General features: G+C 47.2%; 416 protein-coding genes, 3 tRNA genes, 2 pseudogenes and 1 riboswitch. Of the genes and pseudogenes, 249 read left to right on the top strand and 172 right to left on the bottom strand.

Annotated elements, in window-relative coordinates; genetic code table 11:
* Positions 1-516: 516 nt before the first annotated feature.
* Positions 517-3,510: an L-glutamate gamma-semialdehyde dehydrogenase gene (pruA, locus tag SPB21_RS21370; protein WP_499867659.1), complete on the top strand. Its 2,994-nt coding sequence runs from the start codon at positions 517-519 to the stop codon at positions 3,508-3,510.
* 275 nt (positions 3,511-3,785) lie between these two features.
* Complete coding sequence (gene trpD / locus SPB21_RS21365) at positions 3,786-4,838, top strand: anthranilate phosphoribosyltransferase (protein WP_499867658.1); 1,053 nt, start codon at positions 3,786-3,788, stop codon at positions 4,836-4,838.
* 75 nt (positions 4,839-4,913) lie between these two features.
* On the opposite strand, the gene SPB21_RS21360 is transcribed toward trpD, so the two are convergent.
* Positions 4,914-6,269, bottom strand: coding sequence for an MFS transporter (locus SPB21_RS21360; protein ID WP_499867657.1), 1,356 nt, complete (start codon positions 6,267-6,269; stop codon positions 4,914-4,916).
* Positions 6,270-6,740: 471 nt separating this feature from the next.
* Here SPB21_RS21360 and SPB21_RS21355 point away from each other — a divergent pair, with 471 nt between their 5' ends.
* From SPB21_RS21355 to SPB21_RS21340, 4 genes are all read left to right on the top strand, one after another.
* On the top strand, positions 6,741-7,235 hold the full coding sequence (locus SPB21_RS21355) for a CBS domain-containing protein (protein ID WP_006516462.1): 495 nt from the start codon (positions 6,741-6,743) through the stop codon (positions 7,233-7,235).
* A gap of 35 nt (positions 7,236-7,270) precedes the next feature.
* Positions 7,271-7,942 carry a phycobilisome degradation protein NblB gene (gene nblB, locus SPB21_RS21350; protein WP_163662873.1) on the top strand — a complete coding sequence of 224 codons (672 nt, stop codon included), beginning with the start codon at positions 7,271-7,273 and terminating at the stop codon, positions 7,940-7,942.
* 858 nt (positions 7,943-8,800) lie between these two features.
* Positions 8,801-9,280, top strand: a complete 480-nt coding sequence (locus SPB21_RS21345; protein ID WP_250564886.1) for an ATP-binding protein — start codon at positions 8,801-8,803, stop codon at positions 9,278-9,280.
* A 90-nt stretch (positions 9,281-9,370) separates the two neighbouring features.
* Positions 9,371-11,491: a DNA polymerase III subunit gamma/tau gene (locus SPB21_RS21340; RefSeq protein ID WP_499867656.1), complete on the top strand. Its 2,121-nt coding sequence runs from the start codon at positions 9,371-9,373 to the stop codon at positions 11,489-11,491.
* Positions 11,492-11,499: 8 nt separating this feature from the next.
* Here SPB21_RS21340 and SPB21_RS21335 read toward each other — a convergent pair whose 3' ends face one another.
* The 7 genes from SPB21_RS21335 to psbB all read right to left on the bottom strand — a co-directional run bounded on the left by SPB21_RS21335 (position 11,500) and on the right by psbB (position 17,865).
* Positions 11,500-12,351 carry a M56 family metallopeptidase gene (locus SPB21_RS21335; protein ID WP_163662865.1) on the bottom strand — a complete coding sequence of 284 codons (852 nt, stop codon included), beginning with the start codon at positions 12,349-12,351 and terminating at the stop codon, positions 11,500-11,502.
* A 2-nt stretch (positions 12,352-12,353) separates the two neighbouring features.
* Positions 12,354-12,791, bottom strand: coding sequence for a BlaI/MecI/CopY family transcriptional regulator (locus tag SPB21_RS21330; protein WP_006516457.1), 438 nt, complete (start codon positions 12,789-12,791; stop codon positions 12,354-12,356).
* A 273-nt stretch (positions 12,792-13,064) separates the two neighbouring features.
* Positions 13,065-13,826 carry an HAD-IA family hydrolase gene (locus SPB21_RS21325; protein WP_163662860.1) on the bottom strand — a complete coding sequence of 254 codons (762 nt, stop codon included), beginning with the start codon at positions 13,824-13,826 and terminating at the stop codon, positions 13,065-13,067.
* A 131-nt stretch (positions 13,827-13,957) separates the two neighbouring features.
* Complete coding sequence (locus SPB21_RS21320; RefSeq protein WP_163662857.1) at positions 13,958-14,956, bottom strand: 30S ribosomal protein S1; 999 nt, start codon at positions 14,954-14,956, stop codon at positions 13,958-13,960.
* A 412-nt stretch (positions 14,957-15,368) separates the two neighbouring features.
* Entirely contained in the window at positions 15,369-15,887 is a 519-nt protein-coding gene (gene nrdR, locus SPB21_RS21315; protein WP_163696910.1) for a transcriptional regulator NrdR, read from the bottom strand.
* A gap of 209 nt (positions 15,888-16,096) precedes the next feature.
* A complete protein-coding gene (locus tag SPB21_RS21310; RefSeq protein ID WP_006516453.1) occupies positions 16,097-16,195 on the bottom strand; it encodes a photosystem II reaction center protein T in 99 nt (32 codons plus the stop codon).
* A 140-nt stretch (positions 16,196-16,335) separates the two neighbouring features.
* A complete protein-coding gene (gene psbB / locus SPB21_RS21305; protein ID WP_163662852.1) occupies positions 16,336-17,865 on the bottom strand; it encodes a photosystem II chlorophyll-binding protein CP47 in 1,530 nt (509 codons plus the stop codon).
* 326 nt (positions 17,866-18,191) lie between these two features.
* Here psbB and SPB21_RS21300 point away from each other — a divergent pair, with 326 nt between their 5' ends.
* Positions 18,192-18,500: a 2Fe-2S iron-sulfur cluster-binding protein gene (locus SPB21_RS21300; protein ID WP_163662849.1), complete on the top strand. Its 309-nt coding sequence runs from the start codon at positions 18,192-18,194 to the stop codon at positions 18,498-18,500.
* Between the two features lie 159 nt (positions 18,501-18,659).
* Positions 18,660-18,755 carry a photosystem II reaction center protein PsbM gene (gene psbM / locus SPB21_RS21295; RefSeq protein WP_006516450.1) on the top strand — a complete coding sequence of 32 codons (96 nt, stop codon included), beginning with the start codon at positions 18,660-18,662 and terminating at the stop codon, positions 18,753-18,755.
* A gap of 234 nt (positions 18,756-18,989) precedes the next feature.
* Here the strand turns inward: psbM and SPB21_RS21290 are convergent, their stop codons facing one another.
* The 4 genes from SPB21_RS21290 to SPB21_RS21275 form a co-directional block, all read right to left on the bottom strand.
* A complete protein-coding gene (locus tag SPB21_RS21290; RefSeq protein WP_490794161.1) occupies positions 18,990-19,763 on the bottom strand; it encodes a sulfite exporter TauE/SafE family protein in 774 nt (257 codons plus the stop codon).
* 130 nt (positions 19,764-19,893) lie between these two features.
* Positions 19,894-21,387 (bottom strand): cobyric acid synthase CobQ, encoded by a 1,494-nt coding sequence (gene cobQ / locus SPB21_RS21285; protein WP_163662843.1) that lies wholly within the window; start codon positions 21,385-21,387, stop codon positions 19,894-19,896.
* Positions 21,388-21,739: 352 nt separating this feature from the next.
* Positions 21,740-22,141 carry an Npun_F0494 family protein gene (locus SPB21_RS21280; protein WP_163662840.1) on the bottom strand — a complete coding sequence of 134 codons (402 nt, stop codon included), beginning with the start codon at positions 22,139-22,141 and terminating at the stop codon, positions 21,740-21,742.
* A gap of 78 nt (positions 22,142-22,219) precedes the next feature.
* A complete protein-coding gene (locus SPB21_RS21275) occupies positions 22,220-24,943 on the bottom strand; it encodes a DEAD/DEAH box helicase (protein WP_499867655.1) in 2,724 nt (907 codons plus the stop codon).
* A 550-nt stretch (positions 24,944-25,493) separates the two neighbouring features.
* Here SPB21_RS21275 and SPB21_RS21270 point away from each other — a divergent pair.
* The 3 genes from SPB21_RS21270 to SPB21_RS21260 all read left to right on the top strand — a co-directional run bounded on the left by SPB21_RS21270 (position 25,494) and on the right by SPB21_RS21260 (position 29,373).
* Positions 25,494-26,711 carry a lipid-A-disaccharide synthase-related protein gene (locus tag SPB21_RS21270; RefSeq protein WP_163695776.1) on the top strand — a complete coding sequence of 406 codons (1,218 nt, stop codon included), beginning with the start codon at positions 25,494-25,496 and terminating at the stop codon, positions 26,709-26,711.
* 59 nt (positions 26,712-26,770) lie between these two features.
* Complete coding sequence (locus SPB21_RS21265) at positions 26,771-28,504, top strand: ABC transporter ATP-binding protein (RefSeq protein WP_163662831.1); 1,734 nt, start codon at positions 26,771-26,773, stop codon at positions 28,502-28,504.
* Positions 28,505-28,809: 305 nt separating this feature from the next.
* The gene (locus SPB21_RS21260; protein WP_499867654.1) at positions 28,810-29,373 is read left to right on the top strand and encodes a Uma2 family endonuclease; all 564 of its coding nucleotides are present in this window, start codon (positions 28,810-28,812) and stop codon (positions 29,371-29,373) included.
* A gap of 44 nt (positions 29,374-29,417) precedes the next feature.
* On the opposite strand, the gene SPB21_RS21255 is transcribed toward SPB21_RS21260, so the two are convergent.
* Positions 29,418-32,498 (bottom strand): NACHT domain-containing protein, encoded by a 3,081-nt coding sequence (locus SPB21_RS21255; RefSeq protein ID WP_499867653.1) that lies wholly within the window; start codon positions 32,496-32,498, stop codon positions 29,418-29,420.
* 493 nt (positions 32,499-32,991) lie between these two features.
* On the opposite strand from SPB21_RS21255, the gene SPB21_RS21250 reads away from it, so the two are divergent.
* Both SPB21_RS21250 and SPB21_RS21245 read left to right on the top strand, forming a co-directional pair.
* Positions 32,992-33,255, top strand: coding sequence for a hypothetical protein (locus tag SPB21_RS21250; protein WP_499867652.1), 264 nt, complete (start codon positions 32,992-32,994; stop codon positions 33,253-33,255).
* Between the two features lie 243 nt (positions 33,256-33,498).
* Positions 33,499-35,121: a cyclic peptide export ABC transporter gene (locus tag SPB21_RS21245; RefSeq protein ID WP_499867651.1), complete on the top strand. Its 1,623-nt coding sequence runs from the start codon at positions 33,499-33,501 to the stop codon at positions 35,119-35,121.
* Between the two features lie 49 nt (positions 35,122-35,170).
* Here the strand turns inward: SPB21_RS21245 and SPB21_RS21240 are convergent, their stop codons facing one another.
* The 5 genes from SPB21_RS21240 to SPB21_RS21220 all read right to left on the bottom strand — a co-directional run bounded on the left by SPB21_RS21240 (position 35,171) and on the right by SPB21_RS21220 (position 46,233).
* The gene (locus SPB21_RS21240; protein ID WP_163662817.1) at positions 35,171-35,794 is read right to left on the bottom strand and encodes a TenA family protein; all 624 of its coding nucleotides are present in this window, start codon (positions 35,792-35,794) and stop codon (positions 35,171-35,173) included.
* 44 nt (positions 35,795-35,838) lie between these two features.
* Positions 35,839-36,690 (bottom strand): alpha/beta hydrolase, encoded by an 852-nt coding sequence (locus tag SPB21_RS21235; protein ID WP_163695786.1) that lies wholly within the window; start codon positions 36,688-36,690, stop codon positions 35,839-35,841.
* A 66-nt stretch (positions 36,691-36,756) separates the two neighbouring features.
* Positions 36,757-39,732, bottom strand: a complete 2,976-nt coding sequence (locus SPB21_RS21230; RefSeq protein ID WP_499867650.1) for a glycerol-3-phosphate acyltransferase — start codon at positions 39,730-39,732, stop codon at positions 36,757-36,759.
* Positions 39,733-39,979: 247 nt separating this feature from the next.
* Complete coding sequence (locus SPB21_RS21225; protein ID WP_499867649.1) at positions 39,980-44,818, bottom strand: WD40 domain-containing protein; 4,839 nt, start codon at positions 44,816-44,818, stop codon at positions 39,980-39,982.
* A 98-nt stretch (positions 44,819-44,916) separates the two neighbouring features.
* A complete protein-coding gene (locus tag SPB21_RS21220; protein WP_163662805.1) occupies positions 44,917-46,233 on the bottom strand; it encodes a P-loop NTPase family protein in 1,317 nt (438 codons plus the stop codon).
* Positions 46,234-46,498: 265 nt separating this feature from the next.
* Between SPB21_RS21220 and SPB21_RS21215 the strand changes: the two genes are divergently transcribed.
* The 3 genes from SPB21_RS21215 (at position 46,499) to SPB21_RS21205 (ending at position 47,706) form a co-directional block, all read left to right on the top strand.
* Complete coding sequence (locus SPB21_RS21215; RefSeq protein WP_163697496.1) at positions 46,499-46,645, top strand: hypothetical protein; 147 nt, start codon at positions 46,499-46,501, stop codon at positions 46,643-46,645.
* Positions 46,646-46,829: 184 nt separating this feature from the next.
* Positions 46,830-47,315 carry a hypothetical protein gene (locus SPB21_RS21210; protein WP_499867648.1) on the top strand — a complete coding sequence of 162 codons (486 nt, stop codon included), beginning with the start codon at positions 46,830-46,832 and terminating at the stop codon, positions 47,313-47,315.
* Positions 47,316-47,394: 79 nt separating this feature from the next.
* Positions 47,395-47,706, top strand: a complete 312-nt coding sequence (locus SPB21_RS21205; protein ID WP_163697500.1) for an antibiotic biosynthesis monooxygenase family protein — start codon at positions 47,395-47,397, stop codon at positions 47,704-47,706.
* A gap of 168 nt (positions 47,707-47,874) precedes the next feature.
* Here SPB21_RS21205 and SPB21_RS21200 read toward each other — a convergent pair whose 3' ends face one another.
* Positions 47,875-49,035, bottom strand: coding sequence for a pyridoxal-phosphate-dependent aminotransferase family protein (locus SPB21_RS21200; RefSeq protein WP_499867647.1), 1,161 nt, complete (start codon positions 49,033-49,035; stop codon positions 47,875-47,877).
* A 206-nt stretch (positions 49,036-49,241) separates the two neighbouring features.
* Between SPB21_RS21200 and SPB21_RS21195 the strand changes: the two genes are divergently transcribed.
* Together SPB21_RS21195 and SPB21_RS21190 are read left to right on the top strand one after the other, a co-directional pair.
* On the top strand, positions 49,242-49,949 hold the full coding sequence (locus SPB21_RS21195; protein ID WP_163662791.1) for a C40 family peptidase: 708 nt from the start codon (positions 49,242-49,244) through the stop codon (positions 49,947-49,949).
* Positions 49,950-50,115: 166 nt separating this feature from the next.
* Positions 50,116-51,420, top strand: coding sequence for a lysylphosphatidylglycerol synthase transmembrane domain-containing protein (locus SPB21_RS21190; protein ID WP_499867646.1), 1,305 nt, complete (start codon positions 50,116-50,118; stop codon positions 51,418-51,420).
* 102 nt (positions 51,421-51,522) lie between these two features.
* Here the strand turns inward: SPB21_RS21190 and SPB21_RS21185 are convergent, their stop codons facing one another.
* Positions 51,523-52,515, bottom strand: a complete 993-nt coding sequence (locus SPB21_RS21185) for a M28 family peptidase (RefSeq protein ID WP_499867645.1) — start codon at positions 52,513-52,515, stop codon at positions 51,523-51,525.
* Positions 52,516-52,529: 14 nt separating this feature from the next.
* Between SPB21_RS21185 and SPB21_RS21180 the strand changes: the two genes are divergently transcribed.
* The 4 genes and pseudogenes from SPB21_RS21180 to hsdR all read left to right on the top strand — a co-directional run bounded on the left by SPB21_RS21180 (position 52,530) and on the right by hsdR (position 58,470).
* Entirely contained in the window at positions 52,530-53,012 is a 483-nt protein-coding gene (locus SPB21_RS21180) for a VanZ family protein (protein ID WP_499867644.1), read from the top strand.
* Between the two features lie 175 nt (positions 53,013-53,187).
* On the top strand, positions 53,188-54,186 hold the full coding sequence (locus SPB21_RS21175) for a hypothetical protein (protein WP_499867643.1): 999 nt from the start codon (positions 53,188-53,190) through the stop codon (positions 54,184-54,186).
* Position 54,187: 1 nt separating this feature from the next.
* A complete protein-coding gene (locus SPB21_RS21170; RefSeq protein ID WP_163697512.1) occupies positions 54,188-55,282 on the top strand; it encodes a coiled-coil domain-containing protein in 1,095 nt (364 codons plus the stop codon).
* 193 nt (positions 55,283-55,475) lie between these two features.
* Positions 55,476-58,470: pseudogene (gene hsdR / locus SPB21_RS21165) on the top strand (type I restriction-modification system endonuclease).
* Positions 58,471-58,677: 207 nt separating this feature from the next.
* Here the strand turns inward: hsdR and SPB21_RS21160 are convergent.
* Positions 58,678-59,952, bottom strand: coding sequence for an ISNCY family transposase (locus SPB21_RS21160; RefSeq protein WP_250564713.1), 1,275 nt, complete (start codon positions 59,950-59,952; stop codon positions 58,678-58,680).
* Between the two features lie 335 nt (positions 59,953-60,287).
* Here SPB21_RS21160 and SPB21_RS21155 point away from each other — a divergent pair, with 335 nt between their 5' ends.
* The 9 genes from SPB21_RS21155 to SPB21_RS21115 all read left to right on the top strand — a co-directional run bounded on the left by SPB21_RS21155 (position 60,288) and on the right by SPB21_RS21115 (position 69,021).
* Positions 60,288-61,319, top strand: a complete 1,032-nt coding sequence (locus SPB21_RS21155) for a plasmid pRiA4b ORF-3 family protein (protein WP_499867642.1) — start codon at positions 60,288-60,290, stop codon at positions 61,317-61,319.
* A 164-nt stretch (positions 61,320-61,483) separates the two neighbouring features.
* Positions 61,484-63,781, top strand: coding sequence for a hypothetical protein (locus tag SPB21_RS21150; RefSeq protein ID WP_499867641.1), 2,298 nt, complete (start codon positions 61,484-61,486; stop codon positions 63,779-63,781).
* Between the two features lie 198 nt (positions 63,782-63,979).
* Positions 63,980-64,324 (top strand): rhodanese-like domain-containing protein, encoded by a 345-nt coding sequence (locus SPB21_RS21145; protein ID WP_499867640.1) that lies wholly within the window; start codon positions 63,980-63,982, stop codon positions 64,322-64,324.
* A gap of 118 nt (positions 64,325-64,442) precedes the next feature.
* Positions 64,443-64,913 carry a bilin-binding protein gene (locus SPB21_RS21140; protein ID WP_006516398.1) on the top strand — a complete coding sequence of 157 codons (471 nt, stop codon included), beginning with the start codon at positions 64,443-64,445 and terminating at the stop codon, positions 64,911-64,913.
* A gap of 37 nt (positions 64,914-64,950) precedes the next feature.
* Entirely contained in the window at positions 64,951-65,631 is a 681-nt protein-coding gene (locus SPB21_RS21135; RefSeq protein WP_163662750.1) for a V4R domain-containing protein, read from the top strand.
* Positions 65,631-65,921: a hypothetical protein gene (locus SPB21_RS21130; RefSeq protein ID WP_499867639.1), complete on the top strand. Its 291-nt coding sequence runs from the start codon at positions 65,631-65,633 to the stop codon at positions 65,919-65,921. Before SPB21_RS21135 ends, SPB21_RS21130 begins: the two co-directional genes overlap by 1 nt.
* Before the next feature lie 57 nt (positions 65,922-65,978).
* A complete protein-coding gene (locus SPB21_RS21125) occupies positions 65,979-66,473 on the top strand; it encodes a globin family protein (protein WP_499867638.1) in 495 nt (164 codons plus the stop codon).
* 87 nt (positions 66,474-66,560) lie between these two features.
* Complete coding sequence (locus SPB21_RS21120) at positions 66,561-67,226, top strand: V4R domain-containing protein (protein ID WP_006516394.1); 666 nt, start codon at positions 66,561-66,563, stop codon at positions 67,224-67,226.
* Positions 67,227-67,263: 37 nt separating this feature from the next.
* A complete protein-coding gene (locus SPB21_RS21115; protein ID WP_163662741.1) occupies positions 67,264-69,021 on the top strand; it encodes a serine/threonine-protein kinase in 1,758 nt (585 codons plus the stop codon).
* Positions 69,022-69,030: 9 nt separating this feature from the next.
* Here the strand turns inward: SPB21_RS21115 and SPB21_RS21110 are convergent, their stop codons facing one another.
* Positions 69,031-70,974, bottom strand: coding sequence for a DUF1565 domain-containing protein (locus SPB21_RS21110; RefSeq protein WP_499867637.1), 1,944 nt, complete (start codon positions 70,972-70,974; stop codon positions 69,031-69,033).
* Positions 70,975-71,287: 313 nt separating this feature from the next.
* On the opposite strand from SPB21_RS21110, the gene SPB21_RS21105 reads away from it, so the two are divergent.
* The 5 genes from SPB21_RS21105 (at position 71,288) to SPB21_RS21085 (ending at position 77,006) form a co-directional block, all read left to right on the top strand.
* Positions 71,288-72,325, top strand: coding sequence for a thiamine phosphate synthase (locus tag SPB21_RS21105; protein WP_499867636.1), 1,038 nt, complete (start codon positions 71,288-71,290; stop codon positions 72,323-72,325).
* Between the two features lie 21 nt (positions 72,326-72,346).
* Positions 72,347-72,574, top strand: a complete 228-nt coding sequence (gene thiS / locus SPB21_RS21100; RefSeq protein ID WP_163662735.1) for a sulfur carrier protein ThiS — start codon at positions 72,347-72,349, stop codon at positions 72,572-72,574.
* 210 nt (positions 72,575-72,784) lie between these two features.
* Positions 72,785-73,738: a DUF1517 domain-containing protein gene (locus tag SPB21_RS21095; RefSeq protein WP_490793623.1), complete on the top strand. Its 954-nt coding sequence runs from the start codon at positions 72,785-72,787 to the stop codon at positions 73,736-73,738.
* A 307-nt stretch (positions 73,739-74,045) separates the two neighbouring features.
* Positions 74,046-75,140, top strand: coding sequence for a YdcF family protein (locus SPB21_RS21090; protein WP_163662731.1), 1,095 nt, complete (start codon positions 74,046-74,048; stop codon positions 75,138-75,140).
* Positions 75,141-75,257: 117 nt separating this feature from the next.
* On the top strand, positions 75,258-77,006 hold the full coding sequence (locus SPB21_RS21085) for an ABC transporter ATP-binding protein (RefSeq protein ID WP_163697536.1): 1,749 nt from the start codon (positions 75,258-75,260) through the stop codon (positions 77,004-77,006).
* A gap of 111 nt (positions 77,007-77,117) precedes the next feature.
* On the opposite strand, the gene SPB21_RS21080 is transcribed toward SPB21_RS21085, so the two are convergent.
* The 3 genes from SPB21_RS21080 to SPB21_RS21070 all read right to left on the bottom strand — a co-directional run bounded on the left by SPB21_RS21080 (position 77,118) and on the right by SPB21_RS21070 (position 81,771).
* Entirely contained in the window at positions 77,118-78,338 is a 1,221-nt protein-coding gene (locus SPB21_RS21080) for a type II secretion system F family protein (RefSeq protein ID WP_006516386.1), read from the bottom strand.
* Positions 78,339-78,462: 124 nt separating this feature from the next.
* Positions 78,463-79,614 (bottom strand): type IV pilus twitching motility protein PilT, encoded by a 1,152-nt coding sequence (locus SPB21_RS21075; RefSeq protein ID WP_163662728.1) that lies wholly within the window; start codon positions 79,612-79,614, stop codon positions 78,463-78,465.
* Between the two features lie 144 nt (positions 79,615-79,758).
* Positions 79,759-81,771: a GspE/PulE family protein gene (locus SPB21_RS21070; RefSeq protein ID WP_499867635.1), complete on the bottom strand. Its 2,013-nt coding sequence runs from the start codon at positions 81,769-81,771 to the stop codon at positions 79,759-79,761.
* 458 nt (positions 81,772-82,229) lie between these two features.
* On the opposite strand from SPB21_RS21070, the gene grpE reads away from it, so the two are divergent.
* The 5 genes from grpE (at position 82,230) to rsgA (ending at position 88,015) form a co-directional block, all read left to right on the top strand.
* On the top strand, positions 82,230-82,931 hold the full coding sequence (grpE, locus tag SPB21_RS21065; protein WP_250565678.1) for a nucleotide exchange factor GrpE: 702 nt from the start codon (positions 82,230-82,232) through the stop codon (positions 82,929-82,931).
* Between the two features lie 439 nt (positions 82,932-83,370).
* Entirely contained in the window at positions 83,371-85,383 is a 2,013-nt protein-coding gene (gene dnaK, locus SPB21_RS21060; protein ID WP_499867634.1) for a molecular chaperone DnaK, read from the top strand.
* A gap of 102 nt (positions 85,384-85,485) precedes the next feature.
* Positions 85,486-86,613 carry a molecular chaperone DnaJ gene (gene dnaJ / locus SPB21_RS21055; protein ID WP_163662721.1) on the top strand — a complete coding sequence of 376 codons (1,128 nt, stop codon included), beginning with the start codon at positions 85,486-85,488 and terminating at the stop codon, positions 86,611-86,613.
* Between the two features lie 38 nt (positions 86,614-86,651).
* Positions 86,652-86,903: a sulfurtransferase TusA family protein gene (locus SPB21_RS21050; RefSeq protein WP_163662719.1), complete on the top strand. Its 252-nt coding sequence runs from the start codon at positions 86,652-86,654 to the stop codon at positions 86,901-86,903.
* Positions 86,900-88,015 carry a small ribosomal subunit biogenesis GTPase RsgA gene (gene rsgA / locus SPB21_RS21045; protein ID WP_163662717.1) on the top strand — a complete coding sequence of 372 codons (1,116 nt, stop codon included), beginning with the start codon at positions 86,900-86,902 and terminating at the stop codon, positions 88,013-88,015. The genes SPB21_RS21050 and rsgA overlap by 4 nt, the downstream gene beginning before the upstream one ends.
* Before the next feature lie 78 nt (positions 88,016-88,093).
* On the opposite strand, the gene SPB21_RS21040 is transcribed toward rsgA, so the two are convergent.
* From SPB21_RS21040 to petC, 4 genes are all read right to left on the bottom strand, one after another.
* Positions 88,094-88,798, bottom strand: a complete 705-nt coding sequence (locus SPB21_RS21040) for a TrmH family RNA methyltransferase (RefSeq protein WP_163662715.1) — start codon at positions 88,796-88,798, stop codon at positions 88,094-88,096.
* A gap of 6 nt (positions 88,799-88,804) precedes the next feature.
* Positions 88,805-90,253, bottom strand: a complete 1,449-nt coding sequence (cysS, locus tag SPB21_RS21035; RefSeq protein ID WP_163662713.1) for a cysteine--tRNA ligase — start codon at positions 90,251-90,253, stop codon at positions 88,805-88,807.
* A 210-nt stretch (positions 90,254-90,463) separates the two neighbouring features.
* Positions 90,464-91,432, bottom strand: coding sequence for a cytochrome f (gene petA, locus SPB21_RS21030; RefSeq protein ID WP_163671594.1), 969 nt, complete (start codon positions 91,430-91,432; stop codon positions 90,464-90,466).
* A gap of 55 nt (positions 91,433-91,487) precedes the next feature.
* Complete coding sequence (petC, locus tag SPB21_RS21025; protein WP_163662711.1) at positions 91,488-92,033, bottom strand: cytochrome b6-f complex iron-sulfur subunit; 546 nt, start codon at positions 92,031-92,033, stop codon at positions 91,488-91,490.
* A 403-nt stretch (positions 92,034-92,436) separates the two neighbouring features.
* Here petC and SPB21_RS21020 point away from each other — a divergent pair, with 403 nt between their 5' ends.
* From SPB21_RS21020 to SPB21_RS21010, 3 genes are all read left to right on the top strand, one after another.
* Positions 92,437-92,748: a DUF3067 family protein gene (locus tag SPB21_RS21020; RefSeq protein WP_006516374.1), complete on the top strand. Its 312-nt coding sequence runs from the start codon at positions 92,437-92,439 to the stop codon at positions 92,746-92,748.
* A 763-nt stretch (positions 92,749-93,511) separates the two neighbouring features.
* A complete protein-coding gene (locus SPB21_RS21015) occupies positions 93,512-94,504 on the top strand; it encodes a ribose-phosphate pyrophosphokinase (RefSeq protein WP_163662709.1) in 993 nt (330 codons plus the stop codon).
* Positions 94,505-94,807: 303 nt separating this feature from the next.
* Positions 94,808-95,611, top strand: coding sequence for an ankyrin repeat domain-containing protein (locus tag SPB21_RS21010; protein ID WP_163662706.1), 804 nt, complete (start codon positions 94,808-94,810; stop codon positions 95,609-95,611).
* A gap of 21 nt (positions 95,612-95,632) precedes the next feature.
* Here the strand turns inward: SPB21_RS21010 and SPB21_RS21005 are convergent, their stop codons facing one another.
* From SPB21_RS21005 to SPB21_RS20990, 4 genes are all read right to left on the bottom strand, one after another.
* Positions 95,633-96,064: an NUDIX hydrolase gene (locus SPB21_RS21005; RefSeq protein WP_499867633.1), complete on the bottom strand. Its 432-nt coding sequence runs from the start codon at positions 96,062-96,064 to the stop codon at positions 95,633-95,635.
* A gap of 121 nt (positions 96,065-96,185) precedes the next feature.
* The gene (locus SPB21_RS21000; RefSeq protein ID WP_163662700.1) at positions 96,186-96,935 is read right to left on the bottom strand and encodes a DUF561 domain-containing protein; all 750 of its coding nucleotides are present in this window, start codon (positions 96,933-96,935) and stop codon (positions 96,186-96,188) included.
* An 80-nt stretch (positions 96,936-97,015) separates the two neighbouring features.
* Positions 97,016-97,246, bottom strand: coding sequence for a hypothetical protein (locus SPB21_RS20995; protein WP_499867632.1), 231 nt, complete (start codon positions 97,244-97,246; stop codon positions 97,016-97,018).
* Positions 97,247-97,254: 8 nt separating this feature from the next.
* Positions 97,255-97,650, bottom strand: coding sequence for an adenylate kinase family protein (locus tag SPB21_RS20990; RefSeq protein WP_499867631.1), 396 nt, complete (start codon positions 97,648-97,650; stop codon positions 97,255-97,257).
* 83 nt (positions 97,651-97,733) lie between these two features.
* On the opposite strand from SPB21_RS20990, the gene rpmI reads away from it, so the two are divergent.
* From rpmI to SPB21_RS20970, 4 genes are all read left to right on the top strand, one after another.
* A complete protein-coding gene (rpmI, locus tag SPB21_RS20985) occupies positions 97,734-97,931 on the top strand; it encodes a 50S ribosomal protein L35 (RefSeq protein WP_006516368.1) in 198 nt (65 codons plus the stop codon).
* Between the two features lie 64 nt (positions 97,932-97,995).
* Positions 97,996-98,349 (top strand): 50S ribosomal protein L20, encoded by a 354-nt coding sequence (gene rplT, locus SPB21_RS20980; protein WP_006516367.1) that lies wholly within the window; start codon positions 97,996-97,998, stop codon positions 98,347-98,349.
* Between the two features lie 66 nt (positions 98,350-98,415).
* Positions 98,416-99,141, top strand: coding sequence for a transporter substrate-binding domain-containing protein (locus SPB21_RS20975; protein WP_250564884.1), 726 nt, complete (start codon positions 98,416-98,418; stop codon positions 99,139-99,141).
* A gap of 58 nt (positions 99,142-99,199) precedes the next feature.
* Complete coding sequence (locus tag SPB21_RS20970; protein ID WP_006516365.1) at positions 99,200-99,742, top strand: tetratricopeptide repeat protein; 543 nt, start codon at positions 99,200-99,202, stop codon at positions 99,740-99,742.
* A gap of 129 nt (positions 99,743-99,871) precedes the next feature.
* Here SPB21_RS20970 and SPB21_RS20965 read toward each other — a convergent pair whose 3' ends face one another.
* Positions 99,872-100,759, bottom strand: a complete 888-nt coding sequence (locus SPB21_RS20965) for a 6-pyruvoyl trahydropterin synthase family protein (RefSeq protein ID WP_499867630.1) — start codon at positions 100,757-100,759, stop codon at positions 99,872-99,874.
* Positions 100,760-101,077: 318 nt separating this feature from the next.
* Positions 101,078-101,186: riboswitch (Glutamine riboswitch) on the top strand.
* A 34-nt stretch (positions 101,187-101,220) separates the two neighbouring features.
* Here SPB21_RS20965 and pirA point away from each other — a divergent pair.
* The 5 genes from pirA to SPB21_RS20940 all read left to right on the top strand — a co-directional run bounded on the left by pirA (position 101,221) and on the right by SPB21_RS20940 (position 104,978).
* Positions 101,221-101,643 (top strand): arginine synthesis PII-interacting regulator PirA, encoded by a 423-nt coding sequence (gene pirA, locus SPB21_RS20960; RefSeq protein ID WP_499867629.1) that lies wholly within the window; start codon positions 101,221-101,223, stop codon positions 101,641-101,643.
* A 151-nt stretch (positions 101,644-101,794) separates the two neighbouring features.
* Positions 101,795-102,238 (top strand): tellurite resistance TerB family protein, encoded by a 444-nt coding sequence (locus tag SPB21_RS20955; protein WP_006516362.1) that lies wholly within the window; start codon positions 101,795-101,797, stop codon positions 102,236-102,238.
* Between the two features lie 110 nt (positions 102,239-102,348).
* Positions 102,349-103,509: a CobW family GTP-binding protein gene (locus SPB21_RS20950; RefSeq protein WP_163662693.1), complete on the top strand. Its 1,161-nt coding sequence runs from the start codon at positions 102,349-102,351 to the stop codon at positions 103,507-103,509.
* Positions 103,509-103,964 carry a D-aminoacyl-tRNA deacylase gene (gene dtd / locus SPB21_RS20945; RefSeq protein WP_163662690.1) on the top strand — a complete coding sequence of 152 codons (456 nt, stop codon included), beginning with the start codon at positions 103,509-103,511 and terminating at the stop codon, positions 103,962-103,964. Before SPB21_RS20950 ends, dtd begins: the two co-directional genes overlap by 1 nt.
* A 258-nt stretch (positions 103,965-104,222) precedes the next feature.
* Complete coding sequence (locus SPB21_RS20940; RefSeq protein ID WP_163697550.1) at positions 104,223-104,978, top strand: HAD family hydrolase; 756 nt, start codon at positions 104,223-104,225, stop codon at positions 104,976-104,978.
* On the opposite strand, the gene mreD is transcribed toward SPB21_RS20940, so the two are convergent.
* From mreD to SPB21_RS20925, 3 genes are read right to left on the bottom strand one after another with little or no spacing between them, the layout of a single operon-like run.
* Positions 104,975-105,529: a rod shape-determining protein MreD gene (gene mreD, locus SPB21_RS20935; protein ID WP_163662685.1), complete on the bottom strand. Its 555-nt coding sequence runs from the start codon at positions 105,527-105,529 to the stop codon at positions 104,975-104,977. The genes SPB21_RS20940 and mreD overlap by 4 nt on opposite strands.
* Before the next feature lie 24 nt (positions 105,530-105,553).
* Entirely contained in the window at positions 105,554-106,336 is a 783-nt protein-coding gene (mreC, locus tag SPB21_RS20930; protein ID WP_499867628.1) for a rod shape-determining protein MreC, read from the bottom strand.
* 46 nt (positions 106,337-106,382) lie between these two features.
* Complete coding sequence (locus SPB21_RS20925; protein ID WP_156828612.1) at positions 106,383-107,423, bottom strand: rod shape-determining protein; 1,041 nt, start codon at positions 107,421-107,423, stop codon at positions 106,383-106,385.
* Positions 107,424-107,773: 350 nt separating this feature from the next.
* Between SPB21_RS20925 and SPB21_RS20920 the strand changes: the two genes are divergently transcribed.
* Complete coding sequence (locus tag SPB21_RS20920) at positions 107,774-108,139, top strand: single-stranded DNA-binding protein (RefSeq protein WP_006516355.1); 366 nt, start codon at positions 107,774-107,776, stop codon at positions 108,137-108,139.
* A gap of 83 nt (positions 108,140-108,222) precedes the next feature.
* Here the strand turns inward: SPB21_RS20920 and SPB21_RS20915 are convergent, their stop codons facing one another.
* Both SPB21_RS20915 and SPB21_RS20910 read right to left on the bottom strand, forming a co-directional pair.
* Positions 108,223-108,564, bottom strand: coding sequence for a hypothetical protein (locus SPB21_RS20915; RefSeq protein ID WP_163662680.1), 342 nt, complete (start codon positions 108,562-108,564; stop codon positions 108,223-108,225).
* A 303-nt stretch (positions 108,565-108,867) separates the two neighbouring features.
* On the bottom strand, positions 108,868-109,404 hold the full coding sequence (locus tag SPB21_RS20910; RefSeq protein WP_163697551.1) for a DUF2062 domain-containing protein: 537 nt from the start codon (positions 109,402-109,404) through the stop codon (positions 108,868-108,870).
* A gap of 170 nt (positions 109,405-109,574) precedes the next feature.
* On the opposite strand from SPB21_RS20910, the gene mnmE reads away from it, so the two are divergent.
* The gene (gene mnmE, locus SPB21_RS20905; protein ID WP_163662675.1) at positions 109,575-110,954 is read left to right on the top strand and encodes a tRNA uridine-5-carboxymethylaminomethyl(34) synthesis GTPase MnmE; all 1,380 of its coding nucleotides are present in this window, start codon (positions 109,575-109,577) and stop codon (positions 110,952-110,954) included.
* Positions 110,955-110,993: 39 nt separating this feature from the next.
* Positions 110,994-111,401, top strand: a complete 408-nt coding sequence (locus SPB21_RS20900) for a VOC family protein (protein ID WP_163662672.1) — start codon at positions 110,994-110,996, stop codon at positions 111,399-111,401.
* Here SPB21_RS20900 and SPB21_RS20895 read toward each other — a convergent pair.
* A complete protein-coding gene (locus tag SPB21_RS20895; RefSeq protein WP_163662669.1) occupies positions 111,398-113,689 on the bottom strand; it encodes a RelA/SpoT family protein in 2,292 nt (763 codons plus the stop codon). The two genes, SPB21_RS20900 and SPB21_RS20895, sit on opposite strands and share 4 nt — an antisense overlap.
* A gap of 501 nt (positions 113,690-114,190) precedes the next feature.
* Here SPB21_RS20895 and patD point away from each other — a divergent pair.
* The 3 genes from patD (at position 114,191) to SPB21_RS20880 (ending at position 116,893) form a co-directional block, all read left to right on the top strand.
* Complete coding sequence (gene patD, locus SPB21_RS20890) at positions 114,191-114,541, top strand: heterocyst frequency control protein PatD (RefSeq protein WP_499867627.1); 351 nt, start codon at positions 114,191-114,193, stop codon at positions 114,539-114,541.
* Between the two features lie 123 nt (positions 114,542-114,664).
* Positions 114,665-115,234 carry a TFIIB-type zinc ribbon-containing protein gene (locus SPB21_RS20885; protein WP_163662664.1) on the top strand — a complete coding sequence of 190 codons (570 nt, stop codon included), beginning with the start codon at positions 114,665-114,667 and terminating at the stop codon, positions 115,232-115,234.
* 21 nt (positions 115,235-115,255) lie between these two features.
* Positions 115,256-116,893 (top strand): dipeptide ABC transporter ATP-binding protein, encoded by a 1,638-nt coding sequence (locus SPB21_RS20880; RefSeq protein ID WP_499867626.1) that lies wholly within the window; start codon positions 115,256-115,258, stop codon positions 116,891-116,893.
* A 118-nt stretch (positions 116,894-117,011) separates the two neighbouring features.
* Here SPB21_RS20880 and petE read toward each other — a convergent pair whose 3' ends face one another.
* Positions 117,012-117,416, bottom strand: coding sequence for a plastocyanin (gene petE / locus SPB21_RS20875; protein WP_006516346.1), 405 nt, complete (start codon positions 117,414-117,416; stop codon positions 117,012-117,014).
* 437 nt (positions 117,417-117,853) lie between these two features.
* On the opposite strand from petE, the gene petJ reads away from it, so the two are divergent.
* From petJ to ftsH, 3 genes are all read left to right on the top strand, one after another.
* Positions 117,854-118,186: a cytochrome c6 PetJ gene (gene petJ, locus SPB21_RS20870; protein ID WP_163662658.1), complete on the top strand. Its 333-nt coding sequence runs from the start codon at positions 117,854-117,856 to the stop codon at positions 118,184-118,186.
* Positions 118,187-118,514: 328 nt separating this feature from the next.
* Positions 118,515-120,089 carry an alpha-amylase gene (locus SPB21_RS20865; RefSeq protein ID WP_499867625.1) on the top strand — a complete coding sequence of 525 codons (1,575 nt, stop codon included), beginning with the start codon at positions 118,515-118,517 and terminating at the stop codon, positions 120,087-120,089.
* A gap of 144 nt (positions 120,090-120,233) precedes the next feature.
* Positions 120,234-122,087 (top strand): ATP-dependent zinc metalloprotease FtsH, encoded by a 1,854-nt coding sequence (ftsH, locus tag SPB21_RS20860; RefSeq protein WP_163697555.1) that lies wholly within the window; start codon positions 120,234-120,236, stop codon positions 122,085-122,087.
* Positions 122,088-122,203: 116 nt separating this feature from the next.
* Here the strand turns inward: ftsH and SPB21_RS20855 are convergent, their stop codons facing one another.
* Both SPB21_RS20855 and recN read right to left on the bottom strand, forming a co-directional pair.
* Positions 122,204-124,216 (bottom strand): EAL domain-containing protein, encoded by a 2,013-nt coding sequence (locus SPB21_RS20855; RefSeq protein ID WP_163697556.1) that lies wholly within the window; start codon positions 124,214-124,216, stop codon positions 122,204-122,206.
* Between the two features lie 373 nt (positions 124,217-124,589).
* Positions 124,590-126,308: a DNA repair protein RecN gene (gene recN / locus SPB21_RS20850; RefSeq protein WP_163697558.1), complete on the bottom strand. Its 1,719-nt coding sequence runs from the start codon at positions 126,306-126,308 to the stop codon at positions 124,590-124,592.
* 460 nt (positions 126,309-126,768) lie between these two features.
* Here recN and SPB21_RS20845 point away from each other — a divergent pair, with 460 nt between their 5' ends.
* Complete coding sequence (locus SPB21_RS20845) at positions 126,769-128,694, top strand: ABC1 kinase family protein (protein WP_163662643.1); 1,926 nt, start codon at positions 126,769-126,771, stop codon at positions 128,692-128,694.
* A gap of 112 nt (positions 128,695-128,806) precedes the next feature.
* Here the strand turns inward: SPB21_RS20845 and SPB21_RS20840 are convergent, their stop codons facing one another.
* Positions 128,807-129,256 (bottom strand): HmpF-related protein, encoded by a 450-nt coding sequence (locus SPB21_RS20840; protein WP_006516339.1) that lies wholly within the window; start codon positions 129,254-129,256, stop codon positions 128,807-128,809.
* A 487-nt stretch (positions 129,257-129,743) separates the two neighbouring features.
* On the opposite strand from SPB21_RS20840, the gene SPB21_RS20835 reads away from it, so the two are divergent.
* Positions 129,744-130,307, top strand: coding sequence for a hypothetical protein (locus SPB21_RS20835; protein WP_163697570.1), 564 nt, complete (start codon positions 129,744-129,746; stop codon positions 130,305-130,307).
* A 48-nt stretch (positions 130,308-130,355) separates the two neighbouring features.
* On the opposite strand, the gene SPB21_RS20830 is transcribed toward SPB21_RS20835, so the two are convergent.
* The gene (locus SPB21_RS20830) at positions 130,356-131,585 is read right to left on the bottom strand and encodes an FIST signal transduction protein (protein WP_163697571.1); all 1,230 of its coding nucleotides are present in this window, start codon (positions 131,583-131,585) and stop codon (positions 130,356-130,358) included.
* A gap of 449 nt (positions 131,586-132,034) precedes the next feature.
* On the opposite strand from SPB21_RS20830, the gene SPB21_RS20825 reads away from it, so the two are divergent.
* The 4 genes from SPB21_RS20825 to SPB21_RS20810 all read left to right on the top strand — a co-directional run bounded on the left by SPB21_RS20825 (position 132,035) and on the right by SPB21_RS20810 (position 134,550).
* Positions 132,035-132,259 carry a Calvin cycle protein CP12 gene (locus SPB21_RS20825; RefSeq protein WP_006516336.1) on the top strand — a complete coding sequence of 75 codons (225 nt, stop codon included), beginning with the start codon at positions 132,035-132,037 and terminating at the stop codon, positions 132,257-132,259.
* Between the two features lie 195 nt (positions 132,260-132,454).
* Entirely contained in the window at positions 132,455-133,051 is a 597-nt protein-coding gene (locus tag SPB21_RS20820; protein ID WP_163697573.1) for a DUF3177 family protein, read from the top strand.
* A gap of 3 nt (positions 133,052-133,054) precedes the next feature.
* Positions 133,055-133,345: a DUF7734 family protein gene (locus tag SPB21_RS20815; RefSeq protein ID WP_006516334.1), complete on the top strand. Its 291-nt coding sequence runs from the start codon at positions 133,055-133,057 to the stop codon at positions 133,343-133,345.
* 137 nt (positions 133,346-133,482) lie between these two features.
* Positions 133,483-134,550 carry a 3-deoxy-7-phosphoheptulonate synthase gene (locus SPB21_RS20810; RefSeq protein ID WP_163662631.1) on the top strand — a complete coding sequence of 356 codons (1,068 nt, stop codon included), beginning with the start codon at positions 133,483-133,485 and terminating at the stop codon, positions 134,548-134,550.
* Here SPB21_RS20810 and SPB21_RS20805 read toward each other — a convergent pair.
* Positions 134,547-135,785, bottom strand: a complete 1,239-nt coding sequence (locus SPB21_RS20805; protein ID WP_163662628.1) for a hypothetical protein — start codon at positions 135,783-135,785, stop codon at positions 134,547-134,549. The genes SPB21_RS20810 and SPB21_RS20805 overlap by 4 nt on opposite strands.
* 371 nt (positions 135,786-136,156) lie before the next feature.
* Here SPB21_RS20805 and SPB21_RS20800 point away from each other — a divergent pair, with 371 nt between their 5' ends.
* A complete protein-coding gene (locus tag SPB21_RS20800) occupies positions 136,157-137,602 on the top strand; it encodes a FecR domain-containing protein (RefSeq protein ID WP_499867624.1) in 1,446 nt (481 codons plus the stop codon).
* 169 nt (positions 137,603-137,771) lie between these two features.
* On the opposite strand, the gene SPB21_RS20795 is transcribed toward SPB21_RS20800, so the two are convergent.
* The gene (locus SPB21_RS20795) at positions 137,772-140,192 is read right to left on the bottom strand and encodes a CHASE2 domain-containing protein (RefSeq protein WP_163662623.1); all 2,421 of its coding nucleotides are present in this window, start codon (positions 140,190-140,192) and stop codon (positions 137,772-137,774) included.
* An 853-nt stretch (positions 140,193-141,045) separates the two neighbouring features.
* On the opposite strand from SPB21_RS20795, the gene SPB21_RS20790 reads away from it, so the two are divergent.
* Entirely contained in the window at positions 141,046-141,564 is a 519-nt protein-coding gene (locus SPB21_RS20790; protein ID WP_006516329.1) for a LabA-like NYN domain-containing protein, read from the top strand.
* A 3-nt stretch (positions 141,565-141,567) separates the two neighbouring features.
* Here SPB21_RS20790 and SPB21_RS20785 read toward each other — a convergent pair whose 3' ends face one another.
* Positions 141,568-142,551 (bottom strand): glutathione S-transferase family protein, encoded by a 984-nt coding sequence (locus SPB21_RS20785; protein ID WP_163697578.1) that lies wholly within the window; start codon positions 142,549-142,551, stop codon positions 141,568-141,570.
* Between the two features lie 71 nt (positions 142,552-142,622).
* A complete protein-coding gene (locus SPB21_RS20780; protein ID WP_163662618.1) occupies positions 142,623-143,375 on the bottom strand; it encodes a 5-formyltetrahydrofolate cyclo-ligase in 753 nt (250 codons plus the stop codon).
* Between the two features lie 278 nt (positions 143,376-143,653).
* Here SPB21_RS20780 and SPB21_RS20775 point away from each other — a divergent pair, with 278 nt between their 5' ends.
* From SPB21_RS20775 to lepB (SPB21_RS20750), 6 genes are all read left to right on the top strand, one after another.
* Entirely contained in the window at positions 143,654-145,609 is a 1,956-nt protein-coding gene (locus SPB21_RS20775) for a tetratricopeptide repeat protein (protein ID WP_499867623.1), read from the top strand.
* Positions 145,610-146,117: 508 nt separating this feature from the next.
* A complete protein-coding gene (locus SPB21_RS20770) occupies positions 146,118-147,335 on the top strand; it encodes a glycoside hydrolase family 10-like protein (RefSeq protein WP_163662613.1) in 1,218 nt (405 codons plus the stop codon).
* Between the two features lie 117 nt (positions 147,336-147,452).
* Positions 147,453-148,649 (top strand): NAD(P)/FAD-dependent oxidoreductase, encoded by a 1,197-nt coding sequence (locus SPB21_RS20765; protein ID WP_499867622.1) that lies wholly within the window; start codon positions 147,453-147,455, stop codon positions 148,647-148,649.
* Between the two features lie 151 nt (positions 148,650-148,800).
* Positions 148,801-149,478 (top strand): HAD-IA family hydrolase, encoded by a 678-nt coding sequence (locus SPB21_RS20760; protein ID WP_499867621.1) that lies wholly within the window; start codon positions 148,801-148,803, stop codon positions 149,476-149,478.
* A 273-nt stretch (positions 149,479-149,751) separates the two neighbouring features.
* The gene (lepB, locus tag SPB21_RS20755) at positions 149,752-150,300 is read left to right on the top strand and encodes a signal peptidase I (protein ID WP_006516322.1); all 549 of its coding nucleotides are present in this window, start codon (positions 149,752-149,754) and stop codon (positions 150,298-150,300) included.
* Positions 150,301-150,359: 59 nt separating this feature from the next.
* Positions 150,360-150,911, top strand: coding sequence for a signal peptidase I (gene lepB, locus SPB21_RS20750; protein WP_163662601.1), 552 nt, complete (start codon positions 150,360-150,362; stop codon positions 150,909-150,911).
* 61 nt (positions 150,912-150,972) lie between these two features.
* Here the strand turns inward: lepB (SPB21_RS20750) and SPB21_RS20745 are convergent, their stop codons facing one another.
* Together SPB21_RS20745 and SPB21_RS20740 are read right to left on the bottom strand one after the other, a co-directional pair.
* Positions 150,973-152,232: a dihydroorotase gene (locus SPB21_RS20745; RefSeq protein ID WP_499867620.1), complete on the bottom strand. Its 1,260-nt coding sequence runs from the start codon at positions 152,230-152,232 to the stop codon at positions 150,973-150,975.
* Between the two features lie 28 nt (positions 152,233-152,260).
* On the bottom strand, positions 152,261-153,610 hold the full coding sequence (locus tag SPB21_RS20740; RefSeq protein WP_163662597.1) for a histidine phosphatase family protein: 1,350 nt from the start codon (positions 153,608-153,610) through the stop codon (positions 152,261-152,263).
* Positions 153,611-154,017: 407 nt separating this feature from the next.
* Between SPB21_RS20740 and SPB21_RS20735 the strand changes: the two genes are divergently transcribed.
* Together SPB21_RS20735 and SPB21_RS20730 are read left to right on the top strand one after the other, a co-directional pair.
* Positions 154,018-154,167 (top strand): hypothetical protein, encoded by a 150-nt coding sequence (locus tag SPB21_RS20735; RefSeq protein WP_163662595.1) that lies wholly within the window; start codon positions 154,018-154,020, stop codon positions 154,165-154,167.
* Positions 154,168-154,360: 193 nt separating this feature from the next.
* A complete protein-coding gene (locus tag SPB21_RS20730; RefSeq protein ID WP_163697588.1) occupies positions 154,361-155,092 on the top strand; it encodes a ComF family protein in 732 nt (243 codons plus the stop codon).
* On the opposite strand, the gene SPB21_RS20725 is transcribed toward SPB21_RS20730, so the two are convergent.
* Positions 155,025-155,516 (bottom strand): hypothetical protein, encoded by a 492-nt coding sequence (locus SPB21_RS20725; RefSeq protein WP_163662591.1) that lies wholly within the window; start codon positions 155,514-155,516, stop codon positions 155,025-155,027. The two genes, SPB21_RS20730 and SPB21_RS20725, sit on opposite strands and share 68 nt — an antisense overlap.
* 791 nt (positions 155,517-156,307) lie before the next feature.
* Here SPB21_RS20725 and SPB21_RS20720 point away from each other — a divergent pair.
* The 4 genes from SPB21_RS20720 (at position 156,308) to SPB21_RS20705 (ending at position 160,519) form a co-directional block, all read left to right on the top strand.
* The gene (locus SPB21_RS20720) at positions 156,308-157,504 is read left to right on the top strand and encodes a response regulator (RefSeq protein WP_163662589.1); all 1,197 of its coding nucleotides are present in this window, start codon (positions 156,308-156,310) and stop codon (positions 157,502-157,504) included.
* A 167-nt stretch (positions 157,505-157,671) separates the two neighbouring features.
* Entirely contained in the window at positions 157,672-158,193 is a 522-nt protein-coding gene (locus tag SPB21_RS20715) for a hypothetical protein (RefSeq protein ID WP_499060496.1), read from the top strand.
* Positions 158,177-159,322 carry an HTTM domain-containing protein gene (locus SPB21_RS20710; RefSeq protein ID WP_499867619.1) on the top strand — a complete coding sequence of 382 codons (1,146 nt, stop codon included), beginning with the start codon at positions 158,177-158,179 and terminating at the stop codon, positions 159,320-159,322. The genes SPB21_RS20715 and SPB21_RS20710 overlap by 17 nt, the downstream gene beginning before the upstream one ends.
* A 30-nt stretch (positions 159,323-159,352) precedes the next feature.
* Positions 159,353-160,519: a class I SAM-dependent methyltransferase gene (locus SPB21_RS20705; RefSeq protein WP_163662583.1), complete on the top strand. Its 1,167-nt coding sequence runs from the start codon at positions 159,353-159,355 to the stop codon at positions 160,517-160,519.
* A gap of 106 nt (positions 160,520-160,625) precedes the next feature.
* Here SPB21_RS20705 and SPB21_RS20700 read toward each other — a convergent pair whose 3' ends face one another.
* A complete protein-coding gene (locus tag SPB21_RS20700; RefSeq protein ID WP_163662581.1) occupies positions 160,626-161,291 on the bottom strand; it encodes a pyridoxamine 5'-phosphate oxidase family protein in 666 nt (221 codons plus the stop codon).
* A gap of 321 nt (positions 161,292-161,612) precedes the next feature.
* On the opposite strand from SPB21_RS20700, the gene pdxR reads away from it, so the two are divergent.
* Both pdxR and purB read left to right on the top strand, forming a co-directional pair.
* A complete protein-coding gene (gene pdxR / locus SPB21_RS20695; RefSeq protein ID WP_163662580.1) occupies positions 161,613-163,070 on the top strand; it encodes a MocR-like pyridoxine biosynthesis transcription factor PdxR in 1,458 nt (485 codons plus the stop codon).
* Positions 163,071-163,629: 559 nt separating this feature from the next.
* Positions 163,630-164,925, top strand: coding sequence for an adenylosuccinate lyase (gene purB, locus SPB21_RS20690; protein ID WP_163662578.1), 1,296 nt, complete (start codon positions 163,630-163,632; stop codon positions 164,923-164,925).
* A 183-nt stretch (positions 164,926-165,108) separates the two neighbouring features.
* Here the strand turns inward: purB and tatA are convergent, their stop codons facing one another.
* The 3 genes from tatA to SPB21_RS20675 form a co-directional block, all read right to left on the bottom strand.
* Positions 165,109-165,297: a twin-arginine translocase TatA/TatE family subunit gene (tatA, locus tag SPB21_RS20685; protein ID WP_163662576.1), complete on the bottom strand. Its 189-nt coding sequence runs from the start codon at positions 165,295-165,297 to the stop codon at positions 165,109-165,111.
* A gap of 67 nt (positions 165,298-165,364) precedes the next feature.
* On the bottom strand, positions 165,365-165,730 hold the full coding sequence (locus tag SPB21_RS20680; RefSeq protein ID WP_499867618.1) for a hypothetical protein: 366 nt from the start codon (positions 165,728-165,730) through the stop codon (positions 165,365-165,367).
* 169 nt (positions 165,731-165,899) lie between these two features.
* The gene (locus tag SPB21_RS20675; RefSeq protein ID WP_163662572.1) at positions 165,900-166,193 is read right to left on the bottom strand and encodes a hypothetical protein; all 294 of its coding nucleotides are present in this window, start codon (positions 166,191-166,193) and stop codon (positions 165,900-165,902) included.
* 216 nt (positions 166,194-166,409) lie between these two features.
* On the opposite strand from SPB21_RS20675, the gene SPB21_RS20670 reads away from it, so the two are divergent.
* Entirely contained in the window at positions 166,410-167,408 is a 999-nt protein-coding gene (locus SPB21_RS20670; protein WP_163671592.1) for a glycosyltransferase, read from the top strand.
* A gap of 77 nt (positions 167,409-167,485) precedes the next feature.
* Here the strand turns inward: SPB21_RS20670 and SPB21_RS20665 are convergent, their stop codons facing one another.
* Positions 167,486-168,904: a phospholipase D-like domain-containing protein gene (locus SPB21_RS20665; RefSeq protein ID WP_499867617.1), complete on the bottom strand. Its 1,419-nt coding sequence runs from the start codon at positions 168,902-168,904 to the stop codon at positions 167,486-167,488.
* A 153-nt stretch (positions 168,905-169,057) separates the two neighbouring features.
* Between SPB21_RS20665 and SPB21_RS20660 the strand changes: the two genes are divergently transcribed.
* From SPB21_RS20660 to SPB21_RS20650, 3 genes are all read left to right on the top strand, one after another.
* The gene (locus tag SPB21_RS20660) at positions 169,058-169,573 is read left to right on the top strand and encodes a DUF2518 family protein (protein WP_163662568.1); all 516 of its coding nucleotides are present in this window, start codon (positions 169,058-169,060) and stop codon (positions 169,571-169,573) included.
* Positions 169,574-169,708: 135 nt separating this feature from the next.
* On the top strand, positions 169,709-170,863 hold the full coding sequence (locus tag SPB21_RS20655; protein ID WP_163702563.1) for an iron-containing alcohol dehydrogenase family protein: 1,155 nt from the start codon (positions 169,709-169,711) through the stop codon (positions 170,861-170,863).
* A gap of 11 nt (positions 170,864-170,874) precedes the next feature.
* On the top strand, positions 170,875-172,074 hold the full coding sequence (locus SPB21_RS20650) for an aspartate aminotransferase (protein WP_163662564.1): 1,200 nt from the start codon (positions 170,875-170,877) through the stop codon (positions 172,072-172,074).
* A gap of 101 nt (positions 172,075-172,175) precedes the next feature.
* On the opposite strand, the gene SPB21_RS20645 is transcribed toward SPB21_RS20650, so the two are convergent.
* The 7 genes from SPB21_RS20645 to SPB21_RS20615 form a co-directional block, all read right to left on the bottom strand.
* Positions 172,176-172,703, bottom strand: a complete 528-nt coding sequence (locus SPB21_RS20645; protein ID WP_163662562.1) for a pentapeptide repeat-containing protein — start codon at positions 172,701-172,703, stop codon at positions 172,176-172,178.
* 31 nt (positions 172,704-172,734) lie between these two features.
* Positions 172,735-173,274, bottom strand: coding sequence for a DUF456 domain-containing protein (locus SPB21_RS20640; RefSeq protein ID WP_499867616.1), 540 nt, complete (start codon positions 173,272-173,274; stop codon positions 172,735-172,737).
* A gap of 119 nt (positions 173,275-173,393) precedes the next feature.
* The gene (locus tag SPB21_RS20635) at positions 173,394-174,107 is read right to left on the bottom strand and encodes a DUF1995 family protein (protein ID WP_163662560.1); all 714 of its coding nucleotides are present in this window, start codon (positions 174,105-174,107) and stop codon (positions 173,394-173,396) included.
* 160 nt (positions 174,108-174,267) lie between these two features.
* A complete protein-coding gene (locus SPB21_RS20630) occupies positions 174,268-175,452 on the bottom strand; it encodes a cysteine desulfurase family protein (protein ID WP_499867615.1) in 1,185 nt (394 codons plus the stop codon).
* 112 nt (positions 175,453-175,564) lie between these two features.
* On the bottom strand, positions 175,565-177,202 hold the full coding sequence (locus SPB21_RS20625) for a peptide chain release factor 3 (protein ID WP_499867614.1): 1,638 nt from the start codon (positions 177,200-177,202) through the stop codon (positions 175,565-175,567).
* A gap of 93 nt (positions 177,203-177,295) precedes the next feature.
* Complete coding sequence (locus SPB21_RS20620; protein ID WP_499867613.1) at positions 177,296-177,937, bottom strand: hypothetical protein; 642 nt, start codon at positions 177,935-177,937, stop codon at positions 177,296-177,298.
* A gap of 798 nt (positions 177,938-178,735) precedes the next feature.
* On the bottom strand, positions 178,736-179,704 hold the full coding sequence (locus SPB21_RS20615; RefSeq protein ID WP_163662551.1) for a DNA-methyltransferase: 969 nt from the start codon (positions 179,702-179,704) through the stop codon (positions 178,736-178,738).
* Between the two features lie 119 nt (positions 179,705-179,823).
* Between SPB21_RS20615 and ffh the strand changes: the two genes are divergently transcribed.
* Together ffh and SPB21_RS20605 are read left to right on the top strand one after the other, a co-directional pair.
* Positions 179,824-181,305 (top strand): signal recognition particle protein, encoded by a 1,482-nt coding sequence (gene ffh, locus SPB21_RS20610; RefSeq protein WP_163662549.1) that lies wholly within the window; start codon positions 179,824-179,826, stop codon positions 181,303-181,305.
* Positions 181,306-181,384: 79 nt separating this feature from the next.
* Positions 181,385-181,999 (top strand): hypothetical protein, encoded by a 615-nt coding sequence (locus SPB21_RS20605; RefSeq protein ID WP_499867612.1) that lies wholly within the window; start codon positions 181,385-181,387, stop codon positions 181,997-181,999.
* On the opposite strand, the gene hpsE is transcribed toward SPB21_RS20605, so the two are convergent.
* The gene (hpsE, locus tag SPB21_RS20600; RefSeq protein WP_163662546.1) at positions 181,985-183,058 is read right to left on the bottom strand and encodes a hormogonium polysaccharide biosynthesis glycosyltransferase HpsE; all 1,074 of its coding nucleotides are present in this window, start codon (positions 183,056-183,058) and stop codon (positions 181,985-181,987) included. The genes SPB21_RS20605 and hpsE overlap by 15 nt on opposite strands.
* Positions 183,059-183,435: 377 nt before the next feature.
* On the opposite strand from hpsE, the gene SPB21_RS20595 reads away from it, so the two are divergent.
* Positions 183,436-183,675 (top strand): hypothetical protein, encoded by a 240-nt coding sequence (locus SPB21_RS20595; RefSeq protein WP_006516289.1) that lies wholly within the window; start codon positions 183,436-183,438, stop codon positions 183,673-183,675.
* A gap of 363 nt (positions 183,676-184,038) precedes the next feature.
* On the opposite strand, the gene SPB21_RS20590 is transcribed toward SPB21_RS20595, so the two are convergent.
* Positions 184,039-184,111, bottom strand: a tRNA-Arg gene (locus tag SPB21_RS20590).
* Positions 184,112-184,449: 338 nt separating this feature from the next.
* Here SPB21_RS20590 and SPB21_RS20585 point away from each other — a divergent pair.
* The 3 genes from SPB21_RS20585 (at position 184,450) to SPB21_RS20575 (ending at position 187,448) form a co-directional block, all read left to right on the top strand.
* A complete protein-coding gene (locus SPB21_RS20585; RefSeq protein ID WP_163662544.1) occupies positions 184,450-185,127 on the top strand; it encodes an Npun_F0813 family protein in 678 nt (225 codons plus the stop codon).
* 334 nt (positions 185,128-185,461) lie between these two features.
* Positions 185,462-186,487: a hypothetical protein gene (locus SPB21_RS20580; protein ID WP_163662542.1), complete on the top strand. Its 1,026-nt coding sequence runs from the start codon at positions 185,462-185,464 to the stop codon at positions 186,485-186,487.
* A gap of 64 nt (positions 186,488-186,551) precedes the next feature.
* Positions 186,552-187,448, top strand: a complete 897-nt coding sequence (locus SPB21_RS20575) for a helix-turn-helix domain-containing protein (RefSeq protein WP_163662540.1) — start codon at positions 186,552-186,554, stop codon at positions 187,446-187,448.
* 57 nt (positions 187,449-187,505) lie between these two features.
* On the opposite strand, the gene SPB21_RS20570 is transcribed toward SPB21_RS20575, so the two are convergent.
* Complete coding sequence (locus SPB21_RS20570; protein WP_163662538.1) at positions 187,506-188,198, bottom strand: NUDIX hydrolase; 693 nt, start codon at positions 188,196-188,198, stop codon at positions 187,506-187,508.
* Positions 188,199-188,292: 94 nt separating this feature from the next.
* Between SPB21_RS20570 and SPB21_RS20565 the strand changes: the two genes are divergently transcribed.
* The 3 genes from SPB21_RS20565 (at position 188,293) to SPB21_RS20555 (ending at position 191,431) form a co-directional block, all read left to right on the top strand.
* Complete coding sequence (locus SPB21_RS20565) at positions 188,293-189,081, top strand: ADP-ribosylglycohydrolase family protein (RefSeq protein ID WP_163662536.1); 789 nt, start codon at positions 188,293-188,295, stop codon at positions 189,079-189,081.
* A gap of 33 nt (positions 189,082-189,114) precedes the next feature.
* Positions 189,115-190,143 (top strand): cysteine hydrolase family protein, encoded by a 1,029-nt coding sequence (locus tag SPB21_RS20560; RefSeq protein WP_499867611.1) that lies wholly within the window; start codon positions 189,115-189,117, stop codon positions 190,141-190,143.
* A gap of 598 nt (positions 190,144-190,741) precedes the next feature.
* A complete protein-coding gene (locus SPB21_RS20555; RefSeq protein ID WP_499060478.1) occupies positions 190,742-191,431 on the top strand; it encodes a zf-TFIIB domain-containing protein in 690 nt (229 codons plus the stop codon).
* Positions 191,432-191,453: 22 nt separating this feature from the next.
* On the opposite strand, the gene SPB21_RS20550 is transcribed toward SPB21_RS20555, so the two are convergent.
* Both SPB21_RS20550 and SPB21_RS20545 read right to left on the bottom strand, forming a co-directional pair.
* Positions 191,454-192,974 carry a DUF3370 domain-containing protein gene (locus tag SPB21_RS20550; protein ID WP_499867610.1) on the bottom strand — a complete coding sequence of 507 codons (1,521 nt, stop codon included), beginning with the start codon at positions 192,972-192,974 and terminating at the stop codon, positions 191,454-191,456.
* Between the two features lie 120 nt (positions 192,975-193,094).
* Positions 193,095-193,889 (bottom strand): TIGR01548 family HAD-type hydrolase, encoded by a 795-nt coding sequence (locus SPB21_RS20545; RefSeq protein ID WP_499867609.1) that lies wholly within the window; start codon positions 193,887-193,889, stop codon positions 193,095-193,097.
* Between the two features lie 72 nt (positions 193,890-193,961).
* On the opposite strand from SPB21_RS20545, the gene SPB21_RS20540 reads away from it, so the two are divergent.
* The gene (locus tag SPB21_RS20540; RefSeq protein WP_163662528.1) at positions 193,962-194,294 is read left to right on the top strand and encodes a 30S ribosomal protein PSRP-3; all 333 of its coding nucleotides are present in this window, start codon (positions 193,962-193,964) and stop codon (positions 194,292-194,294) included.
* Positions 194,295-194,458: 164 nt separating this feature from the next.
* On the opposite strand, the gene atpC is transcribed toward SPB21_RS20540, so the two are convergent.
* The 4 genes from atpC to SPB21_RS20520 all read right to left on the bottom strand — a co-directional run bounded on the left by atpC (position 194,459) and on the right by SPB21_RS20520 (position 199,430).
* A complete protein-coding gene (atpC, locus tag SPB21_RS20535) occupies positions 194,459-194,866 on the bottom strand; it encodes an ATP synthase F1 subunit epsilon (protein WP_006516278.1) in 408 nt (135 codons plus the stop codon).
* Between the two features lie 190 nt (positions 194,867-195,056).
* Entirely contained in the window at positions 195,057-196,511 is a 1,455-nt protein-coding gene (gene atpD / locus SPB21_RS20530; protein WP_163662526.1) for a F0F1 ATP synthase subunit beta, read from the bottom strand.
* A 185-nt stretch (positions 196,512-196,696) separates the two neighbouring features.
* Entirely contained in the window at positions 196,697-197,617 is a 921-nt protein-coding gene (locus SPB21_RS20525; protein WP_499867608.1) for a hypothetical protein, read from the bottom strand.
* Positions 197,618-197,996: 379 nt separating this feature from the next.
* Positions 197,997-199,430 (bottom strand): two-partner secretion domain-containing protein, encoded by a 1,434-nt coding sequence (locus SPB21_RS20520; protein WP_163662522.1) that lies wholly within the window; start codon positions 199,428-199,430, stop codon positions 197,997-197,999.
* Positions 199,431-199,818: 388 nt separating this feature from the next.
* Between SPB21_RS20520 and groES the strand changes: the two genes are divergently transcribed.
* The 4 genes from groES (at position 199,819) to SPB21_RS20500 (ending at position 206,363) form a co-directional block, all read left to right on the top strand.
* On the top strand, positions 199,819-200,130 hold the full coding sequence (gene groES, locus SPB21_RS20515) for a co-chaperone GroES (RefSeq protein WP_006516274.1): 312 nt from the start codon (positions 199,819-199,821) through the stop codon (positions 200,128-200,130).
* Positions 200,131-200,335: 205 nt separating this feature from the next.
* Positions 200,336-201,964 (top strand): chaperonin GroEL, encoded by a 1,629-nt coding sequence (gene groL / locus SPB21_RS20510; RefSeq protein ID WP_163662520.1) that lies wholly within the window; start codon positions 200,336-200,338, stop codon positions 201,962-201,964.
* 677 nt (positions 201,965-202,641) lie between these two features.
* Positions 202,642-204,465: a hypothetical protein gene (locus SPB21_RS20505; RefSeq protein ID WP_499867607.1), complete on the top strand. Its 1,824-nt coding sequence runs from the start codon at positions 202,642-202,644 to the stop codon at positions 204,463-204,465.
* A gap of 71 nt (positions 204,466-204,536) precedes the next feature.
* The gene (locus SPB21_RS20500; protein WP_163702572.1) at positions 204,537-206,363 is read left to right on the top strand and encodes a DUF3685 domain-containing protein; all 1,827 of its coding nucleotides are present in this window, start codon (positions 204,537-204,539) and stop codon (positions 206,361-206,363) included.
* Positions 206,364-206,438: 75 nt separating this feature from the next.
* On the opposite strand, the gene SPB21_RS20495 is transcribed toward SPB21_RS20500, so the two are convergent.
* The 3 genes from SPB21_RS20495 to hisIE form a co-directional block, all read right to left on the bottom strand.
* Positions 206,439-207,182, bottom strand: a complete 744-nt coding sequence (locus SPB21_RS20495) for a phycobilisome rod-core linker polypeptide (RefSeq protein WP_163702573.1) — start codon at positions 207,180-207,182, stop codon at positions 206,439-206,441.
* A 376-nt stretch (positions 207,183-207,558) separates the two neighbouring features.
* Positions 207,559-208,740, bottom strand: coding sequence for a DNA double-strand break repair nuclease NurA (locus SPB21_RS20490; RefSeq protein WP_163703655.1), 1,182 nt, complete (start codon positions 208,738-208,740; stop codon positions 207,559-207,561).
* An 82-nt stretch (positions 208,741-208,822) separates the two neighbouring features.
* A complete protein-coding gene (gene hisIE / locus SPB21_RS20485) occupies positions 208,823-209,464 on the bottom strand; it encodes a bifunctional phosphoribosyl-AMP cyclohydrolase/phosphoribosyl-ATP diphosphatase HisIE (protein ID WP_499867606.1) in 642 nt (213 codons plus the stop codon).
* Positions 209,465-209,771: 307 nt separating this feature from the next.
* On the opposite strand from hisIE, the gene hemL reads away from it, so the two are divergent.
* Positions 209,772-211,073: a glutamate-1-semialdehyde 2,1-aminomutase gene (gene hemL, locus SPB21_RS20480; protein ID WP_163662511.1), complete on the top strand. Its 1,302-nt coding sequence runs from the start codon at positions 209,772-209,774 to the stop codon at positions 211,071-211,073.
* Between the two features lie 146 nt (positions 211,074-211,219).
* Positions 211,220-211,978 carry a HEAT repeat domain-containing protein gene (locus SPB21_RS20475; RefSeq protein ID WP_163702575.1) on the top strand — a complete coding sequence of 253 codons (759 nt, stop codon included), beginning with the start codon at positions 211,220-211,222 and terminating at the stop codon, positions 211,976-211,978.
* Positions 211,979-211,997: 19 nt separating this feature from the next.
* Here SPB21_RS20475 and SPB21_RS20470 read toward each other — a convergent pair whose 3' ends face one another.
* The gene (locus SPB21_RS20470; RefSeq protein WP_499867605.1) at positions 211,998-212,534 is read right to left on the bottom strand and encodes a hypothetical protein; all 537 of its coding nucleotides are present in this window, start codon (positions 212,532-212,534) and stop codon (positions 211,998-212,000) included.
* 231 nt (positions 212,535-212,765) lie between these two features.
* Between SPB21_RS20470 and SPB21_RS20465 the strand changes: the two genes are divergently transcribed.
* From SPB21_RS20465 to SPB21_RS20455, 3 genes are all read left to right on the top strand, one after another.
* Positions 212,766-214,562, top strand: coding sequence for a sodium:solute symporter family protein (locus SPB21_RS20465; RefSeq protein WP_163662505.1), 1,797 nt, complete (start codon positions 212,766-212,768; stop codon positions 214,560-214,562).
* A gap of 80 nt (positions 214,563-214,642) precedes the next feature.
* Complete coding sequence (locus SPB21_RS20460; protein WP_163662503.1) at positions 214,643-214,822, top strand: DUF8624 family small hydrophobic protein; 180 nt, start codon at positions 214,643-214,645, stop codon at positions 214,820-214,822.
* Positions 214,806-215,303, top strand: coding sequence for a GNAT family N-acetyltransferase (locus SPB21_RS20455; protein ID WP_499867604.1), 498 nt, complete (start codon positions 214,806-214,808; stop codon positions 215,301-215,303). Before SPB21_RS20460 ends, SPB21_RS20455 begins: the two co-directional genes overlap by 17 nt.
* A 39-nt stretch (positions 215,304-215,342) precedes the next feature.
* On the opposite strand, the gene SPB21_RS20450 is transcribed toward SPB21_RS20455, so the two are convergent.
* From SPB21_RS20450 to ebsA, 5 genes are all read right to left on the bottom strand, one after another.
* A complete protein-coding gene (locus tag SPB21_RS20450; RefSeq protein ID WP_163702578.1) occupies positions 215,343-215,834 on the bottom strand; it encodes a YajQ family cyclic di-GMP-binding protein in 492 nt (163 codons plus the stop codon).
* Between the two features lie 79 nt (positions 215,835-215,913).
* Complete coding sequence (locus tag SPB21_RS20445; protein ID WP_006516258.1) at positions 215,914-216,351, bottom strand: MAPEG family protein; 438 nt, start codon at positions 216,349-216,351, stop codon at positions 215,914-215,916.
* Positions 216,352-216,468: 117 nt separating this feature from the next.
* The gene (locus SPB21_RS20440) at positions 216,469-216,984 is read right to left on the bottom strand and encodes a DNA recombination-mediator protein A (RefSeq protein WP_163662497.1); all 516 of its coding nucleotides are present in this window, start codon (positions 216,982-216,984) and stop codon (positions 216,469-216,471) included.
* 109 nt (positions 216,985-217,093) lie between these two features.
* Positions 217,094-218,179: a DRTGG domain-containing protein gene (locus tag SPB21_RS20435; RefSeq protein WP_163662495.1), complete on the bottom strand. Its 1,086-nt coding sequence runs from the start codon at positions 218,177-218,179 to the stop codon at positions 217,094-217,096.
* Positions 218,180-218,412: 233 nt separating this feature from the next.
* Entirely contained in the window at positions 218,413-218,787 is a 375-nt protein-coding gene (gene ebsA, locus SPB21_RS20430; protein ID WP_006516254.1) for a type IV pilus biogenesis protein EbsA, read from the bottom strand.
* Between the two features lie 301 nt (positions 218,788-219,088).
* Between ebsA and SPB21_RS20425 the strand changes: the two genes are divergently transcribed.
* Together SPB21_RS20425 and SPB21_RS20420 are read left to right on the top strand one after the other, a co-directional pair.
* Positions 219,089-220,423 (top strand): glycosyltransferase family 2 protein, encoded by a 1,335-nt coding sequence (locus SPB21_RS20425; RefSeq protein WP_163662494.1) that lies wholly within the window; start codon positions 219,089-219,091, stop codon positions 220,421-220,423.
* Positions 220,424-220,583: 160 nt separating this feature from the next.
* Positions 220,584-221,126 carry a DUF4149 domain-containing protein gene (locus tag SPB21_RS20420; RefSeq protein WP_163702579.1) on the top strand — a complete coding sequence of 181 codons (543 nt, stop codon included), beginning with the start codon at positions 220,584-220,586 and terminating at the stop codon, positions 221,124-221,126.
* Between the two features lie 11 nt (positions 221,127-221,137).
* Here the strand turns inward: SPB21_RS20420 and SPB21_RS20415 are convergent, their stop codons facing one another.
* The 3 genes from SPB21_RS20415 to SPB21_RS20405 form a co-directional block, all read right to left on the bottom strand.
* Positions 221,138-221,428 carry a TMEM165/GDT1 family protein gene (locus tag SPB21_RS20415; RefSeq protein ID WP_163702580.1) on the bottom strand — a complete coding sequence of 97 codons (291 nt, stop codon included), beginning with the start codon at positions 221,426-221,428 and terminating at the stop codon, positions 221,138-221,140.
* 15 nt (positions 221,429-221,443) lie between these two features.
* Positions 221,444-221,809, bottom strand: coding sequence for a TMEM165/GDT1 family protein (locus tag SPB21_RS20410; RefSeq protein WP_163662488.1), 366 nt, complete (start codon positions 221,807-221,809; stop codon positions 221,444-221,446).
* 147 nt (positions 221,810-221,956) lie between these two features.
* Positions 221,957-222,313, bottom strand: coding sequence for a YkgJ family cysteine cluster protein (locus tag SPB21_RS20405; protein WP_163662486.1), 357 nt, complete (start codon positions 222,311-222,313; stop codon positions 221,957-221,959).
* Between the two features lie 191 nt (positions 222,314-222,504).
* Between SPB21_RS20405 and psb30 the strand changes: the two genes are divergently transcribed.
* On the top strand, positions 222,505-222,648 hold the full coding sequence (psb30, locus tag SPB21_RS20400) for a photosystem II reaction center protein Ycf12/Psb30 (protein ID WP_006516248.1): 144 nt from the start codon (positions 222,505-222,507) through the stop codon (positions 222,646-222,648).
* Between the two features lie 78 nt (positions 222,649-222,726).
* Here the strand turns inward: psb30 and ispD are convergent, their stop codons facing one another.
* On the bottom strand, positions 222,727-223,407 hold the full coding sequence (ispD, locus tag SPB21_RS20395; RefSeq protein ID WP_499867603.1) for a 2-C-methyl-D-erythritol 4-phosphate cytidylyltransferase: 681 nt from the start codon (positions 223,405-223,407) through the stop codon (positions 222,727-222,729).
* A gap of 58 nt (positions 223,408-223,465) precedes the next feature.
* On the opposite strand from ispD, the gene SPB21_RS20390 reads away from it, so the two are divergent.
* The 3 genes from SPB21_RS20390 to SPB21_RS20380 all read left to right on the top strand — a co-directional run bounded on the left by SPB21_RS20390 (position 223,466) and on the right by SPB21_RS20380 (position 225,335).
* Positions 223,466-223,618, top strand: coding sequence for a hypothetical protein (locus SPB21_RS20390; protein WP_163662482.1), 153 nt, complete (start codon positions 223,466-223,468; stop codon positions 223,616-223,618).
* A 34-nt stretch (positions 223,619-223,652) separates the two neighbouring features.
* Positions 223,653-224,600 (top strand): glycosyltransferase family 9 protein, encoded by a 948-nt coding sequence (locus tag SPB21_RS20385; protein ID WP_163702582.1) that lies wholly within the window; start codon positions 223,653-223,655, stop codon positions 224,598-224,600.
* Between the two features lie 198 nt (positions 224,601-224,798).
* Positions 224,799-225,335 (top strand): hypothetical protein, encoded by a 537-nt coding sequence (locus SPB21_RS20380; RefSeq protein ID WP_163662478.1) that lies wholly within the window; start codon positions 224,799-224,801, stop codon positions 225,333-225,335.
* A gap of 92 nt (positions 225,336-225,427) precedes the next feature.
* Here the strand turns inward: SPB21_RS20380 and SPB21_RS20375 are convergent, their stop codons facing one another.
* The 3 genes from SPB21_RS20375 to SPB21_RS20365 all read right to left on the bottom strand — a co-directional run bounded on the left by SPB21_RS20375 (position 225,428) and on the right by SPB21_RS20365 (position 227,340).
* Positions 225,428-226,183, bottom strand: coding sequence for a hypothetical protein (locus tag SPB21_RS20375; RefSeq protein WP_163662476.1), 756 nt, complete (start codon positions 226,181-226,183; stop codon positions 225,428-225,430).
* A gap of 62 nt (positions 226,184-226,245) precedes the next feature.
* Positions 226,246-226,743, bottom strand: coding sequence for a cupin domain-containing protein (locus tag SPB21_RS20370; protein WP_499867602.1), 498 nt, complete (start codon positions 226,741-226,743; stop codon positions 226,246-226,248).
* A gap of 21 nt (positions 226,744-226,764) precedes the next feature.
* Positions 226,765-227,340 (bottom strand): glyoxalase-like domain protein, encoded by a 576-nt coding sequence (locus SPB21_RS20365; protein WP_163662474.1) that lies wholly within the window; start codon positions 227,338-227,340, stop codon positions 226,765-226,767.
* 277 nt (positions 227,341-227,617) lie between these two features.
* Here SPB21_RS20365 and SPB21_RS20360 point away from each other — a divergent pair, with 277 nt between their 5' ends.
* From SPB21_RS20360 to SPB21_RS20340, 5 genes are all read left to right on the top strand, one after another.
* Positions 227,618-228,355 (top strand): RNA polymerase sigma factor, encoded by a 738-nt coding sequence (locus tag SPB21_RS20360; protein ID WP_499867601.1) that lies wholly within the window; start codon positions 227,618-227,620, stop codon positions 228,353-228,355.
* A 49-nt stretch (positions 228,356-228,404) separates the two neighbouring features.
* Positions 228,405-229,418 carry a tetratricopeptide repeat protein gene (locus tag SPB21_RS20355; protein ID WP_163662472.1) on the top strand — a complete coding sequence of 338 codons (1,014 nt, stop codon included), beginning with the start codon at positions 228,405-228,407 and terminating at the stop codon, positions 229,416-229,418.
* 22 nt (positions 229,419-229,440) lie between these two features.
* Positions 229,441-230,148 (top strand): tRNA (guanosine(37)-N1)-methyltransferase TrmD, encoded by a 708-nt coding sequence (gene trmD / locus SPB21_RS20350; RefSeq protein WP_163662470.1) that lies wholly within the window; start codon positions 229,441-229,443, stop codon positions 230,146-230,148.
* A 48-nt stretch (positions 230,149-230,196) separates the two neighbouring features.
* Positions 230,197-230,676: a 2-C-methyl-D-erythritol 2,4-cyclodiphosphate synthase gene (gene ispF, locus SPB21_RS20345; protein WP_163662468.1), complete on the top strand. Its 480-nt coding sequence runs from the start codon at positions 230,197-230,199 to the stop codon at positions 230,674-230,676.
* A 219-nt stretch (positions 230,677-230,895) separates the two neighbouring features.
* Entirely contained in the window at positions 230,896-231,237 is a 342-nt protein-coding gene (locus SPB21_RS20340) for a BON domain-containing protein (protein ID WP_163662466.1), read from the top strand.
* A gap of 4 nt (positions 231,238-231,241) precedes the next feature.
* Here the strand turns inward: SPB21_RS20340 and SPB21_RS20335 are convergent, their stop codons facing one another.
* Both SPB21_RS20335 and SPB21_RS20330 read right to left on the bottom strand, forming a co-directional pair.
* Positions 231,242-232,132 carry a carbohydrate ABC transporter permease gene (locus SPB21_RS20335; protein WP_499867600.1) on the bottom strand — a complete coding sequence of 297 codons (891 nt, stop codon included), beginning with the start codon at positions 232,130-232,132 and terminating at the stop codon, positions 231,242-231,244.
* A 6-nt stretch (positions 232,133-232,138) separates the two neighbouring features.
* A complete protein-coding gene (locus SPB21_RS20330; protein WP_250564876.1) occupies positions 232,139-232,846 on the bottom strand; it encodes a lysozyme in 708 nt (235 codons plus the stop codon).
* Between the two features lie 92 nt (positions 232,847-232,938).
* Between SPB21_RS20330 and SPB21_RS20325 the strand changes: the two genes are divergently transcribed.
* The 3 genes from SPB21_RS20325 (at position 232,939) to SPB21_RS20315 (ending at position 235,442) form a co-directional block, all read left to right on the top strand.
* Positions 232,939-234,240 (top strand): M16 family metallopeptidase, encoded by a 1,302-nt coding sequence (locus tag SPB21_RS20325; RefSeq protein WP_499867599.1) that lies wholly within the window; start codon positions 232,939-232,941, stop codon positions 234,238-234,240.
* A gap of 149 nt (positions 234,241-234,389) precedes the next feature.
* Entirely contained in the window at positions 234,390-235,268 is an 879-nt protein-coding gene (locus tag SPB21_RS20320) for a fructosamine kinase family protein (protein ID WP_499867598.1), read from the top strand.
* Between the two features lie 103 nt (positions 235,269-235,371).
* Positions 235,372-235,442: transfer RNA gene (locus SPB21_RS20315), tRNA-Cys, on the top strand.
* A gap of 28 nt (positions 235,443-235,470) precedes the next feature.
* On the opposite strand, the gene SPB21_RS20310 is transcribed toward SPB21_RS20315, so the two are convergent.
* Positions 235,471-236,139, bottom strand: coding sequence for a hypothetical protein (locus SPB21_RS20310; protein WP_163702589.1), 669 nt, complete (start codon positions 236,137-236,139; stop codon positions 235,471-235,473).
* Positions 236,140-236,849: 710 nt separating this feature from the next.
* Between SPB21_RS20310 and SPB21_RS20305 the strand changes: the two genes are divergently transcribed.
* Positions 236,850-237,215 (top strand): hypothetical protein, encoded by a 366-nt coding sequence (locus SPB21_RS20305; RefSeq protein WP_163662457.1) that lies wholly within the window; start codon positions 236,850-236,852, stop codon positions 237,213-237,215.
* A gap of 55 nt (positions 237,216-237,270) precedes the next feature.
* Here SPB21_RS20305 and cobT read toward each other — a convergent pair whose 3' ends face one another.
* Genes cobT through SPB21_RS20290 form a run of 3 tightly spaced genes read right to left on the bottom strand, consistent with a single transcriptional unit; the run spans position 237,271 to position 239,997 of the window.
* Positions 237,271-238,419: a nicotinate mononucleotide-dependent phosphoribosyltransferase CobT gene (cobT, locus tag SPB21_RS20300; RefSeq protein ID WP_499867597.1), complete on the bottom strand. Its 1,149-nt coding sequence runs from the start codon at positions 238,417-238,419 to the stop codon at positions 237,271-237,273.
* Between the two features lie 15 nt (positions 238,420-238,434).
* Positions 238,435-239,238 carry a DUF2232 domain-containing protein gene (locus SPB21_RS20295; protein WP_163662453.1) on the bottom strand — a complete coding sequence of 268 codons (804 nt, stop codon included), beginning with the start codon at positions 239,236-239,238 and terminating at the stop codon, positions 238,435-238,437.
* Positions 239,239-239,292: 54 nt separating this feature from the next.
* Positions 239,293-239,997: a Crp/Fnr family transcriptional regulator gene (locus tag SPB21_RS20290; protein ID WP_006516227.1), complete on the bottom strand. Its 705-nt coding sequence runs from the start codon at positions 239,995-239,997 to the stop codon at positions 239,293-239,295.
* Positions 239,998-240,611: 614 nt separating this feature from the next.
* Between SPB21_RS20290 and SPB21_RS20285 the strand changes: the two genes are divergently transcribed.
* Positions 240,612-246,026: a hypothetical protein gene (locus SPB21_RS20285; RefSeq protein WP_163702591.1), complete on the top strand. Its 5,415-nt coding sequence runs from the start codon at positions 240,612-240,614 to the stop codon at positions 246,024-246,026.
* Between the two features lie 344 nt (positions 246,027-246,370).
* On the opposite strand, the gene SPB21_RS20280 is transcribed toward SPB21_RS20285, so the two are convergent.
* Positions 246,371-246,769: an AbrB family transcriptional regulator gene (locus SPB21_RS20280; RefSeq protein WP_006516225.1), complete on the bottom strand. Its 399-nt coding sequence runs from the start codon at positions 246,767-246,769 to the stop codon at positions 246,371-246,373.
* Positions 246,770-247,439: 670 nt separating this feature from the next.
* Here SPB21_RS20280 and SPB21_RS20275 point away from each other — a divergent pair.
* Positions 247,440-247,628 carry a CAB/ELIP/HLIP family chlorophyll-binding protein gene (locus tag SPB21_RS20275; protein WP_163662447.1) on the top strand — a complete coding sequence of 63 codons (189 nt, stop codon included), beginning with the start codon at positions 247,440-247,442 and terminating at the stop codon, positions 247,626-247,628.
* A gap of 3 nt (positions 247,629-247,631) precedes the next feature.
* On the opposite strand, the gene SPB21_RS20270 is transcribed toward SPB21_RS20275, so the two are convergent.
* The 5 genes from SPB21_RS20270 to SPB21_RS20250 all read right to left on the bottom strand — a co-directional run bounded on the left by SPB21_RS20270 (position 247,632) and on the right by SPB21_RS20250 (position 253,964).
* Positions 247,632-249,041, bottom strand: a complete 1,410-nt coding sequence (locus tag SPB21_RS20270; RefSeq protein ID WP_499867596.1) for a trypsin-like peptidase domain-containing protein — start codon at positions 249,039-249,041, stop codon at positions 247,632-247,634.
* 183 nt (positions 249,042-249,224) lie between these two features.
* A complete protein-coding gene (locus tag SPB21_RS20265) occupies positions 249,225-249,428 on the bottom strand; it encodes a phycobilisome linker polypeptide (protein WP_006516222.1) in 204 nt (67 codons plus the stop codon).
* A 385-nt stretch (positions 249,429-249,813) separates the two neighbouring features.
* Positions 249,814-250,299 (bottom strand): allophycocyanin subunit beta, encoded by a 486-nt coding sequence (gene apcB / locus SPB21_RS20260; protein WP_006516221.1) that lies wholly within the window; start codon positions 250,297-250,299, stop codon positions 249,814-249,816.
* Between the two features lie 64 nt (positions 250,300-250,363).
* Positions 250,364-250,852, bottom strand: coding sequence for an allophycocyanin subunit alpha (apcA, locus tag SPB21_RS20255; RefSeq protein ID WP_006516220.1), 489 nt, complete (start codon positions 250,850-250,852; stop codon positions 250,364-250,366).
* Positions 250,853-251,273: 421 nt separating this feature from the next.
* Positions 251,274-253,964: a phycobilisome rod-core linker polypeptide gene (locus SPB21_RS20250; RefSeq protein ID WP_163662444.1), complete on the bottom strand. Its 2,691-nt coding sequence runs from the start codon at positions 253,962-253,964 to the stop codon at positions 251,274-251,276.
* Between the two features lie 447 nt (positions 253,965-254,411).
* Between SPB21_RS20250 and SPB21_RS20245 the strand changes: the two genes are divergently transcribed.
* The 13 genes and pseudogenes from SPB21_RS20245 to SPB21_RS20185 all read left to right on the top strand — a co-directional run bounded on the left by SPB21_RS20245 (position 254,412) and on the right by SPB21_RS20185 (position 264,117).
* A complete protein-coding gene (locus tag SPB21_RS20245; protein WP_499867595.1) occupies positions 254,412-255,623 on the top strand; it encodes a class I SAM-dependent methyltransferase in 1,212 nt (403 codons plus the stop codon).
* 258 nt (positions 255,624-255,881) lie between these two features.
* Positions 255,882-256,307 carry an ATP synthase subunit I gene (locus SPB21_RS20240; RefSeq protein ID WP_163662442.1) on the top strand — a complete coding sequence of 142 codons (426 nt, stop codon included), beginning with the start codon at positions 255,882-255,884 and terminating at the stop codon, positions 256,305-256,307.
* 76 nt (positions 256,308-256,383) lie between these two features.
* On the top strand, positions 256,384-257,145 hold the full coding sequence (atpB, locus tag SPB21_RS20235) for a F0F1 ATP synthase subunit A (protein WP_172642684.1): 762 nt from the start codon (positions 256,384-256,386) through the stop codon (positions 257,143-257,145).
* A gap of 103 nt (positions 257,146-257,248) precedes the next feature.
* Complete coding sequence (gene atpE / locus SPB21_RS20230) at positions 257,249-257,494, top strand: ATP synthase F0 subunit C (RefSeq protein ID WP_006516215.1); 246 nt, start codon at positions 257,249-257,251, stop codon at positions 257,492-257,494.
* Between the two features lie 178 nt (positions 257,495-257,672).
* Complete coding sequence (locus tag SPB21_RS20225) at positions 257,673-258,101, top strand: F0F1 ATP synthase subunit B' (protein ID WP_163662439.1); 429 nt, start codon at positions 257,673-257,675, stop codon at positions 258,099-258,101.
* Positions 258,102-258,182: 81 nt separating this feature from the next.
* Positions 258,183-258,710: a F0F1 ATP synthase subunit B gene (locus tag SPB21_RS20220; protein ID WP_163662438.1), complete on the top strand. Its 528-nt coding sequence runs from the start codon at positions 258,183-258,185 to the stop codon at positions 258,708-258,710.
* Entirely contained in the window at positions 258,707-259,270 is a 564-nt protein-coding gene (atpH, locus tag SPB21_RS20215) for an ATP synthase F1 subunit delta (protein WP_499867594.1), read from the top strand. Before SPB21_RS20220 ends, atpH begins: the two co-directional genes overlap by 4 nt.
* Before the next feature lie 134 nt (positions 259,271-259,404).
* Positions 259,405-260,919, top strand: coding sequence for a F0F1 ATP synthase subunit alpha (gene atpA, locus SPB21_RS20210; protein ID WP_163662434.1), 1,515 nt, complete (start codon positions 259,405-259,407; stop codon positions 260,917-260,919).
* A 68-nt stretch (positions 260,920-260,987) separates the two neighbouring features.
* Positions 260,988-261,932 (top strand): F0F1 ATP synthase subunit gamma, encoded by a 945-nt coding sequence (locus tag SPB21_RS20205; protein WP_163662432.1) that lies wholly within the window; start codon positions 260,988-260,990, stop codon positions 261,930-261,932.
* A 188-nt stretch (positions 261,933-262,120) separates the two neighbouring features.
* Positions 262,121-262,591 carry a hypothetical protein gene (locus SPB21_RS20200; protein ID WP_163662430.1) on the top strand — a complete coding sequence of 157 codons (471 nt, stop codon included), beginning with the start codon at positions 262,121-262,123 and terminating at the stop codon, positions 262,589-262,591.
* A 128-nt stretch (positions 262,592-262,719) separates the two neighbouring features.
* Positions 262,720-262,885, top strand: a pseudogene (locus SPB21_RS20195) (Na/Pi cotransporter family protein); the annotation flags it as partial.
* Positions 262,886-263,197: 312 nt separating this feature from the next.
* The gene (locus SPB21_RS20190) at positions 263,198-263,413 is read left to right on the top strand and encodes a hypothetical protein (protein ID WP_163662428.1); all 216 of its coding nucleotides are present in this window, start codon (positions 263,198-263,200) and stop codon (positions 263,411-263,413) included.
* 197 nt (positions 263,414-263,610) lie between these two features.
* The gene (locus SPB21_RS20185; RefSeq protein WP_163662426.1) at positions 263,611-264,117 is read left to right on the top strand and encodes a hypothetical protein; all 507 of its coding nucleotides are present in this window, start codon (positions 263,611-263,613) and stop codon (positions 264,115-264,117) included.
* An 11-nt stretch (positions 264,118-264,128) separates the two neighbouring features.
* On the opposite strand, the gene SPB21_RS20180 is transcribed toward SPB21_RS20185, so the two are convergent.
* Both SPB21_RS20180 and radA read right to left on the bottom strand, forming a co-directional pair.
* On the bottom strand, positions 264,129-265,583 hold the full coding sequence (locus tag SPB21_RS20180; protein ID WP_163702598.1) for a cyclic nucleotide-binding domain-containing protein: 1,455 nt from the start codon (positions 265,581-265,583) through the stop codon (positions 264,129-264,131).
* Positions 265,584-265,601: 18 nt separating this feature from the next.
* Positions 265,602-267,059 carry a DNA repair protein RadA gene (gene radA, locus SPB21_RS20175; RefSeq protein ID WP_499867593.1) on the bottom strand — a complete coding sequence of 486 codons (1,458 nt, stop codon included), beginning with the start codon at positions 267,057-267,059 and terminating at the stop codon, positions 265,602-265,604.
* A 436-nt stretch (positions 267,060-267,495) separates the two neighbouring features.
* Between radA and rpaB the strand changes: the two genes are divergently transcribed.
* From rpaB to SPB21_RS20100, 15 genes are all read left to right on the top strand, one after another.
* Complete coding sequence (gene rpaB, locus SPB21_RS20170; protein WP_031294240.1) at positions 267,496-268,224, top strand: response regulator transcription factor RpaB; 729 nt, start codon at positions 267,496-267,498, stop codon at positions 268,222-268,224.
* A gap of 182 nt (positions 268,225-268,406) precedes the next feature.
* Positions 268,407-269,441, top strand: a complete 1,035-nt coding sequence (gene plsX / locus SPB21_RS20165; RefSeq protein WP_163662420.1) for a phosphate acyltransferase PlsX — start codon at positions 268,407-268,409, stop codon at positions 269,439-269,441.
* Positions 269,442-269,447: 6 nt separating this feature from the next.
* The gene (locus tag SPB21_RS20160) at positions 269,448-270,446 is read left to right on the top strand and encodes a beta-ketoacyl-ACP synthase III (RefSeq protein WP_163662419.1); all 999 of its coding nucleotides are present in this window, start codon (positions 269,448-269,450) and stop codon (positions 270,444-270,446) included.
* Positions 270,447-270,559: 113 nt separating this feature from the next.
* Positions 270,560-271,438, top strand: coding sequence for an ACP S-malonyltransferase (fabD, locus tag SPB21_RS20155; protein WP_499867592.1), 879 nt, complete (start codon positions 270,560-270,562; stop codon positions 271,436-271,438).
* Between the two features lie 5 nt (positions 271,439-271,443).
* A complete protein-coding gene (locus SPB21_RS20150) occupies positions 271,444-272,094 on the top strand; it encodes a 1-acylglycerol-3-phosphate O-acyltransferase (protein ID WP_163702784.1) in 651 nt (216 codons plus the stop codon).
* 72 nt (positions 272,095-272,166) lie between these two features.
* The gene (locus SPB21_RS20145; RefSeq protein WP_490794658.1) at positions 272,167-272,502 is read left to right on the top strand and encodes a DUF2288 domain-containing protein; all 336 of its coding nucleotides are present in this window, start codon (positions 272,167-272,169) and stop codon (positions 272,500-272,502) included.
* Positions 272,486-273,556: an AI-2E family transporter gene (locus SPB21_RS20140; RefSeq protein WP_499867591.1), complete on the top strand. Its 1,071-nt coding sequence runs from the start codon at positions 272,486-272,488 to the stop codon at positions 273,554-273,556. Before SPB21_RS20145 ends, SPB21_RS20140 begins: the two co-directional genes overlap by 17 nt.
* Positions 273,557-273,733: 177 nt before the next feature.
* Complete coding sequence (locus tag SPB21_RS20135) at positions 273,734-274,702, top strand: homogentisate phytyltransferase (protein WP_490794656.1); 969 nt, start codon at positions 273,734-273,736, stop codon at positions 274,700-274,702.
* A 219-nt stretch (positions 274,703-274,921) separates the two neighbouring features.
* Positions 274,922-277,240: a CPBP family glutamic-type intramembrane protease gene (locus tag SPB21_RS20130; protein WP_499867590.1), complete on the top strand. Its 2,319-nt coding sequence runs from the start codon at positions 274,922-274,924 to the stop codon at positions 277,238-277,240.
* A 319-nt stretch (positions 277,241-277,559) separates the two neighbouring features.
* Positions 277,560-278,045 (top strand): hypothetical protein, encoded by a 486-nt coding sequence (locus tag SPB21_RS20125; RefSeq protein ID WP_499867589.1) that lies wholly within the window; start codon positions 277,560-277,562, stop codon positions 278,043-278,045.
* Between the two features lie 3 nt (positions 278,046-278,048).
* Positions 278,049-278,795, top strand: a complete 747-nt coding sequence (locus SPB21_RS20120) for a hypothetical protein (RefSeq protein WP_499867588.1) — start codon at positions 278,049-278,051, stop codon at positions 278,793-278,795.
* A 56-nt stretch (positions 278,796-278,851) separates the two neighbouring features.
* Complete coding sequence (locus SPB21_RS20115; protein WP_499867587.1) at positions 278,852-280,351, top strand: hypothetical protein; 1,500 nt, start codon at positions 278,852-278,854, stop codon at positions 280,349-280,351.
* 267 nt (positions 280,352-280,618) lie between these two features.
* Complete coding sequence (locus SPB21_RS20110) at positions 280,619-281,548, top strand: 2-hydroxyacid dehydrogenase (protein ID WP_499867586.1); 930 nt, start codon at positions 280,619-280,621, stop codon at positions 281,546-281,548.
* Between the two features lie 352 nt (positions 281,549-281,900).
* Complete coding sequence (locus SPB21_RS20105; RefSeq protein ID WP_163662404.1) at positions 281,901-282,668, top strand: HAD-IA family hydrolase; 768 nt, start codon at positions 281,901-281,903, stop codon at positions 282,666-282,668.
* Positions 282,669-282,674: 6 nt separating this feature from the next.
* Complete coding sequence (locus SPB21_RS20100; RefSeq protein ID WP_499867585.1) at positions 282,675-283,433, top strand: RIO1 family regulatory kinase/ATPase domain-containing protein; 759 nt, start codon at positions 282,675-282,677, stop codon at positions 283,431-283,433.
* Between the two features lie 47 nt (positions 283,434-283,480).
* Here the strand turns inward: SPB21_RS20100 and SPB21_RS20095 are convergent, their stop codons facing one another.
* The 7 genes from SPB21_RS20095 to SPB21_RS20065 all read right to left on the bottom strand — a co-directional run bounded on the left by SPB21_RS20095 (position 283,481) and on the right by SPB21_RS20065 (position 290,372).
* Positions 283,481-284,320, bottom strand: a complete 840-nt coding sequence (locus tag SPB21_RS20095; protein WP_163702790.1) for a M48 family metallopeptidase — start codon at positions 284,318-284,320, stop codon at positions 283,481-283,483.
* 32 nt (positions 284,321-284,352) lie between these two features.
* Positions 284,353-284,793: a YbjQ family protein gene (locus SPB21_RS20090; protein WP_163662398.1), complete on the bottom strand. Its 441-nt coding sequence runs from the start codon at positions 284,791-284,793 to the stop codon at positions 284,353-284,355.
* A gap of 42 nt (positions 284,794-284,835) precedes the next feature.
* The gene (locus SPB21_RS20085; protein WP_006516189.1) at positions 284,836-285,180 is read right to left on the bottom strand and encodes a YbjQ family protein; all 345 of its coding nucleotides are present in this window, start codon (positions 285,178-285,180) and stop codon (positions 284,836-284,838) included.
* 350 nt (positions 285,181-285,530) lie between these two features.
* A complete protein-coding gene (locus tag SPB21_RS20080) occupies positions 285,531-285,908 on the bottom strand; it encodes a hypothetical protein (RefSeq protein WP_499867584.1) in 378 nt (125 codons plus the stop codon).
* Between the two features lie 123 nt (positions 285,909-286,031).
* On the bottom strand, positions 286,032-287,105 hold the full coding sequence (locus SPB21_RS20075; protein WP_163702792.1) for a glycosyltransferase family 4 protein: 1,074 nt from the start codon (positions 287,103-287,105) through the stop codon (positions 286,032-286,034).
* Positions 287,106-287,258: 153 nt separating this feature from the next.
* Positions 287,259-288,626, bottom strand: coding sequence for a HEAT repeat domain-containing protein (locus SPB21_RS20070; RefSeq protein WP_499867583.1), 1,368 nt, complete (start codon positions 288,624-288,626; stop codon positions 287,259-287,261).
* 627 nt (positions 288,627-289,253) lie between these two features.
* Entirely contained in the window at positions 289,254-290,372 is a 1,119-nt protein-coding gene (locus SPB21_RS20065) for a DMT family transporter (RefSeq protein WP_163662385.1), read from the bottom strand.
* Between the two features lie 182 nt (positions 290,373-290,554).
* On the opposite strand from SPB21_RS20065, the gene sppA reads away from it, so the two are divergent.
* Positions 290,555-291,415: a signal peptide peptidase SppA gene (gene sppA, locus SPB21_RS20060; protein ID WP_163702793.1), complete on the top strand. Its 861-nt coding sequence runs from the start codon at positions 290,555-290,557 to the stop codon at positions 291,413-291,415.
* Between the two features lie 92 nt (positions 291,416-291,507).
* Positions 291,508-291,921 (top strand): chorismate mutase, encoded by a 414-nt coding sequence (gene aroH / locus SPB21_RS20055; protein WP_163662381.1) that lies wholly within the window; start codon positions 291,508-291,510, stop codon positions 291,919-291,921.
* A 129-nt stretch (positions 291,922-292,050) separates the two neighbouring features.
* On the opposite strand, the gene crtR is transcribed toward aroH, so the two are convergent.
* Positions 292,051-292,941 (bottom strand): beta-carotene hydroxylase, encoded by an 891-nt coding sequence (crtR, locus tag SPB21_RS20050; RefSeq protein ID WP_348917908.1) that lies wholly within the window; start codon positions 292,939-292,941, stop codon positions 292,051-292,053.
* Between the two features lie 413 nt (positions 292,942-293,354).
* Between crtR and pyk the strand changes: the two genes are divergently transcribed.
* Positions 293,355-295,142 carry a pyruvate kinase gene (gene pyk, locus SPB21_RS20045; protein ID WP_163662380.1) on the top strand — a complete coding sequence of 596 codons (1,788 nt, stop codon included), beginning with the start codon at positions 293,355-293,357 and terminating at the stop codon, positions 295,140-295,142.
* Between the two features lie 95 nt (positions 295,143-295,237).
* Here the strand turns inward: pyk and leuD are convergent, their stop codons facing one another.
* On the bottom strand, positions 295,238-295,834 hold the full coding sequence (gene leuD / locus SPB21_RS20040) for a 3-isopropylmalate dehydratase small subunit (protein ID WP_163696580.1): 597 nt from the start codon (positions 295,832-295,834) through the stop codon (positions 295,238-295,240).
* Between the two features lie 146 nt (positions 295,835-295,980).
* Here leuD and SPB21_RS20035 point away from each other — a divergent pair, with 146 nt between their 5' ends.
* Positions 295,981-296,253: a hypothetical protein gene (locus SPB21_RS20035; protein ID WP_250565573.1), complete on the top strand. Its 273-nt coding sequence runs from the start codon at positions 295,981-295,983 to the stop codon at positions 296,251-296,253.
* A 134-nt stretch (positions 296,254-296,387) separates the two neighbouring features.
* Here the strand turns inward: SPB21_RS20035 and SPB21_RS20030 are convergent, their stop codons facing one another.
* The 3 genes from SPB21_RS20030 to leuC all read right to left on the bottom strand — a co-directional run bounded on the left by SPB21_RS20030 (position 296,388) and on the right by leuC (position 301,187).
* Positions 296,388-298,199, bottom strand: a complete 1,812-nt coding sequence (locus SPB21_RS20030; protein ID WP_163662376.1) for an alpha-amylase family glycosyl hydrolase — start codon at positions 298,197-298,199, stop codon at positions 296,388-296,390.
* Positions 298,200-298,772: 573 nt separating this feature from the next.
* Entirely contained in the window at positions 298,773-299,405 is a 633-nt protein-coding gene (locus SPB21_RS20025; RefSeq protein WP_163662374.1) for a Crp/Fnr family transcriptional regulator, read from the bottom strand.
* Positions 299,406-299,783: 378 nt separating this feature from the next.
* Complete coding sequence (gene leuC, locus SPB21_RS20020) at positions 299,784-301,187, bottom strand: 3-isopropylmalate dehydratase large subunit (RefSeq protein ID WP_163662372.1); 1,404 nt, start codon at positions 301,185-301,187, stop codon at positions 299,784-299,786.
* A 185-nt stretch (positions 301,188-301,372) separates the two neighbouring features.
* On the opposite strand from leuC, the gene petL reads away from it, so the two are divergent.
* Positions 301,373-301,468 (top strand): cytochrome b6-f complex subunit PetL, encoded by a 96-nt coding sequence (petL, locus tag SPB21_RS20015; RefSeq protein WP_163662370.1) that lies wholly within the window; start codon positions 301,373-301,375, stop codon positions 301,466-301,468.
* 190 nt (positions 301,469-301,658) lie between these two features.
* On the opposite strand, the gene SPB21_RS20010 is transcribed toward petL, so the two are convergent.
* The 3 genes from SPB21_RS20010 to SPB21_RS20000 are packed head-to-tail and all read right to left on the bottom strand — an operon-like array spanning position 301,659 to position 305,526.
* A complete protein-coding gene (locus tag SPB21_RS20010; RefSeq protein WP_499867582.1) occupies positions 301,659-302,939 on the bottom strand; it encodes an O-antigen ligase family protein in 1,281 nt (426 codons plus the stop codon).
* Positions 302,929-304,371 carry an undecaprenyl-phosphate galactose phosphotransferase WbaP gene (gene wbaP, locus SPB21_RS20005; RefSeq protein WP_499867581.1) on the bottom strand — a complete coding sequence of 481 codons (1,443 nt, stop codon included), beginning with the start codon at positions 304,369-304,371 and terminating at the stop codon, positions 302,929-302,931. The genes SPB21_RS20010 and wbaP overlap by 11 nt, the downstream gene beginning before the upstream one ends.
* A gap of 30 nt (positions 304,372-304,401) precedes the next feature.
* Positions 304,402-305,526 (bottom strand): glycosyltransferase family 4 protein, encoded by a 1,125-nt coding sequence (locus SPB21_RS20000; protein ID WP_163696268.1) that lies wholly within the window; start codon positions 305,524-305,526, stop codon positions 304,402-304,404.
* Positions 305,527-305,604: 78 nt separating this feature from the next.
* On the opposite strand from SPB21_RS20000, the gene SPB21_RS19995 reads away from it, so the two are divergent.
* From SPB21_RS19995 to SPB21_RS19955, 9 genes are all read left to right on the top strand, one after another.
* Positions 305,605-306,762 (top strand): DegT/DnrJ/EryC1/StrS family aminotransferase, encoded by a 1,158-nt coding sequence (locus tag SPB21_RS19995; protein WP_348918534.1) that lies wholly within the window; start codon positions 305,605-305,607, stop codon positions 306,760-306,762.
* A gap of 145 nt (positions 306,763-306,907) precedes the next feature.
* Complete coding sequence (locus tag SPB21_RS19990) at positions 306,908-307,741, top strand: ABC transporter permease (protein ID WP_163696584.1); 834 nt, start codon at positions 306,908-306,910, stop codon at positions 307,739-307,741.
* Between the two features lie 18 nt (positions 307,742-307,759).
* Positions 307,760-309,160: an ABC transporter ATP-binding protein gene (locus tag SPB21_RS19985; protein WP_499867580.1), complete on the top strand. Its 1,401-nt coding sequence runs from the start codon at positions 307,760-307,762 to the stop codon at positions 309,158-309,160.
* A gap of 118 nt (positions 309,161-309,278) precedes the next feature.
* Positions 309,279-309,971 carry a class I SAM-dependent methyltransferase gene (locus tag SPB21_RS19980; protein ID WP_163671578.1) on the top strand — a complete coding sequence of 231 codons (693 nt, stop codon included), beginning with the start codon at positions 309,279-309,281 and terminating at the stop codon, positions 309,969-309,971.
* Positions 309,972-309,985: 14 nt separating this feature from the next.
* A complete protein-coding gene (locus SPB21_RS19975; RefSeq protein ID WP_163696270.1) occupies positions 309,986-311,062 on the top strand; it encodes a methyltransferase domain-containing protein in 1,077 nt (358 codons plus the stop codon).
* 529 nt (positions 311,063-311,591) lie between these two features.
* Positions 311,592-314,159, top strand: a complete 2,568-nt coding sequence (locus SPB21_RS19970) for a glycoside hydrolase family 99-like domain-containing protein (protein ID WP_499867579.1) — start codon at positions 311,592-311,594, stop codon at positions 314,157-314,159.
* 93 nt (positions 314,160-314,252) lie between these two features.
* Entirely contained in the window at positions 314,253-315,173 is a 921-nt protein-coding gene (locus SPB21_RS19965) for a glycosyltransferase family 2 protein (protein WP_163662356.1), read from the top strand.
* A gap of 90 nt (positions 315,174-315,263) precedes the next feature.
* Positions 315,264-316,244: an NAD-dependent epimerase/dehydratase family protein gene (locus tag SPB21_RS19960; protein WP_431732017.1), complete on the top strand. Its 981-nt coding sequence runs from the start codon at positions 315,264-315,266 to the stop codon at positions 316,242-316,244.
* A gap of 217 nt (positions 316,245-316,461) precedes the next feature.
* On the top strand, positions 316,462-317,343 hold the full coding sequence (locus SPB21_RS19955; RefSeq protein ID WP_163662354.1) for a class I SAM-dependent methyltransferase: 882 nt from the start codon (positions 316,462-316,464) through the stop codon (positions 317,341-317,343).
* 77 nt (positions 317,344-317,420) lie between these two features.
* Here SPB21_RS19955 and SPB21_RS19950 read toward each other — a convergent pair whose 3' ends face one another.
* Together SPB21_RS19950 and SPB21_RS19945 are read right to left on the bottom strand one after the other, a co-directional pair.
* Positions 317,421-318,452, bottom strand: a complete 1,032-nt coding sequence (locus SPB21_RS19950) for a hypothetical protein (RefSeq protein ID WP_163662352.1) — start codon at positions 318,450-318,452, stop codon at positions 317,421-317,423.
* Positions 318,453-318,522: 70 nt separating this feature from the next.
* On the bottom strand, positions 318,523-319,677 hold the full coding sequence (locus SPB21_RS19945) for an acyltransferase family protein (protein ID WP_499867578.1): 1,155 nt from the start codon (positions 319,675-319,677) through the stop codon (positions 318,523-318,525).
* Between the two features lie 578 nt (positions 319,678-320,255).
* Here SPB21_RS19945 and SPB21_RS19940 point away from each other — a divergent pair.
* The gene (locus SPB21_RS19940) at positions 320,256-321,788 is read left to right on the top strand and encodes a glycosyltransferase family 2 protein (RefSeq protein WP_163696277.1); all 1,533 of its coding nucleotides are present in this window, start codon (positions 320,256-320,258) and stop codon (positions 321,786-321,788) included.
* Between the two features lie 18 nt (positions 321,789-321,806).
* A complete protein-coding gene (locus tag SPB21_RS19935) occupies positions 321,807-322,709 on the top strand; it encodes a glycosyltransferase family 2 protein (protein WP_499867576.1) in 903 nt (300 codons plus the stop codon).
* On the opposite strand, the gene SPB21_RS19930 is transcribed toward SPB21_RS19935, so the two are convergent.
* A complete protein-coding gene (locus SPB21_RS19930) occupies positions 322,653-323,594 on the bottom strand; it encodes a glycosyltransferase (protein WP_163662345.1) in 942 nt (313 codons plus the stop codon). The genes SPB21_RS19935 and SPB21_RS19930 overlap by 57 nt on opposite strands.
* Positions 323,595-323,809: 215 nt before the next feature.
* Between SPB21_RS19930 and rfbC the strand changes: the two genes are divergently transcribed.
* From rfbC to SPB21_RS19875, 11 genes are all read left to right on the top strand, one after another.
* Positions 323,810-324,358, top strand: a complete 549-nt coding sequence (gene rfbC / locus SPB21_RS19925) for a dTDP-4-dehydrorhamnose 3,5-epimerase (RefSeq protein WP_163662343.1) — start codon at positions 323,810-323,812, stop codon at positions 324,356-324,358.
* Positions 324,358-325,239, top strand: coding sequence for a dTDP-4-dehydrorhamnose reductase (gene rfbD, locus SPB21_RS19920; RefSeq protein ID WP_348918535.1), 882 nt, complete (start codon positions 324,358-324,360; stop codon positions 325,237-325,239). The genes rfbC and rfbD overlap by 1 nt, the downstream gene beginning before the upstream one ends.
* Positions 325,236-326,309 carry a glucose-1-phosphate thymidylyltransferase gene (locus tag SPB21_RS19915; RefSeq protein ID WP_163696281.1) on the top strand — a complete coding sequence of 358 codons (1,074 nt, stop codon included), beginning with the start codon at positions 325,236-325,238 and terminating at the stop codon, positions 326,307-326,309. The genes rfbD and SPB21_RS19915 overlap by 4 nt, the downstream gene beginning before the upstream one ends.
* A 10-nt stretch (positions 326,310-326,319) precedes the next feature.
* On the top strand, positions 326,320-327,396 hold the full coding sequence (gene rfbB / locus SPB21_RS19910; RefSeq protein ID WP_163696282.1) for a dTDP-glucose 4,6-dehydratase: 1,077 nt from the start codon (positions 326,320-326,322) through the stop codon (positions 327,394-327,396).
* Positions 327,397-327,798: 402 nt separating this feature from the next.
* Positions 327,799-330,042 (top strand): hypothetical protein, encoded by a 2,244-nt coding sequence (locus tag SPB21_RS19905; RefSeq protein WP_163662336.1) that lies wholly within the window; start codon positions 327,799-327,801, stop codon positions 330,040-330,042.
* A gap of 59 nt (positions 330,043-330,101) precedes the next feature.
* Positions 330,102-331,388 carry a glycosyltransferase gene (locus SPB21_RS19900; RefSeq protein ID WP_163662334.1) on the top strand — a complete coding sequence of 429 codons (1,287 nt, stop codon included), beginning with the start codon at positions 330,102-330,104 and terminating at the stop codon, positions 331,386-331,388.
* Positions 331,381-332,448, top strand: coding sequence for an NAD-dependent epimerase/dehydratase family protein (locus SPB21_RS19895; RefSeq protein ID WP_499867573.1), 1,068 nt, complete (start codon positions 331,381-331,383; stop codon positions 332,446-332,448). Before SPB21_RS19900 ends, SPB21_RS19895 begins: the two co-directional genes overlap by 8 nt.
* A 326-nt stretch (positions 332,449-332,774) precedes the next feature.
* Positions 332,775-333,389, top strand: a complete 615-nt coding sequence (locus SPB21_RS19890) for a class I SAM-dependent methyltransferase (protein WP_163703484.1) — start codon at positions 332,775-332,777, stop codon at positions 333,387-333,389.
* A 14-nt stretch (positions 333,390-333,403) separates the two neighbouring features.
* Entirely contained in the window at positions 333,404-334,462 is a 1,059-nt protein-coding gene (locus tag SPB21_RS19885) for an NAD-dependent epimerase/dehydratase family protein (RefSeq protein ID WP_163662330.1), read from the top strand.
* Positions 334,463-334,480: 18 nt separating this feature from the next.
* Entirely contained in the window at positions 334,481-334,780 is a 300-nt protein-coding gene (locus SPB21_RS19880) for a GDP-mannose 4,6-dehydratase (protein WP_163671575.1), read from the top strand.
* Between the two features lie 195 nt (positions 334,781-334,975).
* Complete coding sequence (locus SPB21_RS19875) at positions 334,976-335,953, top strand: GDP-mannose 4,6-dehydratase (RefSeq protein WP_163671574.1); 978 nt, start codon at positions 334,976-334,978, stop codon at positions 335,951-335,953.
* Positions 335,954-335,978: 25 nt separating this feature from the next.
* On the opposite strand, the gene SPB21_RS19870 is transcribed toward SPB21_RS19875, so the two are convergent.
* Both SPB21_RS19870 and SPB21_RS19865 read right to left on the bottom strand, forming a co-directional pair.
* Positions 335,979-337,283 (bottom strand): TAXI family TRAP transporter solute-binding subunit, encoded by a 1,305-nt coding sequence (locus SPB21_RS19870; protein WP_499867571.1) that lies wholly within the window; start codon positions 337,281-337,283, stop codon positions 335,979-335,981.
* Positions 337,284-337,287: 4 nt separating this feature from the next.
* Positions 337,288-338,580 (bottom strand): ATP-binding protein, encoded by a 1,293-nt coding sequence (locus SPB21_RS19865; RefSeq protein WP_499867570.1) that lies wholly within the window; start codon positions 338,578-338,580, stop codon positions 337,288-337,290.
* Between the two features lie 18 nt (positions 338,581-338,598).
* Here SPB21_RS19865 and SPB21_RS19860 point away from each other — a divergent pair, with 18 nt between their 5' ends.
* Both SPB21_RS19860 and SPB21_RS19855 read left to right on the top strand, forming a co-directional pair.
* The gene (locus SPB21_RS19860; protein ID WP_499867568.1) at positions 338,599-338,904 is read left to right on the top strand and encodes a TMEM14 family protein; all 306 of its coding nucleotides are present in this window, start codon (positions 338,599-338,601) and stop codon (positions 338,902-338,904) included.
* Positions 338,905-339,012: 108 nt separating this feature from the next.
* Positions 339,013-339,945 carry an SH3 domain-containing protein gene (locus SPB21_RS19855; RefSeq protein ID WP_163662322.1) on the top strand — a complete coding sequence of 311 codons (933 nt, stop codon included), beginning with the start codon at positions 339,013-339,015 and terminating at the stop codon, positions 339,943-339,945.
* Here the strand turns inward: SPB21_RS19855 and SPB21_RS19850 are convergent.
* Complete coding sequence (locus SPB21_RS19850; RefSeq protein ID WP_163698634.1) at positions 339,938-340,990, bottom strand: dipeptide epimerase; 1,053 nt, start codon at positions 340,988-340,990, stop codon at positions 339,938-339,940. The genes SPB21_RS19855 and SPB21_RS19850 overlap by 8 nt on opposite strands.
* 574 nt (positions 340,991-341,564) lie before the next feature.
* On the bottom strand, positions 341,565-342,794 hold the full coding sequence (locus SPB21_RS19845) for a vWA domain-containing protein (protein WP_499867566.1): 1,230 nt from the start codon (positions 342,792-342,794) through the stop codon (positions 341,565-341,567).
* Between the two features lie 390 nt (positions 342,795-343,184).
* On the opposite strand from SPB21_RS19845, the gene SPB21_RS19840 reads away from it, so the two are divergent.
* The 5 genes from SPB21_RS19840 to SPB21_RS19820 all read left to right on the top strand — a co-directional run bounded on the left by SPB21_RS19840 (position 343,185) and on the right by SPB21_RS19820 (position 346,459).
* A complete protein-coding gene (locus SPB21_RS19840; protein ID WP_163662316.1) occupies positions 343,185-343,877 on the top strand; it encodes an ATP-dependent Clp protease proteolytic subunit in 693 nt (230 codons plus the stop codon).
* A gap of 2 nt (positions 343,878-343,879) precedes the next feature.
* Positions 343,880-344,518 carry an ATP-dependent Clp protease proteolytic subunit gene (locus SPB21_RS19835; RefSeq protein ID WP_499867565.1) on the top strand — a complete coding sequence of 213 codons (639 nt, stop codon included), beginning with the start codon at positions 343,880-343,882 and terminating at the stop codon, positions 344,516-344,518.
* A 33-nt stretch (positions 344,519-344,551) separates the two neighbouring features.
* Positions 344,552-345,148 (top strand): ATP-dependent Clp protease proteolytic subunit, encoded by a 597-nt coding sequence (locus tag SPB21_RS19830; protein WP_163662312.1) that lies wholly within the window; start codon positions 344,552-344,554, stop codon positions 345,146-345,148.
* A 147-nt stretch (positions 345,149-345,295) separates the two neighbouring features.
* The gene (locus tag SPB21_RS19825) at positions 345,296-345,877 is read left to right on the top strand and encodes a J domain-containing protein (protein WP_499867563.1); all 582 of its coding nucleotides are present in this window, start codon (positions 345,296-345,298) and stop codon (positions 345,875-345,877) included.
* An 81-nt stretch (positions 345,878-345,958) separates the two neighbouring features.
* Entirely contained in the window at positions 345,959-346,459 is a 501-nt protein-coding gene (locus SPB21_RS19820; RefSeq protein WP_499867562.1) for a GNAT family N-acetyltransferase, read from the top strand.
* Between the two features lie 67 nt (positions 346,460-346,526).
* On the opposite strand, the gene rsmI is transcribed toward SPB21_RS19820, so the two are convergent.
* A complete protein-coding gene (gene rsmI, locus SPB21_RS19815) occupies positions 346,527-347,369 on the bottom strand; it encodes a 16S rRNA (cytidine(1402)-2'-O)-methyltransferase (protein WP_499867560.1) in 843 nt (280 codons plus the stop codon).
* Positions 347,370-347,468: 99 nt separating this feature from the next.
* Here rsmI and SPB21_RS19810 point away from each other — a divergent pair, with 99 nt between their 5' ends.
* The 4 genes from SPB21_RS19810 to SPB21_RS19795 all read left to right on the top strand — a co-directional run bounded on the left by SPB21_RS19810 (position 347,469) and on the right by SPB21_RS19795 (position 350,098).
* Positions 347,469-347,840 carry a nucleotidyltransferase family protein gene (locus SPB21_RS19810; protein WP_163662305.1) on the top strand — a complete coding sequence of 124 codons (372 nt, stop codon included), beginning with the start codon at positions 347,469-347,471 and terminating at the stop codon, positions 347,838-347,840.
* Positions 347,827-348,183 (top strand): HepT-like ribonuclease domain-containing protein, encoded by a 357-nt coding sequence (locus SPB21_RS19805; RefSeq protein ID WP_163662303.1) that lies wholly within the window; start codon positions 347,827-347,829, stop codon positions 348,181-348,183. Before SPB21_RS19810 ends, SPB21_RS19805 begins: the two co-directional genes overlap by 14 nt.
* Positions 348,184-348,193: 10 nt before the next feature.
* Positions 348,194-349,060 (top strand): PfkB family carbohydrate kinase, encoded by an 867-nt coding sequence (locus tag SPB21_RS19800; RefSeq protein WP_499867558.1) that lies wholly within the window; start codon positions 348,194-348,196, stop codon positions 349,058-349,060.
* A gap of 84 nt (positions 349,061-349,144) precedes the next feature.
* Positions 349,145-350,098: a 3'(2'),5'-bisphosphate nucleotidase gene (locus tag SPB21_RS19795; protein WP_499867556.1), complete on the top strand. Its 954-nt coding sequence runs from the start codon at positions 349,145-349,147 to the stop codon at positions 350,096-350,098.
* A gap of 176 nt (positions 350,099-350,274) precedes the next feature.
* Here the strand turns inward: SPB21_RS19795 and murI are convergent, their stop codons facing one another.
* From murI to SPB21_RS19775, 4 genes are all read right to left on the bottom strand, one after another.
* Positions 350,275-351,120 (bottom strand): glutamate racemase, encoded by an 846-nt coding sequence (gene murI / locus SPB21_RS19790; protein ID WP_163698617.1) that lies wholly within the window; start codon positions 351,118-351,120, stop codon positions 350,275-350,277.
* Positions 351,121-351,578: 458 nt separating this feature from the next.
* On the bottom strand, positions 351,579-352,994 hold the full coding sequence (locus tag SPB21_RS19785) for a cation:proton antiporter (protein ID WP_163662295.1): 1,416 nt from the start codon (positions 352,992-352,994) through the stop codon (positions 351,579-351,581).
* 145 nt (positions 352,995-353,139) lie between these two features.
* Positions 353,140-353,952 carry a carbon-nitrogen hydrolase family protein gene (locus tag SPB21_RS19780; RefSeq protein ID WP_163698615.1) on the bottom strand — a complete coding sequence of 271 codons (813 nt, stop codon included), beginning with the start codon at positions 353,950-353,952 and terminating at the stop codon, positions 353,140-353,142.
* 102 nt (positions 353,953-354,054) lie between these two features.
* Entirely contained in the window at positions 354,055-355,068 is a 1,014-nt protein-coding gene (locus SPB21_RS19775) for a GDSL-type esterase/lipase family protein (RefSeq protein ID WP_163662291.1), read from the bottom strand.
* A gap of 264 nt (positions 355,069-355,332) precedes the next feature.
* Here SPB21_RS19775 and rplU point away from each other — a divergent pair, with 264 nt between their 5' ends.
* The 4 genes from rplU to SPB21_RS19755 all read left to right on the top strand — a co-directional run bounded on the left by rplU (position 355,333) and on the right by SPB21_RS19755 (position 357,628).
* Positions 355,333-355,698: a 50S ribosomal protein L21 gene (gene rplU, locus SPB21_RS19770; RefSeq protein WP_163698612.1), complete on the top strand. Its 366-nt coding sequence runs from the start codon at positions 355,333-355,335 to the stop codon at positions 355,696-355,698.
* A gap of 60 nt (positions 355,699-355,758) precedes the next feature.
* Entirely contained in the window at positions 355,759-356,019 is a 261-nt protein-coding gene (gene rpmA / locus SPB21_RS19765) for a 50S ribosomal protein L27 (protein ID WP_163662288.1), read from the top strand.
* 509 nt (positions 356,020-356,528) lie between these two features.
* The gene (locus SPB21_RS19760) at positions 356,529-357,035 is read left to right on the top strand and encodes a hypothetical protein (protein WP_163698610.1); all 507 of its coding nucleotides are present in this window, start codon (positions 356,529-356,531) and stop codon (positions 357,033-357,035) included.
* A 290-nt stretch (positions 357,036-357,325) separates the two neighbouring features.
* A complete protein-coding gene (locus SPB21_RS19755) occupies positions 357,326-357,628 on the top strand; it encodes a hypothetical protein (protein ID WP_499867554.1) in 303 nt (100 codons plus the stop codon).
* 11 nt (positions 357,629-357,639) lie between these two features.
* On the opposite strand, the gene SPB21_RS19750 is transcribed toward SPB21_RS19755, so the two are convergent.
* Positions 357,640-358,599: an RpoD/SigA family RNA polymerase sigma factor gene (locus SPB21_RS19750; RefSeq protein ID WP_163662282.1), complete on the bottom strand. Its 960-nt coding sequence runs from the start codon at positions 358,597-358,599 to the stop codon at positions 357,640-357,642.
* A gap of 509 nt (positions 358,600-359,108) precedes the next feature.
* Between SPB21_RS19750 and SPB21_RS19745 the strand changes: the two genes are divergently transcribed.
* The 3 genes from SPB21_RS19745 to SPB21_RS19735 all read left to right on the top strand — a co-directional run bounded on the left by SPB21_RS19745 (position 359,109) and on the right by SPB21_RS19735 (position 363,018).
* Positions 359,109-361,562: an ATP-dependent Clp protease ATP-binding subunit gene (locus SPB21_RS19745; RefSeq protein ID WP_499867552.1), complete on the top strand. Its 2,454-nt coding sequence runs from the start codon at positions 359,109-359,111 to the stop codon at positions 361,560-361,562.
* A gap of 516 nt (positions 361,563-362,078) precedes the next feature.
* Positions 362,079-362,579, top strand: coding sequence for an orange carotenoid protein N-terminal domain-containing protein (locus SPB21_RS19740; RefSeq protein WP_499867551.1), 501 nt, complete (start codon positions 362,079-362,081; stop codon positions 362,577-362,579).
* A 13-nt stretch (positions 362,580-362,592) separates the two neighbouring features.
* Positions 362,593-363,018, top strand: a complete 426-nt coding sequence (locus SPB21_RS19735; protein WP_499867549.1) for a nuclear transport factor 2 family protein — start codon at positions 362,593-362,595, stop codon at positions 363,016-363,018.
* Between the two features lies 1 nt (position 363,019).
* On the opposite strand, the gene SPB21_RS19730 is transcribed toward SPB21_RS19735, so the two are convergent.
* Complete coding sequence (locus SPB21_RS19730; protein WP_163662274.1) at positions 363,020-363,457, bottom strand: hypothetical protein; 438 nt, start codon at positions 363,455-363,457, stop codon at positions 363,020-363,022.
* 159 nt (positions 363,458-363,616) lie between these two features.
* Between SPB21_RS19730 and SPB21_RS19725 the strand changes: the two genes are divergently transcribed.
* The 3 genes from SPB21_RS19725 to SPB21_RS19715 all read left to right on the top strand — a co-directional run bounded on the left by SPB21_RS19725 (position 363,617) and on the right by SPB21_RS19715 (position 366,480).
* Complete coding sequence (locus SPB21_RS19725) at positions 363,617-364,357, top strand: fatty acid desaturase (RefSeq protein WP_499867547.1); 741 nt, start codon at positions 363,617-363,619, stop codon at positions 364,355-364,357.
* Positions 364,358-364,524: 167 nt separating this feature from the next.
* Entirely contained in the window at positions 364,525-365,181 is a 657-nt protein-coding gene (locus tag SPB21_RS19720) for a HEAT repeat domain-containing protein (RefSeq protein WP_163662270.1), read from the top strand.
* A gap of 171 nt (positions 365,182-365,352) precedes the next feature.
* A complete protein-coding gene (locus tag SPB21_RS19715) occupies positions 365,353-366,480 on the top strand; it encodes a site-2 protease family protein (protein WP_163662268.1) in 1,128 nt (375 codons plus the stop codon).
* Here the strand turns inward: SPB21_RS19715 and SPB21_RS19710 are convergent.
* Positions 366,440-366,607 carry a hypothetical protein gene (locus SPB21_RS19710; protein WP_163662266.1) on the bottom strand — a complete coding sequence of 56 codons (168 nt, stop codon included), beginning with the start codon at positions 366,605-366,607 and terminating at the stop codon, positions 366,440-366,442. The genes SPB21_RS19715 and SPB21_RS19710 overlap by 41 nt on opposite strands.
* A gap of 43 nt (positions 366,608-366,650) precedes the next feature.
* On the opposite strand from SPB21_RS19710, the gene SPB21_RS19705 reads away from it, so the two are divergent.
* A complete protein-coding gene (locus SPB21_RS19705) occupies positions 366,651-366,794 on the top strand; it encodes a CAB/ELIP/HLIP family chlorophyll-binding protein (protein WP_163662264.1) in 144 nt (47 codons plus the stop codon).
* Positions 366,795-366,850: 56 nt separating this feature from the next.
* Here SPB21_RS19705 and SPB21_RS19700 read toward each other — a convergent pair whose 3' ends face one another.
* A complete protein-coding gene (locus tag SPB21_RS19700) occupies positions 366,851-367,057 on the bottom strand; it encodes a hypothetical protein (protein WP_163662262.1) in 207 nt (68 codons plus the stop codon).
* A 396-nt stretch (positions 367,058-367,453) separates the two neighbouring features.
* Between SPB21_RS19700 and SPB21_RS19695 the strand changes: the two genes are divergently transcribed.
* Positions 367,454-367,822 carry a rhodanese-like domain-containing protein gene (locus SPB21_RS19695; RefSeq protein ID WP_499867545.1) on the top strand — a complete coding sequence of 123 codons (369 nt, stop codon included), beginning with the start codon at positions 367,454-367,456 and terminating at the stop codon, positions 367,820-367,822.
* A 14-nt stretch (positions 367,823-367,836) separates the two neighbouring features.
* Here SPB21_RS19695 and SPB21_RS19690 read toward each other — a convergent pair whose 3' ends face one another.
* Both SPB21_RS19690 and SPB21_RS19685 read right to left on the bottom strand, forming a co-directional pair.
* Positions 367,837-371,001 (bottom strand): efflux RND transporter permease subunit, encoded by a 3,165-nt coding sequence (locus tag SPB21_RS19690; RefSeq protein WP_499867544.1) that lies wholly within the window; start codon positions 370,999-371,001, stop codon positions 367,837-367,839.
* A gap of 102 nt (positions 371,002-371,103) precedes the next feature.
* Positions 371,104-372,438 carry an efflux RND transporter periplasmic adaptor subunit gene (locus SPB21_RS19685; RefSeq protein ID WP_499867542.1) on the bottom strand — a complete coding sequence of 445 codons (1,335 nt, stop codon included), beginning with the start codon at positions 372,436-372,438 and terminating at the stop codon, positions 371,104-371,106.
* A 434-nt stretch (positions 372,439-372,872) separates the two neighbouring features.
* On the opposite strand from SPB21_RS19685, the gene SPB21_RS19680 reads away from it, so the two are divergent.
* From SPB21_RS19680 to SPB21_RS19670, 3 genes are all read left to right on the top strand, one after another.
* The gene (locus SPB21_RS19680; protein WP_499867540.1) at positions 372,873-373,496 is read left to right on the top strand and encodes a TetR/AcrR family transcriptional regulator; all 624 of its coding nucleotides are present in this window, start codon (positions 372,873-372,875) and stop codon (positions 373,494-373,496) included.
* 202 nt (positions 373,497-373,698) lie between these two features.
* Positions 373,699-373,914, top strand: a complete 216-nt coding sequence (locus SPB21_RS19675) for a hypothetical protein (RefSeq protein WP_163662254.1) — start codon at positions 373,699-373,701, stop codon at positions 373,912-373,914.
* 443 nt (positions 373,915-374,357) lie between these two features.
* Positions 374,358-374,675, top strand: a complete 318-nt coding sequence (locus tag SPB21_RS19670) for a DUF1830 domain-containing protein (RefSeq protein ID WP_163696877.1) — start codon at positions 374,358-374,360, stop codon at positions 374,673-374,675.
* 379 nt (positions 374,676-375,054) lie between these two features.
* Here SPB21_RS19670 and SPB21_RS19665 read toward each other — a convergent pair.
* Positions 375,055-375,128, bottom strand: a tRNA-Arg gene (locus SPB21_RS19665).
* An 84-nt stretch (positions 375,129-375,212) separates the two neighbouring features.
* The gene (locus SPB21_RS19660) at positions 375,213-376,004 is read right to left on the bottom strand and encodes a M48 family metallopeptidase (RefSeq protein WP_499867538.1); all 792 of its coding nucleotides are present in this window, start codon (positions 376,002-376,004) and stop codon (positions 375,213-375,215) included.
* A gap of 168 nt (positions 376,005-376,172) precedes the next feature.
* Between SPB21_RS19660 and SPB21_RS19655 the strand changes: the two genes are divergently transcribed.
* From SPB21_RS19655 to SPB21_RS19640, 4 genes are all read left to right on the top strand, one after another.
* On the top strand, positions 376,173-377,453 hold the full coding sequence (locus SPB21_RS19655) for an ABC transporter substrate-binding protein (protein WP_163696873.1): 1,281 nt from the start codon (positions 376,173-376,175) through the stop codon (positions 377,451-377,453).
* A 133-nt stretch (positions 377,454-377,586) separates the two neighbouring features.
* On the top strand, positions 377,587-378,675 hold the full coding sequence (locus SPB21_RS19650; RefSeq protein ID WP_499867537.1) for a carbohydrate ABC transporter permease: 1,089 nt from the start codon (positions 377,587-377,589) through the stop codon (positions 378,673-378,675).
* Positions 378,672-379,541 carry a carbohydrate ABC transporter permease gene (locus SPB21_RS19645; RefSeq protein WP_163696871.1) on the top strand — a complete coding sequence of 290 codons (870 nt, stop codon included), beginning with the start codon at positions 378,672-378,674 and terminating at the stop codon, positions 379,539-379,541. Before SPB21_RS19650 ends, SPB21_RS19645 begins: the two co-directional genes overlap by 4 nt.
* A gap of 550 nt (positions 379,542-380,091) precedes the next feature.
* A complete protein-coding gene (locus tag SPB21_RS19640) occupies positions 380,092-380,481 on the top strand; it encodes a hypothetical protein (protein WP_163662232.1) in 390 nt (129 codons plus the stop codon).
* A 6-nt stretch (positions 380,482-380,487) separates the two neighbouring features.
* On the opposite strand, the gene SPB21_RS19635 is transcribed toward SPB21_RS19640, so the two are convergent.
* Positions 380,488-381,252: a TerC family protein gene (locus tag SPB21_RS19635; protein WP_499867536.1), complete on the bottom strand. Its 765-nt coding sequence runs from the start codon at positions 381,250-381,252 to the stop codon at positions 380,488-380,490.
* Between the two features lie 123 nt (positions 381,253-381,375).
* Here SPB21_RS19635 and SPB21_RS19630 point away from each other — a divergent pair, with 123 nt between their 5' ends.
* Complete coding sequence (locus SPB21_RS19630; protein ID WP_163662230.1) at positions 381,376-382,074, top strand: slr1353 family protein; 699 nt, start codon at positions 381,376-381,378, stop codon at positions 382,072-382,074.
* A gap of 9 nt (positions 382,075-382,083) precedes the next feature.
* On the opposite strand, the gene clpP is transcribed toward SPB21_RS19630, so the two are convergent.
* Positions 382,084-382,689, bottom strand: a complete 606-nt coding sequence (gene clpP / locus SPB21_RS19625; RefSeq protein ID WP_006516099.1) for an ATP-dependent Clp endopeptidase proteolytic subunit ClpP — start codon at positions 382,687-382,689, stop codon at positions 382,084-382,086.
* A 113-nt stretch (positions 382,690-382,802) separates the two neighbouring features.
* Entirely contained in the window at positions 382,803-382,925 is a 123-nt protein-coding gene (locus SPB21_RS19620) for a hypothetical protein (protein WP_284681663.1), read from the bottom strand.
* Positions 382,926-383,170: 245 nt separating this feature from the next.
* On the opposite strand from SPB21_RS19620, the gene SPB21_RS19615 reads away from it, so the two are divergent.
* From SPB21_RS19615 to SPB21_RS19595, 5 genes are all read left to right on the top strand, one after another.
* Positions 383,171-383,620, top strand: coding sequence for a hypothetical protein (locus SPB21_RS19615; RefSeq protein WP_163662226.1), 450 nt, complete (start codon positions 383,171-383,173; stop codon positions 383,618-383,620).
* A gap of 218 nt (positions 383,621-383,838) precedes the next feature.
* Positions 383,839-384,312: a hypothetical protein gene (locus SPB21_RS19610; protein WP_499867535.1), complete on the top strand. Its 474-nt coding sequence runs from the start codon at positions 383,839-383,841 to the stop codon at positions 384,310-384,312.
* Positions 384,313-384,548: 236 nt separating this feature from the next.
* Positions 384,549-385,337: a fimbrial biogenesis chaperone gene (locus SPB21_RS19605; protein WP_499867534.1), complete on the top strand. Its 789-nt coding sequence runs from the start codon at positions 384,549-384,551 to the stop codon at positions 385,335-385,337.
* Between the two features lie 188 nt (positions 385,338-385,525).
* Entirely contained in the window at positions 385,526-385,951 is a 426-nt protein-coding gene (locus SPB21_RS19600) for a hypothetical protein (RefSeq protein WP_163662219.1), read from the top strand.
* 6 nt (positions 385,952-385,957) lie between these two features.
* Positions 385,958-388,852 carry a carboxypeptidase-like regulatory domain-containing protein gene (locus SPB21_RS19595; RefSeq protein WP_499867533.1) on the top strand — a complete coding sequence of 965 codons (2,895 nt, stop codon included), beginning with the start codon at positions 385,958-385,960 and terminating at the stop codon, positions 388,850-388,852.
* 66 nt (positions 388,853-388,918) lie between these two features.
* Here SPB21_RS19595 and SPB21_RS19590 read toward each other — a convergent pair whose 3' ends face one another.
* Positions 388,919-389,377, bottom strand: coding sequence for a hypothetical protein (locus tag SPB21_RS19590; RefSeq protein WP_499867532.1), 459 nt, complete (start codon positions 389,375-389,377; stop codon positions 388,919-388,921).
* A gap of 83 nt (positions 389,378-389,460) precedes the next feature.
* On the opposite strand from SPB21_RS19590, the gene petN reads away from it, so the two are divergent.
* The 3 genes from petN to SPB21_RS19575 are packed head-to-tail and all read left to right on the top strand — an operon-like array spanning position 389,461 to position 391,147.
* Entirely contained in the window at positions 389,461-389,550 is a 90-nt protein-coding gene (gene petN / locus SPB21_RS19585; RefSeq protein WP_006516091.1) for a cytochrome b6-f complex subunit PetN, read from the top strand.
* An 18-nt stretch (positions 389,551-389,568) separates the two neighbouring features.
* Entirely contained in the window at positions 389,569-389,805 is a 237-nt protein-coding gene (locus tag SPB21_RS19580) for a hypothetical protein (RefSeq protein ID WP_163661770.1), read from the top strand.
* A 1-nt stretch (position 389,806) separates the two neighbouring features.
* Positions 389,807-391,147, top strand: a complete 1,341-nt coding sequence (locus SPB21_RS19575) for a 16S rRNA (cytosine(967)-C(5))-methyltransferase (RefSeq protein ID WP_499867531.1) — start codon at positions 389,807-389,809, stop codon at positions 391,145-391,147.
* A gap of 5 nt (positions 391,148-391,152) precedes the next feature.
* Here the strand turns inward: SPB21_RS19575 and SPB21_RS19570 are convergent, their stop codons facing one another.
* On the bottom strand, positions 391,153-391,446 hold the full coding sequence (locus SPB21_RS19570; protein WP_163662211.1) for a YiaA/YiaB family inner membrane protein: 294 nt from the start codon (positions 391,444-391,446) through the stop codon (positions 391,153-391,155).
* A gap of 236 nt (positions 391,447-391,682) precedes the next feature.
* On the bottom strand, positions 391,683-393,080 hold the full coding sequence (locus tag SPB21_RS19565; RefSeq protein ID WP_163662209.1) for an NAD-dependent malic enzyme: 1,398 nt from the start codon (positions 393,078-393,080) through the stop codon (positions 391,683-391,685).
* Positions 393,081-393,245: 165 nt separating this feature from the next.
* Here SPB21_RS19565 and SPB21_RS19560 point away from each other — a divergent pair, with 165 nt between their 5' ends.
* A complete protein-coding gene (locus tag SPB21_RS19560) occupies positions 393,246-394,190 on the top strand; it encodes an SRPBCC domain-containing protein (RefSeq protein ID WP_499061183.1) in 945 nt (314 codons plus the stop codon).
* 21 nt (positions 394,191-394,211) lie between these two features.
* On the opposite strand, the gene SPB21_RS19555 is transcribed toward SPB21_RS19560, so the two are convergent.
* Positions 394,212-397,805: an NB-ARC domain-containing protein gene (locus SPB21_RS19555; protein ID WP_499867530.1), complete on the bottom strand. Its 3,594-nt coding sequence runs from the start codon at positions 397,803-397,805 to the stop codon at positions 394,212-394,214.
* 528 nt (positions 397,806-398,333) lie between these two features.
* Between SPB21_RS19555 and SPB21_RS19550 the strand changes: the two genes are divergently transcribed.
* From SPB21_RS19550 to SPB21_RS19525, 6 genes are all read left to right on the top strand, one after another.
* Positions 398,334-400,466, top strand: a complete 2,133-nt coding sequence (locus SPB21_RS19550) for a serine hydrolase domain-containing protein (protein ID WP_499867529.1) — start codon at positions 398,334-398,336, stop codon at positions 400,464-400,466.
* 381 nt (positions 400,467-400,847) lie between these two features.
* Entirely contained in the window at positions 400,848-401,588 is a 741-nt protein-coding gene (locus SPB21_RS19545; protein WP_163696862.1) for a class I SAM-dependent methyltransferase, read from the top strand.
* 120 nt (positions 401,589-401,708) lie between these two features.
* Positions 401,709-402,812: a type III polyketide synthase gene (locus tag SPB21_RS19540; RefSeq protein WP_163696860.1), complete on the top strand. Its 1,104-nt coding sequence runs from the start codon at positions 401,709-401,711 to the stop codon at positions 402,810-402,812.
* Positions 402,809-403,555: a methyltransferase domain-containing protein gene (locus SPB21_RS19535; protein ID WP_163662202.1), complete on the top strand. Its 747-nt coding sequence runs from the start codon at positions 402,809-402,811 to the stop codon at positions 403,553-403,555. The genes SPB21_RS19540 and SPB21_RS19535 overlap by 4 nt, the downstream gene beginning before the upstream one ends.
* Complete coding sequence (locus SPB21_RS19530) at positions 403,510-404,706, top strand: NAD(P)/FAD-dependent oxidoreductase (protein ID WP_250565637.1); 1,197 nt, start codon at positions 403,510-403,512, stop codon at positions 404,704-404,706. The genes SPB21_RS19535 and SPB21_RS19530 overlap by 46 nt, the downstream gene beginning before the upstream one ends.
* Positions 404,707-404,846: 140 nt before the next feature.
* Positions 404,847-405,302: a peroxiredoxin gene (locus tag SPB21_RS19525; protein WP_163662201.1), complete on the top strand. Its 456-nt coding sequence runs from the start codon at positions 404,847-404,849 to the stop codon at positions 405,300-405,302.
* Between the two features lie 23 nt (positions 405,303-405,325).
* Here SPB21_RS19525 and SPB21_RS19520 read toward each other — a convergent pair whose 3' ends face one another.
* The 3 genes from SPB21_RS19520 to SPB21_RS19510 all read right to left on the bottom strand — a co-directional run bounded on the left by SPB21_RS19520 (position 405,326) and on the right by SPB21_RS19510 (position 409,649).
* The gene (locus SPB21_RS19520) at positions 405,326-407,566 is read right to left on the bottom strand and encodes a CHASE2 domain-containing protein (protein WP_499867527.1); all 2,241 of its coding nucleotides are present in this window, start codon (positions 407,564-407,566) and stop codon (positions 405,326-405,328) included.
* Positions 407,566-408,378: a DUF928 domain-containing protein gene (locus SPB21_RS19515; protein ID WP_499061189.1), complete on the bottom strand. Its 813-nt coding sequence runs from the start codon at positions 408,376-408,378 to the stop codon at positions 407,566-407,568. Before SPB21_RS19515 ends, SPB21_RS19520 begins: the two co-directional genes overlap by 1 nt.
* 320 nt (positions 408,379-408,698) lie before the next feature.
* On the bottom strand, positions 408,699-409,649 hold the full coding sequence (locus tag SPB21_RS19510) for a 2-keto-4-pentenoate hydratase (RefSeq protein ID WP_499867525.1): 951 nt from the start codon (positions 409,647-409,649) through the stop codon (positions 408,699-408,701).
* A gap of 337 nt (positions 409,650-409,986) precedes the next feature.
* Here SPB21_RS19510 and clpS point away from each other — a divergent pair, with 337 nt between their 5' ends.
* From clpS to SPB21_RS19495, 3 genes are read left to right on the top strand one after another with little or no spacing between them, the layout of a single operon-like run.
* A complete protein-coding gene (gene clpS, locus SPB21_RS19505; protein WP_006516073.1) occupies positions 409,987-410,316 on the top strand; it encodes an ATP-dependent Clp protease adapter ClpS in 330 nt (109 codons plus the stop codon).
* 2 nt (positions 410,317-410,318) lie between these two features.
* A complete protein-coding gene (locus tag SPB21_RS19500) occupies positions 410,319-410,615 on the top strand; it encodes a DUF2103 domain-containing protein (RefSeq protein ID WP_499867523.1) in 297 nt (98 codons plus the stop codon).
* 58 nt (positions 410,616-410,673) lie between these two features.
* A complete protein-coding gene (locus SPB21_RS19495) occupies positions 410,674-411,834 on the top strand; it encodes a class I SAM-dependent methyltransferase (protein ID WP_499868728.1) in 1,161 nt (386 codons plus the stop codon).
* Between the two features lie 41 nt (positions 411,835-411,875).
* Here the strand turns inward: SPB21_RS19495 and SPB21_RS19490 are convergent, their stop codons facing one another.
* Positions 411,876-412,229 (bottom strand): hypothetical protein, encoded by a 354-nt coding sequence (locus tag SPB21_RS19490; protein ID WP_163662195.1) that lies wholly within the window; start codon positions 412,227-412,229, stop codon positions 411,876-411,878.
* Positions 412,230-412,442: 213 nt separating this feature from the next.
* Positions 412,443-413,513, bottom strand: coding sequence for a DUF3616 domain-containing protein (locus tag SPB21_RS19485; RefSeq protein WP_499867522.1), 1,071 nt, complete (start codon positions 413,511-413,513; stop codon positions 412,443-412,445).
* A 227-nt stretch (positions 413,514-413,740) separates the two neighbouring features.
* On the opposite strand from SPB21_RS19485, the gene SPB21_RS19480 reads away from it, so the two are divergent.
* The 5 genes from SPB21_RS19480 to SPB21_RS19460 all read left to right on the top strand — a co-directional run bounded on the left by SPB21_RS19480 (position 413,741) and on the right by SPB21_RS19460 (position 422,376).
* Complete coding sequence (locus tag SPB21_RS19480; protein WP_163662191.1) at positions 413,741-414,574, top strand: cyanophycinase; 834 nt, start codon at positions 413,741-413,743, stop codon at positions 414,572-414,574.
* A 555-nt stretch (positions 414,575-415,129) separates the two neighbouring features.
* On the top strand, positions 415,130-417,814 hold the full coding sequence (gene cphA, locus SPB21_RS19475; protein WP_499867521.1) for a cyanophycin synthetase: 2,685 nt from the start codon (positions 415,130-415,132) through the stop codon (positions 417,812-417,814).
* 201 nt (positions 417,815-418,015) lie between these two features.
* Entirely contained in the window at positions 418,016-421,519 is a 3,504-nt protein-coding gene (locus tag SPB21_RS19470; protein ID WP_499867519.1) for a HEAT repeat domain-containing protein, read from the top strand.
* A gap of 111 nt (positions 421,520-421,630) precedes the next feature.
* Positions 421,631-421,909 (top strand): UPF0175 family protein, encoded by a 279-nt coding sequence (locus SPB21_RS19465; protein WP_499867518.1) that lies wholly within the window; start codon positions 421,631-421,633, stop codon positions 421,907-421,909.
* Positions 421,906-422,376 (top strand): PIN domain-containing protein, encoded by a 471-nt coding sequence (locus tag SPB21_RS19460; protein ID WP_499867517.1) that lies wholly within the window; start codon positions 421,906-421,908, stop codon positions 422,374-422,376. Before SPB21_RS19465 ends, SPB21_RS19460 begins: the two co-directional genes overlap by 4 nt.
* Positions 422,377-422,454: 78 nt before the next feature.
* On the opposite strand, the gene SPB21_RS19455 is transcribed toward SPB21_RS19460, so the two are convergent.
* The 6 genes from SPB21_RS19455 to SPB21_RS19430 all read right to left on the bottom strand — a co-directional run bounded on the left by SPB21_RS19455 (position 422,455) and on the right by SPB21_RS19430 (position 430,021).
* Positions 422,455-423,126 (bottom strand): restriction endonuclease subunit R, encoded by a 672-nt coding sequence (locus SPB21_RS19455; RefSeq protein WP_499867515.1) that lies wholly within the window; start codon positions 423,124-423,126, stop codon positions 422,455-422,457.
* 299 nt (positions 423,127-423,425) lie between these two features.
* Positions 423,426-425,081: a transglutaminase domain-containing protein gene (locus SPB21_RS19450; RefSeq protein WP_499867513.1), complete on the bottom strand. Its 1,656-nt coding sequence runs from the start codon at positions 425,079-425,081 to the stop codon at positions 423,426-423,428.
* 572 nt (positions 425,082-425,653) lie between these two features.
* Positions 425,654-427,759, bottom strand: a complete 2,106-nt coding sequence (gene argZ / locus SPB21_RS19445; protein ID WP_163662174.1) for a bifunctional arginine dihydrolase/ornithine cyclodeaminase — start codon at positions 427,757-427,759, stop codon at positions 425,654-425,656.
* A 234-nt stretch (positions 427,760-427,993) separates the two neighbouring features.
* Positions 427,994-428,245, bottom strand: a complete 252-nt coding sequence (locus SPB21_RS19440; protein WP_163662172.1) for a DUF2283 domain-containing protein — start codon at positions 428,243-428,245, stop codon at positions 427,994-427,996.
* 310 nt (positions 428,246-428,555) lie between these two features.
* Positions 428,556-429,416 carry a DUF1361 domain-containing protein gene (locus SPB21_RS19435; protein ID WP_499061199.1) on the bottom strand — a complete coding sequence of 287 codons (861 nt, stop codon included), beginning with the start codon at positions 429,414-429,416 and terminating at the stop codon, positions 428,556-428,558.
* A 113-nt stretch (positions 429,417-429,529) separates the two neighbouring features.
* Entirely contained in the window at positions 429,530-430,021 is a 492-nt protein-coding gene (locus SPB21_RS19430) for a molybdenum cofactor biosynthesis protein MoaE (RefSeq protein WP_163696937.1), read from the bottom strand.
* Positions 430,022-430,199: 178 nt separating this feature from the next.
* Between SPB21_RS19430 and SPB21_RS19425 the strand changes: the two genes are divergently transcribed.
* Positions 430,200-430,460 carry a GIY-YIG nuclease family protein gene (locus SPB21_RS19425; RefSeq protein ID WP_163662166.1) on the top strand — a complete coding sequence of 87 codons (261 nt, stop codon included), beginning with the start codon at positions 430,200-430,202 and terminating at the stop codon, positions 430,458-430,460.
* Positions 430,461-430,635: 175 nt separating this feature from the next.
* On the opposite strand, the gene SPB21_RS19420 is transcribed toward SPB21_RS19425, so the two are convergent.
* On the bottom strand, positions 430,636-431,676 hold the full coding sequence (locus SPB21_RS19420) for an aspartate carbamoyltransferase catalytic subunit (protein ID WP_499867511.1): 1,041 nt from the start codon (positions 431,674-431,676) through the stop codon (positions 430,636-430,638).
* 243 nt (positions 431,677-431,919) lie between these two features.
* Between SPB21_RS19420 and SPB21_RS19415 the strand changes: the two genes are divergently transcribed.
* Positions 431,920-432,495, top strand: coding sequence for a hypothetical protein (locus SPB21_RS19415; protein WP_490793906.1), 576 nt, complete (start codon positions 431,920-431,922; stop codon positions 432,493-432,495).
* Positions 432,496-432,514: 19 nt separating this feature from the next.
* Here the strand turns inward: SPB21_RS19415 and SPB21_RS19410 are convergent, their stop codons facing one another.
* Positions 432,515-433,105, bottom strand: a complete 591-nt coding sequence (locus SPB21_RS19410; RefSeq protein ID WP_499867509.1) for a DNA-3-methyladenine glycosylase — start codon at positions 433,103-433,105, stop codon at positions 432,515-432,517.
* Between the two features lie 201 nt (positions 433,106-433,306).
* On the opposite strand from SPB21_RS19410, the gene SPB21_RS19405 reads away from it, so the two are divergent.
* A complete protein-coding gene (locus tag SPB21_RS19405; protein ID WP_284681761.1) occupies positions 433,307-433,429 on the top strand; it encodes a DUF8629 family protein in 123 nt (40 codons plus the stop codon).
* A 59-nt stretch (positions 433,430-433,488) separates the two neighbouring features.
* On the top strand, positions 433,489-435,168 hold the full coding sequence (locus SPB21_RS19400; protein WP_499867508.1) for an MBL fold metallo-hydrolase: 1,680 nt from the start codon (positions 433,489-433,491) through the stop codon (positions 435,166-435,168).
* A gap of 35 nt (positions 435,169-435,203) precedes the next feature.
* Here SPB21_RS19400 and SPB21_RS19395 read toward each other — a convergent pair whose 3' ends face one another.
* Positions 435,204-435,491 (bottom strand): DUF6679 family protein, encoded by a 288-nt coding sequence (locus SPB21_RS19395; RefSeq protein ID WP_163662157.1) that lies wholly within the window; start codon positions 435,489-435,491, stop codon positions 435,204-435,206.
* 143 nt (positions 435,492-435,634) lie between these two features.
* Here SPB21_RS19395 and SPB21_RS19390 point away from each other — a divergent pair, with 143 nt between their 5' ends.
* Positions 435,635-436,387 carry a creatininase family protein gene (locus tag SPB21_RS19390; protein WP_163662156.1) on the top strand — a complete coding sequence of 251 codons (753 nt, stop codon included), beginning with the start codon at positions 435,635-435,637 and terminating at the stop codon, positions 436,385-436,387.
* A gap of 73 nt (positions 436,388-436,460) precedes the next feature.
* Here the strand turns inward: SPB21_RS19390 and gatC are convergent, their stop codons facing one another.
* The 6 genes from gatC to SPB21_RS19360 form a co-directional block, all read right to left on the bottom strand.
* Positions 436,461-436,748: an Asp-tRNA(Asn)/Glu-tRNA(Gln) amidotransferase subunit GatC gene (gene gatC, locus SPB21_RS19385; protein ID WP_163671570.1), complete on the bottom strand. Its 288-nt coding sequence runs from the start codon at positions 436,746-436,748 to the stop codon at positions 436,461-436,463.
* Between the two features lie 66 nt (positions 436,749-436,814).
* A complete protein-coding gene (locus SPB21_RS19380) occupies positions 436,815-437,336 on the bottom strand; it encodes a photosystem I assembly protein Ycf3 (RefSeq protein WP_163662155.1) in 522 nt (173 codons plus the stop codon).
* Positions 437,337-437,456: 120 nt separating this feature from the next.
* On the bottom strand, positions 437,457-437,900 hold the full coding sequence (locus SPB21_RS19375; protein ID WP_163696930.1) for a hypothetical protein: 444 nt from the start codon (positions 437,898-437,900) through the stop codon (positions 437,457-437,459).
* 236 nt (positions 437,901-438,136) lie between these two features.
* Positions 438,137-439,861 (bottom strand): putative bifunctional diguanylate cyclase/phosphodiesterase, encoded by a 1,725-nt coding sequence (locus SPB21_RS19370; RefSeq protein ID WP_499867505.1) that lies wholly within the window; start codon positions 439,859-439,861, stop codon positions 438,137-438,139.
* A gap of 225 nt (positions 439,862-440,086) precedes the next feature.
* Positions 440,087-441,436: a 3-phosphoshikimate 1-carboxyvinyltransferase gene (gene aroA, locus SPB21_RS19365; RefSeq protein WP_163662152.1), complete on the bottom strand. Its 1,350-nt coding sequence runs from the start codon at positions 441,434-441,436 to the stop codon at positions 440,087-440,089.
* A 49-nt stretch (positions 441,437-441,485) separates the two neighbouring features.
* A complete protein-coding gene (locus SPB21_RS19360; protein WP_163662151.1) occupies positions 441,486-442,064 on the bottom strand; it encodes a hypothetical protein in 579 nt (192 codons plus the stop codon).
* 228 nt (positions 442,065-442,292) lie between these two features.
* Between SPB21_RS19360 and SPB21_RS19355 the strand changes: the two genes are divergently transcribed.
* From SPB21_RS19355 to SPB21_RS19320, 8 genes are all read left to right on the top strand, one after another.
* The gene (locus SPB21_RS19355; RefSeq protein WP_499867504.1) at positions 442,293-443,489 is read left to right on the top strand and encodes an aminotransferase class V-fold PLP-dependent enzyme; all 1,197 of its coding nucleotides are present in this window, start codon (positions 442,293-442,295) and stop codon (positions 443,487-443,489) included.
* A gap of 154 nt (positions 443,490-443,643) precedes the next feature.
* Positions 443,644-443,997 (top strand): slr1659 superfamily regulator, encoded by a 354-nt coding sequence (locus SPB21_RS19350; protein ID WP_490793901.1) that lies wholly within the window; start codon positions 443,644-443,646, stop codon positions 443,995-443,997.
* A 57-nt stretch (positions 443,998-444,054) separates the two neighbouring features.
* Complete coding sequence (locus tag SPB21_RS19345; protein WP_499867503.1) at positions 444,055-446,193, top strand: SpoIIE family protein phosphatase; 2,139 nt, start codon at positions 444,055-444,057, stop codon at positions 446,191-446,193.
* Positions 446,194-446,290: 97 nt separating this feature from the next.
* Positions 446,291-446,881, top strand: coding sequence for a slr1658 family protein (locus tag SPB21_RS19340; RefSeq protein ID WP_163662143.1), 591 nt, complete (start codon positions 446,291-446,293; stop codon positions 446,879-446,881).
* Positions 446,882-447,233: 352 nt separating this feature from the next.
* Positions 447,234-447,530, top strand: coding sequence for an RNA-binding regulator (rbp, locus tag SPB21_RS19335; RefSeq protein ID WP_006516039.1), 297 nt, complete (start codon positions 447,234-447,236; stop codon positions 447,528-447,530).
* Between the two features lie 469 nt (positions 447,531-447,999).
* Positions 448,000-449,490 carry an alpha-amylase gene (locus SPB21_RS19330; protein ID WP_499867502.1) on the top strand — a complete coding sequence of 497 codons (1,491 nt, stop codon included), beginning with the start codon at positions 448,000-448,002 and terminating at the stop codon, positions 449,488-449,490.
* A gap of 241 nt (positions 449,491-449,731) precedes the next feature.
* A complete protein-coding gene (locus SPB21_RS19325; RefSeq protein WP_499867501.1) occupies positions 449,732-450,805 on the top strand; it encodes a pentapeptide repeat-containing protein in 1,074 nt (357 codons plus the stop codon).
* Positions 450,806-450,829: 24 nt separating this feature from the next.
* Positions 450,830-451,348, top strand: coding sequence for a prolipoprotein diacylglyceryl transferase (locus tag SPB21_RS19320; RefSeq protein ID WP_163696913.1), 519 nt, complete (start codon positions 450,830-450,832; stop codon positions 451,346-451,348).
* Between the two features lie 34 nt (positions 451,349-451,382).
* On the opposite strand, the gene SPB21_RS19315 is transcribed toward SPB21_RS19320, so the two are convergent.
* From SPB21_RS19315 to SPB21_RS19305, 3 genes are all read right to left on the bottom strand, one after another.
* Complete coding sequence (locus tag SPB21_RS19315) at positions 451,383-452,015, bottom strand: L,D-transpeptidase family protein (protein WP_163662135.1); 633 nt, start codon at positions 452,013-452,015, stop codon at positions 451,383-451,385.
* A 493-nt stretch (positions 452,016-452,508) separates the two neighbouring features.
* A complete protein-coding gene (locus SPB21_RS19310; protein ID WP_163696912.1) occupies positions 452,509-453,945 on the bottom strand; it encodes a Na+/proline symporter in 1,437 nt (478 codons plus the stop codon).
* A gap of 151 nt (positions 453,946-454,096) precedes the next feature.
* Entirely contained in the window at positions 454,097-454,324 is a 228-nt protein-coding gene (locus SPB21_RS19305) for a hypothetical protein (RefSeq protein ID WP_499867500.1), read from the bottom strand.
* 490 nt (positions 454,325-454,814) lie between these two features.
* Here SPB21_RS19305 and SPB21_RS19300 point away from each other — a divergent pair, with 490 nt between their 5' ends.
* On the top strand, positions 454,815-456,416 hold the full coding sequence (locus SPB21_RS19300; protein WP_499867499.1) for a HoxN/HupN/NixA family nickel/cobalt transporter: 1,602 nt from the start codon (positions 454,815-454,817) through the stop codon (positions 456,414-456,416).
* 58 nt (positions 456,417-456,474) lie between these two features.
* On the opposite strand, the gene SPB21_RS19295 is transcribed toward SPB21_RS19300, so the two are convergent.
* Both SPB21_RS19295 and SPB21_RS19290 read right to left on the bottom strand, forming a co-directional pair.
* Positions 456,475-456,726 carry a hypothetical protein gene (locus SPB21_RS19295; RefSeq protein ID WP_163662126.1) on the bottom strand — a complete coding sequence of 84 codons (252 nt, stop codon included), beginning with the start codon at positions 456,724-456,726 and terminating at the stop codon, positions 456,475-456,477.
* A 57-nt stretch (positions 456,727-456,783) separates the two neighbouring features.
* The gene (locus SPB21_RS19290; protein ID WP_163662124.1) at positions 456,784-457,527 is read right to left on the bottom strand and encodes an SIMPL domain-containing protein; all 744 of its coding nucleotides are present in this window, start codon (positions 457,525-457,527) and stop codon (positions 456,784-456,786) included.
* Between the two features lie 277 nt (positions 457,528-457,804).
* Here SPB21_RS19290 and cas6 point away from each other — a divergent pair, with 277 nt between their 5' ends.
* Both cas6 and SPB21_RS19280 read left to right on the top strand, forming a co-directional pair.
* Complete coding sequence (gene cas6 / locus SPB21_RS19285; RefSeq protein WP_499867498.1) at positions 457,805-458,941, top strand: CRISPR-associated endoribonuclease Cas6; 1,137 nt, start codon at positions 457,805-457,807, stop codon at positions 458,939-458,941.
* Positions 458,942-459,029: 88 nt separating this feature from the next.
* The gene (locus SPB21_RS19280) at positions 459,030-459,158 is read left to right on the top strand and encodes a hypothetical protein (protein WP_499868726.1); all 129 of its coding nucleotides are present in this window, start codon (positions 459,030-459,032) and stop codon (positions 459,156-459,158) included.
* Between the two features lie 278 nt (positions 459,159-459,436).
* On the opposite strand, the gene SPB21_RS19275 is transcribed toward SPB21_RS19280, so the two are convergent.
* On the bottom strand, positions 459,437-459,784 hold the full coding sequence (locus tag SPB21_RS19275; protein ID WP_499867497.1) for a hypothetical protein: 348 nt from the start codon (positions 459,782-459,784) through the stop codon (positions 459,437-459,439).
* Positions 459,785-460,480: 696 nt separating this feature from the next.
* Complete coding sequence (locus tag SPB21_RS19270) at positions 460,481-461,281, bottom strand: ion transporter (RefSeq protein ID WP_163698312.1); 801 nt, start codon at positions 461,279-461,281, stop codon at positions 460,481-460,483.
* Between the last annotated feature and the right edge of the window lie 92 nt (positions 461,282-461,373).

The following is a 461,373-nucleotide window of genomic DNA, read 5'->3' as shown; positions in this document are numbered from 1 at the left end:
CGATGAATTGAGATTGCATGTATCTCAACCATTGGCAAATTACCGACACACAGAAATTGCAAATTTTATATATTCCCTCCAAATCACGCATATCGCCGAGACCCGTAGGTTGGCGTTGAGCCTGCGAAACCCAACACCCCGCCAATTGTCCTCGCGATCGCAATTTACCAATGAATAATTGCGATCGAATAAATGTACACCATTCATTCCTAAAGGTTGGCATTGGGAGATTGCGGCAAGTCGGGTTTCATAAATTCAACCCGACCTACTGTTTGAAATCTTCGTTACGTCATCACAATAACTATTTCTAGGCTGAGCTAGCCAGGACAGCAGTTGCACTCATCTGTTTTTCCTGAACTAGAGCTGATGACGGATGATATTTTCCAGGCGGCTGAACTGTAGAGGTTACTGTAAACAAAACTATCCGTTTGCAACAAAGATGCAGAAATTACAAACAAAACTTTAGCTAGTGAACACAATGGGAAGTAGGCACTCGCACAATCGGAGGTCAACCCCATGGTCGTCCAAGATACACCCACCACACCCACCGCTGCGCCTGCCTACGAAACTACCACCCAAACCATTGCCAAAGAGCTGCTGGCTAAAACCCAAGAGCGCCAGGGTTGGCTCGGACAAATTCGCGATCGCATCCAACTCCACGACCAGCTACTCGGCTTCGCCATGGCCAATCCTGGCCTGCGCGTTCAATTATTTCGCCTGATCGACTGTCTCCCGGCCCTCTCCGATAAAACCGAAATCGCCCGTCATATGGATGATTATCTAGGGCAAGACATCGTTGAGCTACCCGCCCCCCTCAAAGCGCTGCTCAACTTTACCCAACCCGATTCAGTGCCTGGTCATCTGGCGGCCACCACCTTCTCCACAACAGTCGCCACACTGGCCAAAAAATATATTGCAGGCGAAACGATCGACCAAGTTTTTAAGAGTTTAAAGCACCTTAAAAAACAAAATCTCACCTTTACCCTCGATCTATTGGGTGAAGCTGTTATTACTGAAACAGAAGCCGAAGATTATCTCAATCGTTATTTGTTGTTAATGGAACAATTGGCTACACGCTTTCCTACTCAGCCGGTGTCCCCTGAGCGAAGTCGAAGGGAACGCCTACCCAACGCTCAAGTTTCAGTCAAGCTAACGGCCTTTTATTCCCAATTTGATCCTCTAGACCCCATCGGCACCCAAACTAAGGTTAGCGAACGTGTCCGCAAATTGTTGCGGAAAGCTGGGGAGTTAGGTATCGCTGTCCATTTTGACATGGAACAATATGTCTACAAAGATCTTACCCTGGCAATTCTGAAAGATGTGTTGATGGAAGATGAATTTCGTCAGCGTAGCGATATTGGAATGACCCAACAGGCTTATTTAAGAGACAGTTATCAAGACTTGAAAGAGATTCTTCAGTGGGTGGCTGAGCGCGGTACTCCCCTCACCGTCAGGCTGGTTAAAGGTGCCTATTGGGACCAGGAGATGATCAAGGCTATCCAGCATGGCTGGGCACCGCCGGTTTATCGTCATAAAGTTTCGACCGATGCCAATTTTGAACGGATGACTCAGCTACTGTTGGAAAATCATCAGGTAGTGTACGCCGCGATTGGTAGCCATAATGTGCGATCGCAAGCCCATGCCATGGCCATTGCCGATGCCCTGCAAATTCCCAAACGCCGCATTGAGCTGCAAGTTCTTTATGGCATGGCCGATAAACTCGCTGTTGCTCTAGCCAAGCGCGACTATCGTGTCCGTGTCTATTGCCCCTACGGTAAACTCATCCCTGGCATGGCCTACCTGATTCGTCGCCTGCTGGAGAACACCGCCAATACCTCATTCCTGCGGCAAAGGTTAGACGCAACACCGACAGAAGATCTCCTGGCTAAACCCACCTTTGCCGAAGTCGATGTGCAACCTGCTGACCCTATCCCTGTGGAACAATTTGCCAATGCTCCCGATACTGACTATGCGCAGCGATTGGCCAGACAAACGGCCCAGCAGGCACTAACTCAGGTTCGTAATCAGTTGGGCCAAACCCATTGGTCTTGGGTGAATGGGCAATACCTACCAACGGAAACCCTGGTGCCGTCGGTGAACCCTTCGAATCCTGTCGAGATTGTGGGTCAGATTGGCTTGCTGGATACGAACCAGGCGGATATGGCTGTTGCCGCTGCTAAGGCTGCCGTTGCCAGCTGGCGACATACCCCAACTTCAGAACGAATCGCCTGTCTGCATCGTGCAGGTGAATCGATGGCAGCTCGCCGTGCAGAATTGGTTGCCTGGATTGTTTTAGAGGTCGGTAAACCGTTGCGAGAGGCGGATGCGGAAGTGTCAGAAGCGATCGATTTCTGTCATTATTATGCTGATGAGATGGAGCGGCTGGAGCAGGGAAAAGCAGCTGATCTGCCTGGGGAGACAAATCGATATCGCTATTTCCCAAGGGGGATTGCGCTGGTAATTTCGCCGTGGAATTTTCCGCTTGCGATCGCAACTGGCATGACCGTTGCTGCCCTTGTCACTGGCAATTGCACCTTGCTCAAACCTGCTGAAAATTCCGCGATTATTGCTGCTAAACTGGCTGAGATTTTAATTGCAGCCGGTTTCCCTCCAGGTGTTTTCCAACTGTTATTTGCTAAAGGTTCGACCGTAGGGGCCCATCTCGTTCAACATCCCGACATTCACCTGATTGCATTTACGGGGTCCAGGGAGGTGGGTTGTCGTATTTATGCAGATGCTGCTCAGCTAAGGCCTGGCCAGTATCACCTCAAACGAGTCATTGCTGAAATGGGGGGCAAAAACGCCATTATTGTCGATTCTAGTGCCGACCTGGATCAAGCGGTGCAAGGTGTGGTGCAGTCTGCTTTTGGCTACAGTGGTCAAAAATGTTCTGCTTGCTCACGGGTGATTGTTTTAGAGACTATCTATGAGACATTTGTTCAGCGTCTGGTTGAGGCTACTCGTTCTCTTAATGTAGGAGCAGCAGATTATCCTGATACTAAGGTGGGTCCGGTGATTGATGCCGTATCCCAACAACGAATTCAGAAATTTATTGAGATTGGTAGAAAAGAGGGTAGTTTGGCTCTCTCAATCGAACCTCCCGATTTTGGTTACTTTATTGGTCCTACTATTTTTATCAATGTTTCTCCCGATGCGCAGATTGCTCAACAAGAAATCTTTGGCCCTGTCGTTGCTGTTATCTCGGCGAAAACGTTTGAAGAAGGGTTGACTATTGCTAACAATACTGACTACGCCCTCACGGGGGGGCTCTATTCTCGTACCCCTGCCCATATAGAACAAGCTCAAACTACTTTTGATGTTGGTAATCTCTATATTAATCGAGGGATTACGGGTGCCATTGTTGCTCGCCAGCCTTTTGGTGGTTTTAAGCTCTCTGGTGTTGGGTCAAAAGCTGGTGGTGCTGATTATCTTCTTCAATTTATGGAGCCTCGCGTAGTGACAGAAAATGTCCAACGTCAAGGCTTTGCTCCGATTGATGGGTTTGATTAGTGTTCTTTGCGGGTGAAAAAATATAAAACAAGTACCCCTATACAGAGTGGTTCAATCACAATAGTCTTCTAACTTAATGACATAGCAACTCTGTGCCCTTCCAAAAAATCAATAAATCGAGGTGCCCAATAGATAGTTTCTCTTAATTCAGAATACTCATGTCCGCTACATAGACACTATGGATGCAGCAACCATCAATCCCTTGTTAAGAAACAGGTCGCTTACCCCGCTTCTGTAGTAGCGTTATTGACTGAAGTCTTAAACGCCCTACCGCAATGACAACTAACTGGTCCAGCCTGTTACAGCAGCTCATTGATAAGCACTCCCTCTCAGTCGATCAAGCTGAATCACTGATGCAAGGATGGTTGACGGAATCGATTGATCCGATCATGTCCGGAGCGATTCTGGCGGCCTTACAATCCAAGGGCTTCTCAGCCAATGAACTAGCGGGCATGGCCCATGTCTTACAAGGGCAGTCCCTGGGTGGTATGGAGGCCGATGATTCGTTGCCCACACCCCGCATCGATACTTGTGGCACTGGTGGAGATGGTGCCTCTACATTTAATATTTCCACCGCCGTGACGTTTGTGGCCGCTGCTGCCGGTATCCCAGTGGTAAAGCATGGTAATCGCTCAGCATCTAGCAAGGTGGGCTCGGCTGATGTGCTGGAAGGTTTAGGTGTAGACCTTAGTACATCCCCTGAAAAAGCTAAAGCAGCGGTTAAGGAAGTGGGGGTGACATTCCTGTTTGCCCGTGGTTGGCACCCAGCAATGAAGGCCGTTGCGCCCCTTCGCGGTACGTTAAAAATTCGCACGGTTTTTAACTTGCTGGGGCCATTGGTTAACCCTTTGCGGCCTACGGGACAGGTCATTGGTGTATTCGACCCAGCGGTCATTTCTACCATGGCCGAAGCGTTGAACCAGTTAGGTATGGGGCAAGCCATGGTGCTCCATGGTCGCGAGGGTTTGGATGAAGCTGGATTGGGGGATGCAACGGATGTGGCTGTCTTAGCCAATGGTCAGGTGACTCCTCAGGTGATCGATCCAAAACGTTTGGGGTTAGCCCATGCTGATATTGCTGCTCTGCGGGGTGGCGAGCTAGAAGAAAATATGACCATCCTGCGTAATGTACTTCAGGGGAAAGGCACCCAGGCTCAGCAGGAAGCTGTGGCCCTAAATGCCTCTCTGGCTTTGCAAGTGGGGGAGGTGGTTACAGGCGATACCTTTGAAGCTGCCTGCGCTCAAGGTGTTATCAAAGCAAAAGAGATTATTGCCAGCGGTGCAGCTTGGGACAAGTTAGAGCAACTAGTCGCTTTCTTGAAAAATTAAAAACAACAACGTGAGAATAATTACCCATAAATCTTAGGGTGGGCTATGCCCACCCTAAGATTTATGCCATGGAACTTATGGCATAAGGTTTTCCTGCTGATGGGGAATCCATTGCGCCAAAATGGCTGCAATGGCCATTGAGAAACCGCCAAGGACGACAATACTAATCCGATCGCAACCGAAACAGGTCATCACCCAACCCAGCCCTAAAGAGGCAACAATCTCGGGGAGCACAATAAAGCAGTTGAAAATGCCCATGTAGAGGCAATTTTTTTCCGGTGGAATGGATTTAGTTAGTAGCGCATAGGGTAGTGAATGCATGCTGGCGATGGCAATGCCTACGCCAATCATCGGCAATAATAAGAATTCTGGCTGATGAATCCAGTTAATGGAGATTAATCCAATAGCACCACACAGCAGACTAAGACTGTGGGTGTGGCGTTCTCCTAACCTCGCAACAACACTATAAATACCTAGAGCGGCAACACAACACACCAGATTGTCGACTGCTAAACAAATGCCTGACCATTCAACACTTTTGGCATAAAGTGGTGTACCTGGCACAGCACCAAAAATATGATGGGCGATGGCTGGGGGCAAATAAAGGAACATGCAAAATACCCCTAGCCAGCTAAAGCATTGCACCCAAGCCAGATGTCGCATTGTGGGCGGCATGGTTGCGATCGCATCCCAAATTTGTTTGACCATACCGTCTTCAGAAGCCGAGGATGGCTTAATATCGTTTGCCTCTGGTGTTGTAAGTACAGTCCACACCACGGTCCCCAAAAACACCGCTGCCCCTAAATAAAAGGACAACTTAATCGACAGCGGAATATGGCCTGCCATGACGGCAGTATCTAACTCACTGAAGGGGTCGTTATTCAGGTGGGCTATCAACCACGGCATGGCTGATGCCAGTACTGCCCCAAGGCCACAGAGCAGACTTTGTACAATAAACCCCTGGGTTTGCTGCTCTGTGGGCACCAAGTCCGCCACAAATGAGCGAAATGGGGTCATGCTGACGTTAGCGGATGCATCTAGCAGCCAAAGCAGCCCTGCCGCTATCCATAGGCTCGATGCATTGGGCAGCAGAATCAGCGCGATCGAACTTAGGAGAGCGCCCCCTAAAAAGTAGGGTCGCCGTCGCCCGAGCGGTGTATGGGTGCGATCGCTCCAATAGCCAATCACAGGCTGTATCAACAGACCACTCATGGGCGCAGCCAGCCACAGTAGGGGGAGCTGATGAGGGGTTGCGCCCAGGGATTCAAAAATGGCGCTACCGTTGGCCATTTGCAAGCCCCAGCCAAACTGGATGCCAAGGAAGCCAAAGCTCATATTCCATAAAGCACCCAACTTGTATGGTTGATGCAACGTGGGGGAGTCTTCTGGGGAAAGAGATGCTTGAGAAACGATTTGGGTAACTTCTACCATGGCATTGCCATGGACTTAGCGGCAGATTTAATTGTGTGGTTAAACATAAACAACGTAAATTGCCACAGCCAATCAGCAAGCCATAGCGTTAGGGCAGGTTATGGACGATGTTGACAATTTTTAAGGAACAATTTTGTTTTGCTTGTACACACAATGCTGAACAAACAATGTCCAGGGGCACCAACTTAAGGCAGAACGTTCTCCCAAAGAGAGTAGTCAGGGGTCAGAAGTCAGTGCAGTACTGGATTCTGACCCCTAACTACTCTTCTAGCCAACATTTCTCAGCATAAGTTGATATCCATTCACAGAAAAATCTTTACCATAAATTGTCAATATCTATTCTAATTAAAGCCTGATTAATTATTTTGTTGCGAATATATATCTCTATGTAACGTCCTTTGAATCAGTCGTGCTTTCCCCGGAAACCGTTTCTACAATGGAATATATAAGTAGTCTTTGATATAGTGCTCTATGGCCAGCAAGACAGTCTTGACGACAACGGCAACTAAGACCGTTGGTGAGATGATGACAGCGCCTCCTTTGACGGCTACACCAGAGATGTCCCTCAAGGATGCAATTCAGCTGCTGGCTACCCATCGGATTAGTGGCTTGCCTGTGGTTGATGCTACTGGAGAAGCTGTTGGGGAGATTTCTGAAACTGATTTGATGTGGCAGGTGAGTGGTGCGTCGTTGCCCGCCTATGTCATGTTGCTGGATAGCATTGTGTATCTGACTAATCCCGCTCGCTACAGTCAAGAATTGCATAAGGCTTTAGGGCAGACTGTTGCTGATGTGATGTCTCGTAAGGTGACCGTGGTGCAGGCTGATGACGACTTGCAGCGGGCTGCTCAGCTCATGCATGACAAACAAATTCGTCGATTAGTGGTTGTTGATGATGACAGACACGTTATTGGCATTCTGACCCGTGGTGACATTGTGCGTGAACTGGCTCAGCAATACACCTAAAATGCATGTACGTATTTCACATGCATTTTTAACCTATGGGCATCTCGCCAGATCAAATAAAACAACAGCTAGCATCTGAAGATTTAGGTCAGCGGTTGCGAGCGGTCAATTTACTGCGGAATATTGATCCGGCAGTTGCGTTTGAGCTCATTCAAGCTGTCGTGAGTGACAGCAGCTCACGGGTCCGCTATGCCGCCATCAGTCAATTTTCTTCCTTAGGGAGCCAAGATAGAGACACTGCGCTTACGATATTACGAGGAGCACTATTCCACGATCCAGAAGCGGATGTGCAAGCAGCAGCGGCAGATGCTCTTGGGGCCTTACATTTGGTGGAAGCCTATGATGATTTGGCGACCGCCTACAACAATACATCGGAATGGATTGTGCAAATGAGCATTGTTGCTTGTTTGGGAGAACTGGGTGTGGCTCGTGCTTTTGACCTGTTACAGCAGGCACTGAAGTCAGAAACCAATTTGATTGCGTTGACTGCTATTGGGGCCCTTGGTGAGCTCAAAGACCCTCGTGCAGTGCCGCTGCTGTTAGATTTTGTAGGCAGTGATGATTGGCAAGTTCGCCATCGTGTTGCCCAAGCACTCAGTCATTTTTTAGATAGCCCTCAAGCCGAGACTGTGCGTCCTGCGATGATGAGCCTAGCTGAAGACAGCTCGGAAATCGTTGCTGAGGCTGCTAAATATTATTTGCCATAAGCCGAGACTGTGCGTCCTACGATGATAAGCCTAGCTGAAGATAGCTCGGAAATCGTTGCGACTGCTAACTATTATTTTCCTTAGTTTTTGAGCGACTGACGCATCGTTGTGAGTCGCTTTAAGCCGTATCCATATATTTAAAAACTAGTAAATTTTTATTGGTGCACCTTCAAGAAGAAATTAAGTAAAATTGAAAAATATCAACCGTATTTGTTCGGACTATAAAACGGGTTGTTAAATGTTACGAACAGATGCCTGGTTGAAATTACTTAGTATTAATTTGATGTGCTCCGGTTGCGACATAATTTAGCTTGAATTTCTGATGGTTAGCCCTTAATCAGAGATTAACCAGAAACTTTTTGAGACTGAGCTTTTGGGCTATAGATAACGTCCTATTGTTTATGGCATACCCCATCGTTCTTTCGCATGTTGCCAATCTTAGCTTATGGGTTAATCGCTTGCCTGGTATGCATCTTAGAACTTGAAAAGAGTAACTACAGCAAGCTAATACATATCGTTTATGTCGAAAAAAATGATTCAGTTCTAAAGGCTGAATCTAAAGCGGAAGTGAAATAAAAAATATTTTTATCTAAGCCTTAGAAAACATGAAAGTAGCAATTGGTTCGATAGTTTTTTCTGTTTTTCGGTTTGAGTTATTGCATATCTGATATATTAGATGTGTGCAAGAAGGCTTATTAATTCCCTGTAGTACGGATTGCTTACATCCATTTAAAAACTGTTTTTACTTTCGTATAGATAGTTCAAGTTTAATTTTTAAGGCTAAAGTTTGTGTTGATTTTAGGGCTGCCAGCAATATAGGCAGACTTGGTGTTGGGGATTGATTGCATGGTTAGTGCGATGACATTATCCAATGGAGTTAAGTGGGACAAACTTAGTTTTGCCTCGACTCTATATCTGTATCCAGTCATTGATACGTTATTGGAGCATGCGCCATCACAGATGCGTGATGAGCTACGTTTAGGTTTGCAAGAAGCTTTGGTCAATGCCGCAAAGCATGGCAATAGTCTGGACCCAAGTAAGCATGTTTCTGTTCAATATGCTGAGGTCCAGGGCTGTTATTGGTGGATCATCACGGACCAGGGGAATGGGTTTGAAATACCCCATGGCTGTCGTATTTGCCCTGATGACGGTTCAGATGGTGAGAGCCTGGGCGACTGTGGTCGTGGTCTGTTTATCCTGCATCAAATTTTTGATCAGGTTCATTGGTCTCCTAAGGGCAATGAAGTTCACCTTTGTAAGCGTTTACGGCGTCGACCGAACTGGTTGCTCTGGTGGCAAGATTTATGGGGTGCTAAAGGCACCGTTGCCATGGGCTGAATGAGTCTGAAGCTTTTATAATTGGTATGCCTGTTATTTGGTAAGGCATGATCTGTTTGCGTCTTTGCTTGATGTAGGACATTAGTATCTATGGCCTACGAACCGCTGCATCACAAATATCGTCCTCAAACGTTTGCCCAGCTTGTTGGGCAGGGTGCGATCGCAACAACCCTTTCCAATGCCCTTCAGCAAAATCGCATTGCTCCGGCCTATCTTTTTTGTGGCCCTAGGGGAACCGGCAAAACCTCCAGTGCTCGTATTTTAGCCAAGTCACTGAACTGCTTAAGTAGTGAGGTACCTACATCTGCCCCCTGCGGTCAGTGTCAGGTCTGTCGTGAAATTACCGTTGGTGCCTCCCTAGACATTGTTGAAATCGATGCGGCTAGTAATACGGGTGTTGATAATATTCGTGAGCTGATTGAACGAGCCCAGTTTGCCCCAGTGCAGTGTCGTCATAAGTTATATGTGCTGGACGAGGTGCATATGCTGAGTACAGCGGCGTTTAATGCTCTACTTAAAACCTTAGAAGAGCCCCCACCCCACGTTGTATTTGTACTAGCCACCACTGATCCCCAGCGGGTGTTACCCACGATTATTTCCCGCTGTCAACGGTTTGACTTTCGTCGCATTCCCTTAGATGCGATGGTTCAGCACTTAAATTACATTGCTCAGCAAGAGGCGATTGCCATTGCTCCTGATGCTTTGCAACTAGTGGCGCAGCTTTCCCAAGGGGGATTGCGTGATGCCGAAAGTTTGCTCGACCAGCTAGGTCTCCTCGATGGTGAAATTACCATTGAAGCGGTGTGGGATCTGGTGGGAGCCGTTTCTGAACGTGATTTGCTTGCCCTAGTCCAGGCAGTGAGTGCTGACGACGGTGCCCAAGTTCTGATTTTGGCCCGTCAATTAATGGATCGGGGCCGTGAACCTCTGATGGTGTTGCAAAGCCTGGTGGCCTTTTACCGAGATCTTTTGATTGCAAAAACCGCTGGTGAGCGCCGTGATTTAGTGGCAATTACCCCGCCTGTTTGGGCAGAGATGGTGAACTTTGCCCAGGCTTTGCCATTGCCATTGTTGCTGTCGAGTCAACAGCATCTGCGAGCTGCCGAAGTACAAGTCAAAAATACAACTCAGCCCAGGCTTTGGTTAGAAATCACTCTAATGGGCCTATTGCCCTCAGCGTTGGGGCAGGTAAATGTGGCGACACCAGTGGTGACTGCACCAGTGGTGACTCAATCCACGGCTCAACCGCCTATGCCAAAAGCAATCAGTTCACCCCCGCCTGTGGCTGAACCACCCATTGTTGCTCAGAAGCATACACCAGAAGAAAAAGCTACTACAGTAGCCCCAACACCAGTACCTAAACCTCAAAGTGAACCGCAGAAGAATGTGGTTCACTTTGAGCCAGAGCCACAGCCAAAACCTCAGGAGGATAAGGCCGCAAAGGGCGCATCGGTTGTGAATGCTCGGCCTGCTCCTACTGACGCTCATATCCCTCAGCCTACGTCTGCTGTTAACAATTCGGTTGAACAACCTTCTGCGATGGCCGATGCCCCTGCCATGGGCAGTATCAATGATATTTGGGCCAAAATTGTGACTCAACTACAGCCCTTTGGTACAAAGGTTCTGATGCGTCAGCAAGCCAAGTTACTGACCTGTGATGGTGTAGAGGCAACGGTCGGTATTCGGTCTCAGCCGTTGATGCGCATGGCTCAAGATCGATTAAGTAATGTCGAGATTGCGTTTGAAAAAGTTTTCGGCTATAAAATCCGAGTAACGATGGTAGTTGCAGCGGAAGAGCAAGCGGCTGCCCCTGCTGCTGTACCGACATCGCCACCAACTGTGGTGCCATCAGTGTCGCCACCACCGGTTTCGCCACCACCGGTTTCGACGCCATCACCACTCTCTAAGCCAACGCCCCATAGCGCTAGCACCGCTTCTTCTCCTAGACTTGCTGATACGCCTGCGTCGCCACAACCCGCTGTGGCAGCATCTGTTACAGCGACTCCCTCTCCCTCAGCTCCGCCGCCACCCACTTCTACAGCCAGCAACGCGTCTATTGCAGCTAATGAATGGCAAGGAGAAAACGAACTGGACCGCAGTGTCAAAAGCTTTGCTCAATTCTTTAATGGCCAGATTGTTAACCTGGATGATGAGGCGACGGAAGTTCCCTCTACACCATCTGCGGAACCTGGTCCTGATGTCCCGTTTTAGAGGTCAAGCTAGTGGTGGAAGGGAATGGAGCAGAGGGGCAATAAGCCCACCACTAACCCTGAAAGGCAGCCATAGGTGACGAAGGACCATTGGGGTTGAAACCCATAATCATGGTCTGATAACAACGCATCAATCCGTCGACTTAATCGACTGCTAGGAACCGTACAGCTAAAGTTAGCAACTGTTATCGGTGAAAGGGGGGCGGCAATGACCTGTACCAAGGATTCTGCCAAGGTTAAACGATCAACCGAGTGGGTAGCCCAGTCATCGGCTCGAATTTCCCGTAGGAGTAGTAACTCCTGCCAAAGTTCATCCGTGTAAGGCAGCCAACAGGTGATACGTCGCAGCCATCCTAACCAGAAGAACCAAAACGTGTCGCGGTAGTGATAATGCGCTTTTTCATGGGCAATCACTGCCGCTAAATGTTCACTGTCAAGGGTGTCGATGAGTCCCTGGCTAATCACTAACTCCGACGACCAGAGCCCAATTTGTGCACTAAATGCGGTGTCTTCATCCATTAATCGACTGGGAGTACCCTGCACCATTTGCTGAGGATATTGCCGGATGTGGACAATGCTTTTGTGGGCTTGCCATCTCAGGTAAATCAAGATGCCCAGGCTAACGACTAAAAATAACCAGGCGGTTGTGTAACTAATCCAGCCTTCCAAGGGGCTGACTACATGACCGTGGGGACCCATGATAATAATGGCCACCGCAGTGGTTAGTAGCAAGATGGGGGATATCAGTAATAGGGATAAAACCGTTAGCCAGTGCGCATTTTGTAGACAGCGTCCAGTGAGGGCCAACCGGAGTAGGATTGCGGTTGCGATCGCACCCCCCATTAAACTCACATGCATCATGGCTATTTCTCCTGCCCCTGTTGGTTGTTTGAGCGAGCTCGTCGCGCTGCCTGAATACGTTTGGTAATGGCTTCTAGCTGGTCCAAACTATCTTGGTCAAGGGTATCTGCAAAGGCCGCCACAATATCTGGATTACTAGCTGCTAAAAACTGATGTAAACGCTCATGGGATTCCAGAATTTTGGCATTGTTGGCTGAAAGTAGGGGCTCCCAGTGATAAGCCCTGCCCACCCGCCGCTTAGCAATCCAACCCTTTTTTTCGAGGCGACGTAGCACCGTAGCCACCGATGAATAGGTCAAATCCCGGTCAATATCTTCCAGAATTTGGTTATGAATTGCCGTTGCTGATGTCGTTCCCAATTGCCATAGGATATCCAAGATTTCAGTTTCGAGTGGCCCCAACGACAATCGCTTGGGACGGTAGGCCGGAAATTTCGACATCGGCTAACTCTGAAGACACTAGTTTCCCTAACCAGTGTATCGCCCGAAGTCCGATATTCTCATGGCGGGTCTCATATTACTCACACAACTATAAACTGTGACCAAGTGTCACTTGAGATATCCAGAGTTAACTAACAGAATGGAGAAACTTAAATGCGCAGATGTGCAAATCAAGGTTGAATTTAGAGGTGGTACTTGCCACCTCTATTTTATTTTTGTGCGACTTTGATCGCGACTGCTATAAAAAACGAGTCTAGCGATCTGAATCAAGATTTAGTGCATTGTGATCTGACTAAAGTTGGTGGCAAACCCACAGATTATGCCACTGCATTCATCATCAAGGATGTCAGTTTCAGACAAAGTAGGCTGCCAGCCACCTAAATAACCAATAAAACCGCCAGTTGACTGAGCCATGCGTAAATCACTGGTGGAATCCCCAATAACCATTCCCTGCCCAGGTGAGAGTCCGATGCTTTGACACGCGGCGGGCAAAAAATCTGGTGCGCCCTTGGTAGGATGTGGGCTACTGGTACCCTGGAGCTTGTCAAAGTAGGTCTGTAGCTGATAACGATTAACAAAATCCTCAAGATTGCTCTGGGTGTCAGCAGAAACCATGATCACGCTTAGTCCCACGTGCCGTAGCCGCTGTAAAAAATCTAAAACGCCGGGGAGGAGCGGGGTGTAAGCAGCTTTAGGTGAACATTGCTGATCCGCTACTGTCAGACTGTGAATTGCCAGTTCTAATGCCTTTACCCATGGGTATCCTGCCATGGCAGCAGCAGCAGCGGTTCCAATAATAGTTTCTTGGCGACTGCCTACGGCTAATAATCCAGAAGCACTTAAACCCGTAGAGTCTATGCCCAATGCCTTGAGGGTAAGCCCATAGGCCCCTGGTAAACTTTGTTCCATCAGCTTTGCCTGGTTATAGCCCAACTGCTGAAGGTAAGCAGCCACATTGGCCAGGGTACCGTCTTTGTCTAAAAAGACAGCATCGATGTTTGTAAACTGTTTGCCGTTACAAAAGACAGTGACCACGGACTTAACTGTGACGAAATAAACAATAAAAAATGTGGGACGTAACGTCCCACATTTAGCTCAAGCAAGTGTCAGGTTACCTGAGTAGCCTTGCTATCTGAAGTAGATGGCTTTCTGCTGAAGAGAGCTAATTACTCCGCAACAGCCATTGCCGTTGCATCTTCATCGGTGTAGACGTCGTCGTCGTCGCTAGCTTCAACTTCGCCAGCAGCGGCAGCGGCTTCAGCTTCAGCCGCTTTCAACAATTGTTGACGATAGCGCTCAGCCATTTCCTCGGCTTTCTCAAACACGATGTCAGGGTTCTTGACCATATCACCGGGTTCGGGCTCAAGCTGTTTGGTGGATAGTGAAATGCGGCCACGCTCAGCGTCAAGATCAATAATCATGACCTTGATCTCATCATTCACATTGAGCACCGTATTGGGCGTATCGATGTGATCATGAGAGATTTCAGAAATGTGCAACAGGCCGCTGACACCACCGATATCGATAAAGGCACCGTAGGGCTTGAGACCGCGTACTGCACCAATCACCACTTCGCCCACTTGCAGACCGTTCATCTTACGCTCAACTAACGCACGACGATGGCTCAATACAAGACGGTTTCGCTCTTCATCAACTTCAAGAAACTTAAGGGGAAGAGCTTCACCGACAAGATCTTCCTTAGGTTTGCGAGTACTGATGTGGGAACCGGGGATAAATCCGCGCAGCCCTTCAATTCTTACCAAAGCTCCACCACGGTTAGTGGCAAATACATCAGAGCGAACAGTAGCGTCCTCGTTTTGTAGCTGACGTACACGCTCCCACGCTCGCATATATTCAATGCGTCGAATGGAGAGGGTTAGCTGGCCATCTTCATTTTCATCTGTCAAGATAAAAAATTCACGAGTCTCATTGGACTGAAGCACCTCATCCGCAGCTTCGACACGATTGATTGACATCTCTTGGATGGGCAAATAAGCAGCGGTTTTTGCACCAATATCAATCAAAGCGCCCCTAGGCTCGATGCTAAAAACTGTCCCAGGAACGATATCACCAGGACTGAAATGGTAATCGTACTGATCTAATAAAGCTTCAAAGTCTTCATGAGTAAAACCAATATCGGCTTGTGTCGTTTCAAGATTGACCATGCTAGATGTTTCCTACGGTTTCTCCATAATTGAGTGGACATGTTGTGCGTCTGTGTGCCGCCCCTACATTGATCCAGATTTTATCTCAGACAAGGCTAGGGCATCACTCAAAATGCGCTACCGTTAACCCTTTACTAAATAGCTCTGAGTGGTCAGACTCCTAGATAGATTGCTAATTGCTATCTAAAATGCTGACATGAACCTGAACTGGGCTCAGGACTTAGAGCCTTGCAAAGCAAGTAATACTAACACACATGAGGGCTCGACACGGAAACCCGTACCGAAAATTAGCAAACTACACAAACCTTCGCAAGACTATTTATGATAAGTGAATTTAGTCCTGCTGTCACTGACTATTAATGTATTGATGTAGGCTTATTTCTTGAGAATTGTATTTGCAAGGGGCTACATCCTACACGGTTAATGCCGAACCGTTACGATTACCGTTGGTTATGTAGGGCTGGGTTTCGGTCGTTGCATCGTCCGCTTGTAAGTGGTTGAGGGCATCTGCAAAGTCTCGAATGCCAGTAAATTGACGATATACCGATGCAAAGCGGACATACGCAACTTCGCTTAAGGGTTGGAGCTGCTGTAAAACAAGCTCACCAATGTCTGCACTAGCAATTTCTCTGGTTGTGCGCTGCTGTAGGTCTGCTTCGATATTGTCAACGATGGTTTCTAAACGACTGGCTTCAATGCCTGTTTTTTCGCAGGCTCGAGCAATGCCTCTGAGGAGTTTGGAGCGATTAAATAATTCCCGATTGTTATTGCGCTTAACCACAGTGATGGGCACATATTCAATGCGCTCATAGGTGGTGAACCGACTATTGCACTTGAGGCACTCCCGACGACGTCGAATGCTACGGCCAGATTCTGCCGATCTCGATTCTAAGACACGATTGCTGGGATGCTGGCAAAAGGGACACTGCATAAACCACTAAACCCAAAATCAGTGAAGTGAGGGCCGCTTTAGTCAGCGGCCCGCTTATTAGACCACGCTTAAAACAAAAATAGAGGCTAACTTCGCTAAATGCAAAGAAGTTAGTACCTCTATTATGTCATCCAGACTCTGTTAGGTAACAGATATGCTAGTTGCCAAGCTGGTTCAATGATTGATTTGGGCTTGGCAATCGAACATCTTTAGTCTTTTTTGATCCGGGGGGGCTCACGAAATGCGATCGCAAAAAAGAGCGTACCGATAATACAGGTGAAAATCAGAATGTAAGCAACACTTTCCATGGTTTCGTCCTACTCAATTTACAGTCAGTTCCACTGCTATAGAAACAAGCAATGGTTGCCATTGGTTACTACCATTATTCCAAAAAAATGGCCCAGCGTAATCCATTCGCTGGGCCATTTCCTTAGCCTAAGACTCGTACTTAACGATTTGTTGCACGAGTAGTCGTGTCTCCAACCTTCTGGAAGAAGCCCCACTCAACCTGCTCCTCAGAGAGGTCGGGGTCAATACCAGCGAATACGTCGCGGTATAGAGTCCGGGAACCATGCCAGATGTGGCCAAAGAAGAACAGCAGTGCAAACACCGCGTGGCCAAAGGTAAACCAACCGCGAGGACTAGAACGGAATACACCGTCAGACTCTAGAGTCTCAAGGTCGAATTCGAAAGGCTCACCTAGTAAAGCCTTACGGGCGTAGCGCTTAACCCGAGCGGGATCCTTGATAGTTTGACCATCTAGCTCACCACCGTAGAAAGAAACGGTTACACCAGTCTGCTCAATACTGAACTGAGACTCAGCACGTCGGAACGGAATATCCGCACGAACTACACCGCTGGAGTCAGTCAAGATCACTGGGAAAGTCTCAAAGAAGTTGGGCAAACGACGAACAGAAAGCTCACGACCCTCAGCATCTTTGAAGACAGGATGGCCAAGCCAGCTAGTTGCAATCCCGTCACCACTATCCATAGGACCTACGCGGAACAAACCACCCTTAGCAGGGCTGTTGCCAACATAGTCATAGAAAGCGAGCTTCTCAGGAATATTCTGATAAGCTTCAGTACGGCTTAGTCCGTCAGCCATGTCGGCCTGTACACGGCGCTCAATCTCTTGTTGGTAATAACCAGAGTCCCACTGATAGCGGGTAGGGCCAAACAACTCAACAGGAGTAGTCGCGTTGCCGTACCACATGGTGCCAGCCACTACGAATGCTGCAAAGAAAACAGCGGCAATACTACTGGATAGTACCGTTTCGATGTTACCCATACGCAACGCCTTATAAAGACGCTGAGGTGGGCGCACCGTCAGGTGGAATAGGCCTGCCACAATGCCGACAATACCAGCGGCAATGTGGTGAGCCACAATACCACCCGCATTGTAGGGGTTAAATCCAGCAGGACCCCATTCAGGAGCGACGGGTTGAACGTGCCCAGTGATGGCATAGGGGTCAGATACCCACATACCAGGTCCCCAGACACCGGTTAGATGGAATGCTCCGAAACCGAAGCAAAGTAAACCAGATAAGAACAGGTGAATACCGAACATCTTAGGTAAGTCCAAAGCGGGCTCACCAGTTCGGGGGTCACGGAATAGATCCAAATCCCAGAAAACCCAGTGCCAAACTGCTGCTAAGAACAGTAGGCCAGATAGCACGATGTGTGCCAGTGCAACGCCTTCAAAAGACCAGAAGCCAGGATCAACACCTGTCTCACCAGTCACACTCCAACCGCCCCAAGACCCGGTTACACCGAGGCGAGACATGAAGGGAAGAACAAACATTCCCTGACGCCACATGGGGTTCAGGGCAGGATCACTTGGGTCAAATGTAGCAAGCTCAAACAGGGCCATAGAGCCAGCCCAGCCTGCCACAAGTGCAGTATGCATTAGGTGTACAGAAATCAGTCGTCCGGGATCGTTAATAACGACTGTATGTACCCGGTACCAGGGTAGTCCCATTGACTACGCGCCTCCTCCTAGTTTGGAAATGTTAGCCGTACATTAAAATACCGATACAAACAGGCTACCAGATCCCCCCATTGACTCCAAAGGCAAGCCCCAATGAATTGCTATTTAGCAGTGAAGAAAACTGGAGATGATGGACAGATAGCCTTATGCGGTAATGAATCCAGACGATTCCCGACGGACTAATCCACTCAAATCCAAAGATTAAAGTGTATAAAGAAGTGTAACTAGAGTTCATAATCCAATGCAAGCTGAATTGCTTGGGATTGTGACACTCGCGGCATTCTCGACGTTATAGCGATTGCTTTTGGAGCCCTTCGATGCCCACTATTAAGTTTGTTAAAGAAGATGTTGAGGTCACAGCGGCGGATGGAGCGAATCTACGTCAGAAGGCGATAGATAACCGCGTTGATGTCTATACATTCACTGGCAAAATGATGAACTGCGGTGGATATGGTCAATGTGGTTTATGTGTCGTTGAAATCACTGAAGGGTTAGATAACCTATCTCCGCGTACTGCAGTGGAAGAAAAAAAACTCAAAAAACGTCCTGGTAACTGCCGCTTGGCATGTCAGACGCTGGTCAATGGACCGATTAGTGTGGTGACTAAACCGAAGAAGAAAAAGTGATGCATCGAATGCATTCAGTTGATTTATCGGGATTTAGTTAGCTTTTGAGCTAGCTGTATCGCTAACTTCAATTCACAAAGCTGTGGCTTCATTGAGTTGAACCAGAGTGATATGCTTAGCCATGTGGTTTGTTGTTGAGAGAGATAATAGCTGAGTCCTATGGAAGTTAATAATCTGGGGTTTGTAGCCAGCATCCTTTTCGTGTTTGTCCCAACCGTATTCCTGCTTATTCTTTACATTCAGACTAAAGAATAGTAGATGGGTCAACATGGCAACAGTGAGCTCAGCTTTCTGTTGATACCAAGCCGAAAGCTTTTTTGTGCAGAAGCCGATCGTCAGACTAAATGAGCATTTTTGTTTATTTATATTGCGCTTAGTCTATTGCGGACTTTTGCAGATACTTAGAGCAGATATTAAATATCTCAGGCTAGCTGTTTTAAGGCTAGGTATGGGTACTGGCCATGGCTAAGTACCCATTTTTATGGTTCCTTATACCCTGCTGTAGGCTTGCCATGCTTGCCAAAATACATAGGTGGCTAAAACGCACAGCAGGATACGAAATAATACGCTAACAACCTGTTCTGGCAGTTTGGGTAAAAAACGAGTGCTGATTTGGACGCCCACCAGACCACCTAGGCCCAGGCTCAAACCAGCTCCATAGACGATATCTCCCTTAAGGCTGTTGTGGATGCAGGCAACACATGAGGTCAGAGCAATGACGGCCAAGCTATTACGGACAGCAGTTTTCATGCCGGTATTCATCAGTAATATCTGTAAGGGCACCATCACGACGCCGCCGCCCACACCGAACAAACCGGCCATAAACCCTGAGGTGCTACCGGTAATTAAACGAGCGGGAATGGGAGGGATCTGATTGGGGGGCTGGACTGTGGTCGCCACCCGCTTCTTTAAGCTAACCAGGTAGATATTGGCTAGCAGCAACATGCCAAATGCGGCTCGTCGCCAGTGTTCGGAAAGTAATTCTCCAAACTCTGTGCCTATGATGACTAGGGTGGCTGCTGGGATTGCCAACAGCACAACTTGGTTGGGCTGTAGGTAACCCATGCGCCAGTTTTGAAAACTGCCTGTGGTGGCTGTGATTAAAATAGCGAACAAACTGGTGGCAGCTGCTTGGTCTACATTGATGCCAAATAACAGCAATAAAGGCACCATCAGCACACCGCCACCAATACCCAGCAGTCCCGCTAATACCCCTGCAGCTAAGCCACCTAACGTTAACAAGACACTATGGGGAAGGGGCATGGGTGGATGAAGTAGACAATTTCAGCATTTTCCCACAGTTGTTGGGATGATGAATGCCTAGGTCATGCAGAGAAAATATAATTATGGCAGGGGTCCCAACGGCTATTTGCTGACCCTGGGGCCGTATCGCTTAGGACTGGTTCAGGATCGGCTCTAGGTTAATGTATTGCTCAACGGTATTGGCCAGTTCGTTTAGCGTAGAATCCCGCTGGTCGCGGTAATTAGCAATGCCAGTGGGTAAAGACCCCAAGCCCCGCTGCTGTCTGAGGCGATTTAGCCAGGCTCGTCGCCAGGGTCCATTATCAAAAATGCCGTGTAAGTAAGTGCCCCACAGGGATTCAGTTTCGTCGACGATACCCAGGCTGCGATCGTCGAAAATGGGCTGGAACTTAGGCCCTGGTTCACCACCTTCAGGGGTCATCACTAGCTGAGTACGCCCGTGGTGAATCTCGTAGCCATTGACGGGTAAGCCCTCTTGGGGGTACTTCGAGCTTACAGACCGCTGACGTGCCACTTTGTTTTGGGTAATCACTGTGCGCAAAGGCAGAATGCTCAGACCCCTAAAGCGGCCTTCTTGACCTTCTAGACCTTCTGGGTCAGCTAGCATTTGTCCCATTAGCTGGAAGCCACCGCAAATACCGAGGACTGTGCCTCCTGCTGCTGCGTAGTTTTGAATTGCCTCAGCCATGCCGGTGCGTTGCAAAATCAGCAAGTCAGCAATGGCTGTTTTGGTTCCTGGCAAAATCACAGCGTCGGGATGTCCCAAATCATCCTTAGGACTGAGATACCTGACATTAACTGAGGGTTCAGCCTCTAGAGGATCAAAATCTGTGAAGTTAGAAATCCTGGGTAGGCGAATAACCGCGATATTGAGTTCGGCGGATTGTTTTTCCACAGGGCGGTCCATGAGGGAAACGGAGTTTTCTCTAGGGGACGCGCTTTCAATCCAGGGGATCACACCCAGAACTGGAATGCCTGTGCGCTTTTCTATCCAATCAATGCCCGGCTGAAGCAGACTCTTTTGACCGCGAAACTTATTGATAACGATGCCTTTGACCAGCTCACGTTCATCGGGCTCTAGTAGCTCAAGGGTGCCGACGATATGGGCAAAGGCTCCACCCCGATCAATGTCAGTAACCAATATTGTCGGAGCTTTTAGGGCTTTGGCCACTCGCATATTAGCGAGATCTCGCTGTTTGATATTGATTTCGGCCGGGTTGCCGTCTCCTTCACAAATCAGTAGGTCAAATTCTTGGCCCAAGCGCGCCAGGCTTTCTTGTACTGCTTGCCAACCGGTTTCAAAATAAGTCTCGTAATAGTGGGTCGGCGTGGTTTGGCCAACGGGACGACCTTTGATGATGACCTGAGATGCTTGGCCGTTTTGAGGTTTTAGCAGGACTGGATTCATTTCGGCCTGCGGAGAGACACCTGCTGCCCAGGCTTGTACTGCTTGGGGATAACCGATTTCAGCGCCGTTAGCGGTGACGTAGGTGTTAGGGGCGGTATTGTGTCCCTTGAAGGGAGCTACTCGCCAGCCACGACGGCTCAACATACGACAAAGTGCTGTGACGAGTAGAGATTTCCCTGCGTGGGAGGTAGTACCCACTACCATAATGGCCTTCATGCTAGAGCGTCTCCCGGTTTAATTGAATTTTTAGTGATTGCAATATTGAGTTGAGATAGATAACTGAAATAACGGCTTTTCGATACAAGGTTTGGGAATTGTGATGTATAAGACTAGAAACTTGAATAAGTAAGGTGAGTAGTGAATCCTGAAACTTAACGTGTTGGCAGGCTGCTGTGGTGTGGGTAAAGCTTAACAGCAGTTGTGTTGAGGATGCTCATCACTTGCTGATAGGTCAGTTGGTGGTTAACCATCCGCACTATTGCTTAAACTTACCCAAACTTCATTACTTAGACATCGTAACTTTTGCGCACTGTCGCAGCTGTAGACGATAGTCTCAAAATTTACCTGGCTACGATAGCCAAGTCGGTAGTCTTAACCAACGGTTTCTGGCATTGAGTAAATAATCCAGGGGGCTCCCAGTGGAATCCGGACGACCTGCTGCTTCCCATTGTTCTACGAGTTGGCGGCCAATGGGTGTCAGACGAAAGCTGTCGGTCAAGCCTTGGCCATCGACTTCGCGACGGACGATGCCGACGGTTATTAACCAGCCCAGATGATTGTCGGCGGCTACTTCGGAGAGGGGCTGGCGTGTGTAACCGCTGAGCATGCCACGTGCGTCCATAATGGCACGTAGGGGAACGCTTTGCGATCGCATCGTCGCTAGCAGCTTCATATAAAACGGGGCACAGCGCACAGCTCGCTTGGCGCGAGTCAGGGTTTTGGGGGAGAGGGGCAGAGATGTCGAAGTCATGGGCAAATCGTCAATTGGCAGTAGGCAATGGGGGGGCAGATATTGGGTAGGGTGGGCACTGCCCACCCTACTACGCAATTATTCTTCTTCGGTCTCAATAGTTGCGGTACCCATAGTTTCTTCAGTATCCCTGTTTAACCCATTCGCTGCATCTCCCGCTTCATTAACTGGGAAACGATTGAGCAGGTGGGCTGCCTGGCGAGCGGTTGATTTAACAGTGCTGGGCAAAAATGGTACGTGGGGAATTTGGGCCAATATATCGAGGGTGCGCCGCAGAATTCGAACGACATCCCCTTCGTCAAGACTGGTGTTTTGGCAAAGCTCATTCCATTCGGTTTCTAACGCCCATGTTTCCACCAGCGCAATGAGATTCCATTCCAGGGATACTGGCAGGGTGACCTGGTAGCGCCGCTGCTGCTGAAATATTTGACGCCGTGTGGAACGCAGACCTTCTAAGGCTGCTGTAACAGCATGAGATGTGCGGTATCGGGTCCAGGTATCGGGGCGGGTGATTTCGGTGACAATGGCTGCGCAAGCAGCGGCAAACTGATGGGGCGGCAGATGATCAAATTCACCAGAGCCCAGGGCCAAGGCTATCCACAGCTCATTTTCTCCTCGAATCGCGGCGGCCATTTTGCCAAAATTGGTCGGCTGGTTATTTTCTAAACCGCCAAAATTTTCAAGAATGGCCATCAGATTGAGGAATTCTTGCCAATAGCGACCTGCATATTTGTTGTATTTGGCTTTGCGATCGCTCAGCTCAGCTTCCAGGGTTGAAAGCCGCTGTTGCTTTTTCAATAGGGTTTTGGGCTTGCCAAATTGATTGAGGGGATGACTGTCTAACTTGGCCTCTACAGAGAGCATGCGATCGCGCTGTTCTTTGACCTCCGGTGCGAGCTCATCCAATGTCGGTAACTCTTGGGGAACAGCTTGAGCTACCGTAGCCGTGGTTTCATCGCCAGGGCATTTGTTGCCCGCTTTCATGGTGAGAGCATCAGGTGGAATCAGGTGATCCACCGCAGCGATGCGCTCATATTTTTCATACAGCGCAAAAACATCGCGGGGAGCTGCCATGAGCCATTGGTTATCACCGGTCAGACATACTAGATAGGGCACCTTGTTTGGCCCCTGTAATTTAGTGACCAATACCGCTGGTATCGGGTTGGCGACGGGGATATGTTTTCCCTTGAGGGATAGAACTGTGCCTGCGATCGCAAAGTTGATCACCGTGTGTAGATCGCCAGTCAATGTTTCCGTGGCCTGCTGATCCAAAATTTTCAGCAGTCGACGTTCCTCCCGCAGGTGTTCCTTTAATTTGGCATATTCGGCAATTTGCCCATCGCCAACGGCTGCCAACTGTTCACGAATCAGCTCAATATTATGCTCTACATCATTAATGGCCTGTTGTTGGGGCGTCAGATGCAGGGTGGAAAGATATTGACCAAAACTGCGTTCGACTAGATCGCGGGTCTCCTCCAGGGAATGGGTTTGGAGTAAATTCAGCACCATGCCATAGCTAGGGGTGAACTGACTGACCAGTGGGTCTGGTTTAGCCAGGGCTAAATAGCCAGCTTCCCTGGCCCCCTCAAAGGGAGTTTCTACGGTAACCACATGGCCTTCTACATCCATGCCCCGTCGCCCTGCCCGTCCTGCCATTTGCAAAAATTCTGAGGCATGGAGCAGCCGATGACCGCTATCGGTGCGCTTTGACAAACTAGAAATCACTGTGGTGCGCGCAGGCATATTGATGCCTGCTGCCAGGGTCTCGGTGGCAAAAACAACCTTGATCAATCCTGCCTGGAAGAGTTCTTCCACCAGACCTTTCCACGCAGGCAAAAGGCCTGCATGGTGAGCGGCAACTCCTCGATAAAGCGGTTCTACCTGGCCCGCCCGAGCCGCTTCCGGATTAGCAGTTAAGAATTCATCAATCCGCTGTTTGAGAGCTCGGGTTTCTAAAGGGTTAACCAAAGAAAGGCTACTAATGCTCTGTACCGCCTTGTCACATCCTTTACGGCTAAAAATAAAGAAAATGGCTGGCAGCATATCCTTTTGCTGGAGCTGGGCAACCAGAAATTCATTGCCAGCAGTCATGGCCTTTTTCTTTTGCCCCTTCTGGCGGCGAGGGGGCTTGCGATGTTTTTTAAGCCGATCGTGGAGAGCCGTTTTCTTGCTATTTAGGAGTGGAAAGATGCCTTTACCCGTTCCAAAATGCATATTGAGGGGAACAGGGCGAAAGTCAGAATAAATCAGCTGACTGGGGCCATGAATCTTCCCAATCCAGTCGGTTAGCTGATCGCCATTGGCTACGGTGGCTGACAGCCCCACCAGTTGAATTTCTGGGGGGCAATAAATAATCGACTCTTCCCAGACAGTGCCACGTTGGCGATCGTTCATATAGTGGCATTCGTCCAGAATTACCGCCTGCACATCCTGAACGGCATCCCCAACTTCTCCCATGGTGGTGCCATAGAGCATGTTGCGAAAGATCTCCGTGGTCATCACCAGAATGGGGGCATCCCGATTGATGGACATATCCCCTGTGAGTAGACCCACCTGGTTATGGCCGAACTGCTCACGAAAATCCCGCAGTTTTTGATTCGACAGAGCCTTGAGCGGTGTGGTGTAAAACACCCGTCTATTGAAGTGAATCGCTCGGTGGATTGCATATTCACCCACCAAGGTTTTACCGGAGCCAGTGGGGGCACAGACGATTACGGACTGTCCTTTATTAAGCGCCTCAATAGCGTCGATTTGAAACGGATCGAGCTGAAACGGAAATAAATTTTCAGGTGCTAGGACCAAAACCTGGAAAGACCTTTACGTAATTGGGGAGTTTGACCACCTCATTGTGCCAGAGGAGTGTGGATGTTGGGAGAATTAATAGTAGGTATAGAGTTTAAGGCAAAATGTTTGTCAAAAGATAGGGGGCAAGAATTTAGGGGGCAATATCTCCTGATTCCCTGCACCTCCACCTAACCCAGATTTCTAAACTATAAGTTGATATCCATGATATGTGCCTAGTATCTAAACGAATTAGATAAATCCATGATGAAGAAATAGACAACCACTTTAATCACTAAGACTTGAGCCGCCTGATGTTGTCATCGGACAGCTTTCCTGCTGCCAAGTTTTTGAATCATTAGGGAACTTGGGCGGGTGACCTCCGATATGGCGGGGTTGCCACAAGGCGCAGCCCCTACGAGATTAGGCGCAGCCCCTACAAGATTGTCGATGAAAGACGATTCGTGACAATCTCCCGAGCGGTCTCAATCTACTGGTAAATGGTCTCCAGGCTGTACTATGGACTCAGCGAAATCCCTGTCGATCTGCTCTGGTCAACTGCCGTCTACCCATGTCCCATAAACTCCTATTTATTAGCAACGGCCATGGAGAAGATAACCATTCTTCCCACATTATTCGTAGTCTTTGGGAGCTAGAGCCGGAGCTAAATATTGCGGCTATTCCAATTGTGGGTCAGGGCCATGCCTATCGCAACATTAATGTCCCTATTGTGTCACCGACGCTGACATTACCGTCGGGAGGGTTCACGTATACTAATCGTCTGCGACTGCTCAGTGACATTCGTGCTGGGTTACTAACCTCGACGTTGCGACAGATTCAAGCCGTACGAAATTATGCCCCCAGCTGTGATTTAGTGTTTGCTACCGGAGATGTGGTTGGGCAATGTTTTGCCTATATTAGCGGTAAACCCTTCATTTCATTTACCTCATCGCTGTCTGCCATGTACGAGGGAACGCTCAAGATTGACATGGTGCTCAAGGCAGTGCTTAAGTCTCCCCGTTGTTTAACGCTGTTCTCGCGGGATGCTTACACGGCTAAAGACTATCAAAAACAGGGATTGGCTAAAGCCCAGTTTGGGGGGATTCCGTCTCTTGATCGGCTAAAGCCAAAGGGCAAAGACTTACAGCTGGATGTTGCTCGACCGATGATGGCCCTACTACCGGGCTCGCGAATGCCCGAAGCTATGCACAATCTGAAATTGCTTTTGGGGTTGGTGGTGGAAATTGCCAAACTCAATCCTCAAGTTCAGTTTTGCGCTGCTTTAGTGCCTGACGTTATGGCCTCTCTAGAGACCATTTCGGCTGCTGATATTGGCTGGCATTGTGCTCCAGGCAAACTGACTTATGTGGTGGATGGTGAAGTAATCGCCACTGTCCTATGCTTTAGTGATGCGTTTAGTGACATTGTTTGCCACACTGATCTGGTTTTAGGTATGGCCGGTTTAGCGGTGGATCAGGCCATGGCCATTGGTAAACCCATTTTACAAATTCCTGGACCCGGTCCCCAGTTTACCTATGCTTTTGCTGAAGCCCAGGAGAGACTGTTAGGCCTTTCTGTGAAAACGATTGGTACTAAGCCAGCAACGTCGGCCATCTTCAAAGAAGCTGCCCAGTATGCCGTCAAGACTATCCAGGATGAGGCGTATATGAAAGCCTGTGTTGCCAATGGTCAAGAGCGATTTGGTCCGTTTGGTGCGTCCTATCGCATTGCCAAAGTGGTGCTAGATACTTTGGAAAAGCTGGATGCTGGAGTGATTGTGGCAGCTTGAGGGTGCGATCGCACCTGCTTGTCAAGTATTGTGAGTTTTGAATTTGAGTTAATGACACTATGGTCCAACGACAGCGCTCAGTTTATTGGCAACTGCTGCCTTTTTTAAAGCCCCAGTGGCCACTGTTTTGCTGGTCGTTTGTGTTCATTGTTTTTTATGTACTGACCACAGTTACGCTACCTTATCTGGCGAGTCAGGTAACTTACTACATCAGTCAGGGACAGGTTTCGAATATTGCCAGGTGGTTAGGGCTGACCACCATGGCGTTCTTAATTCAAAACTTGTTTCAATATGGGGAGAAAGTTTTTTCGATTCGTGCTTCCCTAGCATCGGTACTGGAGTTGAGAAAAAAAGTCTACGCCCACTTACATCGCCTCAGCATTGATTATTTCGCGACTGCTAAAACGGGTGATCTTTCCTATCGTTTGACTGAGGACATTGATCGGATTGGCGAAGTTATTTATAAGATGTCGCAGCAGTTTATCTCCTGCGTCTTGCAGCTAATTGCCATTCCCATCTACATGTTTTATCTCAACTGGCCCCTTACCCTGGCAGGCTTTTTGATTGCACCGTTGATGGCCTGGCTAATTGGCAGCTTTGGCAACCGCATGTTAGCCCTCTCTCGCCGCAGTCAAAATGAAATTTCTAATCTCTCTTCTTTATTGACTGAGGTATTAGGCAACATCCGAGTGGTCAAAGCGTTTGCTGCTGACGACTATGAAGTGGGCCGCTTTAGCAAGGTGGCCGATGAGAATCGCATTGCTAAATATCGCACTGAGCATCTGACTGCAATTCAATATCCCGTGGTGGGCTTTTTAGAAGCAGTCAGCATTATGTTTTTGTTTTTGCTAGGCGGTTGGCAAATTGCGCTGGGGAATTTACAACCAAAGGAGTTTGTGAGCTTTTTGGTGGCTGTAGCCTTGTTAATCGACCCCATTAACTTAGTGACGCAGCACTATAACACTTTTAAACAAACTGAAGCCTCTGTTGAGCGAGTATTTGACATTTTTGCAGAGGAGCCCAGCCTGAGTGAGCGACTGAATGCTCAAGACTTGCCGCCGATTACGGGTAAAGTCGAGTATCGTAATATTGACTTTGCCTACACGCCTGGCAAGCCAGTGTTCAATAATCTTTCACTGTTTGTACAGCCAGGAGATGTGGTTGCTTTAGTGGGACCATCAGGGGCTGGAAAAACAACCTTGGTGAATCTGCTAGCGAGATTTTACGATCCGCAAGCTGGCGAGATTTTAGTTGATGGTACCAATGTGCGAGATGTGACTTTAAAGAGTCTACGTCAGCAGATTGGTATTGTTCCCCAGGAAACAACATTGTTTTCAGGCACCATTGCGCAGAATATTGCTTACGGTCAGACGAATCTGGATTATGACGCTATTGAAGCAGCTGCAAAGATTGCCAATGCCCACAATTTTATTGAACAATTCTCCCAGGGGTATCAAACCTGGGTAGGAGAACGCGGCGTTAATTTATCCGGTGGTCAGCGACAGCGCATTGCCATTGCCCGAGCAATTTTGTTGAATCCACGTATTTTGATTTTGGATGAAGCTACATCGGCATTGGATTCTGAATCAGAAGCCTTAGTGCAAGAGGCTCTGGAGCGAGCGATGGAGAATCGGACGGTATTTGTGATTGCCCATCGGTTGAGTACGGTGCGCAAAGCGGATCGAATACTGTTTATTGAGAATGGCCAGATCGCTGAAGCAGGTACCCATTTTGAACTGTTAGAAAAGCGTGGCCGATATGAACAGTTTTATGCACAACAGTTTAAAGAGTAAGAGTCCCCACCCTGCTGCCCCTTATCCATTGCTGAATTTTCTTAAACTCTGCCACTCTCCCATTAGGGGGCGTATAGCAATAAGTTCCAGGTTTTGACTGTAGATGGGTAGATGGGAAAAAGGCATCCACTCATCCACCCATCCACCCGAATCATTTTGATGTCACATCAGCTTCAATGGCAATGTCTTAAAAAGGGGCAGATTGCTGAGGTGGGAATGCTTGAACGCTATTGGAAAAGGGACGCTGGTGGGTCGACTGTGCTCAGTCACGACGTTATATTAGGGCTATGTCAAAGGGCTTAACCATGGTTGCGGTATCGGCCAAGCGATTTACAACGGACGAGTTTCACCGGTTGGGTGAGCTGGGTTTCTTTGGTGATGGACCGGTTGAATTAATTCGGGGTGAACTGATTGAAATGGCTCCAAAGCGTACGCCCCATTCTGTGTGCAATACACGATTGGTGCGACGGTTGATTTTATTGCTGGGGGAGCAGGCTACGGTGCGGGGGCAGGAGCCGATTACGTTGTCGGATTATAGTGAGCCGTCGCCGGATGTGGTGTTAGCAAAATATCGGGAAGATGATTATTTGGAAGGGCATCCGGGAGCGGCAGATTGTTGGGTGGTGATGGAGATTTCGGACTCGACGCTGGGGTATGACCGTAGTACGAAACTTGCGCTGTATGCGGAGTCAGGGATCTTGCATTATTGGATCTTTAATTTGGTGAACCAGCAGTTGGAGGTTTACCGTGAGCCCTATGAGGATAGTCATGGGGAATATGGCTATCGACAGAAGGCGATTTACCTGGCAACGGAGCGGGTGGAGTTGCCAGTGGGGGAATGGTTGGAGTTGGCTGGGGTGTTTCCGTAGGGTGCCGTTAGTGTTAACGTAACGCACCGCATGGTTTTTACTCTTTACTGTTTTCTGAAGCGGGTGAGTTGTTTCTGTGCCCAGTCACGAAAGGTTTTGTCAGTGTCGTTGGCAGCTCGATGGTTTAATAGTTCAAGAGTTTTAGGGTGTTGGGAATATTGACGGACCAGTACCTGTAGAGCGATTTGACGTGGATTCTCAACAAACATTGATGACTCTCCTTCGAATGGATCGTTGAGAGTGATATGGCACCAAAAATCAAACAAATTTAGGTCGTCTTTCCATCCCCGTGCGAGTTCTTGCACCGCGCTGCGACGAACATCGTTATCGTCATCATGTTGAGCGCGGTCTTTGAGCAACGGTAAGGTGTCAGGGTCGTCTTTCCATCCCCGTGCGAGTTCTTGCACTGCGCTGCGACGAACATCGTTATCGTCATCATGTTGAGCGCGGTCTTTGAGCCACGGTAAGGTGTCAAGGTCGTCTTTCCATCCCTGTGCGAGTTCTTGTACCGCGCTGCGACGAACACTCCAGTTGTCATCATGTTGAGCGCGGTCTTTGAGCAACGGTAAGGTGTCAGGGTCGTCTTTCCATCCCCGTGCGAGTTCTTGTACCGCGCTGCGACGAACACTCCAGTTGTCATCATGTTGAGCGCGGTCTTTGAGCAACGGTAAGGTGTCAGGGTCAGATAATCTTGCCTTAGCAAACCCTTTAACTATGACTTGGGGGGTCTTTGAAAACTCATCTAAATTTATCAGCGTTTTCAGGATTTGATATTCATGGTCATATAGCTCCCACAATATTTCTGATACATCACTGGCCGCATCTTCATCTAAAAGGTAAGGGTGTTGTTGCTTTGCTGCTTCCAAAAGTGTCTGAAACACCCGTTGATCGGCTTGAGTGATTTCATGACGGTTGCGAATCTCTAGTAAACAATAACTAGCTAGAAGCAGTGGCTGAATACCTGATGGCTTTAAATAAACTGAGAACCTGACGAGATTACTATAAAGATATAGTCCAGACGCTGAAGTATGGTCCCACAGGTTAGGCTTTGGTATATCTAAGAGGGCGTTGATGATATCTCCCACAAAATGGGGCTCAATTATCCCTGCAATCAACCGCAGCACTTCATCCCACGCTTCGTCCCTAAAATGCTCGCCGTACAGCTCATTCTTCAAATACTTAATATCAATCTTCTGTTCCTTCTCAAACTGCCGCACAAACTCTGCCGCACAGAAATATTCCAAAAATGTGCGATGAACAAATCCATAGCGGTCTGCCCCTAAATCACACAAAATAAAATTCCTGGTCCGCAGCTGGTCAATCATCACCCGCGCTACCGTCCGCGCCTGGCCCACCTCAATAGTCTTTAAATAGTCAATTAAAACCTGCTCCAAATCTTCCCGACTGATCACATTTCCCGCCAGTCCCGCTTCACAGGACTGCATGTGATAAGCCACCTTCCGCAGCATCGCCTGTTTATCTCGCACATCAATGGACCATTCCTTCAGCTGTTCATTTTCCAACAGCTTGGCTTCTACATCCCACTGATGCAGTAACACTTCTGATGCCCGCTCATACAGACGCGCCCGATCCCTCGGCAACTCCTGGTTCCGATTCAAAATCGCCATCATCGTCAACAACAGTGGGTTCCCTGCCAGATTCCGAATCGGCTTCGACTCCCCAATCGCCTTTTTCAGTCGGTCCCGCTTGCGTATCTTATCTGCCTCATCTGTAAACGTCAGATCGTGCCATCGCTGCACAAAGGTTTCGATCTGCTCATCATCCAGATCCTGCAACATGTAATGGTGAAAGTCTGCATTCCGCAACCTCTCTGCCTTATACCCCAACCACCGAGACGTGACAACAATCTGCACATCATAACTGTTACTAAAGCGATGAATATCATTCACCACTTCCTCTCGCAACACCGGGTCAAAGACTTCATCCACCCCGTCAAACAAGACAATGGCATTGCCACTTTTCAGCAGCTTATCCAACTCATTTTGATTCAACCGACAGGCCGTATTTCCCTGGTGCCAATACTCTAAAAAATCACTGCATTTACCCGTCTGCTTATCCCGCCCATAGGTGCGCAGCTCAATCAAAATCGGTATGGGGCGATCTTTCAGCTCTCCTGGACTCTTCTCCGCCCAGCTTAGAGCCATATACTGCAACAACGTGGACTTTCCTGATCCCGGATCGCCCAAAATTACCACCAACGGCACCGGATTACCTTGAGCAGCAGGCAAATCTATCCCCTCCGGCGGTTCCAATCCCACTACATCCACCACCGACTCAATGGGGCGATCCACATAAGCCTTACGGCTACGTTCCATGACCTCAGCTTCTAAAATGGCTTCATCAATCGCCCCTTCCGCCTGTAGTCGCCGCAGTTCTTCTTTAGGTAGCTCATAGAGCTGGGGTGTAAACTCCTGAGACTGCCGCACATTCTGCGGAATAAACATCCGCCACAGCCGCAAACTATTGTAGGCCGCCCCTGTAGTATCCAGGGAGTCTAACCGCAAGTTGCCAAACTTTTCCCGCAGGGTTTCTTGGTACTGTTTCAGGTCAAAGTCTACTGGCACACCGGCAATGGCTTCCAGGCTAATTTTTTGAGCTTCAGCCAGATATAGCTCTAACTGACGGCCCAGGTCTTGATCTTGCCGAATAATGACCTTGACCTTACGGCTATACTGTTTGGCCAAATTCTCCCAATCAATATCATGGGCTAATTCGCCGACAGGGAGAGTTTCCCACTTGGCCGCCAGCACATCTCCATTGATACCTTTAGACTCCGGATCAAACGCCTGCACCAGCAGATGCCTGACCTCTGGATCTTCTAATAATTGCTTGAGGGGTTTTTGATACTGATGGCGCACCAGTGCCTCAGGTAGCCCCAGCACCACCAACTCTTCCTGAAATAAATATAAAAATTCTTTTAGGGTCTTAGCTATACCTTGCTTCAGCGCATCAGGCGCACCAAATTTACTAGCATCAGCAATGCGCTCTTTGAAAAAATCTTTCGCGTATTCCTCTAATGTTTCCTTCGCCAGCTTGCCCAGGACTTCCTTCGCTAAAAACTGTCCTGCCGCAATTGCCCCAGCTAGCACTAACGCTTCAGCCATTGTGTTTTTCCAAGAACCCTATCTTGTTGAATATGGCACATTTCAAACAAAATGGTGCAATTCAAATAGCCAAAATCTCTCGACGTAAATTGATAAAAATGCATGGTGTACATTTATGCGATTAAAATTTACCGTTCAAAGATTGTCATCTCTATAAAAAATGTTAAGGATGTTGGGTTTTGCGGGCTCAACGCCAACCTACAGATCCTGGCAAAGCGTACAGCAGCAACACCCGCTTGACTCATCGATCTGGGGCTGATAGCCTACACAATAAGCAACTGACCCAGTTGTTTTTCGCACCCAAAAAATTAGCTGCGCGAGATGGCGGTGCTACCAACACCACCACCCCGCTAACCCTTCCAACTGCTACTACCAGTTGGTGAGCTGTGAGCATTTTACAGCCACCCTGATTTTAGTTGCAGGGTGGCTAACTTTTTGGGGGCTTTCCTCCCTGTCGTCTCATGGTTAAACACCCACAAAGGAAAACGCCCCTATGACCTTCTCAAACCAGGCACCCCCAACGGGTATGCCGCCCAGTCTACCTGCCGACTTTTCCAGCAGCCTGCCTCCAGGCAGCTCCATTCGCCATATCCTGCTCGGTCACCCCAGCCACATCCGCCAAACCATTCACCTGCTGCACAATCTACGGTACGTAGAAACCAGCCAGTGGAGTCCCCTGATTGAAGTGCCTGACAATCGGCTGATCCTGAGGCCAGAGCCGGACGACGTTATTAGTATGTTGGTGCGGCGGTTGTAGACCTGTGCAATGAGCCAGAGGCTCAGTGGCGGTGCTCAGTCAGAGACTGGGCACCAGGATCAAAGTTCGGTGCTGTTGTGTGGACTCCAGACTTTATTGTCGATCAAGTTTAGCTGAATAGCACACCCATAAAAATGTTGTGCCGAAGAGATGAAAAAAATTGCAACACAACTGTCACAGCCATACCCACAATACTTTATTCACCTCTAAAAATGGCTATGAGTACTGTTTTATACTAACTTTATGGGCATCATCTGGCTTTTGATTAAGGCCTCTTGGGTTAGCGTCGCTGTGGCCATTGTGGCTGGCCTCATTAGTGGTGGCTGTAGTGCAAGACTTATTGCTTTGATCAATACTGCTATTCAGCAAAATATACCTCAGTCTCTATTGGTTCCCTTTGCCGGTTTGACTCTTCTTGTTCTTTTTTCCGGTAGTCTTTCTCAATTTTTACTCATTGACTTGGCCCAGGATTCTGTCTATCAATTACGCCTCAATCTCAGTCGGCGCATTTTGGCAGCTCCCCTCAGACAACTAGAGCACCTGGGGCCTAATCGACTTCTTGCTGTTTTAACTGAAGATGTGCAAGCCATTTCTAACACTGTTTTTATCATTCCATTCCTTTGTATTGATATCGCTATCATTGGTGGCTGTTTGATATACCTGGGTGTGCTTTCGGGGTGGTTATTTTTGGCCGTGATTATCTTTTTGATTATTGCCATTGCTTTAGTGCAGATTCTCATTGGTTATGCCCATCACTATCTGAAGCGCACGCGCAAAGAAATGGATCGTTTATTAAAACACTTTCGCTCCATTACCGATGGCATCAAAGAACTGAAACTTCATTCTGTGCGTCGCCATAACTTTTTAGATAATGACCTTACGACCAGTGCTGGGGCTGCTTGCCATTATCAAAAGACGGCTTTAAAAATCGGAGCTGTTGCCAGTAGCGGAGGGCAACTCTTATTTTTTGTACTGGTCGGGTTATTAATTTTTGGTTTACCTCAAGTTGTGCCAGATGCTAATGCTGTCTTATCTGCTTATATTCTTACTTTGACGTATTTGCTGGGTCCCATCAACAATCTTGTGCAACAGTTACCGAACCTGGCTATTGCTGATGTGTCTATTAAAAAGGTGAATGAGATGGGGCTAGCTTTGTCGGCCCATGCTGAATTGGATACGGTGACACGACAGCCTGCGATCGCAACCTGGCACACCCTAAAACTGCAACAAGTAATCCACACCTATCAAAGTAAAGACACCGAGCACCCGTTTACGGTTGGCCCGATTGATCTGACGCTGACGTCAGGAGAATTAGTCTTTATTGTCGGCGGCAATGGCAGTGGCAAGTCTACCCTGGCTAAGCTGATTACTGGGCTATATATGCCTGAGTCAGGGGAATTGTCCCTGGACGGTACCCCCATTATTGACACTAATCGTGAATGGTATCGACAACATTTTTCTACAATCTTTTCAGACTTTTATCTATTTGAGCGCTTGGTGAGCCTTGAGAACGATACGTTAGACAGTCAAGCTCAAGCCTATTTGAAAACCTTGGAACTAGAGAAAAAAGTCTCAGTGAATGACGGACAACTTTCTACCACCGAACTCTCCCAAGGACAGCGTAAACGGCTGGCGTTGCTCGGTGCCTATTTAGAAGACCGTCCCATTTATTTATTCGATGAATGGGCGGCAGACCAAGATCCCGTTTTTCGTGAGATTTTTTACACGCAGCTACTGGCTGACCTTAAGCAACGGGGTAAAACCCTCTTGGTCATTAGCCACGATGATCATTACTTTCACCTGGCTGACCGCATTATCAAGCTTGACTATGGCCGCATTGAGTCAGACGGTGCGATCGCACCTTAGGTACCTGAACCCAATAACAAATACCCAATAACTGACACCCAATCACCCATCAACTACCTTCATAGGCCATTTGCCAGAAGTCCTTTTCTAATCTAGCAATGGTGAGAAATGCAGTTTCAGCCTGAGCTTGAGTGGTCTCGTCTGTATCTTGCAAAGCACTGTCAGCCTGTTGAGCCAGCAGCTCGACATAGGTGGTAAAGGCAGCATTACCCCAGCGGTCAGCAAATTCTGCATAGGGAGCGGGCATGGGGCTATGACCTTGCCAACCCTGGTTATAGGCCAGTTCAATGGCCCAAAAAGCAGTGGCTTTAACAGGATAGGGCTGTTGGGTCAAGCCTGCCATAAATTGGCAGTAGGTTTTACACGTGGGCTGTAGTGCCTGGTTGAGGTTGAGCTGACGTTCGGTCGCCTTGGCCTGAAACCAGGTCAGTTCGTCTTTTAGGGCGATGATGCCCCCCAACAAAATATCTAAGTGAGCGGTGGGAGCTGCCTGGATTAGGTTGGCTGCAAATCGTGTGAATTCAATGACAAAATGGTAATCCTGTACCAGCCAGGTGTTAAATTGTGCGGCTTGGATCGAGCCCTGCTGGCATTGGGTGAGAAAGGGGTGCACAGTGGCAGCTTGCCACTGGTTTGGGTATTGGGTGAGGAGCTGTTGACAGGTGAGGGGCATGGGGGAGAACTGAAGGAATCTGTCAGAAATGTTTGAACTTAACGTTAACGAGAGAGATGGTTGTCTAACCATTCAATAACATCGTCCATGACCTGATTGCGGTCTAGATCATTATGGGGCTCATGGTAGCTGCCAGGATAAATTTTGAGGGTTTTGTCTGACGTGATGCGTGCAAAAATTTCTTCGCTACCTTTGACATCATTGACTTTGTCAGCACTGCCATGGACTAGCAAAATCGGCACCTGTAGCTGGGCAATATTGCGACGGACGGTTGCGATCGCAACCAAACATTCTGTTCCCCACCGCACTGTTGCCATGGAATGGGTGAGCGGATCGTCCTCAGTTTGATTCACAATGGCCGGATCGCGCGATAGGGTTTCTGCCCCAGCCCCCACATCCATCGAAAAGCGAGGCCAAATGCCAGACAGCGCTCGGGCAATCACCACTAGGTAGGGCTTGGCAATGCCTACGGGTCGGATGGGCGGACCGCTAATGATAATCCCTGTCAACCCTTGGGGGGCATTGAGCGCAAAGTCTAGAACAATCAACCCGCCTAGACTATGGCCTAGAACAAACAACGGCAGATTAGGCTCATGCTGCCGTACTTGAGTCAGGAAGGCCCTGACGTTATCGCGGTAATCTTGCCAACGGTTAATATGGCCGCGCTGCCCCTCAGACCGACCATGACCCTGGTTATCAAAGCCAAAGATGGCATAGCCTGCCTGGGTGAGGGCGGTGGTGACGGTGGAGTAGCGATCGCAATGCTCGCCAAATCCATGTACCAGCGCCAATATTGCCTTGGCAGTCCCTGATGGATACCACGCCTGATAAAACAGCGAAAGCCCATTGGCACCGCAAAATCTATTTTCGAGTTGAGGCACTTGGATTGTAGTCATCCTGGGAACATGAGCGGACAGTTGTCTACTTATCTGTAATGTTACAAAACATTGCAGAGTCTGATTTTACAGGATCTCAACGGTGCCCTGTTGGCCATCAATCCGCACTCGCTGACCTGTGCGCAATCGCTGGGTCACGTCGGTCACATCCATCACTGCTGGAATCCCATATTCCCGAGCCACGATGGCTCCGTGGGAAAGCTGTCCCCCGACTTCGGCGATTAAGCCACCTAAGTTTGCCAGCAGAGGGGCCCAGCCCGCATCGGTATAGGGCACCACTAAAATCGTGTTTTGGTCGATGGGCACCGTAGTGTCCAATGTGTTAAGCACTTGGACTTTGCCCTCTAGAGTGCCCGGACTTGCCCCGATACCTGTTAACAGACGTCCAGTTTGTATAGGTGTCCTAGGGGCGGTAGACAAAGTGATGGGGTCTTTGCCGTAAACCAAATATGGAGGTTTCCATGCACCATCTATCTGACGTTGTTGACGACGAATAGCCACTGAACTAAGAAGGCTTCTATCTTGATCATAGACGGTCAAGCTGGAGGATGTCCCCCATGTCTGAATCTCAGGCCAGGTCAGAAAAAAGATATCCCCCGGTTCCTGTAGGCTGTGGTCGCGAAGGTAGTGCTGTTCTAACGCTAAGAAACAAGCCCTCAATTCCGCTAATAATCGGTTATATACTTCTGCAATGTTGCCTTTTAGATCCAGGCGAGTTTGTACCTGGCGTTGTTTCCAATTGGGTTTAGTAATAGTGCCCTTAGCCCCTTGGGTCGGTGCAGGGGGTTGTTTCAAGAATGTGACTAAGAGTGCTCTGATCGGAGCTGGTTGTTCCTGCCAGATCGGTACTGAAATATCTGTTGCTACCTCACTGAGATAACCATAGGATGCCAGAAAGTTATCGAGTTGCTCAAAGAGTGGGGCGCTATCGGGTAGTTGGGCCAATGCGTGTAAACACTCTTCGCTATCGTCAGGGACAGTTTCTAGCTGTGGGAGTAAACCAGCATGCTGTCGGGCGATGTCTTTGATAGCCTCAACTGCTGCAAGTTCTGGATTAGAACGATAATTGAGCTGTGCACTATCCACTGTGAGAATTGCCTTACAGAGCGCAAAACCCAGTGGTCCCAAAATGTTATAAAGCGTTGCTCGTTTCAGCAAAGACAAAATACTTTCTATCTGTTGTTTTATGTCTTCGGGGGAGAGTGTATGGGGCGATTTAAGAGAGTGTAGCCCAGGCTGAAAATGTGTTTGATAATCTCGTTTAAAATCTTTGGCTAATTGCCATTCTCTGGTTGCTAGTTTTAGGAGCCCTGGTAAATTCCGTAATGTGGCAGCTAGAGGCGGACGGCTAAACTTTGCGCCACGGGTCAGAAACTCTAAACTTTCGGCAGGCAGACCCATGCGGCTAAAAATATCTCCCAGGAGCGTAGCATTAAAGTACGCATGGGAACGATGAAGCATCGCCGTTTGTGAGAAATCTAAGCCAGCTGCCCGTTGCCCCAATACCAGAGTGAAGAGATCTCCCCAAACACCACAGGTGAGGGGCTGATTGATGGACCAGGTCAGGGGATGAATCACACCGGGAATCACCTCAGCTGCAATTTTGCGAGTCCAGAGGGGCCTTAATGTGGTGATTGGGCGACTTTGCAACACCCATATGTGTTCGCCGTCATAGGTCCATTCCACATCCTGGGGAATATCACCAAACCGTTGTTCCAGGTGGCGGGTTAGATAGGCAATTTGTTGAATCAGACGCGGGGGGATGGATTGACCAACTTGAGGTAGAGACGTGCCATGGCACGTCTCTACCTCCGTGGAGGATTCCTCATTTGGATCCATTGGTAAATCAACCGCGTCCGACAATTGCCAATCATCCCCAGATTGCATATCTTCTGGCGTAATTGTCACATGGTATCGCTGCGGTGTAATTTGCCCAGAAACAACCCGACTGGCCGGACCTGGCAGTGCCTCAATCACCACATCATGACCACACCGAGCAATCGGGTCACGACTAAAGGCAACACCGGAGATCACCCCCTGAATTTGCTGCTGCACCAGAACGTTCATGGAGGCTTCAGAAAGCCCCAGATCCTGTCGATATTTGACGGCACTGGGGCGATTGTAGGCTTGGAAGCATGTTGCGATCGCACCCTCCAACCCTGCCTGGCTGACCACATCTGTCACCGACACATACTGCCCGGCTGATGACGCACCTAGACCGTCTTCCCCCACGGCTGAAGACCTTACCACCAGAGGCTGCTGGGGCGACGGCTGGCAAAGACCCAATAACGCTGACGGATCGTCCCCTGCTTGCAGAATGTAACCCATGGGCACCGGATACCCCCACGCCTTTAGCTGAGATAGAGTAGCCGCTTTATTCCCCACCTTAGTTGGGTCGAGCACCTGGTCTAGTGCCTGTAGGGCCGACTCGCCGCGAAAAAAGCGAAACAGCCGTCGCGATTCTGTCCGAGTGCCTTGGGTCGGCAGCTCCAAATCATCCGGCAGCTTCTGATAAATCCAGCCAATCAGACCCATTAAACAGGCCACCGCTGCCACGCGCATGCCATTGCCGTGAACCAATCCCGTGAGAACGGGCAGTAAAACTAATGCAAACATACGTCCCTGTTTTCGTTCTCGCAGTACTGTAAATGCCACCAAACTCAGCAGCCAGCCTAAAATTGCCACCAGCGGGTCGTAAACTAAAAAGCCCCAGCTTACGTTGGTCACCCCCGCACCTCGACTTAGCCAATAGCGTCCCATCACTAGCGCCATTAACGCCACCACTGGCCAGATCGGATCCCTTGGAAAAAAGTGCTGGGCCAGCAGTACCGCGCCAATCCCCTTAAACGCTTCCAGCGCCACAGCCCCCAACCCAACTACGGTGCCCCCGTGGTAAAACGCCGCTGACACCCCCACATTGCCGGTGCCCATCTGCGACAGCCGTTTTCCCGTGGCCAGCAACACCCACCATCCCGTTAAGGGCAGTCCCCCCCATAGCGGGCAAACTAGAAAAATCAAGAGTGCGCCCCAAACCTGTGCCATATGCTGCTCAGTCAAAGGTCACTTCTATCTGAGCACTAGTCGAGGACATTGTGGGTAATCCTTAAGCTCAGTCTTAGCAATGGGTTATTGATTGTAATCAATCAGTCCACCCTTCGACTCATGCACCCATCCACGTCACTAGTGGGTAACCTGACGCCACACAGTACTCGTTCTTGGTTCTTGGGGTGATTATTTTTAATCTAGTGGAGCTTGGTTAAAGGGCTTGAACTCAAAACCCTTGCACCTTTTACTCCCAAAAATCCTCACATACCAAGCGATCCGCGTCGCTTAGGTCGCCGTAGGCTAAATAATCCTCAATCCATTGGCAGCTCTGGCGCATTAGGTCTTGCATTTGTAGATTCCAGAGGCGCACCTGCCCATCGGCTCCGGCTGAGGCTAGACGGTCACCTGTGTTGTTAAACGAGCCTTGCCAGATGATGCCTCGGTGTCCTGTGAACGTGTGCAGCGGTTGACCGCCTGGGAGTTGCCAAAAGCGAATGGTGCCATCATCACTGGCAGAGGCAATGACATCGCCGTTGAGGCCAAAGGAAACGCTGCGGACCCAGTCATGGTGACCTCGCAAAATCTGTAGTAGGTCACCCTCTTTCCAGAGACGGATAGTGTTGTCACTGCCTGCTGAGGCGATGATTTTGCTGTCGGGGGCAACGGCAACGGCCCAGACACTGCCCGTATGGCCTGGCAAAATGGTGCCGGTTTGGTTCGCAAAGCTGGTGTCACCGATGGTTAGACCTGTTAAGTCCCATTGGCGTAGGGTGCCGTCTTCACTACCTGACACTAGATACTTGCCGTCAGGGCTGAAGGCAACGGTCCAGACCGTACCCTCGTGACCGCTGAGTTGACCGATGGGGGTGCCGTCGGTGTACCAGAAACGAATGTTGCGATCGCTCCCCGCTGACGCTAAATAGGTGCCATCAGGGCTAAAGTTCACAGACCAGATGGCATTTTGGTGGCCTTGGCAGGTATGTAATGGTTCACCATCAGCTGTCCAAAGCTTGACGGTATGGTCGGCACTGGCGGATGCAATCAATCGACCATCCGGACTCCAATCAACGCTATAGATACTGCTGTTGTGAGCTTGCTGGGTATGGAGTAGCTTATGGTCTCCCCCTACAGTGGCCCATATTTTTAATGTCTGATCGGCTCCTGCTGATACCAGTTTTGACCCGTTGGGCTGCCAGCACACATCCCAGACGATACCATGGTGTCCTTGGAGACTGGGGATGTCACGTGACTCTAGCTGCCAGAGGCGAATGGTGTTGTCATCACTGGCTGAGATCAGCTCTGTGCCCTGGGGATTAATGCCCAAACTGAGCACGCTGCTGCGATGTCCTTTGAGCGTATCCAAAAGTTTGCCATTCATATCCCATATGTGAATGTTCTGATCGTCACCCGCTGACATTAGGTATGTGCCATCAGGGCTAAAACACAAATCTCTCACCCAGTTTTGATGCCCCTCAAAATATTGCAACAACTCCCCATTTAAATTCCAAAGCTTGATCAGATGATCATCGCCACAGGAGGCAATATGTTGTCCATCTGGACTAAACACAGCCTGCAATAACCAGCCTGCATGGCTACTCATGGCCTGTAGTAACTCACCTTCCGTATTCCAGAGACAGAGGGTGCCGTCTTCTGCCGCAGAAACCAGATATTGACCATCGGCGCTAAAGGCGATGGATCTGACCCAGTCCAGGTGGCCTTCGAGGGTTTTTAACCATTGCCCATCATGGGTCCAAAGTCTGACAGTGTGGTCATTACTGGCGGAGGCAATTAGTTTGTGGGTGGGGCTAAACGCCAGACTATTGACAGCGCCTGTATGGCCCGTCAAAATTTGCAAACATTGTCCGGACATGTCCCAGATACGGACCTTAAAGTCATCGCCAGCCGAGCCAATTAAGCAACTATCCTGGCTAAACGCCACATCTAAAACACTGCCCTGGTGTCCAGTAAACACCTGCAACAGTTTGCCGCGAGCATTCCATAAACGCACGGTGCCATCGTCACTGCTGGAGGCCAGGTATTGACCATCGGGGCTGAAACAGGCTGAGAGCACCCAGTCTTGGTGGGCGTGAATGCGATGTTTCTCTCGCACTGTATGCAAGGCTTGCCACAGGCGAAATAAAATTTGATTTTCTAAATACCCCGATATGGGAGTCAGCTGACTTTGTTGTGCCCCTTTTAATGCCTCTAGTAAGGCACCTAAGCCATCGTGGGAGAGCAATAATGCCTGGGAGACCGAGGCCAGGGCCTGCATCTCCGCAGTTTCTGCCCGGTAGCGTTCCTCTGTAGCTTGGGCTAGGGCCATGGCTTGTTCTTGTAGGGCTGTGCGCAGCTGAGTTTCAAATTGTTTTCTACGTCGTCGTTCTGCTTCTAACACAGTGACCAATCCCGGTATATCCTGCTGCTTGATCAGATCCGCCAGATAATCATGGGCGAGTTGATAGCGGACGCTACTGCCGACGTCTCGACTTTCAAAGAGCAGGCCCGATTCTGCCAAAATTTCAAGGACAAGACTCAGCTGGTCAGGGTCTACCAATATGCCGAGAGATTCTAAGGATTCTTCTAATTCTGTCAGGGTTTTTAGCGGGCGTGTTGTACTTTCATCACTCAAGAGATAGAGAATGGTCTGCGCTAAGGTTTCATTTTCAGGTCCACAGTCTCGAATCACCCGATTTAAAAAACTGAGCACCAGCATTCGAATGGGGTCGTCTCCTAATTCTTTTTGATATCGTCTCAGGGTTGTAATGTTTTTACGTTGCAGTTCAGCCCCAACCACCTGTAACTCAATCGGACGCACTTCATGGTCTTCCGCCGTTAGATCAGCTACAAGCGCTTTAATCAATCCCTCTTCCAAATAAAACTGCGCATTGTCCGTCAGCTGACGAAGAACAGCCTCACATTCCTTTGGGGTAAAATTCCCCAAATAGTAACGTACATCCCGGCTCAGGATATCTAAATCGAGGTTGGCCAAACGTTCCCATTCCATTAAATAGTGCAAATAGTCATTGCGCAGAGCGAGCACAATTTTTAGGTAGGGGATATTCAGACAGTCTCGCAAAAAGTAGTAAAGAGAACGACGCTTTTCAACGGTAGGGCGCTCAAAGAAAAACTCTTCAAACTGATCAAAAATAAGAATGATTTGTTGATAGTTATTCTGCGCATGCTGGCGTAGGTAGTTTAATAAGCTCTCGCCTGTGATGGGAAACGAGACTTGGAAGTTGGGAGGGGCTGAGGGTAAGGATGAAGTGACCTGCTGTAGTGCTTGCAGAATCGAAATTTCCCAACTTGTGTATTGACGTATGAGCAGTGGCAGGGTGATGCGACCTTCAGCTGTAGCTTGCTTGAGGGTGGGGACTAACCCACTGCTGAGGAGAGAGCTTTTGCCCACACCTGACTCGCCATGGAGAACCACGAGGGTGTGCTGGGGCTGTAGTAAGCGTCCCACTAGATCATTAATCGCTTGCTGCCGCCCCGAGGCACGCATTTCAATTGGGGAAATGTCACTGGTGGTCTTAGCGGATGGAGCCCGATAGGGTTGTAGGGGACTGGCTCCAATAAAAGCCCGCAACCCCATGGAATTTTCCACCTGTCGCTGTTCTTGTTTGATGGCAAACGCTTCTAAGTAAAGCTGTTTGGCAAAATACAGGCTCTGGAGATTGCTAAGAATTTTCAGGTAAAGAGATGCATCATATCGGCGATCTGTTCTTTGGCGAGCATTCTCTAAATCATGGAGCGCTTCATCCAGTAAACTATCATCGCCCTGTAGCGTTTTAGCTTGTCCCCGGAGAAAATAGTAGCGACCTTGATGGTAGCGCAATGCCAATATAACCGCTTCAGGAGAGACCTGTACTGTCCTATCGGCAGTATCCGGCATAATTTGCCCTGAAGCTTGTGTGCTTTTGACAGCTTGAGCTAACAGCCTTAATGCTTCTGTCGCTAATTGTTGGGCCTCTGCTCCATTGATATGGGACAGCTCAGCTTCTGCTAAGTAACCATAGTCTTGGGCCAGACGCACCAGATCGTTTTGATGTAGGTCTCGCCCTTCCTTGGCCAAGGTGATGAGAGCATCCCAATCCTTGAGCTTTCGTAAGGTTTCAGCTAAAACATGAATAAAATTGGCTGTGCGGTCTCTACGGTGTTGTTGTCGAAGAACATTGAGAAAGCGTTCATAAAAGCGACGAGCCTGTCGATAAGAGCCGATGGAGGTAGACGGTTGGAGTTTGCCATGGGTTTGCCACCATAGCCCCAAGTGTAAGAGTAAAACTGCTTGTTGATCGCTGGTGTTTTCAACTGTTTTGTCGACCTGTATCCAGTAGTCTAGGCTCTGTTCGTAATAGTCCCTGGCGACTTTCAACCGCTCAGGTGTGTGGGCTTCTCGACCTTGGAGAAAATTTAAGCTGGCTTGTAGGGCCCCATCCAGTTGAACGTGATGTTGGTTGAGATCTGCGATCGCAAACGATAGTTCCCGCTCAGTTAAGATTTTTAGATGCTGGCTTAAGCTGGGCAACTGCGGTGACGAATAGTCGAGAAAATGATCATTATGGTTGTCTAGAATGTGAGTAAATAGCTCATTAGCACCACGATGTAAGGCCTCAATCAAAGCCTGAATTGGGTAATTCACCCGAATAGGAACCGCCGCAAAACTCTTGAGGTCGGCGGCATAGTGAGTCAGGTTTTGTAGAACTGTGTCATTCATCCACAGCACCACCGGATAGGGAAATTTGGTCAGCAGGGCATTGCGTCCTACATTGGCTGCCTTAAACAAAACATCCTGTGCTTCTACCTGATCAAAGCCAGTGACCATGACAGCTGCTGGCGTTTCAGGGAGTGATGCTTGGCGATTGAGAATTGCTTCGGTCAGAGAACGACTCGAAGCTAACAGCTCGACAGTATGAAACTGGTGAGTTTGGGCCAGAGCACTTAGCAATAATTGAGTTAGGCGTTGATAGTTAGCGCGCACCAGAATTAACGAAAATTGGCCACTGCCCAGCGTCATTGCCCGTTGGAGATCAGTCAGGGCTGTTTGGTTATGGGTAACAATTTCGGGTAGATCAGCCTGGTACATTGGAGGTGGTGGGCAGCCCCACCGGGCAATGGGCAATGGGCAATGGGCAATTAATTGTAGGGGCTTTCCTTGTGGGTGCCCTGCTATGGGTGTCCTAATTAATTATCAGCAAGCCAATTCTTAAAGCGATTCGTCTCCTTCAAGACTGGATTGAGATCAAACCAGCGACCGCCATTGTCTCGATATTCATAGAGAAATAAACTGCGTAGCAGCAAAATATAGGCTTCATTGCCCTGGGTGTCGGGGGTGCTAATTGCTTTAAACATCAGCTGCCATTCGTTTTCATCAATTAGCGCCATGAGAGAATCTCTTTCATCTCGAATGACGGCCTCAAGAACGGCTGATTGGATCGGTGGATCACCCTTTTGTAGACAACCATAAAGCAGCCTCATGAGATTGCGCATATGCCCACCACTGAGGCGACAAAGACGGTTGAGCACAGCAATATTTTCAAAAACGTCATTGATATGGTCGATGCGCTCGTTGTAGTTTTTATTGGGAAAAGCTCGGGCCAGCACCATTTGCTGTAACAGTGCTAACCCTGGCTCTGAGGTGGTGCCATCGCGCTGGGTGACGGGCACCATGGGTAATACTTTAGGAGAAACACCAAACCGATTGGATAAACGCGGTAGGTCGTCAGAGAAAACAAGAGCAAGGGGAATGGTATATAACAGATGACAGTTCAGACGCTTGAGCTGCTCACCGCGATCAATAAATAGATATTCTGACTGGGTGCGACCATTGGCCCGTTCTACGGGATCAATGCGGTCGAGGTTGTCGACAATGACCACCAGCCCCTTTTTGCCTTTGGAACGGAGTGTGGCGATCGCAACTTCCAGTAGCTCTTCATTAATGGCATCAATAATGCTCTTCGTCCGTGGTTCCAAATACTGACGCATACGACTACGCATTTCTGGACTCTCTTTTGCCCTGGCAGTAATCGCTGCAATCCCAACCGAGAAACTGACATCGGCAATTTCCATGGGTGTTTGTAGAGTTTCCGCTAGATTGCGAAATAGATTCACTAAAGCCGATGGTTTCAGCGTAATGCCATCATTTTCTAAACTCTCCACCACCTGATGGGCAATCATCAGCAGAATATCACTGATATCCACATCAGCCATTTCTAAGTCCCGGTCTGACTCAAAATAAACCACATGCAGACCCTGCTGCTCTAGCTGGGCCTTGAGTCGTAGTAGTTCTGTCGACTTGCCACAGCCAATATTGCCTGTAAAGAGTTGTGTGGTAGCCTCATCAGGAGAAAGTAAGGTAATTGTACGCTCCAGTTCTCTGACAATATCTCCGCCTCGCACTGACGAAAAGTCAATGTAATATTGCCGATCCTCAGCCTGTACTAATCGTAATGGACGGCTGGGGTTTGCAGCACGATAAAAACGAGGCAGATCTAGAACCATTGATACAGAACATCACAATATTCGTCATCCTAGACGAATTTATAACCAATGAGTTGCGTGGTTTGAGTGCTGTTGATCACTAACTACCTAAGGGGGGGTGATAAAGACTACCTATTTTTAAGACATGCAACAGGGTTTGTCACATTATTCTACTGAAAGTAAAGATTTCCTTGGGGGGCGTAGAGCCTCTAACGATCTGCCTAAACTAGATGCTGAAATATCTGTGTGCATCATCGACAAGCAGTCTAAAGGAAGCTAAAAAACGATGACCTTAATGCCAGATCATAAGCGTAGTTCCCAGGCAGGCACTTATCCCGACAATATCAACTACGCAATCTATGAATTAATTTGGGCTTTAGGTATTGTTATGGTTTGCCTATTTACAGCCATGGCGTTGATTCGCCATTCTTAAAATCTTTCGGCGTTACTGCTCCTCAGGAAGATTTAATCTGAAAAACATAGGCCTCGAATAAGCTTGCCAGATAGAAGATATTATGTAGTTCTATGCTGGGGAGGTAATTGCCTCCCCAGTGATTGTTATAGATATCATGATGGTTTGTATGACTGCTATTACCCGTAGGCTGATGATAAGCATTATGGTTCCATGTTTATCATTCATTGGCAGCTGTGTCGTTGAGGATTCGGTATCGTCACAGGTGATAGCAGAGCAAACTCAGGCAAGTAACAATATGGAACAGGGCATTCAGGGCAAAGTGATCCAGCTGTCTGGTGATTTTATGCCACAGCTTGGAGCTACAGGAGAGTCACAAAATAGTCAGTCTGCTCTAGCTACCAATGTTTGGGTATTTACTGGCAAAATTCAGCCAGAAATTCTCGATCCTCAGTGGATATCAACGGTAAATGCGAGGGACCATGCTCAGTTGTTACAGGTTGTTGAGTCAGACAGCAATGGTGAGTTTTCCATTGCTCTAGAGCCCGGTGTCTATACTCTTTTCTATCAAAATAACGAGGCTTTATATCTTAATTCTTTTGATGGTGAGGGCTATTATGCTTCTGTTGATGTCAAAACAGGGGCTATTAGCGCTGTTGAACTCGTGAATAGTGGAGGAGCTGTTTTCTAGAGACTGATTGATTAGAGGTTCAAGCCCTTTGTTTTGTATTGATTCCTAAGAGACCTTCCTGGACTGGCTGCGTGGAATTATGGTGCTAGAAGTCGCTATTTTGAATGTGAAGTCAGGAGAGGCTGTCGCGTTTGAACAAGCATTTTTGCAAGCTCAATCGATTATTAGTTCTATGAATGGCTATGTTAGTCATCAGCTACAGAAGTGCATGGAGCAAGAGAATCGCTATATCTTGCTGGTGACATGGCAAACCTTGGAAGATCATACTCAAGGTTTTAGACAGTCAGCTGAATATCAGCGATGGAAAGCCTTGCTTCATCACTTTTATGATCCATTTCCTGTGGTTGAGCATTACCAATTGCTCGCAGGCAACAAGAGGTTGGAAAGCTAAATACTAAAAAGCTGAGCCCCTAACCAAGAAGCTCAGCCGATTGTTTCGCGCAGATGACTTATACCAAATCCGAAATTATTATCCCCGATTAAAATTGGATAATCTCATAGGGGCAATCCCTTGTGGTTGCCCTTCGATATCGGGGGCAGGTAACCAGGGATTTTGTAGTTAGATGTCTGCCATGACTTTTTCCCAGACTGCCAATAAGCGATCTACATTCTCGGGCTGGCTGTTGTAGCCCATGAGGCCAATACGCCAAACCTTGCCGCCCAACTCACCGAGACCATTGCCGATCTCTATGTTGTGGTCCTTGAGCAGTTGGCTAGTCACTGCTTTTGCATCGACACCCTCAGGTACCTTCACAGTTGTCAGGGTGGGTAAGCGATACTCCTTGGGCACGTGGCAGCTCAGACCTAACTCTGCCAGACCGTCCCAGAGCTTTTCTGCAGTCTGTTGATGACGGTCCCAAGAGTTTTCTAGACCTTCTTCAAGAACTAGACGCAGAGCTTCACGAATAGCGTAGGTCATGTTGACAGGAGCTGTGTGGTGATAAGTACGCCCCTGGCCCCAGTAGTTGCGCAGTAGGGAAATATCTAGATACCAATTGGCCACTTTAGTCTGACGTTTGTCCAGCTTTTGCAAGGCCCGTTCACCCATGGTAAATGGAGAGCTTCCGGGAGGACAGCTCAGACCTTTTTGGCTGCAGCTATAGGCCATATCCACTTTCCATTCATCTAAGAAGATGGGGACACCGCCGAGGCTTGTAACGGTATCAACCAATAGCAGACAGTCAAACTCACGACACAAGTCACCCACACCTTCGAGGGGCTGACGCGCACCTGTAGAGGTTTCAGCGTGGACCAAGGCTAAGATGGCTGGACGATGCTCTTCCAGGGCCGCACGCAATTCGCTAAGGCTGAATACTTCACCCCAAGGCTTACTTATGCTGCGGACGTCGGCACGGTAGCGACCGGCCATATCAAATAGGCGATTACCAAAGTATCCGTTGATGCCCACTAAGACCACATCACCAGGTTCTATCGTATTGGCCAGGGTGGCTTCCATCGCTGCTGAGCCGGTGCCACTGATGGGCAGGGTCATGGGGTTTTCAGTTTGCCAGACGTAGCGCATCATGGCCTGCACTTCGTCCATCAAGTCGAGGTAAACCGGATCCAAATGGCCGATGGGCTGACGGTTCATGGCCGCTACAACATCGGGGTTGGAGTTGGAGGGGCCAGGACCTAGGAGTAGTCGCTCAGGGATGTCTAGAGCTTCGGGGGTGATGCGAAAAGTTTCATTGACCTTGGGTCGGGATGCAGTCAGACTCATAACGATTATTAGCGGACAGCGATGGTGATATCTAGCAAACGGTAGCTAAGGCGACAAAATATTTTTTTCATTGTCTGATGTAATGGCTCATTCGTTAAATCAAGACACTAAATAAAAGCGGTAGCTATGATATGTGACGCTTTGCATTACAGTATTTGCGACAGAAGACGTTGGTGCTCTGGGATCAGGGTGGAGGGAGTGAGCAAATGCAATTGGAGGAATTAAAGAACCGCTGGCGGTTGGCCCCTGGGACTGAATATCGTTGCGATCGCACCCTCAACCTTTACAAAACCCCCACAGCTGCCGAATTAGTCACCCAGGCCGCAGCGGGACGTCAGCTAAAAATTGTGGCCATCGAAGCTAATAGCTTGCATGTGATGCTTTGTGCTGACGATTATCCAGGCTGGCTGCGATTAGGCGATGTAGATGCCCTTGACTTAGCGAGTGCGCCTTACCATGCTCTGATGGTTACCCGACCTGATGTGGAACAGGCAATTCCTGGAGCCATTGCCTTTGCCGAGGCGGCCATGGCTGTGCCCAATGAATATTTGTGGGGAGGCACTGTAGCCCCAAACTATGACTGTTCTGGCCTGGTGCAGGCGGCCTTTGCTGCGGTGGGCGTGCCGCTGCCCCGTGATTCCTATCAACAGGAAGACTTTACGGACACGATTGAGATCGGTGAGTTGCTGCCAGGGGATCTGATCTTTTTCGGTACTCCAGAGCGGACCACCCATGTAGCCCTGCATCTGGACCATGGGCGCTATATTCACAGTTCGGGTAAAGACCAGGGACGCAACGGCATTGGCATTGACTCAATTTTTGATCTGAGCAATCCCGTTAGCCAGGCTTACCACATCCAATATCGGTGTTGTGGCCGTATTATGAAGGGCTATGCACCCCAGAAGACACACTGATAGGTAATGTGTTGATACTGTGTGCTAAACCTATATCCAAATACCTGGCTCAAATTCAAAGTCTGGATTTCAAAACCTGGAGTTTTAATGGTGAACACGGTTTAATACTCGTGAACACGGCCCAATTGTTTCACACCGACGTTTTATGCGCTGGTTTCCTATATCTATGGTTAAACGCATCTTTCGCTGGTTCTTATTTGGCGGCATTCTATTTTTCTTGGCCAAAACGCTTAAGGATCATTGGCAAGAAGTTAGAACCCTTGAAATTACTAGCGCTACATTGTCCCTGTTAACCATAGCTTTGGGCATAAGCTTGATTGCTCATATCTGGTCGGGATGGGTCTGGCATTTAATCTTAAAGACCATTGGCCAGCCTCGAGATGGCCGCTGGTCTACAGCGATCTACTTGAAAACTAACATTGCCAAATATTTACCGGGTAATGTGTGGCATTTTTATGGTCGTGTGCTGGCGCTGAAGTCATCAGGGTCGTCCACAGGTGCAGCCATTGTGGGGGTAGTGCTGGAGCCTGTGCTGATGGCGGCAGCAGCTCTAGGATTAGCGGCTATCAGCTTTAGCTTGACCGTCGGAAACCAGTGGCTATTGGTGATTCCTCTGGGGGCTTTGGTGGCCATGCTGGTGGCGATTCATCCACGTTTTCTTAACCCCCTACTACGTAAGTTGGGCAAAGCCAAAGCTCAGTCCCAGGGCTTAACGGTGATTACCAGTACGCTGCGGATGCAGTCATATCCATGGCGCTCGCTTTTGGGAGAACTGGGGTTTGTCTTCCTCCGGGGCCTGGGTTTTATTATGACGATTGTGGCACTGCAGCAGGGGCTGCAACCCAGTCAGTTTTTCACGATTTTAGGCTCGTTTAGTTTGGCCTGGTTATTGGGCCTGTTAGTGCCTGGTGCTCCCGGTGGGGTGGGTGTGTTTGAAGCAGTTGCGATCGCACTCCTGGGTAATCAACTACCCAACGGCCTGCTGATCAGTAGTGTCGCCCTCTACCGACTGGTGAGTACCATGGCCGAAGCCCTTGGAGCCGGCCTTATTTGGCTAGAAGAACGGATTGCCGATCTGATGGCACCCATGACCAATATGAGAAAGCGGCTTTTATTATTGCCACCTGCCAAGGATGACATTTCTTATGAAGCAGATGAGCCAATGTCCGCCTTGCTCGAAACAGATCCGCAGGAGATATCCGAGGTTTCCTATGTAGTCCCTCCTCAGGAACCGTCTTCGTCTGAAGAGACATCCCTCCCAGAAATCACCATGTATGGTGAAGATCCTGACGCTGATGACTTAGAGGGAGATTTTGTCGGTGACGAACTGAGCGAGGACCCTGGGGAAGATGCCCTTGCCCCTGTGGATTTAAACAAGTCAGGTCCCATGCTGCCATCTTTTATTCCCCAGGCCTTTAAGGGGGAAGGAGAACCTACTTCAAAGTCTTTTTCTCCCAGAAATAGGGGTTAGTAGTCGTGAACTAATATTCTGTGGACTCGTAACTTCAAAACTCAAAACCGGTTCATCCCCTAAAGCGGGTTGAGGAAGTGATATGGGGAGTTTAGGCTCTTGTCAGTTGTTTTGCAGTAGGCCTGTGACTCGATCAACAATGTAGTTGGCCGTCTGTTCTAAAAACATCAAATCTAAGGTATCGACAGTATCACTGGCTTGATGGTAGTTGGGGTTGCGAAAGTTAGCGGTGTCACTCACCATGACGGCTCCAATGCCTTTTAGCCAGAAGGGGGCATGGTCGCTACGGAACAGATCTGGCATAAAGGGCAGTACTCCGATGGGGACTGGTAATGTGACTGCCTTGAGGGATGAGTTCGATGCAGTGGCAGGCTTAGTCTCAGTTTCAGTGGCAAAGGTCGCTAACAGTTCTGGATGATCGGTATCACCAATCACGCCAATAAAGTCTCCTGTGGATGATAAATCTTGTTGTTCTAACCCTGGTGGGTAGGTTTGGCAGCCGGTTTCATAACAGGCGTAACCTAGCATTTCTAGAATAACTGCACCCGCTAACCCATCAAGGTTAGCGGCATCATTAACAAATGCATTACTCCCTAACAGACCGGCTCCTTCTGGCTGCAACTCTTCCTGATCAAAAAAGACGACCTGTAGGGTTTTATGGGTAGGGTAGTTGGCAAACAGTCGGGCAATTTCTAACGCGGTGACGACAGCGCTGCCATTGTCGTCTGCGCCGGGGGATCCTGCCACTGAGTCATAATGTGCGCCGACTAGAATTTTTTGCTCCGGTGTTTGGGTACCTGGGCGAATAACGCTGAGATTAGTGCCTGCACTATCGCCAGAGCCGAAGTTTTGGGTGCTGGGTTCGTAGCCGTAGCTTTGGAGTTCTTTGATCAAGTAGGTGCGGGTGCGGGCCAGGGCAATGTTGGTGTAGCGTTCGTTGGCCAGGGTTTGAAGGTGCGATCGCAACCGCCCGCTATCCACCATGAGGCATTGGGGTTGGGCTTTGGAGGATACCTCATAAAACATAAACATGCCGACGGCTAAGGTCAGTAAGCCTAGCCACAGTCCTACTCGACGCCTAAATTGATTGCCCATAACCTATATCAATTGTGGTTGATGTATCCGATATGGAGATGTTGCCCACTGTAGATAGCGATACTGAAAACCGTCTATCAGCAGCTTATTTCTATTTTATGAAAACGTCATCGAAACTTGGTCAGTCTAACCAGCGCAATGTTGTTTGGCTAGCAGTGGGCTATGGTGGATTATTTTTACTGATTCTGTGGGCCGCTTACACCAATAATTTACCGCTCAAGTTACTGGGGAGAATCCCCTACTACGACAAGATTGGCCATGTGGTGCTTTATGCTCTAGCTAGCTATTTGGGCCATCGGGTGCTCAATCGACGACACTTCAAAGGCATACGCTATTTACCCGTTTTTCCAGTGCTGTTTAGCTTGGCGATGACGGCAGAAGAGATTGTGCAAGGCCTATCTCCCTATCGAACACTAGATTCCCTCGATTTGGTGTGCAGTTTAGGCGGTGTCGTGTTGGGCTATTTTCTGGCCCAAGGCCTTGGAAAACGCAGTTAGAGATTTGTTAAAAAGCATATCCATCGTAGGGGCGCACCGCCGTGCGCCCTTCGACATGTACGCTATAAATAACTTTGATAGACGGCGAGAGTTAAGTTTAATCAGGATCTGCATTGCTGCATGGACCCATCGGTGCAAGAATTAGTCCAATGATGCGTCAGCTGGAGTCATCGTTATGGTTGCATCGCAGGATAGTAACGAACAGGTTTTAGCGGCCTTCCAGAAAATTCTTGCAGACCGCAAAAAGCTAGGGTCCCGAATTGCCACAAAAGAGCAGGAAGCTGCAGCTGCCAAAAATGCACAGATGCTGGATGTGGCATCTGCCTATACTGTTGACGGTATTGTTAAAGGCCTAGCCGATCTGCAACTGGAGTTTGGCAGCATTGTAACTGAGCTATCAGAAAAATTAACCGCTGAATCCTTAAAGCTGGGGGAATTGGATCAGGCCATTGAGATCGAAACGCGTCATCTACAAACTCTGAAGCAAATTCGCGTAGTGGCTGACACCCTCCATCTGCTGACCCAAGAGCACCAGGATAAGCTTAGAAGCCTTGAACAAACAGAAGCTGAGCAACAAGCGGCCCTGGAAAAAGAAATGACTGAAGTGCGATCGCACTGGGCTAAAGATCAAGCCGACTTTGAGCAGACCGTGCGCGAGCAGACAGAGCGGTTAACCAAAGGACGAGAGCGACAAGAAGCAGACTATCAATATGAACTAGAACGAAAGCAAACCGTCGATGCCAATGAGTTTGACGAGATACGCCGCAATCAAGAAAAAGAATTACAGGATACCGGGCAAGTCAACGACCGGCAGTGGACTGAGCGAGAGAGAATCCTAGAGGAGAATCAGTCCCTTTTAGAGGACTATCAACAGCGTGTAGATGTCTTCTCAGCTGAGCTCAGTGAGCTAGTCGACATAACGAGAGAAAATGCGGCGACTGCCGTACAGCAGAATGCAGACGTGCAAGCCGAACTGCTGGAGAAGGAGTGGGAAGCCACCAAACAGGGCTACGAGTTTACCATTCAATCACTGGAACAGAAAATTCAAGAACAAACTCAGCAAATTGAAAGCATCAATACTCAATTGCAAGAGACCATGCAGCAGTCCCACACGCTGACTATAAAAGCGTTTGAAAAATCTTCCACGGCTGATTCTCAAGAAAGAGGAGGTTAGCATGACCGATATACCAACGAATAGAAATACAAAAGCGCAGATTCTAGACGCTTATAATGAATTGCTCAAAGAACGAAATAAGCTAGAAAAGCAGCTCGACAAACTACAGCAAGAGCCAAAGGCAAGTCCCACAACCGTTGTAGAGACAAAACCCTCTGAACCTGTGAAAAAAATGAGCCAGCAGCCCGTCGATCAACCACAGGACAAAATGACCGCTACCATCAACACCCTGGCTGGGTTACACGCGGGATTTGGTAGTGCCGTCAGTGAGCTGTCCGAAAAGCTGACTTCGAAAGCGGCTCAACTACAGGCTCTCCGGTTAGCCGTTGCCGAGGAACTGGCGCAACTGGAGGCTTTGCACAATTTAGATGATATCCAAGCCGATACCCTGGATACCCTAATCCAAACCTGTGAAGACAACAGTAAAGCCTTTGAATCCGACTTTAATCAAAGGAGTGACACCCTCGAAAATGAACTACAGGACCTGAAACAGTCCTGGGCAAAGGAGCAGGAGGAGCATAAGCGTTCTGTGAAAGAGCGTGATGAAGAACAGCAGAAAACCAGTCAGCGGGAGGCTGAAGAGTACGACTATACTCTCAATCTCCAGCGTAGTTTGGCGCAGACGGAATACGATCAGGCTCAAGAGGAACGTTATAGGGAATTAGCAGAGGCTAAGCAGACCCTGGAGGAACAGTGGGCTGAACGGGAAAAAGCCATTGCTCTTCAAGAACAACAATTTGCTGAGCTAAAGGCCCAAGTCGAAGCCTTTGAGAAAGAAAAAGCAACGGCCATCAAGCAGGCCAAGGCAGAAGGAGAACAAACAGCCGGTGCCCAGACAAAAATAGCAGTGGATCTGCGCAATAAGGAATTGGATGGCTTTAAGCGTGTGTATGAACTGAGGATTCAGGCCCTGGAACAAACGATCACGACCAGTGAGGAACGGATTCAGACCTTATCGAAACAGCTGGCGGCAGCCCTAAAACAAGTTCAGGATTTGGCAGTGAAAGCCATTGAAGGCGCATCAACTATTCAATCCTTTGAGGCGTTTAAGTCCCTGGCAATGGAACAGGCCAAAACCCAAATGAAAGGGAAATAGTCTAGTCGGTAGCGGCACATTTTGCGAATGCGGCAGCATCCTTGTATTTCCCTGGTTGCATCATTCTGACGTGGAGTAGCTCGCCTGTAAAAATGGATAGATACACCTATTGATATTGATAAGTTTTTGTTCGTACAAGGGAACCTTAAACCTGAGCTAATTCCCCATCATCCCCGCAGTCAGGGCCATTCCTATGCAGGTTTCTAGGAATTTTGCATTTCTCAAGGTTCATAGCTTAGCGCTTGTCAGGCTGGGTACGCTAGCTGAAAATTATTTTGCAAACGATCCGAACACCTGTCTGATTAAGCTGCGTCAGTTTGGGGAGCAACTGGCTCAGTTGGTAGCTGCTACGGTTGGTCTCTATGAAGACCCCGATGAAAGCCAATTTGAACTCCTGCGGCGGTTAGAGAATCGTGGAGCAATTACGGGACAAACCACCCAACTTTTTCATGAAATTCGGAAGGTGGGTAATCGGGCTACCCACGGTAGCTATGGCGAACATGGGGCCGCACTGAGCCATCTGAAATACGCTCGGTAGCTTAGGCATCTGGTTTCATCGCTTAATTGATGCGCAATTGCGCGAGGCGGGTTGGGAGGTTGATACGGAAACATTGACCTATGGCAATGGCACTCGTCCCCAGAAAGGGAAAAATCTAGCCATTGCTGAATGGCCCACTGCCGGTGGACGGGCTGATTATATTTTATTTGTGGGGTTGGATGCGATCGCAGCCGTCGAAGCCAAACGTAAAAGTAAAGATGTATCTGGGGCAGTAGACCAGGCCAAGCGCTATAGCCGGGGATTCCAGACAGCCCCACCCGGTGGTCCCTGGAGAGACTACAAGCTGCCGTTTGTATTTGCCACCAATGGCCGAGAGTTTTTGCCCCAACTTGAAACTAAGAGCGGCATCTGGTTTTGTGATGTTCGGCGTCCAGAAAACCTGCGCCGTCCCTTACGCAGTTGGTATAGCCCAGCTGGTTTGCTTGATACCCTAGCCCAGGATATCGATCAGGCCCAGACGCAACTGGCTCAGGAGCAATTTAACTACGGCTTTGACCTACGGCACTATCAAATTCGGGCTATTCGAGCGGTGGAAGCAGCCCTGGCCCAGGATCAACGCAATCTATTATTGGCCATGGCAACGGGCACTGGTAAAACCAAGACCTGTATTGCCCTGGTCTATCGATTGCTCAAGACCAAGCGCTTTCGGCGTGTTTTGTTTTTGGTGGACCGGACGGCTCTGGGAGAACAGGCTGCCAATGCCTTCAAAGATACTCGCATGGAAAGTTTGCAGGAGTTTGCCAAGATCTTTGAAATCAAAGAGCTAAAGGATGCAGCCCCAGAAAGGGATACAAAGGTGCATATTGGCACGGTACAGAGCTTTGTCAAACGCATCCTGTACCCCAGCGATGAAGCCGAACCCCTAACGGCAGATCAGTATGACTGCATTGTGGTGGATGAGTGCCATCGTGGGTATTTGCTGGACCGGGAGCTCAGTGATAATGAACTCACCTTTCGAGACTTTAAAGACTATGTCTCGAAATACCGCACCGTTCTAGAGTATTTTGATGCGGTCAAGATTGGCTTAACGGCTACGCCTGCGTTGCATACATCCCAAATCTTTGGTGAGCCCGTTTTCAAATATAGCTATCGGGAAGCGGTGATTGATGGCTATCTGATTGATCATGAGCCCCCCATTCGACCCGTAACAGCCCTGGCTGAAGACAATATTGTTTGGCAGGCAGGTGAGAATGTTCAATACATTGATCCAAAAACTGGGCAGCTGGACTTGATCCATGCACCGGATGAAATCCGAGTGGAGGTGGAACAGTTTAACCGGCAGGTAATTACCCAAGAGTTTAATCGGGTGGTATGTGACTTTTTGGCGGATGAAATTGACCCGGAGATGGGTAAAACGCTTATTTTCTGTGTGAATGATGCCCATGCTGATTTGGTAACAGATTTGCTGAAGAAATCTCTGACAGAACGATACGGCAGCATTGATGACGATGATGTCAAAAAGATTACGGGAGCGTCAGACAAGCCGTTAGAACTGATTCGGCGGTATAAGAATGAGGTTAGTCCTACAATAGCCGTGACGGTTGATTTGCTGACCACCGGGATTGATGTACCGGCCATTTGTAATCTGGTGTTTCTGCGGCGGGTTAAGTCAAGAATCTTGTATGAACAGATGTTGGGGCGGGCTACTCGTCTCTGTGATGATCTCGATAAAGAGTTTTTTAGAATCTTTGACCCAGTCGGCCTGTACAAAGCCATCGAGAACTTTTCGAGTATGAAGCCGGTGGTGGTTAATCCCAAGATTTCCTTTGGTCAATTGGTAGATGAACTAGTCTGTGTGACGGATACTAGTGCCGTGGAGGAGATTTTGGATCAGATTGTTGCCAAGTTGCAACGAAAAAAGCGTCATCTGAGTGCTGACCAGCAAGAAACCATTGAAAGCCTGGCGGATATGCCTGTTGATGAGGTAGTGGATCATCTGAGGCAATCTAGCCCAGCAGATGCAGCACACTGGCTGCAAGAACGGAAGCAGATCGCTGAGATTTTAGATCGACGGGATGGTGGACGTAAGCCGGTACTGGTGTCTTACCATGCTGATGAACTACGGCGGGTGGCGCAGGGCTATGGTGTGGCAGAAGATGGCACTGAGTATGGCAGACCTGAGGACTATTTAGAGAGTTTTGAAGCCTTTATTCAGGATAATCAGAATAAAATTCCGGCCTTGATAGTCGTCACCCAGCGGCCTCGTGATTTGACTCGCCAGCAGCTTAAGGACCTGCGTATAGAGTTGTCGAAAGCTGGGTATTCAGAAACGATGCTTAAAGCAGCCTGGCGGGATAAGACGAATGAGGAGATTGCCGCGTCGATTATTGGCTATGTGCGGCAGGCGGCTTTGGGAGACCCATTAGTTCCCTATGGGGAGCGAGTGCAGCAGGCGATGAAAAAGATTTTGACCAGTCAGAAATGGACGGCACCTCAGCGGAAATGGTTGGAGAGAATTGGTAAGCAACTGGAAAAGGAGTATGTGGTGGATAAGGAAACTCTAAAACAGGGGGCATTTAAGACCCAGGGAGGGTTTCAGCGAATCAATAAAGTGTTTCAGGGTAAGTTAGAACAGGTTTTGAGTGCAATTAATGAATCACTGTGGTCGGCGGATAGTAAATCAAACTGATTGATCGTTATGGAGGCGCTTACCCAGGCCGTGTTCAAAACCCCACGCTAATTGAGTGCTGTCGCTGAAGCGACAAGACCCTCTTTGTAAGTTGAGAGCAACTTGTAATGACGAACCCCTTTAGCAGCAGCAATTCCAAATTCCAATGTACGGACAGGAGTGGTATGTAAGAGAGACTCCTGTTGAGGATGTCAGTCACGATGAGAATCAAGAGGTATTTCGAAAGGGACCCGTCGGCTTGGTATCATCGAGCATGAACTCAATCAATGCGTTCCAACTCTCAAACCAGAGGTACTTGGTCAAGGCGACAATATCTTGAAAAAAGCCTTTTCGGGTACCTCGAATCTGTCGAATTCGTTGATAGCGTTCGTCTACATATCCCAAGATGGTATGAAACAGGAATGCTAACAGATTTAGGGTCAATAAGAACGAGGCTAGATGCTGTTGCCCATGGCCAAAATTGTGCTCTAAATGATAGCCCTTCGTTTTGAGGACATTGTGGTTTTCGTTTTCAGTTTTCCAACGACTGCGAGCCGCCTCAACTACAGCAATGACCTGCTGCGGGGTATTGAGCTCTAGTGGAGTGATCCAACTGTTGTGATAGAGTCGCTTGCCGTCTCGTTGTCGAGTGACGGTGACCTCACACCAATTCAGTACCCGGTCCGACGGGGTGCCACCTAATGGAACATCGGTTAAATATCGGTACCGATAGTGGACGTTCTCCTTACCCTGAGTTCGCGTTTTCTCGATGGTTTTGACCTGACCCTTGGCCGCATTGAACTCAATCCAATCGTAGAGCACTGGATGCGACTCCGGTAAACACACGAAGATGAAACTCATTCCCTGAGCTAGGACTGTTTCACACATCGGTAGACGACTGTATAGATCATCGCCGAGCAAAATCACATCTCGCTGAGCGAACATCTGTCCATGAGTCGCTATCCAACGCTTAGCTGCAGCCTGCTCACAATCTTGCTTCTCATGACCATCTTGAGGATAAATAAATTCAGGGGACAACGAAATCACCGATGATTGGCTCGGCGACACCACCACTGGCAAGATAGCTTTATGACTGTAGGTGACCTGGCCATTGCGATGCGTCTGGATTGAACAACACGGACAACTTACCTCATGCGAACTGTAGTATTGGGTTCCATCTAGGGTGACCAATAGATGCTTGCCAAGTACCTCAAACCCACGCAGATATCCCTGTTTCTCTAAATCCTGATAATTCAAGATGAACACACCCGATAGCCCCCTCGCAGGAAGCGGGTCGAGAATATTACGAATTTGTTCGACACTCGGAATGTTGGTCAAGCCAAATAGACTCTGGGCATTGTCTTGACCATGACGGCTTTGCAACTGTCGTTGGTACTCTAAGAATGACGGGCTTTGCATGAAAAACGCACTAAATGCTCCTAAGACCGCATCTTGAAGGCTATAACGAGTCGCGTTACTAGGCTGACGTCCATCCTTCATCATTCCTATGCATGAGGTCAGACTTCCGAGCACACTGTCGAATCCGAGCACACTTGAGACCATGACGACTATCTTGCCAAGGGCAAGACCCATTCGAATGAATTGACTGTATCGGATAGGGGCACGCTGTGCACAACTCGATTGCTAGCTCCAGGACACAGACACCTGTTCTTAAGTCGGAATTTGGAATTGCTGTATAAATAGAGACATAGCAAGCTGATAGCAGGTGAGCCTTGGCCACATGCTATCGCGATCCTTATATGTTCCTGTAGCTACACCTTAATGTTTTAATACAGAGCAATAATGATCACGGTAGGTCAAGTACAGGTGCACTTCAGATGGCGAAGGTCAAAAAGTCGGAAAACGTACCCAAGGCCATGCAGGCCAAGTTCGACAGCATTGTGACCATTACCGACGAGTTTGCCAAACAATATCTGAATGATGAATATACTCAGTTCATTCGCTATGCCGTTGCAGCCCTATGTCGTAAACGACCATCGCCGTTAGCCAAGGGGCGCGATAAAACCTGGGCCTGTGGCATTACCCACGCCATCGGTATGGTCAACTTTTTGTTTGATCCGTCCCAAGACCCACATATCAGTGCCAAGGAGTTATATCAAGCCTTTGGAGTAAGCAGCAGTACTGGACAAGCCAAGTCAAAACTGGTGCGCGATATCCTCAACACCCATCAAATGGATCCTGATTGGTGTCTATCTAGCAAGTTAGACGACAACCTCATGGCCTGGATGATTTCGGTGAATGGATTTATGGTAGATGCCCGCTCAATGCCCAGACATATTCAAGAAGAAGCATTTGCTAAAGGCTTGATTCCCTATCTTCCTGACAGTGAAGCGGATGCTCAGGTAGATGCCTCAATGCCAATCCACAGTAAAACAGAGGCAACGAAGCAATCTGATGAAACATTGTTTGTTTTATATGTCGTTATCATTGCTGGGCCAGTAACAGACGAGTTTATAGAAGCAAATCCTGAGATCTCACGCACCATTGAAATTAATGGCAGACAAACCCTCCAGGACCTGCATCGGATTTTATTTAGTGCCTTTGATCGAGAAGAAGAACATCTCTATGAATTTCAGGTAGGGGGACGGGGACCCAATGACCCTAATGCAACCAGGTATGGGGTGCCAATGCCTGGTGACCCCAGTTCTGTCAACGATGTTGCTAAAGCTAAACTAGCCTCGTTAGGGTTATCTCAAGGAGACTTCTTTGGCTACTGGTTTGATTTTGGGGATGACTGGTGGCATCAGATTGCGGTGATGGATATTAAAGAGAAAGCACCTAAAGGGAAATATCCCAAAGTGACCGCAAGAGTTGGTGCTAGCCCACCCCAATATGCAGAATTTGATTGAGATCAAGGTATGAAGCCTCAAAGAGAATTAATCGGGTTGGATTAATATCTCCTAATCGTTGTTTTGTATCAGATTATTGCTTGATTTCTCTATCCTATTGGCCCAAGGGTACTACCACGTATACTACTGAGGAAGGTGCCATACAAATCGGGATAAAATCATCAGTGTTTCCTAAATACCTCCAATATTGGCGTAAAATAGGGCTAATTCCCACCCTTGCTTTTAGCCTTTTCTGCATTACCTCAAAACTGCCCCAAGCCAGTGTCTTAGCAGAAACGTCAGGTGCTACAACTGCCACCTTTGACCTCAATGCTGATCTGCAAGAGCAAGCAGAATTTTATAATCTGCCCTACCCCTCAGACTTTCGTCTCGATGAAAATGGACAACCTGATCTGTCAGGATTTCCTGTTTTCTCAAAACATGGTGTTGGTCTATTTAAGCGCCTAAAAAGCATCGCTAGCGATCGCCCTGGATTTCCTACCACTGCTGCAGGCTATTTTCGTTTTAATCAACCCCTCGCACCCCTCAATATTGATGACCTGATCCCAGCTGTCAGCGATTCTCCTATTCTCTTGATCGATATCGATCGCAACTCGCCAGAACGGGGTCGTCTGTTTCCCATTGTTGCCACTACTCCAGAACCTGACCCCTATTACGTGCCCGAACATTTACTAGCAGTCTCTCCCTATCCGGGCATTGTGCTTAAACCCAATCGCCGGTATGCCTATGTGGTGCAAGATTCCCTAAAAGATATTAACGGCCAAGCGCTAAAAACCACCGACATCTTTGCCCAACTGAGAACAGGTAATATTCCTCAAGGGCAAATGAGACGAAAGTTCCTGGCCTACGTTCTCTATAAGCCTCTGTGGGAAACGCTTGACCAACTAGGTGTTGATCGAGAGAGCGTAGTGGTTGCCACGGTGTTTACCACGGGTGATGTGGTGGCTGACATGGCCAACCTTTCTAATCAAGTCTTAGAGCAGTACCGTCCTGATGTGCGCTCATTCGCGTATGATCCCAATCACGTTATCTCGGATCTTGACTACTGCAAATTTACTGCCAGGATAAAATTACCCCAATTCCAAAAAGGCTTTCCACCCTACTTCTTTCCTGAAGAGCAAGAAGGTCTATTTGTGTTTGATGCCAGTGGCGACCTAAAACGCCAACGTTATCAAACTGTTCCTTTGGTAATTACGTTGCCAAAAACGCTGATGCCGCCAGAGGGCTATCCATTGGTCGCTTACTACCACGGTACTGCTGGGCTGAGTACCCAAGTGGTCGATCGAGGACCCGTCCCCAGGCCTGACGTCCATCGATTGCTGAATCAAAGACCAGCACCGGAACTGAATCGATTGCCCGATCGAGGACCTGCCGATGTAGTGGGTCGTCATGGGTTTGCCTCAGTGGGCAGTGCGTTACCGCTGAATCCAGAACGTCTTGATAATGTTTCAGCGGTTGTTTTTTCTGAGTTGTTGGATGGTCGTATATATTTGAATCCGGTTAATCTCTCTGCCTATCGTGATACCTTTCGCCAGGGAGTGATTGAGCAACGTCTTTTGCTGTCAGCTTTGGAGCGTTTACAGATTCCAGCCGAAGCACTAGCAGGTTGTGAAGGTCCCTCGTTACCTGTGGGAGAAACTCATTTTCGTTTACAAACGGATTCAGTCATTGCTTTGGGGCAATCGCAAGGGGCCCAATATGCCGTGATGATGGCAGCGGTTGAGCCAAAAATCAAAGCTGTTGTTCCCACTGGCTCAGGAGGCTTTTGGGCTTTATTGTTTTCCATCTTGACGAATTCTGATCAACGTCAGGAGGCTTTAGCAAGATCTTTGCCTGATTATTGCCAAGAGCTCTTGTCGAAAGGTTTGCCTGAAGAAGAATTACCAGGTGATTGCACAGTAGATGACTTTCGAGAGATTGGTAGACTCTTAGGGCAAGTGCTCAAACGCTCTGAACCCCTTAATCATTTATACCCGGCGTTGCGTTTACTACAAAGTTCTTGGGAGCCGGTGGAACCTATGGTATACATGCCTCGGATTGCTAGACGACCGTTGCCTGATCATCCGGTGAGATCGATCTATCAACCTGTTGGGCAGTTCGATAGTGATTTCCCTGAAGACGTCTTCAATGCAATGGCGCTGGCGAGTGGTGTTCAACAGGCGGGACCTACACTTTGGCCTGGAATGCAAGCATCTTTAGCATTAGAGGGATTCGATGGAATCTTGTCCTATCCGGTTTCTGACAATTTGATCAGTGAAACAGGCGTTCCTTACACTGGGATTGTGGTGCAATATGAGGGAGATGGTATTAAAAACTCCCACACTATTTTTTCTCAAAGCCTCAGTGTGAAATACCAATATGGTTGTTTTATGGAGAGCATTCAGGAACAGGAGTCAGCTACTATACTGGCTCCCCGAGCATTCTTGCCTCCTTGTTTGTTTCCATCCATATGGCCGCCTTAGTGCCATGGCATAGTGTCACGTCTATGAAAAGATGCAATATTTTGTTTTATGAGGTGTAGAGGATGTCTTCAAAGATGGCGAGCTTGGGTGCTGAGTCAATCATTTCCATTGAACTCAACTATTGTTATTTAGCTTAATTCAGAGAATTAAAGCGTTACCCTAATCAGAGATAGGCGATCAGTCGATTAGGAAGGAGCTATGTACGGAATTGTAGGTGTTGAGGAAATATCAGCTCCGGACTTTGCCCAGCGGCTGGCAGAGGATGGGTTACAGCTGGTAGATGTTCGAGAACCAGAGGAAGTTGAGATCGCACACCTCTCCAACTTTATCTATTTGCCTCTGAGCCAATACGCTGACTGGGCCGATCAAATCTTTACCCATTTAGATCCCAGTCTTGAAACCATTGTCATGTGCCACCATGGCGTTCGTTCAGCCCAGATGTGTCAGTGGCTACAGCGTCAAGGATTTGAGCGCACCAAAAACCTGTCTGGTGGTATCGATGCCTACTCTCGCCTAGTAGATAATACCGTTCCCCGTTATTGATGACTTAGAGGGGCTGCCTCTGGTAATTTGGTAAATCTAAGATTGAGTTGAGAGTCTATGTTTGGCCAGCTACTGCTAGGGCACTAGCTCCACTCACTGCTCACCACTCAAAAATTCCATGCTTAGCCAGCTTCAAACCCTTGTCCGTGAAGTTGATGGACGTTATGCCACCGACACAGAGCTAATGTTTTTGCAAAATTACCTGCAAACGGCTCGTCTACGGTTTAGTGCCTATCAAAAAATTCAGAAAGCCGAGACCGCTATCATTCAACAGGTCAAACAAAAACTAAAGGCTACTGACCCTCAACTGCTCCGGCGGGGCAAAGTTGATCTCAGCGCTAAGTGGCAGCGGGATGCTGTGATCGGGTTTCGCTACTGTGCCCATGCGCTACTAGTAGCTGACGAAGAAGGATTAGAGGAGCGTCTTTTGCTGTGGTTTCAGTCCATCATACGTTCCTTTAAGGCCCAGCAAAGCTGCGACATTACCTACAAAATTATGCAGGATGTAGTGCGTCAGCATCTAACACCGCAAGAAGCAGAGCTATTTTGTCCAATTTTGGCCCAGGCTAGACTTTTGCTAGGGCAATAGCGTTACCCTGAAGGTACGCTCATGTATCGCAGGTCTTATGGATATTCCATCGGTTGGCGCCCACAAGTTGCGTCAGCAATATCCCAATAAACACAATTACTATAAGTTTGCCGATTTTTTCCAGTTCAATGCATCTAAGGGCACTATTTCTGACTGGCATGGCAGCCGTAATATCCTGACAAGTGAAGATTTCATCATTGGTTTGTTAGAGGGCTTGGAAGAAGAAGTGGGAGCCGCTTCAGCCGCTGTGATGTACTCCATTGGTTTGGAATGGGGTAAACAAGACTCATTATTTTTTGACCAGTGGTTTGAGCGGGAGTACAACGTTAGTCCCCAGCAGGCTAACCTTATGTTTCTATTAGAAACCTGGTGGTGGCCCTTTACGGCCCAAGGTTGGGGCCGTTGGGAAATTGACATGGCCGATCGCACCCAGGGGTTTATGTTCATTAACCTCTTTGACTCAGCCGTTGCACGCACTTTGGGGGATGTGGGTAAACCCGTCTGCTATCTGTATGCAGGGCTATATGCTGGCTTTTTTACTGAAATGGTACGTAAACAGCTTAGCTGTATTGAAATTCAGTGCTATTCCATGGGGGAAACCTACTGTAAGTTCTTATTGGGGGCCCGAGAACGAATTGATGCGGCGGCGTTTTGGCTAAATGAAGGGGCGACAGCTAGCGATATTCAAAACCGGCTGCGTTCCGGAGATTCATTGTGATGGCTAACGATGTAATCAAGTCTGAAGTGAGCAGTCAGCCCCTGGAAATTATCTCAGTTGGGGAGTTTTTTCAGCAAATCAACTGGTATGGCAGGACAATGCCTGGTATGGATGAGGCAGACCTGGCTAATACTCCCTATGAAACGGTTGGGCAATTTTTTGCTACATTTCCTTGGCAGGGAGCAGGGGGGGCTACGACTGCTGACGATTGGGATTCAGTGAAAGATGATGAGACTGCCCCCATGGAACAAGCTACTCTCACGCTAGAAGACCTATCGGCGCTATTTTAGGTCTGTCGGTTATTTTGAACACGCTAGTTTTGAATAAAATTGCCCTCTAGCATCACCATGACAACGCCTCCTAGCCAGCACATTTTGCGACAGATTGAGCTTCAACCAGATAAGAGCTATCTGACACCTCAGGAGTTGAGTAGTCTGGGTCGGTATGTTGGCAGCTTAACGGACCGTGTCCGCGCATATCGCCAGCTGCGTGAGTGGGAGGTCAACCTGATGCAAGAACTGGTGGATCGGCTGCCGACCGAGCTGAAGGAAAATACTAGGGCACTGGAACAAAGTATCAAACAAACGATCTTGATCCTGCGCTATGCCGCTTTAGGCATGCTGGTGGATGACGTACATCTAGGGCGACGTCGCTTAGAGGGATGGTTGCCAACGATGGTGATGGTTTATCAGACCCAATCAATCGATGTATTGCTGCAAAAATCCCTCAATCAACAGCTGCCCAGGCTATTAACTGACTCCCAGTTTGCTTTACTACAACCAGCCCTAGAGTCAGCACAACAGCTCTTAAAAGATGCCGTAAAAGAAGAGGGGGCAGAATAGAATTTCCATTCTAAAAAACTTGCCGATGATAAAATTTCTCCACGTAAGCGTAGTTTCAGTACGAGAACCTTTGAGGGACTCATTGTAATGGTATTAGTCGCCGATTTACTTGCAGACACTAATCTGACGTCCAACTACTTTGCCAGTGATGTCTATGTGCATGGCAGCCTAGATCTGGGGTTATTGGAGAATCGTCGTGGTGATCGGCTACTGGCTTTACCAGAAACCCTGATTCGGGCAATTTATTCAGGGTTAGATAATGAAACTGGTCAGGCCTCAATGTTGGTGTTATATAACTGTGGGCGCTGGTGGGGAAAAAATTTTTACACACGCTTTTGCGAAGAGCTAACTGATTACCACAATCGTTCGATATCCAGTTTGTCAATGTCTGAGTTTATACAGGCTTTGCAGCAGTGTTGGGTGACCCATGGTTGGGGGCAAATCAGTTTGGATAATACCTATAAACCTGACGGATTTTTGGTGGTAAAAATCCGCGCATCGGCTTTTATTGACTATGCTCCTCAGTTAGAAAGACCTGTAGGATTTCTAGAGATGGGCGCATTACAAGCATTTTTCAGTGAATTGAGTGAGCAAACGTTGCACTGTGTACAAACAGCTTGCGAGTCATTGGGGGCTGAAGAAAATTGTTTTGTTCTGGGTGTCGAAGAGCGATTGGCCCTGGCAGAGGCAGGTGTAGAACAAGGGCTTTCCCACGCTGAAATTATGAGCTTACTGGTGGGCCAGGGAGCTTAGTCGCGTGCCAACGGATTGATAACGGGATTTAGTGAACATGAGCCATCAGCGGTCTAGCTATCGCCTGTTGGGGCTGGTCGGCAACGGTCAGTTTGGGCGTGTGTATTGCGGTGTGCATCGCAAGACCGGGCAACTGGTCGCCATTAAGTATTTACATCGTCATAGCTTATCAACCCATGCGTTTTTGCGAGAGCTTCACTGCTTATTGAGTTTGTCGCATCCCCATATAGTTGCCTGTCACGCTTTAGAGCATTGTGAGGATGGGCGGCGGTTGGTCTTGGAATATTGTGCCGGTGGTACATTGCGATCGCACATGCTCAGCCCCCTCAGCGTGGCTGATATTCTCACCCTGGTGTCAGATGTGCTCTCGGGGCTGGCCCATGCCCATCAGCAAGGCATTATCCACTGCGATATTAAACCCGAGAATATTTTGCTCAGCTACAGCGATGGTCGCTGGCGAGCCAAGATCTCAGACTTTGGTATTGCCAAACTTACCCAAGACCAGCAAAATCACGAAGGCACAGGACAGACGGGATCCCCGGCTTACATGGCACCAGAGCGTTTTTATCGCCAGTACTCCCCATCAGCAGATGTATACGCAGTTGGCGTGATGTTGTTTGAGCTGCTAGTAGGTCAACGCCCCTTCACCGGTACGCCTATGGCCTTGCAATCAGCCCATTTAAACCAGCCTGTGCCTGATGCAGACCAACTTAGCGAACCGCTGAAACATATTATTGCCAAAGCCTTAGAAAAGTTGCCTGCGCGCCGCTATCCAACCGCTGCGGAAATGTTGGTTGACCTCAAACAATTAGATCCCTCTAGTCTGAATCTTGGACAGTCGCTTAACGCCCCAAAGATCGATTACGTTTCCTACACGGGCAATCCCCTACATCGGCTGACTCAACCAGTCACCCATTTTCAAAAGCTATCAGCGGCATCCATTACGCAGGATGATGAGTCAGCTGTCGAGTCCACAATGCTGATGGTCCACGGTTTACAGCTTGCTACTCTCCAACAGCAGTCACTCAACGTCTCACCGCAAATTCTTGATGCGTCAGTACAAGGGCTACATCTATCCCCAGCCGGACTGATGGTGAGTACGGCATATACCCTTTGGCGTGGTGCAACCCCTGAGTGTTTGACCTCCCTGAGTCATTGGCCATTGCCTGCCATGGCTGCCGTGGCACCGCATCAACGTTGGATAGCTACGGTTAGTCCCAGTACCAAACAATTGACCATTACCCAATTACGTGAACCGACTCAGACCCCTGTACGTCGGCCCTTGCCTCCAGATATTGAGATCCATCAGGTAGTGGCGATTGATAAGGCCCACATCGGTATTTTGGCCAGTAGTGCTGGTTCAGGCAGCCAGCTGATGTTGTGGAACCGTCGAGGCATGTATCTGACCTCACTGGATTTAGGGATCACGCTGCAGCAGCTTACGCCCACAGATCAGCGCCATCAATGGATGGCTATCGATGTCCATGCACCTCACACCGTTGTCTTTCTCACCCTCAAACCCCTGCGCATGACACGCATGATTTTGGATATTTGCCCGGCGCTAATGCTGGATTTGCCCTGGGGATATCTTTTCAGCAACACTGTAGGACGCATGTTACTGCTTGACCGCGATTTCTATCCCATTGGGGGGATTCAGGGGCCAGCTGGGGTAACTGCACTGACTGCTATGAGTGCCCATGAGTTACTAGTGGCCACATGGCAAAACAAACCGATTGGGCTCGGGGCGCTCCATAGGTTAAACCTGCAAGAATTTGATCTGGATATGATTTTTTAAATGCCTCAGTTAATTGCGTAAATTGACTTGTCCATCAATGCCATTCTCTTCCAGCCATTCTAAGCGCTCTTGAGCATCAGCCTCATTGACATAGGCTCCGGCCTGCATAAATACTTGACTTCCCATCTGTGTACGAAAAGCATCAGGGACCAAGCTCTGAAGTTTCTCTGCATCAGCCATATCTACGAGCACACGATAGCGAAACGTTGCAGTTAGGGCGACTGAGCCTGGCGGTGTCAGGCTCAGTGATCCACTCCGACTGGGAATGGCTATCGATGGCACAGGCAGCCGCTCACCATTGGTTGTGGCTGTGGGTATATCAGGGCGTACATCGGGGGTAGTGAGGTCACTACTGTTCTCTGCTCGTGGAGATGAGGCTGGCTCAGGTCTGCCATTGAGTCGGGTTAACAGTTGCGAAACACCTTCCCGTTGTCCAGATGATGAATTGTTTTGGTTAATATTCGGTGCACTGGCTGGAATAACGGCGATGGGGATAGCATCATCAGTACTGGTTTCGGTTGGAGCCGCAGCAATGTCCTCCGTTGCAGTCGGGGCGGCTTCATCAGCGACATCAATAACGATTTCGTTGGCCTCTGATGATGGGGCCTGGCGGGTGGATGATGGGGCCTGGCGGGTGAGGGATGCTTGAATATTGACGGGGGCTGGGGCAGCCGATGAGATGGCTAGATGCTGTCTGTAAGATGCGATCGCACCCGTTGTCTCACCCGTTGTCTCACCCGTTGGCTCATCAGTTTCATTGTCATGAGTCGCTGTGTTAACACGCTCTAGTCCATCGTCTGGTTCATGAGTCTCAGATAAACCTTCTATAACCGGATTGGAATCAGCTGTAGCTTGGTTGATGGCTATATCAGTTGCAGGAATATCAGCTTCGGGCTGTGCCAGTTCTGTTGTTTCTGCTTGCACATCAATAGGACTGCTAGTCTCAGAGCTGCTAGTCTCAGAGCTGTTAGGGGTAGATGCTGGCCTTGTTAAGACCGCTGGCCTTTCCTGTACTGACACCGTAGGTATTCTCGTTTCATGGGAAACCTCAGATACTTTAACGGCGACGATATCAGTAGAATTCTCAGCTATAGCGGCTGTAGTGGTGTCTACTTCCACCACACCATTGCGCCCATTGTCATCCAGAACATTAGCTTCTAAAACAGGACGGGCATTGTTTTTTAAGGCAATTCCCACCTCATTGCGTGTAATGCGATTATTGTTAATAACGGGAGTCGCCGGGTTGGCCACAGTGATGGCTCGGCCTGTCGTTTCAAAATAGTTGCCTCGCACAAGGGCACGACTATTTCCCTGAATGCTTAAACCGTAATGGTTACGGTTGAAATAGCTGTTTTCAATGACAGGATCACCATGGGTAATCTGAATGCCCGCAACAGCGTTAGCAACAAGCGCGACTCTACGCAGAATCGGTGAGCCTGCTGAAATCCACACGCCGTTTCCCTTAGAGTTAGAGATGACGACATTGGCAAGACCGGATCGATCAGCCGCCAATATAGTTGCATTTTGAGTGCCGTTGCCATCACGGAAATCTCCTCCACCCGTAATAATTGTGTTGCGGGTTTGACCTGCATTTCCCTGAATCGTAATACCTGGTCGTAAACGCAACGGAAATTGTTCCCCTGACTCTTGGCTGTAGTGCCCCGGTGCTAGCAAGATTACCGTGCTGGTGTTGGTGGGAGCCATCCGTAAGGCTTGGGTAATCGTTTTATAGGGTTGTTCGGCACTGCCAGCACCTTGTATATCAGTGCCTGTGGCTGCATTGACGTGCAAGACACCATAGCTTTGAGAGGCTTGACTCATGCTGATGGTGTTTTGTGCAGTCGAGCCATGTTGGGCTTGTGCTCGTGCTGGAAGAGCCGTCATGAGGGTGGCCACGCTTAGCAGCACTACCCTGTCCAGCAGGTGTTGTTTTATGCGTTTTGTTGCGTTCATCGTCGAATCCACTATCGTGATTGCCCGGAAAGTCTATTTCTCCCGGCTATTTGCGATGACGCTCTGCCCACCATCCCAAATCTATGGTTAGTACTGCAAATGTGCGGTGGGTGCGTGAGGCAGGATGTCGTTAATGCCTAGATTGTTTATGCCTAGCGATTTTGATGGGGGGGTGAAAAAATGTCAACCCCCTTGTGACAGATTTCTTTGATTTTCTATGCTTGGCCACCACAAAAACTCAGATTAGTTTACGCTGATAACGAATTTACAGCTGATACGATGGGAAGGCTTTGCCTTCATGCTGATCTTGTCTATGCACTCTGAGCCAATTGCTGCAAAACAGTCTCAGAAAGTACTGTATCGAATTCTAGATGCCAACCTGGACCGGGCTCGCGAAGGCCTCCGCATTATTGAAGAATGGTGTCGGTTTGGGTTGAATGATGCCACTTTGACAGAACAAATTAAATACCTGCGTCAGACCCTGGGCGGTTGGCACAGCGATGATATTCGTCAAAGTCGCGACACCCCAGGAGACCTGGGTACGGCCCTGAGCCATCCCCAAGAAGAACAGCGAGATACTATGCAAACAGTGATAAAGGTCAACTGCTGTCGCGTTCAAGAGGCACTGCGAGTGCTAGAAGAGTATGGCAAGCTCCATGCTAGTGAAATGGCAACGGGTGCCAAGCAGATGCGCTATCAGCTGTACACGTTAGAAAGTAAGCTGCTGGGCCATAATGTGCGGCAACTTCTGGCCAAAGCGCGCACTTATCTCGTGACATCTCCCCATGATCGTTTACTAGATGTTGTGGAGTCGGCTTTGAAGGGGGGGATTGATATTGTTCAATATCGTGAAAAGCAAGCCGATGATGACGTGCGACTGGAGTTGGCCAGCAAGATCAAAGCCCTTTGTCATCAATATGACTCGTTGTTTATTGTGAATGACCGAGTGGATATTGCTGCAGCTGTCGGGGCAGATGGCGTGCATCTGGGGCAACAAGATTTACCCATGGCAGCAGCGCGTCGCATTCTGGGACCATTGCCCATTGTGGGGCGCTCCACCACAAACTCTGTAGAAATGGCTAGAGCCATTGACGAAGGCGCTGACTACATTGGCGTTGGGCCAGTCTATGCCACACCTACAAAACCTGGAAAAGCTGCGGCTGGTTATGACTACATTCGCTACGCTGTAGAAAATGCGCCGATGCCCTGGTTTGCTATCGGTGGCATTGATCTAACCAATGTGGCCTTAGTGCGAGACGCTGGTGCACCCGGTGTCGCCATTGTGCGGGCTATTATGCAAGCCGATGACCCGCTCCAAATCACTCGTTCCTTTAACCAGCATTTTGAGTAATAGATTCCTTTTCCCTTTCCTATGAACACTAGCTCTGAAGCAACCAGCATTATGCTGCAAGTCAATGGTGAATCGAAATCCTGTGCTGAGGGGACGACGTTACCTCAGTTACTGATTCAGCTGGCTATGGATCCACGTTTGGTCGCTGTGGAATATAACGGTGAGATTTTGCATCGTCAGTTTTGGGAAACGACTGTGATGCAAACTAATGACCGCTTAGAGGTGGTGACCATTGTTGGCGGCGGCTGATCGTTCACCAGGCTTCGTTAATCAGTGTTAAGAATCGTCGAGGCTTGTGTGTAGTCGGTCGGCTATGTAGGGGCGGTAATCCCGCCTCTTTTGACTCACCATATGGTCTAACTAAAAACGTTAAAGTAAGGAGGGCTACACCTTGGTGGGTTTTCCCGCCTGAGTAGAGCCTTAGTAGACCTGTCTCAGCGTTTTTCTATACCCTGCATCATGAGTCGATTTAAGCTAACCCGATTTACGTCTTGGTTACGCCCACTGCTCAAGCCGTTCTTGGTTTGTTTCCTGGCATTGGTTCTAGTGTTCTCTCAGGCTGATAGCGCTTTAGCTGCCCGTGCTGGCGGGCGCATTGGTGGCGGCAGTTTTCGGGCTCGCCCATCCTCTGGTCGGACGTATTCGTCGCCCCGTAGCTATCAAGGTCCGTCTCGTGGTTACTATCCTGGCGGTGGGTTTGGCTTTGGTTTTCCACTGGTGATGCCGTTGTTTGGTTTTGGTGGCGGTGGCCTATTTAGCTTGCTAATCTTTTTTGCGATCGCATCCTTCCTGGTCCGCAGCTTCCGCTCCACTGGCTTTGGCGAAGGAGAGACTTACACGCCTAATCCAACGGTTTCTGTCGCTCGTTTACAGGTGGGATTACTGGCCAAGGCTCGCCACCTTCAGGACGACCTTAACCGCTTAGCAACCTCCTCAGACACCAGCTCATCGGCTGGGCTGAGCAAAGTACTACAAGAAAGTACGCTGTCGCTGCTACGTCATCCCGAATACTGGGCCTATGCAGATACTGAAACCGTCCAAACCAAGCTAACGTCTGCTGAGGTGGAATTTAATCGCTTGGCGCTGATGGAGCGAAGTAAGTTCAGCCATGAAGCAGTTTCTAACGTTAATAATCAAATCTCTGGTGGTAATAGCGCTACGTTGCCCGACGCTGACGGCAATTTACAGAGTGGTGAATACATTATTGCAACCATGATTGTTGCTGCCCAAGGTAAGTTGACGCTGCCTAACGTGAATTCCGAGCAAGACTTGCACAAAGCCTTAAACCAAGTTGGGGCGATTCCGAGTGATGAACTCATGGCGGTTGAGGTAATGTGGACGCCCCAGGCCAGTGGTGAAACCTTAACGAATGATGAGGTTATTGCCCAATATCCAAATTTGAAGTTGGTTTAGGACTGTAACTTATCAGTTGTAGCGACATTGATTAGCGATGCTTAAACGGGAGTCCATCTTTTGGGCTCCCGTTTTTTATTGGACCCTTTTTTATTGGGTGACTTAGGCCCTGCATACGTGAAATTTTGTTTTGACGATTACCTTGATGTCCTATTGTTTTGACAAATGTTTTTCACTTTCGAGCCTATCTAAGTACAGATCCGGGTATAGTGGTTCCGGCTTGAGGGGCCGACCCGGTAGCCGAAAATGAACTAATGTGCTTAACTTTTGAACAATCTCCCTTGCGCCTGTTTTTTAGAAGGTTCCCATGCTTGTTCTGCTTACCCGTGTTTTACTTTGGGCCACTCTTGGACTCTTAGTTTGGTACATTCTGACTAAAATCATTCCAAAACAGTACCTGACTTGGTTTGGCGGAGTAATTGTTCTGATTCTGATTGTTGCCTCCTTTGCAGATCCCAATGATGAAACAATTGGAACTATTTGGCGGCTGCTCTCATTGCCATTGACGCCTCTCGGGGCAACAATTTTGCTGTTGGGATCTGCAATCAGTGACGGTGTGGGAAAAGTAAAAGGGCAGCAGGTGGCAGCGGCCTTGGCTATTTTGGTCATTACCAGCCTGCCGATTTTTAGTCGCTTCATCGTTGCCCGCTCAGAGCTAGAAGTGCAGCAGGCATTTGCTGCAAGAGCGGCCCAGTGTGCTGAGGTTTGTCCTGCCGGTTTAGAAGGACCGCGATTAGACCGGACAGGGGCGATTGTGGTGCTGGGTAATGATGCTGGAGATTCGCAAGGAGCCGTTGCCTTTCAAAGTGCGAGTGATCAAGCATATAACTCAACGCTGGTACCCCGCTTAATTTATGGATCTCAACTTTATAATGAGGCTCGTCAAGCAGGTGCCGATCCGTTTGTAATTGTGACCGCTGACCCCGGTGGAAGTGGTGAAGCTAGTCAGGTCAAGCGCCAGAATATTAGAACGGTTCTGGTTAATAATGGAGTGCCTGGAGAAAATATTCGTTTTGAGTCCACTGGTTTGAACGTCCATGGCACAGCTGATAGGGTAGATCGTTTTTTGCGTAATCAGCAGGTACTACCGGCGAGAAATAATCGCAATGAGCCGACCGATCCACGGATTATGCTGGTGGCTCCAGCCATGACGATGACACGCTCGGCATTGACCTTTGAGAATATGGATATGCAGGTCATTGCTAAGCCGACAGATTTTTACTCAGTCAATACATGGTCCGGGAATGATACGTTTTCCCGATTGCCTGACATCATTCCTAATGTAGATGCCCTACAGCTAACATCCCGCTATTGGGATGAAGTGCTGACATCCACCTACTATTTTCTACGGGGTTGGCTCCCTGACTTCGACTTTGGTTGGGACTCTAATATCGAACTCTAACATTAGCCATCACTGCTTAGGGTCATCACCGCTCAGCTTGTACTAAAAGGCAAGCTGGGCTTTAGGGTACTACGATAGTGAAGCAGCGATGGCTGCAGAAGCGTTTCGAGTACTTTTATGGCAAAGTCTAGGCTGCAGTATCTAACCAGCTATCTTCAACCACATCGTCGACATCTTTTCGTGGGTATTTCAACCCTCTTGGTGGTTAATATCCTGAGCGTATGGATTCCCTTAATTATTGGTGATGCAGTTGAGCGCCTCAAAATTGCCTTTAGCCAGGGCACTATTTTGCGCTATGTGCTGTTGATTTTGGTATTAGCCACGGTTATGTGGGTAATACGTATGGCGTCACGAGTGCTGATCTTTGGTGTGGGGCGTAAGGTTGAGTTCGATCTTAAACAGCGCATTTTTGAGCATTTGCTGTCGTTAGAGCCTGCCTATTTTGCAGAAAATACCATTGGTGATCTGATCAACAGAGCCACCAGTGACGTGGATAATATTCGCCGGTTATTAGGGTTTGCCGTACTTAGCTTGGCGAATATCCTATTTGCTTATAGCTTTACTGTGCCAGCGATGCTGCGTATCAGTGTGCGTTTAACGTTGGTGGCGTTGGCTATTTATCCGGTCATGATGCTATTGGTGGGCTCCTTTAGCAATCGTCTGCGGCAAGAACAGTTGGATGTTCAACAGTCACTGTCTGACCTGAGCACCCTGATTCAAGAGGATATGAGTGGCATTGGATTGATCAAAATCTACGCTCAGGAGACAAACGAGCAACAAGCGTTTGCTCAGCGTAATGATGAAGTACTGGAGGCTAATTTATCCCTGGCTCGTACCCGTAATACGCTCTTTCCGTTGCTGGGAGGTTTAGCTAGCCTAAGTTTGGCCATTATTTTAGCGGTGGGGGCTCGCAGCATTGCTGCAGGCACGTTGGCTGTAGGCGATTTTGTCACCCTTTTGCTTTACGTCAATAACCTGGTTTTTCCAACCGCTCTGCTCGGATTTACGATTACGTCCTATCAGCGGGGTGAGGTTAGTGTTGACCGCATTGAGGCAATTTTTGCGGCTCAGCCGAGGGTGGCGAGCGTTGCCAAGGCATCATCTTTGCCTGTGGGTGAAGTATCTGGCCGATTACAGGCTCAAGGGTTGACTTATGCATATCCTGGCACTGATACGCCAGCGATTCAGGATATTTCGTTTTCTATCGAGCCTGGGGAGACCGTTGCTTTAGTGGGCCCCATTGGTTCGGGTAAATCTACACTGGCCAAAACCCTACCCCGGATTTTAGAAATTCCGGAAGGGCACCTGTTTATAGATGATTACGATGTGACCCAGGTGGCTCTGCCAGATCTGCGACGGGCAATTGCTTTTGTTCCCCAAGACAGTTTTTTATTCAGTACCAAAATTAAAAATAACTTGCGCTATGGGGTGCCGTTGGCAGAAATGCCTGAGATTGAGCAAGCGGCAAAACTCGCTCAGATTCGGAACGAGATTGCCAATTTTCCTAACCAATATGACACCGTTGTGGGTGAGCGCGGGATTACGTTGTCTGGAGGTCAGCGACAGCGAACAGCGTTGGGAAGGGCACTGCTGGTGGATGCTCCTATTTTGGTACTTGATGATGCCTTGTCTAGTGTTGACAACCAAACGGCAACTCAAATTTTGGATAATTTATCCCACGGTACCCAGCGCAAGACGGTGATTTTTATTACTCACCAGATGTCAGCTGCGGCAAATTGCGATCGCATTATCGTAATGGATCAAGGTCGCATCGTTCAGACAGGCAGCCACGATAGTTTAGTCCGGCGTGCTGGTTTATATCAGCAACTTTGGAATCAGCACAAACTTAAAGAAGTACTCCAATAGTGCTTATAAAACCCATGGATGTTTAGCTACAGCTAAACATCCATGGGTGCAAAATTGAATTACTATTTGCCATTGTCCAACTCATTCAAACTGGGGCTAATTCAGGCTTCATTAGCTAATTGCGCCGGGCAGTGCAAAGATCGGCAAATACATAGCCACCAAGATTGAACCAACCATACCCCCCAGAAAAATAATCATAATGGGTTCCATAATGCTGGTTAAGGCTTTAACGGCTTGTTCAACCTCATCCTCATAAAAGTCTGCGACTTTCATCAGCATTTGGTCTAATTCACCTGTTTCCTCACCAATGCTAATCATCTGAATGGCCATAACAGGAAAGACTTGGTGTCTTTGTAAAGCCAGGCTGATCATGCCCCCTGTCTGAATCTCTGAACGAGCCTCTTCAATTGCATTGGCAATCACCTGGTTGCCAGAGGTATCTCGAACAATTTCTAAGGCTGTCAAAATGGGAACACCTGAGCGCGAAAGTGAGCCAAATGTGCGGCAGAATCTTGCAGTTGCTGACTTTTGAACTAAATCACCAAATAGAGGCAGCTTCAAGAACAGACGATCCATTGTTTCCCGGCCAGCGCGAGTTTTGTAGTACTGTCTGTACGCAATTCCAGCAATCACTAGGGCTGCAATCGTTAACAAAACCAGGAGAGGATTACGCAGAAATCGGCTTATGTTGATCATAAACTGCGTAAAAGCTGGCAGCTCTGCCCCAAGCTCGATAAAGATCTCTTCAAAGATGGGCAACAGGAAGACCGTCATACCAATAAAAATGGTGACCGCTAGAACCCCTACCGTTACTGGATAAGCCATAGCAGACTTAATCTGGTTCTGTAAGCGATTTAGATCCTCCAAAAGCTTTGCCAGACGATTGAGAACCTCATCCAGCACACCACCGACCTCTCCTGCCTGAACCATGCTCACATAGAGCAGATCAAAGCTAGCTGGATGCTTGCGCATCGAGTCAGATAAGTTGTTTCCCTGTTGGACATCAGAGTTGATCTCCAGCAGGGCTTTCTTTAACTTGGGGTTAGGGCATTGCTCACCCAAAATTCCAATGCCTCTGACTAGGCCAACCCCAGCATTGACTAGAGCTGCAAACTGACGCGAAAAAACAGCCTTATCCTTAACCGAAACCTGAACTAGAGAGGTTTTCATATCCTCCCAATTTAAATTCAAGCCTCGATCTTGCTTAATGCTCTGAATATAAACTCCACGCTCCTTAAGCATGGTGCGAGCTTCACCAGGCGAATCAGCAACAACCTTCTCACGTCGCGTGCGACCTGTGGTGTCTCGACCTGTAGCAACATAGGTAGGCATGGATTTTACCTCTGCAAATTTTAGGCTTATAAGTTATGGAAGGCTTTATACAGCGTTGCCTGATTTTTAGGCAACCCCCAACGTTAACTAGTAAGGAGTTGGTAAATCAGACATCAACCTTTAACTAACGGCGTGCACCAGTAGCAGAACGACCACGCTGTTGATTCCTGGGAGTACCGGTACCACTAGTGGTACCGGCACCACCTGCATTGATCAAGCGCTGTAATTCGTCAGCTCGGGACGATTTGCCTATGGCACTTTCAAAGCTAATCGTGCCAGCTTTATGCAAATCCGCTAAAACCATCTCTAACGTCTGCATGCCCAGCTTACCGCCAGTTTGAATAGCACCATAAATTTGAGCGGTTTTACCTTCTCGGATCAAGTTAGAAATCGCTGGGGTGACCACCATAATCTCTTGAGCCATTACACGACCAAACTCACCAGGTTTGGGATTTGCTTTAGGAACAAGGGTCTGACTGAGAACGGCAACCAGAGAATTAGAAAGCTGTACGCGTACTTGCTGTTGCTGTCCCGGTGGAAACACATCAATCATTCGATCTACAGTTTGCGCCGCAGAACTTGTGTGTAAGGTGCCAAAAACAAGGTGTCCTGTTTCTGCCGCTGAAATTGCCAGGGAGATCGTTTCTAAATCCCGCATCTCACCCACCAGGATGACATCAGGATCTTCCCGTAGCGCTGCCCTAAGTGCGTTGGCAAAACTCTTAGTATCTTCACCAATCTGGCGTTGATGAATCAAACTCTTAATGGGCTCATAGACAAATTCAATCGGGTCCTCGACTGTCAGAATATGCTCAGCCCTGGAATGATTAATATCATTGATCATCGAAGCCAATGTGGTCGACTTGCCCGACCCCGTTGGCCCAGTCACCAAAATCAACCCCCGGGGCTTTCGAGCTAGCTCAATTACGATATTGGGGAGACCTAGTAAATCTGCACTTGGAATTTTGGAACTCAGCGCTCTTAAACAGGCGGCATAGGTGCCTCTGTCCTTATAAACATTGACCCGAAAACGCGCTAAGCCTTTAACACCGTAGGAACAATCTAGCTCCCAAGTCTGCTCTAGGTGTTTCCGTTGGGTATTATTGAGCATGCTGAAAATCAGTCGTTGGCACTGTTCAGGTGTCAGCGGTGGATGTTCAGTCGGGGTGAGGTGACCACTAACCCGAATGTATGGGGGCAAACCTGCTGAAAGGTGGAGGTCAGATCCGCCTCGCTCAACCACCTCTTCCATCAAGTCTTCGATCATCATTTCCATAGGGCCACCTCAGGTAGATATCTACAAAATCGTTATAAGCAGAGAAATTAAGGAAATAGAGAAGCTGGTTCAGCAGAGCTCAACATAAGTAATGGAGATGATTGTACCCATTTCAACCTTATGAATTACATCTAGTTAGCTTAGTTAACTAGTTTGGAAGCGCGTTGTTAGACAATAAGGACAATCTAACCAGTCGTGGTGTAGTTCGGCACCACAGGTGGAACAGCTTAAAACACTCTTACGTCTGGCCTTGAGCTCGGCCTCTAAGCCTGTATCGGTGAATGTTACGCGTTCTACTTCTTCTAATGTTGTGTAGCCTTGCTCCACAAGATTAAGACTGTAAGACAGCAAGGTTTGCATACCTTCTTCGACGGCAGCCTCCTTAATATGTTCTGCAGGTGCCCCATCAGAAATCATTTTCTGCAAGCCTTCGGTTATACGCATAACCTCGTACACACCAACTCGGCCCTTATAGCCTGAACCCTGACAAGTTTGACAAAGCGCACCGGTATTATTATCCGTTTCAGCTTGGTCTGGAGAAACCGTATTGGCTCGATAAAACTTAATGTCACCGCTAGAAGAACTAAGGCCAAAGCGGGCCAGCTCTTCACTACTGGGGGTATAGGCTATTCTGCAATCGGTGCATACTCGCCTTACTAGACGCTGTGCCAGCACACCCACTAATGAACTGGATACTTGGAAAGCTTCCACTTCCATTTCATTTAGACGGGAAATGGCACCTGCTGCATCGTTGGTATGCAATGTCGTTAATACAAGGTGGCCGGTGAGTGCTGCTTCAATGGCTGTTTTAGCTGTTTCGGTATCACGGGTCTCACCCACTAGAATGACATCGGGGTCTTGCCGCAAAAATGCCCGCAGAAGCAGTGGAAAGTCGATGCCTTTTTCACGAATGACTTGTACCTGAGTAATGCCCGGTAGAGCATATTCAATTGGATCTTCCGCAGTACTTATATTGATGCTAGGATCGTTGCGCTCTGCCAGGACTGAATAAAGGGTCGTCGTCTTACCTGAACCTGTGGGTCCCGTTACTAGAATCAACCCATAGGGGGAATTGGTCATCTCCCGAACGATATTTAGAGTTTCATCATCCGTGATCAGCTTATCCAAACCAAGCTGGGTATTGGTATTATCTAGAATTCGTAAAACGACTTTCTCACCATAGCGACTAGGAATAGTACTAACCCGAAAGTCAACTTTACGTCCTTGGAATACTCGCCGAATCCGACCATCCTGGGGAATACGTCGCTCTGCAATATCTAGCTCAGAAATGATTTTTAAGCGGGCTGTAACCGCTGGGATAATCTTTTTAGGAAATTTTTGAAAGGCCTGACGTAGAACCCCATCACGGCGAAACCGAATACGTAAAAAGTCTTCCTGCGGCTCGACGTGAATATCAGAAGCCCCTTCTTGGAGAGCCTTAACTAATATTTTATTAACTAATGCGATAACAGGAGCTGCACCTGCATCCTGAACTGCTGTGCTTAAATCAGCTTCTTCATCCAGGGCATCTTCAAGTCCGGCATCATCAAGGTCTAAATCCTCTAAATTTGAGTTGACATCTACAGCCTGTTCAAAATCTCGTTGCTTTTCCTTGGCAACTTGATCATCTAAATATGCCGAAATCATCCGTTGATAGTCTTCAACGGTGATAACCATGCGGCGTAACTTTAGATTTTTCGGGCGTAAGATGCGATTGAGATCATCCTGAGCCTCTAAATTCTCTGGATCCACCATGGCCACGAGTACCGTGGAAATATCATCTTGGGTGGTTTGAGAAAGCGGTAGTAAACGATGGCGGCGACAGATATCAACGGGAATTAAACTGTCAATTAAATTGCCAACTTTTGTATCAGATACACTTTCAAGCTCTGGATCTAGTGACTCTACCCCGTAGAGGATCTTAAGTTCGAATAGCTGTTGTTTCTTATACTGTCGTAGGAGTTCTGGACTCAGCTGCTGACCAGTCAGTGACTCTAATACATCAGTTAACGAGCGTCCTGACTTTCGACTTTCAACCAATGCCTGTTGCATTTGGTCAGTATCAACGTAACCCGCTTGAATTAGCTGGTTGCTAAATGGTGAAAAGCTTCTTTGTAGAACAAGCGCTTTCCGAGATGATGATGAGGAATTGGTCATAGTCGCCGCAGAAAATCCTTACAGAAGGTTGCCCACAAAACGCTTTTCTGTAGACAGCTACAATCGGGGGCTTTATCCTGTAAATTCAGGATGCTCCCAAACGTTGCAGCGTATCGTACAACGCTGCTTCATTTCCCGATAATAGCTTGAACAATGGCATCCAGCTAGCCGCAATACTGGCATTGTGAGTTGAAAATGAATATGGCAATCGAAAATATATGTGATGCCTGCCCTAATTTTATGTAGTCATTACGTTGCAAAATGCACTATTGTGATACGTCTAAGGTGATTGTATAGAGACTACAGACCAGGGTGGTGTTGGGCTTTCTAGGCTAGAAACGTGGTTTTTGATCTGGATCCTTACATAAACGGGGTCTTAGCGTGGCGCAACTCGCTTAAAATATCAGCGTCTAAGGCAATGGTTACCCCCTATGTTCTGTTATTGATGAGGTTAAACGATGGTAGAGGACGTTAATCCGGCAGAAAACGTTAATCCAGCGGAAAGTAATTCTATGGAAGAGGATGAAGCCTCTGATGTGATCAATGAGGTGGATGAAAATATTGAAGAGCTTAAGGTTGAAGACGCTGATATAGATATAGATTTTGAGAATGAGTTGCCTGAGGTTGCTTCCAATGATGTAGCGGCTAAGGGGGCGGATGCTTCTCCAGATGATTTGGCTGCTATCTCTAATTTGGAAGAACAAGTAGCACAGCTAAAAGTGCAATTGGAGGATAGGAGTAGTCAATATTTAAGGCTGACAGCTGATTTCGAAAACTTTCGTAAGCGTACGAGCCGTGAGAAAGAAGACCTTGAACTTCAAATCAAGTGCAATACCATTAGCAATATGTTAGAGGTTGTGGATAACTTTGAGCGGGCTCGGGCTCAAATTAAGCCTCAAAATGACGGTGAAATGGCTGTTCATAAGAGCTATCAGAGTGTTTATAAGCAACTGGTGGAAGCTCTTAAGCGTATCGGTGTGGCTCCAATGCGAGCAGAGGGTAAAGAATTTGACCCTAATCTACATGAAGCTGTAATGCGTGAACCGACAGATGAGCATGCTGAAGGTACAGTTATTGAAGAATTAGTAAGGGGATATGTTTTAGGGGAGCGAGTTTTGCGTCATGCCATGGTCAAAGTTGCTACTCCTTTAGAGGAATAACTCCGAACTTCCGAACTCTATTGAAGGTAAAAAATACTTGCTCAAAACATAGCTGAGCTAGTTATTAAAGCTAGCTCGGTTATGAAGCTTTCTTGAATATCAAGGTGCTTTATTAGAGTTTATGGTTTTGGGTATTGTATTTATATTGGAGAGTAGCTCAAGCATGTTTTCCAAATGTGCTCATTGCAGATACTTTCTGTGGTTGAGAGTTATCAACAGGGTGTAACCATATAGCAATTTTTTACTTAAAGCACATATATCTATATCGGTTAGTCCATACGGCTAATGCTTGCTATAAGTCAGTGCATCCTTTGAATGGTTTTTGCCAATTCTTATTTTTTAGAGAAATATGGATTTACTGTGCAAGCTAATGTTGGTTGGTTGATGGACGTCTATTTCTAAAAAGTTGTGTGATTTTCTGGAGTAAGCAGGCTCTCAGATGGGTAAAGTTATTGGCATTGATTTAGGAACTACAAATAGCTGTGTTGCTGTTCTAGAAGGTGGCAAGCCCGAGGTGATTACTAACACTGAGGGTGGGCGGACTATGCCGAGCATTGTTGGATTTGCCAAGAATGGAGAACGGTTGGTTGGCCAGCTAGCAAAGCGTCAGGCCGTTACGAATGCAGAAAATACTGTTTACAGTATTAAGCGCTTCATCGGGCGTCGTTGGGAAGATACGTCCAGTGAGAGATCCCGAGTGCCTTACACGTGTGTACGCGGAAAAGATGACACGGTGGATGTTCTAATTCGCGGCAGGGCTTACACTCCACAAGAAGTGTCTGCCATGACTCTACAGAAGCTGAAGCAGGATGCAGAAGCTTATCTTGGTGAGGAGGTTACTCAGGCTGTTATTACAGTACCTGCTTACTTTACCGATGCCCAGCGCCAAGCAACCAAGGATGCTGGGAAGATCGCTGGCCTAGAAGTGTTGCGTATTATCAACGAGCCAACGGCCGCTGCCTTATCCTATGGTCTTGACAAGTTAGATCAGGATCAGACTGTTTTGGTGTTTGACCTGGGCGGTGGCACATTTGATGTTTCCATTCTGCAGCTCGGAGACGGCGTTTTTGAAGTGAAAGCCACGTCTGGTAACAATCATCTTGGTGGTGACGATTTTGACAATAGTATCGTCACCGCTTTGTTGGATCAGTTTCGTGAGCAGGAGGGGATGGATCTATCAACGGATCGTATGGCTCTACAGCGTATCCGTGAAGCGTCAGAGAAAGCCAAGATTGAGCTTTCGACTCGGGCTACAACATCTATTAATTTGCCTTTTATTGCAGCAGATGAAGCTGGACCTAAACATCTGGAGTCTGAGCTGTCCCGCACTAAATTTGAAGAGTTGGCGAAGCCGCTGGTTGCAGCAACATTAGAACCTGTAGGACAGGCTTTGAAGGATGCTGAGCTGACGCCAGATGACATTGATCGGATTCTACTAGTAGGTGGCTCTACAAGGATTCCAGCTGTTCAAAAGGCTATCACTGATTACTTTAACGGCAAGACACCTGATCGCTCTGTGAATCCAGATGAAGCAGTGGCCTTAGGCGCGTCTATTCAGGCGGGTGTGCTAGGAGGTGAGGTCAAGGACTTATTGCTATTGGACGTGACTCCCCTATCGCTAGGGATTGAAACCTTAGGTGAGGTGTTTACTAAAGTAATTGAGCGAAATACTACCATCCCAACTAGTAAGTCGCAGACTTTTTCAACGGCAACGGATGGTCAAACGTCGGTGGAAGTCCATGCTTTGCAAGGTGAGCGGGCGATGGCTCGAGATAATAAGAGTCTTGGCCGATTTGAGCTGACAGGTATTCCACCTGCACCTAGGGGGATACCTCAAATTGAAGTTTCCTTTGAAATTGATGCTGACGGTATTCTGCAAGTAGCTGCTAAGGATAAAGGCACTGGTCGGGCGCAGAGCATTCGTATTACTAACACAGGCGGTCTAACGTCTAGTGAAATTGATAAGATGCGCGAGGAGGCTGAAGCCTACGCGGACGAAGATGCTCGTCGCAAGATCGTTGCTGAAATGAAGAATAAGGCTGACACCCTCTTCTATAGCTATGAGTCGACGATGCGGGAGAACGCTGAGTGGATCAGTGAAGAGCGTAAAGCTCAAGCTCAGGAGTCTGAGGTTGCATTGCGGGCTGCCCTGCATAATAAGGACATTACGCCTGAAGAACTTCAATCAGCACTAGATGCATTGCAACAAACTATTTTTGCAATCGGTGCTGAGATGTATCGCCAGGTGAATGAAGATAACTATGATATTGCGATGGATGAGACGACTCCAGATATGTCCACATCTGAGCCTGTTGAGCCCATTGGTGCCGAAGCGACTCCAGTAGAAGAACCTGCGTCAGTAGCCACTCCTGAAGCTATAGATCTGTTGGCTGATGATCCGGAGTTTGATTTGGATGCAACTATTACGGCGGATTACGAAGCGATTGAATAGTAACCGAATGATTAGAGTACGGGAATTGCGAATCAGTAATGTGCCGTGCTTACGTAGAATAGTTGGATAGGTTTCCAGTTGTCGTTGTTAAGCTAGCATTCTATGGCTCGTGATTACTATGAGGTGCTCGGTGTTTCCCGGGGGGCCGATCAGGATGAAGTAAAGCGCGCTTATCGGCGGCTGGCACGTAAGTATCACCCTGATGTCAATAAAGATCCGGGTGCAGAAGACAAATTTAAAGAGATCAATCGAGCGTACGAGGTTTTATCTGAACCGGAAATTAGAGCTCGGTATGATCGCTTTGGCGAAGCTGGTGTGGGTGGTGCTGCGGCTGGTGGCGCAGGCTTTCAAGATTTTTCTGATATGGGTGGTTTTGCCGATATCTTTGAAAGCTTCTTTAGCGGATTTTCTGGTGGTCCCAGCCAGGCTAAGCGACGTGGTCCTATGCGTGGGGACGATCTACGTCTCGATCTGAAATTAGACTTCACTGAGGCTATTTTTGGCGGTGAAAAAGAGATCAAAATTAGCCATTTAGAGAACTGTATGACCTGTAAGGGTTCTGGTGCAAAACCGGGTACTCGTCCTCGGACTTGTTCCACGTGTAGTGGTTCAGGTCAGGTGCGTCGAGCTACTCGCACACCCTTTGGTAGTTTTACCCAGGTTTCAGCTTGCCCTACCTGTAATGGGACAGGTGAAGTTGTCGAAGATCGCTGCGAAGTTTGTGGCGGTGCAGGGCGTAAGCAGGAAACTAAGAAGCTTAAAATTACAATTCCTGCTGGCGTAGATAATGGCACGCGTTTGAGGGTTTCCAACGAAGGGGATGCGGGGATGCGTGGTGGCCCACCGGGTGACTTGTATGTATACCTGTTTGTCAAGGAACACAGCAAGTTTAAGCGTGATGGCATCAATGTGCTTTCGGATCTCAAGGTGAGTTATTTGCAGGCTATCTTAGGCTGTGATTTGAAGGTGGATACTGTTGATGGGCCAGTGGATGTGCATGTGCCACCAGGGACCCAGCCCAACACAGTTGTGACGATGGAAAATCGTGGTGTGCCTAAGTTGGGTAATCCAGTTAGTCGTGGTAATCACTTGCTAACTGTTCTAGTGGATATTCCTACTCGGATTAAGACTGAAGAACGTGAACTGCTGGCTAAATTAGCTGAAGTGCGAGGTGATTCAGTCTCTAAGAAGGGGTTGGAAGGTTTTTTAGGTGGTCTGTTTAAGGGCTAGGCTTGGGACGCCGACGATTAAGATATTTCTTTTGTAGTATGACGGATGTTTTGAATCGACCTGACGAAACGTTGGATTTGCGTGGGACACCCTGTCCTCTGAATTTTGTGCGTACCAAGCTCAAGTTGCAACGAATGCCGCTTGGTGAACTTTTAGAAGTTTGGCTGGATGCTGGTGAACCTGTGGAGCAAGTCCCCGATAGCCTACGTTCAGAAGGGTTTCTAATTGAGGCATTGGAAGTAAGTCCAGAAGGTTACTTTGCACTGCAGGTGCGACGACCTGTGGTATGAGGGGAGCAACGGAGTACTTAACCTTATCGTCCATTGAAGGAACTGTAGTTGCCTGTCAGGCAAATTACTATCAAGTTAAGCTGTCTCTAGAAGATGCTGAACCTCATTATTTTTTGTGTACCCGCCGTGCTCGTTTGAAAAAACTTGGGCAGCAGGTGGTTGTAGGCGATAGGGTTTTGGTGGAAGAGATTGATTGGCAGGATAAGCGAGGCGCGATCGCAACCATTCAAACGCGTACCAATTTGCTCGACCGTCCCCCTATTTCCAATGTTGACCAAATCCTTTTAGTGTTTGCCTTAGCTGAACCTGCCTTAGATCCTGCTCAGCTGAGTCGATTTTTAGTTAAAGCAGAATCCACGGGCATTCCCGTGACCCTTTGTCTCAATAAACGGGATCTGCTTTGCCAGGAGTCAATTGACCACTGGCAAACGCGCTTAAGTGATTGGGGCTATGAGCCTTTGCTAGTAAGCGTTCGAGAAGATAAAGAGCTACCTGTCGCTCTGATGGAGACCTTAAAGCATCGAGTTAGTGTTGTTGCTGGTCCTTCAGGTGTAGGGAAGTCGAGTCTTCTGAACCGTTTAGTGCCTGATGTGGATGCTCGCACCAATGCAGTTTCTGGCAAGCTGGGTAGAGGGCGGCACACCACGCGCCATGTGGAATTATTTGATTTGCCAGCCGGTGGTTTGTTAGCTGATACCCCTGGTTTTAATCAACCTGATTTGACTTGTCCCGTTGAGACGTTGATGGCATGTTTCCCAGAAATCCGTCAGCGTGCGGGCCACTGTCAGTTTAATGACTGCCTCCATCGCGATGAGCCTGGCTGTAGTGTTCGCGGTGAGTGGGAGCGCTATGACTATTACCTGTCTTTACTCAATGAAGTACTGCACCATCAGCAGCAGTTGGATGATCGTCCCACTGCTGAGGTGACTGAAAAAGTGAAGATGGGCAGCGATGGTCAGGTACAACACGAGCCGAAGCTAGAGGCTAAAAAATACCGTCGCACATCCCGTCGTCGTCATCATCAAGACTTGCAAGACATGTGCTACGACGTGATGGGAGCGAAGTCCATTGATGATGTCGATGATGCAGTTCTAGAGGAATATGGGTTTTGAGTTTTGGCGCATGAGGGGTACGGAGTAGAGAGTATGGAGTGGATATGGGGGCAGAGGCTGTTCTTCACTCTCCATTCCCTACTCCCCCAATGTTTTCCAAAAACTTGCTTCCAATTGCTGACTATTTTTACAAGAATTTCGATACCACTGTAGCCGTAGTGTTTGTTTCTCTGCGGAAGTCAGTTGCCAAGGATGAGTAGAATGGTGGATGCGATCGCAAATACTCTGCAAACAGAGCGCGGCACTAACTGAGATATTAAAGCTCTCACTAAAGCCATACATTGGAATTTTGAGTAACCTATCGGCTTCAGCCATGGCAATCTCTGATAATCCATCCAACTCATTGCCAAAGAGTAAGGCGATGGGTCGCTCGGTTGGCAACGCAGATAGCTCCAAAGCCTCTGTGTGTGGTGTCGTTGCTACGATGCAATAGCCTTTAGCTTTGAGGACTGCAATGCAATTGCGTGTATTGTCCTGTCGTTTGGTGTAACGATGGGTTGTTAACCATTTTTGGCAACCTCTAGTGACATTGAGATTAACCTTAAAGCTCGTAGTTTGTTCGATGATATGTACGTCTTGGATGCCAAAGTTATCGCAGTTACGCAAGACAGCCCCAGCATTTTGACTGGTGTGCAGATCCTCAAGCGCTACAGTGACATAGCGGGTGCGATAGGCTAAAACCGTTTCAATTTTGGCCCTTCGTTCCTCTGTTAAAAACTTTCCCAGATAATTAATGAGTTCCTCGGTAGTCTCATTACTCACCGGACGGTGGGCAGTGCTCATCTGCTCTTACCGATGCCACTCGGTTACACCACCAGGCTTGTCAATGAGAGTTATGCCTTGGGCGGTCAGGTCATTGCGAATTTTGTCGGCCAGAGCGAAGTCTTTTGCCTTTTTAGCGGCTAGTCTCTGCTCGATCAAATTGGCGATTTCCTCGTCACTGGGACCGTCCTGTTCCATAGGACTATCCTCTGGGGTGGCCTCAATACCCAGGACCTGGGCAAGGCAAACGAGTGTGTGCCATTGCTGCCGTAGGCTGTCACTATCTGCATCAGCTTTGCCCTCATGGATCAAGAGATTACCTTGGCGGCGGAGTTCCTTGGCGAGTTCAAAGAGAACGGCTACCGCTTCAGGCGTATTGAAATCATCATCCATAGCGTTCTGAAAACGCTGTACGGCATCGCTCCCATGGTCAAGCTCTAGGGAAGCATCTTGCCACTTCAGCTGAGCACCATGGTTAGCACCAAATAGCAGTCCGTCTTTGAGGGTTTGCCAGCTTTTGGTGGCGGATGCGATCGCATCTGCCGTGAAGTCCACTGGCTTACGATATTGAGCCTGGCAGAGAAAGAGACGTAACGCCATGGGGTGCAGACCGTCATCTGCATCCAGGAGCTGACGAATGGTGGTGAAATTGCCCAAAGACTTGGACATCTTTTCACCGTTCACATTCACCATGCCATTGTGCATCCAGTATTGGGAGAGGGGGTGACCTGTAGCCGCTTCTGACTGGGCTATTTCATTCTCATGGTGTGGAAAGGTGAGATCGCCTCCCCCCATGTGAATATCGATGGTGTCACCCATGCGATCACGCACCATAGCTGAGCACTCAATGTGCCAACCAGGACGTCCTGGACCCCACGGTGATTCCCATGAAGGTTCTTCCGGTTTAGCCCCTTTCCATAGGGCAAAATCAAACGGATCTTTCTTTTTCGATTCGCCACCCGCTACTCGACCGCTGGCACCAGCTTGCATATCATCTAACTTACGACCCGAGAGCTTACCATAGCCATCAAACTTGCGTACTTTGTAATACACATCGCCCCCAGTGGCGTAGGCATACCCCTTATTTTCTAATTCACCAATCAGGCGTTTAATGCCGTCGATGGTGTGAGTGGCGTAAGTATACTCATCAGCCTCCAATATGTTCAGCCGCGCCATATCTTTGTGGTAGGCCTGAATAAAGCGTTTTGACACGGCCTCCATGGTGGTGCCCTCTTGGCGGGCACGGTTCAAAATTTTATCGTCGATATCGGTAAAGTTTTGTACATAATGCACATCGTAGCCGCGCCATTGCAGATAGCGACGTACTGTATCCCAAACCACATAACAGCGAGCATGGCCCAGGTGGCAATAGTCATAGACCGTTACACCGCAGCAGTAAATCTTAGCCGTACCTGCTTGTAACGGCTGAAAGGGTTCCTTGCAGCGGGATAGGGTGTTGTAAAGGACTACGCTCATTAAACGGGTGAATATTACTGCTATGGCTCTCTAGCCTCATCATTTCCTATGGTAAGCCGGTTTGGTGCCGGAAGATATGGCGCAGAGCATTCGCAAAAATGAGATTACGCTCATTGCTCAATCGGTGTCTGTCATACATGGCTCACCAAAAAGGGGCGGTACAAAAAAGTACCGCCCCTCAGGTTCCAAGCTCAAGGTAATGGAATGAATCTAGAAGGTCACATTTGCAGCCTGAACAGTTTCAACCTGCTTCTTCTTGAGCACCAACATAATCTGAGTCACTGCTGCGGCTCCTAAAAAGGCTAGCAGGCCCTTAATGCGACCAGGGCTTTGTAGAACAATCTCAGTGTCATGCTGACCAAAACCACCAACGTTGGGGTCATTGGTTAAAGCAGCACCCGTTTCAACAGTATCGCCCTTAGCAACAATTAACTCTGGACCAGGTTGTAGGCTTTCGGTAACGGTTTCACCATCAGCGGTTTTGATAGTGATCTCCGTACCGCTGTCGCCCTTAACAACATCTGTAATCACGCCACCCTTGGATGCGGTGTAAACCACATTATTAGTTGCTTGACCTGTGGGGTAAAGTTGACCACGACCACGGTTGCCACCAATGTGGATCTGATACTTACCAAAGCTAACGTTGTTATCGGTGGCTGGGTCAGGCGATAGAACAGGGAAAACAATTTCCTGATACTGCTCACCGGGGACAGGGCCAACTAGCAACCAGTTTGGATGCTCATCACTGTAAGGCATGAAATAGGTGCTACCCACTTCTTCCTTAATCTCTTCCGGAATGCGCTCTTCAGGAGCTAGCTGAAAACCGTCAGGCAGCATTAGAACTGCACCTACATTCAACCCACCTTTGCTACCATCGCCCAGTACTTGCTGAGCATCAAGGTCATAGGGTACCTTGACCACTGCCTTAAAGACCGTGTCAGGTAGTACAGCTTGAGGAACTTCAATCTCAGTCTTCTTCTGACCTAGATGGCAGTTGGCACAAACAATGCGGCCAGTTGCTTCACGAGGAGTTTCGTAGTTTTCCTGGGCCCAGAAAGGATAGGCGGCTGCCGATTGAGCATTGGTCAGTACCAAGCTTAGGGTTGCGATCGCAACTAAAGCACTAGAAGCGATGACCTTCAGCAGCTTATTGAACACGCTTAAAAAGTTAAATTCCATCCGTCGCACGCTAGCAATCCAATTACGTAGAGAGAAATCAAATGAAACAGACAACCTAAGCCCACCAGGGAGCATCGCCTGTTCTAAAGTCGGTGTCGGTCCAAGGGCTTAGAGTTACCTTGTCATCATCTTTGGATACACTTGCGTTAGCCAGGGCCAAAGAAAGAGGCGCTGGGCCACGCACTACCTTGCCAGTGGCATCATACTGAGAACCATGGCAAGGACACTTAAACTTGTTCTCGCTAGCGTTCCAAGGAACAACGCAACCCAAGTGTGTGCACACGGCATTAACGGCGTAGCTGTCAAGAGTACCATCGTCAGTTACGACCAAATACGTTGGATCACCCTTTAAGCCTTGAACCAAAGAGCGGTCACCAGCACCGTGAGTCTCTAGATAACTGGTAGCTACCACATCGTTACCTAATTCATCCTTAGCAGTAACGCCGCCACCGGCTGAGCCGCTGCTCGGAGGTAAAAAGTACTTAACAATGGGATAGAGAGCGCCCACAGCCGTACCAGTAGCTGCTCCAAAGGTGAGCAGATTCATAAATTGGCGACGCCCTAAATCAGGGACATCAGGGTTTCCAGAAGCTTGAGCCATAACTGTCAGACTATATATGCGAGTATGAATCTAAAGGCTGCATCGCCCAGTACAAACCCCTGTAACAAGTAACCACAAGTACATTTGTGGCTCATATCGTCACAGAAGTTTGCAAATTGCTATGAGTATTATTGCATTTAGCCGCCTCAGAAAAACTGTTCTTCCTAAGGCTCACTGGTTTCAATAGTTAGTAGGTGTCGCTTTTGAAGCTTATTTTGCCATGGCAAAACCATGACTTAAAAAGACGCAAACCCTCACCAGACAGTTGCTCCCCAGACCACACCTCATTTATTAACTATCTGAGCCTATGATTTGAAAAATCTGTATCTTATTTACTTCTCATAGAGGTGCGTTATCTGAAATCGTGTAAATAAATGTAAAATAACGGGCAGTTTAGCGACCTATGACCCCAGAAGACTTTCAAGAGCTACTCATCAATAAATGGGGCTATTCCTTTGACGTTCAAATCCGCAAGACTTCTACCAAGGTCTTTTTCCAAGTGATGTGGCGTTATCTAGAGCAGGTTTCTTTCCCCATGGATGAGGACGAGTATTTGGCCCATCTCAAAGATATTGTGCTGTATCTAGAAGCCATGGGGTGTTTGACGCAGGTGCAAACTGCAATTGAGCAAACGAATGAGCGTCCTAGATTGGGTAAAGCCGTTAGTATTCCTATCGATTTAGGAAGACGAGCTTCTGAGTGGCTGCTTGATTAGTGCATTTCTTTAAAGCAAGTTTCTGAGAGGCCCATTGAAATAATGCATATTTATACATTGGTGGGACTGTGATTATACCCAGCTGAATGCTTGATTTTTAGGTGTTAGAGCCCTACATTCAGGTCTCTAAAGCCCGCACGAACTTGGGCAGGAGTTGGTTAGGAATATTTAGGCAAGAGATGTACTAATGGCTGATCTGTCTGATAAAATCTGAACCAAATTGTATTCTTAAATACACAATCTGCAATATACAAAATATTGCTGAAATCTGGTGGTTCAAGCTACAGCTTTTGAAAACTAATTTGACTTTTTGGTAGTCACCTAAAACTTGCATAAAAGCAGGGTAAACGTGTGGCGTCAAAATTTTAAATCTGGCATTGATTACTCATGCAAATCAATTGCCTAAATAACAATTCCACATAAAAATGCACATGCTTATGCCACAAGCCATGATTTGATGACCTGAGTACGCTGAATTTCAGCATATTTCTGTCATTTTGTTCTAAGTGATAGACATTGAAGCGTTATGCTAAATAGCTATTACTGAGGTTAGAGACAGTTTTTCTAAGATGAGAAAAAACTCATGGATGTCTAATTCTCTACTGTTTGGCCACTTACTAAAAACTTGATGTTTTTACTGGTATCAAAAACTTAGTGTGTGTGTGTCGAAGAAATATCTCACTTAGGGAAAAACAGAGCAAATTATTCTAAGACCGATGTTACGATTTGCATGAATTCGCTCAGTATGCTTTGAGGGCCTGCCGTGATCAGCTCTGCAACACTGCCTGCTAAACCCACTGTACCTAGCTTAGAAGACAACAGTCGCCTGAAGTTATTTTCAGGGTCATCGAATCCAGCCCTCTCAAGGGAGGTTGCTCGTTACCTGGGAATTGATTTGGGGCCGATGGTGCGTAAACAGTTTGCCGATGGTGAACTGTATGTTCAAATCCAGGAGTCCATCCGTGGATGTGATGTCTATCTGATTCAGCCAACCTGTCGACCGGTCAATGATCACTTGATGGAGTTGCTGATCATGATTGACGCTTGTCGGCGGGCGTCTGCTCGTCAGATTACAGCGGTGATTCCGTATTACGGTTACGCTCGCGCGGACCGCAAAACTGCCGGTCGAGAATCGATTACCGCTAAATTAGTTGCCAACTTAATTACCCAAGCGGGTGCTAATCGAGTTTTGGCAATGGACTTACATTCATCCCAAATTCAGGGCTACTTTGACATTCCTTGTGATCATATCTATGGGGCTCCAGTACTGGTTGATTACTTGGCGAGCAAATGCCTGACTGATTTAGTGGTGGTATCCCCTGACGTTGGGGGGGTGGCACGGGCACGCGCTATTGCCAAGCGACTCAACGATGCCCCTTTGGCCATTATTGATAAGCGTCGTCAAGCCCACAATGTCGCTGAGGTCATGAATTTGATTGGCGATGTAGAGGGCAAAACAGCCGTTCTGGTGGACGACATGATCGATACGGGCGGAACTATCTCGGAGGGGGCAAGATTGCTGCGGGCCCAAGGGGCCCGCCAAGTATATGCCTGTGCTACCCATGCTGTGTTTTCCCCACCAGCAGTGGAGCGTTTATCCAGTGGGGTGTTTGAAGAGGTGATTGTGACGAATACAATCCCTGTGGCACCGGAGCGTCAGTTTCCTCAGCTGACGACCCTCACAATTGCTAATTTGCTGGGGGAGACTATTTGGCGCATTCACGAAGAAAGCTCCGTTAGTAGTATGTTTCGCTGAGGTCGAATCCTTAGGACTGATCCAGTGTGAATGAACTCTAATAATTCTGATGGAGAGGTTTTTAAAACCTCTCCTATTTTTTACTGATTTTCTCGTGGCCGTCAGTATCTCATGTTTGTAGGAAGCTGATGAAGTCTGGGCCTCTTGTGTTAGTAACGGAACAGTTTGGTATTTAGCGCACGTTGTATGAGCTTAGTACCACATATTGATGAGGCGATGATGAAGGCTGTTGGCCATTGACTATCTCTGGAAACTTTAGGGGTGCATGCATAGACTTGGTAACTACATTGCTGTTTAGAACCCATGGTAAAAAGCACGTCTATCCTCCAGTTGGCTAGTGCTGTTCTGGCCTTGTTGGTTTTTAATCCTAAACTTGTACAGACTCAATTAGCGCGTATACCGTTTTCGCTGTCTGGAGCTGTTGCTCAAGCTGGATCGCTGCAGGCTCGACTGCCTGACCTCGATCAGCGATTGCTGAACGCTGTTCGCAGTGGTGATATACGACAGGCAGAATTGGTGCTTAACCAAGGTGCCAATGCAGATGCTGGCAATCGTTATGAGGGGTATCCAATTGCGATCGCAACTGAACAAGGAAACCGAGCGATGGTCCAGTTGCTAGTGGCCAATGGGGCTGATGTCGATGTGGTTAGTACCGGTGGGCAAACGGCTCTGGGTAGAGCCGTTGACATGGGCAACCTTGACCTGGTCCGAATTTTAATCAACGCTGGTGCATCTCCTGACCGGCGGACTACCTATGGTGTGCCGCTGTTATACCGTGCCACTGAGATGGGCAATCATGAACTGGTCAGACTGCTTTTGCAGGGGGGAGGCAATGCCAATGCTCAAGTTTCTGGCATTACCTCTTTATACAAGGCTGTCGAAATAGGAAATTTGGCAATTGCGCGATCATTGCTGGCGGGAGGTGCAGATCCAGATCAGGCGACTCCGCTATATCGAGCAGTTGAGGTGGGTAATGCAGAGTTAGTTAGGCTATTGCTGAACTATGGCGCTAACCCACGCATAAGTCAGCGCGGTGTGAGTGCATTGGGCTTAGCCCGTGCCCAGGGGAACCGTGAGATCGCTACCCTGTTGCGAGACGCCATGTGATGACGTCATGTAGGTCGTCGCTTAATCGATGTAGGCGTGACAGTTGTTTGGAACTAAATTTAATATGCCTGAATGTACTTGATTGATCGGTATCCAAACAGCATCGTGAGTTTTCTGGCCTTCGGTGAGTTTGTATGTCTGATCTAATCGATAAAAAATAGAGTCAGCAAAATCACAACGGAATAGCTGAATCAACTCATGGCCAGGTTTTCCGTTACAAACAAAAATATTGTCTAAACACGTCAGGTACCTGATGTTGATCAAGTCTGCCTGGATTTCTTCTTGAAATTCTCGTTTAAGGGCATTGACACTAGTTTCGCCAAAATCGATGCCACCCCCCAGAAAACGATAGAAGGGTTTATCTTTGATGCTGTCGTAACCCTTGCTAACAAAAACATGCCCTTGATGCTGAATTAAGCCAAGGGCAATCGGTCGAATACGTGGCTTGCCCATGAAGTTTTCTGCAATGGCAGTAGTGCTGGTGCCATTGGGGTCTACCCAATCATAATCATTGCTCTACCCGAGAATTAGAAAGACTCATCACCTGTCTAATTCTCGGACTTGCACATCAGATTTATACCTTTTCGATGGCACGGGTCACTGTCTGTAGAGATTCCCTCAGGCTACGAACAGCAGCAATCATAGCAATCTCATTATTCAACTTATTAACTGCTGAGCCGACACCGACACCGGCTGCACCGGCTGCAATAGCCATGGGAGCTGTGACATCTGAAATACCTGATGCGCATAGCACAGGAATACATACAGCGCGTGAAATAGCATGGGCTGCCGCTAGGGTTGGCGTCGCTTTCTCGATTAAGCCAATACATCCAGAATGTCTGGGTTGGCTACTGGTACCCCCTTCAGTTTGAATAATGTCTGCTCCCTGAGCCACAAGATTTTCGGCCAGCTGTACTTGCTCATCCAGGGGCAGTGTATGAGGGACTGTGACTGACAACGTGATATGGGGCAAAAGCTCACGAGTTTGTTGAGTGAGTCTTAAGACGTCATTGGCGCTGAAAGTTAGCCCTTGAGCATAGAAAGCATCAAAATTACCAATTTCAATGAGTGTGGCACCGGCGGCAACAGGCGCTAAAAATGCCGTTGGATCAATGGCTGAAACACAGATTGGTAAGCTAATTTGCTCACTCACCTGATGGACAAGATCAGCATCCGCTGCAATATCAACAAATGTGGCACCTCCTTGCTGAGCGGCCTTAGCTATGGCCAAAACATTGGCTGCATCAAAGTTGGTCAAGCCACTGATAATCTTCAGCGCATGGCCTTGAGAAAAGGCAGCATGGAGGTTGGGGTGGATAGTCATAGGTGTCTCAGACAAAATCGATCAGGCTTATTGTGCCAGAGGTTGGGGGCAGGCAACAGTAAAGAATCGAGCCTCTGCTTCTAGCTAATGCCTCCTAGTATCTCTCGCTTAACGTCGTCAGGTGGTTGATTGCCATCGATGCGTAGGAGTCGTTGGCGATAATCGTAGTATTCGAGCATTGGAATCGTGGTTTCGGCCAGGGTCTCAATGCGACGGCGTAGGGCTTCAGGGTTATCGTCAATAGCTGCTCGGTTTTCAGAACGTTCAATCAGAGCATGGGCAGGTAGTTCCAGCCAAATGGCATAGTTCACTTGAGTATTTAAAGTTTTAAAGTATCGAGAAAGAAGTCGAGTTCTTCCGCTTGGAAGGCGGTGCGGGGATATCCATCTAGGATCCACCCTTTGGCTGCATCTGGTTGCTGCAAGCGCTCTTTAATTAGAGCGATCATTAACTTGTCAGAAACCAGCTCTCCTTTGGCCAGAGTTTCTGAAACTTGCTGCCCCAGGGGTGAATCAGCCGCAATTTCTGCTCTGAGGGTATCTCCTGTGGAAATCCAGGGAATGCCAAAGTGCTCGCTGAGCTTTTGCGATTGAGTGCCTTTGCCTGAACCAGGACCGCCTAAAATCAATAGCCGCATAGATGATAAATATCCTTTTTCATATCCTCCCCGTAATAACCCTAGTCTGGGTTTGCGGAGTCGGATTGCTTTTTCCACGGATCTTAACTGGACTATTGAAGCAAGGCCTGAAGACGTAGTAAGCTATTAGACCGTGTAAAAGTTTATCCAAGTGCAAAACTATGCCCAAGCTTAAAACCCGTCGGGCTGCTGCAAAGCGCTTTCGCCGTAGCGGAAGCGGTAAGATTATGCGTCGTAAGGCGTTTAAGAACCACTTGTTGCAGCATAAATCCACTGCTCGCAAGAGCCGTTTGTCTAAGAAGGCGGTTGTGGTAGATGCAGATGTACCTAACATCGAAGGCATGATGCCTTATTTGTAGAGTTGCATGCAACGTCTCTACAATCAATTGATTGTTTTTTGTTTTTAGCTATTAACGACCTAATATGGCACGTGTAAAACGCGGCAATGTAGCTCGCAAGCGCCGCAAGAAAATTCTCAAGCTTGCGAAGGGTTACCGGGGTTCCCATTCTAAACTCTTCCGGACTGCAAACCAGCAGGTGATGAAGGCCCTGCGGTACGCGTATCGCGATCGTCGCAATAAGAAACGTGATTTTCGCCGGTTGTGGATTACGCGTATTAATGCAGCAGCTCGTCTCAATGGCACTACCTACAGCCGTTTGATTGGCGATCTGAAGACCGCAAACATTCAGGTAAATCGTAAGATGCTGGCTCAAATGGCTGTTCTAGATCCAGATACCTTTACCAAGGTGGTTGAGCTAGCTGGCAAGAAAGGCTAGTATCGCCACATGTGGCGATATATTTGGCAACATTTGCTAGGCATAAGTTTACTGTTAGGGGCACAGATGTCTGTGCCCCTAATTGCTATATCTGCTGAATTAGCTGAGATTGAGGCTCGCGGTCGGTTAATTGTGGCGGTTAAGGATAATCGGTTCCCCTTGGGATATCGTGATGCAACAGGCGAGTTAGACGGATTTGAAATTGAGATTGCCCGTCGATTGGCACTGGATCTTCTTGGGGACGAAACAGCTGTAGAGTTTCGTTCAGTGCATAATGTCGATCGTGTCAATGTGGTGGTTAATGGTGACGTGGATATTGCGATCGCATCAATTACGGTGACCGCTCAGCGTCAGCGCATTGCTAGTTTTAGTGAACCTTATTATTTAGATGGCACTGGGTTTATCACCACATCAACCCAGATTAAGACCTTAGATGACCTCGCCCCTGGTCGTATTGCGGTGCTGGCCAATTCCAGTACCCTGGCCCATGTCCGTTATCAATTACCTGATGCCAATCTGGTGACAGTGTTGTCTTATCAAGACGCCATTGCTGAATTGGCTAGGGGGCAAGTAGATGCCTTTGCTGGAGATGTGTCGCTACTGACTGGATGGCAGCAGCAGGATAATCGCTATCGGTTGTTGGATGAAGTAATTTCAGTGGAGCCGGTTGCGATCGCAATTCCTAAAGGGACTCAGTACAGCGACTTACGTCGAGCTATTAATGATGCTATTCGTCAATGGGATGACGAAGGTTGGTTACAAGATCGAGCTACCTACTGGGGGTTACCGTAGCTACCATGGGAGAATAAAAGTAGACCACTGCAGTACGCATAACTGATAGAGCGAGTTCATGGAGAATAGCACCCTATTTTTGACATACCTGGGCATTCTTATTGCCCTACTAGGGCTTTCAGCCTTTTTTATAATTCGCCAGGTATTTAAGACTCGCCGTATTGAGACCACACTAGGCCGTTTACAAAAGAAGCTCACCAAAGAAAAGGGAACCGCCCAAGAGTATTACGAGCTAGGAAGTCTCTTGTTAGATAAAAAGCTTTTTTCCCAATCAGCTCTCTATTTGCAACAGGCCCTAAAGGCTTTAACAGAGGAAGAAGAAGCTGAAAATGCACCGCTAATCTATAACGCCCTAGGATATACCTACTTTGCTCAAGGGCAGTTTGATCTAGCGATTCGTCAGTATAAGGCAGCATTAAAAATTGCCCCAGGTTATGTAACGGCTCTCAATAATCTGGGACATAGCTACGAGAAAAAGCAACTGACCGTTCAGGCACTAGAAAGCTACGATCAGGCCCTTAAGGTTGAGCCTGATAACGCTACTGCCAAGCGTCGGGCACAGTCTTTACGTAAGCGTGTAGTCATCCCAATGAAGCAGTAGTCGTTTTACGTTGACACGTCTGGAGTTAAAGTTTTGGGGCTAACGCATGACATGACATATGTCTGACTAGCCCCACATTTTCGACGGTATGCAGCCGTTCAGACCTACAATGCAAACCCCGGAACCCGTTTAGACAGCTGCTAGTTCTGGTGTCGCTGACTGTTTTGGCGTAGTAGTTTCAGCCGTTGCTTCACAATAAACCTCAGCTGAATTATTGGGGCTCTCGATTAATTTCACCTTATGCAGGCTAGCTCCAATTTCCTTAATAGGTCCGCGTAGTAAATCCCGAATGTGCACTGCGATATTCTCAGCTGTGGGTACTACTTCGGCAAAGTAGGGAATATCCTTATTCAAAAACGTGTGGTCAAAGGGCTTCACCACATGGGTTTTCACGGCATTCTGAAACTCCACTAGGTCGGCAATCATGCCCGTGCGTGGGTCCATCTCCCCCTTGATTGTGACCTCCAGATGATAATTATGGCCGTGACCATTAACGCGGGCACAAAGACCATAAATTTCGCTGTTTTGCTCCAATGTCAGGGTTGGTAGAGCCAGGCGGTGGGCAGCACTGAAATGGGTGGAGATGGTCAAATAAGCTTCCATGGCGTTTCCTTTATAGTCGGCCCAGAGGGTAGAGGTTTCAAATAGTTGGACGTTGGTAATGGGTAAGTGGGGGACTAAACGCTGCCAGATGATACGGGCGATATTTTCTGTGGTTGGCAGCCCTCCCTTGGGAGTGTCAATTTGGAATTCGGGCCAAACATCGTTCAAGTAGGAAAAATCAAGCTGACTAGTGACTTCATGCTTAATTACCTTTTTGACATCGGACAGATTAAGCACCATGCCATACTCATCTAAATCGCCTTCCATAGAGACGAACAACTCATAGTTGTGGCCATGGCCTGGGGCACGGGTGCATAGACCAAACTTGGTCTGGTTTTCATCGTCACTCAGTTCGGGCAGCCAGTAACGATGGCTGGCGGAAAACTGAGCCCGACGGTTGATGGTGCATTTCATAGCAATACCAAAAACAGCGAGTCAAATATTAATTTTTGCTAAATCTTTTCCCTTAAGCATAGACCATCGTCAAGAAAATGATGGTCTAAGTATCCTATGGATACTAATGTGTTATCTCAGGGGATGGAATTTGATACGCGGGTTGCTTTAATGTGAGCGATAGTAACTCAAGTCATGAAGTTTTGACACAATTTTATTGCCTAAAAACCATCAAATTTTGAAAAGCCTTGCAAGCTTTACTGTTTAGGATTTCTCAGCAGAAATATCAGGAGTTGCTAATTTAAGTTGTAAACGGTAAAAATAGATACAGAACAAATCCTCGTTCATCTCCAAGAATTCGTCCCCTGTTCGACGATGAGACGGAAGTAGGGTGTCCTATATGACTATAGTCCCATAGGTTGTATTGGCCTGCCCGAAGGAACGCACGCGTAATCGGTGCTCATTCAGGAGGAGACACACTCATGAAACTTACTTACCGTGGTGTCGACTATGACCACAATCCGCCTATGTTAGAGGTTTCTGAAAGCGACATTCTTTGTAATTATCGTGGCCGTCAACATCGCTATACGTATGTGCGCCATGTTCCTTTTCCCCAGCCTAAAGCAGAGCTTACCTATCGTGGTGTAGCCTACCAGACTGATCGTCATGGTCAGCGTCAGGTTGCAACTCAAACTGAGACTAAGTCAGTTTTCTCGGCGTTTCAGCGCAAGCTTGCAGAGCTGACCCCTCTAATGGATGAGCGTCGTCAGTTGCTACGTGAGGCAGCTCGTAGCCATAGCGATAGTATTCACCGCTCTTTAGAGCATCGAATTGCGGTGGCCCGTGCACAAGGCAACATGAACTTGTTACAGCAGCTGGAAGATGAACTGCGTCAAATGGCTTAAGGGCTGTTTTTACGCTTGAGTTCCCAGATTCGTGGCTAGAGTAAGTTAGGGAGAAGCTCCCAAAGCTTCTCCTTTTTGTTTGTCCCCATCATGTTTCACAATAAGTTTGGTCTGACTATCAACGGCCAAATCTTATTCGCAAAAGGGTGTTATGGGACTATTTGATAAGGTTTTTGACCCGTCGCCAGAATCGCTCTCTATGAATCCAGCAGAAGCACTGGCGGCGATTTGTTTAGTTGCGATCGCTGCCGATGGATACCTTTCTGACCAAGAGAGTCGCGAAATGGACATGCTGTTAAGCCGTATGCGACTGTTCAAAAGTTACTCTACAGAGATGATGACTCGGATGAAGGATAGATTGCTGCAGCAGCTACAGCAGCATAGTCCTAGCCGTTTAGTAGAAGCGGCTAATACCGTACTTCCAGTTGAGCTAAAACCTACAGCTTTTGCCTTAGCAACAGATCTAGTACTTGCCGATGGTAGCGTGACACCTCAAGAGCAAGCCTTCCTGGATGACCTCTATCGCATTCTGGAAATCCCCAGCGAACAAGCGCTCACCATTGTCGAAGTCATGACCATCAAAAATCGAGGATAAAGAGTCAGTCAAAGTTTTTACTTCAGTGAAGCCTGAACCTCATTTTCTGACAAATACGAGATAATAAACTCTGCACTAACTCCAATCGACCCCACCATTTATTCTTGTCTATGACTGCTGCAATTTCAGCTCCATCCAAACAGATGGATGACTCCAAACACGGCTTGCCCGTAACGATTATTACTGGTTTTTTGGGGAGTGGTAAAACTACTCTGCTTAACCACATTTTGACTAATCAAGACGGCCTGAAAACAGCGGTGCTGGTCAATGAGTTTGGTGAAGTCGGGATTGATAATGACCTGCTCATTACAACAGATGACGATACTATGGTGGAGCTGAGCAACGGCTGCATCTGCTGCACCATCAATAATGATTTGTTAGAGGCAGTTTATAAGGTATTAGAGCGTAAGGACAAGATTGATTATCTAGTTGTGGAGACAACGGGGCTGGCGGATCCGCTGCCAGTAGCCCTTACGTTTTTAGGCACCGAGCTACGGGATCTCACTCGATTAGATTCTATTGTGACGCTAGTAGATGCGGAGAACTACAGCATCGATTTATTTAACAGCCAGGCAGCCCATAACCAAATTGCCTATGGTGACATTATTCTGCTGAATAAGACAGATCTAGTGGATGAAGCTGATCTAGATCTGCTGGAAGTTAAGGTGCGAGACATTAAAGAAGGTGCCCGAATCTTACGGACAACTCAGTCTCAAGTCCCGCTACCGCTGATTTTGAGTGTAGGTCTTTTTGAGTCTGATAAATACTTTGAACCGGCTAAAGAAGAGCACCACGATCATGGGCACGAGCATGATCATGGGCACGAGCATGATCATGAGCATGGGCATTCCCACGCAGAACATCACGATCATGCCAATTGCGATCATGAGCATGGCCACTGCGAACATGATCACGAGCATGATCATGAGCACGAGCATTCCCACCTGGATGTAGATGGATTTACATCGATTTCTATTGTTCGTGATCAACCTCTAGCGATTCGAAAGTTTCAGCATTTCTTGGATAACAAGCTGCCGGATAACGTCTTTCGAGCCAAGGGTATTTTGTGGTTTGACGAGAGTGAAAAGCGCCACATCTTTCATCTCAGTGGTAAACGATTTTCTTTAGAAGATGAAGAATGGAATCATCGACCTCGGAAAACCCAACTGGTGCTCATTGGTCAAAATCTTGACCATGAAGCCTTAAAAGCTGAAATTGAAAAATGCTTTTGCCTTGAATCCAAAGGTCGTGGTAGAGGTTTCAGCAGCTAGTGCGCGTTGTAATTCAGCGTGTATCAGCATCCCAAGTCATGGTTGACGGTGAGGTTGTGGGCTGTATCGGTCGTGGGCTTAACCTTTTGATTGGGATCGCTGAAACCGATACAGAAAAAGAACTCGATTGGATGGTCCAGAAGTGCCTTTCATTAAGGCTTTTCCCGGCTGAAGGGTCAGGGCGTTTTGATTTATCGATTCAAGATGTTCAGGGTGCCTTGCTTGTTATTAGTCAATTCACACTTTATGGTGACTGTCGCAAGGGACGACGTCCTTCATTTGACCAGGCAGCTTCACCTGACCAGGCCGTTAAGCTATATGAACAGTTTGTAGCTAAACTGCGACAGAGTGGGTTACAGGTAGAAACAGGACAATTTGGTGCCCATATGCAAGTCGCCATCGATAATGAGGGTCCGGTTACGTTGGTCTTAGAACGAGACGCCCGGGTAGCCTAGCTTTTACTTGGGGCTGACATGCATGGTCTAGCTCGTCCTGGGGGGACTATGGGCGATCGTTATTCTTTAGAGGAGATAGTCACTACACAAGCAATACAGAGAATATGCCACTTTATTTTCTTTGGCTGCGCTTGTGTCAGTTCCGGTTTCCCTTGATAAGGTAAAGAAATGTTAAATGGTCTAGCAACCCTTCCTACATAGAGACGATCCCAGAATACGACTATCACAGGTCCCTTTATGCTGCACAGTATTAATCTAATGTCCTCGTTTCAAGTGCCTGCTGGGCAGGTTTTGTTCTGTGACTTTGATGGTCCTATCGTAGATGTTTCGGAGCGTTACTACCGAACCTATCGCTTAGGACTTTCAACTCTGCAAGCTAGTTACCAAGAGAGTCATGGTGCAGCGTTATCGCTGCAAATACTGTCTAAAAAGCAGTTTTGGTGGATGAAACGAAATCGAGTGGCTGATACCGACATTGCTATTCGTTCGGGGGTACCTACAGAGCTGGTCGATACTCTTTTACAGCAGGTTCAGCGGATTGTGAATCATCCCCATTTGCTACAGTGGGATACTCTACAGCCCGGTGCTGACAAGGCTATTCATTATCTCAACCGTGAACGAGGTCTACGTTTAGTTCTAGTAACACTACGCCATCCTCGACAGGTGCAAGCCTTTTTACAGGCCCATGATCTGAGTCAGTATGTTGACGAAATCTTTGGGGCATCTGATATCAATGCCGCCCACTTGAACCGAGCTGAGCAAAAGGTGGCGTTGCTAGAGCGTGCGATCGCAGCTCAGAAAAGCCAAGGTTATCAAACTTACCCCACTTGCATGATTGGGGATACAGAGGCAGATATTATTGCCGGGCAACGAGCGGGCATCGTTACTATTGCCCTCACCAACGGCATTCGTAGCTGTGAACACCTAAAGCGATACCAACCAACCTCTATAGAACCTAGTTTGCTCAACGCGATTCAAAGCCGTCATATGACACAGGTTTTACAGGCGGCCTAACCCTTCCACCAGCGATGCAATGGATAGTAAAGTGCTGGTGTCCATAGGCTGCTAAGAATTGCTGAACTGAGGGCTACTCGCTGATGGGTACGCCAAATTTGCCAAAGGCTCAGGTAGGGTGAATCAGGCCATAGCAGATGGCGAAAACTCATTTGCAGAGCCATGATTGTGGCGGCAACCACAGCCATGCCAAAAACAATAAATGCCACTAGCACGACATTTTCTTGAATCAACCGCTGTCGCTGTAACCTAGCTGTCAACATACCTACTACTAGCAAGCTTAAGGCATGGGTGGGAAAAGGACCTGTCAGACCGTCCTGTAATAATCCCAAGACAATCCCAGCGATGGCCCCATCGATAATGGGATGGTGAATACTCCAGATAACGACCCAGATTAGTAACCAGTTTGGAGCGATACCCAACAATTCGATGCCAGGAAAGCGCATAGGAGATAGCAGCAAGCAAATTAAGCCTGAGCCCACCACAATAACGATATTGAGGCAAGTTTTTTGAAAGTCGGATAGCGCTTCCTTCCCTTTAGATGAAGTCATATTGTCTCAGGTAGCGCTATCGCGCTATTCATTGTCGATTATCTCTGCGGGAGGAGCATTAACGTCGGTTTTGGCGTCAAAGGGATGGATAGTAACCCATTCAAGAATATTTAGAGGAGACGATAGTTTAATCACAGCTTCAGGCGCGGGACTTTTCTTTAAGTCCATACTTTCGATACGCCCGACGGGAATCCCTTGAGGGAAAAGACGGCTGTAAGAAGACGTGACAATGACATCACCCGGTTTGACATCAGGCGTAGTCTCAAAAAACTGCATAACGACCCGACCGTCAACATTGCCACGTACTACGCCTAAGGACCGGCTGCGACTGACCTTCACACCCATCTGGCTAGTGGGGTCAGTAATTAACAAAATCTGACTAGTATTTAGAGAAACACTAGTAACTCGACCTACTAAACCCCCGGGCCCCGTGGCCATGTCACCTTCTGTAATGCCTTCCAAACTACCTTTATTGACCGTAATTTGCTGCCACCAATTATCGGCACTACGCCCAATCACAGCAGCAACGGTAACCTTGCCTTGACTATCAGCATAGTCAATATTTTCCCGCAGGCTTTGATTTTGGTTTTCTAATTCAATCACCCGTTGTTGCAGCTCTAGGATGTAAGCATTTTCCAGCCGCTCTGCTTGTGTAAGGCCAGGTTGAAGCGGTGCTGTTAGTACCTGATAGATTTCATAAATGACAGCACCCTGGCTTTGACGCATAGCCCAGGCTAAGACGATAACAAGGGTGGTAATGCCAGCCCTCGTTGCGTATCTATCCCACCAGCGTCTCAGTGCAAACATAATTTGCAAACAATAGTTGTCAACCTGTCAACCGTCTACGGAAACCTTAGAGATCGCGAGAACGAGCACTAAATACCCGCTCCATCTGACTAAAGTTTTCAAGCACACGTCCAGTTCCTAGGACTACACAACTCAACGGATCAGCCGCAACGTGAACTACAATGCCGGTTTCATGGCTAATCAGGGTATCTAGACCTTTTAGTAACGCTCCGCCACCTGCCAGCATAATACCCCTATCGATAATATCAGCTGCCAACTCTGGAGGAGTTCTTTCCAGGGTTCGTTTCACAGCCTCAACGATCACCGACAACGGTTCTGCCATACTTTCGCGGATTTCAGCACTTTTTACAGTCACTGTTCTGGGTAAACCGGATAGCAAGTGTAAGCCTCGAACATCCAAAACATTTTCACTGTCATTAGGACTGGGATAAGCAGAGCCAATATTGATCTTGATTTCTTCGGCTGTGCGCTCACCAATGACCAAGTTATGGACTTTTTTCATGTATTGAGAAATGGAATCACTCAGCTCATCACCAGCTACACGTACCGATTCACTTAAGACAGTGCCTTGTAAACTTAGCACTGCGACTTCAGTGGTACCGCCACCGATATCAATAATCATGTTGCCTGTGGGCTCAGCTACGGGTAACCCAGCGCCAATAGCTGCCGCAACGGGTTCATCGATGAGATAGACCATACGAGCCCCAGCCTGTAGAGCTGCATCCATAACTGCCCGACGCTCTACACCGGTAACACCACTGGGAATGCCAATCACGATGCGGGGCATTCCTAACGCTCGACCTTCATGCACTCGTTTAATAAAGTGCTTGAGCATGAGCTCGGCAGTATCAAAATCAGCAATCACACCGTCCCGTAAAGGACGCAGAGCCGTAATGTTGCCTGGCGTACGTCCTAGCATTCGTTTGGCTTCTTCTCCAACAGCTAAGGGCTTGCCGTCCTTATCCCTAGCTACAACGGAGGGCTCTTGCAAGACAACGCCTTTACCCGAAACATAGACCAGAGTGTTAGCTGTCCCCAGGTCTATTCCCATGTCACGGGAGAATGAAAAGCGATCGAGTAAACTCACTGTTAGACGTGCCCCCAAACGAGCTGTGAAAAAACAAATGGATGGTTTATTAGGCCGGTGTGGATTTTATTACGTTTTATATCTGTACGTCTAGTCCGCACTTCTGAACGCAACCAATATTCGGCCTATGGCGATGATGTTGAGAAACATCCTGAGGGAACGTTGACTATTAATCAACCTGCGCTATCTACCATACTCCAAGGTTACACGGTCTGAAATTCTGTAATCTGGAGTACCGGGGGTAAAACCTTATGCCCATCTACTTCAAAGCGTAAGAGATAAAGATAATTCTAGACGGTGGTGTATCTCTCGCATATAAAGTAGTTAGCACAGTAGCTGGTGAAATAGCGATGAGTCTCAATGTTGTAAATCTTGTAGGGCGAGCGGGACGAGATCCTGAGGTTCGCTATTTTGAGTCAGGCAATGTGCTGTGCAAGTTTACGATTGCTGTGAATCGACGTACTCGTAATAGCGATCAGCCTGATTGGTTCAACCTAGAACTCTGGGGACGCAACGCTGAGGTGGCTGCTAATTACGTCAAGAAGGGTAGTCTTGTCGGCGTAGTGGGCGCGCTTAAGCTTGATAGCTGGCAAGATCGCGCTACGGGTGCACAGCGCTCTAGTCCTGTTATTCGAGTAGAACGCCTTGAGCTTTTAGGGTCTAAGCGAGACAACGCTGCTCCCATGTCAGGTAACTACGATGATGACCAGTTCTAATGCCTGCTACTTAGAGAAGGCATTAGAACACGTTTTATTATTTTTTACTCAGTGGGCAAAGTCGAAATTAGGCAGAGTGAATACTAGCTAGCTAAACGATCGTTCTGCTCGGTCGTTTCGCCATCGGCTTGAATGCTGGCTTGAACCTCGCACCAAGCAGCCCCAGGAATCACCTCAATTTTGCCACGATTAGGGAAACGCAAATCTTCCACAGCTGTCACACCGTTGGTAAAAAGGTATTCACGTAAAAGCTGATAAGCCTCATCTATATTGCTAACTGTATAGTTGGCAGCGTATAGATAAGGCTTTAAGCGATCTTGATTGCGAGGGGCAGTTTCTCGAAACGTGACGCGAGTTGTCTTAGGTGAGCTATGTTGGCAGCTGATCCGATACTTAATGGTGTGACAAGCTGTGTTGGGGAACATTTCACTGTGAAAAGATGGAACTCTGGAGAAGCTGCCAGGATTATCCAGCTAGCTGAATAAACGAGCAATAAAGATTTACGGGAATATTTCCTCTAATAATACAAACTGGTACTAATAAACGAACCGTAATCTATATTGTCTGAAGTTGTCAAAAGTAATATTGGGTTACCTGTTACATTTGATCAACTTTTATCAATGCACCCGATGTTCATAATAACGTCCATTAACGTCAATTATCCAAATTATTTGAAATGGATGCTGGGATGCTCTTACGGCTAGTAAGTCGCAAATAATAAATAAATTCTAACGGCTATTACGGTTGGATTGGATATGGTATGCCATATGTAAGCAGCCATAGTAGCTGAGAAAAGCTAAAATCATCCCTACGAGAGTACTGCCTACCATTAGGGCAACTGTGATATCAAGGCCAAGGTTCATCCATTCTTGAGGAGAACGCCCTGTCAGGCTGGTTGCTGCACTTTGTCCTAAAACCCAGCGCCCAATTTGGTAGTTGAATGCATAAATAGGAACATAGGTCAGTGGATTGCTAATCCAAGTGCCGGCGGCTGCAACAATTTTATTGCCTCGAATGGCTACAGCGATCGCAACGCCAATGATTGTCTGTAACCCAAACAAGGGATAGCTGCCGGCAAAAACCCCCGCTGCCAGACCCCTGGCAATGGCTTGAGGATGGCTTCTGAGACGGATAAAGCGAATATAGACATACCTGGCCAGACGCTGCAATTTACCTCGCTTCTGGCGTTTTAGGGGGCGATGTGATCTTTTGTAAGATTGTTTGCTGGATTGATTATCGTCAGAATGACCTTGTGGGTCTGCCACGGCTGGATTCCTTGTGAAAAATTGACATGTAATGGAGCAAGGCCGCCGTCCATGGGCTACTAGGATTAATTATGACAACATAACCAACTTTGGTCATTCCAGGTGGACTTGCGTGCAAGGCGGCACAGGGGGCGTTAAAGTTTGATGTTGGCAGTGTTTGAGTCAGGAATGTGGGTGAGCCAAGGGAAACAATTGTGCAGGGTGAAACCATTGCTGCGATCGCAACCGCGATTGTGCCACAGCAGGGGAGTGTCGGCATTGTGCGACTCTCGGGTTCCACAGCAGTTTCCATTGCTCAACAGGTGTTCCACAGCACTGCACCTTGGGAAAGCCATCGTATTCTCTATGGTTACATTGCCCACCCAGAGACTCGGCAGACGATTGATGAAGCTTTACTGCTGTTGATGAAATCCCCACGTTCTTATACCCGTGAGGATGTGGTGGAATTTCACTGCCACGGTGGCATCATGGCGGTGCAGCAGGTATTGCAGTTATGTATTGCCCAGGGAGCGCGCCTGGCAGAACCAGGGGAATTTACTCTGCGGGCCTTTCTCAATGGTCGTCTAGATTTAACCCAGGCCGAAGGTATTGCTGATTTGGTCGGAGCCCAATCACCTCAAGCGGCCCAAGTGGCATTGGCTGGAATTAAAGGCAAGCTGACCCAGGTGATTCGCCAATGTCGCAGCCGGTGTTTAGACGTGCTGGCGGAGGTGGAAGCTCGCATTGACTTTGCCGATGATCTTCCCCCTTTAGATGAAGATCATGTGCGTAATCAGGTGGCGGTGCTCCTGGCTGAAGTATCCCAAATTCTGTCTACAGCCCATCAGGGGGAGCTGCTGCGGACAGGGCTCAAGGTGGCAATCGTGGGGCAGCCCAATGTGGGTAAATCCAGTTTGCTGAATGCCTGGAGTCGTTGCGATCGCGCCATCGTCACCGCCTTACCCGGCACCACCCGTGATGTGGTTGAATCGCAGCTGGTGGTTGGTGGCATTCCTGTGCAGGTGCTCGATACAGCGGGCATTCGTGATGCCACTGACCAAGTAGAGCAACTGGGAATTGAACGTTCCCAGGCAGCGGCTAAAAATGCAGATTTAGTCTTGCTGACCGTGGATGGCACTGTCGGCTGGACTGATGCGGAAGCCGCACTATATGGTGATATTCAGCATAAACCTCATATTTTAGTGATCAATAAGGTAGATCTAGGGCCGCCGGTTAGTCTGCCTGGGGTGGATGGGCCTGTTGTCCACACAGCCGCCGCCCAAGGTCAGGGCATTGACGATTTAGAGAATGCCATCCTTACCATTGTGCAAGCGGGTAATGTCAGTGCTGCCAACATGGATTTAGCCATTAATCAGAGACAGGCAGCGGCCCTAACCCGTGCCCACAGTGCGCTTAAGCAGGTGCAAGCCACCATAGAAGCTGTGCTGCCCCTTGATTTTTGGACCATTGATTTACGGGACGCCATCCGTGCTTTGGGAGAGGTAACCGGTGAGGAGATGACCGAGTCGATGTTAGATGAGATTTTTAGCCGATTTTGTATTGGTAAGTAATGCCGATTTTGTATTGGTAAGTAATAGTGGATCATACCTATGGCAATAGTTAACGGCGATCCTAGGGTGGGCATCGTCCACCCTATCAAAATGCAGGACGCCTTCGTGACCCTAGCCAGTGAAAATCTACAGGCCTTAGTGGAGTTTTATCAGGGCTTATTAGGCCAAGCACCCCACCGTTATATCCCCCAGTGTTATGCAGAATTTGTGTTACGAGGTTTAAGGCTGGCTTTATTTAAACCTGGCGATACTCAGGAGTTTACTGGACCAGCCGGGAGTATGAGCCTGTGTCTTGAGGTGGAGGATTTACGAGGTGCGATCGCAACTGTAACAAAACTAGGCCATGCACCACCGGATGACATCATCCACGCCAGCCACGGCCAAGAAGTCTATGTATACGATCCAGCTGGGAATCGCCTGATTTTGCACCAATCATCGGTGCCTTAATCCATCTGACTAAGGCGCTTAAGTTTTAGCACATCGGTCATCTTGCGCAATTTCTTAATGGTTCGATCAAAATGGGCATGGTCTTTAACATCAAGGCCCAAGTCAATTTCAGCAATTTGATCCGGAAATGTCGTGACTGTTGCTCGATGTACGTTGATCTTAAGATCTGATAAGTGGCTCAAAATATCCTTAAGAACACCCACCCTATCAATAACCTCCAGTTTCAGCATGACTGGGTAGGTTTGAGGTCGGCCAGTGGCGGCTCCCACTGAATTCCAACGTACTGGTATGAGGCGATCCCCAGGTACCGAGGCCACATTCGGACACCCTTGACGATGGATAGCAATGCCCCGAGCACCCATTGATACGGCCCCGAGAATCGGCTCCCCTGGCAGTGGATTGCAGCAACCGGCAATATGATGCAGTAACCCCTCGACACCGATGATGGAACTGCCTGATGCACTACTATGGGTATCGCCGCCCCAGCGAGTACGAACGACTGCGCCTTCATTGATTTGCTCTGCTAGGGCTTCATCGTTTCCTTCGTCTATTGGCTGGAGTTCTTTAGTGGCCTCTTGCAGACGGTTAACCACCGCATTCAGTGTGATTTCTCCGTAACCTAAAGCTGCCAACATATCCTCAACACAGGGATAATTGCTGCGTCGCGCTGCTGCTTGGGCTGGAGCTGATTTCAACAAAGAATCTAGACCATCACGCCCCATGACCTTTTCCAGCATGGCATGGCCACGGGCCATGTTCTCATCATGGTGAGACTGCTTATACCAATGACGAATACGGTTACGAGCACCGGCGGAAACGACAAAATTTAGCCAGTCCAGGCTGGGGTGGCTGTGTTTGTTGGTCAGAACTTCAACAATGTCACCGTTTTCAAGTTGGGTATCGAGGGTGACAATGCGATCGTTTACCTTGGCCCCAGCACAGTGATGCCCTACTTCTGTATGGATACGATAGGCAAAATCTACAGGCGTGGCTCCTTGACTTAAGGCAAATACATCACCTCGGGGACTGAAGACATAGACTTCTTCATCAAAAAGGTTATCTTTAACATCGCTCAAATATTCCTGGGCGTCTTTGAGATCGCTTTGCCATTCCAGGAGTTGTCGCAGCCAGGTGAATTTTTCGTCTTCTGCGTTGACCTTGGTATTACTGTTACCAGTTTCCTTATATTTCCAGTGAGCAGCGATCCCATATTCGGCAACGTGGTGCATTTCCATCGTACGAATCTGCACTTCAATGGGGCGACCTTGCTCGCCAATAACAGCCGTGTGTAATGACTGATAACGGTTCGCTTTAGGTAGACCAATATAGTCTTTAAAGCGTCCAGGAATTGGCTTGAATTGATCGTGAACGACCGCTAGAGCTCGATAACATTCCACCTTGGTACTAACGATGATGCGTACTGCCGCAATGTCATAGATCTGGTGGAAGTCTTTTTTCTGACGCTGCATCTTGCGATAGATGCTGTAAAGATGTTTGGGGCGACTGCTGATCTCAACACAGTTGATCCCGTCATTGGTCAAATGAGTTTCTAATAATTCGGCAACCTGTTTTAACCGGGCCTCTCGGTCTACACGCTTTTCAGAAATTAAGTTTTTGATTTCTTGATAAGAAGACTCTTCTAGGTACTTAAAAGAAAGGTCCTCTAGTTCCCACTTCATACGACCGATCCCCAGTCGATTTGCCAGTGGGGCAAAAATTTCGATGGTTTCGCAGGCTTTTTGTACCTGCTTTTCGGGTGGCAGATGTTGCAATGTCCGCATGTTATGGAGGCGATCTGCCAGCTTAACTACAATGACTCGGATATCTTGAGCCATAGCCAAGAACATACGGCGGAAATTTTCAGCTTGACGCTCTGTTTTACTGTTGAACTGAAATTTTGATAGCTTGGTGACCCCTTCTACCATTTGGCGGACTTCTGCCCCAAAATGAGCCTCGATTTCATCCGCTGAAACATCTGTGTCTTCTACGACATCGTGTAAAAAACCGGCTGCAATCATAGCGCTGTCTCCCCCTAGACTGCGCAAGATATTCGCGACGGCTACCGGATGGGCAATATATGGTTCCCCAGAGGCCCGCATCTGCCCTTTGTGGAGTTGATAGGCAAATTCAAATGCGCGACAGACTAGCTGATTGTTATCTTTAGGACGCTCAAGCGGGACCTGGCTGTCCCCATGGATCTCTATTGGCTGGCTGTGTTCTAGGATGCAAGACCTAAGCCAGGTCGGTAAGGTACAGTCTTTGGGGATAACAGGGGCTACTGGTGTCATGGTAGATCGGGGGAGAGGATAAAAACTGCAAAAACCACATTGGCTCCGGGTGGTCTGAATAGGGCCAGTACCGATACGCTCTGTTCTACTGGAAGTTGCGTTAATTCACAACGTCGGTACCTAGTGAGCAAGCAAGATCCGCAATCATCTGTCTTATGTAAGAAATTACGCCTGTGGCACGATGCATCAAAGTTTCAAGTGCCATCTTGACCAAGACGTTTATCCTCTTAATTCGTAGGATAGATTACAGAGTATAAATTCTTACAATTGTAGCTTTATGGTGAGGTTATTAGTGGTCGTTACAGACGATTGCCTGAGTTCTGTAAGTGGATAATTTCAAGGCTTAGATTAGTGCTTACATCAGTTACCAGGCGATTTGCTTGCCTTTACTATTAGAATATGTGCGTAATTAAAGAACAATAAAATACTTATATAAAAGCTATAGAGATTAAAAAAAAAGTTCTAAATGGCTTTATTAAAATCTTGCATTATTATTAAATCATGACATTTGCTACTGTAGTTGATGATCTCAATGCCTATAGTGCTCAATTAGCTCAGGTAAAGTTGGCATTAGGGCAGATGGAAGAGGCTGCAAAGGCTAATATTCTGCAACAGTTCTTTGCTCAAACCCTTTGGCCTCAGCTAAGTCAGACAGATATGTTGGAGCAGCCTCAAGGGCGTGCAGCGATAACGGAAATCCATCGTCACATGCGGCTTTTGATGGTGGAGGTCAACTTTGTGACCTCAGCTAGCCACGGTGATATTCGGCAGCAGCGTCTACAGCAAATGGAGCAGCGTCTGCAGCAGTTAGAAGGGTTTACTCAAGTCTTAATTAACCTCTGTAATCAGTGATTTGCTCCTAGATTTGCTCCTAGAAAAACTTGAGTTTTCCCCTGCTAAAAACTACAGTTCTGGATGTAGACGCGATTTAGTACATGTGTCTGTATAGTTTTTGTACTTTATTCACGGAGGGCGATGTTCTGTCCAAAGCATCCGCAGGAATCGCTGCTGATAGGTGAGCTAGTAGATGGGCTAAAGGCTTCTAATTGTCCAACCTGTAGTGGCTCTTGGATAGCTCCTGAGGATTATCAGTCTTGGCAAGCTACCCAGACAGATCCGTCTCTTAGGATTGATGACTTGACGTTGCCCATTAATCAAGACATTGATTATCAGCCAGCTCGCTACGACAATCGAGCTGGCCTTTGTCCGAGCTGTGGATTTTATTTAGTTAGAAGCAGAATTAATCTACAAAAAGTTGCATTTTTTCTGGAACGCTGTCCTGCTTGCAAAGGTGTTTGGTGTGATGCAGGGGAGTGGGATGTGCTTAGTGAGCTTGGTCTGAGTGCCTATATCCCTGTGCTTTTTACCGATGAATGGCAAAGCCGTGTACGTGTTGCTGAGGCCGAACTGCGTGAGCAGGTGGCGACAGCGGAGAAACTTGGGCCAGAAATTGCGGAGAGACTTTTTGAGCTAGCAACTTTGCTGGAAAATCACCCCAATGGAGATTTTGGGGTGGCTTATTTGATGAGGCGATTTGAGAAGTGAAATATCTATGTTTTGAGTATTATGACTCCTCCCTTGCTACAGCTTGATGACTTTGGTGTCGCTTATCCACAGCAGGAAAGTTGGGCAGTTGAGAATGTGTCTTTATTGCTACAGCCTGGAGAAATGCTGGGGCTAGTGGGAGAATCTGGATGTGGCAAGTCCACCTTGGGGCGAGCTGCTCTACGGTTGTTGCCAAGGGGTAGTCAGACTAAAGGACGGTCACTGTTTGAAGGGCGCGATGTGTTGGGCTTTTCGAGCAAGGAAATTCGGCGGTTTCGAGGAGAAGCGGTGTCATTGGTGTTTCAAGATCCGATGACGCGACTCGATCCGCTGATGACCATCGGGGATCACTGCGTAGAGACCCTGCGCGCCCATCGCTCCGATGTGTCTAAGCAGGTTGCGAAGGAAATTGCGATCGCAACCCTAAAATCCGTCAGTATCCCTGCCAACCGCTGGGATCAGTATCCCCACGAGTTTAGTGGTGGTATGCGGCAGCGGGTTGCCATCGCCCTGGCGCTGCTACTCAATCCCAAGCTGATTGTGGCAGATGAACCCACCACCAGTTTGGATGTCACGGTTTCGGCGCAAATTTTAGACCTGCTGACTCAGCTGTGTCGAGAACGGGGGATGGCCCTGATCCTGATTTCCCACGATCTGGCATTGGTTGGGGAATATTGCGATCGCATTGCCGTCATGTATCAAGGCAAACTTGTAGAGCTGGGAGCGACCGCAGACGTTTTGTATCATCCTCAGGCGGATTACACTCAGTCTTTGCTACAGGCGGCCCATCAGTTGCAAAACTATGAGGCTGATGATTCGGCATTAGAACAAGAAACCGCAACCGCTCCTCTTCTGCGAGTACAAGATCTAGTAAAGCACTACACCATTGAGCAAAATTTGCTTTCGAAGTTGTTTAATCGAGCACAATCGGAGGATATCAAAGCCGTTGATGGCATTTCTGTAGACTTGCATCCCGGTGAGATCCTGGGTCTGGTGGGAGAATCAGGCTGCGGAAAAAGTACGTTTTCCCGTGCATTGATGCAGATTATTCCACCGACATCAGGGCGGGTGGAGTTCATGGGACAAAACTTGGTAGGCATGTCTCGGGCTCAACTGCAGGTGCAGCGACGCAATTTTCAAATGATTTTCCAAGATCCCCATGCTTGTCTCAATCCTATGATGACCGTGGGGCAGGGGATTGCTGATCCGTTAATTATCCATGGTTTGGCGAATGCGTCGGATGCCAAGCAGCAGGTCCGTGCCATGTTGAAGCGGGTGGGACTGATGCCGACCGAAGACTATTATGGCCGTTATCCTGGTGATTTGTCTGGGGGGCAGCAGCAGCGCGTTGCTATTGCCCGTGCCTTAATTACTAAACCTAAGCTGGTGATTTGTGATGAGCCAGTGAGCATGTTAGATGCGAGCGTTCAGGCCCAGGTCCTAGAGCTGATGCTGGAGCTGAAAGAAGAGCTTGACTTAACCTATCTATTTATTACCCACGATTTATGGGTGGCGCGGTATCTTTGCGATCGCATAGCTGTCATGAATGGTGGCAAAATCGTTGAAATTGGACCAACAGAGCAGATTTTCATATCACCGCAGCATTCATATACGAAAACGCTCTTGTCGGCTGCCCCTTTATTGGCAAAACAAACATGACTTTAGCGATCTCTGAGCATTGCTGTGTCCAGTGAGAGTTCTTGAGAACGACAAAAAGGTCGGGCCATTGACCCGACCTTTTGCGTTACATTCAAATGACTTGATTAGCAATCATCATCTATTCAACGATAATCTTGCCAACCATGCCAGCACCACGGTGAGGGGCGCAGAAGTAGCTGTACTCACCAGGCTCAGTGAATTTGGAGGAGTAGGACTCACCAGGGGAGAAGGTTAGCTGTTCTTGGGATAAGGCGTCTGCAACGTCTTTGCCGCCAGGAACCTGAGCTGCATCAAAGATAACGTTGTGGGGGGCCATTTTGTTGTTAACCCAAGTCACTGTATCGCCAGCCTTAATGGTGAGGGTTGCAGGCTCAAACGCCAGCAGACCTGCATCGGAACCCATTTTTACTTGGTAATCAGTAGCGTAGGCAGGAGCTGCATTGAAAACAGTGCCTGCAAAAACCAGAGCAGCCGCTACTAATAGCGCACCCATGGCTCGCAAAGCGCGATTGATAAAGGTCATGGTGATTTCTCAAGGTTGAATTTAGAGGTAGTTAAGCATTCTTAACTACAACATGCTTAGTTATTTTAGAATGCCGGATGTCGTCGTAGACAAATAAACAAAAAATAAAGCGTTGTTCAGCAGTACCAGACCTCTAGTCAACTATTCGATAGCGTTTCGGACACGTCTAATGGTCTCTTTCTCTAGATGTTAAAACTAGGGAATGCCTTTCAGCATATAGGTTTGAGTCGATCTCCAAAAGACGTGTGCCATGGCCTAATAGTTAGCTATGGCTGGCTAAAGCTGATGGCAAGGCTCTTTACAGTTGTTAATGTTTGACCTGCTGTCATTTGACGCGGTCTGAAAAAACTGGAGACGATCATCTTTAGTCAAACTTTAAGCTTTTGGCTGAAATCGTTTGATTATTAGACTGTGACTTTTTTTGAGAGGAGTATCCGATGAAGTCTATTTTGGCTACTGTTGTAGCGTTTGTAGCAAGCGCAGTTTTCTTGATTGCGCCTCCTGCTATGGCTGCTGATGCTGGTGCTGGTGCTCAGGTATTTGCTGCTAACTGTGCGGCTTGCCACATTGGTGGTGGTAACGCAGTTAACCCTGCTAAGACTCTAAAGAAGGATGACTTGGTTGCTAATGGCAAAGATACTGTTGATGCAATTACGACTCAGGTAACAAATGGTAATGCTGGTATGCCCTCTTTCGGTGGTCGTTTGACACCTGAGCAGATTGAGAACGTTGCATCTTATGTATTGGCTCAATCCGATAAGGGCTGGTAGTCACGTCCTACTTTTGAACCAGTTATATTTTGATTAGCCTTGGCTTTCACCTAGCCTAATCCTCAATTTGAATTAATAAAGCCTGTTTTTAGGGGGATTCCCCCCCTGGAAGCGGGTTTTTGTATTAGGTAACGTAGTTCTGAAGCCTAAAAAAATCTCAAGAACTCTGAATGCGCTATCACATCCGTGTAAAAAATATTACTTGGTTGGCGGAGTGCTAATCGTGGATAATACGTGACCGATACTGGACACAGTTGTGAGGCTATATAATGCTCGCTTTGCTTGTTGAAACAATGAGTCTCCCTGCGATCGCAGGTGGTGCAGTCCAGTGGGTTCCTTGGTGAGTTCAGGACGACTGGCATCCTTTGCCAGGCGCTCGGCAGCTATAGCCTGTGCCTTAGGAATGGGAGGATGTCAGGTAGCTGCCCAATTGCCCCCCTCAGCGGGTGGACGACAGATTACGAGTTCCCGTTCGGTGATCGTTCAGCTATTTGAGTGGCGTTGGCCAGATGTTGCCCAGGAGTGTGAAAGTTGGTTAGGGCCAAAGGGTTATGGGGCTGTGCAAATTTCTCCCCCCCATGAACATCGGATAATCGCTCAAGACCCCACTCCATTTCCTTGGTATCAGCGCTATCAGCCGGTTAGCTATAAATTGTCAAGCCGTAGCGGTGGTCGAGCTGAGCTAGCAGATATGATCAAGCGCTGTTATGACTCGGGTATCAAAGTCTATGCCGATTTGGTGATCAATAATATGGCTAGTGCTGGCACTGGCAAAGGCAGTGACGGCAGTGATTTCGATACAGCGACGTTTTCCTACAGCGAGGTGCCGTACATTAAGGCAGACTTTAATGCCCCATGTACGATTGCGCCTCGGGACTATGTTGAAGACCCCTGGCAGGTAAAGCACTGCCAGGTGGAGGGGCGTCAGGATTTGGATACGGGGAGTGAGACGGTGCAAGCTGCGATCTCAGCTGCCATGAATGAACTGTTAACCCTTGGTGTGGCTGGTTTTCGTATTGATGCTGCCCAACATATTCCACCACAGCACATTGCCAAGATTCTGCGGCGTCTGCATCCCCTAAGCCCCCGATTCTATCCCGATGGAGGGCGTCCATTTATTTACCAGGAAATCACGAGCCCCGGAACAAACGCTATTCAAGCCAGCGATTACTTTAGCAATGGTGCGGTTACCGAGGTCCGCTATGGTCGTAATCTGGGTGAGCAAGTGCGCCATGGTGAACTAAAAAACTTGGTGCTATTTGGGGAAGCCTGGGGATTAATACCGAGTCATAAGGCTGTTGTTTTTACGGATAACCACAAAACTCAGCGTAGTCGCGATCGCAACATAATCACTTTTTATGCACCAACCGATGGCGGAGCACGATATCGGCTAGCCAATATATTCATGTTGGCATGGCCCTATGGCACTCCAAAAATTATGTCCAGCTATGACTGGCCGCGAGAGCAGGGCAACTGGGTAGGACCGCCTGCGGATGAAAACGGACAAACCTTACCAGTGAGCTGTGGTGATGGCTGGGTGTGTGAACATCGCTGGTCTGACATTGCCAGTATGGTGGAGTTTCGCAATGTGACCCAAGGTGTTTCTACCATTGACCATTGGTGGGATAACGGCAAGAGCCAAATCGCATTTGCCCGTGGCAATCGGGGGTTTGTAGTTATTAATAACGAAAATAATACTCTCAGTGAAATATTGATGACAGGATTGCCAGCGGGTGGTTACTGCAATGTTTTGTCTGAGACATCGATGGCCGAATCTGGTGAAACACCTAGCGAAACGTTAGACAGTTGTAAACGCTTGATTACAGTAGATTCAGAGGGTCGAGCTCAGTTCGATGTAGCGCCTCAACAGGCCGTAGCATTGCATATTAGAGCTCGTCTGTAATGACACCTTTGACCGAGGTTGCTTTCAGACCTGCTCACAAAGCGTTGAAAACCCGACCACTGGTGTACGGTTTTCAATCAAGTTTTTTCTTCAGCTGCGTTGATAGGCTAAAGCTAAGGACGTATCTGTAAGGAATTTCAGCCCATGCCAGTCAATAAGGACCCACGCCCGCCACGCTCTCGACAAATTGGTAATTTGCTATTTTTGCTAGGGGCAGTTTTGCTGGTCCTAAATATTTTCCTACCTATTCAGCGTACCCCACGTACTCCTTACAGTATGTTCCTCCATCAGGTACAAGAGCATGAAGTAGTCAAAGCATCGGTGGGGCAAAATGAAATTCGCTACCAGGTGAAAAATGAGCTAGGAGAGCCTGGTGCGATATATTCCACAACGCCAATTTTTGATTTGAAGCTACCGGATTTGCTAGAAGCCAACGGTGTGGAATTTGCGGCCACTCCCCCGGCTCAAAATCAGTGGATTGGTAGTTTACTAAGCTGGGTGATTCCGCCACTAATCTTTATTGCGGTTTGGCGCTTTTTCTTAGCCAGAGGTGGAGGTCCTCAGGGTGCACTTTCTATTGGTAAAAGTAAAGCCAAAGTCTATGTAGAAGACGAAGCCACCAAAATTACCTTTGAGGATGTCGCTGGTGTTGAAGAAGCCAAAACTGAATTAGTAGAAATCGTTGACTTTTTGAAAACACCCAAGCGGTTTACCGATATTGGAGCCAAGATCCCTAAGGGGGTATTGCTGGTGGGACCGCCAGGAACCGGTAAAACCCTATTGGCTAAGGCGGTAGCGGGTGAAGCCGGAGTCCCTTTCTTTAGTATTTCGGGGTCTGAATTTATTGAACTATTTGTAGGTGTCGGGTCTTCAAGGGTGCGTGACCTGTTTGACCAAGCGAAAAAGCAGGCCCCTTGTATTGTCTTTATTGACGAGCTAGATGCCATTGGTAAATCTCGTGCTTCCGGTGGTTTCTATGGTGGTAACGATGAGCGAGAACAAACACTAAACCAGCTGCTCACAGAGATGGATGGCTTCAGTGCCGGTGATAATACCATCATTGTGCTGGCAGCCACTAACCGACCTGAAACATTGGATCAAGCACTGCTACGTCCAGGCCGATTTGATCGTCAGGTACTGGTCGACCGCCCCGACCTCAAAGGACGTGAGGCGATTCTCAAAATTCATGCCCAGGAAGTCAAGCTGGGCGACGATGTGAATCTCAATGCCATTGCTACACGTACCCCTGGATTTGCAGGGGCTGATCTGGCCAACTTGGTGAATGAAGCTGCCCTGTTAGCCGCCCGTAATAACCGTCAGGCAGTTCTCCAGACTGATTTTGCTGAAGCTATTGAGCGTGTTGTTGCGGGGCTTGAGAAAAAGAGTCGTGTCCTCAATGCAAAAGAAAAAGAAATAGTCGCGTACCACGAAGTTGGTCATGCCATGGTGGGCTCACTCATGGAAGGGGGTGGGCAGGTAGAGAAAATCTCTATTGTGCCAAGAGGTATGGCGGCGCTAGGGTACACGCTTCAACTCCCCACGGAAGACCGATTTCTCCGCAGTTCTGACGAGTTAAAAGGTCAAATTGCCACATTGTTGGGGGGCAGATCGGCGGAAGAAGTTGTGTTTGGCTCCATTACAACGGGGGCAGCAAATGATCTACAGCGGGCAACAGAAGTGGCTGAGCAAATGGTCACCACCTACGGTATGAGTGATGTCTTAGGACCATTAGCCTACGACAAAGGCCAACAAAGCTCGTTCCTAGACAGTGGTATGCCCAATGCTCGACGCAATATGAGTGAAGAGACAGCGCGAGCAATTGATGCAGAAGTCAAAGGACTAGTAGAAGCAGCCCATGAGCAAGCTCTGACAATTCTGCGGACTAATCGGGATTTATTAGAGAGTATTTCTCAACAGCTGCTAGAGGAAGAAGTGATTGAAGGAGACACGCTAAGGGAAATGCTGGCACAAGTTCAACCCTTAGAGGTATTGGTATAAAAACTTTTGCTGATGGCCCTCTCTTGCAAAAAGGGTGCGCAGAGAGGGCCATCAGCAAGTTTCCGAAAGTCACCTCCATTAGTCCAAATACCATAAATCAAAAACTGGTATAAGGGCTATGCGCTGATCGATGGTAAGGGCCTGGGCTTACTAATACCGTAACCCTGAGCATAACCTATGTTCAGAGTGCGCAGTCTTTCTAAAATGGCATCGTTTTCAGCAAACTCAGCAATAGTTTTCATGCCCATCATGATAGCCACCTGATTGACCATATCTACAATTGTTCGAATGTACTCTTCTTCATCAATGTTCCGAATTAAATCCCCATCAATTTTGAGGTAATCAACGGGTAATCGTCGTAAATAGCCAAAAGAAGAAACGCCACTGCCAAAATCGTCTAAAGCAAAGCGGATACCAAGCTTTTTCAAGGTGTTGATAAATTTAAGTGCTTGATCGAGCTGAGAGATAGTTGTTGTCTCAGTTATTTCAAAGCATAGTCGTTCTGCTGGCATAGCAGACTGTTGCAACAACTGTGTCACAAACTCAGTAAATCTCTCGTCACTTAAACTACTACCTGAGAGATTGATAGCTACTATTGTGTTTGCTTCAGGATAGTAGTGGTGGTAGTTTGTTAGCACAGTTTTCACTACCCAGCGGTCTATAAGACCTATCATTCCATAGCGTTCTGCCATGGGGATAAACAGATTTGGCTGAACAATATTCCCGTTCTCGTCAGTCAATCGCAACAAAATTTCAACATGTTGATATGAGTCATTGAGCAGTGAAATGATCGGTTGTTCCATCAGGTAAAACCGGTTTTCTTCAATTGCTTGAGGGATATTAGCGATATGGACTAATTCAAGATGTTGTCGATCAAGTTCTGTATCATTTTGGTCGGCTAAATAAACGCGACCTCGCCCTAGATCCTTGGCTTTATAACAGGCCAAATCAGCTCTGCTCAGTAGGTCAATCACATTAGAGGCATCACCTAATATGGGCACTAGTCCAATACTTACCCCCACCTGAAATTGGCGGCCACGCCATACAAATTGATAGTCCTTAATTTTGTCGACGAGATGCTGAGACAGTTTTTGGCCTTGCTCTATAGAGCAACCTTCCAGCAATAAGCCAAACTCATCACCACCAAGTCGCCCTAAACTATCAGAGCTACGAATATTTTGTTGCAGCAGCTGTGCAAGTTCTGTCAATAGCTGGTCACCGATGAGGTGACCAGCTGTATCATTAACGATCTTAAACTGATCTAAATCCAGATAGCCCAATACTGATTGAATCCCACGATCACGTACGCGCTGAATAGCTTGCCTGAGTCGGGTGTCAAACTCGTTACGATTAATTAAACCCGTCAACGGGTCATAGGCAGCTTGATAGGCAATTGTCTGGGTGAGATTGTACTCTTCTGTAATTTCCCGTTGTAAACCTCGATACCCCTGAAAGACATGATGCTCATCAAATAAAGGATGGGCGTTGAGTTTAAAGATGCGTAGCGTTGTGTTGGAAGTGTGTAATCGTAGAGTGAAATTTTCCAGAGGTTGGTGCTGAAGTAATCGCTCGTTCAGTTGCTCCCAGTTGGCCTCCAAATTAGAAATAGTTTTTAGGGCTTGACCCAAGGCTTGACCTTCTAATCCTTCACATTGCAGATAGTGAAAGTTCCCAGACAAATAGGAGATTTTTAGATCTTTATCTAACTCCCAAAATAAATCAGCTCCCAATGTCGCCAGATCTTGGTATCGTTTCTCATTTTCTTGTAAAAGATAGGTATGTTGATTGTGACAGCGATATATGACAATCAGCAATGCGCCAATCCAAAGACTTTCTAAGCATAGGCAAACGATCAGCCACATGATTGCTGAAGTAAATCTAGTATCTTGCTTTGCTAACTGTGCCCAAAAATATGTATTTCCTATTTTCACGCCTTTCTGTTCAAAAGATAACCCTGTCTTGGTCTGTAGCTCGGCTTGTAATAAAGTTGGGCCATATTTAGGGATGATGTCTCTGGTGAGTTGGTTAGCAGGTGTTGTACTGGAGGTGATTAGCCATAAAGCACAAGCGTTTGCTCCAATCCAGGGAATCTTTAGGGCATGCCATGGAATAACAGGAGGATTAATCACGGTTTTGAGCAGATAATAGCTATAAGCTGGCAATAATGTTGACTATTGCTGCCAATGAAGAGTCGATAAGTAACCGGTTACTCCCTATTGATATCAACTATCACCCACGGTGTGCATGTGCTGAATATCGTATATGTTGCCTTGGCCTTCAAGAATCGATGGTTGAACTCGGGTTCAACATACCCAAGCCGTGGCGGAATGTATAACTTAGGTGTTGCTGAACCTCGGGATGGTTTCAGCTGTTAGATCTAAGCTGTTAGGGAGTTTTACGGATCGATGTGTCCTTTCAGCAACGGTAACTGACGTATACCCAGATGACAGTATGCCCCTTGCGTATGAGTCAGTTACCGTTGCCCATGGGTGTGGCTCTTGCTTAAGTTTCACGGATAGAGGCTGCCTGGGCTAAAAGCGATTCAGCAAATGCAATGCCTTCCTGATGGGAGCGACCCCCAGCTAACTGGGCAAGCTCTTCCCGACGGGCATCTTCATCTAAGCCAGTGACCCTAACAACTGTTCGCTCATCGGTCTTCTTTTTGCCGTTTGTGACGACTTGTTTGTCAACATGAAAATGGGCATCAGCCATAGCTGCAACTAAGGGTTGATGAGTAACACAGAGCACTTGGCGATTCTGACTTAACTGATAAAGCTTTTCTGCAATTGTCTGAGCAACACGTCCTGAAACACCTACGTCAATTTCATCAAATATGAGGGTGCCAATCGGATCTACTTTGGTAAAACAGGCTTTGAAAGCTAGTAAAAAACGGCTCATTTCTCCACCAGAAGCAGTTTCTGTCAGTGGTTGTAAGGGCTCGCCGGGGTTGGGACTAAACAGAAATTCAACCACATCGGCTCCATGGGGTTGTGGGGATTCCAGGGGGCTCAAATCGGCTTTGAACTTGACCCGCTCCATAGCTAAGGGTTTGAGTTCCTCAACCAGCTGTGATTCCAATCGTTTTGCCGCTTTCTTGCGAAGTTTGGTGAGCTTTGCACATTCAGCTTCTAATGTGGTTTGGGCTTGTTCATTCGCTGCTTCTAACGCTTCAATGGTTTGCCCGTCACCATTGAGCGCATCTAGAGCCACTTGAATTTCTTGGTAATACTCAATTAACTCGGGTAAATCACGCCCATATTTCCGACATAGCTGCTTGAGATAACTCATGCGTTCTTCAACCTCAGCTAAACGAGTTGGGTCTGTCTCTAAATTTTCACCATAGGTATTGATTTGACGACCTGCTTCTTCTGCTTGGGCCAGGGCATCGCTGACGAGATCCAGTATGGGTGTGACGTCTTCATCAAAGCGCTGCATGGAGCTGAGTAGCTGTTCTACTCGTCCTAGTAAGTCAGAGCAGCTGTCAAAGCTACCGTCACTTTCATAGAGCACTTGGTAAGCCTCGTAGCTTTGTTTTTGTAGCTCGACGCTATGGCTCAGGCGTTGATGCTCTTGCTTTAAGCGATCTAGTTCATCTGGTTCTTGCAAGTTAGCTCCGCTCAGGTCTTGGGCGTGATATTCAAATAAATCTAGCTGCTGTTGCCGTTGTTGTTCAGCGCGATGACGACGGTCTAGAGCCTGTTGTGCATTGCTGGCGGCTGTGTAAGCTTGGGCCACTACCTGGCGTTGTTGTAATTGTGGATTACCGCCAAAGCCATCTAGCCAATTGCGCTGAGCATCTACAGACCCGAGCTGAACTGTTTGCCCTTGAGCGGTAATTTCTACTAATAAGCGCCGCAGCTCTTCTAATTGATTCTTTTTGACGACAACGTCATTGAGTCGACTACGACTACGGACGCTGCCTCTGCCTGTAGTGAGTTCGCGGGTACATCGTAAGCCATCGCCGTTGAACGGGATATCGTTGGCTGTGAGCCAGTCGGCTACGGCAGGAGGTGCATGGAAAGTAGCTTCGATTACGGCTTTTTTCGAGCCGGTACGCACTAACCGCCCACTGGCTTTTCCTCCCAGGACTGTATCAATGGCATCGAGAATAATAGATTTACCGGCTCCTGTTTCTCCGGTCAGTACATTGAGGCCAGGCTGTAGCGATAATTCAAGCTGATCGATCAGGGTAAAATTATCGATTTTTAAGGAGGTTAGCATGGCCATTGCCTCCTGGATGCAAGTGTTAATAAAGAGATGTGACGACTAAACCAGATCACAGTGTGGGACAGCCAAATAACGGCACTGCTCGGTCGGCGAGCTAATCAATTTTACTGTGGATTTTTTACTGTGAAAATCATCGGTGAAGTGCCAGTTGCTGCCGACATATAAAATCCTTACGCTTTTTTAGGCGACAATTATGGCACTGAAGATCGCTAAGGACATTTTGATGCAGCTTGAAGGAAAGTAGTGGGTAGGAACTTCGGTTTCTTCGACTGTCGCTTTCCTGCCGAGCAAATTATGCTGATATTGACGCTAGGGGATGAGGAACGACGGGGGGACTTGTTACAATAGTTAACAAGTATGCCAGGCTTGGTGTTAGTTTCATTGAGCCAAATGATATATCGCTAAGTCGCGATCGCACTTATTTAAAAGCTTATAGATAATAGAGATATAACCTATGCGTGCTGCGTCAATGTCCTCTAGCCTGAATGATCCTATGGTGTCGCCAGTACGATCTTTAGATGAGCTGCTCACTTATGATCCGGTGGCGATTGAACGTTACTATCGCTCTCGACCATTCCAAATTATTCTGCGATTGCTAGAGCTCGTTTGGACATTTCTTGGATTGGGTCTTGCCGCTCTTTGGGATAAGCAAACTGGCGGTCAAGCTAAGAATGAAGTTAAACGTGCTGTCCAGCTTAGGGAAGCGTTGACTAAACTAGGGCCTGCCTACATCAAAATTGGCCAGGCCCTATCCACACGGCCTGATTTGGTGCCTCCTGCTTTTATGGAGGAACTAGTCAAGTTGCAAGATCAGATTCCTCCTTTTTCAAACGAAATTGCCTTTCGTCTGATTCGAGAAGATCTGGGCCAGGACCCATCCATTATCTATGGTGAGATCTCACCAAATCCAGTCGCTGCGGCTTCCCTGGGACAAGTCTATAAAGGTAAATTGCAAACGGGTGAATATGTGGCCATTAAGGTGCAGCGGCCAGGGCTGACTGCCCAAATTACCCGTGATATTTACCTGTTACGACGATTAGCACAGTGGGCGTGTAATAACTTGAGTGTGGTGCGCAGTGACTTAGTCAGCATCATGGATGAGTTTGGCACCCGCATCTTTGAGGAGATGGACTATAACCATGAAGGAGAAAATGCCCAGCTGTTTGAGGCCCTCTATGGCTATATGCCTGACATCATTGTGCCGAAGATTTACACTGAGCTGACGGCTCGTCGAGTGCTGACCATGGAGTGGATTAATGGCACTAAACTGACCGAACCCCAGGCACTTGAATCTAAGGGACTAAAGGCGACTGAAATTGTTGAAATTGGAGTGCAATGTTCCCTCAGGCAGCTGTTGGAACATGGGTTTTTCCATGCTGATCCTCACCCTGGCAATTTACTCGTAACCGACAATGGCAAATTGGCCTATCTCGACTTTGGCATGATGTGTACCGTAGAGGATTATCAGCGCTACGGTTTGATTGAAGCGATTGTTCATATGGTAAATCGCGATTTTGATGGTTTAGCTCACGATTACGTCAAATTAGAATTTCTTACGCCTGAAACTGACTTAAATCCTATTATTCCGGCATTGGCCACTGTTTTTAACAATGCTTTAGGTGCTTCAGTGGCAGAGCTTAACCTCAAAAGCATCACGGATGAGTTTTCAGCCCTGATGTATGAATATCCATTTCGGGTGCCTGCCTATTACGCCCTGATTATTCGTTCCCTTGTCACCCTGGATGGTATCGCTATTAGCGTTGATCCTAACTTTAAGGTGCTGAGTAAGGCCTATCCCTATGTGGCTAAGCGGTTGCTGACTGATCCCTCTCCAGAATTACGTCGATCCCTGCAAGAGCTTTTGTTTAAGGATGGTGATTTCCGTTGGAACCGTCTGGAAAATCTTTTGCGCAATGCTCGTTCGAGTCAGGACTACGACTTGGAAAAGGTTTTACAGCAAACCATTGACTATTTGTTCTCAGAGCGTGGCGATCACATTCGTGACTATCTTGCGGATGAGTTGGCTAAAAGTCTTGATCAGTTTGGCCATAGCTTAGTCCAACGTCTGCAAATCGCAGTCAAGAGTGAGCCTACTAAACCCACTGTTGCTGTCGGTCCATCTTCCAAAGATTGGGAGCATATCAGCCGTATCGTAGGTCTTTTGGGAGAAACTAAGGGGGTGAGTGGTGGCACTGTCGTCAAACTAGTGCCTCAAGTCCTTTCTAAACCAGAGACTCGTCAGATGGGGCAGCGCGTGGCTCGAAATCTAGCACAGCGTGCGGCTGCTAGGCTACTTCGCGGTATTTTTCTGCAAACGACGACTCAACCGCAGTCGGTTTCTGTCAGTGCGCCTCTTTTATCCGCCCAAAAGTCGGCATAAAATTTGGCGTGTTAGGTAAAGCTAAGGCCTGATTCGAGTAAGCATGCAACAGCGACGGCTCCCCTATTGTGTTGATTGAGTTTCGTTCTGTCGCTCTATAGCGACTGCACCTCTACTGTGTTGATTGAGTTTCGTTCTGTCGCTCGATTTCTTCCTGTTCCAGCCTGAGTTTTTTTTCTAATGCTTGAATTTCGTCGCGTCGAGCAGCAGTCTCTAAAGCTCGACGACGAATTTCCTGGCTCTGCAACGTTAGAGACTGACGCCACTGTTCGGCCCGCTCAACTTCTTGATGGAAAAACTGTGGGGTCACCCCCTGGGTCAAAAATTGAGACACTAAATCTAAAATCCAGTCCGTTGCTTCCTGGATATCAACCACTTGATTTGACGCATCTAGCTCCACTAAAACTAGGGTGCCTTCATTAAAAGTTACAGGTAGAGTAGATACGACTTCTTGATCACCGATAGATAATTCCCAAAGATAGTCTTCGAGCTGACGCGCCAGAAATTGTAAGACAGGCGCGCCCTCAGACGTGGTGTGGCAAACTTTGGCCAAGTGCTGCATGGTTGGATAAGCAAACGGCTAAAACCTAGTATACCCTTACCCCCTACGCCGTTTATCTGCTCTGTCGGGGAGGTTCGTCAAGATTTCGTACCTGTCTCGTATAAAGGGACACAAAATTGAACTTATGGGGTCTTCAGATTACCATTGAGCGAGTCATAATTCGATGAATAATTTTATTCGGCTACTGCTCTCAGCCTCAGCTCAAAATAAGGGTGGGTTTTATCAAGGACCGCGTTCGGATTACTTAAATATGATTTAAATTCCGTCAAAAAAGTCTTTGCGTTCCGGATACTTTTTGCTATGCCCAACGTCTGATATCTCAAGTGCAATAGTTAAGACGCTGTTTACAAATGTAGATCGTCTGGTTTCAAATACCTTCCTTTCGCCTTGGGTAAAGACGAGGGTCTTTGGAACAGACGCTACGCTTATATCTCTTAGGGGATTTGCTTTCAGAGTTTAGGGTTACTAATTAAGTAGAGTCCAAATTATGTCCTTTCATCATGCTCAGCCTCATAAAAGTGGCTCGTCTGGTAATTGTGAACCTTTGGATGGTTCACAAAAGCATGCCGGTGGCGAACATCGTGAGTTTTCTGCGGTTGATGCCTCTGACCAAAGGACGTCTAATCGTGACAGTTATGACGAAGAAGCTCGTTTTGAACTTCTCAGTGCCTATCTAGATGACGAAGTCACTGCTGAAGAGCGGAAGCTTGTAGCTCAGTGGCTGATGGACGATCCCAATACCCAGCAAATGTATCAAAGGTTGTTGATGTTGCGTCAGGCAATTCGAACAGCGCCGGTACCATCCCAACCATCCTTGCAAGTGCCTAACTCATCACAACAGGCGTGGGGAGCTTGGTCCCTATGGCCAATGCGTCGAATGTTGGTCTGTGCCATTGCGATCGCACTGTTTAGCAGTCTTAGTCAGTTGGGCACTGCTTGCGGACGTCAGCAATTACAAGAGGCCTGGCAATTTATTAAGACCTTACCCCAGGGGACCTTATGGGAAATTGCTGCAACTGTGACTGAGCTATCTTCTAATCCTGATAAGTAAGTGTGAGCATACGTCATGAGAAACTGTCTGGAGTTAGCCAGTAAAAACTTACTTGTCCAATTCTCGGCAAATCCCAAATACTGAAGTAAAACCGTGGAGAAACGTTGTATTTCCAACGGGACCAATTTCGCCACTACAAAAAAAACCTCCCAGCGGCACTGGTCCCAGCTGGCTACTAAACTGTTTTGTGTCACAGTTAGGCGTATCAAATAGACTGGTACCTCGTCCATTGCAGGCAAACAGCAATGCGCCCGACGGAGCAGATCGTGCTTGATTTTCCAATCGGTAGGTTTTCAGCAGTGCTACCAAGTCGTCTTTAGCCGTGTGAGCATCTCGCAGATGGAACTGAATTCTCTGACCTGGACGAATTCGATCGGCAATGGCAATGGCACCCACTTTTGGGTCTACTCCCACCAGGTTGCGAATAAGAAAATCACCCTGTCCTAAGGCTTGTTTAAAGCTACTTTGCGCAAGACCAATAAATAATGATTCTTGAGCCAGTTGTCGATCAGTTTCATCTAAATCCTGGAACAATTCCTGGAGTGCTTCCAAGGGCGTTTGGGTATCAGCTTCATTTTGGGAGGCTTGAGCTGCTACTTTCGTCACGACATTGCGGTCCCCTTCGACTACGCGAAAGGTGGGACCTATGGGACGGCATCCCTGGGCGACAATGGCATCAATGACGATGTTGCCCGACAGGGCTACCCCCACGACGCCTTGGCGATAGAGCTGTTGCCCGCAGAAGAGTCCACAGCTACGGCTAATACTTTCGATGCCTGCGAGTCCTCCCACCTTGACTGATTCTGGATAGGCAAAATCTAACCCTTGTAGAAGGTCATTCATTCCTGATGCAAAGGGATCGGCCATTAATAAAAAGTGAGGTTTCTCTGCCGGTGACACGCCAATGATTTCAGTCCATTCGCTAGGAGGACTATCTAAATCAGGGAGTTCATCAATTGACAAATGAAATCCCTGGATGTTGACATCGGGAAGATAGGCAACGGTTAGACTGATTCCTGCGGTTTCTTCGACTTCAACTAACTCACCTGTATTACTTCTGCCAATCACTCCGCCGCCACTGCAGCCAACGATGTGGGCACCACCCAGAGGACCTTTGAGTAAAGGCAATACACGGGAATATTCACTAGCAAAGGCTGATGAAATAAAGATAATGGCTAAGTTAGGTGCCATTTCTAGCTGGGTTAATACCCGCTCAATCACCTCCCGCAGTGCTAATTCCAGTGAAGGATGGGTAGAGACGGCACTAGCCCATTTCATAGCGTTTGGTGGCGATGATGGCAAACTCAATACTCTCAAAAATAAATCAAGATGTTAATAGTCTAGCTTCCAGCCTATTGCCGTTAAGTTAAATTCCAGAGGGGAGCAACGACTCTATTGATGCCTTCATCCGATGGACTTAGACTGTCTTGGCTACAAGATTCTACATAATGTGGCTATAAAGCTAGGCTTTACAAGCTAACCTTACCCAGGTGTTAGGTATATCTGCGGCTTTAAAGCATACCTTGCTGCTGGAGCAGTTCCATTAATTGCAAAATGCTTCTTTAGATACAACGAGTTTGAAAAAACCGAAGCTAACATAGAAGGGTAAACCACCTCCATGCAATGCTGTTCTCAGTGGGGAACTCTAAGCAGGCCACTGGCAACTGCTATAAGCACACTTTCAAATCAAATACTTCGTTGAAAGTAAAGGTAGATAATTAAAAGCTATGAGCGATATTCAAGAAAAGATCTCTGAAGAAATCAAAGCAGCTCGAGATGTCTGCACCACTGACGGTAGCGGTTCTGATGCATGTGCAGCTGCTTGGGATGCTGTGGAAGAACTTCAAGCTGAAGCCTCTCACCAGCGTGAATCTGAGAAGCCAAAGACCAATTTTGAAACCTACTGCGATGAAAACCCTGAGGCAGATGAGTGCCGCATATATGAGGACTAAGCACAGGCTGTGATTCTTGTAAGACTGATAATTTAATGCCGTAGAGCTGAATGATTAGTCTGATTGGGTACATTAGGCCGAGCTCCCATAAAAGGAGCTCGGCCTTAATAGTGCTAGAAGAGGGGGATGGCTCTCTATTCTCGCGGCCCAACGGTGTTAACCTAGAGAGCGTTTTGATAGCACGCCATAATTTCTATGCCGAGTTCTGAACTCCTACAGTCATTGGTTTGGATGGACTATCGCCTGGCCGTAATATTCACGGTTTTATTCCCCTTACTCCTTTTAGTATGGGGACTCATTGGCCGAGCGGAAGTGATTCAGCAGCTGTTAGTGATCTATTGGAAAGTCTCTAGCCTGCTGGCAATTACCGTTTATCTGATGATTGCAGGGTTACCCTTCAGCTTTTTGACTGCTGTCATGGCGAGGGTCATGATGCCCGTATCTTTGTGGTTCTGGGCCGATCTCAATGAAGAACTTCGAGAGCAACCCTTCTCTGGGTTAAAACTTGTGTTTACATCTTGGCGCTGGGCGCTAACGTTCTACTGCGGTTTAGGTTTGCTTTTCCAGCTACCCTTTTTGCGGTGTAGTTTTTCTCGTGTTGCTTTTGCCGCTGAAAGTTGCCAAGTTTGGTTGGAGGCTCCCAAGTTATTTAGGCAATCCTTTCATACTGGCTTTACCCCTGGATTCCTGGGATTCTGGGCAATTTTAGCGTTAGTCATTTACCTGCTAACCCTGAGCTACTTTATTTTTGTAAAGTTGGGACGTCAAGGACGGTCAGCACTCAACCAGTAGATCATGGCTATTTCAATTGAGAAACAACTTGAGCAATATACGTTGCAAAACCTCCAAGAGGTTTTATTGGTGACTGTTGAGATCGATGGAGAAATAGATGAAATTCTTGTCTTTCGAGGCTTTTCTAGCTCTCTGATGCGACCAACTGCCGCAGACCCAGATGTGCCAGTGTTACCTGATGATGCTGTCATTACTACGATTGACCGGTTGGCGAGTCCCTATCAACCTGACTGTCCAAATTATCTAGAACGGCAGATTAGTTGGGCAGACTTTTCCCAACGTTTAAACTCCTAACTAATCCTTCAGGTCACACGCGTTACGTTCAAGACCTGTCACAATAGATACAAGCTGCGGTATCCTAGGTCGTCCCCAATGTAATCCTGTGTGGGACTGGCTGTTTTGCTAGCTTTACATCGCGATTTTTCCTGGTTATGTATCAAACGCAAGATTTACACGTAGTTGAGACTCGACCACTGATCAGTCCCGCTCTGCTCCATGCGGAGCTGCCTTTAACTCAATCGGCTGCGGCTCTGGTCGCCCAAACTCGCGATCGCATCCGCAATATTCTCTACAACGAAGATCGTCGCCTACTTGTCATTGTGGGGCCTTGCTCTGTGCATGATGTAGATGCTGCCCATGATTATGGCCGCCGGTTAGTGAAACTACGGGAAGCTCTAGCAGGTCAGCTTGAAATTGTGATGCGAGTTTACTTTGAAAAGCCTCGCACCAACATTGGTTGGAAAGGGCTGATCAATGACCCCCACTTGGATGGCAGCTATGACATCAACCGGGGGTTGCGCCTGGCCCGTCAGTTGTTGATTGATCTTGCGGAGATGGGGTTGCCAGCGGCAACCGAGCTATTAGATCCAATCACGCCTCAATATATTGCTGATGTCATTTCTTGGACAGCCATTGGCGCTCGTACTACCGAAAGCCAAACCCATCGCGAAATGGCGTCGGGGTTATCCATGCCCATTGGTTTTAAAAACAATACTGATGGTAGTTTGCAGGCTGCGACCAACGCCATGATGGCAGCCAGTCGCGCTCACCATTTTCTGGGGATCAACCACAGCGGCCTTGCCAGCATCGTAGCAACCACAGGTAATCCCGATGGTCATTTGGTGTTACGGGGTGGCAAGAATGGACCTAATTATGATGAGCAAAATGTTCAACAGGCTGTGCAGCAGCTCTCCAAAGCAGGCCTCAATCCCCGCTTGATGGTGGACTGTAGTCATGCCAATGCTAACAAGCAACACCAACAGCAGTCTGTGGTTCTCGAAAGTTTAGCAGACCAGCTCAAAACCGGTTCTCGCCATATTCTTGGGGTAATGATAGAAAGCCACATTAAAGCTGGCCGTCAATCAATTCCTGAAAATTTAGATGACCTCGTCTATGGTCAAAGCATTACTGATGCCTGTGTTGATTTTGAAACAACCCAAGTCATGCTAGAACAGCTTGCTGCCGCTGTTGAACCGCATCTCTCAGCTGCGTCCCTTTAAAAAAGAGGCACATTGACGTTAATACTTGCACCGTAAATAATGTCATCAAAGTCGACATTCGACAGAGAAGATCGACCAAATCGAAATCCAGTGAATAAGCTCAATCGAGTTGTACTTGATAGGTCGTGGCTAAACTGAGCCAGGATCTGATGATAGGTATCGTGGCGCTCTATTTCTGTGTAGTCATCGAGAAACAGCTGATATAAGAAGCTTACGCGAGTTTGAGGATCAAAACCGTAGTTGATAGAGCCAGTGGCGATCTGAGTGAAGCGACTGAATGCTTTTGGATCGCTAATGCTCAAACGAGCCTGATAGTAAGTGTCTAACCAGGTGCGGTTATTGAGAATGTCACGCCGACTAAGCAGCAACTCGACATAGTTGGCCTGAAAAAATGAGTCGCTACCAGGGGTGCTGAGATCCTGATAACGCCAATTCAGCTGTCCATAGCTGCTTTGCCCTAAACGCTGACGAATGCCTGCTTGAAACTGTAATTCGTTGTAATCGACGATAGATAGGTCTTCATAGCGAGCTAGATTGGCTTCGGCGCTGAGCAACAAATTAGTGCCGTCTGCAATGCGTGGAAATGCGAAAACACCGATTCCTGTTTGATAAATGCGATCGTCAATGGGGTTGGGAGTGCGGAAGAGGTTGTTGCCTCCGTAGACGTTAGCTCGACCTGTTAGAAAGACGGTTGTTTGCCGTGTAGGTTCTGGCTCTACTTCCAGGGGCACATCTTCAGTGGGGCGAATGCGCAGGATCCCTAGCTCACTATCAATGCCAATGGGTTGCGATCGCACCCGTAAAATACCTAGCTCATCATCAATTGCTCCGTTTCTTTCATCTTCATCTTCGTCAGTTTGTGATTCATCTTCAGTGCCGAGTTCTTCATCCTCTGCAATCTCCAGGCTGACGCTACCAATATTGCGATCGTTGTCGCTATCCTCAAAAGATATTTCGGAAGACTGCTCTAATAGCTTTGACGGAAAGCTAACACCCGTAACATTCTTCCTGGCGGTCAAGAATTGCTTATGCTCTAGATAGGTGAATGGCTCTGTTAAAGGCACAGGTGTACCCGTTGTTTCAAGTAGCTCTGTAGCTGCTGGTCGCCTATCAATGACTCTTTTTAATGGAAGTGACGACTGAGCATCCGCTTGATGGCTCAGTCCTCCCCAACTTCCTAGGCACACTGCCAAAAACTGTATGCTCGCCAATGGCCCAGAAAACAGCCTCATCATCAACTAATTTTCCATCAATACTAATTAACCTATCTGTATATCTAATTAATTTTCCCAACATGAAAGACTGAGCTGAGTCTTGATATCCCCAGAAAAGCGCAGCATTTGTAACTATAGTTCACAAGAACTACCACTATGGATTGATGTCGTCTGTCTAAATACTTAAAGCATTCTTCCCAGACTCAAAAAAATACCGAACAATCAGGATAAAGACCAGGTAAATTACAAAATTTGGGTAGCAATTTAAAGAAAGTATGAATACACTATGGCCATGATGCTGGAAAGTTAGGTACTATTACTAATGGAGCAGAGGAAAAGCTTCTGCCCGGTGTATTTGCCCAGTACTTCTGCCCATTAGCCCTTGCTTCACTATGTGCAAAGTTTCTGCTCGCTGGTATTCGCTTTTACTGGGTGCTGCTCTAATTTTTGGGCTGCCAAGCGCCGCTTTAGCTCAGTCCACTCTTACTTGGGCTAAGGTTGAGAGATTGCGTAACCGGGTGCACCTTATTCCTAATAATCGTAATGCCCGACGTGCAAGAGTTGCGGACGTTATGGGTGTGGGTGATGCTCTTCGTACAGCTGCATCATCGCGAGCTGAGCTAAGTTTCAACGATGGTTCTCTGGCGCGGGTTGGCGAGCAAGCTACCTTTCGATTCACTCCCAATACCCGTAATTTTCAATTGTCCAATGGGACTGTCCTATTGTTGATTCCGCCCGGTCGTGGTCGCACCACTATACAAACGCCCAATGCAGTTACCGGGATTCAGGGCTCTGCTTTATTTGTTCGTGTGCGTTGTCTAGCAGAACTGTCATCTGAAGGCCACTGTCCATCTCCTGTAACTTTAGTTGGAGCTCTAACTAATAATCCTGCTGGTCCCATGGTTGCTTACAGTGGAAGCGGCTTTCAACAGCAGCCTATTTATGCAGGAGAAATGGTGGTCATTGAGGGTGATGTCATCACCCAGCGGCACCAATTTGATTTAAAAACTTTTTACGAGACAAGTGGGTTAGTAGAGGGGTTGCAACTTGATAGTTCTACTCCTCCTGCCAATTTGCCTTTGGAGCTTCAGGAAGTCTGGCAAGAGATTCAGGATGCTCTAAAACTTCAAGGAGATTTTGATAATCAGGGTTTAGTGGAAGAAATAGTTGAGAACCCTGGTTTTATTGCGCCAGTCGTCAATGCTTTTCATGATGAGCTAAATGAAACCGCAGGAGACGATTTTTTTGTTGATTTCCCACCGTTCGCATCTTCACCTGCTGCTGCCTTCCACGGCACAAGTGGGCAAGTTGTAACTTCTCAATCAGAGGATCCTGCTACGGTGACGGTCACTGAGGTGCCAAGAGAAGTTGACACAACTGTAACTAGTGCCATTGTAAGAGAGGCCTTCAATAATACAAATAGGGGTATCTCATCGGGGGGGCCTACTGTAGGTGTGTCATCTCCTGCGACTCCGGAGGTGCCAACAACGGTAACGCCAACGCAACCCGAAGTGCCCACAATTGTCTCAACACCGACACAGCCTGAGGTACCTTCTACTCCAACGGTACCAACGACGCCAACGCAACCCGAAGTGCCCACAATTGTCTCAACACCGACACAGCCTGAGGTGCCCTCAACTCCGATTTCCAAGCCTACGCCTGAAATTCCGACTACGCCAGTGGTCACTAATCCGCCAGAAGTCGTAACACCTGATTTAGAACCTGATCGGGTACCTGTGGATTCTGAAGAATTTAACTGGCAACAACCCTCTGGTGCTAACGATCCTGACGTCTTGCAGGGGCCCAATTTTTCAATTGATGGCTCAACTGTCAATTGATATTGTTAGTTTGCAATATTTTTTCGCCATTGCTGATGGATGGGGATGAATCGTACTGACAAAATCGCTATTTCAGCATTCTTAAGAAAAAGCCTTTAATTTTGAGTATTAATTACTTAATAATGTGCTTGAGTGGAATGGAGCGGCGTAATTCTGTGTGGCTATAAAATTAACCAACATCTAACTCATCCTGCTTATCCAGCACCGTAGTTGCATTGGGTAGCTTATAGTTTTGGTTCCAATCAGTTGGCAAAATGACCGTAGATAGCTTAGCTTCTTCGTCATCTTCAGGAAGACTTTGAGCAGGAATTTCTTTCTCAGGGGCTGCTTCTGATAAAAACTCTAGCTTTAATTTTCGGATATCCTTAAGAACAGCTTGAGCTGTTGCGTATCTTTGGTTAAAGTCATATCGCACCATCTTATCGATAACGTTAGCCAGACCAGGATCTAAGCCTGGGACTTTATCGGTCCAGATAATTTCTCCGTGAGAATCGCGCTGAAGTGCATGGGGGGGTAACCCTGTGAGGGCCTCTATCGTTGTTACTCCCAGAGCATAGAGATCGCTACTAAAATTTGGTAAACCAGCCGATTGTTCGCTGGGCATATAGCCTTGAGTACCAATGCCAACAGTTGAAGTGATGCGAGCATTGGTATCCGTGAGACGATTAGAAATTTGTTTGACAGCGCCAAAATCGATTAGAACATACCGCTGATCGTTATTGCGAGAGATGATATTGGATGGTTTGATGTCACGATGAATAACGCCCTGGGCATGGACTGTTTGAATGACTGGCAATAAATCCAGTAAAAACTGGGCGGCTGAGCGCTGTGACATTGGCCGCTGTGGATTGAGCTTATCTTTGAGTAATGTCCCTTCAATCATTTCTTGAACTAGATAGAAGGAATAATTAGATTCAAAATACGCTAACAGGCGTGGGATTTGATCGTGTTCACCTAACCTTTCTAAGGTGGTAGCTTCTGATGCAAACAAACGTTGGGCTAGTTGGTGAGCTCTGGGATTATCACTAACAATTTTTAGTTGTTTGACGACGCAGATAGGATTGCCAGGACGCTGCATATCTTTTGCAAGATATGTGTCGCCAAATCCACCTGAACCCAAAATCTTACTGATGCGATAACGTTCGCTTAAGAGAGTGCCAATTATCTCACTCTCATGGGCCGCCAGCAAATCTTTAAAGTCATCTTGTTGACTAATAATTTCTTGAACAATAGGGGACGTTACATAACGTGCCAAGGTGCTACGTAATGTCTTTTTCTGTAGCTGCTCACTAAAGAAGCCAATGGCAAAGTCAGCCATGGCAAATCCCAATACACTTAAAATTGGCATGGCAATGGGAACAAAAATGCCTCCTGTCGTAAAGACAACAAAACTTACGAGTCCCCAAGCCAAGCCCGATGCAGTAGCTCCCACCAGTCGGCGAAATGGTGTTCGAGATGAGATTCTACCAATGACTATGGCCATTCCTCCTAACCAGCCAGCCACAATTAAAGCACTGGGTAGGGGGCTTTGCACCAGAGAATATAGTGCCAGGTCATCTCTGAGCGTTGCAACAGTGTTGGCTAAGATTTCCACCCCAGCCATAGGCGTAGAATGTAACCAACTTTTAGAAAAAGGAGCTGCATGAAAGTCTTGATGTAGTGAAGCTGTAGAGCCTACGAGAACAATTTTGTCCTCAAAAAAACGACCATTATCCAACTGAGATTTCCACAGCTCGTCATCTAACAGATACCAAAAAGGAATATGTTGGAAGGTTTTTGCCGGACCATGAAAGAAAATGTGATCGCCACTACTGTTGGTATAGTCAACTTGAGATGCCTTTAAGGTAGCTTCGGCAAAGCTTAAAACTGAAGGGTCTGAGCTACTTTCTAGAACTAAATCTTCACCTAAGAGTTCTGCTTCGACGACCTGAAGTGTTTTAAGAAATTCACGGCTGAGACGATGAATCTTGCCGTTAGGTTCCAAGATAAAGTTAATTGCACCAACTTGAACTGGCATTTCTCGAAAGTCTGGCAAGGGTAACGTTGGTTGTAGTAATGAGCCTTGCCGCAGATCGATATCACCATACTCTGCAGCCAACACTACCTGTGACCCCTTATCAGCTAGAACTTCAGCAAAGGCTTTGTCATCTTCAGGACCATAGCTGCTAGGTAATGCGAAGACAATATCTAAAGCAATAGATTTTGCGCCAGCGTTTAAAATTTTGTCTATTGCTGAAGCATAGGTCGCCCGTGGCCACGGCCATGAACCTATGGCTGCTAATTCTGGATATGCTTCAGGCTGATCTAAAAAATGTTGCCCTTGGGATAAAGATTCTTCATCTATAGCTAAGATAATGATGTCATCTGGGGCTGCGATCTCACCTCGTAATTCCCACATCAATGCCTGCCCCTGATGCTCTAATGAACGAACAAATCCAGGACTTAGCCCAGTCACTAGTGCAGTTGTCCCAATCAATAGGCCATTTATGCAAGCACGCCATCGCTGTGCAAAATTGATGGTAGGTATAAATTGACGCAGACGATCCTGAGATGTCAGCGTAGCTGTGATATCTGCCCCATCTTGTTTCATTCGTATAAATGTGGGTATTTAGACACGGTACAAATCAAAGCAGTAGATGATGCAACCTGAATGAAACTAGGGACTACCTTTAGAGGTAGTTCAATCTGAATAATTTCAGTATTTATAAATCATGGTGTATAAAATTACATAAACTGTGGGATAGTATTACGGTCATCGAACAATCTAGAACCATAATAGCTTGAAGCTATTGCTAGTAGTCTATTCTGACTGAGAGTACTAGCGATTTTTCTTGTACTGACGTGAATGTTTTAAAGGGTAGGTCTGTGTCACTAGTAGGATTTGCTGAAAGTTAGAGGAATTCTGGGTTGCCCCGCATGATAGTCAAATCTGCCTTATAGTAGTAACTTGACCCTTTAAAACGAGGTTAAAGATTTAGCTCAAGCCATGACTTATCTAAGTATTAGAGCGTTTTTAGATGATTGTCATTGTTTGCCGTAAATAGTTCCATACAGCGATGATTATTTATGTGCTGAAATTGCGCATTCTAATTGAAAAGGTATGGATATAAAGCTCTATGAATTTTTATAAGTGTTCTACATATGAGGCAAGTAAAAAACGTCTAGTCAATTAAAGCTGCATCAATCAAGTCCATCTACAGTTTTGATTATTTATATATCGTCACCTTCAAGCTCTACATAAGTTGGTTTTAATTACCTACTATTGGGCTATATTCTGTATCTTTCCTGACGTTAAGGCTTACGTACAGATCACGGACAGTTGAGTCCAACCGTATAGTTGCTTTTCTATATTTGTTTCTGGACTATTACTAAGTGGTTGAGCCGACTATTTACCTTCGGTTATAGCTATTTAGTTTCCAGTTATTGTTATTGTTTTTACTTCTATGCATACGCAACCGTTAAGTCGACTTTCTATATTTGTAGATGGCAATAATATGTTTTATGCCCAGCAGAAGAATGGCTGGTTTTTTGACCCTAAGCGTGTCCTTGAGTACTTTACCCATGAAACAGTTCCGTCTACGTTAATCAATGCTTTTTGGTATACAGGTCTCAAAGATCCTCAAGACCAGCGTGGCTTTCGTGATGCCCTCATTAGTCTTGGCTACACGGTGCGTACAAAAATCTTGAAAGAATATTATGACGATAATTCTGGGCGTTATTCCCAAAAAGCTAATCTAGATATTGAAATCGTCGTTGACATGTTCAATACAGCGGCTCAATATGATCGAGTTGTTTTGTTCAGTGGCGATGGTGATTTTGAGCGGGCGATTGAATTGCTGCGCTCTAAAAATACTCACATTACGGTAGTGTCGACTGAAGGTATGATTGCTCGAGAATTACGTAATGCAACCGATCGCTACATTGATCTAAATTCAGTCAGACGCTACATCGAGAAGGATTAGGTGCTAATTCCCTCGTCCATGGGGAGCGTTCAAGTTTTCTAAGTCTGGTCCTAGGGGGATGATGCCCCCTGGGTTTAGAGGAAATAGATTGCCGAAGTAGTCTCGTTTAATGGCGTTGATATCGCATGTGGCAGCGATGTCAGGAAGTTGGTAAATATCCCGTACATAACCGCTGAGATGTTCATACTCGGCGATACGATGGCGATTGCATTTAAATAGACAATAGTAGGCAATATCAAAGCGAATTAAGGTAGTGAACAAGCGCACGTCAGCTAGCGTTAACTGATGACCGCAGAGATAGCGCTGATGGGCTAGAGTTTGGTCAATAGTATCTAAGGTATCAAATAATTCATTGCAGGCACTTGCATAAGCGGTTTGGGTTTGCGCAAAGCCGCAACGATAAACTCCATTATTGACTGTGTTGTAAATGCGAGTATTCCATTGGTCAATGTCTGTTTTGAGCTTGTCAGGATATAAATCGAGGTCAGGCTGGGTTGACCAAGCGTTAAAAGCACTATTCAAGATTTCAATAATCTCGGCACTTTCGTTATTAACAAGGGTGCTTGTATGGCTATCCCATAGGGCTGGTACGGTAGCACGTCCCTGATAACCTGCCTTAACTTTGGCGTAAAACTGTGGCAGGGTGCGGCAGCCTAAAGAGTCTGTTTGGCTGGGCTGTTCAAATATCCAACAGCCTTCATTACCGGAGGGAGAGACCACTGTAATCGGAATAGCGGTTTCTAACCCTTTAAGGGCGCGAACAATTAGAGTTCGATGGGCCCAAGGACACCCCATACCCACAATGAGGCGATAACGTTGTGCTTCAGGTGGAAAGTGTTCAGATGGAATGCGATCGCAAAACTCACTTTTAGGTCGCTGATAGGCCCCTCCTTGATCGCTCGGGGCCATTTGGGACATCATAGTGCGCCAAAGTGTGGTCCAGATCGTTTTGGCAGTACGGATCAACAGGCTGGGGGGGAGAGCCATGGGAAGAAGAGAGTCTACAGAAGGTGAGTAGGTGCAGGTGAGCACCACCCACCCTATTTATAGCTCGGTGTTTAATCGAGTTGTTTCGACCAGGCTTGCAAAATCGGAATGCTGGCAATCTGATCCCGTTGAATTGTATCCCAATCTAGACCCTGGGGCTTAGGATAATGATTCTCGGTCGTGAAACACTGCGTAGGCGTCACAATCAAATCAAGGCTCCAATCATGGGCTTGCATCGGCAGGTCTGCGGCATTGACCAGTTGTAAATCATGGACGGTGGTGGCAATGGGGGTTTCCTCTGAAATGAGTTGGCACTGCCGCAGCATGGCTAATTCCAAATCGGCAAATCCTGCGCCTTTACCTGTACGGCCGCCGTTCATGGCTACAGCTACACAGCCTACTACCACCAAATCAATGGGCTGCATTTCGACAAAGGACACTAATTGCCCATGGGCCATGGCTCCTCCCATAGAAGCCGCTGCCTTCAGGGGAACTCCTTTTGCTGCAAGGGCAGCTGCTGTGAGTTCAACAAAACACTTTTTGCGAGATAGTCGAGGGACTGCCATATAAAGGATTTTGCCATCAGCTAATGCCCTGAGTCTGACAGCTGTATGGGGAGAGTCAGGATTGCATTTAATCACATGAGCCTGCTGCCATAGGTCCGTGTTGGCCAGATTGTCAGCGGCAATGCCAGCTCCAATAAAGTTGGGAATGTGACCTACCGGATCGCGACGAGTCGCCTTGTGAATTTTGAGTGTGGCCCAGATGTGTTGCCGCAGTGTATCTTTGCCGGTGTGGCGACCGGACCAAGTTGAGGTAGACATGGCAACGGGAGGAGAGGAGAAAGACAATAAAAGTTGACGTGCTGATACCTGATTCAACATTAAGCTTATTCAACATTAAGTCAGGCTTCAACTCTGAATGTGGCTCAGCAATGGCTGAAGTTTCTAGAACGTTGCGTTTCCTGTAGAGGGCCTGGCGTGAGCAATTCCCTGCAACCTACAACTTCAAACTCGTTCACGCCTTACTAAATGTTTTCTAAATCTTTTGGATAACTGGGATAGCTTGACTCTAATGTGGATGAATCTACTGGGGATTCCCGATGGCGAAGAAAGCAAAGAAGAAAAAGAAACAGACCGTACTCAGCCGTGGTTTTGGCAGTCAATCATTAACAACCGAATTAGCCCATGTAGAGGCTTTACTTCGTCGAGAACAGTGGCTAGAAGCTCATTCTCTTCTTATCCGTCTGAAAGCTTCCCATCCTAATAATTTGGATATATTAGCCTATTTGTTAGAGGTGCATTACGAGTTAGGGCATCTGCTACAGTACCAGGCCACCTGCGAAGACTTTTTAGCCATTAAGCCCAACGATGCACGGGTCAATTTTTTGCTGGGTTATGCTTATGTTCTCAATTACTACCCGCTATTGGGGATAAAGCAATATCGATATGCCATTGAGCGTTGGCCTGATCATTCAGGTAGCGTCGAGGGTAAAGAACATTTAGCCATGATTGAACCCAATTTATCAGAGGTTTTAGACTCTATGGGGCTAAAAAATCCCGATGACTGGGAAGTGGGTCTACTTTACGAGCAAGCTCGGGCATATACGGAAACAGGACAAGCGGCCAAAGCGATTACATCGGCAACGTCTCTGATTGAAAAACGCGCTGATTTTGTGGCTGGGTACAACATTTTGGCGTTAGCCTACCTGGCTAATGATCAGTATGAGGATGCGATCGCAACGCTACAATCTCAATTAAAACAACACCCAGACAGCATTCTTTTACGAGCTAATCTAATCAGATTTCTCTCCTTGCGGGGAAACTTTACCGAAGCTGAAACCCATAAGTCCCAACTGTTGGCTAATTCCAGCACCGATCTGGATGATCTGACCCGTAAAGCCGAGGCTTTAGCCTATCTAGATGATATGGCGGCCATCGTAGATTTATTAGCGACCGTTCCCCCAGATTTAGAAAAAGACAATCGACCCTTGGTCTCAGGTCTATTTCACCATTTGGCAGCCGTGGCGCTTGTCTGTCAAGGGGATGTCAAGGCTGCTAGAAAACAGTGGAACCTGGCACTAGAACTATATCCAGACTTAGCGGTAGCTAAGGAAAACTTGGATGACTTTGATATGACATCTACCTTTAAGGAGGGTCCCTGGCCGTTTGAACTCAACAGTTGGGTAGAGAATGGGGCCTATCAAGACCTGCGTCAGGTGGCCATTGCCATGACTCCGGAGCGTACGCCCCAACCCGCGCTAATAGCGGCCGTTGAGACGCTATTAACAGATTATCCATTTATTAGTGAGCTAGTGCCAGTCTGGCTTAAGCGAGGGAGTCCAAGGGCACGGATGTTAGCCATGATCATTGCCAAGAGTTGCCCCAATGAAGCCCATGTTGCAGCTGTTAATGAATTTGTTGCTGGCACTGACGGTAGTGAGTCCCAGAGATATCACATGGCATCCTATTTTGCACAACGGCACCAGCTGACAGTACCAAAAATCTGGCTCTATGGTGAATGGCACAGAAATCCGCTATTGGCGATCTATGAGATTGTGCCTGATCCGGTTGTTCTCCAGTCACCTGAGGCCGAGCAATTATTGCATAAGGCGTTGAAGAAGATCGCGCTGGAGTCTGCTAAGGCGGCAGAAACGGCTGAGGTGTATTTGAAACAAGCCTTAGAAATAGAGCCTAACAACCCTGTATTACTCAATAATCTGGCACTAGCCTATTCTCATCAAGAACGGTTAATCGAGTCGCGTCAGGTGACTCAGCAGATTGTTGATGAGTATCCTGAGGATATTGATAGTCGCGTTGCGATCGCACAAATCTATCTTGAAGAAACAAACTTGGATGCAGCTGAAGCGGTTTTGAATGAAGTGCTGCGATGCTCTTTTTTGACTGAAGATGCGCTAGTTAGCCTGCTACTAACTCGAAGTCGTTTGCTGATGTTGCAAGGAAAGGAAGACATGGCTCGTCTTTGGTTCCAAGAAGTGTTGCCCATGGTGAAAGAGCATCCACTGCTACGCCAGTTGGGGTTCGGCGCACACAAGTGATATGAGTAATCAGGTTTTCTCTCAAACACCTCGATCAATCTTAAAGAGATAGACACCACAATGGATATACCATTTTCAACAAATTTCTACTTGAGAGAAAAACAACTACCCGTTTGGGATAGAATAGCAACAATTTAAGAGAGCCATAGAACACAATCTAGCCTGACTCATTCAGCACTTGGTTCAAGTCCTTATATCAAAGCTATAGCAACTCTGATGGAGACCTATCTGATGTTGTACCTGGCTGCTTGTGATTATATGGGTTTGCCTTGGAACGATGTCTTCTATGGCTAGGATTGCATTTTGCCTGGGCTAGGTGGTCTTCTTACCCAAAACTTGAAATTTCAGTGTCGCAATAGCTGTAGAATTTTCATGCTGACGACTTTTAGTATGTTCTGAAACAAGTGGCAGGTTCATGAATAACTAAAAGTATATCGGCTATATCCATGGGTACAAGCCGCTCTATGGAATAGTAAAAGCCCTCTCTTTGGATGCTGCCTGAAAGATTATGGACTCATGCACCTGGCGCTGGAAGCCGCTGTCAATTCTACTCTTTGGACTATCATTTTTCGCTGCTATTACTCTGCAATTATTGACTCCGGCAATGGCGTTAGTCAGGCCTGTACCCCAAGAAATTCGTGGTGTATGGCTTACCACCAACGATACGGATGTGTTGATCGATCGCCCAAAGCTCCACAGGGCCATTGATGAACTAGCCGAGTTTAATTTCAATACTCTTTATCCCGTTGTTTGGAATGGCGGCTATACCTTCTTTGATAGTGGTACGGCTCGACGGGAAGGCATTCAGCATTTTGTGCGACGTGGCATCCAGGATTACGACATTCTGGCGGAGCTGACAACTGAGGCCCATGCTCAAGGGATGTCAGTCATCCCCTGGTTTGAATTTGGCTTTATGGCTCCAGCTACTTCCGAACTGGCTACGTTGCATAGCAGCTGGTTGACCCAAAAACAAGATGGGAGTCGAGTAGATATGAGCCGCGAGGGTGGCGATATGGTTTGGCTCAATCCATTTAGACCTGAGGTGCAGCAGTTTATTACTAACATGCTGTTGGAGCTGATCAGTCGTTACGACGTTGATGGTGTTCAGTTTGACGACCACTTTATTTTGCCGGTAAATTTTGGCTATGACAGCTATACCCGTGCTTTATATAAAGAGGAAACGGATAGAGATGTGCCTAATGATCCCCACAACCCCCATTGGGTGAAATGGCGCGCCGACAAGCTAACAGAGTTTGTCAAAACGCTGAATGCAGATCTTAAAGCTCGACGCCGCAATATTGTTTTCTCAGTTGCTCCAAATCCCTACGACTTTGCTTATAAGGGGCAGCTCCAGGATTGGCTTACCTGGGTGCGCCAGGGGGTAGTAGATGAGCTGATTGTGCAAATCTATCGCAACAACTTAGGCGTTTTTCGCCAACACCTCTATACCCCATCTATGCGTGAAGCTCAGCGCACTATTCCCACAGCGGCAGGTATTCTGACTGGACTGCGTAACTCTCCTGTCCCAATTAGCTTGATTGAGGCTAAAGCCCAGTCTGCTCGTTCTGCTGGGATGGGTATGGCTTTCTTCTTTTACGAAAGTCTTTGGGAGGATGCTCCTGAGCCGGCTGATACCCGTCAGGCTAGTTTCAGGGATTTGTTTGCCACACCCATGCAGCGGGCAGAGTATAGCGCAGAGGTGCCTGCTGGTGCTTTGAGTGAGTAAGGGTAATGGGGTTTGAGTTTTGAATAGATTCGCATTTGGTGTTAAAACTCAAACTCGCTAATTTTGCTAGCCACGTTATCCTAATAACCGATAACCCACACTATTAGTGATAACTCAATGGCAGTATCAAACCAACGTGTTGTGATTTTGGGTGGAGGGTTTGGTGGTCTCTACACCGCTTTGGCCCTGAGTAAGTTGCCATGGGACAAAGCGATCAAGCCAGAAATCACGTTAGTTGATCAGCGCGATCGCTTCTTGTTTGCTCCCTTACTGTATGAGCTGGTGACCGATGAACTCCAGACTTGGGAAATTGCGCCACCCTATGCTGAACTCTTAGCAGGAACAGGAATTAAGTTTCATCAGAGTGGTGTTTCTGGCATTGATGCTGTCGCAAATTCGGTGTGTTTGCAGGATGATGCGGTACTGCCTTACGACTATCTAGTCTTGGCTCTGGGGGGTGAAACTCCCATGGACATGGCTCCAGGGGTAAAAGAATATGCGATCGCATTTCGCACCCTCAGCGATGCCTATGCCCTCAAAGAACGGTTACGTGAACTAGAAGCCTCTGACGCCGATCAGATTCGTGTGGCGGTTGTAGGCGGTGGTTACAGTGGTGTCGAGCTCGTCTGCAAATTGGCGGAACGCCTTGGTGAGAGAGGTCGACTGCGCATTGTCGAACGGGGTACCGCTATTCTGCAAAATTCTCCAGAGTTCAATCAGAAAGCGGCTCAAGATGCTCTGACCGATAAGGGTATCTGGATCGATTATGAAACGACGGTAACTGAAATTGATGTAGATACTATTTCTTTAAAGTATAAAGATCAGGTGGATGTTCTGCCGGTAGACTTGGTGCTTTGGACCGTGGGCAATCAGGTCAATCCTTTAATAGCCAGCTTGCCTTTTGATAAAAATGAACACCAGCAGCTCAAAATTCAGCCTACGTTACAGTTGCTTAACCAGGGACATATTTTTGCCTTGGGTGATTTAGCAGACGGCCAAGATGCTGATGGTAATAAGGTGCCGACAACGGCCCAGGCCGCCTTGCAACAGGCTGATTACACCGCATGGAATATCTGGGCAACCTTAACTGGGCGACCCCCTCTCCCGTTTCGATACCAGCATCTTGGCGAAATGATGACCCTCGGTAGCGATACTGCAACACTGACCGGGCTAGGGCTAACACTCGATGGTACAGCTGCTCACATTGTTCGTCGTTTAACCTATTTGTATCGCATGCCCACGTTTGAGCATCAGCTCCGAGTAGGGTTGAATTGGATTAGTCAACCTTTACGAGAATTGTTGTCAGCGTCATAAGGTTTGTCTTAGTTTTGGGTGTTGATTGTTGAATTTTTAGGGGTGAGTTTTCTACCAACGACGGTGTTGGATTCTTGGCAAAGCGTGTCTCCCAAATCATTCAAAACTCAAAATTCCTTGAAAGTTTTTCTGTAGTGCCCCGTCTTACCCCATGACCATACCTAAAGTCATTTTTCTTGATGCCGTCGGCACCCTCTTTGGAGTCAAAGGTAGTGTGGGGGAGGTATATCAGGCCCTGGCTCAGCAAGCGGGAGTGCAAGCTTCAGCCCATGAACTGGACAAAGCATTTTATCGAAGCTTTGCTGTTGCCAATGCCATGGCATTTCCTGGTGTCCCTGACGTTGAGATTCCCCATCAGGAGTATTTGTGGTGGTTAGCGATCGCAAAAGATACATTCCAACGAGCAGGCGTTTTCCAGGAATTTTCTGATTTTGAAGTTTTCTTTGAAGGTCTGTATCAACATTTTGCTACGGCTGCACCCTGGATGGTGTATCAAGACACGGTGAATTCTTTAAAGCGTTGGCAACGTAAGGGGATATCCTTAGGTATTATTTCTAACTTTGATTCCCGTATTTATGCGGTGCTCGATGCACTAAATCTGAAGCAATATTTTCAGACGATTACTATCTCCACTGAAGCAGGGGCTGCTAAGCCTGACGCTTTGATTTTTAAGACGGCATTGCAAAAGCATGACTGTAACCCTCAGGACGCATGGCACGTTGGTGACAGTCGAAAAGATGACATTAAGGGGGCTCAATCCGCAGGATTACGTGGGATCTGGTTAAAAAGACCTAGTCAGAACCAAATACAGTCCCCCATTGTGGCCTAGAAGCCGTCCCACTGGCATTAACGTCCTAAGTTTACTATGATCCAGCAGGTTAGTGTGCCAAAGGGGTAGCTTGCTAAAAATAGATGGCTCAACGTCATCGTTAATTTAAACTAGGAGCGAATGCGTTTTGAGTGTGGAACTTTAAATTGAGGGCATTTTTACCTTCATTAGCGGATAAATGATTCACCCTAAGGCTTAAGGACTTATACGTTCTACCCCTGATCTCACGCTACGCTTGTGTCAGCATCATTACACTGTTTCTAGTCGTCAACTGTGTCTCAAAAACAACAAAATCCCTGGATCGAAGGTTTTCAAACTATTGGACTTAGTATTGCTCTCGCTCTAGGTATTCGGCAATTTGTAGCAGAAGCCCGCTATATCCCGTCTGAGTCAATGAAGCCCACTTTGCTGGTCAATGACCGTCTAGTGATTGAAAAGATTAGCTATCGGTTTCAAGAACCTCAGCGAGGCGATATTGTCGTTTTTTGGCCACCCTTAGAAATTGTGCCAGATGAGCAAAAACGGGATGCGTTTATTAAACGGATTGTTGGGTTGCCAGGAGATACGGTGGAGGTGGCCGATGGCACTGTTCTAGTCAATGGTGATGCATTAGATGAAAGCTACATTCAATCGCCACCTACCTATGAACAAGCACCACTGACCATTCCGGACGGAAGTTACTTTGTGCTTGGCGATAATCGTAATGCTAGCTATGACAGCCATGCATGGGATATTTCTGAACCATTTGTGCCTGAGGATCAGATTATTGGTAAGGCCGTTGTCCGATTTTGGCCCCTCACCCGTCTTGGTGGTTTAAATTAAATTGATTATGATTTCCTCAGATGTGCTAGGGTGCCCCTACTTCGCTGGGGCCAGTTGTTGTGGTTGATCAAAATACTAATAATATTTGGGTTGAAAGTTTGCAAACGATTGGGCTTAGCGTAGTGCTGGCCCTAGGAATTCGTCAGTTTGTCGCAGAAGCTCGCTATATTCCTACTGGCTCCATGGAGCCTACCTTGCAGGTGAACGATCGCTTAGTGGTTGAAAAGCTTAGCTATCACCTAAGTTCACCGGAGCGGGGCGATATTATTGTGTTTTGGCCCCCAGCAGAACTAACCCCTGAGGGCCAACCTCGCAATGCGTTTATCAAACGGGTGGTTGGGCTGCCAGGGGATATCGTAGAAGTCACTGATGGCAAGGTATTGATCAACGACGAGCCCATTGATGAGCGTTATATTAAAGCTCCACCCACATATCAGTGGGGGCCTGAAACTGTACCTACAGAAAGCTACATTGTCTTTGGTGATAATCGTAACAACAGTGTCGATAGTCACGCTTGGAGTCGTCCATTTTTGCCAGAAGATCAGATCATTGGCAAAGCTGTAGTGCGGTTTTGGCCGCCTGGTCGAGTGGGATTACTCAAACGAAATTAAGGTAGAGTTTTAAGTTTTTAATGGTGAGTTCAAGACCATAGGGGTTTACTCCAGTAAACCCCTATGGTCCCACGGTGGGTAGCCAGATATGCTTTGCTTTACCTTGAATAGTTTGATGACCATAGGGGGAATTGATAACGTCACACCCTAAGTTCTTTGTACTAACGGTCCAGCTGTGGCTAGGGTCGAAGAGTACAAGGTTGGCTGGACTATTGATTTGTATTTGGGCGGGCTCAATATTTAAGCATTGGGCTGGCTGCAGGCTGAGATAGTTCCAGAGCTGTAGGGCACTCCATCGATTGGTGGCGACAAATGTTTGCCAAAGAATGGGCAGGGCCAACTGTAGACCAACGGCTCCTGGAGGGGCGACGCCAAAGGGAACCGCTTTTTCTTCGTAGGTGTGGACACAGTGATCAACTGCGATCGCATCCAGAGTGCCATCCTCCAATCCCCTAATTAACTCCGTTTGGTCTGTAGGATTACCTAGGGGTGGTTCAAGGCGCAAACTAGGTGCATAGCTGTCTAGGTCGGCGGTGCTAAACAGTAAATGGAGCCAGGTTACACTAGCCGTAATAGGCAATCCACGGGCTTTACTTGCACGAATGAGTTCAACGCTGCGAGCAGTGGAAATGCGCATAAAATGTACTGGGCGTTGGGTCGTAACCACCTCCTCTAACAGGGCTGATAGCGGGATAGTTTCGGCAGTCGCTGGCAAGGGAGATAGCCCCAGACGGATCGCGTCGGCCCCATCACGACAGATACCGGTTTGTTTGCGATCGCAAGGCCACAGGGCTATAGGTAATGGCAGCGACTGGGTATAGTCCAACAAGCGCTGCATCATCAGTCCGTTGGTGATAGGCTGACCGTCACAAAAACCAACTACTCCGACCTCACCTAGCTCCATTAGGTCAGTTAACTGTCCACCTTGAGTCCCCTGAGTAATGGCTGCCCAAGGCAAAATTTGTGGTTGGTGGTTGTATTGGTTAGCTAACCGCTGTTGTACTTGAGCCAGGTTGTCCACAGCTGGTGTGGTGTTGGGTAAGAGCCCAATGCGTGTAAATCCTCCCTGGGCTGCTGCCGCCAAAAGCTGCCCTAGGGTTTCCCTAGACTCATGGCCCGGTTCCCCAGTCTGGCTATACAGATCCACCAGCCCTGGGCCCAAAATACAGCCCTGGCCATTTATTTCCGTCACATCATCACCAGATACATCAAGGGAGTCACCCATTGCCTGGATGACACCCTCCCGTATCAACACGTCACTGATCTGGTCCCGCTGAGTTAGCGGATCCAGTATGCGTACCTGTCGTATCCAGCTATTCATGTTTCCTCAGGTCTGATAAACCTTTGCGTTACAGCGCTCCCGCTGCTGTTGTATCAAATATGCTCCCTGAAAGGTGGACTGTGATATTAGCAGCACTGAGCATTGGCTTACTACCCACACCATCCGGATAATCAATGACGCTAACGGCCCCATTGCCCTGCTTAAACTGCCAGAATGTCTCGGGCCCGAGGCCAGTGACATAGCAGAGAATAGCCTTATTGATGGCATCGTGAGCGACGACTAATACAGTTTGAGGAGCTTCCTGTTGACTATACTGGGCAACAATTTCATTCCAGGCTTTAACTGCTCGATCCCACACATCTTGCAAGTTTTCACCACCAGGCATTTGAACTGTTTCAGGTTTAGTCTGCCATGCTTCTAACATGCCTGGAAATCCTGCTTCAATCTCATGTTCAAATTTTCCTTCCCACTGACCATGGCTGATTTCCCATAGCCCCTCAGTGACCGCCAAGGAAACATCAGGATGTTTTTGTAAAATAATTTTAGCGGTTTCCTTTGGGCGCATCATGGAGCTAGAAATAGCCCCATCAATGGGAACATCTGCTAGAAACTCCCTGGCTTGATCGGCCTGGGCACGACCGTTGTCGTTCAGTGGAATATCAATCTGCCCCTGGAAGCGTGATTCTCGGTTCCATTCAGTTTCACCATGGCGAACTAGCAGTAGTCGCGGTCCCTTAAATCCTCGACGTAATGTCGGTATGGGGGCTCCTGTATGGCTCGTAGAGTTCATGGATTCTAGCTGAGCACGCTCTCCCCAAACGCCTGGAAAATTAAGAACGCTAATGCCACAGTTGGCCTGATACATACGGTTCAGCGCTTCAGGGCCAAGACCAATAGCTGTGCCAACTAAAGCACGATTGATAGCACTGTGGGCCACGACTAAAACAGTTTGCCCCCGGTGATTATCCAATAATCCTTGCCAAAATTCTGCTGCCTGCTGCCATATCGCCCGAACGGGATAAAAATCTTTGACAGTGCCATTTGCTTGAGGTACGGCCATCTTGAAGTCATTCGGCTGATGTCGCCACGCCTGATATTCTTCGGGATACTTGGCTTCAATATCTGCAAAAGATATTGCTTCCCATAGGGGGAGGCTTATTTCTTTAAGTAGATCCGTTACTTGCGGTGTATGACCTTGATTTAGTGTGTCTGTGATTAATGCAGCTGTGCGAGCTGCCCGCTTCAAGGGACTACAGTAGACAGTATCGATGGCAATACCCTTTAGAAATATGCCTACTTCTCGTGCTTGAGCCTCGCCTGTTTCTGTGAGGAGCGACTCATCATGGTGCCCTTGAACAATACGCTTTACGTTAAATGTACTTTCACCGTGCCGAACCACAATCACTCGCGTTTTCAAGGTTCTGTCCTCTCTCGATTTACTGCGCTAGATCAAACAGTGTGATTGTACGTGATATCCACTGACCCATGGGAGATTTCTCAAACTGGATAGCAAGTGAGTGCTATGCCAAGTTGCGTAAACCAACCAGATCTCTGGCTGATGCTTGTCATGTTTTTTGAAGCTGTTATAAGTTCAAGACAACAAAACTTTTATCAAGCTTAAAAAACTTGTCTTTCTGAGCTTTATCTTTAGCCGTTACGATGACAGTAAGTGCTATGGGTGCTTGCTTAAAACTTGCTATTAAAGGGATTCAGAGTCTTTATAGTATTTTCCAAATTCAGGCATTCAAAATCCATAGTTTCACCCTGATGATACCTGTTCACTCTGATAAACAATTAACTATATACGTCCCTGAGATAAGCAGTATGGATTCTAAAAAGAACCTTTTAGGATTGGCAAATAACGATCAAAATCACGGCCAGAGCCAGTCTTCTTCTGAGCCCCATCAAGATAATACGATGTCTTTGGTTTATCCCGATGGTCGAGTGAAGAACGTCAAGGTACGTCAGAAGTGATAAATCATTTCAGCGTTGCTGACTTTCGGGAGGATTTAATCTGAATAATGCTGATATAGGTAAGGCAATCCTAACTAGGTCAATCCCTTCTCCTATTCAGCAGTAGCTAATTTCTTTTGATATAGAAATATGTAGAGCACCTGAACTATAGGGCACCTTCATGTAGAGGCCTTTACTCGCATCCCTTTTTGCCATGGCATTGCCTAGACTTTTAAGCCAACTCACCCAGGTTTTTCTAGCGGTGCCATGCCCACTTTGTCAGCGGCCTGCTTCATCGCTTCTGTGTGCCGATTGTTATGGGCAGATGTGTGCGTGCCAATGGTCTTCTGGCCAGGCTCATGCCATGCATCAGATGCCTGCTACATCAAAACAGCCAGCACTATTAGTCTTTTCCTGGGGAAAATATCAGGGTGTTCTCAAGCAGCTATTGGCTTTGCTCAAGTATGGCAACCAGGCTGAGCTTGGGCTTTGGTTGGGTTATCAATTAGGGCAGCAATGGAAAAAAAGTGGTCTTCAAGGGACACATCGGCCCGTTGTTGTCCCAATCCCGTTGCATCGTCAGCGCCTCAATCAACGAGGGTATAACCAAGCTGCTCTGATTGCTCAGGGATTTTGTCGTGTTACAGGTCTGCCGTTAGCAGAAAATGGTCTGAGGCGGATTAAAGCCACTGAGGCAATGTATCATTTGAAAGCTCACGAAAGGCACAAAAATCTGATAGATGCATTCCAATTGGGTAAGAAGTTGCCATCCCAGCAACAGCCCATCTTACTCATGGACGATATTTATACTACAGGTACCACTGCTAAAACAGCAGCTATTCCCTTGATGCGGGCTGGTTATTGCATTGTCGGCATTGCTACCGTTGCTCAAGCGATTTTATCGTCCCCATTGGCGGGGTCAGGAAGATCTGATCTTCCTCATTAAATACCAGGCTCGCGTCTAATCCTGTAATTTGCTCAAATTGGCTAGGTGTCAGCTTTACATCTATGGATGCAGGATCGATTGAACTGGGTTGCACCGTTTTCACATCCAGAGAAGTTACCCCCAACGACTTAGCGTGAGGGGGCTTAAATGCGCTGGGTAATTGGGGCGATGATTCTGGATCAGGCTGCCAAGTTCGAAGACGTTCATGAACATCGTAAATAAATGACATACCTTTTTGCATGGGCACCTTAGACCAACCTTTGACAAGAGCTTCTGTTAGAGCAAGTTCGATTAAAGATTGGGGATAAGTCTCTACTAGCTTGGCCAAATAGTCTGCAAATGTATCACCATCATTGCCATCTAATTGATAGATATCAACAATGTGATTCACGCGCTGGCGGGTGATACGTTTTTGGATGTCCATTATTATGCTTAGAACCTGAAAATTAGCAGTTCGTTTAGCCTGTTATGGCAGATAAATCAGAGCGTGAAATGCAGAATTATTGATTTCCCTAAATACTGATTTAGGTATTTACACCTGAGAACGAGTAATGCGGGAATAATGACTGGCAAAAACGATGATTAGGTTTTCTATTAGACAATAGAAAAATAGCCTAATTAAACCTAATTAGCATAACTCTAATATTTAATTTTCATAATAGATGAAGAAGACCTTACTCTGTCAATACGAGAAAACGTAGTGATGACTATTTTTTATTCATCATACTTTCTTATATTATCTGTGGCGAGGATATGATCCTAATGGTGAGTAGCTCTGCTGGCTTAATACTGTTCAGTCCCATGGCTGAGCTTTACTTTTCTGAAAGTTTTGCAGCTTTGACAGAAAATTTCTGGTTTCATTGGCAGAGGTTTGCTTTTAATGCTTACTTTCATTTTCTATTTATCAATACTAATTCTGGGTGAAAGTGAGGATAGATCATCATCTATCCTCACTCTTTAGTACAGACACAGATGGCTTTTGTAGAAAGATCGTTATCGTTTCTGGGGGTTCGGGAAACTTAAGAGAGCATCCAGAGACACTTGCTCAATGCTGCCTTGTTGGGATTAGACTGTATTGTCTAGCCCAGCAATTGGAAGCTGCATAAGATGTTCCATTGCAAAAAGTATCTCTAAATATTTTTTGAGAACGGCACTGGAACGTACCAATGTCCTCCTTTACGAGAGCGTTAAAATCATCGCTGGGCAATCAAAAAGATGACTGAGTCTGTACTGAATATACTGCCGCTAGAAAATGGTTTTTCAGTGGCTTCGCTGATTAAAACAATGAAGGCAATTATTCAGGCTCAGACAAATGGCTATATTCACGTAAAAGCGATTTCTGGGGAGCAATGGTGGCTTGATTTTCGGGTAGGACGGCTATTGTGGGCCGGTGGTGGCCAACATCGGTTTCGGCGATGGCAGCGTTTGCTTCAGACCTATTGTCCAGATTTGCAGCCAACTGAGTTGCGGTTGCGAGAAGCGGAGATATTTGATCACTGGGAGTATGTGGCACTTTTAGTGCTATTACGGCGGCAGCAGATTACACGGGAGATTGCGATCTCAATTATCCAAGCTACTCTGACAGAAGTGCTGTTTGACATTTGTCAGGTGGTGGGTAGCATTACCCACGTCGCGCATTCTACGGATCATCAATCGCGGTTAAGTGAACCGATGGCGATTTTGAGTAGTACAGCGTTGTTTTATCGGGTAAGGACGGACTTGCAATCTTGGCAAAATGCTGAGCTAGGTAAAGCATCCCCTAATTTGGCTCCGATCATTGTGGACACGGAGCGGCTGAAGCAGTGTACTCAACCGCGCACTTACCAGATTTTGAAGCGGTTGTTGCAGGGGACGCGCTCATTACGGGAGCTGAGCCAGATTACAGGTCATGAGGTGTCCTCCCTCGGCTGTATGATATCTGCCTATGTGGAGCGAGGGATGGTAGTGCTGAATCGGATTGAGGATTTGCCGAATCCTTATGCGGCAGCAGCGCAGAAGGTGCCGCATAAGGTGGTGAATAAACTGCCGTTGATTGTTTGTGTGGATGATAGCCCTCAGGTGGGATATCTGATGGAGGAGGTGTTACGTCCAGCTGGGTATAGATGTATTAATATTCAGGATTCTGTTCAGGCCTTAGGGCAAATTATTCGCCATAAGCCAAGTTTAATTTTCTTGGATTTGGTGATGCCTGTGGCGAATGGTTATGAGATTTGTAAACAGATTCGTCGGGTGAAGGCTTTCAGGAAGACGCCGATTATTATTTTGACTGGGAATGACGGCATTGTAGATCGGATGCGGGCTAAGGCGATAGGAGCCACAGACTTTATGGCAAAGCCTATTGATCCAATTAAGGTGATTGAAGTGGTGAGAGCTCAGTTATCGAATATGGAAACTGAGGGTGAAGAGAATTAGGTATACCTGACTCTGTTTAATGATTCACTGGAGCTTGTGTCATGCTTAGATTATCCTTATTAAAAACAAGGTAGAACACACGTATTAATTTGCGGCGACTCAGACAAATTGCATGTTCATCAATGGGGGACCTAAGATGATACAGAGTCGACTTACTGAGGTAGGTAGTGATCAAAAAGCTAGGGCTACGACTGCTCATTCTGTTGGGGCTATTGTGCCCATTCCTTTTACGAGAGGCCAGCAATAGCCTTGAACCTTATCCGGCTGTTCTGCAGCCATCAGGCGCTACAAAAATATCTGCATCCGACGGGATACTAAGGTTTTCTAGAACTGAGCTCATTGCTATTAGTCATGCTGGCACTGAACAGCCGCTAGATCCAAGGGAGTTTTTTGATGTAATTCCTAATCAATATTGGTCCCATATTGCCCGTAATGGTTTTGGATTAGGAGAAGCAAAAACTAGAAGTGTTTCCCTCGGGATTTGGACATTGAGTGCTACCACAATATTAGAAGCGTCTCCTACGGAGCGAAAGGCAGCTTTGGACTGGATGACTACCCGTTTGCAGATGCTAGGTATGTCTGATGTAGAAAAGCTGCAAGTGCGACAAGTCAAAACCTGGTTCGATATTGACAAAGGAGTAGCCGTAAAAAGTGAGATTACTGAACAAACAAATGTTGAACTTCGTTAGTAACTCACTGGACTCTCTGGAAGCACAGATCAAACAGTCAACCCGTATCGACGCTACATCACTATGCTTGTTTCGAGTTGTCTTTGGGCTATTTACCCTCTTTTTAAGATGGCCGAGTTTTCGTTGGCTCAGTACTGTTCCTGACGCATTTTATAATCCACCTATTTTCAGCCTATCGTCCTTTTTGGCAGGCTTTCCCCATGCGTTTGTGTTCTATGGTATCGATTTCTGTCTATCTGTTTTCATTGTCGCTCTTCTAATTGGTCTGTTCACAAGATTCGCAACCGTTGCTCTTCTGACTACCTTGATTGTTGCCAATAGCTTTCAGTACTCTTTGGGGAAAATCGACCATGGTGGGGTGCTTTATCTTTGTGTGCTTCTAGTCATGTCTTTTCAGGATTGGGGACGATACTTCTCAGTTGATTCATTGTTGTTTTATGGACGACAAGTTCATCAAGAATCTTCTAACCCACATAAGAATCTTTATTTTTTGGCTCTCTTAATTGCTTTTAGCTTTTTTACAGCTGGCTTTGGTAAAGCCCTTGCATGGGTCGATTTTGACTTGTCTACCAGTGGCTTTCTCAGCTGGCTGTATTCCGGTTATTTTAGCTATGGGCGTACGCATTTACTAGCTCCGTTTATTGTCGGTCTGGATCTGCCACTGCTATGGGAACTCATTGATTACTCGGCAGTCCTCTTTGAGCTGGGCTTTTTATTGGCTATGTTTTGGCGTAGGGCTTGGTATGTATGGCTTGCTTTGGGGTGCTTCTTTCATTTATCGAACAGTCTGCTACTCAATATTCCTTTCAATACGAATGCGATCGCATATTTAGCATTTATCCCTTGGTCACAACTAGGTCTGTTTGATCGTTTCTCGTTCCATACGTTTCGTCGATGGATATGGCTACTACTAGCTCTGTGGGCTACTGCTCTTGCGCTGAGTTTCTCCCTAGGTAGTTCGTTTTCTGGTTTAGCTTACTCTCTTGGAGACCTACTCAATATTCCTATTCCTGGACTAGTGATAAGTTGTGTCCTGTGGATTATCTGCCTTTCTCTTTTCATTTGGGTTATAGCAACTGGCAAACTTAATTATGCACTCAAGTCTTTCGATCCCAACCTGAATAATTGACTCTAGGACCGTACTTCTTGCAATTCTGACATGACGTCTACCTCTGCACTCACTACCATTATCACTGAGCATATTCAGACTGCTCCAAAAAATCGCATTACCTTTAGGGAGTATGTGAATTTAGCCCTTTACCACTCTCAACATGGTTACTACACCACTAAAGTTTCCATCCTTGGCCCTAGCGGTGACTTTATAACTTCTCCTCATCTTAGTCGCGATTTTGGTGAGCTTCTTGCCAATCAATTTGCTGACATGTGGTGTGCCCTGGGGCAACCCACAACATTTCATTTAGTTGAAATGGGGGCCGGTCAGGGACTTATTGCTGCTGATGTGCTTTCATATCTGCAACAGCATTTCCCTGATTGTTATGCCACACTCAACTACATCATTATCGAAAGATCCCCTGCACTGCGGTCAGTTCAGCAAGAGCGCTTAAAGCACAAAAAGGTCAGTTGGACTACCCTTGACGCTCTACCACCCATTACCGGTTGCTTGTTCTCCAACGAACTCGTCGATGCGTTTCCTGTTCACATTATTGAAAAGAACAACAACCAACTTCAAGAAGTTTATGTCACTACCAAAGACAATAGTCTGAAAGAGACTCTAGGTTCTCTCTCCACCGACAAACTCGCACAATACTTTGACCTAGTCGAGATTAATCTCCTTGCTGACGATTACTCAGATGGCTACCGCACTGAAGTTAATCTTGCTGCTCTAGACTGGCTTTCTAATGTCGCCAGCCGTATCGCTCAAGGATTTCTTCTCACCATCGATTATGGCCATATTGCCCAGCGTTACTATAGTCCTGCTCGTCATAGGGGAACTCTTAAGTGCTATTACCAGCACCGACACCATGACGATCCGTACACCAACATTGGTCAACAAGATCTAACCGCCCACGTAGACTTCACTGCTCTAGAGCGCTATGGCGAAAAGGTGGGATTTACTAATGTAGGCTTCACCCAACAGGGGCTCTTCCTCATGGCTCTCGGGCTTGGCGATCGACTCGCCAATCTTACCCAAACTATAACTCCCGGACCCGACGGCTTCAACCACCTCATCCAACGTCGCCAAGCTCTTCACCAACTCATGGACATGACTCCTATGGGCCTCGGAACTTTCGGGGTTCTAATTCAAAGCAAAGGTATCGACTGTAATGTTTCACTTAAAGGTCTAGTTGTTCCTCCGCTAACCTAAACTACTTTTCCCAACCTCATGAATTACTAAGGCAGCACATTTTTAAGGTTTCAAACCCTCTTGTTCTCGAGGTAAGAGGGTTTGTGTGGAGAAGCGTTTAGAAATTTCACACAACCTCCAAAAACTCACGCCGTTTTCTTAAATATTGTTTTACATGTGCTGGCATCACGATTCCTTCGGCCAGCTTTGGATCCACAATCGGTTCACCCGCCTGCATCCTTAAAGGAATTATCCCAGCCCAATGAGGCAATCCATAATCCGCTGCATCATCTACCGGTGGTCCAGTCCGAATCTTCGCTGATGCCTCATCAATCGGTAATGCCAAAACAGTTGTCGCCGTTAACTCCTGCTCATTTGGCTCGCGCGTTTCAGCCCAACGGCCCGGCATCACATGCTCTGTCAACGCATAGAGTGCCTGCATTTTCTCTTCTCGTTCACTCACCAATTCTGCAGTCCCACATAGCACCACAGACCGATAATTCATCGAATGGTGCATGGCTGATCGCGCCAATACTAAACCATCCAGGAGTGTTACCGTTACACAAATCTCAATCCCTTGTTGCAGCGACCTCAGCATACGGCTGGCCGGTGAACCATGAATAAATAACCGATTATCCATGCGCCCATAAGCCGTAGGAATCACAAATGGCTGATCATCCACAGCAAACCCCACATGACAAATAAGGCCTGCGTCTAAAATCGAGTAAACCGTTTTCAGATCATAATGACCACGCTTAGGTATACGCTTTACCTGAGTCCGTGTTGTTTTCATAATGCTATCTCCTTTCCAGTGAATCAAATTATTTAAGTTTGAATAGATCTCCTTCGGTCCTCTCTCAGAATAGATTCCCGAAGAGAAGAGCGAGTTTTCCTGTTTCGGAAAAGTGTTTGAGCAGCAGGTGCATAACTGCTAATGCCAAAATGTATCCCCAAGCCTCTTTTGGAAAGGGCTTGGGGCCGTTTCATATGACTAAAGCCAGTTGAATTACCAGCGATATTGCTACTTTACCGATGTAGATTGGCATGCGTCTAGAGCCAATTTAGAATTAAACTATAAGTCCAATTTCTTAGGATAGACCTTTAACAAGTACCGATGGAATTAGCCTTAGTGATTGATGCTGCATTGTCAGAACCTTTGCATCAACAGGTATATAGTCAACTGCGTTGGGCAATTCTCTCGGGGCGATTAGTCTCGGGACAGCGTCTACCTGCTTCACGTACTTTGGCAAGAACCTTGGGGTTATCACGGACTACCGTGACCCAAGGCTACGATCAGTTGATTAGTGAAGGGTACTTACAAACCCGACGAGGAGCAGGCACTTACGTCTGTGCTCAGCTGCCAGAAATGTTGTTAGAAGCTGATGAGCCAGTAAAGTCCTCGCCTCAGCCTGTTGTTAAGGCCCCTCTGTCAGACTACGGCAAACGGGTAAAGCAGGTATCCCTCAGCCCATTGAGAGAGTCTTATGAGATTAGTTTTCGCTATGGTCATCCTGCTTTAGATTTGTTCCCAGTAGAGCTATGGCGAAAACTGTTGTCAAAACATTGTCGCGAAACGAAACAATGGCTTAATTATGCGGGAGAGACTTTGGGGTATTGGCCGTTGCGAAAGGCTGTAGCCCATTATTTACAGCATGCACGGGCGGTACGTTGTACGCATGATCAGGTGATTATTACTAATGGTAGTCAGCAAGCACTGAGTTTAATTACCCAGCTCTTGGTGAATCCAGATGACAGTGTGGCTATTGAAGAGCCTGGCTATCGAGGTGCCCGTCATATCTTTAAAGCGAGTGGTGCAAACTTATTGCCTATGCCGTTAGATCATGATGGTCTGATGGTTGATACGTTATTGGCCTATGACAATCCTCCTAGATTGGTTTATGTCACACCGTCTCATCAGTTTCCGACGGGAGCTTTACTGTCGCTACCTCGTCGATTGGCGTTGTTGCAATGGGCATGGAGGACTGGTGCACTCATTATTGAAGACGATTATGATAGTGAATATCGCTATGGAGGACGACCTATTCCATCATTGCAAGGGTTGGATAACCATAGCTCTGTGCTCTACGTGGGCACATTTTCGAAGGTCATGTTTCCCAGTATTCGCTTAGGGTATTTGGTGGTGCCTCAGTCTTTGGTAGAGGTATTTGGTAAAGCTAAGTGGTTAGCCGATCGCCAACCCCCCACGCTGACTCAATATGCTTTAGCAGAGTTTATTTCAGCTGGGCATTTGGAACGCCACATTCGTAAAATGCGCCTGTGTTATGAGCATCGCCGTCGTGCCCTGCTGCAGGCTTTATACAAATACTTTGGCCAAGAGGTGAAAATTTTGGGAGATAGCGCGGGGCTGCATGTGATGGCAAAGCTGCCCCTGAGCTTCAGGGATGATGAAGTAGTCGCAAGAGCCGCTCGTGTTGGTGTAGAAATATGTAGTGCTTGCATTCAATATGAAGTGCCGCGTAATACAGGAGAGTTTGTGTTTGGTTACACGGATCTCACTGAAGAGCAAATAGAAGAGGGAATACACCGGGTTGCTAAGGCATTATGGACATAGTTAATGCCCATTTTCGGGACTGACTCCTCAATACTTGAATTGACAGGAACGTGAATCATTAATAAGTTTTTTGCCAGGGTTAATACTCCCTTGACGAAATATCTACTATTAAAGTTGACAGCAACATTTGAGGACAAGGCTTTGGATATTACACTGCTTGCCCTACTAATTATCAGCATGGTTTTATTTGGGTTACATATGCCCTATGTAGTTATGACCATGGTATTGATTATCGCACTCGCTACTGTAGCAACCCGTCTATCTTGGTCTGTGTTAAATGCGTTTGAATCGATAGAAATCGACTAACTACTCTAGTCAGTGGTGCGTGCACTTGTCTTTTGTTCAGCCTAATAAACGATTACCCCTAGTAGATGATTTACAAACCTACTAGGGGTAATCGTTTGGGCGGATAATGTGATGCTTGGAACAACAGCGCTATCTTCTAACGGGTGCCTATCGCTAAAAGGCGTGTAATCAAATCCTCACTATTATTAATTTCGACTTAGTAACTTGCGGCTACACCTTTACAATAGATCGGTTGTATCCTGCGACACTAGTTTTGATTGAACGTTACACCCTGCCCGAAATGGGCGAACTTTGGACCGACGAGTACAAATTTAAGACCTGGCTACAGGTTGAGATCGCTGTGTGCGAAGCCCAAGCTGAACTGGGCCGTATTCCCCAAGCAGCGGTGGACGAAATCAAAGCCAAGGCCAATTTTGATGTGGCGCGAATTCTGGAAATTGAGGCTGAGGTTCGTCACGATGTCATTGCATTTTTGACCAATGTTAATGAATACGTTGGCGATGCAGGTCGCTATATCCACTTAGGGATGACTAGTTCTGATGTGCTGGATACGGCACTGTCTCTACAGATTGTCGCTAGTCATCAGGTAATTTTGTCTCATGTGGAGCAATTAATTCAGGCAATCCGCAATAAAGCTCAGGAACATCGTAATACCGTGATGATCGGTCGTTCCCATGGCATTCATGCTGAGCCTATGACCTTTGGCTTCAAGTTAGCTGGTTGGTTGGCTGAGGTGCTTCGCCATCGTGAACGTTTGTGCCGTATTCAAGATGAAATTGCCGTTGGCCAAATCTCGGGAGCGGTTGGCACCTACGCCAACATTGATCCAGAAATTGAGGCGTTGACTTGCCAAAAGCTGGGTCTGAAGCCTGATACTGCTTCGACTCAGGTGATTTCTCGAGATGTCCATGCTGAGTTTATGACGACATTGGCAGGACTGGCTGCATCCATTGAGCGGTTTGCAGTCGAAATTCGGAATCTACAGCGTACTGACGTGCTCGAAGTTGAAGAGTTTTTTGCCAAGGGTCAAAAGGGGTCTTCAGCTATGCCCCATAAGCGTAATCCAATTAAATCTGAGCGGTTGGCGGGGCTGGCTCGCATCATTCGCACCAATGCCCTGGCTGCATTAGAAAATGTTGCCCTGTGGCATGAACGTGATATTTCCCATAGTTCAGTGGAACGGGTTATTTTCCCTGACAGCTGTATTTTGATTCACTTCATGCTGGTAGAGACTACGAAGCTGGTGCAAAACCTGCTGGTCTATCCCGAAAATATGAAGCGTAATATGAACATGTACGGCGGTGTGGTCTTTAGTCAGCGAGTGCTGCTTTCTCTTGTGGAGAAAGGCATTGCCCGTGAAGACGCTTATCGTATTGTGCAGAAATGTGCCCATGCTGCATGGAATGTTGAAGGTGGTGATTTCCATACCTTGATTTCCCAGGATCCTCAAGTGAAGGAAAAGCTGTCGCCAGAGGAAATTAAGGAGGCATTTAACCCTGACTACCAGCTGAGAAATCTGGATAAGGTTTACCAGCGCTTGGGGATATAGGTGAATGACCTTTGATGGGGCACCCCTAAGTGGAGTCTCTAAGCATAAAAAAACAGGGAGATGGTAAATCCACTCCCTGAAATGCCTACTATATGCTCACTAGACGCTTGCTAGTAGTAGGTAGCTCCAACCATGTACCTACTACAACTACAGACAGTCATAAGCTAAGTTTGTTCCGATTACTTAGTGCGACTCTGGATCCTCAACATACTCAGCGTCTTCAAAGTCAGCTGTTTCGGCATCCATTTCCTCTTTGAAACCTCGTAAAGTTTTTCCGAGAGCACTGCCTAACTCAGGAATTTTTTTAGGCCCAAAAATTAAAACAGCGACAATGGCAATAATGCCTACCTCTGGCCAACCTAAACCGAACATGGCACCTTTCCATGAATGTTTCAATTACTATACCGTAGTCAATCGGGGCCTTAACTAGCCTGTAGTTTTAAATCGGTGATCCAAATTCAACTCGATCTTGAGGGAGCTGATCAAATTGTGTCGCTGACTGTGGAGTTTCAGATGGATGATTGTTGACTTCTGTACTTAGCCGTTCTGATGCAGCAGTGTCTACAGGACCGCTATAACACAGTAGGGTGAGATCCAATACTTCGTTGGGACGTACGGGTACAGCTAGTCGCTGATTTCTGGAAATATCAGCTGATGTGCTATCAGTCAGAAAGACGGGACAGGTTTGGGCTTGGATGTCTGATAGATGACGACTGTTGTTGCTAACGTTGCTTTGAGCGTAACCCGCTAATGCTAAGGTCAATGTTCCCAAGACTGCATTGCTGATGATGAGCTTAATATTCATGGTCACAGCATCCCTTGAAGCTACTTATATTTCTATTGAATCGTTAGCTTTAAGAGCGCGCATGTAACGGTTGCAAAAAGCAATATATTTTGCAACATTTTAGAAGTTGTCAGAATACTTAGTCGAGCCTTGCTAAGTCTGTAACAGACTGCAAGGCCCGGCTTTAGTATTAGTGCCTGTATCGCTGTTCTATCCAAATGCGCATTGCGTCTTCGGAATCGAATCGATTATGTTTACCACTGATGGGATCGTGTACGCACCAGTAGTTCCCTTGTTTGGTTTCTTTCACCCAAATGCGTAACTGATCTCCTTCAGTCAGGGATTTCACTAACCATTGACCAGCTGAATGCAGCCATTTGCTGGATGTTTGTCTGATTTTTTGGATTGGGGTAGGCTGCCACAGTCGCTCTAAGTACCGACGTTTAACTTCAAGTTCTTGCAAATTGGAGGGGTAAGTATTCATGGAAGCCTCCTAATGGAGTAGCGATTGCATATCCCTAATCTATGTACGAAATTTTGAATCATCAAAGCATAGGATAGATGGGAACTATCTACGAAATTAATAGCGGTGAGTATTGGGGCTTAATGATGGTCTCTGGCAGTCTTAGGAACTATGCAATCAATCCAGGTATCTGCCGTTCATCCTGTAAAATACTGGGCGGCCCATACTCCATTTGTAATGAGAAAGCTTTATTTTCTCCTGCCTGGCACTACTCGTACGTTTTACTGTGGTGGTCTTTTTGCTGAACTGAATACTCTGCAATTAGCTCAACAGATTTGTGAGGCTGACGTGGTTACCTATCGGCAGCGAGAAGACGCTTATCCCTTGCTTGACGATCTTTTACAGGAGAATGATCTCAGTCGTTTTATTTTTGTTGTTAGCTGGGGGTTTGATGTTCCTAAACAACTTAAAAAACTTTCTCATTGTCATGTGGTATATCATGCCCATAGCTCGGGGTATGGTTTTGTATTACCGCCTCAAGTGCCGATTCTTTCTGTGAGTCGTAACACTATGGGGTATTGGGGGATGCGATCGCAAAATTCCCTTATTTACTGGCTCCCCAATCAGTTACCTGCCAATGTTGTTAATCATCAGGTTAATCGAGATATTGATATTCTAGTGCAGGCAAGAAAATCGTCAGAATATTTAACTACTCAGTTAATTCCTGAATTACAAAAGAGCTTTAATGTTGTTGTGATCGACTCCTTTGTAGATGATTTAATGGCTCTCTTTAACCGAGCTAAGGTTTATCTCTACGATTCAGCTGAATACTGGGCGCAGTATCGTTTGACCGAAGGCTTTGGTTTGCCGCCTATGGAAGCATTGGCCTGTGGTTGTCAGGTCTTTTCCAGTGTCAATCATGCCCTGGCCGATTATCTTGACCCTGGGATAAACTGTCACAAAATTGCAGGCTATGCCACAGGCTATGATTGCCAGCGAATTGCAGCCGTGCTAGATAATTGGCAGCCTAATGATTTACCAGATGCCTTTTTTAACCCTTATCGTACTGAACAGTTAGTCCCTCGCATGGAAACTATTCTGATCGAACTCAACCAATTCTTTGACTATCGGCAAAAACAGCCATCAGATATTCCTGGTCTGACTCGCAAGCGACAACTTTACCTTTTTTACAAACGCGTGCAAGCAAAACTGGCAAAGCTTCAGACAAGGAGATAAAGCGGTTTTGAGTTCCTAGTTTTGAGTTGATCACCCGTTGTCAGGAATTTCTTAGGCAAAGGCTACTCATTCAAAAATCAAAACTGACTTGTGCCACATTTCTCCTGCATCTTTCTCATCTGATTCACAAGATAGTCTGTGCGTCCTAATTTAGCTTTTTGGTAGAGGCGTTCAAATTCCTGTTTGAAATGTTGTGCAACAGTGGCGTTTTCGATGATGAGGAGATTTTCATCATTTTTGTTGTTAGCGGCTTTACTCCAGTTATGAGATCCAATAACCACTGTGCGATCATCAATCAGGGCAAATTTGTGATGCAGCTTATCGCCGTCAGCTAGGTGTGGATAACCGACGGTTTTGATGGGCACATGCCACGGTTGATTATCTTTTTCATACTTGCAACGGTGATCGGGTAAACTCAGGCCGAGCATATCCAATGCCTCACTGTGGTAGCGATAGATGAAGCTGCGATCAATCAGGGTGCGGAGTTGAATTTTAGGGTTGGCAGCTAGTGTATTGGCAATGCCTTGATCGGTCAACACAAACAAAGCTAGATCAGCGGACTGTTGTGCTTGACTAAGGGCTTGGGCAATGATGCCATTGGTCGTCTGTTCCCTGGGGGTATCAGCTCGGTGTGGTGAAAACTGCACTGTGATTGTGCTGCCTGGAAGAGAAACTGTTTTTAGAGATCGCATTGGCTTTGGAGATCCAAAGAGACTATCGGGTTGCCCTTCAGGACCGTCACCCCACATCAGATTAAATTCATCTGTGTAGGCAGTGGCGAGCTCTGCACTATTGATGTGTAAGAGTGCATTGGCATTGCCTTGGCTCTCAGGAATTAACCAGTCTCCATGAATGCCTGACAGGGTAAAGTTGGCAGAACCGGTGACTACCGTGCGATTGTCCACCACGATAAATTTATGGTGCATGAGGCCGCTGCCTTTGGTGCCGTCGGCAGTATCGTCCACGATGGGAATGTCAGCCTGGTGCAACATGAGGATGGCATCGCGTTTAGCTGCTTCATCGGGGGAAACGTGTCCGTCTGCATCTATGTCACCAAATGCAAACAAATTTTCGTATTTGCCTCGGCTGTAACTATCTTGTTGACGAATCCAGTTGCGATCGCGCCCGCTCCAACCCTCACTATATTGATTATCTAGAATCACCCTCACCGCTATTCCAGCCTGAGCCTTATTGATCAAGGCATTTGCCACATATGGCAGGTTTAGTTCTTGTACAGCCACATCAACCGAGATATTTGCCTGGTCAATGGCATCAAGCAATACTTGTTCTAAGTTTTCACCAGACCGTCGAATTTGACGATAGGGATCCTTATATCTATGGGTTTCTGCTTGATTAAAAAAAACTTGAACATAGGGGTCTTGCGGTAAAGGGCTGGGATCTCTATTACTTTTTTTCCAGCCTAGATAAGCTAATCCAAGGCTGCCAAGGGCAAGGGCAAGTAGGCCAAAATATCCCACTTGAAATCGGTTGAGCATTGCACCTGATGAATTCTTTAGACAGTCTTTAGTGAGCCCTGCCAAGCTGACCAATTAGCAGCAGATTGCTGCCTAATGCCCACGCTCAAAAACGTGTCCACTGATACGATTAATCACGTTATGCTGATTACACACAAAAAGCGCTAGTTTGCTATGCCAACTCCCGAATTTTTCCTAGAGGCAACCAAGTGGATGGGCCTCACTACGTTAGCCTTTGCGGCTCTGGCAGCGCTGGCGTTTATAGTCCAGTGGGGTATTCGATTCAGACTAGTAGGGGTTACTGGGTTTTGTGGTGTGCTGACAGCAGGTCTGTTTGGTCTGAGTTTTCAGCCCTTAGTGTCGACTACGATTGAAGGCTCGGTCTCCTACACAACTGTTTATGATTCTGGGGCAGCTCAGCTTGTTATTTCAGTTCCTGTAGATATTACAGAACCTGAGTTGGAAGCGACTTTGCGGCAGGCGGCGGTCAATTCGTTTAACCCTAGTCGTTTAGGTGGTGGACAAACTCCGATGATCCGGGCTCGTACGATTGTGCATCGTGACCCAGGTATCTCAGACTTGTTGTATCTGGGTAAGATTCAGCCAGATGTTAAATCAGAATCTGGCTATGCCATTACCCTTTCTCGTTCTGATTTGGCTAGGGCGCGAGCGGCACTCCAGAACAGTTAGCTTGAATTGGGATGCCGTCGCTGCTGTTCTGGAATAACTGGATTTGATCCCTGGTATGTAGCTCTCCGTTACAGATTATTTTTGTAGCTGCTGCTAAATCTCTTAGGACTTTTATCGATTTGCTGAGAATCAATTATGTCTACGATATCGACGCTGATGGTGGCACCGTCTCAGGTGGTGCGCGGCTCCGGGATTTTATCTGGCAGTGGGTCACTGGTCGCCAGATTGGGGCAACGGCCATTATTAGTGGGGGGTGATCGCACCCTACAGGCGGCAGCTCCCTTTTTGACTGAGATGCTTCATGGTCTGAAGGTAGTCCAAGCGTCCTACCGAAATGACTGTTGTGAAACATCATTGGCCCAATTGCGTCAGGCAGTGACGGATCATGGAGCTGACCTAATCATTGGTGTCGGTGGTGGTAAAGCCCTTGATGCAGCTAAACTGTTGGCCCATCAAACACAGTTACCCGTGATCACGATCCCCACTTCGGCGGCGACCTGTGCTGCTTGGACTGCACTATCTAATGTGTATTCTGACCAGGGGGCCTTCCGTTATGATGTCGGGCTGCCGGTTTGTCCTAATCTATTGTTGTTGGACTATGAACTCGTTGCAACCGCACCTAAACGCACACTTATTGCGGGGATTGGGGATGCGATCGCAAAATGGTACGAAGCCTCTGTCAGCAGTGGCCATTCTTCTCAAACCTTAATTATTGGTGCAGTGCAACAGGCTCGGGTTCTGCGAGATATCCTTTTCCAAAAATCAGCGGCTGCTTTAGAAAATCCTGGTGGAGACGATTGGCGGGAGGTGGTCGATGCTTCGGTGCTGATGGCTGGTGTGATTGGTGGTATTGGGGGGGCTCAATGTAGAACTGTCGCCGCTCATTCGGTTCATAACGGTTTAACCCAGATCCCATCAAGCCATAGTATGCTCCATGGCGAAAAAGTAGCCTATGGTATCTTAGTGCAACTGCGCTTAGAGGAAATGGCAGCGAACAATGCCCTAGCTGTAGCTGCTCGCCAGCAATTGCTTCGGTTTTATACCCAAATTGGGTTACCAATGACCTTAAACGATCTGGGTTTAGAAGAAATGTCTGTCATGGAGCTGCGCCAGGCTGCCGAGTTTGCTTGTCAGCCCCAATCAGATATTCACCATTTGCCATTTGCTGTCAGCCCTCAGCAGGTAATGGCTGCCATGGTTTCAACCACAGCCCCCTGTCGCCGCAGTCCGCCCGAGGCATCCGTGTCCCCATTGCCCAGCAAAGCCCAATCACCGTCACGCAAGTCATGAGGAGGTAGGCCATGACCCTAGCTTGGATGAAAAAAGCACAGAGACTTGAGCAGTTACCTCCCTACGCCTTTGCGCGTCTGGATGAGCTGAAGGCCAATGCGCGAGCCCAGGGCCTTGATTTAATTGATCTCGGGATGGGAAATCCTGGTGGTCCCACACCTGCTCCAGTGGTAGAGGCGGCTCAGCAGGCCCTGGCTGATGCTAGCCAGCACGGCTATCCTCCCTTTGAGGGGACTGCCAGTTTTCGAAATGCCATTACAGCTTGGTACCGTCGTCGTTATGGTGTGAACCTTGATCCCGAGGGAGAAGCGCTGCCCCTGTTGGGTTCTAAAGAAGGTTTGACACACTTGGCGTTGGCTTATCTTGATCCCGGCGATACGGTGCTAGTGCCGACACCTTCGTATCCGGCTCATTTTCGGGGACCTGCGATCGCAAACGCATCTATCCATCCCCTGATGCTAACGCCAGAAAATGACTGGCTGATCGATATCTCCACCATTCCAGAAGCGGTTGCCCGTCGGGCCAAAGTTCTGTATTTCAACTATCCCAATAACCCAACAGGAGCTACCGCTCCCCGCGCCTTTTTTGAAGAGATCGTAGCCTTTGCCAAGCACTACGAAATTATGTTGGTGCATGATCTATGCTACGCCGAGCTAGCTTTTGATGGGTATCAGCCCACCAGCGTTCTTGAAATTCCCGGTGCTAAAGAATTCAGTGTCGAATTCCATACGTTATCTAAGACCTACAACATGGCAGGTTGGCGTGTAGGTTTTGTTGTCGGTAATCGCCACATTATTCAAGGATTACGTACCCTCAAAACCAACCTCGACTACGGTATTTTCTCCGCCATTCAAACTGCTGCGGAAACGGCCCTTAATCTGCCTGACTCCTACTTGGAAGAAGTTCGGCATCGCTACTGTACCCGGCGAGACTGCCTGATCTCAGGTTTGGCAGAATTGGGGTGGGATGTACCTAAAACCAAAGCTACCATGTATCTGTGGGTGCCGTGCCCTCCCGATATGACCGCCGCAGATTTTGCGTTCTATGTGTTGCAAAATACTGGCGTAGTCGTCACCCCTGGTAGTGCCTTTGGTGAGGGTGGAGAAGGATTTGTCCGCATTAGCCTGATTGCAGAAGAAGATCGCCTGAAGGAGGCACTCCAACGCTTGAAGGATGCGGGTGTACGTTACCCATCGTCAGTGACTGTCTAGGGCTAGTTTCACTGGTGATTTTGGCGCTGGGCATCCACAAGGGAGTGCCCCTACAGGACTGATGCAATTGCCTGTGCCGCTTGCAGAAATATATATCCTCTCTAAGCAACCAAGCGTTTTTGAGGATCTGCTGTTGTTTCCAAAATGGCTAGCTCAAAATTTCGAGCTAGCCTTAGGTGTATATTTGCCAAATCTTGAGCTTGACTAAAGTCAGTTTCTTTGACATCGGCTTGACCAAAATAAGTCTGATTAATCAGACTGTTCGTTAAGTTCGCTTTTTCTAGGTTTGCATGCCCAAAATAGGCCTCCGTCAGGTTTGCCTGGGACAGATAGGCATGGTACAAATTGGCATTCGCAAAATAGGCCTGGGTGAGATCAGCACCAATCAAGCAGCAGTGGCTAAGATTAGCTCCCTGAAAATTGGTTTCACATAGATTGGCTTCAAAAAGATAGGCGCGACTTAAATTGGCACCACTCAGGTAGGTGAGTCGTAGGTTAAACCCTGCTAAATCAACTCCTTGTAAGTCAGCGGCTCTCAAATTTGGTCGAATTTGAGCATTTTGCTGACGCCAGCGGTTCCACGCTCTGACACCGCTTTTCAAGATGTCTAGGTGTTCTGGGTGGGCCATATCTGTGACAGTGTAGACGGCTCATAACTGATTACAACGCTGGTGACATGGCTGTCGGCCAGGTTGTTATTAGGAACACTACTGTTGCAATGATAGACAAAACCCCAGCAATCACGTTTCCCAGTAGAGAGCTGACCACGATTGCCAAACTTACCTTTGCACCCAATTTGCAGCGTGCGGCTAAGGCTAAATCACGGCGGTATAACATTTCGCCAATAAAAGCCCCGATCATGGAGCCAAAAAGAAGACCAAAGATAGGACCGCCTACAAGAATGGCAGGTAGCGGCCCCAGCAGCCCGAGAATCATACCGATGATGGCTCCAATTTGACCCCAATTACTGGCTCCAACCTTTTTGGCCCCTAGGTAGCCGGCCAAGTAGTCAATGGCGGTAGTGATTAGAAAAATCGCGATCGCAACGCCCAGGGCAATGAGCACAGCTTGACTGAAGCCTGAAACAGCACCCCAAATTGCAATAGCTGCGACAATTAACCCAATGCCAGGAAATGCAGGAACAAATGCACCGACAATGCCAGCTACCATGACAATGATAAGGACCCAATAAAGAACCATCAGCCCTATAGTCATATTTGCTTATCTATTCAAAAGTGCACGCCTACTTTTTACTCTAGCGGTCGATTGATAGACATGACAACGGTTTTTGTTTCGGGGATACCGTAATGTGTTGTTCTCTATTGACTCAAAGCACGCAGGAACTTTTGCACTTCACCCAGTAAACTCTTCTTGGGTTTGGGAGCCGCCTTCCCTTCAGTGTCTTCGCTGCCGTAGAGAATTTTTTCTAAGGCCTCGCTAGATGGGCGTTCAGGCAATTCAGCTTTAAGCTCGTAGTCATCCCCGACGTCTTGCCAAACTTGCCAACCTTGGGGATGGCGACGCAGTACAGCAGAATCGGTCATGGGTCGGTAGTAATAGCACGAGGTCAGGGTGCTTAAAAATCGTTCGCGTAACTGACGCGCAGCATAGCCAATGCCGACAATACTGACATCTTCTAACTGAGGATTAAGCAGAACAACAGGACGATCTTGCGCCTCATTACAGAGTTTTTCCACATCCTGAACTTCCACCGCTGACGGATTGACAATTAGAAAGGCTTCATCATCGGGCGTAATAGCGGCTTGAATTTCGTTGATGCCACGGATGGTGAAGTCTGGGTTGTCCCAGTCGCGTCTAGCGAGGGCGGCTGCACCAGCATCAGGGAAATAGACTTTGAACTGCAGACCCAAGTCTTGGAAGAGGGTTAAGAAGCGTTCTGCGATGGGTTGTTGCTTGAGTTCTGGAATGACCATTTCTACCTGTAGGCGGATGATGCCATCTTCAATGGCTGCCTTGGTAGAGGCAATGGCTTGCTCGATGGTTGCTTCAAGGCTACTCGGCAGGTCAGACATGGTTGGATTTGTCGTTTTCAGAAATCAATCACCCTCTGATTATCTGCTTTTTTGGCAGCCTAGCATTTGAGTTTAATGATGGGGTTACCATTGACGTCCTTTTTATAAACGTCATCAACGTTCTCGTGGGTGGCTGCAAGCGTTGGAACTGATGGCTTCGCTATTTGCCCCCTGCTGTAACCAGCTGCCTCATCATTACCCGTTCAATAATCTGTCTTACCACCATTGCTGTCCAATCTACATCAGCCTCCGTAGTCTGATGTCCAAGGGTTAAGCGAATGCCTGTTTTAGCTGCTGTATTACTAAATCCCATGGCCTGCAGAATCGGACTCGGTGTCAGTTTTCCGCTATGACAAGCCGATCCTGCGCTGATGCCGATTCCCGCCAAATTCAACTGACGTACCAGGGTTTTACCAGAGACCTGCTCCCCATTGGCATTGGGCAGATAGAAGCTGACATGATGCGGTAGCCGCTGCTGTGGATGTCCCGTCAGTAATAGTTCAGGATGACATTGCAACTGCTCAATTAAGCGATCGCGCAGTTTTAGCAATCGTTGTTGTTCTTGAGAGAGTTCTTGCCTGGCCAGCTCCGCGGCTACACCAAAACCCACAATGGTGGGTACTGCTTGAGTCCCTGAGCGCAAGTGATTCTCTTGACCACCCCCGTTAATTAACGGCATCAAGTCAGTGCCCGGTTTCACATACAGTGCTCCCGCACCTTGTGGGCCGTAAATCTTATGGCTGGATATGGAGAGTAAATCTACACCCAGTTTTTGTACATCAATGGGCAAGCGCCCAGCTATCTGCACAGCATCGGAGTGGAAAAGGGGTTTAGAAATATGCTCACTGGCTTTAATTATTGCCGCAAGCTCAGCAATGGGCTGTATGGTACCTACTTCACTTTGTCCATAAATAACAGAGACCAGTACCGTATCCTCTCGCAGTGCTTTGGCTAAATCTATGGGATGTACCTGACCATAGCAATCCACAGGTAACCGAGTGATTTGCCAGCCCCACTGTTCGAGAAGCGTGATGGGTTTTGCGATCGCAGAATGCTCCACCGCCGAAATAATCATATGGCGAGGCTTACGATACTGCTGCGCCACCCCCATGACGGCCAGGTTATTTGCCTCAGTGCCACTGGCTGTAAATACCACAGCATCTCCAGACGCACCCATTAGATCCGCCACCTGCATCCGTGCCGTTTCCATGACCGTAGCCGCCCGACTACCCCAGTTATGTAAGCTCGATGGATTCCCCCAGCTACTTTTCATAGCCGAGCCCATCGCCGCCGTCACCTCAGCTCGCGGTGGCGTAGTAGCGCTGTAGTCTAGATAGATCTGCATAACATGCCCTGTCCTGCCTGCTTATGATATGCCGTCTTTCGACTGGTCAGAGCCCAGTTAAGTAAATGCCAGAATAGCTCAGCCCAGGGTACCCACAAGGGGGTACCCCTACCTAGATTTCCTCTGGCTCTTTACCCGAAACCACCGGAGCCGTCTTACTTAACGCCAGTTTTGGATGTTCTCCTTCCACTTGCTGACAGTTCCACTCATTGCGGAATAGCAACACCGGACGTCCATAACTGTCCTTAACCGTTACTGTATTAAACAGCCGACCTGCATCGTGCAATGCGTCCCAGCCACCCGTCACCCAGCGAGCCACACTATAGGGCAACATTTCTATCATCGTATCGACGTTATATTCATTTCTCAGACGAAACTGCACCACCTCAAATTGCAGTTGACCTACAGCTGCCAAAATTGGATCTCGCTTTGACTCGTCTGCTGAGTACATAATCTGGACAGCGCCTTCTTCTCGCAGCTCTGTTACACCTTTGCGAAACTGCTTGAACTTAGAAGGGTTGGGGTTTTTCAAATAGGCAAATAACTCAGGCGAGAAAAATGGAATGCCTTCATATTCCAGCTTTTTGCCTTGGTAAATGGTATCGCCAATGGCAAACACACCAGGGTTATTGAGACCAATAACATCGCCTGGATAGGCCGCATTTAAAGACTCCCGTCCTTGGCCAAACAACTTTTGTGGATGGGATAGCCGTACATTTTTGCCGGAGCGAGCATGATTAACCACCATGTCCTTTTCAAAACGGCCAGAGCAAATGCGAACAAAGGCAACGCGATCGCGATGTCGTGGATCCATATTGGCCTGGAGCTTAAACACAAACCCAGAAAACTCTTCCCGTGTGGGGGGGACCAAGCCTACGGTACTTTCCCGCGGACCAGGCTGTAGGGCAAAGTCTAAGAATGACTCTAAAAACAGTTCCACGCCAAAGTTCGTCATAGCACTGCCAAAGAACACAGGGGTCATGTCACCTGAGTGCACGAGTTCCAAGTCTAGTTCGGGACCCAGTTCATCGAGCATTTCTAGTTCTTCTAAAAACTGACCGTAGACATCATCATCGCCAATCAGTTCTTCAATGCGGGGATCTCCCCATTCCAGAACCGTTTCCGTCGCAGCCTTACTACCGTGAGCCGAACGCTCAAACAAATGCACTTGTTTCTTGCGACGATCAAAGACTCCCTTAAATCGATCACCCATGCCAATGGGCCAGTTAACGGCGTAGGTAAATAGCTCTAGCTCTTTTTCAATTTCATCCAGTAGTGCCAGCGGTTCCTGACCAGGGCGGTCTAATTTGTTGAAAAAGGTAAAAATTGGCAGCCCACGCATCTTGCAAACCTCAAACAACTTACGTGTCTGTGGCTCCAAACCTTTAGCCGCATCTTCCAACATGACCGCATTATCTGCCGCTGCTAGAGTCCGGTAAGTGTCTTCACTAAAGTCTTGGTGACCGGGTGTATCCAGCAGGTTTATCCGATAGCCACTGTAGTTAAACTGCAGCACCGTCGAGGTAATGGAAATACCTCGCTGTTGCTCTAGCTCCATCCAATCAGAAACTGCATGGCGTTGAGCACGACGAGCCTTAACTGAGCCCGCTTCATGGATAGCCCCTCCATATAGAAGGAGCTTTTCAGTCAGGGTCGTTTTACCGGCGTCGGGGTGGGAGATGATGGCAAAATTTCGGCGCTGCTCAACGGCAGCATCGATATTTGCTGGAGACGATAGGGTGGAGGTCATGGAGATGTTTCAGCTCAGTGAGCATTGCGCGATCCCCAAGCTAAGCACTGGGGTATCCGTCATTGTACTGTCCGGGGCCTATTGTCTGGGAGGCTACCAGTCAGCATCGTGGTGCTCAATTATCTCTCCTTGGGTGGTCACTATCGTTAAAGGGAGATCTGCTTCTGACTCATGCCGAGCAAACTGAACCACTTGCATGCCTTGATTATCGGGTTCCACAGTCATGATGTAGCGATCATCTTGCCACTGTAGATCGACGACGTGATGATGCATTAACCAGGCTTCAGCGAGGGTACCTCCGTTAATAGCACTGCCTTCATCATGGCTATAGCAGTTTGCCCACACTTCATCTGCCACGGACCACAGGCCTGACAAATTCACGGGCTCCATACGGGCACTGAGACCATAGGTGGTAAAGCTTAAAACATTATGCTGCCAAAACTGATTGGCAAATTGCTGAAATTCTTTATCCTGTAACAGATCGCTATAACGCTCGTCGGTAGCTAGCTGCTTTTGCTGTTGATCCAGACTGGGGCGTTGCCAATCAGTTGCTTCACTACAGACTGAAAACTCTGCTGTATTTTGAATGGCCGTAGATGTCGTCTGGGGGTGAGTCACGACAGCGTCAGCCACATTGATAAATTTACTTACAGCTTTGATGCCTCCCATCAGGCTGACCATTGCCATAATCAGCAGCCCTTGCTTACCTAGCTGCTTGAGTTTAGATGCCACCATAGCCAATTGCTGATTCGCCCCTCTAACAAATTTTCTCTAAAACAAAGTGACGATGTCTAAAGCGCTTGGAGACAGGCTATAAAAATAGCTTACCTCCGAATGGGATAGCCGATCCCCTCGAATACGGGAACAGATCGGGGTAAGCATACGCTTTAAAATCCGATCAGATGCGATCGCGAAGTCAGAGCGTCACTTGCATCTCAATGAGATGTGCTTGACACGAATACGACCTGCCTAAAATTAGCGATCTTCCCGCTCTAAATAGCAACCCCCGGATCTTTTTGAGGCTTTTTGACACAGACAGTGCCAGTCACACTTGGGTAAAACCTCAAATTGTCAGAAATCAAGGGCTCAGCCAGACAACATCTTGCTTGGGAATACTTAAGGTGACAAGCACCCAATTCACGCCTTCAAGACTTTCAAATTAAGCCTAGTTGATGATTGCCGCTCAAGATCAAAACAATGTTTTGCTGCTCTGAATTCTGAGCCTGTTCCTTACGTACACTTTCGCCAAAATTATGTCCCTATTATGAGGTAATCCTTGCTGTACGTAAGTATCCCTAGGACAGTTTTTAGAATTTGTAATGACTGTCCCCAAGAATCATAGGGAGGCCTTAAGATTTAAGAGATCAACGGATATTTTTCAGGTTTTTTGCCGATGCAAACTTGTCAGACTTGTCCTGAATCTATAGAACAATCAAAACTGATTGAAATCTCCAACAATTGAAATCTCAAACAGTCAAAACCGATATAAGTCTGAGTCAAGTGCCTGTTCTCTCGAATTATCCTGGCATTGCCCTAGCTTTTCTGCTGCCGTCGGGCCTGCTGCTGTGAACTGAGACTATTTCTTTCCCAGAAGTAGCCACCAGCATATCCTTGAATATTACGTTGTGTGTTTGCTATTTCCAATCGTTTTTCAGCGATGCAGGCATAATCCTCATCCAGTTCGATCCCAACATAGCGACGGTCCAGTTTCTTTGCGACGACTGATGTTGTCCCTGAGCCTAGAAAGGGATCAAACACCATGTCCCCAGGTTGACTACTGGCCAAAATAAGTTTCGCTATCAGCTTTTCTGGCTTTTGGGTTGGGTGATCAGTATTTTCAGGCATTGACCAGAATGGAATAGAAATATCTGTCCATAGGTTAGAGGGGTGGGTAATGCGAATTTTGCCCTGCCCTGTAGTTTGCCAATCCTTGGGATTGCCGTTGCGATCGCGATATGGAGCTAGTACCCGACGTTTCAGCTTAACGGCCTCAACATCAAACCAATAGTCTTCGGATAAGGTGCCAAACCAGATATCCTCCGATGAATTTTTCCAATTTTGTTTGGATCCCCGTCCCTTCTCCCGTTCCCAGGTGATACGGCTACGCACAATAAAGTAACGCGAGAAAACACTGTACACCGCAGGTGATGATTGCCAATCACAGCAAATATAAGCAGAGGCATCCGGCTTGAGCAATCTGATCAGCTGTGACATCCAGCTATCTAACCAGGTTTCGTAATCCTGTAGGGAACGATGAGCAAATGTGGACTGATTAAAAACCTTGGAGCGATTGTAGGGCGGATCAACAATTAACAGATTGACAAAATTATTGGGCAATAGAGGCAAGGCTGTGAAGGCATCTTGCCAGATAGTAATATTTTCAAATGGCAGGTTTGCTATGGGTTTGGTGAGGTTAACGAGCTGCTGACGATATCTGCGATGATCCTCTGCGCTTAAGACCAACGTACGATTATTGGGCGCTCGTTTCTTGTCACCATTCATCCGTTTGCAATTTGCATCTACAGCAGCATAGCAAGTGTTTGTCGGTTGGATATTCGGTAGACGGGAGCAAAGCGATTAGTATGGAACAATACTCCGGTTAATCGATTTCCCTTCTTCCCATGTTTGAAGCCCTCTCAGAACGATTTGAATCCGCCTGGAAGACCCTGCGCGGTCAAGATAAAATCTCTGATTCCAATATCAAAGAGGCACTGCGGGAAGTTAGACGTGCATTATTAGAGGCCGATGTCAGCTTTAACGTTGTCAAAGACTTTGTAGTTGATGTTCAAGAGAAAGCTCAAGGTGCTGAAGTTGTTTCTGGTGTTGCTCCAGACCAGCAGTTTATCAAGATTGTCTACGATGAACTAGTTGCCTTGATGGGGGACGCCAATGAGCCCCTAGCTGATGTTGAAAGTAAGCCTACCGTGGTGCTCATGGCAGGTTTACAAGGAACCGGTAAAACCACTGCATCGGCTAAATTAGCCCTTCATCTGCGTAAGCAAGAACGTTCAGCCATGCTGGTGGCTACAGATGTTTATCGTCCAGCCGCCGTCGATCAGTTAATCACCCTGGGTAAGCAAATCAAGGTACCCGTTTTCGAAATGGGTACAGACGCAAATCCTGTTGATATTGCCAAAGCGGGGATCGCCAAAGCCCAAGAAGACGGTGTCGACACAGTGATCGTGGATACTGCTGGGCGATTACAGATTGACCAGGACATGATGGCTGAGCTGGAGCAAATAAAAACAGCCATTAGTCCTGATGAAGTACTGCTGGTAGTAGATGCCATGACGGGCCAGGAAGCAGCCACCCTGACCCAAACATTTCACGAACAAATTGGCATCACGGGCGCAATCCTCACCAAAATGGATGGTGACTCCCGCGGTGGTGCAGCTCTGTCGATTCGCCAGATTTCAGGCAAACCAATTAAATTCATCGGCATCGGTGAAAAGGTAGAAGCGCTTCAGCCCTTTTATCCTGACCGCATGGCTTCTCGCATTTTGGGTATGGGAGATGTTCTCACCTTAGTCGAGAAGGCCCAAGAAGAAGTCGATATTGCAGATGCAGAGAAGCTTCAGGCCAAAATCTTAGAGGCACGGTTTGATTTTAATGACTTTCTCAAGCAAACCCGCTTGATGAAAAATATGGGTTCCTTAAGCGGGATCATGAAATTGATTCCGGGGATGTCCAACAAATTATCGGCAGACCAACTGCAACAGGGAGAAACCCAGCTCCGCCGCTGTGAGTCCATGATTAATTCCATGACTAAGCAGGAGCGGGAAGACCCTGATCTGCTGGCTAACTCTCCTGGTCGTCGTCGCCGAATTGCTAAAGGCTCTGGCTACAACGATAAAGATGTCAGTAAGCTAGTCAGCGATTTCCAAAAAATGCGCTCCATGATGAAACAAATGGGGCAAGGGGGCATGGGCGGTTTCCCTGGCATGGGTGGTATGCCGGGTATGGGTGGTATGCCGGGTATGGGGGGCGGCATGCCCGGCATGGGTGGTATGCCGGGTGGTGGTCGACCTGGTTTTCGTGGCTACAACGCAGGATCTAAAAAGGGTAAGAAAAAGAAAAAGAAAAAAGGCTTTGGCACTCTTTAGAAATTGCATAAAGAGTATGTTGGCGGGCTTAGGGAGGTCACCTAGCTGGGAAAGCTAATCAACATACGTTGAAATCACAATGGGATCTATGAAAAACCGCATTGCTTTGGGGCTATTGGTTCTAGGTGTTAGTTGGCCGAGCATTTTATCTACTGGCCCCGGCTATGGGTTACCTGGGGACTCTGTCAATGAAGTGAAAACCTGGATGCAAGGACACCCCACGCTGCGGGCCAATAGCCGTGAGGGTTTAAGAGTTCATCGGGCTGATATTCCCTCCCGGCGGTTTACATTTCAGGCCAGTGTTTTTCCTATAGGTGGTTTTCAACGCCCTGAAAACAATGCTGTTTGGTCCTCAGCCAACAGACGGCGAGACTTAAGTACCGTACGTCGTGAAGAATTTATTTTGGTGGATTACGATGAGCCGGTAACCATTGCCCGATTAGAAGAGTCCCTGCGAACCCTTTATGGGCCAGATACCTACGCTGACTATCGTCGTGCCCCGTCCGTTTATAATTACACCTCCGAGACTAACACCATTCAAGGCGAAGTCCGCTTGGGTAATAATTATGCCTATTGGGTTGAAGTGACTCCCGATATCCATGGTGTGATTACCACCGGCAGACTCAATGTGATTTTGTCTGAAGATGTTGACCGTTTGCAAAACTATCTGCAGCGACAGTTATCTGTTCAGTAGAGAACGGTTCAGTGTGAGTCCTATTTTGTTGAGTTCCTTTTTAATACTGCGCTTTGCCATGAAAAAAGGGCTAATGAGGCTAGCCGTGTATAGAGTGAGCTCACAGGATGCAACATCATCGTAAATAACCTCTTGGCGATAGCGGAGGCAGTGGCGTAGTATCTTGCGGATATCATTCATCACATACAGGCACAGCATAGTTGGGCGCTGCCATGGTGAGGTGCTCAGCATGCGAGTCCGATAGCGACTGAGACCGATCCCACGACATAGTTTTTGCAAGTATTGTCGCGTCAATCGAGAACTAGGAATTTGATGCTGTAAACGCATTTGGGGGTTGTACCAGATTTCCCAGCCTGCTCGCTGAATGTGCAAAATCGATTCGGTATCTTCTCCAGTCAGCATGCTGGTACCTGTACGGCCTGTGAGGACAAGTTCTTCGGGTACATTTTCTAGCCATGCCTGCCGTCTAACCACCATTCCAGCTGATGGTGGAATTACTTTCTGTTGTGGAACATACATCAGTGGTTCCGAACCACGTTCAGTCAGGGCGAGTAGGGCAGCTATCCGCTCAAAATTTTTAGGGGGCTTCGTTTCAAAACTTCCTCGAATACGGCTGGCAATGACCCCAGCTTCTGGGTGCTTTTTGGCAAAACGATAGGCCGAGCTCAGCCAGGTCATATCAGGTAAGGTATCGTCATCTAGAAAACCAATTAGTGGACTAGTGGCGATTTTGATGGCCTTTTGCCGTGCATAGGCAGCCCCTTGCTTCGACTCAAATGCATAACGTAGTGGTGCTTTCTGGTCCCATTGCTGTTGATACTTTTGGACGATATCGGCAGTATTGTCTGTACTGTTGTTATCAACAATAATGATTTCCCAGCTAAGGTCATGGGCATTTAACTGCCAGCGTAATGACTCCAACACAGGAGCTAAGCGCTGAGCTCCGTTATAGGTGGGAATAGCAATGGAAAAATCGAGACCGACTTTTTCAGGGAAGAAGCGACTGAAGATAGGTCGTAATCCCACTAGGCGATCAACATGTTCCAAAACATTAGTCATTTAATCAAGAACCTAGAGAAGAGCGGCATTGCATTGCCCTAATTGCCTCAGGTCGAAATTAAGGTCAGCAAATGTTGCTTTCAGCATTCCCCTCAATGAGTTTGAAGTTGCAAATTATACCTGTATGTTTCTGTATGAGCATGTACTTATTATGTTGATGCAGCTTAGGTTATGACTGCTTTTAGGACAATGAGTACCTGGATTAGTTGGCTGCTACTTATGGAAACTCAGATGTATTAATTAGCACTTGGTTGGGTATTCTTGGCTTTGGTACAGGCTTAGGGATAAGTGCTGTAGACCTTGCCATCAGGCGATCCCCGTTGACAGTCCAAAGTCGGTTAGCTATATTGTTTGGCCACACCATAGGTTGACTCACCATGAAAGCATCTGACTGGCTAGAAAACCTACCTGATAGATTAATCGCGGCTAGAAAGCTCGTATTTCCAACCATGACTGATGCTGCTAATGCACTTGGTGTTAGCAAACAAGCTCTGGAACAACGCGAGCGTAAACGTTATAAGGGCGCAAAGATAGAAACCTTGATCACGATGCTGAAACTGCTGGAAGAACAAGCTATTATTAGCCCTCCTACTGAACGTGGTCAGACTCTGGATTGACTATGTAAATATGTCTTGTCGCGTAAATGCCAGCTACAGGTTGAAAGTAGCGTCTTTTCCCAACCAAACTTCTATTGACTATCAAGCAACTTGCCGGTTGAAGCAGTAAATAGCTGGCTTTCTAGGCTGCTTTGTAAAGAGTAATTGTTACAGTTCGTCAAAAGTTCGTCTGTTCTAGAACATTGAATAACCTTCTATGAAGTATTGAAGGTCTGTTTAGGGAAATCTATTGGAGCAACTGTAGTGAAAGAATAGGCGGACATACTGCCACTTATTTCACATTATATTAACCATTTATAACAAAACAGCCCCCGGTGTTCTATGAACTGGGGGTTATTTATTGGAGCGATTCTAAAGTATCAACGGACCCTACTGGATTCGAACCAGTGACCGACCGCTTAGAAGGCGGTTGCTCTATCCACTGAGCTAAGGGTCCTCAACATAACGCAACAGGCTGTACTAGGATAGCTGACATTGACCGTTAATTTCAGGGCAAGATGCAGCCTGATCACTAAGTTTAGGCGATCTTAGCCAAAATCTATCATCGCTATGAATTACCTAGAATTTTTGCTGTGTCATTGCAGAATGGCGAACTGGGTACGCTGGGGTCACAAAATGGTTTTAATCAACGGTTTTTCTACTATCGTATTTCTACTATCGTAGTGAGTTAAGTTCATCTTACCCACAGTACAGAAAAGCAAATTGACAGGCTAATGGTTTACTTGCTCAAGCTAGTAGCGTGGGCTCCTCGGGTTAGCATTTATCAGTGGCACCATGTTCATCTTAAAGCGCCAGGATGTAGAAATCGGTAGTTTTCAGCATCCGTCTAAAGAGCAAAAGATTCCAATCTTGTCTTATCAAGGGCAGACATTTCGCTTGCTGAGTGTGTTTAATGCTGCCCAGGAAGAAGAGGCTCGTATCCTCTGGCGAGATCTAACGGATAACCGAGGTAAGGCTTGTGTCCTGCTTGAAGAGCCTGAACGTTTTAGTGTGTGGGGCAAGATTCAGCTTGAGCAGGTGTCAGGAGAAAGCGCTGCGGCTGAGACTACAACTGCCAATGGCGTCAGTGCTGTATTTGTGAAAGCGGGTGTGCTGATCATTCAGGCAATGCATGAAGATATCGAAGATTTAATGGGGGGCAAGCAGGCCAAGCGTTTTGCAGGAGACTTGGCAGACATTGGTGAGCAAATGCGTTTGCCTCAAATGACATCCGCTGAATTAGTGGCCGGGCTGCTAAAACTAGATCCCTTTTCTGCCTCATTGCCACCATGGCAGACTAATCATCTCAATACCATATTCAAAGAACTGCATCGTATTGGTAGAAACTATTTTGGGCGTTCTAACTTTACGGAGCGTGCCTTAGAAGCTTTAGATGACCTATCACCCACAGAACGGGATGCTTTTTTGACTTGGCTGAAACAGTTATCTAGTGGCCAACTTTGGCAGTCTTGAAAATGCCTGATTCTGGATTCATTTGGCGTTTCTTTTTTTTGCGAACCGGTATTTTTGATTAGCATTGCGGGTATGCTTGCGGATGCGCAAAACAAGTTCCTGATTCAACTTGATGGTTACCATTGGATGGTTTCAATCGCTGTAATCATGTGGGTTAAATCATATGAGTTAAACCGTGGGAGGATTCTTTATAAGAACCCCTCATCACTAACGTATAGTTACTTACTCGTTGTGGTTAGTCATACATGGGATAAAGTTTTGTCCCAGTGCTAGGTGGGTCAACAAAATAGCCTACGGCATTATCTTTGGTGTTATCTCATTAGGGAGTAGAGCATTGACTCAGTCCTCCAAGGCTTCTCCAACCAACTCAGCCCAGTCTACTTTGATGCTTTGCCTTGGTTGGGGCATTGTGTCTATCCTTTTCTTCTTACTTTTTGGAGCGTTGGCACCCGGAGAAGATTCGCGGCCAGACTGGTTTTTAATCTCAATTAGTTTTTTAGAGATTTTTGCATTTCTGTTAGCAGCTCTCCTATGCTTTCGTAATTCTGGCAGTTCGCAGATTATCAGTGGGCGTACTGTCTGGCTGTGGTTAGGCATTGGTATGTTGGCCTATGTAGCGGGTAATATCTTCTTTTTCCTATGGGGTACAGTTTGGGGGTTAGATCCGTCGGTATCTTTGGGAGATGGATTTTATTTTATTAGCTATGTTGCCATGGTGGTTGGCATGTTGCTGGCGGCGTTGCCCCGACGGATTGATTTGACTGTGTCGCAATGGAGCATGATTTTTGCCATTGGTGCAGTGGGTGTTGTCCTTGCCTGTGTTTTGAACTACGGTCTACCGTTTGCGACAGCCCAGCTATCGCCACAGCCAGTAATGGCTGCTGAGATCCAGTTAACTCAAGCACCACCGGAATCTGAGCCAGTTGTAGAACCTGTGGAAGAGGCGGCTGAACCTGTGGAAGAGGTCGTGGAATCTGAGCCTAACGAGGTTGACGAAATAGTGGCTGGAATGGTGCCTGCTCCCGGATGGGCGCAGGCCTTAGATGCCACCCTTGAGCAGTTTGCTGATCCCGTGGCACTCATGTATGTTGTAGCCGATTGCTTTTTGGTGGTGATTGCGGCTACCCTATTAGTCGCGTTTTGGGGTGGGCGTTTTTCGCAATCGTGGAGATTAATTGCGATCGCAACCTTCTGTCTATACATTGCCGATATGGCCTTCGCTGCTGCTGGGGATAATTACATTGAAGGCGCTTGGTGGGAGACCTTTTGGACCTTATCCGCGCTTTTCTTTGCAGCGGGAGCGGCCATTGAATATGACGTTTCTAAACGGTCACGTCGGGGATCGCGTCGTCGCGCATGACATCAGGCCTAAACCTGGCATACTAGAAAAACATTTTTAACCTACCCTTTGGGCTGTTGCTAGTATGGCACCGCGAAAACTGTCTGACGCCGATAAGCAAGACGTAATTGAAATCTATCGGCAACCGGGAGAAACAACCTCGACCATTGCCAAGCGCTATGGTGTCAGTACCAGTACAATTAGTCGCATTCTGAAAACACAGCTGCCCGAAGACGAATATCGGGCACTGATTTCTCAGAAGCGTTCGGCACCTGCTGAGAAGCCGGCAGTTTCCCCTCCACAGCCGGTTAAAGATGAAAAAACGACTACACCTGAAAAGCCGGTGCGTCGTGCTCGTAAACGTTCAAGGATCGTAGAGGCTAGTCCTTCCCAGGCTGAAGAAGATGGCCAACTAGAGCTTCTGGCTGCTTCTGAAGAGGTAAATGACACTGCAGATGAGAGGTCTTCTTCGGCACAAGATGACGTGTCAGCTGTGGCTACTGAGTTGCTTGAGCACTCTTCGGATCATGACGATGATGATTTGGGCGAGGATCTAGATGATTTAGATGATTTAGATGAAGATCTAGATGATTTGGACGAGGATGAGCTCGATGGTGAATTTGACGATGATGACAGCATTGACAATGATGCTTCTCTTCTAGGAAATTCTGTCGAAATTATGCCTATTGCGGATGCAGTCTTTCCACGCACCTGCTACTTGGTAGTGGATCGTCTATCTGAATTAATTACGCATCCCCTTAATGAATTTGCCGAACTTGGTACAATCCCTGTCGATCAAGCATCAGCTCTGACGCTGCCGATTTTTGATAACCATCGTGTGGCGCGAAGATTTTCACGGCGAAATCAGCGGGTCATCAAGGTACCTGATGGTCAGCTAATCACTAAAGCGACGTCCTATCTTCAGGCAAAGGGAATTACCCATTTGCTAATTGATGGCAATATCTATTCTCTGTTGGGCTAGGGATATTGGGATGATGTAGTGGCGTTCCGTGGAACGCCACTACATCCGTGATTACACCTACAAATCAAAATTGAATCCCGTTTTTTGGCGCTCCATATATTTAGCCTGGTCAAACTGATAGAGCTGCGCTGCGCGGTGGGTCACATTGGTTTCTTTTTCGTCTAGAGGTATGAGGATATTCAGTTTAAGCAACTTTTTACGAAAGTTACGCTTATCAAATGGGCGAGCTAGGACAATTTCGTAAAGTCTCTGGAGCTGGGTCAGGGTGAACTTTTTGGGCAGCAACTCAAACCCAATGGGCCGATGACAGATGCTGGCTTGTAGGGTTGCGATCGCATCCTGCACAATTTTTTCATGGTCGAATGCTAATGACGGCAGCTGCTCCATTGGCCACCAGCGAGCCTGCTTAGCATCAGTTGCCGCTTTAATCTGATAACTCCAAAGATTGACCAGGGCATAGAACGCCACAGTAACTGTATGTCCCCTAGGGTCTCTATGGGGTTGGCCGTAGGCTTTTAGCTGTTCTAAGAAGAGACCACTAATGCCACTCTCTTCCTGGAGTTCACGACGGGCAGCCTGTTCTAACGCCTCGTCTAACTGTACAAAACCACCGGGGAGAGCCCACTGTTCGACAAACGGTGGCAGCCGTCGTTGAATCAGTAGCACTTGCAAAGAATTTGTTGGATCCAGACCAAAAACTACACAGTCTACTGTGACCGCTGGTCGAGGATAATCATAGCTATAGGTCATGGGTTGCAGTTGACGTTTCAGAACGCCTTGGTTATAACCAAACTACACCTTAGTGTAAAAAGTACACAATTAAGCTTTTCTGCTACTTTTCCCTATGCTCGGCGCAATCACAGGCGACATTATTGGCTCTGTCTACGAGTTTGACGGCCACAAGACCAAGGATTTTCCTTTATTTACAGACGAAAGTATTTTTACTGATGACACGATTCTGACGGTGGCTGTGGCTTCAGTGTTGCTCCATGGTGGCACCTATACTGAAGCTTTCAAGCGTTATTACCAGCTTTATCCCAATCCCTGTGGTGGCTATGGTGCACGCTTTCAGGCTTGGGCAGCAGCAGCAGATAGTCAGCCTTATAACAGCTGGGGCAATGGAGCCGCTATGCGCGTGAGCCCAGTGGCCTATGTCCACCAAGATTTAGCAAGTGTTCTACAGACGGCAGAGCAGACGGCCATTGTGACCCACAACCACCCTGAAGGTATTAAGGGGGCCCAAGCTACGGCTGCGGCTATTTTTTTAGCTCGTCAGGGTGAGTCGAAGGCCGCTATTAAAGCGTATGTGGAAACTAAATTTGGCTATGACCTGAGTCGTAGCCTTGAGAAAATTCGACCTGCCTACCGGTTTAATGAGTCCTGCCAGGAAACGGTACCTGAGGCCATCATTGCCTTTCTGGAGTCCACAAGTTTTACAGATGCAATCCGTAATGCAGTTTCCCTGGGGGGAGATGCCGATACCCTAACTTGTATCACCGGGAGTATTGCTGAAGCCTTTTATGGAGAAGTGCCGGGGGCAATTGTCGATCGTGTTTGGGGCTTGCTGCCGGATGATTTAAAGACTGTGATTGTACAGTTTAAGGCCAACTATATGCCCGTACTCAAAGCATAACCGCCTAAGAAATACCCTGGAGAAATAAGCACTATGTCCCATTCCGTGCCAATTCCTGAGTTTTTCGCCCCGAATCGTGTGGGTGATGTGTGGCGTGTGCCCTATGAAGAGCGTGCGGTTCAGGCTCAAGCTTGGGCTCAAAGCCACGGTATTAAACCTGCAGACACCGATCGCCCAAGGCTGTGTCTGTTGGCAATCGATGTGCAAAATACCTTTTGTATTCCTGGGTTTGAGCTATTTGTAGGTGGTGCTTCAGGGCAGGGGGCTGTGGATGACACTCGCCGTTTGTGTGAGTTTATCTATCGTAATTTGGGCCAAATCACAGAAATTGTGCCCACGATGGATACCCATCGGGCCATACAAATTTTTCATGCCGCTTTCTGGGTGGATGCGGAGGGGCAGATGCCTGCTCCGATGACCATGGTGAATCTAGACGATGTGCAGAGTGGTCGATGGCGGGTAAATCCGGCAATTGTCCCGAGTCTGAATACGTCTCTCGAACAGCTAGAGGCCTTTGCTCTGCATTATGTAAAACGACTCAGCGATGATGGTAAATACCCGTTAACGGTGTGGCCTTACCATTCCATGCTGGGAGGGATTGGCCATAGTCTAGTCTCTGCGTTTGAAGAGGCTTGCTTCTTCCATAATTTGGCCCGGCAGTGTCAAACACGATTTGAGCTGAAAGGTAACAATCCATTAACGGAAAATTATTCGGCGCTGCGGCCAGAGGTGTTGGATGATCCCAAGGGTCAGCCAGTGGCGAAAAAAAATCAGGTGCTGATTCAGCATTTGTTGACATTTGATGCGGTTGCGATCGCCGGCCAAGCCAAAAGCCATTGCGTCGCTTGGACTATTGACGATCTGCTGAATGAAATTCAGCAAGTGGATGCTTCTTTGGCCCAGAAAATATATTTGCTCGAAGACTGTAGTTCACCCGTGGTAGTGCCTGATATTGTAGACTTTTCAGACGCTGCGGATGCTGCCTATCAAAAATTTGCTGCTGCTGGTATGAATATTATTCAGTCAACTAGCAATATCTCTAGTTGGTGGTCCAGCAGCTAGATTGTCGGTAAAGATGAATGCATTCCATGGATTTTCTCATTGCTTTCTTGAGATAACTCAATATTGAGATAGATATTTATTAGTGATAGCTTAAAAATACTTAGATCTGAACGTTTATTGATGTTGCTAATTATTATTAGACTCTCTTCAGAAGACGGTTCGTTGTTTGTTAGTCAGTATTGTAGAGTTACAGACTATTAACTCGATGGGGTCGTTAATCAATTTTCTAGATGAAAATTAGAGCTTTGTGGAGAGTAGTCAATATCGGGAGCCTTTAATGGATATAATTGGCTGGAAGCCTTTTAATTTAAGGGCTCTTTTGTTTAATTTATTTATCAAAATTATTTAATAAAGATGATTTAGTGAGCTAAGAAGCATGTTTTTGTCTCTTCCTATTACCTGCCATAAAACTTAGCTACTTATCAAAATGTGGCAAAAATATCATTATTCTGCCACCTCTTGAATAATTCAATTACAGTGAAGTTAACGTGGTTAACTTGATGGTGACTTCACAAGTTTTTTGAAGTATTGAGCTGGTGCTGTTCACGTTAATACGTTGTTTTATCTATCGTCAAAGCCATTTAATCAGGCCCCTGTTATGCATTGCCCTTGTTGTCAGACGTCCACTTTAAAACGCATTCGATTAGATGAGTATTTGGCAGCTCATGCCTGTGAAACCTGTGAGGGGCAATGGGTCTCTTCCTATGACTATTGGCATTGGCTAGAGTGGCAACCAAGTAGTGGAAAAATCAAGCAATGTGACTCTCCAGAGTTAAAAGAGTCGGTTGTCGATAATCGTCGCGCGTCTTTCTGCCCTGAATGTAATCATTTGATGCGACGTGCCAAGGTTGGTCATGGTCTGAAATTTTATCTAGACCGGTGCTCCCACTGCGGCGGTCATTGGTTTGACAAAGGGGAGTGGGAAATCTTGCAAGCCCATAATATACATGACAAGGTGCATCTGGTATTTTCAGAGCCTTGGCAGTCCCAGCTCCGCCAGGCAGAATTTAATCGTGTTTTAGAAGAAACCTACCGTAATGCCCTGGGAGATGACGACTATACTCAGGCATTGACGATCAGAGCTTGGCTTGAGCAGCATCCCCATCGAGACTACATCTTATCTGTCCTGAACCACCTACCCCCTGCTACGGATGAATCGCGTTACATCCCTGTACAAAAGCCATTGCCTCAGAATCCCGTGCCTAAGGCGCAGGCAAATCATTGCCCTGTAACCTATGGGCATGGAGGGCTATCTCAGAACTGTGACTATCCCAAACCGGCGAAGTAATTGCTTTAAGCCTCAAGCTATCTCAGTTATTTTCATAGGTAGTAAGCGTCAGCACCTGAGGTGGTGTAGCGTCGGGGGGATATAAAAATTGAACTTCTACGGAACGTTCTTCTCCAGGCTCTAGGGTTAGCTCTACTAGGGGTGAACCTAATTGTCCTCGCCGTTGCACCAGATGAATGTAGTCAGCTCGCCGCTCACCCTGGTCGTTTGTGTATAGAAACAAAACGGTCCCGCGAAAGAAAATGCGCGAGTCGTGGGCAGTCAAAAAGGTGAGTGCGTTTTTGATAGTTTCGTTTTGTAGTGGGGTTTGGACAGATAGGGCAACAGTTTTTGGCTGATCTGTGGGGTTATGAAGCGGCAGGGTTAAATCGTATTCAGTGCCATAGTTACCATGGGCTCGATATGCTGTATCGCTATAACGTCTAAGCATTCGGGCGCTTTGGATTTGGCCTGTACCGAAGGTGTTGTGATCAACGGTGCTAATGGCATAGGAAATTTGTTTGCCCGTTTCGGGAATTTTGAGCCTTGATGAGCGTCGATCGCTCAGGCGAGCTTGCCAACTGGAACCCTGGCTGACACCGGCCACTCGGCCATATATAAAAGGGTTGGCCTGACGACCGGGACGTGTAGGCTTGAGGTCTCGAGGAGTGGCAAGATTACCATTAATAAGAACCTGCAACCATTCATCTGTCGTAGGGACCCGCTCACCCCCACTTTCCGTTAGGGGAGCGAGCATTGTGAGGCTGGCTGCATACACCGGACCATCGCTAGACAGGCGCAGCAGTGTGGACCTGGCATTGCTGCGATTACCGTTGAGGTTGCTAGGCAGCGGTGGCAATAGCTCGCTACCAGCTGGGACACTACCATCAGTCGCTACCGATAACCTCCGTACCGGCAACGGTGCATTCAGAAGCAGGTAGCTTGCTTGGGGAGGGATGACGACATCATTGGGCCAAAATGATTGGCGACGATCTCGCAGGATTTCATTCATCAGGCGGCTGCCTGGTCCTGAGAATTGATTGCTAGCTAAGTTAAATTCCACATCATTACGACCATGCCAAGGGGCTTCTTGGCTAAGGTAGCTGGCGGCCTCGCGAAATTTGAGGGTGACAGGTCGGCGACTGGGGTTATGCAGCAGAATTCCTAAGTATCGGGTGCGAGTGTCACTATCGTCTCGAGCCCTGACAACATGGTGGTCAAAAATATCAAAACGTCCCTCAAAGGCATAATCCAAGTGTGCTGATGGTTCAGCCTTACCTTGAGAGGGAAAGGTGGATAGAAGAATTCCTTCAGATTCAATGAGTTCGGGGCTATTGCTGTTAAAAACAGGCACATTATCCAGTCTCCCCGGTAAAGGGCGAACTTCCTGGATTTGTGGAATGATCTCTGGAGCCCTGTTTTGAGCAATTGCTCTGTGGTTAGAGAAGTCTGTTGCTGAAACGTCGATTGTTTGGTCTGAGGAGGTTTCCAATTGCTGCTCTAACATCAATGGTGAAGATAATGGAGCAGCTAAAAGCGCAATTAAAAACGGCAATAGACCCATGGAACTAACAGTTACTCAAATTTCTACGGCAACAGTCGCATGACTGTCGCCTAACCTACCATTCAAGCGGTAGCTGATGTGACTGACTGTGCCGTTCAGGTGACTGGTTCCTGGAGCTTGTTAGCATCCTTTAGGTTTGATCAAGGTTTGAATTTTTCCGGCAGTTAATTGCTCCACATGGGATAGCACTATGGATGCCCCTGCTTCTTTTAGGGTATGGCTATAGCGATTTCGGTAGCCGGTGTCCGTTTGTACGTGAGGAGGTAATACCCCTACTCCTAGCCAGACGCGCTCAGGGAATTCCGCTTTAGCAGCCTCGATAGTGGCCATGTCAGCCACCGTATCTCCGGCATATAAAACCGGTAGTCCGGCAGGGGTGCTTTTTTCTAATTGCTCCACAGTCATGTAGAGTCCTGTAGGATCTGGTTTACTCGGAGCATCTGCCATGGCAATGAGTATGGGCTGCACTAAGCCAATCCGTTGTTGCAAGATGTAGTTGGCTGAGCCTCGAGTTGCCCCACTAAAAAAAGCAGAGGGTACGCCACCGCTGGCTAGCTTAGTCAGATAGTCAACAGTCATTAGAATGGGTTCTTGAGTGATATAGCCCGTCCATTGACTCGGATCGTCACCAGAACCCCGGTAGCGTTCTTGAAAATACTCCACAACAGCATCATAGTCACTGCTGTACGTCTGTCCTGAGGCTAGACCGTGGCGATGGATGAGTTCTTGGGACGCTTTCCAGTCGTTGTTCCAGACGCCTTCGCTTTTGAGCTGGTCAATATCTATGGGGCTAGGTCGATAGTGCCCTTGTGTAAAATGCTCCACTGTATCTGCAATGGCTCGACGATATGAACCACTGACGTCACGAACAACGCCATCGATATCAAATACAGCTAGGGCGATAGGGATAGACATTTTTTACGTAGAAGAGACTAATTTCGATGTGCTTAAAACAGCAAATGCGATAGAATTATAGACCGTGTAGTTTTGAAGCCAAGAGGCGTACAGCGGAGGTTTGCATTGTCTCGATTTATCTTAAAGGTTCTCTGGCTCGACAAAGATGTGGCTCTTGCCGTAGATCAAGTAGTGGGCAAGGGATCGAGTCCGCTGACCTCTTACTTTTTCTGGCCTCGTAATGATGCATGGGACCAGATGAAGCTAGAGCTTGAATCCAAAACTTGGATTGCTGAAGAAGAGCGTATCGATCTTTTGAACCAGGCAACAGAGATTATTAATTACTGGCAAGAGGGTGGAAAAGCTCAGTCTATGCAAAAAGCAGCTGAGAAATTTCCTGACGTAGCTTTTACTGGTAGTTCATGATTTAGGTTTAGTCCATCGTAATTTCTCAAAGAACCGACCCGCCCATTGAGCGAGTCGGTTCTTTATGGTTGATCGACTATTTCTGCAAGAAAAGAACTGGGAGACATCAAGGTCTCCCAGTTCTTTTCTTGTGTAGTCTTCAGTGTCTAGGCGCTGCTCGTCGACTAGATGCTGCCGCCAGCAGCTTGAACACGAGCCCGTGCTCTCTTCAAAGACTTTCTTGCCTGGATAACGGCTTGCTTATCGTCGGAAGAAATGCTATCGGCTTTTGACTTTGCAGAGGTATATTCTGCTTCAGCTTCGGATAGGTCAATGCCTTCACCGCGCTCGGCACCGTTTACCAAGATGGTAACTTCGTTGTTTTCCACTTCGGCAAAACCGCCCATTAGTGCGATCGCAACCCAATCCTTGTCAGCCCGTACCCTTAATACGCCGATATCAAGAGCTGTCAGCAGCGGAGCGTGACCACTCAAAATACCCAATTGACCAGTCGTGCTAGGTAGCACGACCTCTTCTGCCTCAGCATCCCAGACAGTTTTGTCGGGAGCTACCACACGAACTGCTAATGACATAAAACTCAAGAAGTAAAAATGAATTGTGAATCGTGAACTGTGAGTAGTGAGTCGTAAGACCTGAAGATCTTCTTTGACTCACTCAGAGCTAACTGGTTTAACCACTCACTACCCTTAGACAAGCTCAGGGCAAACTCGCAACTCACCACTCACAAAGCTGTAATCTGTGCCACAAGAAATAAGCGATTGCTTAGCTCTCAGCCTTCATCTTTTCAGCAGTCTCAATTACTTCATCAATGCCACCCTTGAGGTAGAAAGCCTGCTCAGGAATATCATCCAGCTCACCAGAGAGAATCATGTTGAAGCCCTTAATGGTGTCCTCAAGACTAACGTACTTACCAGCCAGACCAGTAAAGATTTCCGCTACAAAGAAAGGTTGAGAAAGAAACTTCTCAATCTTACGAGCGCGGGCAACCGCGAGACGATCATCTTCAGAAAGCTCATCTAGACCCAAAATGGCAATGATGTCCTGTAGTTCCTTATAACGCTGCAGGATAGATTGAACTGCACGAGCAGTTGTGTAGTGCTCACCACCAACAACGTCAGGCTGGAGCATAGTGGATGTAGAATCCAGAGGATCCACAGCGGGATAGATACCCTTAGAAGCCAATGCACGAGAAAGTACAGTGGTCGCATCCAAGTGAGCAAATGTAGTTGCAGGTGCAGGATCAGTCAGGTCGTCCGCAGGAACGTAAACTGCTTGAATAGAAGTAATAGAACCCTCCAGAGTAGAGGTAATGCGCTCCTGAAGGTCACCCATATCAGTACCCAGAGTGGGCTGGTAACCTACCGCAGAAGGCATACGACCTAGCAGGGCAGATACCTCAGAACCGGCCTGTACAAAACGGAAGATGTTATCGACGAACAGTAGAACATCCTGTTTATTAACATCACGGAAGTACTCAGCCATCGTTAGCGCAGACAACGCCACACGCATACGAGCACCAGGGGGTTCATTCATCTGGCCGTACACTAGAGCAACTTTGGACTGCCCCAGGTCATCAGCGTTAATTACACCAGAATCAATAAATTCGTTGTACAGGTCGTTTCCTTCTCGAGTACGCTCACCTACACCAGCGAACACAGAAACACCACCGTGCTGTAGAGCGATGTTATTGATCAGCTCCTGAATCAATACGGTTTTACCCACACCAGCACCACCAAAGAGGCCGGTCTTACCACCCTTACGATAAGGTGCTAAGAGATCAATAACTTTAATACCCGTTTCAAATACTGAGGGCTTTGTCTCCAATTCAGTTAGCTTGGGAGCAGCTCGGTGAATGGGCAGTGTGGTGGACATATCCACATCACCCTTCTCATCCACGGGCTCACCAAGAACGTTAAAGATGCGACCCAACGTGGGAGGGCCAACAGGTACGTTGATAGGTGCACCCAAGTCAGTGACCTCCATTCCCCGTACCAATCCGTCGGTAGAACGCATCGCTACGGCTCTTACCTGGCTGTCTCCTAGTAGCTGCTGTACCTCACAAGTAACAGAAACAGCCTGACCAGCGGGGTTAGTGCCTTCAATCTTGAGGGCGTTATAAATGCTGGGCAGCTCGCCAGCGGGGAACTTAACGTCTACAACAGGGCCAATAATCTGAGTGATATAGCCAGTATTTGTTTTCTCTGCAGTGGTGACCATGCTTGCGCCTTATCCTAAGGGTATTAGCTACTGCGGCGACTTTTAATTTTATTTTTACTTTCAAAGTGCCATGTAAAAGATTATCACTAGATGTATCACCCATGGCACTGGTATTTGCTATAGTCGGGGTTCTTTTGCGTTTTCACCAAGATTGTATTTGTGCTGCTCCAAGACAATAGGTTTGGTTAATTTGGTGACTTACGCTGGTCTATTGATTTACTAAATAGCAGAGCTAACACGCCCATAATGACCGTTGATGGTTCAGGAACTGCTTGAGGTAAGGTCACAGGTTGGGCTTGGGGGGCGAGAACCTTGGGTGGTGAAACACCAGGTTGAGGTGGCACAGCTGGCGCTGGTGTAACCGGTGCTGGTATAACCGGTGCTGGCGTAACTGGCTGAGGTCTTTTCAGAATGGGTTGGGGAGCTTTGATAGGTCTGGGGTTGGTTGGCTGAGTCTTAGGGCGTTGTGGTGAAATGACGGGTGTCTGTGTGGCGTTGGTCCGGTAGTCGGGACGCTGTCTGATATAGAACCGCTGATTGGGAATCGTATCGGTAATGAAGTAGTTAAAGCGGCCCGTTTCGCCTGGGTTTACTCCATTCCCCCGATAGAAGTTAATAAAGTCGCGTACATCCGTAATTTCGTCAGCTCTTTGATAGTGACTAGATGTGTAAGGACGAACAGGACCTATAGCTTGGGCAAAGGATAGGCCATCGTTTTCGCCACTGGCGTACCCTGCCGTCTCTTGCAATTCATGGTCATAAAACCGCCAGAATGCCCCTGTCAGGTTGCGCGACACAATACTAATTGCAAAGCCTGGCCGATTAAAAACTGAATGCTGTGGAGCATTGGGTAAATTGCTGACGGCCAAAGAGATGTCTAGGCCCCATACATCTTGGTAGACCACAAATGGGTTGTTATGGGTACCTCTGCCGGTCACATTCGTGATTCTAAAGTTGGCTGATGCTTCGCTAAATATGAGGCCATTTTGACTACAACGTCCCGGTAGGCAGGCGGCTTCAGAGGCGTCACCACCAAGTGCTAATAATCCGATACTCAAAAGGCTTGCTGCACCAACTTGTGGAGCAAAAGTAAAAGGTATTCGCATGGGTAAAGTTTCAGGATTTGGGCAATACGATACTTTTGGTTGCCGAGTATCAAAAAATACTGATTCTATGGCGCACCATTGATGTTTCGAAGAGATTTTGTTGAGGGGGGTATAGTCTCTTGAAACTTTATTTTTAGGGGTTTTTCCAGAGTGACACTTTTTCTTGAGAAGCTCCTTGAAAGTACGTAAGCTTTATGAAAAATACACATCAATCTTGGTTGAATTCAGGTGGTATTACGGATATGATGCATGCTTGATGGAGTCTGTTTTTGACGGATCTGCTTGCTAAAAAAAGCGGGTCGTTAAACTAACGACACCGCTATGTGGTGTATTCAATTGCTGAACTGATTGAGTGGGTCGGGCTGCTGTAGCAATGTGTTTATCGGCTGACGGCTGGTCGACGCACATCCAGTGAGTTGCCTGCATTAATTGATATGTCACCATCTAAATCTGATGAGGCCCCATCTGCGGTTGCTTCACCATAGAAACGAACAGTGTCACTAGCCCATACGTTAATAACACCCCCGTTGGCCTCTGATGAGTCGACAGAAAGCTCAGAGCTACGGTCAATTAAGACATAGGTAGCACTGAAGGTATCTACAACGGGCATGCCACCGATAGAGATGGTGCCTGCTTGGTCGACGGCATTGGCATAGATGCTGCCTCCAATGAGGTTGATCTGATCTCCAAGGATATTGACCTGACCTGGGAGTCTATTGGGGGCAGGTATGGCGCTGTCGGAAATATCCACAGTGCCGCGAATTAAAACTGTGCCTGCGGTTGGTGTTAGGGGTGGGGTGTTGTTTAAGACAAAAGCACCGTCAGCAGTGATTGCGAGTTGAGTTGCATTATTATCTTCACCACCGGTCAGCATTTCCGCTAGATTCGCGGCTGGTAATAGGGTTATGGCGGACTGTGCTTCAGTAGAAGCGATGGTTTGGAGAGTGTCGGCCGGAATTACCTCCAGGCCGAGAATATTACCTGGTTGGGTGAGTCTCAGAAGGTTGTCTCCAGAGGCCGCGACTAGATTGACATTGCCACCGGGGGCAGTCAAATTGCCGTCATTTTGAATGTATTGGCCAATTAAGGTGATGGATGCTTGGGGAGGGACTTGAAGGGTGCCTTGGTTTTCGATGCTACCTGTAGGCAGTGCGGTGGAGAATGGGGCTGATATTTCTGAACTGGTTGATCCTGTGAATAGTAGATAGCCATTAGGGTTACCAACGAGATTCCTAATGCTGGGTGTTCCTGAATGGTGCTCAGATTGGTGGTCTGAGAGAGCTATTTCACTAATGGATCCATCTACAGATAGGAGATATCTATCGTTAAATAAAAGACCGGAACTTGTGGTAGCAGTCAGATTTGCAGGCAGATTCAGGGTGACATCTTGCCCAAAAATAATGCCCGCCGGGTTGACTAGAAAAAGATTGGCGTTGCTTGGCAGGTTTGGATCATCGCTAGTGATTTGGAGTAAGCCATCGATAGCTGAAGGCTGAGTGCTGTTGATCAGGCTGATGACGTTGGCAACATCTGGGGCAACGATGAAGTTGGCGGCATTGTCAGAACCTACATCAAACTGGTGAAACTGATGAACTAAATTAGGCTCAACCCCGCCTGAAGACTGCCCACCTAAAATATTGAGCTGATGATTAGACTGCCTAACAACGCTTGTGTCGGACGTTGCTGGTTGGATATGGGTTGGTGCTGTAACGGATGCTTCTGATGATGGTGAGACCTGTGCAGAAGCTACTCCCTGTAGACCGATTATCCATAATGGCAGGGCATTTAAGAGCAGGGAAAATTTGAAATTCATGGGACTAGCAATTGCTAGACAACGTGTCAGCATATGCACTAGGTGAAAATGTATCAAGAACTACAGATGGCACCCATTCATTTAAATAATACGAGGAATTTTTAATACAACCTGAAGCAGCTGTGAAGATCACTGTGTTGAAACCATAAAGTTTGCTAGGAGTTTTGAGGAATCACTAAGTTCGGGAACCCGTACCCCTCTATCTGTTGCGATCGCTTCTCTTCAAGCGATAAATTAGCACTCGGCAATAGAGAGTGCTAAACCGTGTTCAGGTTGCGGCTCCTTTCCCTATCAGATCCTTCAGTTGGAAAAAGGGACTGCTCAGGCGAACTGATATCGCCTTGGTGCAATTGCCGAATGATTGATCTATCAAAGTTCGGAGAAAACTATGGCAGCCATTTCTTTGAGTGTTTCAAGTGTCACTCCCCTAGGTGATCGCGTTCTGATCAAGGTCAGCGCATCTGAAGAGAAGACAGCTGGCGGCATTTTGCTACCTGATACCGCTAAGGAAAAGCCCCAGGTTGGCGAAATTACTGCAGTGGGTCCTGGTAAGCGTGGCGATGACGGCAGCCGTCAAGCTCCCGATGTAGAGGTTGGTAACAAGGTCCTCTATTCCAAGTATGCAGGCACTGATATCAAGCTGGGTGGTGAAGACTACGTATTGCTTTCTGAGAAGGATATCCTTGCAGTCGTTGGCTAAGCACCAGCTCAGTTATGAGTTTTAAGTTTTGAATTTTGAATTAAAGGTATTCCAAAAAGTCAGAGGTAGTTGACTTTTTGGTGGGTGACATAAAGCCTAAAAGCCTTAACTAAGAGCCCAAAACTCAAAAATGCAAACTCAAAGAAGCTTGCTTCTTGTACCCACCCCAGACCCCTCTCAAACGTTCTGAAACATAGGTTGATTCATGGCTAAGCGCATCATATATAACGAGAATGCTCGTCGTGCCTTGGAAAAAGGCATGGATACTTTGGCTGAGGCCGTTGCTGTTACCCTTGGCCCCAAGGGACGTAACGTCGTTCTTGAAAAGAAATTTGGCTCTCCTCAAATCGTTAACGATGGTGTCACCATCGCTAAGGAAATTGAACTAGAGGACAACATTGAAAATACAGGTGTTGCTCTGATTCGTCAGGCAGCTTCTAAGACTAACGATGCGGCTGGTGACGGAACTACCACTGCAACCGTATTGGCTCACGCCATTGTTAAGGAAGGTTTGCGTAACGTGGCGGCTGGTGCAAATGCGATCGCACTCAAGCGCGGTGTCGAGAAAGCAACTGCTTACCTCGTAGAGCGGATTGCCGAGAAAGCCCAGCCCGTTGGTGACTCTACTTCCATTGCCCAGGTAGGTACTATCTCCGCTGGTAACGATGAAGAAGTCGGCAAAATGATTGCTGAAGCCATGGAGAAAGTTGGCCGCGAAGGCGTCATCTCCTTGGAAGAAGGCAAGTCTATGACGACTGAGCTGGAGATCACTGAAGGTATGCGTTTTGATAAGGGCTATATCTCCCCTTACTTCGCCACCGATACTGAGCGCATGGAAGCGGTTCTAGATGACCCCTACTTGCTGCTCACTGACAAGAAAATTGCCCTGGTACAGGATCTAGTTCCCGTGCTTGAGCAGGTTGCCCGCTCCGGCAAACCGTTACTAATTATCGCTGAAGATATCGAGAAAGAAGCCCTGGCGACCCTTGTGGTTAACCGTCTGCGCGGTGTGCTTAACGTAGCCGCTGTTAAAGCGCCTGGCTTTGGCGATCGCCGTAAGGCCATGCTTGAGGACATTGCTGTTCTAACTGGTGGTCAAGTCATCACTGAAGATGCGGGTCTTAAGCTCGACGGCGTCAGCATCGACATGCTGGGTACCTCCCGTCGCATCACCATTACTAAGGACAATACCACCCTGGTAGCCGAAGGCAACGAAGCCGATGTGAAGGCACGCTGCGAGCAGATTCGTCGTCAAATCGAAGAGTCTGATTCCAGCTACGACAAGGAGAAGCTACAGGAGCGTCTGGCTAAGCTTTCCGGTGGTGTTGCTGTCATCAAAGTTGGTGCAGCGACTGAAACTGAGATGAAGGACCGTAAGCTGCGTCTAGAAGACGCCATCAACGCAACCAAGGCTGCCGTTGAAGAAGGTATTGTTCCTGGCGGTGGTACTACTTTGGCCCACCTGGCTCCTGGTCTAGAAGAGTGGTCTAATGCTAATCTCACTGGCGAAGAGCTGACTGGTGCTTTGATTGTCACCCGTGCTTTGACTTCTCCCCTCAAGCGCATTGCCGAGAACGCTGGTCAGAACGGTGCTGTTGTCGCTGAGCACGTCAAGGAGAAGGACTTTAACATTGGCTTCAACGCAGCAACTAACGAATACGTGGATATGTTGCAGGCTGGTGTTGTTGACCCTGCTAAGGTAACTCGCTCTGCGACTCAGAATGCTGCGTCTATTGCTGCGATGGTATTGACGACTGAGTGCATCGTTGTTGATAAGCCTGAGCCTAAGGAAGCTGCTGGTGCTGGTGCCGGTATGGGTGACTTCGACTACTAAGCTGCTCCTACAATCCATTAGTCGATGCTTTTGAGTGTCGATAACTGTGAACTAAAAGCGGTTGGTGTTTCTCACCTGCCGCTTTTGTCATTGGTGATTGAGGGCATGCACCGATATCGCTCTACGGGGCTATAACTACTACCATGGCATCAGGAGTCTGTGATGGTGCAGATTGCAGAGACTGATTTTTGGGTCTGCGTTGTGGTCTGAGTCATGGCTGAGCTGTCACCGTTTACCACTTAAAGGAACATACCTGAACTAATGCAGCCACTCATTGAAGGATATCAATCAGTCAATGGTTTGGAGGTGATTTAGCGGGGCAAACTCATTTTGAAGGAGCACTTAAATTATTGTAAGCAAAGGTTTTTCCGAAAACCTGTGTAATTTAGTCAATTGCCTCTACAATGACAGCAAAATTTTGGTTTAGTCGCTGGATAGCTTTGCTAACCCAGTCAATGCTTTGTAGGAGCAAGTAGCCTGAAGATGGGCTAATCCATATGAATTTTTAAAGGGTGGCTTTAGCAAGTTAAGCCAAAAGCGATATTTACATCCCTGACGGCTCGCGTTAGAACAGTCAGACCCAGTGTGGATATTGTTCCTTCCCATTGATTTTTTCCCGATTTTTTCGGGGGAGACCTATCCGTTAATGGCCTGCACTGTCTGGGACGCTGTTGCTAATGACTGCTACGCCTACTGATCCACAACAATTTAATTCATCGCCCGCAGACTCTACGGGGAAAGACTTGGTAAGTCTTGAGGGTAGAAGTAAATCGAGAGGGCGACAGGCTTGGTTCTGGTCAAGTGTGTGGTTGATGTTGCTGGTAGCGTCAAGTGCTCTGGGTCTATGGGCGGTCGCCTTGATTACCCGTTTACCCCCTTTGCCCAACTGTGATCGAATATCTGTATTTAGTGCTGACAGTGAGCGACTTTACTGTGCTAGGCAATCGGCAGTATCGGGGGCTGAGCAGGATTTGGTGGCTGGGATACAGCTAATTTCTGCTTGGGATGAGACCCACCCTCTTTATCAAGATTCTCAAGAGGTGGCTAATCGTTGGTCTAAGGGGCTATTGAAGCTGGCACAACAGCGCATGCAGAAGGGGCATATAGACCGAGCGACCCAATTGTTGGGCTATATTCCACCTCGGGCTGAAATCTATGCAGAAGCCCAGGTCGCTTCAGAGCGTTGGCTGCAAGAATGGGCAAAGGGTGAAGAAATTTCGGCTGTGGTGATAGAAGCCGTGGGTAATCAAAATTGGAGTGGTGCCCGTCAGCAGCTACGAGACATTAAGCGTTTGACCAGTGATTATTGGCTCAAAGATCGGCATCGCTATCTGGGGCAGCATATCCAACGCGAAGAAGATGCTCGTCGTACCCTAATCAAGGCACAAACTCTGGCTAGCGATGGTCAGATGGAGAGTCTGGCAGAGGCGCTGACCTTGATCCGACAGATTGAGGTGCAAAGCCATGCCTGGCCTGAGGCTAAACCGTTATTGACGGACTGGGCTGATGTGCTACTGACCTATGGATTGCAAAAGTGGGAGCAGGATGATTTAGCTGGAGCGATCGCAATTATTCAAAAAGTGCCAGCGGACTTGGCCACTAAGTCAGAAGCTCAAGATTTGGTTCAATTTGCCCATGCTCAGCGGTTAGCCGCATTCCAGCAAGATTGGGAGCCCACCTATGGAGATGTCCTAAATTTGATGGATGCTATCCAGGCGGTGCAAGACATTGGTCGTGAGAGTCCGTTTTATCAAGACGCCCAGGCAAAGTTAGAGCTATGGACGAAACAGCTCAGTGATCTACAGCAGCTCTATGGAGCTACGCTCATGGCTCACCTTAATCAAAAGGCTTCCTTGAAGCTCGCTATAGAGCAGGCGCAGATCATTACGACCGACCGACCCCAGCGTCAGCAAGCTCAAACCTTGATATCCCATTGGTCCAAAGAGATTCAACGCATTGAAGATCGGCCTGCATTGGTTCGAGCTCAGCAGCTGGCGGACAGTGGAGATAAGGCGAGTTTACAGGCGGCCATTGTTGAAGCTAGAAAAATTCAACAAGGTCGAGCGCTACGGATCGATGCTCAAACAAAAATTGCCCAATGGTCTAAGCAAATCCAGGTCTTAGAGGATCAGCCCCTCTATAGCAAGGCGCTTGATTTAGCGAGTAAGGGCAAGCTACGGGATGCGATTACGGAAGCTCGCAAGATCCAAAAAGGACGAGCTTTGTATAGTCAAGCACAGGACTCGATTAAGAATTGGACTAATCGGATTCAAATTGCTGAAGATCGACCAATTTTAGATGAAGCTGAGGAGCTAGCTTATCAAGGTCGGTTGTCGGATGCGATCGCATTGGCTGCTCGCATTGCCTCTGGTCGTGCTTTATATCGTGAAGCCCGAAATGCAATCTCTATTTGGGATGCTGAACGCGCTTATATTCAGTCGCTACAGCAACCAATAGATGATGACTACTACGAAGAAGATGGCCATTACGATCATGAATAGTCATTCATCCATATCCTAGACCTGTGAGGGATACTAGAACTGATTAAACCGATAAAACGACATCAGGCGGCATGAGTGAACGGCCCTTGCAATTAATGCTGGTGGATGAAGATCCCACCTTTCGATTGGGGTTACGGGTCTGGCTAGAGCAGTTACCTGGGTTTCAAATTGCAGCTGAGGCGGCTAATGCATCTGAAGCCATGGGGATTATTCGGAAATATGCCCGCACCCAAGCTAATGCATTTACGGACCCCACGCTGCGTGGACAACGACCCATTAATTTAGTCATTGTAGACTTGGGGTTAGGTGCCAGTGATGCCAGCACAGAGCCCGTTAGCAGTTCAGGATTACAGTTATGTAAATCCATTAAAACTGAGTTCTCAAATCTTCCTGTATTAGTGCTGAGCGCTCGCGATGAGCCTGTGTTAGAAGCGGCTGCTCGTCAGGTCGGAGCCGATGGTTATGGTACCCGCAGTATGCCTGTGCGCGAACTCGCCCAGCTGATTCGTACAGTCGGTCGAGGGGCTAGTAAAACCATAGAATCCAGTTCTAAATCATCGCTTCAGATTCCAGGACCGCTGACAGCGATGCGTTTAAGCATGCGGCTGTCGGGTTTAGAACAAATCGATCAACAGTTGGCCAAAACATCAGCTGAACTGCGTCGTCCCCGCCTGTCCTGGTTAGAGCGCCAAGTTTTAACTGGCAAAATGCGTGAGCTCAAAGCAGCTCGTTGGTTGACTAAGCAGCTGTGGGCCACTCACAAATACACCGATGCTGGTTGGGTGAAAAAGAATGTCAGACTGCAGAGACGCACCAGTGCGCCCATGGCATCACGACCACGCCCCAACTCTGTCGGGGCGGCGGCAGCAATTACTGTCCCAGGGCCCAGTTCTTTGAGCCTTCGCAGTGGTGATGTTCAAAATATGGTGTTTGAAGCTGTTTTTGCGAAGCTTCAGACTGGTTTAGAAAATACAACATCGGAGCCGCTGGAAATTGACATCCTCCGCCTCGATAAAAAACGGGAACTGCTGTTTATTGTTCTTCGCCGGTTTGAAGATTTATTGGATGATCTGCGGCAATCGTCCCTACAACCAGGGCAGCTACGTTTTAAATTCCCTCAGCTTTTGCGGGATCTGTGGGTAGCTACCATCGAAGAATTTTTTGGCCGCTATTACATGGTGCCTCTAAACGGTGTTGAACAAGAACTGGTGGCAGTGCTGTATCAAGAAAAAGATAGCGTTGAACAGGAAATCCTCAATCACATTCCATTAGTCCCAGAACTGCTGAGCCATTGGCTATTTCAAGATGCCATGGTGATAGATGGAACGAGTTATATTGCCACCACGCCTGAGGCTTTAGCCCATAGTGAAAAACTTTTAGAAAACCTGCTGATCCAAATCGGTAATGCAGTCATGCAACCCTTGCTTAATCGCTTGGCAGATGTGGAGGCGATCAAAAAGGGATTGTATAGTCGTCGGATTATCTCTACTCGAGATATTGAACGCTTTCGTAATGACCTCTCTTGGCGCTATCGCTGGAATCGTTTAGTCGATGAGCCAACGGCCATCTTTGAGAGCCAGTATCGTTTATATACCTTAGGACCGAGGGGTATCATCAGCTCCTCTATCTATGCCCCCCGTCGCCAGGAGTTAGACCAGCTTTCAGGGTTACCCTGGGCCATGACTTTATTGCTTGAAACCCGTGATGCCCTTAGTCCAAGGGTACGAGCGTTAGTTTCCTTGGTGGGTAGCAGCGTAGTTTACGTACTCACTGAAGTAGTGGGTCGCGGCATTGGTCTCGTGGGTCGCGGTATTTTGCAAGGCATTGGTAGTGCCTGGCAAGATACCCGTCGCACGAGGCAACGGCAGGCTCCACCGACATTTAATGAGTGGGAGTAGAGTCTTAATCTGCTCAGTTTTAGAGAGAATTGACTGCTGGAAGCGATAAGCTTCCAGCAGTCAGGTACTTACTTCTTAGATCTTTAACCAGCCAAACCAGGATAGGATGACGGCCAAGATTCCGCTGCTTAGGACTATAGCGCCTGCGATTGTAATAACCGCACCGACTTTCCGCAGTCCTTCGGGAGGCATACCATCGCCAAAGAGGAAGTCGCTGCCAGTGGCAGAAAAGTCATTACCTAGGGCAGTGAGCTGTTCTAAATGATCGCTACCGTAGCGAGGCATGCGTTCAAAGGGAACTTCACCCATGGCTTGCTGAGGTAGAATGCGTCGCCGCTGATAAGGCACAGTCTCTTCACCAAAGTTATCCAGGTACTCATCGCTGTTTAGCAATGCGTCAACAAATCCTTGGATACCCTCGGTGGCTAGCACAATTGACCAGGCGAGAGTTTCGCGCCGATCGTAAACCTGACGCCCCAGCACCCGCTGAACACACATGTCAACAAAGCGATAATTGTTGCTGCACTCGTAGTTCAGTCGTCTAAAAGATTCAGAAAGTAGCAGGCCACGGATGAATTCTCGTACAGATATTTGGGAGCTACGCAGCTGAGATTCTAAAAAGCGATCGCGATGGCAGGCTAAGAGCTGCTGCTCATTAAAAATGCGGCGGTAGGCCGCAAGAATCAGAATGTCAACTTCCTGGGCATCGGGTAGCAACGCGGTGGAAAAAATACGGGGCTGCTCATCACCGGGGATTTCAAAACCGCTCACACGCTGGTTTTGGCAACTGGTGGGATAGCTTAACAAAGGTAAAGTCATCAGGGTCAAGTCCTTTTGCGTTTCAAATCCTTGTTATGGGCAATGCCAGAAAAAAAACTGCAGGGTAGCCATTGAGACCACCCAAATGCAGTTATATAAGGAGTTCTCGTCCTCCATTCGTTATTTATCCTATGGATATGAAGGGAGTAGTCAGAAAAATACGTACTGAAACGCAATTAAACACAACAAAAGTAAATGATTTACTAATTAACCGTCGAGGCATGCTATGGATAGCGTTTGGTTTTATATATGAACAAAAACGCTGAGTTCGTTAGGCCTAAGTAAAAATACTTATTTAATCTACGGGCAAAATATATTATTTGGTTTCTGAGTGGGAGAGGCTCGTAATATGAAAAGCTGTAATATTCCGTTACCTTTATCGGCGACGCAGCTTGCTCATCATTTTGCGAGACCAGCGCAGCTGTAAGTCTTCTTGGCTGGCCCAGTCTTGGAGGATGCGAAAGAAAATTTGGCGGTCGTTGGTTTGTAACACAGCCGTTTGATCAGCGGTTTCAATGGCGTAGGGGTAGCCGCCACCAACGATAATTTCAGCCCGTACCCAGTTAAGGACGCGGTCGATAATGCCAGCTTTATGGAGCCAGCGGGGCATTTCAAGGCGGGCTGGAGGGCCCTGGTTGGTTTTGAGATAACTGAATATGATGCGGTCAGAGTAGTCTTTATCTCGGGTTTTGTATTCAGCAAGGATGCCGGTGCGATCGCACTGAAAAATCGGCGTACAGTCACCCCATTGCATGTATCGATTCAATAGCTGAGCATCGGTCACCTTCGGAATGGCTGCGACGCTGGCAGAATGATGCTCTAGCAATGTGGTCAAATCGTGGGCAGAGCTAGTGTCTACATAGCCCACCAGCGGCACACGGTATTCCTCGCTAGCCTCCAATAAGCTGATTAAAGCCTCGACATACTCTTTACGATCCTCATCTTCATAGGCATCGGCAAACGTGGCGACCAAAGCCCCATCAAAAAACACCAGACAGTGTTCAGGATCGCTGACCTGTTCGATGTACTCCACCAAACGCCGAATTTCCATCCTAAATCGATGTTTATTGACCAACCGATCTAGAGGTTTTGATGTATCCCCCAGTTCTAAATCCCTGGGAGTCATCACATCGAGCTCAATATCTTTGGTGTAATCTGCTGCTGAGGTATGGGGATTTTCAAACCAGCCAATTTGTACCAGAGCAATGGGAGGGGACAAATCCTTGCTCGGAAAAATCTGAGAACCGTCTACGGCAAATGTGGTGATGCCTTGCAGGTGTTCATTAACCCATTGCAGACTGTGTTCTCGATTTCCCCACTGCAGCCTACTACGATGAATGCCTTGCTCTGTATCACTTAGAGATGCCAAAGGCCTTGCACCAATGGTGCCATTCTGACGTGCTAGCCAGGCGTCTAGCTTTTTTTTAGGTGTCTCGCATAATGCCTGCCAGGCCGTTTGGTAAATATCCAGACTCGATTGTTGCCTCTTTTCAAAGGTTTCAAAATGGGTGCGTTTATTTTGCAGAATTGCCTGGATTTGAGACGGTTTGATGGCCATGGCACCATAGGGCATTTGTACTGCTATTGTGCCATGGGTTGATTATTTAGAGACGTTCCATGGAACGTCTCTAAACATGGCGTTATCGACGTGATTGCAGCTTCCGATAGACGTCCTTGATATCTACGTTGTGATGGGCCAGAGCGACAAGGGTGTGATAGAGCAGGTCGGCAACTTCCCCGGCAATATCATCAGGATCGTCATCTTTGCAGGCCATCACCACTTCGGCAGATTCTTCGCCGATTTTTTTGAGGATTTTATTGTCGCCACCTGCGAAAAGTTTGTTGGTATAAGAGTCAGGTTGAGGGTTGACTTTGCGATCGCAAATCACCCCATACACCTGAGATAGCGTATCCGCTGCCGGTGGTGTAATGCCCCCATCCACCTGGTGGAAACAGCTGCGTTCCCCTGTGTGGCAGGCGATATCGCCGACTTGCTCAATGGTTAGCAACAGGGCATCACTGTCGCAGTCATAGCGAATAGCCTTTAGTTTTTGTAAATGACCGGAGGTGGCTCCCTTATGCCATAGCTCCTGACGGGAGCGGCTCCAGTACCAAACGTCGCCTGTTTCCAAGGTTTTTTGTAGGGATTCTTGGTTCATCCAGGCCATCATGAGCACGGTGCCATCTAAATAGTCTTGTGCGATCGCAGGTACCAGGCCCTGGTCGTTGTAGCGAATTTTTTCAGTGGGGATAGCGCCAACAAAAGAAAGCGGGGTACTCATGATCCGTGTTAGTTCAGTATCAATGCAGCTCAGTGCAGCTCTATTGTCGCAGTTGGCGGGCTTTTACTGTTTTGCTACATTCCTTAACATATTGCAATCGGTGTAATCACAAACGCTACGATTGAGAATACTGCGATCTTCGCCATCCTGATTAATGCCGCTCTGAGGGGCGCAATCAGTTGCCTGACGAGGTATCCATCTAAATTATGGATTCAGGCATTTCACTCGTATCCTTTCACAATGGCAGCCATGTAAGGCTGTCATCCTACCCCTTCGACAAACGACTTTTAACCATAAGGAGAGCCCGTTGGTTACTACCACATCTTTAAAAACGACAAAATCAGATGAGATTTTCGCGGCTGCCCAAAACTTAATGCCTGGGGGCGTTAACTCTCCCGTGCGTGCTTTTAAGTCCGTTGGCGGCCAACCCATTGTATTCGACCACGTTAAGGGCTCTCATATTTGGGACGTTGACGGCAATGAATACATCGACTATGTCGGTACTTGGGGGCCTGCTATTTGCGGTCATGCTAATGACGAAGTGAATGCAGCCCTGATGGAAGCCCTACAAAAGGGAACTAGTTTTGGAGCACCCTGTTACCTGGAAAATGTGCTCGCTGAGAAGGTGATTGCCGCCGTTCCCAGCATCGAGATGGTACGCTTTGTCAACTCTGGTACCGAAGCCTGTATGTCGGTATTGCGAGTGATGCGGGCATTCACCAAGCGTGAAAAAGTGATCAAGTTTGAAGGATGCTATCACGGTCATGCAGGTATGTTCCTGGTTAAGGCAGGGTCTGGTGTAGCCACCCTGGGTCTACCGGACTCTCCTGGTGTACCCAAGAGCACCACAGCAGCTACATTGACTGCGCCTTACAACGATCTTGAGGCTGTCAAAACCCTATTTGAGCAGAATCCCGGTGAAATTGCTGGTGTTATTCTGGAGCCCATCGTTGGTAACTCTGGCTTTGTGACGCCTGATGCTGGGTTCCTTGAGGGGCTGCGTGAAATAACTCAAGACGATGGTGCATTACTCGTATTTGACGAAGTTATGACTGGTTTTCGCATTGCCTATGGTGGTGTGCAAGAGAAGCTTGGCGTCACTCCTGATTTGACCACCTTGGGTAAGATTATTGGCGGTGGTTTGCCCGTGGGTGCCTATGGTGGTCGCCGCGAGATTATGGAAATGATCGCACCTGCGGGTCCTGTGTATCAGGCTGGTACCTTGTCAGGTAATCCTCTGGCCATGACTGCCGGTATCAAGACTCTGGAAATTTTGAGTCGCCCTGGTGCTTACGAGCAGCTTGAAGAGAAAACCAACAAGTTGATCACAGGCTTGCTAGAAATTGCCCGTGAAAATGGCCATGCTGTCTGTGGTGGCAACATCAGCGCTATGTTTGGCCTATTCTTCACTGAAGGACCTGTGCATAACTATGACGATGCTAAACAATCTGACTTAGCTAAGTTCAGCCGTTTCCACCGTGGCATGTTGGAGCAAGGGGTATACCTGGCACCTTCTCAGTTTGAAGCTGGATTCACGTCTCTTGCCCACACCGATGATGACATTGCCAACACGTTAGCTGCAGCACGTACTGTTTTGTCTGCGCTCTAAAAAGTAAGGGTCGCTTTCAATAAGCGGCCCGCTATTAAAGCCGCCCGCTGTCAAGGCGGTTCGAGGTCAATTACTTTTTATAAACGCATGCTGGGTAATGGTTCATGTGGGCCATTACCTAAGTTTTATTCCTTCCTCTTTCAAACATGGACGATATAGATGCTCTCAAAGTTTTAGAAACTGAGGTCGGCTTAGAAACACCTATCGATCCTTTAGATGACATTCCGTTAGAGGACGATAGACCTCGCTATAACCCTGACCAAATGCTGCCACTGCTAGAGTCAGATGACTTGCAGCAGCGGATGTTGGCAGCCCGTGCGTTCTATAAAATTCAAGAGCCCCGTGCCATACCTCGTCTGATTGACCTATTAGGTGACGAAAGCCCTCTGGTACGAGTCAATGCGGCCTATGCCCTGGGTCGAAATCCCAGTGAGACGGCTGTGGATGCTCTGATTGCGCAATTGCAAAATGACTCCCATGGCTATGTGCGTAAAGCTGTGGTTTGGGCCTTAGGTAACTGTCGTAATGAGAAGGCGGTTGTGCCCCTGGTGGAGGCCATTGAGAATGATATGTCTGTGGTCAGGCTCTGGGCGGCCAGTGCCTTAGGCCAAATGGGAAAAATCAGCTTTGAGGCGATTTTGAAAGCTATCCCAGCCTTGGTTAAAACCATGCGCAATGACCCAATTGCCATTGTGCGTAGCAATTGTGCCTGGTCCATTGGTGAACTGTGCAAGGACTTAACCTATAACGTGGTCTATGCAACGGCCATTGATGCACTGATCGAAACCTTTGCCGACGATGAGGATTTAGGTGTGAGGGATGATGCCCGAGCTGCCATACTCAATTTGGGTGATCCGCGTGGTTTACAAGTCGTCGAAGAAATTGAACAAGAACAAGATTTTTAGCCCGATTGTCAGTCGGTACCTAATCGCCTGCAGCCCAGCGAACATAGGGATACTGGCCGACAATTTCCTGATGAGTAATAGTCGCAAAGTACCAGTTTTCATGAGGCTCCGGTGCAATTGGACTGATATCAAAGTGAAAATAAACATGTCCTTCCTCAAACCAAAGGCTGTATAGAGGTCGGTAATGTTCTTCGCTTTCGCCAAGTTTGCCAACGCAATTATAAAATTCCGGCGCAAGGGGTGTTCTGAAGGTAACAGAGTACTCCTGGCTATCGATAAATTCGGTTTTTCCTCGGCTGACGCTGGAGACATCAAGCATAATGCCACTATTCTCACCAGCTTCGAAGTTGCGATGGGTTTCTTTCCAAAAGCGAACTTCTTGGGGACAACTGCCTGATGTGGCCTCGATTGGAATAATCAAATCGTCTAGTCGCTCAAAGTCATCACGGCTGGAGGGTGAAAGGCCTTGTGCGAACTGACCAGTCAGCGCTTGCGCAAGCGCAGCTGGACCCATGAGCAACAGGCTACCCACAAGCAACACAGGGGTACGAAACATAGAGAGAGCTATTAAGGAATTCTGGAAACAACTTCAGTAAGTGATTAGGCATTTTCGTATTGCATGGCTGCGAAGGGCGTAAGCTTCACAAAAATCGTCAACCTATCAAAATTTCCCGGATGAAATCATCAGGTATCCAGGTCGTACATTGCTTAACGCCCTTTTGCGACAGTTGATCACCGTGTGGGATGATTTGGGCTGTCGCTTCAGAATCTCCAATAGTTCACACCCATGCTGCTAATTGATTGGCTGATTGTGTTGGCCTATCTCATTTTTACGATGGTGTTAGGCGTCTACTTATCGCGTAAAGCCTCTGGAAGTTTAGTTGACTTTTTTGTCTCGGGTCGGTCATTGCCATGGTGGTTAGCGGGCACAAGTATGGCGGCTACCACATTCTCCATCGATACTCCGTTATATGTGGCAGGTGTGGTCGGCTCCCGTGGCATTGCTGGTAACTGGGAGTGGTGGAGCTTTGGCATTGCCCACGTCGTGATGATTTATATTTTTGCGCGGCTGTGGCGACGGTCTGAAGTGGTGACCGATGCTGAACTCACAGAAATTCGCTATGGCGGCAAAACGGCTGCCTTATTGCGAGGTGTGAAAGCATTTCTGTTTGCGGTACCCATTAATTGCATTGGTATCGGCTATGCCATGTTAGCCATGGTCAAAGTGGTGGATGCTCTTGAACTTTGGCAAAGTTTGGGCATTGAACCCAATCAGAGCATGAAGCTCTGGAGCGTGATTGTTGTCAGTATTTTGGTGCTGTTTTACGCAGGCTTTTCGGGGCTGTGGGGGGTGGTCGCTACGGATTTTTTCCAATTCTTCCTGGCTCTCTTTGGAGCGATTGTGGTTGCGATCGCATCCGTCATCTCCGTTGGTGGCATGCAAAACCTGATCAATCAGGCCCAAACCAATACTGATTTCGATATTCTTAGCATCTTACCCATCACCTTTAACGGTGGCCTTGGTTGGAGTACGGTCGCCGGTATTCCCGCCAGTGCCTTTACAGCCTATGTCTTTTTACAATGGTGGGCCTTTCGTCGTAGTGATGGGGGTGGAGAATTCATCCAGCGTCTGGTTGCCGCTAAAAACGAGAGTGAGGCTGAGAAAGCGGCCTGGTTTTTCAATATTTTGCACTACGTCATTCGCACCTGGCCCTGGATTATTGTGGCGCTGGCTGCTGTGGCCATTTATCCAGACTTGGCCGATCGCGAATTGGGATATCCCAAGCTCATGCTCGACTTTTTACCTCCTGTACTGCTGGGCTTAGTGGTCGCATCGTTGATTGCCGCTTTTATGAGCACGGTGTCAACGCTCATTAACTGGGGGGCTTCATATTTAACGAATGATCTCTACGGTCGCTTTATCAATCCAGACGCTACCCAGGCTGAATTAGTCAATGTTGGTCGCATGACGTCAGTAATTGTGACGGCCCTGGGAGCCACAGCAGCCTTTTTTGCCTCAGATGTGGCGACTGTTTTCCGCCTGGTGATTGCCATTGGCACCGGTCCTGGATTAGTTCTGATTTTGCGCTGGTTCTGGTGGCGGATTAATGCGGCAGCAGAGCTAAGTTCGATGGTTGCTGGATTCCTGATTGGTTTATTGACTAGCAGTGCACCTTGGTTTCAAATTGATGATTTTGGTTTGCGTCTACTCGTCACGGCTGGTATGACTACTGTGATTTGGGTGATCGCTATGTTTGCTACCCCCCCAGAATCAGACGAAACCTTGGACAACTTTTATCGTCGTGTCCGACCCGGTGGTCCTGGTTGGCAAAAACAGCGACAGCGTACAGGGGTAAGACCGTTGCAAAATCTGGGTTTAGAGTTTAAGCGGGTAATTGCGTCACTACTACTGCTTTTTGGTGCCATGTTTGCCGTGGGCGGTTTCTTATTGCTCAATTCTTTAGGGGGCTGGCTATCGCTAATTGTGGCCGTAGCAGGGTGGTTCTGGTTACGCCACTTAAATCGGCAACCCATCGTACCGGTGCCTCGCCCAGGGTTAGACGACGATGATATTTTGCCGTAGCCAGTCAGGCTTACCCTCAACAAAACGTTACGATACTTAATAGATAACTGTTAACCCACTCTGAGACTCGGATCTAAATCATGTCCATCATTCGCTCCTACGTTATTCCGTTTCTGATTTTGCTCGTCTTTCTAGTGGCGATGGTGGCTGTTAGTGCGCGAATCTGGCTGCCGAGCGACATGCTGGCCCCAGCTCCCATGGATGGTGATGACCTGGCTATGATGGGTAAAGCCCTACTGCTGAATGGATTTGGAGTTTGATTGGCCCCCAGGGTATCGCTTAGTTCAAGGATCTAGTTTGGATCGGGCAAGGTTGCTTGCCACCATGGGTAATGCCTATGCAGAATTAGGTGCTACCCAGCTAGGCCATTTGACGAAAACCGTTGAACTATATCTTGAAGGCCCTTCAGCCCTGTGGTGGTTAGAGAAGTCGGAGAGCGGTGCTCGTGTCGGTTTCACGGCTACTACTACGGGAGAATCCTTGGGCTGTCTATGGTTAGGGCAATCTATGAATCAGTTAACCGGGGCATTGCAGGCCTATATTTATCTGGTCTATGTCTTCCCTGGCTACCGCCGCCAAGGCCTGGGTCGTCAGCTGATGCAATACGCCAAAAACTGGGCCAAGGCTCAAGGCTATGACCAGCTTAGCCTTCAGGTATTTACAGATAATTTAGCTGCCCTCAGCCTTTACAACAGCCTAGGTTATGAGTCTAAGGCGACGCTGTTAACATTAGACCTATAGCGTAAAAGCTGCTCTTTGAGACTCTACTATGCCCGTAGCCTAACGATAATTTTGGAATTGCAAAGCAACGGGCCAATCTTCTTGCTTAATTAGCTGAATTGCATTTTGCAAATCATCCTTGGACTTAGCTGAAATTCGCACTGCATCCCCTTGAATCGATGCTTGAACCTTTTTCAGGTTGTCACGAATCATCTTGGAGATTTTTTTTGCAACCTCCTGGCTTAAGCCCTTTTTCAACTCAATATCCTGGCGCACACGATTGCCACTGGCCGCATCAATATTGCCAAAGTCGAAAATCTTCATAGATAGATTTCGCCGGGCGGCTTTGGTCTGAATCAGCGTATGCACTGCTTCAAGGGTCATTTCACTGGCGGTTTCAATGGCAATATTGGTCTCACCTAAGTCCAGCGTGGTTTTAGTATCTTTGAGGTCGTAGCGGCTTTTTAGTTCACGACGTACCTGATCAAGGGCATTGACTAGTTCTTGACGGTCAAAATCGCTGACCACATCAAATGAATAGGTAGAAGCCATTAGCAAGGTGAATGGAGAGTATTAGGCCGTAGGGTGGGCATTGCCCACCATCTAGAGATGGAAAGCGCGAGGCTAAAAACTATTGTAGCCAGATGGTTTTACAACTCATGAAATAGAGGCTGAAGATGCTGAGACTACCGATGCCAAACATTAGCGATCGCAACGATGCCACATTCAGAATGTAAAATACCGAAAACAGCAGCCGAGCAACTAGATAAGCGACAACAGCTGATAGCGCAGCCGTACTGTCTTGCCCTGTAATGTAGGCCATGACAGCAGCTGGAGAATAGATAATAAATGACTCAAACGAATTTTGATGGGCCCAGTTAGCCCGCATCGCATAGTTCGGTAGCTTATCCGTATAAAAGCGTGGACGAGCCAAAGCCTCTATGGGATCGTCCATAGATTGAGCTAACTTAACTCGCTCTGAAGCCACCACCAGGTAGGGCACATAAATTAGAAAGGCCGCCACTGGCAGACTATACAAAAAAAGATTAGGCAGGGATAGTAAGCTCACAGATCCAGTGTTCTAGCATTAATAAGGAAATGATTCAGGTCATAAAGCTTCAGATTCATGACCAACGACTTACCTAGAGATAGTCATCTATAGACAATTGGATAGGACCTCACCGTCCTAATCAAAATAGAACAGCGTTACAATCTTGCGCTGTTCCTCAGCATCCTTACAGGTTTGCAACAGTGTATTACTGTCATGAAATGCAAAACAGATCAGTTGTTGACAGCGGGAAATAATTTCTTGGTTGCAGAGTGAACTGGCCTCTGCCAGCTCTAGTCGATCATTAGCCGAATTTTCAACCAGGTGAATCACTGAATCCAGCTGTTCACGAGATTCACGCGGTTGACGTTCTAAACTTTGCGGCAGAATAACCGTCAGCAAGTTCGGATCTGCCTTCATTGCCCCACGGATGGCTGCGGCATTAGTCCCAGTCGCCCCAGAGGTCAACAGACGATTGCCGCCAAGTACCAATGCGTAGCTCATGAGCTCAATGAGGCGCAAATGGGTAATAGGTACATGTCTGGAACCCAAGATAGCAATGCGCTTAGAGCCAGACTGCTGAATGGCAGCAAGCTCCTGCAAAAAATCATCTACCTTAAGCGATTCGATGGGAGTATCAAGGGACTGACTCAAGGGTTTATATAGTTTTAATGAAGGGACTGGCCAATTCTACCAAACCCTTGTCCCCAAGCCTTGATATCCATAATTTCTGACTGACTTCTAATGGCCTCCTAGGTCAGCCTTAAGCCGTTACCGCCGGTGATGACAAATTTAACTCAGCCATGAGTCTATCTACATCAAAGTGTTGTTCCATCAGTAATTGAATGCATTGCACCTTAATAGGCTCCTGCAATCGAACTTCCTGAAATGACTTCTCAATGATTTCGACCGTCGTCAGGGTATCTAGGTCAACTGACAAGATGGGGACTTCTAGATCTTGAGCACGGCTAGTGATATCTGGGCGCGGAGCAATATGTCCTGTCAAGATCAGGCACTGGGTCGACGTTTCCAAAGCAGCCAGCTGAATATCAGCCCGGTCACCACCCGTAATAACGGCCATATTGTCAGCTTTGCGGAAATACTTGAGGGCCGAGTTGACGTTCATGGCTCCAATGCTTAAGCTCTGCACCATCAGATCCATACGCTCTTCACAGCAAAGGACCTCAGCTTTGAGTTGATGCACAAGCTCTCCGACACTGACGCTGCGCATTAGCGGAGTGCTGGGTAAAATACCCAAAACTGGTATCCCATGACGTTCAAGACAGGTCTTAACGTTGGTGTTTACATCCTGCAGTTGATCCATGGGGACATCATTAATCAAAACACCCATGAGTCGATCACCGAGCTTTTGCTTAGCAGCCAAAAGACCATCAACAATCAACACAGAATGAAATCTTGCCACCAGCATGACTTGAGCTTCGGTTACCTTCGCTAGCTGAGTGAGCGACAAGCCAAACAACGTCCCTTCCTCGAGGGTGCCTGGTCCTTCAATCAGCAATAGATCTTCCCCTTGACCACCTAGATATGTAGCCATTTGTTGGGGGTCGATCGCAGAGTTTTCTTCCGTCAACTGTTTCTGGATTGTCTGCGCATCCAGAGATAGCAGCGTTGGACGCAGACGCGATGTCGGTAGCTCTAAAATTTTGGAAATGAATCGAACATCTTCATCGATACCAGCCTCATCGCTAGGACAAGTACCAACGGGTTTGGCATAGGCGATATCAATACCGCGATCCTGAAGCTGCAAGGCCAACCCGGTTATGGTGGCCGACTTGCCGCTGTAGGGCTCTGTTGAGCCAATCAGCAGGTGCTTTGATGGATTGGGCACACTATAACTCCTAACTACCAATAGGGCTACCCCCCATTGTGCCATGGAGAGCTGTTCGCAATTGGACAAAACCTTAACTTTTACCGAAGTGTTTTGATTAGGTGCTTAACATGTTCAGGGCCTAAAAATAAGCGTCGTGCAGTTGACTACAGTACTACACAACGCTTATTGGTATATGACTTAAATCAGGTTGAGGGCTTAGTGAACACCGAACTCATTAGCGGTGCCATAACTTACTCATCCATTCTTAGCAGCCTGCGGTAAAAGGATTTGGAAAAGTCAGGAGACCGCTTTAGACGCATAGCAGTCACTACATCGATTAGAAAATCAACAAATTCAAAGGTGGCCATGGTGATTTCATAGGTTAGTTCGGCATCACCATCAAACTGCATCCGACATTGAGTTAAGTCAGCAGGCAACATTGACACATTCCAGGTTGCTAAAAAGGCAATGCTTTCACCGCCTTCGATCCGGCGCTCCCCTTCAAGGTTTCCACGTTTATAAAGGCCAATGGCATAGGGGAGAGCCTTACGTTTATTGCCCTGGTAATAGGGCATATAAACACCGACATCTTGTTTGGGAGCGGGCTGAATGTCTGCAATAGGCATGGCGTTTAGCAGTGGAATCTGTCTCAAGACATAGTGAACTTAGGCAAATAGAGGCGTCAAGTAAACGCCTCTAGGTCTGGCTAGACCTTGGTTCTTATCTGTTGCAGGGGCGCAGCGCGTCAGTAACCAAGATGTCTGCAACTTAATTCTGCCGAGCACTAGTGTACCCACAGAAACCTTTGCCTCAAGCACCTCAAAATAAGAGGATTTCAGAGAAGGTGTGTCTAAAGAAGATACTGTGTAACAGATTTTAATAAGATATTAATAACCTGTAACCCAACAACCCTATTACACGGAACCTATGGCGATTGAAACGGTATCTGATGTTTTACTGGATGATCTTTCGGAGGGACGTCGCCTGAAAGCTTTGGCTGCTTTAGTGTTTCTGTGGAGTGTAACGGTGATGTTGCACTGGGCAATGTGGGGCGCGCAAGTGGTTTGGGCCGTTACTGGGCTGGTTGCACTTTATATGGTGCGCATTGTGAGTGCTAATGCTACTTATGCCATTAGCCCTAATCGGGCTGCCGTACCGTCTGCATTGGCTGAACCGGACTGTCCGCCTGTTTCCCTGCTAGTGGCCGCTAAAAATGAAGAGGCTGTCATTGCCCATTTAGTGGAGTCTCTCTGTAATTTGGACTACCCCGAAGATCGTTATGAGCTTTGGGTAATTGACGATAACAGTGATGATGATACCGGCAGAATATTGGACGAGTTAACCCATGAGTATCCCAGGTTAAGGGTTCTGCACCGTGGCCCAGAGGCAACTGGGGGCAAGTCTGGTGCGCTTAACTTGGCTTGGCCAAGGGCTACCGGAGAAATTTTGGCTGTATTTGATGCTGATGCTCAGGTCCCTGCTGATTTATTGCGTCGAGTGGTGCCGCTATTTGCCAATGATCGCACTGGGGCAATTCAAGTGCGCAAGTCCATTGTTAACAGTGCCACTAATTTTTGGACCCAGGGGCAAGCTGCTGAAATGGCTTTAGATCGTTACTACCAGGAGCAAAGGTCAGCCCGCTGTGGCATTGGAGAACTGCGGGGCAATGGTCAGTTTGTGCGCCATACGACCATCGCTCAATGTGGTGGATGGAATGAAATGACCATTACCGATGATTTAGATCTGACCGTTCAGTTGCATCTACATCAGTGGAATATTGGTTTTTTGGATATGCCAACTGTGGGTGAAGAAGGGGTGACTAGCGGTGTCGCTCTCTGGCATCAGCGTAATCGCTGGGCTGAGGGGGGCTATCAGCGTTATTTAGATTACTGGCGGTTACTTGTCCGCAATCGGCTGGGCTGGAATAAGTCCGTTGATATGCTGATGTATTGGATATTGCAATATATGTTGCCGATTGTGGCACTGCCAGACTTTATTGTTGCGATCGCACTGCGCCAGCCACCTGTGTTTGCTCCCCTAACGACTTTGGCGGTTGGTGTATCGTATTGGGGAATGACCATGGGCATATACCGCACTCAAAACGTATCATTACCCATGGCAATGGTGCGGGCAATTAAAGGCACCTTATATATGACCCATTGGGTTGTGGTTATGGCTTTTGCAACGACTCGTATGGCTGTACGACCAAAGCGGCTGAAGTGGGTCAAGACTATCCACGCTGGTGAAACGGCCAGTGCCTAATGGGTGAAGCCGACTTTATAAAATAAAGACTGGCGTAAAGACTGGCGTTATGAGTCTAAAGAAAACGTTGCAATGCTTATATCGCAACGTTTTTTCACGTTTTTTACTGACTAAATCGGTTAGCGTTGGGACATACCCATCTATATATCTGGTTTAATCCATGACACATTTCACGTTGTCGCTACCCAAGCTGTCTCCACGACAGTTTGCTTGGGATAGTGCTGTTCTCTTTCTTGCAGTTTTTTGGATTGGTGGTAGCCTGATTCTCGATTTTGTGGTCATGCCGATGCTTTATATGAATGGCATGATGACTGCTCCGGGGTTTGCCAGTGCTGGCTACAGTTTATTTGAGCTCTTCAACCATGTGGAAATGCTTTTATCAGGGTTGATCTTAACTGGGGTGTTGGCCATGCGCCAGGCCCATGCTGAATACTCCGTTGAGGTTAGCGGCAGCCGTAGCCGATGGGCGTTGCTGTTGGCGATTAGTTTGGTCGCGATCGCTCTGACCTATACCTATGTATTGACTCCCTACATAGGCTCTATTGGCATTGTTTTGGATATGCCAGGGACCATTCACATCATTCCCCATGCCATGGTCTGGATCCATGGAATTTACTGGGGTTTGGAAGCTATCAAAGTATTGATTCTTGGATTTCTATTGCGTCTGTGCTATGTCGATATTGCTGCTCAGTTTAGTGAGTAACGTGAGTCAGCCTATCCGTCGGTTTCCCCATCAGGCCACAGTAAGCGGATTGCTAGTAGTGCAAACCCAATAGCTGCAGCGCCTTTAACAATTTGCGTTGGTAATATTTGTGCTGTGCCTTCTCCCAATAAAACCCCTAGAAAGCTAGCGAACACCAGGGCACTGGCAGTCCCCAAAAATACGGCCTTAGGTGATGACGAGCTACCCCCTAAGGCAATGGCTGCCAGCTGACTCTTATCACCTAATTCTGATAGGAAGACGGTGATAAAGCTAACGCTGAGTAAGTTCCAATCAAATGACATGATGGCAATAATTCTCTAAAGACCAATAACTTCAGCCGTTAAGCCGACGGAAATAATTAGGAGTAAAATCCCAGCTAAGGTGTCCAAGGTTTCAGGGGAAATCCGACGCGCTAACCATTGGCCCACTATTACTCCCACGAGGCTCGTTGAAATCAAAGCTAACGCTGCTCCTACAAATACCGTAAGTGGCTTGTGGGATTCAGCGCTAATTAACAAGGTTGCAACCTGTGTTTTGTCTCCCAATTCCGCCAGAAAAATTGTGACGAATGTTGAAAGAAAGACGCCCCAAAAGCTTGCTTTGGCTTGGGGCGTCTTTTTTGTGGGCTGCTCAGTGCCCGTAGGCTGTATGGAGGTGGAGGATGTCACAGAGAAGTCTTTCATATTTGCTTCATTATCTGTCAGGAAGATTGCAAGAGCAAGGGTTAGGAGAACTATGAGCTATGTTTTTTAGCTGTCTAAAGTGGCATGCATGCTCACATGCCCCCCTTAAACAGCAACTGAACGCTCAAAATAAAACCATTACTTTTTTCAGTCTTCTATGCCGACAGCAGCTACAAACCTATCCAGTTCTTCACTTTTGTTGCCATAGACGCCACTAATTTGTTCTTGACAGCAGTCGATGGCAAAGTCATTGAGTGCATCCTCAGTGACCCCAAACATTTGCTCAAACGTGTCCGCCTGTACACGGCAAAAGCTGGGACGCTGGTCGTAAATCTTACATACACGCTGTTCTGTGTCGTAATTGATGCACCAACCGTCTGGACCCACCAGGCCCATATAAACTTTTAGCTGTTCTGGCGTGAGATAGTCGGCTAAATTCGGTCGATCGGCTGGGGTGAGATTGCAGCAAGCACCACAGGTTTTTACACATTGCCACGTGGCCATATTGTCTTTGTCCTTAGCGGGATGAGGCTTATACAAGAATAAAGGGCCAGGGGATTAGACGTCTGACCAGGTTTGTTATCAAAGTTTTTGGAATTTTGTAAACTTTCTTAAAAGCGGTGGGATCGAACCAGGTAAAATGACGGTGCGCTTGTGTGCGCAGAGGTCACGGTTAGTTGATTATCGGAGGTTCAATGGGTCTTCTGGGTATCTTGGGTCTGGGTTTTCTCAGCAATATTGATTTTCTGGTAGTGGCTCAGCTCACTGTCTTGGCAATGGTAGTTATTTCTGGTCCAGCAATCATCTTTTTGTTGGTTGCACGAAGCGGCGATCTTTAGTCATCATCAAGAACCCGGTTTATGTAGCAGATAAAATGCTCATGATTTCAAATTTGCTAGAAACCGGGTTCTTGATGGTTAAAGGCGCTGAAGTAGAATAAATTCTGCGATCGCAAGATCCATAGGTGTAGTCACCTTCAAATTAGTTTCTTCTCCTTCCACAATGTGGACATTGAGGCCACATTTTTCAAATAAAGCAGCATCGTCAGTGACAGACCAACTCTGGGTTTGACCTTTTTGGTGAGCTTCCTTCAGTAGTGCAACATCAAATCCCTGGGGAGTCTGAGCCGCCCACAGATGAGAACGATTGGGGGTGGCTTCGATGATGCCAAAAGTATTGACTTGTTTGATGGTGTCCTTGACGGGCACCGCTGCAATAAGTCCCTTGCAAGTTGCAAACGCTGCGGTACAGCGATCAAAAAGCGCTGGAGTAGCGAGGCAGCGAGCTCCATCATGAATTAGCACCTGTTTTGCGTCCTCAGGTAAGGCCTGTAAACCATTGCTGACCGATGCCTGGCGAGTATCTCCACCACGGATGAATGATACTGGCTTATCTATTTTCAGTTGAGTAACAGTCTCTTGAAACACCGGCTCATCCATGGCTTGGCAAATAATGCCGATCCATTCAATACTGTTGGCAGCGACCGCAGCCTTTAGGGTCCATCCCATAATTGAATGATCGAGCAGGGGTAAAAGCAGTTTGTTGCCGTCAGCACCCATGCGTTTGCCACTGCCTGCTGCCGGTATAAGTAGGTGCATTACTGTCTCCAAAAAATATTTTAAGGACGCATGTGAACGTTGCCTGTTGAGGTAAGAGATGCAAATTTTTGTCACCCCATCGGTGTTTGTCACCCCCGGTGTTTGTCACCCCATCGGCACCCTACATCCTCTCAAAAATCTTAACCAAGGAATAATTTTTACAATTTCGCGGTTTAGTGACCTTTCTTCAGCATTAGCGCTGCCAGCTTAATCTAGAATGAGTAGCGAAGTATTCTCCAAAGTCCATGCACGTCCTGGCTTTAGTTCCTGGTGGAATTAGCGATCAGCTTCAGTTTTTTCCAACGTTAGCAACTATTCAAGAAATTTATCCCAGCGCTGAAATATCAGTGGTCGTGGAGCCCACGTCTAAATCAGCTTACCGGGTGTCTAAGGCTGTTAGTGAAGTCATTCCGTTTAACTATCGAGGGCAAAATAGTCCGGCTGATTGGGCTAATTTGCTGGGTATTATTCGCGATCGCGAATTTGAATTGGTTCTCTCAGCTAGTGATCGTTGGGAGGAAGGTGTGTTGCTTTGGCTGAGTGGTATTCCCACTCGAGTTGGCTATAGCAACGCCCAAGCTCCATGGCTTTACACCAATACCGTGACCGCTGACAAAGAGCCGTATCAAGCCAGTCAGTACCAGGCGCTTTTAGAAGGCCTGGCAGAACCCTCTAAATCTGCGCCCATTGCCCTCAATGTGCCAGCAGGGGATATTGCCTGGGCTGACGAACAACGTCAAGGCTTGAATTTGTCGGGTAGCGGCGGCTACGTGGTTGTGTATCCTGGCCTGAACGTGCAGGCAGATGCCTATCCTTTAAGTAGCTGGCTTAGCATTGTGGATGATTTTCAGTCTAAACAGCCACAGATGCCGATTGTGCTGTTGGAAACTCTCGATAGCGAAGAGTTAGTTGCCACGCTGAGTCGTCAGCGTACGCTTAAGGCCGTTAAGGTGGAAAATCTTGGGCAGGTTGCCGCTATCCTAGCTGGCGCTGATTTAGTGATTACTCCTGATAGCTATATCAGCCAAGTATCTATGGCTCTTCAGGTATTTACCCTCGTACTGCAGACAAAACTGAGCCAGGCCTTACCAGTTGTTGAGGGCGAAACACGGATCCTAGGTGTGCAATCGGCGACAGAGCGGCTAGCTGATCTAAAGCCAGGGGATGTTTTACAAAAAGTTTGGGGTGGTTAACCTTGGGTATACTCAAGAACGTTTGATAAAGCATTGCATCCTATAGCAACGATGACTCGTCTTTCGAGGAGAAAGCTTAAGACTATCCACCATGTCTAACGGCACGTTAGATATCTTTCGATAGGATGACCCTACTGAGTGGTAGTCAAAGAATAGTTTCATCAAGTTTTTTATAAATCATTTAGATGAGGTAAAACCATGGATCGCGTTAAGTCTCAAGCTGCTGTGGTGTCTCAACTACTTTTTGATCCCAAGACGGCAGACACGTATAAGAGTGTTTTTGTATTGACGGGGACCATCATTAAGGAGTTAGCTCTTTTAGTTTGGTTAATTATATGTTCTGTATTTGTATTTTTTGCTTGGTTTGGCGATATAGCTCTTAACTCCGGACAGAAAATGCGAGCATGGTGGGACACTCAACAGGCAGAACCAGTGGATGGTAACCAGGCTGCTGCGGCTACTGGTCAAGCATTTTTGGAAGTTAGCCAAAATGGAGCTAATTTTCTATTAGATAAAGCGCGTGAGCAGCTTGGTCTAGAAAAAATTGAACGTCCTGCTAAAGCCGATGTAACTGTTAAGTCTCCAGCGAAAGCGGTTGCTAAGAATGTCTCAACTACGGCTAATGCTGTTGCAGGCGGGGGGGCTGCTGTTGCCAAAGATGCTCAAGCGGCCGTTGAAAAAGAAGCACCGCAGTCAAAAGCAGCCTCGGATACCTCTGTGGTTGAGAAGCATTAGATGCCGATAGCTGACTATTAACAGTGACGGATAAAGGTTGAAGTTACTGTTGTTTATGTATAAAAAAGGCTCGCTTCAAAAGCGAGCCTTTTTTATGGGGTGACATTGTTCTCCAAACCAGATGGCTTTGCAGGGATGGCTTCCAAGGTTCTAATATCAGTCGCTAAATAATTTAATGACTCGGCGACAGTCATAGCTTCTTTGACCGTAAGGTTACTGCAATCGCCCTGGCCATAGTCTTGGGCGTTTATTAAACCGGCTCCTATTAAGCGGTAGAAGCCATCCTCACCCGTTAGCCAATCGGTAAATAAATCGGGCTCTGGTAATTCTCCACTTTCACCATTAGGAAATTTACCGTGGTAAAGACGATAGCCTTCTCCAAATAGCATACTGTCCAAGGGCTCTTGATTTTCTAGAGAAATATCATTGGTTCCACTGGCCGCATATTCGATGGCAAAACAACGCTGTTGGTCGTCTCGATATACCAACCAATAGTAGGGTGTGCTAGTTTCTGATGTTTCACCGACTCCATAGCTGGCCAAGGTCATATTGGGTGTTAGATATGTAGGGATCACGATATTTACACCGAGATTGACCAGCTGATTAGTCACGTCAGGCGGTATCTGTGCCAAATAGGAGTTAGACGGTGGCGGTGGCGGTGCCTGGGTCTCTGGTGGCGGTGGGGCAGATGGATTTTGTACGTTGGGAATGTCCGTAGCTGGTGGTGTGCGTTGGCAGCTGGCTAGCAGAACGCAGAACGGCAAAATTTTTCTGACTATCCAGCTAGGGTAATCCCTATGGGCAGATTGTCTCAAACCAGCCTTCGCCAGTCCCTTCGTTAATTGCATTGGTTATCTGTCGAAGGTAAAGGTCTCGTATATCAAGGGTTTTACCATAGCTTGTGGGCACCTCAGTAGGGAGCACCGCTACGGTGGGTGAAACAGTAGCCACCTCCATCTTTAGGTTGGGCTAACAGATCATCGTCGGGATATTCTGCGCGGTCGCCAGGGGTGCGATCGCCAATTTCAAGGTATGTTGCGATCGCACTCGAGTGATTAATTAAATGGTGACCATCGGGCACCCCAGCTGGAAACCCAGCCATCATGCCCGGTGTGAGTAATGTTTCTCCAGCCTCAGTTACTAGTGTGAGTTCTCCTGAAACCATGTAAATAAATTCATCTTGGTGGCTGTGCCAGTGCCTCAGGGCTGACTGCGCTCCAGGCGCTAACGTGGTCAAGTTAATGCCAAAATTAGTCAGCCCAGCCACATTACCCACGCGTTGCTTAGAGCGTCCTGTCACAGCAGCCTTGAAAGGTTCTGGATACCCAGTACCCTGGCCAGCGGGCACCTTAGAAAGGTCGATGATCATAGGGCCAATACATATAAACAAATTGTAGGGGCGTTGCATGCAACGCCCCTACGACCAAATCTAATCGGCAACTTCAGCCATTTCAATGATTTCGCCATCATAGTCTTTGACCAAGAAATTGAGGGGTCTTTCACTCCGAATCTTATGGCGCACTCTGTTGGCCTGCACCTGCATGAGTAAAAGTTCGAGGCAGTCTCGATCAAAACAAACGTGGCGTTGACGATCTTTATGGCCACGGCTGGCACCTGAGATAACGTGTAGCTGAGTATTTTTTTTCAGCTGATACCAGAGGCCATCAGGGCTGTTGCCCAGTTCTGTGGGACGAGGCATAGAGCCCATGCCCATCATTGGATCTAGCCCTGTCCCCATGGTTTGCTCGTAATTGTAATAATAGTGGAGCGGCACATCGGCAGCAGACAGGCCTAGCATCCCTTCATAAAACTGTTGGGCAATATTTAAGTCAGAAACCATCACCGTATGCACCTTAGGGGCGCTGGTGAGAAACATCCACATCGCGCCTGCATAGGCCACCAGCAGCATCACCATAATGCCTTGGGTAGAAACGAGGCTATCGAGGGGTAGCCCTTGCCAGATGGAGGCCAGTGGTGATGAAAAAATGATGGCGCAAAAATCCATGGGCAGTATTCGGAAAGAGGGTGCTGTTAGCTTAAGTAGAGTTAGGACACTGGGATTGACCTTAGTTTATCAAGGCTCAAACCGACTAGCTGCTAGAAAGATGCCGGGTTAACCGATCCTTTACCGTATGTCTGATGGGGTAATTTACGGTAGGTGTTCACTAGTGTCAGCTTGGGGTTTATCTCCGAATCTTTAAGATTCGACGGATCCTGGGTATAGTAGTTGCTATTTATACGGTAGTCTCAGTTTGGTTAATGCCAGTCTGTCTATTCTGCCGATGATTGGCAAGAGCGCCGTTTTCAGTACTGTGGATATTCCTAATTTTCCTGAATGTGATCATGCTGTCGTCAAGTCGCTTTTTGAGTACAGTGACTACGACCTAGTGCAGCAGCTTAAGCTGCATCCCGAAGACGGCAAGTACTTTACCGCTGTGTTCTGTCGCTACAGTCCGGTGGTGTATACCCTGATTCGTCACTCGGCTCGCTCTACAGTGCAATCAGAGTATTTGTTTGCACTGACATGGCGGCATATTCTGTATGAATTGAGTGGCCTTGACTTGCCAGCTAAGCCTCCAGAAAACTTTTCTTTGCAAGCTTGGCTCGTGAATTTGACAGCGACCTGTATTAATCAAGCTGCTTTGCCTGATGTTGAAGAGATTCACTACAACTTGCAAGAAGCTTCGCCCCCACTCTGGTGCTATGTTACTCAGGCACTTGAGCAGCTTCAGCCTCTACACCGTTTGGTGATTGTCATGGCGCAGACATTTCGGTGGAGTGATACTCGAATTGCTGCCTATTTACAGGCTGAGGGGCAGCGTATTTCCCCTAAATCTGTGAAAACCTTGTTGACAGATGCTCAACAATCTTTGAGCAAAGCGTTACCACGTGATATTCAGGTGATTTACTTTGGGGATACTGAAACTGTAGCGGAGGAGAATTTGGCAGAGGATTTGTCAGAGCTATTGGATGTATCCGATCTTGACTTAGAACAGCCAAATCTAGCTTCTGAAGCTTGATCGCTCTAGTTTTTGGGCGCTAGTGTTTTACATAGGGAGAGATCTGGTCGTGCACTGCACAGTTCGATTTGGTTACGGGTTCGTGCTGACGGCGTTGCTGGGTATGCCAGCAGCCTATGCCCAAGGGACGCTTGATGACCAGCTGCGACAGCCGGTTAACCGAGAGGCCATTAATCAGCGACGCGACGTGGCTGATCAGTTGTTCCGTTTGGGGGACCGCCAGGCGGAACAGGCAGACTATCAGTCGGCACTGCGTGCCTGGCGTCAGGCCGTAGAACTCTACTATGAGATTGGCGATACCGCTTCCATGGAGCAGGTCTATGGCAAAATTGGCAGTGCTTATGCCCAGCTGGGTGACTATACCGGGGCTGAGACGGCTGTGCGTCGCCAGCTTGCGATCGCCCGGGACAATCAAAACTTCAGTACCCAAATATTTGCTTGGAATACCCTGGGAACCTTGCGATTGCAGCGGGGGGGAGTGGAGTCTGCCATCCAATCCTATGAAGAAGCCTTGAACATTGCCTACAGCATTCAAAACTTTGAAGGCATTGGTTTGTCCCTCAGTAATCTAGGGTTATTGGCCTTTGCCCAAGGAGAGTATGACGCTGCCATTGAATATTACGAACTTGCTGGCAACTACCGTATTCGGGCCGGCAACTTGGTAGGCCGTGCCAATACCAGCAACAATCTCGGTGATGCCTATTTAGCTCAAGGTATACAGGGTAAAGCTATTGGCGCGTATCGTCTAGCCCTAAGCTATGGACGTGATAGCAATGATGTCACATCACAGCTCCATGCCATTGATGGTCTAACTGATGTTTATAGCGCTAGACGTGATTGGAACCAGGTGCGTACTTACCTGGATGAACGTATTGCCCTGACGAGCAATAGTGATAATGATTGGTTCAGATTAGTCACCTATAAGCGTCTAGGGGAGTTTTATGAGGCTACAGGGGAGCTAACGTTAGCCCGAGACCAGTATGAGCGAGCTTATGAGTTGGCACGTTTACTAGAGCAAACTAATCTCGAAGTGGAACTATTTAACCGGTTGTTGAATTTTTAGAGCCTGGGGGCAGTAATAATTAATGCGATTTGACCTGATCAGTTTATTTCCCGACTTTTTTACATCACCCCTCAACTCTGGACTCATCGGCAAGGCACTACAGCGGGAGATTGCTCAGGTTCACATCACCAACCCTCGGGATTTCACCACTGATAAGCACCATAAGGTTGACGACGAACCCTATGGGGGGGGCGTCGGGATGGTGATGAAGGTTGCTCCAATTGTGGCAGCTCTTGAGAGCCTACCCCAGCAGGCTCGCCGTGAAGTGGTGCTAATGACTCCCCAGGGGGAGCCCATGACTCAATCTCTGTTGTGGCAATGGTCAACGAGTCTTGATCAACTCGTGATTATCTGTGGCCATTACGAAGGTGTGGATGAACGCATTCTGAATGTAGTCACGCGGGAAGTGTCCCTGGGCGATTTTGTCCTCACCTGCGGTGAAATTCCAGCCCTGGCATTGCTCAATGGTGTCATTCGATTGCTGCCAGGCACTGTGGCAAAACGAGATTCTTTGCATTACGACAGTTTTGAGTCTGGTTTGTTGGACTATCCCCATTACACTCGACCGGCTGAATTTCGAGGCTGGACTGTGCCAGATGTGTTGCGCTCCGGTAACCATGCTGCCATTGCCCAATGGCGTCGCCAGCAACAGATCGAACGCACTCGTGAGCGTCGCTGCGATCTTTATGAGCGTTGGCAGCAGCAACAGTGGGAAAATAAAGATAATTAAAGGCTGCTGCTGTCTGCTTCCGCATTGATAGTCACTAAGGAGTTTTCCATGGGTGTTCGCATTGGTAATGGCTATGACATTCACCGCTTAGGTCCAGAGCGACCCTTGATTTTAGGGGGTGTCACCATTCCTCACACGTTAGGGTTGTTGGGTCATAGCGATGCTGATGTGCTAACCCATGCAATTATGGATGCCATGCTGGGGGCCTTAAGCTTGGGTGATATCGGTCTCTATTTTCCCCCCACTGACCCTAAATGGAAGGGCGCTGATAGCTTGATGCTTTTGGACCAAATTTACCAAATGGTAAAAGAGCGAGGGTGGACCATTGGCAATTTGGACACAGTGGTGGTTGCTGAAAAGCCTAAGCTGAAGCCACATATTGCAGCGATGCAACAATCTTTGGCTGCACGGTTGGCAGTCGCAACCGACCAGATTGGTATCAAAGCGACGACCAATGAAAAACTAGGCCCTACTGGACGTGAAGAAGGAATCGCAGCCTATGCTGTAGTACTGCTTGTGAAGGCCTAGGGCGCAGTTGTGTTAAAAAGTTTCTAGGAACACATAATCCACCCCAAGTATTTTCTAGAATTTATAAGCGAGTGTTATCCGGATTCTGCAAAATTGTTATGCGTTAATGCACGCTTCAGCGCTTTTCATTAATAGCCTGGTGATCGAGGTGCATAAGAAAAGCGGATGCAACGTATTTGATGGTAACCAAGTAGGGTGTCAAGGTGGCTTATGAATGGCGTGGCTGTTGTAACTACTCTAGGTGGCGGATATAGGACCTGCGAGCTATCTGATAGTGAAGTTGGTCGATGTCGTTGGTTCTCTTCTATTCCACCAGAACGGATCGGTTTGCATGGGGAGTTTGATTATTATGGTTTATCTAAGCGAGTGTCCCACTGTCTAAGCAACTATGTGGATAATTCTGTAGAACGCTTGAAAGTCCGCCAGCGTGGGCGCGTTGTGGTTTTAAGTGGTCAACTAGGCTCTCCGTATAAGCTCAGTAAAATTGTTGACTTAGCCCTCTCTGTCGATGGTGTGGATGCGGTAGAAACCAGAGGTGTTGCTTTTTCTGAAGCGTTGTAGAGTTTTAAAGTAATGTCTTTGTATCTTGTTCGGGAGCGATGCGAAGTCGGATAAGAGACAGGGTCAAGATTAGGATGAAAAGTACCAAGCCAATAGTGCAGGCATAGCTCATCTCGAGGTCTACAAATGCTTGCTCATAGACGTAGTAAACGACGGTTTTCGAGCTACTACGGGGTCCCCCTTGGGTCATGATGTAAATTTCTTCGAATACCTTAGTCGCTGATATAGCGGAAATCACTGCCACAAGAAACATGTAGGGACTCATTAGCGGCAGAGTGATATCCCAGTGTTTTTGCCAGCGGTCAGAACCGTCGATGGCAGCAGCTTCGTAGAGATCTACTGGAATGCCCTGTAGGCCGGCCAGGTAGATCACCATGTAGTAACCTAATCCCTTCCAAATGGTGACTGCCATGACGCTAAATAGTGCCAGATTAGGGCTGGTCAACCAGGGAATGCGGATAGTCTGCCCGATTAAGCTGGACAGTACCTGATTAAATAGTCCGGTTTCGGCATAGAGCCAGCGCCAAGCGATGCCAGCGACCACCATAGAGATGACGACTGGGGTGTAATAGGCTACGCGAAACCAATTCATGCCCTTGAGTTTCTGGTTGACTAGAATGGCTAGGATCAGGGGTGCGATCGCAAGTATGGGCACTACGCCCATCAGATAAACCAATGTATTACCCAGGGTTTGCCAAAACGTTTCATCCTGCCATAGGCGCACAAAATTAGCCCACCCGACCCATCGCGGAGGCTGGGTAATGTCGTATCCATACTCGGTAAAACTTAAGTAAAACGCCTGTAACGCTGGCCAAAAGACAGTCAAACCGAGCACCAGTAACGCTGGTGTTAAAAACGCATAGGGAATAAACCAACGGGGAAACGGACGCTGCACTTAGTCTTATAGAAAACGTCGATAGTCTTGTCCTAAAAATAGGGCCCTCTCAGCATTCCGCCGCCGAGTTAAACCAGCCAATACTCTACCACCAGCACGATTCCAACGAGGGAACTCGTTAGCAGCTCCATAGATATCACGACGATTAAGCTTCTTCAGCAAGGTAGAGCTACGCAGAGCGCCAGAGCCCACGTTATAGGTAAACGATACAATGGCTGCAAACTGATTGTCATTAATTGATACGCGGACGGCTTGATTAACGGCTTTCTCAAATCTGTCTAAATCAGTTTTAAGTAATGCTTCGGCTTGTGCCTCAGTAATTTCCTGCCCTGGTTTTACACCTCGGGTGGTGCCATAGCCAATGGTCCATACGCCAACAGCATCTTGATAGGCCTTGAGCCTTAACCCTTCAAACGATTTGATCAAACCTACACCGCTGGCATTCGTTTGTCTTGTGCTGCTACCGCCGCCACTGGTGGGGGGACTGGTGGGGGGAGCCACTTGCCTTGGCATGGGCTTAGGCTCCGGTCCAGTTTGGGAAACTGTCATTCCTCGGGGGGAATCAGCTCGTCTAAACCACGATTTCATGCCACTAATATTGAGCACTTTTTCGTTAGGGTTTGACTTAGAAGGATATTTGGAGATTTTGGAGATGTAGTACCCCCCCTGCATCAGATAGATAGCCTTATCCGTTTCCTTGATCCAAGTGCCCATAAAAGTTTCCCTTGGTTGTTTTTACCCAGACTTTACTGTATCTAGATGACTAGAATAAAAAAATAGAAATATCACGAAATTTTAGCTTGCCCATGGTTACAACGTCGGTTTTCTCTGAAATTACTAATCAACCCGTTGTAAAACGCTTAGCTAATGGTCTAACGATTATTGCTGAGCAAATGCCGACGGCTGCTGTCAACCTGAATATTTGGCTGGGGGTAGGTTCTCGGGTAGAGTCTGATGCCATCAATGGTATGGCTCATTTTCTGGAGCACATGATTTTCAAGGGTACGCCTCAACTTCAATGTGGAGAATTTGAGCGCTTGATTGAGGAGCGTGGGGCAATTACCAATGCTGCCACCAGTCAGGACTATACTCATTACTACATTACGACGGCTCCCAAGGATTTTGCGAAGCTAGCTCCGCTCCAGGTGGAACTTTTGCTCAATGCCAAGCTGCATGACGGCGATTTTGAACGTGAGCGGCCTGTCATCTTAGAAGAAATCCGTCGCTCAGAAGATAATCCCAGGCGGCGTGTATTTCAGCACTCCATGGCCTTAAATTTTGAGCAGCTTCCTTATCGGCGCACTGTTTTAGGGCCAGCATCAGTGATTGAGCAGCTATCTGCTGAGCAGATGCGAGATTTCCACCGGCGTTGGTATCAACCTCAAAATATGACGGCTGTGGTTGTGGGCGATTTGCCCACCGATCAGCTAATTTCTATTGTGGAACAGAGTTTTGAGCAGGCTTTAGCGAATCGTCGTCAACAAGCTTTGACAGGCCCCTTGGAGGGTGTGCCAGCCAGTACGCCTGAATCTCCCTTTGAATCGATTGCGCGGGTTGATTACGCCGACGCAACGCTACAGCAGGCTCGCTTAGTACTGAGCTGGCGCGTACCCGGGTTACGACAACTGTCTGAAACCTATGCATTAGATGTTCTAGCCTCAATCTTGGGTCAGGGGCGCACCACTCGCTTGGTTCAGGATTTACGGGAAACTCGAGCCTTAGTGAATAGTATTTCCACCAGTAACATTACCTATGGTGAGCAGGGGGTGTTTTATATCTCTGCTAATTTGGCGATTGAGCAGCTAGATACGGTTGAAGCGGCAGTTTTAGAACATATTCAGCGTCTTCATGAGGAACCAGTCAGTGGGGCTGAGCTCAGCCGAGTGCGGACCCAGGTAGCTAATCGTTATGTGTTTGGTAATGAAACCTCTAGCGATCGCGCCAGCATGTATGGCTATTACCACGCAATGACAGGTGATATTGAAAATGCACTGAACTATCCAACGGCTATCAAAACAATTAATGCAGAGACCGTTCAAGCTGCCGTACAGCGCTATTTGCCCATTGATGCCTATGGCGTGTTGAGGTTGTATCCAGAGGCTAATTAGATAATAAATGCGTTAATAAGTGCGTTCGCTGCGCCAGGGAGTAGGACATTCACTGGGTATTGTCTTGGGGGTGTAGTTAGGGATTGAGGGGGCTGACCTTAACCATTTGCTTGGGTGGAGAATAATTGTAGTGTTTCGAGATAGAGGGTATGGCTGAGGTGTGGTCTGAGATTGCGGCTCAGATTAGTCGCGTGACTGGTCAGTCCTTTCGGGTAGAGCGGACACGATCTGTTGGCGGAGGGTGTATCAACCAGGCCTATGGTTTAAGCGATGGCCAAACTACATTTTTTGTAAAGTTGAATCAGGCTAGCAAACTGGCCATGTTTGAGGCTGAGCTGGATGGCCTCAAGGAAATGTATAACAGCCAGACTATTCGGGTACCGCAGCCAGTGTGTTGTGGATTGGCCGGAGCAAATTCCTACATTGCAATGGAATGGTTAGATCTGGGGAGTCGTGGCGCAGCCTGGGCAACCATGGGGCAACATTTGGCAGCCATGCATCGCACATCTAGCGACTTGGGGTTTGGCTGGCACCGTATCAATACCATTGGTGAAACTCATCAACCCAATGACTGGCAGGAAAGCTGGCTAGTGTTCTGGCGAGATCAGCGGTTGGGGTATCAGTTTCGTCTGGCTCAACGACGGGGGGGGGCTTTTCCTCAGCAGGATGCGCTGCTAGCGGCTTTGCCTGAGCTGTTGGCTGGTCATGATCCCATGCCATCGCTGGTGCATGGAGATTTGTGGTCTGGGAATGCGGCGATTACAACGGCAGGTGAACCGGTGATTTTTGACCCGGCTACGTACTATGGCGATCGCGAAGTCGATCTGGCAATGACAGAGCTGTTTGGCAGTTTCCCAAGGGACTTTTACGATGCCTATGAGGTAGTTTATCCGCTGTCAGAGGGCTATCCCACGCGTAAAATTCTTTATAACCTTTATCACATACTCAATCACTTCAATCTATTTGGCGGTGGTTATGCATCGCAAGCCAACCGGATGATTCAACAGCTGCTTGTTAAAGTGAGGTGATATTTGTGGACCTACTTTTCTTGTTGTAAAAGAAAAGTAGCCTTTAATGGCGAATCTAGGTTAGAACGCGACGAGAATTTGATATATTTAAGTTCGGCAATTCGGCGGCATGGCCAAGTGGTAAGGCAGAGGATTGCAAATCCTTTATCCCCAGTTCGAATCTGGGTGCCGCCTTTAACGATTCAAAACTCATATACCTAGCCTAGTCCACGTCGTAATAGGTGGCATTAGCTCGTTTAGGACGAACGGGCGGTGGTAGAAACTCTTGCTCGTAGTACCGATAGCCAGCGGGGGGAACGGGCATTTGGAAAGGGTATACCACTGGAACGGTGCGTTCCTCACGGCGACGTCCCGAAATTAAAATCATGCAGAGGATAATGACGCCCCCGCCTGCAACCATTACTAGTAATAGGCCACCACCAATCCATAACAGGGTGGTTTGAATATTATTACTACTATTGGATGTGTTTCGCTCAGACTGGGCCGCAGCTAGCTGACCATTTTGGAAAGAAAGGGTATCGACCGAACGCTGATATTCCCTGAGCTGTGACAGAACTGCCCGTGTTTCTTCCTGCTGCTGCTTGAGTTGATTCTCTAAGTTGCGAGCCAGCATTTCTTGCTGTACTAGCTGGTTCTCTAGCTTGGCGGTTAAGTCGCGCTGTCGATCTAGCTCTTCTTTAATGTCTTCATTGAGACCCTCATTAACTGTCTGTATCGGTGACTGAGGGACCGGAACCACGTCCTCTAACGTCGTGGAGCTGGATTGTGTTTCGGGGGAGGATGTCTGAAACCCAACTCGTGCTAATAGCAATACTAAAACGGCTACCCCGGTCGTTGCACACCCAGCAACGAACGCAGTGGTATCAGTCATAGATGATTTGGGTGACATTAATTAACAACTGCCCCCGACAGTTCACGACTATTATTGAGCTCTGTCACGGCCTACGGCATCGGTTAAAACTAACGTTTGCGGTCTATTTCCGTGTTTAAACATCTTGCTGGACGACGTTCAAACATCTTGCTGGACGACCCTACACCCATAGAGGTTATCTAGGCTATGGTGTCAAGGTCTACCTATACTACCGCACGCGATTAAAGGAAAACCTTTATTCGAAAATGGTTTTCTTAAATGCGTTTAGTAATGCAACACCCCTGATCAAATCCACTGACTGGAAATGTACGCTTCAATGTACATTATGGCATGGGTAGTATACCCTATGAATTCGATAAAGGCGTACTAAAAACGTAATTGAAATCTAATTATTAAGTACTTTATTAAGTACCTGATAACCGTCTAAAAGCTATATAGCTGGTGACAACCTTAATATCAGGAAGAAATGCACCTGGGAAGTGTACTTTCGCTACAGTATGGCACGGTTTCATAGAATCTCCCCGTTTTTATATAGATCACCTGACATTGTGGGGAAAGTGTAAAGAACAATAGATTAAAATCTAAGATTTTTATTTCATCTCTTTATGATTTCAAACTTGACAACAAAAGGTTAAATCAATAAGTAATAAGCTCTCTTCATTGGTTAGGCGTTCTTAGGATGAAGGGGTTATTTGAGGATTTGCTAGCTCATGGATATTGCTCCAGAAAAAGTAGTGCATTTATCAAATCGGGTCGATACCTTGCATCAGCTCCTTGAGCAAATAGACTGCAAAGTGTCGAACCTGTTAGTGCACCAGGATGCGGTTAGCGATGGCAGTAGTCGGCCTAAATTTGGTGTTAGTCCTCCTGCACGGATGGTGGCTAACGGCTTAGACGAAGCCTTTGACCATAAGGACATTTTGAATGATGAACCCCACTTTGGTCTTGATCAGTTGACGGGTAATCAGTCGCTATCTCCCGAGATTCAAGTTCAGCGGTTGACGGCTCAGTTAACGGCTGCTTATAACCGTATTGCTGCGTTAGAGGAACAGCTGTTAGCCTATCGGGCACATTAAATCGTAGTGAATGCTATGGGTAGGGTCGGAAGTTGCTAGGTTGAATGAGATCGCATCACTGAGCCGTGGGTGGTGGTGCGGATATTTGAAGGCAGCTTTCTAGCAATGCTTCCATAGCGTTTAAGGTTTGAGCTTGTTGCCAGGATTGATATAAATGTCCTGCAATTAGACAGCCCCCTGCTCCTACACCTTCCTTGACATACCCTTGTTCAAACAAGTTGAATTGCTGGTAGCGTGATTGTTTGAAAGAGAACTGACTACTCATGATGGGGGGTGTTGGAACGGTGTGGGCTAGTGTCAGAAATTTACTAGTCGCATCTTTCACGATCCACTGAGTTGTCCCGATAACGACATTGTTTAAGTTCCATGGGTATTGATGGCCTAGCTTTTGTAGCATTGTGTAAATAGCAATCATTTGGCTGCCGCCAGCGAGCAGCACACCGCTGTGGTGGCTGGCGGCTATGGTCATTCCCAAGACAAATGGCTGCATTGGATCGCCGACAGCTGCGATCGCATCCCATATACTCCACTGCTCACTGTCCAGAGGTTTTGCCATCAAGCCTGTTTTAATCAGTGCAGCTTTTTGATCGTGATTACAGGTCAGGTGGCTGCTCCCCATCAATCCAGCAACATTAAACCCGAGTGCTGTTAACACGGCTTGGGCAGTTGTAGTGCCTGCCACAACGCATTCGCCAATGATGAGATAACTATGGGCAAAGCGACGTCCCAAGGTTTCACCCCATTTCAGCCCCGCATTAAAGAGTGACCTGACACTATCAGGTGGGAGGGCCTGCCCAGAACTAACACAGCGAGCAATAGCTCCACATCCTAAATCTATGTGAGGAACGCCGGGAGTATGGGGCAGCCCCGCATTAAATAAATACACAGGTAGGGTCTGACCTGTGATCACTGCCCGTGTGAGTAAGGCTGGCGATACGCCTGCCGTCAGCGGAGGTAGCGGATACTGGGGAACTGAACTCGGTCCTTCATAGATAAATTCAGCATCAGCTACCGCTGTCATCATCCGTGCTTGAGGGCTATTACCCGCTGCTGAAATGCCCGTAACTAATGCTGTTTCAGTAAATCCTAAAACACATATATAGCAGGGCCTTTGTCCTTGATATCGCCGTTGCCACTGCTGGGTAATTCCAGTGTTGCTGTGGTGGGCAATTAGGGGGTAAGAATGGCACGAATCAAGCGGCATGGTAGGAGTGTAAATCTACTCCTCAAGAATTTGCTGTACCCATTGGGGAGGTGAGGGTATGGCGATCCCCATCCGCTCTAGCAAAAGCCATGCGGTCAAATGCACGGTGAAGAGATAGACAATGCTACTAAAGAACACCATAGATATGGCCACAATTTGAATAATGCCTGGGCTTAGTTGGCCGCTAGCTCCAAATCCTAGCAGGCCAAAATCTAGTAAGCGATTAGTAATCCAGTCAGTCAGCTGGATGACCTGAGCAACAAGATATCCCCAAAGGTCCTCACCAGCCATCCATGACAGCAGCCAGATCCGAAAGAAAATACCTAACGTAACGATGAATGCTCCTATGGGTAGTGAAATTAACCATGAGGTTTGATGTCGCCAGTGATACCCCAGCTGCACACCTAGTAAACCATAAGGAATAACGTATAAAAGACTGCGGGGCGGCCCAAGCAAAATCGCGAGTAGTAAACCGGATACCAAGGTCGTCATCCATGCAGAGCGACAATTCTGACGCAGGTATACGATGGCAATCGGCACCGGAAATAAAATGCGCAGCAATGGACCGGGTGGAAAATAGAGATTGATCAACCACATCAGGCTGGCAGCACTTGCCAAAAAAGCAGTTTCAACCATGGCAACAGGCCCTTTATCACTAGGGGGCGTCATGGCTTTCCGCATGATAGGAGGAACACGGGGTTCATCCTCATCTTCTATCCAAGGGCTATCTAGATCAATGTCGTCAAAGTTTGTGGAGTTGCTGTTTTCAGGCAAATCCGGCGATTGTGCCTCTGCCTGATAATCCTCTGGCTGCCCCATAGTGTTGAGAATGAACTCCTAACCAAAATTTTAATCGTTAGATAAGCAGGATGGCTAGACAAGTAGGCGGTCTAGGGCATCGATCGAAGGGATACGAATCACGTCCCGTTCCCGATTAATCAGCCCCTTCTTTTCAAGTTTGCTGAGCACACGAGTTACAGTTTCCCTGGCTAATCCGCTCAAGCTGCTGAGCTCACGATGGGGCAGGTTAGGAATTTCTACCCCCTGGGAGCCGAGGGTCCCCTGTCCGTCTGCCAGAAACAGTAAAACATCGGCAACGCGGGATTGGCTATCGGATTCTCGCAATCGCAGTCGACGGTTCACCTGACGTAACCGTCGTGCCATTAACTTCGCTAGCCGAATGCCTGCTTGAGGCTCAGTGTTAAGTAGGCTAACAAAATCTTGGGCTGGCATGCTGCCAATCATCGTGGTTGCCAGCGTAATAACATCTGTCGATCGTGGCACTTCTTCTAAGGGAGCCATTTCACCAAATAATTCACCTTTACCCAAAATGTTTAAGGTGACTTCTTTCCCATCAAGGTTATAAGTGCGAATTTTGACCCATCCATCCAAAATGAAATAAACCGAGTTGCCCCAGTCATTTTCCAACAGCAACACTTGGCCCGCAGGGTGGCGGCGCGTCACGATCTGGGCGGTTGCTTGTTTAACCGTAGCTTCAGGTAAGTCCTTGAAAAAGGGGGCCGCTACAATCAGACTTTCGCTAGCTGAATTATCTCGGGCACCGTATCTACTATCCATAGGGGGAGAAGCCACGGTTGGGTGGACTCAATTATGACGATAAAAAATCAACGGTAGAGGCTAGTTTTCTGGCTATAGACCAGTTAGTTGCAGGCTTTGGAAATTCTTAGCTTGCTAAGAGAATGGCTAAAACCCGCAAGACCTCAATGATATCTGGGAATATTCAGTAAACACTAGAGGCTACGATCCCAGACGCTAAAGTTTTAGGCTCTTTATATCAACCCATAGCTTAATCGTTAAAACGTTACCTTACCGAAACATGCAGGATTAGTTTGTTTTTAATTTGACTCTGGTTTGCCTAAATTAGGGTACAGCACGAATGCACCATCCCCCTAACGTCAAAAAACGGTTAACGTAACTTCACAACTGGGGCGTTAGGTCTGGGTGCATCGATTAGGATGGCATCCATCTGTAGGTGTTACAGCCATTTTGATATACATAAGCCACGATGGCTTCGTCAGGATTTTTCCCTATAAGTCTGTAGATAGGAGGAAATTGTGATTTTTAAGCCAGCCTGCTTTACACTTTGGGCATTCCGTTGGTAGAAGCGGTTCTGTTCGTATTCGAACTGAATATTCTCCACCCTGCAGAGTTTGTTGTTGAAAGGCCGCACTGTGACTTCTCAAAAGGATCAAATCCAACGTCTTATCACTGAAATTGAAGCTACCCTGGCCAAACCAGCTTCCCGTTTGCCGTTGGGTTTGTCAGGAGAAGCTGAGCGGCAGCGCCAGCTTCTGAGTAAGTTGTTCAGCTACTTACAATCCCTGCAGCAGACCTTTGATTCGCCAGGAGGGTGGGGGCCAATTGACCCAGAAACCGGTCAGTTTGTCTCGCCACAGGCTGGCTCCTCAGATGTGGAGGAGTCTGCGTCCCAAGTGTTGCAAGGACTCCTGCTGGAGATGCGCTATCTCAGAGACAACTCTCTGAAACCTATGCGTCAGGAGTTAGAGACACTTCAGCAGAAGCGGGATAGTTTGCAGGCAGAGATTAACGTTTTAGAAGCGCAACGGGTTACGACTCCATTACAGTCCGAGGAGCAGATTGCTGCATTTTTAGAGACCTTAATGCAGCGTCTACAGGAGCAGCTATCAGCGCAGATGGTGCAGAGCTTTGCTGCTATGGAAGCGGCGACCTTGGAGCAATTAGCAACAACGGATGAACCAGCACCCTTATTAACAGGGCAGCGGCTGGAACAGGTGCGATTGCTACAGGCGCAATCGGATCAGCTGCTACTAAAGCTAGATAGTACTTTGACAGCGGTATTTGATTCTCTGCAAAAGAGCGTTGATAGCTACCGTGAGTCCCTGGAAGATGGTCTGGATCAAATGCATGGGTTAGGTCGGCAGGGTGAAGTGATTTTCCATGCCTTTGTGAATCATCTGGCTCAACAGCTGGGGCAGGATGCGTCGTCTTACCTGGCTGGTGATATCGCCGATGCTGAACGCCAAGGAATGTTGCAAGACCCAGAGGACTCTGTAACAACTGAGGTTGATTTAGATGCTGTCCAGCTAGATGAGTTGGATCAGGCTTTAGAGAATTTGTCACTAGAGGAAAGCATTGCCGAGGATGCAGTGACTGTTCCCCTGGAACTTGATCCTGACTTGGTGTTACCTGAGGATGCGATCGCATCTGAAGCAGCAGACGACTTTGACGACGACATTACGTTGATCCAAACCGATACCTTGTCTGAGCAAGCCTTGTTGGAGGAGGCTATGGCCTTTCATGGGGATATTGACGAGGATATTACCGTTATCCAAGCCGATAACGAATTGGTTGCAGATATTCAGGTTGATCTGGATGAGGAAATCACGCTGATTCAAGATGACGAAACCTCTGAGCTAGGATTTCTAGAGCAGGCAATCTCATCTTCCGAAGAGGCCCCTGAAGCCACATTTGTCGATAGTGACGACGTTATAGAGCTAAGCGAGGATTCAACATCTACAGAAGCAACGCCTGCAGCGGCCTCTGATGATGCAGGGGTAGACATCGGCTCTGACTCACTGAACCTGGACTTGCCCCTAGGTGATATTGATGAAAATCTTAGACTGTTAGCTTTAGGCGCAGACAGTGGCGAACTAATAGACAGCGACAAAGCCAGTGATGAACTCAATCAAGACGGATTGGCGGCTGCAGAGGCTGAAAACGAACTCTTTAGTTTTGATTTTGATACAGACCTCGACTTAGGCTTGGAAACCGACGAAGAGGAGGCCGAAGCCGAGACTGTTGATCGCTTGGCAGCGGCCTTGTTTCCAGAAGAACCAGTTGAATCTGACGTAGTTGTGGATGAAGCCTCAGAAGAGGAGACTGTTGATCGCTTGGCAGCAGCACTATTCCCAGAGGAGTCAGTCGGCGTTGACGATGTTTCAGGGTCTGAGGCCTTCGATGATGTACCTACCTTTGACCCAACGACCATTGCTATTCCGGAGCCTCCCTCATCTGAGACAGATATGTCGGCTGCCGGTCAGTTAGTTGATGATTGGCTATTTGCCCGCCCCTCACCTGAGGGTTCCTCGACTGAAGGAGACGATAGTGCTGCAATACCTTCGGAGCTATTGGATAACCTAAGTAGCGATGAATCAGCGATGACCAGGCCCATGGAAGATAGCCAAGAAGCTACTCCTGAGGTAACTGTCGAAACGATATTTGGCGATAGCCTGGTTGATGATGAAAATGATCTGAACGACGAAGGGCCTGATGACAATACGGTTGCTTCCTTGTTCGATCTATTGCCCGATGAGCAACCCTCAGGCGCTGTTGAAGAGTTCCCAGAGAATGTTCCAGATGATGTATATATTGCGGCCTCAGCGGATGAAGATTTAATCAACCTGGTGGAGTCGGGGGCTGAGCAGCGCCTATTAATCGATTTTGATGATGGCAAACTAGTGGAGCAGCTGGATGAGGATCTACAGAAACTGGCAGGGGATAACTTTGCCAATGACTATGGTGTAGAGGAAGATGACTCTCTTGAACCCTTAGATCAAGCAACGTTAGAAACCATTGTTCGAGATCTAAATTTAGAGGATTTAGATTTTGATGCTGACTCCGAGGCTGGTGGCGAAGATGAGCCAGTAGCTTCAATAGATATAGAGGCGTCAGAGCTTTCAGCATCCAGTCTACCTGATGCTGAAAGTGTTGATGAAGCGGCTGCCTCGCTGGTGCAACCACCCAGTGACGAAAGGTCAGGGTTTGACCTATTTGAGGGGTTTGCCACAGATGATGATGTTGACGATCCATCGGCCAATGAGCTAGATGTAGCTGCCATCACCTCATCTACAGCCACAGGTTCTGAAGCTAATTCTCAAGATTTAGATCTCTTGGGGCTAATGGCAGAGCCCATGACCGATGATTTGAGTGATTTTGACGATTTTGATGATGGATTAACTGACTCTCTTGCTGATGAGCTGGGTGGTCTTAGCGAACGCTCTAATGCTTTATCCCAAGAACCGATTACGGATGAGGTGGTTAATCAAATCCTCTCAGATTTGGAAGAGCCTGTCATTCAGCCAGATGACCCCTTAATCGTGCCTACTGTAGATTCCACGGAGCCGCATCTAGATTCAGCTTCGATGCCAGATTTACCTCCGGATTCTTTGGATGATGACGATCTAGATGCGGTGCCACCGGTTGACGATGACTTTTTACAAGAGGAACAGGAAGCCTTTTGGCAGACTATGGCTGACGAGGAGCGCCCTCAATCCTTGGCGGCTCAAGTGGCTGGTCCGGAGGTATCGGATGCAGACATTGAAGAAATGTTGGATGAACCTGAGGAAGCGGCTGATGTGACTGATATGCCGTTGGATGCTGCTTCGATATCTTCTGTGGATGATTTAGATGGCTTACTCAGACTAGATGAGGAGTTGCCTCTGCCAAGTCAGGAAATGGTGGCAGAGGAAAGTCTTGATTTAGGTGGCTTAGATGAGCTGTTTGGAGAGTCGGTGCCCGAGTTAGAAGCGCTTGATCAAGCCATGCCGGGGAGCGAAGAGGAGGAGGCGACGGTTGACCCATTAGCGGCATTGGGTCTAGATGCGGATATATCTCCTGAGACATCCCCTGATGTATCCCCTGAGGGTCTGATACCAGAAGTGCCAGAACTTTTAGATGTGGGCATGACGATTGACCCCATTGCTGACTCGACCATTGAGACGTCAGAGGCGGTTGAGATGCCAGAGGCACCCATCACTATGCCTCCCGAGCCAGTGTCTGCAATGGATCTGGAAGGGCATTGGTTCTTGGGACTGGATGTGGGCTCAACCGGTCTGTCTGCGGTGCTCATGAACCGTCAAACTGGTCAGGTTTATCCTATTTATTGGCAGGCCCAAGGCGCTGATCCAGAGACTAAGCATTTTCGGTTGCCCGCCATGGCGGTTGTGACGGCAGCTCAGGAAACCGTGGCTGTGGGCTATAACGCCTTGGGAGATTTGGAGGGGTTGCTCAATCAATCTGGTGCAGAATTGGTGGGTCTTAATCGTCTCAAGCCATTGCTCAAGGTGGCCGTAGGCCATGGTCAAACTCTCCCTAATTCTGATCCTTGGTTACGCTGGTCCGATACGGTTGAGTTACCTATGCTGCAGGTTTTACAGGCGATGGTGGCGCTCCTGAAATATGTTGTGGATCAAGGCCAGGCTGTCGGTTTAGAGGATGAGGGTCTCGCGCAGATTTGGCAAAAATTGCAGGGAGTCATCGTTGGTTACCCTACCAATTGGCCGGATACTTACAGCTTTAATCTACGAGAAGCTGTGTTGGCCGCTGGGTTGATTGACCAACCTGAGCAGATTGTGTTTGTTGAGGATGCGATCGCAACCATTCTTTCTGGCCTGCCAGATCCCAAGGAAATATCCTTAACAGAAACAGTTTCGCTATCGCGCCAACCTAGCCTGTACAACTGTAAGTGGCAGGAAGGTACCGTGGTCATCAGCGGCGGAGCCGTTATGACCGAATTAGGCTTAGTTAGCCTCCCTAAGGATCTGACTCATCTCAACTATGCTGATTTTGCTCTGCGCGGTTTTGCCTATGCAGGGGATGCCCTGGACCAAGATATTGTCTGTCAGCTTCTATTGCCAGAAGAGCGTTGGCAACCTTTGTCTGAAGCCGATGCAACCATTGCCTGGGATTGGCAGGGCCATCTGGCAGAGGATGCGGACTGGCAGCAGTTCGACAATCTAACGCTACCGGCGGTGGGACATGTTGATTGGGCTCAGCGCTATAGCTTACAGCAGCGTTTGTTAGGCTCTAGTTTAGGGCAGAGTTTGCTAGCGGCGGCACGTCATCTCAAGCTGACCCTACAGCAGCAAAACCAAATGCAAATAACCCTGGCTGGGAAGCACTGGTTAATTAAACGCCGTCATCTTGAGAACCTCATCTTTTTGCCTTACATTCAGCGCATTAATCGCTATCTGAATGTTTTATTGAGTCATCATAGTGTTGATAGCCAAGGCATTAAACAGGTGATTTGCACTGGTGGTTCAGCATCTTTGCCAGCCATTGCCCGTTGGCTGCGACAAAAATTCCCCAATGCCACGATCATTCAAGATACCTATGCCAGTGAGCTCCCCCATAGCTGTAGCCGTGTTGCCTATGGCTTGGTGAATCTGGCTCGCTATCCCCAGGTGCTCAATGTCACGCGCCAGCAGTACAGCGATTACTTTTTGCTTATGGAATTGCTACGGGTCTTTCCACAGCAGCCGTTGCCTGTCGGAGCCATTATGCATTTGCTAGAACAGCGCGGTATCAATACCCAAGCCTGTCACTTGCATATCTTGGCCCTGTTAGAAGGCCACTTACCTCCTGGGTTGGTGCCGACAGCGGCAGATCGAGGGTTGATTTGCGATCGCACTGCTGATTTACCTACCTATCGTGCACTGCTACAAACTCCGCTATTTAGTAAAACTGTTACTGAGTCAGGTGGGCAGATGTATATTCCCAATGAAGTGCAAGCTGAACAGCTGCGTGCTTACGTCAATCGCTTACTGGTTAATAAGGTACAAACCCTTGACGAGCCGTTGATTGCTCATCTTGAAGTCTTGGCTTAAACCGTCCCTGATCGCAACAGCAGACGGTAAGAACAGCAATCATTGAGCTGATTGAATACCCCTTTCCCAGCTATGGCAAGCAGCTATGACGGGTGTAATAGTTTGTGCAGGGTAATGATTTTATCTTGACTATTTCAACTTTTTAGATAAAAACAAGCATCTGGTCTCAAAATCTGTAGAAATGTTTTTTGTGCTTGTAATCCTAATAAAAGAAACGGAGTAATTAGCTAATTACTCCGTTTCTTTTGCTAAATATTTTGCAAACTGTTAAACAGGTGTATGCGGTCGGATACGAATAACACTGAATACACGCCTAGATTCTAATTTAAACCTATGCTCAATGCTTAATCCTCATCCTCATCATTTTCATCCTTATTATCACCCAACTGAATCAAGTGGATATGCTTATAACCCAGCTTGATTTCAAACTCGTCCCCTGGCTTTAACCCCATTTCTTGGGTGTAAGTAGACCCAATAACAATTTGACCATTTTTGTGTACACTCACTCGATAAGTCGGTTCACGTCCGCGACCATCCTTAGTACTTTCTGGTCCTAGAGGAATCCCTCTAGCAGCTAGTAAAGCATCATAAAAATCAGTCAGATTTACCCTGACTTGATTGTCCTTAGTAATGCTGTAGTACCCGCACTCCTTAGCTTTCTCTCGCTTTGGTAGATGGGTGATTTCCTTCATTTTCTGAAGCAGCGCTTTCCCTGTCAGTGGCGTGGTTTTAGTATCAGCCATCGGATTTGAAGAATTAATGGTTAGATCTAGAAAGAGGCGATGTCGGTGAATTAATGGGATTAGAACTATATAACTCTCAATATTCGAGTTGTGTAGATCTCATTATTAGTGAGAGGACCTGATTATAACAGACGTAAAACCTGTTTATCTAGGAGTACTTAAACCCCAAGCTCCATCTAAATTGAAACTCTGAGTTTTCTCTACAAAAAACTACAGTTCTGACTACAGTTGCATCTAATATGCAAACTCTAGTGATACTAACAAATTATTGTCATTGTATATTCTTTGCATCTTACCTCTGATAGGTTCTTGACGTGAATTTTTTAACTGTGTTGTTCTAAAACGTATTTATTCTATCTAGAAAAAAACTAGTTTGGCTATGTCTAATTTTGGCTAAAAAGCTTTAATCTAATTTTTGCTAAGAGGTTGATTGGATTTTATTAAAGATATAAACGAAGCCTATCAACTGTAATAATGTGCTAGCTGTTAATAGTTCAGCAACTAATTTCTCTACCCTACAAAGGTAATTGATTTGTAGCTACACTAGTGATAGTTACTGGGTGCTATGGAATTGGCTATCATTTCGATAGAATGGTGAAGCTTTTTGACCAATGTTTTCTAGATTTGTAGCATTGGCCTTTTGTTTGTTTTTTATTTTTCTGATTGTGATATGTCTAAACCACTAGAGCCCGATACGTCACAATCGACTCCAGAGACATCCGCCGATGCGCCCGGTTTTGGTTGGACTGCTTATGCTGAACGTGTTAATGGTCGTTTTGCAATGGTGGGTTTTTTGGCCCTATTGTTGCTGGAGTTATTTACACGCCAAGATTTTTTTACCTGGATAGGGTTGCCTTAGAGTCTACTGAACTCTCATTTGATATTGCCCCTGTCCAGTTTGGTCATAAGCATTAACAATTATTCGATACTCACCGGTATAGGGTAGTTTTATCTGAATCGCTGCATCGCTGTTGTTTTGTGCCGTGTCGTCATTCTCAGCGATTTTGTTACCCTGCTCGTCAATGAGTAGTAAATATGCATCAAAATCTTGACTTGTGAGGGTAATGGTCACATCTTGTCCCTGTTGACCATTGAAATAGTATTCATCATAGAGACTGTTGTCCGTCAGCCGATCATCCTGCGTGCTTAAGCTCCCATTCTCGCTCAATAGATAGGTATTGCTATGGCTGGTTCCATTATTTGTCAGATTGCTAATGCTTAACTGATAGTCTCCTTGCTCACTGGCTCCATAAGAATTGGCGAATACAAAATAGGTGCCATTGGCGGGGAGGGTAATATCTAAACGGGCGTTACGACTATTGCCAGCGTCGTCGTTTTCGCCTAAAAATTCTTGATTTGGGCCATAGAGTAACAGGTAAGCGTCAACCTGATTGCTACTCATGGCGATGCTAATGCGCTGACCGGCTGTGCCCTCAAACGTATGGGCATTGAAATAGCTATTGTCCGGTAAAAGATTACTGTTGCTATCAAGGCGACCTAGCACTGCCCTGCCGTCAATGGCAATGGGTGAGGGCTCTTGCATCGTTCGATTTTGGCGAGATGCAGTTGTGTTAGCCGTGCCATTTCTAACAGCCGCAATGAAAGGGGTGATTTGGGGTGTTGCGATCGCAAAACCAATACCAATACTGCCTGCGTTTTCCCCCGTTGTAAAAATAGATGTATTGACGCCAATGAGTTCGCCGTTGCGATTGAGTAAAGGGCCGCCTGAGTTACCGGGATTAATGGCCGCATCTGTTTGAATTAATCCGCGCTCTGCATCGATACGGCTGACGATGCCCACTGTAAACGTTCCTTGTAGCCCAAAGGGATTCCCAATTGCAAACGCTTGCTGTCCTACTTGAGCATTGCTATGAGCTAAAGGAATAGTGGGAAATGTTGTATTTTCAACGTCAATTTGAATAGCGGCCAAGTCCAAATTCTCATCAGCATATCCAATTACCCGACCTGGAAACTGACGCCCATCTGCCAGGCTGACAGTAACTTGGCTGGCAGTGCCAACCACATGGGCGTTTGTAAGTACTAAACCGTCTTGGGTGATAATGCTGCCACTGCCAGTACTGTTGCCTGCATCAATAGCCACGACTGCGGGACTAGCTTGTTGATATACCCGGACATTCGTTTCTTCATTAAATCCTTGAGCCTGTGCTGCAGGAATCCCTTGGTGCAAGGTAAACGGTGTGTTTCCAAGAACACTTAGACCCAGGGTGCAGGCTAAAACACCTGAAAAGGATTTCAGAAAAATGGATGTCATTGCTTTTTCAGCAGAAGGGGAAGTTTCCTATAAGATACTCGTAACTATCAAACGATTCCGGTAACCCCAGATAAGATTTCACAAGAGCTTCCCGACCGCTTACGTAAACATTACTAACTAAAAAGGGAGCAACTTAAGTTGCTCCCTTTTTAGTTAGTAATAGAAGCTGTTGAGTGTATGACCTTAGGCTAAACCAGTATTAGCTCCAGGCTTACCAGTTGCCAGTTCTACCTTGACAATCTTGCCGCCCATCTTTTGAATTCGCTGCTGCTCGCGAAACCAGCTGTCGTAGGGAACGAGCTTAGTAAAAAAAGTATTCTGTAGCTCGCGCTGGGTGCGAATGCGAGATTGACTCGGCACACAGGCAGTAATCCGAAACATACGCATAGCAGAGATGTCTCCTACTCTTAAACAAAAACTAATTTTTCAAATCAATTGCGAAAGGCCCATTAACTGGAGCAATGTTTATTTTGCTTTAGATTAATTGGGCTAACTATCAGCTGAGTGAGAGTTAAACTAGCACTGCTTAACGTTGCTAGGTGTTCAGTCTCAAACTGCCCAAATAGATGGATGTGTCTATGACTTAGTCCTTAGGATGTTTGTAACAAGAACCCAAATGCTAACCATAGAGTTAAAAATTCGGAAGTCCGATAACCAATGACCAGCTGTCATAATCCCTCAGCATAGACAGATTGTGATCAGCTAACACTCGCTTCAGACTTCCGAAATAGCGCTAGATTGGCTTTACCAATCTAAACCACATGAGCTTGACCTAGCTAAGGCCAGAGCAGATGTAGTCAAAGTAAATACCCATTTCCTTACCAGCGTCAGCGCCAACAAGGCTAGCAGTTACTTCTTTCATAGCCTGAATAGCTTGGACAGTGGCACCTACGGGTACACCTAGAGAGTTGTAAGTCTCCTTCAAACCGTTAAGCACACGCTCATCCAGGATGGAAGGATCACCAGCCAACATAGCGTAGGTGGAATAGCGTAGATAGTAGTCCAAGTCGCGGATGCAAGCAGCATAGCGACGAGTGGTGTACATATTGCCACCAGGGCGAGTGATGTCAGAGTATAGTAGAGCCTTTGCTACAGCATCCTTAACGATTTCGGAAGCATTTGCACCGATTGCAGTAGCTGCACGAACACGCAGCTCACCAGTCTGGAAGTAAGCAGCCAGCTTATCCATGGAAGACTGATCAAGGTACTTACCCTGAACGTCCGAAGAATTAATTACAGAAGTAATCGCGTCTTGCATGATTTGAATTCCTTAGTGAAATTTGACGATGTGGCTAAATAGCGTAATGGGAAAACCGAGTCGCTTAACCCAACATCGCGCCAACAACGTAATCGAAGTAAGAAGCGGCTTCAGCAGCATCATCACCAGATAGCAGAGAAGATGAAACACCCTTCATAAAGCGAACTGAATCAGCTACAGCAGGAATGGATGTACCTAGAGAGTTGTACATCTCCTTAGCACCTACTAGACCAATCTCCTCAATGGGAGTCACATCACCAGCAACAATACCGTAGGTGATAAGACGTAGGTAGTAGTCCATGTCACGTAGACAAGTTGCGGTCATTTCTTCACCGTAGGCGTTACCACCGGGAGAAACAACGTCAGGACGCTTTTGGAAAAGCTGATCACCAGCCTGCTTGATGATGCGCTCACGGGACTCAGTTAGAACCTGAGCAATGCGGAGACGACGCTCACCAGAAGTAACGAATCCCTTGATTCGATCCAATTCACCAGGGCTAAGGTAACGGGCCTCAGCATCGGCATTCACGATTGATTTCGTGACAATACTCATCTATGGATTCCTCCGAAAGAATATATTCAGGTGAAACTATCACTGTTCACCTTGAAAAAACTGATATCACCTTTTTAAAAAGTAACAGCAGTCTCATTTCCACTCTAAATCAAATCAAGCAGGCAACCTATGGGCCGATTCAATGCTTAATTCGACGATTGAAGCATGCCAAATATCAGCTTAGATTTCGAGAAATCTTTTATCAGCTTAGCTACCTTCCGAGAGTATTTTCCGGTATTCGGCTGACCTTCTTAGGGAGTGCGTAATATTTTGTAATAGTATCCCTCAGAATTGCTCTATGTTATCTAACATCAAGCTATCTAAAACTAATATGACACCCGTCAATAGCCAAGCTTTAAATCGGCTTAGCTATTGTTGGGTGTTCTTAGACGCTGCTTAATGGGACCTACGCACAAACTAACTAGGTGTCAATAGATGCTGTTGGTGAGACTGAAGGCGCAAAGCTGGGAACGACAACATCATCATTTTGACGAGTGAGCTGCTGATATAAGCGCTCAGTGTTGGGGAAATTAGCTGCTGGCAATGTTGGGAAGCGACGATAGGGGACCGTATCTTCGCCAAAGAATTCAGCATATTCAGGCGTTTCGACCATGGTTTGAATAAAGCCACGGATGCCCTGGGTTGCCAGAATCTGGTTGTATTTCCGAATCTCTATCTGATTTAGAGGAGCACGTCCTAGGAAGTGCTTGGTGCCTAGCTCAATCACTTTAGTGTTGGGATAGGGGGCATAGAACTCTTTCTGATAGAGATCAGAGCAGCCTAGGCCTTCAATAAACTCCTTCATGTTGATCTCACCGTTGCTCAGCTGACTCTCAAGGGAGGTGAACTCGGTCTTGATGACATAGGGAGAAATGTCACGCTCAAAGACCTGACGGTAGGCTGCCTGAGTGACCAGCTTGATATTGGCCTTGTCATACAGGCTAGTGAGCTTGAAGACTTTGGACTGAACACGACGTAAATTAACGCCTTGGCCCATGCGCTTGTTAACTTCGATATCGCCTCGAGAGGAGTTAACGGCACCCAGTTCAACAAAGCGGGGAACCTGGGGCTTAGATACAGGCTTAAGACCAGTAGCATCAACGGTCCCAGTACGGAAGGACCTGAGGGATTGACCCGCTGGAGTCACGTAACGCTCGTAGGGAATGGTGTCATCTCCGAAGACCTCGGTGTACTCCGGGCTATCAATCAGCGTATCCACCAGGGCATAGAATCCTTGCCTAGCACAAATGTCGAAGTACTTGTTGGTTTCTTGACGACCGTAGGTGGGGCGGCCTAACAAACGACGATGAATATATTCAACAGCCTTCATAACATAGAGAGAAGACCAGTAGGTCTTGCGGAAGGCTTCTGATTTTGCGATCGCACGCACAAAGTCGCGCATACAGATGTCACCATTTTCGAGGCGATTCTCAGCGGACTTAAGCTCTTGACCCGCATAAACATCTCGACCAAATACCTGACGATAAGCGGCTCGAATGATTGTTTGGGTGGAGCTTTCAGCAAACTTGATATTGGCCCCATTACCCGCTGGTATCTGGTCTAATTTGAATACCTTGGGTCCTAAGCTCCCTGGAGATTTAGGACGAGCACCAGGATTGCTCACCTGACTATCAATACCGGCACCCCGACGAATTAGGATACGACGGGTATCTTTGCTGAAGGGAGCAGGGCTGCTGCTGGGATTACGAGTTTCCTTAGGAAAGATCGCACCAAACTGAATTTCTAGCGGGTCGTTACCAGAGCCATAAGGGTGCTGATCGGGTAAGGGCTGATCATAGGAGGCAAACGTCGTCAAAAACTCAGGGTTTTTGCGGAAAGGTGCACTGTAGTTCAGCAAGTTTTGCTGAGGTCCCCAGTTGCGACATTCCTGCGCTTCCTGGCCCAAACCCCGGAGATACGGTACCGTCTCTTCCCCAAAGTAGTCGCCGTACTCATCAGAGTCGATCAGAGCATCTACGAGTTTGGGGAGACCGCCTTCAGAAACGATGGAGAAATATTTCTGAACTTCTTCACGGGAGCCGGGACCACGGCCCAAAATGTGACGAAATGCTAATTCTAGAGCACGACTGTTGATGTAAGGCTCAAAGAAGTTCTTGCGGTATAAAGGCGACTTCGCTAGGCGACGAATAAACTCTTTCATCGCGATTTCGCCATTTTTAACCTGAGATTCCAGATTAGAAATGTCTAAGGAATAGGCTCGCTTAATATCGCGCTCAAAGACCTGACGATAGGCCGCTTTCACCACTGTATTTTTTTCAGCAGTTGAGAGGCCCGGCTTCATTACGAACTTGGGGCGACGCTCAGCCGCATTGAAATAGATTTGGGGTAGTTGCAGACCTTGCAGATCCTTGGATGGACGCTGACGTAGCTTATTGGAGGGGGCGGGAGCCTTAAATTCATCAATCAACAGATTGAAATAGGACCGAATCAGCTCTTGAGCTTCGGTGTCCCCTCTGAAGTAGCCAATGCTTGCCGCGCGCATAGTTTGGAGAGCGACCAAGGTAGCTGCGGAAGAACAGGCGTCTTCGATGATTTCCCGCAATCCACGAACGTTAACCGCAATGATATTGGGGTCGCCAGCAACGATGGCATAGGTCAGGTAGCGCAGGAACCAGCTCATGTCTCGTAGGGACTTTTGCATGTTGCTGGGACCGTAGCGACCTACGTTGATGGGGCGAAATCCAGGGGGAATTGGACCAAGGTCGCCAGCACTACTAACCAAGCCCCTTAATCCAGAAAACAGACCACCACTGTCCCCCTTTTCAATGTAGGTTTCTGTACCTGAATCGCCTTGAGCTGCCATAGCCATGTCGACCGGCTCAGGTGCAACTCTCTCCAGGTAAGACAGGGGGGAGCCCCCAGTAAAGATACGGTTGGCGGCTTGAGAAACGATCAGCTCGGAATATTGAGTAATAATCTGTGCGATCGCAATACGCTTCCGACCCGACTTAAAGAAGTCAGATAGTTCAGATAACTCACCCCGCTCCATGTAGCGGTCTTGCTGCTCGGCCTGAGTAATCGCGGTAACCGGCAAGGTTTGATAAAGTTGTGGCCGCACTAAGGAGCTTCCACCACTAGCAGTTACAGTCATTCCTTTTCAAAGGCTCCCTTCTAAAATTTGATTGCAATAGGTGATTGCATCAGACCCCTCCCTCAGCGCCGAGCAACTCCAGATCTTAAAAATGATCCAGAGCATTGGTTAATACCATCAGGCAGCGCGATGGGCCGATAGGCTCTTGTGACAGTTCCAGATTAAATCGATTGCGGACACTAAGATGCCTGTCTAAAGACTGTGTAACATCTTGTTATTAGCCCACTGAGTCATCATAAAAGAAGGCGTGTCAGTGGATGAGAAGAAAGATAAGTTTTGTTACTTGAATTTACGAAGCATTTCTCGAAAAGTGGCACCCTTAAAGGGTTAGAGTTTTGAGTTTTGCGTGCCTAGGTTTGAACTCTAGGTATTTGCGGTGAGGAAACATGGCTGGGTAGAGCTATGGAGTTTGACGCATTCAAAACTCGAAACTGAGAATCCTAAACTATGTCTCCCATGACTTCCGAAAACGAAGCTGCTGTTAGTGCAGCGGTTGCCAAGCTGTATGACACATACCCATTTCCACCCGAACCCCTGATTGATGAACCCCCTCCTGGTTATAACTGGCGATGGTATTGGCCCACGGCTTACAACTTTTGCACCGGCCGATTACCTGAAACTGAGCAGGTCAGGATTCTAGATGCAGGCTGTGGTTCTGGTGTAGGTACTGAATATTTGGTTCACCTAAACCCTCAGGCTCAGGTTACCGGAATTGATCTGAGTGCCGGCACGTTGAAAGTGGCTCGTGAGCGTTGCCAGCGTTCAGGGGCTGATCGAGTAACGTTTCAAAATCTCAGCATCTATGATGTTGACCAGATTGCAGGACAATTTGATCTGATCAACTGTGTAGGTGTGCTCCACCACATGCCCGATCCGATTAAGGGCATTCAGTCGTTGGCTGCTAAGGTCGCGCCAGGCGGTTTACTGCATATTTTTGTCTATGCAGCGTTAGGGCGATGGGAAATCTCCTTGATGCAAGAAGCGATCGCCATGCTTCAGGGCGAAAACCGTGGCGATTATCGTGATGGCGTATCTGTTGGCCGTCAACTCTTTGAGGCGTTGCCTGCAAACAACCGCATCGTCAAACGTGACAAAGAGCGCTGGGCCTTAGAAAATCATCAGGACGAATGCTTTGCTGATATGTATGTCCATCCCCAGGAGGTGGACTATACCATCGATACTCTATTTGAGTTGATCGATGCTTCTGGATTAGAGTTTGTGGGATTCTCTAACCCTCAATATTGGAGCCTAGAACGTCTGATTGCTAAAGCTCCTGACGTGATGGAACGTGCTCAAAAGTTAGATCGGCGAGCCCAATATCGATTGATTGAGCTGCTTGATCCTGAACTTACCCACTATGAATTTTTCCTGGCTCGTCCCCCCCTCCTTTGCATGGACTGGTCCGATGATCAGCGCCTGCTAGCTGCTTATCCAATTCTGACCCCCTGTCTGTCTGGTTGGCCCAGTCGGTCATTTTTTAATGCCGATTATCAGCTGATTCAAGTCAGTGATAGCGAATATGAATTTTTGCAGGCTTGTGAAGCAAGTGCGGGCAAAAAAGAAACCGTAGCCGATGTGTTGGCAAAATCCCCCTTAGAGCTGTCGGAAGTGCGCTCATTACAATCACGACAACTGATTCTGCTAGAACCATCCGAATAGCATCAGGATAGGAACGCCGATACTTGACTCAACTAGTTGAGTCAAGTATCGCTTTTGCTAAATATTATTTTTATATATGAGTGGTAAAAAAATGCTTACCTGTGGTACGCCAGGGGATTCGTATTAAGTATTGTTAGCTTTAAATGATATGATTGACCTCGGCTTGCAGGAAGGACTTCGGCCCCTATTGCAAGTTTGCCTAGGCTAGTTTGAGTGATTTCTGTGAATTTGCCAGACGAACCTCTTAGAGACTCATCTATGGATGAAAATGATGGTGCAACGGATGTTAATTCCGAAGCCTTGGTGACTGGAGAAGTTTCTCCAGAGCCTCACTCTTCTATGGAAGAGTACTACCAACTTCAAAACGAGTTGTTTTTGTGGACACTCTTGCTGATGTTGGTAACCTTCATTTCGGTTTGGATGGCCTACTCCCTCAACACAGCCCTAAATTACTTAATTGGGGCATGTTCGGGCGTGGTTTACTTGAAGTTACTGGCTAAAAGCGTTGAGAAACTTGGTAGAGAAAAATCTAAAGTGGGCAAGAATCAGCTTGCTCTTTTTATTGGGTTAATAGTAGTTGCATCCCAGGTGGATCAATTGCAAATCGTCCCAATTTTTTTAGGTTTCCTAACCTACAAAGCTGCCCTCATCGCATACATGCTCAAGTCATTGTCAACGACCTAAACAGTCTGTGATTTTGCCCTGGCTGAATTAGCCGCTAATCATTTGGCCTACTGTCTTTTTGGTCAACCTAACCTGAATTAAGATGCTAAGTTTGCTGCACTTTGATGTGTTGCCGTTAGCGGAGCTAGAGGTAGGTCATCACTTCTATTGGCATCTGGGAGGACTTAAACTCCATGGCCAGGTCTTTTTGACCTCTTGGTTTGTGATTGGACTGCTTCTTATAGCTTCTGTTCTGGCTACCCGAAATATGCAAAGGGTGCCTCAGGGTATGCAGAACCTGATGGAGTATGTCTTTGAGTTTGTCAGAGACATTGCGAAGAATCAGCTCGGCGAAAAGGAATATCGTCCTTGGCTGCCGTTTGTAGGCACATTGTTTCTGTTTATCTTTGTGTCTAATTGGTCGGGGGCACTTCTCCCTTGGCATGTAATTGAAATTCCTGAAGGAGAGCTTGCTGCTCCAACCGGTGATATCAATACAACGGTTGCTCTGGCTTTACTGACGTCCTTAGCATATTTTTATGCAGGATTTAAAAAGCGAGGTTTAGGATATTTCGCGAAATACATTGAGCCAACTCCAATTTTGCTACCGATCGCAATTCTTGAAGACTTCACCAAGCCACTTTCACTGAGCTTCCGTCTCTTTGGAAATATCTTGGCAGATGAACTTGTAGTTGCCGTTCTGGTGCTATTGGTCCCTTTGTTTGTCCCCCTGCCCGTTATGATGTTGGGGCTGTTTACTAGTGCCATCCAGGCATTGGTGTTTGCTACTTTAGCGGCAGCCTATATTCACGAGGCTTTGGAAGGGCATGGTGACGAAGGTCACGAGGAGCATGCTTAGCCCCTATTGCTAGAGCGCTTCTAACCTGCAAGTGGCTTTGTTTACTTGCTTTTACTGACTCTCAGTCTTGTTTGTTTCGTATATACCGAAAAGGAAATACATTATGGATCCGTTAGTTGCTTCTGCTTCAGTTATCGCCGCTTCTCTAGCAGTTGGCCTAGCCGCAATTGGCCCTGGTATTGGTCAGGGTAATGCTTCTGGTAAAGCTGTCGAAGGTATTGCTCGTCAGCCCGAAGCAGAAGGTAAAATTCGCGGTACTTTGCTGCTGACTCTTGCATTTATGGAGTCTCTTACCATCTACGGTCTGGTTATTTCTCTGGTACTTCTGTTTGCAAACCCCCTTGCTTAAAGAAGGTTGGCTTTAGGGGCGTTATCTGTGTTCATGGTCCGCATAGGGATTGAACCCTTTGCAGGTAACGCCCTAGTAACTACATTGTGTTGGATTACACCTGAGTTGGGCCAATAACTATTTGTTTCTTCAACTTTTTTGAATGTTGATGGGTTCTCAGGTTTAGGGAAATCGAAAAATGTTTGATTTTGACGCAACGCTGCCTTTGATGGCTTTGCAATTTGTGTTACTCACGTTTCTTCTGAACGCAGTTTTTTTCAAGCCGATTTCAAAGACGCTTGATGATCGTGATGGCTATATTCGAACTAGTAAGTCCTCTGCTGCAGAGTATTTAGAGGCAGCTGAAAAGCTTGCTAAGCAATACGATCAGGAGTTGGCCGACAGTCGGAGACAGGCTCAGCAGTTAATTGCTCAGGCCCAGGCAGAAGCAAAAGAGACTGTTGATAAACAGATCGCTCAGGCTCAGGCAGATGCGCAGCAGCAGCGTGAGCAGGTTCAGAGGGAGTTGGATCAGCAGAAACAGGAGGCTTTGCAGGCTCTTGAGGGGCAAGTTGATTCTCTGAGTCAACAGATTTTAGGCAAGCTTTTGGGTGCTTCGGCTGCTTAGGCTGAATTATTTTGTCCTTCTGACTCGCTTGAGTTTGAGAAGCTGCATTTATAAAGGGATTATTGGCGCGCAGTGATAGCTATGGTTGAAAATTTTTGGCTACTGGCGACAGAAGAGAGTGGGTTTGGTTTAAATTTCGATATTTTAGAAACCAACCTTGTTAATCTTTCTATTCTGATTGCCCTAATTGTTTACTTCGGACGAAGCTTTTTAGGCTCCATCATGGCTGAGCGTCGCTCCAGCATTGAGGCGGCCATTCAAGATGCTGAAAAACGGTTGAAGGAAGCTTCTAAGGCGCTGGGTGAGCAGCAGAAAAATTTGGCCGAGGCTCAGGCAACGGCTGTTCAGATTAAATCTGATGGTGAGGCCGCCGCTAAGGTAGCCAAAGATAATATCCTAGCTCAGGCGTCCAAGGATGTTCAGCGAATGAAGGATGAGGCTGCTCGAGACCTTTCTTCCCAAAGGGATCGTGTGGTGCTTGAGTTGCGTCAGCGCATCTCGGCCCTTGCTGTTGAGAAGGTGGAGTCGCAATTACGCTCCCAGGTGGATGACGGGCTTCAGCAAAGGCTAATTGATCAGAGTATTGGTCTTTTGGGGGGTAGCTTGTGAAAGATAGTGTAGTGATTGAGGGCTTGGTTGCTCCTTACGCTCAGGCATTGTTGTCTGTTGCACAAGACGGTGATTTGGTTGATCGCTTTGGTCAGGACTCTTATGCGTTGACTGAGTTGTTGTCGGCATCTTCTGAACTAAGCCAGCTACTTGAGAATCCGATTATCAATCCTGATATTAAAAAGAATGTTTTGCGCCAAGTGGCATCAGAGCAACTGCATCCGACGATGCTGAACTTTGTTATGTTGCTGGTTGATCGGGGACGCATCGCATTTTTAGGACGTATTTGTGAGCGATATCAAGAATTAGTGCGGGAAATTAATCAGACTGTTCTAGCTGAAGCTACCTCTGCTATTGAGCTCTCTGATTCCCAGAAAGATTCGATTCGCCAGAAGGTGATTGCTATGACCGGTGCTCGTTCTGTCGAGCTTAAGACAGCTCTGGATCCAGAGCTGTTAGGGGGGGTGATTATCAAGGTTGGTTCCCAGGTGATAGATGCCAGTTTGCGGGGTCAGCTGCGGCGTATCAGCATTCAGTTGAGTAGCGCTTCTTCTCGCTAGGGTGTTTGGCACTTGAGCGTTTATCAAGTGTTAGAGTTCGATTTGGTTGAGAATGCTTGTTTTTAGCACCAATCTTATATCGAACATTGTTTAGATGATTTTTTGTTGATATCTGAGTTAGTAGAGCAACTCCAATGGTAAGCATCAGACCTGACGAAATCAGTAGCATTATTAAGCAGCAGATTGAGCAGTATGACCAGGATGTCAAGGTATCCAATGTCGGTACTGTGCTGCAGGTAGGTGACGGTATTGCCCGAATTTACGGCCTGGACCAAGCAATGGCGAGTGAGCTGCTTGAGTTTGAGGATGGCACTGTCGGTATTGCCCTTAACCTTGAAGAGGACAACGTTGGTGCGGTTTTGATGGGTGACGGTCGCAACCTAAGTGAAGGCAGTACTGTTAAGTCAACTGGCAAGATTGCTGAGGTCCCAGTGGGCGATGCGATGCTAGGTCGCGTAGTGGATGCCCTGGCCCGTCCTATTGATGGTAAGGGTGATATCGCTACCACGGATAGCCGTCTGCTAGAGGCACCTGCACCTGGCATCATTGCGCGGAAGTCGGTTTATGAGCCTATGCAAACCGGTATTACCGCAATTGACGCCATGATTCCTGTGGGGCGTGGTCAGCGTGAGCTTATTATTGGTGACCGTCAGACTGGTAAGACTGCGATCGCAATCGACACCATCCTTAACCAGGCGGACCAAGACGTTATTTGTATCTACGTTGCCATTGGTCAGAAGGCAGCTTCTGTCGCCCAGGTAGTTGGCGTGCTCGAAGAGCGTGGCGCTATGGATTACACCATTGTTGTTTCCGCCAATGCTAACGACCCTGCCCCTCTGCAGTTCTTAGCTCCCTACACTGGAGCAGCCCTAGCTGAGTACTTTATGTACCAGGGTAAAGCGACATTGATTATCTACGATGACCTGACTAAGCAAGCCCAGGCCTATCGTCAAATGTCCTTGCTACTACGTCGTCCACCCGGTCGTGAAGCCTATCCTGGAGACGTATTCTTCATCCACTCTCGTTTGCTAGAGCGTGCAGCTAAGCTCAGCCCTGAGCTAGGTGAAGGTAGCATGACAGCCCTGCCCATTATCGAAACCCAGGCAGGTGACGTTTCCGCCTATATTCCCACCAACGTCATTTCCATTACCGACGGTCAGATTTTCTTGTCATCTGACCTGTTTAACTCGGGTCTACGTCCTGCCATTAATGCAGGTATTTCAGTCTCCCGAGTCGGGGGTGCAGCCCAGACCAAGGTAATGAAGAAAGTCGCCGGTAAACTCAAGCTTGAGCTAGCTCAGTTTGACGAGCTACAGGCCTTTGCCCAGTTTGCGTCTGACTTAGATGCAGCTACCCAAGCTCAGCTAGCCCGTGGTGTACGTCTAAGAGAACTTCTAAAACAGTCTCAATACGCTCCTCGGTCCTTGCACGAGCAGGTAACCGTCGTCTATGGCGGCATTAATGGTCTGTTTGATGATGTACCGGTGGAGAAGGTTGCTCCTTTAGTTGCTGAGCTATGCAACTACATCAATACCAGCAAGCCTGAGTTGGTTAAGGAAATCAACGAAGGTAAGAAACTAACTGACAAGGTTAAGGAATTGGCAAGTGAAGCGATTGCTGAGTGCAAGCAGTCCTTCATGGCAGCATAGGAGGAGGTTGGCCTGTCCCTGGTTGACTGATTCAGTCAACTAGGGACATTAGGCTGAGAACAACATATATGCCTAATCTCAAACTGATTCGTGACCGGATTAAATCGGTCAAAAACACTCGTAAAATTACCGAAGCGATGCGCCTGGTGGCCGCCGCGAAGGTGCGTCGTGCCCAGGAACAGGTTGAAGCAACCCGCCCTTTTGCCGATCGCTTAGCTCAGGTGTTTTACGGCCTTCAGACTCGATTAAAGTTTGAAGATGCTAACTTGCCCCTGTTGCAAATTAGAGACGTTCGCAATGTTGCTTTGGTTGTTGTGTCTGCCGATCGTGGTCTTTGCGGTGGCTACAATGCCAATATTATTCGTCGTGCTGAGACCCGTGCGAAGGAACTCAAGGCTGCAGGTATTGGTTATCAGATGGTGTTGATTGGTCGTAAGGCGATTCAGTATTTTCAGAATCGTGATTACCCCATTGATTCAACTTTCGATGGCCTGGAGCAGATTCCGACAGCGGAAGAGGCCTCTAGTATTGCCGATAAGGCTTTGTCGCTGTTCTTATCTGAAGAGGTAGACCGAGTAGAGTTGATTTATACAAGGTTTGTATCCTTGGTTAGTTCTCGTCCTGTCACTCAGACGTTATTGCCTCTGGACCCCGAAGGTCTGGATAAGGAAGATGAGATCTTTCGCCTAACGACTCGCGGTGGACAGTTTAAGGTAGAGCGTGAACCGGTTGAGACCCAGCAAGTGCAGTTACCCCAAGATATGATCTTTGAACAGGATCCGGTTCAAATCTTGGATGCACTGTTACCGCTGTATCTGAATAACCAGATCTTGCGAGCTCTGCAAGAGTCCGCAGCGAGTGAGCTTGCGGCTCGAATGACTGCAATGAACAACGCCAGTGACAATGCTAGTGAGTTAGTTAAGACGTTAACTCTGGACTATAACAAAGCTCGTCAGGCGGCCATTACCCAAGAGATCCTTGAGGTGGTTGGGGGTGCTGCTGCGTTAGGATAAGCAGTCATACAGTTGAGTTGCTCTCAGATTTAACCCCATATGTACTGGCAGTGCGTAGCACTGCCTTTTTTTGCTTGGTAGGGGCGTTCCATGGCACGATCCTGCCTCTATATTCAAGATTTAAGGAACCCTGTACATTTTTTAGAAAAAGGCTATATCCTGTAAACCAATTGTCTCGGACAGAGCCCATGGTCAACGAAGTATCTCAGTGGCTAGCGGAGATTCAGACATTACAGCAGCAATTGAATGTTCTAAATCAAGAGCGTGATCAGGCCTATGCTAGTGCAGCTAACTGGCGAAGGTTGTATGAGTCAGAATCCGAGCAGCGTCGTAACGATGCTGAGAGAAGTCAAACACGGATTCGGGTATTGGCCAATGAATTAGAAAATTTAAAACAGTCACCTGCTGACGGTGAAGTCTCTCGTGATTTGCAAAAGGCTTTGGCCCAGGTTGAACATCTGGAGTCGGTAGATGAGTTGCGATCGCAGTTAACTCAGGCTCTGACCCGATGTGCTCAGCTGTCCAGTACCCTTAAAGCTGAGCAGGTAGCCCACGAAGAAACTCGCCAAAGCTTGACCACAGCCCTTGGAGATACCATTGATTTGTTAGCTAAAGATCAAACGTCCCAGAGCGATGAATCGTTAGATTCTACAGAGTAGTTCAAAACGTATTAACCTGTCGTTCATCTGTTTAAAACAGAAGATTGACTCTATGTCCCTACAGAGTCAACCTCAAAAGAATTTAGCCATACCGTAGTTCAGTGTTGTCTTTGTGGGATGCTTGCTGAATTCTGCTCCTGTCATCCTCGACAACCATCAGTTTAATGATCCCTCTGGCATGTGCAGGCGTATTTGGCCTAGCTCAGATTTATCCCTTTACCTCGGGTGCTAATATCGGTCCTGCATAACGGGCCTGCTAGCGCAGCCACAGCCGTGTCTGGAGCCGCCCTAGAAAGCCCATTAGCGATACGGTGGATGTTCTTGGGGGCAATGTGCAGCTGTGGTCAACCCACACTAAAACCTGGATGACCATAATATTTCTTGGTGTGGAATTTTTAGCTTCATAGTCCCCAAAACCTATAACCCTTTGTGTAAAAGGATACTCAGGCTTTTACTGGGTGACTTAAGGTCTAGCCAATGCGTTATGCATAGGAAATATCAAGGGATAGATTAAATATTGGTATCTTTTGATTAAGTTATGGTGGGAACTTTTGGGTTAAAATTCCGATGCTACTTCGCTGAGTAGTTCTTACTAGCGACATAATTATGAAAACTGTTTCTAAAACCAAGGCGATTTCTGAGTCTGTGCCGAGTAAAAGCGCTTCTACCCGCGAGACTCAGCCAGCGTCTGACGATAAAAAAATCTACCTCGCTGAATTAAAATCTTACCCATATCAGCCGGACATTCAGGTTGAAATCTTGCACTTACAAGCCGAGGCAGATGCTTTGCTATTACAGCTCAAAGCTATGGGCTGCCAGTAATTTTAGCGATATGCCCATTGTTGATTTGGGGCGGTGCTCAGGGCTAATGCTTGGGTCAATAGCTGTTCATTAGGGCCATCGTGTTAAGGCATATTGCTTAGACGATGGGTGCTGTGTTAAGAAAAGCAGCGCATTCGATTCGGACCTCGTCGAAAACGCATACGTTAGGGAAATGTTGATCCATTCGTATGCATTTCATGAGCTACCAGCGCTATCCTTTGTCAACTTTCAACCCACCGTCTGACAACTCGCTGCGTACACTAAACTATCATGACACCTACAAATGCCCGGTTTGTGGTCATGGTGAATTGTCAGAGCTGACATTGACAGAAGCATTTGCCTGTAACTTTTGTCGACATATTTTCTCGGCTAACTTAGAAGCTCAGTCTGTTCAAATGGTGGACAACGTTCAGCCTATGGTTTGGTTTTGGACGGGGGATCGATGGCGTCATAACCGTCACTCTGATGGCCATGTGACAGCTGTTGTCTGGAGTTTTGCCCTGGCTATTGCTTGTTTGCCCGCCTTGCTGATAATGGTGTCGAACTATATGTTTCCACCGATTGATGGTGCTGGGCTGAATCAGTTTTCTATTGTTTGGACGGTAATTACCCTGTTGGCTCATGCCACTATTGTGCTGTGGCTAATTGCTGAACATTATCAGTGGCCCTGGTATGTGACAGCAAAAATTAAATTAAGTCGCTGATGGGAGATTGACTACAAATCAAACATTCGTTTCAAACGCTTTCTAGCCCAGATTACGGGATTAGCATCGTCCTCGCTGGAGTCAACTAAGTTGAGCGATCGCATTTCCCGTTGGCGTTTTGCAAGTTCGTCTCGATGGTGTGCCATGGCTTGCACCACTTGGTTTGAGAGGTCGGGATATCGCCGCAGTAAATCAGAGAAACTAGGCTGATTAATAACGAATAGCAGGGCGTCTTCAGAAACTCGTGCCATGGCGGTGCGGGGTACCCCCAACAGCAATGCAACTTCACCAAAAAATTGTCCTGGTCCAAGGGTGGCGAGATGACGGTTGAGTTTTTCAGCTAAGATGTCGACTTTGCCCTCCAGCAAAATGTAAAACGAATTGCCAGAATCTCCTTCATGAAACAGAGTGGTACCGGCATGGCTGCGCTGACGATGGCCAATCTCAATGAGTTGTCGAATTTCTAGGTCGTTAAAGTTAGCAAAGTAGCTCACCTGGCGCAGCATGTCTTTTAGGGTGATGGGGGTGGGTGAGACAACAGGGCGATGCTCTAGGGCAATTTGTCGATTAAAGAAGGGCGGCTTGCTATCCCCATTGTTTTGGGGGGCTAAGTTTCGAATCCATACATCTCGCTGGGGGAAGGCAATTTCAACATTGTGCTGGCGTAAATTATATTCAATGGTGAAATGGAGCGAGCTTTGCACGTTGAATCGCTTATTCACATCCACCCAAACCCATAACTCAAATTCGAGGGCATCTTCGCCAAAGGATAGAAACATGGCTTTGGGCATCGGTTTACTGCACACTGCCGGCTCCATGTGGGCGGATTTTAGCAACAGTTCAGTCACCAAGATAGGGTCGCTGTCGTAGGACACCCCTACTGGAATTTTGAGACGGGCAATGGAGGTGTTGTAGCTCCAATTTAGAACTCGATTTTTGATCAGCTGGTTATTGGGAATGACGACATCGCCATCATCGAGGGTGCGAATAATGGTGGATCGAAGATTGACTTCAATAATGCGACCCACTAAACCTTGAAAGCGGTGGTCATCGAGTTCAATGAGATCATTGACCTTTAGGGTGCGCTCAAACAGCATGATCAGACCGCTGATAAAGTCATCCGCAATGTGCTGTAGACCAAACCCAATACCAACGCCTAAGCCGCCCAGAATAATGCCCAGGGAGCTTAAGTTGATGCCCGTGTATTGAATGGCGATGAAAATGGCGATGACACCGACTGCATAGCTCACTAAGGTGGCGATTGCCTCGCGGTTATTGGCGTCAATGCCTGCTAATAGATGCCGTTTGAGGACACGTTTGACTAACCCAATGGTGAAGAAAATCACGGTTAGCCAAATGCAGAGGCTGACGATTAGCTTGGGTGTGATGGTGGTGTTGCCTAACACCACTAGCTTGGTGTTGAACAGTTGGCTAAGCCGCTGAAGAAAATCTGAAAATAAATCCATGGGGCAGAGATCAATGGCTCACTCGTCTGTATCAACTTGAAATGCGAGGGCAGTTGCGATCGCATCTACTACTCTGCCCACTTCAGTGATCTCCATGTTCAACCCTGGTATTTTCTGGCCTTTAGGGACTAATGCCCGTTTAAATCCTAGTTTGGCGGCTTCTTTGAGGCGTAATTCCATTTGGGCAACGGGGCGTACTTGACCGCCAAGACCCACTTCTCCAATGAGGACTAACTCCGGATCGACGATGCGATCGCGAAAACTAGCAGCAACGGCAATGGCAATTCCCAAATCTGCCGCCGGTTCTCCGACACTCAACCCACCTGACGAAGCCACATAGGCATCCAGCTTAGACAGTGGAATCCCCACCCGTTTCTCTAGCACGGCTAGAATCTGTAGCAAGCGATTGTATTCAATCCCGGTGGTCGAACGCCGGGGTGAGCTATAGCTGGTGGGACTTACCAGGGACTGAAGCTCCACCACTAGAGGCCGTGAACCCTCACAGGCCACAATTGTGGAAATTCCTGGCACCTGTTCATCTCGATTTCCCATAAATAGAGCAGATGGGTTGGGAACTTCCTCTAACCCCTGGGAGACCATTTCAAAGACCCCCAGCTCATGGGTAGCCCCAAAGCGGTTTTTGACCGACCGCAGCAGTCGATGGCTTGCAAACCGATCGCCTTCAAAGTACAACACTGTGTCTACCAGGTGCTCTAGCACCTTAGGGCCAGCAATTGCCCCTTCTTTGGTGACATGACCGACGATAAACAGCGTGATATTTTCTCGTTTGGCCAGCTGCATCAGCGCCGAAGTACATTCCCGTACCTGGGATACTGACCCCGGTGCAGAGGTGAGTTGGTTGTAGAACAATGCCTGAATACTATCGATGACGGCAACCCGAGGCCGTAGGGATTCCAGTTCTGAAAGGATGGTGTCCAAATCGGTTTCTGGCAGGAGATATAGCGATTCTGGGGAATTTTGAGTTGTCGGCTGGACACTGCCCACTTTATCCGATGTTTTTCCCTGATTAGCCGCGATGCCGAGGCGTTGCGATCTCAACTTCACCTGCTGCCCCGATTCCTCAGCACATACATATAAGACCGCCGTCCGCGCTGACAATTGATTGGCAGTTTGCAATAACAGTGTAGATTTACCGATGCCAGGGTCGCCACCCACCAGTACCAAAGAACCCGGCACAATGCCCCCCCCTAACACCCGGTCAAGCTCGCCATAGCCAGAGGTAATACGCGTTTGAGGGTGATCGGCAATTTGGTTAAACGTTTTAGAGATACGAGGTTTAGTCTCTCCTCGTTTGCTGGTGGTACTGCGATGCCCTGGGCGGCTTTTGCTAGATGCAGGCTCTACTACCTGTTCCACCAGGGAATTCCAGCTGCCACACACGGCACATTTGCCAAAATACTGCCGCGATTCTGCGCCGCATTCATTGCATACGTAAATCGAGCGAGTTTTAGCCATGCCTGTTATTGAAACAAATGAACTATAGATATATGGTAAACATTGGCAGGGGCTAAAAACCCAATGGACCCAGGGGATAGATGCTTAGAGACGGACGAACAACTTTAAGTAAATCTGTGCAAAACTTGTTAACGAAAAAATCACCGATAATATACTCTACAAATTTTGACTGTTGGAGAACAACCTTAAGAAACGTTGAAAACCTCAGCAACAAAAGGTGATGGCTTGAAAAACGCAATACAATGTTAGGTATCTTAAATAAGCTCTAATTAAAGCTTTAATCAGGAGTCCTTCAATTACTGATGGGGTTTCGATCTTTTTTGAGACACCTAACAGTTGATGAATTTGTCGGTTTTTCAAGGGTTTGAGCCATATGCTCTGCCCTTCAACGGTCGAAGTCTTCTGCCGTCGCCGTTATGTAGGAGTTCAAGAAACTTTGGAAAGCGTAAAAGAGAAAATCTTGGTTGTCGATGACGAAGCCAGTATTCGTCGTATCCTGGAAACCCGCCTTTCGATGATTGGCTACGATGTCGTAACTGCGGCGGATGGCGAAGAAGCGTTAGACACTTTCCGGCATGAAATTCCTGATCTAGTTGTTCTTGATGTGATGATGCCCAAGCTCGATGGCTATGGCGTTTGTCAAGAGTTACGCAAGGAATCTGATATCCCAATCATTATGTTGACGGCGCTGGGGGATGTGGCGGATCGTATTACTGGCTTAGAATTGGGTGCTGATGACTATGTGGTGAAACCTTTCTCCCCCAAAGAGTTGGAGGCTAGAATCCGTTCTGTATTGCGCCGGGTTGAGAAAACTGGCACCTCTGGTATCCCCAGTTCTGGTGTGATCACCATCAACAATATTCGAATTGATACCAATAAGCGTCAGGTATACAAAGGTGATGAGCGTATCCGGCTAACGGGTATGGAGTTTAGTTTGCTGGAGCTCTTAGTTAGTCGTTCTGGTGAGCCCTTTTCTCGCTCTGAGATTTTGCAAGAAGTTTGGGGCTATACGCCTGAGCGTCATGTGGATACCCGTGTGGTGGATGTCCATATCTCCAGATTGCGGGCGAAGTTGGAAGATGACCCCAGCAATCCTGAGTTGATTTTGACAGCACGGGGAACGGGGTACCTTTTCCAGCGAATTGTTGAGCCTGGCGAAGAGTAGTCTCCATCAGATCAGCTAATTGGCTGAAATGATTTGTGTCTCTGGGGATGTATCTGTGTATGGGGTTAATGCCCGAATATTTGGAAGCTTGGGGTTGAGCTTTTGTCAGAAAACTGTAGTTGTGGATTTTCACTCGGTTTCAGTCTGATAGAATTTCTTAAAGTTTCTATAGATTCAATTCGATGGGCTTAACTCAAGCGCGGATCGCAGTTGATGCAATGGGGGGCGATTATGCACCTGCCGAAATCGTTGCTGGAGCTATTAGGGCAAGGGAAGAGCTAGATGTTGAAATCTTGCTTGTCGGTAATCCTGACCAAATTAGGGCTTCTGTGGCTAACCCCGACAGCTTAAGTCGGATTGAGATTGTGCCATCTGAGGGCACGATTGAGATGCATGAGGAGCCACTTAGCGCTCTACGCAAAAAGCGTAATGCATCGATCAATGTCGCCATGGATATGGTGAAGAAAGGTCGTGCTGATGCTGTTGTGTCAGCAGGTCATTCTGGGGCAGCTATGGCAGCTGCCCTTTTGCGTCTAGGTCGGATTAAGGGGATTGACAGACCTGCTATTGGTGCAGTCTTTCCCACGGTGGTGGCTGGCAAGCCGGTTTTAATTTTGGATGTGGGTGCCAATGTTGACTGTCGACCCAAATTTTTAGAGCAATTTGCTCTTATGGGTAGTGTTTACTCCGAGTATGCCTTTGGGGCGAAAAATCCTCGGGTTGGTTTGCTCAATATTGGTGAAGAGCCCAGTAAGGGTAACGATGTTGCTGTGCAAGTGCATCAGGCCCTGCTCGATTCAACGACTATCAATTTTGTGGGCAATGCCGAAGGGCGAGACGTCCTTTCAGGCAATTTTGATGTGATTGTCTGCGATGGTTTTGTTGGCAATGTATTACTGAAATTTGCTGAGGCCGTTGGTGAGGTTGCTGTCAATATTCTCCGAGAGGAACTACCACGCGGTATTTTAGGAAAGCTGGGAGTGCTGATTCTCAAAGGCAATCTCAAGCGTATTAAACAACGTCTTGATCACGCTGAGCATGGTGGTGCTTTGTTGTTAGGGGTTAACGGTGTGGCTGTAATTAGTCATGGTAGCTCTAACGCACCTTCCATATTTAATGCTATTCGTCTGTCTAAAGAGGCTGTCGATAACGGTGTGATTGGGCATATCCAGGGGCAGTACCAAAAGGTTGCTGCATCAGTGACCAACGGAGACTAGAAACTAATGATAAAAGGTGAGGCCGGTGTGGCCTTTATTGGCAGCGGTAGTGCTCAGGTTGAGACAGTGCTGAGTAACGATATGCTCAGTCAAATGGTTGAAACCTCTGACGAGTGGATTTCTACCCGCACAGGCATTCGCCAGCGTCATCTGGCTAGCATGAACGAGTCGCTGACTGAGTTGGCTGCTCAAGCTGCTCAAGCTGCGATCTCAGCCGCTAATCTCGCCCCTGACGACATTGATTTAATCATCCTGGCCACCTCCACCCCTGACGATTTGTTTGGTACTGCCTGTCAGGTACAGGCGGCCATTGGAGCAAATCGTGCCGTTGCCTTTGACCTGACGGCAGCTTGTTCAGGGTTTGTGTTTGGTATCGTCACCGCCGCTCAGTTTATTCGCACCGGTACTTACCAAAATGTTGTGGTTATTGGTGCTGACTTGTTGAGCCGTTGGGTCGACTGGCAAGATCGGACTACCTGTGTACTGTTTGGCGATGGAGCCGGAGCCGTTGTGATGCAGGCGTGCGATCGCGACCGTTTACTGGGCTTTGAAATGCACAGCGATGGCTCGATGAACGGTTGTTTGCGCCTCGCCTATCAGCCTGAATCGAACGCTCTAATGGATGGTGTTACCAGCCAACAGGGGACATTTAAGACCATTACAATGAATGGCCGTGAGGTCTACCGTTTTGCTGTTAGTCGAGTGCCAGAGGTTTTAGAAAAGACCCTGTTCCATGCAGGCCTAGCGGCTGACGACATTGACTGGCTGATCTTACACCAGGCCAACCAGCGTATTTTAGACGCCGTTGCGAAACGACTAAAGCTGCCGAACGATCGGGTGGTTAGCAATATGGCCAAGCACGGCAATACATCTGCTGCCTCGATTCCCATTGCGTTAGATGAATGGGTGCGCACCGGTAATGTCAAGCCTGGCCACAAAATTGCAATATCTGGTTTTGGCGCAGGTTTAACCTGGGGTGCAGCCTTGCTGGAATGGGGGCTATAAGATTTGCAAGGTGCGGCAGACGACGCCCACCCTGCGTTATCGGCTGCTTGCCTACCCTTTTCGAATGCGTCATTTACTGAGACATTGAAGAACGGACGAATACGCTAATAACAATGACAAAGACCGTGTGGGTATTTCCGGGGCAAGGGTCCCAGTCTGTAGGTATGGGTGATGATTTGGCCGATGTGGCCAAAGACAGATTGGCAGAGGCTGAAGATGTTTTGGGTTGGTCAGTATTGGGCCAATCGCAAAGTGAGGAATTTCAGCAGGCCAACACCCTGTATACCCAACCCTGTCTTTATGTGATTGAATGCATTTTAGTAGATTTGTTGGGGGAAAAAGGCCATCACCCTGACATGACAGCTGGCCATAGTCTGGGAGAGTATTCTGCCCTTTACGCAGCTGGGGTGTTTGATTTTATTACCGGTCTCTGTCTGGTGAAGCGGCGCTCAGAATTGATGGCCCAGGCTGACGATGGGGCGATGGCTGCTCTGATGGGGTTTCAGCGCCAGGAACTGGAGGAGAAACTGGCGCTGACCGAAGGCGTGGTACTGGCCAATGATAATAATCCTGGCCAGGTGGTGATTTCAGGCAGTCCCCAGGCAGTTGAAGCCATTATGCACGGCATTAAGGTGAAGCGGGCCGTCAAGCTTAATGTGGGGGGAGCCTTTCATTCTCCGTTGATGGCCCCTGCTGCCCATGAGTTTGATCAGATACTGGCTGATGTGCCCTTCAAAGATGCCAGTGTTCCCGTGCTCTCCAATGTGGATCCCACACCAACCACCGATGGAGACCTGTTGAAAAAGCGTCTGATGCAGCAGATGACGGGCTCGGTACGCTGGCGTGAAATCTCCCTGAGTCTGCCTGACCAGGGCATAGGCACTGTTGTTGAAGTGGGGCCAGGAAAAGTCCTTACCGGTTTGATCAAGCGTACTTGCCGCAGCTTAGGGCTGAAAAACATCGGTACTTTAGAGCAGGTTGAAGCGTTTTGAAGCCAGTGAATCATCACCCACGACAGCGGGAACCTAGACTCAGTTTGCTGCTTTACTACCTGTTTAAGTGGTCGGTGGTCAATCCAATGTTGAGGGGCTATTTTCGTGGACGCATCTATGGTGCAGAAAATATGCCCAAAGCAGGCCCGGTGCTGGTGGTGGCTAACCATGCCAGTGACTTTGATCCACCGATTGTGTCCTCCTGCGTGCGTCGTCCCGTTTCGTATATGGCGAAGCAAGAGTTGTTTAAGGTGCCGGTTTTAGCGCCTGCAATTCGTGCCTATGGGGCTTATCCAGTAAAGCGTGGTGGGTCAGCTCGTGGGGCGATTCAGGCGGCCTTGCAACAGCTGGAAAAAGGGTGGGCCGTGGGTGTATTTCTACAGGGAACCCGCACCCGTGATGGCCGTATCCCGGAGCCAAAACTGGGGGCGGCAATGATTGCTGCTAAGGCTCAAGTGCCGTTAGTGCCCGTCAGTCTATGGGGAACCCATCGCATTTTGCCCCGGGGGGGCAAATTTCCCAAGCCTTTACCGGTGACTGTGCGCATTGGCCCGTCCATTGCACCGCCAGAGTCGACCAAGGATAAGGCGGCGCTACGGACTTTGACCGAATATTGTTGCGATCGCATCCATGCCATGCACGATCTTGGGCGGTGATGCAAAGGTTACAATAATTCTTCAATCAGAGTGATAGTTTTTTGACCTACCACTGTCCAGCGGAGCCATAAAATGACCCAAGACTTAAGACAAGACCTAGCGAATATGGTGGGTCCTACCGAGTGGGATTGGCTAAAACCTCATATTGCCCGTGATACGGTTGTCTTTGTAGATCCTCAGCTTGATCTAGTGGAAGTGGGCATGGCCTTGACCAATGATAATGTACAGTTTGTGCAACGCTGGATTGGTGAGCAGCTAATTACCAAACCTTCCAGGGAGCAATTACAGACTTGGGGTGTGGATGGCCCTCCCAATCGATTGCAGTCTCTCATTGTTCAGCCCTATGTTTTAGTCCAAGAGATTTTGCAAGTAGCGGACACCAATAGTAATAGTGGCTCCTCGACTTAACCCGCAGACAAAGCCCTCGCTGGAGACAGTACAGGCCGTTTTGGCTCAGCTAGACAATTCGGTGCTTGTGCGATTTCTCCTGCTTTTAGCGAGTGGCTGGGGCGTATTGCAGCTATTGACGTATTTTGAAATCGTGGTGGTCATTTTTGTGATTTCCACTATTTTAGCGTTTTTGCTCAGTTATCCGGTGCGATGGTGTCGCCGCTTTTTACCCCATGGCATGGCTGTCTTTGGGGTGTTTATGGTGGCTTTGATATTGGTTGGTGGTATGGCAACCACCCTGGCGTTAGCTGTGATTGCTCAAGGTCAAAATTTGCTAGAAAATGGCACTGATTTTCTCAATGCTTTGCTGCCGATCATAGAGTTTGTTGAAACTGCACTACGGCAGTGGAATGTGCAGGTAGATCTGCAAGCCCTGGGAGAACAGCTACAGCAGCAGGCAACTAACCTCTTGGGATCTGGCTTGGGGTTGGTGCAGACACTGCTGGAAAATTTCATCAATGCAATTCTCATTGCTGTGGTGACTTTTTTTATGATGCTAGATGGCCCCCGCCTATGGCGATGGATTTTAAAGGCGATCCCTGCCAATCAACAGAAGCGATTAACCTTAACCATTCAGCAAAATCTTCTTGGATTTTTTTGGGGACGACTGCTGTTGTCCATCTTTTTTGCAGTGTCTACATTTGTTGTTTTTTTGCTGCTGAAGATTCCCTATGCCCTGGTTTTAGCCGTTATTGCGGGGCTTTTTGACCTGATACCTGGCATTGGTGCCACATTGGGGGTGGGATTAATAGGATTGTTGTTGTTGTCACAAGGATTGGGTATGGCTGTGCAATCCATTGTGGTGTGTATTTTGTTACAACAAGTCGAAGAGAATATGTTGTTACCCCATGTGATGCGAGACTCTCTGAATATTAATCCGGTGGTCATGTTTTTTGCCCTGCTTGTTGGCGTACGAGTAGCGGGGTTACTGGGGGTGTTTCTGGCAATTCCTATTGCTGGGGTGATTGTGAGCCTATTGGATGTGGATGAACTGAAAGGGCGGTCGACGTAACGGAATGTTTTAGAGGCATTCTATGGAACGCTCCTGCAAACAATAAAAATGAGAGCCCTCTGCCTAGGAAGATACAAATGTTTAGCAGATCTATTAAGCATTTCAACAATGCTCGGAATCTGTTGACGGTCTCGGGAAAACTCGGCATGGTGATTTGAGAGGTTCCCCATAATGCCGATGACTAAATCTGCACTTAGTCCTCCATCTCTAAATCTATTGCAAAGTCCTATCCCATGGTTGCGGGCGTTTTGGAAGTTTTCTCGACCCCATACGATTGTGGGCACTAGCCTGAGCGTATTGGGGTTGTTTGGCATTGCCTGGGCGACCCGCCACCCGGCAGGGCTATCACCTGGGACATTTGATGTGTGGCAGGGGATCAGTGCTCTCTGGCTGACTTGGTTGGTTTGTATGTGTACCAATATTTACATTGTTGGTCTCAATCAGATTGAAGATGTTGCCGCTGATCATGTCGAGAAACCTTATCTGCCCATCGCAACAGGAGAGTTTTCGTCTGCCCAGGCCAAGATGCTAGTGGGCATTGCCTGTAGCGGTGCCATCTTGCTGGCAGTGCTATCCCAGAGCCTTTATTTAATGGTTACTGTTTGGCTCAGTCTAGCGATTGGTACAGCCTATTCACTGCCCCCGCTGCGATTAAAACGATTCCCTCTGCTGGCTTCATTTTGCACCCTGTTGGTGAGGGGGGCAGTGGTGAATTTAGGGATCTATTTGCATGTGGCAAGCCAGCTGGGATTGCTGCCCCAGGTACCTGGTCGGGTATGGGTGTTGACGCTGGTGGTGTTGCTGTTTAGTAGTGCGATCGCACTACTAAAAAAATTGCAAGACGCGTCCTACGTTATCGACGATTGGAGAATAGCCAAGATATTGCGGAGTGTCTGGTGGCTGCTCACGGTTTGTTACATTAGCCTCATTCTGACCGCGCCATTGATTTCGGCCATCAATACTGAATTTTTAGCGGTCACCCATGGCTTGGCACTGGGTTATTTCTGGTATCTGAGCCGTCAAGTGCAGCTAGAGTCTGGTAATGCTAGCGGTGCCTATATGAGTCACAGAGAGTATTACCAATTCATCTGGAAATTATTGTTTATCGAATACCTGATTTTCCCCACTGCCTGCTTGTTGTATTAGTAGCCCGTATAAGAAGCACCTGTATGAAGCATGCTAATGCGGTGCAGAGTATTGAGGGATAGTGCTTATCAGCCTAAACCTAGAAATCGTAAGGAAAGGCGTTCTATAGTTATGTACTCCTAGGCAACAGTGTACGGGAGCCCAAATGTGCCTGTAAATTTACGGTTTTGGCGAGGACTATCGCATCTTTGGATAGGCTCATGGAGCCTAGGGCTCAGCATGGCCCTGGTTATCTTGCTGGGTGTCTCAGGTTGTACTAGAGCAGAGACCGTGCAGCGGCTGTCTAACTATGACATTCTGACCAACGCTCTCCCCAGTTCCATAGAGGTGGCTAAACCCCCCGAGCATTATCAGCCAGTGGCTGACTGGATAGGGCGCTTGGTTTTGCCCCAATTAGACGAAGTTGAAGCCAAACCGGGAGACTGGGCCTGGATAGAGTTACTCCACACGCCATCGTCTGATCAGGACTTGGTCGGACAAACCGTTGCCTTAACCTGGCAAGCTGATGCCAGTCTGGCTGCCTATGTCAACTTGGTCAGTCGGGATCTCCGCTTTGGCGCTGAGGCCAATGAAAGCCAGCAAGCGGGTAACGTACATCCCCAAAGGCTTGATGGTTGGCAAACTGTGGGGCCATTGCAGTCGTTGGCAGGGGCACGCCCTCAGGATGATGTGCTGGTGTCTCTGGCAGGCGTCAGGCGCAAGGGGGATGGTCTCACCATTGCTCAAGAGCCAACTCAAATAGCTGAGCGATTTTATGGTTTAGTCAAAATAGCATCCGCGGCGGCGGTGAAAACCACATGCCCCTTAATCTGTCGGCAGTTTCAGGTACGCCACTATAATCCAGATTCCCAGGAATTCGATGGGGCGTTAGATGCTATTTATTTGCCAGAGATTCCGGCTGTTAATGGGGTACGGCAGTTTAGCCTGAAACAGCTAGAACAATCACCTGCGGGTGAACGTGGTTGGTATGTTTATGGCAGCCCCAACGGGCAAGGGCAATTTATGGTGCAGGCCCTGGCTCCCCGTGCCCTGTTTGAGTTGGAGCCCGATGCCACAATTACGGCCCCTGATGATGGACTGAACTATATCAACTTTGGTAACTGGCGACGGACTCGCGATCGCAAAGGCACGATCGCAACTGTACAACTAGGCCAAACCGATTGGCAGGAGGGCGATCAGGGCTTAGTGCTGCATATTTTTGGCGGTATTGGTGGCGAGCGAGCAGAAAAGCCTCCGGTGGTGGGTACAGTAACGGGACATTTCTCCTACGGCATTGCCACCGTGGTGCGTGATGCCATCACGCAAAAGCTACGATTTAACATTGATTATCATCAGGTCTATGCCCATAACCCCAATGGGATTGTGTCTGGCAAACTCAGCTGGGAAGAGTACATGGGCAATCTCCAACGGGGCTGGATGGGCACACGTCCTGTTTCTGATGTCATCGTCAGGCTCGATACATTAACCCAGGATTATGGCCAGGCAGGGGCCAGCATTCAGCCTTTGGCGATGCTGGCGCAGCAACTACAGATTATGACTGCCCGCTATCGAGTTGGGGATGGGACCGGCGCTGCCGTGGTGACGCCTGCCCAATCCTGTATTCAAGATTCTAGCCAGGCTCTCTATAAAACCATTAAGCAAATTGAAACCCAGGTGCGCCATCAACCGCCGGTTGATCCCCAACAGCTGCAACCACTGGCCGTTTTAGGAAAACGATTGGAAAATGCGCTAGTGCCCGTCGGCATTGTGCGACCGGACTGGCAGCAGAATTCTGAAGTTTTAGCCGGTACACGCGATCAGTCCCTCGATCGCAAAAATAATCTAATCACTCAGCTGCTTAGTTGGCGTACGATTATCCCTCGGGTGGCCTACGATCATCTGGCCATCATCTTTTATGAGCAAGGGGCCACACTACGGTTTCTGAGAACCAATCAGATTGGAGGCAACGATCCAACAATTTTGCCCTTAGCTCCTACGGAATTATTTGGTCAATACTTTTTTATCCCGACAGCATTTTCTCGCCTGATTGAAGCTCTAAGAGTGCCTAGTTTCAGTGATTGGTTGATGACATTAGCTGTAGCTGTTGGTTATGGTGCGATCGCTATCCCGCTGGGGCTATGGGGAAAACTGTTGTCGTTGCAAAACATTTTGGGTCGTGTGCCCCCTGGGCAACTAGTTCTACGGCTGCTACGCGCTCTTGTTGTCCCTGCCCTCATAGAAGAACTACTGTTTCGAGTATTACTGTTACCCCATCCTACTGAAGGGGTACTAACCACTACGTTACTGTTGTGGGTGATTTTCAGTCTTACTTTGTTTGTTCTCAGTCACCCTCTGCAGGCAATGATTTTCAGACAGCATCTGGCGGCCTTGTTTAGTCGACCGTTATTTATCGGGCTAACAGCATTACTAGGTTTAGCCTGCGTATTGATTTATGCAAACACTGGTTCTTTATGGACCAGTGTTGGGTTTCACTGGTTAGTGGTCGTTAGCTGGCTGGTGTTTTTAGGCGGCTGGTATCGCTTGCGCTTTAGATCTTAACTTTTCATAAAAACAGTAACTCGTCATTAGTAAAGATGCTAAGAATTTTGGGATGAATGCTATTACGATGGTAATTAGCTTAGAAAAATTGATATAACAAGCATTCAGTTTAATCTCTAGTACTCTCATTACTAATTCTCTAGTACTTTCATTACTAATAATTTTTGTAATAATCCTTGTGCAGTACTAAAGTAAGTACACGAAAGGCTCTATGGTAACCGTACCCAACAAGCTAAGACGCACGTTACCATTGACATTATTTATTATGAATTTAATGTAGCTAAGAGTTGTATTTGCTAACTTTATTAATTACTGTACGGTGGCTTTAGTAATGAGAAGTAGATGGTTTTTGTTAGGAAGCTTTGGAGCTTTTTTGATTGGTTTAGTTTTTATCTTCACCGGATTAACCTCTAAAGCTAGTGGAGAAGATAACGAAGCTAATGTAGCTCATTACCTTTGTTATTTTGAAGCAGAAGATGGCTCTATAGTAGACTTGAGTGCTCTATGTGGTAATGGAAGTGGAAGCTTGGAAGGAAATAGTTCTGACTATGTCTTTTATCAAGGTGAACCAGTCTTAGATGAAGATGGGCAACCGATGACTCATGAGGAATATCGGGTTATGTATAACCAGTTCATGGATAGAGCGGATGCCCTTCATAATGAAGAACGTCTTTCAAAAGGATTGCCACCTATAGAAGAGTTACCCGGATACTCTTTGTATTTAGAAGTGAGACATTTATGCGAAGACCCGAGTCTATGTACTTCGGCAAATGTGAACAAGTTGAGAAACTTTAGTTATGAATAGCTAATGAATATACCTTCAGGCAATTACACAGGGGGATGGACTGAAGAAAAAGCATTGCTTGCTATATCTGAAAGAAGAGGGGTAGATTCTTGTGAGCAAAGTTTTTCATGTGTTTTAGTGCATGCTTCTCCTGAGTATGTTTTGGCTGCCCTCGGAAGGGAGTTTTGTGTTGCCGAATATGGTGAAAATGTATATGGTTCGGTTATTGAAGTACCTGATGCTTCTCTTTTTGTAGTTTTGCAGCTTCAGGGACACAGTTGGACAGTATTGTCGCGTGTAGACGCTCAACTTCCAGAGGTGCTAAATACTGAAGAAAGTATCGCTAGTCTCTCGATGTTTGTTCAGACGAAAGTAATTTTCTTTAGAGAATTTGATTCAGAGTATGGGATAACTCTGTTTTTTTATGATTCAGGTTTTCTGAAGAGGAAAATTGAATATTCACACGAATTTGTGAGGGGTCGAGAAGGTGAAGTAATTACTAGTGAATTAATGAATTCTCTGCTAGAATTGGAGCCGGATTTTGAAATGGATTACTACTTTAGAGAAGTAGTGCCGGAACTGGACGTAGACAGAGTAGAAATATTCGATGATTACAATTTGATCACTGACAGTGTTCTGAAGGCGAATGGTGCCTATGCTCCATGTATAACCTGGCCGATTTTACGTGAGAAATGCATGTTTGAAGTAAGCATTTGTGGCTTGAACAAAGGTGATTTTTCAGAATTTAAATTGATTCGAATATCGGCTTAATAGCTTTAAAGATAAGCGAAAAAATTGTTAGGTTTTACCCTAAGAAACAGAAAAATATGAAGAAGGCATTGTTCCTCAAAAGAGCTTTTCTAGTAGTTTTTTCATCTCTTTTAGCGTCAACTTACACTTTAAGTATCAGGAGTAAAGCTACTGCTGATCCGAACTCATATGCACAGCGATCATGTAGGCTTTTTGGAGAGCCACTGACTACAGCTGATTTGCAGGATGGCTTTGACGAAGCAGGTAAGTGGAAACACATACCGTCTCCTGCAACACGAGAAGGTGTTCGGGGAAATTTTGAAGCTTATTCAATAAAGCATGCTCTTTTTGAGCAAGATGTTGTTAGCAATGATGTGAGCCCCTTTAAAGAGTATGAATCTCCGAAAAGACAGGCAGAGACATCTATAAACGAGCCAGGAACTCGATACAGCAAAGTTCGACCAGATGGATACGGTAGTGAACCAATTCTCTTCTTAAATCTAGGCTCATCTGGACCTCCAGTTTTCCCCCAGATAGTTCCTGAAGCTACTTTTTATGAGGCGAAAACTAACGTCAAAAGACTTAAAGCACAGGACGGTTCTGGAGGAAATCGCCGTAATCCACCATGGCAAATGTTGGGTTTCTTGGATGCTGTTAAAGTTCAATTTAATAAGCAAATAGAAGAGACAGTAGAAAGATTGAATAATAATAATCCGGGTTCTGATTTTGTCCTTCATCCTGATACCCGACCAAGGATGTTTTTTTTGCAAACTGCTAGCTCAAGATTAGATCAAAGCTATATAAATCAAGCTACCAGTGAAGGTGTTGAACTATACAGACATGTTATTTGTGAGAACCCTGGAGGTACCTTGGGTGTTGATGATGTAATCATGGGCAGTGGCGTACTAGTTAATAAAGAAGAATTGACATTTGAGCTTATTGTCTCTGATGATACTGCTGCAGGTCGAGCTCCAGGTACTCTCGTAGAAGTTATAAACCCTCCAGATGGCTCGTCTGGTGAGAATAGTTCAGGCTCTTCCAATGAAGATAGCGATGAATCTTCTGATGGCAGTGGTTCGGACTCTTCGAATGGGTCTGGAGATTCTGGCAACGGTGATGGGTCTGGAGATTCTGGCAATGGTGATGGGTCTGGAGATTCTGGCAATGATTCTGTATTTGTCAGAGTTGGCGAAATACCATTTACAGGTGGGCAGTGTTCGGGAGTTAATTATGATATAACTGTTCAAACATTTACAAACGGACAGCCTTCTCCTCCTAGAACTACTGGTGTACGCACCTACAGTTCTATTCCCGGGCCGATTGGCTTAATTTACGGACTCAGTACGAATGGGCACGGACAATCTGCTGAAGATCCTGGTGAGTTCTACAAGCTAACACATGCCCCTAGGTATGTTTCAGTGGGGCTCGGAACTGTGTATGATACAGAGACTGTTCTGAATGGTAGTTCAAATATAGAAGTTTTTGATATTGAGCTTGCAATTTTAGATGTTAGTAGAAGTGATGGACAGCCTGATAATTGTGGAAATCCTCCTATTTTAACGACTATTATCGACTAATTGGAATCAGGTCTTATTCGGATAGCCTGGACAGAGATAGTTGTCCAACGATTTCTTAGATTACAGCCTATTCTAGACTGGCTTAAAACAAGTCAGTCTAGAATGGTTTTTCAAGGTTCTGAGTAAATTAAAGGATGGAATGTCTGGAAATTTAGTTAGGTCCCTCAGCCATTGGAATAGATGTCAATAGAGTTATCATTATTTACCCAAAGTATGATTTTTTGATCAAAACTCAATCAGTTTTAGTGGGTTCTCATAAAAAATCTGATGTCCCTGAGTCTGATTTGTCCAACTAAAGCTCCTGCACCCTGGGTGGCTGCTATTCAAGCGATCGATCCAAAAATAGATCTGCGGGTGTGGCCTGACGATGGGGATAAAGCTGATGTCACATTTGCCCTTGTTTGGGCTCAACCCCAGGGCATTTTTTCCCAATATCCCAACCTCAAGGTGATTTCTTCCATGGGGGCAGGGGTGGATAATCTGTTGCAGGATGGTTCCATTTCGTCGCAGATGACCGTAGTGCGCATGGTTGATCCAAGGCTGGTGAGTCAGATGGGAGACTACGTTTTAGCAGCCACCCTCAACCATGTGCGTCAGTTTCCTGACTATGCTCAACATCAACAACAGCAACAGTGGCAGCCCCTGCCACCACGTAATGTAGATGACGTCACCGTTGGTGTCATGGGTCTTGGGCAAATTGGGAGCACTGTAGCCACTCGCCTGGTCCAGGTAGGGTTTCAGGTGGTCGGCTGGTCACGTCGCCCCAAGTCCATTGCCAATGTGCAAGTCTTTGCTGGGCAACAACAGCTATCGGACTTTTTAGCAGCTAGTGAAATTCTTGTTTGTTTATTGCCGTTGACCGCTGAAACTGAAAATATTCTCAATACAAAGACGTTGCTCCAGCTTCCCAAGGGAGCCTACCTTATTAACGTGGCCCGAGGTCATCATTTAGTTGAGGGAGAGTTACTCTCACTGCTAAATGAAAATCATCTTTCTGGCGCTTGCCTGGATGTGTTTCGTCAAGAACCCTTAGCCCAGGATCATCCCTTTTGGAGTCATCCAAAAATTACGATAACTCCCCACATTGCTAGCTTGACCCATCCTGTTTCTGTGGCTCCACAGATCGTTGAAAACTATCGACGGATGCAACAGAAACAACCATTGCTAAATCAGGTGGATATTCGACGTGGATATTAATACTGCCTGGTCTCATCATGCTCTCTGCATCTTTATCTTTTTGATAGAGAAAATAAAATAAAAAAAGAGCCCAACCAAGTGGTTGAGTCTCTTGTTGAAACGCTTCGAGAAATGCCTGAATAGGCACATGAGTATGTGAACGATAGTTGAATCGAAATGCAGCTCCAACTGTGTATTGGCCTGCACTGATCACATCATTCAGATACAACATATCAAGCAGGTTGGCTGCAAGTTTGTAGCAAAATCTACGAGTTGAAAATTTGTAGCCCTTGGGATGTTATTTGCGTTCTATGGGCCGTTTCCCAATGACGGTAAAATCAGGTTTGGAGATTTTAGTGGATAGGAGAAATCTGTGGCAGAGTTAAAGGCCTTGATTTTTGATGTGGATGGCACCTTGGCGGAAACTGAGCGGGATGGCCATCGGCCCGCCTTTAACCAAGCATTTATAGATATAGGTCTAGATTGGGATTGGACACCGGAACTCTACGGCAAACTGCTCAAGGTATCAGGCGGCAAAGAGCGTATTCGTGCCTATGTGCAGGACTATCTCGGTGATTTCCAGTTACCCTCAGAGTTTAGCGATTTAGATGCCATGATCAAGCATCTGCATGCGACTAAAACAACCTATTACAAGCAGTATGCGGCAGCGGGCAAAATTCCCCTACGCCCTGGTGTAGAACGTTTTCTCAATGAGGCGCGCAGTGAAGGGGTGAGACTTGCGATCGCAACCACCACCACTCCAGCCAATGTCCAGGCATTACTCGAAAATACCCTCGGTGCCGATAGCCTAAACTGGTTTGACGTGATTGCCGCAGGCGACATGGTGCCCAAGAAAAAGCCTGCCCCCGATGTTTACGAATATGCCCTAGAACATATCGACTTGCCTGCAGAAAACTGTTTGGCTTTTGAGGACACCAACAACGGTTTGCTTTCGGCTACGCCTACGGGACTGAAAACCGTCGTCACCGTCAATGAATATACGAAAGCGCAAGATTTTACTGGCGCTCAGCTGGTGCTCAGCGATTTGGGTACCCCCGATACTCCTTTCAATGTATTAGCTGGCAGCGCCGGTGATTCAACCTACTTCACCGTGGACGTAGCCCGTCAGCTGTGCGCTTAGGTGTCTGTGACGACGGCCCTCAGCCTCGGGCAATTTTGGGATAGTCCAGCTCGACAGCTGTTGGCCTATCCCAGCGGTAATCAGGAGATGCTGAGCCACCGCTGGGCTGAGCTACAGACCTGCGGGATTGATGCGATATATTCCTATGGCCCAGAGACCTTAGCGGACTTTGCAATTCTAGGCTCGGGCTACTGTGGCGTGGTGTTGCGGGTGCGCCATCAAGGATGCGATCGCGTGCTAAAAATTCTGCGAGCGCCCGCCCCACAAACCAATTTACGTACAGAAGCCGATATGTTGCAACGGGCTAATGCAGTGGATGTTGGCCCAAAGTATCTTGCCCATAGCGATCACTTCTTGCTAATGGACTTCATCGACGGTCCTATGCTGGTGGATTGGCTACAAACCCCACAGCCGGCTGAGGACATTCGTAGCCTGGTGTCACAGCTTATTGATCAGGCCTACCGCTTAGATCAGGCTGGGATAGATCATGGCGATCTGCGCTGCATTACAGCCCATGCCCTGATGTGTTCTCAAAAACCGGTACTCATAGATTTTAATAAGACTAGTTTGGAGCGACGCCCGGCCAATGTTACGACATTGGTGCAGGGGCTGTTTATCAGCACCCAGATTGCCCAGCTTTTGCGACCATGGTTTGCCAGTGTTAGCAAGTCAGTATTAGTTGAGCATCTACGAAGTTATAAGCACCAGCCATCTCGGGCGAACCTACACTCCCTAATAACCTATTTGGGAGTAGTTGAGGTTTAAGTCTTTATCTTGAAGCTAGCTATGGGAGAAAACCTACTAGTGTCTGATTAATCTAATTGGTTGGGTAATGGGGTTGGTTCCCCCTCCAAAGCCCAACCTCGTTGAGTGGCCAGGGTCTCTAATTGTTCAATCCGTGACTCCGTCAGCGGATGTGTGGACTGCCATTCCAGTAAACGGTTAGCGACACCCAGGTCTAATTCTTGTTCATTTAATCGCTTAAAAAAGTCAAGGGAATAGTCTACATGGCCATAGCGCTCTTGCATCATTTCAATGGCATAGATATCGGCCCGCTCTTCCTGCTCGCGGCTGTAGTGTAAATCTGCCAGACTAATGGAGCTAGTTAGAAACGGCGGTAGCTGTACACCGCTAAAACCCAACAGGCTATTCAAACTTAAAAATACGAGGGAGCGCCCCAGACTCCGCAGTGTATCTCGATGTTCAAAATGGCCAAGCTCATGGGCCAGTACAAATGCGAGCTCATTCTCCGTTTCGATGTCGTCGAGCAGCCCTGTGGTGACAAATACATGGCCGCCAGGGATCACCATGGCGTTGGGGCTGTACTCCTCCATGATGTGAACCTGGAGTTCGGGGCGCTGTTTTAATTCGTCAGTGAGTAACGATTCTGCCAGGGCCTCAACATAGTCAAACTGTTGCCCCTCATGGATTAGAGAAGCTCCAGTGAATAGGCTATCAAAAACCACTTTTCCCACCTGAGTTTCGGCCTTGGGACCCATGCGTGCCGCAATTTGAGCGCCAGCTATCCCAAGACCTACATAAAGAGTTACCCCCGCCGTAACGACGGTGCCCATGAGATAGCCAAAATTAACGAGGGGATGAACCGGCGTAATATTGACCTCATCGACGATTTCGCGCGGGGTATATTTCATGGTTGCTGGGTTATGGTTGCTGGGTTGCAGAGTTAACGAATGCCAGTGCCGTAAGCCATAATCTCAACGGCTCCCATGCCGCCTGAACTCTGACCCGCGATGTTAGAGGTTTCAAAGCGGATATTAAGTACCTGAGAGGCTCCCCACTCCATGGCGGATTCTTTCATGCGCAGCATGGCTTCTCGCCGTCCTCGGTCGATCAGGGTTTCATATACGATGACCCGGCCGCCTACGAGGTTGCGTAACGTAGCGGAAGCTGTCTTGAAATAATCGTTGGCAATAACAACACTCCCTACGAATAGTTCGGATTCATGGGCATAGGGCAGGTCTTGTTTTGCTCCCCAGCTCATGACCGGTACGTGGAGGCTTTGCTTTTCGCGGCGTTTAATGTCTTCGTAGTGTTTACGCTCGCGGCGATTACCGACAAAGTAACCTATCCCGATCAAAATCAAAAAAACAATAATATTGTCCATGGTTTTGCCTATGGTTTTATCTGCAAGGAGTTCTGGATACTGTTACTGGACTTTAACCGCAGTACCATAAGCAAATAACTCAGCTGCACCAGGGGCAACGGATGAAGTGGCAAATCGGACATTGATAACGGCGTTTGCACCCAGCTGTTCAGCCTGCATCACCATCCGATTAACGGCTTCTTGTCGGGATTCTTGTAGCAGCTCTGTATAGGCTTTCAATTCGCCGCCGACAATATTTTTGAATCCTGCAAGGATATCTTTGCCCACATGCTTAGCGCGAATGGTGCTGCCTTGTACTAGGCCATAGTGCTCGATAATTTCCTTGCCCGGTACACCCTCTAGATTAGTCAGGGTAATGTTCGTTGCACGAGCAGTTGAGCGTGTCATTCCAAAGCTCCGATAAGTAATTAAATTACAGTATTACAGTAGTTTGCCTATGGGTGAAAAAGCGTCCAGTCACCCATTGCAGTGACGGTTCCTTTGATACCTACATAGGATAGAGATCAAATTCCGTTGTCACTTTGTATGGACTGTTAAACCATAGGTGGTCTTAATCATGGCAGTGAGGTATCTCTGCCCCATGGCCTCTGTGACAACGGCTTGATTTTATCGTCTGCTATATAGTTCCCTTGCTTGTATAAAAGTTGCTTTACACAAAATTTGTGCAATAGTGCGCTGATCCAGCATTTTCTAAGGAAAAATACCGATAGGTCAGGCTAAAAGGCCCCATACTCTGCTTAGACTCGACTATTGTCAAAACTCTGGCAAAAATGATCTACCCCAGTTTTGCTGATGTATAACACGACGGGCACGGCTAACAGATTGGGGCACTGGCTATTGTGGGTGAGGTGTTGGATCAAACCGACGATCTGCTGCTTTGTCAAATTAGCTCGAAATTCTGGCAAACAAGCGATGTGGCGATAGCGTTTGGCAAAGCCTTCTAGCCAACCGTCGTTTTCGGTCGGTTCTAACCCAGCTCTAAGGGCTAATGATAGGGCGGCATCGTTTAAATCGCCATCACAGTCTTCGATTTCTTGAAGCGATCGCAAGGCTTCAGGGTAGTCAGCCAATTGTTCAACCAGTTGAGTGATTTCGATTAAGGGGATTGAGAGCATGGGCAACGGGTAAGGGTAAGCAACAGGAGCAGGTAGTAGAGCCGAGACAGATACGTAGGTCCGTGGTGGTATCTGCCCCAGCTAAGGAGAAAAACGTATTAGACCCCATAAAGGTGTCCTAAGTTAGGCTGTCTTAATGATCGCTTCAAACCAGTGCTCAAAACGTTTGCCGAGGGCGGCTAAAGAATATTTCATTTCTGCTTGCTGGCGGCAGTAGCGACGGTCGATGTGGTCAAGCTGTTCGATACCATTGACTAGACCTGCGACATTATCAGGCTCGACTAACCAGCCCGTTTGACCATGGTCGATAATTTCGGCAGGACCGCCGCGACGATAGGCAACTACAGGGACGCCACAGGCTAAGGCTTCAATAGCTACATTACCAAAGGCTTCTACCCAGCGAGGTGTCATCAGTAACCCTCGACAGCGACGGACAGTTGACTGTAGCTGCTGAGTGTTGACAAAGCCCAGGTAGTCAATCGGTGCATTGGGATAGGTCCGCTGAATGGTATCCCAGTACTCTGGGTTTTCCAGCTTACCTAAAATTTTCAGGGGAGTTTGCGTTTCCTGGACAGCGGCAACGGCATCTTCCAGCCCTTTCTCTGGTGAAATACGCCCTAACCATGCCAACTCCGGCTCTGGTGTGTCGCAATAGCTGTACTGCTGTAGGTCAATGGCACTGCTAAGAATTTCCCAGGTCAGGCCACCAGGGAAGGTATCGGTTTGGGTTTGGGTGTAGGCCCCCAATGTGCCGGGAAATTTAGTATTGATGTCGACCACGGCCTGGTCCATGATGCCGCTGAGGGAGCCCATGCTGACAAAGTGGGCAATGGGGGTATCAAAAAACGGCGTAAGGTAAAAAGGTAGCCAATCGTAGGCGAAGTTCACAATCAGGTCGTAGCTCTGCTGCACTTGACGTGCATAGGTCCATTGGTTAGCTAAAACCGCATTCTCTACCATGATGGTCGGTGTATCCCGCCCCTGGGTGTGGGCTGTGGACTGCAGGGCACCAGGAACTTGGATCAGCTGCGCCCCCTCGATCTGGGAATTGTCGGGCGCTGCGATCGCAATATGATGACCTTGCTGGGTCAAGGCTTTGACTAGATTGACTATTGTCAGCTCAACACCGCCTCCTAGACCTGAACCTAGGGGGCCTACGGGAGTGGATACAAAGAGTAATCTTAAGCACCGTGCCATGTAACCGCATCAACTCAGCCCTATGACCCTACTATGGGTGTTGCTTGATCAACTCACTGACTTCTAGCATTTGTGGATAGATTTTGAGCTGGATACAATATAGATTTGCCTATATAGCTAGGCTTCAATGCAAACCAATTGGCTCCTGCCTGCCTAATTAGTTATATTTTCCACTTCATCGGGCAGCAGTTCTGGAGTGGCCCGCGAAGCTTCCAGCGTATTTAAGGAGGATTGCATCTTAGGAGCTTCACGAATACGATTTAGCTGCTCTAAAGCCCACTCTGCTGTGCGACGGACTTCTGCATCTTCATCTTCGGTGGCATGGCCCAACATTTGGCTAATCTGAGTGACCAAATCGTAGACACGAGTTAAATCGCGAATCGCATTCTTGCGCACATCCGGATTATCGTCCTGTAGTGCGATCGCAAGGGCGCGATTCATTGGTTTCAAAGAACGAATGCCAATTTCTGAAAGTGCTGCCAGAATCAGACTCTTTTCTTTGGAGTCCGCATCCACCATGCTATTTACCAGGTGTTGCACAGCAGAGGAATTGCCTCGCTGACCCAATTCCCAAATGGCCTTGCGACGCTTGCTTGGATCGGCCACCTGCAAATTGGCCACGAGCTCATCAATTACATCGACTTTTGCCAGGCGAGTAGTCGCGCTCACGGGGCTAGATACGACCGGCAAGCTATTGTTGACTCCACTAGGAGGCTGTGGCGTAACGAGATGATTTACATCTGCCGCAGAGCCAGTCCCATTAGCCGTCGTATGCCCATTCAAAGACGTATTAGCTGTTGTCGGCTGGGAGACTTCTTTAGGGACGGCTCCCCAGGGGGCATCTTGCTCATCATCACCAGTGGATTGGGTCCGATTAGACAGAACAAAACCGATGCCAAAGCTGCCGAGGGCTGCAATGAGCGCTAAGCCCGGCCACAATAGCCTACCCAATCCTGGTGATGGCTCAGGCTGAGTAGTCGCAGTAGGGGCAGATGTTACAGGAGGCGTATTCGGAGCCCCACTGTTGATGCCTGTTTCCGGTGAAACTTCATCACCGATATTGATGTCTTCTCCGTCTACCGTTGCGTTCTCTGCGTTGATGCGCACAGAATTTGCTTCGCCTTCTGGAGTGCCTACAGCGCCATCTTCAGCATCTGGATCAGCCGCATCCGATGCTTCAGGGTCGGCAGGTGCTTCAATTACATCAGATTGTGAAAATAGGCGCGGTGCAGCATCAGATTGTTCACTTTGCTGCCCACGTAATTTTTCAATAGCTGCAGCGGTAACGGGGCCATAAATACCGTCAATAGGCCCATTGTAATAGCCGCGCTCTTTAAGCTCCTGCTGTAAAGCCTTGATTTCCTCTTTCTGCTCCTCAGAAGTAGCACCTTCTAATGGAGAGTTGGAGTAGTTATTGCGAAAATCAGGAGTTTGCTCACCTGTGTTGACCGCCGCATCTGGGTTAACGCTCGGAGACTGCGCTATCAGTGAGGGACTACCTTTGGCTTGCAGACTTGTCACAGATAGCGTGAAAGCTGTCAGACTTGTTAAAAATACTAGAGTAGAGCGCCAAATCATATCAGTTTAGTATCCAGTACCTGCGTCACTCTGTTCACGGCACAGACCGACTATTCAATGCTTTGAATGGCAGATTCCTGCTGAATCCATATCACAACCAGGTCGTTCTGATCTTGAAAGGGCTTCTTAACCAGTGATTAAAACACCATGGCATCGCCATGTAGAAGCCTGTAAGAATTAAATTACCGCTCTAGCCAACGGCAATAGCACCGCGCTTTCTCCTAACTTTACCCAAATTTTGGATTGCCATGTTCAAGTCCATGGCTTAAATGTGCCCAAGTTCCTAAAAATTTTGGCTGAGCTTGCAGTCGTCAGAGCATTCGCTCTGGCCCCGTCAACATGATATAAAATCCCCAAAGCCCCAGAAAATAGAGCAATCGAGTCGCAAAAACCTCAACTGATGTGAGACATTTGCGATCGCAACAGGTTTCGACAGCTTGCAGCCAATACTAACCTAAATAACTAAGTAATCTAAGAGCTGATTTATCAAGAGTTCTTAGTATGTGGTCAACCTATGTGAAGACCAGATGTGGTCAAGGTCTTGTGGGCTTCACTCTATGGTAGTAATGCTTAATCCGAGGACGGGTCCACACCCCCTTGGGAGTAGAGCCAGGCTTCCATGGATTTTGCTAGCTCAGGGTTAATGGCTTTGGCCAAACCGATGACGGATGGCCCCGTTAATATGTTGACTAGTCCCTGAGTAATGACGTCCCGTTGATTAACTAGATAGATACTAATGAGCGTAAATCCAACCCCGGTCCATTGAACAGTGCTGAGATTTTCTGACAGTAATGATGTGCTAAACGTCAGTGCAAATACGGGGGTTAGAAATGTCAGGGCACTCAGACTTGTGAGATTGCCCTTGGCGGCAAGGTAGAAAAAGATGCCATAGGCAATGGCACTACCAAACACCGTGGCATAAAGAATTGCTAACCACCCAGTGATGGTAATACCTTGCCACTGATTGACTTCAGTATAGGCAGAGAGGCCTAATAGGGGAATACCACCTAGGATCATATGCCAGCCAGTGGCAACTACTGGGTCTACATGGCGAGAAACATAGGCAATCATGACTGTCCCTACCGCCATTGACAACGCTGCCAATAGCATTAACCACTCCCCATGCCCTAACAGGATTGTGATTAACTCTTGACCGATGGGTAACTGATTACCAAAAAACTCTGTCTGGGTGGGCCAGTGACCGGTGGTAAAACCCGTCGACATGCCTGAGACTGCACGAAGAATCCATTCGTCGGGTAAGCCGAGTAGGCTAATGCCAAGAATGCCTAATATCAAACCGATCCATCCCAAAGGACCAACGATTTCTTTGAATAGGAAACGAGCCATTAAGGCAACTGCAATGGGTTGAGAGTCGATCATGACCGACCCAAGACCGGCCCCTGTGCGCTGTAATCCTTCGGCTAAAAAACCTTGAAATAGGGTGCCGTCGACTAATGCAAAGCCCCCTATCCACGCCCATCCCTGCCAGCTTTGCGGTTGTTTACGTCCTAAAATAGCCGCCACCATTAGGACCAGTATGCCGGCGGGCATTAATCGTAATGTGGCTAGAAATAAAGGACTAGTCGTGTCAATCACCCCCTTCATTGCCACCATGGCCGTACCCCACAAAAAGAAGGGGGCAATCAAAACTAGGGCTGGTGTATTTTCCTGGTTGAAGGGGGATGCCATGCAGCGGGGAAAGAATGGGTGAGACTGAAAAACTACGTTCCTTACTATAAAGTTATGTTAAGTTCTGATGGCGTTCCCTGCAAAGCTGTTGAGCAATTTTTCGATATTATCAAGCTGTAATAGCCTACGGCAGGGGGTTATAGTAATCATCTGAACGTTCGTCGTTTATTCAGTCAATGTCTATGATTTGGCCATTCAAGCCACGTTTCCGTAAACAGATTGCCCGTATCGAAATTTCTGGAGCAATTGCAGGTGGAACTCGGAAGCGAGTATTGGAGGCCCTTGAAGAGGTCAAAGAGAAGAAATTTCCGGCACTGTTGCTGCGTATCGATAGCCCAGGCGGCACGGTGGGCGATTCTCAAGAGATTTATAGTGCGTTAAAAAAACTCCAGGAAACCGTCAAAATTGTCGCTAGTTTTGGCAATATTTCTGCTTCTGGGGGTGTCTACATTGGCATGGGTGCTCAGCATATTGTGACGAATCCCGGCACAATTACTGGCAGTATTGGCGTTATTCTACGGGGAAATAACTTGGAGCGCTTGCTCGATAAGGTTGGGGTGTCATTCAAGGTGATCAAGTCTGGCCCCTACAAAGATATTTTGTCCTTTGATCGAGAGCTGACTCAGCCTGAGCAGAAAATTTTACAAGAGCTGATTGATGTCAGTTATGGACAGTTTGTGTCGACCGTAGCAACTGCACGTAACTTAGATGAAGATGTCGTTCGCGGTTTTGCAGATGGACGTATTTTCACCGGTGCCCAGGCGCTGGAATTAGGTGTAGTCGATCGGGTGGGTACAGAAGCTGACGCCAAGCAGTGGGCCGCTGAACTCGCTGATTTGGACCCAGAGAAGGTTGAAATTTATAACATTGAAGAGCGTAAGCCGTTTTGGAATAAGCTATTGCCGGGTAATAGTCAGGCGATGCTTCCTTGGATGAGTCCTCGGATGCAGGGATGGTTAGAGTTTGAACTTGCCTATCAAGGGGTCCCCCTATGGCTCTATCAATCGCCAGGCAATACATTGCCTGGTCCGTTTGGTGGATAATCTGGGCATGGATTTCTAGCAGACCTAGAAAAGGCTACTCTATCTAAGGGGATGGTGCGAGCCAGCCATGCAATGTACAAGGGATAGGCAACATGCAGCAAGGAGAGATAGGTGACTGGCGAGTGCGTGCCATTCGAGGTGCGACTACCGTACCTGAGAATTCAATAGCTGAGATCGCGAATGCAGTCACTGAACTACTCGACGCCTTGGAAGCCAAAAATCCAATTACACCTGATTCTATGATTAGCGTTACGTTTTCAGTGACGTCTGATTTGGATGCAATTTTTCCAGCTGCGATCGCACGGCAGCGCCCTGACTGGGATACTGTTCCTTTGCTAGATGTGCAGCATATGCAGGTGTCTGGTAGCTTGCCCATGTGCATTCGTTTTTTGATCCATGCTTACATGACTCTGCCTAAAGCCGATATCTACCATCCTTATCTGCGAGGAGCCAGTGGTTTGCGCCCTGATTGGTCCAGTGTCAGCACCTCAGCCCATGTTCAATAGTGAGCATTCGATAACTTGGCGGGGCTATCATAAATCAGAAATAATCTATTACAAAGGGGTTCCAGCCAAAGCTGGAACCCCTTTGTATAAAACATTCAAAGAATTCTTATCTATCTAGTGCGCCAAGCGCTACTTCTTGTGGTGCAAGCGAATGCCTAAAAAGATGTCATAAACAAATCCCCAGAAGTCTTTGCGGTGATGCAGTCCTAATGATTGGGGAGCCCCCTTTTCGTCTAACAGAGGCTTCATCACCTCATAAGCAGGCTGGTATTTATACCAAGGTATGGATGGCCATAAATGATGCACCAGGTGATAATTCTGACCCATAATCAGCACATTCAATAGCCGACTAGGATAGACCCGTGCATTCTTCCATCTATTTTTTTCCTCAAAGGGACGATGGGGCAAATAGTCGAAGAATAGTCCTAAAGCCACGCCTACAACCAAGGCTGGTGCAAACCAATAGTTTGCAAAGTAGTTCAAAAAGCCAAAGCGATAGGCGGAGTAAATTAGACCCCCTACGACTAGACGGCTTAAAAACCATTCCAGTAACTCATACTTCTTCCACAGTCGTCGCTGGAAAAAGTAAATCTCATGGTAAAAAAAGCGCGGTGCAATCAGCCACAAAGGACCGCAGGTAGATACAAAATGGTCCGGATCATTTTCCGGATCATTGACATTGGCATGGTGCTGTAGATGTACCCGTGTAAACACGGGGAATGTAAAACCCAGCATTAATGCGCTGCCATGGCCTAAAACCGCATTGATAATGCGGTTGCTGTGGGCTGAATTGTGGGATGCATCATGAATAACCGTTCCCACTAGGTGTAAGCCCACCGTGTTTAAAACAAAACAAATCCAGTGGGGAAAGCTCCAGGCAAAATACCCAAACGTAGCAATAGTCACCAATAGGACTGCTCCTACGAATATGAGTAAGTCTGGGCTAACACCACCGTCCGCGTCTAAAAGATCCTTGGGTACTCGTCTAAGTACTGCCGGATGTGTTGGCACCGAAACCACAGTAATACTCCTTCACACCTATGTTTCGAAGTATACGCTACCTAGAGGTGATAATAAAGTTTTGTGACGTTATCTCATTTACTGCTTAACACTTTCCAAACTGACTCAAAACAATCTACTGCTTGATAATCAGTGCCAACGTTTTTTCTGACGGTTGTCTAGCCAACATCGTTGGAGAGTCTAAGAAAGGATTGAGTCTCTAAGCTTTCAGGTAGGCCTTAACCATAGAATTCAAGGGTTTTTGAAGCACAATCGAGCCCTGGCATGATACTATCCGGTGGTTTGTTAACACATGTTCACATCCAAAACCACTGTTTTTCGTCGAGTAGAACGGAAGGTTTAAATTGGGTGTTAACTAACCCACTATTGGGTGTTGACTAACCCACTATCGGCTAGCCCACGGACAAAGCACTATGCCACTGCGCCACGCCCTGCGTCGGACTAAGATCGTATCCACCATTGGTCCAGCTACTCAGGATCCTGCAACGTTGCGATCGCTAATTGAAGCTGGGGCCACTACCCTGCGCCTCAACTTTTCCCATGGTACTCACGACGATCATCAACGCAATATTCGGTTGATTCGCCAGATCTCGTTCGAGCTTAATCAACCCGTTGGCATCCTACAGGATCTTCAGGGTCCCAAGATTCGCCTGGGTAAATTTGAAGCGGGTTCTATTCACCTAAAAACAGGCGATAGCTTTATCCTGACTAGTCGCCAACTGCCGGGTACTGAGGAAATTAGTTCGGTCACCTATGAAGCTCTAGTAGAAGAAGTGCCAACCGGTGCCACTATTCTGCTGGATGACGGCAAGGTGGAAATGCGGGTGGTTGACAAAGACATGGAAAAGCGCGAACTCCACTGTGAAGTGGTGGTTGGTGGCAAGCTTTCCAACAGTAAAGGTGTTAACTTTCCTGGGGTTTATCTATCTATCAAGGCACTGACTGAAAAGGATAAAGTAGACCTTGCCTTTGGCCTTGATCAGGGCGTGGATTGGGTTGCCCTAAGTTTTGTGCGCAATCCTCAAGATGTTCTAGAGATTAAAGAGATCATTACGAACGCTGGTAAGCGGGTCCCCGTCATTGTCAAAATTGAGAAACATGAGGCCATTGAGCAGATGGAGGCTATTTTATCTCTGTCTGATGGTGTGATGGTGGCTCGGGGGGATTTAGGAGTAGAGCTCCCAGCTGAAGATGTCCCGATTCTGCAAAAGCGCCTGATTGCGACTGCTAATCGTCTAGGTATTCCAGTGATTACCGCAACTCAGATGCTCGACAGTATGGTCAGCAATCCTCGGCCAACCAGGGCAGAAGTTTCCGATGTCGCCAATGCTATTCTCGACGGCACCGATGCTGTGATGCTATCGAATGAAACGGCGGTGGGTGAATATCCAGTGGAAGCCGTAGCTACCATGGCCAAGATTGCCATGCGAACTGAACGAGAACAAATTTCTCCAGACTCTGATGCCGCCACCAGTCGTACCATTCCCAATGCCATTAGTCGGGCAGTGGGGCAGATTGCTTCCCAGCTGGATGCCGCCGCAATTATGTCGTTGACCAAAACCGGAGCAACGGCTCGTAACGTTTCCAAATTTCGGCCACCAACGCCCATTTTGGCAGTCACACCCCATGTTGAGGTAGCTCGTCGGTTGCAGTTGGTATGGGGAGTTAAACCTCTGCTAGTGGTGGATCTACCTTCTAGCAGTCAAACTTTCCAGTCGGCAGTCAACGTCGCCCAAGAAAAAGAATTACTCCATGACGGTGATCTAGTGGTCATGACTGCGGGCACCTTGCAAGGTGTGTCGGGATCCACTGACCTGATCAAGGTGGAGTTAGTGACCGCTGTGTTAGGCCATGGCAAAGGCATTGGTGAGGGTGTGGTCAGCGGTCGAGCCCGTGTGGTCAACAAAGCCTTAGCTGTGAGCAACTTTAATCCTGGTGAGATTTTGGTTGTTCCCAGTACTAGTGCTGATTACGTTGATATCATTCGCCACGCTGGCGGCATCATTACTGAAGATCCGAGCCATACAGGTCATGCAGCAGTGCTTGGTCTGCGTCTTGGTATTCCAGTTTTAGTGGGCGTAACCAATGCTACCGGCATTATTCGCGACGGCACCATCATCACAGTGGATGCCAAACGAGGTGTGGTGAACTCAGGTGCCACTAATCTTCATCCCCGAGAGATGATGACCATGGCATATTAGATGTCTCATACGAAATCCTGACTGATCGTGCCCGAAGTAGCTGTTACACAAAACCGTGTAACAGCTACCCCTATGTTTGACTCAATTAGGATTATCTATGCATTGTCCCAGTTGACATAGGGAAGATTGGCAGCTGTTGCCTTAATTTGCACTGCTTGATTTAACAGTTGACCGCACGCGTCCCAAGTGCCGTTGATAAACATTTGACGGTTGCCTTCTTTGATAGCAACTGACTCCCTAAAGTTGTCCCCAGCGACAGTCTGATTTTCCAAATCGAGAGAAAATTCCTTGTCAGGAGACTCTGCGATGAGTGCTTGCAGGCTGGCAACAACTTCAGGGGTAGCTGTAGCGCAGGGCATACCGATCGCAACACAATTGCCTAGAAAAATTTCTGCAAAACTTTCACCAATAATCGCTTTGATGCCCCAGCGCATAATAGATTGAGGTGCATGCTCACGGGACGAACCACAGCCAAAGTTACTATTTACTACCAAAATTTTGGCGTTTTGATACTGAGATTGATCAAATGAATGGGTGCCGTTACCCTGGACGCGATCATCGGCAAAAACGTTCTCTCCTAATCCGTCGAACGTCACACAGCGAAGAAAGCGAGCCGGGATAATCCGATCGGTATCAATGTCATTTCCGAGGAGAGGAATACCGCGACCGGTGACCGACATGATTTGAGACATTGTCTGAACCATAGAGAAACTATCCTGGTGTGCTGATGGGCCATATTCAAACCAAGAGCCGCAAGGCTCAATAAGCCAGGTGGTTAACCTTGGATGTGTTTAAGGCACTACTGTGTAATACGTTACTAGTCCACCATGGTAACGTGATGTCAAACGTTCTCTCGTTAATTCTGCGACTATATGGTCACGGAAATGTGGTGCTACCCAGTGATGAGCAATGGCAAGACTTAGCATCCAAATTTCCCAGCATAGTGGGAACCCGGCAGATCATCATAATTGATGTCCACCGGGTTCAAATCTCATGCGGCTATGGCATGCCCCTGTATGACTACCAAGGACAACGCCCCACATTGTCTGCTTGGGCTGAGAAAAAAGGTCCTGATGGTTTGCTCAGTATCAGGTCGAAAAAGGGAGTGTGAGCATTGATGGTCTTGTCACGCCCATTGGTCAACTCAACACTTAAAATCCGAGTTGGCTGCGAGCAGAGGCATAATTTGTACCTTTGAACTCCCACTCAACCTAGATTTTGAGGCTTGGGTTGATGCCCCCTTTTTTAAGTCCGATAGAGAAACTCAAGATCGACATGATCAGGCGTATTGGCAGCATCGTAATAAGGACGATTGGTCAGCCAGACTGACTGGTATGGTTTTAGCTTGTAAACCCCATGTAGATCATCAAAGCTTTCGCCGCTAATGAGATCCATCCAACTATCAGTATTTACTAAGTTGAGTTCGTTCAGATGCAGAGTATGGGGTTGGTTGCTGAGATTATGAATCGAAAAAATGCTCTGATCGCGAGCTAGGCTCTGACGCCAGAAGGCAAAAAGAGCTGGATTGTCTGGATGCAAAGTGTATTGAGTTGCATTTGGATGAAATGCCTTCTGCTGACGACGAATTTGAATAAGACGTGATAGCTCTGCTAATACAGTTGCTTGGGGAGATTCAGGATTTTCAAGAAGAGTATCTAACCGCTGTTTATCCCAGCAGTGACGGTTGATCGAGCGATTGTGACCAGTGGCTTCCATGCCTTCGATGTCGTTAGGTGTGGCCAACAAACTATGGATATAGAACGCAGGAATTCCCTCTAGGGACATCATGACTGTTTGGGAGCAGATAAAACGCTCAATCTGCCATTGATCTGGCCCTTGAGCCGTCCCTTGCAGTGCATCAAATAGAGAAATATTGATCTCATAGGGAGATTCACTACCATCGGCTTTACTGCGCATACTAATTTGCGCACCAAAGCTTCGCATGGTGTTTATGAGTGTTTGAAATTCTCCATCCTCTAACAGTCCTTCAGTAGGCCGCAGACCAATACCATCATGGGATGCGGTGAAGTTGAAGTAAGCGCAGCCAATGGGAGCTGGAGGCATACTCATCATCCATGTTTTGAGGTGATCTGCACGACCCTGCATCAACGCATTCAGCAGCAGCGGTGGCAAGCTGAAGTTGTAAATCATATGGGCTTCGTTGCGGTCCCCAAAATAGCTGAGGTTTTCGCGATTAGGGACATTAGTTTCGGTAATCAGGGCAATCCCTGGATCTACCATTTGTAAAATTTCGCGAAATGTTTGAATTAAAGCGTGGGTCTCAGGCAAATGAATGCAACAAGTGCCTGGGGATTTCCATAGGAAGCCAACCGCATCTAAGCGAATATAACGGGCCCCATGACGGGCATAGGCCAGAATAATATCGATAAATTCTAAAAAGACATCTGGATTGCTGTAGTCTAAATCGACTTGATCAGCGCTAAAGGTCGTCCATACATGTTGGACTCCTTTGATGGTTTCCACTGGAGTTAACACGGGGCTGCTGCGTGGCCGCACGACATCAGCAGTGGGAGTATCTTTTGGCAGATTAATAAAGTAGTTGCGACCTGGTAACTGATCCTGTTTGAACTGTTCAAACCAGTCGCTTTTGCTAGAGACGTGATTAGCAACCAAATCAAACATGAGATTAAAGTTGCGTCCAATGGCTTCAACGTCGGCCCAATTACCCAGACGAGGATTAACCTCCAAAAAGTCTATGACAGCAAAGCCATCATCAGAGCTATAGGGAAAAAAGGGCAGAATATGAACCCCTGTCACGGTGTCGGCCAAATGAGTATTGAGAAACTGGTTTAGTGTTTGTAGAGGGGATGCATCCTCGCTGCAAATACTATCACCGTAGGTAATGAGTAGAATTTTATCCTGATCCCATTTACCTAAATCCTCCTGGGAGTGTGACTTAAGCTCCTCCTGGATCATGTCGTAGAGCCGAGGGAGCAGACTATCGATTTGTTTCTCGGCATAGACCCTCTTTAGAAGGGGATAAACCTTAGCTGTAAAGCGTTCGAAGGATATTGCAGCTTTAGACGTTGTCAGCATGAATAAAGTCTGATGTGTATTGCGTTGGCAGGCACCAAAGGTGCAGAAAAGCGGATGCAGTCAAATAAACTTAAGGCCCAAGGTAAAAAACCTTGATCCCGCAATTTTTCAAATATTCCTGATGAGTGAATGTCTAGCGAGTTTTTGAATAACTAGATCAATTAAGGTCTATTTGGGACAGCTTAACCCAGGTGGTTGGATAATTCACCACCTAAAAGAATTGCCTAATATTGGATACCAGTAGAATTCAATAATTGATCTGTGGGATTTGTTCTTATGAGTAACTAGGTTATCACTGGTTTTTTCGAAAGGTTTGGATGTCAGTACAAATATCGGGGATGCTTCATATCTTTAAATAAACTCTGAAGCCTATCTAAAATTTGGAATTGTGAGGATACTCAGAAAAAATAAAAAAGGTATCTGGTAGATTGCCAGATACCCGTATGTGATTTAAGGGCCTGTGATGTAATCAAGACATAGCTAAAACCCTTGGTTGGTTCATGAATTATCATCCTGATGGCTCAGAGCAAGTTTAAGTTCACTAATGGTGTGTGAATTAAATTTCGCCAAAACTTATGAAAGCATGCTCAACGGCAAAATTAGATAGCGTTGATGAATTGTCAGCCATCCTTCTTTGCGAAAATCTCTGAGCAAGCGTGTTACCGTAACACGCGTGGTACCAATTGTGGTTGCTAGTTGGTGATGCGTGAGACGAATTGTCAGCCTTACACCTTGAGGTTCGACCTGGCCAAACTCCTGGGCTAGCATAATCAAAAGCTGACGCAATCGATCGGCTACCAGACGCTTACCAGATAGGGCAAGCCATGCTTCTGATTGCTGAAGACGTCGTGATAGGTGAGTAAATAATCCTGCCATCAGGGTGGGTGAATTTTCTAGCTCTGCCATAGATAGGGGCAAAACATCAACTGGTGTTAACGCTGTTGCCCAGTAAGGACTAACGCCCGTTAAGCTCAGACCAAAGGGCATGGAAGGACCCGCTAATCCCAGCAATGTTTCACTGCCATCTGGATGAATTGTGTGGAGTTGGACAATACCTCGGCAAATCACATAGATTTCACTACGTCTGAGGGGAATGCTATGCGCTGCTGTAAATTGTGTAAGATTTCTCTCGTGGTAAAGCTGCTCTAGTAGAGCAATATAGTGATCTGATGTGCGACTTCTTTGGGTGAGCTGTGAGACTGACATAGAAAGAACTAGGCCCCTGTGAATGCTTTATGAGCAATCGTTTGTGTAAGTATCGACAGCAGAGATGTATTTTAGCCAACGGCAACGTCTGAATAACTCTGCTAAATATGAAACTAGTACTGCTGCTTTTCTCAATAACCCTTCAGTATGGAAAAGTAGGTGGATAAATTGTCAAATCGCCAAGGTTAATCCTTGATTTGGCAGCATTAGTTAAATTTGTTTAGTCGATAATACCGACATGATTAAAGCAAAAACTTAACGTGAGGTAATCAAAAGGTTAAGAAAAGCGAAACCTTTTGGTGGCAGGTGTTTATGCTTGAGCAGAGAAAATCTACAGTTTTGCTGTTCAGGGAGTTCTTTTAGGACGTGAGAAGCCTCTTAGAGTAGGCTGCGCACATCACTCACTTGGCCATTGATAGCGGCTAGAGCCACCATCGCCGGACTCATTAATAATGTTCTTCCTGAGGCAGAGCCCTGCCGACCTTTGAAGTTTCGGTTTGAGGAGGATGCGCTGATTTGACGTCCCTGTAGTTTGTCGGGGTTCATGGCTAAACACATAGAACAGCCAGGCTCTCGCCATTCAAAGCCAGCCTCGACAAAGATTTTATCTAATCCCTCGGCTTCGGCTTGCTGTTTGACTTGCTCAGAACCTGAAACGACAAAGGCTTGGATGCCTGAGGCAACATGACGCCCTTTGGCTACCTTGGCGGCTTCTCGTAAATCGCTCAGGCGACCGTTGGTGCAGCTACCAATGAAGCAAACATCGATAGGGGTGCCCAACATGGGCTGACCAGGGCCCAAGTCCATATAGGTATAGGCTTCTTGGATTAAGGCTTGTTCTTCTGAGGAGAATGATGCCAAGTTAGGAATGGTTTCATCTACACCAATGGCCTGATCAGGACTAATGCCCCAGGTGACTGTGGGGGCAATGTCTTGGGCGTCAAATACGATGACATCATCGTAATCGGCATCGGTATCGCTGCGTAGGCTTTCCCACCAAACAACGGCTTTTTCAAATGCGTCACCTTGGGGGGCAAATTCTCGTCCCTTGAGATAGTCGTAGGTAATCTGGTCAGGATTGACATAGCCACAACGAGCCCCACCCTCAATGGACATGTTGCACAGGGTCATGCGCTCTTCCATCGACATGGCCTCGATGGCGCTGCCAGCATACTCATAGGCATAGCCCGCGCCACCCTTTGCGCCCAAGGTGCGGATAATGTGCAAAATAACGTCTTTGGCATAGACTCCAGGTGCCAGGGTGCCATTGACTTCTATGCGTCGGACTTTGAGCTTGTCGAGGGAGAGTGTTTGGGAGGCAAGCACATCCCGTACCTGACTGGTGCCAATGCCAAAGGCAATCGCTCCAAATGCTCCATGGGTAGATGTGTGGCTATCACCGCAGGCGATGGTCATACCAGGCTGGGTGAGACCTTGTTCAGGGGCGATGACATGGACAATGCCCTGGTGACCAGACCCTACATTAAAAAAGCGAATATCGTTAGTCTTAGTGTTGCTTTCGAGGGCAACGATCATTTCCTCTGCCAGGCTATCGGCAAATGGACGGGCTTGGCTGTCGGTGGGCACGATGTGATCGACGGTGGCGACGGTGCGTTCTGGAAACATCACCGTGAGGTTGCGATCGCGCAGCATAGCAAAGGCCTGAGGACTGGTGACCTCGTGGATCAGATGTAGGCCAATAAAAAGCTGGGTCTGACCAGAAAGCAGTGTTGTAACCGTATGCAGATCCCAAACTTTGTCGAATAATGTGCCCTTACTCATGCGCTGTCTCTATCTAACAAAAATCGCTAGGCTTTCCATTCTAGCCTTAGAGGCTCACATTAAATGTCTGGTGGACAATCTATCAAAGGTATGAAAGGCCAGCTGCTGACGACAAACGGTCAGCGAACATGTTTCAATAAAAAGATACAGGACTTTATTTGTTTTTATAGAAAGGAGTGTTAGTGATGACCGCAGCACTAGTTTATTTAGTGATTTTGTTTGGCACTGCTGCCGCTGGCATGGGCATGTACTACGGTCTCAAAGCTGCAAAGCTCATCTAAGCTCATCCAAAACCAAGGATTGATCAGGAATTAGAAAATTTGCCGCCGGAGAGACATGATTTGCGTATGACATTGTCTGCATATCCAAAGGCCAAATCTTGATGACTACTGTTTCTTAAATTTTTGATATTTCCAACATTTGAAAATAGCTGTGGGTAACTGGACATAATGGTCTGCGCCCGCAGTTTTTTTATTGGTTTTTCCAGGCTGGGGTTGCCAGAATACTGAGGCCTCCTATAAGAAACCAGCTAAGTACATTAATGCGAGCATCGAAGAGGGTGACGTCGAACAGACTAAACAGAATACAGCCAGTAAACCCAAGGAGATAACTGAGTAACGTTGGGTCGAGGTGACTCACTAGCCGACGGAGACCCGCAAGATAGGTTCGGCCAATCACCCAGCAAAAGAGCACCATAGTGGGAATACCGGTATCACAGGCTAGATATAGCCAAAGGTTGTGGGGATGAAAGAGACGTTCGTGATCGGTCACACTAAAGGGGACATACTGATGACTAAAACCCCCTAAACCCCAGCCCAATAAGGGTCGCTGGCGAATGAGATCGATGGCAATTTGCCAGGCTTTAACCCGGGGGTCGTCGGTAAAGAGAGCAAGACTGAGATGCCGACCACCAAATCCTAAAACGAGTAATCCTGTGCCAATTGCGCTCAGAATCACGATACCCAGCAACCATACCCAGCGATGGCGTCGAACTAGATAACCGGCAATCAATAGCAGAATAACGGCGGCTATGAGGCCATTGCGAGAGCTGGTGCAAAAGATGCCTATACCAGCCAGGACCACAGCGATGCTTAAAGTCGTTGTCATCAATGGTGAGGGTGCTGAAGCTCTCGTATCAGCAGATGGCTGTGCAGTAGTCCCACACATTTGCCCGACCAGCAACCCTAGGCCCAGTCCCAATACAATGGTGAGATAATTGCTCAAAATGTTGGGGTGGCTCAGGTTGGCATGGGCACGATGCCCGGTGAAACTGACATCGAACACCCACTGAAAGATTGACCAGTCGCCAACGTGAGCTGTGATACCTGGAAATCTGACAATGTATTCAACCAAGGCCAAAATGCTGAAGGGTAAAGAGCCCAGGACGATGGCTTGGGCCACCATCGTCAATGTGGGCCTTGGCGGTTGAAAACGTTGGGCAGTCGAAAGTACGCCAATCAGAAGGAAATAGGGTAGAAAATTAGCGAGTTGTAACCAGGCGTCGCCAGCATTGGCGGCAAAGCAAGCGCTGAGTAGTAACCCTGCTGTCAGCAGTCCATACCCCTGCTGCCACAGTACCTGACTAATGGCCTGAAATCTTTGGCAAAGTGCGCCCACCATGAGGCCAACTAAGATAACCAAGCTGAGATAGCTGGCAAACGGCAGAATTACTAGGGCTGCTAGCCACAGCCAAATATGCCAGGACCCGCCTAAAAAACTGCCATTGGTAGATTGGACTGAATTAATACGCACCGTCCCCCACAATTACTACCCAAATAGTTCGAATTAGGATGTAGATATCTAGCCAGACCGACCAGTTGCGAACATAATAGGCGTCAAGATTCACTCGTTCTTGGTAGGTGATGTTATTGCGTCCTGAGACCTGCCACAGACCCGTCAAGCCAGGCAACACCTGGGTATAGAGTTGGAATTTTTCCTTATACAGTTTTACTTCGTCATGGACAATGGGACGGGGACCGACAAGACTCATCTCTCCTCGCAGAACGTTCCAGAGCTGGGGGAGTTCATCGAGGCTGGTGCGTCGTAACCATCGCCCTAGGCGCGTGATCCGTGGATCGTATTTGAGCTTGCGGTCTTTGCTCCAGTGGGTTTGTAGCTCAGGTTGGCTTTGTAGATAGTCCTTGAGCACCCGCTCGGCATTGGGGACCATGGTGCGAAATTTCCAGGCTTTAAATGGATGACCGTTGCGACCAATGCGGGTCTGTCGGTAGAGAATAGGCCCGGGTGAATCAATGCGAATGGCCAGAGCAATTAAGACAATTAAGGGAAAAGAAACCAGGCCGACAATTAAGGTCAGGCATTGATCTAGAAGGCTTTTAGTGAGTTTTGGACCAGGGAGTAAGAGTTGTTGTTGAGACTCTAGACCCAACACCCCCCCGAGATCACGGGCAGCAACCCACAGGCTAGCCATGCCAAACAGGTCAGGAATAATTAGGAGATGGGGAAAGGCACGACCGTAGTGTTGAGCAACATACAGTAACCGATCTCGATGGACCCCTGGCATGGCCATGATGGCGTAGGGAATCTGGTCACGACCAGCCAATACCGGAGCCTGAGATAAGTTACCAATCACGGGAACGCCTTCAAGATAGCCGTGTTTGTTGACGTCATCATCGAGTACAGCTACGGGCTTGAGGCCTAGGGCCGGTTGGCGATGTAAGGTACGAATGACTAGGGCCCCTGTTTTGCCTGCCCCGAGTACCAATACTGGATAACCCCACCAAGAGCGTTTTGCGACCAAGGCCCTGAGGCCATAGCGACCCAGTAGCGGCAGAATAATCGACAGACCCCAGGCCATCAGAAATGCGGCACGGGAGTAAAGCTCTAAGTCTCGGAAAAGAAAGACGGCAGACCCCAGGGTGAGATAAAGCAGTGTGGTGGTTAGGGCTAAGCGGCGAAGTTCCTCCACTGGCCCGATACCTTGACCTGGGTATAACCCTGCTAACCCATAGCCCAGTAAAAACAGACCCAGGAACGGCCATAACTCCCAATATAAGGAAGGTTCATATTGGCCGTTGAACCATAGACGGACGTAGACGCTAATAATGCCAGCTAAGCTTAAACATAAGGCATCACACGTGATCAGAGCGGTCACCATGTAGCCGGGGTGGGCATGCACTTTGAGGGGTGCGATCGCAGGTTTAGTCGGCTGAGAAAGAGTCATGTGCACACGATGCCGAGGTCGCTAACCTCACTACTCTAAGGGATGACTTTGAAGAAAACTTGTATAGGTTTGCTCAACACAGTCACGAAACTGACTTCGAAAGCATTCGATCGAGAATTTCTCTGCCTGGTGTCGCAGATTATCCCTGTTTAATTCATACATACCCATTTCAAAGGATTTTACGGCCTGGACCAGACTGTCAACTGTCTGGTCCGGAAACAAGATGCCGGTTTGGCCATGTATTACTGTTTCAGCCACACCACCTCGACCGAAGGCAATCACTGGTGCTCCGGCTGCTTGAGCCTCCACAGGGGTAATGCCGAAGTCTTCCTCTGCTGGAAAAATAAATCCTTTGCATCGTTGCATATAATCTGCCACGGCGCTATCAGGCTGCTGTCCTAACAAGCGAATGTTCGAGCCAGCCATCGCCTTAATTCTTGACCAATCTGAACCATCACCAATAACCACTAAGGGCAGTCCTAGTTGGTTAAAGGCTGCCACTGTTAAATCGACCCGTTTATAAGGCACAAACCGGGACACCGTTAAATAAAAATTTTCACGGGGATGTTGCCACTCGAATCGGGATATATCCACGGGGGGGTAAATCACCGTCGCTGGTCGCCGGTAGGCTCGCCATACGCGCTGCTTAATAAAATGAGAATTGGCCACAAATCGATCAACACGGTTGGCACTAGTGGTGTCCCACAATCGCAAATAGTGCAAAATCAAGCGCGTCAGAGCCCCCTTCAACCCTCGTTCTAACCCGGCCTGTTGCAAGTATTGATGTTGCAAATCCCAAGCGTAGCGAATAGGAGTATGAACATAGCTGATATGCAATTGATGGGGGGCTGTTAATACCCCTTTTGCCACAGCATGGTTACTGGAAATCACCACGTCATAGTCGGATAAATCAAATTGCTCCACAGCCAGTGGCATCAGGGGCAGATATTGCCGAAAGGCTCGTTTAGACAGCGGTAGCTGCTGAATAAATGACGTTGTGACTGAACGATGTCCAATAAAATCACGCTGTTCTGGCGGCAAAAAATCCACCAGGCTAAATAGATCGGCGTCTGGATAGAGTTGCAGAATTTGTTCCACAACCTTTTCAGAGCCTGCATGGCTAGCCAGCCACTCATGCACAACGGCAACACGCATATCAAACCTGACGACACAAATCGTCCTAAGATTCTAGAGCAGAGCCTCTTAACATCAGACCCTTAAAACATAACTACCGTGAGCCAAATCAAAATCCCTATCCTTGACTTAAAACCTCAGTACCAGGCGATTAAGGATGAAATTCAAACGGCTATCAACCAGGTCTTGGATTCAGGACAGTTTATTTTGGGGCCAACGGTAAAAGCGTTTGAAGCGGATGCAGCCGCTTACCTGGGCGTCAAACACGCCATTGGTGTGAACTCTGGCACCGATGCCTTGGTCATTGGTTTGCGAGCTTTGGGGGTTGGGCCAGGGGACGAGGTGATTACGACACCATTTACCTTTTTTGCTACGGCAGAATCCATCAGTATGGTGGGGGCAAAACCGGTATTTGTCGATATCTGTGCCGATACGTTCAACATTGACCCCAATTTGATTGAGGCGGCGATTACTCCGCAAACCAAGGCCATTGTACCGGTGCATTTGTACGGCAACCCAGCCGCCATGGGACAAATTCTGGAGATTGCCACCCAGCATAATTTGAAGGTGATTGAAGACTGTGCCCAGGCTTTTGGTGCTGTTTATAAAGGAGATTGCAGGGGCTGTGGTTGTCAGGAATCAAGTCGCGATGGCCTACTGGGTAAATATGTCGGAACCCTGGGCCATGTGGGGGCGTTTTCGTTTTTTCCAACCAAAAATCTTGGGGCCTATGGCGATGGTGGTTTGATTACTACGAACGACGATGACATTGCTGAAGTGGCCCAGATGCTGCGGATGCACGGGTCTAAGCAACGCTATTGCAACTTGATGTTGGGCTATAACTCACGGCTTGACGCTATGCAGGCAGCTATTTTAGGGGTTAAGCTGCGCCATATTGATAGCTGGAATGCAAAGCGTCGTTGGGTGGCAGAAACCTACAGCAGATTGCTGGCTGATGTAGATGGGGTGGTGCCTCCGGCGTTTTCAGCAGGCCATGTATTTCATCAGTACACGATTCGACTGCTGGGTGGGCAGCGCGATCGCATCAAACAAGCCTTGGCAGAGGCAGGCATTGGTGCAATGATTTACTACCCTATTCCCCAAGATAAATTGCCTATATATGCTGGTGAGTATCCTGACTATCCCGTGAGCGATCAGCTAGCTCAAGAAGTACTGAGTTTGCCCATGTGGCCAGAGCTCAGTTTGGATCAGCTAAAATATGTCGCGACAACTTTGAAACAGGCACTGTCCCATTAGAATCCAAATATTATAGGGGTTAACTTTTTGATAGATTAATGCGGTAATCGACTAGGAAAGAAGAGGCTGCGACCATAGTTCTGTGACAATAGTAGTAGGGCCAATCAAAACATCTCTAAAAGTTCTAAAGCGTCTTCTATGGCGGTTGACAGTCAGTTTAAAACGACTGTTTCCCCTGACTCAAGCCCAGTGGACCAAGCTAGGTTTACTAAAAACCTTAGTCCAACGCGACCTCGATACTCGATATAAGGGTTCTGTATTAGGGAACCTATGGGCATTGGTCAGACAAATATCACAGTTACTGATATACACATATGTCTTCTCAGTAGTACTGAATGTTAAGCTCAGTGCTCAAGGCTTGCCAGGTGGTAATGCCAATTTCACCTTTGGGTTATGGCTATTTGCTGGTCTGATTCCCTGGATTACCTTTACAAACGGCTTAACCCAGGCGATGACCTCTGTGCTGCGGCAAAAAAATCTGGTAACTAAGGTTGTTTTCCCGTTGGAGCTGTTGCCGTTAGTACCTGTCTTGACAGCTTTTGTAGAAAGTATGTTTGGACTAATGGCACTGATTACATTTGTATCTATTACCAGCCAAACTCTCCATGCCACTCTGCTGCTGCTGCCTATTATATGGTTGCCTCAGCTATTGCTCACCGTAGGATTGGCCTATTTGACGTCAGCCCTCACTGTTTTTTTGCGAGATATACCACAGCTTTTAGGCATCGTGCTCAATCTGTGGTTCTATGCAACGCCAGTTTTATATCCGGCAGATTTAATTCCCAATCCAATTCGCACACTGGTATTTTGGTTCAATCCTTTAGCTGCGATCGCTGAAATGTACCGTGACATTGTGTTGGTTGGTGAGATTAGACATTGGCAAGTATGGTCAGTAGCAACGGTCGTTTCAGGATGTTTGTGTTTATTGGGCTATCTGACTTATCAAAAACTTAGACCATCATTTGCAGACGTGCTATGAAGCATTTTTTTCATTTCTATGGCTGACAATATCTCAATTTCTCTAGAAAATGTTTCGAAGGTCTTTAAGCGCTACCAACGACCGGCTGATCGGCTGAAAGAAATTCTCCTGCCAGGGAAAACCTACGCAAAAGAGTTTTGGGCATTGCGAGATATTTCGCTAGAAATTCCAAGAGGCGAAACATGGGGCATCATAGGTCGTAATGGCGCAGGCAAAAGCACGCTGCTAAAAATCATTGCCGGGACATTGCAGCCAACCTCCGGCACAGTTCAAGTGAATGGGCGAGTATCTGCACTTTTAGAATTAGGGAGTGGCTTTAATCCTGAATTTACAGGGCGACAGAATGTGTTTTTTAACGGTCGTTTGTTGGGGTTGAGTCAGGTAGAGATTGAGGAGCGATTTGAAGAAATTGCTGCCTTTGCAGATATTGGAAATTTTATTGATCAACCAGTTAAAACATACTCTAGTGGGATGTTTGTCAGACTAGCATTTGCAGTAGCGATAAATGTTAATCCTGATGTACTCATCATAGACGAAGCTTTAGCTGTTGGAGATGGTATTTTTGTTCATAAATGCATAGGTAAAGTCAAGAGTTTTCAAGACTCTGGAGGAACTATTCTATTCGTTTCCCATGATACTGGGAGTGTAAATCGATTATGTTCAAACTGTGTTTGGCTTAAAGATGGACACGTTGCTGAAATAGGTTTACCTGTCAATGTCAGCAAATCATACCAGGCATGGACCTATGAGCAAATAAATACGGAGTTAGAAAAGAATCAACTGAACTCAAAGCATATAAATCAGCCTTCAAACGAGTCTAAAAGAATTGACAAGTTAGATGGCAAAGAAATACATAAACACATAGATTTAGACCATAAGCAAAGTGCCTCTACATCACCTGTCTTGAATTCATATACACAAAAAGAATATATGAGTTTCCCAGCTAGTGATCGATGTGGCACAGGACGATGTGAGATTACTCAAATTCGTCTTCTTGGGAAAGGAGGGAGTGAAACCAACTTTTTCATGCCTGGCGATAAGTTTTCCATCATTATCGAGTGTGTGGCTCATGACAGGGTGGAAAGTCCTATCGTTGGAGTGCAAATGTTTGACAGGCTAAGAGCTCCTATGATTGGCTGGAATACTGCTCAGTATGGCTGCAAGCTTAATCCATTACATATAGGTGAAACTGTAAGGGTTTCATTTACTATGAATTGGCCACATATTAAAAGTGATAATTATGCCCTAGAGCCTGCTGTTGCAGATGGCGATCAAGAAAATCATGAAATGCTAGATTGGTTGTTCACTCCACTTACATTTAGGTCTGGCGAAAAAGGTTTAACATTTGGTTTTCTAAGAATGGAAGATGTTAATGTAATATGCAAATTAAATTCTGAAAAACCAATTGTCAGGAAGTAGGCTTCTAATATTATCTTTTCAGTTTTTTGATAAAAGAAACTAGTTTTAGAGTTCTTTGAAAAGTGAATTTCTAATACTGATTAGAGATAGTTTAAAGACTATGCTTCCGATCTTAACTATGGGTATTTCTTCATGTTGTTGCTGCGGTTCAGATAGATTTAAAGATAATAAGGTTCTATGGAAAAAGTTGATTGATGATTGGCAACTAGCTCAGTACGAAATCGATTATATTAACCAGCAGCAGGGTCTTTGCTGCTTAGAATGTGGTGCTAATATTCGATCTATTGCACTGGCTGCTTCACTGATGAAACTCCTTGGTTTTCAGGGATTGCTGAAGGATTTCATACAAGACGATTCATTTCATAAATTGCAAATTCTAGAGATAAACAAGGCTGGAACTCTAACATCATGGCTTTTACAATTGCCTGGTCATAGACTCATTGAATATCCGGAGTATGACATGATGAATCTGCCCTTTAGATCTTCTTCTTTTGATATTGTTATTCATTCAGACACGTTAGAACATGTAGAACATCCCATTAGAGGTCTGTCAGAGTGTAGAAGAGTTCTACAAAAAGGAACTGGCTATTGTATCTTTACCGTCCCTCTTATTGTTGATAGGCTGACAAGGACAAGATATGGCTTGCCGCCAAGTTATCATGGTGTCGAATCAAACTTACAAAATGATCACTTAGTATTTACAGAATATGGTGCTGATGCGTGGGTACAGGTTATTAAGGCTGGCTTTAGTGAATGCAGAATAATTTCTCATGACTTCCCTGCATCTAATGTCCTGGTAGGAGTTGCATAATCTGAGGAAATTGTATGGAATTTACTGGAGAAAGATACATCCCAAGTGAGGATGGTGTAATCAAGTACGAGCATCTACACAGATATGCAATAGCTAAAGATTTTTGTAAAGATAGAACTGTTTTAGATATAGCTTCGGGAGAAGGATATGGCTCAGCTATGCTGTCGAATATAGCTGAATCAGTTTTTGGAGTAGATATAGATCCTGAGTCCATAGCTCATGCTCAAAAGGAGTATGCTCATAAAGAAAACTTAAAGTTTCTACTTGGTTCCTGCGATAAGATTCCTCTTGATGATAATTCAGTGGAAGTTGTTGTTTCATTTGAAACTATTGAACATCATGATAAGCATGAGGAAATGCTGGCTGAAATTAGTAGAGTACTTACTAATGATGGCATTCTTATTCTCTCCTCGCCCAATAAATTAACCTATTCTGATGAGCCTAATTACCAAAATCCCTATCATGTCAAAGAGCTTTATTACGAGGAACTAAGGGCACTTATTGACAAGCATTTTAATTATATTTCTACCTATGGCCAAAAAATGGGGGTTTCCTCATTCATTACTTCTTTAGAATCTGCTGCTGATTCTTCTGATTTATTAGCTTCCTTTACAAGTCAATCTAAAGAATTAATTCGAAAAAAAATATCAATTCCCTCACCACTTTATTTTTTGGTTATCTGTTCCAACAGTCACTTTGAACCCCTGAAATCATCTTTATATAGAGACGAAGATGATTTGTATATGAGAACTAGAGCTCAAATAATGTCATTAAGCGATACATGTCGTGAAATTTCTATAACTGCTCGAAATTTAAACGCTGAACTCAAGCGGACACAGACACAATCTAATGAGAGCCAGCTGAAATTACAAGACACTCAATCTAAGTTACAAGACACTCAATCTAAGTTACAAGACACTCAATCTAAGTTACAAGACACTCAATCTAAGTTACAAGATACTCAATTTAAGTTACAAGACACTCAATCTAAGTTACAAGACACTCAGAAACAACTAGAGAGAAACTTTTTTTTCATAGTAAAAATGACTAATAAAAAATTGCTCAAGAAGATCCGTCGTATTTTTAGATAGCTTACTTATGATGTATGAATTTATTTTTATCAAATTTTGAGATATTGAGTGATGTGCTGGCTTATCTTGCCAGCAAGTTAACTCCTCCTGACGTTAGAATTTTTTGCATGCGCAACGAGATACTCCAGGTATTCTTTGCACCTTTGTGAGTTTCTCATATCTTTTTGATGAGCTATCTTCCTCATTGTGTTGGAGAGATTTGACAAGGTTTGACTTGATGTATAAAGAATTTAATTCTCAGCAATTAAAAAGTTTAAACTGTGCTGGTTTTGTGCGTAATTCTGAATTCTAAAGGGCATGAATCTAGATGAGGATAACCAAGTTTTTACATGTCTTTCAGCGATTATCTTATTACTTCTTTGATGGGCTGGTGGATAATACTTCTTAACTCTTCGGGGGTAACTATGTTCCTTAAGCAAAAGATTTGAAACTAATTCTTATTCGTTAAATCATTCAAATGATTTAAGCTTAATTCATACAAGATTAGCATGTCCCTAGATTAGAAACAGTCCCCTTGGGAAAATTCCTTATGGAACAACCAAAGCTTATTGCTTTTTATTTACCTCAGTATCATCCTATCCCTGAAAATGATGAATGGTGGGGAAAAGGGTTTACTGAATGGACTAATGTAACCAAGGCAGTGCCCCAATTTGTGGGACACAAGCAACCTTGTTTACCTGCCGATTTAGGCTTCTATGATCTGCGCCTACCAGATATCAGGCAACAACAGGCCAAGCTGGCAAAAGAATATGGGATACATGGTTTTTGCTATTACTTTTATTGGTTCAATGGTCGTCGCGTTTTAGAAAGGCCACTGAATGATGTCCTTGAGTCTGGAGATCCTGATTTTCCTTTCTGTATTTGTTGGGCAAATGAAAATTGGACACGTCGTTGGGATGGTCTAGAAAAAGAGATTCTACTTGAGCAAAACCATATTCTTTCTGAAGATAATCGTTTTATCTTTGATGCTATTCCAATACTTCAAGATCCGCGCTACATAAGAGTTGATGGTAAGCCTGTGCTGTTGGTTTATCGTCCTGAACTACTAGAAAATCCTGTAGAGACCGCAAAATTCTGGCGTAACAAATGTTTAGAGGCTGGATTACCTGGTTTACATCTATGCGCGGTTGAATTTAGAGTGTTTGATCCAAGAACCGTTGGCTTTGATGCGCTGGTAGAGTTTCCGCCCCATCAATTTCCCAAGAAGAATATTACCGATAGTGTTGTTAAATTAAACCATGATTTTTCAGGTACTGTGCTTGATTATTACTGGGGCGTTCAGGAAACAATCAAGCGTTTAAGGCCCTCCTTTAAATTTTACAGAGGGGTAATGCCGTCTTGGGATAATACGGCTCGTCGGAGTGAGCGAGGCACGATTTTTCAGCATGCGACTCCTGAGATTTATCGGCAATGGCTGCGCCATGTTATTCAGGACACCGCTCAATGTGCCAAGGAGGACCAAGGCTTTGTTTTTATTAATGCCTGGAATGAATGGGCTGAGGGGGCATTTCTTGAACCTAGTCAAAAATCTGGAAGGGCATGGTTGGAAGCAACACAGCAAGCCAAAAATTTTACAGACTACCCAACAGACCTGATCGATCAGATGGCTCACCAGTCATACCTTCTATCTCGGCAGTCAATGCCCTCCTTGCCTGAGTCATTGGAGCCAGGTCGTCTGGTACATCAAACAACCGGTCAGCTTACACAAGCATTACGTCAGTTTACAAAGCTCAAATCTAAACTTTCTAGGGTTAAAGAGAGTTTAACTACCCGAGGTACACAGGCAACCGTGTCCTTAATTGTGGATCGTCTACAGCGCAAATTCCAAGATCAAACTCAAGTAGCACTTCCACAAGTTGCTTGGAGCCAAGACCATCACCAAAATGGCATTAACTATTCAAGTGCTAGGGCTATCCTCTTTGTTTCTCACGATGCTGCTCTGGCTGGTGCACAGCTAGCTATATTAGAAAACCTAAAGCACTTTACTCGTTTCAAAGAAATTGACTGTTACCTTCTACTCTGTCGAGGTGGCCGATTAGAGTCAAAGTTCAAAAAAATTGTCAAAACCTTTAATCTTGAAAATTTGACGACTACAGGACTCTCACGACAAGCCGCAATTAATCTTGTTGTTCAAGATATCCAGGCAAGATCACCGCTCATGGCTTTTTGCAATACGGTGGTAACTGCAGATGTTGTAGAAGCTTGCGATCGCGCCCAAATACCGGTCATGTCCTGTATTTATGAATTGCCTGCTTCAATTGAGGCGTATGTTGGCCAAAAACAGTTTTTCAAAATTATTGAGTTTGCCAGACGCATTATTGTGGCATCAGATTATGTACAGCAAGAACTAGTTGATTTTTATAATCTTGAACCCAGTAAGCTAACTTCCATTCATGCAGGTATTCGACAGCAAAGAAATATCTATAACAACAGATTAGAGGCTAGAAAGGCAATTCTAAGAGAATTCAACTTTGCTGAAGATACCTTTTTAGTACTCGGATGTGGATCTATTCATCCTCGTAAAGGTACCGATATCTTTGTTCAGGTTGCCCAACAGGTTATGCGTTATCCAGACACAGGCCATGTCAAGTTTATTTGGATAGGTGCTGATCAACAAGGCCCTCTGGTGCGTCAATGGTGTGAACATGACCTTCGGATTGGAGACCTTACAGAAACTGTACTCTTTATTGGCGAACGGCCAGAAGAAAAATTAGATCCCTATTTTGCAGCAGCAGATGCATTCTTGTTGACATCCCGTGAAGATCCCTTCCCCCTTGTTAACCTGACTGCGATGTCCCATGGGTTACCTGTTATTGCCTTTGCAGAAGCGGGCGGTGCTCCAGAAGCGCTATTTCCAGAAGCTGGAGTTGTTGTTCCTTACATTGATTCAGGTGCTATGGCTAAGGAGCTTATGAACTTGCTACATCATCCTGAGGTACGTCATCAAATTAGTAACGCTGCTATGAAAAAATCACAAGCCCAATACCAGTGGTCTCGATATATTCAGGATCTTGTGGCTGTAATGAATACTGATTTTGATTGTGGTATCACCACGGTTCCCAAATGTTCAGAAGAACAGCAGCAGGCGGCTCTTTAGGTCATCAGTATCTCTGATCCAACGCAGCCTAAATCTGTCGGATAGAGAACATTAATAAGGTTTCTCAATCAGGCTTCATCGTGATTACCCGCTATGCCAAAAGTTTCTGTCATTGTTCCTAACTATAATCATGCCGCCTATCTACCGAAACGGCTGGAGTCAATCTATCAACAAACATTTCAGGATTTTGAAGTAGTTATTCTAGATGATTGCTCTAAAGATAATAGTCGAGAGATTATCAACGCTTATCGAGAGCGGCCCAACACTCATATTCTTTTTAACGCTAAAAATACAGGCTCACCCTTTGCCCAGTGGCGTAAAGGACTAGCTCAGGTCAAAGGTGAATTTATCTGGATTGCTGAATCAGATGATTATGCAGACCCTGAATTTTTGGAGCAGTTAGTCTCTATTCTCGATGCAAACCCTTCTGTAGGTTTAGTTTATAGTCGTTCGTGGTTAGTTAATTCAACGAACAAAGTTCTTGGCGATTCCACTGTTTGGACTAATGACTTGGATCCTGAACGATGGCAGCACAATTATGTTAATAGTGGCAAAGCTGAAATTGAACAGTTTTTGCTTCAGAAGAATTGTATTCCCAACGCTAGTGCGGTTCTATTACGAGAATCCGTTGTCCGTCGTGTGTCATTACCAGATACTAACTATCGTCTATGTGGTGACTGGCTGTACTGGATGCGCATATTAGCACAGTCGGATATTGCTTTTGTTGCCAATCCGCTTAACTATTGGCGGCAAGATAGCTCAAATGCCAGGGTGCCCAATGCTGGTACTCTGGAATGGCTTGAAGGGCAAAAGGTATTAGGTTACGGCCTAGATGTAATCAGTGCAGATGAGCTGACACGGGTTCAAACACTGTTTACTTTTTTGCAGCGTTGTTGGGAATGGCAAAGAGCCTATATAGAAAACATATCTGAGTCAAAGACCCACGACAACAATCTCACTGGTCTCAATCTGGATAGCCTAAAGCATCGACTAGTTAAGCTTTGGGGGCGATAATGTTTCATATCTCTTAGAGAGCTGGTCTGACTTATGCTAGCCACAATGCTATTTTCCAAGCTGTTTCAATTATTGTAATTTTTTCCCTTTGTGATCTCTTTTAGGAACTACGTTTATCCTCAGGTTCTGAATGGGCTAGTACTGAATGGCCTCAAGTGTGCTGTTTTAGGTGGTGGTGGGTTTATCGGAACCAACCTCTGTCAGGCGTTGGTAACCGCAGGAGCCAACGTGAAAGCTTTTGGCCGTTCTGCTAATTTCCCTGACGCCTTAGCGGGAGTGGATTGGACGACAGGGGATTTTCAAGACGTTTCCGCACTCGCCAAACTGATTCAGGGTTGTGAAATAGTTTTTCATTTGATCAGCAACACTTCACCTGCTACTTCGAATCAAGACCCAGCTTTAGATCTAACGGTTAATACTCTTGGTAGCTTAAACCTGTTGAATCTGTGCAGGTACTCTGACACTGTCCGAAAAGTTATTTTTATCTCTTCTGGTGGTACTGTTTATGGGATTCCTAAATGTCTACCAATTTCTGAGACTGCTCCGACAGACCCTATCTGCGCTTATGGTATCTCTAAACTAGCGATTGAGAAGTATCTGGCATTATACAATCACCTTTATGGTTTAGATTATTTGATTTTGCGAGTGAGTAATCCCTATGGCCAATTTCAAACTTCAAGAAAAAATCAGGGAGTGGTTTCTGCCTTTCTAGCTAAGGCTATCAAAGGGGAATCTTTAGAAATTTGGGGAGATGGTAACGTTGTGCGTGACTATATCTTTGTTGATGATGTTGTTACGGCATTAATTAAGGCAATTGACTACAGCGGTGAGCAACGTATTTTTAACATTGGTAGTGGTGTCGGGAAGAGTATTAATCAAATTATTGATGATATAGTACTCCTGTTAGGTAGACCTTTATCAAGAAGCTATCAGTCAGGACGAAAGGTAGATGTCCCTGCTAATGTTTTAGATATCACCCTTGCCCAAAAGTTAATGAGTTTTCAACCTGCGATAGATTGGATGGCAGGGTTACAAAAAACGCTGTATTGGCTTGAATGTGTGAAACATTAAAATCTGTAAAAAAGATATGGGCAAATCATTATGTTTCTTAGGTAGTTAAGGTGCTTTTTCAGGATTAAAGTTTCTTTTGTTAAGGTAATTGGTCAAACCTCATTTAATTTGTAAATAGTATGTAGGTGGTTGACGTCGTTCGTCAGTTAACCTTGGTTGACAAATCATGATTGTGCAACATATATTTTAGACCTTAGTAAGTTATTTGAATGTACTTATGGGTCTCTGGAACATTTTCAGAAGGGAAAAAACTACATCTGAATTGTCGCCTAGCGAACTATCAAATAATCAATGGTTTAATCTAATTTGCTCAAGCCTCGAGAAACAAAACTTAGTCATCAGAGGTAATCCTCTTCCATCTTTTCCAAGTAGCGACTATCAAGAAAGGACAACAGGTATATCAGGTAAAGCAACTCTTGAGGAGGCCTTTAAGTTTTACTGTGATTGTGCACAAAACTTTAATGGGATGAATAACGCTTTATCTGAACAAAGCGTGGTACTTGACTTTGGTGTTGGTTGGGGAAGAATAGCTAGATTTTTCCTTAAAGAAACACCACTCAATAATATTTACGGTTTAGATGTAGAGGCAGAGTCCATTCAAATTTGTAAAGAATGTTTTGGCACAAATAACTTCTTTGTTTGTTCTGCTTATCCACCAACTCAATTAGCAGAGTCCACATTTACACATATTGTTGGATATTCTGTCTTTTCACATTTGTCCGAGGAGGCATGTCGACTCTGGATGGAAGAGTTTCATCGCTTGCTAAAGCCTAATGGTTCATTAGCTTTAACCACTCGGGGCAATCCGTTTTTTAGATACTGTGAGAGTTTAAAGGGACGAACTGATCTTGATAGTTATTCAAGCGGCTTAAGTACTCTTTTTGAAGATTTTGAGGCTGCTAAGTCTGCTTATAATCGAGGCGAATTTGTGCACTCAAATAAAAAAGAAGTATCTGGTGGTGGAGCGATGACATCAGAATTTTATGGAGAAACGTTTATACCTGAAGCATACGCTAGAGACGCCTACAAGCAGTTATTTGAACTACATAACTTTGACACAACCAAATTTCATCCAACTATGTTTTTCAAAAAGAAATGAATTTGATCTAACGTCTATATCTAATTACGGAAGATAAATATGAATCAGATACAACTCAATAAATGTCGATTATACGTCTATCGGGTTTTGTCTGATTCTTTTAGTAGATGAATAATTAATTCCATTTGAATAGCTATTACATTCTTAAGTTCTTCAATCTGAAGCCTTAATTCTCCATTATCTAATGGTTCTTGAGCGTAAGCATTTAAACCAAATATCTCATCAACCGATAGATTATTAAAATATTTAGTCTTGAGCAATTCATTGTCACTTCTAAAGTGTTCTACTACGCGTCTTCTTAAAGACATAGATAAGATACTTTTGCCATTTCTAAGCAATAAATCTTTTTCACCAATAAAATTTGTGAGGAGATTTTTGACTGAGTAATCGTGATGTCCGTTATATAAGTGAGGTATGCGATACAAAATATCGCACAGATATGGATTTAACCCTACATTTGTACGGATATCGGTCACTAACGATTCAGGAATACTCAAATTTATTCGTTGACAAAAATCAGAAATTAAATTTTTACCTATTAGTACTTCTCGATTAATGGGAAACACTTGCAAGGAACTAGGTCCATAACACTCTTCTAGAAAACTTACGATTTTTAGATAGTTAGGTGAATGATTTTGAAGAGACTCATTAACATAGCTTTCTAAGCTTTCCCCTACTTTGTGATACCACTGTTCCCAGCTAGATACTAAATAGTCATCTTGCCTTCTGATATAAAAACAGACCGTTCTTTCTTGAAAGTATTTTGCAAATACAGCATGAATTTCCCGAGCTGAGGCAAATGACCATTCGTGTCCTAAAACTTCGGATGATATTAGTATAGCCTTACATTGGACCTTTTTTGCTTGCGATAATACTTGTTTTATGCGTTTCTCAAAGACACTGATCTTACGAGAAGTTATCAAATCTTGAAAATAAGGATTGGGAGCAGAAAAATTGAAAGACTTAACATTACGTTCAAAGGAAAAATTAAAATTTGAATCTGGAAGGTATATACCAGTTTTTTCTAAATATTGAAGATTAGAGTAGAGAAATGCTTGAATTGAAGAAGTTCCACATTTTCCATACCCAGGATGAATAATTAGCTGCATAAATTTGACTGATTTTAAGGTAAAGCATTTTTGATGACATTATTTGCATGGCTAATAATGTTAGTTTAATTTATATTCTAGAAATTAAACGTTTTCCAAAATTGAGGCCAGGTTTCTCAATATATCTAAAGGTTAACATTGACAAGGGAGTCAATATTGCTAGTGTGATCAACATACAAATAGATAGCTTCACGAGTTGTGAATCAAGATTTAGGGCGTAGATCCTTTTATAGGTAGGAATCAAAGCATAAATTAGAAAAGGGTGAAGCAAATACAGGCTGTAACTGATTTTTCCATAAAAGCAGGTGAATTTATTCACAATTAATCGATGGCTATTTAGGAATAAGAAATTAATTAGAATGCCGAAATTAATTGCCCAAATATAGGTGTAGATCCTTACTATTGCTCCTGGAAGTGCATTGAATAGAGGCTGAGAATGAACCAAAATTATGGAAAGTCCAATAAATAAAATAAATAATCCGAAACTGAACTTTTCTATGTTTCCTTTGCTTGATTCTTTGAGTTTAGAGATCTTTTTTTGTATCCAAAAAACAATCATCCCACAAATGAATATTGGAAACCTCGATAGAAAAAACATATATGTATAACTGTTTGGTGAGTTTGGCAGTGTCAATATAATATGAACAGATATGATGGCTATGCCGAGAGTAAAGAGAAATAAAATGAATAGTCTTTTGAAATTATTAATTGCAGAGTATAAAAAGGGAAATATCAAATAGAAAAGTATTTCTACTCCAATAGTCCAGCCTGCCCAAACAATGCTTGTATGATACTCAGGAAAAAAATTAAAGATGAAAGTCACATTGGATAAAAATTCTAGAAAGCTTGTTTGTTTGGACCAAATTAATAATCGAATTACCATCCAAAAGGCTAACATTACATAAAATAGTGGAGCAATTCTGAAAAATCTTCTAATATAGAACTTTAAAGTTTTTTTGTCTTCAAATTTTCTATTTTCTGCAGACAAGCATAATGTATAAGCACTTATAACAAAGAAAAGAGTAACACCTAGACCAAAATGAGTTTTTATTACATTCAAAAAAACAGGAATCTCTAGGTTGGGTTGAGGTATTGCCACTAAGTGAAATAAAACAATCGCTAATGAAGCTAACCCTTTTAGTGCATAGATAAAAGTTAGCTTTTTGCTAACATTAGATGGATTTTGAGAGCTAATAGAACTTGTTTTTAAGTTGTTAATTGACATACTGAATGATGATTTTTGTTTCTTTAGAAGTTAATGCAAGACATTTAGAACGAGTTAATAGCGCAATGAAAGTGCTCTGATTTTTATCTATGGGTCTATAGAAAAAGGATTTCTTTGTCTTTTTATTGTATATCAACTGTTTGCTCTGTATATAGAGTCTATTTTTTATGCTTTTTAGCTAAAAGACTCAACTTTAGTAGGTTGGCGTCGGTGAGGTTTCAAGATGTACGTGCGTCACTATACTGTTCAAATGCAGAGTTGCGCAGCGTTATATTGGTTTGTTGACATAAAGTCTTATGGCATGGTGGCAAATAATCAAATCTTCTCTTGCTTGGATTGCTGAAACTTTTGCTGTTGAGTTTCAGTTGCTAAGAATCGCTGTAACTTCACCAAAGTATCAAAATATACTCTGCAAAGAGCATGATCTTGATACACAGCAGATCATCAGCGATGAAAACGCTCCTCAAATTTTGATTGCTGTTATATTACGTGTCTTCAGTAATACTGAGCCAGGTTTGCTAAGGAAATCAATACATTCACTTTTAGCTCAACATCATGTTCGTTGGAAATTGTTGATTTTGACTAGCATTAATGATTTTTATCGCTTTTCTTCAACGCTAGATTGCTACGTAAAAGAAGACTTTCGTATTAACGTTGTTCGTTGTGAGACAGATGATGATGACTACAACATTGCTTTAAGGAATGTAAAAGAAGATTTTTTTGTTCTTGTCGAACCAGGAGATGAGCTATCTAATAGGGCCCTTTATGAGGTTGCAAGGTATATTCAGCAATATCCAGATACCGATTTTATTTATACTGACGAGGATAAAATTACGCTGGAAGGCAAAAGAAAAACCCCCTTTTTTAAGCCTGACTGGTCTCCAGACTATTACCAAGCTTGTATGTATGCCTGTCATCTTGGGGCTTATCGTACCAGTCTTGTCCAGGAGATTGGGGGATTTTGTAGCCAATATGGGAGGGCCCAAGCATGGGAACTGGTGCTGCGTCTAGCTGAGAAGAACAGTCGCATTTGCCATATTCCTAAAGTCCTTTATCATAAGCGACGCTTGCCTAATACTAAAGCTTCAAGGAGTCAGCTTGACTGTCATAATCAAACTTTAAAATCTGCCCACAACGCTTTGCAGGCCTTCATAGACCGTAGTCCTTATCCTGGCATTGCAGAGCCTTTACCGAACAAGTCTGGTTTCTTTCGAGTCCGTCGCCATATTCAAGGCAATCCACTGATTAGTATTATTATCCCTAGTGCTGCTACTCGATTAAAAATCAAAGGGAAATCCATATGTTTGCTAGAGCAATGTATTGCCAGCATTCTTTGCCTTAGTACCTATGAAAATTATGAAATTGTTCTGGTAGACGGCTACGATATTCCAGAGGCCACACTACAAGCCGTTAGGGGACCTAAGCTCACTCTCGTGCGTTGTAACCAGCCATTCAACTTTTCCCAGCGTATGAACCTGGGGGCACAAGCTGCCAAGGGTGATATTCTGTTGATGCTCAATGATGACACAGAAGTGATCACGCCTGGTTGGATAGAGGCGATGTTAGAACTAGCCCAACAAAAGGAGATTGGAGCTGTTGGAGCCAAACTGTTTTATCCCAATGGTCGTTTACAACATGCAGGTGTCCTCATTTTGGCTGGTAATCCAAGCCACGCATTTCACAATACCCCAGGCAAATACGACGGTTACTATTGCTCTAATATCGTCCATCGCAATTATCTTGGAGTCACCGGAGCCTGCATGATGATCCGTCGGAGTGTCTTTAATGACCTCCAAGGATTTGACGAAAGTTTTCCGCTAAACTACAACGACGTTGACCTATGTCTGCGCGTCCATCAAGCCGGTTACCGCAATGTTTTTACCCCCTATGCTGAACTCATTCACTATGAATCTATCAGTAGAGGCAGTGGGCTCAAACCAGGGGAGTTAGAACGTCTTCATGCAAAATTTGCAAATAGCGGATACATGGTGGATGATCCTTACTACAACCCCAACTTATCTGTCAAAAAACCGTTCTTTCAACTAGCATGGCCCAGCGAGCGACGGAGACGGCGCAAAACATTAGCTAGCAAACACAATTTTAGTCAATAGAAAACGTTTTTCTTGGCCATGGAAACCAACGCTAGTGCTCATGTTCGCGTTGCTGCAGTTATCCCTACCTATAACCGTTGGCCAAAAACCCAGCGTTTTTTAGCACAGTTTAGCCACCAGACGTATACCAATCTCACTGTTGTTTTGGTGGATGCCAATTCTCCAGATGACACCGCTACTAAGGTACAGCAATACTATCCTGATGTTGTGTTGTTGCGAGTTGATAATCATCAGTATTGGGCAGGGGCAACCAATACAGGTGTTCGCTATGCTTTAGCTCATGATTATGACTATATTTTCACCATCAACGATGATGCAGTTGTGCCCCCTGAGCATGTCCACAGGCTGGTTGTCTTAGCTCAACGCTATAATATCCAGCTCTTAGGCAATCGCATTGATTATCTAGACTCACCGGGCAAAGTCTGGGCCTTAGGCACTCAGCTCACCTGGGGGACACCGAACTTTTTGCGCCTACGGTACCACGCGACAGCCGTTGAGCATCTGCCCGCCAGTATTATGGACCAAGACATCCTACCAGTAGACACGCTACCCGGAGATGGTGTACTCATTCATCGCAGTGTGTTTGAACAAGTTGGTCTATATCAGGCTAAGTTTTTACCCCATTACCATGCTGATTCAGAACTTGTTCTCAGAGCCAAAAATCATGGTTTCCAGGCCTACGTTGCTCCCAAAATTGTTCTACAAGACGATTTTTCCGCAGACCAAAAAAAACAAAATTTCAAGAGTTTAGCGGGGCTAAAATACGCCTTCTTTCATCCCAGGTCTCATCTGTTTGTACCAGCAATTCTTTACATTCTTTGGCGCTATTGTCCCTGGTATACCTATCCGCAAACAATTTTCTCCCTAGCTAGACGTCTGTTGCGATTGGGTGAACGCCGTGGATGGACGGAACGGCTCTGACGAGAGCTGTTTAGTCAAACGTTTAGCCTGCCAGCCCAGAAAATCAGTCCAGCCCAGCAAACGACCAATCCCCACTTCTATATCGCTCAGCAGAAGCTTTATGCTCCACACCAACATGTAAACCAGGTTTAATGTCAGGGCTAGTAGAGAACCATGTTTGTGCAGAAAATACAGTTTGCTAAAGGTGGCATGGCGAAATTTGGCTCGGCGGTTGCGATGCGTAATCGCTGACACTTCGTGGTTTACCAACACTGCCTGGGTTACACCGATGGTGTGCCCTTGACGATAATATCGCTCACAGATTTCAATATCTTCGTAGTCTAAGAAAAAATTGAGATCAAATAGAGGACAGCTCTCAAACCGTTGCAAATTAAAAATCATGCTGCACCCCGATACCCAGCGGCTAGGTAATACTTTGACCGGTTGTTCTGTGGTGTCGGCATCTGGTAAACGATGCTTGAGAGAGCCTGTCCACCAATTAAAGCGACCTTGGGCAAACCATAAATCGTCTTTGCTAGCCCGAATACGGGTGCCAAGAATGCTGAGGCTGGGGTGCAATCTAAAGCAGTCTTCGATGTAGCTAAGCGCCTGGGGCATCAACAAAGCATCTGGATTAATCAGCCACACCCAAGCATTTGGGTTGTGCTTGTAAACATGTTCCAATCCTAAATTGCAACCACCACCAAACCCTAAGTTATCGGTCGCTGTGATGATAGTTATATTTTCAAATTCTTGCTGTAAGTCATAAACAGAATCGTCATCAGGAGAGTTATTGACAATAATGACTTGATAGGGTAACGAACAAGACGATAACTCTGTGATAGACCGTAATAGATGACGTAACAGGGCAGTGGAATAGTAATTGATGGATAAAAAATAAGCCATAGCTATCTACCTTTGTTCATCCATCAAGAGTCAGTCGTAATCCAGTCTGTAAAATGCAAATAGCTGGTTGAGCCTTTGCGTTGTATCATCCCATTCTATTAAAGTACGACCTATCAGGTGTGCGATCGCACCCTATCCGCTTTACCATCGGCATTATCTTTAGCCCTAGTGAATGATACAGTGCTTCAAGAGATAGGTTTTTTGAGCGGTTTACTGTGAACGTTATTCCCACTGATATCCCAGACGTTCTCATAATTGAGCCTCAAGTATTTGGCGATGAGCGCGGTTTTTTTTTGGAAAGCTTTAACCAAAAAAAATTTTCTGATGAAACCGGTTTGAATTGTCAATTTGTCCAAGATAATCATTCACGCTCCAGACAAAATATATTACGGGGCTTGCACTACCAGGTGCAGCAAGTGCAGGGCAAGTTAGTTCGCGTTGTGCTGGGTGAAATCTATGACGTGGTAGTCGATATCCGGCGTAGTTCAGATACCTTTGGGCATTGGGTAGGAGCTACCCTCAGTGCTGAGAATAAACGACAGCTATGGGTACCTCCTGGGTTTGCCCATGGGTTCTATGTACTCTCAGATTCAGCCGATGTGCTTTACAAAACCACTGACTATTATGCGCCACAGCATGAGCGCAGCATTCTATGGAACGATACCGATTTAGCCATTCAGTGGCCATTAGTTAGTCCGACTCCAGTGCTATCAGAAAAAGATCAGCAAGCTGTTCAATTTGCGATCGCTGAGGTGTTTGACTGATGAAAATTTTACTGTTGGGCTGTGAGGGACAGGTAGGACAAGAGCTAAAGCTAACATTACCTAGCTTAGGGGCAGTCATAGCCTGGAACAGAACTAATCTTGACCTGACTAACTTGGAAAGTATTGTCCCCGCTGTCGTTAACCAACAGCCTGACGTCATTGTTAATGCCGCCGCCTATACAGCAGTCGATAAAGCCGAAAATGAACCTGACTTAGCCCATCGCATCAATGCAGCGGCTCCAGAAAAGCTGGCTCAGGCAGCAGTAGCGTGTGGAGCGAGTCTAGTCCACATTTCCACAGACTACGTATTTGATGGTCAGCAAAACCGTCCCTATCAACCAGACACAGAGGCTAATCCTCTAGGGGTATATGGTCACTCCAAACGTGATGGAGAACTAGCCGTTCAAGCCACCACAGCACAAGCCGTAATTTTTCGTACAGCTTGGGTTTACGGAGCAAAAGGCAAGGGTAATTTTGTTAAGACGATGCTGCGTTTGGGAGCAGAACGAGATGAGTTGGGCGTTGTCTATGATCAAGTAGGGACCCCTACATGGGCCTACGATATTGCCCAAGCGATCGCAACCCTAATACCGCATCTCCAAAAAAACAACTTTGGTGTTTATCATTACACCAATAGTGGTGCTGTCAGCTGGTATGATTTCGCCGTTGCTATCTTTGAAGAAGCTAGAACATTAGGCTATCCTATTCAACTGAGCCATGTGCAACCGATTACCAGTGAGCAGTATCCAACCCCTTCACAAAGACCTGCCTACTCGGTGTTGGCAGGTGAAAAAATAGCCAAGGTTATTAATCAGACTGCCCCCCACTGGCGTACTAGTTTACGAAAAATGCTCAAAGAATATCATAGGTTTGGGGTATGAAGGCACTCATTCTATCAGGCGGTAAAGGAACCCGCCTACGTCCATTGACCCACACCGGGGCTAAGCAGCTAGTGCCCGTAGTTAATAAACCCATCCTCTGGTACGGTATTGAACAAATTGTTGCAGCAGGCATTACCGATATTGGTATTGTTATTAGCCCAGAAACTGGCGATGAAATTCGGGCTGTCACCGGTAATGGTGAGCGATTTAACTGCAAGATCACCTACATTCCACAAAGCAGCCCAGATGGACTTGCCCATGCTGTTAAAATTGCCCGTCCGTTTCTTGGTGACTCATCCTTTTTAATGTACCTGGGTGATAACTTGATTCAAGACAGTCTGATGAGATTTGTCAAAGATTTTCATCAGCAACAGCTTGATGCCATGATTCTGCTCAAGCAAGTCCCGAATCCAACAGCCTTTGGTGTTGCAGAATTAGATGAACAGGGAGGGGTGATCAAACTAGTAGAGAAGCCCCAAAAACCACCATCTGATTTTGCCCTCGTGGGAGTATATTTATTTGCATCAGCTGTACACGAGATTATTGCTACGCTACAGCCCTCTGCCCGAGGCGAATTAGAAATTACTGATGCTATTCAATCCCTGGTAGATAGCGGTAAAACTGTAACCGCTCAACAGCTGCAAGGGTGGTGGTTAGATACAGGTAAAAAGGATGACCTGTTAGAAGCTAACCAAATTATCTTAGATGCCACCCTGTCGAGTGAGATTTTAGGTGATATGGACGACACGACTAAAATTAGCGGGCGAGTCCGTATTGGTCGAGGTACCAAAATTTCCAACTGCACTATTCGTGGTCCTGTCGTGATAGGAGAGAATTGCCATCTTGAAAACTGTTTTATCGGTTCTTATAGCAGTATTGCCAATGGTGTGAAGCTAATTGATGTGGAGATGGATCATAGCGTGGTGCTAGAAGATGCTGTTATCCAGCAGCTACATCAACGAATTGTTGACAGTTTAATTGGTCGGCGAGCCAAGTTAGTGCATAGTCCTAAGCGTCCCAAAGCTTCCCGCTTTATGATTGGGGATGATTGCCAGATTGAGTTAGTTTAAGGAGCAAGAATTGAACAATAAAAATATACTCATCACAGGTGGTGCCGGGTTTATTGGCTCAAATTTTGTTCGCCAATGCTACAAGAGCTCGGTCAACATCATTGTTCTTGACGCCCTTACCTATGCTGGTAATCGTGTCACTTTAAAGGACTTGGAATCTCAAGATAACTTTATTCTTGTTACTGGTGATATCTGTGATACGCATCTAGTGTCTCAACTTCTAGTTGATCATTGCATTGACACTATTGTTCATTTTGCGGCTGAGTCCCATGTAGACCGTTCTATTTCTGGCCCTGCTGCATTTGTGCAAACCAACGTGGTAGGTACGTTTACTCTGCTAGAAGCCTTTCGCCAGCATTGGGAAGCCCAAGGAAAACCCAACCATTTTCGGTTTCTTCATGTGTCGACGGATGAGGTGTTTGGTAGTTTACGTGTGGACGATCCAGCATTTAGTGAAACAACATCCTATGCACCCAACAGCCCTTATTCAGCTTCAAAGGCCGGTAGCGATCATTTAGTCAGGGCTTACTTTCACACCTATGGTTTACCTACGCTGATTACCAACTGTTCTAACAACTATGGACCATATCAGTTTCCTGAAAAGTTGATTCCACTGATGTGTGTCAACATTCTTTTAGGTAAATCGTTGCCAGTGTATGGAGATGGCCAAAACATTCGTGATTGGCTGCATGTGGAGGATCATTGTCGGGCTATTGAAACGGTTTTGTTGAAGGCTAAACCTGGAGAAACCTATAATATTGGTGGTAACAACCAGGTCAAAAATATTGACATTGTTGAACAGCTTTGTGAGCTTATGGATGAGTTGGGTGGAGACTTGCCCACTCGACCGGCTAAGCAATTAATCACCTTTGTGAAGGATCGACCTGGGCATGACCGACGCTATGCGATGGATATTTCTAAAATTCAACGCGATCTGGATTGGCAGCCTGAGTATGACTTCGCTACCGGTTTAAGGCAAACGGTGCAGTGGTATCTGACCCATCTTGGTTGGTGGCAACCGCTATTATCACAGGATTATCAGCGTTACTATGCAGCTCTCTATGGTGATCGCGTAGAGCAATCGTAATCTTCGTGGCATCCCTGCGTACAATATGATGACGGTTGTGGGCAACCTAACCGTATTTCGTTGTAATTTTGTGCCTGGGAGATGTGGTGGTTAAAACAACATTGATTACCGGATTGACCGGACAAGATGGGTCTTACCTGGCAGAGCTTTTATTAGGTATGGGATGGTGCATCTCAGTTTAATGATCTAGCATTTCTAGCGTTGAGTAAGGGTTGAGACAAACTCCTAGACTTGGACAGGAGATTATCTATATTCAATGTTAGATGGACACTGAACAAAGTCTTAATGTTGATGTTTCTGACTATTCAGCAAGACCTATATTATGCATTAGCCTATTGGAGGTCTTGAACTAGAATATTGATTTATGATTGGTGGTGATTGTTTTGTGGGGCTTGTTTAGAAATGAAACAATTCATAGCTAAAATAGCTAATTCAAGAGCTATTTTTATGATTGGCTGTGGTTATCTATTTTTAGCATTTCTTCCCTTACACTGGCCCATTAACATTGGTCTAGATCCATCTTGGTCATATGGTATAACCCGTGCTGCTCAATCTGGAATGCAGTTTGGCAAGGACATTATATTTACCTTTGGTCCTTGGGGATTCTTGACCCATGGTGTTTCGATGGAGATTGTCTGGTGGCAGATCTGGCTATTTCGCACGATAGTTCACCTAATGTTTTGGGTGGTTTTTACACGTCTCATACTTACCACGGACAAATCTCACATTCTATATAAGTACCTGGCTATTTTTTCTATTGGCTTAATCTATTGTAGAGGTCTATCACATGATTATGAATTAGCGTATACTTTGTTAGCTTTGGTTACTCTGCTATTGCACAAAAAATTAAATTCTTTCTGGATACTTTTGTTAGGGGGATTAGCAGGTTTTTTAAGCTTAACCAAGCTCTCTCTTGGTATAAAAGCATTTCTTTTATTTCTCCCATTATTATACCCTAAGCTTGCTAATGGTGAAAGTCCAAAAACGAGTTACCTTGCTAGATTCATTCCTAACATTAGCTTTTTAATTGTTTTTATAAGTGCTTTCCTATTAGCTGGTGAGTTATTCGTTTATCCTGCGGAGTTATTTCAGAAAAGTATAAGATTTTCGCTGTTCTTTGTCTTAGTATCTCTATTACTAACAATTATTGTAACTTTCTTTAAAGCAAATAATCCTCTAGGTTTAAACCGTACATACGGTTTCAATTTCTTAAAAATCATAGAAGAGTTTAGTAAACAAAGTAAGAAAAGAGAATCTAGAGGGTTTTGGCCAGCTTGGCATAGTCTTCTGGTTATTTCATTTGCCATATCTACCCTATTACTCTCGTTACTTAATCGAGATATCTATCGGTACCTTCACACGGCACTAGAGATAACCTCAGGATACTCAAGTGCCATGAGCGTCATTGGCCCTAGGCCAGAACTATTGTTCGGATTAGTTTGTCTGGTTTCGATTTTGTTTTATTGCCTAGAGCAAGCACGATTATCTCTGCAAAACCCTCGACTCATAGCTTACTTCCTATCAGTATTCTTGTTTTCTTGGTTTTCTTTTAAACATGGTTTTGTTCGTCAAGATGGACATATGTTTCTATTCTTTCACACCCTTCTAATAGTTATATGTACTATTCTGATGGTGCATCGAAATTCATTACAACCTTCTGGCAATACGCCTCCAATCAAAAGACCTTATAGAAGACCGTTTGTCCTTTGGATTATGGCATTCCTTACAGTCTTCTATCTTATTAATCCAAGTTTATTTGGTCGAGAGTTCGGTCAAGTAAACTTAACCTCATTAAGTCCACTTTCAGTCATTAGACGAGTTCAAGATACAAGTGATATTTATGGCAAATATTTGATTGGGCAAAAACAATCTCAACGAAACTTAGAGCCGGAGGATTTAGGGGATTCTGTGCGGAATATTCTTGGTTCTGAAAGTGTAGATATTATTCCATGGGATATCGTTAGAGCTGAAAAAAATAATTTAAACTGGCAGCCGCGCCCAATTTTTCAGTCATATGCTGTTTATACAGACTTTTTAGATACTAAAAATTTAGAGAGCTTTCAACTTAATCCTCGCAAGTATCTGCTCTACGATTTTAAATCCATCGATGGAAGGCATCCATTTTTTGATGAGCCTAAAACACTAAGGTATGTATTATGTAATTATGACAAGGTAAGTTTAGATAAACAATCGAGTAGCTCTTTAATTTTACAGAATCGTTCGCTCGATAGTCGATGTGCAACTGATGGCTTACCAATATCTCAAGCTAAAGAATGGAATGTGCCAATTTCAATTGACGAGATGGATTCCGGCTTCACTACTGTAAAGGTGAAAGTTGGTTACACGTTACTGGGTAAGTTATACAAGCTACTTTTTAGAGCTCCCCCTACATATATAGAAGTTCAATATTATAATGGTTCAACGAGTCGGTACAGATTCATTCCTGAAAATGCTCAAGGTGGTTTAGTTATCAATCCTCTACCTTCATCTAGTGAGATGTTTGATTTGACATTTTTTGAAACAGAATCATACTCCAATAGCAATAAAGTTAGGACGCTTGAATTCTCTAATTCCAACTCGCTTCTTTATAAAAAGAGTTTGGCATTGGAGTTTAATAATTACTCCCTTGACAAAACTAATAGTTAGTCACGTTTAACTACGCTAGGGACATAAAAATCAGAAAAAAAGTTAGCAACAAAAAGTTAATGATGCCTGCTTTTTTATCTCTTAAAATAACTAGGTTTTTGCTTGGTGGTGGCTTAGCTGCAGCTCTCAACCTGGTGCTAATATTTATCCTTGTAGATAATGTTGGCTTTGATTCTGCTGTGCTGCGAAATCTAGCTAACATCATCTCGATGGAGATTTCGCTTGTTGCTAGCTTTTTTATCTATAGAATCTGGGTTTGGCCTGGTGGTTCCTGGAAAATTAAGCGGATACTCTTCAATCAGTTACCCCTCTATCATCTGTCTGCTGGTTTATCGATCCTATTGAGAACTTTAGTCATTTTTCCTGTTCTTGATTGGCTGGGTGTAAACTATTTGATTAATACATTAGTAGGTGTGTTAACGAGTGCTGCGATAAACTACATCGTCAGTGATAGTATCGTATTTAAAAAAAGCGATAGAGCCACCCCAGAGCAGGAGGATTTTTATCCACCAGAAGGTCTAGGTCCTGTTGTGGAAAAGTCATGTAGTTCGACTAGAACTCAGTATTATTGGGGCAAGAGTCACGGACTACTGTCCTTGGTTATTCCCGCCTATAACGAGGAAGGTTGTATCGTTTCTACAGTCACGGCCATTACTGAAAAAATGGCTGCTGAAAATATTAACTGTGAAGTTTTAGTTGTCAATGACAACAGCCACGACCGTACCGAAGATCTCTTAAAGGGGTTAATTATAAATAACAGTAATGTTCGCTACATTAACAACTATTACCCAAATGGCTTTGGTTTTGCTGTTCGTTGCGGTTTGGAAAACTTTAAGGGCGATGCCGTTGCCATTGTCATGGCCGACAGCTCTGATAACCCTGAAGACATTGTGAGATATTACTACAAGTTGCAAGAAGGGTATGACTGTGTCCTCGGTTCACGGTTTATAAAGGGTGGCAGAGTCGTTGACTATCCGATCCATAAACTACTAGTCAATCGTTTAGCTAATCTGTTTATCCAGATAGCCTTTGGTCTCGGTTTTAACGATGTCACTAACGCCTTTAAGATCTACAGAAGAGAAGTTATTGAGGGGATTATGCCCCTCATCTCTCATCACTTCAACCTAACGGTTGAGATTCCGTTGAAGGCCATTGTACGTGGTTATTCCTACGCGGCTATCCCGATCACCTGGCGTAACCGTCAAACAGGGGTTTCGAAGCTCAAAATTAAGGAGATGGGGAGTCGTTACTTGTTTATAGTTCTCTATATCTGGCTAGAAAAATATCTTTCTAGGGGTGACTATCACCGCAGTAATCTTAAACAGAGAGCTAAGGTCAATGGCTGAGAGAGTTTTAGTATGTGGTGGTGCAGGGTTTATTGGCAGTTCCCTGGCAATAGGGCTTAGGTCTCATCATTCTGACTGGCAAGTAATCTGCCTAGATAATCTCAAGCGAAGAGGGTCAGAGCTGAATCTCTCTCGATTACGCGAAGCAGGTATCGATTTTGTTCATGGAGATATTCGCTGTTCTAGTGATCTGGATCCCAGTGCATTTGAAGTGACTACCATCATCGATTGCTCTGCGGAACCATCAGTGTTAGCAGGGTTTTCATCCCCTGACTATGTTTTGCAAACCAATTTGGTGGGTACCATCAATATTTTGGAGTTGGCACGTCAACTCCAAGCCAAACTGTTATTTTTGTCCACTAGTCGGGTTTACCCCATTGAAAAACTCAAGGCTATTGGTCTGGTGGAGGCAGATACTAGATATAAAATAGCGCCTGAACAAACACTAGTAGGATTGTCCAATTTAGGAGTATCGGAAAAGTTCTCTTTAGAGGGCTATCGCTCTCTCTATGGGACCACTAAGCTAGCCTCTGAACTACTAATTGAAGAATATCGTCATGCTTATGGTCTACAGGCTGTTGTCAATCGCTGCGGAGTTGTAACGGGTCCCTGGCAAATGGGTAAAGTCGATCAGGGTGTGTTTGTATTGTGGGTGGCGGCTCATTACTTTGAGAAATCGCTTAAATACATTGGATATGGAGGTAGTGGTAAACAAGTGCGTGACTTACTCCATATTCAAGATTTACTCCAGTTGATTGAGTATCAAGTCACGCATTTTGATATCCTAGATGGAAGTGTCCTGAACGTTGGCGGTGGCTCCGCTTGTAGCCTGTCGCTTTTAGAGACAACAGAGCTTTGTCGCGCTGTAACAGGTAAAACCATAGACATCACTCCCGTTCCAGCAGAACGCCCAGGAGATGTCCCCTTATTTATTATGGACTCCTCGTGCATACAGCGTAAGATTGGCTGGAGCCCCGAGTACAATCCAGAAACTATCATTTCAGATATTTATCAATGGCTTGTAGACAATGAGTCTATGCTTTTATCTATATTGGCTTGACGAACGGATGACTCAGAGATGAGAATCATCTTTTAAATCTAAGTAGGGCAGGCTTAAAACGATTAATTAAGGTTTCCTTTGTTAACTCAGTTGAAAACCTGGTCTCACGTAGGATTTAATCGTATTTTATTTATATTTCGAAACTTAAATTAGCTTTTCTACCCTGGCTTGCTTAGGTATAAGCGTTCAATTACTTGTTTTATGTTGAATTACTTTATAGGATAAACAATACTTTTGCCGTGAATGAACCTGCTTTGAATAAATTACTTGATAAGTCAGAATATCTCAGGCAGCTGTATGAGAACCGGTTCAGTCATGAGCAGCAGATGGCAAAACGTGCTTTATGGCAAGCTTTGATTAGGGATTTCCTTCAGAAGTACATACCCGTTGACAGTATAGTTCTAGATATCGGTGGAGGCTATTGTGAATTCATTAATCAAATTTCTGCCGCTTCTAAGTGTTTGATTGACTTAAATCCTGATGCTCAAACATTTGCAAATCCTGATGTGAGTGTCTTTCGCTTGAATATTCTTGATAAGGGTCAGTATGAACGTATTCCCCATCATCATTTTGACCGAATATTCGTATCGAATTTTTTTGAACATTTAAAAGACCAAGATGAGCTTTTTGAAGTACTTCGCTTTTGCTATTTAAAGCTGAAACCTGGTGGTAGTTTGCTAGTGATTCAACCAAACTATAAATATTCATATAAGGAGTACTATGACTTTATTGATCACTACTTACCTATTACTCACCTATCACTTTCAGAGGCTTTAAAGGCATTAAACTTCAAAATTGATGAAGTGATACCTAGGTTTCTACCTTTTTCAACTAAAGGTAGACCTGCTTCAGTTTGGATGCTTCGGCTATATCTTAAGGTTCCATTTTTATGGAATTTTTTCGGTGGGCAGATGTTTCTAAAAGCCTCTAAACCTAAGTGATTAAGGGGACATATATGAGTGTTGTTGTTATAACTGGTTCTGCGGGTCTGATTGGTTCTCAGTCGGTTCACTTTTTTATAGAAAAAGGATTTAACGTCGTTGGCATTGACAATGATATGCGCTCTGTTTTCTTTGGAGATGGGGCATCAACAGACTGGAATCGTCAACTGTTAGTTGATAATTACGGTGAGCGCTACTCTCACAGAAACATTGATATTCGCGATCGCAACCAAATTGAATCCTTATTTCAAGAGTATTCTACTGACATTGCTCTAATCATTCATACTGCCGCTCAACCCTCCCATGATTGGGCCGCTCAAGATCCCCATACAGACTTTACAGTCAATGCCAACGGCACCCTGGTTTTATTAGAAGCAACGCGACAGTTTTGCCCAAAAGCCGCATTTATCTTTACCTCTACCAACAAAGTCTATGGTGATACGCCCAACTACCTGCCTTTAGAAGAAACTGAAAAGCGCTGGGAAATTGCATCTGATCATGCTTTTGCCAATGGAATTGATGAGTCCATGAGCATTGACAACTCCAAGCATTCACTCTTTGGTGTATCCAAGGTAGCTGCTGATATTCTAGTTCAAGAATATGGCCGCTATTTTGATATGCAAACTGTTAGTTTTCGGGGAGGATGCTTGACGGGGCCATTACACTCAGGAGCTAAATTGCATGGATTTTTAGCGTATTTGATGAAATGTGCCATCACTAAGGAGCCTTATACAGTTTTTGGTTACAAGGGCAAACAAGTGCGAGATAATATGCATAGTTATGATCTCGTGAATGCCTTTTATCATTTTTATAAAAGCCCTAGGTGTGGGGACGTCTATAACATTGGTGGCTCGCGCCATAGCAACTGCTCCATGTTAGAAGCCATAGAGCTTTGCGAAGAAATCTCAGGTAATAAAATGGTTTACTCCTATTCGAAAAAAAACCGAATTGGTGATCATATTTGGTATATCTCTGATGTGGGTAAGTTCAAAAAACACTACCCTGATTGGGGGTATCAATATGACTTAAAGGCAATATTTAATGAGATATATCAGGCTCAGATAGCAAAATAATCAGTCCAATAATGGAGTCTGTGGAACAAAAAAATACTCATTACCGGTGGTGCAGGGTTTATTGATTCTAACTTTGTGCATCATTTCCATGGCGAATCTGGGAAAATAATAGTTTTAGATGCCTTGACTTATACAGGTAATCGTTCCACACTAAAAGACTTTGAGAGTCAGGCGAATTTTCAGCTGACTCAGGAAGATATCTGTAACCAGCAGCTAGTAGACGATCTCCTAACTACTCATGAAATCGATACTGTTGTGCACTTTGCCGCTGAATCCCATGTAGTTCCTTCCATACCTGGGCCTGTAGCGTTTGTGTAAACTAATGTAGTGGGTACGTTTACCCTGCTGGAAGCGTTTCGACTTAATATGTATCAACATTCTTTTATGCAGCCCTATATGGAGACCGAGTAGAGGAATCAGAATCCTAAGGGCATGCCTGCGTACAATATGGGCATGGTTGTGGGCAACCTAGCCATGCTTTTATAGTTGCAATTTTTGTGCATGGGAGATGTAGTGGCTAAAACAGCGCTGATTACCGGATTGACGGGACAAGATGGCTCTTACCTGGCAGAGCTACTGCTTAGTAAGGGATACAACGTATACGGAATGGTGCGTCGTTCCAGTTCTAGTAGTTTTGGACGTATTAGTCACTTTGCTGATAAGGTCCGAATTATTTCAGGTGATCTGCTCGATCAGTTTTCGTTGATGGACGCCATTGATGAGGCGCAGCCAGATGAGATTTATAACCTTGCATCCCAGAGCTATGTACCGCTGTCTTGGACACAACCTGCGCTGACAGCAGAATATACAGCTATTGGTGTGTCTCGGTTGTTAGAGGCGATCCGCCGTTGTAAGCCGGATGCAAGGTTTTACCAAGCCTCCAGTAGTGAGGTATTTGGGCAGCCGGATGAGTCTCCACAGACCGAACGTACGGCATTTCGACCCCGTAATCCCTACGGTGTAGCTAAAGCCTATGCCCACTGGATGACGATTAACTATCGTCAGAAATACGATCTCTATGCTTGCTGTGGCATTACATATACCCATGAGTCACCCAGGCGGGGGGCAGAGTTTGTGTTTCGTAAGATTACTCGCGGTGCAGTAAAGATTAAGTTAGGTTTGGCGAATGAATTGCGGCTGGGCAACCTGGAGGCTCGGCGTGACTGGTGCCATGCGGAAGATGTGGTTAATGCCATGTGGATGATGCTGCAGCAGGAGAAGCCGGACGACTATATTATTGCTAGTGGTGAGACCCACTCGGTTAAAGAACTTGTAGACTGTGCCTTTTCTTACGTTGGTTTAAATTGGCAAGATTACGTTTCCATTGATCCTGCTTTCTATCGACCAGATGAGCCCGTCGTGCTGGCTGGGGCCATTGATAAGATTAAACGCGAAATTCAATGGCAGCCCAATTACTCTTTTTCTAAATTAGTTGAGGCAATGGTTGATAATGAACTTAAAGAACTAACGGCTGACTCCTATGGAGATTAGATGGCTGTAGGTTAATATCTGTCACTTAATTCTTGGAGTTGTGGGCAGTACGCCCACTTAAGATGATTTCTTGGTGGCGAATGGCTGTATTAGCTACTTCCCAGGGAAACGTAAAGGATTGGAAGGATTCTGGAGAGATTTTGTCAATGTCGAGATCGACGACAACTTTTCTAAGGATTTCTAGGAGTTGTTGTCGTAGGTTTTGTAGTTCATCAAAATCTTGGGCCTGTTCTATTTTTTCAATCAGGTCCAGAATTTCTAGGTTGTAGCGGTCGGCGCGATCCTTTTGATTGCTGATGAACCATTGTCGACCTTGCCACAGGCTAGAGCAGATTAAGATGCTAATAGACATTAACAGGCCAATGGATTCAGCATAGGTGACTAAAAAACTAGGATTGTCTTGGGTGTAATAGGCGCGAGCACCTTCATGGAGTGGAAATCCAAGGTTTTGGCTGTTTTCTGGAGATTGAATATTAGCCGTCCGCGGATTGATGCGGATTAGCTCACTGCGATGTTCGTAGAGAATGCGAGTGATGGTTTTAACAACATCAGGATGGGCATCCACATTGGCAATGAGTAATGCGCTGACAGAAACGACAGGTAAATCTTCAGACGGGATAGGAGTGCCGCCATCGTAGCTACCTTTAGGAATGATGGTGGATTCTAGGTAGGGTTGAGTTAGCTGTAGCGCGCCGATTTGGTCTATAGGGACTAGCTTGAACTGTTCATTGGACAGTAGTTGAGCAACGCTGCTGTTGCCCAGACCAATAATACGGAACAAGGCGTCGACGGTCCCGTTTTGCAGGGCGGTGTGGGCTTCAGTGACGCCCATGGGTTGAAATTGAAAATCGTTTTTGGTGAGGCCATAGTGTTGACTGAGGGGCCAGAAAAGATTGTAGGAACCACTGCCTTCAGGCATTAGGGCAATACGTCTGCCCTTTAGGTCGGTCAGATTGTTGATGTTGGCATCTTTGTTGGCAATGAGATGAAACATCTCAGGGTACAGCTGGGCAATGGCGCGCACATTGCGTTGGGTGGGGGTGTCATTTTGTACCAGGGCGAGATCAACGGTATGGGTGTGGACATCGTCCATATTTTGATTTGACCCTGGAGATGCGACGACTTCAACGCGGATCTTAGGTTCGTTCGCTTCAGTGACTTGGGCAATGGCTTGACCAAAGGCGTAGTATTCACCGGTAGGGCTGCCTGTGGCCAGGCGAATGGTGTAGATACGGTTCTGTTCTTGGATGAGTTTGGTGATGGATGCGATCGCAACCCCCACACTCACCACAACCACGAGACCTACCCCCCAGCGTCCCCACTTACCCATGCCTCTATTTCTCCGTATCCAACGCGAGTTCTGCCGATAGAAAGTCTATAAACTGTCGAGCACTACGTCCGGAACGTCCGTTGTGACGGGTGGCCCATTGTCTCGCTCGATAGTCCAAATCCTCCAGCGATAGGTCTAGCCCAACCTGTTTTGCTAAGTGATGCACAATGTCTAGATACATCGGTTGGTCAGCGGCTTCAAACGTCAGGGTAAGGCCAAAACGATCACTAAAGGAGAGCTTTTCTTGGACTGTATCCCAAGATTTGAGCTCATCTGCATCCCGAGGACGGGGCCGATCAGCAAAGAACTCTCGCACGAGATGGCGTCGATTTGAGGTGGCATAAACCACTACATTTTGGGGACGTCGAGTCAGACCACCTTCTAGTACAACCTTGAGTGCTTTGAATGCATCATCGTCTTCTTCAAAGGAAAGATCGTCGACAAAAATAATGAACTTTTGCGGTTGGGGTCTCAGGGATTCCACAATCGTCGGCAGGTCATACAGGTCTGCTTTGGCAACCTCAATCAGACGCAAGCCATGGTCACCATACTCAGTGAGCAATGCTTTGACTAAGGATGACTTACCGGCTCCTCGACTGCCGTATAGTAATACATTGAGGGCGTTAAACCCGGCCAGCAAAAATTCGGTATTTTTCACTAGAGCATCTTTAGGGCCGTCATAGGCAGCCAAATCCTCCAAGCGAATGGGATCTGGCTCAGTGATGCCCAAGAGTTGACCTTGCTGCCAACGAAAGCCACGGAACTGACCAAACTTGCCTGTGCCTTGATGTTGATAATAAGTCACGAGATTGTCGATGCCTGCTGACCAATCTGGTGACAAGTCCACTGGCAACGGTTCGGGCATTAAAGACCATACAACCGGTGCTTGGGGAAGCTGACAGGCGGTTTGCACACACTGGCTGACATAGCTAGGAGATAGGCCGTATAGATTTTGGAGAATGTACAGATCGTGGCGGGCTGCTGCTATGAGAGGTACGGGTAGTTTCGCCATCGTTAAGCGCTGTGCCGCTTGAGTAAACGCATTATCGGCAATCAACATCCGCTCAACTAGATGGCCTCCCCAGCTTTTACCTGTGTTAGCTAATGCCTGGAACCATTCGCCGTAGGCGGTGAGGCACTGGGCTCGTTCGTTGGTCAGACCTTTGCTGGTGCTGAGGGCTTCTAACAACGATAAGAATGTTTGACCTACGGTATCGTTGAGAACAGCCTGATACAGTAAGAGCGAGGCCGTCTGCTGTCGGTACTGAGCGATGGTTGCTGCCCCAAATTCCTTCATCCTCAATCCCTTTGCACTATGTCATTAGGACTTATCATCGCATTGATCTATGGAATCCTTGCTGTAGTGGGTGGTATTGTTGGCTACCTTAAGGCTCGTAGTTTGCCGTCGTTAATTTCTGGCATTGTCAGTGGGCTACTTTTACTGATCGGGGCACTGCGAGCCGCGCAAGGCATTGCCAGCGGTCTTTGGGTGGTCAAGATTGTCACCCTGTTGCTCTTAATCGTGTTTATTATTCGATTGGTAAAAACAAAGAAATTTATGCCCGCCGGGCTGATGGTTATGGGTGGCTTGATCACATTAATTGGGGTCTTTGCTGGCTAGTCTTCATCCTATAGTCACCAGCCCTCCGGCACCTTGAGACAGTCTTTATCCTATAGCCAGCAGCCCCCATTGGGTACTTTGAGACAGTCGCATACTACGAGTGTTTTGATGGGCGTTATCAAAGGGGTAGGCTGTTTATTTTGTTGTTTGAGTGTTGTCAGTTGTCAGACCCATCTATCTGAGGGAAACGCGTCAACCCAGGTAGCTGCCAGTCGTTCAACAACGGCTGATCAAGAGGTTTCAGTGGCAGCAACGGTACAAGCTACCAGTCAGCAACTACCCGTTAGCGTTAAGACTCAAGATCCACCAACTGAGTCAGCAGCCCAGACAGCGATCGCAAAACAGTCATCTGTTCAAGATCCTGGCGTCACAGCGATCGCAAAACAGCTGTCTGTTCAAGATCCTGGCATCAAAGTTTATGTGATGGTCCCCCAGCGTCAAGGGGTTCTACGCAGTCAGGATGATCATAGCCGCATCAATATTCGAACACAGCCAACCACAGCATCAGCGTCTCCTCACTATGGGCTTCCAGGAGATGAGGTGACGGTGTTGGAAGCCACAGCCAGATACCAGGGACATGTTTGGTATTTTGTACAGTTCACTCAGTCTGGGGTAGAGGGTTGGGTCCGAGATGATGTGATCGAGATTGATCGGTCCGATATTGATACAGCCGCAGACATTGGCATAACCTATGTCGATGCGCCAGTTAGCAGTAGTGAAACGCTTCAGTTTGCTCCTGGAACCAATGAGGCGGTGATTTGGGAGAAAACTGTGACCCAAGGCTCTCAGCATGAATATTTCTTTTTTGCAGATGCGGGACAAGAGCTGTCTGTTTCGTTACAAGCCGGGGATGAGAATGCTGTTTTCCAGATTTATTCTGAAGAAGCTGACTACTGGCTACATCTGATCGGTGATTATGTTGGAGCGACATCAACAGATTGGTCTGGCCCTTTGCCTAAGAGTAGTACGGGGCGTTATCGTATCCATGTGCGGCCAACCTGGGCGGATGCGGTTTATTCCATGCGTGTGGCGATTAAGTAACCAGGTGTGTGACTCCTAAGCCTGGCTGGTTATTCGGCATGAGGCGACCTAATTCCAAGGTGGCTCCGCAGCAGGGATTATCCTTGAGATTAAGATGACTGTCGAGATCGAGGTGATGGGCGAGGGGCGATAGCTGAGCTAAGGCTGTATTGGAGAGAGTGCTGTCGGAATAGCAGCCAAACATGACGCTGAGGCCACAGGCGCGGGCAGTGTGGATCATGCGATGGGCTTCTGTCAGGCCACCGGATTTCATTAGTTTAATGTTGATGCCGTCGATATGCTGCGCTAGGGGCATAATGTCTTGGCTGGTGAAGCAGCTTTCGTCGACAAAAATGGGTAATGGTGAGTGCTGTTTTAGCTCGGCTAGCTGGTGGTTGGCGCTGACGGGGAGGGGTTGCTCCAGATAGGTGATGTTACGCTCGGCGAGCCAGGTGGCCATGGTTTTGGCGTTGTCGAGAGTCCAGCCGCCGTTGGCATCAACGCTAATTTTGTCGTGGGGATGAAATTCGGATTGTAGGGCGCTGAGCATGGCTTGGTCGGCTTCAATACCAGCAGGGCTGCCCAGCTTGATTTTGATGGAGCGGAGATCAGGATAGTCGGCATGCCAGCGGCGGATACGATCGCATGCTCCTTCTGGGGTATTAATGCCCACAGTGACAGCGGTTGGCCCAATTCTTTGTGGATCTAATCCCCATAGTTGCCACAGTGGTAGACCGACCTTTTTGCCAAGCCAGTCCCAGAGGGCGACGTCGATGGCGGCGCGGGCGGCTGAGCAGGGGGCAATCTGGTCGAGGCTTTCTTCGATGATTTGTCGGTCGAGGGGATGGTAATAGGAAATGCCTTCGATGATTTGGTCGAGGGAGTGGGTAATGGTTTCAGGGGTTTGGGTTTGGTCGCCGATGGAGAAGGGAGTGGCTTCGCCGTAGCCAGTGATGTTGTCGTCGGTGAGTTGAATGAAGAGATTGGTGGATTGGGACCGGGTGCCACGGCTGATGGTGAGGGGGACTTTTTTGTGGAGGGTGATGGGGTGGTAGGTGATGTGCATAGGTGGGTTTTGAAGGGGTATTTGAAGGGTTGGGATTTTAGGGTATCTCGAAAGGTGTTAGATCCTGCGTGGGGCTCCTCCGAGTTCCCCACACCCCTATGGGCAGGGCGGGACGCCGCCCTACAACCCTCGTAAAAATAATTACGTTGTCCCGATATGCGTGAAAAGAGAGTGGTCGGTAGAGTGGATTTTAATTTTTCTGTGGCATGCCACAGAAAAATTAAAAAAGCATGGGGTATCTATGCTCTACCTCAAATAGTTTTTTCCTTGTCGAATTTTTCTAGTTGAAAGGTTCTGAAGGGAAAGGGGATGACTTTTCTTTTAAGGTGTGGAGCGAATGCGGAGCAGCGTAACTACCTGACCGGCCACTGGTGCAATCACCATAAGATACTACTCACCAGCCCAACTCCTGTGCAAGGGGCCTGGGGAAGTTGAGTTCCCCAGATTAAGGGGGTTCAGGGGGGCAAGCCCTGAGCAGTTGATTTTGCCATTACCCGACAAATAGAGCCGCTAAACTTAATCTCCCAACCGATCCCCCCTGCTGGCAAACTAAACCTCACGTGTATTTCGTTGACTATTGCAAAATGGTTTTAGAGGCAATGCGTGTTTTCTTTTTGGCCTGCTCTGACAGGTCTTGACCTGTCTGGAGCTGAGTGACGTTTTCTTGCAGGACCGTAGCGGCGTTTTGGTCGCCCATTTGCAGGGCAGTTTGGGTTGCAGACTGAAGCATCGTGATGGCTCCGCTGCGATCGCCTGCCTGTAGCTTAGTTTCTGCAATCTGGGTTTGGCGATATTTGGCTAGGGCCAAGATGTATTGCTGCACCTGAGGATCGCTCTGGGGCTGATAAACGGTTTGAGCGGTGACATTGATAGTTGCTTTATCAGTGGATAGAGAGCTGCCTAAGGTGGGATCATCATACTGGATGGCAGCATAGGCAATGGGATGGATGCCTGCGGGTAGTTGGGAGATATAGATGTTAGCCAGAATAACGCGGGGGGTATTGTCCATCAAATCTCCGAGACGGACGATGGCTTGCTCGCCTTCTCGACGGACGTCTAATTCAATCGTTTCTGGCAATACCTGGGCAATGGGTTTGAGTTCTGCTAACCGTACTTGGGGTTGTAATGTCAGCACCAGGTACGCATTCGTAAGGCTGACGGCCTGAACACGGTTAAAGAGACGGCTGAACTCTTGAATGGCGGTATCAGGATTTTGAATGTAGGTCAGGCTACCGTTTCCTGCATCGGCCAGTTGTTCCAGCACATCCTGGTTCCAATGGTCACCGAAGCCGAGGGTGCTGACGGTAAAGCTATAGCTAACGGCAAGCTGGGCTAGTTTGAGACAGCGATCATTGCTGCCATGCTCATTTTCGCCGTCGGTGAGCAGAAAAATTTGAGAAACGGTGCCGCTTTTACCTTTGGAAACTTCTTTGATGCCGAGTTTCAGACCTTCGTCGATGGCAGTACCACCACCAGCGCGAATGCCTTCGATGGCTTGTTTGATGGCATCCGGGTTCGTTGCGGGCTGGTTGGCGACAATTAGCTGTACTTCGTGATCAAACGACACCACCGAAATGCGGTCTTGGGGAGATAGGTTATCGACAATTTTCTTGGCAGCAGCGCGGACGGTTTTGATGGGAGTGCCGCCCATGGAGCCACTTTGATCGAGGATGAGACATAGGTTTAGGGGGGGACGGTCACCACTGGATGCGGCCTGGACGGAAATGGCTAAGTGTCGCTGGCTATTGGTTTGAGCGGTGTCTAGGTTGCGATCGCTAATGGACCACTGCACGTTAGCTTTCATACATTCGTTTCCCTACCAATGGTGCTATCGATATGGTTCTGGAGATTCACCCTAAATACATCACCCTAATGTGCTTAAAGCATTGACGTAATTTGCCGAAAAATTACTGCCAAAGACAACGCTCTAGTCAATCTCAAACGCTAATGTTCCCGTCGGGATAAACATAGTGTGATAGCAAGATGTGGGGAACGTGCAGATAGGGCTACATAACTTGACGCAAAATTCCTTAAAAAGACCCATTCCATGGGCGGATATCCCCCAAATTCCTAGCCTGCTAGCTTGTTCAGAGCGAGTTACACTATGTAGACGTCAATGGGACGTGACATCGCACCCATTGAATTAAAACGTTGAACGGTGAACAGCTGACACCGCAGAGGGCTAACTGGGTCTATGAGTTCTAATATTAAAGCCGTACAGGCTCCTTACTATGGCGGGGATGCCGCGTTTCGTACTCCCCCTCCCGATCTACAATCGCTTCTTCTGAAAGAGCGGATTGTCTACTTGGGTACGCCCCTAGTGTCGTCAGACGATTACAAGCGTCAAATGGGTATGGACGTCACCAGACTGATCATTGCCCAGCTGCTCTATTTAGAATTTGACGATCCCGATAAACCTATCTATTTCTATATCAATTCCACTGGAACATCCTGGTATACCGGTGATGCCCTTGGCTTTGAAACCGAAGCCTTCGCCATCTGTGACACCATGCGCTATATTCGCCCACCGGTCCATACCATTTGTATCGGTCAAGCCATGGGTACAGCATCCATGATTTTGGCGGCGGGTACCAAAGGATTTCGAGCGAGTTTGCCGAATGCAACCATTGTTCTAAATCAGCCCCGTACGGGTGCCCGTGGCCAGGCTACCGATATTCAAATTCGTGCAAAGGAAGTCCTGGCTAACCGTGAGGCAACGCTCGATATTCTGTCCCGTTCCACTGGACAAACGCCCGAAAAATTGCAGAAAGATACGGATCGTATGTTCTACCTGACTCCTGCGGAAGCTAAGGAGTATGGTCTCATTGATCGGGTCCTAGAAAGTACGAAAGATTTGCCAACACAAATTCCAGCGGGTATTGGGTAGCCATGTCTGTAGAACGTCCTATTCGAGTACCCTACAACCTGCCTGGCAGTCAACGTTGGACTTGGGTGAACATTTACACCCGCATGAGTCAAGAACGCATCTTGTTTTTAAATCAGCCTTTGACTGACGGTGTGGCAAATTCGCTGATATCGGCTTTTCTATACCTGGATTCTGAAGACCCTGGTAAGCCTATCTATCTATATATAAACTCCCTCGGTGATCCCGTTATGGCTGGAATGGCCGACGGCTCAGCGGGCATGATGTCCATTACCTCGGGGCTGGCTATCTACGACACCATGCGTCATATTAAGTCTGATGTGATTACTATCTGCATGGGCCAAGCCATTGGCATGTCTGCTGTATTGCTATCTTGCGGAGCCAAAGGCAAGCGCTCCAGTCTGCCAAATTCGTCTATCGCGCTAGTGCATCCCTATAGTGGTACCCGCGGTCAAGCCACGGATATTGAACTCAATGCTGACGAGGTCCTGAGTAAATCAGCATTGATCACTCAGCTGCTAAGTGAGAACACTGGTCAGCCTGAAGAAAAGATCCATAAGGACATGGAGCGGATTTTTTACCTCACCCCCCAAGAAGCCATTGAGTATGGCTTGATCGACCGGGTGATTGAGAAACCTGCTTAATTTTTGAAATAACCCCTTACCCCCTATAACCCCATGCCTATCGGTATTCCCAGCGTTCCATATCGCCTTCCTGGTAGCACCTATGAACAATGGATCAGCATATACGAGCGTCTGTTTCGTGAGCGCATCATTTTCTTAACTGAAGAAGTGACAGACGGTATCGCTAATGCCATCGTGGCTTATATGCTGTATCTGGATTCTGATGATCCCAGCAAGCCGATTTACCTCTATATCAATTCTCCAGGTGGCTCGGTTACAGCTGGCATGGCAATTTACGACACCATGCGCTATATCAAGTCAGAGGTCGTTACGATCTGTGTGGGGCTGGCTGCTTCCATGGGCTCATTTTTGTTATGTGCCGGGTCTCCCGGTAAGCGTCTAGCGCTGCCGCATTCTCGTATCATGATTCACCAGCCATTGGGCGGTGTTGGTCAGCGTCAGGCAACAGACATTGAAATTGAGGCTAATCACATTGTTCAGATTAAGCGTCGCTTAAATAGCTTGATGGCTGAGCATACTAACCAAACGATTGAGCAAATTGAAAGGGATACAGACCGGGATAATTTTATGTCGGCGGAAGAGGCAAAAGCCTATGGTCTGATTGATCGGGTAATTGAAGAGCGTGTGTAATAGATGCGCCTCTTAATTTTCATTTTGCACACCACACTCATGGGCCACGCCTAAAAATTTAGGTTCTCACCTAAATTTCCAAGCGTGGCGTAATATTCGTCATGTTCTGCGTTTTAATGGCAGAATCTGAAGCAGTTATTGGGTGAAATGGGGCTAGCTGATCATTACCGCACATTAGGGTTACGAACGGGGGCATCATTTGATGATGTCAAGGCCGCCTATCGTAAGTTGGCGCGTAAGTATCATCCAGATGTTAATCCTGATGATCAAAGGGCTCAAGATCGTTTCATCAAGGTGACTAAAGCCTACGACGCATTGCTGGAGATATTGCAGCCTGATGAGGAACCTCAAGAAGAGGACGCTGTGGTGGCAAAGACTCCGGTAGAAGAAGAACCTAGTCCGGTTCAAACGAATCCAGGATTATCGGATCATGAGCAAAAGCTGAAGCAAGATTCCTATCGGCAATTGCAGATGTTGTTCAAACAGCAGAAGTATCCGCGTGCGATCGCACTTGTCGAGGGACTTGCCCAGCGCATCACCCATGACCCAGAAGTTCGTCAGTGGCAGGCAATCACCTACCAACGTTGGGGCCGTCAGCTGATCACCCAAGGCCAGTTAGGAAAAGCCCGCATTTATTTAGATAAAGCTCTAAAAACGGACCCTTTAAATAAATCTCTCTGGGTTGAAATTAACCGCGATTTCCAATCCATTGAACAACGCTTGAGATAGCAGTTGTAATTTTTAATTGGGCCTGCAATCAGCTCTACAGCGTGCTAAAAATTCTAAAAGTACTAAAACAGCAGTTTTAACGTGGGTACTTCGACTTCTTCCTTTGTTCCGTCAGATTTTGATGTGCCAGCGGTGCTGGAAACCGATGAGTATCGTCTACGAATGCTGACGGTTAATGATGTGGTGAAAGACTTTGAGGCAGTTATCACCAGTGCTGACCATCTGAAGGGGATTTTTCCGCCCCCCAGTACTTGGCCAGATGGTTTGACCTTAGAGCAGGATTTAATTGACCTGGGCTGGCATCAAAAAGAATTTCAGCGGCGCACCTCTTTTGCTTATACAATGATGAGTCCGGATGAAAGCCGCTGCCTGGGCTGTGTGTATTTTTATCCCTCAGATCGCCAGGGCTATGATGCCTATGCTCTGCTGTGGGCACGGCAAAGTGAATTGGTTAGTGGCCTAGAAGATCGCTTGTTGGCTACTGTGCGTCAATGGTTAGACGATGCATGGCCGTTTGCATCGGTCGGTTTTCCGGGGCGGGATTTGAGTTGGGACAATTGGTTCGCTTTGCCAAAACGGTAAAACTCCATAAAATCAATTTGTAGAGGCGTTTTATGGAGCCCCTAAAAATTGATTTCAAAATTTATTCCTATTCCTGTTTCATTGTGAGGCTGAGTTGATAAATCTCTCGTTTGGAGAGACCGGTTGCCTGGGCGAGCTGGCGGCTGGCTTTAGAAGGAGAAAGTCCCTGGGAGATAAGGGTTTCTAGCTGTTGGATGAGATCGGCTTCAGAGATCGGTTTAGGGGTGTGTATGTGGCCTGCGATCGCAACTGTAAACTCTCCCCTCGGCTCAGTTACCGTAAAGTGTTCGATCGCACCCACCACCGTACCGCGCCAAAATTCCTCATAACGCTTGGTTAATTCCCGCGCTATGGTCACCCGGCGCTCACCCCCCAAATGGGTTTGCAAATCGGCCAGGGTTTTGATCAACCGATGGGGGCTTTCGTAAAGCACCATGGTGCGGGGTTCTGTGGCTAATTGAGCCAGCCGTTCAATTCTTGATTTCCCTTTAACTGGTAGAAATCCTTCGAAGGTAAACCGATCTGAGGGTAGTGCTGAGGCTGCGATCGCACTCACCACCGCCACAGGCCCTGGAATTGGACTGACAACGATTCCGGCTTCAGTGCAGGCACACACCAGTTCATAGCCTGGATCCGAAATCCCTGGCATACCCGCATCGCTTACCAGGGCAATGGTTTGGCCTGCTTGCAGTTTTTCAATTAGCTGAGGTATTCGCGCCTGAGCATTATGCTCGTGATAGCTGATCTGCGGCGTCTCGATCTGATAATGATGTAGCAGCTTACCCGTGTGCCGGGTATCTTCCGCTGCGATTAGATCCGCTTCCTGCAGGATACGAACAGCCCGAAAAGTAATATCCTCAAGGTTGCCAATGGGGGTGGCAACCAGGTAAAGCGTACCAGCAGTAGACAACGTCAGTATTGGTTACAAGTCTTCCTTAACCATACAATTGAAATACAGGTTCATTGCCGCCTAAACGTATATCCTGACTGCAACTTTCTCGAATTTGCCATGCAAAGCACTGGTTCTGAAAGCTCAATATCAGAAAGTTCAGTATTGGACATTCTCAAAAAACGTTTGCAGGTGGACTATGACCAAATAGTCAAATTCTGCGAGCAGTTTGACATCGTTGAACTAGGGGTGTTTGGGTCAGTCTTACGGGATGATTTCCGACCAGATGGGGAAAATCCCAGCGATGTAGATCTTTTAATAGAATTTGCTCCGGAACAAAAGCTAACTTGGCCCATATGGTTAGATTTACAGGAAACATCTGAAAAACTTTTTAAACGCAAAGTTGATTTAGTACAAAAACACCTTCTGGAGAATCCTTATCGACGGGCAGAAATTCTAAAGACAAATCGTATTATCTATGAGCGATCTTAATCGAGATGCTGCTGCCATTTGGGATATGGCCCGAGCGATTCGAGAAATCCAGGAATTTACAGCTGATTTTTCTGAAGACAGTTTCTTGGAAACACTCTGGATAAAAAGGGTGGTAGAACGTAATTTTGAAATTTTAGGAGAAGCTTGTCGACGAGTATCGGTAGAGTTTCAACAGGCACATCCTGAAATCGATTGGCGCAATACGGTTGCATTGAGGAATATTATTGCCCATCGCTATGAGCGGGTAAATTACAAATTACTTTGGATGATTATTCAGAACACCTTACCTGCACTTTTGATGAGTTTGGATAGCTTGCTGCAAGATATGCCAGCGATTGACTGATTATTTCCATATGCGTGGACTATTTGTTGGGCTCATGACCCTCGACTGCATCTATCAAGCGCAGCGACCACCCCAGGCGAATGAAAAGCTGGTGGCTGCGTCCGCAGTGATGGCAGCAGGTGGCCCGGCAACGAATGCGGCGGTAGCGTTTTCAGCCTTAGGAGGCAATGCCACTGTGATGGCAGCAGTGGGGCAACACCCCGTCACAACGCTGCTGCGGGAGGATATGGCTCAGGTGGGGGTGAACATTCAGGATTTGACGCCTGAGCGACAAGAACCGCCACCGATGTCTTCCATTGTTGTTTCTAAAGCCTCAGGGGAACGTGCTGTTATCTCCCGGAATGCGGTGGGATTGCAGGTCGACCCTCAAACCGTGGATCTAGTGGATCTGACAGGTATAGATGTTGTGCTGTTGGATGGTCATCAAATGGCATTGGGGCAACAAATTGCCAAAGCTGCTCAGCCGTTAGGTATTCCTGTTGTTGTGGATGCAGGTAGTTGGAAGCCGGGGTTTGACCAGGTGCTTGCCCTGGCCACGGTGGTGATTGCGTCGGCAAACTTTAAACCGCCGGATGACCAAGATGCGTTGACTTACCTACAAGGACTAGGGATACCCCATATTGCCATTACCCATGGTGAGCGACCCATTGTCTTCAGCGAGCAGGGGCGGGTGGGCGAGCTACCGGTGCCGACGACAACCGTGGTGGATACCTTGGGGACAGGGGATATTTTCCATGGGGCATTTTGCTATGCTTGGGCAGGCGATTTCCCAAGGGCTTTGGCAGAGGCGACTCGGGTGGCTAGCTTTAGCTGTCGAACCTTTGGTACCCGCACATGGATTCGTGATTATGGTGAGTCAATCCAGACAAATTCATAGATTCTCTACTGAGGGCATCAGTATGGTTCGGTAAACTGTACAGGGAGTCGTCTAACTTTTTGTTAAATCTTTAGCGTTATTATTATGGCCTACGAAAAGGAAAAAGAAATTGCGATCGCAGCAGTACAAGCTGCGGCCACTATATGTGAAAAAGTACGGGCTGAAATGGTACCTGAAGCGATTGAAAAATCTGATAAAAGCCCGGTAACTGTCGCCGACTTTGGTGCCCAGGCGATTGTATGCAAAATGCTTAAAGACGCCTTCCCCAACGATCCCATTGTCGGTGAAGAAGACGCTGACGATCTCAGAACGCCAGAGATGGCCGCTCGGCTTACCCAGGTGACTGGCTATGTCAAGGCTGTTCTTCCTGATGCTACCGATGAGCAGATTCCTGGCTGGATTGACCAAGGTAATGGTGATGTGAGCCCCCGCTATTGGACCCTAGATCCCATTGATGGTACTAAGGGCTTTTTGCGGGGTGACCAGTATGCCGTTGCCCTGGCCATGGTGGAAGATGGTGATTTGAAGGTGGGTGTCTTAGGGTGTCCTGCCCTGAATTTAAATGGACGTTCTGGCATCTTGTTCGTGGCTGTTCGCGGTGAAGGGACCATGATGATGGACATGGATGGCAACAATCCTGAGAAGATTTCTGTAACGTCTTCTTCTGACACTGCTAACTTCCGTTTTGTGGAAAGTGTGGCCCACAGTGACCAAGAGCTTCATTCACGCATTGCCCAGGCGGCTGGTATTACCACTGAGGCCATTCGTATGGATAGCCAGGCTAAATATGGTACTGTCGCCTCTGGTAATGCCGTCCTTTATTTGCGACTACCCTCTCCTAAGTACCCTGGATATCGTGAAAAGATCTGGGATCATGCGGCTGGTGTGTTGGTAATTGAAGAGGCCGGTGGCAAAGTAACTGATATGCATGGCAAGACCTTAGACTTCTCCAAGGAGCCTCGCTTTGTGGATACTCAAGGTGTGGTTGTCAGTAACGGTGAAATTCACGACAAGGTCCTAGCAGTATTAACTAACTAGATCAGCCATCTCATTAAAAGCCTGGAGGGTGCACCATGGGTGCGCCCTTTTTTATATTGAAATCTCATCGAGCCAGGTCTTATGTCTAACAAGGTGTTAGTTTCTGATAGGTCTTGAGGAGATCGAATGGGGCCGTGAGTTTAAACAGAAGAAAGTCATAGCCCATGGGTTAGGCCTTAGACGGATTGTGCGATCGCAAGCCCTTCTAAAACGGACAAGCTCACTGGCTGCACCTGTGAACTAAATCCCATCAACTGCCCAGAGACTTTAGCAAACTTGATTGGATCGCCACTGACATAAAAGTCTATGTCTGGTTTCGACTGGGTGTTGCGTAAGCCCAGCATGTCTAACTCTTTAGCCATAGCAGACACCAATGACTGGGCTGGATTAATCACCTTAATGGATGGTGGCAAAATTTGCTCCATCAATGGAGCTAGGTGAGGGTAGTGGGTACAGCCATATACCAATGTGTCGATATTGGCAGCCATCAGAGGCTTCAAATAATCTGTAGCCACTGCCCGTGTGTAGGGATCATCAATCCGATTTTTTTCAATTAAAGGCACAAAATCAGGACAGCCAACTTGCCAAACTTCAGCTACTGGCGATGCTTCTAAAATCGCCTGCTTGTAAGCATTGCTGTTGGCCGTCGCGACTGTAGAAATGACACCAATGCGTCGACCTGCCTTAGCCGCTGCCCGTGCCCCTGGCAAAATAATCCCGAGAATGGGCATGTCAAATTCTGCCCGAACCGTTTCTAGGGCCAATGCTGAACTGGTATTACAGGCCATCACGACCATCTTGACGCCCTGCCCCTGCATCCAAGTAATGATTTCCCGCACAAACCTTAATAGCTCAGTCTGAGAGCGATCGCCATAGGGCACCCGAGCAGTATCGCCAAAGTAAAGTAGAGACTCAGTGGGGAGATGGGCCATAATCTCCCGTAATACCGTTAATCCTCCAACACCGCTGTCAAAAACGCCAATTTTACCGGTTTGGATGGGCATCTGAAGGATTTTTGCCATGGGGAAGACGCTTACTAAATTGGATATTTTACGTTGCTTAGAGTTTAGTTGGATTTTTGACAGATTTTAGTTTCATACAAAACTTTTAAGCAAAAAGCCGTAACTTCGAATGTTGTAGGAACTGTCTGAATTGCTATGAAACCCACTCAGCATCTGACCATGTTGCATGGTCCTAGCCCATGCAACATGCTTTAATTGGCTCGCATGATAACTAAATCCAACTACTTTTTACAGGTCAGAGTTAATTTTGTCTAAAAAATTGGTCAACGCCCTACACTTAGCCAGCAGCCATAGCCTACGTCAGTGACTCCATTGATTCGCTAGAACCAAAGGTAATCTCTAAAATTCCTCAGCGATATCAGCAATAATGCGCAATTATACGACTAGCCACAGCTTTGTTATTCACACTCGGCTGCGGCTAGTTGCACATAGACAACAGATTTTGGTCTAAGGAAAACTCAGTCTGTAGCTGCCTCAGCCATTTCTTGGGGAGCTTTTATGTCAGTGGGACAATTGGGATCATCATCATCGTCGGTATTAAAGACGACACGCAGGAGTGGCGGGGCGATAAACGTAGTCAGGATAACCATCACAATAATGGCCGCATCCAACGATTCTGAGAGGACGCCACTAGCAGCACCTACGCCGGCAAACACCAGACCCACTTCGCCTCGAGGAATCATGCCAACACCAATGGCCATGCGGTTGATTCCATCTTGACCAAAGACCGTAAATCCAGTGATGATTTTGCCGAGGATGGCAACGACAACCAAAAAGGAGGCAATAACCAAGCCTTCACGGTTCGCTGGGTTGAGAGGGTTCAGGACGCTGATGTCTGTATGGGCACCCACGGTAACAAAAAAGACGGGCACCAGCATGTCTGCAATTGGGCTGATTTGTTCCTCCAATTCTTTCCGTTTACTGGTTTCAGCCAAAATCAAGCCGGCAGCAAATGCTCCCAGGATTGCTTCTAGCTGAATGGCTGCGGCAATGTAGGACAGCACAAATGCAAAAACCAGGGAGCTAATCAGCACCTGGCCACGGGTTTGCATATTGTCGACCAGTGCAACGAACAGTGGACTGAGTAGCCGCCCAACCAAAATTGAGCCTACTAGAAATACAGCTGCACCAATAATTAGAAAAATCACATTGGTGATTTCGATTTCACCGGTTTTGGCAAGGCTGGCGACAACGGCTAAGACAATGATGCCTAATACATCGTCTAAAACAGCAGCACCAATAATAATTTGTCCTTCCCGTGAACTGAGCGTTTGCAGCTCTGCCAATACCTTGGCTGTAATACCAATACTGGTTGCGGTGAGTGCAGCCCCAGCAAATACAGCTGGAATTGTTGACACATTAAATAGGGCAATCAACCCGGCAGTGCCCGCTACAAAGGGTACAACTACACCGACAACGGCAACAACTGCTGCTTGGGGACCGACTCGAATCAGTTCTTTGAGGTCGGATTCTAAGCCGATTTCAAAAAGCAGAATAATGACACCAATCTCAGCCAGAACAGAAATCACCTCACTCTGGCTTTTAAATATTGTTAGCAGCGCATCCGGATCCAAATGGGCGGTGAGTTGGACAAAATCCATGAGCACCGAGTGGACAGGCTCGGCTCCTTCAGGAAAAACAACTAGGTTGAGGGCTGAGATTCCGACAATTACCCCACCGACTAGCTCACCCAGAACAGATGGCAAATTAACCCGAGCGCAAAGCTCACCACCGATTTTCGCGGCTAAGTAAATAACAATTAAACTAAGTAACACGCTGGCTAAGACAAATGGCCCTAACTCAGCCTCATTAACTTCAGCTAATAAAAACGTACTGCTTTCTATGCCTGAAAGCACTCCGGTTATATCGATCATACGAACCGTAGAAATTTACTTATCCTGTTTACTCTACATGAGTTAGCTCGATGCTATTAGCTCATTACGATCAGGTTCATCCCTTTCTTTAAGGAAAAATTCATACTTCTGTCATAATGCGAGTTGCAAATATTTAATAGATGCTCTATGCAAATACCCGATGGTTTAGAGATGGCATCTGTTGTCGGACCTGTCCCAGTCGTGATGGGGTGATTTCGGCGATGGCCATGCCTACATCTTGTCCTGCATCTGCTAGCACAATACCCCAGGGATCAACAATCATGGCATGGCCATGGGACTGGCGAATGGTGTTATGGAACCCAGTCTGGGCAGGGGCAATTATATAACAAGTGTTTTCAATGGCTCGTGCCTGGAGCAATACTTGCCAATGATCTTTGCCGGTATAAGCCGTAAAGGCTGCAGGCACCGTAATCACTTCTGCCCCTAGTTGAGATAAGTGCCGATAGAGTTCTGGAAAACGCACATCATAACAAACGGACATGCCTAGAACTCCGAGATTAGGAGCTTTGCATACCGTTGGTAGTTGATGTCCCGAGGTGACTGTGGCAGATTCTTGATAGGTATTGCCATCGGGCAGGTTGACATCAAATAGATGTACCTTTTCGTAACGCAACAAGACCTTGCCGTTGGGGTCAACTAAAAGTGCCGTGTTATAAACACGGTCATCTTTTGTAGGGACAGGGTATCCACCACCCAACAATGTGACCTGATAGCGTTGGGCCATGGTTTTGAGAAACTGCTCACTGGCAGTGCAAATCTCAGTGGCTTGGGCTAACTTACCGGCTTCATCTCCGAGAAAGGAAAAGTTCTCAGGGAGGGTAATGTACTCGGCTCCACGACGTACGGCCAGGTCAATGAGGTCCTCGGCCTGAGTAAGATTCTTTCTCAGGTCAGGTACGCTGGTCATCTGCAACGCTGCAGCCAGATAGGATTTCATGTGGGCGCTTACTAGTGATATTTGACCTTGGCCCTTTATTCTACGGGGCAAATTGGTCAGTTGGAAAGCGCCGTTGGTGGCCTATTTTTATACATCGCGGTTCTACACCTCTAACAGAGCTAGTTGCCAGACTTGGTAGCCTAATCGGTTGAGATGTAAGCCATCCGTCGTCAATTCTTGGCGAAGATTGCCGGTATCGTTACTGAAGCTGGGATGGAGGTCTAAGTAATCTAACTGATGGTAGTCGGTGAGTTCAGCGATACGGGTATTGAGGGAGCGCACACGACTGCTGGGGATATTTTCCCAACGGGTAGGCAGGATGGAATGGACAACGACGCGGGCATAGGGGTGCTGCTGTCGTAGTCGCGCCATGATCTGGTTGAGATTGGTCAGAATTTCGTGGTCGCTGGCCCCGTTTTTGAGGTCGTTAACACCGGCCATGAGATGAATGGTGTCGGGGCTGGTGTTGGCGAATGCGGAAAGTCGCTTGAGGATACCACTTGTAGTATCGCCAGAAATTCCCTGGTTGAGCCAGAAGCGATCGCGAGGCAATAGCTCAGGAGGCAGCCACATGCTCAGGGAATCGCCGACGACAACGGTGAGTCGATTGCTGCCTTGGCCAGATGCGATCGCATCTGCCTCTTGCTTTAATAGGCCTTGCCATTCTTCATAGGTGGGCTGATACGTTGCTTTGGCCCACTGACCTTGGAAACTCTCTGGTGCTACCCGTGTATATAACGAACCAGATTTTAACGCAGCCCAACGTTGCTCAAACAGCTGTGGACCACTATTCGGTCGAGGCCCAGCAATTACGGTTGCCTGACGACGAGCTACCTCCAATGCCCGAGGCGTGGTCGCGTAGGCCGTTGGTGCAGGGCGGTGACGCGCTGTTTGCTGGAGGTGTAAAAGTTTTTGTCTGCGAGCCGCAACTTCCCTAGAAAACTCAGGTGTCAGAGCCATGTCGCCCAGTACTGCTGGTTGAGGGAGCGACTGCTCAATCTGGCTAGCTGCATCCACAGCGGCTTGAGCCATCGGCGCGATGTCAGCGTCCGAATTCGGACCACTAAGGGGTTCCGCAGCAGTGAGCTGTGCCATCAACATCAGTAGGTCTGACATATGCCTGAATTTCCTCGCCTATGGAGAACAGAACTTATATACTTAAAACGCATGCTCCAGGGGCAATCAGGACGAAATATGGTCCAGACCCATATATCAAAAACTGTAAAGAATTTCGGAAATAGATAATCAGTTGATTCTGTAGTGTCTCTAATTAACCCTTGACAGTATCTGCCAAAATTAACGATGATTAGAGTCTGTGCAAAAAACTGCTCGGATCAGGTTTGAAGCAGACAATGCTACCTGTACGGCAAGGGAGAAAGAATGACATACGCAATTATCGAAGCGAGTGGTACCCAACTGCGTGTTGAGCCTGGTCGCTTTTACGATATCAATCGTCTAGCAGTAGATGAGGATACCAGTATCACTATTGATAAGGTGCTACTAGTTAATGATGATGGTGAAACTAGTATCGGTCAGCCTCTTGTAGAGGGTGCTAGCGTGAGTGGTACTGTAGTCCGCCACTTACGAGGCAAAAAGGTCATCGTTTACAAGATGAAGCCTAAGAAGAAGACCCGTAAGAAACGTGGTCACCGTCAAGAACTCACTCGCCTGATGATTGATGCCATCAATATTGGTGGTAAAACGATCACTGCGGAAGACGCTCCTGCTGCTAGCGAAGAAGAATAGAGCGCTGAATCAAGGCATTAGTAGTCAGTTTATACTTAGGTAGACACGGAGATTTAAGTAATGGCTCATAAGAAAGGTACGGGTAGTACGCGAAATGGTCGCGACTCAAACGCGAAACGCCTAGGCGTTAAAAAATATGGTGGTGAAGCAGTAGTTGCAGGCAACATCATCATTCGTCAGCGTGGTACTAAAGTTCACCCTGGTGAGAATGTAGGACGTGGTAGTGATGACACGTTATTCGCCTTAATTGATGGCGTAGTTACCTTTGAGCGCAAGGGTAAGAGTCGTAAAAAAGTAAGCGTTTATCCAGCTACAGCTTAGGCACTTTAATCAGCAGTCATATTGTTGATTTAAGAACGCCTCGACTACTAAAGTCGAGGCGTTTTTTATGGCAGTTATGCTCTTAGTACCTATGGGAGTGATGGCACTCATTAATCAAGGCTGCGTGATATATACGTGCTCAAGAATGCTACGAAATGTAGTGTATTGTTGTTGCTGACATTGGGCTAGTTTTTGCATGCCTATGGTAGGTGATTTTAGAACTTAATCTGTACCGTGAGATTGGGAGAGTATTCTGTCAGTTTTTTGATTAGTAATCGATAGGGTGAAGAGTTCTCAGAATTGATAATTCATGAGATGCAAAAATCTGTTTAATTTGATTTTTTATTTCTATTTTTAATCTCTTTTCTAAAACATTACCCTCGTGGGTGATGGTCTTCTAAAAAGTATCAAGCATGATGTAAATGCGCTGTAAAGCTAATCAAAAAAAGCGTAAAAAGCACTTTTTTGTATCGGTTTTCGGCTTAAACGAATAACATTAGGACATTCTTATGACTGCTCAACCAACCAAACAATTTTTCGGTTCTGAGACCTATTCCAAGAATATTCTTGGTCCTTCTTTTTTCTCGATGAGCGATTTGACTATCGCTGGAACAAGTGATGATACAAAAGCTGGTTTGACACCTGCTCCTGCTAACTCTCCTTATATTGTTGCTGATAGCGAAGAGCTTTCTGTTAGCTTAAAAGTTACGTTTAACAAGAGCCCGCTGACTTCACTGCTAATGTGTCTAGGCACTGACGTCCATGTCCGCTTTGCCTTCGAAGGTATTGGTGGTGCAGCGGCTGAAGAGGATGTAGAAGTTGTCATCACAACGGTGAAAGATACCTATGAGTATGAACTGAAGTGGACAGGTACGCCTGAAGATGCTCAGCTAACTGCCGGTCTTTACGGTGTAGCAGCAGTAGCTCAGGTTGGCCCTGTTAAGCATAATTGCAGCCAGCCAATCATTGGTTACGGGTACCTGGCTGGTAAGCTTCTACAAGTTTATCCTGCTTAAGGTCTCACATATCTTGTTTTAAACAGGTAGACCTTTCTAATCTAATGCATGGCGTTAGGCTGGTGAATTTTTGTTCACCAGCTTTTCTTGTGTTTAAAGCTACAGTCTTGACTGGTTCAGTGCATTACCCTAGACAGCCCAAAATTAATGGGGCGCATTGTACGTACTATTACTTAGTGCTGTCGATATATGAGTTGGGCACACTAAGAAGGAATTTGAAAAAAGAAAAAAAGAGACGTATACTTCACAACAATTAAATGTTGTTTTTAGGTTTCCTCAAGATTTAAGCCATGGCATCCCAATGTCTTTTCTATCCGTTACGTAGTGTGATTCGTTGTATGGCTAAGGCCCATCTGACAGTGGCTCCCGAGGCTTACGAATCAGGCTTAGTTTGGGATGAAGCTCTGTTTACAGAGTTGACTAGCACGTTTTTGCAACCCTCGGTACAGCCGTTATTGGCGTCTCCTTTTGCATCCCGTGACGAGGCGGCTATTGTTGAAGGTCAATTGGCTCAATCCCTCGTTAATTCCTACAGACGTATCCTACAGCAGCGGCAAGATGTCCGAGTGCAGCAGCTTAATGCGCTACTGTAGTCGGCTGTTGATTAAGCGGTTGCTAGATGCTTGCGAGCGGAGTTATAGTTACGGCGCAGAAATTTGAAGGCCTCTCGCTCAATCTGGCGAGCTCGCTCACGACTGACGTTGAGTTGTGAGCCAATTTGAGCAAATGTCATTTTTTGACCACCCTTGAGGCCAAAATGTAATGAAAGGACTTCTTGTTGCTGCTTAGTTAACGTGCTCATCATGTCAGCGACGTCTGAGTGCATCAGTTCTTGAGCTGCATAGTCCTCTGGTGATTGACTATCGTCTTCTAGAAGATCACCGAGTTCTACATCTTGGTTATCCCCTAAACGTAGATCGAGAGAGAGGGGTTGCCGATTATAACTGATGCAATCGCGAACTTTTTCAAGCGGCAAATCTAAAGCATTAGCAATTTCTTGAAATGTGGCAGAACGGCCCAGCTGTTGCGCCAACTGTCGCTGAGTCTTTTTGATTTTGTTGATCTTTTCGTGGATATGAATAGGCAAACGCATTGTGCGACTTTTCTCTGCGATCGCACGCGTCATTGCCTGCCGAATCCACCAATAAGCATAGGTAGAAAACCGATATCCTTTGGACGGATCAAATTTTTCTACGCCTCGTTGCAAACCAATGGTGCCTTCTTGAATGAGGTCGAGTATCTCGACGTTACGTTTGAGATACTTTTTCGCCACAGAAACTACCAATCTCAGGTTAGCTTCCACCATTTGACGTTTAGCTCGCTGACCTTGCTCCACAGCCATTTTGAGTTCATCAATTGTCAGATTAGCTGCCTTGGACCAGTCTTCTAAAGTCGGCTCATGGCCAAGAGATTCTGCAAGGCCATCTTTTATAGTTTCAATCGTCATCAATGTCCGCACCGCATTGCCAAAAGTAACCTCCTGTTCTGGCGTTAGTAAGGGTACACGACCAATCTCTTTTAAGTAGATGCGAACTAAATCCTTATCGTTTTGAACAGTGCTCATTTTTCGAACGTGCTTAAAAGTAAAATTGACTTTGATCTTGAGGTGTGCAATCACCTGTCAGGCTATGGAAAACTTGAATGGCCCCAACGGATCAGTGATTGGGAATGGCTAATTGAGTCTTAATCAATCCTTTTGTATTAATTAATGTAAATAAAATTTAGAATTGCTTACAGGGGTGGAAAGCCGTATTTAAATTTTGCGGTTTGCCGAAATATCTGATTTGTCAAGGAAAAATGCTTGACTGTACGGATTTCCCCCTCCCTAGGCTGGGGTCGATTGCATTAGTGTTTTTAATGTAGTCCTTTACATAAGTTAATCGGTGAGGCAGCCATGGTATTCCCAGAACGTTAAGCAACCGTTTATCTACGCTTCAGTTCTTTCTCCGATCAGCTCTGTAAGTTGGAATTAGCAACATCATCACGCTTCACTCTCCATATCCCCCGTAGGTAGTCATCCGTTCCTAGGCTATCCACGTTATCTCGCAGACAAACTATCGAGAATTTTGTATTATGTTTGAGCTTTTCAACGACAAGGCAATCTCGGCCATTATGATTGCCCAGCAGCAGGCAAGCCGGTTACGCCAACACTATGTTGGAACCGAACTTATACTGGTTGGGGTCATTGCCCAAGGCGATAGTCTGGTTTCTCCCATTGTTCAGGCAGCTGGTATAACTTTACAGGTTTTACAGGAAGCAGTTGAGGCTACGCTAAAAAGTGATAGTAAGCAACCATCTGCCGAAATTCCCTTCACCCCTAGCGCTAAACAGCTTTTAGAGCAATCTCTCAAGGAAGCTCAGCAGTTAGATCAAAGCTACGTAAGTCCAGAGCACTTATTACTTGCAGTCACCAGCAGTGACAAAAGTTCTGCTGCCAAAATACTGATAACCCTAGGCGTAGACCTGGTCAAGCTCCGTATCGCAATTATTCGAGCAGTGGGTGAACGGATGCCTGTAACCACTACTGGTAGTCGAGACGCTAGTGGCTTTAAGGGAAAAGCGTTGGAAGAGTTTGCCACTGACCTGACGAAATTAGCTGCCGAGGGCAAAATTGACCCGGTTGTTGGCCGCAGTCAGGAGATTGAGCGCGTTGTTCAGATTCTAGGTCGTCGTAGCAAAAATAACCCAGTACTTATTGGTGAGCCTGGTGTGGGTAAAACAGCGATTGCTGAGGGATTGGCTCAACGGATTATCAACCAAGATGTGCCGGAATTGCTTCTCGACCAGCGGGTGTTGAGTCTAGACATTAACTCATTAGTAGCGGGCACTCGATTTCGCGGAGACTTTGAAGAACGCCTCAAGCAGATTGTGGCTGAGGTTAACAAGGCTGGCAATATCATTTTTCTCATCGATGAAATTCATACCCTGGTGGGAACAGGTGGCATGGAAGGTGGCATGGATGCAGCCAACATGCTTAAGCCGGCTTTGGCCCGAGGTGAACTGCAGTGTATCGGTGCCACTACCCTCGACGAATATCGCAAGTACATTGAGAAAGATGCAGCTTTAGAGCGACGCTTTCAACCTGTAATGGTTAATGAACCTAGCGTTGAGGAGACGATTGAGATTCTGAAAGGAGTGCGATCTAGCTATGAGCAACATCACAATTTGCTCATTTCCGATGATGCTCTAGTGGCTGCTGCAAAATTGTCAAATCGTTATATCGCAGATCGCTATTTACCCGACAAGGCGATTGATTTAATTGATGAAGCGGGTTCCTGTGTGCATCTGCGTCATTCTCAGACGTCTTTAGCCAAAGAACTTAAGCAGTCTCTTCGTAAAATTATCTGGGATAAAGATGCTGCGGTAAAAGCTCAGGAATTTGATCGGGCTAGTGAGTTACGGGATCAGGAACTGGAACTGGAAGCTAAACTGCAAAATTTTAATGAGAACAGAGCTGCTACAGATACACGCCCTGTGGTGACAGTGGAGGATATTGCGCAGGTAGTGGCCTCGTGGACAGGTGTTCCAGCTAACCGGATTACTAAATCTGAGTCTGCCATGTTAATGAAGCTGGAAGAAACCCTACATCAGCGCATCATTGGTCAAGAAAACGCAGTGAATGCTGTTGCTAAGGCTATTCGGCGGGCCAGGGTTGGCTTAAGCAGTGAGCAGCGACCCATTGCGAGCTTTATTTTCTGTGGCCCTACTGGTGTCGGTAAAACTGAATTGACTAAGGCCTTGGCTGATAGTGTGTTTGGTGCTGAGGATGCCATTATCCGCTTGGATATGTCGGAATATATGGAGTCCCAATCAGTCGCTAAACTGATTGGCTCCCCTCCAGGATATGTGGGCTATGGCGATGGTGGTCAGCTGACAGAGGCTGTGCGACGTAAGCCCTACACAGTGGTCCTATTTGACGAGATTGAGAAGGCCCATCCAGATGTGTTCAATCTGTTGCTGCAGCTGTTAGATGATGGCCGATTAACTGACTCTCAAGGTCGTGTCGTGGATTTCAAAAACACTGTCATTATCATGACTTCAAATATTGGCTCCCGTGCCATTGAGAAGCAGGGTACGGGTATTGGTTTTGACATGATTGATGGAGATCTGGCTACGGCCCAATATACGCGCACCCGTGAGCAGGTCAATGATGCTCTTAAATCCTCTTTCCGACCTGAGTTTCTCAACCGTCTGGATGAGATTATTGTCTTCCATCAGCTTCAGTGTAGTGAGGTCAAACAAATTGCGGATATCTTGCTACAGGATGTGGCCAAGCGCTTAGTTGAACAGGCAATTAAGATTGAGGTCACCGAGGCCTTCAAGGACAAACTTGTTGTGGAAGGATACGACCCGAGCTACGGTGCACGTCCCCTAAGACGGGCGATTACTCGTTTGGTGGAAGACAGCTTGGCTGAAGCTCTTCTGGCTGGTGACATTTGTGCCGGTGAAACGGCTGTTCTTGATGTAAATGATGATGGCCAGGTAACAGTTCAGCGGGAGCGGGCATTAGCCCTTGTCAGCAGCTAATAGCAAAAGGCCCTAGACTGCCCAGGTATAGGGCATAAGGTTTTGGATTGGGTTGAGTTCAGTGCTGACTAACCATAGATGTTTTCTATGGATTAATCTGCCGAGAGTGTGGCAATGATTGTTTACATTGCGTTACACTTTCTATAGAAAGTTAGGAAGCAGTTCCATGAAGTCTACAAATTGCATTAACATCCAAGGTCCTGTTTGAGTAACTTTGTAATTAGGCTAGACGACTTACAAGAACAGCGGTTTAGCTTTAATAGGTAGGCTGAATAATTTGATGATCCACTGGCCGGAATTGTGGCTTTGTTCTCATTTTGTTTACAGCTTTTGCCGAGTACTTTGTTTAGGTTTTGTTCCCTCATTAAGCAGACGGTATTAAGAGCCGATTTATCTGTGGACTTTTGATGTTGTTGTCAATGGTCTATTGGATAGTTGTGTACCAGTCTTCATGGGCTTTTAAAGACATCATTGATTTTCCCAATTGTCACACATTAACTAAGGAATTATTCAATCATGACATTTACTACAAGCACTTTTTCTAGTCAGTCCGTTAGTTTATTGGATGCTGTTCCAGCGACTGTTGCTGCATTTAAGCGCTTATCTACTGATGAGAAGCTTGGTGTACTTTGGTTTATTTATAAGGCGATGGGGAATGGTTCTGTTACGCCAGCGGCCACAGGGGCTGCCCGTCTGCAATTTGCTGAAGGCTTGCTCAGTCAGGTGAAGGCATTGGGGCCTGACGGTCAAATGGCTTTTATGCAAGATTTGATTGCTCAACGTAAGACATCCATGACCCAAGCCTATGGCGTACTAACTAATAACACTAAGCTTGCTTTCTGGTACCAGTTGGCAGAACTCATGCGTTCAGGAGATGTGATTGGAGTACCGACCAATTACGTACTTTCTCGCAATGCCAATGATATGTACAATCGCATTGTTGCCTTAAACTTTGGTCAACAGATTACGGTCTTGCGTCAGATTGTTGTCAATATGGGTTACGACTCATTTGCTTAGAGGGTTGACCAAGATGGCAACGATACACCTGATCGACCAGCAACTTGCAAATGCTACTGGGTTAAATAACCAATCTGAAGTGGTTTTGCAGTACTTCACATTGTTTAATCGCGGTGAGTATCAGCAGGTTGCTAATCTCTTCACTGCTGAAGGGAGTCTTTATCCGCCTTTCGAGGCCCCCGTTATCGGGCCAACTCAAATAAGAGATTATTTGGTTAAAGAGGCGGATGGAATGTCAGTTTCTCTGCTGGGTGCTGAAACATGTCAATTGGATAGTGAACGTCTGCAAGTTGACGTTCGCGGTAAAGTCACAGCCCTGGTTTTTAAGGTGAATGTTACCTGGCGCTTCATTTTGGCAGCAGATAACAAAATTGAATCAGTTCGTATCAACCTTGTTGCAACTTTAGAGGAGCTTTTAAAGTTGCGACCTGAGAGTTAATTTAAGCAACGCTGGATAGCTCCCATGATTGGATCAGGGTATCACGCCCCAGGGCAATGTCTTGGGGCGCGCACCGCCAGTCTGGATGGGCTGTCAACAGAAAAGCTTCAACTGTTTCACGATCAAATAAATGCCAAGCTAAGGCACCGTTAACAGGGTGTGGGATAGCGTAGAGATTACTTGTCAGATGGTGGATGGTGAGTCGCTCCCTCGTAAACGTTGGTAGTGTCAGTGTTGCGCCAACGGGTAATGAGCGAAAACTTTGAATGGCTTCCTTCAGAGTTTCCAGTGAGGGAATCAATAGTCCTGGAATTGTGATTTTTATGGTTGTTTCACCGTCAACCTTGATCCAATAGCGACGCACTGGGTCGATGCCGATAAGCCAAGCAGACTCATCGTCCAGGGTGTAGCGGGGGGCTAAAGAAAGTTTGGACTGCATGGGATTAATCGAGCAGAGAGCGGGCATTCAATCAACAAGTACCTACCTACACCATTACTTGGCTCGACAAGAAGTGCAATCTCTTGCAATAAAAGTTAAGTGTATTTGATGTTATGTATTAAATTTTGTAACAAACTACAGATGCTGAGGTCGAACTGGATGGGATTGATGATTGCGGTTGCGATCGCGATCACTTGGCTCATCAGCCTAATAGTTCTCCTCCCACAACATTCTACCAATTATTCCCCAGTACTCTTGGTCTTTTGGATCTTGTCGAGAACATTCTTGCACACGGGACTGTTTGTTATTGCCCATGATGCTATCCACGGCAATGTCTTTCCCGGTGACCCATCTAAAAATCGTTGGGTTGGTCGCCTGGCCTTAGGTCTATATGGTTTTTTGCCCTACCAAACCTGTCGCAAACTGCACTGGCAGCATCATGCTTACCCAGCCCAAGCACGGGATCCTGATTTTTACTCAAAGCCCGATGGCCATTTGATTCGGTATTTTATACGCTGGTATGGTAGCTTTATGAGGAATTATTTGACTCCTCGTAATCTAGCTGTTGTAGTAACTGGCATTGTCCTGACAACAGTTTCTTTAGTATTTCTTGCCAAGATTAATAGTCAAAATCTTATTTTGTTTTGGCTTATTCCCTGGATTCTCAGCTCATTGCAGCTATTTACGTTTGGTATATTTTTGCCTCATTATCATGATGATGACCAAAGCAACAACAATGTTCATCAGACTCGAAGTTACTACTACCCAGTGATTTTCTCCTTGCTAACTTGCTATCATTTTAGCTATCACAGGGAGCATCATGCCTACCCTGAGGTTCCCTGGTACCAGCTACCTGATGTAGCGATGGCCGATGGTTATCCTGAGCCTTTTCTCCCATAAAAGAACGACGTTGCTGCTCCTCGGGAAAATTTAACCTGAAAAGTATCAATTTATCCCCTCATTCAGCAACGGCAAAAGAACCACATTGACGTTTCCAACTCTTCAATATCTCGTTGTCTTTTTGTAAAGAAATGTAAGGTGGTCATATACCCACCTCAAAAAAATCCATGAACTTTCCTCAGATTCAAGCCTTCCTTGACAGCCCCAACCCGCAATTGCGGATGAAAGCCATTGCTGAACTTCATCATCATGAGCCTGCCGCCGTTGTGCCGCTGCTAAAGCAACGAATGAATGATGGTAAATTTCTCGTACGCTCCTTTGTGGCAATGGGACTGGGATATAAGCGAAATAATGAAGCGTTTGAAGCCCTGATTAGCATACTTAACAATGAAACCGATCATAATGTTGTTGCCGAAGCCTCTAATTCACTCGCCAAATTTGGAGCCCAAGCACTTCCTCATCTCATAGCCGCGTTTGAACAGAATTCAAACTGGTTGGTACGGCAGAGCATTTTTGGTGCTTTAGAAGATTTGGATGATCCTGAGGTTCTCCTGAAATTATGTCGATTAGGAATTCAAGGGGAAGATCTTACCGTCAGAATGGCCGCGTTAACTCAGCTGAGAAGACTTAAGGAAACCCATAAACTTTCAGAAGCGTTGAATCTTGCCCTGGCATCGGCAACCGACGATAATGGCTTGGTTCGAACAAGTGCTGCTAGGACTTTGAGACACCTTGGTGGACCTGAAGCTCAAGCGATGTTAGACAAGCTGCAACAGGATTCTGACTATCGTGTGGTTAGAGCTGTTCTAGAAGGACTCTTGTAATTACTGCCTGGACCGAACTCATGACCGGACGGCTATTACCCCCTAACGGATGATAAAACAATGTTTACAGTTCGTTACACTGAGGGTGGACTGGAAATAATCCTCACAACGGTTTCAAACTGTATCGAAGAGCCGCATTATCCAGTTCCAAGTTATTGAAAGGAGACCGATATGAACGGTAATCTTCGCATTGGGAATCTGTTTGGTATTCCCTTCTTTATCAATATTTCCTGGTTTTTTGTGTTGGCCCTCACCACTCTAAATTTTGGCAGTGGTCTAGCTGCTCAGTTTCCCTGGCTGGGAGGAATGGCTCTAATTCTAGGATTGATCGCAGGCATTCTCTTATTTGCTTCTGTTTTACTCCATGAGTTGGGGCATAGTTTCGTTGCTCAACAGCAAGGTATCCAAGTCAACTCCATCACACTTTTCTTGTTTGGTGGCTTAGCAAGCTTAGATGATGAAGCAAAAACACCCTCTGGGGCCTTTTGGATTGCTGTAGCTGGTCCCCTTGTGAGTTTAGTACTGTTTGTTTTGCTAACCCTCCTAGCTAGTAGTGGTCTTGTGACTGGGCCAGTCGCTGCAGTGACTAGCTTGCTAGCCTATATTAATTTGATCCTTGCAACCTTCAATATGATTCCAGGTTTACCTTTGGACGGTGGTAATGTTCTGAAGGCTGTTGTTTGGAAAATTTCTGGCAATCGCTACCGTGGGATTCGCTGGGCCAGTCGCGCGGGGCAAATGATTGGCTGGTCAGCAATTATGCTAGGTATCCTTGCTGTTCTGGGATTGTCTAATGCTGGTAGTTTTTGGACGTTAATTATTGGTTGGTTTATTTTGCAAAATGCTGGCCAGTCTGCACAATCGGCAACTGTTCAAGAGGCATTATCTGGCTTGACAGCCGCTGATGTAGTTCTTGAAAATAGTCCCATTGTCCATGAAAGTGATACGCTTCGTGAGCTAGCAGATACGACACTGTTGGCAAGTGGTAACAGTCGATGGCAGCGTTTTCTTGTGGAATCTGCAAATAACCAGCTAGCTGGGACGATCGATTTGGATGTACTTAAAATAGTTCCATCAGATCAATGGAGCGATCATCCGGTGCGTGACTTTCTGAAACCCGTTGCGCAAGAAATCAAGGTTCAAGCTAATCAGCCTCTGTTAGATGTTATTCGTCAACTGGAGGCTCAGGGAACTCAAGCACTGGCAGTTACCCGAGAAAATGGTGCCTTAGTTGGGCTTTTAGAAAAGGCTGAAATCATTAATCTGTTGCAGCAGAAAGCTCAATCTCAGCCAGCGTAGAAACCATAGTATAAGCATGGCTTTGCTTCTTAGCAGAATTGTTATGAAGCAAAGCCGTTTTTACTTTTTGCTTCTTAGAACACTTCCCTTCAGCCAGCGTTACCATAGAAATACCAAAATTACTCATCGTTTGTTACCGATGAGCTGCTGACTTTTCAGAGGGTTGGGGCATGAAAAATCAAGCGGCACAATATGGTTTCACCCGGATTGCTGAGCGCTGGAATGGTCGTCTGGCAATGCTAGGCTTTACCATCGGTATTATTACCGAATTGCTTACTGGTAAAAGCATCTTGTCTCAGCTAGGAATTATGTAGTGTGACCGCATTAGGGCGCTTACATGCCTGCTTAGAATCCTATGCACCGGTACAACCTATCCTTGAATCATTTCAAGAATTAACCCTCGTTTGGCTTGCAAGTAAGATTGCATTGCATTTTGCTCATCAATACTTAAATAAACTCGGTCTTGAATCTGCTCAAGTAAGTGTCTAACAAAAAGAGCCTCAGGAAGGTTAGAAATATTCTCTGGTGAGTTTTCTAAGATTACGGACCAAAGTAGCCTTAGCGTTGAAGCATCCATACTGTTTGCTCTGTTATTGCTAGGATATTTTTTTTATCATTGGAGTATTTAAATCTGGTTTGTTTAATATTTTCTTTATCTTTCATTTTACATTAATGCTTCATAGCTGGTGTAAATGAAGCTACAAACCTCTAGCTGATAGGGTGTAAATCCTGTTGGGTATAGGTTTGGGTATATATAATTTTTTATTGCTCAGTCACACGTGTGTGTATAAAAATTGGCGCATATGTATTTAGGTAAATCGCTATTTAGGTAAATGGCTATACTAAAAATTTGAAAAGTCAGATTGCATCTAATCAAAAATGTCAACTTTATAAAATCTAAATTGACTTAAATTTAGATTTCGTTACACTTGAGGGGTTGCTTCTCGTGCCAGCATCCTTTGCTGTTTAACCCATGCCTTCTGCATTTTTTCCCACCCCGCAGCCCCTCAAGCCGATTTCAACGGTATTTGATCTGAAGGATCGTTTAGATTGGGGCGAGCCTGCTCTCACTATTATTGATGTTAGAAGCAGGCGGCTTTTTAATGAAAAACGCATCTTAGGGGCCATTTCTATGCCTGTGGATGAACTTGTTGCTCGTGTTTCTGTAAGTCTTGAAAGCGATCGCGATATCTACGTTTATGGTGAAACTAACGAGGTTACATCCAGCGCTGCTACTAAGCTACGTGGTGTGGGCTATGAAAATGTTGCTGAACTGATGGGTGGTATTGGTGCTTGGCAAGCGATTTCGGGCCCCATTGAGGGGACTCTTGCGGTGTCTTAAGACTAATGTATAAATTACAAGCTCCCAGTTTCAAAGTCGTGGGCAGATTTATTTCTCCGTTCATGTGTGTATTTTGAGCGATAAATCAGACTGTAAACGGCAGGGACAAAATATAGTGCCATGATGGACGAACCGGTTATGCCGCCTGCGATCGCAATGGCCAGTGGCCGCCAAAACAATCCCCCACTGATGATTAGCGGCACAAAACCCGCAATTGTCGTAATGGTTGTTGTGATTACGTGCCGTGTGGCCTTATTTACGACTGTGGCAATGGCCTGACGATCCCCTAGTTTGGCTCTGTTATCCCCATTGAGTGCAGAGAGAACAATGACCGTGTCGTTAATGGCAATACCCACCAGCCCCATACTGCCAACAATGGCCATAAAGCCCATCACAGCCCCAAATACTTTGAGTGAAAATAGGGCCATACCAACAGAGCCAATCCCCACCATTGCGACGATACCGGCCTGGCGAAATGAACCCAAGGATAACACCAGAGAAATTACCATGACCAGTGCTAGCAAAGGTACATAGAGTAGTAAGTTGCCTTGGGCCTGACTTTGTTCAGCTTTTTCTCCGCCAAACTCGAACCAATAGCCAGCCGGTAATTCGAAGTTGGCTTCGGCCAGTTTCTCCTCAAAGGCCTGTTGCACCACTGAGGGCAACACTCCAGCAGTAATAAAGCCCTGCACAATATTCACCCGCTGTTCATTTCTGCGGGCGATCTTGGCTAGCTCAGGTACTAACCTGAAGTCTCCTAGAGCAGCAGTGGATGCCCGGTTGCCTGTCCCACGCAAGTCTAAAGAGGCAATTTGACTGAGGTCTGCCCGGTCGCTATTGGCAACCCGTACTCGCACTGGCAGGTTTTCAGTCGCTTCTAGAATTGAGCCGCCAACGCTACCTTCTAAGTAGGCTTCTAGCTGCTGTGCAATGGCCGTATTGTTCAAACCTGTCTGTTGAGCCTGTTCTTCATCAATCCTCAGCCCTAGTTTGGGTAGCGCTTCTGTTAAATCATCTCGTACATAAACAACATCGGGAACACTGATAAGAATTTGTCGGGCCTGTACACCCAGTTGCCGTAGTTCTTCGATGTTGGGTCCGTAAAGTCGCAGTTCGATAGGGGCATCAAAGGGTGGCCCCTGTTCCAGTTGTTTGACCAAGACGCGGGCTGCCGGAAAAGCATTGTCTAGTTGCTCTTGGAGGTTTTTCACAATGGATGCCAGGTCTCGATTGGTGTTGAGCTGTACCATGGCCTGGGCATATTGGGCCTGGTTACGCCGGTTGCCCGTAAAGTTGTAATAGAACTTAGGCGCACTTTCTCCAATGAACCAATGCACTTCGTCGATATTGGAATTTTCTAACATCGTCTGACGAGCCTGCAACATTTGCCCACGGGTTTGCCCAATAGCAGTTTGGGGGGCAAACTCCACTTCTACCTGGAGCTGGTCACGGTCACCTGCGGGAAAAAACTGCTGGTCTAGGGTGGAGGCGGAGATAAAGCCGATGAGGGGGATGGTGAGGGAGAGTGAGATCGCAAGCAAAGGATGTTTCATTGTCAACTGTAGTGACTTGCGATACGGACGAGCTAACAATGGTGAGGAGAATCCATCTGCCCACCAGCTACCAGGCCGTAACAAAAATCTCTGTAGTGACTTAACAGGGCCAGTTTGAGTCGGATCTTGCAGCTGATGTGCCTTAGTTTGACTACGTCCTAAAACTCTTGCGGCTAGGGCTGAAATCACTGTTAGCGATAGCACCAACGATGAAATTAAAGACACAATCACCCCCAGGGCAATGCTGCCAACAAACTCTCCCGCTGCCCCTGGCAATAGATAAATGGGTAAAAACGTCATGACCGTAGTCACGGTAGATGCAAACAGCGGTACCTTAAGGTAGTCAACCGTTTTTGCCACAGCATCAATGGGGCGATGGCCGTGCTGTAGCTCCATTTGGATTTCATCTACCGCAATAATGGCATTGTCAATCAGTAACCCCAGGGCAATGATCAGTCCGGTTACCGACATCTGGTGAATGGGTACTCCAAACACTGTCATCCAGCCAAAGACTGCCATGGTGGTGATGGGCAGAGCCGTACCTACTACCAAAGCCGAACGCCAGCCCATGGTGAACAAAGTAACCCCTACCACCAGCAGGGCACCCAGTATCAGGTTTCCTAACAGCTTTCTGATTCTCTTTTCTACATAGTTACTTTGGTCAAAGACAATATCCAGGCTCACCCCCTGGGGCAACTGAGCTTCAAAGTCTGCCAGTACTGCACGCACGCTCTCAGCCCAGACATCAATGCGCATGCCCGACTCCATCATCACTCCAGCAACGATGGCAGGCTTGCCACTCACAAGCGATAAATCTGTTACCGGTTGTTGTATGCCTCGATATACCTGGGCAATGTCGCTGAGGCGAGTAAAGCGACCATCGTCAGTTTGAATAGCAATCTGGCGAATTTGGTCTAGAGTTTCTAACTCTCCTTCTACCTCAATGGCTAAATTCTGTTCGTCGCTACGAAACTGGCCTGCGGTGATCTTGGCATCACTGGTTTGAATGCGATTGGCTAAATCTTGGGGAGACAGACCCACTGCTGTCAGACTGGGGGCATTGACCTCTACTACAATTTCTTCTACAGGGTCGCCAAATAGTTCCACTTCTTCTGTCCCGACTGTTCCCCTCAGTCGCAGCGCCAGTTCTTCGCTGTAGCGCCGCAAAATTGCATAGTTTGGGTCTGTCGGTAACTGCCAGGTAAGGGAGGCAATCATTGTGTAAGCTTTGACAAAAGCCTCGTCTAGCTCGGGTTCACTGGTGCCAGCGGGTAATTGTATGGCTGCGTCATCCAATTCATCTCGCACCTTGGACCATACCGCCTGAGCGTCGATAATTGATTCACTTAGCTCAACAGTCACGGTTGAGAATCCTACCCGTGAGTCAGACGAGAGAACATCGATTTCTTCGAGTTCCGATAGTTCTGCTTCAATCACTTCTGTGACTAGAGCCTCCACACGTTCGGCATTCGCTCCGGGATACGCTGTCTGGACGGCGGCGATACGGGAGACCAGTTCAGGATCTTCTTGTCGTGGCAGGGCCTGGAAGGATACAAAACCCCACACTACGACCATCACAATGGTGAGGATTAGCAGCCGGATGTTGCGGTAAAACGGTCTAACCATGGTGGCAGGTTCCTAAGGTTAATGGGGAGGGGCGCACTGTCGTGTGCCCTACGAGATATCAATCCTGCATTGAGCGCACAACTGTGCATCCCTATGGGAGTTTTATGGTTGGACTGGAGTGACTAATTGGCCTGGAACCAGGCGATGGGGACCACTGGCGACGACCATGTCATTGGGTTGGAGGGTGCCGCGGACTAGGATGCGATCGCTATCTTGATATACAACCTCTACGGATTGGGATTGCACTGTATAGTATCCTCCGTCAGAATTTTCATCTGGAACTAACACATAGCAGGTCCACAAACCGCGAATTCCCTGGGTTAGGGCTTCTGTGGGTAACCACATGCCGTCTGTGGGAATTGACGCTTGCAAATTCACCCGCACGGTTTGTCCAGTATTTGCTTGGCTAGCAGCTGCAGATTCCAATGCCAGCACAACTGTTTGCGTGCGTGTTTGCGCATCAACCTCGGGTAAAATCGACGATACTGTCGCCGAATATGGGCGTTCACCCAGATACACTGTTTTCTCATCACCGATATTTAACTGATCAATAGCACTGACGGGCATACCTATCCTGGCTTCAGGTATTGCATTTTCTAAAAGACGTATGACCGACTGACCAGCACCGACTACGGTGCCTTCGTCGACCTGTTTAGCAGAAATTACACCAGCAAACGGAGCCTGTAACGTGCTCTTGGAGATGGTCACATCTAAATCTGCAATGCTGGCGTCCAACTGTTGCACCAGTGCTTGCTGAGCCATTATTTGTTCGGGGCGAGTACCGTTTTGTAACTCTTCTAGCTGACTGCGAGACTGATCTAGTCTTGCCTGGAGTGCCCCTTCACCAAAGGAGAACTCATCTAGTTCTTCGCGAGAAATGGCCCCTTGGGTGTAGAGAGAGTCACGCCGTGTACGCTGCACTTGCTGTAACCGTAACTGTTCTTCTAAGTCCCTAACAGCAGCGGCAGCGGCAGCAATGTCTTCTGACCGAGCCCCTGTTTGCAGTTCCATTAATTGGGCATTGGCTCGGGCTTTTTCTGCCAGCAGTTGTTGGCGTTGAGTTTTTAGATTACGAATATCTAAGCGAGCAAGGGGAGCGCCAGTGTCTACAGCTTCTCCCTCGACTACCAGGACTTCCACCAGTTGCCCGCTACGTTCAAACCCCAGTTCACTGGCCCGTAGCGATGCAATTTCCCCTGTGTAGGTGCGCGACACTAAATAGCTACTTACTGGAGTTACCGTTAGAGTTTCTACGGGCAAAACTCTTTCTGCTTGTTCGGAGGGCACCTCAGCTGAGCTAGCAATACGCTCTTTTATTCTGGGGATACCGATCATAAGGAATCCTATGGTGCCCAGGCAAATTAAAGCCAGACGTTGGCGAGAAATACCAAAGACTGTGGATAATGCCGAGTTTAATCCTGGTGATTTAAAGGTCATGGCGCTATCAGTCCATCAAAAAAGCAAACGTATGTTTGAACAGTGGTTGATAATGAGTGCTATCGAAATCCAGCGCTAATTTGAGGTTGTCTACTCAAGAGGCAATGTAGACGACGAAGCCCTAACTATCGCTTTTATGGATCTTCAACCCCTTTAGTGGGTTTTGATTCAGTTAGCCCTGAGACTTAAGCCCAGGGTGAATTGTTGCATTCTGCCAGAAGCAAAAAAGCAGGTAAGACTGTAGACTTCATTCAAACGTATGTTTGATATAATTAAAACGTACGTTTGAATAATTGGCAAATAAAAAATGATTTTTTTCGGTTCATCCTTTGCTGAGGCGAATCCTGGATGTTATGTCCTGGTAGTCGCTTATGATGGCTGACATACCCAACTGATTTAAGTATTTGTTTAGCTTAGGAGCATAGATAACTTCAATGGCGAGTGCAGCATCCGCTGATACCAAAGAGCAACTTCTGAATGTAGCCGAACAGTTAATTGCCGAGCGGGGGTATGCAGGGACTACTGTGCGGGCCATTGCCAATCAAGCCAATGCGAATTTGGCGGCGGTTAACTATCACTTTGGTTCAAAAGAAGAGCTGTTTCGAGCAATCTTTTCTCGTATTGCCAAGCCAATTGTTGTTGAGCAGTTGGCTATTCTCAACGGACTTCAGAAAAAAGAGACTGTGCCATCGATTGAAGAAATCCTGACGGCATTTCTAAAACCATGCTTTCAAAAGATTGTTCAAAATGAGTCATTTCGAACAGTGCGGGCTCAGTTTATGGGGCGTTGTTGGAGTGAGCCAGAACCGCTGCAAAGTATTGCTAGTGGGGAATTTATGGAGAGCCGCCTGGCATTTCTCAAAATTCTGCAGCAAATAATTCCTGACTGCTCGCAGCGAGAATTGAACTGGAAGTTGGATCTCGTAATTGCAACAATGATCCGAGTGCAAAATGAGGCAGGGAAACCAGATTCATTATTGAAAAGTAGTCAACCAGAAGACGTTGATTGTGCAGTGCAGTATTTGGTGCGATTCTTGACCCCCGGAATGTCTGTTTAGGGACGATACAGGCAACAATAGTGCCAGAATAGAGCCAATTAATTTCTACTCCTCCCTGGTAGTCAAACGGACTTAAATGACCTGTAAGGCATTGCTATTCCTTTGAAGAGGGCTACCATCAAGTAGTTTTTTTCAATTCTTAAGAAAAAATAAAATGCGCGATATAATATTCAGTGAGCAAAAATACTCATGGGAGGGTCCTATGGATGTCGGTCTAATGAGGTTAGTCTGGTCTGTCATTGACGAAACACCGGTCGTCCATAGGGAAGGAAATTTCAGCTGTGAGCAGATGCGGTTGATACTCCATAGAATCGATAATCGAGTCCGGCTTTCGCCCCAAGAGCATGTAGAAATTCGGCAGTATTTAACTGATCGTCAACCTTTGATTCAAGCGATTTATCTGGAGCAATGTATGTAGGCTAGTGATTGGTCCATAATGGGCTGGTCATTACGTCAAAGATAGATCAGTTATTTTCGCCTCTTACCCGATGATTCTGGGACGATAGAAGTAGAAATCCCCAACTCTGGGAATCCAAAAATTTGGGGAAAGTTGTCCGTAACCCCATTAAAAATCTAGAAACAACGTTAAAGCACAAAGTAATACGAAATAACTTGCTAACTTAGGTTAAGGTTAACGAATAAAACAAATAATTGGCCCTTAAAAGAATTCTAGACAGGCAAAATTTGGCCTACTCGGAGATTGAGCGCCACAGTATTGTTGCAATCAGTCCTGAGCTACGGATGTTTGTCATTAGAAATGATTTAAGTCTAAGCGTACTAGTGGCATTGTTGCTGGCTTGGCAGTCAGTTATTTAGAACCTTCCTTAATAAACTCATTTTCATTCGACTATAAATCAAATCATGAATAACACGATAGATCCCTTGCCTGACAATGTTTCTGGATATATTGCTTGCTGTTATTTAAATCCCACAGACAGATTACAAATCGTTCGAATTACCAATATTCCCAATTGGTATTTTGAGCGTGTGGTATTTTCGGGGCAGCAGCTAGTATTCCATGCATTTCCAGAAGCACTATTAGAAATCCATTCATGCGAGATGGTGACGACCATATTGACTGATCGAATTTCCTGTAGTCTTATTCGCCATGCAGAGCAATTAGAGCTTCCCCAACAATTTGAGGCGAGTTCAACGCCAGCCGTTACCCAAGTACTATGAAATATTGTGAATGGTCCCTGCTATTCACAATTGCGCTGATTAACCTTTTTTTCATTACGTTATTGGTGGAACTTACCCATCTGTGATTCATTTTGAATTTTTGGGATGTTCCAGTCCCGGTCTAAAATCATACCTGCATTCAGCAACGCCTAATTTTTGTCGTTGTCCAATGTGCAGGTATCTCTCCTAACCATTCAACTCCAGAATCTTTATACTCTGTGTAGGCTAAATATCCCCTTTCAAATATTCTCTCCTATCACTGCATCAATTCCAGCTAACTTTCTAGATCGCTGGATAGCGTTCTGGGTGGTGTATTTATGGGTATATCTGGTATTGACGATTGGTCCAGACTTTGCTGGACGGTTTGATGATTTAAGTACGGGACTGGCGCGATTCGAACGCGCGACCTACCGCTTAGGAGGCGGTTGCTCTATCCAGCTGAGCTACAGCCCCAAAGCTAACCTATATAAAGATACACCTTACAATCTTGTCCGTAAGGATGCCGTCAGTAAAATCCGCAAGTTGGCTGAATAGCGCTCAGTTTTCTACCCAGCGTGGTATGTATTTCCACCCATTCTTCAGGATCTTTCGATAGGGCTCAAACCCAGGCATCTTATCATCCACAAGCCGCCAAAATGCCTGTGAATGGTTCATATGTACTGTATGACATAGCTCATGTACTAGTACGTAGTGCACCACCTCTTTAGGTAAAAACAACAGCTTGTAATTGAGGCTAATGTTTTTGCTGCTAGAGCAGCTAGCCCAGCGAGTCTTCTGCCCTCTAACTGAAGGGCGCTTAAACGGTAAATCCAAATCAAAGCTGAGTTGGCGTAGCCACGGCACTAGCTCCCGATGGGCCTTATGGCCTAGCCACTCACACAGCACCTGATTACACGTAGGTACATGGTCAACATTGCCGCGCACTTTCAGCCCATGACCTGGCAACGGAATACATAAAGTCGGGCCACTATCCGCCTCGTAGCTCACCTGCCATGTTTCACTGGGGGCGCTTTGGGCTAGGGGTGCTTGCCACCGCAACTCCAGTTTATCTGGCTGAGTTGTCTGCCAATCAGTTGCTGTATCTTGGTGCTCGTTTAGTAATCGAGCTCGATTTTTCAGAATCCAGTCACGACGTTTGGCAATAAGATCCGGTAGATTTTTGCAGTTATATCGAGGCGGTACGACTATTTCCACACGGCCATCTACCTCGATTTTGATAGACACGTGCTTGGCTCGCTTGCTTTTGCGAACGGTGTAGTCAAAATCAGTTGATGGATCGGAGGGTGGAAACAGCTCTAACTGCACCATGGCAACGGTGACAAAGTCCATTTGTGTCTCATCAGTTTAACCGAAGGGTTCCATGGAACTATGGCTTCTTTATGCTTTGCCAAGATGAAGGGCTGCCACCAGGGCAGTCCCTACGGGATCCCATTGCCCATTCACCTTGATACTATGTGAACAAAGAAAATTGCTGTTTAATAATCGGATTCCTTAAACATGGCCCAATTAAAAACGCGATTAGGGTTATCAATAGCGGCACTATTAACGCTGAGTGCCTGTGGTGGCGGAGGTGATGGGGCATCATCCGAGAGTGCTGACAATACGGTGACTATCCTGGGTGTGATTGTCGGAGAACAGCAGGAAAAATTAGAAGCAGCCCTCAAGCCCTTTGAAGAGGAAACGGGCATTGAAGTGATCTATGAGGGCACTGATTCGTTTGCAACGTTGTTGCCTGTGCGTGTGGAGTCCGGTGATGCGCCGGATATTGCTATGTTTCCTCAGCCGGGGTTGATGGCTAGCTTTGCTGAGGCAGGGCAAATGGTTCCTATCACGGAGTTTATGGATGAGGCGACATTGGCTGAAGCCTATCCTGAAACTTGGCTATCCTTGGCTACTTTTGACGAGAGTCTTTATGGTATTTGGTACCGAGCTTCGGTAAAAAGTCTGGTGTGGTACAACCCAAAAGCATTTGAAGCCCAAGGGTTTACCGTGCCGACGACGTGGGATGAAATGTTGGCCCTTAGCGATCAAATTGTTGCTGCTGGTGCTAATCCCTGGTGTTTGGGGTTGGAGAGCGGTGAAGCCACTGGCTGGCCAGGCACTGACTGGGTTGAGGATATTATGTTACGGACGGCTGGTCCTGAGATGTACGACCAGTGGATTAACCATGAGATTCCGTTTAATGATGATGCGGTACAAGTAGCCTTTGAACAGTTTGGTGACATTGTCTTAAATGAGAGCTATGTAGTAGGTGGCTCAGTTGGAGCGATTAGTACGCCTTTTGGAGATGCGCCCCAGGGACTGTTTGGTGATACGCCGACCTGCTATTTGCATCGTCAGGCTAACTTTATTGCCAGCTTTTTCCCTGAGGATGTGAATTTGGAAGAGGATGTGGATATCTTTTTGCTACCAGGGATTGACCCGGCCTACGGTACACCTGTCTTGGTGGCTGGAGATGTGTTTGGCATGTTTAACAACACTCCTGAAGCTCAGGCGTTGATGGCATATTTGGCAACGCCGACACCCCATGAGATTTGGGCCGGTTTGGGGGGGTTCTTGTCGCCCCACAAACAGGTAAGCCTGGATGCCTACCCTGATGCACTGAGTAAAAAGCAGGCGGAATTTCTAGGCAATGCTGAGACGATTCGGTTTGATGGCTCGGATATGATGCCAGGCGCTGTCGGTACTGGTACCTTTTGGGCTGGTGTCGTGGAATATGTGGCTGGTGAACCGGTGGAAGACGTGTTGGATACGATTGAAGCCAGCTGGCCAGAATAATCTGCCTCCAATCAAAATTACCGTGGATTGGGTTGAGGCATGAAACCCAACATTTCCTGAATGTAATGCTTTAAACGATATCTTCTCGATATCAACAACATATGCATTATTGTGTTTTGCAAAAGGTGAACCAATGGATTTGATGACCTTGAGCTTGTTGGGTTTCGCGGGAACTCAACCCAACCTACTCAGAATTCTGACGGCGTTGATTGCGATCGCACTTGGTTCTATTGGCACCTTTGCTATTTTCTACGGACTCAATCTGCTGGTAGAGCGCTTTTCTCGACCCTGGAAAGATCGCCTTCTCCCCTGGGTTTATATGGGACCAGCGGTGCTGATGTTGACGGCCTATTTGGTATTACCGACACTGCTAACGCTTTATATCAGCTTTTTTGACAGCCGTTCAGTCAAGTTTGTGGGGCTGAAAAACTATGCCTTTGCTCTCACCAATCCAGATATGGTGATTGCCTTTCGTAATAACCTGCTGTGGTTAGTGCTGGTGTCAGGATTGAGCGTAGGGCTGGGTCTGATTATTGCGGTCCTTGTGGATCGGGTGAAATATGAGTCGGCGGCTAAGTCGCTAATCTTTTTACCCATGGCGATCTCCTTTGTGGGGGCCAGTGTCATTTGGCGATTTGTCTATGCCTTTAAGCCAGCGGGGACCGATCAGATTGGGGTGCTTAATGCGGTACGCCAGGTAGTGGGATGGAAGCCCCTGGGTTGGCTGATTGAACGAGATGGTCTTCTAGAGCCTTTGTGGGAAACGCTTTCAGTGCCTGTCATTCCTTGGTTACCCACATTGTTGCCGCTGAATACCCTGGCGCTGATTGTCATTATGATTTGGCTGCAAACGGGGTTTTGCATGGTGTTGTTGTCAGCGGCGGTCAAGGGCATTCCTAAAGATGTGATTGAAGCTGCCCGCATTGATGGAGCCAATGAGTTTCAGATTTTTCGACGCATTATCATTCCGATGATTATGCCGACCATTACGGTGGTGACGACAACGGTGGTGGTTGCGGTGCTCAAGGTATTTGACATTGTCTATGTGATGACCGGTGGCAACCTGGATACCGATGTGATTGCCAGCCGCATGATCAAGGAAATGTTTAACTTTAGGAATTTTGGTCGTGGTAGTGCCATTGCCACTGTACTGTTGCTAGCGGTCATTCCGGTGATGGTCACCAATATTCGTCGCTTTACCCAGCAGGAGGCTAACCGATGAAAATTGCTCGTACGTCAGCTCCTACCTGGTGGGAGAGATTGCCATTGCACACAGCGGTGATTGCGATCGCATTTCTCTGGACGCTACCCACTGCCGGTCTTCTGATCAGCTCTTTCCGTCGCAGAGATGCCCTGCTGCAAAATGGCTGGTGGACGGTCTTGAGCCATCCCTTTGACCTCGCCCAGTTTCACATTGGTAACTATATCGATGTACTCACCAGCCAGGGCATGGGGCAGGCATTTCTCAATAGTCTGGTGATTTCCATCCCGGCTACGGTGATTCCCATTTCCATTGCCACATTTGCCGCCTATGCCCTAGCCTGGATGCAGTTCCCTGGAAGGCAGGCGTTGTTTGTGGCCATTGTGGGTCTGCTGGTGGTGCCGTTGCAGATGACACTGATTCCGGTGCTGCGAGCTTATAACGATCTGGGCTTAGCAGGCAGTTTTCTAGCGGTTTGGTTAGCCCACACCGGCTATGGTTTACCCCTGGGTATCTATCTGCTGCGTAACTATATTGGCTCACTACCCCGAGACTTAATTGAGGCCGCTGCTGTGGATGGTGCGTCTCACCTGAAGATTTTTATGCGGTTGATTGTGCCGTTGTCGATGCCTGCGATCGCATCCTTCGCCGTTTTCCAATTCCTCTGGGTGTGGAATGACCTGCTGGTAGCCCTGGTGTATCTGGGTGGCAACCAAGACGTTGCCCCAGTCACCCTGGTGTTACGCAACCTGGTGGGAGACCGGGGACAAGACTGGCATTTACTCACCGCTGGAGCCTTTATTTCTATGGTGGTGCCGCTGGCGGTCTTTTTTGCCCTACAGCGTTATTTTGTGCGTGGATTGTTGGCGGGTTCGGTGAAGGGATAACCGTTGAGTATGAACACCAACAGTTGCCTCTGGCATCGCCTGACGACAGCTGGGGCAATACCAGTACAGACTATTCTGCCGAATATGACGCAGCAGCGAATGATTGCAGCAGAGGCAATACCTCATGGCGTGTTCTCCAATGGGCTATATGTAGGCAACTTTAGATACCTCAAGACCGAACCCCAGGTTTCCGTACGCGACTGGTGGCTAAATCAATCTAAAAATAAAGTGAGCATACTTGAGGGTCTGCTCACAATGATGACCAGATGCTCACAAAATCTTTAGATTTTCTCCCTACTCTGTATTGGTAGGCATAAGAGGTACGACCAGTCATTGTTGACTAGTCCGTCGAGCTTAGGAATAGGGGTTAGGACAGGGAGTCGCAAGTACGCTGCAGTGGTGGTACGCGTCAACGTATGGCCTGCGACGTACAAAATTTCAAAATCTCTCAAGCAATAGGGCTTACATCCTCACGTTTCAGCTTGATTTTGCACTGGCTGTTTTAGCGACTTATGCCAATAGTTAGAACACGATTTTTAGAGAGATTTTAATGATGCAATGCACTACCAGCTCAGTATCTCAGCTTCTATCAGATAAGGTTGATAGCGTCGTAGCCGCATACCCGGCTTATCCATATCAAACAGCTTTAGGTAATGGGGCGATTAAACAATTACTACTGGATTATGTTGAATGTCAGCTCAAGAAGGCAATGCCAAAGCTCAATAATCCGCAAGAATGGCAGTGCTTACCCCAATATCTCCATCAGCTTGTAGATCTAGAACTACGACTAGAAAGCTATATCTATTGGGGTATTGAGTACATTTTGCAAGAGCAGCTTGACCTGTTATTGAATAGCACAGAAGAAACCGAAACCATCGAGCCATCCTTGAGTGTGCAAGATATGACCCAAACTTGCATGCCCTCCTATTGGTTTGGCTAGGTTTGATTAGTCTTTGCTAAGGACCTTATCTTCTTCGTCTTCAGATGTTTCTATGGCGGTAATCACAGGTACCTTAAGTGCGACCTCATCATCCATTGCGGGTTCCACCCGTTTAGAAAAACCCCAAGCAAAGACAGCGGCAATCAGGGCTAACATGGCCCAGTCTGGCGGTACCCAGCTTTCGTTGATAACCCTGACGAGTAACCGTAGGCCCACAAAGGCAACGGTGACAAAGCCTGCATCTTCTAGATAAACATACTCATCGAGCCAGCGGATAAATAGCCCTGCCATAAACCGCAGGGCAATGATACCGATGGTACCACCGAGAAGAATAATGGCTACTTCATCGGACAGGGCAATGGCTGTTGTGACGCTGTCTAGGGAAAATGCTAAGTCCGTAAAGGCAATGATGGGAATCGCCTGCCACAGGGATGCAAACTTAGGGCCGTGGTGCTGCTCATCATCGGTATCACCGCTAAAGTGCTGATACACCAGCCATAATAAATAGGCTGCACCCGCGACTTCAAACTGCCAGAACTTTAGGATCCAACTGGCCGTCAAAATAAGAGTCATGCGCAGCACAAAGGCGACGAGCAGTCCCAGGTTGAGTGCGCGCTTTTGTTGTTCCTCGGACTCCAAGCCCTGGGCAATGGCAGCAAGTGCGATCGCATTATCTGCTGATAACACAGCCTCCAGAGCGATCAGCACCGGTAATAGAAGTAATGTGTCCAGACCTAAATTAGGCGACCATTCAAGTAACTGATCTAACATTTAGCCCTTACGGTTTGCGGTCATTGCAGTAAACATGTCCTTGGCAGTCGGGCATAGGTACACCCTTGTTTAGAATAGATCGGATACTATTCACCGACATCCTAGTCAACGGATTTCCCGCCCGTGATTTCCTCACTTTTTGCCCAATTTCGTCACCAGTATACCGATGGCAGCCTAACGACTGAACTGCTTACAACCCACGCCGAGCAATATCTAGTGAAAGCCACCGTGACAATTGGCGAAACAGTAATTGTTACAGCCTTAGCCGCAGATGCTAGCCTGGCCGAGGCAGATGATCAGGCAAAAGCCCGTGCTCTGGCGATGCTGGGCTTTGCTCAAGGGACTTCCCAGGAGCACAAAAACGGTCTTGTCAAACCTCAGCAATTGGTCCCTGAGCCGAGTGTCTCCGCACAACAAGCTACAGATACCTCCATTCCCGTTAGTGAAACCGCCCCATCTGAGAAACCAGAATTAACCCATCTATCTGTCGAACCTGTCGAACCTGAGATTGAAGACTCGGAAGACATAGGTCGGCCCATTGACAGCATCACACCGGATGAAGCTCCAGCTCCTTCTGAGGTTCCAGCATCATCCCTGGCCGCCACAGCAATCGAAAATTTTGACGATACCAACCCTGTAGATCTGTCGGACATCATTGCCCAGACCGATGTAGAAATGGCTCGTCTTGGCTGGAGTAATGTACAAGGGCGAAGCTATCTAGAGAAAACCTTTAATAAACGCTCCCGTCAGCAGTTAACGGACGAAGAAATTCTGACGTTTTTGCTGTATCTAGAATCTCAGGCAACTCCAAGTATGAGGTAGTTTTGAGCCCTACTCAACTACAGTTGGACGGCTGCCAATGGCATGACGATCAATCACCTGATCGATCAAACCGTATTCAACCGCTTCACTGGGGGACATAAAGAAGTCGCGCTCAGTGTCTTCTGTAATGCGTTCAATGGGCTGACCAGTGTGAGCTGCCAGGGCATCATTCAATGTTTTCTTAATGTAAAGAATTTCCTTGGCTTGAATTTCAATATCAGTCGCCTGACCTTGAGCGCCACCCAGAGGCTGGTGAATCATGATGCGTGAGTTTGGCAGGCTCATGCGCTTACCCTTGGTACCCGCACTTAGCAAAAATGCTCCCATACTAGCCGCCAGACCCACACAGATGGTGGAGACATCGGGCTTGATGTGGTTCATGGTGTCAAAGATGCCCAGACCGTCATATACGGAACCACCAGGAGAATTGATATACAGATAGATATCTCTCTCTGGGTCTTCGGCCTCTAGAAAGAGCATCTGCGCCACAATCAGGTTGGATGACTCAGCTGTCACCTGTTGCCCCAAAAATACAATGCGCTCCCGTAGAAGGCGGGAGTAAATATCAAAGGCGCGTTCACCGCGACCCGACTGCTCAATAACGGTAGGAATCATAAGGGCCTAAGTATGGGTTCTTTGCTTGCTTTATCGATTGTACAGACTTAGTTGGGGCAATGGGGGAGTGCGGATAACCCGATTTAAACTAGACCTTGTCTCTAGTTAGGACACTAGTACTCTGTGGCGTAAGTTTGCCCACTATCCAATGTGGATGAGTCGATGGGTGGATGGGGGGATGAAATCGCTGCCAAATGTCTGCCATCGGGTACTAGTTTGTCTGTGGGAAAAACCAAAGGTTTTAACCTGAATGTAGGTTAGCGCCCCTAACCAGTGTTTTGACATAGCTTTGGGGTAATTGATTCCGTAAAGACTACGGACAGGTTTACCCATAGCAAATCGTTAATCCCGTAATCTTGCCCAGGGAACTTAACCTAACTAACCCATATGGTGGAAGCAAGTACAAACGCTAATGCAGAAAAGATTTGGGATTGGGTGTTTGGCTTACAAAAGAGAAAATTGATTTGGAGCTCAAGCTTATATGATGATTCGCTGTTCTGCCTTCCTGGCGCTTGCGATCGCAGCAGGTACAGTCGCAGTACTGGCCCCCAAAGCTTCTGCCGAAGACTTTGAAGTACCATTTGAGGGCACCATCACCAACATTTGCGAATTTACTGTGGATAGCCCGGGCTCATTAGAGCGTGATTCTTCTAGTGGCTATATGCTAGTAGGAGAGTCTGCCCAGGTGACTGCCAACTGTAGCTCTCCCGCCAATGTTATGGTGACCAGTGTGAACCAAGTTGAGGGAACTACCCCATTCCCCTTCGCGATTGCTGATTTAATTCCCACTAATGGTGGTCCTAGCCAGAATATTAGTGTGGCCGCTGGTGGTGAAAGTTTTGGGATAGAAATGCATGCCGACAGTGGCAATACCCCTATTGAAAATGGTAATTACCTTTTCAATGTGCTGCTAACGGCAACGCCTAACTAAACGACAGTTTTTAGGGGTAGCTCAACACCAGAACAATTAGAGCTATTCCCTATATATTCAATATCAAATCCTGGTTGATGGCGTCTGGTATCCCAGGGTCGGCACAAGGCACAGCCCTGCCAAGGCGCACCTCTAAGGAGGGTGTCCATTGTGAATCGGGGTTACTGAATTCGGATTTGGTAGACGCATTGATTGATCATCAAACTATTGCCTGAATTATGAAACGTTATTTTGTCGCCTGTTCTGTTTTGATGCTTGGGGCCATGGTCTGTTGGACCCCCAAAGCCTTTGCCGATGATAGTCTAGATGTGCCTTTTGATGGGGTGGTTTATGAGCAGTGTCTTTTAAGCCTGGTCAGCAGCGGTCAGATTGAAGCGGATGGTGGGGGTGCCATGGGCTATCGGTTCTTCGCTGATGAGGGTTATGGCACTCCAGCCCAGATCACAGCTGACTGCAATGGCCCCGCCGTAGTGACAGCAGCTCCTCCAATGCAGACTGCTGGGCCAGCCTTGAGTATCACTGGTTTTCAGGAGAGCTTTATGGCTCCAGTCGGTACTCCCCTGGGAGGTGACACTGTATTTATTTCCCCAGGGCTGACCCAACTAAATGTTGGCATGGCTTACGATAACCAATCTCCCATCCCTAGCGGTAACTATGGGTTTAGTGTCACGGTTACAGCTACGCCCAACTAGAAACTTAAAATCCTAAATAACACCATAGGACAAGGTGCAAAAAACAGTGTTTTCTCTTATTTGTGGAGACGCTGTTTTTGGGTTATTAAAAATGGCATTAGCGAGAAATCCCTGCATGATGCTGAGTCAAATCAAAACTGACCTGCAACGATGACACATAAACTTGCCTGGGCATCTTAGGGCTATGTTGCTAAGTCTTGTTCTATAGAACTTATCCTAGAATGTCACGACCCAGAATGTCATTACCGTTTTATGGGGCCAGTCGCTGGTGCGGTTGGGCGGTTGGCCTAGCTTGCTTAGTTACGAGTCCTGTAGCCTTTGCCCAAATGGGGCTGTCACCGTTGGTCATCGAAACAGAGGCCCAACGAGGCCGAGCCCAGGGGGTATTGCGCGTTAACAATAATGGGGGTGAGGCTATGCGGGTGCGGGTTTATGCTGAGCCTTTTACCTATGAACGGGATAATGGGTTTATGCTGCTGGAAAATTCACCAGAGGATCTCACCCCCTACTTGCAGTTTTCGCCACGTGAATTGGTGATTCCAGCCCAAAGTGAGCGCCGGGTCAGGTTAATTAGCATATTTCCCCCCAATCTACCGGAGGGAGAATATCGGGCCGTGATTTTTACTGAACCCCTGGATGCAACGCGTCAGGTGGGCAGTAACGTCGGTATTGTTACCCGTGTGGGGGCGACTATTTATGTGCGTCAAGGAAAAGTACCCGCTAGTCTGGCTGTCACCGGTGCCCAGTGGGATGTGGAGCAACAGTACGTCGAATTACTGGTGGCCAACAGTGGCTCAGGTTCCGCTCGACCTAAGGCCCAGTGGACGATTCAGCGGGTTGGTGAGACAGTGACTAGCGGCGAAACGATTTCGACTAGTGTGATGGCGGGTGGAGATCGCAATCTGCATCTTATCCCTGATCGCCCCCTCACCCCAGGGACCTATGAAATTACGGGGGAACTGAGCTGGCGCGATGGTGAAACAGAATTAACTCAACCGTTTTCTGTCTCACTCAACGTTTCCTGACAACACAAATTGTATTTACGAAATCCTGGACACCTGCCCCCGATATCGCAGGGCAATGATAAGGATTGCCCCTACGAAAGTGTTCATGTTTAATCGGGTTGATTAAATTCGGACGCGGTTTTATCTGGTTCACATTCTCTGGTTTAAATTCTCTCGTTCGTACCATTCACATCACTATTCACACCATTATGGACACTGTGTTGTTGCGTATGCTGCCATCAGTTTTGGTGGGGGGACTGGTGGCTTTTGGTTCAGCCCCGGCACACGCTCAAATCATCAATAGCCACCTAGTCGATCTATCCCCCTTAGACATTGTTGATGCTGGCCAAACCACATTAGAAGCCATCGATCCGGCTATTTTGAATCTTCAGGTGAGCGAGCCATTTGCCATTATGGCCACACCCCCCACACCTGCTGGATTTACTGATCCAGTGGGCACCCAGCATACTGGCTATGTGAGCCATAATGGCAACGAAGTGGTCCATGGTCACCCACTACTAATCAGGGAAACCGGCAGCGTTGATCTTGGTGTCCGGATGCGGGTGGAACGTCCCCAAGCCTATCCACCAGGGCGTTACACCTATACTGTGCGACTCACCGTGACTCCTTTGTAAACAACCATGGCCCTGGTAAGTTGGCGATGCAGTCTACACCTGTTTGTCACCCTTTGGTGGCTGTTGTTGTTGACCACTGTCGCTCTGGCTGAGAGTTTACCCCTGCCAGGGGGGAGAGCCTATGGGGAGTCAGAGGAATTATCTGACCTAAATAAAGACTCTCCTCACCCCAGAGAACTCTTTTCTTCTGAGCCAGTTTCTGAAACTACAGATTCTCTCCAGCCTAATGCACTAGTTCCTGCTGAGTCTATTGCTGACAAAGGTTCAGATGCAGCTGTGGTGGATATTGAAGATGATGTTGAGCCTGGGGAGAATAATGCTCCTACCCTTGATCCTAATACTTCTACACCTGACTTTGTTGTATTTCCAGTGGGGGTGAGCCTGGGGAATCGCAATGTTTTGCCCACTACCTTGGTTAAGGGGAATGAAAATGGTGAGCGCCCCATTGACTTTGAACAGTGGCAACTGTCCTTTGATGATGTGGTGCAGGTGCTCAATGTGCAGGTCACTGTTTGGGATGATGGCGAGCTGGAGTTGCGATCGCCAGCTGCGGTTACCCGTATTCATCCCAATGAATTTACCATCGATCCAAACCTGGGGCGGGTGCTCTCCATTGCTGAGATAGAGGCCTATTTGGGCATCTCCGCCACCTTTGACATGGCCGATTATGTGATTCGGTTTGCCCCACCGGAGCAACGGTCGCAACAGCAACAAACCGTTGTCGCCCCTATTGTCACCGATGGACTACCTGAGTTGAACTCAAATCGGTTTAGCCTCAGTGGCATTGGCCAACAAACCACCCTGTCGGGACGTACCGCTAGTAGTGATCGGTCCGGCTCCACCAACTGGCGGGGACGATTCAATGCGGTGGGAACAGCCTTTGGGGGGGCGTGGTATGCCGAAATCGATCAACCCGGTCTAGATGACCAATCGAGCTGGTATCTGAATGAACTACAGTACTTGCACTATGGTGACCATAGCGACTATACCCTGGGGTCCCAGCCCACTTTTTGGCAAAGTCAAGGTGGTGACTATTGGGGGGCGACCCTGGTGCAACGCTGGGGATTTGAACCCCCTGCCCAGCGCGGCAGTGGTGGTTTTAACCCGCGTCGGCGTCTCCAGGCCACTAACCTGGATCGTACGGTTAGTGGTGAAGCTGAGCCTGGTACCTTGGTACAGCTGGCCCGTAACAACCAAGTTATCGATGAAGTTCTGGTGGATTCCTCTGGTCTATATCGGTTTACCGATGTAGCTACCACAGGCTTTGGCCGTTATCGGGTATTGCTCTTTCCCGATGGCCAGCTGGCAGCCAGCCCGGATGAATATGATGCCACCTTTTCAAGTTTGCCAGGGCAGTTACCGATGGGGGCATCGGCCCTAGTGCTATCGGCTGGATTTAATCGACAGAGGAATAACCAGGAGGAACCCCAATTTTGGGGCGATTTCCATAATTTTCGAGGTGGTATTGGCTATCGGACTGGTGTGAGTGAATCCCTTACCCTTGGGGCTGGTGTTATCCAGGATAGTTCCCTGACATTGCTTAGTGAAGTCTTTTACAGTCCCAGTAATATTCCCCTTAAGGCGGCGATGTCGGTGATGCTAACGCCTGGAGATAGTGATGTCGATGTCAATGCTGACATGCGCTGGCAACCAACGGATGACCTGGCTATTGATTTTAACAGCGATCGCTTTTCCCAACGCCTGCGAGCCGATTGGCAGCTATTACCCAGCATCGCCCTGACAGCCTCAGGGAATACCAGGGACGATGCCCTGGCTGTAGGGACCCGAGTCAATCTAACTCGGGGCAAATTTTATCTATTTGGCCTGGCCAATGTTGATACTAATGGCAATCTCCGCTGGCATACCAATGCCCGCTACGGTTCCCTGGGGCTGCGTCATCGTGGCGATGAAATTACCACCCAGTCCCAGCTCATTTACAATTTATCGGGAAACCCTGCCAATAGTCTGGGGCATTCCTTAAATATTGGCTATGAGACCCGCAACCTGAATGATTTTAGTCAACTGGCAATGGCTAGTTGGCGATATCAATCGAGCGATCGCAACATTGACGGTCGTTCCCTATGGGATATCGAACTGGGCTATGGTATCGGCACAGCCGGTAGTGGCCCCTTCGCCAATTTTGCCACCGGTATTCTGCCTGGGTTAGACCTGCGTGCCCGCTATCAAGAGGTATCCGCTTTTTCCGACCAGAGCACCTTTCGCCTGGAGCTATCCCCCCGTCTCAATCTTCAGCAGGGTTTAAATTTTGGCAACCGACGTCAGGACTGGTTGCGAACTCAGGGGGGGTTGATGATTCAACCTTTTCTGGATGACAACAACAATGGCCAACAGGATCCAGGAGAATCCACATATCTAGAAGATCTAGACCTGCTGATTACCATCAACCACGAATCTTTAGATCGCTATCAGCCCCATCGTCAGAAAAACTATGCCACAGTCGTCCTAGCGCCAGGGGTCTATCGCATCGATTTAGACCCGGCTGGATTTCCACTTGATCGTCAGGCCGTTTCTCGGGCGTTTGCTGCCGATATTGCCCCTGGTGAGTACACGCACCTCTCGATTCCCCTGGGACTGTCTTTTAGTATTTCAGGGGTGGTATTAAACGCCGATGGTAATGCCATGGCAGGACAGAACGTTCAGGCAATCCATACCAGCTCCGATTCTCGTCACCTGTCTGTCACCAATGGTGCTGGTGTCTTTTATCTGGAAGGTATGCCCCAAGGAGACTATCGTTTTGAAATTGGTGAGCGGTCTGTTGCCGATATGATCCTCAATTTCAATGACAGTACTGAGCCTTTTCAGGAAATCAACTTTAAAGTGAGGCCTGATGCCATTGAAACTCAGCGCCCTAGACTTGATATCGGCTCGCTAACTCGCTAATCCTGATTTATGAGTTTGGTGGAATAACATTTTACGTATTCCAGTACAGCAAACTATGGCCAGTGGTCAATCAGACTCGAACGGTTGAAACCATTGTTGCTTCAGACCCCAGTCCAAAACTAAACGGATACACATAAATAGACCAAAGCTTTCGACAATGGGTACTGCCAGGGGTAAGGCACCCGATAAAGCAAGGTCTGGAGGCGTGATGCTTTCTAGTTGCCCCAGGCTGCGGGTGAGGGCAAAGGCACCCACGGCACCACTTCGCAGGTGAGGGTTGGAGTCGTTACGGACGATGTAGCGGTAAGTGACCCCAAATAGAAATGCACAGACGGTGGCTACAGCAACCCGTAGTATGCCGGTAGTCAAAGCGCTGGCACTAAGCAGATGAGGGTGTAACGCGATCAACATAGCACTCACACCAGTACCTGTTAGCGCAGCCAAACCTCCAGCTTTGATTGATTCAACACGTTCTTGGTCCATAGCATTAGCTGTCTGTTCTGCGTCAATTTTGCCATCACCCAAAAATCGGGCATTGATCTACCGTATGATAGAAATAGCCGATTGAGCGGCGCTTTTAGTTTAGTCAACAACGCAAGTTAGGCGATATGGATATTTTGACACTCGGTTGGGTTGGATTACTTGCTTTCTTCAGCTTCTCCATCTCGATGGTAATTTGGGGTCGCAACGGTTTCTAAGGGATTAGCTATATTTCGATGACAGGTGCATTAGAAGCTCAAGCGTACGGTGTTCTAGCTAGTTTGGCAGCGCTACTTTTGCTGTTTGTGACTGGCGGTGTAATTTATTTAACTGCCATAGAGTGGCAAGATAAACGCAAGCGCTCTCAGGAAGCGTTGGATAATCGCGTACCTGTGCGCAACAAGCGTAAGCGCTCTCAAGAGGCATCCGATAGTCGTACTCCTGCACGTAACAAGCGTAAGGGTAAGAAATAGTTTGATATCGGCGCGACAGCTAGCCTTCACAGTACTCAGAGACATAGACAAAGGTGCATTTGCCGATGTTGCCCTGGAGCGCAATATCGGCAAATTTACGTTGATGCCTGCCGATAGACGTTTGGCGACAGAATTAATCTATGGCACCGTACGCCGCCAACGCACCCTGGATGCGTTGATTGATCAACTGGGTAAGCGGCGAGCTGATCAGCAGCCTGCCGATTTACGTCGTATTCTGCACGTTGGATTCTATCAGCTACGTTATCTGGATCATGTGCCCAATCATGCTGTTGTAGATACAACAGTTCAGCTGGCCAAACAGCAGCGTCTCGGCAAACTCAGCGGTGTGGTGAATGGCATGTTGCGGCAATATACCCGCCTGCAAGAAGCGAAGGGTGATCCGCTACAGTTGCCCACCGATGAGATCGCAGCCCTCGGTGTTTTGCACAGTTATCCCGATTGGATTATCCAAGCCTGGCAGCAGCTAGTGCCTGCTGCAGATGTGGCCAGGCTTTGTGAATGGTTCAATCAAGCCCCTAAGATTGACCTGCGGGTGAATCGATTGCGTACAACGGTTGATCAGGTATCCACTGCACTGACAGATTACGGGCTAACGGTGGTACCCCATGGCGGCATTCCAGATGCCCTCAGGATTGTGGGTCCCATGGGAAATGTGCGCCAGCTGCCAGGCTATGAAGCAGGTTGGTGGATGGTGCAGGATAGCAGCGCCCAGCTAGTTAGCTACTTGGTGGATCCCCAGCCTGGTGAAACGGTGATTGATGCCTGTGGAGCACCGGGGGGAAAAACGACGCATCTGGCAGAAATGATGGAGGATCGGGGACGGGTGTTAGGTTGCGATCGCACCTCTTCTCGCCTTAATAAGATCCGTCAGAATGCCAAGCGACTTCAGCTCAACAGCATCGAAACTGTGATGGGAGATAGTCGCGAGCATCCCGAGTTTAAGGGAATTGCCGACCGAGTATTGTTAGATGTGCCCTGTTCTGGTTTGGGAACACTGCATCGCCACGCCGATGCCCGCTGGCGGCAGACGCCCAACTCCATTGCCGGTCTCACCACCCTACAACGAGAATTACTTGAGGCCGCAGTGGATTGGGTGAAGCCAGATGGTGTGCTGGTTTATTCCACCTGTACTCTCCATCCCGATGAAAATCAAAACTTGATTCAGACCTTTCTCTCCGATCACCCTGATTGGCAGATTGATCCCCCTGAAGACGATTCTCCTGTAGCACCCTTTGTTACAAACCAGGGGTGGGCCATGGTATGGCCCCACAAACAGGATATGGACGGTTTCTTCATGGTGAGAATGCGACGAATCGTGTAAGGGCATTATTGTTTGAACGGATCATAGTCTGCCAACAACCGCTCTAATTTTGCTTCATCAATGCGACTGAGCATACGCTTGGCTTCTTCCTGATCGCGAATTGTTTTAGATAAACTGACTGTAGAACCAACAGAGAAGAGTAAACCCATACCCAAGTACCCTTTTAACCAGACATCAGCTGGTAAATAGATGATGCCGATAGCAGTGGCTGAGATTGAAACAACAAAGGATAACCAGGTTTGAGCAATCCAGGCAGTGGTATGACTGTTGGGAGTATTGAACTTTTTAGTTGTCGTCATTGGTTTCTCTTCGGAAAAAACGTTTGCCATAGTGCTAGTTTCTCCAAAGGAAAGATGAAGGTGCCATGAGACGTACTCAATGACGTCAAGAGATCTCAACTGTTGCCAACATCATCGAAGTTCTCCGAAGTTGATCGCATTTCTGATGGATATAGCCGGATGTCATTTCTTGTTTAAATGACATCCGGCTGCAACTGACTGTGCAACAACTTTTTGCTTGCCAAAGTTTGCTAGGTCTAGTTTCTGGCTACTCCAGCATCGCGAGCGGCTTGTTGCACGGCAGCTGCGACTGCAGTCGCTACCCGATGATCAAACACTGAGGGGACAATGTGGTCAGGACGTAGCTCGTTGTCGGGAATCAGCGTTGAGATCGCATGGGCTGCATGCAAAAACATGCTGGTGGTAATCGCTTCAGCACGACAGTCAATGGCCCCCCGCAACAGGCCAGGAAATGCCAGCACATTATTAATCTGGTTAGGGTAATCGCTACGTCCCGTAGCCATGACAGCCACGATGCCGTCTAATAATTCAGGCTGAATTTCGGGTACCGGATTGGCCATGGCAAAAACGATGGGATCTTTGGCCATGGATTTCACCATGTCTACGGTGACGACACCAGGAGCGCTTACCCCCATAAATACATCTGCGCCTACCATGGCATCGGCGAGGGTGCCGCCTTGGTCCACGACAAATTCTTGTTTGCGGCTGTTGAGATCGGTGCGATCACGACTGATAATTCCCTTTGAATCACACACCGTAATGTGATTAACTCCTGCTTTCTTGAATAGCCGTGCCATGGCCAGGCCTGCGGCACCTGCACCATTGATGACAAGTTTAATTTCTGCCATTTGTGGTTCTTTGCCCACGACCTTGAGAGCATTTACCAAAGCGGCCAGACTGACAATGGCTGTCCCATGCTGGTCGTCATGAAAAATAGGAATATCCAGTTCCTTCTGAAGACGGGCTTCAATTTCAAAACAACGGGGGGCACTGATATCTTCTAAATTGACGCCACCAAATACTGGCGCAATTCGTTTCACTGTCTCCACAATTTCATCGGTGTCCTGGGTATTGAGGCAAATGGGAAAGCCATCTAAACCTGCAAACTCCTTAAACAGCATCGCTTTCCCTTCCATCACTGGCAAAGCACCCTCGGGTCCCAAATTGCCCAGTCCTAAGACGGCACTGCCATCGGTGACAATTGCCACTGTATTGGATTTAATGGTCAGGTCATACACCCGTTCCGGATGCCGCGCAATTTCAGAACACACCCGTCCTACACCGGGGGTATAGGCCATGGCTAAATCTTCTTGACTGCGCACAGGGGCCTTGCATTCCATGTGGATTTTGCCGCCTTCGTGCAGCTTAAAGGTGCGATCGTGCACCTTTACCACTTCGATCTGCTCTAGGGCATATATTGCATTAACAATTTCCTCGGCATGTTCAGCACTAGCAGCATCCACACTGACATCGCGGGTAACGTTTTCTCGACATCGTTCCACCACATCAATGTCACCCAGACTTCCGCCAGCATCGGCGATTGCCTGGGTCACCTTAGCCAACATGCCTGCTTGGTTGGGCACATGCATGCGGATGGTTAAACTATAGCTAGGGTTCGGTGTCAAGCTGACCATTTTCTAAAAACCTCGGATGATAGGGAGCGGGTATGTAGTAAAAAAAATGTTAAGCCTTGATGGTCCCATCTCGCGACCCCTGAAACCAACCATATAAAAAGGCGGTCACAAAATAATTTCTTTTCCTACGGCGCTCTGTGCCTTTCTGTAGGAGATTTTCATGGAATGCTCCTACAAAATCTCCCCATTGCCCACTCCCCATTGCCCACTCCCCATTGCCTTCGCACTATGCCAAGTCTCTACGCTGAAATTGAAATTAATGCCACCGCTGCTGCAGTCTGGGATGCCTTGGTTCGTAAGGAAGACTGGCGTTATTGGAATACGTTTCTCTACGATTGTGATCCGCGCTCAAACTTTATGCTAGGTCGCGAAGTATTTCTGGCGATGCAGCGCATTGAAGGCGATGCTGATACGGAATTTCAGCCCGTGGTAACCACCTTACGACCAGGTAACTGTCTAAGGTGGGTTTCGAAAATTCCAGGGTTAAAAACAGAGCATTCCTTTGAAATGCAAGAAGTAACCCCTGGGCGGACGCGCTATTTGCATCGCGATATTTTTGTCGGTCCCCTATCGGGCATCTTTCTACCGTTTATTCGAGAGGATGAGCGGGATGGACTGCGACGCATGGCTTACCAGCTGAAGCGCTATGTGGAAAGTGGCGGCAAGCCTCAGCGGGATCCCTATGGCAACCCCTATGGCAGAAATCGCGATCCCTATGGTGATCGTGGTTATGGTCGTGGCTATGATGATTTGGGCTATGGCAACCAGGGGGGCAGGGGCTACCAGGACAGGGGCTATGACGATCGTGGCTACGGTCGTGGCGGCTATGATGACCAACGCTACGGTAACCAGGGTGGTAGAGGCGGTTATCCAGACCAGGGTTATCCAGAGCGAGGCTATTCGGATCAGGGATCAGGCCGTGATTATCCCCAGCGTGGCTATGATGATCGGCAATATCGCGATCAGGGCTATGACAATCAGGGGGATCGTGGCCAAGGCTATGATGACCGGGGCTATCGTGGTCGAGGGTCTGATGAGCGGAGGAGCGATCGCAACTACCCAGACCGTGACTATCGTGACGATCAAGACTACCGCGATGATGGTTGGTAATCGTTTGGATGCTGTGACGACCTATGCAGAAACAGCACCCAACGCATAGAGTGCTGTTTTTTCTGCTGTTGATAACCCTGTGGCGTTGGTTAGATTCATCCCTTCATAGGGGCCAGGCAACTGTAGAGTGCCAATACACTGCCATGATTGGGTGTCCCATAGTTTAATGGTGTCTCCTTCTCCACCACTGGCAAGTATCTGACCATTCGGGCTCAAGGCTAGAGCCCAAAGAATATGGTTATGGGCCTGTATGGTGTGCTGACATTGGCCGCTTTCCACATCCCAAATTTTGAGATTGCCATTAAATTCGCCACTCACATACTGAGAACTATCTAATAGAAATAAGCCTGTCAAAACAGCATTAGCAAAGCCTGTCAACGTTTTGAGACACTCACCAGTTTGAACATTCCAAATCCTGACCGTCGTATCAGAACTAGTGCTAGCTAATAAACGGTCATCAGAACTGAATACAACTGAATGCACATGATCAGAATGATCTAATGTCTGCAAACAATCACCTGTTTCAGGGTTCCACAGTCTAACAGAACAGTCAAAGCTGCCTGTTGCCATATATCTGCCATTATGAGAGAACGCCACCGACCAAATAGTCTCCTTGTGTCCTAGAAATGTTCTCACATAGTTGTTATTGTTTTCATTACTGGCTATATTCCACAGTTTGCAAGTCTGATCGCTGCCAGTACTGCATAAAAAGTTACTATTTGGATGGAATTTAACTGACCGTATAAGACCGGTATGGCCAGTTAAATGCTGGGAACAGCTTTCTTTATCTAAACGCCAAACTTTAACAACAGGTTGCTCTCCCCCAACACTGGCAAGGTAGTTACCATCTGAGCTAAAGCTAAGGTTAAAAACCGAACTTTGATGCAGAAGGGTAGATCGACATTGCTGCTGGGTTATATCCCAAAGGCGAATCTTGCCATCGTGACTGCCACTAGCTAATGTTTTGCCATCTGGGGAAAAGTCAAGGGCCCATACTGTATTGGTGTATCCCGAGAGAGTTTTGATACAACATCCATACTGATATTCCCATATGCGGATAGTACGGTCTTGGCCTCCGCTATAAAGGAAGGTGCTATCTCTAGAAAATGCAAGCGACCACACCCAACTATTATGTCCTTGAAGAGACCGTTCGCATGTGTAAGATTTCAGATCCCAAAGCTTAATTAAACCGCTGTAATCACCGCTGACAAAATTGTTTCCATCAGGGCTAACTTTCACGCACCAAACAGCATGTTGATGCCCTGACAACACCTTGAGACAGTCTCCTGTGGCAGCATCCCATACGCGAACACTATGGTCATTACTGCTACTGACTAGCAAATGGTCATCCGGACCAAAGTCTACGCTCCAGACACCTTGAGTATGACCTACCAGAGTGTTAATGCATTGACCTGTTTCCCAATTCCAAAGCTTAACAGTATTGTCAAAACTCGCACTTGCTAAGATTGGCTTTGTCTTTGCAAACACGATTGCCCTAATGGCACCGTTGTGTCCTTTCAAGGTTCTGACACATCTCCCACTCGTGATATCCCACAGTTTAATGCGCTGATCAATACCAGCGCTTGCAATTTGCGTGCCATCTGGTGAAAAGGCAACGGACATCACCGTTTGATGATGTCCTTGAAAGGTTTGGATACACTGATAGTTAGTTGTCTGCCAAAGTTTAAGTGTGGCATCACCGCTACCACTGAGTAAGTATTTCCCATCGGGAGAGAACTCGACCGAAAAGACACCTTCCGGGTGACCGTTAATGGTTTCTAAATGGTTATATGTTTCCAGGTCCCAAATGAGAATATGTCCTTGCAAATCACCAATTGCTAGCAGGGTATTATCTGGATTGACTGCCAGAGCGATAACGGCACCGAAATCATGGTTAAATTGACAATTCTGAAAATTTGCTTGAGCAAAGCTGGTTTCTCGCAAACTAATTTCTTTTAGATTTGCTTGCCAAATAGCTAAATTAGAAAAATCGTAGCCTGTTAAATCGACATCAAGTTGTCGGCACAGGTTAATAAAGTTGCCAACACCATAGCCTGCGACCACCTGTCTGAGATTCGTCAAAATAGATATCATATATTGACTTACCATGTGTGGCTGGATCAGTAGTGCTTGCAACCGTTTGGTGATGGGGGCAAGAATCATCCGTCGCTGGCTGTCACGCACATAATCTCTATTCGTTGTTTTCAATAAGGCATGGGTATGAAAGAGATGTGGAGATGCCGTTGCGAGCGTCAGATTTTCCGGCTGGCTCAGAATCGTTAGCTCTTCATAAATAGTTTGAATCAACCGCTCAGTAACATGCTCCATAATGACCGGTTGCTGAGTATATTGACCTCCTTTTACTTCGATCAGTGACCGCCAGCTCAGAGATTCTAAGGCATCAAACACATCTGCCCGTGAAATTACAGGCCAGATATCATCCAATAGTTCAGATGTTGTTGTCCATTCTCGATTGATGGCCAGCCAGTACAAAATGCTTTGTTCAAGGGGAGACAGTCGCTCAAATTGTTGGTTGAGCAGTCTACGGAAATCATTAAAGACAGGGGCATTTTCCCGTAAAAAGAGATCAATGTCCCCATCAAAGATTGACTGAATTGAGGTGCCTACAATTTTAATGGCGAGGGGATTATTTCCATAGCGTTGACAAAACTGTTGGATTGTTTCGGGGGTACCCAGCAACCCTTTTGCTTCGACAATGGCTTGCGCTGCTTCTGCTGATCCACCTAGCTGAAATGAGCGGGTTAATAGCTGATTACTCTCTAAAACGCCAATTTCGCTGGGCTTTTCTCGGCTAGTGATCATTAAGCAGCTACGGTGAGTGGTTTCTCCAAATCGACGTAGCAGATCGCCATAGTCTTCATACCCAGTACGGTATTGACCTGATTGCCCACTTTCTAGCAATGTTTCTACATTATCTAAAATAATCAAACAGCGTCGACTCCGTAGCCAATGGAAGAGTCGTTCTGTAGTGGGTGCCATATCCTGTTGCTGTGATACGAAAGGCACCATCTCCTTAAGTAGGTGTTTAAGGGAAGGGGCATTGCGTACAGAGCGCCAGATAGCAACATCAAAATCTGAGGAAACGGTCTGTGCTAGTTTTGCGGCCAGACTGGTTTTACCAATGCCGCCTAAACCTAAAATCGCTACCAGACGGCATTTATCTGTGAGAATAGCGTTCTTTAATTTGGCTAGTTCGTCATTGCGTCCATGGAAAAAAGTGGTGTCGATGGCTTCTTCCCAATCCTGCTGTGGTGTATCTGTGGTGGGCTCAGATGCAGGAGGTTGTTCTGGTGGGATAATGTCAGAAGACAATAGAGCAGCTTCAGATGGCAGGGCTGATGATGTTTCTAAGTCGGTCTCGGATGTAGTATCATCAGCGATGTCGGTGATTGTTCGCCACTCTAGGCTTAAGCGATCGCAAATTTCCACAAACGTCGCAAAGTCAACGGGCTTGCCATTAAGAAACCGACTGACGGTCGATAGAGCCATTCCCAGGTCCTCAGCTAGGGAGCGCTGACTGCGAAAACCACACCGTTTTAGTGAGCTTTTAACGGTTTGAGTCGACTGACTATGGACCTTTAGAGAGCGAGACATAACCAATAGGGCTCCACATGCTTATGACTATATCAACTAGCTGAAAGTATTTTACTGACAGTACTCATCTATCAATTGCATAATGTGCATTCATATTATTAATAACGTAAGTACCATGAAGCCAAACGGAGCATGAGCTCGGCTGAAGCATAAATAAATAAAAGTTGCGAGATATCGACGTTCCAAATGTGGCATGTCACTTTCCAAATTTGGAAAAAAGTCGGTCAAAAGTCCTAAGAACTCGGTCAAGATCTCAGTTGGTGTTTGGTTTAGATAGGCATAGACAAACTGATTGGAGTCTGTGTCATGTTTTCAACTACCCAAAAAAACAATTGTAAATCTGGTGCTACGGGACAAATTGCACCCAAAGTGCGCCTAAAAGCAACATGGGTTGTGGAAAATAATCGCCTTGTTTGTAAGTGGCTGGCAGCATAACAACAATCTCCAGAACGCTTCTGGTGGTTTGTTGTTCATGTTCAAAGAGTCTCTTTGTCGAGAGCCGTCTAGATTTTAAAAAAGGAGAATACTATGGAACTTCCAGCTTCAGGATACGCTTGGACTAGCCTTGAACCTAAAGTAGATGAATTGATCAAAAAGTTAATGCAAGCAGAAAAACTGCCTGGCATGACTGTGGCCGTCACAAAAAACGGTCGGCTAATTGTAGCTAAAGGCTATGGCTGGGCTAACGCCGAAACAAAACAGACCATGGAGCCCTTTATGAGCAGCCGTATTGGTAGTGTGACCAAGGCCGTTGTAACAGGACCTGCTGGCTGGCAGCTGATGCGAGCAAAGGGCATTAATCCTCAGCAACAAAAGCTGTATGGCCCGAGTGGTTTATTTAAGAATCGCTTTGCGGAAGACATTGCACTCAGTCCTACTCCGAACAAAAACTGGTACTACCAAATCACCCTGCAACACCTGTTGGATCATGCAGCTGGTTTTTACGGCAGCGGTAGCCTCAATGGTGCAGCCGCTATGTTCAACATCAAAGATAAAGCATTGGTGACCTATGAACACATTCATAAGCACTTTCTCAGAACCCAGCAATTGATCTTTCAGCCCGGTACAAATTCTGAGTATGCTAACCACAGCCTGGGAATATGGACGTTGGTCATTGAAGCACTTTCTGGCAAGTCCTATCGCGACTATGCTGTGAACACGTACTTGCGATCGCTCGGCCTCCACGAGGCGGTACTGCCCGAAAGCACCAAACTTGGTAACCGTCAGGCTCGCAGCCATGTTTATAACGATCAAGGGACACCGGTTCCTATTAAACCCAAGAATTCGGGAACAGGGTTGGCAGCAGGTGGCTTCCGCGCATCGGCTCAGGATCTGACGTATATTACGGCTGATCTGGAGAATACGTATACTGGGCCAGAGCTGGAAAAAATGGCCTGGAATAGCAATGACCGTGGCAAACTTGCCCATGGTGGTCTAATTCACGATAGCGGTACGGCATACGTTGCCATGTTCCCGGACGGTTATACCTCATTGAACGGCGTTGATCTGAGCCGTATCCATGTTGCTGTAGCCACCAATATCAATATGAAGGAGATTACCCCCCTCAGGAAGCTGGTTGATCAAATTGTGCTGGCGGTGCCTGCAGCTAACGTTCCAGCGCATTACGACATCACGCAGTTTCTGCGACAGGATACTGATATGGGCGGTGACTTTAAGGAGGCCAGCCTGGATGGATCGATCGCAGTCTTCTCAAACTCGGAAGGTAAATTACAACTGATCCCGTATCGGGTGAACGATTTGGGGACACTGACCCGTGGTGAAGTTGTTACAGCTGGAGCGGCTAGCCAGGTGAATCTGGTGCACCCGGACTACAGTAGTGCAGATGCAGTCACTGCTTTTCGAGATGCGAATGATAACCTGAAGCTGATTGCCTGGGAGATTTCGAGTAGCGGTCAGGTGACACGTCGAGATGATGCCGTTGCTGGCCCCGTTAAGAGAATTGCCTTAACGCCTTTTCCCGATGGCAAAGGGGTGATTACGCTAACCCGAGGCATGAAGAATGACTTAAAACTGGTGGCCTGGGAAGTGACTCCCTCCTTGAATATTATCCGTCGAGGTGACATTGATGCTGGTCCAGTCCAGGATATTGCGGTGGCCACAACCCGTGCCGATTTTGCTGGGGTGGTGAGTGCTACAACCGGGAGCGATCGCACACTCAAGCTCATTGCCTGGTCCTTTAACTCAGCTGCCAAAACGTTCTCTCGTCGAGGCGATGCTGAGGCGGGTGCTATCAAGGGAGAGCTGAACATTGTGAGAGCCCAGCTTGCGGGCAACGACATTGTGGTAACTGCCTTTAGCAATGAAGATGCCAATCTGAAACTGATCACCTGGCAGGTGCAGGCCAACGGCCAGATTCAGCGTAAGGCTTCGACCACAGCAGGCTTTGCCAGCATTGTGGACCTCACGGCGGCACCGGGGGGCAAGGTCATTGCCTCGGTCAAAGATAGTGAAGGTATTCTGCGCATGATCGCCTATCAAGTGCAGAGCAACGGTCAAATCGCGCGTGTGGGCACTGATATTGCGGGGCAGGTCAGTCGGATTGCATCATCTGCTATTCGGCGTGATGGCAAGGAGTTTCTGTTAACGGCTGTGCGAGACACAGAGAAGAAACTTCGTATGATCTCTTGGCAGCTGGATTAACTGATTATATCCATATCTAATCAGCCAGGGCAGCAGTAAGTTTGTCCTGGCTCATGGTCTTTAAAGTAGGGGTTTGTATTGAGCGGTCATCTAGCGAATTCATAGCTGTTCTGTTGATGTCACTATGACAGTCCATAGCATTGGTGAATGATTTGGGCCAGGTCACAGATACGATTCAGGAGAGCCTTGAAACCCATCAACGGTGGATGGATGAGCAGACACCGTTAAAGCTGGTCGTCAAACAGTAGCTTTAACGATTGCCTTATGTCTCTTTAGTGCTTTTTAGACTCGGCACAATGGTCTAATGACAACTGTGAGTTGCATAATTAAAAACAGCGTTATCCAGTGAATTGATAGCTCAGACAGAACTTTTGTTAAGCAATGGCAGATTTCTACAAAGAGGACCTTTCCTATATCCATGATGCAGGCTACAGTGACTATGCACTCAATGCATCTACCGGTATCCTCACTACTTTGAGCCAAAATAATATTCAAAATGGTTTGATTGTTGATTTAGGCTGTGGTAGTGGCATATCAACACTAGAATTCATCAAGGCAAGATATCAAGTCCTAGGTGTTGATATTTCTGAGGCAATGATTGCCTCAGCCAGAACCCGAGTTCCAAGTGCAGATTTTCGAGTTGCATCGCTATTCCAAATTGAGATTCCAACATGCAAGGTGGTCACTGCCATTGGTGAATGTCTCAACTACTTGTTTGATCCAGATAACAATGAGCAGTTGTTAGTCCAACTGTTCAAGCGTATCTATCAAGCCCTTGAACCAGGTGGTGTTTTTATCTTTGATATTGCAGAACCTGGACAGATAGACAAAAACGACGAGCAACATTTTACCGAAGGTAACAACTGGCTTGTGCTGGTGGAGAAAGAAGAAAATGCAGAGAAATCAATCTTGACCCGCCGCATCATTACCCTGCGAAAAGTGGATGAGCACTATCGACGGGATGATGAAGTTCATCGTTTGCAACTATACCGGTCAACAGATATTGCCCATAAGTTGCGACGGATTGGTTTTAAAGTTCAAACTATGCGTTCCTATGGCCGTTATCAACTCCCTAAAGCTCATGCTGCCTTTATTGCCTTTAAACCATCAGCATCCGACTAAATTGACAGGTGATTGATAAGAAAGCTCTGAGAACGCTTTATTCGTTATGCAAAAAATTCTTACGCTCGCTAGAGTGAGGGGGCGTTCTGATCTTCATTCTTACGTTGCGGGATTTACTGTATGCATACCGTTCTGGAATCGATTGCAACGGCTAATCCGCCTTTTCGACTGTCCCAAGCTGACTCGCTGACGTTTATGTCCCAGCTAGAGGGCCTTTCACCACCGGTACGTGCTCGCCTTAAAAAAATCTATGCGAAATCTGGCATCGACTGCCGCTATACCTGTATTCAAGATTATTTAACAGCACCTCCTAATTTCAGTTTTTACCCAGATAACTGGCACCTTACTCCACTTCCAAGCACTGCAGTTCGTAATCAGCTCTACCAAAGCTATGCACCAAAGATTGCCGAATCAGCAGCTTCCCAAGCTATTCAGCAGGCAAGGTTAAATCCCACGTCAATAACCCATCTGATCATCATCAGTTGTACTGGCTTTTCAGCGCCAGGGCTGGATGTGCAATTGATTCAGCAGTTAGGCCTGCGGGCAGATGTTGATCGCACCATCATTGGATTTATGGGCTGCTATGCCGCATTTAATGGGCTGAAGACAGCCCATGCTATCTGTCAGAGTGATCCCCATGCTCGTGTGCTATTGGTTTGTGTTGAACTGTGCACCTTGCATTTCCAGCCAGACGATTCTCTAGAAAGTGTGGTGATTAATGCCCTCTTTGGCGATGGTGCAGCAGCAGCGATTATATCGGCGCAGTCAGATACTGAAGCGGTTGGTAAGCTGGCCTATGTCGATGGCTATAGCCTATTAACCAATGACACCCTAGAGCTGATGAGTTGGACCATAGGAAACACAGGATTTTTGATGACTCTGTCCCCTCAGGTATCTCAGGCGATTGCTCGGTATCTACCGGCGTATCTCACAACGTTGTTAGATCGAAATAACCTGACAGAATCAGCCATCGACTTTTGGGCCGTTCATCCGGGTGGGCGACTGATTCTTGACCAGGTACATGATTTACTACAGCTGGCTGAAGGGACTCTTCAGTCTTCCTATGAGGTATTACGACAATACGGCAACATGAGCTCTGGCACCATCTTATTTGTATTGAAACAGATTCTGTCACAGCAGACTAATTTGAAAAATGGGATTGCCATGGCCTTTGGTCCTGGTTTAACTATTGAGGGGTGTCTCTTTCAACAGGTGGGTGCATGACGATGATTTCTTTTGAAACCCGTACCGATGAAGACGAGTTAATGGATGATTTTTCCATTACGGACAGTCGTTTGACAACGGCCCTTGAACAGCTGCGATTCGTGAATCGATTTTTAGGCGGTTATGGTACCACCATGGCTGTGCTTGCTCCCTGGCTTAAAGCGGCGAACAAGTCATCGGCTGCACCTATTCGCATTTTGGATTTAGGCACGGGCATTGCTGATTTTCCTGAGTATATTGTGCGCTGGGCTGATCAACAGAATCCTGCTGTTGATCTAGAAATTGTTGCCATTGATGCAAATCCTGTCACTGTTGAGTACGCTAACCAAGCTTTGGCAAAAAGATTGCCGGATGCTTTAAAAAACAGAATTCGAGTTGAAGTGGCAGATGCCTTGAATTTACCTTACGATGATGATGAATTTGATGTTGCTATGGGTGCAATGTTTTTGCATCACTTTGCTGAAGAAAGAGCAACGAAGATTGTCAAGGCGATGCAGCGGGTTTCCCGTGGTGGTGTGCTGATCAATGACTTGCATCGTCATCCCCTGGCCTACTTTGGTATTTATACATTGACTCGACTATTTCAGGCATCGGAGATGATGCAAAATGATGGCCCGATTTCGGTGTTGCGCGGCTTTCGTGCCCAGGAATTAGACGTGATCGCTCAAAAGGCTGAACTGCCAGCATTCACAGTCCGTTGGTATTGGCCGTTCCGTTGGTTATTGACGACGCTCAAGGTTTAGCGAGCATGATCTATGACGTTATTGTTGTTGGGGCGGGGCTGGCGGGCTGTAGTGCCGCTATTCAATTAGCTCAAGCTGGCTGGCAGGTATTGCTATTAGAGCAGCAACGCTATCCTGCCCACAAGCTCTGTGGTGAATTTTTGTCGGTTGAAGTGATTGCCAATTTTGCCCGTCTTGGGGTTTTAGAGGCGGTGCAACAGATTGGAGCGCATCCCATACATCGGGCATTGGTGACCACAGCAGCTGGGGCCAATTTTGCACAGGACTTACCTGGCACAGCCCTTGGATTAAGTCGATTTCAGCTAGATTCAATATTGTTTAGGCGTGCTGCTGCTGTGGGGGCAATCTGTTGCGATCGCACAACGGTCCGTCAAATCGAAGGGAACTTAGACACTGGTTTTTCTGTGCGTACCACCCAAGGTACCTTTCAATCTCGGGCCGTACTGGCTGCCTATGGTAAGCGTTCGACCTTAGACACCCAGCTAGATCGCCCCTTTACCCATCGGCCATCCCCCTGGGTTGCATTTAAAGCCCACTGCACCGGGTTAGACCTACCTGGAACCATTGAACTCCACGCCTTCCCTGGAGGGTACTGCGGTCTCTCTGCCATCGAGACAGGACAAATTAACCTTTGTTGGATTGGCCATCGCAAAATTCTCCAAGATGCTGACGATCCAAACCTGCCTGATGTGCTTCACGCTAACCCTGTTTTACATGAGCGACTGAGCCATTTGAGCTATGGCCATGCTCAAAAACATCGTCTACGTCAGATCTCCTTTGCCCTCAAAGGTAATTTTGACGGCGACATTTGTATGCTCGGCGATACGGCAGGCATGATTACCCCCCTGTGTGGCGATGGCATGGCCATGGCGTTACGCACGGCTGAATTAGCTACCCCACTGGTGGACACTTTCTTAAAAAGAGAGTTAACAGCTGTTCACTTCAAACAACAATATCAAACCCTTTGGCGGCGAGAGTTTCAGAGCCGTTTGCAGTTAGGGCGTATGCTCCATGCCGGTTTTATTCAACCTCAGCTAGCGCACATCAGCGTTGGCCTGTGCCAGATGTTTCCTACCATGGCTGCATGGGTGATTCGCAATACTCGGGGGGCTACCAGTGAAGAACAGCCGACTATGCAAATCGTAGGATAGCTAACAGCGAGAGTTTTTATTGTCGAATTTTAAGTGTTTGACATAACAGTAGATGGGGGGACTGAGTAGACTATTGATTTTTCTACCGACGCAGTATGCTAAATAAATGTTAACAATATCAAGCACAAGGAACGAAAACGATGGCGATTAAAGTGGGTGACGCGGCTCCAGACTTTACATTGCAGTCCCAAGCAGGAGCGTCGGTAACGCTATCTAGTTTTCAAGGGCAAAAAGCTGTGGTGCTGTACTTTTATCCAAAAGATGACACCCCCGGCTGCACTACAGAGTCCTGTACATTTCGCGATAGTTTCCAAGATTTTCAAGACCTGGGAGCGGAGGTGATTGGCATTAGCAGTGATTCACCAGACTCCCATCAAAAGTTTGCTAGCAAGTACAGTCTCCCCTTTACCCTCGTTAGTGACACTGGCTCGAAGGTCCGTTCTGCTTACGGTGTACCGGCTACTTTAGGGCTGCTACCGGGGCGCGTTACCTACGTGATTGATAAAACTGGGACCGTGCGTCATCTGTTCAATTCCCAGTTCAACCCTAAAAAGCATGTTGACGAAGCCCTGACCGTGTTGAAAGGCCTCAGCTAGCAGACTGTTGGTCGAGCATGTTGCTACTGGGCAATTTGTTGGGTCATCCATGCAATGATAGCCGGTGACCGAGCAGTGAAGGTGATGACATATTCTTGCTTGGTTGCACCCTGCTGCTGCACCTTGGCATAGATGTCAGTTTCTCGAACTTCTGTAGGGGCTGATGGCGTCTGTAGGATAAGTTTGATATTGGTCAGCAGGCTCAGGGGTTCAGTGTCTTCAATGTGCAATAGGGCAGTTTTGGCAGACAGTTTGTAGAGCTTACCAACGTGATGTTGTGCGCCAACTTGTTTGCCTTCTAAGGCAACGTATTCGACTGCAATGGGTGCGCGCAGAGGCTCCAGGTGAAATGTTTCTGTCGTTAGGGATAGGTTGTAGAGGTCACCGCCAATGCCGGTCACATCGTAAATGGTGATGGGACGCTTAATCCCTTTGGGATAGACTTCAACCTTGCTTTGGGTGGCCAGACGATGTTTGTTGATCAAGTCAATTTCTTGGTGGGTGTCTTCAGAAATAAAGATTTGGCCCCCTGTGGTGTAGGACTCAATGCGAAAGGTGAGGTTGACGGCACTACCAATGACGCTGTATTTGGTACGCTTTTCAGAGCCAATATTGCCGACTACGACGTGACCGGTGTTAATGCCGATGCCCATTTCCTGTTCAGGAAATCCTTTGGCCCGCATAGCGGCATTGACTTGAACCATGGCTTGTTGCATTGCGATCGCACATGCTACGGCCCGATCCGGATGGTTATCATTGGCCACAATATTGGGGGCTCCAAAGATCACTAAGATGCCGTCCCCCATAAACTCATCAATGATGCCCTTGTAATCATTGATAACTTCCGACATGTAGCCCAAATACAAATTCAAAATTTTGACAACTTGTTCTGGAGGTAGCTGTTCCGATAACGCTGTAAAGCCCCGCAGGTCGGAGGTGAGAATTGTGATCTTACGGGTTTCTCCCCCCAGTTTGAGATTGTCAGGGTTTTCCAACAGATTGGCAACGATTTGGTCGCTCAGATACCGGCTAAACGTGCGGCGAATCTGACTAGCACTGCGGGCCAAATACGTGTTTACCCCAGAGGCTGCTCCAATTAATGCCATGAGCGGTGGCATCACCGGTACCCACCAACCTGCCAACATCAGAGCATAGGCCCCAAGAATCAGAATAGAGACAATGGCTACCAGCAGAACCATTTGTCTTAGCAGTGTTCGTTTGCCTGGATTCCGCTGCACCCAGGTTACCGTAGCCCCCAGAGCGGCCCATATAAAAATCCAGAGAATTTCCAACGGTTCTGGCCAGGTGCGAATCAAAACTCGACCCTCTAAGGCGGCACTAATAATTTGACTGGTCAGGTTGGCATGGATTTCCACACCGGCCATGGTTTTCGGCAGGGCCAGCATTTTGCTGCTGTGGGGTACAAAGAATCGATCTTTAAGGCTTTCGGCAACAGAACCAATGAGTATCACCCGATCCTTTGCCCAATCGTCGGGCAACTCATTATTGAGCACGTCCCTCAGGGGAACCGTTTCAATCAGCTCGCTGCCACCGCGATAGTTAATTAGGGTTTGATACCCACCTGCGTCGGCTCGCACATAGCCACCATCATTCTTTTCTAAAGGGCGAAAGACTGCGCCATTAAGCTGCCAAAACTCTGTGTCACCGACGGGTTCAGGCCCAATGCCTTCAGCATTTAAATAAAGCAAAGCCAGATATAGGGCAAAGCTCGGGGCCTGATCTCCCTCGGGTGTGGTCACCATCAACAATCCGCGCCGAATGGTGTTGTCGTTGTCAACAATGCCGTCATTGATGCCGATTTGCCCCAATGCTTCCAGGGTTGGGGCCGCATCAATCACATCTCGATCGGCGTTGTCTCCTAAGATTGTGCGAATACCGACCAGATTAGGGGTGTTACGAAAAACCTGATCCAGCTCGGCATGACCTGGCTCTACCGGGACATCCCGAATAATATCCAACCCAATGGCTCTAGGTTCTTGTTGAGCCAGTTTGGTAATCACCTCCGCATAAACGGCATCGGAGAGAATGGCCTGCCCCTGTTCCCGAATATCTTGTTCGTCGATGCCAACAATGGCGATGCGCGGATCTGTTTCCTCAGGTCGCCACTGTAGATACTGATCGTATGTCCGCCATTCTAAAGGCTGCAATATACCGACAGCTCTAATTAGAACTACAAGTAAAGTTACAGTCGGCGTGGCAATGGCCACCCCTCGCCATTGCCACCAGAGCTTTTTCAGGTTCATTAGTCAGCGCTGCGATTGATGCCTTCTAGCAGTCGCTGTAGGTTACCAGAGTCACCACCATTCGGCATAGCCGTAGGTGTGGGTACATCAATGACCGGCTCATCCTGGCCCAAAATGGGTTTCTCTGCTATGGCAGCAAGATCCACTGATGTGAGAAGTTCAGTCCAGGCATTGGGGTTTTGGGGATGCATGGCGGCGGCTAAGGCAATGGTCTCTTGCCATGCGCCTGCAGCTGCGTAAAGTTCGGCCTGAGCTAGAGGATCGTTGGCCACAGCGTCCAGTTCCGCCAAGAAAGTTGGACTGGCATCGACACGCTGAATACCCCCGCCTAATAGCACATCGTCACCACGATCGTCTGGGTCACAAATCAAGGCAAAATCCCAGTAGTAAAGGAAGCCGGACTCAAATTTAGGTGTCACTCCGTCTGCCCGGTACCGAGGTAAGTCGATTTGAATGGTGCCAGGAGTGTCAGGAAGTTGAAGGGTCTGTTGATAAACGTCGTCCCCTAGTTCATTAACAATTGTTAGCTCTGCAGCGGCAGCACCGGTTTCTGGAATGTAGAACCAGAGAGCCATGGGGATGTCAGTGTCGGCTCCAAATGTGGTTGCGATCGCATTGTGAGGTAGCAATGATGTTAGAGAAGGACGATTTTGTGGATCGAGACAAATTTGACCCCGGGTAGCCAGAGATGGACCCCGGGCAGGGGCCCCCCGATCACGAGTCTGGGGAAAGTTGAGGGCATAGCTGGGACTGGCGGCAGCCACCATGAGGGTGGCCAGCAAAGCTTGAATAAAACGCAAGCGAATAAACATGACGACTTCTTTTCTGACAACCTTAAATAAGCGGAAATTAATCAGTGTTTTTAACCATTTAACTGTTCTTACGATTAGCTACAGGGTTTTCAGAACTTGTTTCGGTAACTTTTGCGTAGACCAGTCGGGAAACTGTCTGTCAAAGGAGATGACAGAATCTCTAACTAAAATCTCTTCAGTAAACTGTTGTAATGGTGTCTGTACGTAGCTCAGGAGCTTAGTGCAGAGCCCATAAACAGTGATCACTAACTCAAAGGTACCCTGTAAATTCGCCAGGCACCCATGTCGTCGTTATGACACCTAAAACACCGCAGAAACCGTTAGTCGTCGTCTACTTCAAACGATACTTCAAGATCAACTGAGCGCTCATTGTCCCGAAGGCCAAAATACCGAGCCTCGATACCCATGATATCCGTGCCAGCATCCAGGGACACCAGGGAAGTAACCGAGCCTAGAGACAGTAGATCTCCGGGTCTTAATTCCACACCTTGGGTGAGTAGTGTGTCCCGCAACCACCGTACCGAATTAATCGGATGACCTAAGAGTGCCGAGCTCTCACCATCAACTAAAAATTGCCCCCGATCGTTGTTCAACACCACTCGAATATTGGCCAGCTGATCCAGGCCGCTATCTCCCGATTCAAGTTCAACTGGGTTTCCCATCACACCGTAGCGAGCCCCTACGTTCACAGCAACTAGAGCTCCAGCATTGACAACGGCATCCTCTTCATAAACCAAATCTGGTAGCTCTAGAAATGGAATGACAGCGTCTAACCCAGCCAGCAATTCTAAATCTGTGTCAGCCTGATTAATGTCGGCACTCCCCACACGCACCATCAGATCCCCTTCTGCTTGGGGGCGGCTGCCAAACTCCAGAGGGAGGGTAGCACCATCTTCAAGCAACATATTTTCTAGCAAAAAACCGTACAAAGGATGGCTAATCCCTAGCTGGGACTGCGCTTTAGTGTTAGTCAACGCCACCTTATAGCCGACTACAGAGCCTTCATCACCAGCGTCGCCGATTAGACGCCGGACAAAACTGAGATGTATCGAATCAATTTGTCGCGATGATAAACCTTCCGTCAAAATCGGGGCTGGGTAGCCAGCTGAGTAATGTTGAAATAGTGAAACCGCCACTAAGTCGGTATAGCTTTGGGCCAAGCGCAGAGGCTGTAGAGTCTGAGGCAAGGGCTCTGCTGCATGGATTGCGGTTGCACCGCCAGCCATGAGAATACCAAGGCCAATACCCTTTAGCCAGCGCCAGTTTTTCATATTTCTTGCCCTTAGTGATCTGCGTAGAAGTGAGGTTGATTTGTTGCTTTGGATGGGTTTGAGTAGAGTTTCTTGCAAAGATAGCGGCTGTGACAGCTATTTCTTGAAGATTACCTACAATACAAAGCTTTTGCCACCATGGTACCCATAGGGGTGACGCCTAACTAACTGGCTTGACGCCCCTTGCCCTGTAGCTTTCCAATTGGTTGCTATGCCCTCTCCATTGCGTCTACCAATCCTCACAGGCATTTTGTTAATGTATATAAAGACATCTACGATCACTCCCATAGGCGATGGTTCGACCGTTATGTCCGTTGTCTTAGAGAAGTCATAACTTATGAAGGCGGTAGTTTTGAATGCGACCGTTCAGGCGGCCTCTGCGTCACCTGCGGTGACAAAAGAAAAGGCAAAGCAAATCACTCGGCAGCCGTATCCTAACTACAAAGTTATTGTGCTTAATGATGATTTCAACACGTTTCAGCATGTGGCGGAGACGTTAGTAAAATATATTCCCCACATGACGCCAGATCAGGCTTGGAAGCTGACGAATCAAGTACACTACGAAGGGCAAGCGACCGTTTGGGTCGGTCCGCTGGAGCAGGCGGAGCTTTATCACAGTCAGTTGATTCGAGCTGGCTTGACCATGGCCCCTTTGGAGAAAGCTTAGGCATGGGCTCTACCCACAGCACGAGCCATGGGCGGGTTGTCCTCAACCACTCCACCCACATCCCTGGGCTGATTCCTATCCTGCAAAAGCTTTCCACCCATCCTCAAATTAAAACCTTAACTCCGGCTGTGATTACTTGCGGTCGCTTAAATGCACCAAAGTTTCGCTTAAAGTCATCGGTCCCGATTCGCGGTGGGTTTAAGCTGATTGCCCGCAAAGGCAAGTCGATTCAAGAAGTATTTGTGATTACCGATCTAAGCGCTGAGCAGTTAGCCGCAGCCATCGAGGCGGTAATTTAGCGGTAATGGTAAGTTAAAGGGCGGTGTGAATCGTCAGGCGTCAATCGTGAACCCCAAAATGCAGGGTGGGCACTGCCTATCCCATACCGAACACCCCAATGCTGACTATCAACAGGAAGGAAAAGCACGATTTGCGATCGCAAATGCCTTTTATCGTTCCTCCAGCCAAATAGGACGCGATTTAGCTGTACTGGCCGCCGCTATCTATCGTCAACAGCAGGGGCAATTGCGCGTCATTGATGCCATGACCGGCTGCGGCGTCCGCCCGCTACGCTACCATCTAGAAGCTGGGGCTGACTGGGTTTGGGCCAACGAAGGTAACCCTGAACTCAAAGCAGTACTGGGCAAAAACCTGCGCCATGGCATGGCACCTGAGGCTTACTGCATTACCCACCAGGATGCCAACCAGCTATTTTTTAGCTGTGTGCAAAAGCAAGACTATTACGACCTCATTGATATCGACAGCTTTGGTAGCCCCACACCATTTATCAATACGGCACTGTGGGCAATTAAGCTGGGGGGACTGCTCTATCTCACCAGTACCGATGGCCGTACGACCGGGGGCCATGCCCTGACGAAAAGTGTGCAGATCTATGGGGCCTGTGCTCGAAACCATCCTGCGGTGCACGAGCAAGGTCTGCGGCTGCTGATTGGTTGTGCGGCTCAGCAAGCGGCCTCTAGGGGGTTTCACATTGAGCCGGTGTTTTCTATTTTTAACGGTTTTATCCACCGGGTGATGGTGCGAGTTGTCACGGGCTCCTGGCAAGATGAGCACTATGGGTTTTTAGCCTATTGCCATAGCTGTGGGCAGTTTCGTTCAGCCAACTGGCGACAGTTAGGCCAACTCAACTGTGGGGCCTGTGGGGCACCGCCTGTGGTCAGCGGTCCCATGTGGTTGGGACCGCTGCATGATGTGGACTATGTGGGCCAAATGGCCGTCTTAGCCACCCAATGGCATTGGCCCCAGCGGATTCAACGATGGTTGGCGGTGATGCTACAAGAAGCTGCGATGCCCCCCTACTACTATCCACTGGCGGAGATTGGTCGGCGAGGGCAGATGGATATTCCTGCTAGGGATCGATTGATTAGGGGAATTTGCGATCGCTCAACTGGTAACAATTATTGTGCTACTCGCACGCATCTTGATGCCCAAGCCATTAAGACCAATGCGCCATTAGCAGTGTGTTTGGACATTGCGAAACGCCTGCAAAATAAATAGGTATATCTCCCATGGCGTATGACGTGGGAGAACAAAAAATGCTATAGCATTTTTTGCAAAGCAGAGAGAAGTTTTGTATTTTTTACATCCTCTTCTAGCTGTTGAAATACTGAATCCATATCCACTTGACTGAGTTCTTCTTGGCCAAGCGGTGTGATCTGATAGATAGCTGGTTTCTCAGGCTCTGAAGTGTGTCTGAGCCAACCTTGGTTAACCAGGCGCTTAAGCGTGTTTAGCAAATCAGGAAACAAACCTAGCTGATAGTTAAACAACTGTGATAACGGATAGTATCGTTGGAAACGACTATTGGAGGCGATGAGAGCCACGAGTAGAAAGTTCAAGGCATCTGATTTATTATCTATGGTCTTTTGAATATCGGAGATATTAGATGTCATGTATTAAATCTGGTGTATAAAATGAAGCTCAACAAAATCTAAGTGTTGTATACACCCTGATTCTTCTGATGGAAGGCGGTTTGCTCCTTTTAGGAGACATCTCAATGGAGATATTAGTTCCTCCAGAGAATAAAGGTATAGGGTTGCTAACCAAGTCTTATGGGAGTAACTTATACAGATGTCTCGGCCTGTTTCAGGGTTTGGGCGTTAATCTTAAGTGGGTAATCGAAAAACATCAGCAAAAACAGCATCCGTTCCCACCCGTCGCGTTTCAGCAGGTCGATCGTACACCACCATTAGGCTGTCTTTATATCCCAAACAGGGAAACAAGGTCATGCCTTCAGCAAAATCACTACCCATAGTGAGAGGAATATCAAATAGAACTTCTAATTTGTCAGAATCTTTATGCCAGATACAGTCATCACCATGGTTTAACATATCTTTGAGGCGAAAGATTTGTTGTTCTCCAGAGAGTGTCATGGTGGGGCCAGCCAAGATTAATAAATCACCATCGTGAAAATATAGATCCCGAACCCCCAGGCCATCTAGATCTAAAAAGTGTTTGTGATAGAGCTTGTCTGTCCCTAGACTTTTGAAAGAAAGCACACCTGGTTTCTTCTCCTGTAGTTCTAACTCTAAAATGATTGCCCAGCCCCTTAAAACAGGACCTCTTAAACCTAAAAATACCCTATGGCCAGCAACTGCCATGCCTTCAATGTCTAAGCCGTTGTCTTTGGAGGGTAAATCGATGTCTAAGAAAGGACCGATGTGTTCATCCTCTTTTAAGGCCTGAATTAAAATATTGTTTTCTTTTGTTTTTTGTAAGGCTGCAGCAGTGAGTTCAGTGCCGTCAGATAGCTCACACGATTTAACTAGCTTCCCTTTGATAACAGGGATACGGGCCAACAGGTATCGATTGATATCGTGCTTGATTTTTGCCAGACGCTGAATATCTTTTTGGGGGTCTTTCCCCTTGGCATTTTTACGTTTGCTACTGTGGGAGCCGATCACCCAAAGATAGCCTTCTGAATAACCTAGCGCTTCAATATCAATTTCTGATTCGTTATCAAATAACTCTACAAAGTCCCCGATCTGAAAGACTTGATGATCGCCATAGACACAGCTTTCTAAACGCTGTAGTCGTTCAACGGCTACACATTCATCTGACCCTACCCAGAGGCTGCCATCGGGAGTCATGGCGACGGCTGATAAATCAGCAATGACATTCTCCGCCTGCTCGCCAAACTGTAGTAAAACTCGACTTAGCAAAAAGCTGTCAGCCATAGAGGGTTGTGCTCCTTCAAGATCTGTTTGAGTATACTGTGGTCAACTTAAGTTTTTGAAGATTTGCAACTGCACCTCTGAGGCCAAGCGCTAAGGCATTAAATAGAGGGGCTAAATCTATCTTGTGGAGGAGTAAAAATCTGATTGTGTTAACTCTACAACAATATGATTTACTATCTAGGAATGCATTTATGCGTTAGTAAAAATCTCTTCTTGTTCGTTAAGCTATGGTAATTCCGACCCAGTACCCCGTCATGGTAATTGGAGGGGCAGAAGATAAGGTCGGTGAACGCAAGATATTGACGAACTTCTTTAATAGTGCCGGCGGGACTCAGGCCGTAATTGGCATTGTTCCCTGTGCCTCTCAGGAGCCCAGTGTCGTTGGCGATCGCTACCGCCGCATTTTCACTCAGCTAGGAGTCAAAGACGTTCATGTCCTTGATATTCGACGTCCCCGCGAGTGTGATGAAGACCGTTGGCTTGAGCTGCTGGATCGCTGTGCCGGTATCTTTTTGTCCGGTGGTGATCAGGTGCGCCTATTCAACTTTATTCAGGGTAGTAAGTTTATAACGACACTTAAGAAGCGCCTTAAAACTGGCACGTTAGTCGTGGCTGGAACCAGTGCGGGTGCTGCAGTGATGGGTGAAAAGATGATCTCGGGGGGCAGTAGTGGGGAATCACCCAACCGCTCACTGGTGGATTTGATGGATGGTTTGGGCCTTATCCCTGAGCTTTTGGTGGATCAGCACTTTCATAACCGTAATCGCATGGCTCGGTTGTTGAGTGCGATCGCAGCTAATCCTGACCGACTAGGTATTGGCATTGACGAAGACACCTGTGCTGCTTTCAAAGGCGATGGCACCTTTCAAGTAATCGGCAAAGGCTCTGTCACCATCATTGATCCAAGGGAACTAACCCATACAAACTATCGTGACTCTGGTGACAATTCCCCGTTGAGCCTCCATGACTTAAGAGTCCATATCTTAAGTGAGGGCGACCAATACGACTGTAGGTGCCGCTCAGTTTGTACACCTAATCTTGAAATGGTATCCAAGCTCTAGCGATTATCTGAAGCATGTTTGCTTAACGCCAAAATGGAGTGTTAGCAACCCGTTTAATAGCTTTAAAGATCAATAGATAATCTCCGATCTCATCTATTATTTCCGAAAATTGCATGTGATAAATGCATAAATTGCATTATTTGTTTTTTAGTATGTCATGGACTTATAACAAAATGCATGTCTTTGTGATGCTATTTAACCCGTGTTGTATCATTCAATACAGCTACTCAATGCCCTTTAAGCAAAGCTAATCAGCCTACTTGGCACTCTTTTCGAGCTGAAGGTTTGTTGCAAAGATTGAGGAAAAATGGGAGCTTTTCAAGAAATATTCTAGTCAAAATCTCAGATCATTCACTTAAAATCAGATACATCTGTAGCTGAATTAACAAAAATATAAAAACTTAGTTGACCAGCCTGGGCCTAATTTCTTTGCAGGCGCGTTTATTCCTTACTTTCTAGACTCTTTCAAGAGAAAGGGCTTGTAAGCCTTGCGTATGAAATGAAAGGCTTCGTTTGATTTCTGTTGGCATCTACATAAACACCTTATTGTCGCCTATGAAAATTCTGCACACTCGAACCCTTCGCGGGCCTAACTATTGGAGTATCCGTCGTTCCAAGCTGATTGTTGTCCGTCTAGATTTAGAAAATCTGGCGGATAGCCCTTCTGATACCCTGCCCGGTTTTTACGATGGGTTAGTACAGGTGCTACCGAGTCTTGAAGAGCACTACTGTTCTCCAGGGTGTCGAGGTGGATTTTTAAGTCGTGTGCAAGAAGGCACCATGATGGGGCACATTGTGGAGCATGTGGCCCTTGAGCTACAGGTGTTGGCTGGTATGACCGTTGGCTTTGGCCGTACCCGTGAGACTAGCACCCCTGGTATCTATCAAGTCGTTGTTGAATACAAACATGAGGCAGCTGGGCGCTATGCCACACGTGCTGCTGTTCGACTGTGCCAAAGCATTGTTGAAACGGGGACTTACCCTGTAGATGAGCTGCAAACGGATCTGGCAGATCTGAAAGAACTGCGTACTGAGGCAGCTTTGGGCGCTACTACTGAAGCCCTGGTGGGCGAAGCTGAAACCCGTGGCATCCCCTGGATGGAGTTGGAAAACTGTGATCTGTTCCAGCTGGGTTACGGCAAATATCAAAAGCGTGTTCAGGCAGCCCTGACCTCGTCGAGTAATGTGCTCGGTGTAGAGTTGGCCTGTGATAAGGAGCGCACTAAATCAATTCTAGAAAGTATGGGTGCACCTGTGCCTGCAGGACAGCTGGTTTATCATTTTGATGAGCTGGAAAAGACTATTGAACGCCTTGGTGGCTATCCCATCGTGATTAAGCCATTAGACGGTAATCATGGGCGTGGGATCACGACGGATATTGGCTCATGGGAAGAGGCAGAAGAGGCCTATGACCGAGCTAAGGAGATTTCTAGAGGTGTTATTGTCGAACATTTCTATGCCGGACGCGACCATCGCATTTTAGTGGTGAATCATCAGGTGGTTGCTGTTGCAGAGCGGGTGCCAGCTCATGTAGTAGGCAATGGTCATGACACCATCGCTGAGCTGGTGGAGCAAGAGAACCAGGACGAACGTCGTGGCAATGGCCATGACAATGTACTCACCCAAATTAAGCTGGATGTGTCCACTGATGAGATGCTGAACCGGCAGGGTTTCACCCTAGATACGGTGCTAGAACCAGAGCAAGTGGCCTATCTGCGAGCAACGGCGAATTTGAGTACAGGTGGAACAGCTATCGATCGTACCGATGAGATTCATCCAGAAACGGTGTGGTTAGCGGAGCGAGTCTCACGAATTATTGATCTAGATATTGCGGGGATCGACGTAATTACCACCGATATCACCAAGCCGCTGTGCGAGGCGGCTGGGGTGATTGTTGAAGTAAACGCCGCACCGGGATTGCGAATGCATTTAGCTCCTAGTCAGGGTGTAGCCCGTAATGTGGCGGCTCCGATTTTGCAGATGTTGTTCCCACCTGATACCCCCACACATGTGCCGGTTGTGGCCGTGACGGGCACCAATGGTAAAACCACAACAACCCGTCTCATTGCCCATATCGCGAGACAGGTTTATGACGCAGTGGGCTTTACCACCACCGATGGCATTTACATTGGAGATCACCTGATTGAAAAAGGTGATACTACTGGACCCCAAAGTGCCCGAATGATTTTGCAGGATCCCACTGTGGAGATGGCGGTTTTGGAATCTGCCCGAGGTGGTATTCTGCGCTCTGGTTTAGCGTTTCGTCACTGTGATGTCGGTGTGGTGCTAAATGTGGCCGCTGACCACCTGGGTCTAGGAGACATCGACACCATTGACCAAATGGCTAGGGTAAAAGGGGTCATTGCAGAAGCCGTCCATGCTGACGGCTATGCGATTCTCAACGCCGATGATGAGCGGGTAGCTGCGATGGCGGATCGGGTAATTGGCAAAGTGGCCTATTTCTCGATGGATTCGCAGAATCCTCTAGTGCGAGATCATGTTCAGGATGGAGGCATTGCTGCTGTCTACGATGATGGTCATATTGTTATCTTGCAGCATGAATGGGTGCACCGAATTGAGCATGTTGAACGGGTGCCCCTAACCTTGGGTGGACGGGCACCGTTTATGATTGCCAATGCTCTGGCGGCTAGCTTAGCCACCTTTGTGCAGGGCATTAAGGTGGAGCAAATCCGGGCTGCGTTGCGTAGCTTTGAGGCTTCGGCTCAGCAGACGCCGGGACGCATGAATCTTTTCAATCTGGGCCATTTCCATGCGTTAGTGGATTACGCCCACAATCCTGCTGGCTATGAAGCGGTGGGAGGCTTTGTGAAGAACTGGTCGGGACCAACCATTGGTGTTGTGGGCGGACCGGGCGATCGTCGTGATCAGGATCTGATTGGTTTAGGTCAGCTGGCAGCGACGTTCTTTGATCACATCATTGTCAAAGAAGATGATGATGGTCGAGGGCGACCTGCGGGTAATGCAGCCGGGCTAATTGTTCAGGGCATTGCTCAAGCTGATGATTCATCTGCATCCCACATTGTTCAGTTGGATGAGACGGCAGCGATTGAATGTGCGCTGGAGCATGCTCCTGAGGATGCGCTTGTGGTGATTTTTCCTGAACAGGTGAGTCGAGCCATTGAGTTGATTCAGAAGCGTAATCCAATTGTGGATACTCCAACAGCGGTAGATTCGGTGTCGGACTCGTCACCTTTGGAGCCGATGTCGGTAGGGGGTTAGTAATTAGTTCGGGTAACCGTATTGGTTTTCTAGATGCCCCTCTGCCCTCTGCTTTTCTTTCTCTTAATGAAAAGGGCAGAGGGCAGGCTGCTATAGGAAGTTTAATCAGGACAAGACTACACCTGTGCTGAGCCTATGCATGAATTTAGCAAAATGACTATGATGGATACGTTTTCATAGCAAAAAGCTATTTAAAGTTGCATGGTTGATGCTGGTCAGATCCAGGCGTATCTTAGTGGCGTTAGTCGCCGTTACGAAAAATGGCGATGCGATAATGCGCTAACCGACACGATTGAGGCTCAACAAGCAACTTTTACCTTTAAGCAGTTTGTCCAAACTGAGAGTAAACTACCAAAAGAGCAATCGAATAAAAGAATACTTTCTCCAGAAGAACAACCGAATGAAGAAGAGCAACCGAATGAAGAAGAGCAACCGAATAAAAAAACGCTTCCTCTTTTAGAAGGCATTCGAAAATATCTCAAATCAGAGCATGTTTTGCTAGTGGGTTCACCAGGTGTTGGTAAATCATCTGCCCTATGGCATTGCCTCGATACATTAGCCAAAGAAGAACTAGAATCACCACAACCTCGCATTCCGGTACTTATTCAACTGAAGCAGTATCGTGACAGCTTTGTGAGTCCTGAAGATCCATCTGGGTTACTCACATTGATTCGATTATCAATTCGTCCCCATCTGCGACTTTCCATTTCAGAAGTCGATACCCTTTTGGCTGATAAGCGTTTCATCCTACTATTAGATGGTTTGAATGAAATACCTGCAAGTGTGTTCAATACTCATCTAGGTGTATTTCGTGACGAGTGTCAGGAGTTGGAAATTCCACTCATTTGCTCAACTCGTTCACTCAGTAGAGGGGATCTGGGCATTCAACGTAAACTAGAAATCCAGCCACTGAGCCCAGCAGAGGCTAATCGCTTTTTACAAGAATGCTTGCCTGAGCATCAAGAGCAGGTCAGGCAGCTCTTTCGACGAGATAATCGTGAACTGAGCCGCACTCCCTTTGTATTATGGATGCTGTATCATCTGCTCAAAGAAACTGGCACTCTTGCAGAAACTTTAGGAGAAGCCTTTAGACATTTTTTTCGTTACCACTTTAGAAAATATAAGGAAGATGCGCCTGTTACCGAAGAACGGTGTCAGGCCTGGAATTCATGGCTAGAAGAGTTAGCATTCACTATGCTGAACTCTTCAGATCCGTTAGTTTCTGGCTTAGTTATATCTAGGGAGAATGCTGAAAACTCTCTTTCAAGAAGATTTGGTATTTTACAAGGTAATCCCTCTCGAATTCACGAACTGGAGAAGTATCATTTTCTAACACCAGTTTCCGACAGAGAAATCACTTTCCAGCATCAACTAATTCAGGAATACTACGCTGCAGAATGCCTCTTAGAGAAGTTACATAAGGAACCTCAGTTACTCCAGAATCAATTAGAGCAAGGGTATACCCCGTTTCAGATATGCTGTCTTAATGATCTGAAATGGACAGAGCCGTTATTAATGATGATGTCTCTTTTAGATACTCCAAGCATTGCGATTCGAGTAACTCAGTTAGCATTGGAAACTGATCTTCGACTTGGTGCAAGATTAGCTGGTGCCACATCAAAACCCTTACAAAAGAAAACAATCAAAATTCTTCTTAAAAAGGATTGTCAAGACTCTCTGAAAATTTGGCTTTTACGACAGTCACAATCCTCAGAAGCTATTCCATTTTTACTGGATATTCTTCACAATGGTGATTCAAATCATCGATGGCGAGCAGCACGGGCATTAGCTAAATTTGATAAACATCTTGTTGATGATCATCTGAAAAAAGCTTTAGCTGATGAGGATCCTAGTGTTAGGCGTATTGCAGCAGTATCCTTAAAAGAGCTATGTAGTAGTGACGTAGTAAAACATCTCTGTCATCTATTGAATAATGATGAAGACTGGTTAGTTCCACGTTTTACGGTGGACTATTTAGGAGACTTACAAGATGAAGAGGCGATTGAATGCTTAAAACATGCACTTAATCATCCAGACTCAATAGTTTGTAAAAGAGCGGCTGAACATCTGGGTAGACGTATTCCTGAGCAGGTGATTAATATATTGGAAAAACGGCTAGAAGCAGATTCAGAATCTAAGAAAATTGCCATACATTTGCTGGGTGAAACAGGGAGTAGCTTAGCTTTCCCACCACTCATGCGCGCTTTATTAGACGATAACTGGATTATACGCTCAAACGCTAGTGATGCCCTGGGACATTTAGGTATTCGGCTAGGCATGAGACTGCCAGATGAAGTAGCGGATAGATTAATCGATGTTCTCCAGAAGGATACTGAATCTTCAGTCCGTTCTGGAGCTGCAATTCACTTGGGGTTTACTAAAACTTTCAGAGCATTATCGTCTCTTACAAGAGCTTTGACTGGAGACCGTAATAAAGTTGTTCGTCATGCTGCAGCTGCTGCCCTTGGTAGACTTCATCAAAAATCTGCTACTGATGCTTTGATAGGTGCTCTCAAAGATGAGGAATATGTTGTTGAAGAAGTCGTTAGGTCTTTGCGTTTGATCCAATCTAGCCAGGCTTTACCTTATGCAAAAAAGTTTTTGAAAAGTAAAAACTCTAAATTACGCAAAGAAGCCGTGCTAATCATTGGTCTGTTGGGCGACCCAAAGAAGGATGCAGCTACTTTATATAAATTCCTGAAGGATAAGAGTTTTTCCGTTCGGTTATGCTCAGCTTATGCGTTAAGTCAATTTGATAATAGGAAAGGTGTTCCTATACTAGAAGAGTCATTGAAGACTGGAAATAAAGACGCTAGGAAACGAGCGCTCTATGGCCTCGAAAACTTTGGGGGGAAAGTTGGGCTAACTACAATAGCGTCAGTTGCGGTTAAGGATGATGAGTATTCTCTTCGAAAAGAAGCTATTCAGTTTCTAAAGAGATTTAACCATACGCAAGGAGTTAGAGATTTTCTTAAAAGAGCGCTTGAGAGTACAAACGAGAATACTGCTCGAAACGCTGCAGAGGCAGTGAAAGTATTAGGCTATCCTGAGACACTAGAACCTTTAAAAGGAATTATCAAAAATATTTTGGTAGTTGAAAGACCTTTGGAAGCCATGCAAGCTATTCAATTATATTTCGGTTTCTATGATTTCGAAATTTATAAAATAGCGGTTCAAAACAAAGGACGAGCAAATTTATTAGATAGTGAAGGGCTTTCAGTCAATAGTTTATTGTCTAGAATTGATCAAACGACTCAACAAACTGATAGAAAAATATCTCAAATGGCAAGTGAACCTAAAAGTGTCATTAAAAATCCTACTTTTAATGGTCCTGTGAATTTTGGTGATAACCCCACGGGAGATTTTATAGCTACTCAAAATAACTTCAAGGCTGATCCAGAAGTACAGCATACAGTTTCTGACCTGCAAACTTTAGTGAGCAAATTTCAAGAGCAATATCCTTCTGTTAATGCTGAATCAGAGGCTCTAACTATAATCGATGCAGAGTTTACTGAAATTAAGCAATCTCAAAATCATAAACTAGCAACTCTTCGTAAACAGCTCCTCAATCCTGAACGTCATTTTCAAGCTGGTAAGGCAACTCTTGTCGAAGTTTTGAAACACGTTTTAGAAGAAAGCCTTTGGGCAAAAGCTATTATTACCTACTTTGACAAACTCAGCGAAGAACCTAACTATGGAGCCTAAATTATGCAAAGTACAATTCAAACTCTAGATAAATTCTGAGATTAAGCGATTACAACCTTAGTCATAGATCAGAACAATCTCAAGTACCTATCAAAAAAGCTTACCTGAATTATGCAAGTTACACTTAATCTCCCTGATGAATTGCTTCGACATTTCAATCTTGATCACCTTGCTCGTGAAATTGTAGAGGCCCTAGTGGTACAAGCCTATCAGCTAGAGAAAATCACTAGTGCTGAAGTAGGACGTATCCTGGATCTACCGTCTCGTTGGGCAGTGGACGCTTTTCTGAAGGAGCATAACGCTTATTTGCACTATGATGAAGCAGATTTGGAGAGCGATCGTGAAACATTCCGCCAACTCCGGGAAAATCATGCACATAGCAACTCATGATCGTCGTTTCCGATACCTCGCCGATCAACTATCTCTTGCTCATTGACCAGATCGAATTGCTTCCCCGCTTATTTGGACAGCTCGTTATTCCAGAGGCTGTGCGAGATGAAATGCTAGTTCCAGATGCACCACTAGTAGTTCAGGCATGGATAGCCGATCATCCTACCTGGTTAACGGTTCAAACGGTATCCAAGATCGATGAGACACTCAATGCTCTCGATCCAGGAGAACAAGCAGCCATTACTCTGGCTCAAACTATTTCAGCCGACTTACTGATTATTGACGAGCGATTAGGACGACGTACAGCAATGGAACGGGGAATTTCCATTATTGGCACGCTTGGAATTTTAGATGAGGCTGCTAACCAAGGGTTGATCGAACTCTCAGATGCTATTGCTCGATTGCAAACAACAAACTTCCGTGTCTCTCGTCGCATTATTCAGTCATTACTAGGAGAGCAGAGCTAGTACAGCATAAATGGAGTTTTAAGATTACCCATGACCTGTCCATTCTGCCATATGTCATATAGCTATTGCTCAATTCCACTATGAGCTAACTTTTTGGCTTTTCCAATCCACTGCCATCATTAATTTCCCCAGGTGTTGCAAAATTGCGGTTACCTGATACATTTCATTCTCCTGCCGAAATAACGTAAACAGTTCTGATAAGCAATAGGTGGGTGTTGTTTTTTTCAGCAGTTTAACGAATATAAAATGCCGACCATTGGTCAATAACCCAAACAGCGGCAGTTCCTTTTCTGGACTCGCCATCATGTAGGTCAACACCTGGGGAAGTGCTTCCAAAACATCCGATTGTTGGGGCTTTGTCTCAATGGTCACCACCCATAGATTCCGATACAACACTAATAAATCAATGCGACCACGAATAATCTCATCCTCGTTATCCGAATCCTGAGCTGGAAATGTGACCTCTATCTGTTTTTCAGCCTTGGGTACAAATGGAGCGGTCCCCAACCCAGACACAGCCAAAAGCGGAGCCAGAATCGACATTTTGACCACTTCCTCGTGTAATCGATATTTGATTAAACTCAGGAAATTAGATTTAGCTTTATCCAGCCAGTAGCGATCGCGTTCATCTAAGTCCGCCTCTACCCCCTGCCACTCTAAGAAAAAAGCAGGATCGGTCGATTGCTGTAGACCAAACTGTGCTTCAACTTCATGCAGTTCAAGACTGTGAGCGGCAATCACTTGGACCATAACACTAAGCTAAATAGAACACCTTTGGAGTTAAATTTCCATCAAAATCATTCTATCCTAGTACACCTGAATTATTCTGGTTCATTGACTTATCTCAATGTGCAGTTAGCCTCTCCTCCATGTTCAATCTAGCCACAGATTAATCCTGTTGTTGACTGCGCCGATGCACACTATGAACAACATTAACTGAGGATTGGCAATCGCCTTATCCTGGCTGTGAGTGTCCCCTTCGATTCCACTCAGGGGGACTATTGGCTAAGCGCAGTTGCAGCAAGCCTAAAGTGTTTCAGAAATAATATTTACTCTGGAATCAGCTCATCCAGTATTCGAAAGCGAATATGATTGATAGCTAAGTCGCGCAGTGAGAACTCTTCAGGTTTGTCGTCGGCAGTCATTTTTGTAAAGGGAATCCCTTTACCTATTTCCATGTGGTACCAGGCCAGCCCCATAAAGAAACGCTCAGGATAGGGACCTCGCTCAATTACATCATCCACATTGGATTCCATGGGCAGCCAGCCAACACCAGGGACATAAAACTCTAGCCACACATGGTTAAAGTCTGGTTCTAGGGGTAGGTGGCGGTATTCGGGTTGGGGCGGACACTTATAGCGACCAATAGTGCGACAGGCAATGCCGTTTAGACGAGCTAAAGCCAGCAGTACCCCTACATATTCTCCACAGGAGCCAGTCCCCCGTTCTAGCGCCACATCGGGAGTATCGATTTTGGGTTGAATACCGTAGGAGAGACGATCGTAAACGTAATTGCGAATCCGCAACATCTTCCGCAATACATTAGTCTCAGTTCCTGCGCCTTCACTAGCTGCCTGCTGGATGGTGTCTGTATCCATTGCCAGATCGTCGTCATCAACGAGGTAGTGCTGTAGTTCAGTGGGTAGTGGCTTGTCGCCATCAATATCGTCAGGGGTGAGGCAATATTTGAGGCTATACATTTCGACAGTGGCCTTCCAGCCTAAGAGACCTCCCTGAAAAGGCTGAATTTGGTCAAACTTAAAGACAGCTACCTGCTGCCCATTTTGTTCTTCAATTGTAAAAGGATGACCAATGGGTTCTACGTGGCGGACGCGCTGGCGCAGGGTGTTGGCAGGTAGGGCAATGCGCCATTCGACGTTGTTGAGGGTGACGGCATCGAGCGGCATGATTTCCTCAGCATAGGAGAATTCCACCAGATATCCGTTTGAGAGGGTGTAGTGTTCGACTGGGTTGTTGTGAAGATAAAGCGGATGGATAAAGGTGCGATCGCGAAATGTCAGTTCATAGGGCGACTCTGCATTGGGATTATCACGAATATAGGGTTCTTCATCGGCATAGACGATATAGCAAACGGGATCTTGCCCTGCCTCAGGTCGATAGAATGTGATGCCGGTGGGTGAACTGTAGGGCGTTAGGGCACTCAGTTGAATCTTGCCTGTTTCGCGATCAAGGCAGTAGACCGTTTGTTCTGTCTGGTCGCATACCCATAATCCATCCTCGTTGGTTGCCAAGGTTTCCTCACCTACACCAGGTTGTGGAAATTTTCCTAGAGGATCGCTCGTGTGGCGATCAAAGAGATGGATATATCCAGATTTTTGGCAGCTGACGTAGACGATGTTTTCCCAAACAGCGACACCGGCTACTGGGTAGGGCAGTTCTGTAAAGAAGGTAGGCTTTTGGGTTGCGAGATCGCACCAAAACACCTCTTCGTCCCTGGCGAACCAAAAGGTATCTTGCCAGAGAGACAAACCGACTGCCCCCATCCACTCCTTATCTTCCAGCTGATACGGGTTTAGGATAACGGTATTGTTGGTGCGGAGATTGATAGAGACAAGATAGCCTCTTACCTTGTCAATGGAAAAAAGGTACTCGTTATTTGCTGCCAGGCCTGACAGGGCATAGACACCAATTGGTCGAATTGTAGACAGCCGCGATGTTTTATTGGTGAACCCTTGCTCAGGCATAGATCAGGGGAGAATTTAACGGTTATTTAAGGTTTTTATTATAAGGAGTTACGGTCTTCCCAAATAGCAGTCTACTACACTGACAATTTCCCCTTTAAGTACTGGGAAAAGAAGACTTTCACGAATTTTAGTGTAACTTTGCCCCTGACCTCGCCGTAACTCCTTCCAAACCTAAATCTTAGCGATAAACGACAGCCTACTTTCGGGGTGTGTGTGGGAGTTTAGGCCCCCACGAACAGGAGGGGTTCGGGGAGGAACGCCCTGAGCAACCCTCATCGCAATTAACCAATTTTCGACCAGTGTATTTTGTAGGTTGGCTAACAGCAAAACCGGCTGCGTGGGGTCCCTCCGAGTTCCCCACACCCCCATGGCTAGGGCGTTCCGCCGCCCTAGAACCCTACGAAAAAAATGATTGATATCCCCAGTAGGCGGTTTGGGCAGTCGGTCAGGTGATTTAGAATTTTGTCGCAGCGCGCAAAATTCTAAAAAGAGGAGTTATTGAATTTCCTATTAGGCAAGAATATTCCTGGCTGAAATTATGAGCCTAATTTTGAACATCCCTCGAGGACACTTCAAACGCGAGCATATTTTCCAGTGAGCTTATTGAGTTGATTAACTAACAGACTCAAAAACAGTCCCACATCAGTAACCACGCCAATCGATTCCAACGAACCGCGATCGCTTAACTTTGTAACCACTGCTGGATTAATATCCACACAAACCATCTTCACCCCGGCGGGGGTCATATTCCCCACACCAATGGAGTGCAGCATGGTCGAGAGCATCAAAATCAGGTCTGCTCCTTCAATCAAACGAGCATAATCCGCCTGGGCTTGGAGCAAATCCATTTGGGTATCGGGCAGTGGGCCATCGTCGCGAATAGATCCAGCCAGGGAAAAGGGCACGTTGTTTTTCACACATTCGTACATGACTCCGCTTTGTAAGATCCCCTGGTCCACTGCATTGGCAATGCTGCCGCAGCGGCGAATAGTATTGATAGCTTTGAGGTGATGGCGATGCCCTCCATGGACGGAAACGCCCCGCTTCATATCCATGCCAAGGGAGGTGCCCATGAGTGCCTGCTCAATGTCGTGAACTGCGATCGCATTTCCCCCCAACAGCCCATGCACATAGCCTTCACGAATGAGATGCCGCAGGTGTTCACTGCCGCCAGTATGAATCACCACTGGCCCTGCCGTGACGACCACTTTGCCACCCTGATCACGGATGCGACGTAAGTCCCAGGCGATCTGCTCCACCACTAACTCCACACGCCGTTCGCTGGAGACGCCAGCGCCCATAAAGCTGAACTCCTCTGTGGATTTCTTTTTAAGGGTGGTAGTCGTACGTTTAGTGCGAATACCTTCGCTACCGACCACAACAGATTCGCCTATCTGTAAATCCCGAAGCAGTTTACAGTGAGCTACTAGACCGTCTGGAGTTTGAGTAATAGCAATGGCTCCATCCATGCGCTGGCCCTGTACCTTAATCCATTGCCCGTTCACAGAAACCTCTGTAGGGTAGATGGCGGTCACATAAAAATCATCAGGGGCCACGCCTGCCTGTACTACAGCTTCTAAGTGGGCGTCAGGGGAAACATCCTCTGAGGTGACGACTGCTCCCAAATCAACCAGTTGCCCCATGATGTCTTCAATGACATCTCCATCGGGGGCTGACACCTTCACGTCTGCCGTTGAGATATCTTGCCGCTGTGCGCCGAGGTCAAAGTGCAATACTTGAAAACTGCCGCCACCAGACACAATTGTGTCCAATGCTCGATTAACGATGCCGGAGTCTAGCAAATGGCCCTCTAGGTGAACCATCCGACTCTGAATAGAAGAGGCTTGAGGAGAGTCTTGACGCGGTTCTGTTACCCGCAATGTTAAACATTTGGCAGCCCCGCCCGCTTTTAGAAATTCGGTGAGGGGTGTTTCAATTACCTTAAAACCGCGTGCGGCTAGAGTTTTCTGGAGACCATCGCTGGCACTGTTCATGATAATAGTTTGGTCAACGTTGACCGCATTGCAGGCAAAGTTGACGGCATCTACCTCATTCACTGGAATACGTTTTTCGGTCGGGATGCGTCGCTCAATTAGATGATTTGAGTAAGTGTCAAACGCTGGGGGATAGTAAAGTAAATCCCCATTGTTCAGCGGACAAAAACAGGTGTCCAGATGATAGAAGCGGCGGTCAATGAGCCGCAGGGAAAGGACCTCCACATCTAGCCATTTAGCTAAATAGGTATGGGAGTCGAGTTCTGAGCGAAAACCGTATCCGGCCCACAGATATCCCCCGACGCGATCAATCAGGGCATCCCCAGCTCCTTCAAAGGGTAACCCTTTAGGTAACGTGTGGACGGTGTAACCCTGGTCTGCAAACCATTGCTGAAAATAGGGTTCTTCCCCTTGCCGCTCAGCATGAAAAAAGCGACTGAGAACAACGGTGTGGTCGAGAATCAACCCAGCATTTGCTGTGAATACCATATCTGGCCATCCAGGCTGAGGTGCCACTAACTCCACCGTTGCATGCTCTTTGAGAATATTGTGGAGCTGGTTCCACTGTTCCTGGGCAAGATCGCGCGATGAGCGATGGATATTGCCTTCCATCCAGGGATTAATTACATAATCAACGTCATAGTGCTGTGGAGCGCACATCAAAATTCGCACGGACTCTTTCATGGTCACCTCAAGTGAACAGAGTGGTAGAACGGTCAATAGCTAGAGGAGAAGTCTACGTTCCTTCCTCAATTATCATTGATCGATGATGAACAACCATTTTTTTGTTTTGAAGTGTTTTTATGATTTCAAGAATGACTCCAAAAGTTATGAACTGTTGACCTGTTGTGTTTTAAGAATGTCGTTCATGCAGAAACCGCATGGGCGGTTGCATGACAAACTTTAGTACCGAACTCCTTATTCTTTGCCACTTGCCAACTCTTTGCCGTTGGTCACCGGCTTATTGAGATTGGCTTGACCGATATTGAAGGAGATAGCGTAAGGACTATCTGTTTTAATCGATGCCCTTCTGATTTCTAAACCGATCACCTGCCCATCTTCGTCATAGTCAAGCACTAATCCCGGTGAGATTTGCGTTGTTTCCTCAATCACAGTAGAGACGAAAGCAATCTGTAGGATGTCTTTATCTGGGTCATAAACGACTTTCATGGGCAAAGATTTCCTTGATTCCAATGACGCACTTACTTACAAGCATAAACTGGCATCGCCAAAGCGTTTGCTTGGCTTGAATTGTGCATCACACAATTATAAGTTTGAGAAAGTTGCTTCGCTATGACGCAATACTTTCTGAAGAATTGACAAAAGGGAAACTGGGGGTATCAGCTTAAGCTGAGAAACCTCGACTGAGTGGGGGGCAGGAGCCGGGAGGAAGTTTGGGGTGTTGCCAAATACATTGGCTAATCCTGTCTGCCCATATCCCATCTGTTCTCAAGCCGTAACTGTTGAATATCTTCTCCGGCTAATCAAGAGCATTCTGCCCCATCTGGGCATAGTGAATTCTCAACTTTAGTCCTAGGGTTACTTGTTTCATAATCCAATAGAGCACCGTCAGTAGAACAAATGAAAAGAAAATAACAACTAGCGGTCGCTTTGAAGTCAGAGTATTCAAGGTGATGGCCAAAACGCTGGACGGAGCAACAACAATATCCCAGCTATTAAGCCGAATGAAACGACCTAGATAAACACCAAAAGCGCACAGGGCATGGATGCTAACCTCAACCGGCCCAGCTAGTGCGTGTAATCCCTTTTGTTGCAGGTAGAAATTTACATTTAAAAGAGCAATCACATAGGCTTCAAACCCGATAATAATGGCCGCCATATGCATCGGAATAAAGATAAAAGCAACCACCCAAATCTTGATACTTCCAGCACTGGTGCCACGAATTAGGTGCAAAATATCGGTCAAAACATAGGGAGCATTGGGAAGAAAGGCGATAAATGTGACCAGACCTATCCACCAAAGCCAAAGTTTACGCGTGTGGGACTGTTTAAATAGCCAAATGCTGATGCCAAGTGCAATCACCATAACCCCGGCCAGCCAGAGCAGTTGCAGTAAGGTGCCAGGATCACCTGTTTGGATATCACGAACGATACTCGATGCAAACCGTCTAAGCCTGGGCAGCCTGGACTCCAACCCGACGATACCAATCAGGGCGGTGCCAAAACAGGCTAGCGCAAACCAGAAAGGAGACAGTGCTTTCCGGCGAAATAGCTTAAAGCTAAGCAGCATTGGAATAAAGGCCAAAAATAAGTTCCACCAGATCCAGCCGCTATAGAAGTTATTGATGCCCTGGTAAATATCAACGATGATCCATCCCATAGATTTATCAACCCCATATCGAACATTACAGTTCTACTAATTTCTAGGGGGTAATTGCAGAGGGAATGAATAATAGCGTTTAGAGTTAGGGCGACTGCATTATCCTTAAAAAGCTATTCACTGTCATCTTCGCAAGCTCCAATACTGACCCAGCTGGTGGAACCATCTTTCCAAATCTCTTTTTTCCAGATGGGGGCATTGTGTTTCAGCGTATCAATAGCATATTTGCAAGCAGCAAAGGCCTCTGATCGATGGGGACAACCGACAGCAACAAGCACACTGATCTCTCCCACTGTGAGTTTGCCAGTGCGGTGATGAATCGCTACATGGGTAATATCGTTCCATCGCTGACGCATCTCCGCAGCAATTTGTTTGAAGACAGCTATGGCCATTGGTTCATATGCCTGATACTCCAATGCAACAACGGCTTTTCCCTCGGTATTGTTGCGCACCATACCGCTCATAACAACAATGGCTCCATTGGCCTCATCACCTGCTAAGTGATAAACCTCATCTAGGGATAGAGGGGCAAAGGTGATAGCAAAACTATCAGCCTCATTGGTTTGGGTTTGAACATCGAGGTTAAAGGGCAGGCCAACGGTCATAGTTGTGCGTATTGCGAGACGGATGCGGAGAATGGACGTTATTTATTGTAGATAGTCCACTAAGAGTTGCGAAACATCATAACTTTGGTGATTTGACCAACTCTAGGGGAAAATTGACTGAAAAGTAGACTACCAGCCTGTCAAGGTTGAGCCATCAGGGATCGCGATCGCAACCACTATGAGTTCTGGAATTTTTGCTGTAGCCAATATTGGTAAATATCGTCTATACGTCGGTGAAACCCATCAACTCAAGCCTCGCTGGGCCAAAATGATGGCAATGTTTTCCCAGGGTAAATTTCCATCCAAAAAAATTCAGCAGGCTTGGCAAGAATCTAGCAAAGAGCGCCGTTTTACCTTTCATACTGCCAAGCAAATTTCTGAAGATACAAATTTACTTGGCTATCGTCAGTTTTTGAAAGACACTGGAGCTGAGGCTTGAGAGTAGGGCGGTGTCAGGGTAGAAAATCTTGGATAGGTGAGCAATGGGAAATGGAGAATAGGGCGTGAGGTTTGGGTTATGACAAGCATTTGAGCCCATAGAATTTTTGCCCCATGCTTGTTTTCCTGATCTAATGTGTGAATCGTCTACCAGCACATTATTTTCGTGCCGCTCCTTACTTCACTCCGCCAATTAAATAAAGCAGGGCCATGCGGGTGGCGACACCGCTGGTGACTTGCATGGGGACGAGGCTTAGTTCTGGATCATCCATTAAATCTGACGTCAGTTCAACACCGCGATTGGTGGGGCCAGGGTGCATAATTTTGACGGTGGCTTTACAGGTTTTTAAGCGCTCACGGGTAATGCCAAACTGCTGGTGATATTCTCGCAAGCTAGGCAGCAGATGTTGGCTCATACGCTCATGCTGTAGCCGTAGCGCCATAACAAAATCAGCATTTTCCAAGGCTGGTTCTAATTGCCAGTGAATATAGAGTTTGCCTGTTGAGTTTGTGTCACTGTCAGATACTTGGGCAGATGGTTGGGCAGATGGTTGGGTCGGACGCTGAAAAGCGTCTAGAAAATACTTTGGTAATAGGGTAGGCGGAGCGACGAGATGTACTTCTGCACCACAGGTAGTCAGGCTCCAAATATTAGATCGGGCAACGCGCGAATGCAAAATATCGCCAACGATAACGACTTTCTTGCCCTGTAAATCCTCGATATGGGGTTTTTTTTCGTTGAGGCTGGTACAAATGGTGAATAAATCCAGTAGTGCCTGGGATGGATGAGCATGCTGCCCGTCACCAGCGTTGAGAATGCCCACACCTGAATTAATTCGGTCCATCTCTTTGGCAATGATAGTGGGTACCCCTGCCTCTTGATGGCGAATCACCATCAGGTTAGTGCCCATAGCTAAGTAGGTTTTGGCCGTATCTAAGATGGTCTCTCCTTTTTTAAGGGATGAGTTACCTGGCGAAAAGTTAAGAATATCAGCAGATAATCGCTTGGCGGCTAATTCAAAACTGCTGCGGGTGCGGGTAGAGGGTTCAAAGAATAGATTGGTGATTACCTGACCCTGTAGTGCAGGCACCTTTTTGGTGCGGCGGGAGAGGACTTCACGAAAACTGGTCGCCGTTTGCAGAATAGTTTGATAGTCGCTTGGGGTGAAGTCTTCTAGGGAAATGATGTGACGACGACTCCAGGAATTGTCGGCCATAGACAGACCACATTTGAGTAGGGGACTGGTTAACGTGTTTTCGGGTCAAGCAAACTGTCACACTTTAAGTGACAGACCATAGATTTGGCAAACTGTCATACTTTAAGTGACAGACCATAGATTTGGCAAACTGTCACACTTTAAGTGACAGACCGCAGATTTATCAAACTGTCACAGTTTAGGGACAGACCGTAGCTCTAGTTTGTAGGATATGAGCAAACGCTTTACTTAGTATTTCATTCGATGGTTCGGTTCCCAAAGGTATTATTAGGTGTATTTGTGAGTGTAGGGGTAACCATTGCAGGCTGTAATGGTTCAACGCCTACCGATGTGGCTGAACCACCGACTGTGGAAGATCCAGCTGCGGTAGTCCAAGAGGAGCCTGCACTATCCCCTGAGAAGCCCAGCGAGTCAGCTGAAGGCGATGAACCTAAGATAGAAGCGCAGACGGATGGGGTGACCCCAGATGCTGATATGGTGGCTGTCTCCATCTATGTGATGGATGATAGCTGTAGTAATTTTAAGGCGGAATCGGTTAAGGTCCAAGCTGATCAAGCCATCACTGAGGCGGTGGGCGAAGTGCTGGATCGCCATAAGTTTGAGGCGTTTAAGCTATCGGGCTATCGGGTCAATGTTGAAGATAGCAAAGCGATTGTTGATTTACGCCTGGCAGAGGATTCTCAGCGTCAGTTTCTGTCCTTGTCTAGCTGTGAGCAACAGGGATTATTTGGAGGGTTAGAAGAGACCCTTATTCAAAATCCCACCTGGAAAGTTAATCAGGTTGAATTTACCAACCGTGGCAAAGAAATTGTCCTGTAAAATAGTTTTCGCCCATCTCTTAAGTCTTAGATACGCTTGGGTGATCCTTTAAATACCAGCGCCACGGATGCTCCGCAGCCTTTGAAAGGCCAATGCGTGTGGTTTGCACCAGGGTATGTTGCCTTCGATCGAGTTTGGCCTGAAATTCAGAGGTGCGATGCTCAAGCCATAGCTGATGCCCTGGCTGAAGTGCCACCCCATTCTGACTGCGATCGATCGCCAGGGTACGGCATAGTTTACCTGGCCCAGCGGCAATGCGTTTTCCCTGTTTCTTGTACTTGGCATCAAGGCCCGTGGGTAAATGGTCCAGTTCAATGGCGCGAATCAAAACGGCGCTGCCAGTATGCAGTGATTCGGTAACGACATTGAAGCAGTGGTACATGCCGTAGATAAAATAAACGTAGCTATGACCCGGTGGCCCAAACATGGCGGCGTTGCTGGGAGTTTTACCCCGGTAGGCATGGCAGGCGGGATCACCTGGGCAATAGGCTTCGGTTTCCACAATCAGACCCCGTAAGGTTTCGCCGTTTAGCTGGCGGACAAGGGTACAACCGATGAGATCAGGGGCAACTTCGAGGGTATTGCGATCGCACCATTCAGCAGAAATCATCGGCTACACAAACAGAGAATGTTTCAGTTGATAACAGTCACAGGGACTATGATGGCATTCCTCAGTGAACTTGTTAGGATCCAAAGGCCGTATGCAAAGCACCAGTTTTTCTTTGACAAAAGATTATAAGCTGCATTTGAATACGGACTGGGCCTTGCTCAGTTATCAAGCACCCAGAACCTTCACTAAGGAAAATTATCTGTGGATATTAAAACGATCTTGCCAGTTTTAGCGGTTGTTTTCTCGGTGGCGTGCCTGTTTTTTGGCACCCAAAATGGCTTTTACGATTCTGATGACTACCATGGCAATGGTTCTGCCCACTAATTAGACCTACTAATTAGTCGGTGGGTAGTTCTTTGGTTAGGAGGGGTTGGCCTGACTGAATGGGGGCCGATGTTGTTTTACCACCAATAGGATCCTCTGCTATAGCCGATGGGAATACCGTCGTATGTTATCCCTATGGTGTGGGCCATGGCGATGAAGGCGTTAGTCTAGGTCTGGTTATTGGTCGTCATCGCATCCTGTTAGATTGCGGTTTAGAAGATATCACTCCTTTGGGGGAGCATCCTCCGCCTGATGCTGTGTTTTGCAGCCATGCCCATGTTGACCATGGCCGCAGCTTAAACTTACTCAGGCAATGGTGGCCCCATGTACCGATATATGCCACGGCGGGGACAGTTGCTCTATTAGGAGATAGGCTTCTGGCTGACTCCATCCAAATTTTGCCCTGGCGCATGCCGATTGAGCTGGCGGATAATTTAACTGTGGAGCTCTGGCCCGCTGGGCACCTGCCGGGAGCGGCTTGCACCCTGTTTACCTACGCTCAAGATAGTCGTACCTACAAAATTTTTTACACCGGGGATTGTTTTCTCTCCAGTACACGCCTGGTGGATGGGTTGCCCTTAGCGGCACTGCGAGGCTTAAACCCCGATGTGCTGATTATGGAAGGAAGTTTGGGGGCGACATGCTATCCAAATCGGCGGCAGCAGGAACATCAGCTGATTGAGCGACTGCGATCTCACCTCGATCAGTTACGCTGTGTGGTTTTTCCGGTACCGATGCTAGGCCTGGGGCAAGAGCTGCTCATGCTCTGGCGCAGTCATTATCACTTTACCGGTCAGCCTTTAACTATTTGGGTTGATCCCGCTTTGGCTAGCAGCTGTGATGCCTATCTGGAGCTTTTGGAGCAGATGCCCGATGCGTTTCCCCGCAATGTCCAGAACTTTGCCCAGCATCAATCTATTTTTTGGGATGATCGCATCAATCCCACGATTAAACGGTTGTCGAGCCTACCGCTAGAACCACAAATAGGGTCTTTCGATGCACCTGCGGTGTTATTAGTGCACCCAGCTACTCCCGTTGATCTCTATTGCCAACGATATCGGGGGGCTTGGAGTGTCTTTTTGCCAGAACAGGCGGATTTGAGGAGCTGGCAACGGGAGTTGGATGCCCATGGTCCTGCTTATGACTGGTTTGATAGTTTAAAAAATGCCACGGTTTCCGGCACGGTGCAGCTTGAAACCTATCAGCTATATAGCCACTGCGATGGTGATGGGACGACACAGCTGATCCATAATTTGCGACCGCGCCATGTGGTGTTGGTCCATGGTCAACTAGAGCGTCTTAGTGCCTTAGCGAATTTAGAATCCCTCCAGAGTCGCTATCAGGTGCATATTCCTTGGCCGGGAAATCCGTTATCGCTATTTCTAGATACCCGATTTGCTTCTCTACCTCCACCCAGTGAACCCACCTTTGAGGGCACCGTGAGCGACTCTCGGGATCAGGTCTCGCTTCAATTGCCACCGACCATTACTGCTGATGCCCGCTGGCAAAGTTTTGCTGAAACAGGCATTATTGAGGCCCGCTGGCAGGGTGAAAACCTGGTGCTACGAGGCGTAGATTCATCGGAGCTGGTTGAGATTACCAACCGATTAGCTCCCGATCGCATTGCCTGTGATAACTGTCAGTTCTATCAGCAACGTAGCTGTCAGCAGCCTCGCTCACCATTGTTTGGTCGGCTAGTGGCTCCAGATGGGCATTGCCCAGAATTTACATCTCGGTAGGGGCGTTCCATGGAATGCCCCTACATGGAACGCGACTATTCGTGAATTTGTTCAGATGTGGGACAATCGTCCGAGATTATGATTTCCGTATCTCCTTTGGGAACCGTGGCCAGCTTTTGCTGAATTGAACCAATACTCTCTAACCGCACCATTTCTTCCCATGCGCAGCGCTTGTCATCTTCTTCGGTTTCGTAGCGTAGAGTTACGAGATCGCCCTCGATGTTTAAAATCTTAGCCCGCTCAATCCAGCGGTGCTGATCCCTTAAAAACACCCACACCTCACGACCGTCGCATGAGAGTTGGTATATCTTGCGATGTAGCATAGAAATCTACCTGTCATCTAAGCGACTACTGTGGTTCGCAGTCATACCTATGGTATTGCAACCACATCTTAAATACAGCTTAAGGGAGGTTAACGAAGTTTGACCACCCAGATCATAGGTTGACCACTGATGAAGGTGAAGCAATGAAACTGCATCTGTGTACATGGCCTGACGTCGAAGCCTATTTGTTGCGATCGCAAGGCATTATTTTTCCCATTGGTTCCACCGAGCAGCATGGTCCCACCGGTTTGATTGGCACCGATGCCATTTGTGCAGAAACAGTAGCTGCGGGTGTGGGTGAGCAAACGGATGCTCTGATCGGCCCTACCATTAATGTTGGCATGGCACTGCATCACACAGCCTTCCCCGGCAGCATTAGTTTACGACCCAGTACGTTAATTGCCCTCATTCAGGATTACATTAAGCCATTAGCGCGAGCTGGGTTTAACCGGTTCTACTTTATTAATGGCCATGGTGGCAACATGGCCACCCTTAAAGCTGCCTTCTCGGAAACCTATGCGACCCTGGCTGATCTCAATATCTCAGGGGCGGAAAATGTGCGCTGTAAACTGGCTAACTGGTTTATGTGTCGATCTGTCTATGCTCTTGCCAAGGAACTGTACGGAGATCAAGAAGGTTCCCACGCCACTCCCAGTGAAGTTGCCCTAACGCAATATGCTTATCCTGATTTCATTAAATCAGCTCCCCTAGACCCTCAAGTTGCTCCCTCGGGCCATCGTATTTATGGCGCTGTTGATTTTCGACGATTTTATACCGATGGTCGCATGGGTTCTAACCCAGACTTGGCCACACCAGAACATGGCAAACAATTTTACGAAGCCGCTGTTAAAGAAATGAGCAACGACTACCTGCAATTCCTTGGCGATAACCATTAATTTTGTAAAGACATTCCATGGAACGTCTTTACAAACCATGGAACGTCTTTACCAATCGAATCGACTGAATCAACTAACTGCCAAGAATTTTAGGCACCTTGAAGAAATCATCTTCACGGTCCGGTGCAATATCCAAGATAGACTCTCGATCTGCAAAGGGAGTTAACTCATCCTGTCGAGTAATATTGCTCAGCTCAATGGCCCGAGTTGTCGGTTCAATATTCTCTGTGTTCAACTCATTGAGCTGCTGCACATAGTCCAAAATACCGCTTAGCTGCTCTGTAAACTGCTGTTCTTCTGCTTCTGTCAGCTCTAAACGAGCTAGGAGCGCCACCTTGCGAACCTGTTCTAAATCAATCATTTGGGAAAGGCTAATCGTAAGTAAATAAAGGATAGGGTGGGCTCTGCCCACCGTCCAATGTATGAGTTAAAAGAATACATCTGCTGCCATTCGACCCGTATTCTTCAACCAGTTTTGCGCCTCAATATAGTTATTGGGAGCCATGCGTAATGCTTCCAGCCAATAGCTAGCCGCTTCGTCATAAAAAACTTCAGCAGCCTTTTTATCACCCGCTGCTTCGGCCTGCTCACCTCGGTAGTGGTGGATGACGGCAGTATTATTTAATGCCTGGGGCATACGGGGGTTAAGTGCGATGGCTGCCGCATACTTTTCTAAAGCTGCATCATGGTCACCGTTACTGGCGTGGATTAGCCCCATGTTGTAGAGAATGAAGCTCTTATCGTAGGGATCCTCTTCTAGCTCTAGGGCTACGTCATAGTTATCTAGGGCTTCTGCATATTCGCCATCGGCCTGGGCAGACATGCCGTCACGATAGTAAGCAAAGGCTTCTTTTGCCTGCTTTTTCGTTGGCAGCATCTTTAGGATCATATCGGCCATGACCGTAAAGGATTTATCGATGAAATTATCGTTGCGCTGAGTTCTAGGCATGGCAGGGCTAGTCAATAAGAGCCAGGATTACATTTTAATGTAACGCTGTTACAACCTTACTTGGTTAGTTTCGGTCTGTAATATTTAGTCGGCATTGCTGATTTAGGATCAGCAGTGGCATTAGTTGGCTGGAGATGATTGACTGGCCAAACAGGCATCCAAGAACATGATCAAGTCGGCTAGGGTATCGCAGCGCGTTTCATCAAAGCAGTCGCTAATATCTATATCAAAGTGCTGGATGACCTCGTCACAAAAGCTTGTCGACCAGTCAAACCAGCACACCATCGGAAATTGCAGATCCTCCACTAGGTGATCCTGGGGTCTGACGCGACTAAATTCGATACCGGAATATTTTTCTAGGGTTCGGTAGATAAACCTCAGGGTTGTAGGCGCAGATTGCGTGACTCGATGGCATTCGTTGCACCAGTCCTCTGATGATAGGGGAGTACGATGCTGCCGTAGTGATTGATTGACCTGATTTCGTATGGTTAAATCAGGGCTCATATCTTGATACGTTTGTACGCTATGGACGTAGTTGTTGACCTTTCTCCACTGTCGCCACATATATTTTGCCTAACCCGCAACCCAGAAACGTGTTTACTTGTCGGTGCCCCAAGCATCCTGATATATAAGAACGATCTAGGGCCAACGCTATGGTAACTCGCTAACCACTAGCTAATGCGGGTTATACACCTAAGTCTCGTAGTATGTACTGTCTAGCTATGTGCCTATTATTCCCTGGCCCTTTGGCATAACTACGGTATCTCCAAAAAACTACCCCCAAAGGCCGTTAGCGATGATTACGACGCTAAACTGACCAGTGCTGTTTGTTGTTCTAAATAAGCTTGTAGGTGCTGAGCGCTCATCGGTTTGCCGATGAAATAGCCCTGGGCAAAATCACATTGATAGGTTTCCAATAGACTTTGTTCATCCAAGGTCTCTACACCTTCTGCAATGATACAAAGTCCTAAATCATGCCCCATATCAATGGCCGATTTGAGAATAACCTGATTTTTGGGGTCAGTGGTGACGCCGCGTACAAAACAGTTGTCAATCTTGAGGGTGTCGATGGGCAGTTTCTGCAAATAGCTCAAGGATGAATACCCAGTACCGAAATCGTCCACAGCTAAACGAATGCCCAAGTGTTTAAGTTCATTTAATGTGCGGATGGCGGCATTGGCATCTTGAATCAATGCGGTTTCGGTGATTTCCAGTTCTAGCATGCGTGGGGATAAGCCAATATTTTGCAGGGTCTGGGCCACTCGCTGACTCAGGTTGCCCTGGTTAAACTGGACGCTGGATAAGTTTACTGATACGTGGCGCAGACCCAGATTCATATCTTGCCATTGGCGGACTTGACGGCAGGCTGTCTCTAGTACCCATTGGCCGATGGAGATAATCAATCCTGTTTCTTCGGCCAGTGGGATAAACAAACCGGGGGATATATTGCCTGCTTCGGGATGGTGCCACCGAATCAAGGCTTCTGCTGCTTCGATCTGGCCCGTTTGTAGATTGAGTTGAGGCTGGTAGTGCACTTCAAATTCATCGCGTTCCAGGGCATAGCGTAGCCAGGTTTCTAACCGAATTTGATATTCGGTGGCGACTACCATATCAGGTTGATAAAACTGGCAGTAGTTACTTTTTTGACGTTTGGCATATTCCAGGGCCGCATCGGCCTGGCGCATGAGCACCGTTAATTCTCGGCTGTTGTGGGGATACATGGCTACGCCTACGCTAGCGGTGAGAAAAACTTCGTGGCCAGGTAGTGAAAATGGGCGGCTTAGGGCATCCATCAGCTCTGTTGCCAGCTTTTTGACGGTTACCAGGCTATCTATGTTGCTGAGGGCGATCGCAAACTGATTGCCGGTCAGTCGGGCCAGCATCGTACCATTGGGGAGACAGGCCTGGAGGCGATGGCTGGTGGATTGCAAAAGGCTATCACCGGCTGGGTAGCCTAAAATGTTGTTGATTTGCCTGAGGCGATCCAGACTGAGGGAAAGCAAGGCTATGGGGTTAGCCGATGTTTGGATGAGTTGAGTAAACCGTTGCTCAAATAACAGATGATTAGGTAGTTTGGTGAGACTGTCATAGTAAGACAGCCGATTCAGGTGTTCTGCGGCTAGCCGTAAATGGCTGAGGTAGTGGTTGTTAATGGCTTCTTGATGTTTTAATCGGGCTGAGATTGCAGCAATCAAGACATCATCCGCAAATGGATGGATCAGACAGTCATCTGCCCCCATCTGCATGGTGTGACGCAGGTGTTTTCGGTCATACAGTGGGCTCAGCATGATAAATGGCGTGACCGCTAGCTGTAGGTCTTTACGCATTTGTTTCAGCACGTAGTGACCATTGCAATCACTTAACTCCCAATCACAGACCACCAGATTAGGATTTTGAGCACGGACTAGCTCCAACCCAGCAGTGCCTGTGTCTGCCCGTTCAACGATGTAGCCTGCAGCTGCAATCGTTTGCTCCGTTGTTGACGTATATAACTTCGATGACCCAATCAATAAAATCTTTTGCATAGATGCTATGTTGCAACCCTGATCAAAAATCGGGCAACAGATGGCATGGCGGAGGCAGGACAACCAGTCGCTTGAGCAACGTTGGATGGCTTCCCCTTGATGGTTTCCACAGTTGCTCTAGAATTCCCGACGTGGAGAGAAATCAATCGAGTTGGGAGAGGGGAATAGGGATTGGGAATTTTTACGCAACAGCTGCCCTGACTCAAGATGCAATTTACTCAAAGTCTAAAGGGCAAATTCCTCTAGGGTTTTAGCAAAGGGGGGGTAGGATACAGCGGCGGCTTCTGCCTGGTGAATGGTGGTAGAGCCAGCGGCGCGCAGGGCCGCAATGGCGAGACTCATGGCAATACGATGGTCGGTAAAGCTATCGACATTTGCGCCCGTGAGGGTGGTTCCACCCTGAATTTCTAGACCGTCGGAGAGCTCGCTGACGGATGCACCTAGTTGGTTGAGTTGGCTGGCGGTTGCAGCGATGCGATCGCTTTCTTTGACCCGCAGTTCGGCGGCATCTTCAATGCGCGTAGTGCCATCAGCAAAGAGGGCGGCCACGGCCAGAATGGGGACTTCATCAATCAAGCGAGGAATGAGATCGCCACCAAGGGTGCAGGCCTTGAGTTGACTGGTACGTACCCGAATGTCAGCGACGGGTTCTCCCGTGACTTCCCGCTCATTTTCCAAGGTGATATCGGCTTCCATCCGTTGTAGCGCCTCTAAAATTCCAGTACGGGTCGGATTGACGCCGACGTTTTCAATTACGAGGTCTGATCCAGGTACGATGGCGGCGGCCACCATCCAATAGGCGGCAGAGCTGATGTCGCCAGGGACAATCACGGTTTGCCCTTGCAGCTGGCTCGGGCCGTGTAGTGTCACGCGGCAGGCGTCTCGATCAACAGTTAGGTTAGCGCCAAAGGCACTGAGCATGCGTTCACTGTGGTCGCGTGAGAGGCTGGGCTCGGTAACTGTAGTATCACCATCCACTGAGAGGCCAGCCAGTAAGATGCAGGACTTGACCTGGGCTGAGGCAATGGGAGATTGGTAATGGATAGGAGATAACGTTTGGCCTTGGATGGCTAAGGGCGCAAGCTGGTTGTTATTGCGACCCCAAATCTGAGCGCCCATCGTAGTCAGGGGGGTGATCACCCGTGCCATGGGGCGCGATCGCAAAGAATCATCACCGGTCACGGTAAAGAAACGACCTGGTTGCGAAGCTAGTAACCCCAGCATGAGTCTCAGCGTGGTTCCTGAGTTGCCCGCATCTAAAACAATATTAGGCTCCTGGAGGTTGCCCACTCCTAAGCCTTGGACGGTGATCCATTCTGCTTCTAGGTCAGAAATCTTAGCCCCCATGGCCTGAAAACAAGCCGCAGTACTGCGGGGGTCTTCTCCCAGCAGTAACCCTTTAATGCGAGTTTCACCGCTGGCTAACGCTCCCAGCATTAGAGACCGATGGGAAATAGACTTATCGCCAGGCACCTGGAGCCGCCCTTTTAGCCCTCGACCATTGGCCGTAATAGTCCACGCCTGGTGAGAGGCGGCATCAGTTTCAATCAGCAAAGCAGAAGACGAGGTAACCATGGCGATGGAATCAGCAAGCGGCGCTATAGATTCTATCGTGAAGGCCTACCTATTCATCGGCAGGTGCTGCGGGAGCCGTTTCTTCAGTGCCGATGGGGACCTCGGCACCACAATAGGTATTAATGTCATTCACCAGGGTGGCTTCGTTTTGCGACAAGGTTTGCAAATTGGTGAATGCATTGTTGGCTTTGCCTTGAAATTCCTCCAATACATTGCTGAGGTCAGTTTCTGATTCGGCATTGGCCACCAGCTGCATGGCTTCACCGGCCACATTGAGTTCTGTGGCTGAGCCAGAAATGATTTCGGCGTAACCGTCACGGTATTGGGATAACTGTTCATCAGCCAGTTCTAACTCACCCAGGCTAGTGACCATGCCATCAATGCTAACCACCACCTTTTCGACTGCACTGATGTATTGGGTGGCCGCGGTTTGGATGTCCCCTAGACTTTCAGCACCTTGGGCCTGTTGGGTGAAGCTATCGATTTCAGTTTCAAATTCATCCTTGAACACCTGGGCCTGATTGATCACATCGGCAAACGCGTTGCACTGAGCGACCTTTGAAGGGCCACAGCTGGCTAGTGTTAGGGCTGCTAACCCCACTGGCAAAATCGAGCGTGAAAGGCGCATTAGTATCGGTTTCCGTTATGGTCGCTACAGCATTAACCATTAAGTAGTTAATGCGGAATAGTAATCTCTTTTACAATTTACCCGGCCTGATAGTAAATAGGTTCAGATCGATTTAACCTCCATCCGGAATCTGTAAAAAACCCCCAGAAAGCCTGTCTTTACGGACAAAATAACCGATGCAGGATAGATTAAACTTGATAAATCTTTAACTGGCTTGGTTGTGCCTTCATGAGTGTCAGCATTGCGCAATATCGTCAGACAATTCCAGCGCTGCAAAACAAATCTTATTTCAACTACGGTGGTCAAGGCCCGATGGTGCTCAATGCGCTGAAGGCAATTCAGTTTGCCCATCAGACCATGCAAACTCGCGGTCCCTTTGGGAGTGCGGTTAATACATGGATGCAGGTTGAAGGGGAGAAAACCCGACGTGTTTTGGCAGACGAGCTAGGTGTATCACCCCAGACCATGGTGCTGACGGAGGATGTTACTGTTGGCTGTAACATTGCGCTGTGGGGGATGTCCTGGCGCAACGGTGATCATATCCTGCTATCGGATTGCGAGCATCCTGGTATTTTTGCGGCGGTGTATGAGCTACAGCGACGCTTCGACTTAGAGGTCAGTATTTTTCCTCACCTCAGTCAGATCAATAGGGCCAATCCGGTGGCCATGATTCAATCCCAATTGCGTCCCAATACCCGTTTGGTGGTGGTGAGCCACGTTCTTTGGAATACGGGTCAGGTGATGCCACTAACGGAGATCTGTCAGCTGTGCCATGCTCAACCCCAGACGGTGCGTGTTTTGTCAGATGCTGCTCAATCGGTAGGTATGTTACCTCTACAGATGGCTGAGACCGGTGTGGATTTCTATGCATTTACCGGCCATAAATGGTGTTGCGGTCCGGCTGGGTTGGGGGGGCTGTATGTCAGTCCCGCAGCGATGGAGGATCTGGCACCGACGTTTATTGGTTGGCGCGGCATTACTATGAACAAAGAGGGACAGCCTACGGGGTGGCAGTCCGATGCCCGGCGGTATGAAGTGGCTACCTCTAATGTGGCGCTATGTAGTGGCTTACGGGTTGAGATCGCATCCCACCATAGCTGGGGCACTGCGGAAGAACGCTACTTTCGCATTTGTCAGCTCAGCAGTTATCTCTGGGGTAAGCTCAACAGCCTGCGGGCAGTCCAGTGTCTTTTGAAGTCGCCTCCAGAGTCTGGTTTAGTATCCTTTCAACTTTTTCAAGCAGGAGAGTATTCCCCAGACCTGCATCAAAAACTTGTTACCTATTTGGAATCGCAACAGTTCTATCTACGCACCCTATTGTCACCCAGCTGTGTACGAGCTTGTGTTCATTACTTTACGACTGAGGCGGAAATTGATCGCCTGATTGATACCATAGAAGCCTTTCTGCACGGTCATTCTCTATAAATAATCAAGATCGAAAACAGTCCCATCTACACAATGGTTGCGGCCCAAGCTATCATTTTCCCACCCTAAAAAACTGGAAAGGGGTTTGCTGCCTAAGGGGCTTAGTGAAGGATAATTTCTTCTATATACCCTGTCCTAGCAAAAGATGCTGCTAATGGTCAATCAGGAAATCAAAGGCGAAGATTACGTTGTTCACTACGATGCTGATGCTGTCGTTGTAACGTTTCAGGGTGAATTGGCATTAAGCGGTCCCACAGATTACGCTCCGATTAAAGACTTGCTACAGGAGATAGCCAGTGGCAACCCTGCTGTCATGACCATCGATCTAAGACGGTTAGAGTTTCTCAACAGCTCTGGTATTAGTATGTTGTCCAAATTTGTCTTGGGTTTACGCCAAACGCAAGATATTCAGCTAGCTATTTTGGGTTCCCATGAGGTGCCCTGGCAGGGCAAATCATTGAGAAATCTCCAGAAATTTCTTCCTAGCCTACGGTTGGACGTAGAGTAGTTCTATTAGTCTGCCTCAAGACTTGATTGTCCTCAGCAGCCAAGGTGGAGTATAAGCATGAAACGCTTGTTTAGTGGATTACCTAGTGATTTTCGTATTCCTATGCGCAGAATCCTGGTGGTTCCATTTGTTCTCCAAATTTGTGCCACTGTAGGGTTAGTTGGCTATCTTTCATTTCGCAATAGTCAACAGGCTGTGCAAGACTTAACCTCTCAGCTACGCACCGAGGTGTCAGCCCGAATTCAGAGAGAACTGCAGGGCTACTTTGAAACCCCCCACGAAATCAATCGATTGAATTCAACGGCATTGATTCATGGCGTGATTGATGTCACAACTGCCACCCGTGGCGAAGCCCAGCTTTATCAACAAATGAAAATTGCCCCAAATGTGGCGTTTGTTTACTGTGGTAACAATCGAGGAGATTTCTTTGGTGTTTTACGAGACCCAGAAGATGGTTCGTTACAGCTGTCCTATAGCAATGCTGCAACTAAGGCTAAGCGTCAATATTACACCCTCAATGTCCGGGGGCAACGGACTTATTTTCTACGTCAGTTAAAAACTATATTTGATGCTAGACAGCGCCCCTGGTATCGGTCAGCTACCCAAGCCCAGCAACCAGTTTGGACAGATATTTATATTGCGTTTACCACAGGGCTACCCAACATTACAGCGGCATTGCCTGTTTACGATAGAGCAGGGCAACGTTTGTTGGGTGTGTGTGCGGCTGATGTTGTCTTACCAGAAGAGTTTCGGGATTTCTTAAGAGATTTAGATATTGGTAAGTCAGGCCAGGCGTTTGTTGTGGACCGTGAAGGTCGTTTGATCTCGAGTTCGGCGGATGAACCCTTAATGTTAGGAGATGAAGAAGATCCCCAATTTTTACAGGCTGTGGATAGCCAAGATCCTCTGGTGCAGGGAACCACGCAACATATTGAAAAACGGTTTGGCAGCCTTCAGGAAATTTCGCGATCGCAACAGCTCAACTTTAAACTTCATAGACAGCGGCATTTTGTCCAAGTTCTCCCATTTCGTGATGGCCGTGGTCTTGATTGGCTAATTGTGGTTGCCATTCCAGAAGCTGATTTTATGGGACAAATCTATGCCAATAATCGTAATACCATTGCACTAACATTACTGGCCCTTGGGGTTGCAGTCGGTGTTGGGTTATTAATTACCCGCTGGCTGACCCAGCCTGTATTACGTATTACTCAAGCGTCTAAAGCCATTGCCAGCGGAGACCTAAAACATGGAGAGCTTAGACTGAGCGATAGTGAAACAGGTCCCATCCGCGAATTACGCACGTTAGCGTACTCGTTCGATAGCATGGCCAGTCAGCTCAGAACATCTTTTGAAACATTAGAAGATAAAGTTAAAGAGCGTACGGCAGAACTTGCTAATGCTAATGCTCAAATTAGTACCTTAAATGACAAATTAAAGGCCGAAAACCTGCGAATGGGGGCAGAACTCGATGTTGTTAGACAAATTCAGCAAATGATATTGCCTAAGGCTGAAGAACTAAAAAATGTGGACGGCCTCGATATTGTTGGCTTTATGGAACCTGCCGATGAAGTGGGTGGAGATTATTATGATGTTTTAGAGACGGAGGGTATCGTTACCTTAGGCATTGGTGACGTCACAGGGCATGGCCTGGAAAGCGGTATGTTGATGCTCATGACCCAAACGGCGGTGCGAACCCTCAAAGAAATTCAAGAACATGACCCCATTAAGTTTCTAGAAACCGTGAATAGTACGATCTATCAGAATGTCCAGCGGATGGACTCTGAAAAGAACTTAACCCTTGCTATTCTCAACTATTCAGACGGATACGTTAGTATTAGTGGTCAGCATGAAGAGATTCTTATCGTTAGAGTCGATAGCACGGTTGAGAGCATTGATACGATGGACTTAGGGATGCCAATTGGGTTGGACGATGATATAGGTGGCTTCATTAGCTATGTCAAAGTTCAGTTGCAGCCTGGTGACGGGATCGTACTCTACACTGACGGAATTCCTGAAGCCTATAATTCACATAAAAAACAATATGGTATGCCTCGTTTGCGCCAGGTGATATCCCAAAGTTGGCATGGTAGTACGGCTGAAGATGTTCAACGAGCTATTATTAACGATGTTAAAGCGTTTATTGGTGAACAAAAAATATTTGATGATATTACCCTGCTTGTCCTCAAACAGCAGTAATACTTTCGTATAGTTTGGCCCTTCTCTCTGAATTAACCCTTAACCAAAGATTCCCCTAACAGATCTTATATAAATCGACGTTCCAGGAGAAAATTGGATGCATCAGATCTTTGGTGATTATATTACTATTCTTCCTCCTGAGCGCGATTCCCTAGAACTGAGTTTTACCTCTACATCAGAAGATATTAAAAACCTTTGGCGTAATCAACGGCTGTCAGCGCATTTTTTGGCCAATTGTTTTATTAATTTTCTGCCATTAGATGAGAATAACCCTGAAGAGGAACAAAGGATAAAAGAAGCCCAGGGCTCCATTAGCTATGTCGCTAATGAACTCATCGAAAACGCTGTGAAGTTCAATTTAGAAACGTCTACCCATCAAGTAAAACTTGGAATTTATTTTCTAGAGAATCCAGAGTTAGTTGCTGTTATATTCGCTACCAATAGTGTTAATAAAGCCCAAGCGGCGGAATTCCAGATATTTATTAAAGAATTATTAGCATCTGATCCCCAGGAGTTATACCTACAACAAGTGGAAGAGAGCGCTATGGAAAACGATACTACGCGCTCAGGATTAGGGTTTCTCACAATGATTAATGATTATCAGGTTCGCCTAGGTTGGAAGTTTGAGCCTTTACCAACACTCCCTGATGCGATCGCTGTAACGGTGATGGCCCAAGTCACCGTATAGCCTATTTTTTTGAGTAGGTTTTCCCTACAGTAGAAAGTCTACACAAACATCGGTTTTCGTTGTGAATGGGATGGAAGCGGTCGCTAAAATGTCTGAATCCTTTAAAGATTGGGCGTTTCTGAGCTTCCCCCATGAGTCCATCCGTTGAATTTAGGCTGTTTGAAAGTTTCACAGACGATTCATCCTCTAAATCGGCAACGGCAAAAATTGATTTTTGCTGCATTTTTATGCACTATCCCTGGCTCTGTGCTAGCGTTTGGTCAGATTTATTTTCGGCTATGCAATCTTTTCTAAAATGGTTCTCCGAATATAACTCTGTGTCCTTTGAATTTGAATGTTTGGAGAATCTCATATGTCAGTGTATGTTGGCAATTTGTCTTACGATGCCACCAAAGAAGATGTGACTGATGTTTTCGCTGAGTACGGTACCGTCAAAAGTGCTCATCTACCTACCGATAGAGAAACAGGCCGACCTCGTGGGTTTGCCTTCGTTGAGATGGAGACAGATGCGGAAGAGACCGCTGCCATTGAGGCTTTAGACGGTGCTGAGTGGATGGGACGCGTACTCAAGGTTAACAAAGCTAAGCCCCGTGAGCCTCGGGGGGGATCAGGGGGAAATTGGGGTAACAAAGGGGATCGCCGTTACTAATTGTTATTGCGATTACCGCGATTAAATTGTTTTTGAGCCTTGCAAATAGAAGTCATGTAGGTTACTCTGCATGGCTTCTATTTGTGTCTGATATCCACTCCGAATCCATTAAACCCGGTTAAAAATGGATAATCCTGTAGGGGCACTCCCTTGTACGGTTCGGCTGAACTCACCGTTGAAGCCATACCCTTCGGTACTGGGTGCTATTAGTCAGGATTTTGTATCAGTGGGATTAGTAGGATAAATTCATTGGCGTGTGATTAATGTCACATCCTCAAGCCAGGAATCTCTTCTGGTGACGATGGAGCTTGTTTGGTGTCCTGTGGCTAAGTATTGCAGCCGTGCTCTAAGCAATCTCTGTGGTTGTTATAGCCTGTATATTCTGAGTTCAATAGTCAGTACATTCTCCCTCTATTGTCTGAATTCAGTGTTTTGCTTACTCACCTGTTATTCAAAGGAGCTGTCATAAATGTCTGCACTAAATGGTGTCATGATGCAATATTTCCATTGGTATGTGCCGGGGGACGGCAGCCTATGGAATCAAGTCAATACCCGATCTAAGGAATTAGCAGATGCGGGATTTACGGCGATGTGGTTGCCTCCAGCCTATAAAGGCATGGGGGGTGGCTACGATGTGGGATACGCCGTTTACGATATGTATGACCTGGGTGAATTTGATCAATGTGGCTCGAAGCGTACCAAGTACGGTACCCGAGACGAGTATTTAAGTGCCGTTCAAGCGCTTCAAGCGGCTGGTATCCAGGTCTATGCCGATGGTGTGCTGAACCATCGGATGGGGGCCAACCAGACGGAAGTTGTGAAAGCTACCCCCTTTTGGCAGAATGATCGCTTAAATCCCAAAGGTGGGCAGCAGGACATTAATGCCTATACGCATTTCACCTTTCCAGGACGCGTGTTGCCGGACGGGAGTAAGAAATATTCTGATTTTGAGTGGCATTGGTGGCATTTTGATGCCGTTGACTATGATGACTACTCCAAAGATAGCAATACGGTTTATCTCTTTGAAGGAAAGGCATTTGATGATGATGTCGCCCTAGAGAAAGGAAATTTTGCCTATCTGATGGGAGCCGATGTGGACTTTCAAAGTGTCGAGGTGCAAAAAGAAGTTGAAAACTGGGGTAAGTGGTATCTAGAGCAAACCGGTGTAGATGGTTTCCGGCTTGATGCAATTAAGCATATTTCTGCCTGGTATTTTCCGCTGTGGATTGATGCTTTGGAACACTATGCTCAGAAAGATCTGTTTATGGTGGGTGAGTACTGGTACAACGACCTTGGTACCCTCCAATGGTATGTAGATGCTGTGCAAGGTCGGATGTCGGTGTTTGACGTGCCTTTGCACTATAACTTCCACTATGCCAGTAAAGCGGGAGGGCATTATGACATGGGCAAAATTCTGGATGGGACGATGATGCAAACGCGTCCTACCCAGGCAGTCACGTTTGTTGAAAACCATGACTCTCAGCCACTACAAGCGTTAGAGGCTCCGGTAGAGGCTTGGTTTAAACCCTTAGCCTATGCCCTTATCTTGTTGCGAGCAGAAGGTTATCCCTGTGTTTTCTATGCTGATTACTATGGTGCTCAGTATGAAGACTATGGCAAAGATGGCAATAAGTATCCCATCATCCTTCATTCTCATCGTTGGCTGATTGATAAGTTTTTGTATGCCCGCAAGCACTTCGCCTATGGTCCTCAGTATGATTATTTTGATCATTTCAATACCATTGGTTGGACTCGACTAGGAGACCCAGAGCATCCCCAGGCGATGGCTGTGATTATGAGCGATGGTCCTGAGGGGTCTAAGTGGATGGAAGTGGGTAAGGCAAATACTCAGTTCTATGACCTGACTGAGCATGTGAAGACGCCGATTACTACTAATGAGTCGGGTTGGGCAGAATTTCGCTGTAATGGTGGTTCTGTCTCTGTTTGGGTAGAGGCGTAAGTCGGTCAGTATTGCCAAACTACTGTCAAACTATGTTTTGAGACAGTGATTGATCAAAAAGCCGCTTGTTGGTGATGCAAGCGGCTTTTTAAGATCTTTTGTGCTGTTAATCAGTGTGACAGTTTCCCGATGCGTCCTTAAATGCGTTGCACAATGCTTATCCCTTCTGCGGTAATAGTATCTGTATAGCTGTAACTGTAGATGTCTTTGTCAACCTTCTTGAGGGTCTATTGGGGCTGACATGATAACGATCGATTATCTAGAACTCATCGAGCAGGGTGTAGAAGCCTGGAATCATTGGCGTGAAGAGCATCCTGATGAGTGCCCCGAATTAGAATCTGCTTACTTATTTGAAAAGTCGCTACAGGGCATTAACCTGCGCAAAGCCAATCTCAGTCGGGCGTGTTTGATTGGTGCAAATTTAGATGGCGCTGACCTGGCGGAGGCCAATCTTAGTGGTATTTATGCGAATAATGCTAGTTTGCAAGGGGCTTGTTTAGCGGCGGCTCATTTGCAGGATGGCAACTTTGTAGAGGCAAATCTGAGTGAGGCAGATTTGTCCGATGCGGTGACTGATAATGCTAATTTTACAAACGCTAATTTACAAGGCACTTGTTTAGAGGTGGGGGCTGAGAGCGCCTCGCCACCACCTGCACCTGTTGAACAGCTGACGCCTTTGCCGTCTAAACAGCCTACAGTGGCTCCTGATGTGTCACCGGTTGCTTCCCAGGTGCAGGTATTGGTAAAGCCGCCGCCTTTGTTACCTCGAATAGTGATGATAGGCGGTGCGATCGCAACCGCCGCCGTCGGCCTCTACTTTATACTGCGCCCTAAAGGTCCTAAATTTGTTACCCCCGATGGCACCATAACGATTCAGCTCGTGTGTAATGAGCCTGACGTTACGCCCATTAAGGCCGACGAGCCCGATCACATTTATCAAAACGGTACCCGATTTTATGGCCCGTTTGCCGATGGTAAGCCAGCCAACGGTCGTGGCAGCATGCTTTTCACCAATGGTAATCGCTACGATGGTGAATATCGTGACGGTCGACGCAATGGTTGTGGCACATTTACCTTTGAAACTGGCCGTCGATATGTGGGCGAATTTCAAAATGATTTATTTAGTGGTCGTGGTGTGTGGATGTTAGAAAATGGCGATCGCTACATCGGCGATTTTGAGTTTAATAAGTGCAATGGTGAGGGGGTGTATATCTTTGCCGATGGCACCTCAGAATCAGGCATATGGCAACAAGGACGCTTGGTCGATGGCAATGTGACATGTGATCACAGGCCGATCGATTTACCTGAATCGTGACATTGTTTTTGCAGGAGCATAGCTATGCTTACTTTTTCCAACCGATTTTCCAAGGTTCGTCTGTTATTAGCCGTGATCTCAGCCATTAGTTTCACCCTAGGAGTGACCCCTATCGTCTATGGTCAGGACGTCCCGACTCCCACACCGCCGGCAGATGGAGGAGAATTTGAAGGAGCGCCTGATCCTACCCCAGGTGCTGAACTAGAGCCAGAACCGACTGACGTTTTACCTGAGGACGATGAGCCCACATCAATCGATTTACCGGATGATGCTGACTCTGAATCTCCAGGGGAAGATACGGATGTGGACGACCCCGATACCGCCGTTGAAGAAAATCCTGATGAGCCAGCTGCAGCGGAATCACCGGAAGATTCAGACGCCGCTCCAGACGATGAAATTGCTGACGAACCTGATGCCGAAGACGCGGATGCCGAAGACTCAGCGGTTGAAGACTCGGATGCCGAAGACCTGGCCAATGAAGATACTGAGGACGCTATTGGTGGTGAAGGCCCCCTTAACAACAGCCCTCGGGGGCTATGGTAGGTGAGGCGGCAGCGCCCTGCTTAAGGCAAAACGGTTACTGCAAAACGGTGACTAATGTGCCGGGGGTAACCAGCTCATAGAGTTCGCGGATGTGTTCGTTATACAGACGAACACATCCATGGGAAGCTGCCTGGCCAATGGAGTCCCGATTGGGGGTACCGTGAAACCCGATTTCATTGCGGCCATCGGTCCAAAAAGCAATCCAGCGTTCCCCTAATGGGTTATTAGGGCCAGGGGGCATCAAATCGCCTGTAAATGGATTGGTCCAGCCTGGATTTTCGAGCATATAAGACACTTCAAAGCTGCCGGTAGGTGTTTCCCAGCCAGTTTTACCCACCGCGACAGGAAACGTCTTTTCAAGGGTATCTCCCCGATAGACATGCAGCTGACGTTGGTCGAGTTGGAGCACGAGTTCAACGGTCTGTGTGTCAGTCAGTTCATCTATTTGTTCATTGGGGGGCGGCCATTTTCTCAGCTCTGAAGCAGGTAATTTGACCGGTTGAGGATCTCGGTCTAGGTGGTAAAGGGGCGTCGGCAGTGGTGCCAGGGCCGTTGGTGCCAGAGGCTGCTCTGGGGCAGGAGTTTGAGCCACACCAGGCAGTGCCAGTAGACCCCCAAAGAGGGGCACTGTCAAGCTAACTATCAAACTGCGAAGAGTGTTAGTCACCGAGTATCTCTATTGCGTTTTACAGCTTTTTTGATAGTGACAAAATTCAGCCATGGCATGTAGGGGAGTAGACAGAAATTCGCCACTGGCACCCTCCGGTGACCATGAGCTTTTGATTTTAACTGTGAATTTCCAAAATTGGAAAAAATAACATTCCAGGTTTCCCCAAATGGAAAACCTGGGAATAGCAATGTCGGCATACTGTTATCAAGCGTCCGATATCGAAGGGCATGGCTTTGACGGAACTTAGCCGAACCCTATAAGGGAGTACCTCTACAGGATTATCCACCTCTAACCTATCGCGGCAGTCGCTACAACGCCCAGGGCTTAGTAATCTCCAGCGTTCGATTCGCACAGTGCACCAGCCCCCGACAATACTGTCGGAGGCTTTTTTCTTGAGAGATAATCCGCAATCCTGATGACCGGCACCTCATAGGGCATGGCTTCGACGGAGTTCAGCCGAACCGCATAAGGGAATGCCCCTAGAAGAGTGTCAGACTTTGGCCCCTGCTTGGGGTCTGACCTGTTTGTAATTGATGGCTGCACCGATCAGATAGCCTGCTGTACATAGCATGAGGCCATACACATTCACACCCAGATCGATGGCATATCTACCGGCTCCGATGATGACCCAGTCTGGAAAAATTTGAGTGCTAAGGGCACTTTCTAGCACCCGTAGAATACCGAAGATAAGGCCGGGCCAAAAGGCAAAGTGAAAGCTGAGACGCCCAGCACTGGGAATAAAGGACAATAAGAAAATGGGAGCCAAACCCATGACCATGGTGCCACTGATGGTGGTTGCCAGAATAATGGCTGGTCCAATCTGATCGCCTAGATAAATGCTTAGCAACGGTACATTACCAAGGATTGCGATCGCAACAATCCACCAGCGGCCTATGGATGCCTGACCCTCTGTGGGGTGATCTCGACGATTGGCCCAATCGCGGGCTCCCAGTTTGGCCACACTGGAAAATGTGGAATCCAGGGTGGAACCGGCACTGGTGAGCATAATGGCATTAAACACCAGCAACATTGGCAAACTAAATAAGACGGGCACTGCCAGTATCGGTGACCCTTCAACGGCAAAGGCACGGGCATAGAGCCCAACAAAACTGAAGAGAAAGATAAAGCCGCCGCTGATCACACCCGCCAGTACAAATCCCTTGAACATAACTTTGGGAGACGTAATAAAGGCGCGGTCTGTCATGACCGGATCATGGAAGGGATAGCTAAAGATTTGCACAAAGGCTAATCCGCAGAAGGTCAATCCTGCGAGGGTGGTATCTCGATCCGCAGGGGGTAAGCCTTGACTGACCAGCCCTGGGCCTAACACAGCCAAAATAATAACGAGCAAAACAGCCGCCAGCAGCATCTGGGCACCATCGGTTAATAAACTGCTGCGCAACCCACCTAGAAGACTGTAATAGACGGTAAACGAGGTTACCAGTAGTGCTGCAAACCAATATCCACCGCTGCCTTCAGGACCAAAATATAGAGAAAACACTTTGGTGTTGGACCATACCTCATTGAGAAGACGTATGGCAATGGCTAACAAAAATAATCGAGAACACAGGGTGCCATACTTGCTCACTAAAAATTCGGAAATGGAGCGGTAGCCGCCCCGCGTGCGAATCAGATAGAGCGTGACTGCGGCAGTCACAAAGCTCAGGTAGTAAATGGCATAGCCGATGCCACCAGTAATACCAAAGGCATTGCTTAAGCTCGCTGCATTATCAATGGATTTAGCAAAAATCCATGAGATCGTCGCACTAGACACCAGTAACCAGAGGCCAGGATCGTTACCCTGACGTGAATGTCCCTGAAAGAATTCAGAGGCTGAGACTTTTCCAGGTGTTGTTGTTTTAACAATGCGATAGATAAACAAACCATACCCGGCTAATAAAGCCCAGGTGAGTGTTGCGGTGGACATATTGTTGTTATGAGTTTTGAGTTGTTGTTGGTTGGCGAAACAATGGGGTGATTAAGGAGCAAGCCCTAAAAAAGTCCAAAAATAAATGTTGAAGAGATGTTCCATGGAACGTCTGCACATCCAAAATTTGGAAGTTAATTGCTTTTGTTGCCTACGTCATTACCCTTAGTCTTACGGCCTTTTCAGCTGCTGGTAAGATTTCAGTACAGGTGGTCCATATGCCTTGTTCTAAGGAGTCACTAAAGTCTTGAGGTAATCCTTCTGAACGCATGGCTTGAGTGACTGCAAACCAAACCCCCTGGGGGTGGCTGAGCTGTCGAAAGATGGCAGTGCGATCGCAAGTATCAGGAACGTGAACATGTTTAACAGATGCAACCATTGGCACAGATGCAGGGAATGAACAGCCAGTAAGACTCGATCTAACCACAGATTGTCTGAATCAACGCTGAGTTTTTAATTAGAAATGTGGCATAAAACGCCCTCAGTCTTTTATAGACCGCATAGAAAAGATCAGGGGTTCTTGTTAATAATTAAAGCAATAAAGTATTACTCACCCTGGGTATGATGTCATCTGCCAAATTCAGGCAGTTAGCGGGCTTTACAGATCAACTGATCTCTTCGATCAGTAAGGATGGCAACAAAAACAACAACTTTTGTATCCTGAACTAGTACCCGATGGCGGAAAATTGGCAGCGATGCCATCCACCCATCACCCTGTCCCTTACCGGGCTTCGACTCCGCTCAGCCCTCGGTTTACTCCGCTCAGCCCTTGTTTACTCACCCCATCATTCCATCATTTGGCAGTTAATATACTGGGGACAGATAGATAGGACAGATTAACCTGATTGCTTTCGCCATGGGCCTATTTTATGGATAACCCAGCTCGTTATCAACGTTGGTGGCGCTATATCATCGGTTTTCTACTGGGGATATTGCTGGTGTTTGCCAGTGCCTACCCAGTAGCCGCACAGCAGCCGCAGCCGCAGCCCATTACCTGGCAGGACCTGCAGCCTGAAACCACCCGGTTGCAGAATCCCTATGGGCATTTATCTATCGACCAGGCCTACGAGTTATCGATGTTGGTACGTCTTCAACTCTGGTTGGATCAAAATGAGACCTACCCAGAGGAGTTGGAGACCGAGGAAGTACAGCGGCTGAGGCAAGACCTTGAGGAACAAGGGTTAGACGTTGATAAACTCCTCACCCAGGTGGATCAGGCCCAAGCATATTGGCAAGAAAAGTCCCAATCTACCAATACTGTTTTAGAAGAACAGTCAGTCAATCTGTCAGGCTATGTTTTACCGCTTACTTGGGACCAGGAACAGCGGGTTACCCAGTTTCTGTTGGTTCCCTATGTGGGAGCTTGCATTCATGTACCCCCACCCCCACCCAATCAGATTGTCTATGTAAACCCTCCGGTTGCCATTGCGGCCCCTGGCTTGTTTGCACCTGTTTCAGTAACTGGCCAACTCCGACGACAACCTGCCAGCTATGACTTGTTTCGTGTTGATGGCTCGCGGGCGGTTGATGTCAGTTATGCCCTGACCCCCACAGACATCGCCTTGAATCAGACCGGCTCTGTGAATCCTCAACCCCCTCAGGTGGTGATACCCGCTGGGCCAATTTGGAAAACATTGCCAGTCAGGGTGTCTGCTATTTTGACGCAAGCTATGGGCAATTTGCATAGCCAGCGTTCAACCGGAGCGTTTCTGTTGGGACTGCTGATGGCGTTTAGTTATGGCGTGCTGCATACCCTCGGCCCAGGCCATGGTAAAGCCGTGATTATTTCCTATTTTGTGGGTAAAGGCGGCAGCTTACGACGGGGAATCACGATGGGTGTGCGCATTGCCGTATTCCATGTGTTGTCGGCCATTATTGTGGTGGTGCTTACGGATACCATTGTGCGTCAGACAGGGGGCGGTACATCTGAGAACTATCAGATCGTGCAGTTAATTAGCTATGGCGCGATCGCAATAATTGGTGCCTGGCTACTCTGGCAATCGTTTCCAGCTGCAAGGAAGTCTCACCCGGTAACCCCTGAGGTTATCTTATCGCCACCCCTGACCCACCAGGTTTTAGCAACGCCGCCGCCTCAGGCTAAACAAACGAAGGCAAGGCTGTGTAATTGTTTAACGTGCAATGATCGTGAAGGGGGTGGCTGGCTTTCCCTGGCGGTGGGGGCAGTACCCTGTAGTGGAGCCCTGCTGGTGTTGCTCTACGGTCTGGCCAACAATCTATTGTGGCCCAGTGTAGCCATGGTGCTGGCGATTTCGGCAGGTATGGCCATCACCCTAGCCTGGATTGGCACTATGGCCATTATGGGACGACAATATGCTGATCGTCGTCTGGGAAAAAGACGACAACAGTTCACCCTGTGGCTCAGGGTATTAGGCGCAAGCTGCGTGATGTTGCTGGGGCTAGGCTTATTTGGGATAACCCTTGCATCTAGTAGTGTATTAGCCACACTCTAGTGAGCCCAGAACAGCTAGCTGCCTGGGCCCACTGAAGTTATATTACAGCTGCAAACGCCTACATGGAGGTCTGTTGCTGTCCCCATAGACAGCGGGCACAGCTGCAAGTCAGTGCATCTGTAATTGGGTTGGAGTCTGCTTGTACTAGATTAGTGAGTCCATCCTCAACAGTGTGCTCTGTAGGTTGGCTGGCTACGGCAGGCTGAGTTACTGATAGGGCTAAAGCTAAGGAACCTGAGCATCCAAGTGCCGTTAGTATATTGCGCTGATTAAGCATAGGAATTGCGATCGCATCCATCTCCCACATCATATATAACCACCCAAACCCTGGCAATGCGTAACAGTTCCTAATTTGCGAGCATACCCTTTAATACCGAATTTGTAACGTTACCCTGGCATTGACGGTTTGTTCTCCGCCTTCCACGGGGGTGCTACTATGGGCAGCGGCTTCATCAGCTAATCTTGCTTGAGCTGCATAGGGTATGGGTTTGGGAGGAACCGCATTATTAACCTGAATGCTGACAATCTCTCCGGCACTTAGATTAAGGCTCTCCAGTACTGCATTTGCCTGAGCTTGGGCATCAGCTGTGGCCTCTTGCAGAGCGGTATCGCGGGCACTGTCGATGGCATTGTCTTCGGCAATAAAGCTAACGTTGTTGATCTGATTGGCTCCAGCGGAAATCGCATCATCCAACAATGGGCCAACTGCATCTGTTGGCATTTCAAAACTAACGGTATTAGAGCCGTTGTATCCTGTAATCCGTGGGCGGCTACTTTCATAGTCATACTGTGGATTTAGCCGGATACCGGTGGTCTGGAGTTGTTCAACATTGTTCGATTTTAATAGCTCAATCACGGCGGATGAGCGTTGGGCTATCTCTTGTTGCACAGCCTCTGCAGTATTCCCTTGTGCTGTAACTCCAAGCTGGACCTGGGCTAGGGTGGCTGGAATGCTTTCATTACCTTCACCGGTAACGGTTAATACTCGCAACAAGGGTTCCTGCGCGTTAGCGGGGGAAATTGTTGCTGTATTGATCAAACCTAGGGCCAGGGCTGTGGCCCCTAGTACTAAACCTGCTGATGGCAAAATCCATCGTTGTAATGTGATCATTGGTTCTATATCCCCTTTTCACGTTTGTGGAAGCACCTTTCTAATGTGTCATGGGAAAATGCTTTTGTTAGCTTTGTTACGGTTTCCGTAACCTAGTGATCGGTGGGGGTGGAATGGATGTCACGGGGGCAATGCCAACCCCATGGATACATGATATGTGTGGATGCGATCGCGATTGATGGGTTGCGATTGTAAGATTATGGGTTATCATCCCCCATAGGGGATAAAATGCCCTAATTAAATTCTTCTTCCCGCTCAGCTGGGCGACGTCGAAGCTATGCCGCGTACTAAAAAATCAGACACCAGCCTCAATCTCTCTGCTAAGACCTACTGGCCTAAAACGACTGAGGTAGTCAGTTTAGAATTTGTCCTTAAGCCTGTGGCTAATAGCGATCTCTATGCTCAATATACCATTGGGCTCCATGCTTGGTTGCTTCACCAGATACAAGGTATTGACCCGGAGCTATCTGCCTATATGCATGATGGTGAATCAGAAAAGCCTTTTAGCCTCACCGGATTAGACGGGCAGTTTATTTCCCAAAGTCAATCGCTGCAGCTACAAAAAAATAAACGTTATCGTTGGCGCGTTAGTTCTCTCTGTAAACCTGTCACCCAGGGACTCGTTACCTGGCTGCGACAATTGCCTAACGAGATTGTCCTAAAAAATACACCCCTGATCATAGAATCGGTTAATTTGGCACAGCCGCCCACTACCTATGCCAAACTTTTGCGGCAAGGGCAAATGGGAGAAGGCAGTGTTAGCCTTAGCTTCCATAGCCCTACCAGTTTTCGGCGTAAGGGCCATCATTTACCCTTACCCTGGCCTCCCAATGTATTCCATAGTTATCTACGTCGTTGGAATCATTTTGCTAAAAAGCCTGTTAATCAGGATGACTTTCTCGACTGGGTTGATACCTATGTGATTCTGACCCAACATCAGATAGCTACAGAAAAAGTAGCTGTCGGCAAACGGGGCTCTGTAACCGGGTTTACCGGTGCTGTGACCTATGCGCTTGACCGACGCGGTATCACTGAACGACCTTTTGTGGCTATGTTTTATGCTCTGACTCAGTTGGCTCCTTATTGTGGCACAGGTCATAAAACTACTTTTGGTTTAGGGGAAACTCAGTTGGGGTGGCATACGGCCCAGGCCTCACCCCAGATGCCGACTCAGCAGCGATTGCTGGCTGAACGTATGGACGAATTGACGGAGATATTTCTCTCTACTAAAAAACGTCAGGGTGGTCGTCGTGCCATTGATACGGCTGAGACGTGGGCGACGATTCTGGCACGTCGGGAGATGGGGGATTCGTTGCAGGAGATTGCGGATGATATGGAGTTGGCGTATGAGACGGCGAAGACGTATTCGAAGTTGGCGCGGCGGGTGATGCGGGAGTTGGGGGAGCTGGGGTGATGGGTGGGTTGATTGTGACTCCAGGTGGTTGGAGGAAAAACTATAAAAGCTTTTATGTTTCAATCCCCGTGAGGGGAAGTGGTTGATTGTGATCTGGTGGTTTCTTGTGCAGGTAACCACGCAGCAAGGAAATAACGTTGCTGAAGCGTTGGCGTTCGTTCCAGGAGTTAAAGTCGTTGACGACGAAAATAATGGGAGAAGGTTAGCCCGCATCTAATTGATACACCTGCCCCTAGGTCGAAGCCTAGAAGCAGGTGTATTAGGCGTAGTCAATCTACGCCTGATTTGTTTATTTGAGAGTTTAAGTCAATGCAAATAGAATCCAATCCCTATGGCAGCCTATGGATCAGTATTCACTCTGGTGATGATGAATATCCGTGCAGGCTGTCTATTGCTGCTTTAGGCGATACTTTCTCAGCAGTTGCCAGCGTGGGTGCTAAAGCCCTATCAGAAGCCATGCCAATACCATTGATCACATTGCTATTTTCTGAAAAGCTAGCGTTTCTTCTTTCTTCTGGATTGATATTCTCTTTCTTGCTCTTCAGTTTTTTCAGGAATGCCAGGCTGGGTTAGCGCTCTCGTCAAGATAAATGTGGACCCAAATTTATCAGTCATGACCCCCGGCGTTTCCTGAACGGTAACTAATATTTCCTTTATTTGATGATTGCCAGGCTCAAGCCTTGTTCCGTTTGTAATAACTCTTTCAGGGCAAATTTTAGTATAGTATGGATCAACCTCTTCGGTGTGCTCGTAGTGATAATGGTCATAATACTCAATTCCACCAATTTCATATCTGACCTTAACCCAGATATTATTCCCGTCGATAATTACAGAAATTCCCATTTTTCTTTACCCTAGGTTTGCTACTACTGTACCCACCTAAGACAAACACCTGCCAATCCAAAAGATGGCAGGTGTTTGTCTTATTTCAGAGACTCCGTTTCAATCCCCGTGAGGGGAAGTAGTTGATTGTGACAGGTTAACGGCTGCACAGATAACTACAATCCAGATGTTTCAATCCCCGTGAGGGGAGGTGGTTGATCGTGATGGTGGTAGTGGTGCGATTAGTTCTAGCTTGTCGTGTTTTAATCCCCGTGAGAGGAAGTAGTTGATTGTGACTTTAATAATTTAGACAAAATCCTGCAAGGAATTTGTTTTAATCCCCGTGAGGGGAAGTGGTTGATTGTGACGATTCAGTGAAATTTGCTTGTGTTGTAGGTACCATGTTTCAATCCATGTGAGGGGAAGTGGTTGATTGTGACTTCTGCGTATGGTCGTATATCTGGCGCGTCGGATCGTTTCAATCCCCGTGAGGGGAAGTGGTTGATTGTGACTGCAGCCCATTGAAACGTTAGCTGCAGTTAGTTTTCAAGGTACATTTGCGCGAATCTATGATAGACCAGCCTTGGTCGATTGCCTGAGAGATAAAACTGTGTCTTGTCTTGTATGGCTGGCGATAGGGCACATTGGCAGTGGCCAGCGCTGGTGTCCAATGCTGCTTGCTAAGCCCATAAGGGAAAGTGGCAATGCCACCCTTTCTTACGTTGTTGAGGTTGACTGCACCTCCGGTAATTTTGCACCGCAACGTCGACAGTAAACGGCGTCGCTTTCATGGCCTGACAAACCACAGTGTTCACACCTCATGGCATTGACGGTTTGAATCCGGTTAATGTTTTGAATCAAACTACCAACCTGAGTCGGGATGAGAGTAATCCCTGTCAAAATCATCATGACTGTAAGGGTACGTCCAGCGTCAGAGACGGGGGTAACATCGCCGTAGCCCACAGTGGTCATGGTGACAACAGCAAAGTACATCGCATCCAAAAACGTGCCAAAGACGTTGGGTTTAACGGGATGCTCTACCTGATAAATAGCGCCCGAATAAATAAAAATAATAGAAACCAGGGTAAACACAATGCGGGCAATGATCAGCCCCTCACGCCCTAGCCAGCGTTCTTCTTCTAGAAATCGAGCCAGTTTGAGCACACGTAACCAGCGGATTAGCCGCAGCAAGCGCATGTCAAAAAAACCAACTAAAATTGGCAAAATTGCCACCAAATCCACAATCGCGTAGGGGTTAACGATATAGCGTAGCGGTCGCTCAGCCGCCCAGAGGCGCACACCGTATTCCAGCACGAAAATAGCCAGAATAAGCCAGTCAAGGTACGTTAAGGCCACACCCACAGTCGTGGGTAAGGGATAGGTTTCAACAATGAACAGTCCGGCTGAAATCAGGATTAGGGTTGCGATCGCAATATTCACCCCCAGCCCCAGTTTCGTCTCTGCCTCCTCCAGCTCGGATCTTATGCGTAGTTTCAGCGATTCGACTGGGCCTCCCATTGCAGATAAAAAACCTATCGATTAAAGAAAAGTCATTCTACAGTTTCATACGTCATGACTATAAACCCAAGCCTCATATCATTCAGTAGCAG

Source organism: Leptothoe sp. ISB3NOV94-8A, from assembly GCF_043421595.1.
Lineage (GTDB): Bacteria > Cyanobacteriota > Cyanobacteriia > Phormidesmidales > Phormidesmidaceae > Leptothoe > Leptothoe turfae.
The sequence above is the reverse complement of the archived record's forward strand: the minus strand, read 5'-3'. Positions and strand labels throughout refer to the sequence as shown.

Excerpts from the sequence above, each read along its gene's own strand:
- pruA (WP_499867659.1), top strand. The coding sequence starts at position 517 with ATGGTCGTCCAAGATACACCCACCACACCCACCGCTGCGCCTGCCTAC.
- trpD (WP_499867658.1), top strand. The coding sequence starts at position 3,786 with ATGACAACTAACTGGTCCAGCCTGTTACAGCAGCTCATTGATAAGCAC.
- SPB21_RS21360 (WP_499867657.1), bottom strand. The coding sequence starts at position 6,269 with ATGGTAGAAGTTACCCAAATCGTTTCTCAAGCATCTCTTTCCCCAGAA.
- SPB21_RS21355 (WP_006516462.1), top strand. The coding sequence starts at position 6,741 with ATGGCCAGCAAGACAGTCTTGACGACAACGGCAACTAAGACCGTTGGT.
- nblB (WP_163662873.1), top strand. The coding sequence starts at position 7,271 with ATGGGCATCTCGCCAGATCAAATAAAACAACAGCTAGCATCTGAAGAT.
- SPB21_RS21345 (WP_250564886.1), top strand. The coding sequence starts at position 8,801 with ATGACATTATCCAATGGAGTTAAGTGGGACAAACTTAGTTTTGCCTCG.
- SPB21_RS21340 (WP_499867656.1), top strand. The coding sequence starts at position 9,371 with ATGGCCTACGAACCGCTGCATCACAAATATCGTCCTCAAACGTTTGCC.
- SPB21_RS21335 (WP_163662865.1), bottom strand. The coding sequence starts at position 12,351 with ATGATGCATGTGAGTTTAATGGGGGGTGCGATCGCAACCGCAATCCTA.
- SPB21_RS21330 (WP_006516457.1), bottom strand. The coding sequence starts at position 12,791 with ATGTCGAAATTTCCGGCCTACCGTCCCAAGCGATTGTCGTTGGGGCCA.
- SPB21_RS21320 (WP_163662857.1), bottom strand. The coding sequence starts at position 14,956 with ATGGTCAATCTTGAAACGACACAAGCCGATATTGGTTTTACTCATGAA.
- nrdR (WP_163696910.1), bottom strand. The coding sequence starts at position 15,887 with ATGCAGTGTCCCTTTTGCCAGCATCCCAGCAATCGTGTCTTAGAATCG.
- SPB21_RS21310 (WP_006516453.1), bottom strand. The coding sequence starts at position 16,195 with ATGGAAAGTGTTGCTTACATTCTGATTTTCACCTGTATTATCGGTACG.
- psbB (WP_163662852.1), bottom strand. The coding sequence starts at position 17,865 with ATGGGACTACCCTGGTACCGGGTACATACAGTCGTTATTAACGATCCC.
- SPB21_RS21300 (WP_163662849.1), top strand. The coding sequence starts at position 18,192 with ATGCCCACTATTAAGTTTGTTAAAGAAGATGTTGAGGTCACAGCGGCG.
- psbM (WP_006516450.1), top strand. The coding sequence starts at position 18,660 with ATGGAAGTTAATAATCTGGGGTTTGTAGCCAGCATCCTTTTCGTGTTT.
- SPB21_RS21290 (WP_490794161.1), bottom strand. The coding sequence starts at position 19,763 with ATGCCCCTTCCCCATAGTGTCTTGTTAACGTTAGGTGGCTTAGCTGCA.
- cobQ (WP_163662843.1), bottom strand. The coding sequence starts at position 21,387 with ATGAAGGCCATTATGGTAGTGGGTACTACCTCCCACGCAGGGAAATCT.
- SPB21_RS21280 (WP_163662840.1), bottom strand. The coding sequence starts at position 22,141 with ATGACTTCGACATCTCTGCCCCTCTCCCCCAAAACCCTGACTCGCGCC.
- SPB21_RS21270 (WP_163695776.1), top strand. The coding sequence starts at position 25,494 with ATGTCCCATAAACTCCTATTTATTAGCAACGGCCATGGAGAAGATAAC.
- SPB21_RS21265 (WP_163662831.1), top strand. The coding sequence starts at position 26,771 with ATGGTCCAACGACAGCGCTCAGTTTATTGGCAACTGCTGCCTTTTTTA.
- SPB21_RS21260 (WP_499867654.1), top strand. The coding sequence starts at position 28,810 with ATGGTTGCGGTATCGGCCAAGCGATTTACAACGGACGAGTTTCACCGG.
- SPB21_RS21255 (WP_499867653.1), bottom strand. The coding sequence starts at position 32,498 with ATGGCTGAAGCGTTAGTGCTAGCTGGGGCAATTGCGGCAGGACAGTTT.
- SPB21_RS21250 (WP_499867652.1), top strand. The coding sequence starts at position 32,992 with ATGACCTTCTCAAACCAGGCACCCCCAACGGGTATGCCGCCCAGTCTA.
- SPB21_RS21245 (WP_499867651.1), top strand. The coding sequence starts at position 33,499 with ATGGGCATCATCTGGCTTTTGATTAAGGCCTCTTGGGTTAGCGTCGCT.
- SPB21_RS21240 (WP_163662817.1), bottom strand. The coding sequence starts at position 35,794 with ATGCCCCTCACCTGTCAACAGCTCCTCACCCAATACCCAAACCAGTGG.
- SPB21_RS21235 (WP_163695786.1), bottom strand. The coding sequence starts at position 36,690 with ATGACTACAATCCAAGTGCCTCAACTCGAAAATAGATTTTGCGGTGCC.
- SPB21_RS21230 (WP_499867650.1), bottom strand. The coding sequence starts at position 39,732 with ATGGCACAGGTTTGGGGCGCACTCTTGATTTTTCTAGTTTGCCCGCTA.
- SPB21_RS21225 (WP_499867649.1), bottom strand. The coding sequence starts at position 44,818 with ATGTACCAGGCTGATCTACCCGAAATTGTTACCCATAACCAAACAGCC.
- SPB21_RS21220 (WP_163662805.1), bottom strand. The coding sequence starts at position 46,233 with ATGGTTCTAGATCTGCCTCGTTTTTATCGTGCTGCAAACCCCAGCCGT.
- SPB21_RS21215 (WP_163697496.1), top strand. The coding sequence starts at position 46,499 with ATGACCTTAATGCCAGATCATAAGCGTAGTTCCCAGGCAGGCACTTAT.
- SPB21_RS21210 (WP_499867648.1), top strand. The coding sequence starts at position 46,830 with ATGGTTCCATGTTTATCATTCATTGGCAGCTGTGTCGTTGAGGATTCG.
- SPB21_RS21205 (WP_163697500.1), top strand. The coding sequence starts at position 47,395 with ATGGTGCTAGAAGTCGCTATTTTGAATGTGAAGTCAGGAGAGGCTGTC.
- SPB21_RS21200 (WP_499867647.1), bottom strand. The coding sequence starts at position 49,035 with ATGAGTCTGACTGCATCCCGACCCAAGGTCAATGAAACTTTTCGCATC.
- SPB21_RS21195 (WP_163662791.1), top strand. The coding sequence starts at position 49,242 with ATGCAATTGGAGGAATTAAAGAACCGCTGGCGGTTGGCCCCTGGGACT.
- SPB21_RS21190 (WP_499867646.1), top strand. The coding sequence starts at position 50,116 with ATGGTTAAACGCATCTTTCGCTGGTTCTTATTTGGCGGCATTCTATTT.
- SPB21_RS21185 (WP_499867645.1), bottom strand. The coding sequence starts at position 52,515 with ATGGGCAATCAATTTAGGCGTCGAGTAGGACTGTGGCTAGGCTTACTG.
- SPB21_RS21175 (WP_499867643.1), top strand. The coding sequence starts at position 53,188 with ATGGTTGCATCGCAGGATAGTAACGAACAGGTTTTAGCGGCCTTCCAG.
- SPB21_RS21170 (WP_163697512.1), top strand. The coding sequence starts at position 54,188 with ATGACCGATATACCAACGAATAGAAATACAAAAGCGCAGATTCTAGAC.
- SPB21_RS21160 (WP_250564713.1), bottom strand. The coding sequence starts at position 59,952 with ATGATGAAGGATGGACGTCAGCCTAGTAACGCGACTCGTTATAGCCTT.
- SPB21_RS21155 (WP_499867642.1), top strand. The coding sequence starts at position 60,288 with ATGGCGAAGGTCAAAAAGTCGGAAAACGTACCCAAGGCCATGCAGGCC.
- SPB21_RS21145 (WP_499867640.1), top strand. The coding sequence starts at position 63,980 with ATGTACGGAATTGTAGGTGTTGAGGAAATATCAGCTCCGGACTTTGCC.
- SPB21_RS21140 (WP_006516398.1), top strand. The coding sequence starts at position 64,443 with ATGCTTAGCCAGCTTCAAACCCTTGTCCGTGAAGTTGATGGACGTTAT.
- SPB21_RS21135 (WP_163662750.1), top strand. The coding sequence starts at position 64,951 with ATGGATATTCCATCGGTTGGCGCCCACAAGTTGCGTCAGCAATATCCC.
- SPB21_RS21130 (WP_499867639.1), top strand. The coding sequence starts at position 65,631 with ATGGCTAACGATGTAATCAAGTCTGAAGTGAGCAGTCAGCCCCTGGAA.
- SPB21_RS21125 (WP_499867638.1), top strand. The coding sequence starts at position 65,979 with ATGACAACGCCTCCTAGCCAGCACATTTTGCGACAGATTGAGCTTCAA.
- SPB21_RS21120 (WP_006516394.1), top strand. The coding sequence starts at position 66,561 with ATGGTATTAGTCGCCGATTTACTTGCAGACACTAATCTGACGTCCAAC.
- SPB21_RS21115 (WP_163662741.1), top strand. The coding sequence starts at position 67,264 with ATGAGCCATCAGCGGTCTAGCTATCGCCTGTTGGGGCTGGTCGGCAAC.
- SPB21_RS21110 (WP_499867637.1), bottom strand. The coding sequence starts at position 70,974 with ATGAACGCAACAAAACGCATAAAACAACACCTGCTGGACAGGGTAGTG.
- SPB21_RS21105 (WP_499867636.1), top strand. The coding sequence starts at position 71,288 with ATGCACTCTGAGCCAATTGCTGCAAAACAGTCTCAGAAAGTACTGTAT.
- thiS (WP_163662735.1), top strand. The coding sequence starts at position 72,347 with ATGAACACTAGCTCTGAAGCAACCAGCATTATGCTGCAAGTCAATGGT.
- SPB21_RS21095 (WP_490793623.1), top strand. The coding sequence starts at position 72,785 with ATGAGTCGATTTAAGCTAACCCGATTTACGTCTTGGTTACGCCCACTG.
- SPB21_RS21090 (WP_163662731.1), top strand. The coding sequence starts at position 74,046 with ATGCTTGTTCTGCTTACCCGTGTTTTACTTTGGGCCACTCTTGGACTC.
- SPB21_RS21085 (WP_163697536.1), top strand. The coding sequence starts at position 75,258 with ATGGCAAAGTCTAGGCTGCAGTATCTAACCAGCTATCTTCAACCACAT.
- SPB21_RS21080 (WP_006516386.1), bottom strand. The coding sequence starts at position 78,338 with ATGCCTACCTATGTTGCTACAGGTCGAGACACCACAGGTCGCACGCGA.
- SPB21_RS21075 (WP_163662728.1), bottom strand. The coding sequence starts at position 79,614 with ATGGAAATGATGATCGAAGACTTGATGGAAGAGGTGGTTGAGCGAGGC.
- SPB21_RS21070 (WP_499867635.1), bottom strand. The coding sequence starts at position 81,771 with ATGACCAATTCCTCATCATCATCTCGGAAAGCGCTTGTTCTACAAAGA.
- grpE (WP_250565678.1), top strand. The coding sequence starts at position 82,230 with ATGGTAGAGGACGTTAATCCGGCAGAAAACGTTAATCCAGCGGAAAGT.
- dnaK (WP_499867634.1), top strand. The coding sequence starts at position 83,371 with ATGGGTAAAGTTATTGGCATTGATTTAGGAACTACAAATAGCTGTGTT.
- dnaJ (WP_163662721.1), top strand. The coding sequence starts at position 85,486 with ATGGCTCGTGATTACTATGAGGTGCTCGGTGTTTCCCGGGGGGCCGAT.
- SPB21_RS21050 (WP_163662719.1), top strand. The coding sequence starts at position 86,652 with ATGACGGATGTTTTGAATCGACCTGACGAAACGTTGGATTTGCGTGGG.
- rsgA (WP_163662717.1), top strand. The coding sequence starts at position 86,900 with ATGAGGGGAGCAACGGAGTACTTAACCTTATCGTCCATTGAAGGAACT.
- SPB21_RS21040 (WP_163662715.1), bottom strand. The coding sequence starts at position 88,798 with ATGAGCACTGCCCACCGTCCGGTGAGTAATGAGACTACCGAGGAACTC.
- cysS (WP_163662713.1), bottom strand. The coding sequence starts at position 90,253 with ATGAGCGTAGTCCTTTACAACACCCTATCCCGCTGCAAGGAACCCTTT.
- petA (WP_163671594.1), bottom strand. The coding sequence starts at position 91,432 with ATGGAATTTAACTTTTTAAGCGTGTTCAATAAGCTGCTGAAGGTCATC.
- petC (WP_163662711.1), bottom strand. The coding sequence starts at position 92,033 with ATGGCTCAAGCTTCTGGAAACCCTGATGTCCCTGATTTAGGGCGTCGC.
- SPB21_RS21020 (WP_006516374.1), top strand. The coding sequence starts at position 92,437 with ATGACCCCAGAAGACTTTCAAGAGCTACTCATCAATAAATGGGGCTAT.
- SPB21_RS21010 (WP_163662706.1), top strand. The coding sequence starts at position 94,808 with ATGGTAAAAAGCACGTCTATCCTCCAGTTGGCTAGTGCTGTTCTGGCC.
- SPB21_RS21005 (WP_499867633.1), bottom strand. The coding sequence starts at position 96,064 with ATGGGCAAGCCACGTATTCGACCGATTGCCCTTGGCTTAATTCAGCAT.
- SPB21_RS21000 (WP_163662700.1), bottom strand. The coding sequence starts at position 96,935 with ATGACTATCCACCCCAACCTCCATGCTGCCTTTTCTCAAGGCCATGCG.
- rpmI (WP_006516368.1), top strand. The coding sequence starts at position 97,734 with ATGCCCAAGCTTAAAACCCGTCGGGCTGCTGCAAAGCGCTTTCGCCGT.
- rplT (WP_006516367.1), top strand. The coding sequence starts at position 97,996 with ATGGCACGTGTAAAACGCGGCAATGTAGCTCGCAAGCGCCGCAAGAAA.
- SPB21_RS20975 (WP_250564884.1), top strand. The coding sequence starts at position 98,416 with ATGTCTGTGCCCCTAATTGCTATATCTGCTGAATTAGCTGAGATTGAG.
- SPB21_RS20970 (WP_006516365.1), top strand. The coding sequence starts at position 99,200 with ATGGAGAATAGCACCCTATTTTTGACATACCTGGGCATTCTTATTGCC.
- SPB21_RS20965 (WP_499867630.1), bottom strand. The coding sequence starts at position 100,759 with ATGAAATGCACCATCAACCGTCGGGCTCAGTTTTCCGCCAGCCATCGT.
- pirA (WP_499867629.1), top strand. The coding sequence starts at position 101,221 with ATGAAACTTACTTACCGTGGTGTCGACTATGACCACAATCCGCCTATG.
- SPB21_RS20955 (WP_006516362.1), top strand. The coding sequence starts at position 101,795 with ATGGGACTATTTGATAAGGTTTTTGACCCGTCGCCAGAATCGCTCTCT.
- SPB21_RS20950 (WP_163662693.1), top strand. The coding sequence starts at position 102,349 with ATGACTGCTGCAATTTCAGCTCCATCCAAACAGATGGATGACTCCAAA.
- SPB21_RS20940 (WP_163697550.1), top strand. The coding sequence starts at position 104,223 with ATGTCCTCGTTTCAAGTGCCTGCTGGGCAGGTTTTGTTCTGTGACTTT.
- mreD (WP_163662685.1), bottom strand. The coding sequence starts at position 105,529 with ATGACTTCATCTAAAGGGAAGGAAGCGCTATCCGACTTTCAAAAAACT.
- mreC (WP_499867628.1), bottom strand. The coding sequence starts at position 106,336 with ATGTTTGCACTGAGACGCTGGTGGGATAGATACGCAACGAGGGCTGGC.
- SPB21_RS20920 (WP_006516355.1), top strand. The coding sequence starts at position 107,774 with ATGAGTCTCAATGTTGTAAATCTTGTAGGGCGAGCGGGACGAGATCCT.
- SPB21_RS20915 (WP_163662680.1), bottom strand. The coding sequence starts at position 108,564 with ATGTTCCCCAACACAGCTTGTCACACCATTAAGTATCGGATCAGCTGC.
- SPB21_RS20900 (WP_163662672.1), top strand. The coding sequence starts at position 110,994 with ATGGCAATAGTTAACGGCGATCCTAGGGTGGGCATCGTCCACCCTATC.
- SPB21_RS20895 (WP_163662669.1), bottom strand. The coding sequence starts at position 113,689 with ATGACACCAGTAGCCCCTGTTATCCCCAAAGACTGTACCTTACCGACC.
- patD (WP_499867627.1), top strand. The coding sequence starts at position 114,191 with ATGACATTTGCTACTGTAGTTGATGATCTCAATGCCTATAGTGCTCAA.
- SPB21_RS20885 (WP_163662664.1), top strand. The coding sequence starts at position 114,665 with ATGTTCTGTCCAAAGCATCCGCAGGAATCGCTGCTGATAGGTGAGCTA.
- SPB21_RS20880 (WP_499867626.1), top strand. The coding sequence starts at position 115,256 with ATGACTCCTCCCTTGCTACAGCTTGATGACTTTGGTGTCGCTTATCCA.
- petE (WP_006516346.1), bottom strand. The coding sequence starts at position 117,416 with ATGACCTTTATCAATCGCGCTTTGCGAGCCATGGGTGCGCTATTAGTA.
- petJ (WP_163662658.1), top strand. The coding sequence starts at position 117,854 with ATGAAGTCTATTTTGGCTACTGTTGTAGCGTTTGTAGCAAGCGCAGTT.
- ftsH (WP_163697555.1), top strand. The coding sequence starts at position 120,234 with ATGCCAGTCAATAAGGACCCACGCCCGCCACGCTCTCGACAAATTGGT.
- recN (WP_163697558.1), bottom strand. The coding sequence starts at position 126,308 with ATGCTAACCTCCTTAAAAATCGATAATTTTACCCTGATCGATCAGCTT.
- SPB21_RS20845 (WP_163662643.1), top strand. The coding sequence starts at position 126,769 with ATGCGTGCTGCGTCAATGTCCTCTAGCCTGAATGATCCTATGGTGTCG.
- SPB21_RS20840 (WP_006516339.1), bottom strand. The coding sequence starts at position 129,256 with ATGCAGCACTTGGCCAAAGTTTGCCACACCACGTCTGAGGGCGCGCCT.
- SPB21_RS20835 (WP_163697570.1), top strand. The coding sequence starts at position 129,744 with ATGTCCTTTCATCATGCTCAGCCTCATAAAAGTGGCTCGTCTGGTAAT.
- SPB21_RS20830 (WP_163697571.1), bottom strand. The coding sequence starts at position 131,585 with ATGAAATGGGCTAGTGCCGTCTCTACCCATCCTTCACTGGAATTAGCA.
- SPB21_RS20825 (WP_006516336.1), top strand. The coding sequence starts at position 132,035 with ATGAGCGATATTCAAGAAAAGATCTCTGAAGAAATCAAAGCAGCTCGA.
- SPB21_RS20820 (WP_163697573.1), top strand. The coding sequence starts at position 132,455 with ATGCCGAGTTCTGAACTCCTACAGTCATTGGTTTGGATGGACTATCGC.
- SPB21_RS20815 (WP_006516334.1), top strand. The coding sequence starts at position 133,055 with ATGGCTATTTCAATTGAGAAACAACTTGAGCAATATACGTTGCAAAAC.
- SPB21_RS20810 (WP_163662631.1), top strand. The coding sequence starts at position 133,483 with ATGTATCAAACGCAAGATTTACACGTAGTTGAGACTCGACCACTGATC.
- SPB21_RS20805 (WP_163662628.1), bottom strand. The coding sequence starts at position 135,785 with ATGATGAGGCTGTTTTCTGGGCCATTGGCGAGCATACAGTTTTTGGCA.
- SPB21_RS20800 (WP_499867624.1), top strand. The coding sequence starts at position 136,157 with ATGTGCAAAGTTTCTGCTCGCTGGTATTCGCTTTTACTGGGTGCTGCT.
- SPB21_RS20795 (WP_163662623.1), bottom strand. The coding sequence starts at position 140,192 with ATGAAACAAGATGGGGCAGATATCACAGCTACGCTGACATCTCAGGAT.
- SPB21_RS20790 (WP_006516329.1), top strand. The coding sequence starts at position 141,046 with ATGCATACGCAACCGTTAAGTCGACTTTCTATATTTGTAGATGGCAAT.
- SPB21_RS20785 (WP_163697578.1), bottom strand. The coding sequence starts at position 142,551 with ATGGCTCTCCCCCCCAGCCTGTTGATCCGTACTGCCAAAACGATCTGG.
- SPB21_RS20780 (WP_163662618.1), bottom strand. The coding sequence starts at position 143,375 with ATGTCTACCTCAACTTGGTCCGGTCGCCACACCGGCAAAGATACACTG.
- SPB21_RS20775 (WP_499867623.1), top strand. The coding sequence starts at position 143,654 with ATGGCGAAGAAAGCAAAGAAGAAAAAGAAACAGACCGTACTCAGCCGT.
- SPB21_RS20770 (WP_163662613.1), top strand. The coding sequence starts at position 146,118 with ATGGACTCATGCACCTGGCGCTGGAAGCCGCTGTCAATTCTACTCTTT.
- SPB21_RS20765 (WP_499867622.1), top strand. The coding sequence starts at position 147,453 with ATGGCAGTATCAAACCAACGTGTTGTGATTTTGGGTGGAGGGTTTGGT.
- SPB21_RS20760 (WP_499867621.1), top strand. The coding sequence starts at position 148,801 with ATGACCATACCTAAAGTCATTTTTCTTGATGCCGTCGGCACCCTCTTT.
- SPB21_RS20745 (WP_499867620.1), bottom strand. The coding sequence starts at position 152,232 with ATGAATAGCTGGATACGACAGGTACGCATACTGGATCCGCTAACTCAG.
- SPB21_RS20735 (WP_163662595.1), top strand. The coding sequence starts at position 154,018 with ATGGATTCTAAAAAGAACCTTTTAGGATTGGCAAATAACGATCAAAAT.
- SPB21_RS20730 (WP_163697588.1), top strand. The coding sequence starts at position 154,361 with ATGGCATTGCCTAGACTTTTAAGCCAACTCACCCAGGTTTTTCTAGCG.
- SPB21_RS20725 (WP_163662591.1), bottom strand. The coding sequence starts at position 155,516 with ATGGACATCCAAAAACGTATCACCCGCCAGCGCGTGAATCACATTGTT.
- SPB21_RS20720 (WP_163662589.1), top strand. The coding sequence starts at position 156,308 with ATGACTGAGTCTGTACTGAATATACTGCCGCTAGAAAATGGTTTTTCA.
- SPB21_RS20710 (WP_499867619.1), top strand. The coding sequence starts at position 158,177 with ATGTTGAACTTCGTTAGTAACTCACTGGACTCTCTGGAAGCACAGATC.
- SPB21_RS20705 (WP_163662583.1), top strand. The coding sequence starts at position 159,353 with ATGACGTCTACCTCTGCACTCACTACCATTATCACTGAGCATATTCAG.
- SPB21_RS20700 (WP_163662581.1), bottom strand. The coding sequence starts at position 161,291 with ATGAAAACAACACGGACTCAGGTAAAGCGTATACCTAAGCGTGGTCAT.
- pdxR (WP_163662580.1), top strand. The coding sequence starts at position 161,613 with ATGGAATTAGCCTTAGTGATTGATGCTGCATTGTCAGAACCTTTGCAT.
- tatA (WP_163662576.1), bottom strand. The coding sequence starts at position 165,297 with ATGTTCGGTTTAGGTTGGCCAGAGGTAGGCATTATTGCCATTGTCGCT.
- SPB21_RS20680 (WP_499867618.1), bottom strand. The coding sequence starts at position 165,730 with ATGAATATTAAGCTCATCATCAGCAATGCAGTCTTGGGAACATTGACC.
- SPB21_RS20675 (WP_163662572.1), bottom strand. The coding sequence starts at position 166,193 with ATGAATACTTACCCCTCCAATTTGCAAGAACTTGAAGTTAAACGTCGG.
- SPB21_RS20670 (WP_163671592.1), top strand. The coding sequence starts at position 166,410 with ATGAGAAAGCTTTATTTTCTCCTGCCTGGCACTACTCGTACGTTTTAC.
- SPB21_RS20665 (WP_499867617.1), bottom strand. The coding sequence starts at position 168,904 with ATGCTCAACCGATTTCAAGTGGGATATTTTGGCCTACTTGCCCTTGCC.
- SPB21_RS20660 (WP_163662568.1), top strand. The coding sequence starts at position 169,058 with ATGCCAACTCCCGAATTTTTCCTAGAGGCAACCAAGTGGATGGGCCTC.
- SPB21_RS20655 (WP_163702563.1), top strand. The coding sequence starts at position 169,709 with ATGTCTACGATATCGACGCTGATGGTGGCACCGTCTCAGGTGGTGCGC.
- SPB21_RS20650 (WP_163662564.1), top strand. The coding sequence starts at position 170,875 with ATGACCCTAGCTTGGATGAAAAAAGCACAGAGACTTGAGCAGTTACCT.
- SPB21_RS20645 (WP_163662562.1), bottom strand. The coding sequence starts at position 172,703 with ATGGCCCACCCAGAACACCTAGACATCTTGAAAAGCGGTGTCAGAGCG.
- SPB21_RS20640 (WP_499867616.1), bottom strand. The coding sequence starts at position 173,274 with ATGGTTCTTTATTGGGTCCTTATCATTGTCATGGTAGCTGGCATTGTC.
- SPB21_RS20635 (WP_163662560.1), bottom strand. The coding sequence starts at position 174,107 with ATGTCTGACCTGCCGAGTAGCCTTGAAGCAACCATCGAGCAAGCCATT.
- SPB21_RS20630 (WP_499867615.1), bottom strand. The coding sequence starts at position 175,452 with ATGCAGATCTATCTAGACTACAGCGCTACTACGCCACCGCGAGCTGAG.
- SPB21_RS20625 (WP_499867614.1), bottom strand. The coding sequence starts at position 177,202 with ATGACCTCCACCCTATCGTCTCCAGCAAATATCGATGCTGCCGTTGAG.
- SPB21_RS20620 (WP_499867613.1), bottom strand. The coding sequence starts at position 177,937 with ATGGTGGCATCTAAACTCAAGCAGCTAGGTAAGCAAGGGCTGCTGATT.
- SPB21_RS20615 (WP_163662551.1), bottom strand. The coding sequence starts at position 179,704 with ATGAATGGTGACAAGAAACGAGCGCCCAATAATCGTACGTTGGTCTTA.
- ffh (WP_163662549.1), top strand. The coding sequence starts at position 179,824 with ATGTTTGAAGCCCTCTCAGAACGATTTGAATCCGCCTGGAAGACCCTG.
- SPB21_RS20605 (WP_499867612.1), top strand. The coding sequence starts at position 181,385 with ATGGGATCTATGAAAAACCGCATTGCTTTGGGGCTATTGGTTCTAGGT.
- hpsE (WP_163662546.1), bottom strand. The coding sequence starts at position 183,058 with ATGACTAATGTTTTGGAACATGTTGATCGCCTAGTGGGATTACGACCT.
- SPB21_RS20595 (WP_006516289.1), top strand. The coding sequence starts at position 183,436 with ATGAAAGCATCTGACTGGCTAGAAAACCTACCTGATAGATTAATCGCG.
- SPB21_RS20585 (WP_163662544.1), top strand. The coding sequence starts at position 184,450 with ATGTTCATCTTAAAGCGCCAGGATGTAGAAATCGGTAGTTTTCAGCAT.
- SPB21_RS20575 (WP_163662540.1), top strand. The coding sequence starts at position 186,552 with ATGGCACCGCGAAAACTGTCTGACGCCGATAAGCAAGACGTAATTGAA.
- SPB21_RS20570 (WP_163662538.1), bottom strand. The coding sequence starts at position 188,198 with ATGACCTATAGCTATGATTATCCTCGACCAGCGGTCACAGTAGACTGT.
- SPB21_RS20565 (WP_163662536.1), top strand. The coding sequence starts at position 188,293 with ATGCTCGGCGCAATCACAGGCGACATTATTGGCTCTGTCTACGAGTTT.
- SPB21_RS20560 (WP_499867611.1), top strand. The coding sequence starts at position 189,115 with ATGTCCCATTCCGTGCCAATTCCTGAGTTTTTCGCCCCGAATCGTGTG.
- SPB21_RS20555 (WP_499060478.1), top strand. The coding sequence starts at position 190,742 with ATGCATTGCCCTTGTTGTCAGACGTCCACTTTAAAACGCATTCGATTA.
- SPB21_RS20550 (WP_499867610.1), bottom strand. The coding sequence starts at position 192,974 with ATGGGTCTATTGCCGTTTTTAATTGCGCTTTTAGCTGCTCCATTATCT.
- SPB21_RS20545 (WP_499867609.1), bottom strand. The coding sequence starts at position 193,889 with ATGTCTATCCCTATCGCCCTAGCTGTATTTGATATCGATGGCGTTGTT.
- atpC (WP_006516278.1), bottom strand. The coding sequence starts at position 194,866 with ATGTCATTAGCAGTTCGTGTGGTAGCTCCCGACAAAACTGTCTGGGAT.
- atpD (WP_163662526.1), bottom strand. The coding sequence starts at position 196,511 with ATGGTCACCACTGCAGAGAAAACAAATACTGGCTATATCACTCAGATT.
- SPB21_RS20525 (WP_499867608.1), bottom strand. The coding sequence starts at position 197,617 with ATGCGAATACCTTTTACTTTTGCTCCACAAGTTGGTGCAGCAAGCCTT.
- SPB21_RS20520 (WP_163662522.1), bottom strand. The coding sequence starts at position 199,430 with ATGAATTTCAAATTTTCCCTGCTCTTAAATGCCCTGCCATTATGGATA.
- groES (WP_006516274.1), top strand. The coding sequence starts at position 199,819 with ATGGCAGCCATTTCTTTGAGTGTTTCAAGTGTCACTCCCCTAGGTGAT.
- groL (WP_163662520.1), top strand. The coding sequence starts at position 200,336 with ATGGCTAAGCGCATCATATATAACGAGAATGCTCGTCGTGCCTTGGAA.
- SPB21_RS20505 (WP_499867607.1), top strand. The coding sequence starts at position 202,642 with ATGACTGCTACGCCTACTGATCCACAACAATTTAATTCATCGCCCGCA.
- SPB21_RS20500 (WP_163702572.1), top strand. The coding sequence starts at position 204,537 with ATGAGTGAACGGCCCTTGCAATTAATGCTGGTGGATGAAGATCCCACC.
- SPB21_RS20495 (WP_163702573.1), bottom strand. The coding sequence starts at position 207,182 with ATGACTTTACCTTTGTTAAGCTATCCCACCAGTTGCCAAAACCAGCGT.
- SPB21_RS20490 (WP_163703655.1), bottom strand. The coding sequence starts at position 208,740 with ATGGCCATCAAACCGTCTCAAATCCAGGCAATTCTGCAAAATAAACGC.
- hisIE (WP_499867606.1), bottom strand. The coding sequence starts at position 209,464 with ATGAGTACCCCGCTTTCTTTTGTTGGCGCTATCCCCACTGAAAAAATT.
- SPB21_RS20475 (WP_163702575.1), top strand. The coding sequence starts at position 211,220 with ATGGACGATATAGATGCTCTCAAAGTTTTAGAAACTGAGGTCGGCTTA.
- SPB21_RS20470 (WP_499867605.1), bottom strand. The coding sequence starts at position 212,534 with ATGTTTCGTACCCCTGTGTTGCTTGTGGGTAGCCTGTTGCTCATGGGT.
- SPB21_RS20465 (WP_163662505.1), top strand. The coding sequence starts at position 212,766 with ATGCTGCTAATTGATTGGCTGATTGTGTTGGCCTATCTCATTTTTACG.
- SPB21_RS20460 (WP_163662503.1), top strand. The coding sequence starts at position 214,643 with ATGTCCATCATTCGCTCCTACGTTATTCCGTTTCTGATTTTGCTCGTC.
- SPB21_RS20455 (WP_499867604.1), top strand. The coding sequence starts at position 214,806 with ATGGATTTGGAGTTTGATTGGCCCCCAGGGTATCGCTTAGTTCAAGGA.
- SPB21_RS20450 (WP_163702578.1), bottom strand. The coding sequence starts at position 215,834 with ATGGCTTCTACCTATTCATTTGATGTGGTCAGCGATTTTGACCGTCAA.
- ebsA (WP_006516254.1), bottom strand. The coding sequence starts at position 218,787 with ATGCCTATTGCAGACATTCAGCCCGCTCCCAAACAAGATGTCGGTGTT.
- SPB21_RS20425 (WP_163662494.1), top strand. The coding sequence starts at position 219,089 with ATGGCGATTGAAACGGTATCTGATGTTTTACTGGATGATCTTTCGGAG.
- SPB21_RS20420 (WP_163702579.1), top strand. The coding sequence starts at position 220,584 with ATGACACATTTCACGTTGTCGCTACCCAAGCTGTCTCCACGACAGTTT.
- SPB21_RS20415 (WP_163702580.1), bottom strand. The coding sequence starts at position 221,428 with ATGTCATTTGATTGGAACTTACTCAGCGTTAGCTTTATCACCGTCTTC.
- SPB21_RS20410 (WP_163662488.1), bottom strand. The coding sequence starts at position 221,809 with ATGAAAGACTTCTCTGTGACATCCTCCACCTCCATACAGCCTACGGGC.
- SPB21_RS20405 (WP_163662486.1), bottom strand. The coding sequence starts at position 222,313 with ATGGCCACGTGGCAATGTGTAAAAACCTGTGGTGCTTGCTGCAATCTC.
- psb30 (WP_006516248.1), top strand. The coding sequence starts at position 222,505 with ATGGGTCTTCTGGGTATCTTGGGTCTGGGTTTTCTCAGCAATATTGAT.
- ispD (WP_499867603.1), bottom strand. The coding sequence starts at position 223,407 with ATGCACCTACTTATACCGGCAGCAGGCAGTGGCAAACGCATGGGTGCT.
- SPB21_RS20390 (WP_163662482.1), top strand. The coding sequence starts at position 223,466 with ATGCAAATTTTTGTCACCCCATCGGTGTTTGTCACCCCCGGTGTTTGT.
- SPB21_RS20385 (WP_163702582.1), top strand. The coding sequence starts at position 223,653 with ATGCACGTCCTGGCTTTAGTTCCTGGTGGAATTAGCGATCAGCTTCAG.
- SPB21_RS20380 (WP_163662478.1), top strand. The coding sequence starts at position 224,799 with ATGGATCGCGTTAAGTCTCAAGCTGCTGTGGTGTCTCAACTACTTTTT.
- SPB21_RS20375 (WP_163662476.1), bottom strand. The coding sequence starts at position 226,183 with ATGCAATTAACGAAGGGACTGGCGAAGGCTGGTTTGAGACAATCTGCC.
- SPB21_RS20370 (WP_499867602.1), bottom strand. The coding sequence starts at position 226,743 with ATGCAACGCCCCTACAATTTGTTTATATGTATTGGCCCTATGATCATC.
- SPB21_RS20365 (WP_163662474.1), bottom strand. The coding sequence starts at position 227,340 with ATGGATTTTTGCGCCATCATTTTTTCATCACCACTGGCCTCCATCTGG.
- SPB21_RS20360 (WP_499867601.1), top strand. The coding sequence starts at position 227,618 with ATGATTGGCAAGAGCGCCGTTTTCAGTACTGTGGATATTCCTAATTTT.
- trmD (WP_163662470.1), top strand. The coding sequence starts at position 229,441 with ATGCGATTTGACCTGATCAGTTTATTTCCCGACTTTTTTACATCACCC.
- ispF (WP_163662468.1), top strand. The coding sequence starts at position 230,197 with ATGGGTGTTCGCATTGGTAATGGCTATGACATTCACCGCTTAGGTCCA.
- SPB21_RS20330 (WP_250564876.1), bottom strand. The coding sequence starts at position 232,846 with ATGGGCACTTGGATCAAGGAAACGGATAAGGCTATCTATCTGATGCAG.
- SPB21_RS20325 (WP_499867599.1), top strand. The coding sequence starts at position 232,939 with ATGGTTACAACGTCGGTTTTCTCTGAAATTACTAATCAACCCGTTGTA.
- SPB21_RS20320 (WP_499867598.1), top strand. The coding sequence starts at position 234,390 with ATGGCTGAGGTGTGGTCTGAGATTGCGGCTCAGATTAGTCGCGTGACT.
- SPB21_RS20310 (WP_163702589.1), bottom strand. The coding sequence starts at position 236,139 with ATGACTGATACCACTGCGTTCGTTGCTGGGTGTGCAACGACCGGGGTA.
- SPB21_RS20305 (WP_163662457.1), top strand. The coding sequence starts at position 236,850 with ATGGATATTGCTCCAGAAAAAGTAGTGCATTTATCAAATCGGGTCGAT.
- cobT (WP_499867597.1), bottom strand. The coding sequence starts at position 238,419 with ATGCCGCTTGATTCGTGCCATTCTTACCCCCTAATTGCCCACCACAGC.
- SPB21_RS20295 (WP_163662453.1), bottom strand. The coding sequence starts at position 239,238 with ATGGGGCAGCCAGAGGATTATCAGGCAGAGGCACAATCGCCGGATTTG.
- SPB21_RS20290 (WP_006516227.1), bottom strand. The coding sequence starts at position 239,997 with ATGGATAGTAGATACGGTGCCCGAGATAATTCAGCTAGCGAAAGTCTG.
- SPB21_RS20280 (WP_006516225.1), bottom strand. The coding sequence starts at position 246,769 with ATGGCTGATACTAAAACCACGCCACTGACAGGGAAAGCGCTGCTTCAG.
- SPB21_RS20275 (WP_163662447.1), top strand. The coding sequence starts at position 247,440 with ATGTCTAAACCACTAGAGCCCGATACGTCACAATCGACTCCAGAGACA.
- SPB21_RS20270 (WP_499867596.1), bottom strand. The coding sequence starts at position 249,041 with ATGACATCCATTTTTCTGAAATCCTTTTCAGGTGTTTTAGCCTGCACC.
- SPB21_RS20265 (WP_006516222.1), bottom strand. The coding sequence starts at position 249,428 with ATGCGTATGTTTCGGATTACTGCCTGTGTGCCGAGTCAATCTCGCATT.
- apcB (WP_006516221.1), bottom strand. The coding sequence starts at position 250,299 with ATGCAAGACGCGATTACTTCTGTAATTAATTCTTCGGACGTTCAGGGT.
- apcA (WP_006516220.1), bottom strand. The coding sequence starts at position 250,852 with ATGAGTATTGTCACGAAATCAATCGTGAATGCCGATGCTGAGGCCCGT.
- SPB21_RS20250 (WP_163662444.1), bottom strand. The coding sequence starts at position 253,964 with ATGACTGTAACTGCTAGTGGTGGAAGCTCCTTAGTGCGGCCACAACTT.
- SPB21_RS20245 (WP_499867595.1), top strand. The coding sequence starts at position 254,412 with ATGTCTCCCATGACTTCCGAAAACGAAGCTGCTGTTAGTGCAGCGGTT.
- SPB21_RS20240 (WP_163662442.1), top strand. The coding sequence starts at position 255,882 with ATGGATGAAAATGATGGTGCAACGGATGTTAATTCCGAAGCCTTGGTG.
- atpE (WP_006516215.1), top strand. The coding sequence starts at position 257,249 with ATGGATCCGTTAGTTGCTTCTGCTTCAGTTATCGCCGCTTCTCTAGCA.
- SPB21_RS20225 (WP_163662439.1), top strand. The coding sequence starts at position 257,673 with ATGTTTGATTTTGACGCAACGCTGCCTTTGATGGCTTTGCAATTTGTG.
- SPB21_RS20220 (WP_163662438.1), top strand. The coding sequence starts at position 258,183 with ATGGTTGAAAATTTTTGGCTACTGGCGACAGAAGAGAGTGGGTTTGGT.
- atpA (WP_163662434.1), top strand. The coding sequence starts at position 259,405 with ATGGTAAGCATCAGACCTGACGAAATCAGTAGCATTATTAAGCAGCAG.
- SPB21_RS20205 (WP_163662432.1), top strand. The coding sequence starts at position 260,988 with ATGCCTAATCTCAAACTGATTCGTGACCGGATTAAATCGGTCAAAAAC.
- SPB21_RS20200 (WP_163662430.1), top strand. The coding sequence starts at position 262,121 with ATGGTCAACGAAGTATCTCAGTGGCTAGCGGAGATTCAGACATTACAG.
- SPB21_RS20190 (WP_163662428.1), top strand. The coding sequence starts at position 263,198 with ATGAAAACTGTTTCTAAAACCAAGGCGATTTCTGAGTCTGTGCCGAGT.
- SPB21_RS20185 (WP_163662426.1), top strand. The coding sequence starts at position 263,611 with ATGAGCTACCAGCGCTATCCTTTGTCAACTTTCAACCCACCGTCTGAC.
- SPB21_RS20180 (WP_163702598.1), bottom strand. The coding sequence starts at position 265,583 with ATGGATTTATTTTCAGATTTTCTTCAGCGGCTTAGCCAACTGTTCAAC.
- radA (WP_499867593.1), bottom strand. The coding sequence starts at position 267,059 with ATGGCTAAAACTCGCTCGATTTACGTATGCAATGAATGCGGCGCAGAA.
- plsX (WP_163662420.1), top strand. The coding sequence starts at position 268,407 with ATGGGCTTAACTCAAGCGCGGATCGCAGTTGATGCAATGGGGGGCGAT.
- SPB21_RS20160 (WP_163662419.1), top strand. The coding sequence starts at position 269,448 with ATGATAAAAGGTGAGGCCGGTGTGGCCTTTATTGGCAGCGGTAGTGCT.
- fabD (WP_499867592.1), top strand. The coding sequence starts at position 270,560 with ATGACAAAGACCGTGTGGGTATTTCCGGGGCAAGGGTCCCAGTCTGTA.
- SPB21_RS20145 (WP_490794658.1), top strand. The coding sequence starts at position 272,167 with ATGACCCAAGACTTAAGACAAGACCTAGCGAATATGGTGGGTCCTACC.
- SPB21_RS20135 (WP_490794656.1), top strand. The coding sequence starts at position 273,734 with ATGACTAAATCTGCACTTAGTCCTCCATCTCTAAATCTATTGCAAAGT.
- SPB21_RS20130 (WP_499867590.1), top strand. The coding sequence starts at position 274,922 with ATGGCCCTGGTTATCTTGCTGGGTGTCTCAGGTTGTACTAGAGCAGAG.
- SPB21_RS20120 (WP_499867588.1), top strand. The coding sequence starts at position 278,049 with ATGAATATACCTTCAGGCAATTACACAGGGGGATGGACTGAAGAAAAA.
- SPB21_RS20115 (WP_499867587.1), top strand. The coding sequence starts at position 278,852 with ATGAAGAAGGCATTGTTCCTCAAAAGAGCTTTTCTAGTAGTTTTTTCA.
- SPB21_RS20110 (WP_499867586.1), top strand. The coding sequence starts at position 280,619 with ATGTCCCTGAGTCTGATTTGTCCAACTAAAGCTCCTGCACCCTGGGTG.
- SPB21_RS20095 (WP_163702790.1), bottom strand. The coding sequence starts at position 284,320 with ATGAAATATACCCCGCGCGAAATCGTCGATGAGGTCAATATTACGCCG.
- SPB21_RS20090 (WP_163662398.1), bottom strand. The coding sequence starts at position 284,793 with ATGGACAATATTATTGTTTTTTTGATTTTGATCGGGATAGGTTACTTT.
- SPB21_RS20085 (WP_006516189.1), bottom strand. The coding sequence starts at position 285,180 with ATGACACGCTCAACTGCTCGTGCAACGAACATTACCCTGACTAATCTA.
- SPB21_RS20080 (WP_499867584.1), bottom strand. The coding sequence starts at position 285,908 with ATGCTCTCAATCCCCTTAATCGAAATCACTCAACTGGTTGAACAATTG.
- SPB21_RS20075 (WP_163702792.1), bottom strand. The coding sequence starts at position 287,105 with ATGGCACGGTGCTTAAGATTACTCTTTGTATCCACTCCCGTAGGCCCC.
- SPB21_RS20065 (WP_163662385.1), bottom strand. The coding sequence starts at position 290,372 with ATGGCATCCCCCTTCAACCAGGAAAATACACCAGCCCTAGTTTTGATT.
- sppA (WP_163702793.1), top strand. The coding sequence starts at position 290,555 with ATGATTTGGCCATTCAAGCCACGTTTCCGTAAACAGATTGCCCGTATC.
- aroH (WP_163662381.1), top strand. The coding sequence starts at position 291,508 with ATGCAGCAAGGAGAGATAGGTGACTGGCGAGTGCGTGCCATTCGAGGT.
- pyk (WP_163662380.1), top strand. The coding sequence starts at position 293,355 with ATGCCACTGCGCCACGCCCTGCGTCGGACTAAGATCGTATCCACCATT.
- leuD (WP_163696580.1), bottom strand. The coding sequence starts at position 295,834 with ATGTCTCAAATCATGTCGGTCACCGGTCGCGGTATTCCTCTCCTCGGA.
- SPB21_RS20035 (WP_250565573.1), top strand. The coding sequence starts at position 295,981 with ATGTCAAACGTTCTCTCGTTAATTCTGCGACTATATGGTCACGGAAAT.
- SPB21_RS20030 (WP_163662376.1), bottom strand. The coding sequence starts at position 298,199 with ATGCTGACAACGTCTAAAGCTGCAATATCCTTCGAACGCTTTACAGCT.
- SPB21_RS20025 (WP_163662374.1), bottom strand. The coding sequence starts at position 299,405 with ATGTCAGTCTCACAGCTCACCCAAAGAAGTCGCACATCAGATCACTAT.
- leuC (WP_163662372.1), bottom strand. The coding sequence starts at position 301,187 with ATGAGTAAGGGCACATTATTCGACAAAGTTTGGGATCTGCATACGGTT.
- petL (WP_163662370.1), top strand. The coding sequence starts at position 301,373 with ATGACCGCAGCACTAGTTTATTTAGTGATTTTGTTTGGCACTGCTGCC.
- wbaP (WP_499867581.1), bottom strand. The coding sequence starts at position 304,371 with ATGACTCTTTCTCAGCCGACTAAACCTGCGATCGCACCCCTCAAAGTG.
- SPB21_RS20000 (WP_163696268.1), bottom strand. The coding sequence starts at position 305,526 with ATGCGTGTTGCCGTTGTGCATGAGTGGCTGGCTAGCCATGCAGGCTCT.
- SPB21_RS19985 (WP_499867580.1), top strand. The coding sequence starts at position 307,760 with ATGGCTGACAATATCTCAATTTCTCTAGAAAATGTTTCGAAGGTCTTT.
- SPB21_RS19980 (WP_163671578.1), top strand. The coding sequence starts at position 309,279 with ATGGGTATTTCTTCATGTTGTTGCTGCGGTTCAGATAGATTTAAAGAT.
- SPB21_RS19975 (WP_163696270.1), top strand. The coding sequence starts at position 309,986 with ATGGAATTTACTGGAGAAAGATACATCCCAAGTGAGGATGGTGTAATC.
- SPB21_RS19970 (WP_499867579.1), top strand. The coding sequence starts at position 311,592 with ATGGAACAACCAAAGCTTATTGCTTTTTATTTACCTCAGTATCATCCT.
- SPB21_RS19965 (WP_163662356.1), top strand. The coding sequence starts at position 314,253 with ATGCCAAAAGTTTCTGTCATTGTTCCTAACTATAATCATGCCGCCTAT.
- SPB21_RS19955 (WP_163662354.1), top strand. The coding sequence starts at position 316,462 with ATGGGTCTCTGGAACATTTTCAGAAGGGAAAAAACTACATCTGAATTG.
- SPB21_RS19950 (WP_163662352.1), bottom strand. The coding sequence starts at position 318,452 with ATGCAGCTAATTATTCATCCTGGGTATGGAAAATGTGGAACTTCTTCA.
- SPB21_RS19945 (WP_499867578.1), bottom strand. The coding sequence starts at position 319,677 with ATGTCAATTAACAACTTAAAAACAAGTTCTATTAGCTCTCAAAATCCA.
- SPB21_RS19935 (WP_499867576.1), top strand. The coding sequence starts at position 321,807 with ATGGAAACCAACGCTAGTGCTCATGTTCGCGTTGCTGCAGTTATCCCT.
- SPB21_RS19930 (WP_163662345.1), bottom strand. The coding sequence starts at position 323,594 with ATGGCTTATTTTTTATCCATCAATTACTATTCCACTGCCCTGTTACGT.
- rfbD (WP_348918535.1), top strand. The coding sequence starts at position 324,358 with ATGAAAATTTTACTGTTGGGCTGTGAGGGACAGGTAGGACAAGAGCTA.
- SPB21_RS19915 (WP_163696281.1), top strand. The coding sequence starts at position 325,236 with ATGAAGGCACTCATTCTATCAGGCGGTAAAGGAACCCGCCTACGTCCA.
- SPB21_RS19905 (WP_163662336.1), top strand. The coding sequence starts at position 327,799 with ATGAAACAATTCATAGCTAAAATAGCTAATTCAAGAGCTATTTTTATG.
- SPB21_RS19900 (WP_163662334.1), top strand. The coding sequence starts at position 330,102 with ATGATGCCTGCTTTTTTATCTCTTAAAATAACTAGGTTTTTGCTTGGT.
- SPB21_RS19895 (WP_499867573.1), top strand. The coding sequence starts at position 331,381 with ATGGCTGAGAGAGTTTTAGTATGTGGTGGTGCAGGGTTTATTGGCAGT.
- SPB21_RS19890 (WP_163703484.1), top strand. The coding sequence starts at position 332,775 with ATGGCAAAACGTGCTTTATGGCAAGCTTTGATTAGGGATTTCCTTCAG.
- SPB21_RS19885 (WP_163662330.1), top strand. The coding sequence starts at position 333,404 with ATGAGTGTTGTTGTTATAACTGGTTCTGCGGGTCTGATTGGTTCTCAG.
- SPB21_RS19870 (WP_499867571.1), bottom strand. The coding sequence starts at position 337,283 with ATGGGTAAGTGGGGACGCTGGGGGGTAGGTCTCGTGGTTGTGGTGAGT.
- SPB21_RS19865 (WP_499867570.1), bottom strand. The coding sequence starts at position 338,580 with ATGAAGGAATTTGGGGCAGCAACCATCGCTCAGTACCGACAGCAGACG.
- SPB21_RS19860 (WP_499867568.1), top strand. The coding sequence starts at position 338,599 with ATGTCATTAGGACTTATCATCGCATTGATCTATGGAATCCTTGCTGTA.
- SPB21_RS19855 (WP_163662322.1), top strand. The coding sequence starts at position 339,013 with ATGGGCGTTATCAAAGGGGTAGGCTGTTTATTTTGTTGTTTGAGTGTT.
- SPB21_RS19850 (WP_163698634.1), bottom strand. The coding sequence starts at position 340,990 with ATGCACATCACCTACCACCCCATCACCCTCCACAAAAAAGTCCCCCTC.
- SPB21_RS19845 (WP_499867566.1), bottom strand. The coding sequence starts at position 342,794 with ATGAAAGCTAACGTGCAGTGGTCCATTAGCGATCGCAACCTAGACACC.
- SPB21_RS19840 (WP_163662316.1), top strand. The coding sequence starts at position 343,185 with ATGAGTTCTAATATTAAAGCCGTACAGGCTCCTTACTATGGCGGGGAT.
- SPB21_RS19835 (WP_499867565.1), top strand. The coding sequence starts at position 343,880 with ATGTCTGTAGAACGTCCTATTCGAGTACCCTACAACCTGCCTGGCAGT.
- SPB21_RS19830 (WP_163662312.1), top strand. The coding sequence starts at position 344,552 with ATGCCTATCGGTATTCCCAGCGTTCCATATCGCCTTCCTGGTAGCACC.
- SPB21_RS19825 (WP_499867563.1), top strand. The coding sequence starts at position 345,296 with ATGGGGCTAGCTGATCATTACCGCACATTAGGGTTACGAACGGGGGCA.
- SPB21_RS19810 (WP_163662305.1), top strand. The coding sequence starts at position 347,469 with ATGCAAAGCACTGGTTCTGAAAGCTCAATATCAGAAAGTTCAGTATTG.
- SPB21_RS19805 (WP_163662303.1), top strand. The coding sequence starts at position 347,827 with ATGAGCGATCTTAATCGAGATGCTGCTGCCATTTGGGATATGGCCCGA.
- SPB21_RS19800 (WP_499867558.1), top strand. The coding sequence starts at position 348,194 with ATGCGTGGACTATTTGTTGGGCTCATGACCCTCGACTGCATCTATCAA.
- SPB21_RS19795 (WP_499867556.1), top strand. The coding sequence starts at position 349,145 with ATGGCCTACGAAAAGGAAAAAGAAATTGCGATCGCAGCAGTACAAGCT.
- murI (WP_163698617.1), bottom strand. The coding sequence starts at position 351,120 with ATGGCAAAAATCCTTCAGATGCCCATCCAAACCGGTAAAATTGGCGTT.
- SPB21_RS19785 (WP_163662295.1), bottom strand. The coding sequence starts at position 352,994 with ATGATCGATATAACCGGAGTGCTTTCAGGCATAGAAAGCAGTACGTTT.
- SPB21_RS19780 (WP_163698615.1), bottom strand. The coding sequence starts at position 353,952 with ATGAAATCCTATCTGGCTGCAGCGTTGCAGATGACCAGCGTACCTGAC.
- SPB21_RS19775 (WP_163662291.1), bottom strand. The coding sequence starts at position 355,068 with ATGTCAGACCTACTGATGTTGATGGCACAGCTCACTGCTGCGGAACCC.
- rplU (WP_163698612.1), top strand. The coding sequence starts at position 355,333 with ATGACATACGCAATTATCGAAGCGAGTGGTACCCAACTGCGTGTTGAG.
- rpmA (WP_163662288.1), top strand. The coding sequence starts at position 355,759 with ATGGCTCATAAGAAAGGTACGGGTAGTACGCGAAATGGTCGCGACTCA.
- SPB21_RS19760 (WP_163698610.1), top strand. The coding sequence starts at position 356,529 with ATGACTGCTCAACCAACCAAACAATTTTTCGGTTCTGAGACCTATTCC.
- SPB21_RS19755 (WP_499867554.1), top strand. The coding sequence starts at position 357,326 with ATGGCATCCCAATGTCTTTTCTATCCGTTACGTAGTGTGATTCGTTGT.
- SPB21_RS19750 (WP_163662282.1), bottom strand. The coding sequence starts at position 358,599 with ATGAGCACTGTTCAAAACGATAAGGATTTAGTTCGCATCTACTTAAAA.
- SPB21_RS19745 (WP_499867552.1), top strand. The coding sequence starts at position 359,109 with ATGTTTGAGCTTTTCAACGACAAGGCAATCTCGGCCATTATGATTGCC.
- SPB21_RS19740 (WP_499867551.1), top strand. The coding sequence starts at position 362,079 with ATGACATTTACTACAAGCACTTTTTCTAGTCAGTCCGTTAGTTTATTG.
- SPB21_RS19735 (WP_499867549.1), top strand. The coding sequence starts at position 362,593 with ATGGCAACGATACACCTGATCGACCAGCAACTTGCAAATGCTACTGGG.
- SPB21_RS19730 (WP_163662274.1), bottom strand. The coding sequence starts at position 363,457 with ATGCAGTCCAAACTTTCTTTAGCCCCCCGCTACACCCTGGACGATGAG.
- SPB21_RS19725 (WP_499867547.1), top strand. The coding sequence starts at position 363,617 with ATGGGATTGATGATTGCGGTTGCGATCGCGATCACTTGGCTCATCAGC.
- SPB21_RS19720 (WP_163662270.1), top strand. The coding sequence starts at position 364,525 with ATGAACTTTCCTCAGATTCAAGCCTTCCTTGACAGCCCCAACCCGCAA.
- SPB21_RS19715 (WP_163662268.1), top strand. The coding sequence starts at position 365,353 with ATGAACGGTAATCTTCGCATTGGGAATCTGTTTGGTATTCCCTTCTTT.
- SPB21_RS19710 (WP_163662266.1), bottom strand. The coding sequence starts at position 366,607 with ATGAGTAATTTTGGTATTTCTATGGTAACGCTGGCTGAAGGGAAGTGT.
- SPB21_RS19705 (WP_163662264.1), top strand. The coding sequence starts at position 366,651 with ATGAAAAATCAAGCGGCACAATATGGTTTCACCCGGATTGCTGAGCGC.
- SPB21_RS19700 (WP_163662262.1), bottom strand. The coding sequence starts at position 367,057 with ATGGATGCTTCAACGCTAAGGCTACTTTGGTCCGTAATCTTAGAAAAC.
- SPB21_RS19695 (WP_499867545.1), top strand. The coding sequence starts at position 367,454 with ATGCCTTCTGCATTTTTTCCCACCCCGCAGCCCCTCAAGCCGATTTCA.
- SPB21_RS19690 (WP_499867544.1), bottom strand. The coding sequence starts at position 371,001 with ATGGTTAGACCGTTTTACCGCAACATCCGGCTGCTAATCCTCACCATT.
- SPB21_RS19685 (WP_499867542.1), bottom strand. The coding sequence starts at position 372,438 with ATGACCTTTAAATCACCAGGATTAAACTCGGCATTATCCACAGTCTTT.
- SPB21_RS19680 (WP_499867540.1), top strand. The coding sequence starts at position 372,873 with ATGGCGAGTGCAGCATCCGCTGATACCAAAGAGCAACTTCTGAATGTA.
- SPB21_RS19675 (WP_163662254.1), top strand. The coding sequence starts at position 373,699 with ATGGATGTCGGTCTAATGAGGTTAGTCTGGTCTGTCATTGACGAAACA.
- SPB21_RS19670 (WP_163696877.1), top strand. The coding sequence starts at position 374,358 with ATGAATAACACGATAGATCCCTTGCCTGACAATGTTTCTGGATATATT.
- SPB21_RS19660 (WP_499867538.1), bottom strand. The coding sequence starts at position 376,004 with ATGGACTTTGTCACCGTTGCCATGGTGCAGTTAGAGCTGTTTCCACCC.
- SPB21_RS19655 (WP_163696873.1), top strand. The coding sequence starts at position 376,173 with ATGGCCCAATTAAAAACGCGATTAGGGTTATCAATAGCGGCACTATTA.
- SPB21_RS19650 (WP_499867537.1), top strand. The coding sequence starts at position 377,587 with ATGGATTTGATGACCTTGAGCTTGTTGGGTTTCGCGGGAACTCAACCC.
- SPB21_RS19645 (WP_163696871.1), top strand. The coding sequence starts at position 378,672 with ATGAAAATTGCTCGTACGTCAGCTCCTACCTGGTGGGAGAGATTGCCA.
- SPB21_RS19640 (WP_163662232.1), top strand. The coding sequence starts at position 380,092 with ATGATGCAATGCACTACCAGCTCAGTATCTCAGCTTCTATCAGATAAG.
- SPB21_RS19635 (WP_499867536.1), bottom strand. The coding sequence starts at position 381,252 with ATGTTAGATCAGTTACTTGAATGGTCGCCTAATTTAGGTCTGGACACA.
- clpP (WP_006516099.1), bottom strand. The coding sequence starts at position 382,689 with ATGATTCCTACCGTTATTGAGCAGTCGGGTCGCGGTGAACGCGCCTTT.
- SPB21_RS19615 (WP_163662226.1), top strand. The coding sequence starts at position 383,171 with ATGATGATTCGCTGTTCTGCCTTCCTGGCGCTTGCGATCGCAGCAGGT.
- SPB21_RS19610 (WP_499867535.1), top strand. The coding sequence starts at position 383,839 with ATGAAACGTTATTTTGTCGCCTGTTCTGTTTTGATGCTTGGGGCCATG.
- SPB21_RS19605 (WP_499867534.1), top strand. The coding sequence starts at position 384,549 with ATGTCATTACCGTTTTATGGGGCCAGTCGCTGGTGCGGTTGGGCGGTT.
- SPB21_RS19600 (WP_163662219.1), top strand. The coding sequence starts at position 385,526 with ATGGACACTGTGTTGTTGCGTATGCTGCCATCAGTTTTGGTGGGGGGA.
- SPB21_RS19595 (WP_499867533.1), top strand. The coding sequence starts at position 385,958 with ATGGCCCTGGTAAGTTGGCGATGCAGTCTACACCTGTTTGTCACCCTT.
- petN (WP_006516091.1), top strand. The coding sequence starts at position 389,461 with ATGGATATTTTGACACTCGGTTGGGTTGGATTACTTGCTTTCTTCAGC.
- SPB21_RS19580 (WP_163661770.1), top strand. The coding sequence starts at position 389,569 with ATGACAGGTGCATTAGAAGCTCAAGCGTACGGTGTTCTAGCTAGTTTG.
- SPB21_RS19570 (WP_163662211.1), bottom strand. The coding sequence starts at position 391,446 with ATGACGACAACTAAAAAGTTCAATACTCCCAACAGTCATACCACTGCC.
- SPB21_RS19565 (WP_163662209.1), bottom strand. The coding sequence starts at position 393,080 with ATGGTCAGCTTGACACCGAACCCTAGCTATAGTTTAACCATCCGCATG.
- SPB21_RS19560 (WP_499061183.1), top strand. The coding sequence starts at position 393,246 with ATGCTCCTACAAAATCTCCCCATTGCCCACTCCCCATTGCCCACTCCC.
- SPB21_RS19555 (WP_499867530.1), bottom strand. The coding sequence starts at position 397,805 with ATGTCTCGCTCTCTAAAGGTCCATAGTCAGTCGACTCAAACCGTTAAA.
- SPB21_RS19550 (WP_499867529.1), top strand. The coding sequence starts at position 398,334 with ATGGAACTTCCAGCTTCAGGATACGCTTGGACTAGCCTTGAACCTAAA.
- SPB21_RS19545 (WP_163696862.1), top strand. The coding sequence starts at position 400,848 with ATGGCAGATTTCTACAAAGAGGACCTTTCCTATATCCATGATGCAGGC.
- SPB21_RS19540 (WP_163696860.1), top strand. The coding sequence starts at position 401,709 with ATGCATACCGTTCTGGAATCGATTGCAACGGCTAATCCGCCTTTTCGA.
- SPB21_RS19535 (WP_163662202.1), top strand. The coding sequence starts at position 402,809 with ATGACGATGATTTCTTTTGAAACCCGTACCGATGAAGACGAGTTAATG.
- SPB21_RS19525 (WP_163662201.1), top strand. The coding sequence starts at position 404,847 with ATGGCGATTAAAGTGGGTGACGCGGCTCCAGACTTTACATTGCAGTCC.
- SPB21_RS19520 (WP_499867527.1), bottom strand. The coding sequence starts at position 407,566 with ATGAACCTGAAAAAGCTCTGGTGGCAATGGCGAGGGGTGGCCATTGCC.
- SPB21_RS19515 (WP_499061189.1), bottom strand. The coding sequence starts at position 408,378 with ATGTTTATTCGCTTGCGTTTTATTCAAGCTTTGCTGGCCACCCTCATG.
- SPB21_RS19510 (WP_499867525.1), bottom strand. The coding sequence starts at position 409,649 with ATGAAAAACTGGCGCTGGCTAAAGGGTATTGGCCTTGGTATTCTCATG.
- clpS (WP_006516073.1), top strand. The coding sequence starts at position 409,987 with ATGAAGGCGGTAGTTTTGAATGCGACCGTTCAGGCGGCCTCTGCGTCA.
- SPB21_RS19500 (WP_499867523.1), top strand. The coding sequence starts at position 410,319 with ATGGGCTCTACCCACAGCACGAGCCATGGGCGGGTTGTCCTCAACCAC.
- SPB21_RS19495 (WP_499868728.1), top strand. The coding sequence starts at position 410,674 with ATGCAGGGTGGGCACTGCCTATCCCATACCGAACACCCCAATGCTGAC.
- SPB21_RS19490 (WP_163662195.1), bottom strand. The coding sequence starts at position 412,229 with ATGACATCTAATATCTCCGATATTCAAAAGACCATAGATAATAAATCA.
- SPB21_RS19485 (WP_499867522.1), bottom strand. The coding sequence starts at position 413,513 with ATGGCTGACAGCTTTTTGCTAAGTCGAGTTTTACTACAGTTTGGCGAG.
- SPB21_RS19480 (WP_163662191.1), top strand. The coding sequence starts at position 413,741 with ATGGTAATTCCGACCCAGTACCCCGTCATGGTAATTGGAGGGGCAGAA.
- cphA (WP_499867521.1), top strand. The coding sequence starts at position 415,130 with ATGAAAATTCTGCACACTCGAACCCTTCGCGGGCCTAACTATTGGAGT.
- SPB21_RS19470 (WP_499867519.1), top strand. The coding sequence starts at position 418,016 with ATGGTTGATGCTGGTCAGATCCAGGCGTATCTTAGTGGCGTTAGTCGC.
- SPB21_RS19465 (WP_499867518.1), top strand. The coding sequence starts at position 421,631 with ATGCAAGTTACACTTAATCTCCCTGATGAATTGCTTCGACATTTCAAT.
- SPB21_RS19460 (WP_499867517.1), top strand. The coding sequence starts at position 421,906 with ATGATCGTCGTTTCCGATACCTCGCCGATCAACTATCTCTTGCTCATT.
- SPB21_RS19455 (WP_499867515.1), bottom strand. The coding sequence starts at position 423,126 with ATGGTCCAAGTGATTGCCGCTCACAGTCTTGAACTGCATGAAGTTGAA.
- SPB21_RS19450 (WP_499867513.1), bottom strand. The coding sequence starts at position 425,081 with ATGCCTGAGCAAGGGTTCACCAATAAAACATCGCGGCTGTCTACAATT.
- argZ (WP_163662174.1), bottom strand. The coding sequence starts at position 427,759 with ATGAAAGAGTCCGTGCGAATTTTGATGTGCGCTCCACAGCACTATGAC.
- SPB21_RS19440 (WP_163662172.1), bottom strand. The coding sequence starts at position 428,245 with ATGAAAGTCGTTTATGACCCAGATAAAGACATCCTACAGATTGCTTTC.
- SPB21_RS19435 (WP_499061199.1), bottom strand. The coding sequence starts at position 429,416 with ATGGGATGGATCATCGTTGATATTTACCAGGGCATCAATAACTTCTAT.
- SPB21_RS19430 (WP_163696937.1), bottom strand. The coding sequence starts at position 430,021 with ATGACCGTTGGCCTGCCCTTTAACCTCGATGTTCAAACCCAAACCAAT.
- SPB21_RS19425 (WP_163662166.1), top strand. The coding sequence starts at position 430,200 with ATGAGTTCTGGAATTTTTGCTGTAGCCAATATTGGTAAATATCGTCTA.
- SPB21_RS19420 (WP_499867511.1), bottom strand. The coding sequence starts at position 431,676 with ATGGCCGACAATTCCTGGAGTCGTCGTCACATCATTTCCCTAGAAGAC.
- SPB21_RS19415 (WP_490793906.1), top strand. The coding sequence starts at position 431,920 with ATGGTTCGGTTCCCAAAGGTATTATTAGGTGTATTTGTGAGTGTAGGG.
- SPB21_RS19410 (WP_499867509.1), bottom strand. The coding sequence starts at position 433,105 with ATGATTTCTGCTGAATGGTGCGATCGCAATACCCTCGAAGTTGCCCCT.
- SPB21_RS19400 (WP_499867508.1), top strand. The coding sequence starts at position 433,489 with ATGGGGGCCGATGTTGTTTTACCACCAATAGGATCCTCTGCTATAGCC.
- SPB21_RS19395 (WP_163662157.1), bottom strand. The coding sequence starts at position 435,491 with ATGCTACATCGCAAGATATACCAACTCTCATGCGACGGTCGTGAGGTG.
- SPB21_RS19390 (WP_163662156.1), top strand. The coding sequence starts at position 435,635 with ATGAAACTGCATCTGTGTACATGGCCTGACGTCGAAGCCTATTTGTTG.
- gatC (WP_163671570.1), bottom strand. The coding sequence starts at position 436,748 with ATGATTGATTTAGAACAGGTTCGCAAGGTGGCGCTCCTAGCTCGTTTA.
- SPB21_RS19380 (WP_163662155.1), bottom strand. The coding sequence starts at position 437,336 with ATGCCTAGAACTCAGCGCAACGATAATTTCATCGATAAATCCTTTACG.
- SPB21_RS19375 (WP_163696930.1), bottom strand. The coding sequence starts at position 437,900 with ATGTGGCGACAGTGGAGAAAGGTCAACAACTACGTCCATAGCGTACAA.
- SPB21_RS19370 (WP_499867505.1), bottom strand. The coding sequence starts at position 439,861 with ATGCAAAAGATTTTATTGATTGGGTCATCGAAGTTATATACGTCAACA.
- aroA (WP_163662152.1), bottom strand. The coding sequence starts at position 441,436 with ATGGTTACCTCGTCTTCTGCTTTGCTGATTGAAACTGATGCCGCCTCT.
- SPB21_RS19360 (WP_163662151.1), bottom strand. The coding sequence starts at position 442,064 with ATGCGCCTTTCACGCTCGATTTTGCCAGTGGGGTTAGCAGCCCTAACA.
- SPB21_RS19355 (WP_499867504.1), top strand. The coding sequence starts at position 442,293 with ATGAGTGTCAGCATTGCGCAATATCGTCAGACAATTCCAGCGCTGCAA.
- SPB21_RS19350 (WP_490793901.1), top strand. The coding sequence starts at position 443,644 with ATGGTCAATCAGGAAATCAAAGGCGAAGATTACGTTGTTCACTACGAT.
- SPB21_RS19345 (WP_499867503.1), top strand. The coding sequence starts at position 444,055 with ATGAAACGCTTGTTTAGTGGATTACCTAGTGATTTTCGTATTCCTATG.
- SPB21_RS19340 (WP_163662143.1), top strand. The coding sequence starts at position 446,291 with ATGCATCAGATCTTTGGTGATTATATTACTATTCTTCCTCCTGAGCGC.
- rbp (WP_006516039.1), top strand. The coding sequence starts at position 447,234 with ATGTCAGTGTATGTTGGCAATTTGTCTTACGATGCCACCAAAGAAGAT.
- SPB21_RS19330 (WP_499867502.1), top strand. The coding sequence starts at position 448,000 with ATGTCTGCACTAAATGGTGTCATGATGCAATATTTCCATTGGTATGTG.
- SPB21_RS19325 (WP_499867501.1), top strand. The coding sequence starts at position 449,732 with ATGATAACGATCGATTATCTAGAACTCATCGAGCAGGGTGTAGAAGCC.
- SPB21_RS19320 (WP_163696913.1), top strand. The coding sequence starts at position 450,830 with ATGCTTACTTTTTCCAACCGATTTTCCAAGGTTCGTCTGTTATTAGCC.
- SPB21_RS19310 (WP_163696912.1), bottom strand. The coding sequence starts at position 453,945 with ATGTCCACCGCAACACTCACCTGGGCTTTATTAGCCGGGTATGGTTTG.
- SPB21_RS19305 (WP_499867500.1), bottom strand. The coding sequence starts at position 454,324 with ATGGTTGCATCTGTTAAACATGTTCACGTTCCTGATACTTGCGATCGC.
- SPB21_RS19300 (WP_499867499.1), top strand. The coding sequence starts at position 454,815 with ATGGATAACCCAGCTCGTTATCAACGTTGGTGGCGCTATATCATCGGT.
- SPB21_RS19295 (WP_163662126.1), bottom strand. The coding sequence starts at position 456,726 with ATGATGTGGGAGATGGATGCGATCGCAATTCCTATGCTTAATCAGCGC.
- SPB21_RS19290 (WP_163662124.1), bottom strand. The coding sequence starts at position 457,527 with ATGATCACATTACAACGATGGATTTTGCCATCAGCAGGTTTAGTACTA.
- cas6 (WP_499867498.1), top strand. The coding sequence starts at position 457,805 with ATGCCGCGTACTAAAAAATCAGACACCAGCCTCAATCTCTCTGCTAAG.
- SPB21_RS19275 (WP_499867497.1), bottom strand. The coding sequence starts at position 459,784 with ATGGGAATTTCTGTAATTATCGACGGGAATAATATCTGGGTTAAGGTC.
- SPB21_RS19270 (WP_163698312.1), bottom strand. The coding sequence starts at position 461,281 with ATGGGAGGCCCAGTCGAATCGCTGAAACTACGCATAAGATCCGAGCTG.